The sequence below is a fragment of the Bradyrhizobium sp. cf659 genome (assembly GCF_900113725.1).
Lineage (GTDB): Bacteria > Pseudomonadota > Alphaproteobacteria > Rhizobiales > Xanthobacteraceae > Bradyrhizobium.
The window spans coordinates 619705-1081077 of record NZ_FOQJ01000002.1 but is presented as its reverse complement, the minus strand read 5'-3'; the positions used below and the strand labels follow the sequence as shown (position 1 = coordinate 1081077).

General features: G+C 64.2%; 383 protein-coding genes, 1 tRNA gene and 2 pseudogenes (1 of these 386 only partly in view). 167 read left to right on the top strand and 219 right to left on the bottom strand.

Annotated elements, in window-relative coordinates:
* Window positions 1-19: 19 nt before the first annotated feature.
* The 4 genes from BM118_RS13945 to BM118_RS13930 are packed head-to-tail and all read left to right on the top strand — an operon-like array spanning window position 20 to window position 4515.
* Window positions 20-1240, top strand: a complete 1221-nt coding sequence (locus BM118_RS13945) for a cytochrome P450 (RefSeq protein ID WP_092186074.1) — start codon at window positions 20-22, stop codon at window positions 1238-1240.
* Window positions 1241-1274: 34 nt separating this feature from the next.
* Entirely contained in the window at window positions 1275-2597 is a 1323-nt protein-coding gene (locus BM118_RS13940; RefSeq protein WP_092186073.1) for an MFS transporter, read from the top strand.
* Window positions 2598-2601: 4 nt separating this feature from the next.
* Window positions 2602-3264, top strand: a complete 663-nt coding sequence (locus tag BM118_RS13935; RefSeq protein WP_092186072.1) for a sulfite oxidase-like oxidoreductase — start codon at window positions 2602-2604, stop codon at window positions 3262-3264.
* A gap of 27 nt (window positions 3265-3291) precedes the next feature.
* Window positions 3292-4515: a bifunctional alpha/beta hydrolase/OsmC family protein gene (locus BM118_RS13930; protein WP_092186071.1), complete on the top strand. Its 1224-nt coding sequence runs from the start codon at window positions 3292-3294 to the stop codon at window positions 4513-4515.
* A gap of 61 nt (window positions 4516-4576) precedes the next feature.
* On the opposite strand, the gene pdxR is transcribed toward BM118_RS13930, so the two are convergent.
* The gene (gene pdxR, locus BM118_RS13925; RefSeq protein ID WP_177234303.1) at window positions 4577-6007 is read right to left on the bottom strand and encodes a MocR-like pyridoxine biosynthesis transcription factor PdxR; all 1431 of its coding nucleotides are present in this window, start codon (window positions 6005-6007) and stop codon (window positions 4577-4579) included.
* Window positions 6008-6108: 101 nt separating this feature from the next.
* Here pdxR and BM118_RS13920 point away from each other — a divergent pair, with 101 nt between their 5' ends.
* Window positions 6109-7023, top strand: a complete 915-nt coding sequence (locus tag BM118_RS13920; protein WP_092186069.1) for a DMT family transporter — start codon at window positions 6109-6111, stop codon at window positions 7021-7023.
* Here BM118_RS13920 and BM118_RS13915 read toward each other — a convergent pair.
* From BM118_RS13915 to BM118_RS13840, 16 genes are all read right to left on the bottom strand, one after another.
* Window positions 7002-8057 carry a YeeE/YedE family protein gene (locus tag BM118_RS13915; protein WP_092186068.1) on the bottom strand — a complete coding sequence of 352 codons (1056 nt, stop codon included), beginning with the start codon at window positions 8055-8057 and terminating at the stop codon, window positions 7002-7004. The genes BM118_RS13920 and BM118_RS13915 overlap by 22 nt on opposite strands.
* 114 nt (window positions 8058-8171) lie before the next feature.
* Window positions 8172-9176 (bottom strand): quinone oxidoreductase family protein, encoded by a 1005-nt coding sequence (locus BM118_RS13910; RefSeq protein ID WP_092186182.1) that lies wholly within the window; start codon window positions 9174-9176, stop codon window positions 8172-8174.
* Window positions 9177-9228: 52 nt separating this feature from the next.
* On the bottom strand, window positions 9229-10560 hold the full coding sequence (gene paaK / locus BM118_RS13905) for a phenylacetate--CoA ligase PaaK (RefSeq protein ID WP_177234277.1): 1332 nt from the start codon (window positions 10558-10560) through the stop codon (window positions 9229-9231).
* 32 nt (window positions 10561-10592) lie between these two features.
* Complete coding sequence (paaI, locus tag BM118_RS13900; RefSeq protein WP_177234276.1) at window positions 10593-11042, bottom strand: hydroxyphenylacetyl-CoA thioesterase PaaI; 450 nt, start codon at window positions 11040-11042, stop codon at window positions 10593-10595.
* A 101-nt stretch (window positions 11043-11143) separates the two neighbouring features.
* Complete coding sequence (paaE, locus tag BM118_RS13895; protein WP_177234275.1) at window positions 11144-12226, bottom strand: 1,2-phenylacetyl-CoA epoxidase subunit PaaE; 1083 nt, start codon at window positions 12224-12226, stop codon at window positions 11144-11146.
* A gap of 2 nt (window positions 12227-12228) precedes the next feature.
* A complete protein-coding gene (gene paaD / locus BM118_RS13890) occupies window positions 12229-12732 on the bottom strand; it encodes a 1,2-phenylacetyl-CoA epoxidase subunit PaaD (RefSeq protein WP_092186064.1) in 504 nt (167 codons plus the stop codon).
* On the bottom strand, window positions 12726-13502 hold the full coding sequence (gene paaC, locus BM118_RS13885) for a 1,2-phenylacetyl-CoA epoxidase subunit PaaC (protein ID WP_177234274.1): 777 nt from the start codon (window positions 13500-13502) through the stop codon (window positions 12726-12728). The genes paaD and paaC overlap by 7 nt, the downstream gene beginning before the upstream one ends.
* Window positions 13502-13789 (bottom strand): 1,2-phenylacetyl-CoA epoxidase subunit PaaB, encoded by a 288-nt coding sequence (gene paaB, locus BM118_RS13880; RefSeq protein ID WP_092186062.1) that lies wholly within the window; start codon window positions 13787-13789, stop codon window positions 13502-13504. Before paaB ends, paaC begins: the two co-directional genes overlap by 1 nt.
* Window positions 13790-13799: 10 nt before the next feature.
* The gene (paaA, locus tag BM118_RS13875) at window positions 13800-14792 is read right to left on the bottom strand and encodes a 1,2-phenylacetyl-CoA epoxidase subunit PaaA (RefSeq protein ID WP_177234273.1); all 993 of its coding nucleotides are present in this window, start codon (window positions 14790-14792) and stop codon (window positions 13800-13802) included.
* 76 nt (window positions 14793-14868) lie between these two features.
* Window positions 14869-15735, bottom strand: a complete 867-nt coding sequence (gene paaX, locus BM118_RS13870; RefSeq protein WP_092186181.1) for a phenylacetic acid degradation operon negative regulatory protein PaaX — start codon at window positions 15733-15735, stop codon at window positions 14869-14871.
* Between the two features lie 201 nt (window positions 15736-15936).
* Entirely contained in the window at window positions 15937-16707 is a 771-nt protein-coding gene (locus BM118_RS13865; RefSeq protein ID WP_092186180.1) for an alpha/beta fold hydrolase, read from the bottom strand.
* A gap of 187 nt (window positions 16708-16894) precedes the next feature.
* Complete coding sequence (locus BM118_RS13860) at window positions 16895-18181, bottom strand: DUF445 domain-containing protein (RefSeq protein WP_092186060.1); 1287 nt, start codon at window positions 18179-18181, stop codon at window positions 16895-16897.
* A 173-nt stretch (window positions 18182-18354) separates the two neighbouring features.
* Window positions 18355-18810 (bottom strand): phasin, encoded by a 456-nt coding sequence (locus tag BM118_RS13855; RefSeq protein WP_092186059.1) that lies wholly within the window; start codon window positions 18808-18810, stop codon window positions 18355-18357.
* A 214-nt stretch (window positions 18811-19024) separates the two neighbouring features.
* Window positions 19025-19618: a GNAT family N-acetyltransferase gene (locus BM118_RS13850; protein ID WP_177234272.1), complete on the bottom strand. Its 594-nt coding sequence runs from the start codon at window positions 19616-19618 to the stop codon at window positions 19025-19027.
* Window positions 19615-20697 carry a PHA/PHB synthase family protein gene (locus tag BM118_RS13845; RefSeq protein WP_092186055.1) on the bottom strand — a complete coding sequence of 361 codons (1083 nt, stop codon included), beginning with the start codon at window positions 20695-20697 and terminating at the stop codon, window positions 19615-19617. The genes BM118_RS13850 and BM118_RS13845 overlap by 4 nt, the downstream gene beginning before the upstream one ends.
* Window positions 20694-21077: a hypothetical protein gene (locus BM118_RS13840; RefSeq protein WP_092186053.1), complete on the bottom strand. Its 384-nt coding sequence runs from the start codon at window positions 21075-21077 to the stop codon at window positions 20694-20696. Before BM118_RS13840 ends, BM118_RS13845 begins: the two co-directional genes overlap by 4 nt.
* A 168-nt stretch (window positions 21078-21245) precedes the next feature.
* On the opposite strand from BM118_RS13840, the gene BM118_RS13835 reads away from it, so the two are divergent.
* Both BM118_RS13835 and BM118_RS13830 read left to right on the top strand, forming a co-directional pair.
* Window positions 21246-22160, top strand: coding sequence for an alpha/beta fold hydrolase (locus BM118_RS13835; protein WP_092186051.1), 915 nt, complete (start codon window positions 21246-21248; stop codon window positions 22158-22160).
* A gap of 128 nt (window positions 22161-22288) precedes the next feature.
* Window positions 22289-22753, top strand: a complete 465-nt coding sequence (locus tag BM118_RS13830) for a nuclear transport factor 2 family protein (RefSeq protein WP_092186049.1) — start codon at window positions 22289-22291, stop codon at window positions 22751-22753.
* Window positions 22754-22782: 29 nt separating this feature from the next.
* Here BM118_RS13830 and BM118_RS13825 read toward each other — a convergent pair whose 3' ends face one another.
* From BM118_RS13825 to BM118_RS13800, 6 genes are all read right to left on the bottom strand, one after another.
* Window positions 22783-23457, bottom strand: a complete 675-nt coding sequence (locus BM118_RS13825; RefSeq protein ID WP_092186047.1) for a spermidine synthase — start codon at window positions 23455-23457, stop codon at window positions 22783-22785.
* Window positions 23458-23582: 125 nt separating this feature from the next.
* Complete coding sequence (locus BM118_RS13820; protein WP_092186045.1) at window positions 23583-26819, bottom strand: bifunctional cytochrome P450/NADPH--P450 reductase; 3237 nt, start codon at window positions 26817-26819, stop codon at window positions 23583-23585.
* Window positions 26820-26936: 117 nt separating this feature from the next.
* Complete coding sequence (locus BM118_RS13815) at window positions 26937-27932, bottom strand: alpha/beta fold hydrolase (RefSeq protein WP_092186043.1); 996 nt, start codon at window positions 27930-27932, stop codon at window positions 26937-26939.
* 10 nt (window positions 27933-27942) lie between these two features.
* The gene (locus tag BM118_RS13810) at window positions 27943-29493 is read right to left on the bottom strand and encodes a wax ester/triacylglycerol synthase family O-acyltransferase (RefSeq protein ID WP_092186041.1); all 1551 of its coding nucleotides are present in this window, start codon (window positions 29491-29493) and stop codon (window positions 27943-27945) included.
* Between the two features lie 46 nt (window positions 29494-29539).
* On the bottom strand, window positions 29540-30340 hold the full coding sequence (locus tag BM118_RS13805; RefSeq protein ID WP_092186039.1) for an esterase/lipase family protein: 801 nt from the start codon (window positions 30338-30340) through the stop codon (window positions 29540-29542).
* Window positions 30340-30597: a DUF6489 family protein gene (locus BM118_RS13800; protein ID WP_011085662.1), complete on the bottom strand. Its 258-nt coding sequence runs from the start codon at window positions 30595-30597 to the stop codon at window positions 30340-30342. The genes BM118_RS13805 and BM118_RS13800 overlap by 1 nt, the downstream gene beginning before the upstream one ends.
* A 399-nt stretch (window positions 30598-30996) precedes the next feature.
* On the opposite strand from BM118_RS13800, the gene BM118_RS13795 reads away from it, so the two are divergent.
* From BM118_RS13795 to BM118_RS13740, 12 genes are all read left to right on the top strand, one after another.
* On the top strand, window positions 30997-32592 hold the full coding sequence (locus BM118_RS13795) for an ABC transporter substrate-binding protein (protein WP_092186037.1): 1596 nt from the start codon (window positions 30997-30999) through the stop codon (window positions 32590-32592).
* 104 nt (window positions 32593-32696) lie between these two features.
* Window positions 32697-33677: an ABC transporter permease gene (locus tag BM118_RS13790; protein WP_092186035.1), complete on the top strand. Its 981-nt coding sequence runs from the start codon at window positions 32697-32699 to the stop codon at window positions 33675-33677.
* Between the two features lie 10 nt (window positions 33678-33687).
* A complete protein-coding gene (locus BM118_RS13785; RefSeq protein ID WP_092186033.1) occupies window positions 33688-34659 on the top strand; it encodes an ABC transporter permease in 972 nt (323 codons plus the stop codon).
* A 13-nt stretch (window positions 34660-34672) separates the two neighbouring features.
* Complete coding sequence (locus tag BM118_RS13780) at window positions 34673-35659, top strand: ABC transporter ATP-binding protein (protein ID WP_092186031.1); 987 nt, start codon at window positions 34673-34675, stop codon at window positions 35657-35659.
* Window positions 35656-36645: an ABC transporter ATP-binding protein gene (locus BM118_RS13775; RefSeq protein ID WP_092186029.1), complete on the top strand. Its 990-nt coding sequence runs from the start codon at window positions 35656-35658 to the stop codon at window positions 36643-36645. Before BM118_RS13780 ends, BM118_RS13775 begins: the two co-directional genes overlap by 4 nt.
* Before the next feature lie 87 nt (window positions 36646-36732).
* A complete protein-coding gene (locus BM118_RS13770; protein ID WP_092186027.1) occupies window positions 36733-38538 on the top strand; it encodes a gamma-glutamyltransferase family protein in 1806 nt (601 codons plus the stop codon).
* Between the two features lie 10 nt (window positions 38539-38548).
* Window positions 38549-39259 (top strand): DUF1028 domain-containing protein, encoded by a 711-nt coding sequence (locus BM118_RS13765; protein ID WP_092186025.1) that lies wholly within the window; start codon window positions 38549-38551, stop codon window positions 39257-39259.
* The gene (locus tag BM118_RS13760; protein WP_092186023.1) at window positions 39256-40245 is read left to right on the top strand and encodes an ABC transporter ATP-binding protein; all 990 of its coding nucleotides are present in this window, start codon (window positions 39256-39258) and stop codon (window positions 40243-40245) included. The genes BM118_RS13765 and BM118_RS13760 overlap by 4 nt, the downstream gene beginning before the upstream one ends.
* On the top strand, window positions 40245-41345 hold the full coding sequence (locus tag BM118_RS13755) for an ABC transporter ATP-binding protein (RefSeq protein WP_177234271.1): 1101 nt from the start codon (window positions 40245-40247) through the stop codon (window positions 41343-41345). Before BM118_RS13760 ends, BM118_RS13755 begins: the two co-directional genes overlap by 1 nt.
* Window positions 41346-41368: 23 nt before the next feature.
* Window positions 41369-42880 carry an ABC transporter substrate-binding protein gene (locus tag BM118_RS13750; protein WP_177234270.1) on the top strand — a complete coding sequence of 504 codons (1512 nt, stop codon included), beginning with the start codon at window positions 41369-41371 and terminating at the stop codon, window positions 42878-42880.
* A gap of 31 nt (window positions 42881-42911) precedes the next feature.
* Window positions 42912-43853, top strand: coding sequence for an ABC transporter permease (locus BM118_RS13745; RefSeq protein ID WP_027543964.1), 942 nt, complete (start codon window positions 42912-42914; stop codon window positions 43851-43853).
* A gap of 4 nt (window positions 43854-43857) precedes the next feature.
* Window positions 43858-44742, top strand: coding sequence for an ABC transporter permease (locus BM118_RS13740; protein ID WP_092186017.1), 885 nt, complete (start codon window positions 43858-43860; stop codon window positions 44740-44742).
* Window positions 44743-44917: 175 nt separating this feature from the next.
* On the opposite strand, the gene cnbZ is transcribed toward BM118_RS13740, so the two are convergent.
* The 9 genes from cnbZ to BM118_RS13695 all read right to left on the bottom strand — a co-directional run bounded on the left by cnbZ (window position 44918) and on the right by BM118_RS13695 (window position 56392).
* A complete protein-coding gene (gene cnbZ / locus BM118_RS13735; RefSeq protein ID WP_092186015.1) occupies window positions 44918-45664 on the bottom strand; it encodes a 2-amino-5-chloromuconate deaminase CnbZ in 747 nt (248 codons plus the stop codon).
* Between the two features lie 9 nt (window positions 45665-45673).
* Complete coding sequence (locus BM118_RS13730) at window positions 45674-46921, bottom strand: adenylate/guanylate cyclase domain-containing protein (RefSeq protein WP_092186013.1); 1248 nt, start codon at window positions 46919-46921, stop codon at window positions 45674-45676.
* Window positions 46918-47307 carry a response regulator gene (locus BM118_RS13725; RefSeq protein ID WP_018648152.1) on the bottom strand — a complete coding sequence of 130 codons (390 nt, stop codon included), beginning with the start codon at window positions 47305-47307 and terminating at the stop codon, window positions 46918-46920. The genes BM118_RS13730 and BM118_RS13725 overlap by 4 nt, the downstream gene beginning before the upstream one ends.
* Window positions 47304-49901, bottom strand: a complete 2598-nt coding sequence (locus tag BM118_RS13720) for an ATP-binding protein (protein WP_092186011.1) — start codon at window positions 49899-49901, stop codon at window positions 47304-47306. The genes BM118_RS13725 and BM118_RS13720 overlap by 4 nt, the downstream gene beginning before the upstream one ends.
* Window positions 49902-50063: 162 nt before the next feature.
* Complete coding sequence (locus tag BM118_RS13715) at window positions 50064-53159, bottom strand: MexW/MexI family multidrug efflux RND transporter permease subunit (protein WP_092186009.1); 3096 nt, start codon at window positions 53157-53159, stop codon at window positions 50064-50066.
* Window positions 53160-53232: 73 nt separating this feature from the next.
* The gene (locus BM118_RS13710; RefSeq protein WP_092186007.1) at window positions 53233-54423 is read right to left on the bottom strand and encodes an efflux RND transporter periplasmic adaptor subunit; all 1191 of its coding nucleotides are present in this window, start codon (window positions 54421-54423) and stop codon (window positions 53233-53235) included.
* 1 nt (window position 54424) lies between these two features.
* Window positions 54425-55126 carry a TetR/AcrR family transcriptional regulator gene (locus BM118_RS13705; RefSeq protein WP_177234269.1) on the bottom strand — a complete coding sequence of 234 codons (702 nt, stop codon included), beginning with the start codon at window positions 55124-55126 and terminating at the stop codon, window positions 54425-54427.
* Window positions 55127-55262: 136 nt separating this feature from the next.
* On the bottom strand, window positions 55263-55853 hold the full coding sequence (locus BM118_RS13700; RefSeq protein ID WP_092186004.1) for a thiamine pyrophosphate-dependent enzyme: 591 nt from the start codon (window positions 55851-55853) through the stop codon (window positions 55263-55265).
* Window positions 55850-56392, bottom strand: coding sequence for a phosphonopyruvate decarboxylase (locus BM118_RS13695; protein WP_092186002.1), 543 nt, complete (start codon window positions 56390-56392; stop codon window positions 55850-55852). Before BM118_RS13695 ends, BM118_RS13700 begins: the two co-directional genes overlap by 4 nt.
* A 108-nt stretch (window positions 56393-56500) precedes the next feature.
* On the opposite strand from BM118_RS13695, the gene BM118_RS13690 reads away from it, so the two are divergent.
* From BM118_RS13690 to BM118_RS13670, 6 genes are all read left to right on the top strand, one after another.
* The gene (locus tag BM118_RS13690) at window positions 56501-57721 is read left to right on the top strand and encodes a cytochrome P450 (RefSeq protein WP_092186179.1); all 1221 of its coding nucleotides are present in this window, start codon (window positions 56501-56503) and stop codon (window positions 57719-57721) included.
* Between the two features lie 195 nt (window positions 57722-57916).
* Window positions 57917-59131 (top strand): ornithine--oxo-acid transaminase, encoded by a 1215-nt coding sequence (gene rocD, locus BM118_RS13685; protein ID WP_092186000.1) that lies wholly within the window; start codon window positions 57917-57919, stop codon window positions 59129-59131.
* Between the two features lie 244 nt (window positions 59132-59375).
* On the top strand, window positions 59376-60527 hold the full coding sequence (locus BM118_RS13680) for a fructose-1,6-bisphosphatase (protein ID WP_349528444.1): 1152 nt from the start codon (window positions 59376-59378) through the stop codon (window positions 60525-60527).
* A 90-nt stretch (window positions 60528-60617) separates the two neighbouring features.
* Window positions 60618-61805, top strand: a complete 1188-nt coding sequence (locus BM118_RS13675; RefSeq protein ID WP_177234268.1) for a 6-phosphofructokinase — start codon at window positions 60618-60620, stop codon at window positions 61803-61805.
* Between the two features lie 84 nt (window positions 61806-61889).
* Window positions 61890-61997 (top strand): Spy/CpxP family protein refolding chaperone, encoded by a 108-nt coding sequence (locus tag BM118_RS42570; RefSeq protein ID WP_143099467.1) that lies wholly within the window; start codon window positions 61890-61892, stop codon window positions 61995-61997.
* Window positions 61998-62645: 648 nt separating this feature from the next.
* Entirely contained in the window at window positions 62646-64118 is a 1473-nt protein-coding gene (locus BM118_RS13670) for a Spy/CpxP family protein refolding chaperone (RefSeq protein ID WP_283806362.1), read from the top strand.
* Between the two features lie 207 nt (window positions 64119-64325).
* Here the strand turns inward: BM118_RS13670 and BM118_RS13665 are convergent, their stop codons facing one another.
* Complete coding sequence (locus BM118_RS13665; RefSeq protein WP_092185992.1) at window positions 64326-66047, bottom strand: SulP family inorganic anion transporter; 1722 nt, start codon at window positions 66045-66047, stop codon at window positions 64326-64328.
* Window positions 66048-66288: 241 nt separating this feature from the next.
* Between BM118_RS13665 and BM118_RS42750 the strand changes: the two genes are divergently transcribed.
* The gene (locus BM118_RS42750) at window positions 66289-66411 is read left to right on the top strand and encodes a Spy/CpxP family protein refolding chaperone (protein ID WP_143099466.1); all 123 of its coding nucleotides are present in this window, start codon (window positions 66289-66291) and stop codon (window positions 66409-66411) included.
* Window positions 66412-66572: 161 nt separating this feature from the next.
* Here BM118_RS42750 and BM118_RS13660 read toward each other — a convergent pair whose 3' ends face one another.
* Entirely contained in the window at window positions 66573-66809 is a 237-nt protein-coding gene (locus BM118_RS13660; RefSeq protein WP_092185990.1) for a hypothetical protein, read from the bottom strand.
* Between the two features lie 883 nt (window positions 66810-67692).
* Between BM118_RS13660 and BM118_RS13650 the strand changes: the two genes are divergently transcribed.
* Window positions 67693-68448: a hypothetical protein gene (locus BM118_RS13650; RefSeq protein WP_092185988.1), complete on the top strand. Its 756-nt coding sequence runs from the start codon at window positions 67693-67695 to the stop codon at window positions 68446-68448.
* Between the two features lie 71 nt (window positions 68449-68519).
* Window positions 68520-68762, top strand: a complete 243-nt coding sequence (locus BM118_RS13645) for a nucleotidyl cyclase domain-containing protein (protein ID WP_349528440.1) — start codon at window positions 68520-68522, stop codon at window positions 68760-68762.
* Between the two features lie 28 nt (window positions 68763-68790).
* On the opposite strand, the gene BM118_RS13640 is transcribed toward BM118_RS13645, so the two are convergent.
* The 9 genes from BM118_RS13640 to BM118_RS13600 all read right to left on the bottom strand — a co-directional run bounded on the left by BM118_RS13640 (window position 68791) and on the right by BM118_RS13600 (window position 78434).
* The gene (locus BM118_RS13640) at window positions 68791-69654 is read right to left on the bottom strand and encodes a sugar phosphate isomerase/epimerase family protein (protein WP_092185986.1); all 864 of its coding nucleotides are present in this window, start codon (window positions 69652-69654) and stop codon (window positions 68791-68793) included.
* Window positions 69654-70844 (bottom strand): dihydrodipicolinate synthase family protein, encoded by a 1191-nt coding sequence (locus tag BM118_RS13635; protein WP_092185984.1) that lies wholly within the window; start codon window positions 70842-70844, stop codon window positions 69654-69656. The genes BM118_RS13640 and BM118_RS13635 overlap by 1 nt, the downstream gene beginning before the upstream one ends.
* A gap of 10 nt (window positions 70845-70854) precedes the next feature.
* The gene (locus BM118_RS13630) at window positions 70855-72006 is read right to left on the bottom strand and encodes a Gfo/Idh/MocA family protein (protein WP_092185982.1); all 1152 of its coding nucleotides are present in this window, start codon (window positions 72004-72006) and stop codon (window positions 70855-70857) included.
* A gap of 5 nt (window positions 72007-72011) precedes the next feature.
* Window positions 72012-73400 carry an enolase-like domain-containing protein gene (locus BM118_RS13625; protein WP_092185980.1) on the bottom strand — a complete coding sequence of 463 codons (1389 nt, stop codon included), beginning with the start codon at window positions 73398-73400 and terminating at the stop codon, window positions 72012-72014.
* 6 nt (window positions 73401-73406) lie between these two features.
* Complete coding sequence (locus BM118_RS13620; protein ID WP_092185978.1) at window positions 73407-74255, bottom strand: ABC transporter ATP-binding protein; 849 nt, start codon at window positions 74253-74255, stop codon at window positions 73407-73409.
* Window positions 74256-74375: 120 nt separating this feature from the next.
* A complete protein-coding gene (locus BM118_RS13615) occupies window positions 74376-75368 on the bottom strand; it encodes an ABC transporter substrate-binding protein (RefSeq protein ID WP_177234267.1) in 993 nt (330 codons plus the stop codon).
* 56 nt (window positions 75369-75424) lie between these two features.
* Entirely contained in the window at window positions 75425-76234 is an 810-nt protein-coding gene (locus tag BM118_RS13610; protein ID WP_092185974.1) for an ABC transporter permease, read from the bottom strand.
* Window positions 76235-76680: 446 nt separating this feature from the next.
* Window positions 76681-77340, bottom strand: a complete 660-nt coding sequence (locus BM118_RS13605) for a TetR/AcrR family transcriptional regulator (RefSeq protein ID WP_092186178.1) — start codon at window positions 77338-77340, stop codon at window positions 76681-76683.
* A 245-nt stretch (window positions 77341-77585) separates the two neighbouring features.
* Window positions 77586-78434: a VOC family protein gene (locus BM118_RS13600; RefSeq protein WP_092185973.1), complete on the bottom strand. Its 849-nt coding sequence runs from the start codon at window positions 78432-78434 to the stop codon at window positions 77586-77588.
* A 223-nt stretch (window positions 78435-78657) separates the two neighbouring features.
* Between BM118_RS13600 and BM118_RS13595 the strand changes: the two genes are divergently transcribed.
* Both BM118_RS13595 and rbsK read left to right on the top strand, forming a co-directional pair.
* A complete protein-coding gene (locus BM118_RS13595) occupies window positions 78658-79551 on the top strand; it encodes a sugar kinase (protein WP_092185971.1) in 894 nt (297 codons plus the stop codon).
* An 18-nt stretch (window positions 79552-79569) separates the two neighbouring features.
* A complete protein-coding gene (rbsK, locus tag BM118_RS13590) occupies window positions 79570-80478 on the top strand; it encodes a ribokinase (RefSeq protein WP_092185969.1) in 909 nt (302 codons plus the stop codon).
* Between the two features lie 162 nt (window positions 80479-80640).
* Here the strand turns inward: rbsK and BM118_RS13585 are convergent, their stop codons facing one another.
* On the bottom strand, window positions 80641-81861 hold the full coding sequence (locus BM118_RS13585; protein ID WP_092185967.1) for an NAD(P)/FAD-dependent oxidoreductase: 1221 nt from the start codon (window positions 81859-81861) through the stop codon (window positions 80641-80643).
* A 226-nt stretch (window positions 81862-82087) separates the two neighbouring features.
* On the opposite strand from BM118_RS13585, the gene BM118_RS13580 reads away from it, so the two are divergent.
* On the top strand, window positions 82088-82882 hold the full coding sequence (locus BM118_RS13580) for an enoyl-CoA hydratase/isomerase family protein (RefSeq protein ID WP_092185965.1): 795 nt from the start codon (window positions 82088-82090) through the stop codon (window positions 82880-82882).
* Window positions 82879-83484 (top strand): histidine phosphatase family protein, encoded by a 606-nt coding sequence (locus BM118_RS13575; protein WP_092185962.1) that lies wholly within the window; start codon window positions 82879-82881, stop codon window positions 83482-83484. The genes BM118_RS13580 and BM118_RS13575 overlap by 4 nt, the downstream gene beginning before the upstream one ends.
* Here the strand turns inward: BM118_RS13575 and BM118_RS13570 are convergent.
* The 4 genes from BM118_RS13570 to BM118_RS13555 all read right to left on the bottom strand — a co-directional run bounded on the left by BM118_RS13570 (window position 83444) and on the right by BM118_RS13555 (window position 88327).
* Window positions 83444-84784: a TRAP transporter large permease gene (locus BM118_RS13570; protein WP_092185960.1), complete on the bottom strand. Its 1341-nt coding sequence runs from the start codon at window positions 84782-84784 to the stop codon at window positions 83444-83446. The two genes, BM118_RS13575 and BM118_RS13570, sit on opposite strands and share 41 nt — an antisense overlap.
* The gene (locus tag BM118_RS13565) at window positions 84781-85359 is read right to left on the bottom strand and encodes a TRAP transporter small permease (RefSeq protein WP_011085612.1); all 579 of its coding nucleotides are present in this window, start codon (window positions 85357-85359) and stop codon (window positions 84781-84783) included. Before BM118_RS13565 ends, BM118_RS13570 begins: the two co-directional genes overlap by 4 nt.
* A 192-nt stretch (window positions 85360-85551) precedes the next feature.
* On the bottom strand, window positions 85552-86547 hold the full coding sequence (locus BM118_RS13560; RefSeq protein WP_092185958.1) for a TRAP transporter substrate-binding protein: 996 nt from the start codon (window positions 86545-86547) through the stop codon (window positions 85552-85554).
* Between the two features lie 61 nt (window positions 86548-86608).
* On the bottom strand, window positions 86609-88327 hold the full coding sequence (locus BM118_RS13555) for an IlvD/Edd family dehydratase (protein WP_177234302.1): 1719 nt from the start codon (window positions 88325-88327) through the stop codon (window positions 86609-86611).
* Window positions 88328-88501: 174 nt separating this feature from the next.
* Between BM118_RS13555 and BM118_RS13550 the strand changes: the two genes are divergently transcribed.
* Window positions 88502-89182, top strand: coding sequence for a GntR family transcriptional regulator (locus BM118_RS13550; protein ID WP_092185954.1), 681 nt, complete (start codon window positions 88502-88504; stop codon window positions 89180-89182).
* A gap of 201 nt (window positions 89183-89383) precedes the next feature.
* On the opposite strand, the gene BM118_RS13545 is transcribed toward BM118_RS13550, so the two are convergent.
* Together BM118_RS13545 and BM118_RS13540 are read right to left on the bottom strand one after the other, a co-directional pair.
* Window positions 89384-89770: a hypothetical protein gene (locus BM118_RS13545; RefSeq protein WP_092186177.1), complete on the bottom strand. Its 387-nt coding sequence runs from the start codon at window positions 89768-89770 to the stop codon at window positions 89384-89386.
* Between the two features lie 72 nt (window positions 89771-89842).
* The gene (locus tag BM118_RS13540) at window positions 89843-90106 is read right to left on the bottom strand and encodes a GlsB/YeaQ/YmgE family stress response membrane protein (protein WP_177234266.1); all 264 of its coding nucleotides are present in this window, start codon (window positions 90104-90106) and stop codon (window positions 89843-89845) included.
* Between the two features lie 193 nt (window positions 90107-90299).
* Between BM118_RS13540 and BM118_RS42310 the strand changes: the two are divergent.
* Together BM118_RS42310 and BM118_RS42305 are read left to right on the top strand one after the other, a co-directional pair.
* Window positions 90300-90470 (top strand): annotated as a pseudogene (locus BM118_RS42310) (transglutaminase N-terminal domain-containing protein); the annotation flags it as partial.
* A 70-nt stretch (window positions 90471-90540) separates the two neighbouring features.
* A complete protein-coding gene (locus BM118_RS42305) occupies window positions 90541-90789 on the top strand; it encodes a transglutaminase family protein (protein WP_244550153.1) in 249 nt (82 codons plus the stop codon).
* Window positions 90790-90835: 46 nt separating this feature from the next.
* Here the strand turns inward: BM118_RS42305 and BM118_RS13530 are convergent, their stop codons facing one another.
* From BM118_RS13530 to BM118_RS13520, 3 genes are all read right to left on the bottom strand, one after another.
* Window positions 90836-91453: a hypothetical protein gene (locus tag BM118_RS13530; RefSeq protein WP_177234265.1), complete on the bottom strand. Its 618-nt coding sequence runs from the start codon at window positions 91451-91453 to the stop codon at window positions 90836-90838.
* Window positions 91454-91656: 203 nt separating this feature from the next.
* Entirely contained in the window at window positions 91657-91953 is a 297-nt protein-coding gene (locus BM118_RS13525; protein ID WP_244550144.1) for a hypothetical protein, read from the bottom strand.
* Window positions 91954-92195: 242 nt separating this feature from the next.
* A complete protein-coding gene (locus BM118_RS13520; protein WP_092185950.1) occupies window positions 92196-93020 on the bottom strand; it encodes an NAD-dependent epimerase/dehydratase family protein in 825 nt (274 codons plus the stop codon).
* A 91-nt stretch (window positions 93021-93111) separates the two neighbouring features.
* Between BM118_RS13520 and BM118_RS13515 the strand changes: the two genes are divergently transcribed.
* Window positions 93112-94089, top strand: a complete 978-nt coding sequence (locus tag BM118_RS13515; RefSeq protein ID WP_092185948.1) for an SMP-30/gluconolactonase/LRE family protein — start codon at window positions 93112-93114, stop codon at window positions 94087-94089.
* A gap of 399 nt (window positions 94090-94488) precedes the next feature.
* Here BM118_RS13515 and BM118_RS13510 read toward each other — a convergent pair whose 3' ends face one another.
* Together BM118_RS13510 and BM118_RS13505 are read right to left on the bottom strand one after the other, a co-directional pair.
* Window positions 94489-95919, bottom strand: a complete 1431-nt coding sequence (locus BM118_RS13510; RefSeq protein WP_092185945.1) for an aldehyde dehydrogenase family protein — start codon at window positions 95917-95919, stop codon at window positions 94489-94491.
* Window positions 95920-96200: 281 nt separating this feature from the next.
* Complete coding sequence (locus BM118_RS13505) at window positions 96201-98564, bottom strand: transketolase (protein ID WP_092186175.1); 2364 nt, start codon at window positions 98562-98564, stop codon at window positions 96201-96203.
* A 134-nt stretch (window positions 98565-98698) separates the two neighbouring features.
* On the opposite strand from BM118_RS13505, the gene BM118_RS13500 reads away from it, so the two are divergent.
* On the top strand, window positions 98699-99160 hold the full coding sequence (locus tag BM118_RS13500) for an Lrp/AsnC family transcriptional regulator (RefSeq protein WP_092185943.1): 462 nt from the start codon (window positions 98699-98701) through the stop codon (window positions 99158-99160).
* 96 nt (window positions 99161-99256) lie between these two features.
* Complete coding sequence (ppk2, locus tag BM118_RS13495; RefSeq protein WP_177234264.1) at window positions 99257-100177, top strand: polyphosphate kinase 2; 921 nt, start codon at window positions 99257-99259, stop codon at window positions 100175-100177.
* Window positions 100178-100336: 159 nt separating this feature from the next.
* Here the strand turns inward: ppk2 (BM118_RS13495) and BM118_RS13490 are convergent, their stop codons facing one another.
* The 8 genes from BM118_RS13490 to BM118_RS13455 form a co-directional block, all read right to left on the bottom strand.
* Entirely contained in the window at window positions 100337-101416 is a 1080-nt protein-coding gene (locus BM118_RS13490; RefSeq protein ID WP_092185939.1) for a zinc-binding dehydrogenase, read from the bottom strand.
* Between the two features lie 63 nt (window positions 101417-101479).
* Window positions 101480-102421: a DMT family transporter gene (locus tag BM118_RS13485; RefSeq protein ID WP_177234301.1), complete on the bottom strand. Its 942-nt coding sequence runs from the start codon at window positions 102419-102421 to the stop codon at window positions 101480-101482.
* Between the two features lie 190 nt (window positions 102422-102611).
* Window positions 102612-103451: an aldo/keto reductase gene (locus BM118_RS13480; RefSeq protein WP_092185935.1), complete on the bottom strand. Its 840-nt coding sequence runs from the start codon at window positions 103449-103451 to the stop codon at window positions 102612-102614.
* 153 nt (window positions 103452-103604) lie between these two features.
* Window positions 103605-104507 (bottom strand): SMP-30/gluconolactonase/LRE family protein, encoded by a 903-nt coding sequence (locus tag BM118_RS13475; protein WP_092186174.1) that lies wholly within the window; start codon window positions 104505-104507, stop codon window positions 103605-103607.
* 234 nt (window positions 104508-104741) lie between these two features.
* A complete protein-coding gene (locus BM118_RS13470; RefSeq protein WP_092185933.1) occupies window positions 104742-107447 on the bottom strand; it encodes a nitrate reductase in 2706 nt (901 codons plus the stop codon).
* Window positions 107448-107461: 14 nt separating this feature from the next.
* Window positions 107462-108679, bottom strand: a complete 1218-nt coding sequence (locus BM118_RS13465) for an NAD(P)/FAD-dependent oxidoreductase (protein WP_092185931.1) — start codon at window positions 108677-108679, stop codon at window positions 107462-107464.
* Between the two features lie 10 nt (window positions 108680-108689).
* Complete coding sequence (locus BM118_RS13460) at window positions 108690-109118, bottom strand: globin family protein (protein WP_092186173.1); 429 nt, start codon at window positions 109116-109118, stop codon at window positions 108690-108692.
* A gap of 120 nt (window positions 109119-109238) precedes the next feature.
* Window positions 109239-110618: an MFS transporter gene (locus BM118_RS13455; RefSeq protein WP_092185929.1), complete on the bottom strand. Its 1380-nt coding sequence runs from the start codon at window positions 110616-110618 to the stop codon at window positions 109239-109241.
* 96 nt (window positions 110619-110714) lie between these two features.
* Between BM118_RS13455 and BM118_RS40395 the strand changes: the two genes are divergently transcribed.
* On the top strand, window positions 110715-110927 hold the full coding sequence (locus BM118_RS40395) for a hypothetical protein (RefSeq protein WP_143099463.1): 213 nt from the start codon (window positions 110715-110717) through the stop codon (window positions 110925-110927).
* Window positions 110928-110957: 30 nt separating this feature from the next.
* Here the strand turns inward: BM118_RS40395 and BM118_RS13450 are convergent, their stop codons facing one another.
* From BM118_RS13450 to BM118_RS13440, 3 genes are read right to left on the bottom strand one after another with little or no spacing between them, the layout of a single operon-like run.
* Entirely contained in the window at window positions 110958-111752 is a 795-nt protein-coding gene (locus tag BM118_RS13450; protein ID WP_092185927.1) for an ABC transporter ATP-binding protein, read from the bottom strand.
* A 12-nt stretch (window positions 111753-111764) separates the two neighbouring features.
* Window positions 111765-112661 carry a nitrate ABC transporter permease gene (gene ntrB / locus BM118_RS13445; RefSeq protein ID WP_092185925.1) on the bottom strand — a complete coding sequence of 299 codons (897 nt, stop codon included), beginning with the start codon at window positions 112659-112661 and terminating at the stop codon, window positions 111765-111767.
* 59 nt (window positions 112662-112720) lie between these two features.
* Window positions 112721-114040, bottom strand: a complete 1320-nt coding sequence (locus BM118_RS13440) for a CmpA/NrtA family ABC transporter substrate-binding protein (RefSeq protein ID WP_092185923.1) — start codon at window positions 114038-114040, stop codon at window positions 112721-112723.
* A gap of 688 nt (window positions 114041-114728) precedes the next feature.
* Here BM118_RS13440 and BM118_RS13430 point away from each other — a divergent pair.
* Together BM118_RS13430 and BM118_RS13425 are read left to right on the top strand one after the other, a co-directional pair.
* Entirely contained in the window at window positions 114729-115568 is an 840-nt protein-coding gene (locus tag BM118_RS13430; protein ID WP_092185919.1) for a formate/nitrite transporter family protein, read from the top strand.
* Window positions 115569-115629: 61 nt separating this feature from the next.
* A complete protein-coding gene (locus tag BM118_RS13425; protein WP_177234300.1) occupies window positions 115630-117369 on the top strand; it encodes a bifunctional protein-serine/threonine kinase/phosphatase in 1740 nt (579 codons plus the stop codon).
* Between the two features lie 15 nt (window positions 117370-117384).
* On the opposite strand, the gene BM118_RS13420 is transcribed toward BM118_RS13425, so the two are convergent.
* Complete coding sequence (locus BM118_RS13420) at window positions 117385-118302, bottom strand: intradiol ring-cleavage dioxygenase (RefSeq protein WP_092185917.1); 918 nt, start codon at window positions 118300-118302, stop codon at window positions 117385-117387.
* Window positions 118303-118476: 174 nt separating this feature from the next.
* Here BM118_RS13420 and BM118_RS13415 point away from each other — a divergent pair, with 174 nt between their 5' ends.
* The gene (locus BM118_RS13415; protein ID WP_092185915.1) at window positions 118477-119751 is read left to right on the top strand and encodes a serine hydrolase domain-containing protein; all 1275 of its coding nucleotides are present in this window, start codon (window positions 118477-118479) and stop codon (window positions 119749-119751) included.
* 52 nt (window positions 119752-119803) lie between these two features.
* Here the strand turns inward: BM118_RS13415 and BM118_RS13410 are convergent, their stop codons facing one another.
* The 3 genes from BM118_RS13410 to BM118_RS13400 form a co-directional block, all read right to left on the bottom strand.
* Complete coding sequence (locus tag BM118_RS13410) at window positions 119804-121123, bottom strand: TRAP transporter large permease (protein ID WP_092185913.1); 1320 nt, start codon at window positions 121121-121123, stop codon at window positions 119804-119806.
* Window positions 121120-121635 carry a TRAP transporter small permease gene (locus BM118_RS13405; RefSeq protein WP_092185911.1) on the bottom strand — a complete coding sequence of 172 codons (516 nt, stop codon included), beginning with the start codon at window positions 121633-121635 and terminating at the stop codon, window positions 121120-121122. The genes BM118_RS13410 and BM118_RS13405 overlap by 4 nt, the downstream gene beginning before the upstream one ends.
* A gap of 83 nt (window positions 121636-121718) precedes the next feature.
* Window positions 121719-122717 carry a TRAP transporter substrate-binding protein gene (locus BM118_RS13400; RefSeq protein WP_092185909.1) on the bottom strand — a complete coding sequence of 333 codons (999 nt, stop codon included), beginning with the start codon at window positions 122715-122717 and terminating at the stop codon, window positions 121719-121721.
* A 382-nt stretch (window positions 122718-123099) separates the two neighbouring features.
* Between BM118_RS13400 and BM118_RS13395 the strand changes: the two genes are divergently transcribed.
* The 5 genes from BM118_RS13395 (at window position 123100) to BM118_RS13370 (ending at window position 129335) form a co-directional block, all read left to right on the top strand.
* Entirely contained in the window at window positions 123100-124557 is a 1458-nt protein-coding gene (locus BM118_RS13395; protein WP_092186171.1) for a sensor histidine kinase, read from the top strand.
* Window positions 124558-124851: 294 nt separating this feature from the next.
* Entirely contained in the window at window positions 124852-125811 is a 960-nt protein-coding gene (locus BM118_RS13390; RefSeq protein ID WP_092185907.1) for a helix-turn-helix transcriptional regulator, read from the top strand.
* Window positions 125812-126321: 510 nt separating this feature from the next.
* Window positions 126322-127527: an NAD(P)/FAD-dependent oxidoreductase gene (locus BM118_RS13380; RefSeq protein WP_092185903.1), complete on the top strand. Its 1206-nt coding sequence runs from the start codon at window positions 126322-126324 to the stop codon at window positions 127525-127527.
* 92 nt (window positions 127528-127619) lie between these two features.
* Window positions 127620-128537: an MBL fold metallo-hydrolase gene (locus BM118_RS13375; protein WP_092185901.1), complete on the top strand. Its 918-nt coding sequence runs from the start codon at window positions 127620-127622 to the stop codon at window positions 128535-128537.
* 141 nt (window positions 128538-128678) lie between these two features.
* The gene (locus BM118_RS13370) at window positions 128679-129335 is read left to right on the top strand and encodes an HAD family hydrolase (protein ID WP_092185899.1); all 657 of its coding nucleotides are present in this window, start codon (window positions 128679-128681) and stop codon (window positions 129333-129335) included.
* A gap of 25 nt (window positions 129336-129360) precedes the next feature.
* Here the strand turns inward: BM118_RS13370 and BM118_RS13365 are convergent, their stop codons facing one another.
* Together BM118_RS13365 and BM118_RS13360 are read right to left on the bottom strand one after the other, a co-directional pair.
* On the bottom strand, window positions 129361-130092 hold the full coding sequence (locus BM118_RS13365; RefSeq protein ID WP_092185897.1) for a cytochrome c biogenesis CcdA family protein: 732 nt from the start codon (window positions 130090-130092) through the stop codon (window positions 129361-129363).
* A gap of 203 nt (window positions 130093-130295) precedes the next feature.
* Window positions 130296-130562, bottom strand: coding sequence for a hypothetical protein (locus BM118_RS13360; RefSeq protein ID WP_092185895.1), 267 nt, complete (start codon window positions 130560-130562; stop codon window positions 130296-130298).
* Window positions 130563-131043: 481 nt separating this feature from the next.
* Between BM118_RS13360 and BM118_RS13350 the strand changes: the two genes are divergently transcribed.
* The 4 genes from BM118_RS13350 (at window position 131044) to BM118_RS13335 (ending at window position 135203) form a co-directional block, all read left to right on the top strand.
* Window positions 131044-132090 carry a LysR family transcriptional regulator gene (locus tag BM118_RS13350; protein WP_092185893.1) on the top strand — a complete coding sequence of 349 codons (1047 nt, stop codon included), beginning with the start codon at window positions 131044-131046 and terminating at the stop codon, window positions 132088-132090.
* 29 nt (window positions 132091-132119) lie between these two features.
* Window positions 132120-132491 carry a helix-turn-helix domain-containing protein gene (locus BM118_RS13345; RefSeq protein ID WP_027546544.1) on the top strand — a complete coding sequence of 124 codons (372 nt, stop codon included), beginning with the start codon at window positions 132120-132122 and terminating at the stop codon, window positions 132489-132491.
* A 418-nt stretch (window positions 132492-132909) separates the two neighbouring features.
* Window positions 132910-134259, top strand: coding sequence for a L,D-transpeptidase family protein (locus BM118_RS13340; protein ID WP_092185889.1), 1350 nt, complete (start codon window positions 132910-132912; stop codon window positions 134257-134259).
* 128 nt (window positions 134260-134387) lie between these two features.
* The gene (locus tag BM118_RS13335) at window positions 134388-135203 is read left to right on the top strand and encodes an enoyl-CoA hydratase (RefSeq protein ID WP_092186169.1); all 816 of its coding nucleotides are present in this window, start codon (window positions 134388-134390) and stop codon (window positions 135201-135203) included.
* A 4-nt stretch (window positions 135204-135207) separates the two neighbouring features.
* Here BM118_RS13335 and BM118_RS13330 read toward each other — a convergent pair whose 3' ends face one another.
* Complete coding sequence (locus BM118_RS13330) at window positions 135208-136107, bottom strand: LysR family transcriptional regulator (protein WP_092185887.1); 900 nt, start codon at window positions 136105-136107, stop codon at window positions 135208-135210.
* A 99-nt stretch (window positions 136108-136206) separates the two neighbouring features.
* Between BM118_RS13330 and BM118_RS13325 the strand changes: the two genes are divergently transcribed.
* Window positions 136207-136524 (top strand): antibiotic biosynthesis monooxygenase family protein, encoded by a 318-nt coding sequence (locus BM118_RS13325; protein ID WP_092185885.1) that lies wholly within the window; start codon window positions 136207-136209, stop codon window positions 136522-136524.
* A gap of 192 nt (window positions 136525-136716) precedes the next feature.
* On the opposite strand, the gene BM118_RS13320 is transcribed toward BM118_RS13325, so the two are convergent.
* The 3 genes from BM118_RS13320 to BM118_RS13310 all read right to left on the bottom strand — a co-directional run bounded on the left by BM118_RS13320 (window position 136717) and on the right by BM118_RS13310 (window position 140344).
* On the bottom strand, window positions 136717-137796 hold the full coding sequence (locus BM118_RS13320) for an isocitrate/isopropylmalate dehydrogenase family protein (RefSeq protein WP_092185883.1): 1080 nt from the start codon (window positions 137794-137796) through the stop codon (window positions 136717-136719).
* Between the two features lie 135 nt (window positions 137797-137931).
* Window positions 137932-138999 carry an alcohol dehydrogenase gene (locus BM118_RS13315; RefSeq protein WP_092185881.1) on the bottom strand — a complete coding sequence of 356 codons (1068 nt, stop codon included), beginning with the start codon at window positions 138997-138999 and terminating at the stop codon, window positions 137932-137934.
* Between the two features lie 148 nt (window positions 139000-139147).
* Window positions 139148-140344, bottom strand: coding sequence for a CaiB/BaiF CoA transferase family protein (locus tag BM118_RS13310; protein WP_092185879.1), 1197 nt, complete (start codon window positions 140342-140344; stop codon window positions 139148-139150).
* A 194-nt stretch (window positions 140345-140538) separates the two neighbouring features.
* Between BM118_RS13310 and glgA (BM118_RS13305) the strand changes: the two genes are divergently transcribed.
* Window positions 140539-141954 carry a glycogen synthase GlgA gene (gene glgA, locus BM118_RS13305; protein WP_092185877.1) on the top strand — a complete coding sequence of 472 codons (1416 nt, stop codon included), beginning with the start codon at window positions 140539-140541 and terminating at the stop codon, window positions 141952-141954.
* Between the two features lie 405 nt (window positions 141955-142359).
* Here the strand turns inward: glgA (BM118_RS13305) and BM118_RS13300 are convergent, their stop codons facing one another.
* Both BM118_RS13300 and BM118_RS13295 read right to left on the bottom strand, forming a co-directional pair.
* Entirely contained in the window at window positions 142360-143304 is a 945-nt protein-coding gene (locus BM118_RS13300) for an oxygenase MpaB family protein (RefSeq protein WP_177234263.1), read from the bottom strand.
* 92 nt (window positions 143305-143396) lie between these two features.
* Window positions 143397-144545, bottom strand: coding sequence for a patatin-like phospholipase family protein (locus BM118_RS13295; RefSeq protein WP_092185875.1), 1149 nt, complete (start codon window positions 144543-144545; stop codon window positions 143397-143399).
* 198 nt (window positions 144546-144743) lie between these two features.
* Here BM118_RS13295 and BM118_RS13290 point away from each other — a divergent pair, with 198 nt between their 5' ends.
* Window positions 144744-145631: a LysR family transcriptional regulator gene (locus BM118_RS13290; protein ID WP_177234262.1), complete on the top strand. Its 888-nt coding sequence runs from the start codon at window positions 144744-144746 to the stop codon at window positions 145629-145631.
* Window positions 145632-145873: 242 nt separating this feature from the next.
* Here BM118_RS13290 and BM118_RS13285 read toward each other — a convergent pair whose 3' ends face one another.
* Window positions 145874-146590: a peroxiredoxin-like family protein gene (locus tag BM118_RS13285; protein ID WP_092185871.1), complete on the bottom strand. Its 717-nt coding sequence runs from the start codon at window positions 146588-146590 to the stop codon at window positions 145874-145876.
* Between the two features lie 275 nt (window positions 146591-146865).
* Here BM118_RS13285 and BM118_RS13275 point away from each other — a divergent pair, with 275 nt between their 5' ends.
* Both BM118_RS13275 and BM118_RS13270 read left to right on the top strand, forming a co-directional pair.
* A complete protein-coding gene (locus BM118_RS13275; RefSeq protein WP_092185869.1) occupies window positions 146866-147348 on the top strand; it encodes a cupin domain-containing protein in 483 nt (160 codons plus the stop codon).
* A 170-nt stretch (window positions 147349-147518) separates the two neighbouring features.
* Window positions 147519-148721: an MFS transporter gene (locus BM118_RS13270; RefSeq protein ID WP_092185867.1), complete on the top strand. Its 1203-nt coding sequence runs from the start codon at window positions 147519-147521 to the stop codon at window positions 148719-148721.
* On the opposite strand, the gene ccoS is transcribed toward BM118_RS13270, so the two are convergent.
* From ccoS to BM118_RS13220, 10 genes are all read right to left on the bottom strand, one after another.
* A complete protein-coding gene (gene ccoS, locus BM118_RS13265) occupies window positions 148718-148885 on the bottom strand; it encodes a cbb3-type cytochrome oxidase assembly protein CcoS (RefSeq protein WP_092185865.1) in 168 nt (55 codons plus the stop codon). The genes BM118_RS13270 and ccoS overlap by 4 nt on opposite strands.
* On the bottom strand, window positions 148885-151074 hold the full coding sequence (locus BM118_RS13260; RefSeq protein WP_092185863.1) for a cation-translocating P-type ATPase: 2190 nt from the start codon (window positions 151072-151074) through the stop codon (window positions 148885-148887). The genes ccoS and BM118_RS13260 overlap by 1 nt, the downstream gene beginning before the upstream one ends.
* Window positions 151075-151085: 11 nt before the next feature.
* Window positions 151086-151571, bottom strand: a complete 486-nt coding sequence (locus tag BM118_RS13255) for a FixH family protein (protein WP_092185861.1) — start codon at window positions 151569-151571, stop codon at window positions 151086-151088.
* 15 nt (window positions 151572-151586) lie between these two features.
* Window positions 151587-153053 (bottom strand): cytochrome c oxidase accessory protein CcoG, encoded by a 1467-nt coding sequence (gene ccoG, locus BM118_RS13250; protein WP_092185859.1) that lies wholly within the window; start codon window positions 153051-153053, stop codon window positions 151587-151589.
* A 111-nt stretch (window positions 153054-153164) separates the two neighbouring features.
* Complete coding sequence (ccoP, locus tag BM118_RS13245) at window positions 153165-154037, bottom strand: cytochrome-c oxidase, cbb3-type subunit III (RefSeq protein WP_092185857.1); 873 nt, start codon at window positions 154035-154037, stop codon at window positions 153165-153167.
* Window positions 154038-154043: 6 nt separating this feature from the next.
* Window positions 154044-154208 (bottom strand): CcoQ/FixQ family Cbb3-type cytochrome c oxidase assembly chaperone, encoded by a 165-nt coding sequence (locus tag BM118_RS13240; RefSeq protein ID WP_015687703.1) that lies wholly within the window; start codon window positions 154206-154208, stop codon window positions 154044-154046.
* Between the two features lie 13 nt (window positions 154209-154221).
* Window positions 154222-154956 (bottom strand): cytochrome-c oxidase, cbb3-type subunit II, encoded by a 735-nt coding sequence (ccoO, locus tag BM118_RS13235; protein ID WP_092185855.1) that lies wholly within the window; start codon window positions 154954-154956, stop codon window positions 154222-154224.
* A 12-nt stretch (window positions 154957-154968) separates the two neighbouring features.
* Entirely contained in the window at window positions 154969-156618 is a 1650-nt protein-coding gene (gene ccoN, locus BM118_RS13230; RefSeq protein WP_092185853.1) for a cytochrome-c oxidase, cbb3-type subunit I, read from the bottom strand.
* Between the two features lie 307 nt (window positions 156619-156925).
* Complete coding sequence (locus BM118_RS13225; RefSeq protein ID WP_092185851.1) at window positions 156926-157351, bottom strand: CBS domain-containing protein; 426 nt, start codon at window positions 157349-157351, stop codon at window positions 156926-156928.
* A gap of 38 nt (window positions 157352-157389) precedes the next feature.
* Window positions 157390-158223 (bottom strand): universal stress protein, encoded by an 834-nt coding sequence (locus BM118_RS13220; protein ID WP_092185849.1) that lies wholly within the window; start codon window positions 158221-158223, stop codon window positions 157390-157392.
* Between the two features lie 210 nt (window positions 158224-158433).
* On the opposite strand from BM118_RS13220, the gene fixL reads away from it, so the two are divergent.
* The 4 genes from fixL to BM118_RS13200 all read left to right on the top strand — a co-directional run bounded on the left by fixL (window position 158434) and on the right by BM118_RS13200 (window position 161892).
* A complete protein-coding gene (gene fixL / locus BM118_RS13215) occupies window positions 158434-159951 on the top strand; it encodes a sensor protein FixL (RefSeq protein ID WP_092185847.1) in 1518 nt (505 codons plus the stop codon).
* A 3-nt stretch (window positions 159952-159954) separates the two neighbouring features.
* A complete protein-coding gene (gene fixJ / locus BM118_RS13210) occupies window positions 159955-160572 on the top strand; it encodes a response regulator FixJ (RefSeq protein ID WP_092185845.1) in 618 nt (205 codons plus the stop codon).
* Window positions 160573-160615: 43 nt separating this feature from the next.
* Window positions 160616-161032 (top strand): response regulator transcription factor, encoded by a 417-nt coding sequence (locus BM118_RS13205; protein ID WP_092185843.1) that lies wholly within the window; start codon window positions 160616-160618, stop codon window positions 161030-161032.
* Between the two features lie 161 nt (window positions 161033-161193).
* Window positions 161194-161892 (top strand): helix-turn-helix domain-containing protein, encoded by a 699-nt coding sequence (locus BM118_RS13200; RefSeq protein WP_177234261.1) that lies wholly within the window; start codon window positions 161194-161196, stop codon window positions 161890-161892.
* Between the two features lie 63 nt (window positions 161893-161955).
* Here BM118_RS13200 and BM118_RS13195 read toward each other — a convergent pair whose 3' ends face one another.
* Genes BM118_RS13195 through BM118_RS13180 form a run of 4 tightly spaced genes read right to left on the bottom strand, consistent with a single transcriptional unit; the run spans window position 161956 to window position 167853 of the window.
* Entirely contained in the window at window positions 161956-163248 is a 1293-nt protein-coding gene (locus tag BM118_RS13195) for an MFS transporter (protein WP_177234260.1), read from the bottom strand.
* 23 nt (window positions 163249-163271) lie between these two features.
* Window positions 163272-163805 (bottom strand): PRC-barrel domain-containing protein, encoded by a 534-nt coding sequence (locus BM118_RS13190; protein ID WP_177234259.1) that lies wholly within the window; start codon window positions 163803-163805, stop codon window positions 163272-163274.
* Between the two features lie 22 nt (window positions 163806-163827).
* A complete protein-coding gene (locus tag BM118_RS13185; protein ID WP_092185837.1) occupies window positions 163828-166032 on the bottom strand; it encodes an amylo-alpha-1,6-glucosidase in 2205 nt (734 codons plus the stop codon).
* A gap of 57 nt (window positions 166033-166089) precedes the next feature.
* Window positions 166090-167853 carry an ABC transporter ATP-binding protein gene (locus tag BM118_RS13180; RefSeq protein WP_092185835.1) on the bottom strand — a complete coding sequence of 588 codons (1764 nt, stop codon included), beginning with the start codon at window positions 167851-167853 and terminating at the stop codon, window positions 166090-166092.
* 277 nt (window positions 167854-168130) lie between these two features.
* On the opposite strand from BM118_RS13180, the gene BM118_RS13175 reads away from it, so the two are divergent.
* Window positions 168131-169201, top strand: a complete 1071-nt coding sequence (locus tag BM118_RS13175) for a glycosyltransferase family 4 protein (protein WP_177234258.1) — start codon at window positions 168131-168133, stop codon at window positions 169199-169201.
* Window positions 169202-169382: 181 nt separating this feature from the next.
* On the opposite strand, the gene BM118_RS13170 is transcribed toward BM118_RS13175, so the two are convergent.
* The 5 genes and pseudogenes from BM118_RS13170 to BM118_RS13155 form a co-directional block, all read right to left on the bottom strand.
* Window positions 169383-171326 (bottom strand): alkyl/aryl-sulfatase, encoded by a 1944-nt coding sequence (locus tag BM118_RS13170; RefSeq protein ID WP_092185831.1) that lies wholly within the window; start codon window positions 171324-171326, stop codon window positions 169383-169385.
* 131 nt (window positions 171327-171457) lie between these two features.
* Complete coding sequence (locus BM118_RS42665) at window positions 171458-172738, bottom strand: TRAP transporter large permease (protein WP_244550150.1); 1281 nt, start codon at window positions 172736-172738, stop codon at window positions 171458-171460.
* Between the two features lie 219 nt (window positions 172739-172957).
* Window positions 172958-173434: pseudogene (locus BM118_RS42660) on the bottom strand (TRAP transporter small permease); the annotation flags it as partial.
* Window positions 173435-173588: 154 nt separating this feature from the next.
* Window positions 173589-174590 (bottom strand): DctP family TRAP transporter solute-binding subunit, encoded by a 1002-nt coding sequence (locus BM118_RS13160; RefSeq protein ID WP_092185827.1) that lies wholly within the window; start codon window positions 174588-174590, stop codon window positions 173589-173591.
* Window positions 174591-174789: 199 nt separating this feature from the next.
* Window positions 174790-175560, bottom strand: coding sequence for a methyltransferase domain-containing protein (locus tag BM118_RS13155; RefSeq protein ID WP_092185825.1), 771 nt, complete (start codon window positions 175558-175560; stop codon window positions 174790-174792).
* A 139-nt stretch (window positions 175561-175699) separates the two neighbouring features.
* Between BM118_RS13155 and BM118_RS13150 the strand changes: the two genes are divergently transcribed.
* Window positions 175700-176443, top strand: a complete 744-nt coding sequence (locus BM118_RS13150; RefSeq protein ID WP_092185823.1) for an SDR family NAD(P)-dependent oxidoreductase — start codon at window positions 175700-175702, stop codon at window positions 176441-176443.
* A gap of 122 nt (window positions 176444-176565) precedes the next feature.
* On the opposite strand, the gene cax is transcribed toward BM118_RS13150, so the two are convergent.
* Complete coding sequence (gene cax, locus BM118_RS13145) at window positions 176566-177669, bottom strand: calcium/proton exchanger (RefSeq protein WP_092185821.1); 1104 nt, start codon at window positions 177667-177669, stop codon at window positions 176566-176568.
* 204 nt (window positions 177670-177873) lie between these two features.
* Here cax and BM118_RS41415 point away from each other — a divergent pair, with 204 nt between their 5' ends.
* Complete coding sequence (locus BM118_RS41415) at window positions 177874-178044, top strand: hypothetical protein (protein WP_177234257.1); 171 nt, start codon at window positions 177874-177876, stop codon at window positions 178042-178044.
* 152 nt (window positions 178045-178196) lie between these two features.
* On the opposite strand, the gene BM118_RS13140 is transcribed toward BM118_RS41415, so the two are convergent.
* Window positions 178197-179258 (bottom strand): isocitrate/isopropylmalate dehydrogenase family protein, encoded by a 1062-nt coding sequence (locus tag BM118_RS13140; RefSeq protein ID WP_177234256.1) that lies wholly within the window; start codon window positions 179256-179258, stop codon window positions 178197-178199.
* Between the two features lie 170 nt (window positions 179259-179428).
* Between BM118_RS13140 and BM118_RS13135 the strand changes: the two genes are divergently transcribed.
* Complete coding sequence (locus BM118_RS13135; RefSeq protein WP_092186166.1) at window positions 179429-180817, top strand: MFS transporter; 1389 nt, start codon at window positions 179429-179431, stop codon at window positions 180815-180817.
* Between the two features lie 5 nt (window positions 180818-180822).
* Here BM118_RS13135 and BM118_RS13130 read toward each other — a convergent pair whose 3' ends face one another.
* The 7 genes from BM118_RS13130 to BM118_RS13100 form a co-directional block, all read right to left on the bottom strand.
* Window positions 180823-182442 (bottom strand): B12-binding domain-containing radical SAM protein, encoded by a 1620-nt coding sequence (locus tag BM118_RS13130; RefSeq protein WP_092185817.1) that lies wholly within the window; start codon window positions 182440-182442, stop codon window positions 180823-180825.
* A 179-nt stretch (window positions 182443-182621) separates the two neighbouring features.
* The gene (locus BM118_RS13125; protein ID WP_092185815.1) at window positions 182622-183461 is read right to left on the bottom strand and encodes an aKG-HExxH-type peptide beta-hydroxylase; all 840 of its coding nucleotides are present in this window, start codon (window positions 183459-183461) and stop codon (window positions 182622-182624) included.
* Between the two features lie 22 nt (window positions 183462-183483).
* On the bottom strand, window positions 183484-184755 hold the full coding sequence (locus BM118_RS13120) for a class I SAM-dependent methyltransferase (protein ID WP_244550143.1): 1272 nt from the start codon (window positions 184753-184755) through the stop codon (window positions 183484-183486).
* Between the two features lie 158 nt (window positions 184756-184913).
* Window positions 184914-186074, bottom strand: a complete 1161-nt coding sequence (locus tag BM118_RS13115) for a radical SAM protein (protein ID WP_092185811.1) — start codon at window positions 186072-186074, stop codon at window positions 184914-184916.
* Window positions 186071-188032 (bottom strand): RiPP maturation radical SAM C-methyltransferase, encoded by a 1962-nt coding sequence (locus BM118_RS13110; RefSeq protein WP_092185809.1) that lies wholly within the window; start codon window positions 188030-188032, stop codon window positions 186071-186073. The genes BM118_RS13115 and BM118_RS13110 overlap by 4 nt, the downstream gene beginning before the upstream one ends.
* On the bottom strand, window positions 188029-188964 hold the full coding sequence (locus BM118_RS13105; protein WP_244550142.1) for a radical SAM/SPASM domain-containing protein: 936 nt from the start codon (window positions 188962-188964) through the stop codon (window positions 188029-188031). The genes BM118_RS13110 and BM118_RS13105 overlap by 4 nt, the downstream gene beginning before the upstream one ends.
* A gap of 207 nt (window positions 188965-189171) precedes the next feature.
* Complete coding sequence (locus BM118_RS13100; protein WP_092185805.1) at window positions 189172-189426, bottom strand: hypothetical protein; 255 nt, start codon at window positions 189424-189426, stop codon at window positions 189172-189174.
* A gap of 281 nt (window positions 189427-189707) precedes the next feature.
* Here BM118_RS13100 and BM118_RS13095 point away from each other — a divergent pair, with 281 nt between their 5' ends.
* From BM118_RS13095 to BM118_RS13050, 10 genes are all read left to right on the top strand, one after another.
* Window positions 189708-190157: a (2Fe-2S)-binding protein gene (locus BM118_RS13095; protein WP_092185803.1), complete on the top strand. Its 450-nt coding sequence runs from the start codon at window positions 189708-189710 to the stop codon at window positions 190155-190157.
* A gap of 10 nt (window positions 190158-190167) precedes the next feature.
* Window positions 190168-192354, top strand: coding sequence for a xanthine dehydrogenase family protein molybdopterin-binding subunit (locus BM118_RS13090; protein ID WP_092185801.1), 2187 nt, complete (start codon window positions 190168-190170; stop codon window positions 192352-192354).
* Between the two features lie 53 nt (window positions 192355-192407).
* Window positions 192408-193679: an NAD(P)/FAD-dependent oxidoreductase gene (locus BM118_RS13085; protein WP_177234255.1), complete on the top strand. Its 1272-nt coding sequence runs from the start codon at window positions 192408-192410 to the stop codon at window positions 193677-193679.
* Window positions 193672-194124, top strand: a complete 453-nt coding sequence (gene soxX, locus BM118_RS13080; protein WP_092185797.1) for a sulfur oxidation c-type cytochrome SoxX — start codon at window positions 193672-193674, stop codon at window positions 194122-194124. Before BM118_RS13085 ends, soxX begins: the two co-directional genes overlap by 8 nt.
* An 8-nt stretch (window positions 194125-194132) precedes the next feature.
* Window positions 194133-194600, top strand: a complete 468-nt coding sequence (locus BM118_RS13075; RefSeq protein ID WP_092185795.1) for a SoxY-related AACIE arm protein — start codon at window positions 194133-194135, stop codon at window positions 194598-194600.
* Window positions 194600-194917 (top strand): thiosulfate oxidation carrier complex protein SoxZ, encoded by a 318-nt coding sequence (gene soxZ / locus BM118_RS13070; RefSeq protein WP_092185793.1) that lies wholly within the window; start codon window positions 194600-194602, stop codon window positions 194915-194917. Before BM118_RS13075 ends, soxZ begins: the two co-directional genes overlap by 1 nt.
* Window positions 194914-195693, top strand: coding sequence for a sulfur oxidation c-type cytochrome SoxA (soxA, locus tag BM118_RS13065; RefSeq protein WP_177234254.1), 780 nt, complete (start codon window positions 194914-194916; stop codon window positions 195691-195693). The genes soxZ and soxA overlap by 4 nt, the downstream gene beginning before the upstream one ends.
* Window positions 195694-195775: 82 nt before the next feature.
* Window positions 195776-197101 (top strand): ABC transporter substrate-binding protein, encoded by a 1326-nt coding sequence (locus BM118_RS13060; RefSeq protein WP_092185790.1) that lies wholly within the window; start codon window positions 195776-195778, stop codon window positions 197099-197101.
* A complete protein-coding gene (locus BM118_RS13055; protein WP_092185788.1) occupies window positions 197098-198036 on the top strand; it encodes a carbohydrate ABC transporter permease in 939 nt (312 codons plus the stop codon). The genes BM118_RS13060 and BM118_RS13055 overlap by 4 nt, the downstream gene beginning before the upstream one ends.
* Window positions 198033-198857, top strand: a complete 825-nt coding sequence (locus BM118_RS13050; RefSeq protein WP_177234253.1) for a carbohydrate ABC transporter permease — start codon at window positions 198033-198035, stop codon at window positions 198855-198857. Before BM118_RS13055 ends, BM118_RS13050 begins: the two co-directional genes overlap by 4 nt.
* A gap of 42 nt (window positions 198858-198899) precedes the next feature.
* Here BM118_RS13050 and BM118_RS13045 read toward each other — a convergent pair whose 3' ends face one another.
* Window positions 198900-200426: a hypothetical protein gene (locus tag BM118_RS13045; RefSeq protein WP_244550141.1), complete on the bottom strand. Its 1527-nt coding sequence runs from the start codon at window positions 200424-200426 to the stop codon at window positions 198900-198902.
* Window positions 200427-200722: 296 nt separating this feature from the next.
* On the opposite strand from BM118_RS13045, the gene BM118_RS13040 reads away from it, so the two are divergent.
* Both BM118_RS13040 and BM118_RS13035 read left to right on the top strand, forming a co-directional pair.
* Entirely contained in the window at window positions 200723-201733 is a 1011-nt protein-coding gene (locus tag BM118_RS13040; RefSeq protein WP_092185782.1) for a helix-turn-helix domain-containing protein, read from the top strand.
* Window positions 201734-201950: 217 nt separating this feature from the next.
* A complete protein-coding gene (locus BM118_RS13035) occupies window positions 201951-203798 on the top strand; it encodes a S9 family peptidase (protein ID WP_244550140.1) in 1848 nt (615 codons plus the stop codon).
* Window positions 203799-203854: 56 nt separating this feature from the next.
* Here BM118_RS13035 and BM118_RS13030 read toward each other — a convergent pair whose 3' ends face one another.
* The 3 genes from BM118_RS13030 to BM118_RS13020 form a co-directional block, all read right to left on the bottom strand.
* Window positions 203855-205525 carry a regulator gene (locus tag BM118_RS13030; RefSeq protein ID WP_092185778.1) on the bottom strand — a complete coding sequence of 557 codons (1671 nt, stop codon included), beginning with the start codon at window positions 205523-205525 and terminating at the stop codon, window positions 203855-203857.
* A 10-nt stretch (window positions 205526-205535) separates the two neighbouring features.
* Window positions 205536-206240 (bottom strand): cysteine hydrolase family protein, encoded by a 705-nt coding sequence (locus BM118_RS13025; RefSeq protein WP_092185776.1) that lies wholly within the window; start codon window positions 206238-206240, stop codon window positions 205536-205538.
* A 341-nt stretch (window positions 206241-206581) separates the two neighbouring features.
* On the bottom strand, window positions 206582-207535 hold the full coding sequence (locus tag BM118_RS13020; RefSeq protein ID WP_092185774.1) for a hypothetical protein: 954 nt from the start codon (window positions 207533-207535) through the stop codon (window positions 206582-206584).
* Window positions 207536-207578: 43 nt separating this feature from the next.
* Here BM118_RS13020 and BM118_RS13015 point away from each other — a divergent pair, with 43 nt between their 5' ends.
* On the top strand, window positions 207579-211178 hold the full coding sequence (locus BM118_RS13015; RefSeq protein WP_441299753.1) for an indolepyruvate ferredoxin oxidoreductase family protein: 3600 nt from the start codon (window positions 207579-207581) through the stop codon (window positions 211176-211178).
* Window positions 211179-211452: 274 nt separating this feature from the next.
* Here the strand turns inward: BM118_RS13015 and BM118_RS13010 are convergent, their stop codons facing one another.
* The 4 genes from BM118_RS13010 to BM118_RS12995 all read right to left on the bottom strand — a co-directional run bounded on the left by BM118_RS13010 (window position 211453) and on the right by BM118_RS12995 (window position 216416).
* Complete coding sequence (locus BM118_RS13010) at window positions 211453-213186, bottom strand: FAD-dependent oxidoreductase (RefSeq protein ID WP_092185770.1); 1734 nt, start codon at window positions 213184-213186, stop codon at window positions 211453-211455.
* A gap of 58 nt (window positions 213187-213244) precedes the next feature.
* Window positions 213245-214264, bottom strand: a complete 1020-nt coding sequence (locus BM118_RS13005) for a S1C family serine protease (protein ID WP_092185768.1) — start codon at window positions 214262-214264, stop codon at window positions 213245-213247.
* 95 nt (window positions 214265-214359) lie between these two features.
* Complete coding sequence (locus BM118_RS13000; RefSeq protein WP_092185766.1) at window positions 214360-214809, bottom strand: hypothetical protein; 450 nt, start codon at window positions 214807-214809, stop codon at window positions 214360-214362.
* 8 nt (window positions 214810-214817) lie between these two features.
* Window positions 214818-216416: a GMC family oxidoreductase gene (locus BM118_RS12995; RefSeq protein WP_092185764.1), complete on the bottom strand. Its 1599-nt coding sequence runs from the start codon at window positions 216414-216416 to the stop codon at window positions 214818-214820.
* A gap of 201 nt (window positions 216417-216617) precedes the next feature.
* Between BM118_RS12995 and BM118_RS12990 the strand changes: the two genes are divergently transcribed.
* Window positions 216618-217406 carry a thermonuclease family protein gene (locus tag BM118_RS12990; RefSeq protein WP_092185762.1) on the top strand — a complete coding sequence of 263 codons (789 nt, stop codon included), beginning with the start codon at window positions 216618-216620 and terminating at the stop codon, window positions 217404-217406.
* A 214-nt stretch (window positions 217407-217620) separates the two neighbouring features.
* Here BM118_RS12990 and cyoD read toward each other — a convergent pair whose 3' ends face one another.
* From cyoD to BM118_RS12970, 4 genes are read right to left on the bottom strand one after another with little or no spacing between them, the layout of a single operon-like run.
* Window positions 217621-218010 (bottom strand): cytochrome o ubiquinol oxidase subunit IV, encoded by a 390-nt coding sequence (gene cyoD / locus BM118_RS12985; protein WP_092185760.1) that lies wholly within the window; start codon window positions 218008-218010, stop codon window positions 217621-217623.
* The gene (locus BM118_RS12980; RefSeq protein ID WP_092185758.1) at window positions 218007-218648 is read right to left on the bottom strand and encodes a cytochrome (ubi)quinol oxidase subunit III; all 642 of its coding nucleotides are present in this window, start codon (window positions 218646-218648) and stop codon (window positions 218007-218009) included. The genes cyoD and BM118_RS12980 overlap by 4 nt, the downstream gene beginning before the upstream one ends.
* Entirely contained in the window at window positions 218648-220648 is a 2001-nt protein-coding gene (gene cyoB / locus BM118_RS12975) for a cytochrome o ubiquinol oxidase subunit I (protein WP_092186165.1), read from the bottom strand. Before cyoB ends, BM118_RS12980 begins: the two co-directional genes overlap by 1 nt.
* Complete coding sequence (locus BM118_RS12970; RefSeq protein WP_092185756.1) at window positions 220638-221471, bottom strand: cytochrome ubiquinol oxidase subunit II family protein; 834 nt, start codon at window positions 221469-221471, stop codon at window positions 220638-220640. The genes cyoB and BM118_RS12970 overlap by 11 nt, the downstream gene beginning before the upstream one ends.
* Before the next feature lie 253 nt (window positions 221472-221724).
* Between BM118_RS12970 and BM118_RS12965 the strand changes: the two genes are divergently transcribed.
* Entirely contained in the window at window positions 221725-222525 is an 801-nt protein-coding gene (locus BM118_RS12965) for an SDR family NAD(P)-dependent oxidoreductase (protein ID WP_092186164.1), read from the top strand.
* A gap of 226 nt (window positions 222526-222751) precedes the next feature.
* Here BM118_RS12965 and BM118_RS12960 read toward each other — a convergent pair whose 3' ends face one another.
* Window positions 222752-224092, bottom strand: a complete 1341-nt coding sequence (locus BM118_RS12960; protein WP_092185754.1) for a PQQ-dependent sugar dehydrogenase — start codon at window positions 224090-224092, stop codon at window positions 222752-222754.
* A gap of 236 nt (window positions 224093-224328) precedes the next feature.
* Here BM118_RS12960 and BM118_RS12955 point away from each other — a divergent pair, with 236 nt between their 5' ends.
* The 4 genes from BM118_RS12955 (at window position 224329) to BM118_RS12940 (ending at window position 228046) form a co-directional block, all read left to right on the top strand.
* Window positions 224329-225519 carry a urate hydroxylase PuuD gene (locus BM118_RS12955; RefSeq protein ID WP_177234252.1) on the top strand — a complete coding sequence of 397 codons (1191 nt, stop codon included), beginning with the start codon at window positions 224329-224331 and terminating at the stop codon, window positions 225517-225519.
* Window positions 225520-225671: 152 nt separating this feature from the next.
* Window positions 225672-226529: a VOC family protein gene (locus tag BM118_RS12950; RefSeq protein WP_092185750.1), complete on the top strand. Its 858-nt coding sequence runs from the start codon at window positions 225672-225674 to the stop codon at window positions 226527-226529.
* Between the two features lie 78 nt (window positions 226530-226607).
* Window positions 226608-226883 carry a hypothetical protein gene (locus BM118_RS12945; protein ID WP_092185748.1) on the top strand — a complete coding sequence of 92 codons (276 nt, stop codon included), beginning with the start codon at window positions 226608-226610 and terminating at the stop codon, window positions 226881-226883.
* 200 nt (window positions 226884-227083) lie between these two features.
* The gene (locus tag BM118_RS12940) at window positions 227084-228046 is read left to right on the top strand and encodes a lytic transglycosylase domain-containing protein (RefSeq protein ID WP_092185746.1); all 963 of its coding nucleotides are present in this window, start codon (window positions 227084-227086) and stop codon (window positions 228044-228046) included.
* A 1-nt stretch (window position 228047) separates the two neighbouring features.
* On the opposite strand, the gene BM118_RS12935 is transcribed toward BM118_RS12940, so the two are convergent.
* From BM118_RS12935 to BM118_RS12925, 3 genes are read right to left on the bottom strand one after another with little or no spacing between them, the layout of a single operon-like run.
* The gene (locus BM118_RS12935) at window positions 228048-228431 is read right to left on the bottom strand and encodes a cupin domain-containing protein (protein WP_092185744.1); all 384 of its coding nucleotides are present in this window, start codon (window positions 228429-228431) and stop codon (window positions 228048-228050) included.
* Window positions 228432-228454: 23 nt separating this feature from the next.
* Window positions 228455-229159 (bottom strand): SDR family oxidoreductase, encoded by a 705-nt coding sequence (locus BM118_RS12930; RefSeq protein ID WP_092185742.1) that lies wholly within the window; start codon window positions 229157-229159, stop codon window positions 228455-228457.
* Between the two features lie 46 nt (window positions 229160-229205).
* Window positions 229206-231005 (bottom strand): thiamine pyrophosphate-binding protein, encoded by a 1800-nt coding sequence (locus tag BM118_RS12925; protein WP_092185740.1) that lies wholly within the window; start codon window positions 231003-231005, stop codon window positions 229206-229208.
* Window positions 231006-231229: 224 nt separating this feature from the next.
* Between BM118_RS12925 and BM118_RS12920 the strand changes: the two genes are divergently transcribed.
* The 4 genes from BM118_RS12920 to BM118_RS12905 all read left to right on the top strand — a co-directional run bounded on the left by BM118_RS12920 (window position 231230) and on the right by BM118_RS12905 (window position 236965).
* Complete coding sequence (locus BM118_RS12920) at window positions 231230-232147, top strand: IclR family transcriptional regulator (RefSeq protein WP_092185738.1); 918 nt, start codon at window positions 231230-231232, stop codon at window positions 232145-232147.
* Window positions 232148-232288: 141 nt separating this feature from the next.
* Window positions 232289-233533, top strand: a complete 1245-nt coding sequence (locus BM118_RS12915; protein ID WP_092185736.1) for an ABC transporter substrate-binding protein — start codon at window positions 232289-232291, stop codon at window positions 233531-233533.
* Between the two features lie 19 nt (window positions 233534-233552).
* Complete coding sequence (locus BM118_RS12910) at window positions 233553-234428, top strand: branched-chain amino acid ABC transporter permease (protein WP_092185734.1); 876 nt, start codon at window positions 233553-233555, stop codon at window positions 234426-234428.
* The gene (locus tag BM118_RS12905) at window positions 234425-236965 is read left to right on the top strand and encodes a branched-chain amino acid ABC transporter ATP-binding protein/permease (protein ID WP_092185732.1); all 2541 of its coding nucleotides are present in this window, start codon (window positions 234425-234427) and stop codon (window positions 236963-236965) included. Before BM118_RS12910 ends, BM118_RS12905 begins: the two co-directional genes overlap by 4 nt.
* Window positions 236966-237044: 79 nt before the next feature.
* On the opposite strand, the gene BM118_RS12900 is transcribed toward BM118_RS12905, so the two are convergent.
* Window positions 237045-238028 (bottom strand): Bug family tripartite tricarboxylate transporter substrate binding protein, encoded by a 984-nt coding sequence (locus tag BM118_RS12900; protein ID WP_092185730.1) that lies wholly within the window; start codon window positions 238026-238028, stop codon window positions 237045-237047.
* A 410-nt stretch (window positions 238029-238438) separates the two neighbouring features.
* Between BM118_RS12900 and BM118_RS12895 the strand changes: the two genes are divergently transcribed.
* Genes BM118_RS12895 through BM118_RS41410 form a run of 3 tightly spaced genes read left to right on the top strand, consistent with a single transcriptional unit; the run spans window position 238439 to window position 239513 of the window.
* A complete protein-coding gene (locus BM118_RS12895) occupies window positions 238439-239044 on the top strand; it encodes a hypothetical protein (RefSeq protein WP_092185728.1) in 606 nt (201 codons plus the stop codon).
* Entirely contained in the window at window positions 239041-239316 is a 276-nt protein-coding gene (locus BM118_RS12890) for an HGGxSTG domain-containing protein (RefSeq protein ID WP_092185726.1), read from the top strand. The genes BM118_RS12895 and BM118_RS12890 overlap by 4 nt, the downstream gene beginning before the upstream one ends.
* 56 nt (window positions 239317-239372) lie before the next feature.
* Window positions 239373-239513 carry a hypothetical protein gene (locus tag BM118_RS41410; protein WP_177234251.1) on the top strand — a complete coding sequence of 47 codons (141 nt, stop codon included), beginning with the start codon at window positions 239373-239375 and terminating at the stop codon, window positions 239511-239513.
* On the opposite strand, the gene BM118_RS12885 is transcribed toward BM118_RS41410, so the two are convergent.
* Both BM118_RS12885 and BM118_RS12880 read right to left on the bottom strand, forming a co-directional pair.
* Window positions 239497-240921, bottom strand: a complete 1425-nt coding sequence (locus BM118_RS12885; RefSeq protein ID WP_092186163.1) for a TAXI family TRAP transporter solute-binding subunit — start codon at window positions 240919-240921, stop codon at window positions 239497-239499. The genes BM118_RS41410 and BM118_RS12885 overlap by 17 nt on opposite strands.
* 304 nt (window positions 240922-241225) lie before the next feature.
* Window positions 241226-241438, bottom strand: a complete 213-nt coding sequence (locus BM118_RS12880; protein WP_092185724.1) for a hypothetical protein — start codon at window positions 241436-241438, stop codon at window positions 241226-241228.
* 262 nt (window positions 241439-241700) lie between these two features.
* On the opposite strand from BM118_RS12880, the gene BM118_RS12875 reads away from it, so the two are divergent.
* Window positions 241701-241871: a hypothetical protein gene (locus BM118_RS12875; protein ID WP_333939132.1), complete on the top strand. Its 171-nt coding sequence runs from the start codon at window positions 241701-241703 to the stop codon at window positions 241869-241871.
* A gap of 22 nt (window positions 241872-241893) precedes the next feature.
* On the opposite strand, the gene BM118_RS12870 is transcribed toward BM118_RS12875, so the two are convergent.
* Window positions 241894-242136 carry a hypothetical protein gene (locus BM118_RS12870; RefSeq protein WP_092185720.1) on the bottom strand — a complete coding sequence of 81 codons (243 nt, stop codon included), beginning with the start codon at window positions 242134-242136 and terminating at the stop codon, window positions 241894-241896.
* Between the two features lie 36 nt (window positions 242137-242172).
* Between BM118_RS12870 and BM118_RS12865 the strand changes: the two genes are divergently transcribed.
* The 8 genes from BM118_RS12865 to BM118_RS12830 all read left to right on the top strand — a co-directional run bounded on the left by BM118_RS12865 (window position 242173) and on the right by BM118_RS12830 (window position 252047).
* Complete coding sequence (locus BM118_RS12865; protein ID WP_092185718.1) at window positions 242173-243429, top strand: MFS transporter; 1257 nt, start codon at window positions 242173-242175, stop codon at window positions 243427-243429.
* Window positions 243430-243494: 65 nt separating this feature from the next.
* Window positions 243495-244688 (top strand): M20/M25/M40 family metallo-hydrolase, encoded by a 1194-nt coding sequence (locus tag BM118_RS12860; protein WP_092185716.1) that lies wholly within the window; start codon window positions 243495-243497, stop codon window positions 244686-244688.
* Between the two features lie 74 nt (window positions 244689-244762).
* Complete coding sequence (locus tag BM118_RS12855; RefSeq protein WP_092185714.1) at window positions 244763-245848, top strand: mandelate racemase/muconate lactonizing enzyme family protein; 1086 nt, start codon at window positions 244763-244765, stop codon at window positions 245846-245848.
* A gap of 237 nt (window positions 245849-246085) precedes the next feature.
* Window positions 246086-247234 (top strand): amidohydrolase, encoded by a 1149-nt coding sequence (locus BM118_RS12850; RefSeq protein WP_092185712.1) that lies wholly within the window; start codon window positions 246086-246088, stop codon window positions 247232-247234.
* 68 nt (window positions 247235-247302) lie between these two features.
* On the top strand, window positions 247303-248460 hold the full coding sequence (locus BM118_RS12845) for a caspase family protein (RefSeq protein WP_092185710.1): 1158 nt from the start codon (window positions 247303-247305) through the stop codon (window positions 248458-248460).
* Window positions 248461-248723: 263 nt separating this feature from the next.
* Window positions 248724-250151: a sodium:solute symporter family protein gene (locus BM118_RS12840; RefSeq protein ID WP_092185708.1), complete on the top strand. Its 1428-nt coding sequence runs from the start codon at window positions 248724-248726 to the stop codon at window positions 250149-250151.
* Complete coding sequence (locus tag BM118_RS12835) at window positions 250148-251362, top strand: sialidase family protein (protein WP_092185706.1); 1215 nt, start codon at window positions 250148-250150, stop codon at window positions 251360-251362. The genes BM118_RS12840 and BM118_RS12835 overlap by 4 nt, the downstream gene beginning before the upstream one ends.
* A gap of 4 nt (window positions 251363-251366) precedes the next feature.
* A complete protein-coding gene (locus BM118_RS12830) occupies window positions 251367-252047 on the top strand; it encodes an SDR family NAD(P)-dependent oxidoreductase (protein ID WP_092185704.1) in 681 nt (226 codons plus the stop codon).
* A gap of 62 nt (window positions 252048-252109) precedes the next feature.
* Here the strand turns inward: BM118_RS12830 and mdlC are convergent, their stop codons facing one another.
* The 6 genes from mdlC to BM118_RS12800 all read right to left on the bottom strand — a co-directional run bounded on the left by mdlC (window position 252110) and on the right by BM118_RS12800 (window position 259836).
* A complete protein-coding gene (mdlC, locus tag BM118_RS12825; protein WP_092185702.1) occupies window positions 252110-253717 on the bottom strand; it encodes a benzoylformate decarboxylase in 1608 nt (535 codons plus the stop codon).
* A gap of 40 nt (window positions 253718-253757) precedes the next feature.
* Window positions 253758-255206, bottom strand: coding sequence for an aldehyde dehydrogenase (locus BM118_RS12820; protein WP_092185700.1), 1449 nt, complete (start codon window positions 255204-255206; stop codon window positions 253758-253760).
* Window positions 255207-255235: 29 nt separating this feature from the next.
* Window positions 255236-256555, bottom strand: a complete 1320-nt coding sequence (locus BM118_RS12815; RefSeq protein ID WP_092186162.1) for an MFS transporter — start codon at window positions 256553-256555, stop codon at window positions 255236-255238.
* Window positions 256556-256644: 89 nt separating this feature from the next.
* Window positions 256645-258354, bottom strand: a complete 1710-nt coding sequence (locus BM118_RS12810) for an FAD-dependent oxidoreductase (protein WP_092185698.1) — start codon at window positions 258352-258354, stop codon at window positions 256645-256647.
* Window positions 258355-258400: 46 nt separating this feature from the next.
* On the bottom strand, window positions 258401-258868 hold the full coding sequence (locus BM118_RS12805; protein WP_092185696.1) for a MarR family winged helix-turn-helix transcriptional regulator: 468 nt from the start codon (window positions 258866-258868) through the stop codon (window positions 258401-258403).
* 44 nt (window positions 258869-258912) lie between these two features.
* Entirely contained in the window at window positions 258913-259836 is a 924-nt protein-coding gene (locus BM118_RS12800) for a LysR family transcriptional regulator (RefSeq protein WP_092185695.1), read from the bottom strand.
* A 108-nt stretch (window positions 259837-259944) separates the two neighbouring features.
* On the opposite strand from BM118_RS12800, the gene BM118_RS12795 reads away from it, so the two are divergent.
* The 11 genes from BM118_RS12795 to BM118_RS12745 all read left to right on the top strand — a co-directional run bounded on the left by BM118_RS12795 (window position 259945) and on the right by BM118_RS12745 (window position 270818).
* Window positions 259945-260268 carry a Dabb family protein gene (locus BM118_RS12795; RefSeq protein ID WP_092185693.1) on the top strand — a complete coding sequence of 108 codons (324 nt, stop codon included), beginning with the start codon at window positions 259945-259947 and terminating at the stop codon, window positions 260266-260268.
* Window positions 260265-261344, top strand: a complete 1080-nt coding sequence (locus tag BM118_RS12790) for a maleylacetate reductase (RefSeq protein WP_092185691.1) — start codon at window positions 260265-260267, stop codon at window positions 261342-261344. Before BM118_RS12795 ends, BM118_RS12790 begins: the two co-directional genes overlap by 4 nt.
* A gap of 4 nt (window positions 261345-261348) precedes the next feature.
* Complete coding sequence (locus BM118_RS12785) at window positions 261349-262722, top strand: amidohydrolase family protein (RefSeq protein ID WP_092185689.1); 1374 nt, start codon at window positions 261349-261351, stop codon at window positions 262720-262722.
* A 21-nt stretch (window positions 262723-262743) separates the two neighbouring features.
* On the top strand, window positions 262744-263646 hold the full coding sequence (locus BM118_RS12780; RefSeq protein ID WP_092185687.1) for an NAD(P)-dependent oxidoreductase: 903 nt from the start codon (window positions 262744-262746) through the stop codon (window positions 263644-263646).
* A 15-nt stretch (window positions 263647-263661) separates the two neighbouring features.
* Window positions 263662-264546: an intradiol ring-cleavage dioxygenase gene (locus tag BM118_RS12775; RefSeq protein WP_092185685.1), complete on the top strand. Its 885-nt coding sequence runs from the start codon at window positions 263662-263664 to the stop codon at window positions 264544-264546.
* A 60-nt stretch (window positions 264547-264606) separates the two neighbouring features.
* A complete protein-coding gene (locus tag BM118_RS12770) occupies window positions 264607-266001 on the top strand; it encodes an FAD-linked oxidase C-terminal domain-containing protein (RefSeq protein WP_092185683.1) in 1395 nt (464 codons plus the stop codon).
* Window positions 265998-267521: a sugar ABC transporter ATP-binding protein gene (locus tag BM118_RS12765; protein ID WP_092185681.1), complete on the top strand. Its 1524-nt coding sequence runs from the start codon at window positions 265998-266000 to the stop codon at window positions 267519-267521. Before BM118_RS12770 ends, BM118_RS12765 begins: the two co-directional genes overlap by 4 nt.
* Window positions 267514-268464 carry an ABC transporter permease gene (locus BM118_RS12760; protein ID WP_027546405.1) on the top strand — a complete coding sequence of 317 codons (951 nt, stop codon included), beginning with the start codon at window positions 267514-267516 and terminating at the stop codon, window positions 268462-268464. The genes BM118_RS12765 and BM118_RS12760 overlap by 8 nt, the downstream gene beginning before the upstream one ends.
* The gene (locus tag BM118_RS12755) at window positions 268461-269438 is read left to right on the top strand and encodes an ABC transporter permease (protein WP_027546406.1); all 978 of its coding nucleotides are present in this window, start codon (window positions 268461-268463) and stop codon (window positions 269436-269438) included. The genes BM118_RS12760 and BM118_RS12755 overlap by 4 nt, the downstream gene beginning before the upstream one ends.
* Before the next feature lie 42 nt (window positions 269439-269480).
* On the top strand, window positions 269481-270455 hold the full coding sequence (locus BM118_RS12750) for a sugar ABC transporter substrate-binding protein (protein WP_092185680.1): 975 nt from the start codon (window positions 269481-269483) through the stop codon (window positions 270453-270455).
* A 75-nt stretch (window positions 270456-270530) separates the two neighbouring features.
* Window positions 270531-270818 (top strand): YciI family protein, encoded by a 288-nt coding sequence (locus BM118_RS12745; RefSeq protein ID WP_092185678.1) that lies wholly within the window; start codon window positions 270531-270533, stop codon window positions 270816-270818.
* Between the two features lie 172 nt (window positions 270819-270990).
* On the opposite strand, the gene BM118_RS12740 is transcribed toward BM118_RS12745, so the two are convergent.
* Genes BM118_RS12740 through BM118_RS12715 form a run of 6 tightly spaced genes read right to left on the bottom strand, consistent with a single transcriptional unit; the run spans window position 270991 to window position 277521 of the window.
* Entirely contained in the window at window positions 270991-271878 is an 888-nt protein-coding gene (locus BM118_RS12740; protein ID WP_092185676.1) for a branched-chain amino acid aminotransferase, read from the bottom strand.
* A 28-nt stretch (window positions 271879-271906) separates the two neighbouring features.
* Window positions 271907-272764, bottom strand: coding sequence for an acyl-CoA acyltransferase (locus BM118_RS12735; protein ID WP_177234250.1), 858 nt, complete (start codon window positions 272762-272764; stop codon window positions 271907-271909).
* 11 nt (window positions 272765-272775) lie between these two features.
* Window positions 272776-273933 (bottom strand): homoserine O-succinyltransferase MetA, encoded by a 1158-nt coding sequence (gene metA, locus BM118_RS12730; RefSeq protein ID WP_092185672.1) that lies wholly within the window; start codon window positions 273931-273933, stop codon window positions 272776-272778.
* A complete protein-coding gene (locus tag BM118_RS12725) occupies window positions 273930-275231 on the bottom strand; it encodes an O-acetylhomoserine aminocarboxypropyltransferase/cysteine synthase family protein (RefSeq protein ID WP_092185670.1) in 1302 nt (433 codons plus the stop codon). Before BM118_RS12725 ends, metA begins: the two co-directional genes overlap by 4 nt.
* Window positions 275232-275263: 32 nt before the next feature.
* The gene (locus BM118_RS12720) at window positions 275264-276268 is read right to left on the bottom strand and encodes an amino acid--[acyl-carrier-protein] ligase (protein ID WP_092185668.1); all 1005 of its coding nucleotides are present in this window, start codon (window positions 276266-276268) and stop codon (window positions 275264-275266) included.
* Between the two features lie 26 nt (window positions 276269-276294).
* The gene (locus BM118_RS12715; protein ID WP_092185666.1) at window positions 276295-277521 is read right to left on the bottom strand and encodes an acyl-CoA dehydrogenase family protein; all 1227 of its coding nucleotides are present in this window, start codon (window positions 277519-277521) and stop codon (window positions 276295-276297) included.
* Window positions 277522-277754: 233 nt separating this feature from the next.
* Between BM118_RS12715 and BM118_RS12710 the strand changes: the two genes are divergently transcribed.
* The 5 genes from BM118_RS12710 (at window position 277755) to BM118_RS12690 (ending at window position 282307) form a co-directional block, all read left to right on the top strand.
* Window positions 277755-278024, top strand: a complete 270-nt coding sequence (locus tag BM118_RS12710; protein WP_177234249.1) for a phosphopantetheine-binding protein — start codon at window positions 277755-277757, stop codon at window positions 278022-278024.
* Between the two features lie 107 nt (window positions 278025-278131).
* Window positions 278132-279937, top strand: coding sequence for a long-chain-acyl-CoA synthetase (locus tag BM118_RS12705; RefSeq protein ID WP_177234248.1), 1806 nt, complete (start codon window positions 278132-278134; stop codon window positions 279935-279937).
* A 34-nt stretch (window positions 279938-279971) separates the two neighbouring features.
* Entirely contained in the window at window positions 279972-280217 is a 246-nt protein-coding gene (locus BM118_RS12700; protein WP_092185660.1) for an acyl carrier protein, read from the top strand.
* The gene (locus tag BM118_RS12695; protein ID WP_092185658.1) at window positions 280204-281589 is read left to right on the top strand and encodes an AMP-binding protein; all 1386 of its coding nucleotides are present in this window, start codon (window positions 280204-280206) and stop codon (window positions 281587-281589) included. The genes BM118_RS12700 and BM118_RS12695 overlap by 14 nt, the downstream gene beginning before the upstream one ends.
* The gene (locus BM118_RS12690; RefSeq protein WP_092185656.1) at window positions 281582-282307 is read left to right on the top strand and encodes an SDR family NAD(P)-dependent oxidoreductase; all 726 of its coding nucleotides are present in this window, start codon (window positions 281582-281584) and stop codon (window positions 282305-282307) included. Before BM118_RS12695 ends, BM118_RS12690 begins: the two co-directional genes overlap by 8 nt.
* Before the next feature lie 94 nt (window positions 282308-282401).
* On the opposite strand, the gene BM118_RS12685 is transcribed toward BM118_RS12690, so the two are convergent.
* Window positions 282402-282662: a hypothetical protein gene (locus BM118_RS12685; protein ID WP_177234247.1), complete on the bottom strand. Its 261-nt coding sequence runs from the start codon at window positions 282660-282662 to the stop codon at window positions 282402-282404.
* Window positions 282663-283398: 736 nt separating this feature from the next.
* Entirely contained in the window at window positions 283399-284055 is a 657-nt protein-coding gene (locus tag BM118_RS12680; protein WP_177234246.1) for a LuxR C-terminal-related transcriptional regulator, read from the bottom strand.
* Between the two features lie 685 nt (window positions 284056-284740).
* On the opposite strand from BM118_RS12680, the gene BM118_RS12675 reads away from it, so the two are divergent.
* Entirely contained in the window at window positions 284741-285640 is a 900-nt protein-coding gene (locus tag BM118_RS12675; RefSeq protein WP_244550139.1) for a LuxR C-terminal-related transcriptional regulator, read from the top strand.
* A gap of 206 nt (window positions 285641-285846) precedes the next feature.
* Here BM118_RS12675 and BM118_RS12670 read toward each other — a convergent pair whose 3' ends face one another.
* From BM118_RS12670 to BM118_RS12660, 3 genes are all read right to left on the bottom strand, one after another.
* Window positions 285847-287271 carry an HlyD family type I secretion periplasmic adaptor subunit gene (locus tag BM118_RS12670; protein ID WP_092185650.1) on the bottom strand — a complete coding sequence of 475 codons (1425 nt, stop codon included), beginning with the start codon at window positions 287269-287271 and terminating at the stop codon, window positions 285847-285849.
* Window positions 287258-289906, bottom strand: coding sequence for a type I secretion system permease/ATPase (locus tag BM118_RS12665; protein ID WP_092185648.1), 2649 nt, complete (start codon window positions 289904-289906; stop codon window positions 287258-287260). The genes BM118_RS12670 and BM118_RS12665 overlap by 14 nt, the downstream gene beginning before the upstream one ends.
* 109 nt (window positions 289907-290015) lie before the next feature.
* The gene (locus tag BM118_RS12660; RefSeq protein WP_092185646.1) at window positions 290016-292235 is read right to left on the bottom strand and encodes a heparin lyase I family protein; all 2220 of its coding nucleotides are present in this window, start codon (window positions 292233-292235) and stop codon (window positions 290016-290018) included.
* Window positions 292236-293317: 1082 nt separating this feature from the next.
* On the opposite strand from BM118_RS12660, the gene BM118_RS12655 reads away from it, so the two are divergent.
* The 4 genes from BM118_RS12655 to BM118_RS12640 all read left to right on the top strand — a co-directional run bounded on the left by BM118_RS12655 (window position 293318) and on the right by BM118_RS12640 (window position 299742).
* On the top strand, window positions 293318-294178 hold the full coding sequence (locus BM118_RS12655) for a WecB/TagA/CpsF family glycosyltransferase (RefSeq protein WP_092186161.1): 861 nt from the start codon (window positions 293318-293320) through the stop codon (window positions 294176-294178).
* 172 nt (window positions 294179-294350) lie between these two features.
* The gene (asnB, locus tag BM118_RS12650; protein ID WP_092185644.1) at window positions 294351-296225 is read left to right on the top strand and encodes an asparagine synthase (glutamine-hydrolyzing); all 1875 of its coding nucleotides are present in this window, start codon (window positions 294351-294353) and stop codon (window positions 296223-296225) included.
* Window positions 296226-296447: 222 nt separating this feature from the next.
* Window positions 296448-298370 carry a heparinase II/III family protein gene (locus BM118_RS12645; protein WP_092185642.1) on the top strand — a complete coding sequence of 641 codons (1923 nt, stop codon included), beginning with the start codon at window positions 296448-296450 and terminating at the stop codon, window positions 298368-298370.
* Window positions 298371-298608: 238 nt separating this feature from the next.
* The gene (locus BM118_RS12640) at window positions 298609-299742 is read left to right on the top strand and encodes a hypothetical protein (RefSeq protein ID WP_177234245.1); all 1134 of its coding nucleotides are present in this window, start codon (window positions 298609-298611) and stop codon (window positions 299740-299742) included.
* A 205-nt stretch (window positions 299743-299947) separates the two neighbouring features.
* On the opposite strand, the gene BM118_RS12635 is transcribed toward BM118_RS12640, so the two are convergent.
* From BM118_RS12635 to BM118_RS12590, 10 genes are all read right to left on the bottom strand, one after another.
* A complete protein-coding gene (locus BM118_RS12635) occupies window positions 299948-300586 on the bottom strand; it encodes a hypothetical protein (RefSeq protein ID WP_092185638.1) in 639 nt (212 codons plus the stop codon).
* 84 nt (window positions 300587-300670) lie between these two features.
* Window positions 300671-301723 carry a hypothetical protein gene (locus BM118_RS12630; RefSeq protein WP_177234244.1) on the bottom strand — a complete coding sequence of 351 codons (1053 nt, stop codon included), beginning with the start codon at window positions 301721-301723 and terminating at the stop codon, window positions 300671-300673.
* A gap of 52 nt (window positions 301724-301775) precedes the next feature.
* Window positions 301776-303284, bottom strand: a complete 1509-nt coding sequence (locus BM118_RS12625) for an MOP flippase family protein (RefSeq protein WP_092185636.1) — start codon at window positions 303282-303284, stop codon at window positions 301776-301778.
* A complete protein-coding gene (locus tag BM118_RS12620) occupies window positions 303275-304159 on the bottom strand; it encodes a prenyltransferase/squalene oxidase repeat-containing protein (RefSeq protein WP_177234243.1) in 885 nt (294 codons plus the stop codon). The genes BM118_RS12625 and BM118_RS12620 overlap by 10 nt, the downstream gene beginning before the upstream one ends.
* 434 nt (window positions 304160-304593) lie before the next feature.
* A complete protein-coding gene (locus BM118_RS12615; RefSeq protein WP_177234242.1) occupies window positions 304594-305610 on the bottom strand; it encodes a polysaccharide deacetylase family protein in 1017 nt (338 codons plus the stop codon).
* A 373-nt stretch (window positions 305611-305983) separates the two neighbouring features.
* Window positions 305984-307168, bottom strand: coding sequence for a glycosyltransferase family 4 protein (locus BM118_RS12610; RefSeq protein WP_177234241.1), 1185 nt, complete (start codon window positions 307166-307168; stop codon window positions 305984-305986).
* The gene (gene wecB / locus BM118_RS12605) at window positions 307125-309479 is read right to left on the bottom strand and encodes a non-hydrolyzing UDP-N-acetylglucosamine 2-epimerase (RefSeq protein WP_244550138.1); all 2355 of its coding nucleotides are present in this window, start codon (window positions 309477-309479) and stop codon (window positions 307125-307127) included. Before wecB ends, BM118_RS12610 begins: the two co-directional genes overlap by 44 nt.
* Window positions 309480-309561: 82 nt before the next feature.
* Complete coding sequence (locus tag BM118_RS12600) at window positions 309562-310686, bottom strand: glycosyltransferase family protein (RefSeq protein WP_177234240.1); 1125 nt, start codon at window positions 310684-310686, stop codon at window positions 309562-309564.
* A gap of 159 nt (window positions 310687-310845) precedes the next feature.
* Window positions 310846-312006, bottom strand: coding sequence for a GumC domain-containing protein (locus tag BM118_RS12595; RefSeq protein ID WP_092185630.1), 1161 nt, complete (start codon window positions 312004-312006; stop codon window positions 310846-310848).
* 122 nt (window positions 312007-312128) lie between these two features.
* Complete coding sequence (locus BM118_RS12590) at window positions 312129-313616, bottom strand: undecaprenyl-phosphate glucose phosphotransferase (protein WP_092186159.1); 1488 nt, start codon at window positions 313614-313616, stop codon at window positions 312129-312131.
* Window positions 313617-313921: 305 nt separating this feature from the next.
* Between BM118_RS12590 and BM118_RS12585 the strand changes: the two genes are divergently transcribed.
* A complete protein-coding gene (locus tag BM118_RS12585) occupies window positions 313922-315370 on the top strand; it encodes a polysaccharide biosynthesis/export family protein (protein ID WP_092185628.1) in 1449 nt (482 codons plus the stop codon).
* 329 nt (window positions 315371-315699) lie between these two features.
* A complete protein-coding gene (galE, locus tag BM118_RS12580; RefSeq protein WP_177234239.1) occupies window positions 315700-316758 on the top strand; it encodes a UDP-glucose 4-epimerase GalE in 1059 nt (352 codons plus the stop codon).
* A gap of 1027 nt (window positions 316759-317785) precedes the next feature.
* Here galE and BM118_RS12575 read toward each other — a convergent pair.
* Complete coding sequence (locus BM118_RS12575) at window positions 317786-318166, bottom strand: VanZ family protein (protein WP_092185624.1); 381 nt, start codon at window positions 318164-318166, stop codon at window positions 317786-317788.
* 319 nt (window positions 318167-318485) lie between these two features.
* Here BM118_RS12575 and BM118_RS41405 point away from each other — a divergent pair, with 319 nt between their 5' ends.
* The 5 genes from BM118_RS41405 to BM118_RS12550 all read left to right on the top strand — a co-directional run bounded on the left by BM118_RS41405 (window position 318486) and on the right by BM118_RS12550 (window position 323606).
* Window positions 318486-318707 carry a hypothetical protein gene (locus BM118_RS41405; RefSeq protein WP_177234238.1) on the top strand — a complete coding sequence of 74 codons (222 nt, stop codon included), beginning with the start codon at window positions 318486-318488 and terminating at the stop codon, window positions 318705-318707.
* 449 nt (window positions 318708-319156) lie between these two features.
* Window positions 319157-321217: a coiled-coil domain-containing protein gene (locus BM118_RS12565; RefSeq protein ID WP_092185622.1), complete on the top strand. Its 2061-nt coding sequence runs from the start codon at window positions 319157-319159 to the stop codon at window positions 321215-321217.
* Between the two features lie 92 nt (window positions 321218-321309).
* Window positions 321310-322353: a TAXI family TRAP transporter solute-binding subunit gene (locus BM118_RS12560; RefSeq protein WP_092185620.1), complete on the top strand. Its 1044-nt coding sequence runs from the start codon at window positions 321310-321312 to the stop codon at window positions 322351-322353.
* A complete protein-coding gene (locus tag BM118_RS12555; protein ID WP_177234237.1) occupies window positions 322350-322970 on the top strand; it encodes a hypothetical protein in 621 nt (206 codons plus the stop codon). Before BM118_RS12560 ends, BM118_RS12555 begins: the two co-directional genes overlap by 4 nt.
* Before the next feature lie 36 nt (window positions 322971-323006).
* Window positions 323007-323606, top strand: coding sequence for a DsrE family protein (locus tag BM118_RS12550; protein ID WP_092185616.1), 600 nt, complete (start codon window positions 323007-323009; stop codon window positions 323604-323606).
* Between the two features lie 291 nt (window positions 323607-323897).
* Here the strand turns inward: BM118_RS12550 and BM118_RS12540 are convergent, their stop codons facing one another.
* The 8 genes from BM118_RS12540 to BM118_RS12510 all read right to left on the bottom strand — a co-directional run bounded on the left by BM118_RS12540 (window position 323898) and on the right by BM118_RS12510 (window position 331053).
* A complete protein-coding gene (locus tag BM118_RS12540) occupies window positions 323898-324365 on the bottom strand; it encodes a hypothetical protein (RefSeq protein WP_092185612.1) in 468 nt (155 codons plus the stop codon).
* Entirely contained in the window at window positions 324349-325266 is a 918-nt protein-coding gene (locus BM118_RS12535; RefSeq protein ID WP_092185610.1) for a DUF2950 domain-containing protein, read from the bottom strand. The genes BM118_RS12540 and BM118_RS12535 overlap by 17 nt, the downstream gene beginning before the upstream one ends.
* Window positions 325263-326948: a DUF3300 domain-containing protein gene (locus BM118_RS12530; protein ID WP_177234236.1), complete on the bottom strand. Its 1686-nt coding sequence runs from the start codon at window positions 326946-326948 to the stop codon at window positions 325263-325265. Before BM118_RS12530 ends, BM118_RS12535 begins: the two co-directional genes overlap by 4 nt.
* A gap of 93 nt (window positions 326949-327041) precedes the next feature.
* Window positions 327042-328955, bottom strand: coding sequence for a sensor histidine kinase (locus tag BM118_RS12525; RefSeq protein WP_177234235.1), 1914 nt, complete (start codon window positions 328953-328955; stop codon window positions 327042-327044).
* An 82-nt stretch (window positions 328956-329037) separates the two neighbouring features.
* Window positions 329038-329193 carry a hypothetical protein gene (locus BM118_RS41400; RefSeq protein ID WP_177234234.1) on the bottom strand — a complete coding sequence of 52 codons (156 nt, stop codon included), beginning with the start codon at window positions 329191-329193 and terminating at the stop codon, window positions 329038-329040.
* The gene (locus tag BM118_RS12520; protein ID WP_092186157.1) at window positions 329190-329384 is read right to left on the bottom strand and encodes a DUF2092 domain-containing protein; all 195 of its coding nucleotides are present in this window, start codon (window positions 329382-329384) and stop codon (window positions 329190-329192) included. The genes BM118_RS41400 and BM118_RS12520 overlap by 4 nt, the downstream gene beginning before the upstream one ends.
* A 9-nt stretch (window positions 329385-329393) precedes the next feature.
* The gene (locus BM118_RS12515) at window positions 329394-330626 is read right to left on the bottom strand and encodes an HlyD family secretion protein (protein ID WP_092185606.1); all 1233 of its coding nucleotides are present in this window, start codon (window positions 330624-330626) and stop codon (window positions 329394-329396) included.
* Window positions 330619-331053, bottom strand: a complete 435-nt coding sequence (locus BM118_RS12510; RefSeq protein WP_092186156.1) for a hypothetical protein — start codon at window positions 331051-331053, stop codon at window positions 330619-330621. The genes BM118_RS12515 and BM118_RS12510 overlap by 8 nt, the downstream gene beginning before the upstream one ends.
* A gap of 179 nt (window positions 331054-331232) precedes the next feature.
* Between BM118_RS12510 and BM118_RS12505 the strand changes: the two genes are divergently transcribed.
* Complete coding sequence (locus tag BM118_RS12505) at window positions 331233-331685, top strand: hypothetical protein (protein ID WP_092185604.1); 453 nt, start codon at window positions 331233-331235, stop codon at window positions 331683-331685.
* A gap of 41 nt (window positions 331686-331726) precedes the next feature.
* Window positions 331727-332527, top strand: a complete 801-nt coding sequence (gene ppk2, locus BM118_RS12500; protein ID WP_092185602.1) for a polyphosphate kinase 2 — start codon at window positions 331727-331729, stop codon at window positions 332525-332527.
* Between the two features lie 43 nt (window positions 332528-332570).
* Here ppk2 (BM118_RS12500) and BM118_RS12495 read toward each other — a convergent pair whose 3' ends face one another.
* The 5 genes from BM118_RS12495 to BM118_RS12475 form a co-directional block, all read right to left on the bottom strand.
* Window positions 332571-333005 carry a hypothetical protein gene (locus BM118_RS12495; RefSeq protein WP_092185600.1) on the bottom strand — a complete coding sequence of 145 codons (435 nt, stop codon included), beginning with the start codon at window positions 333003-333005 and terminating at the stop codon, window positions 332571-332573.
* A gap of 31 nt (window positions 333006-333036) precedes the next feature.
* Entirely contained in the window at window positions 333037-334737 is a 1701-nt protein-coding gene (locus BM118_RS12490) for an aspartate:alanine exchanger family transporter (protein ID WP_092185598.1), read from the bottom strand.
* Window positions 334738-334750: 13 nt separating this feature from the next.
* A complete protein-coding gene (locus tag BM118_RS12485) occupies window positions 334751-337504 on the bottom strand; it encodes a decarboxylase (protein ID WP_092185596.1) in 2754 nt (917 codons plus the stop codon).
* Between the two features lie 197 nt (window positions 337505-337701).
* The gene (locus BM118_RS12480) at window positions 337702-339393 is read right to left on the bottom strand and encodes a SulP family inorganic anion transporter (protein ID WP_092185594.1); all 1692 of its coding nucleotides are present in this window, start codon (window positions 339391-339393) and stop codon (window positions 337702-337704) included.
* Complete coding sequence (locus tag BM118_RS12475) at window positions 339390-340073, bottom strand: YoaK family protein (protein WP_092185592.1); 684 nt, start codon at window positions 340071-340073, stop codon at window positions 339390-339392. Before BM118_RS12475 ends, BM118_RS12480 begins: the two co-directional genes overlap by 4 nt.
* 144 nt (window positions 340074-340217) lie before the next feature.
* Here BM118_RS12475 and BM118_RS12470 point away from each other — a divergent pair, with 144 nt between their 5' ends.
* Genes BM118_RS12470 through BM118_RS12460 form a run of 3 tightly spaced genes read left to right on the top strand, consistent with a single transcriptional unit; the run spans window position 340218 to window position 343420 of the window.
* Entirely contained in the window at window positions 340218-341906 is a 1689-nt protein-coding gene (locus BM118_RS12470; RefSeq protein WP_092185590.1) for an aspartate:alanine exchanger family transporter, read from the top strand.
* A gap of 11 nt (window positions 341907-341917) precedes the next feature.
* Window positions 341918-342811, top strand: a complete 894-nt coding sequence (locus tag BM118_RS12465) for an alpha/beta hydrolase family protein (protein WP_092185588.1) — start codon at window positions 341918-341920, stop codon at window positions 342809-342811.
* 30 nt (window positions 342812-342841) lie between these two features.
* Window positions 342842-343420, top strand: coding sequence for an invasion associated locus B family protein (locus tag BM118_RS12460; RefSeq protein ID WP_092185586.1), 579 nt, complete (start codon window positions 342842-342844; stop codon window positions 343418-343420).
* Between the two features lie 16 nt (window positions 343421-343436).
* On the opposite strand, the gene BM118_RS12455 is transcribed toward BM118_RS12460, so the two are convergent.
* Together BM118_RS12455 and BM118_RS12450 are read right to left on the bottom strand one after the other, a co-directional pair.
* Window positions 343437-343811: a response regulator transcription factor gene (locus BM118_RS12455; protein ID WP_177234233.1), complete on the bottom strand. Its 375-nt coding sequence runs from the start codon at window positions 343809-343811 to the stop codon at window positions 343437-343439.
* A gap of 177 nt (window positions 343812-343988) precedes the next feature.
* Window positions 343989-344621 carry a response regulator transcription factor gene (locus BM118_RS12450; protein WP_177234232.1) on the bottom strand — a complete coding sequence of 211 codons (633 nt, stop codon included), beginning with the start codon at window positions 344619-344621 and terminating at the stop codon, window positions 343989-343991.
* 326 nt (window positions 344622-344947) lie between these two features.
* Between BM118_RS12450 and BM118_RS12445 the strand changes: the two genes are divergently transcribed.
* The gene (locus tag BM118_RS12445; RefSeq protein ID WP_092185582.1) at window positions 344948-345631 is read left to right on the top strand and encodes a helix-turn-helix domain-containing protein; all 684 of its coding nucleotides are present in this window, start codon (window positions 344948-344950) and stop codon (window positions 345629-345631) included.
* Window positions 345632-345682: 51 nt separating this feature from the next.
* On the opposite strand, the gene BM118_RS12440 is transcribed toward BM118_RS12445, so the two are convergent.
* From BM118_RS12440 to BM118_RS12425, 4 genes are read right to left on the bottom strand one after another with little or no spacing between them, the layout of a single operon-like run.
* The gene (locus tag BM118_RS12440) at window positions 345683-346126 is read right to left on the bottom strand and encodes a potassium channel family protein (protein WP_092185580.1); all 444 of its coding nucleotides are present in this window, start codon (window positions 346124-346126) and stop codon (window positions 345683-345685) included.
* A gap of 60 nt (window positions 346127-346186) precedes the next feature.
* Entirely contained in the window at window positions 346187-346537 is a 351-nt protein-coding gene (locus tag BM118_RS12435; RefSeq protein ID WP_092185578.1) for a phasin, read from the bottom strand.
* A gap of 17 nt (window positions 346538-346554) precedes the next feature.
* Window positions 346555-347418 (bottom strand): alpha/beta fold hydrolase, encoded by an 864-nt coding sequence (locus BM118_RS12430; protein ID WP_092185576.1) that lies wholly within the window; start codon window positions 347416-347418, stop codon window positions 346555-346557.
* A 9-nt stretch (window positions 347419-347427) separates the two neighbouring features.
* Window positions 347428-349935, bottom strand: coding sequence for an alpha/beta hydrolase (locus BM118_RS12425; RefSeq protein ID WP_092185574.1), 2508 nt, complete (start codon window positions 349933-349935; stop codon window positions 347428-347430).
* 129 nt (window positions 349936-350064) lie between these two features.
* Between BM118_RS12425 and BM118_RS12420 the strand changes: the two genes are divergently transcribed.
* The 5 genes from BM118_RS12420 (at window position 350065) to BM118_RS12400 (ending at window position 353462) form a co-directional block, all read left to right on the top strand.
* Window positions 350065-350991 (top strand): alpha/beta fold hydrolase, encoded by a 927-nt coding sequence (locus BM118_RS12420; protein ID WP_092185573.1) that lies wholly within the window; start codon window positions 350065-350067, stop codon window positions 350989-350991.
* A 110-nt stretch (window positions 350992-351101) separates the two neighbouring features.
* A complete protein-coding gene (locus tag BM118_RS41395) occupies window positions 351102-351578 on the top strand; it encodes a hypothetical protein (protein WP_349528363.1) in 477 nt (158 codons plus the stop codon).
* 109 nt (window positions 351579-351687) lie between these two features.
* A complete protein-coding gene (locus tag BM118_RS12410) occupies window positions 351688-352335 on the top strand; it encodes a CoA transferase subunit A (RefSeq protein ID WP_092185571.1) in 648 nt (215 codons plus the stop codon).
* Window positions 352336-352339: 4 nt separating this feature from the next.
* On the top strand, window positions 352340-352990 hold the full coding sequence (locus BM118_RS12405; protein WP_092185570.1) for a 3-oxoacid CoA-transferase subunit B: 651 nt from the start codon (window positions 352340-352342) through the stop codon (window positions 352988-352990).
* Between the two features lie 13 nt (window positions 352991-353003).
* The gene (locus BM118_RS12400; RefSeq protein WP_092185568.1) at window positions 353004-353462 is read left to right on the top strand and encodes a MaoC family dehydratase; all 459 of its coding nucleotides are present in this window, start codon (window positions 353004-353006) and stop codon (window positions 353460-353462) included.
* Window positions 353463-353468: 6 nt separating this feature from the next.
* Here BM118_RS12400 and fabI read toward each other — a convergent pair whose 3' ends face one another.
* The 5 genes from fabI to BM118_RS12375 all read right to left on the bottom strand — a co-directional run bounded on the left by fabI (window position 353469) and on the right by BM118_RS12375 (window position 359840).
* Window positions 353469-354257 (bottom strand): enoyl-ACP reductase FabI, encoded by a 789-nt coding sequence (gene fabI / locus BM118_RS12395; protein ID WP_092185566.1) that lies wholly within the window; start codon window positions 354255-354257, stop codon window positions 353469-353471.
* A complete protein-coding gene (locus BM118_RS12390; RefSeq protein WP_092186155.1) occupies window positions 354254-355468 on the bottom strand; it encodes an acetate/propionate family kinase in 1215 nt (404 codons plus the stop codon). The genes fabI and BM118_RS12390 overlap by 4 nt, the downstream gene beginning before the upstream one ends.
* A gap of 5 nt (window positions 355469-355473) precedes the next feature.
* Window positions 355474-356436 carry a phosphate acetyltransferase gene (locus BM118_RS12385; protein ID WP_092185564.1) on the bottom strand — a complete coding sequence of 321 codons (963 nt, stop codon included), beginning with the start codon at window positions 356434-356436 and terminating at the stop codon, window positions 355474-355476.
* 29 nt (window positions 356437-356465) lie between these two features.
* The gene (locus tag BM118_RS12380) at window positions 356466-358685 is read right to left on the bottom strand and encodes a TerB family tellurite resistance protein (protein WP_092185562.1); all 2220 of its coding nucleotides are present in this window, start codon (window positions 358683-358685) and stop codon (window positions 356466-356468) included.
* A gap of 63 nt (window positions 358686-358748) precedes the next feature.
* Window positions 358749-359840 (bottom strand): AI-2E family transporter, encoded by a 1092-nt coding sequence (locus BM118_RS12375; protein ID WP_177234297.1) that lies wholly within the window; start codon window positions 359838-359840, stop codon window positions 358749-358751.
* Between the two features lie 151 nt (window positions 359841-359991).
* Here BM118_RS12375 and BM118_RS12370 point away from each other — a divergent pair, with 151 nt between their 5' ends.
* The gene (locus BM118_RS12370) at window positions 359992-360513 is read left to right on the top strand and encodes a GNAT family N-acetyltransferase (RefSeq protein WP_092185560.1); all 522 of its coding nucleotides are present in this window, start codon (window positions 359992-359994) and stop codon (window positions 360511-360513) included.
* A 215-nt stretch (window positions 360514-360728) separates the two neighbouring features.
* Here the strand turns inward: BM118_RS12370 and BM118_RS42560 are convergent, their stop codons facing one another.
* Entirely contained in the window at window positions 360729-393035 is a 32307-nt protein-coding gene (locus BM118_RS42560; protein WP_283806360.1) for a tandem-95 repeat protein, read from the bottom strand.
* Window positions 393036-393062: 27 nt separating this feature from the next.
* Here BM118_RS42560 and BM118_RS42280 point away from each other — a divergent pair, with 27 nt between their 5' ends.
* Both BM118_RS42280 and BM118_RS42275 read left to right on the top strand, forming a co-directional pair.
* Window positions 393063-393281 (top strand): hypothetical protein, encoded by a 219-nt coding sequence (locus BM118_RS42280; RefSeq protein WP_244550137.1) that lies wholly within the window; start codon window positions 393063-393065, stop codon window positions 393279-393281.
* A 21-nt stretch (window positions 393282-393302) separates the two neighbouring features.
* The gene (locus tag BM118_RS42275; RefSeq protein WP_244550136.1) at window positions 393303-394106 is read left to right on the top strand and encodes a hypothetical protein; all 804 of its coding nucleotides are present in this window, start codon (window positions 393303-393305) and stop codon (window positions 394104-394106) included.
* A 173-nt stretch (window positions 394107-394279) separates the two neighbouring features.
* Here BM118_RS42275 and BM118_RS12360 read toward each other — a convergent pair whose 3' ends face one another.
* The 8 genes from BM118_RS12360 to BM118_RS12325 form a co-directional block, all read right to left on the bottom strand.
* Complete coding sequence (locus BM118_RS12360; protein ID WP_143099462.1) at window positions 394280-394687, bottom strand: hypothetical protein; 408 nt, start codon at window positions 394685-394687, stop codon at window positions 394280-394282.
* A 98-nt stretch (window positions 394688-394785) separates the two neighbouring features.
* Window positions 394786-395412, bottom strand: coding sequence for a toxin-activating lysine-acyltransferase (locus tag BM118_RS12355; RefSeq protein ID WP_092185554.1), 627 nt, complete (start codon window positions 395410-395412; stop codon window positions 394786-394788).
* A gap of 564 nt (window positions 395413-395976) precedes the next feature.
* Window positions 395977-396339 carry a hypothetical protein gene (locus tag BM118_RS12350; RefSeq protein ID WP_092185552.1) on the bottom strand — a complete coding sequence of 121 codons (363 nt, stop codon included), beginning with the start codon at window positions 396337-396339 and terminating at the stop codon, window positions 395977-395979.
* A 21-nt stretch (window positions 396340-396360) separates the two neighbouring features.
* Window positions 396361-397149 carry a hypothetical protein gene (locus tag BM118_RS12345; protein WP_092185550.1) on the bottom strand — a complete coding sequence of 263 codons (789 nt, stop codon included), beginning with the start codon at window positions 397147-397149 and terminating at the stop codon, window positions 396361-396363.
* A complete protein-coding gene (locus BM118_RS12340) occupies window positions 397146-397769 on the bottom strand; it encodes a toxin-activating lysine-acyltransferase (RefSeq protein WP_244550135.1) in 624 nt (207 codons plus the stop codon). Before BM118_RS12340 ends, BM118_RS12345 begins: the two co-directional genes overlap by 4 nt.
* Before the next feature lie 685 nt (window positions 397770-398454).
* Window positions 398455-399069, bottom strand: a complete 615-nt coding sequence (locus tag BM118_RS12335) for a hypothetical protein (RefSeq protein ID WP_092185548.1) — start codon at window positions 399067-399069, stop codon at window positions 398455-398457.
* A gap of 215 nt (window positions 399070-399284) precedes the next feature.
* The gene (locus BM118_RS12330) at window positions 399285-400748 is read right to left on the bottom strand and encodes an HlyD family type I secretion periplasmic adaptor subunit (protein WP_177234230.1); all 1464 of its coding nucleotides are present in this window, start codon (window positions 400746-400748) and stop codon (window positions 399285-399287) included.
* Window positions 400745-402934 carry a type I secretion system permease/ATPase gene (locus BM118_RS12325; RefSeq protein WP_177234229.1) on the bottom strand — a complete coding sequence of 730 codons (2190 nt, stop codon included), beginning with the start codon at window positions 402932-402934 and terminating at the stop codon, window positions 400745-400747. The genes BM118_RS12330 and BM118_RS12325 overlap by 4 nt, the downstream gene beginning before the upstream one ends.
* A gap of 670 nt (window positions 402935-403604) precedes the next feature.
* Between BM118_RS12325 and BM118_RS12320 the strand changes: the two genes are divergently transcribed.
* The 8 genes from BM118_RS12320 to BM118_RS42655 all read left to right on the top strand — a co-directional run bounded on the left by BM118_RS12320 (window position 403605) and on the right by BM118_RS42655 (window position 411663).
* Entirely contained in the window at window positions 403605-403925 is a 321-nt protein-coding gene (locus tag BM118_RS12320) for a helix-turn-helix domain-containing protein (protein WP_028176116.1), read from the top strand.
* Window positions 403925-405940 carry a hydrogenase 4 subunit B gene (gene hyfB / locus BM118_RS12315; protein ID WP_092185544.1) on the top strand — a complete coding sequence of 672 codons (2016 nt, stop codon included), beginning with the start codon at window positions 403925-403927 and terminating at the stop codon, window positions 405938-405940. The genes BM118_RS12320 and hyfB overlap by 1 nt, the downstream gene beginning before the upstream one ends.
* The gene (locus BM118_RS12310) at window positions 405931-406887 is read left to right on the top strand and encodes a respiratory chain complex I subunit 1 family protein (protein WP_028176117.1); all 957 of its coding nucleotides are present in this window, start codon (window positions 405931-405933) and stop codon (window positions 406885-406887) included. Before hyfB ends, BM118_RS12310 begins: the two co-directional genes overlap by 10 nt.
* Entirely contained in the window at window positions 406887-407555 is a 669-nt protein-coding gene (locus tag BM118_RS12305; RefSeq protein WP_092185542.1) for a hydrogenase-4 component E, read from the top strand. The genes BM118_RS12310 and BM118_RS12305 overlap by 1 nt, the downstream gene beginning before the upstream one ends.
* The gene (locus tag BM118_RS12300) at window positions 407552-409003 is read left to right on the top strand and encodes a hydrogenase 4 subunit F (RefSeq protein ID WP_092185540.1); all 1452 of its coding nucleotides are present in this window, start codon (window positions 407552-407554) and stop codon (window positions 409001-409003) included. Before BM118_RS12305 ends, BM118_RS12300 begins: the two co-directional genes overlap by 4 nt.
* A gap of 18 nt (window positions 409004-409021) precedes the next feature.
* Window positions 409022-410533, top strand: a complete 1512-nt coding sequence (locus BM118_RS12295) for a hydrogenase large subunit (RefSeq protein WP_092185538.1) — start codon at window positions 409022-409024, stop codon at window positions 410531-410533.
* A 13-nt stretch (window positions 410534-410546) separates the two neighbouring features.
* A complete protein-coding gene (locus tag BM118_RS12290; RefSeq protein ID WP_092185536.1) occupies window positions 410547-411080 on the top strand; it encodes an NADH-quinone oxidoreductase subunit B family protein in 534 nt (177 codons plus the stop codon).
* Between the two features lie 436 nt (window positions 411081-411516).
* Window positions 411517-411663, top strand: a complete 147-nt coding sequence (locus BM118_RS42655; protein WP_349528353.1) for a hypothetical protein — start codon at window positions 411517-411519, stop codon at window positions 411661-411663.
* Between the two features lie 139 nt (window positions 411664-411802).
* Here the strand turns inward: BM118_RS42655 and BM118_RS12280 are convergent, their stop codons facing one another.
* A complete protein-coding gene (locus BM118_RS12280; RefSeq protein ID WP_092185534.1) occupies window positions 411803-412123 on the bottom strand; it encodes a helix-turn-helix domain-containing protein in 321 nt (106 codons plus the stop codon).
* Between the two features lie 271 nt (window positions 412124-412394).
* Here BM118_RS12280 and BM118_RS12275 point away from each other — a divergent pair, with 271 nt between their 5' ends.
* Window positions 412395-413129, top strand: coding sequence for a spermidine synthase (locus tag BM118_RS12275; protein ID WP_244550134.1), 735 nt, complete (start codon window positions 412395-412397; stop codon window positions 413127-413129).
* A 406-nt stretch (window positions 413130-413535) separates the two neighbouring features.
* Here the strand turns inward: BM118_RS12275 and BM118_RS12270 are convergent.
* The 5 genes from BM118_RS12270 to BM118_RS12250 all read right to left on the bottom strand — a co-directional run bounded on the left by BM118_RS12270 (window position 413536) and on the right by BM118_RS12250 (window position 418309).
* Window positions 413536-413611, bottom strand: a tRNA-Lys gene (locus tag BM118_RS12270).
* Between the two features lie 168 nt (window positions 413612-413779).
* Window positions 413780-414376, bottom strand: a complete 597-nt coding sequence (locus tag BM118_RS12265) for a Spy/CpxP family protein refolding chaperone (protein WP_092185530.1) — start codon at window positions 414374-414376, stop codon at window positions 413780-413782.
* Window positions 414377-414571: 195 nt separating this feature from the next.
* Window positions 414572-415576: a TRAP transporter substrate-binding protein gene (locus BM118_RS12260; RefSeq protein ID WP_092185528.1), complete on the bottom strand. Its 1005-nt coding sequence runs from the start codon at window positions 415574-415576 to the stop codon at window positions 414572-414574.
* A gap of 283 nt (window positions 415577-415859) precedes the next feature.
* On the bottom strand, window positions 415860-417422 hold the full coding sequence (locus BM118_RS12255; protein ID WP_092185526.1) for a 2-isopropylmalate synthase: 1563 nt from the start codon (window positions 417420-417422) through the stop codon (window positions 415860-415862).
* A 623-nt stretch (window positions 417423-418045) separates the two neighbouring features.
* Entirely contained in the window at window positions 418046-418309 is a 264-nt protein-coding gene (locus BM118_RS12250) for a hypothetical protein (protein ID WP_092186150.1), read from the bottom strand.
* Between the two features lie 277 nt (window positions 418310-418586).
* Between BM118_RS12250 and BM118_RS12245 the strand changes: the two genes are divergently transcribed.
* The 8 genes from BM118_RS12245 (at window position 418587) to BM118_RS12215 (ending at window position 427633) form a co-directional block, all read left to right on the top strand.
* Window positions 418587-419819, top strand: coding sequence for an SMP-30/gluconolactonase/LRE family protein (locus BM118_RS12245; RefSeq protein ID WP_092185524.1), 1233 nt, complete (start codon window positions 418587-418589; stop codon window positions 419817-419819).
* A 131-nt stretch (window positions 419820-419950) separates the two neighbouring features.
* Window positions 419951-421072: a D-alanine--D-alanine ligase family protein gene (locus BM118_RS12240; RefSeq protein ID WP_092185522.1), complete on the top strand. Its 1122-nt coding sequence runs from the start codon at window positions 419951-419953 to the stop codon at window positions 421070-421072.
* A gap of 275 nt (window positions 421073-421347) precedes the next feature.
* Complete coding sequence (locus BM118_RS42555) at window positions 421348-421470, top strand: hypothetical protein (RefSeq protein WP_283806359.1); 123 nt, start codon at window positions 421348-421350, stop codon at window positions 421468-421470.
* Window positions 421471-421570: 100 nt separating this feature from the next.
* Window positions 421571-422446, top strand: a complete 876-nt coding sequence (locus BM118_RS12235; protein WP_092185520.1) for a branched-chain amino acid ABC transporter permease — start codon at window positions 421571-421573, stop codon at window positions 422444-422446.
* Between the two features lies 1 nt (window position 422447).
* Window positions 422448-423374, top strand: coding sequence for a branched-chain amino acid ABC transporter permease (locus tag BM118_RS12230; RefSeq protein ID WP_092185518.1), 927 nt, complete (start codon window positions 422448-422450; stop codon window positions 423372-423374).
* Window positions 423374-424855, top strand: coding sequence for an ATP-binding cassette domain-containing protein (locus BM118_RS12225; protein ID WP_177234228.1), 1482 nt, complete (start codon window positions 423374-423376; stop codon window positions 424853-424855). The genes BM118_RS12230 and BM118_RS12225 overlap by 1 nt, the downstream gene beginning before the upstream one ends.
* 40 nt (window positions 424856-424895) lie before the next feature.
* Window positions 424896-426134: an ABC transporter substrate-binding protein gene (locus BM118_RS12220; RefSeq protein ID WP_092185514.1), complete on the top strand. Its 1239-nt coding sequence runs from the start codon at window positions 424896-424898 to the stop codon at window positions 426132-426134.
* 188 nt (window positions 426135-426322) lie between these two features.
* Window positions 426323-427633: an ABC transporter substrate-binding protein gene (locus BM118_RS12215; protein ID WP_092185512.1), complete on the top strand. Its 1311-nt coding sequence runs from the start codon at window positions 426323-426325 to the stop codon at window positions 427631-427633.
* 195 nt (window positions 427634-427828) lie between these two features.
* Here the strand turns inward: BM118_RS12215 and BM118_RS12210 are convergent, their stop codons facing one another.
* From BM118_RS12210 to BM118_RS12170, 9 genes are all read right to left on the bottom strand, one after another.
* The gene (locus BM118_RS12210; RefSeq protein ID WP_092185510.1) at window positions 427829-428998 is read right to left on the bottom strand and encodes a Gfo/Idh/MocA family protein; all 1170 of its coding nucleotides are present in this window, start codon (window positions 428996-428998) and stop codon (window positions 427829-427831) included.
* Between the two features lie 48 nt (window positions 428999-429046).
* Window positions 429047-429343, bottom strand: a complete 297-nt coding sequence (locus tag BM118_RS12205; RefSeq protein ID WP_092185507.1) for a septal ring lytic transglycosylase RlpA family protein — start codon at window positions 429341-429343, stop codon at window positions 429047-429049.
* Window positions 429344-429447: 104 nt separating this feature from the next.
* Window positions 429448-430293, bottom strand: coding sequence for a CmcJ/NvfI family oxidoreductase (locus BM118_RS12200; RefSeq protein ID WP_092185505.1), 846 nt, complete (start codon window positions 430291-430293; stop codon window positions 429448-429450).
* 352 nt (window positions 430294-430645) lie between these two features.
* Complete coding sequence (locus tag BM118_RS12195; protein ID WP_092185503.1) at window positions 430646-431584, bottom strand: ABC transporter substrate-binding protein; 939 nt, start codon at window positions 431582-431584, stop codon at window positions 430646-430648.
* Window positions 431581-432681 carry an LLM class flavin-dependent oxidoreductase gene (locus BM118_RS12190; protein ID WP_092185501.1) on the bottom strand — a complete coding sequence of 367 codons (1101 nt, stop codon included), beginning with the start codon at window positions 432679-432681 and terminating at the stop codon, window positions 431581-431583. Before BM118_RS12190 ends, BM118_RS12195 begins: the two co-directional genes overlap by 4 nt.
* A gap of 29 nt (window positions 432682-432710) precedes the next feature.
* A complete protein-coding gene (locus BM118_RS12185; RefSeq protein WP_092185499.1) occupies window positions 432711-433883 on the bottom strand; it encodes an acyl-CoA dehydrogenase family protein in 1173 nt (390 codons plus the stop codon).
* Window positions 433877-434677: an ABC transporter ATP-binding protein gene (locus BM118_RS12180; RefSeq protein ID WP_092185497.1), complete on the bottom strand. Its 801-nt coding sequence runs from the start codon at window positions 434675-434677 to the stop codon at window positions 433877-433879. The genes BM118_RS12185 and BM118_RS12180 overlap by 7 nt, the downstream gene beginning before the upstream one ends.
* Complete coding sequence (locus tag BM118_RS12175) at window positions 434671-435693, bottom strand: ABC transporter permease (protein ID WP_092185495.1); 1023 nt, start codon at window positions 435691-435693, stop codon at window positions 434671-434673. Before BM118_RS12175 ends, BM118_RS12180 begins: the two co-directional genes overlap by 7 nt.
* Entirely contained in the window at window positions 435671-436771 is a 1101-nt protein-coding gene (locus BM118_RS12170; RefSeq protein ID WP_092185493.1) for an ABC transporter substrate-binding protein, read from the bottom strand. Before BM118_RS12170 ends, BM118_RS12175 begins: the two co-directional genes overlap by 23 nt.
* A gap of 492 nt (window positions 436772-437263) precedes the next feature.
* Between BM118_RS12170 and BM118_RS12165 the strand changes: the two genes are divergently transcribed.
* A complete protein-coding gene (locus BM118_RS12165) occupies window positions 437264-438244 on the top strand; it encodes an ABC transporter substrate-binding protein (RefSeq protein ID WP_092185491.1) in 981 nt (326 codons plus the stop codon).
* A gap of 116 nt (window positions 438245-438360) precedes the next feature.
* On the opposite strand, the gene BM118_RS12160 is transcribed toward BM118_RS12165, so the two are convergent.
* Window positions 438361-438786, bottom strand: a complete 426-nt coding sequence (locus BM118_RS12160; RefSeq protein ID WP_092185489.1) for a hypothetical protein — start codon at window positions 438784-438786, stop codon at window positions 438361-438363.
* Between the two features lie 333 nt (window positions 438787-439119).
* Here BM118_RS12160 and glgC point away from each other — a divergent pair, with 333 nt between their 5' ends.
* The 3 genes from glgC to BM118_RS12145 are packed head-to-tail and all read left to right on the top strand — an operon-like array spanning window position 439120 to window position 442142.
* Window positions 439120-440382, top strand: a complete 1263-nt coding sequence (gene glgC / locus BM118_RS12155) for a glucose-1-phosphate adenylyltransferase (RefSeq protein ID WP_092185487.1) — start codon at window positions 439120-439122, stop codon at window positions 440380-440382.
* Window positions 440379-441836: a glycogen synthase GlgA gene (gene glgA / locus BM118_RS12150; protein ID WP_092185485.1), complete on the top strand. Its 1458-nt coding sequence runs from the start codon at window positions 440379-440381 to the stop codon at window positions 441834-441836. Before glgC ends, glgA (BM118_RS12150) begins: the two co-directional genes overlap by 4 nt.
* A 45-nt stretch (window positions 441837-441881) precedes the next feature.
* Window positions 441882-442142, top strand: coding sequence for a SemiSWEET transporter (locus tag BM118_RS12145; RefSeq protein WP_092185483.1), 261 nt, complete (start codon window positions 441882-441884; stop codon window positions 442140-442142).
* A gap of 25 nt (window positions 442143-442167) precedes the next feature.
* On the opposite strand, the gene BM118_RS12140 is transcribed toward BM118_RS12145, so the two are convergent.
* Entirely contained in the window at window positions 442168-442875 is a 708-nt protein-coding gene (locus BM118_RS12140; RefSeq protein ID WP_092185481.1) for a Crp/Fnr family transcriptional regulator, read from the bottom strand.
* Window positions 442876-443163: 288 nt separating this feature from the next.
* Here BM118_RS12140 and BM118_RS12135 point away from each other — a divergent pair, with 288 nt between their 5' ends.
* The gene (locus BM118_RS12135) at window positions 443164-443436 is read left to right on the top strand and encodes a DUF6894 family protein (RefSeq protein ID WP_092185479.1); all 273 of its coding nucleotides are present in this window, start codon (window positions 443164-443166) and stop codon (window positions 443434-443436) included.
* A gap of 99 nt (window positions 443437-443535) precedes the next feature.
* Here the strand turns inward: BM118_RS12135 and BM118_RS41310 are convergent, their stop codons facing one another.
* A complete protein-coding gene (locus BM118_RS41310; RefSeq protein WP_177234227.1) occupies window positions 443536-443970 on the bottom strand; it encodes a hypothetical protein in 435 nt (144 codons plus the stop codon).
* A 48-nt stretch (window positions 443971-444018) separates the two neighbouring features.
* Window positions 444019-444822: a DODA-type extradiol aromatic ring-opening family dioxygenase gene (locus BM118_RS12125; protein ID WP_092185477.1), complete on the bottom strand. Its 804-nt coding sequence runs from the start codon at window positions 444820-444822 to the stop codon at window positions 444019-444021.
* A 158-nt stretch (window positions 444823-444980) separates the two neighbouring features.
* Between BM118_RS12125 and BM118_RS12120 the strand changes: the two genes are divergently transcribed.
* Complete coding sequence (locus BM118_RS12120) at window positions 444981-445160, top strand: hypothetical protein (protein WP_027547875.1); 180 nt, start codon at window positions 444981-444983, stop codon at window positions 445158-445160.
* A 7-nt stretch (window positions 445161-445167) separates the two neighbouring features.
* Here the strand turns inward: BM118_RS12120 and BM118_RS12115 are convergent, their stop codons facing one another.
* Together BM118_RS12115 and BM118_RS12110 are read right to left on the bottom strand one after the other, a co-directional pair.
* Complete coding sequence (locus tag BM118_RS12115) at window positions 445168-446649, bottom strand: carboxylesterase/lipase family protein (RefSeq protein WP_177234226.1); 1482 nt, start codon at window positions 446647-446649, stop codon at window positions 445168-445170.
* A 150-nt stretch (window positions 446650-446799) separates the two neighbouring features.
* Window positions 446800-447048, bottom strand: a complete 249-nt coding sequence (locus tag BM118_RS12110; RefSeq protein WP_092185473.1) for a hypothetical protein — start codon at window positions 447046-447048, stop codon at window positions 446800-446802.
* Between the two features lie 188 nt (window positions 447049-447236).
* On the opposite strand from BM118_RS12110, the gene BM118_RS12105 reads away from it, so the two are divergent.
* From BM118_RS12105 to BM118_RS41305, 3 genes are all read left to right on the top strand, one after another.
* A complete protein-coding gene (locus BM118_RS12105) occupies window positions 447237-449927 on the top strand; it encodes a flavin-containing monooxygenase (protein WP_092185471.1) in 2691 nt (896 codons plus the stop codon).
* A 132-nt stretch (window positions 449928-450059) separates the two neighbouring features.
* Window positions 450060-450332, top strand: coding sequence for a hypothetical protein (locus BM118_RS12100; protein ID WP_092185469.1), 273 nt, complete (start codon window positions 450060-450062; stop codon window positions 450330-450332).
* A gap of 115 nt (window positions 450333-450447) precedes the next feature.
* Complete coding sequence (locus BM118_RS41305; protein ID WP_177234225.1) at window positions 450448-450789, top strand: hypothetical protein; 342 nt, start codon at window positions 450448-450450, stop codon at window positions 450787-450789.
* Here BM118_RS41305 and BM118_RS41300 read toward each other — a convergent pair.
* The 10 genes from BM118_RS41300 to BM118_RS12055 form a co-directional block, all read right to left on the bottom strand.
* Window positions 450761-450916 carry a hypothetical protein gene (locus tag BM118_RS41300; RefSeq protein ID WP_177234224.1) on the bottom strand — a complete coding sequence of 52 codons (156 nt, stop codon included), beginning with the start codon at window positions 450914-450916 and terminating at the stop codon, window positions 450761-450763. The genes BM118_RS41305 and BM118_RS41300 overlap by 29 nt on opposite strands.
* 103 nt (window positions 450917-451019) lie before the next feature.
* On the bottom strand, window positions 451020-451544 hold the full coding sequence (locus BM118_RS12090; protein ID WP_092185467.1) for a septal ring lytic transglycosylase RlpA family protein: 525 nt from the start codon (window positions 451542-451544) through the stop codon (window positions 451020-451022).
* A 154-nt stretch (window positions 451545-451698) separates the two neighbouring features.
* Complete coding sequence (locus tag BM118_RS41295; protein ID WP_177234223.1) at window positions 451699-451863, bottom strand: hypothetical protein; 165 nt, start codon at window positions 451861-451863, stop codon at window positions 451699-451701.
* Window positions 451864-451891: 28 nt separating this feature from the next.
* Window positions 451892-453142 (bottom strand): DUF1501 domain-containing protein, encoded by a 1251-nt coding sequence (locus BM118_RS12085; protein WP_092185465.1) that lies wholly within the window; start codon window positions 453140-453142, stop codon window positions 451892-451894.
* A gap of 2 nt (window positions 453143-453144) precedes the next feature.
* Complete coding sequence (locus BM118_RS12080) at window positions 453145-454608, bottom strand: DUF1800 domain-containing protein (protein WP_092185463.1); 1464 nt, start codon at window positions 454606-454608, stop codon at window positions 453145-453147.
* A 169-nt stretch (window positions 454609-454777) separates the two neighbouring features.
* Entirely contained in the window at window positions 454778-457297 is a 2520-nt protein-coding gene (locus tag BM118_RS12075) for a M56 family metallopeptidase (protein ID WP_092185461.1), read from the bottom strand.
* Window positions 457294-457686 (bottom strand): BlaI/MecI/CopY family transcriptional regulator, encoded by a 393-nt coding sequence (locus BM118_RS12070; protein WP_092185459.1) that lies wholly within the window; start codon window positions 457684-457686, stop codon window positions 457294-457296. The genes BM118_RS12075 and BM118_RS12070 overlap by 4 nt, the downstream gene beginning before the upstream one ends.
* 236 nt (window positions 457687-457922) lie before the next feature.
* Window positions 457923-459518 carry an NAD-dependent malic enzyme gene (locus BM118_RS12065; protein ID WP_244550147.1) on the bottom strand — a complete coding sequence of 532 codons (1596 nt, stop codon included), beginning with the start codon at window positions 459516-459518 and terminating at the stop codon, window positions 457923-457925.
* A 355-nt stretch (window positions 459519-459873) separates the two neighbouring features.
* A complete protein-coding gene (locus BM118_RS12060) occupies window positions 459874-460872 on the bottom strand; it encodes a Bug family tripartite tricarboxylate transporter substrate binding protein (protein WP_092185457.1) in 999 nt (332 codons plus the stop codon).
* A gap of 102 nt (window positions 460873-460974) precedes the next feature.
* Window positions 460975-461373 carry the 3' end of a mechanosensitive ion channel domain-containing protein gene (locus tag BM118_RS12055; RefSeq protein ID WP_092186148.1) on the bottom strand. Its footprint extends 1941 nt past the window's final position, so 399 of the gene's 2340 nt are visible here — the last part of the coding sequence; its start codon lies off the right edge, out of view — the gene reads right to left on this strand; the stop codon is at window positions 460975-460977.

Sequence of the window (461373 nt, the reverse complement as noted above, 5' to 3'; positions counted from 1 at the left end):
GCCCGAGGATTCCCCTGACATGTCCGACGTCAGCCAGCCCGTCGCCCATCCGCCCGTCATCGACTGGGTCAACGATTTCGACCACACCGATCCGCAATGGACGGACGATCCGTTTCCGATCTGGGATGAGCTGCGCGCCGCGAGCCCGGTCGTGCACACCGAGCGATTCCTCGGCTGCTACATGCCGACGACCTACGAGGCGGTGCGCGAGATCGCCAACGACTCCGAGCATTTCTCCTCGCGCCGCATCATCGTCCGCGACGTCCGGCCGGAGATTTCCCGGAATGCGGCCCCGCCGATCACCTCCGATCCTCCCGTGCACAAGCCGGCCAAGCAGTTGCTGCTGCCGCCGTTCACGCCGGATGCGATGAAGAAGCTGGAACCGCGGATGCGCGCGATCTGCAACGAGCTGATCGACGGGTTCATCGCCGACGGCAAGGTCGACGCGGCCGCGCGCTACAGCAAATATATCCCGGTCCAGGCCATCGCGCACATGCTCGGCATCCCCGAGAGCGACAGCGATCTCTTCATCAACTGGATCCACATGATCCTCGAGCTCGGCATCAAGGACGAGACCAAGCTGCTCCAGGCCGTGCAGGAGATGAGCGCCTATTTCAGGACGCATATAGAGGTGCGTAGATCGAAGCCGACCAACGATCTCATCTCCTATCTGATGAACGCCAAGGACAAGGAAGGCCAGCCGCTGGAAGAGTCCCACGTGCTGGGATCGCTGCGCCTGCTCCTGATCGCCGGCATCGACACCACCTGGAGCGCAATCGGCTCCTCGCTCTGGCATCTCGCGAGGACGCCCGCCGACCGCGAGCGGCTGATCGCCGAGCCAGCCCTGATCCCGACGGCGGTCGAGGAGCTGCTGCGCGCCTATTCGCCAGTGACCATGGCCCGCGAGGTGGTCAAGGAGACCACGATCTCGGGCTGCCCGGTCAAGGCGGGCAACATGGTGCTGCTGTCCTTCCCGGCCGCAAATCGGGACCCGAAGATGTTTCCGGACGCTGACAAAGTCGTGATCGACCGCCGCGAAAACCGCCACGCCGCCTTCGGCCTCGGCATTCACCGCTGCGTCGGTTCCAACCTTGCGCGCATGGAGATGCAGGTTGCGCTGGAGGAATGGCTGAAGCGCATTCCGGACTTCCGGCTTGATCCGGCAGGCACCGTGACCTGGTCGCAGGGCACGGTGAGAGGCCCCCGCCAGTTGCCATTTCTGCTCGGAAAGGCGATGTAGGCCTTTCCAACAGAGATACGGAGAGAGGCCGGACGTGACTGAGCAAGCAACCCAACCGGCCTCCGACCACATTGACATCGCCGACGCCGAGCGGCGGATCAAGGCGATCTTGATCGGCTCGATCGGCAATCTCGTCGAGTGGTACGACTTCTACGCCTATACGGCATTCGCGCTCTACTTCGCCCCGGCCTTCTTCCCCGGCAATGACCCGGTCGTGCAGCAATTGAATGTCGCCGTCGTATTCGCGGCGACCTTCCTGATGCGGCCCCTGGGCGGCTGGTTCTTCGGCTACCTTGCCGACCATTACGGCCGGCGTATCTCGCTGACGCTATCCGTCGTCTTCATGTGCTTCGGCTCGCTGATCATTGCACTGACGCCGACCTATGCGACGATCGGCTTTGCGGCGCCGGTGATCCTGGCGCTGGCCCGCGTGATCGAGGGCCTGAGCCTCGGCGGCGAATATGGCGCCAGCGCCACTTATCTGAGCGAAGTCGCTGATCCCAAACACCGCGGCTTCTATTCGAGTTTCCAATATGTGACCTTGATTGGCGGCCAGCTCACGGCGATCATCGTGCTGCTGCTCCTGCAAAAGGTCTTCCTGACGCCCGAAGAGCTGAAGGCCTGGGGCTGGCGTATCCCGTTTGCGATCGGCGCGGCGCTCGCGATCTTCGCCGCGGTGATGCGGCGCAATCTGCACGAGACTGAGGCCTTCGAGGAAGCCAAGAAAGTGGTGAAGCCGACCGGCTCGATCACCAATTTGCTGCGTTACCCACGCGAGCTTTTGCTGGTGGTCGGCCTGACCGCGGGCGGCACCGCCGCGTTCTACACCTTCACCACCTACATGCAGACGTTCGTAAAACTCTCGGTCGGGCTGACCGAAGACCAGACCACCTTCGTGATCTTCGGCACGCTGATCTTCGCGACCATCCTGCAGCCGATCTACGGCGCGATCTCCGACAAGATCGGCCGCAAGCCGCTGCTGATCTTCTTCGGTGTCGCCGGCACGCTGGCGACCGTGCCGCTGCTGATGACGCTGAAGGAGACGAAGTCGCCCTTCATGGCGTTCATCCTGATCTGCTGTGCCTGGCTGTTCGTCGCCGGCTACACCTCGATCAACGCGGTGGTGAAGGCCGAGCTGTTCCCGACCAATGTCCGCGCGCTCGGCGTCGGCCTGCCCTATGCCATCACCGTCTCGATCTTCGGCGGCACGGCACCGGCGATCGCGCTCTACTTCAAGAGCATCGGTCACGAGGAATGGTTCTACTTCTACCTCAGCGGCGTCATCTGCCTGTCGCTGATCATCTATTCCACCATGCGCGACACCAAGCACGCCTCCGCCATGCATCGCCACGAGTAAGCTGATGGCCGACGACAACGAGCCGCCCGACAGCAAGCTGACGCGCACCAAGGAGAAGTGGGCGCGCGAGGGCCGCTTCCTCACGGGCAAGATCACGCGTCCGGAAGATCAAAGGCTGCCGCCGGGCCAGCACATCACCAAGGACTGGCCGGTGCTCGACCTCGGAGTCGTGCCACCGGTCTCGCGTGAGCGCTGGCGGCTCGACGTGTACGGCGCGATCGAACATCCCGTGTTCTGGACCTTCGCCGAGTTCACTGCACAGAAGCAGGCCCAGTTCACCTCCGACATCCACTGCGTGACGACCTGGTCGCGCTACGACAATGAGTGGGAGGGGCTCGCCACGCGCGAGTTGCTCGCCGCCTGCCGGCCGCGCGAGGATGCGCGCTTCGTCGTGCTGCATTCCTATGACGGCTACACCACCAACCTCGCGCTGGACGACTTTGCCGCCGAGGACGCCCTGCTCGCCCATAGCTGGTCCGGCCGGCCACTGACGGAGGAGCATGGCGGCCCGGTCCGGCTGGTCGTGCCGCATCTGTATTTCTGGAAGAGCGCCAAATGGCTCCAGGCGATCGAATTCCTGACCGACGACGCGCCGGGTTTCTGGGAAGTCCGCAGCTATCATAACCGCGGCGATCCCTGGGCCGAGCAGCGCTATTCAGGCGATTAAGGTTCAAACAGGAGACGGGGGAAGCCCATGCCGACGGAACGCTTTCAATTCACTGGCGAAGGCGGCCATCAGCTCGCGGCCGCGCTGGAGCTGCCGGACGGCGAACCCGCGGCTTTCGCGCTGTTTGCGCACTGCTTCACCTGCGGCAAGGACACGCTGGCGGCCAAACGCATCTCGGTCGCGCTCGCCGCCAAGGGCATCGCGGTGCTGCGCTTCGACTTCACCGGCCTCGGCTCCAGTGAGGGTGATTTCGCCAATTCGACGTTCTCCTCGAACGTCGCCGATCTCGTGCGCGCGGCCGATCATCTGCGTTCGACGCGCAAGGCGCCCTCGATCCTGATCGGCCATAGCCTCGGCGGCGCTGCGATCCTCGCCGCGGCCAGCAAAGTTCCCGAGGCGAAAGCGGTGGCGACCATTGCTGCGCCATCCGACCCCGCCCACGTCACCGGCCTGTTCAGGGAGCATGTCGACGCGATCCGCGCGCAGGGCGAGATCGAAGTGTCGCTTGCCGGGCGTCCATTCCGCATCAAGCGCGAATTCCTCGAAGACATCGCCGAGCATGAGCTGATGAAGGACGTCACCGGCCTGCACAAGGCGCTGCTGGTGATGCACTCGCCGGTCGACGACACCGTGGGCATCGACAATGCGACCAAGATCTTCGTCGCGGCCAGGCATTCCAAGAGCTTCGTCTCGCTCGACCACGCCGATCATCTCCTCACCAGGCCGACCGACGCTCTCTATGCGGCCGACATGATCGCGGCCTGGGCAAGCCGCTACATCGATGCCGCAAAGCCCGCCAAAGCGATGGATCTCGTCGAGGAGCCGCGCAAGGTGGTGGTGCAGGAGACCCGCAAGAGCAAGTTCAACCAGATCATCACCGTCGGGCCGCATCATCTGGTGGCGGACGAGCCGGTCGCCGCCGGCGGCGAGGATGCCGGGCCCGGCCCCTATGACTTCCTGCTCGCAGGCTTAGGGGCCTGCACCTCCATGACCATGCGCCTCTATGCCGATCGCAAGTCGCTGCCGCTGGAGCGCGTCACGGTCACGCTGAAACATTCCAAGATCTACGCCAATGACTGCGCGGAATGCGAGACGCGCGAGGGCATGCTCGACCGGATCGAGCGCGACATCACGATGGACGGCGCGCTCGATGCCGAGCAGCGCAGGAAGCTGATGGAGATCGCCGACAAGTGCCCGGTGCATCGCACGCTGACCTCGGAGATCCGCATCGTGACCAAGGCCGTGGACTAGCGCCTTATTGGTTGAGCATGATCTTTTCGGAGAACCGCTTCACACTTTTCCGGATCATGCTCTAGAAGCACGATGCCATCGTCCGCAGGGCGGCGCTGATCTCGTTCTCGCGCCATGCCGCAAAGCCGAGCAGCAGGCCGTGGTCGCGCGGCCGGCCGAGCGCAAGGCTGGACAAGGCGCGCGTCTCGACCCCCGCTTCGACCAGCCGCTTGACCGCGGCCTGATCAGCGCGACCGCGCTTGAGACGCGCGACGAGCTGGATGCCGCCCGACGGCACTTCGACCGTGAGCACCTCGCCGAGATGGCGCGCCAGTCCCTCGACGAGATGATCGCGGCGCGCGTGATAGAGCCGGCGCATCCGGCGCAGATGCGCGAGGAAATGCCCGTCGGCAATGAACTCGGCCAGCGCTTCCTGGACATGGCTGGCGGCGATCAGTCCGATATGCCGCTGCGCGATCTCCAGGGTGCTGACCAGCGCCGGCGGCACGACGAGATAGCCGAGCCGGATATCCGAGGTCATCGCCTTCGAGAACGTGCCGACATAGAAAACGCGGCCATGGGTATCGAGCCCCTGCAACGCCGGCACCGGCCGGCTGTCATAGTGGAATTCGCCGTCGTAGTCGTCCTCCACGATCCAGGTCTTGCCGGGCTTGCTCATGCCCAGGAATTCGGTGCGACGGGCCAGCGACATCAAACGGCCGGTCGGATGCTGGTGCGATGGCGTCATGAAGATCAGCGTTGGAGCCGCAATTCCCGGCATCCGCTGCATGCCCTGCTCGTCCAGCCTGATGCCGGTTACGCGCGCGCCGGAGGCACGAAAGGCAGCCGCGGCGCCGGGATAGCCGGGATCCTCGACCCAGACCTCGTCGCCTTGCGTGATCACGGCCGCCGCGATCAAGGTGAGCGCGGCCTGCGCGCTCGGCAGGATCATGATCTGGTCTGCCGTGGCGCGAACGCCTCTGCTGGTCGCCAGGTAATGCGCCAGCGCCTCGCGCAGGCGCGGCCGGTTGACGGGGCCGAGCTCGCGCCTGGCCGCACGCACGGCGCTGCGGCGCAGGCAGCGGGCCCAGACCTCGTTCGGAAACTCCCTGAAATCGCCATGCCCCGGCCGCAGGGGTTTCAGCGGCGCCAGATAGGACATCGGCCAGTCCGCCTGTTTGAGCTTTGAGGCCCAGGGAGAGAGGCGCGGCGTGCCGGCGCGGACACGTGAAGTCGCGGCGCCGACTGCTTCGATCCGCTCACCGCCATCGACCGTCACGACCGGGCGCCGCCCGTGCGACGCAGCCAGATATCCTTCGGCGGCAAGCTGCTCGAACGCATAGGTCACGGTGTTGCGGGAGACGCCGAGATCGCTCGCAAGCTGCCGGCTCGACGGCAGCACGCGGCCCCTGCCGATGCGGCCGCTTCCGATCAGCTCCCTGAGCTGGCTCGTCAGTTGAGCCATCAGCCCTTCCTCGCCGGTCCGCTTCAGCTCGATCAGGCCGGCGATCATCTCTTCTGCAACTGGCACCTTATTCCTTCACGATCTGGCACTTTTGCTGGTGCCAGCCCGGATGCTATCCGCCAGGCCGGACTGCTTCAAGGACCTCCGAGATGAACTCCCTGTCACCCCGTGCGGCCGTCGGCCTGTTCCTCATCGTCGTGCTGGCCTGGGGTGTGAACTGGTCGGTGACGAAACAGCTCGTCCAGTTCCTTCCGCCATTGTGGACTTCAGCGATCCGGAGCTGGATCGCGCTGGCTGGATTGTTCGTGATCCTCGGACTGAGCAACAATCTGGTGATCCCGGAGCGGCGCGACATTCCTGTGGTCCTGAGCGTCGCGCTGCTGCACATGACGGTGTTCTCGGTCCTGGTTGCGGCCGGTGTGCGCTTCCTGCCCGCGAGCAAGGCCATCGTGCTCGGCTACACCACGCCGCTCTGGGTCGCGATCGCCGCGCCGCTGCTCGGGAAAGATACACTGACCGCGCCAAAACTCGCCGGCGCCCTGCTCGGGTTGATCGGCCTTGCCGTGATTCTGAACCCGGCATCGATCGACTGGACCAATACCAACGTCGTGCTCGGCGCCGGCATGGTCATCCTGGCCGCGATCTCCTGGGCCGCGAACATCATCTATATCCGCGCGCATCGCTGGATCGCCTCCCCGCTCCAGCTGCTGATCTGGCAGGTCCTCGTCGCAACGATCGTCCTGACTGTCAGCGCGACAATCACGGACGGCCTGCCACACGCAGAATGGTCGTGGAGGCTCGTGCTCCTGTTTCTCTATTCCGGGCTGATCGGGACGGCGCTGGCCTATTGGGCGATGTCGATGGTCAACAGGAGCATCTCGGCGCTGACGACATCGCTCGGCACCACGGCGACACCACTCGTCGGCATCGCCAGTGCGGCGATCCTGCTGGGCGAACCGATCGACATGAGCCTTGCTGTCGCGGCCGGACTGATCGTCGCCGGCATCGGCCTGGCAACGCTCGGGGATCGCCTGCTGCGTAGTCAGGCCATCGCAAGAGGTTGAACGCGCAGCACGCCGCGCAGGCCTGCCGTCGTGCCGAGCAGGATGCCGGCGAGCGCAACGAACGAGCCCAGCGCCAGCGTCGACACGCCGGTGAGCCCCTGTCCGATCGAGCAGCCGAACGCCATCACGCCGCCGATGCCCATCAGCGCGGCGCCGCTGCCTGAGCGCAGCATGTGGCGCGGCGATGAATAGCCTTCGAGCTTGAAGCGACCCGTAGCGAGTGCCGTCGCCAGACTGCCGGCGAAGACACCGGCAACCGTCGCGACGCCGAAATTCAGCGTCAGACCGGTCGAGAGCATGGCATATTGCAAGGCATCTGCGATCGGCGCGATGAAGGTGAGCGAGGTCACGGGGACGGGATTGAAGTCGTCGGCGCCGAGATAGCCGGTGACGAACCAGCCGCTCGCAACGAGGACACCGACGATGATGCCCGCCGCGATCTGGCCCGGCGAACGGCGGAACGCGGGGTTTGCGAAGGCAAACAGGATCAGGGCGACGACGATCCCGGCAGCGGCAATCGCGCGAGAGAGAGCTTCAGAGGGACCGAGCGCCGCCAGCAGCGACGGCAGCGAATTCGTGTTGACCGTGGCTTGCGAGGCCTGGACCAGCGCGATGCGCGCGGGTGCAACCAGGCCCTTGAGCGTCATTTGCGCCGCGATGGCGAGCACGATCACGACGACGAAGGAACGGAGATTGCCGCGCCCGAGCAGCACCAGCGCGCGCGAGCCGCAGCCGTTCGACAGCACCATGCCGTAGCCGAACAGCAGGCCGCCGAGGAACAGCACCGGCGCCGAGAAGGATTGTTGCAGGTAGATCGACTTGCCGAGATCGACGGCACCGCTGCCGGCCAGGACCTGGCTCGCGGCGATCGCGACAGCGATCGCCAGCGCATAGGACCGCACCAGCCGGCCGTCTCCTTCGGCGAGGAATCCGCGCATGCTGCTCATCAGGCAGAAGCCGCTGAGCAGACCAACGGCGCCGTAAATGAGCCCGATGACGAGGCCGGCGAGGATGACGAATTGGGCGGATTCCATCGGCTATTCTCAGATCTCTCGTCATTCTCCGTCATTGCGAGCGCAGCGAAACAATCCAGCCCATCTCCGCGGATGCATTTCTGGATTGCTTCGCTGCGCTCGCAATGACGAGTTTCATGGCCGCAGGATTACCCTGTCGCGCGAAGAGCCGGCGACCGCGACATACGCCTCCCTGGCGCGCTCCAGCGGATAGACGGCATTCGCCTTGATCGGAAACGGTCTCAGGTGACCACTCGCAAAACCGGGGCCGAGGTCGCGCAGCACCGCGCCGGTCGCCGTCGAAGACAGGCCGAGCGTGTCGATGCCGACATAGGTGTGCTGGCCCCTGTAGAATTCGAGGATGTTGAATTGCACGATGCGGTCGATCGCGGCGATCAGGATCTGGCGGCCGCGCAAGGCGAGCGACTTGTGCGCGGCCTGGAAATAAGGGTCGCCGACCGTATTGAAGACGATGTCGGCGCCCTTGCCGCCGGTCACTTCGCGCACGCGCGTGGCAACATCGGTCGCGGAGGCATCGATCACATCGATGGACGCGTTGGCATGGCCATCATAGGCTTCCGCCCTGCGCACTACGCCGATGACGCGCGCGCCCTGCCACGTCGCGATCTGCACCGCGGCCTGGCCGACCTTGCCGTTGACGCCGAACACCAGAACGGTCTCACCGGCCTTCGGCACGCCGGCGCGGCGAAAGCCTTCCATCGCGGTGACGAAGGGAACGCCGATGCCAGCGGCCTCCTCCCAGGAGACGGTCTTCGGCTTCTCCACCACCGCATCAAGCTCGACGACGAGATGGCTGGCATGGGTGCCGTCGCGGCGGATGCCGAGATCACCGGAGGAACCGAACACTTCGCGGCCGATCGTGCCGGCCGGACCATCGATCACCACGCCGGCATAATCGCGGCCCGGCGTGCGCGGGAATACGGCATAGGGCATCAGCCCGGTCGCGGCCTTGACGTCGGACGGATTGACGGCGGCGGCCTTCACCTCGATCAGGAGATCGTTTGGACCGCGCGTGAGCGTCTGACGCTCGACAACCGGCGCAAGCGCGGCCGCGTTCTCGGCCTTGGCATTGAGGCGCACGCAGCGCGCTTCGACGGCTTTGGTATCGGCTGGTGACATCGGAAAGACCCGCGATTTCTCGCGGGCCTTGTCGCCCTTACGGGTGGTCAAGTCAATCCTTCGGGCGCTTGTCGTAGAGGCGCCTGGCCTTGCCGAGCGAGCGCTCCAGCGTGGCGGGCGCGACCACCCGCACATTGGAGCTGATGCCGATCGTGTTCTTGATGTGGGTCGCGATCCGGTCGGCATGGTCGACGAGACCGCGGCCGTCCCAGCTTTCGGGCCGCGCCTCGGCAATGATGGTCAGCTCGTCCATGCGGCCTTCGCGGGTCAATTCGAGGATGAAGTGGCCGCCGCACCAGTCGGTGGCGAGCAGCACCTCCTCGATCTGGGTCGGGAACAGGTTGACGCCGCGCAGGATGATCATGTCGTCCGAGCGTCCCGTCACCTTCTCCATGCGCCGCATGCCCGGCCGGGCCGTGCCCGGCAGCAGCCGCGTCAGGTCGCGGGTGCGATAGCGGATCACCGGGAACGCTTCCTTGGTGAGCGAGGTGAAGACCAGCTCGCCCTTCTCGCCATCCGGCAGCACCGCGCCCGTCTGGGGGTCGATCACTTCGGGATAGAAGTGGTCTTCCCAGATGTGCAGGCCGTCCTTGGTCTCGATGCACTCCTGCGCGACGCCAGGGCCGATCACCTCGGACAGGCCGTAGATGTCGGTCGCATCCATGTCGAAGGCGTCCTCGATCTCGCCGCGCATCGCATTGGTCCAGGGCTCGGCCCCGAAAATGCCGACCTTGAGCGAACACTGCCGGGGATCCAGCTTCTGGCGCTTGAACTCGTCGAGAATCGCCAGCATGTAGCTCGGCGTTACCGTGATGATGTCGGGGCGGAAATCGTTGATGAGCTGCACCTGCCGCTCGGTCATGCCGCCGGAGATCGGCACCACCGTGCAGCCGAGCTTTTCGGCGCCGTAGTGCACCCCGAGCCCGCCGGTGAAGAGGCCGTAGCCATAGGCGTTGTGGATGATCATGCCGGTACGGCCGCCCGCGGCGCGGATCGAACGCGCCATCACCTCCGACCAGGTGTCGATGTCGCGTTGCGTATAGCCGACGACGATCGGCTTACCCGTCGTGCCGGAGGAGGCATGCACGCGCGCCAGTTTTTCGCGCGGCACCGCGAACATGTTGAAAGGATAGTTGTCGCGCAAATCCGTTTTCACGGTGAACGGAAATTTCGCGAGATCGGAGAGCTCGCGAAAATCGGACGGATGCACGCCGGCCTTGTCGAAGGCCTTGCGATAATGCGCGACGTTGTCGTAGGCGTGCTTCAGCGACCAGCCCAGCCGCTGCGTCTGCAACGCCATGATCTCGTCGCGCGAGGCGCGCTCATGCGCGTCCATCTCGGCACTATAGGTGGTGCCACCTTCCTTGAGCCTGGTCAGAGCCATCCTCGTTTCCCCACATTGATCTGTTCTTTTCTTTATTTGTCTTGTGCCGGCAGCCACGTGCCGGGAATGACACGCGAATGCCCGCGGAATTCCGCGATGACGGTGTCGCCTGCGGTGACACGCACGTCGTAGATCCCCGAGCGGCCGCCGCGGCCGATCTCCCGCGCCTCCGCAATGAGCCGATCGCCGAGCTTGCCGGGCTTGATGAAGGTGATCTGGCCCTGCGCCGCGACCACACGCTCATTGTGCGAGTTGCAGGCAAACGCAAAGGCGGAATCGGCGAGCGTGAAGATGAAGCCGCCATGGGCGATGCGCTGACCGTTGACCATGTCCGGACGCACCGTCATGGCCAGCGTCGCGAAGCCCGGGCCGATCTCGACGATCTCCATGCCGAGACCTTTGGAGGCATCGTCCTCCGCCCACATCGCATCGGCGCAGGCGCGGGCAATATCCTCAGGCGACAGGGCGGCTTTGACGTTCACGCGCTTCTCCCGGCCAATTGCTTGCACATGATGTTCTGCTGGTTGGTTCAGGGTGTCAAATAATGCGACGCATTTGCATTCTTGGGCACTGATCCGCCTGATCAGACATGGTCATAGTCGACCACGACCCGCTCCGACGATGGCTTGGCCTGGCAGGTCAGGACGAAGCCGGCCTTCAGCTCCCACGGCTCCAGCGAATAGTTGATGTCCATCGGCGCCACGCCCTCGACCAGCTTGGCGCGGCAAGTGGAGCACATGCCGCCCTTGCAGGCGAAGGGCAGATCGACGCCGGCGCGCAGCGCGGCATCGAGGATCGCCTCGTCCTCGGCGACCGGCACGTCGCGTCGCTTGCCGTCGATGATCAGCGAGGCGATCGCCTTCGGCGGCGCGTCGGGCGCAACGGCCTTCTTCGGCCGCGGCTTGCCGCCGAATTCCGAGACGAAGCGCTCGACGTGGATGCGCTCCTCCGCGATGCCGAGATCGCGGCAGGTCGCCTCGATGTCCTCGCTCATGCCAGACGGACCGCAGATGAAGACGTGATCGACGCTTGCCGCCGGCACCAGCGAGCGCAGCAGCACCCTCACCTTGTCGCCGTCGAGCCGGCCATGCAGGATCGGGATGTCCTGCTCCTCACCGGAGATGACGTGGAAGATCGAGAGGCGGTCGATGAACCGGTCCTTGAGCTCCTCGAGTGCCTCGAGGAACATGATGTTGTCGGTCGCACGGTTGCCGTAGAACAGGAAGAAGCGGCTATCTGGTTCGCGCGCGAGCACGCCCTTGGCGATCGACAGGATCGGCGTGATGCCGGAGCCGGCGGCAAAGCCGACATGAATCCGCCCCGTATCGGCCGGCGCGACCACGCCGAAGCGTCCGGTCGGCGTCATCACGTCGAGCTCGTCGCCGCATTTGAGTTCATCGGCGGCCCAGCTCGAAAACGCGCCGCCATCGACCTTCTTCACCGCGATGCGGATCTCGCCATCGTCGGGGCCTGAGCAGATCGAGTAGGAGCGGCGCACCTCTTCCCCGTCCAGCATGGTGCGGAGCGTGAGGTACTGCCCGGGCGTGAAGGCGTAGTCGCTGGCAAGCTCGCCTGGGATGGCGAAGGTCATCGAGATGGCGTCGGAGGCCTCGCGGCGGAGATCGTTGACGGCCAGGCGGTGAAAACGCGGTGCGGCTGCTGACATGGTCAATGACACTTGAAGTAATCGAAGGGTTCGCGGCAGGCCTTGCAGCGCCACAGCGCCTTGCAGGAGGTCGAGCCGAATTCGGACAACAGCTCGGTCTTCTCAGAGCCGCATTGCGGGCACGCGACAGACTGCTCACCGAACAGCGCGCGGCGCGAGCTTGAGGCCTGCGGCGGCGCGATGCCGTAGGCGCGCAGCTTCCGCCGTCCCTCCTCGCTCATCCAGTCGGTGGTCCAGGCCGGCGACAGCACCGTGCGTACCTTTGAGCCGCGGAAGCCGGCGCGGTCCAGCGCGACCTCGATTTCGAGCGCGATCATGTTCATGGCCGGGCAGCCCGAATAGGTCGGGGTGATCGCGACCTCGACATGGTCCCCGTCGAGCACGACATCGCGGAGCACACCGAGATCGGCGATCGTCAGCACCGGGATTTCCGGATCGACGACGCTCGCCGCGGCATCCCAGGCGCGCTGGCGCAGATCGGCACCGCTCTCGAGCACCGTCACCATGTCTGCCCCGGGAAGGTACGCTGCATCGATTGCAGCTCCGACAGGAGATGGCCGAGATGCTCGCTGTGCCGGCCCACGCGGCCGCCCTGCTGCATCCAGTCGTTCTGCGGCAGCGTGAGCGTGGCTTCGCCGACGACATCGGAGAGCATCTTCAGCCAACGCCCGCGCAAGACACCCGGATCGATGGCGACACCCGCATGGATCAAAGCGCGTTCGCCGTCATCAACGGCAAACATCTCACCGGTGAAGGCCCAGAGATGGTCAATCGCGGCTTGCGCTCGTCGATGGCTCTCGTCCGTGCCGTCGCCGAGCCGAATGATCCATTCCGAAGCATGCCGCAGATGGTAGGCGCTCTCCTTTTCGGACTTGGCAGCAATGGCGGCGAGCGTCACATCGCGTGAGGCCATCATTGCGCGCCAGTAGAGGTCGGCGAAGGCCGAATAGAAGAACTGACGCACCAGGGTCTGGGCGAAGTCGCCGTTGGGCTGCTCGACCAGCAGCAGATTGCGGTACTGCCTGATGTCGCGCAGGTAAGCGAGCTTGTCCTCGTCGTTGTCCTTGCCTTCGGCCTTGGCCGCATAGGTGTAGAGCTCGCGTGCCTGGCCGATGAGGTCCAGCGCGATGTTGGAGAGCGCCATGTCCTCTTCCAGCATCGGCGCATGTCCACACCATTCCGACAGTCGATGACCGAGGATCAGCGCATCGTCGGCGCGGCGCAGGGCGTAGAGCACCAGCGGCGTTTCGGAGACCTGGGTGTTGGCGACCGGCATCACATATGCCCCACTTCCTCGGGGACCTCATAAAATGTCGGATGCCGGTAGATCTTCGACTCCGCCGGCTCGAACATCATGCCCTTCTCGGCGGGGTCGCTCGCGGTGATCGCGGTGGACGGCACGACCCAGATCGAAAGGCCCTCGCCGCGGCGAGTGTAGATGTCGCGGGCGGCCTGAAGGGCCATGGTGGCATCGCTGGCATGCAGCGATCCCACATGCTTGTGCGCGAGCCCGTTGCGGCTGCGAATGAAGACTTCCCACAGCGGCGTGTTCGGCGTGGTCATCGTGATCCCCCTATTCGGCTGCTTGCGCGGTCTGACGACGCGAGCGCTTTGCGGCATAGGCGGCGGCCGCCTCGCGCACCCAGGCACCCTCGTCGTGCGCCTTGCGGCGTGCCGCCACGCGATCGCGGTTGCAGGGGCCGTTGCCGGCGAGCACCTGCTTGAATTCGGTCCAGTCGATCTCGCTGTAGCACCAGTGCCCCTCCGCATCCTGCGTCATGCCGGGATCGGGAATGGTGAGGCCGAGATATTGCGCCTGCGGCACGGTGGCATCGACGAACTTCTGGCGCAGTTCGTCATTGGAGAAGCGCTTGATCTTCCACTTCGTCGAGGTGTCGCTGTGCTGGCTCGTGGCATCGGGCGGGCCGAACATCATCAGCACCGGCCACCACCAGCGGTTCAGCGCATCCTGCGCCATCGCCTTCTGCTCGTCCGAGCCGCGGCACAGCGTCAGCATGATCTCGTAGCCCTGGCGCTGGTGGAAGGACTCCTCCTTGCAGACGCGGATCATCGCGCGCGCATATGGACCGTAGGAGCAGCGGCACAGCGGGATCTGGTTCATGATCGCAGCACCGTCAACCAGCCAGCCGATGGTGCCGATGTCGGCCCAGGTCAGCGTCGGATAGTTGAAGATGGAGGAGTACTTGGCCTTGCCGGCGAGCATGGCGTCGACCAGCTCCTCGCGCGAGGTGCCAAGCGTTTCGGCGGCGGCGTAGAGATAGAGCCCGTGGCCACACTCGTCCTGCACCTTGGCAAGCAGCGCAGCCTTGCGGCGCAAGGTCGGCGCGCGCGTGATCCAGTTGCCTTCGGGCAGCATGCCGACGATTTCGGAATGGGCGTGCTGGGAGATCTGGCGGGTGAGCGTCTTGCGATAGGCCGCCGGCATCCAGTCGTTCGGCTCGATGCGTTCCTCCGCATCGATGCGAGCCTGGAATTGCGCAGCCCTGGCCGCGTCCTCAAGACCGCGATCCTCGGTCTCGGCCGTGTTCAGCGCCTGGGTGTACATGCGCATCCTCCCGTTTTATTGGGAGACAATATATAACATAAATTACGTCATGCAAGATATTTCTGTAACATAAGGATCAGGCGCCGAACCTCCGTTCCAGGAGTTTTCGCGCCGCCGGCAATGGCCCTTTTTCATTGGTTCCATGGCCATCAAGCCATTGTTCGGACGGAGCAAGCAGTGCGCGATAGATCTCGCCGCAGAGTGCGCGGGCGGCCCTGCCCGGCCAATCCGCGGGAAGCAGGCTCTCGGGCAGCAGCGGATCGCGCAGCACGACGCGGCGATAGTGGTGGATCAGCAGGATCCGGGCGGTGAAGGCGTCGGCGTCGGAAAGAGTCGTTCCGCGGCCAATCGCGGCGCGCAGCGGCTCGAACGTCTTCATGAACTTCAGATAGGCATCCGCGGTGCGATCGAGCGGCCAGCTCGCGCTGAGCAGGCGGCGCCCGCTATCGTCCTCGGCAGAGACCTCAAGACGGATAGCGCCCGCAGCCTCGTCCGGCACTGGCACGCCCGACGGCGCAACCCACACGCCGGGCAGCGGACTGCCGAAGCCGGCATTGCGCAGCGCCTCACGCGAGGCGTCGCGGTCCTCGCCATTGCCGATCAGCAGCAACTCGAACCGCCCGGTCCAGTCCGACGATGGCGGATCGTAGATGTGGCGCGTCGCGGCCTCAAAGGTCTGATGGCCCTTGTCGGCGAGCCGATAGAAACTGTTGCGGCCGACCTTTTCACGCGTCAGCCAGCCGTCAGCTGCCAGGCGCGACATCGCGGTGCGTACCACACCGCTGTCGATGTCCAGGCTTTCGAAGAATTCCAGCAGCGTGCCGAGCCACACCGAGCCGCCGCGCGGCACGATCGCGTCGCCGAACACGGTGATGACGATGGAGCCGGTGCGCGACGGCTCGCGCTTGAGCTGGTCGATGATACGGGAGAGCGGATGCGCCATGCGCGAGGCATAGCGCGTTTGGTGCAGGCGCGACAATGGACGGACGCGACAATGGAAGCGAGAGCCGGGCTCGATCCTTCGAGACGGCGCTTCGCGCCTCCTCAGGATGAGGTCTAATCGCTTTGGTGCGGCGTCAGCTGCCCTCAACCCTCATGGTGAGGAGCGCGGCAAAGCCGCGCGTCTCGAACCATGAAGGCCCGCTTACCGATGCGGATCGGGATACGACAGGCTGCGCCAGCCGCTTCGGTCGAAGGGCATCCACTGGCCTTCCTTCTGCGCAAGCCGGTCCGCGACAGCGTAAACCGCGGCGGGGTGATGCCCCATGCCGCAATGGCTGCTCTCGATCTCGATGCTCTCGGTCTCGGCGCCCGACTTCTCCATGCAGCCCTGCCAGGCGCAGACGCCGTCGGTGCGGCTGAAGATGGCGGTGGTCGGCACCGGCGGCGGCACGGCAAGCTCGCCGCCGAAGCGCGGATCGACCTGGTCGGCCTTCTGGCCGCTCGCCCATTCGTAGACGCGCCAGGCATTGGTGGAGCGCGGATCGCCGGCAAAGGGGCTGCCCAGGGTGATCACCTGACGCACACGCTCGGGCATCATCTTGGCGAGCTGGCGCGCATAGAGGCCACCGAGGCTCCAGCCGACCAGGCTGATCTTGCGGCCGTGCGTGTCGCTGAGCTCCTGGACCAGATCGACCATCGCATGCTGCACACCCGGACGCAGGCCGTAGTTGCGGCCCTGGCGCCAGCCGCTCACCGCGTAACCCTTGCCGGACAGAAAGCTGCGCAGCGCGCGCGTGGACGCGTCGGAGGCCACCAGGCCCGGCAGCACCAGCACCGGATGCCCGTCGCCGCGCGGCGCGAGGCTCAGCAGCGGCAGCGCACCGAGGAATGCGCCGAACTCGTGGATCGCGCGCCCTTCCAGAAACATCAGGGCACGGGACGGCGGACGCAGCGTCTGGGCAGTAGCGATCATCAATGTTTCCCTTGGGAAGGCGCCGGCTGCGACGCCGGCAATGGGCGTGAATTCCAATACGCCGGCTTCTTGAACGTTCCGCAGCGCAACATGAATCAGCTAGGCGGCCGGTTCCCGACATTCAAGCGGGAGAGACGCGGGGCCACAATAGGCCCGTGCGTTAATGCTAACGTCCGTGACGCAAAAGTCACAGCCATCGAAGCAGGAATTCTACGGAGTAGAGCGCGAGTCCGGCGAGGCCGCCGATCAGCGAGCCGTTGAAGCGGATGTATTGCAGGTCGCGGCCGATGTTGATTTCGATCAGCGAAATCAGCTGCGCCATATCCCATGCCTTGACCTGGTCGGAGATGAAGGTGGAGACGCCGCTCTTCTGGTCCGCGACGAAGCTGCGCAGCACCGTCACCAGACCCTTGTTGATCTCGCCGCGCAGTTCGGCATCGCCGGCGAGCGCCTCGCCCGCGGCAACGAACATGCCGGCGAGATGATGCTGAAGCACCTGCGTCTCGCCGGAGGCGCTGCGCTCGATGAAGGAGCGCGCGTTGGCCCAGACGGTGCGGGCGAGATCGGCAAGCTCGGGCCGCGCCAGCAGATCGCGTTTCAGGCCGTCGATGCGATCGATATAGGCCTGGTCGGTGCCAAGCCGGTCGACGAAGCTCAGCACCATGCGGTCGAACTCGCCGCGGAACGGATGTTTGGCATCGCTGCGCACCTCATTGAAGAAAGCGGTAGCGGACGCCACGATCTTGTTCACCAGAAACTTGTCAGCGCGGTAGAGCCTGAGCAGGGTCGGCAATTCCGCGCGCACCTTCTCGCGGATCATCGCCATCGTCTCTTTCTGATTCAGCGTCTCGTGCATCACGCGCAGGAGATCGTCGAACAGGATCTGGTGCCGCCCCTCCGCGACGAAGCCGCGCAACGTGCCGGCCGCGAGCGGCGCAAGGTCGATCGCCTGGAGTTGCGAGGACATGCGGCGGATGATGAAGGTCATCAGGCCGGAACTTTCCGTCGCCGAAACGGCCTCCGGCAGCAGGCGTAGCGCGAAGCGCGCGAGATCATCGCTGCGCTTGCGGTCGCGCAGCCAGTCGGCAACGAAGGAGCCGAAATCGATCTCGTTCAGCTTGGCTTCGACGGGTCCGGCCTCGAGGAAATGCACCTGGATGAACTCGCCGAGCTTGTCGGCGATGCGGGCCTGGTTGCTCTGGATGATCGCGGTATGCGGGATCGGCAGGCCGAGCGGCCGCTTGAACAGCGCGACCACGGCATACCAGTCGGCGAGGCCGCCGATGGTCGCGGCTTCCGCGAAGGCCGCGATGAAGCCGAACACGGGATGCACGGGCAGAAGCCATTTCGCGACGACGAACAAGGCCAGCGTCGAGGCGAGCACCAACGTCGCCAAGGCTTTCACGCGGCGCAACTCGGCCGCGCGCTCGGCGTCGCCGGGTGTGTCGAAGGAGAGGGCGGCGGGTGGGGTCATGATTCACCGAGGTTACGTCATTCCGGGACGGTCCGCAGGACCGGACCCGGAATCTCGAGATTCCGGGTTCGCCCTTTGGGCGCCCCGGAATGACGACCGATGATGACGGCAGCGCAAAAAACAAGGCCCGCCGAAGCGGGCCTCAAAATTCAGTTTGTCAACGCGACGCGCAATCAGGCGGTCTTGTTGTAGACCTTGGCAAAGTTGTCCTGAGCGGACTTCGCGCCGTTGGCGGCGAGCTTGCCGAGATAGTCGGTGGTCGCCTTGGCGCGCGAGACGAGCGCTTCGCCGCGGGAGCGGAGCAGGCTCGACTGGATCTCGACGGCTTCGCTGAACGACTTGGCGGACGCGAGCTTGTCGATGCCCGAGAAGAACGCTTCGGCGTCCTCGTAGATCGCCTGCTGGATGTTGCGGCTGATCTTGCCGGCTTCGGCGACGGATTCGGTCACCGCGTTCTCGACGGCGGCGGTCACCCGCTCGGAGCCTGCGAAAACCTCGGCAGCGCGGTCCTTGGCAGTGCTGGCACTCTTCTTGACGAACTCGCGGGCAGCCTCGGGAACTTCCAGGTTCTGGATGTTCTTGAACGCGTCCTTGAAGCCCTCGAAAGCGGTGTTGGTTTCGGTGGTCATTGGGGGTCTCTCCATCCTCATTGGTCTGAGCTATGGGCTCACCCCGTCCGCATTGGCCCGGGGCACGGCTTATATGACACAGTTAATTGTGCAGTGCAATATTCCTATTGCACTGCGATATCACGAAATCGTGAACAGCCTTAACAGGAGGCAATATGATGCCTCCCTCACCAATTGGTTCCCGAGCAACAGTGACCGGCCGGTCTTTGTGGTCTCAATGCTGGACGGCGCCCGGCAGCCCATAGGCCTCCATCTGGGCCTGGACCTGCGCGATGTTGTGGCCGAGCACGACAATGTCGTGGGTCTTGCCGTCGACGTCGCGGACGTGGTCGCGCAGCAGCGCCTCGGCCTTGAAGCCGAGGCTTTCGAACAGCGCGATCGCCGCCTGCTGATCGACCGTCATCTGGACCGAGAGCTTTTCCAGGCCTGCGCCGAGCGCGAGCGCAAAGGTCTCCTGCGACAGCGCCCGCCCCACCCCCTTCCCGCGCACGTCGAGCGAGACCACCATGCGAATCTCGCCGACATGGGGCGACCAGGAATGCGGATCGCGCACCAGCGTGCCGCAGCCGACGACCTTGCCGTCCTTCACCGCGAGCAGGCTCGTGATCGCACCTCGCTCGATCTCCTTGACCCAGGCCGAGAGCACTTTTGGCTCGCTGATGTTACGTGGGAGGAAAAGGAGATCGTGCGTCGGCAGGCCCTTGCCGAAGGCGAGCACCGCGGCTTCGTCCGCAGACGACATCAGGCGGATCTCGATATCGCCGGCGTCGGTCTTGACCTGACGCGGATAGGAACGCTGCTCACTCATGTCGATCTCTTCCCCAGCCAGGAGTCCAGTTTCGGCCACAGCCGCTTCACCGCGTTGGCGCCGGCGACCAGCGAGACGTGACCGCCTTTCAGCATCACCTCCTCCTTGTCCGCCGATCCAATCTTCGCGATCAGGTGCTTTGCTGCATCATAGGGCACGATGTGGTCGTGCTCGGCGACCGCATGCAGGATCGGAACCTTGATGTCTTCGAGCTTCGCCGCGCGGCCGCCGACCGACATGGTGTCGTTGAACAGCTTGTTGTCCCACATCAGGTCCTTGGTGATGGTGCGGAAATATTCTCCAGCCAGCGGCAGCGTATCGGTCGCCCAGCGATCGAACATCCGGTAGGACTTGACGAACTCGTCGTTCCAGATGTTTTCCCAGAGCTGAATCTGGCTCACCGTGCGCGAGGCCGGGCGCAGCATCTCGAACGAAGACAGGATCATCTCCGGCGGCACGTTGCCGACGCTGTCGACGAGGCGGTCGACGTCGAAATAGCGGCGGTCGGAGAAATTGGAGAACAGCTTCATCTCGCGGAAGTCGATCGGCGTGGTGAAGCAGATCAAGTTCTTCATCGGCCCGTCCTTGTGGATCGAGCCGTAGAGCAGCGACAGCACGCCGCCGAAGCAGTAGCCGATGACGGAGACGTCCTGCTCGCCGGAATCCTGCTGCACGCGGCGGACGCAATCCGGGATGAAGTCGAGGACGTAGTCCTCCATCCGCAGGCTCTTCTCTTCCGGACGCGGTGCGCTCCAGTCGAGCATGTAGACGTCGTAGCCGCGCCTCAGGAGGAACTCGATGAAGCTCTGGCCCGGCACGAGGTCGAGGATGTAGCCGCGATTGGTGGTCGCCATCACGATCAGCACCGGCACGCGGTAGATCTCGTCCGACATCGGCCGATAGTGGTAGAGGCTCATCGTGCCGCGCGAATGCAACACGTCTTTCGGCGTCGAGCCGAGCGTCGGGCCGGAGGTCGAGAAATATTCGACGCCCTTGATGCTGCGCTGGATTGCGCGCTGCACCTCGGACTGGATGCGCTCCGGGATGGAGGCGAAATCAAGTCCCGTCGGCGCGTTCATTTGGGCTCTCCGCCTTCGGACGGCGGGCGTTTCGTCCGCGGCGGCCGCGGCGCACCGTCGACGCCTTGCGGCAGTCCGGAACCTGCCGCCATCTGGCTCAGCATCGACTTCATCTCGCCGATCTGGGCCTCGATGGACTGTAGCCGTTCCGCAAGACCCGTGACCTGCTCCCGGCTCGGCAGATTCATACTGACAAGGTATTTCTCCATGAGCTCGCCGAGCTGCTTCTGAGCACCTGCAGCAACGCCGCCGGCCCGATTCATCGCTTGCGAGAACTCAGGCGACGACATGGCTTGATTGGCGAAAGAGTTGAACCCCTTCTCCATCTCGCCAACCATCTTCTGCCACACGGCAATGGGGTCGTTGGACTTGTCGGTCATCGGCGTCCTCCTGAAATCGAGAGCTGCGATGCCCTTCTTTTTTCGCCATACGACACCGTTGGGCGGTGCCGGTCAACCGGCAAGCAACAGGTGCGCTGATGCGCCCGCCGCTTCTTTGCGGCAGGAAACCGTGCGATACAGCATCGATCAGCAGGAGGGACCGCGCCCGTGAACGCCCATCAGCCGCCCAAGACCGTCCGCGCCAACGGCATCGACATTTGCTACGAGATTTTTGGCGACGACAACGCCGAGCCGCTGCTGCTGATCATGGGGCTCGGGGCGCAGATGATCCATTGGGACGATGCGTTCTGCGAGCAGCTCGCCGTGCACGGCTTTCGCGTGATCCGCTTCGACAATCGCGACATCGGCAAGTCGAGCCATCTGACCGGCGGCAAACGCCTGACGCCGCTCGAGCTGCTGAAGCTGCGCTTCCTCAGGATTCCCGTCGCCGCAACCTACAAGCTGATCGATATGGCCAAGGACACCGTTGGCCTGATGGACGCGCTCGGCATCAAGTCGGCGCATCTGGTCGGCGCCTCCATGGGCGGCATGATCGCGCAGGAGGTGACGCTGTCGTTTCCGCAGCGCGTGCGCTCGCTGACCTCGATCATGTCGACGACGGGCAATCCTCGCGTGCCGCCGCCGACACGCGAGGCCGCCGCGATGCTGATGGCTCCGCCGCCGCGCAGCAAGGAGGAGTTCATCGTCCGCTTCGGCCAGACCTGGAAGGTGCTGCGCGCCGGGGCCTTTCCGGAAGAGGAAGCACTCGATCCTGGTCGTGCCGAGCGCGTGTTCGCGCGCGGGCTCAATCCGGCCGGCGTCGGCCGGCAATTGCGCGCCGTGCTTGCCTCCGGCAGCCGCAAGGAGCGGCTGCATAGCGTGAAAGCACCGACGCTGGTGATCCACGGCACGGTTGATCCCTTGGTCCATCCCGAAGGCGGCAAGGACACGGCAACCTCGATCCCCGGCGCAAAACTGTTGATGATCGAGGGCATGGGCCACGCGCTACCGATGCGCTTCTGGCCGGAGATCATCGGCGCCATCGACAAGCACGCGCATGGCGCAGCAGTGCGGGCGGCGTAGATCGACGCGGGTGGTCTCTCCGCAGTGACCATGTGAGCTGCCGGTTACTGTCTTAACGCGAGCCGGCGCGAAAGCTATACAGGCCTCCCTCAATCGCAAGACAGAGGCCGCGGCCTCTCGGAGGTCACATGCATCTCATCGTCCGCCCGATCGCAATGATTGCGGCTTCCATCCTCATGCTGTCCCTCGGTAGCGGCGCCGCGATCGCCGGCAGCGCGCAGGAAGAAGCCAACCGCGCCGCCGTGCTTGCCTTCTACGAGAAGGGCCTCAATCAGAAGGACGCTGATGCAGCGATCGCCTATATCGGTAACCGCTATGTGCAGCACAATCCGAATGCGGCAGATGGTCCGGACGGCTTCCGGAAGTTCATCGGCTTCCTCCGTGAAAAGTTTCCGAACTCGCGCAGCGAGATCAAGCGCAGCTTCGTGGATGGCGACTACGTCATCCTGCACGTCCACTCCGTTCGCGAGCCCGGCACCAGGGGCCGCGCGATCGTGGATATCTTCAAGCTGGAGAACGGCAAGATCGTCGAACACTGGGACGTCGTTCAGGAGATTCCTGAAAATCCGGCAAACGGCAACACAATGTTCTGACGGATCGAACACGCAGAGAGGCAGACCGCCTAGCTCTTCCTCGCGATCCAGATCACGTGGCGCGCGCCGCCGCCTCTTCCGGTGGCGCGGACGTTGACTTCATTCACGTCGAAGCCGACGCTCCCAAGGCGCCTGGTGAATGCCGGGTTGGGCCCCGACGACCAGACGGCGAGCACGCCGCCCGGCCGCAGCGCCGTCTTGGCCGCCTTCAGCCCGCTCGCGTTGTAGAGTGCATCATTGCCCTTCCGGGTCAGCCCCTCCGGCCCGTTATCGACGTCGAGGAGAATGGCATCGAAGGCCGACCGCTGCGCCCGGATAATTTCGGCGACATCGGTCTCGCGGATGCTCACCCTGACATCATCGAGACTGTCGCCGAAGACCTGCGACATCGGACCTCGCGCCCAGGCGACCACCGCAGGCACGAGCTCGGAGACCACGATCTTCGCCTCGCTGCCGAGCACGGCGAGCGCCGCACGCAGCGTAAAGCCCATGCCGAGGCCGCCGATCAGGACGACGGGCTTTGCGACCGTCTCGATCTGCTTCGCCGCCAATGTCGCAAGCGCTGCCTCGGAGCCCGACAGGCGGCTGTTCATCAGCTCGTTGGTGCCGAGCATGATGGAGAACTCCTTGCCGCGCCGCATCAGGCGGAGCTCGCCATCGGAGCCGGGGATTTGGGCGGTGTCGATCTTTTCCCAGGGAATCATGCGCGAGCTTTAGCACGATCGGAAATCGTAGGGTGGGTTAGCCGAAGGCGTAACCCACCAACTTCGTTCTGCGTGCGCTGAAACATGGTGGGTTACGCTTCGCTAACCCACCCTACAATCTACGGCTAACCGCCCGCCCAGACGTCGAGCACATAGCGGTTCTTCGCGCCCATCTCCTCGATCCAGCGCGCACCGGCGGCGGCATCGCTACCGCTCTTCTCGCGATGGATCGCGACGAGCGCGGCCTTCACGTCCGGCTCCATCTTACCGCCGTCGCCGCAGACGTAGATGATGGCGCCCTGCTCGATCAGCGGCCAGACCTTGTCCTTCTGCGCTGCGATCACGTGCTGCACATAGGTCTTCGGTCCATCCGCGCGCGAGAACGCCGTGAAGAGCTCGGCGATGCCGCCTGCCGCCAGCGCCTTCAGCTCGTCGGCGTAGAGAAAATCCTGGTCGGGGTGGCGGCAGCCGAAGAACAACATGGCCGGACCAAGCGTAGCGCCTCTCGCCTTGCGCGCGGCGCGCTCCTGGAGGAAGCCGCGGAACGGCGCAAGTCCCGTGCCCGGGCCGATCATGATGATCGGCACGGATGGATCATCCGGGAGCCGGAAGCCGGCCTTGGTCTCACGCACGGTGGCGTAGATCGCATCGCCCGAGCGGCGGTTGGCGAGATAGTTGGAGCAGATGCCTTTGTAGACGCCGCGCCCGGAGGCGGCCTGCCCTTCGACCACGCCGACCGTGACGCTGCAACGCGCCGGATCGACCGACGGCGAGGAGGAGATCGAGTAATAGCGCGGCGCGAGCAGCGAGAGCATTTCCAGATAAACGTGGAACGACAATTCGCAGGCCGGATATTCGAGCAGCAGGTCGAACACCGATTTGCGCCTCGCCAGAATCTCGGTGCGGTAGCGCTCGGCCGGCTCGGCCTCCTCGCCGACGAAGGCCAGCAGCTTCGGCTTGGTGACCGGGCAGCGCGTGTGCTCGGCCATGATCTGGATCTGCTTCCGCGTCGCCACCTGCTGCAGCTCGACGAACTCGCTGAGCAGGCGGCCGACCGATACGGCCTCGCCGACCGGCAATTGCGCGCGGCGGCCTTCGGCGACCTGAAGCCTGATCTGGTCGGCCGGCAGGAAACCGAAGCGGCGGGCAACCGAATCCACCAGCGTCGGGTCGTTGCGCGGGACGACGCTCAGATGATCGCCGACGCGGTAGGTGATATTGGACGGCAGCTGCACCTCGATATGTCGCGTCGAGCGCTCCGACGGATTGGACCCGCTCTTGTTCTGAAGTTCGTCATTGATCAGCACCTTCATCGCCACCGCGCCGCCCTGGGCGACGATGGTGTTGACGGCGGTCACCGCCACAGGCTCGATCGCGTAGAGCGGGTCGTCCTCCGCGGTGCGGGTGAAGTTCCAGTCGATGCCGAATTCCTTGGTGGCGACCTGGGCAGCCGCCGGGAACCATTTCTGGAACTGACCGTCGAGGTCGCTGCGCGCATCGCCCTCGCCGCGCGGATAGACCGCGCGCGCGCCGTGCTTCGACAATTGCTCGTCGATGAAACGCGGCACCGATTGATAGGTCGCGGCCCAGTCGCTGTTGCCGCAGCCGAACACGGCGTAGCGCACACTGGCAAAGGCATCCTTCGCCAGGTCGTCGCCGAGCCATTTGACGAACTGCGTCGCATTGTCCGGGGGCGCTCCGTTATAGGAGGCGCAGATGATCAGCACGCCCCCCTCCCGCGGCAGCTTGCCGACGTACTCGTCGAGCGGCCCGAGATGCACGGCAAAGCCGTTGATCTCGGCGAGGTCGGCCATGCGCGTCGCGAGTTCCTCGGCGGTGCCGAGATTGGAGCCGTAAAGCACCAGCATCGGCGTGTTGTGGCCGGGCCGCGCCGTCGGCTGGCGCGGTGCCTTTGGCATTGAGGATGCAGCTGCGACAGGCCCGCCATAAGCACCGCGCTCGCGATCCGCGCGGGGGCGAACCTTGATCTTGAAGCCCTCCGGCTTCATCGTCAGCGTTTCCTTCAGGTGCATCTGGTAGCGCTGGTGGTCGATCAGCTTGAAGCGCTGGAGGATCATGCCGAGCGCGAGCGCGGCCTCGTGCATGGCAAAGCCGCGGCCGATGCAGGCACGCTGACCGTTGCCGAATGGCTTCCAGGCATTGATCGGCCGCTTGGCCTCCGCCTCGCGGCTGAAATTTTCGGGATCGAAGGCATCGGGATTCGGCCCCCAGACGGAGGGATCGCGATGCAGTGCCGTCACCAGAATGGTGATGAACGTGCCCTTCCTGAGCTTGTACTTGCCGCCGCCGATGGTCTCGTCGCTCAGCGGTGAGATGCCGTAGGCCGGCGCCGGCGGCCACAGCCGCAGCGCCTCCTTCAGGATCTGCGTGATGTAGGTGAGCTGCGTCACCTGCTGATAGGTCGGCTTCGCGTTGACATCGGGACCGAAGACGCGATCGACCTCGTCATAGGCCTTCTTGAGGATGTCGGGATGCTTCAAGAGCGCATAGAGCGTGTAGGACAACAGGCCGCTTGTGGTCTCGTGGCCGGCGATCAAAAACGTGTTGATCTGATAACGGATGTTGACGTCGTCCAGCTGCTCGCCGGTCGAGCGGTCGACGCCGGTCATCATCGCCGCGAGCATGTCCTTCTTGTCGTCGACCCCTTCCGCGCTCTTGCGGCGCTCTGCGATGATCTCGTCGACCATCTTGTTCATGAAGGCGACGTCTTCGGCGAGCGTCTTGCGCCGCTTCTGCATCCAGATCTGCTCGAACGGCAGACCGCGCGTCATCATGATGGTTTCGAGCGAGCGCACCAGCGACTCGACGAAGGGATGGTAGTCGCGCCGGTAGAACGAATTGAAGCGGTACTCGAAGCCGCACAGGCCGATCGTGTCCAGCGTCAGCGCCGTCATGTCGTGGACGACGTCGATCTCGTCGTCGGCGTTCAGCCGCTCCCATTTGTTGACGAGCTGCTCGGCGATGTCGACCATGCTGGGGTGATAGGACTGCATGGCGCGGTTGCCGAAGGGCTGAAGCAGGATGTTGTGCGCCTTGCTCCAGTTCGGCTCCCTGGTGTCGGCCGTGAACAGGCCGTCGCCGCCGACCGCGCGCACGCGCCGCAGCGCGCCACGCACCGTCTTGTCGAACCGCTTCTCGTCGGAGAGCTCGTCGACGAGATCGTGGCCGGAGACGACGACGATCGGCGAGCCCATCATGTCGAGCCAGAAGATCGGCCCGAGCTCCTTGGCCAGCCGCGTCAGGTGCTGCACAGGGGCGGCGGAATCCAGCGACAGCATGTTGCCGACCACCGGCTTGGTCGGCGGCTGCGGAATCGGGTCCAGACGATTCTTGGATGACATTGACGTGCGCTTCCCCCTCAGTAACCCTCGTCATTGCGAGGAGCTCTTGCGACGAAGCAATCCAGACCGTCACCGCGGAGAGATCCTGGATTGCTTCGCTTCGCTCGCAATGACGAACTACCCAAATCGCCTTCTACGCCATTCGATCAGCTTGGCGCTGACCTCGTCCGGCTTCTCCTGCTGCGTCCAATGGCCGCTGTCGCGGACCAGATATTTTTCGAGATCGGGAATCAGCTTGTCCATACCATCGGCGGAAGACGGCGGCAGCACCGCGTCGTTCTCGGCCATGATCATCAGCGACGGCACGCGTACCGTATGATCGAGCCCTTCGGCGCCCACCCAGTTGCGCGACATGTTGCGGTACCAGTTGATGCCGCCGGTAAAGCCGGTCCTGGTGAAATTGTCGACGAACACCTTCTTCTCTTCCGGCGACAGGATCGGCGCACGCGGATCGTGCTTCGCGTCATAGGCCGCAATCATCTGCGGAAACGCCAGGTTGAGCCGTGGCGAAGCGCCGACGCCGGCAACCACTTCCTCCGCCGGCGCGTCGGGCGGGCGCGGCGCCGGCTTGCGCATGAACGCATCGAAGGTCTGCTCGACGCGGCTGCCAAAAATCCTGTCGGGCTCACGCGACGGGTCCTGGAACTGCACGATGTACATCTTGTCGCCAAACCGCGCGCGCAGGAGCTCGATCGGATCGGCCCAGGCCCGGTTGGTATGGGGGGTATTGATGCCGACCACGCCGGCGACACGGCCGATATGCCGCAGCGGCATCTGCCAGACGATGAAGCCGCCCCAGTCGTGGCCGACGAAGATCGCCTTGTCGATCCCGAGATGATCGAGCAGACCGACGAGATCGCCGGTCAGGTGCTCGATGTCGTAGTCCTCGACCGGCTCGGGCCGGTCGGTCGCGCCATAGCCACGCTGGTCCGGTGCGATCACCCGGATTCCGGCCTCGCTCAGCGCCTTGATCTGATGGCGCCAGGAGAAGGCGAGTTCCGGCCAGCCATGGCACAGCACCATCGGCGGGGTATCGGAGACCGGACCCGCCTCGTAATAACCCATGCGGATTCCGTTCGTCTGCACGAACTTGAGCGGCGGCATTTCGATCATCGAGACAATCCTACTCTGCAGCGCCCTTGATGTCGGCCGCGGGTGGGGCGTAGGCCGCCTCCAGCGCAGCAAACTCCTCGGGCAACATGTCGCACATCACCTGCACATGCGGAATGATGTTGGCACCGACGATGAAACCGAAATCGAGCTGGTCGCGATAGCTCTGCACGGTGATGTTGAGCGCCTGCCCGTGCGTCGAGATCGACACCGGGAAGATGTGCAGCAGCTCGGCACCCGCCGCGTAGAGCGTCTGCCGCGGTCCGGGCACGTTGGACACCGTGATGTTGGCGGCCGGCGGCAGCACGTCCGACAGGTTCGAGCGGCTGTAGAGCAGTGCCAGGATCTGCACCATGATCGGCGCGCCCAGCATCGAGATGTTGGACACTTGCGGCATCAGGGCACGCAGCGGATGCGACATCTCCTTGGACTTGGTCGATTGCGCGATGATCGCCTCCAGTCGCGCCTTTGGATCGTCGATGTCGGTCGCGATCGCGCAGATCATGCCGAAAACCTGGTTGTTGGCCTCGGTGTTGCCTTCCTCGCGCAGCGAGATCGGCACCGCGGCGGTCAGCGATTTCGCCGGCAGCGTGCCGTATTGCCGGAGATAGCGGCGGACCACGCCGGAGGCGAGCGCCAGCACGACGTCGTTGAGCTTGCCGCCGGCCTGCTTGGCCAGCGCCTTCGCCCGCGACAGCGGGATCGACACGCCGGCGAAGCTGCGCTCCGAGGAGATGGTCTTGTTGAGCATGGTCGGCGGCGACACCATGCTGGCCAGGCTCTCGCGCGACTTCGGATCGGCGACCTTGCCGAGCACGTCGGACACACTCTTGAGCACGGTCGGGATGTTGCCGGCGAAGCGCACCGCGCTCTCGATCTGGTACATCGCGTTGTCGAACAGGATCGAGCCGATGTCGCTCTTGCCGGTGCGCGGCAGCTGCAGGTTCTTCGCAGCGGCCGACGCATCGAGCGGCTGGCTGAAGAGCTGCTGGTAGGAATCGAGCAGGTTGGCGGCGATGTCGCGCGGCTCCTGTCCGGGCTTTGCTCCCGCCGCCGGCGGATCGACCTTCCGCGGGATCGGCGAGATGTCGTAGATCATGTTGGTCAGGGCCGCGCCGGCACCACCGTCGATGGCGGCATGGTGCATCTTGGAATAGAGCCCGACCTCGTTGTCCTTCATGCCCTCGAACACGTAGAACTCCCAGAGCGGGCGGGCGCGGTTCAGGAGCTTGGCGTGCATCCAGCCGACGATGCGCTCCAGCGTGGCGCGGTCGCGCGGCTGCGGCAGGCTGGCGCGAAAGATGTGACGGTCGATGTCGAACTGATCGTCCTCGACCCAGGAGGGATGGTCGATGTCGAGCGGCGCCTTCTCCAGCCGCGCCTTCAGGATCGGCGCGATGTGCAGGCGCGAGACGATCATCGCCTTGAAGTCTTCGAAGAAGTCGCCCTTGTAATCGTCGGGCAGGCGAAAGATCGCCATGCTGCCGACATGCATCGGCATTTCCGGCGTTTCCAGATAGAGAAACGACGCGTCCAGCGACGACAGCTTCTTACCGTCAGCCATAGTTCCCTCCCGCAAGATTTGACGGGCGCCTTGGCGGCGCTTCTCGTCAGGCCGATATTGCCCGCTCCGGCGGGGCATATGCAATGGCAAACGGCCCTGCCCGGTCAAATGGCCAGAATTCCCCCTCCGGTTGCGCCAGCCGGTCCGCCACGGCCCACAGCGCTGCGGGGTTCACGCCGAGCCCGATATGGCTCGCCAGGTGCACCTCGATGTTCTCGGCACGGTCCGAGGGGCGCAACAGACAGGTCCGCCAGTTCACGACACCGTCGGCGCGAGAATAGATCGACGTCGCCGGCACCGGCAGATCGCCGGCGATCGCCTCGCGCAGTTCGGCAAAATCCTCGACCCGTTCGCCGGACAGCGCCTCGTAGAGCCGCGTGGCATTGGTCGCCCGCACGTCGTTGGCAAAAGGACTGCCGAGCGTCACGACGTAACGGACCATGTCCGGCGCCTGGAGCGCGAGATCGCGGGCATAGACGCCGCCGAGGCTCCATCCGACCAGGCTGACCTTGCGCCCCCTCGCGGCGTGGATCTCGGCGAGGCGGGCACGAAGAGCTTCCCGCATCCGCCCCAGCCCGCCGAGATTGCGGCCCATCCGCCAGGCATGTGCCTCATAGCCGAGCTCGCTGAGATAGCGCCGCATCGGCGCCATCGAAAGATCGCTGGCGAGAAAGCCGGGCAGCGTCAGCACCGGATGGCCGTCGCCCCTGGGTGCGCGCATCAGGAGCGGCGACAACAGCAGGCTGGCGTTGAACTCGAACAGCCCGCGGGCTTCGGCGAGCAGCAAACCAAGGCCCGGCGGACGAAGCCGGTCTGACGCTTGCGGCCCGTCCCGCCCGGGCGCCATTATTTCTTCTTGTCGCTGCTGCGCGTTCCGCCGAGGCCGGCCATGGTGACGAACATGTCCTGAAACCGCTCGGCGAGCTTCGGATCGAAAGTGAACCAGCTCTGGATCAGCGATTCCGGCGAGACCTTGTCGATATTGCTCAGGACCTGCTGCTGCAGCTTGTCCATGACGGCAATCTGCATCGGCGAGACATCCGGCAATCCGAAGAACTGACGGGCCTCTAGGGGGGTGCAGTCGATTTCGATGTTAACTTTCATGTCCCCTCCGGATGAGATTCGAGCAGTCTGTCGGAGTATCGCCGCGACACGGTGTGCAACGCAAGCGACCTCAGACGCGCTGCGGGGCGCAGGCTCCCGCAATCGGCGGGTATGGTCAATCAAATCGCTCGGCCGCGACCGCAGCGCGGACCGCGGAGAGGCCAACGGCCGACAGGGCCAGTCTCCCTTTATCCCGGGACTTCACAGGTCGAAAGTCGAATGTCATTCGCGCGCCTGCCTCCCCTAGATTGCCGGTCAGCATTGCTGCACAGCGGTGCAACTTGGCGCGTTCCTTGCTGGAATGGCGCTTGCACGGGTCGTGAACTCTGGGCAACATGGATCGATAAGCCCCGCCGAACAATGAAAAATCACGGCGCGGCAGAGTGGAGAGGGTCAAGAATGTCAGTCGGACGAACTCTGTTTGCGGCGACGCTCGCCGGTACGCTTGCGTTGGCGGTCTCGCCGGCGTCGAGCCAGACGCTACGTTATGCCAACCAGGGTGACCTGAAGTCGCTCGACCCCTATACACTCAACGAGAGCACCACCCACGCCCATCTCGGTCACGTCTATCAAGGCCTCACCGCGCGCGACAAGGACCTCAAGATCATTCCGGCGCTGGCGGAAAGCTGGGAAACTCCGGAGCCGACCCGCTGGCGCTTCCATTTGCGCAAGGGCGTGAAATTCCACAACGGCGACCCCTTCACCGCCGACGACGTGGTGTTCTCCGCCGATCGCGTCCGCAAGAAGGGGTCCAATATGCAGACCCGTCTTGCGCCCGACGTCAAGGTGGTCAAGGTCGACGACTACACCGTCGATTTCGTCCTGCCCTCGCCCAATCCCATCCTTCATAACTCGTGGGATGTCTGGTACATCATGGACAAGAAATGGGCCGAGGAGAACAACGTCGTCGACCCGACGCCGGTGGCGGCGACCACGCCGAGCTACGCCTCGCTCCACGAGAACGGCACCGGCCCCTTCATCATCGAGAGCCATCAGCCCGGCGTGAAGACGGTGTTCAAGGCCAATCCCAATTACTGGGGCAAGGTCGAAGGCAATCTGAAGGAGATCATCTTCACCCCGATCTCCTCCGACGCCACCCGCGTCGCCGCCCTGCTCTCGGGCGAAGTCGACGTCATCGAGCCGGTGCCGATCCAGGACATCTCCCGCGTCGATTCCAGCCCGAATGCCCAGGTGCTGAAGGGGCCGGAGCTGCGCACCATCTTCATCGGCTTCGACCAGATGCGGGATGAGCTGCTCTACTCCAACATCAAGGGCAAGAACCCGTTCAAGGACATCAAGGTCCGCGAGGCGTTCTACAAGGCGATCGACATCGAGCTGATCAAGACGCGCGTGATGCGCGGGCTGTCGGCGCCGTCGGCGCTGATGATTGCGCCGGAGCTGTTCATACTGTCCAAGGAGTTCACGCGGCCGAAATTCGATCCCGACGGCGCCAAGAAGCTCCTGACCGAGGCCGGCTATCCCGACGGCTTCGAGGTCACCATGGACTGCCCGAACGATCGTTATGTCAACGACGCCGCGATCTGCCAGGCCGTCGTCGGCATGCTCGCCCGCATCGGCGTCAAGATCAATCTGCTGGCGCAGCCGAAGGCGCAGTACTTCGCCAAGGTGCTGAAGCAGGGCGGCTACCAGACCTCGTTCTATCTGCTGGGCTGGACGCCGAGCACGATGGATTCCCATAACGTGCTCTACGACATCATGGGCTGCCGCGACGATGCGAAATCCTCGCGCGGTGAGGCCAATCTCGGCGGTTACTGCAACAAGGAGTTCGACGCCATCACCGACAAGGTGCTGGTCGAAACCGACACCGCCAAGCGCAACCAGCTGATCAAGCAGGCCTACGAAATCGGCAACAAGGACTGGTCCTACATCCCGCTGCACCAGCAGGCGCTGGCCTGGGGCGTATCGAAGAAGGTCAACCTGCCGCAGCGCGCCGACAATCTCGTCATGTTCCATTGGGCGACCAAGAAGGAATAGCGTCAGTTGAACACAAGGTCCCGGGAGCGTCAGGCTTCCGGGACCTTTCCTTTTCCGGCCGACCAAGACGTCGGCTGTAAGCACACCCAAGGACAGTGGAAGAAATGCTCGCTTTCACTCTACGCCGCGCCGTTCAGGCTATCGGCGTCATGTTTGCCGTTGGCATCATCGCATTCTCGATGTTCCGATTCGCCGGCGATCCCGTCAACCAGATCGTCTCGATCGACACGTCGGCGGCCGAACGCGAAGCCGTGCGCAAGTCGCTCGGCCTCGATGATCCCGTGCCGGTGCAATTCGTGCGCTATTTCGGCGACGCCGCGCAGTTCAAGTTCGGCGTCTCCTATCAGTTCCGCCAGCCGGTCTCGACGCTATTGATGGAGCGCATGCCCGCGACGCTGGAACTTGCGATCTGCGCGACCGTATTTGCCATGGTGTTCGGCATCCTGATGGGCGTCTATTCGGCGCTGAAGCGCGACACCGCGCTCGCCAAATTATTCCAGGCGGTTTCGCTGATCGGCATCTCGCTGCCGACGTTCCTGATCGGCATCCTCCTGATCTATCTGTTCGCGGTGACATTGGGCTGGTTGCCCTCGTTCGGCCGCGGCGAGGTGGTCAGGCTCGGCTGGTGGACGACGGGCCTGCTCACGCTGTCGGGCCTGAAGGCGCTGATCATGCCCTCGATCACGCTCGGCCTGTTCCAGATGACCCTGATCATGCGGCTGGTGCGCGCGGAGATGCTGGAAGTGCTGCGAACCGACTATATCCGCTTCGCGCGCGCCCGGGGGCTGACCACCCGTGCCATCCATTTCGGCCACGCGCTGAAGAACACGCTCATTCCCGTGATCACGGTGGCCGGGCTCCAGTTTGGCTCGGTTATTGCATTTTCGATCATCACCGAAACCGTGTTCCAGTGGCCGGGCATGGGACTTCTGTTCGTCCAGGCCGTGCAAAACGTCGATATCCCGATCATGGCCGCCTACCTGCTGATGGTCTCGCTGATTTTCGTCACCATCAATCTGGTGGTCGATATCCTCTACACCGTGGTCGATCCGCGCCTGCGCTCGACCGTCGGCCGCGCGACATAAGGCAGCCTGCATGTCCGACGCAGTCGTCTCCAACTCCGACAAGCAGAGCACGCAGCCGACGTACGCCGCCCGCGGCTGGTTCAGCCGCGCGCTCGACAGCGACGTCTTCTATTCCTTCCGCCGCTCCAAGCTCACCATGGTTGCGGCCGCCATCACGGTCTTGTTCTTCCTGCTTGCGATCTTTGCCTCCTGGCTTGCGGTCCAGAACCCGTTCGATCCGGCGCAACTTCAGCTGATGAACTCGCGGATTTCGCCGCTATGGACCGCCGACGGCCAGAGCCCGTTCCTGCTCGGCACCGATGAGCAGGGCCGCGACGTGTTCTCCGCCATCCTCTATGGCATGCGTATCTCGCTCGCCGTCGGCGTCGCCGGCGTGATCTTCGCCGGTGCGCTCGGCATCGCGCTCGGCCTGATCGCCGGTTATTTCGGCGGCGCGGTGGACGGCGTGATCATGCGGATCGCCGACGTCCAACTCACCTTCCCCGCCATCCTGATCGCGCTGCTGGTCAATGGCATCGCGAAATCGATCCTCGGCAACCGGCTGGATGCGACCAGCATGCTGGTGGTGCTGGTGATCTCGATCGGCCTGAGTTTCTGGGTCGGGTATGCCCGGACCGTGCGCGGTTCCGTGATGGTCGAGAAGAACAAGGACTACGTGGCCGCCGCGCAGCTGATCGGCCTGCCCGCTCCCGTGATCATGCTGCGGCATGTGCTGCCGAACACGATGGGTCCGATCCTGGTCATCGCCACCATCAACCTCGCGCTCGCCATCATCACCGAGGCGACGCTGTCCTTCCTCGGCGTCGGCCTGCCCGACACCATGCCCTCGCTCGGCACGCTGATCCGCATCGGCAACAACTATTTGTTCGCGGGCGAATGGTGGATCGTCGCCTTTCCGGGGCTCGCGCTCGCCGCGCTGATCCTCTCCATCAACCTGCTCGGCGACTGGCTGCGCGACGCGCTCAACCCAAAACTTCGATGAGTACGCCTCGCCCATGACCGAACCTGTTCTCTCCGTGCGTAATCTTCAGGTGGAGTTCGCCTCCCGCCGCGGCACGCTGCGCGCCATCGACGACATCTCCTTCGACATCGCCAAGGGCGAGGTGCTCGGCGTGGTCGGCGAATCCGGCGCCGGCAAATCCGTCACCGGCCTTTCGGTGATCGGCCTGATCGATCCGCCGGGCCGCATCGCCGGCGGCGAGATTCATCTCGCGGGCCTGCGCATCGATAATCTGCCGCCGGAGGAGATGCGCCGCATCCGCGGCAAACGCATCGGCATGATCTTCCAGGATCCCCTCACCTCGCTCAATCCGCTGTATCGGGTCGGCGACCAGATCGTGGAAACGATCCGGACCCACCTCAATCTGTCCGAACAGGCGGCTCGCCGCCGCGCCATCGACCTGCTCGCCGAAGTCGGTATTCCCGCGCCGGAAAAGCGCATCGACGGCTATCCGCACGAGTTCTCCGGCGGCATGCGCCAGCGCGTGGTGATTGCACTGGCCATCTGCGCCGAGCCGGAGCTGATCATCGCGGATGAGCCGACCACGGCGCTCGACGTCTCCGTGCAGGCGCAGATCATCTCGCTGATCAAGCGGCTCGGCCGCGATCACGGCACCGCGGTGATGCTGGTGACGCACGACATGGGCGTGATCGCGGAGACCTCGGACCGCGTCGCGGTGATGTATGCCGGCCGCGTCGCCGAGATCGGTCCGGTGCAGGACGTCGTGAGGAACCCGCTGCATCCCTACGCAAAGGGATTGATGGGCGCGATCCCGACGCTCGCGGGCGAGGACAAGCGCCTGGTGCAGATTCCCGGCTCCATGCCGCGCCTGTCGGCGATTCCGCGCGGCTGCTCGTTCAATCCGCGCTGCGCATTCGCATTCGACCGCTGTCGTGTCGATCGGCCGGAGCCACTGCCGCGGGGCACGCAATCAGTCGCCTGCCATCTCTATGACAACGTGCCGGCGGAGAGCGCGGCATGAGCGCCCCGTTCGTCAAGGCCACAAATCTGCGCCGCGTCTTCGATGTCTCGAAGCCCTGGCTCAACCGCGTGCTGGAAGGCGGGCATCTCGAATATCTGAAGGCTGTCGACGACGTCACCTTCGACATCAGGAAGGGCGAGACCTTTGCGCTGGTCGGCGAGTCCGGCTCCGGCAAGACCACGGTGGCGCGGATGGTGGTCGGCCTGTTGCCGCCGAGCTCCGGCGACGTCCAGATCGACGGCGTCTCGATGGCCGACCCGCGGCAGGCGCCGGCGCGGCGAAAGCTGCGCCGCCGCATCCAGATGATATTCCAGGACCCCTATGCGAGCCTGAACCCGCGTTTCCGGGTCGATGCCATCATCTCCGAGCCGATCCGCGCCTTCGACCTGATCCAGGGCGAGCGCGACATCCAGGCGCGCGTCGGCGAGCTGCTCAGCCTCGTCGGCCTGCATCCCGACGACCGGCTGAAATTTCCGCACGAATTCTCCGGCGGCCAGCGCCAGCGTATCGCGATCGCACGGGCGCTCGCCTCCGATGCCGAGTTCATCGTCTGCGACGAGCCGACCTCGGCGCTCGACGTCTCGGTGCAGGCGCAGATCCTGAACCTGATGCGCGACCTCCAGGACAAGTTCGGCCTGACCTACATGTTCATCAGCCACAACCTTGCCGTGGTCCGCCACATGGCGAGCCGCGTCGGCGTGATGTATCTCGGCCGCATCGTCGAGATCGCGGAAGGCCGCGAGCTGTTCGCCCGTCCGCGCATGCCCTACACCAAGATGCTGCTGGGCGCCGTGCCTGATCTTGCCATGAGCGGCCGCCAGCGCATTCCGGTCAAGGGCGAGATCCCGAACCCGATCAATCCGCCGCCCGGCTGCGCCTTCAATCCGCGCTGTCCGCTGGCGTTCGATCTCTGCCGCAAGGAAGCGCCGGAACTGATCGACGGCGTCGCCTGCCATGCGGTTAACACCGCGCCGGTACCGGCGTGACGCGCGCGTGCCATGCGGCCTGCGCATTGGCGGCACGGCATCGCCTGTGATCAATTGCGCGCGCCACAACGAAGGTAGCGAAATCCCATGGCCAGCAACGTCAATCCAGATCCCTTCACGACGCGTCCCGAGATCGAGGGCACGTTCGGGGTCGTCGCCACCACGCACTGGATCGCGACCGCCGTCGGCATGGCTATTCTGGAAAAGGGCGGCAACGCCTTCGATGCCGGCGTCGCCGCCGCTTTCACGCTCCAGGTGGTCGAGCCGCATCTGAACGGCCCAGGCGGCGACGTGCCCGTTATCGTGCACGACGTGAAGCGCGGCCGCACCGAGGTGATCTGCGGCCAGGGTCCTGCACCGGCGCGCGCCACCATCGCGCATTACAAGAGCGAAGGCCTCGACATGGTGCCGGGCACCGGCCTGCTCGCCGCCTGCGTGCCCGGCACCTTCGAATCCTGGATGATGCTCTTGCGAGACTACGGCACCATGCGCGTGCGCGACGTGCTGGAGCCCGCGATCTCCTACGCGCGCGACGGCTACCCGCTGGTCGAGCGCGCCTGCGCCACGATCCAGACCGTCGAGCAGCTGTTCCGCAAGCACTGGCCGACCTCGGCCGCGGTCTACCTGCCGAACGGCGAGGTACCCAAGCCCGGCACGCTCTTCACCAACAAGACGCTGGCCGCGACCTACGCCCGCATCCTCAGCGAGGCCGAGAGCGGCGGCGGAGGCCGCGATGCCGAGATCGAGCGCGCGCGAAGATCCTGGTCACACGGTTTCGTCGCGGAATCCATCGACAAATTCTGCCGCACGCAAGAGGTGATGGACGTCAGCGGCTCGCCGCATCGCGGCGTGCTCTCAGCCGACGACATGGCACGCTGGCAGCCGACCATCGAGGCGCCGCTCACCTACGACTATGGCCGCTACACCGTCTGCAAAGCCGGTGTCTGGAGCCAGGGGCCGGTGACGCTGCAACAGCTCGCGCTGCTCAAGGGCTTTGCACTCGACGGACTCGACCCGACCGGGCCGGAGTTCATCCATCTCCAGATCGAATGCGCCAAGCTCGCCTTCGCCGACCGCGAAAAATTCTACGGCGATCCGAAGTTCAACGAGATCCCGGTCGCGACACTGCTGTCGGATGCCTACAACGACGAACGCCGCAAGCTGGTCGCCGAGCAGGCCTCGCTCGACTTCCGCCCCGGCTCGGTCGAGGGCTTTGGCGGCGTGGTCAAGCTGCGGCGCGCCGAAGGCCAGCGCGAAGCGGTCGGCGCGCTCGGCGCCGGCGAGCCGACGGTCGGACGCTTCGGCGAGGTGCGCGGCGACACCGTGCATTTCGACATCATCGACAAGGCCGGCAACATGGTCTCCTCGACGCCGTCGGGCGGCTGGCTGCAATCTTCGCCGATCATTCCGGAGCTCGGCTTCTGCCTCGGCAGCCGCGCGCAGATGTTCTGGCTGGAGGAAGACCATCCGGCATCGCTCGCGCCGGGCAAGCGGCCGCGCACGACGCTGTCGCCGACCATGGCGCTGCGCGACGGCGAGCCGTATCTCGCCTGGGGCTCGCCGGGCGGCGACCAGCAGGATCAGTGGATCACGCAATTCTTCCTGCGCCACGTCCATTGCAATCTCAATCTCCAGGAATCGATCGACGCGCCGGCCTGGCATTCCGAGCACTTCCCGATCTCGTTCTGGCCGCGCACCGCGCGCCCCGGCGTGCTCGTGGTCGAGAACCGCGTGCCGAAGGCGACGATCGAGAATCTGCGTGAGCGCGGGCATATCGTCGAGATCGGCCCCGACTGGTCCGAGGGCCGCCTCACCGCAGCCTCGCGCGTCGGGGTGCGCCGCCGCGCCGCCGCCAATCCCCGCGGCATGCAGGGCTACGCAGCAGGACGCTGATGGACAGAATATGACCTGGTCGATCATCGCACGTGATCCTGCCACCGGCCAGTTCGGCATCGCGGTTGCAACCCGCTTCTTCGCCGTCGGCGCGCGCGTGCCCTATATCGCCGCCGGCCTTGGCGCGATCGCGACCCAGGCCTTCGTCAATCCCTATTACGGCATCGACGGCGTCAAGCTGTTGCGTGAAGGCCTGAACGCGCATGACGTGCTCGCCAGCCTGCTCGCGACCGACGACGGGCGCGAAAGCCGCCAGATTCACATCATGGACGCGAGCGGCGCGATTGCCGCGCACACCGGGCGCGACTGCGTCGACTGGTGCGGCCACATCGCGGGCAGCGGCTTCTCCATCGCCGGCAACATGCTGGCTGGCCCTGACGTGCTCGACGAGACGGCCAAAACCTACATCGCCAATGACAGCCTGCCCTTTCCGCGCCGCCTGCTCGCGGCGATGCGCGCGGGCGAAGCCGCCGGCGGCGACAAGCGCGGCAAGCAGTCCGCAGCACTCCTGATCCACGGCGAGGAGGAATGGCCGGCGCTGGACATTCGCGCCGACGATCATTCCGATCCGCTCGGCGAGCTCGAGCGGCTCGAACGGGTCAGCCACGAGCTCTGGGTGCACTTCCGCAACTCCATGCCGACACGGCAGAACCCGGCCGGCAACACCGATCGCAGCGTCATCGACGCCAGCATCGCCGCGGCGCGTGCAAGACGATCATGAGCACAAGCCCACTCATCGAGATCACGGATCTGCGTATCCGCTTCCACGGCGACGACGGCCGCGTCACCCATGCGGTCGACAGTGTCGATCTCAGCGTCGCCAATGGCGCGACGCTCGGCCTCGTCGGCGAATCCGGCTGCGGCAAGAGCGTGACATCGCTGGCGATCATGGGATTGCTGCCGAAGCAAAGCGCGGAGATATCAGGCGCGATCCGCTTCGACGGCTTCGACCTGCTGAAGACATCCGATCAGACCTTGCGCGACCTCCGCGGCAACCGGCTCGCGATGATCTTCCAGGAGCCGATGACCTCGCTCAACCCGAGCTTCACCATCGGCGACCAGATCATCGAGACGATCCTGCGCCATCGTGGCGGCTCGCGGCGCAGCGCACGCGACCGCGCGATCGAGCTGCTTCGGCGGGTCCATATCCCCTCGCCGGAGCGGCGGATCGACGAATATCCGCACAAGCTCTCCGGCGGCATGCGCCAGCGCGTGATGATCGCGATGGCGCTGGCCTGCGACCCCCGCCTCCTGATCGCGGACGAGCCGACCACCGCGCTCGACGTCACCTTGCAGGCGCAGATCCTGGAGCTGATGCGGGAATTGAAGGCGGCAAGCGGCGCCGCGATCATCCTGATCACCCACGACCTCGGCGTGGTCGCCGAGGTCTGCGACGAGGTCGCGGTGATGTATGCCGGTGAGATCGTCGAGCGCGCGCCGGTGGATGAATTGTTCTCGACGCCGCAGCATCCTTACACCGTCGGCCTGCTCGGCTCGATCCCGCGGCTCGACCACCGTGCCGAGCAGCTTGCGACGATCGAAGGCATGGTCCCGAACATGGCGCAGCCCCCCGTCGGCTGCCGCTTCGCCGCACGCTGCCCCTTTGTGCTGGACGCCTGCACCAAGGCGCCGCCACCGCTCGTGGAAATCAGCCCCGGTCACCTCTCGCGCTGCATCCGCGCGCCGCTCGAACGTCTGGTGTCGTGATGGCGCTGCTCGAGGTCGAAGGCCTGGTCAAGCATTTCGTCGCCGAGCGCTCGCTGTTCGGCCGGGCGCTCGCGCATGTCAAAGCGGTCGATGGCGTCAGCTTCTCGCTGGAAGCCGGCAAGACGCTGGCCCTGGTCGGCGAATCCGGTTGCGGCAAATCCACCGTCAGCCGCCTGGTGCTGCGGCTGATCGAGCCGGATGCCGGCACGATCCGTTTCGATGGCCGCGACCTTCTCTCGCTCGACGCCGGAACGCTCCGCGCGTTCCGCCGTGAAGCGCAGATCATCTTCCAGGACCCCTACGCCTCGCTCAATCCGCGCATGACGGTCGGCCAGATCCTGACCGAGCCGCTGGCGCTGCACGATCTCGTGCCGCCGGCGCGGCGGCGCGAGCGCGTCGAGGAAATCTTGCGGCTGGTCGGCCTGGAGCCGCGCCTTGCCCGGCGCTATCCGCACGAATTCTCGGGCGGCCAGCGGCAGCGCATCGCCATTGCCCGCGCGCTCGCGGTCGAACCGAAGCTGATCATCTGCGACGAGCCGGTCTCGGCGCTCGACGTCTCGATCCGCTCGCAGATCCTGAACCTCCTGCGTGAGCTCCAGGACCGGCTCGGCCTTGCCTACATTTTCGTCTCGCATGACCTCGCCGTGGTCAAGCACATCGCCGACCACGTCGCGGTGATGAATCTCGGCCAGATCGTCGAGACGGCGGAAGCGGACGCGCTGTTCGCCGCGCCCCGGCACCCCTATAGCCGCGCGCTGCTGTCCGCGATTCCCGTGCCTAAACCGCGGGCAAAGCGCAGCCGGATTGTGCTTCAGGGAGAGATCCCCAGCGCGCTGAATCCGCCGCCGGGATGCCGCTTCCACACCCGCTGTCCCTATGTCGTGGACCGCTGCCGCAGCGAAATGCCTCAGCTTGTCTCGGATGGCATCGGACATGCAACGGCCTGCCACCGAACGTCGGAACTGCCGTCGTCCGCGGCCATCGTCCCCATGGACGGCGGTTTCTCGCCGGTTCTTGAAAAATTGGTTGCCGCCTTCAGCGGCGGTCCGGAAGCAGCACGCGCTGGCGGGGTTAGTTCATTGGGGACGGACCCCGCATAGCCGTGAAACAGAGGTTGAGACCGATGAGCTTTATGCGTTTGACAATCCTGGCGTCGGCCTTGCTGACGTCGCTCGTGGGCACAGCCCAGGCTCAGACCACGCTTCGCATCGGAATCGCCGAAGACCCTGATATCCTCGATCCCAGCATCGGCCGCACCTATGTCGGCCGCATCGTGTTCTCAGCGTTCTGCGACAAGCTGTTCGACATCGACGAGAAGCTCAACATCGTGCCGCAGCTCGCGCTGTCCCACGAGACGTCGGCCGACGGCAAGGAGATGACGATCAAGCTTCGGCCAGGCGTCAAATTCCACGACGGCGAGCCGCTGGACGCCGAAGCTGCAAAATTCTCGATCGAGCGTCACATGACGCTGCCGACCTCGTTCCGGAAGTCGGAGCTCGCCAGTGTTGATCATGTCGAAGTCGTCGATCCCCTGACCATCAAGCTGGTGCTCAAGACGCCGTACTCACCGCTGATCGCCCAGCTCACCGACCGCTCCGGCATGATGGTCTCGCCCAAGGCGGCGAAGGAGGCCGGTGACAAGTTCGGCCTGCATCCGGTCTGCGCCGGCCCCTACAAGTTCGTCGAGCGCGTGCAGCAGGATCGCATGGTGTTCGAGAAGTTCGCCGACTACTGGAACAAAGACAACATCCATATCGATCGCGTCGTGTTCCTGCCGATCGTCGACGCCACGGTGCGCCTCGCCAACCTCAAGTCCGGCGGACTCGATTTGATAGAGCGCGTGCTGGCCACCGACATCAAGGACGTCCGCGCCGATTCCCGCCTCGTGCTGTCGACCGCGCCGGAGCTCGGCTATTACGGCCTCACCGTCAACATCGGCAACGACAAGGCCAAGGGGCCGCTGAGCCAGTCGGCAAAGGTCCGCCAGGCGCTGGATCTGTCGATCGATCGCGAGGCCATCAACCAGGTCGTGTTCAACGGCGAATTCAGCCCCGGCAACCAATGGGTCAGCCCGACGCATCCCTATTATCAGAAGGCATTCCCGGTCCGTGGACGCGACATCGCCAAGGCGAAGGCGCTGTTGAAGGAGGCCGGCGTCACCGTGCCGGTGACCGTGGACTACATGATCCCCAAGGGCGCCGAGAACGAAGCCGTGGCGCAGGTCGTCCAGTCGATGGCCGCCGAAGCCGGCTTCGACATCAAGGTCCGCGTTGTCGAATTCGCCACCACCTTCAAACAGGCCCAGGCCGGCGAGTTCCAGATCTTCCAGATCAACTGGAGCGGACGCATCGACCCGGACGGCAACTCCTACATCTTCATCCGCAGCAAGGCGCCGCAGAACGACGGCGTCTATTCGAACCCCGAGGCCGACAAGCTCCTGGAAGATGGGCGGATGACCTCCAACGTCGACGAACGCAAGGCAATCTATGAGAAGCTGACCAAGATCGTGCTGGACGATCTGCCCATCATCTACATCTACCACCGTAAGCTCCTGATCGCTCACACCACCAAGCTCCAGGGTTACAAGCAGATGCCTGATGGCCTCGTGCGCGTGGTCGGGCTGAAGTTCAAGTGATCGCGGCATCACCCGGGACACAGGTGGGGCCATGCTGAAGTTCCTCGCCCATCGCATCGCGCAGATCGTGCCGACGCTGTTCTTCGTGTCGGTGCTGATCTTTTCGCTCCAGCAATTGCTGCCGGGCGATCCGGCGCTGGTGATGGCCGGCGAGGAACGCGATCCCGCCGCGATCGAGCAGATCCGGCAGCAGTACAAGCTCGATCAGCCGATCCCCGTGCAATATGTCTACTGGCTCAAGGGCGTTCTCACCGGCAATTTCGGCGAGTCCTTGCGCAACAAGATGCCGGTGCGCGAGCTGATCGCGCAGAAACTGCCGGTGACGCTCCAGCTCGGCTCGATGGCGATCCTGATCGCGTTTTTCATCGGCATTCCCGCCGGCATCGTCTCCGCGGTGAAGAAGGGCACGGCGTGGGACTATGGCGCGAATTTGTTTGCGCTGTGGGGCATCTCGACGCCGAATTTCTGGCTCGGGATCCTGCTGATCTTCCTGTTCTCGATCGAGCTCGGCTGGCTGCCGGCCTCGGGCTACGTGCCGCTCACCGAGAACTGGCGCGCGAGCCTGGCCGCCACCATCATGCCCGCCTTCGTGCTCGGCAACGCGATTTCCGCGATCCTGATGCGGCATACCCGCAGCGCCATGCTCCAGGTGCTGGAGAGCGACTATGTCCGCACGGCGCGCGCGAAGGGGTTGTCGGAGCGCTCCGTCATCCTCAAGCACGCGATGCGCAACGCGCTCACGCCGATCATCACGCTCGGCGCGCTCGAGCTCGGCACGCTGTTGTCGGGCGCCGTGCTGACGGAGCAGATCTTCTCCATTCCCGGCTTCGGCAAGCTGATCGTGGACGCTGTGTTCAACCGCGACTATGCGGTCGTGCAGGGCGTGGTGCTGGTGACGGCCACGGTCTACATCACGCTGAACCTCGTTGCCGACGTCGCCTACATCCTCGTCAATCCGCGGCTGCGGGGCTAGCGCCATGACCGATGCAGCCCTGCCCAGCCCTATCACGCAAGCCTATGAGCTGGACAGCCCGGCGCGCCGCGCGCGGCGGCGGCTGTTCAAGCGCAAGGCGGCGGTGTTCGGGCTCGTCGTGATCACGATGTTCATCGCGCTTGCAGCCCTTGCGCCGGTCGTCGTTCCCTATGATCCCATCGCGACGAGCTGGAGCCTGGTGCGCAAGCCGCCGACCGCGGCGCACTGGTTCGGCACCGACGAGCTCGGCCGCGACATCCTCAGCCGCATCGTCTACGGCGCGCGCGCCTCCCTGCTCGCGGGCCTGATCTCGGTCGCGATCGCGCTCGGCGTCGGCGTGCCGCTCGGCCTGCTTGCCGGCTATCGCGGCGGGTTTGTCGATGCGCTGATCAGCCGGATCACCGATGCGATGCTCGCCTGCCCGTTCCTGATCCTGGCGATCGCGCTGGCCGCGTTTCTCGGTCCGAGCCTCGGCAATGCCATGATCGCGATCGGCATCTCGGCGACCCCGATCTTCATCCGCCTGACCCGCGGCCAGGTGCTGAGCGTCAAGGCCGAGGATTACGTCGAGGCCGCGCGCGCCCTCGGCAACCCCGGCTGGCGGATCGCGTTCTCGCACATCCTGCCCAACATCCTGCCGGCGCTGCTGGTGCAGGCGACGCTGTCGATCGCCGCCGCCATCATCGCCGAGGCCGCGCTCTCGTTCCTCGGCCTCGGCCAGCAGCCGCCCGCACCGTCCTGGGGCAGCATGCTCAACGCGGCGCAGCGCTTCCTGACCCAGGCGCCGTGGATGGCGATCTGGCCGGGGCTCGCGATCTTCCTCGTGGTGCTGTCGCTGAACCTGCTCGGCGACGGCCTGCGCGACGCGCTCGACCCGCGCCAGCGTTAAAGCTAGCTCAAGGCCGCCGCCCTTCACCTCTCCCCGACGGGGAGAGGTCGGATTGCGCAGCAATCCGGGTGAGGGGCCGCAGTGTTCAGTGAGACCTAGACCCCTCACCCGGATCGCATCTTTGATGCGATCCGACCTCTCCCTGCGGGAGAGGTGAAGATCGACCGTCGACGGATCAAATCACCACCTCGCGCATCACGCGGCGGCAGTCCATCTCGTATTCGAGATCGACCACCGGCGGGCGGGCATAATGCCAGGTCAGGCCGGAGCGCAATGCGCCGCGGCGGACCAGTTCGTCGACCAGCGCATGGTGGAAGTCGTGCACGGAATAGGCCTGCACGCCGGTGGTGTCCTTCCAGCCGAAGCCGAAGGCCGCCATCCGGTTTTCCATCTGCGAGGTGGTGGTGAACCGCACCTTCTCGCGCAGCCCCTCCGGACTGAGGTCGCGGTAGCGCACCGTGCGCTCGACATAAGTGCCGCTGCCCTCGCGTGCTTCGGCACCGCCGGCGATCACGAAGCTCGGGGCCTTCGACCGCGTCGGGCGCGTGAAGGAGAACGCGTAGAACGACGGCTCGGACGGCGGATCGATCTCGGGACAGACATTGCTGCGCGCCACCGGATTGGTGGTGCCGTCGAAGATGCCCCATTCGGACAGCGTCTTCACATAGTGCAGGTTGAACGCACGAAAGCCTTCCTCGCTGAAGGCCGCCGGCGAACGCAACTCGCAGGCGCAGAACGCGGTCAGCGGGCGCCCGGCCTCCCGGATGAACTTCGCCGCCAGCGCAAAGCCCTCGGCCAGCGGCACCAGGCGATCGAAGCGGACGCGCTCGATCTCATAGCCCTCGTCCGCGGCTGCACCGGCCGAATACTGGAACACGGACGGAATGAAACGGTAATTGCCGGCGGAGAATTCACGCGTCATGACGGACTCCTATTCCAGTTGCATGCGAATGCCCTTGGCGCCGTTGAGCAGGCGCTTCAGGTGAAAACCGGCCAGCGGATCGTCGGCATGCATCCCGACCAGCGCGGCAAAGGCCGGCATGGCGGCGGCATCGCCGGCCTCCATCTTGGCAAAAGCCTCGGAATAGAGCGCCGTCACCGGCGCTTCGAATTTGGCCCGCGGCAGCGGTTCGAACGCGCGCAGCGGCTCGCTGCGCCCGCGCAGCATCAGCTCGCCCACGGGACGGCCCTGAAAATTCTCGGCCGCCCCGGCGACGCTGGAGCTGACGCAGATGCGGGTGCCGAGATGCTTGTTGGCGGCTTCCAGCCGCGCCGCGATATTGATGGAGTCGCCATAGGCGGTGTAGTCGAAGAAGCGGTTGCCGCCGAAATTGCCGACCAGCGCCGGGCCGGCATGGGCACCGATCCGGGTCGTCCCGAAATTCACGCCTTTCGCCTTCCAGCGCGCGGAGAAGTCCTCCGCCCAGGCGTCCAGATCATGGGCACAGGCGACCGCGCGCGTCGCATAATCCGGCTGGTCGCCGGGCGCGTTGAACAGCACCTGAATCGCATCGCCGATGATCTTGGCGACCGTCCCCTCATGCGCGAAGACGATCTCGGTCATGCCGCCGACATATTCGTTGAGGAGCTCGCCGAGCGTCTGGGGCGCCGCGCTCTCGACCAGCGAGGTGAAGCCGGTGATGTCGGTGAAGAGGGTGGCGACATCGCGCCACTGCACCTCCATGCCGCCTTCGACATCCGCAGCCAGTCGCCTTGCGATCTCCGGCGAGAAGAAACGCGACAGCGAGGCATGGGCGCGCTCGGCTTCCATCTGGCGCCGCCGCACCTCGCGCAGCATCTCCACGTGGCCGATGGTCTTCTGGATCGTGGCCTCCAGATCGCCGAAGTCGATCGGCTTGGTCAGGAAGTCGAACGCGCCGCGGTTCATGGCGATGCGGATGTTGCTCATGTCGCCATAGGCGGAGACGATGATGGTCGACTTCTTGTCCTCGGCCTCCTGGAGCTTTGCCAGCAGCGACAGCCCGTCCATCCGCGGCATGTTGATGTCGGAGACCACCATGTCGACATGCGGATTCTGCTCCAGCGCCTCCAGCGCCTCGAGGCCGTCGCGAGCGAACATGAGGGTGAGCAGCCCATCGCGAATCTGCCTGCGGAACTTTTGCAGGATCAGCGCCTCGAGGTCCGGCTCGTCGTCGACGAAGAGGATGGTCGCAGTCATGCGGCTTGCTCGAGCCTCGTGTCGATCTCCTGGCGCAGCAGCGCAAAGTCGATCGGCTTGGTCAGGAGCCCGTGGGCGCCTCGCTCGATCGCCTTTCTGCGTGTCTCGGCGTCGCCATAGGCGGTGATCATGATGACGGGAACGTGCGGATAGTCGGCGCGCACCTTCGGCAGCAGGTCGAGCCCGCTCATGCCGGGCATGTTGATGTCCGACAGAATCAGGATCAGCGAAGGATCGCGAACCTCGGCCGCCCGCCTCAGCGCATCGGCCGCAGAGGGGGCAAACTCCATCTGGAAGCGGCCGGCGCGCAGGTCACGCCGGAAGTGCTGCCTGAACAGCGGTTCGACGTCGGGCTCGTCATCGACGACCAGGATATAAACGTTCAAGTCTTGCCTCCGGCGGTGTCGCCCGCTGCCATCGTGCGCGGCAGCGTGATGATGAATTCGGTGAATACACCGGGCTCGGTCTTCACGTCGATCGTGCCGCCGTGCTGCTTCACGACGATGTCATGGCTCATGGACAGGCCGAGCCCGGTCCCCTCACCGGCCGGCTTGGTCGTGAAGAACGGATTGAATAGTTTTTCTTTCACCTCGGGCGGAATCCCGGTGCCGTTGTCGCGGATCCGGATCTCGACCTTGTCGCCGAGGCTCCTGGTTGCGGCGCTCAGGGTCGGCTCAAAACTGTCCCCCGCGCTCTCCTTGCGCTTGGCCGCAGCATAGAAACCGTTCGAGATCAGGTTGAGGAAGACGCGCGTGATCTCCTGCGGATAGATGTCGACCAGGCCGGCGGCGGGGTCGAACGCGCGCTGGAGCGTGACGTTGAAGGCAGGCCTTTCGGCGCGCGCGCCGTGATAGGCGAGATTGAGGCTCTCCTCCATGACCGCATTGATATCGACGGGGCGATGCTCGCCGGAACCCTGGCGCGAATGCACCAGCATATTCTTGACAATGGAATCGGCGCGCTTGCCGTGCTGCACGACCTTCTCGAGGTTACCTTTGAGCATGCCGGTCAGCTCGTCGACATCCTCCTTCGTCTTGCCGTCGAGCTGCGTTGATCGCAGAACCTCGTTGAGCTCGTCGATCAGCTCGGTCGACACCGAGGAGAAGTTATTAATGAAATTGAGCGGATTCTTGATCTCATGAGCGATGCCGGCGGTGAGCTGGCCGAGCGAAGCAAGCTTCTCGGTCTGGACCAGGCGGTCCTGGGCCGAGCGCAATTCATCAAGGGACTGCGAGAGTTCCATCGTGCGCTGGCGCAACTCATTCAGCAGCCGCGTGTTTTCGATGGCGATGACGGCTTGCTTCGTGAAATTCTCGACCACGGCAATTTGCTTGTCGGAGAACGGCCGAACTTCCTTGCGATAGACTGCGATCGTGCCGATCAGCTCGTTGTCCCTCAGCATCGGCACTATGACGATCGTGCGGGCGCCGCCGACATCGGAGATTCCGCGAATACTTGAACCTCCAGCGAGATAGGCAGGAGTGTTTTGCACATCGTGAACGTGAACAACCTGACGTGTCCTGACGATAGAGGCGAGCGCGCTCTCCGGATGAGGACGGATCGCCACATCTCTTCGCGAAGCGGCGAACGCAGGCGGGACGTTGTAGTCAGCTGCGATGGTGAAACCTTCGCCGTCCCACAGATTCATGATCCCGAAACTCGCGCCACAGACCCGCGTGGCATTCTCGAGCATCTTGTGGAACACCGGCGTGAGTTCGCCGGGAGACGAACTAATCACCTGTAGTACCTCCGAAGTCGCCGTCTGTTGCTCCAGCGACTCGCTTAATTCGGCCGTTCGCACCTCGACCTTCTTTTCCAAGTCCGCGTAGGATTCCTGCAAACGCGCGCCCATGTCGTTGAACTGGTCGGCGAGCCCTTCGAGTTCGTCGCCGGTCCGGATCGCAATGCGCTGGGAAAAATCGCCGCCCCCGATCCGCTCGGCACCGCTGCGCAGCGCCTGGATCGGTCCCACCATGCGGCGCGCGAGGAATATCCCCGCAAGCACCGCGAAGATGGACGCCGCGAGCAGCACGATCGCAAGCCGTTGCAGCGAGGCATAGAGCGCGGCATAGGCCTCCTCGACCGGCAGCTCGACGAACATGGTCCAGTGCAGCGGCTCGATCGGGGCCGATGCGGTCAGCACCTTCTGCCCCTGGATGTTGCGCGCTTCGGGAAGCGGATCGGACATGGTGCCGCCTCCGGCCTGCGCGGCGCGGACCTGCGCGAGATTCGACATGTCGGTGTTGCGCAGGACCAGGCTGATATCGGGATGTGCGATCAGGCGCCCCTCCGGCCCGACCACGTAGGCGTCTCCGTGCTCGCCAACCTTGATCTGGGAGACGACGTCCCAGATCAGCTTGAGATTGACCTCCGCGATGCTGACGCCGGCATCCTTGCGCGCGCCGGCCAGCGCCAGCGTCATGTAGGGCTCGGAGTCCCTGCGGAAATAGACCGGCCCGTAATAGACCTTGTGCGCGACCGCCTCGGTGAACTTCGGGTCGGCCGACAGGTCGATCCCGCTGTCGATCGCGTTCATCGCCAGCCGCGAGACCCGCAACCGCTCCTTGCCGCTCGAATCAACCTGGGCGAGCTCGGTGATCCCTGGCACCTGGCGCAGCAGCCGCAGCGCGTCGAACCGGCGTTGCTCGATCGAGTCCGCCGACCACGGCAGCTGCGTGGTCCAGCCGAGCTGGCTCTCGATCTCCTTGACGAACTGGCCGATCTTGGCGGCCGCCGCCTCGGCCTGCTCATGCTGGACGCGGATCAGCGATGCCTTGTGCTCACGATAGTAGAAGAAGACTTCGAACAGCCCGTTGGCGAGCAGCGCGACGGCGACGACGGCCACGAACAGCGCGACGTATTTGGTGAACAGCCGGGTCCTGATCCCTCGCCTCGTCGCTTCGCCGGCCACGGCCCCATCCGGGGCCGCACTCGGCAACGTCCGGGCTTCCGGGGTGTCGGGATGGAGGGAGAGGCTCATCCCGCGGAACCTAGCAAGAAGACGAGACCTTGTCTCTCGCGAGCGCGGCAAAGGGCCCGCCCGACGGCCGCGGTGACTACCGCATCAGCGCCGGCGGGTACAACGAAAAAAGGGCGGCAGCGGATTGGCCGCTGCCGCCCTCCGATTCGCTTGCTACCGGCCTCAGGTCGGCCGCAGCGCCTTGGAACCGAGGTCGAGCTCGTTGACCTGCTTGTTCCGCTCGGAATCGGCCGCCGCGCGATGGTCGGTCGCCAGCACCACATAGACGGCGGGCAGCACGAACAGCGTGAACAGCGTGCCGATCGACATGCCGGCAACGACGACCAGACCGATCGAGAAGCGGCTGGCCGCGCCTGCGCCGGTCGCAGTCAGGAGCGGGATCAGACCCGTCACCATCGCGGCCGTGGTCATCAGGATCGGCCGCAGGCGGATGCGGGCCGACATCTCGATGGCGGAGCGGCGGTCGAGCCGCTCGTTGACCTGGAGCTCGTTGGCGAACTCCACCATCAGGATGCCGTGCTTGGTGATCAGGCCGACCAGGGTGAGCAGACCGACCTGGGTGTAGATGTTCATGGTCGCGACGCCGAAGAACAGCGGGATCAGCGCGCCGACGATCGCCATCGGCACCGAGATCATGATCACCAGCGGGTCACGCAAGCTCTCGAACTGGGCTGCCAGCACCAGGAAGATGATGATCAGCGCGAAGCCGAAGGTGATCGCGAGCTGGTTGCCTTCCTGCACATACTGCCTGGAGTCCGCGAGGTAGTCGTGGCTGAAACCCTGCGGCAGCTTCTTGGCCTCGCTTTCGAGGAAGTCGACCGCAGCACCAACGGTCACGCCGGGCATCGGCACCGCCGAGAACGTCGCCGAATTGAGCTGATTGTAGTGGGTCAGCGAGTTCGGGTCGGTCTTGGTCCTGATTGAGACCACGGTCGACAGCGGAAGCTGCTGGCCGGTATTGGTCGTCACATAGTAGCCGCCGAGCGATTCCGGCGAGAGCCGCTTGCCCCGGGGCACCTGCGGAATCACCTGGTAGGAGCGGCCCTCCAGATTGAAGCGGTTGATGTAGTTGCCGCCGAGCAGCACCGCGAGCGTGCTGCCGAGGTTCTGCATGTTGACGCCGAGGTCCTGCGCCTTGGTGCGGTCGATCGTGATCTGCACGTTCGGCTGGTTATAGGCGAGGTCGCTGTCGGAGACGATGAACATGCCGCTCTTGCGCGCAGCGTCCTTCAGCTTCTCCATCTGCTCATAGACCGTCTGGAATCCGGCGGTGGAGTTGATCACCATCTGCACCGGCAGGCCGCCGGGTCCGCCGGGCAACGGCGGCAGGTTGAAGGCGAAGGCCTGCACGCCCTCGATCTTGGACAGTTCGGCCTGCACCAGGGGCTTCAACTGGATCGACGAGCGCTTGCGCTCCTCCCACGGCTTCAGCAGCATGCCGGCGATGCCGCCCTGCGGCCCGTTGATGCCGTTCAGCACGAAGCGCAGATCGGTCTCGGGGAATTTCTGGAATTTCTCGTCGAGCTTCTCGCCGTAGAAGTCGACATAGTCGATGTTGGCGTATTTCGGCGCCTTGGTCACCGCGAACACGATGCCCTGGTCTTCCTCCGGCGCCAGTTCCTTCGACGTGTGCATGTAGAGGAAGCCGACCAGCCCGAGGATCGTCACTGCGAACAGACCGGTGATGGCCTTGTAGTCGAGCGAGCGGTCGAGCCTGCGTCCATACCAGCGCGTCAGGGCGCCGAACACGTTGTTGACGGCCTTGGCGAAGCGGCCCTCTTCGGTATTCTTCAGCAGCACCGAGCACATCATCGGCGACAGCGTCAGCGCGATCACGCCTGATACGATCACCGAGCCCGCGAGCGTGAAGGCGAATTCGCGGAACAGCGAACCGGTGAGGCCGCCGAGGAAGCCGATCGGCGCGTACACGGCCGCGAGCGTGATCGTCATCGAGACCACGGGGCCGACGATTTCACGCGCGCCTTGCAGCGATGCCTGGACGGGCGTCTTCCCCTCTTCCAGATGGCGGTGGATGTTCTCCACCACCACGATGGCGTCGTCGACCACGAGGCCGATCGCAAGCACCATCGCCAGCAGCGTCAAGAGGTTGAAGCTGAAGCCGAAAGCCAGCATCAGCGTGCAGACGCCGATCATCGACAGCGGGATCGTGACGACGGGAATGATGACCGAGCGGAGCGAGGCCAGGAACAGGAAGATCACCACGATCACGATGATGACGGCTTCGCCCAGCGTCTTCTCCACCTCGTCGATCGAGGATTGGATGAACTTGGTCGAGTCGTAGGCGACCTTCATCTTCATCGACGGCGGCAGATTGCGTTCGAGCTCGGGGAACAGCGCGCGCACGCCCTTGACCAGCGTCAGCGGATTGCCTTGCGGCGTTGCCTGCACACCGATGAAGATCGCATGCTCGCCGTTGAAGGCGACGCTGGCGTCCGTGCTCTGGGCTGCAAGCTCGACGGTGGCGATGTCCTCCATCCGCACGAAGCCGCCGTCCTTGGCCTTGACGATCATCTTCCTGAACTGGTTGACGTCGGTCAGACCCGTGTTCGTCGAGATGTTCGAGACGATGAGGTAGCCCTTGGTCTGGCCCGCCGCGGACTGAAAGTTGTTGGCGGCGATCGCGGCCGAGACGTCGGCCGGCGACACGTTGCGGCCAGCCATCTTCACGGGATCGAGCCACAGCCGCATCGCGAAGGTCTGGCCGCCGAGAATATCGGCGGAAGCCACGCCATCGACGGTTGACAGCACCGGCTGCACCACGCGCGTCAGGTAATCCGAGATCGCCGAGCCTGACAGCTCCTCGGAGGAGAAGCCGAGATACATCACGGCCGTGGTCTGACCCGTGGTCTTGGTGACGATCGGGTCGTTGGATTCCTTCGGGATCAGGTATTTGACTGAGTTCGTCTTGGCCAGCACCTCGGTGAGCGCCTGGTTCGGATCGAAGTTCAGCTTGATGTAGACCTGGATCGTCGAGGTACCAAGCACGGAGGATGAGGTGATGTAGTCCACGCCTTCGGCCGAGGCGACCGCCTGCTCGATCGGCGTGGTGATGAAGCCCTGGATCAGGTCCGCGGACGCGCCGGGATAGACGGTCGTGATGTTGATGACCGTGTTCGACAGTTTCGGATATTGCCGGATCGGCAGCACCATCGCTGCGCGCAGGCCGATCAGCAGGATCAGAAGGCTGACGACGACCGACAGAACCGGGCGCTTGATGAAAATATCGGTAAAGGCCATCGCGGCGATCTCGATTTCTTTGTCTCAAGAAAAGTGATCCGGCCGAGCCGGATCACTTGAGGGTGGTAAGGGGTCAGTAGCGCGGCGGCTGCGCCGGGATCTGCGGGGCCGGATCGGTCGAAATCGACACCGCCGCACCCGATTGCAGCTTGAGCTGGCCGACGGCGACGACCTTGTCGCCCGGCTTCACACCCTTGATGATTTCGACGCGGCCTTCGACCCGATTGCCGGTCTGCACGAAAGTGCGCACCGCGGAGAGGCTGGTCTTGCCGTCCTCTTCCTTCTTCTCGGTAATCACGAACACCGAGTCGCCGTAGAGCGTGTAGTCCACTGCCGTCTCCGGCACGGTGATCACCGCCGGCTTGTCCGGCAGCACCACCGTGGTGGTCACGAACATGCCCGGCTTCAGGATCTTCTCCGGATTGGAGACGGTCGCCTGCACGCGGATGTTGCGGGTGTCGGTCGAGATCTGCGGCTCGATCGTGGTGATCTTGGCGTCGAAGGTGCGGCCCGGATAGGCGTCGACCTTCAGCCGAACCGCCTGGCCGACCTTGAGGTTGCCCGAGTCCTTTTCCGTCACCGTGAAGTTGGCCCAGAGCTCCGACAGATCGGTCAGCGACACGATCGCCGTACCGGCCGTCAGATATTGGCCAACCTCGACCTTGCGGACGCCGAGGTCGCCGGAGAACGGCGCGCGCACCAGCTTCTGCGAGATCAGCGCTTCGGTTTTGGCGATGCCGGCCAGCGCCTGGTCGTACGCGGCCTGCGCCGAATCGACGGTCGCCTGCGGGCCGAACTGGCGCGACGCCAGTTGCTTGGCACGATCGAGCGAGAGCTGTGCGACGGTCGCCTGCGCCTTGTAATTGGCGAGGTCGCCCTGATCGGGCGCGTCGAACAGCTGCACCAGCGGCGTGCCGGCCTCGACATGCGTGCCCGGCTCGAACTTGATCTCGGTGACGCGGCCGTTGACGTCGGCGCTGACATCGACCTGGTGCACGGCGGCAAGCCCGCCGACCGCGGTCAGCAGGTTAGGCACCACCTCGGACTTCGCCTCGGCCGCACTGACCGCGGTCGGCGGCGGCTTGTTGTTGGCGAAGAACTGCTTGATCATCTGGCCGCGGAAGTAATTGAACCAGACGAGGCCGCCGACGAGCACGCCGAGCAGCGTGCCGACGATGACAAACCAGAGCACCGGCCGGACCGGACGCTTGGGAGCCTTGTCGATCGGTTCGCCCGAAATCTTGTGTTCGGTTACGATGTTCATGTCATGCACTTTCTGCAATCGCCGTCTTGCCGACACCCGGCGCCTGATCGCGGCCCAGATGTGAAGCAATTGCGGCGTCGTTAAGTCCGATACCTCTCAGGAGAAACTCACAGAGCTGACGCTCCAGATCGTTCGCCTTGCCGTAAGCGAGACAGGGCGTGGCCGGCAGCCTGGTCAGGGCCGCCGTCATCAACGAATGATGCGCAAACCAGAACAGGTTGAGTGGATCGCCAGTGCAGGGCCGCGCGTCCCCGGCGGCAACCGCACGCTCGACCGAGGCGATGAAGACCGCCCCGATCAGCTTCTCGATCTTGGCATATAGCAAACGCGCGAATTCGCCATCATCCAAATGACTCGTGGCCATCAGTCGCAGGCGCTGGGCCTCTTCCTGGTCCGGACCATCGGCGATGCGGAGGAAGTGCTGGACCATGCCGCGGATCAGCTCGACCATGGTGGCGGTGGATGGCTCCCGCTCCAGAAGATCCGTCAGCGCCGGATCGGCTTCGCATTCGTCGCTGAGAATTTCAGCGTAGAGCGCCGCCTTGGAAGGGAAATGCTTGAACAGCAGGGCCTCGGAAATGGCAGCGGCGGCCGCCACGCTCTTGGTCGTGGTGCCGGTATAGCCGTGTCGGGCAAAGCAGCGTTTTGCGGCGCCGAGGATCAATTGACGCCTCAGGTCGCTCGTCATTCGCAATGAGCTCATGGGGTAGTGAGTAAGCACTCACCCACGCAAAAGTCAAGCATTATGCTGCATCGCAACCTGAAATCGTTGTAAATTCAGTAGAAATTGCCCCGCCTGCACCGCCCACATGCAGACGAGGTCGCTGCGGGGAATGGACCTAGATCGGTTGGAAGCCGAGATCGCCGCGGATCCGGTTGACGATGTAGGTTCCGTCCCGGCTCGGCAGGATCCGCTCGAGGCTGGCGCTGTCGATCTTCACATTGGCAAATCGCGGCCCCGCCGAGACGTCGTGGACGGCTTTGGCAAAGGCCGCGACCTCGGCCATGGTCGAGATCGCGCGGGCGTCTGCGATGCCGCAGGCCTTGGCGACGCCGACGAGGTCGGCGGCGGCGGAGGTGTGGCTGGTCTGGCCGCCGGTCTCGCCATAGGCCTCGTTGTCGAGCACCACGATGGAGAGGTTGGACGGCTTCTGGAGCCCGATGGTGGCAAGGCTGCCCATGCCCATCAGCATCTCGCCGTCGCCGGTGATGACCAGCACCGGCAGTTCCGGCTGCGCCAGCGCAAGCCCCAGCCCGATCATCGCGGCGCCGCCCATCCCGCCCCAGAGATAGAAGTTGCGGGCGTGATCGCCGGCGGCACACATGTCGTTGGTGGAGGCGCCGAGGCCGCCGATCGCAACCACGTCCTTGCGGTCCGCGAGCAGCGCGGAGACCACCTGGCGGCGGTCGAGGAGATTGGCCTTGCTCATCTGGTGAAAACCTTGGCGCCGATCAGGCGCTGCGACAGCAGGACGGCGGTGGGCGTGAGCGCGTTGTAGGCCTGCGCTGCGGCTGCCTCCAACACCGCCGGCACCTCGGCCGCATTGGACGCGCGCAGCACCTTGACGCCGGAGAGCTCGAACACGCCCTGCGTGGTCGATCCCATCGGCACCTGCCACGGATTGAACTCGCCCCACTCGCCGCGCATGGTCACCAGCGTGAGGAACGGAAAGCGCAGGATCGGGATCAGCGACAGCATGTTGATGCAATTGCCGACGCCGCTCGACTGCATCAGCAGGACGCCGCGCTGCCCGCCGGTCCAGGCGCCCGCCAGAAGCGCCACGCCCTCCTCCTCCGTCGTCAAGGCAATGCCGCGCATCGTGGAGGAGCCCAGCACGCGCTGGATCAGCTTCGAATGGCCGGCATCGGGCACGTAAGGCACCTGCCGGACGTCGAAGCGTTGCAGGGTCGCGAAAATATCGTCGGGCCATGAAGGCGCCGTGTCGGCAGCGTCAGCGCGGGCGTGCATTTTCCTGTCCGGTCGGCTTGCAAATCACGGCACGACTGTAGACGGTGATCCGCGCCGCTCGAAAGAGCGAAAACGGCATATCGGTCTCAACCGGCGAGTATGGCGGCAATGAACGCAAGTGCGAAAGAACTGGCGGCCAATTTCGATCTCGAGAAGCTGACGCCGGAGTTCTACGACAACCCCTACCCGACCTATCGTGCACTGCGGGAGAACGAGCCGGTCAAGCGCCTGCCGAACGGCACCGTGTTCCTGACCCGCTACGACGACCTCGTCACCACCTACAAGAACACCAAGTCGTTCAGCTCGGACAAGAAGCGCGAGTTCGCGCCGAAATACGGCGACACCCCGCTCTACGAGCACCACACCACCAGCCTCGTCTTCAACGATCCGCCGGCGCACACGCGCGTGCGCCGCCTGATCATGGGCGCGCTGTCGCCGCGGGCGATCGCGGGCATGGAGGGCGATCTCATCAAGCTGGTCAACGGCCTGCTCGATGCCATCGCGGCCAAGGGCCATTGCGAGCTGATCGAGGATTTCGCCGCCTCGATCCCGATCGAGGTGATCGGCAATCTGCTCGACGTGCCCCATGACGAGCGCGCGCCGCTGCGCGACTGGTCGCTGGCGATCCTCGGTGCCCTCGAACCCGTGGTGTCGCCCGAAGCGGCCGCGCGCGGCAACAAGGCGGTGAAGGACTTTCTCGCCTATCTCGAAACGCTGGTCGCGCGCCGGCGCGGCAAGCCCGGCAATCCCGATCGCGACGTGCTGACGCGCCTGATCCAGGGAGAAGGTAACGGCGAGCGGCTGACGGAGAAGGAGCTGCTGCACAATTGCATCTTCCTGCTCAATGCCGGGCACGAGACCACCACCAACCTGATCGGCAACGGCCTCGTGGCACTGGACCGGAATCCGGACCAGAGGCAGCGGCTGATCGACAACCCCGACATGATCAAGACAGCGGTGGAGGAGATGCTGCGCTACGAGAGCTCCAACCAGCTCGGCAACCGCATGACCACGGAACGGGTCGAACTCGGCGGCGTCATGCTCGACGCCGGCACGTCGGTGACGCTGTGCATCGGGGCCGCCAACCGCGACCCCGCGCAGTTTCCCGACCCCGAACGCTTCGACATCGCGCGCACGCCGAACCGGCATCTCGCCTTCGCCACCGGCGCGCATCAATGCGCCGGCATGGCGCTGGCCCGGCTCGAAGGCGCCATCGCGATCTCGCGCTTCCTGGCGCGCTTCCCGAACTACGCCGTGAACGGCCAGCCGGTGCGCGGCGGACGGGTGCGGTTCCGCGGCTTTTTGAGCGTGCCCTGCGCGATCGGCTGAGGCCTCAAAACAAACATGTCGAAAACAACCCCATGCACAGTAGCGGAGGTTGGCGGGAGATTGCCTCGGTGGATCCGCATAACCATTTGACAAGGGGAGGCAAATCCGCGGCATCGCGCACCTCGCCGCTGCCCGGATCGATTTGAGCGCGGTGCAGTCGGTCGACGCCGGCACGCAGCAATGGAGTGACGAAAGATGAGCTCGTCCGTCATTGATTACCTCGCCACGGAAGCGCGCTTTGGGGCCCATAATTACGAACCGATCGGGGTCGTCCTGTCGCGCGGCGAAGGTGTCTGGGTCTGGGATACCGACGGCAACCGCTATCTCGATTGCCTCTCCGCCTATTCCGCGGTCAGCCAGGGCCACTGCCACCCCAAGATCCTGGCGGCGATGGTGGAACAGGCACACAGGCTGACGCTCACCTCGCGCGCCTTCCACAACGACCAGCTCGCCCCGTTCTACGAGGAGATCGCGGCGCTGACCGGCTCCCACAAGGTGCTGCCGATGAACAGCGGCGCCGAGGCGGTCGAAAGCGCGATCAAGTCGGTGCGTAAATGGGGCTACGAGGTGAAAGGCGTGCCGGACGGCCAAGCCGAGATCATCGTCTGCGCCGACAATTTCCACGGACGCACGCTGGGCATCGTCGGCTTCTCAACGGACCCCGAGACCCGCGGACACTTCGGTCCGTTCGCGCCGGGCTTCAAGATCATCCCGTTCGGCGACGCCGCGACACTCGAACAAGCGATCACGCCAAACACGGTCGCCTTCCTGGTCGAGCCGATCCAGGGCGAAGCCGGCGTCATCATTCCACCAGCCGGCTATTTCGCCAGGGTGCGCGAGCTCTGCACGGCCAACAACGTCATGCTGGTGCTCGACGAGATCCAGACCGGGCTCGGCCGCACCGGCAAGTTGCTCGCCGAACAGCACGAGGCAATCGAGGCGGACGTGACACTGCTCGGCAAGGCCCTGTCCGGCGGCTTCTATCCCGTGTCGGCCGTGCTCTCGAACAACGAGGTGCTCGGGACATTGAGACCCGGGCAGCATGGTTCGACCTTCGGCGGCAATCCGCTTGCCTGCGCGGTGGCGCGCGCGGCGATGCGCGTGCTGGTCGAGGAAGGCATGATCGAGAACGCGGCCAGGCAGGGTGCGCGCCTTCTGGAAGGCTTGAAGGACATCCGCGCCAACACGATCCGCGACGTGCGCGGGCGCGGCCTGATGCTGGCGGTCGAGCTGCATCCCGAGGCCGGCCGCGCGCGCCGCTACTGCGAGGCACTCCAGGGCAAGGGCATCCTCGCCAAGGACACCCACGGGCACACGATCCGCATCGCCCCGCCGCTGGTGATCACCAGCGACGAGGTCGACTGGGCGCTGGAGCAGTTCGCCACGACCCTGACGCAGGATTTCTCCTGAAGCTGCCTGCGTCGGAAGATCGCAATGCCGGCCGCGGCCGACAACGAGTTAGCGGCCCCGCCAGAACCGGACTCGTGCAGCGCAGCAAATAGTGACGCATGGTCCTAGGGCAAAACTCGGCATGATCCCGGCAACCGGATGAACGGGTGCGTGGAACCTATCGGAGCGACGGACGTTTTTGTCCGCGAATGAGCAGCGCCGTGCCCGGCGCAGCCGGAGGCGCTGAGCTGCGCTGATCGGAGAAATGCTCATGAGACTCACTCTTTCAGTCATCAAAGCTGACGTTGGCTCCGTTGGCGGGCACACGAAACCGTCTTCACGCATGATGGCGACTGTCGAGGGCGAGGTTGCCAAGGCGATCTGCAATGGTCTGCTGATCGACGGTTTCATCTGCCACACCGGCGACGACATTGCGATCATCATGACGCACACACGGGGCGAAGGAAGCTCCGAGGTCCATCAACTCGCCTGGAAGACGTTCCTCGCGGCCACCTCGGTCGCGAAAACCTCCGGGCTCTATGGCGCTGGCCAGGATCTTCTCGCCGACGCGCCTTCCGGGAACATTCGCGGCGCCGGCCCAGGCGTCGCCGAGCTCAGCTTCGACCACAGCCTCTCCGGCGTGCGACCCGCGGAGTCCTTCATGGTGTTCGCGGCCGACAAATGCGGCCCCGGCGCCTACAACCTGCCGCTCTATCTCGCCTTTGCCGACCCCATGTACTGCGCCGGGCTGATGCTGCCTCCGATGATCAAGGGATTCCGTTTCCATGTCATCGACATGGACAACACAGCCGGCGACAGCCTACTCGAGCTCGACGCACCCGCCGACAGCTACCAGATTGCCGCCCTGCTTCGCGACAACGAGCGCTTCGGCATCGATCGCATCATTTCTCGAACCCATGGCGAGGTCGTCGTGGCCGTTTCGGCGCAGCGCCTCCACGCGATCGCAGGCAAGTACACCGGCAAGGATGATCCAGTCGCGATCGTCAGGAACCAGGGGATTTTCCCTGCTCCGGAGGAAATAATCTCGCCGTTCGCCAAAGCGCACTTCGTGGGCGGCGATGCACGCGGCTCGCATGTGATGCCGCTCATGCCGGTGCCGCTCAACACGCCGGTTACCGGCATGTACTGCCTGCCGATCGTTTCTTGCGTCGGCTTTTCGATCGACAGGGAAGGCCGCTTTGCCGAGTCCTACACCGATTTCTTCGACAACCCGGCATGGGATGAGGTCCGCCGGCGCGCCCAGCGCAAGGCCATCGAGATGCGCAGCCAAGGCTGGTCTGGCGCCGCCATGCTACCCTATTCCGAACTGGAATATGGCGGCTTCCGCGACACCGTGTCCGGGCTGCTGAAGCGTTTTCGACTGCGCGACGACCGCAAGCCGGAAGCGGCCGAGTAGCGACCGCCTCCAATCAGAAGCTGGAGCGACGTTCACCGTTCAATCGACAGATGCAGGCGCCATGACGACGTGCCGATCCGGGAGGTGGATATGGCGAAAAAACGCATCGGCATTCTCACGGGCGGCGGCGACGTCGCCGGCCTCAATGCAGTCATCAAGAGCGTGACTTATCGCGGCAGTGAGGACGACATCGAGGTTGTCGGTCTGCGCCGTGGTTGGGAGGCCCTCACGCACCTGAACCTCGACGACCCAAACAGCAGGTCCCACTACGTCATCCCGCTGAACCGTGAAAACACGCGAACCATCGACCGGCGCGGCGGCACCGTGCTGCACTCGAGCCGTGTCAATCCCTCCAAAATACAAAAGCTGCCCGGTCATCTCGTCGGCAATGAGGTTCCGGTCTCGCTGAGCACCAACGGCGGCATCGCGACAAAGACATGGGACCTCACCAGCCGGGTGCTCGCTAACCTTTCGGGACTTGGCATCGAACACCTGATCGCCATCGGTGGCGACGACACGCTCAGTTATGCGGCCAAGCTCAACGAACTCGGCGTCAAGATCATCGCCATCCCGAAGACGATGGATAATGACGTCCGCAACACCGAGTACTGCATCGGCTTCTCGACCGCGATCACCCGCGCCAGCGATGCCATCCAGCGGCAGCGCACCACCGTCGGCTCGCATGAGCGAATTGGCATTTTCCGCGTCTTTGGCCGCGATGCCGGATTTACGGCACTCTACACCGCGTATGCGACCTCGATACGATGCGTCATACCGGAGTATAAAGTCGACCTCGACAAGCTGATCCAGTTGCTCATCGAGGACAAGCGCGCCAATCCAAGCAACTACGCGCTGATCGTGCTCAGCGAGGGAGCTCAGTGGGAAGGCTACGAGCTGCGGGAATACGGCGAGCCTGACGCCTACGGTCACCGCAAGAAGGCCAACGTGGCGGAATCGCTTGCCGACGAGATCAAGCGGCGCACCGGCGAGGAGACGATCACCTCCGATCTCACCTACGATCTGCGATCGGGCGATCCGGACTTCATCGACAAGCTTGTGGCCCTGACTTTCGGCAACATGGCCTACGATGCCATGCTGGAAAGCAAGACCGGCCTCATGTCGGCGCTGGTCGAGGGCCGCTACGACCTCGTGCCCATCCCTGACGCCAAGCTCGGTCCGCGCAAATTGGACGTTGCGAGCAGCTACAACACGGAGCGCTACCGCCCCATCTACGCCAACAAGCAGGGGCTGCCGATCTTTCTTAACCGCGCGTCTTAGCGTGCCGGACCGGGCGAGCCAGCAGTAAGTCCGAGCAATGTCCGTTCTGCCGCTGAAGGCGGAAGTCAATTCAGAGGGCTCACGCTGACGGCCGCCAAGCTGGTCGAACCCGCCCTGGACGAGTTCTATGCCACGCTGAGCGGCGAGCAGAAGGCGCGCTTCAACGCGCTGCAACAGGTCGCAAGCCCGTGAGGGCAGCGCTCGTGACCGCCGTCCTGTGCCGTTCGATGTAGGTGCGCAGCATCTCGTCCAATTGCCCCTGCCCGCAATTGGCTCAAGCTGGACAGCCGCTTGAGATCGACTGGGCGCTGGAGCAGTTCGCCACGACCCTGACGCAGGATTTCTCCTGAAGTTGCCTGCGTCGGAAGATCGCAGTGCCGGCCGCGGCCAACAACGAACCATTGCGCCAACTATGCGTTGAAAATTGTGGGCGATTTCGAGCTGGGAGCGACGATCATGCTTTCGCGTGGCGTTTGCGTGACGGCTTTTTTGGTGGGTGTCTCGATGCTGACGACGAGCGTCGGCGCGTCCGCCCAGGGACACGGAAGAGGTGGACCACCGGGGCCGGCCGCAGCGCCGGCGGCCCGGCCGGCAGCACCACCACCGGCAATGGCCCGTCCGGCGGCCCCGCCAGCCATGGCGCGTCCCGCCGCGCCGGCATTCCATCCCCCGGCCATGCCGCAGCGACCGGCCATGGCGCCGCATCCGGCGCCGCACTTCGCCTCACCGCCGCCGCGCCCGGCTCCCCACTTCGCTGCACCGCCGCAGCGGGCTGCCCCGCACATAGCGGCACCCCGGCCTGAAATTCATCGGGCGCCGGCAGCGCCGGAACGTCCGGCCATGGCACCACGGCCGGCACCGCATATCGCCGCTCCCTCCCGTCCAGGCGCAGCGCCGGCCGCAAGCGAGCGGCTGTCGCGACGCGAGCAGATCGATCAGCGCGCGCAACAGCATCAGCAGCAGATCCAGCAGCGCCAGCAGATGGTACAGCAGCGGCAGCGCGAGATGCTGTCGCGCCAGACCGCGGACCGCCAGACCCGCATCGATCGCCTGCAGCAGCGCGTGCAGCAATTGCAATCGCAAAAGCCGGAAGGCGCGCGGGCTCAACGCGAGCAGCAACGGGTGCTCCAGGCGCAGAACCGCCTACTGCAGCGCGAGCAGCGCACGCAGCAAGCTGATCTGGCGCGCCAGCAGCGGCTGGGACTGCAGGCTCCCACTGCAACCGCGGCGGCGGTCGCCGCGCGCGCCGCCGAGCGCGGACGGTTTGCCGCGCGCTTCCGCGAGCAGACCACTGCGCAGACCCAAGCGGCCCTCGTCGCCCGCCAGAGCGGCTGGTATCCCCGGCAGGCCTGGCGACACCGCCATCCCGCGGTGTTCGTGGCGTGGCTTGGGCCCGTGTTCTGGCCTTACGCCTATTCCGACATTTTTGACTACACGTTCTGGTCCTATGCTTACGAGCCAGGCTATTGGGCGTACGCGTATGACGACTTCGTCGACACCGTATACTGGGGTGGTGACAGCCCCTATTCCGCCTATGCCAGCATCAACCCGTACGACTATCCGCAAGCCGGCGGCGGCTCCCGCGCGCGCCAGCGCGCCAGCGTGAGCCCGCAAACGCTACAGCAATTGTGCGGCACACCGGACAAGGGCGTCACCGCCTGGCCGCTTGCCGATATCGCGCGGGCGGTGCGGCCGACGCCGGAGCAACGCGCGCTGCTCGACGAATTGAAGACTGCGGCGGCCAACGCTGCCGGTGTGTTCAAGGACTCCTGCGCGGAGACTTATGCGCTGACTCCGCCCGGCCGTCTGCGGGCGATGATGAACCGCGTCAACGCGACGCTGGAAGCGGTCAAGATCGTGCGACCGGCACTGGAGAATTTCTACAACTCGCTCAGTGACGAGCAGCAGGCCCGCTTCAACGCGCTCGGCCCCAATGTCGGCGACCGCTCGCCGCCGCAGCAGGAAGCCGGTGCCCAGGAAGCCCGTGCCGAGGCCTGCGGCGATCCGAAGTCCGGCCTGACCCAGTTGCCGATCCAGAGGATCGAGGCCGTGCTCCACCCCGCGGGCAAGCAGAAGGAAGCGCTCGACCGTCTCAGCGAAGCGACGACGAAGGGCGTTGAGGGCCTGCAGGCGGCCTGTCCGAACGATGTCCCGCTGACGCCGGTCGGACGGCTGGAGGCGATGCAGCACCGGCTCGAGGCCATGCTGACGGCCGCCAAGCTGGTCGAGCCCGCCCTGGACGAGTTCTACGCCATGCTGAGCAGCGAGCAGAAGGCGCGCTTCAACACGCTGCAACAGGTCGCAGGCCCGTGAGGGCGGCGCGCGCGGGAGAGCACACCGCTGTCCTGTGCCGCTCGATGCGGGTGCGCAGCACCTCGTCCGATGGGCCAAAAGCGAACTTCGCCGTCCTGCGAGACGTCGCAGTTGGGTCGCCAACGCCGTCGATGGATGGGCCTCCCGGCAGCAATCCTCCGGGCGGAAGTCCATCGGCGTGTGTATTCAAGCCCGGCATGCCACTTCCTAACGTTTGGCTTGGTCCTCCCAGTCCTCCCACTCCACACCACTGATTTCCAGGTAACTGGAAACGGCTGCGCCAATGGTTGGGAAAAAATATTGCTCGCCAAGCTGCGAGAACAGTCCAAATCTCTTCAGCTTGTCCTTGACTGGATCTTTCAGTTCGGCAAAGCAGAACTCGATACCCTGCGCGTGCAACGCCTCGTCCAATTCGGCGATTGTATCGCCGGCGGAGACATCCACGCTGGTGACAGGCTCCGCCGCAACGACCAGCCAGCGTACGGGCGTCGGCGATTTCGCCACGGCGTCCAGTACGCGCTCTTTGAAGAATTCGGCGTTTGCGAAGAACAGAGGCGCATCCCACCGAAACAGGACCAGCCCGGGGATTTGGCGTGCATCCGGATATCTTGTGATGTCGTGATAGCCTTTGACGCCTTGGGCGCGACCCAACACGGCGGAGTGTGGGCGCCAACCGTCCCATAAGAACTCGGCGATGGCGATTGCTATTGCCAGACCAATTCCTGGAATCACCCCGAGCACCGCCACGCCGACAAAGCAGACCATCGATAGCCAAAACTCCCACTGCTGAATCCGATAGATTCGCTTGAGGTCGGTGACCTCAAACAAGCCGATCGCAGCGGCGATTACGACGGCCGCCAATGCAGCGGTGGGCAAATGCTGAAGCAGGTTTGGCGCCACCAGCAGAAGGACGGCGATGGCAAGCGCGCCGACGACGCTGGTTAGCTGGGTACGGGCGCCGGCGGCTTCTGCAACGGGAGTGCGCGAAGCGCTGCTGCTGATCGGGAAGCCCTGAAAAAAGCCGGTTGCCAGATTGGCCGCGCCAAGCCCCACCATCTCCTGGTTGGGATCGACATGAGTGCCCAATCGTGCGGCATAGGCGCGCGAAAGCACGCTGGTGTCAGCGAATGATACCAGCGCGATTGCGCAGCCGCCGACCAGTACCGGGACGATATCGCCGTAGGTGATCGAGGGGATCGCGAAACCCGGCAGGCCCTGCGGAAGAAGACCCAAAACCGCCACGCCGTAACGAGTCCCAAGATCAAGCACACCGACGATGGCCGTCGCCCCGACTACCGCAATCAGAATGCCTGGCAGCCGCTTGTTGTTCTGGAGCAGCAGGATGGCCATCAGCGTGCCGAGCCCAATCCCGAATGCGACCCAGTTTGTCTTGCCTTCAAGGATTGCATCGGCGATCGCCCATAGGCTTCGTAAAGGTCCTTCGCTCTCGATCGAGAAGCCGAAGAGCTTTGGCAGTTGGCTGATCAAAACGGTCAATGCAATTCCGTTCATATAGCCGTACCGTATCGGCTTGGAGAGCAGTTCGGTGACGAAACCCAAGCGCGCGATGCCGGCTAGAATGCATACCGTCCCCGAAACGATCGCCATCATCGCAGCGAGCGTCGCGGCGCGAAGAGGATCGCCACCAGACAGTGGGACGACAACGCCGAGGATGACGGCGGCCAGCGCCGAGTCAGGTCCCAGCACGAGGATGCGGCTGGGGCCGAACAACGCGTAGACCAACAGCGGTACGATCGTTGCGTACAGACCGGAGATGCCAGGCAAGCCCGATGCTGTCGCGTAGGCAATTCCAACCGGGACCAGCATCGTCGCCAGAACGAGTCCAGCGAAGATATCGCGCGGAAGCCACGCCGCCTCATATCGGCGGAGGGTTTCGATTGCCGGCAGCCAGTCGATCCAATGCTTCATTGGCGGTCACTTCCAGATCCGGCCGGCTCGTTGGCCACGCTCACGCATTGGCCGCGATTGGCCCAGCTGGAAGCCAGTCTAGAATGTTGCGTCTCTCGGCAAGTGGAAAGATGTCACATCTCCGCTCATTCGCTCCAATTTTGCCGGGTCCGCGGCATTTCCGTTTTGGGGGCATTCGCGACCGGGGCGATCCAGCAGCAAGTCCGACCAATGTCCGTTCTGCCGCTGAAAGCGGAAGTCAATTCGGAGGGGCCATGCTGAGGGCGCCAAGCTGGTCGAGCCCGCCCTGGACGAGTTCTACGCTATGCTGAGCAGCGAGCAGAAGGCGCGCTTCAACACGCTGCAACAGGTTGCAGGCCCGTGAGGGCGGCGTCGCATTCACTCGTTGCAATTGCGCAGCGACCGAACGACGTGGGGTGACGCAATCACCCAGCTTCCAAGCTCGACGAGAACACGCGTGTCCGGGCCGCGGCTCCCCGTAAGAAGCGTGGTGGCACGGGATTCAGCCGGCAGCTCGTTGTGACCTCACGCGGCGGAAATCGTCTTCTGCCCAGCCTCGTTCGAGTTTGTGATCGCTTGCGACCGCTCCATCTCGTCCGAGCCTGTGGCGTTGCATTGCTGGAAGTAAGAAGACAACTCGAGATCGGCCAGGTGATCCCAGTATTCTGCTTCTGCGAGCAGCTTCCATTTGTTCATGCTGTTGTATGCGGCCTGTTGACGGCACAGCGAACCCATCGCACGCAAGCGTTGCACCTTCTCCACTGCGAACCTCCTTCGCGCTTGTTTGCTTACAGGCGCATTTGTGTTGTCACAGCTTTGCAGATTGAATTGACGAGTGATAGTCCGGTGTTTGACGGTCAATCGATGACAGCGCAATCGTCTGACTTTTCGCCGAATAGTCGGGCCGAACGACGCGGGCATTGGCGGCGACAAGAGGCGCTGCGCAGAATGACAGCCCGTCCGGCAACCTGCCAGAGGCCCCACGTCGCAGCTGCATTCCATTTCAGGGCTGAAATCTCAATTGTGAGCGACCTTCCCTGGATGATGGTTAACTTGCGATCAGACCGGGCCGGACAAAGTTTGATCCCGAAACTATTTTGGCCCGGCGCATTGGACTGCAAGACCGCCTTCGGGCGGTCTTTCCTTTTCGCCGCAATGAAACGGGTCCGAGGCTGGACCAGGCCGGCGCGTTCGGCAAAGGTCGCCAGCCTTGCACGCCGATCACAACAATGGCCCCGACGTTGACACGTCGGGGCCATTCAAGATCATCAGGCATGGGTACATCCGCCGAGCCTGCTGATCGTTGATGCCACTGATTACCGCATCCGATCTGGCACACACTGTGGCCAGGCTGCGGCATCGGGGTGATGACATTCTGCCTGAAAGCCGACGGCTGTCCACCTCATCATTGGTGGTACTCCCAGCTCGCTGACCCGCACGAGCTGGCCGCTTCGCAAGACGTGCACCCACGCTGACCTATATTGACTTCGTCATCCGGCGTCATCGTCGCTGAACCTTTGTAGGATTTCCGGGACCAAACTCTATAGGCTGCGAGGAGGACGGCTTTTCTGCCGTGAACCGGCCCGACCATAGTGAAGTGACAGTCTGATTCTTTGGCGCTGCATTTGCGCAAGAGAGGTCCGTTATGGACCGAACAGCTGGCAAGAAAGTCCGTTGCCATGCCATATCGTGTCGTTCGCCAGGATGGCGCCGCTGTGGCAGTCTCATTGTTGCGATGCTCTGTACCGCCTGCACTCTCCTGTCTACGAGCGAAGCCAGCGCTCAATGCACGGCACGAGATGTCCTGCAGAACCAACTAAGGCTCAAGAAAGCTCCGTCACCTGACAGGCCGCAAATCCCGATCAAATCCGCCGTCGATGTTCCCGTGTGGAAGAGGATCACAATCGGGACGTTTGCAAATGTCTTTGCCCTCAGTAACGCATTGGATGCGGTAGGTTGCGGCATCGGAAACTCGGCTGGCGAAATTCTCGCACGACCGACCTTTACCCTTCGCGGCACGAAAACAAACGTAGAGCTTTTTGCGGTGTCGGCAGCCGAACTCGGCTTTAAGACCGGTACAGCGTCGCTGGCGGACATTTATGCGCGCGCCAAACAGCTGGGCTTCGGACTCGCGGCAGCAGAAGTCGGGCCACAGCTGAGGCTGCAATATTTTGACCAGCCGATCGGTGAATTTCTCATCATCGGAATGGGGCCAATCAGGACCTGGAAGGGCGCACCCGTCATCTTGAATGTAGCCAATGGCGGAGCGGGACTCATTCTCATCGGCCAGGATGGCAGCCCCGACGCACAGATCTCGGTGGTATCCCGTTTCGTATTTGTGCGGACCAATGAAGCCGCACCTGCCGAGGAACAGGAGGCCGTAGCACTTATCGATCGCTGAATTTCCAGGTGTGCGCAGCGGCACGGCCGGGATCGTGCCTGACAACTCGCGTCGTTTCATCGAGCAAGAGGTTGCCGCCGGTCACAAGTTTGCCGAGACCGAAAGACTATTTCGGGCAGGACGTGAATATCGCCGCACGCGTGCAAGGTCTCGCCGATGTCAACGAAGTCTGCATCAGCGCAACGGTGATGGAGGCACCGGGCGTCGCTGACATCGTCAAATCACGCCCGGTGTCGTGCAACTACGAGAACCTGAAGGGGGGCGGTCAAAAGATGGAAGTCCATCGCATAACAATCCCGCCGACGCAGGCATGAAGGACCGCAAGGGCGGCGCTCGTGGGGCCTACACCACCGTCCTGTGCCGCGCGATGCAGGTGCGCAGCACCTCGTCCATCGGCTTGCCCCACCAGTCGTTGGAGAAGATCTCGATCTCGGAATAGCCGGCAAAACCCTGCGCTTCGACCGCTTTGCGCACCGACTTGATGTCGATGACGCCGTCGCCCATCATGCCGCGGTCGTTGAGGATGTCCCTGGTCGGCACCAGCCAGTCGCAGACGTGGAACGCGAGCAGGCGATCCTTGCCGGCGCGCGCGATCTGGCTCATCAGCTCCGGGTCCCACCAGATGTGATAGACATCGAGTGCGACACCGAGCATGCCGGTGCGGCCGGGGTCGAGCCGGTCGCAGATGTCGAGCGCCTGCTTCGTCGTGTTCACGCAGGCGCGGTCGGCCGCATAAGCCGGATGCAGGGGTTCGATTGCCAGCGGCAAGCTTGCCTGCTTGGCGTAGTCGAGCATCTCGGCGAGTGCCTCCTCGACCTGCCCGCGCGCCGCCACGATATCCTTCGACGCCTCGCTGCCCGGCCGCGAATATTGCGGCAGGCCGCCGACCACGAGGACGATGCAGGACGCGCCCAGCGCCTTGGCTTCATCGACGCACCGCCGGTTGTCGTCGCGCACCTCGGTGCGGCGCGATGCGTCGGAGGTGAACATGCCACCCCGGCAATAGCCTGACAGCTCGAGCCCGGCGTCGCGCACCGCGCGGGCGGCACGGTCGAGACCGACGGCAGCAACCTGGTCGCGCCAGGGGTCGATGGCACGGATGCCGTGCTTTGCACAGGCATCGATGATCTCGACGAGGTCACCCTGCTTGCGAACCGTCGCCGTGTTGAGCGACAGCCAGCGGTGGTCGGACGAAAAATCGCGCATCAGGCGTCCAGTCCGTGCGAGGCCAGCACGGTCTTCATCCGCCGCGTCGCCAACTCCGGATTGGCGAGCAGACCGGCCTGATCGGCCAGCCGGAACAGCTCGGCCAGATGCAGCATCGAGCGCGCGCTCTCCTGCCCGCCCACCATGGTGAAATGATCCTGATGGCCGTTGAGATACGCCATGAACACCACGCCGGTCTTGTAGAAGCGCGTCGGCGTCTTGAAGATATGGCGCGACAGCGGCACGGTCGGTCCCAGCACGTCGTGGAAGCCGGCCTCGTCGCCGGCAGCGAGCCGCGACAGCGCGTAGGACGCCGCCGGCGCGATCGCATCGAAGATGCCGAGCAGCGCGTGCGAAAAGCCCTGCTCGTCGCCGGCGATCAGCTCCGCATAGTTGAAGTCGTCGCCGGTATACATCTTGATACACGTGTCGAGGCGACGGCGCATGTCGATCTCGCGCTGCTTGTCGAGCAGCGAGACCTTGACGCCGTCGACCTTGGCGGCGTTGGCGTTGATGATGGCCACCGCCGTGTCCATCGCCTTGTCGAGATCCTTGGTGCCCCAATATCCCGTCAGCGCCGGATCGAACATGTCGCCGAGCCAGTGGATGATCACAGGCTGCGCTACCCCCGACAGCACGCGGTCATAGACCTTCGCGTAGTCGTCGGCATTGCGGCCGAGTTTTGCCAGCGCCCGCGACGCCATCAAGATGATGCGGCCGCCGACCTTCTCCACCGCCGAAATCTGTTCCTCATAGGCGCGGATCACGTCGTCGAGGCTCCTGGCATCCTCCACCGCAAGATGATCGGTGCCGGCGCCGGAGAACACCAGCGCGTTGCGACGCTTGGCAGCGCCGACCGAGCGCGTGATCAGCTCCAGCGAGGTCGGCCAGTCCAGCCCCATGCCGCGCTGCGCCGTGTCCATGGCTTCGGCGACGCCGAGACCGAGGTCCCAGACGTGCTCGCGGAAGGCGATGGTCTTGTCCCAGTCGACAGCGACGGAGAGCCACGGGTCATTGTCGGCGAAGGGATCGGCCACCGTGTGCACGGCGGAGAACGCGATGCGGTTCAGCGGTCCCTCGAGCTTCGCCGGAAACGTTCGCGAGGCCGCGAGCCGGTAGGTCTCGATGGACCGGTCGGCTTTGGGCAGCTTCAAGGATAGGGATGACATTGGCAGGACGGGCTTGTTCATACTTCCCTCCTCAGACCTTGATCGGGGCGACGTCGATCCAGCGCCGCTCCTTCCAGCTCTTCAGCGCGCATTCGGCAAGCTGCACGCCCTTGGCGCCTTCGAGCAGCATGAACTTGTAGGGCGCATCCTCGTAGACGTGACGGATGAACATCTCCCACTGTTCCTTGAAGCCGTTGTCGTAGGAGACATTGTCCGGCAGCTTCTGCCAGTCGCCGTAGAAATCGTGCAGCCGCTTCTCGTCGGGATTCCACACCGGCCTCGGGGTAGCCTGCCGCGCCTGGATCATGCAGTCCGAAAGGCCGGCGACGGCCGAGCCGAGCGTGCCGTCGACCTGGAAGGTGACGAGATCGTCGCGATAGACGCGGGTGACCCAGGACATGTTGATGTGGGCGATGACGCCGCCCTCGAGCTGGAAGGTCGCGTAGGCGGAATCATCCGCGGTTGCCTTGTACTTCTTGCCCTGCTCGTCAAAACGCTCAGGGATGTCGGTGTTGCCGATGCAGACCACGCTCTGGACATTGCCGAAGAGGTTGTCGAGCACGTAGCGCCAGTGGCAGACCATGTCGAGAATGATGCCGCCGCCGTCCTCGTCGCGGTAATTCCAGGACGGCCGCTGCGCTTCCTGCCAGCCGCCCTCGAACACCCAATAGCCGAACTCGCCGCGCACCGAGAGGATGCGGCCGAAGAAGCCGGAATCGCGCAGGAAGGCGATCTTCTTCAGGCCCGGCAGGAACAGCTTGTCCTGCACGGTGCCGTGCTTGACGCCCTTGGCGTTGGCGAGCTTGACGACCTCGAGGGCCTCCTCGAAGTTCGTCGCGATCGGCTTCTCGCAATAGACGTGCTTGCCGGCATTGATGGCCTGGGTCAGAAGGCCCGGACGCGCCTGCGTGGTCGCGGCGTCGAAGAACATGGTGTCGTTCTTGTCGGCGAGCGCAGCGTCGAGGTCGGTGGTCCAGCGCGCGATGTTGAAGCGCTTGGCGAGGGCCTCGACCTTGTCGGCGCTGCGGCCGACCAGGATTGGATCGGGCATCACGCGGTCGCCGTTCTTCAAGCGGACGCCGCCCTGCTCGCGGATCGCGACGATCGAGCGGATCAGATGCTGGTTGAGCCCCATGCGGCCGGTGATGCCGTTCATGATGAGGCCGAGGCGTTGGGTGGTCATGCCAATTACTCCCAAGGTGATTTTGGCTGTTCGAGCGGGCGGAGCGCCGACCAGTCCGGGTGGACCGAGGTCGCAAAGCCCGTTGCGTTAAGCGATCCCGTCAGGAGATCGCCGTTGTGAATGGAGAGGCGGATGCCCTGCCCGGCATCGGCGTAGAGGTCGGGATGCGCGGCGGCGAAGGCCGCAGCTTCAGCGGCGGGCGTGTCGCCAAAGCCGTCGACGTAGTGGTGGCCGTTGCGTTCGGCATGGGCGATGCCGAGGAAGGCGCCGAGCGCGAGGTCCTGCTGCACGGCAAGGCCGGCCTGGCAGGTCAGGTCTTCGCCGGTCACGAAGAACGTCTCTCCGCCCGCACTCCACTTCGCCGCGCGCGTCGCGTTGACGACGGACTTGTAGAGCCCCTTGCAGGACTTCGAGGAGATGCCGTGATAGCCGAGTGCCCGAGCGGCAGGGAAGGCATCGTAGGAGTCATCGGCCTCATCGATGATGAAACCGCGCGCGGCGAGCGAGCCGAGCGGTGACTGCCGCGTGATATCGCGCGGCATCGGCTGTTCGACATAGAGCAATCGCGAAGCGATCGGTCCGAGGCCGGGGTCACGATCGAGCCGATCGATCAACGCCTGGAGCGCTGCAAGATCGGCGTACTGCTCGTTGGCGTCGAGCGTCACCTTGTAGCCGTGCCCGAGCGTATCGAGCTCTTTGCCGATCCGCGCCAGCCGCGCTGCGTCGGCTGCGGGATCGCCCGACAGCTTCAGCTTGAAGTAACTCGCACCGGCGTTCTCATGAGAGTCGGCGACGCCGCCCCTACCTTCGACCGTATCGTCGAGGCCGACGGTATGCCTGATAGCAACGCGCGGCAGCGGCTTGCGGCCGGCAAGAAACGTCGTGATATCCGTTTCCTTCAGGTCGGGCGACAACCGTGCATCGATACCGGCGATATTCCCGGCCATCCCATCGAAGAAGCTGGTCTCAACGTCGCGCAGCAGCGCATCGAGGACCGCCTTGTCGATCTCCGCCGGACCATAGGCGGCGGCGAGCGGCGGAATGTTCTTCTTCGCGCACGTCGCGACCTGAGCACCGATGCACGACGCATGCAGGTCGAACGCCGTCAGGAATCCAGTCCGCGCCAGGTAGAGCCCGCGGGCGATCTGAAGCGAGCGGCGCAAGCCGTCGACCGTCTGCGCCGGCGACAGCTCCGGCCGCTTGTCGAACCATTTCGGCACCAGCAGTTCGGCGCTGGCGCCGACCGCGGTTCCCCTGCCCTCGACCTCGATCTCGACCCGCACGAACAGCTGCGGCGTCGCGTGAAGCGTGATCGCGCCAAAGCGGAACGGCCGCGCGAAATGCACGGGACGTTCGAAGAATGCGATGTCTCGCAGCTTCAGGCGCGGCGCCATGGGTCGTTAATCCAATGCCCCTTGCGAGAAGAAATGCTTGCGTATGCGCTGCACCAGCTCAGTGAAGACAGGATCGGCCATCACGTCGAGCGAGCGCGGGCGCGGCAGCGGCACGTCGTAGATCGCGGCGACCGCGCCGGGACGTTCGGTCATGACCAGCACGCGGTCGGCGAGGAACACGGCCTCCGGAATCGAATGCGTGATCAGCAGCACCGTCTTCTTCGTCTCGCGCTGGATCCGCATCAGCTCGACATTCATGCGCTCGCGCGTCAGCGCGTCGAGCGCGCCGAACGGCTCGTCCATCAGCATGATCTTGGGATCGTGCACCAGCGCGCGGCAGATCGAGGCACGCTGCTGCATGCCGCCAGAGAGCTGCCAGGGCAGCTTCTTCTCGAAACCTTCGAGCCCGACCAGCTTCAAGAGCGCCTTGGCGCGTTCGAGATATTCTTGTCGCGGCAGCCGCTTCATGTCGATCGGCAGCATCACGTTGGACAGGATGTTGCGCCATGGCAGCAGCAGCGCGTTCTGGAACACGATGCCGACATTGCCGTGCGGCTTCGTCACCTTCTCGCCCTCGACCAGGATCTCGCCTGACGTCGGCGGCAGCAGCCCCGAGATCAGCTTGAGCAGCGTGGACTTGCCGCAGCCGCTTGGGCCGACCACGACGAAGAACTCGCCGTCGTTGATGTCAAAATCGAGCGGCCGCAGCGACGGCACGTCGCCGTCGCGCGTCCGGTAGGTCTTCGACACGCCGGACAGCTTGATGCCCGACGCCTCGCCGGCAGCCCGGTCGCTCACCAGTCTCAGATGCGCGGCCGGCTGCGCGGTGTCGCTCGGTCTTGTTGCTGGGTTCATCCGATCAAGCCCATTAGACGAAGCGCATCGTCATTCCGGGGCGATGCGAAGCATCGAACCCGGAATCTCGAGATTCCGGGTTCGCCCTTCGGGCGCCCCGGAATGACGGTGTTTTTAATTTCACGAGCCGCTCTTCGGAAGATAATCGTTGGTGTAGAACGCCTTCGGGTTCTCCTTGGCCTTGGCGTCGAGCCCGCCATATTCGACCAGCAGATTGACGGTCTCGGTCATGTTCTGGTCGGTGACCTGAAACGGCCGCCTGGTCTTGGTCTCCGCGGTCCGGTAGAGCGGAATGGTCAGCTCAAAGCCCTGCGTCAGCGTGTCGATCTTGCCGCCCTTGGGGTTGGCATCGAGGATCGACTGCGCCGCGGCCTTCGGCTCCTTCTCGGCGGCTTCGACCGCCTTCGTCGTCGCCGACATGAAGCGGCGGACGAGGTCGGCATTGGCCTTCACATAGTCGGCGTTGGCGATGATGCCTGACGAAACCATGTTGATGCCGTAGTCGGCGAACTTGATCGGATAGACCTCCTTGCCGGTGGCGTCCTTGATCTTCATCGACTGGTCCATGACGTAGCCGAGCAACAGATCAGCCTGGCCGTTGATGACCGCGTTGAGCTTGGTCTGGCCGTCGCCGGCCACCGTCTGGAAGTCGCTCTCCTTCAGGCCGGTCTTCTTCAGGAACAGCGGCCAGATCTGGGTCATGGAGTCCGCCGGCGTGATCGCCACCGTCTTGCCCTTGATGTCCTCGGGCTTCCTGATGTTCTTGTCGACGAAGCCCATCGCGGACATCGGTGAGGTCTGGAGCAGCACACCGGTCGCGACGACAGGCGCGCCCTTGATGGCGGCGCGCATCATGGTGGGCACGTCGACATAGCCGAAGTCGGCGGTCTTGGCGGCAACGGCCTGCGTGGTCGCAGCCGAGCCGCGGCCTTCCTGGATCTCGAGCTCGATGCCTTCAGCCGCGTAAATGCCCTTGGCCTTGCCGTAATAGAATGGCGCGTGCTCGCCATAGACGTACCAGTTCAGCATCAGCACGACCTTGTCGGCTGCCTGCGCCGGCATGGCCGCGAACGCCAGCAGCGCCACTGATGCAGCTCCTATCCACCGCTTCATCGTCACTCTCCCTTGTCGTTGTTGTTTCGGCCATTGGTGGCCGTTCGTTGCTTCGCTTACGCCGCGAAAATCACGTCCTCGCGCTGGCTGACATGCCAGGGAATGACCAGCTTCTCGATCCGGTCCACGATCCAGAACAAAATGACGCCGAGCAACGCGAGGATCACGAGGGCTGCGAACATCGTCGGCAGATCGAAGGTGCCGATCGAGCGCTGCATCACATAGCCGATGCCGGAATTGGAGCCGACGAACTCGCCGACGACGGCGCCGACCACGGCGAGCGTCACCGAGACTTTGAGGCCGGAAAAGATCGCCGGCAGCGCATGCGGCAGGTTCACCGCTCGGAACACCTGGAAGCGGCTGCCCTGCATCGCGCGGGCAAGATCGACCATATCAGGGTCGACGGACTTGAAGCCCTGCACCGCCGAGACCACCACCGGAAAGAAACCGAGCAGGAACGCCGAAATCACTTTTGGAATGATGCCGAAACCGAACCAGACCACGAACAGCGGCGCGATCGCGATCTTCGGCACGGACTGCGAAAACACCAGCAGCGGATAGACGTAGCTCTCCACGGTCTTGGAGCCCGCGATCAGCATCGCGACGGGAATGCCGAACAGCGCCGACAGCAGGAAACCGCAGACGGTCGCATAGGTGGTCGGCCAGGACTGGCGCAGCAGTTCCGGCCATTCGGTGCGCAGCACCGCGACGACATCGAGCGGAGCCGGGATCTGGTAGGCGGGAATCCTGAACACCCGGATCGCGAGATCCCAGGCCACCACGATGAAGACCAGGAACAAAAACGGCCGAACCCAGGCCGCGTTCAGCACCTTGGACACCGCACCTTGCTGCTTCGGTTCGGCCAATTTTCACTCCCGGCATTCTTCTTCGTTCTCGGGAGAAATTAACCCGTTGGATAAATACTGTCCAGACCTTTCCCTGTGACGTTTTGCGCGGGGGTTCCGCATATGCGGTGTCGTCCCGGCGGAGGCCGGGACCCATAACCACAGGGAGGAATTGGACGAAGACTGGTCGTTCGGGATTGGCACCACGCGCCATCGATAGATCACGCGGTATGGGTCCTGGCTTTCGCCAGGACGACGATGGGGAGGTGCAATCGCGCGCCACTCCCGGTGTCATTCCCCGCGAAGGCGGGGAATCCAGTACGCCGCGGCCTCTCCGTATCCTCGGACCGTCTCTGGAATACTGGATCACCCGCCCCAGTGCGCAATTGCGCACAAGGCGGGCGATGACAGCGGAGATTGTGGAAACGGCGGACGCTACATCCACCAGCGCGCGGACTGCGCCGCCACTACGCCGTCTGCACCACGGCCGTGCGCTTCTTCGGCGCGTTGACGATCTGCAGCAGCTCCGACGACCGCCCCGTCAGCGCGGCCAGCACGAGGCCCGCCATGTGCGCGAGCCGCTCGTCCTTGGCGTCCTTGGCGAGCAGATCGCGGCCGAAGATCACGCCCAGCGTCGCCGAGTTCGAGAGGTAGAAGAAGCTGAGCGCCGCGATCGAGATGTAGAGCTGCACCGGATCGACCGCGACCTGGAAGTCGCCGCTCTCGACACCGCGCCGCACCACGGTGCGGATCATCTCGACGAAGGGCGAGTGCATCGACTTGACCTTGGTCGAGCGCTTCAGGTGCTTTGCGCGCGCGAGGTTCTCGGTCTGGAGCAGCGAGAGGAACTCGGGGTTGCGCAGGAAATAGCCCCAGGTGAATTCGATCAGGCGGCGGATCGCCTCGGGCGGATCGAGATGCTCGAGATCGAGCCCGCGCTCCTCGCTGCGGATCTTGTCATAGGCGCCTTCGAGCACCGCGAGATAAAGCTCGTCCTTGTTGCCAACGTGGTAGTAGAGCATGCGCTTGTTGGCGCCGGCCTTGGCCGCGATGCGGTCGACGCGCGCGCCGGCAAGCCCGTGGGCGGAAAACTCCTGCTTGGCGGCTTCGAGAATGCGCAGCCGCATCCCCTCGGGATCGCGCTGCCATCTCAGATTTCGCTTTGCCTTCGCCTTCGCCAAACCGGTTGCTCGCTGGGTGCTGTCAGGATGTCCTGTAACACGCGCGCGCGGGTTTGAGAACGTTTCGTCATTCCGGGGCGCGCCCTCTTGGGCGCGAGCCCGGAATCCATCGTGCCGCGGTGTGTATGGATGAATGGATTCCGGGCTCGTCGCTTCGCGACGCCCCGGAATGACGAAGGAGAGAGGCGGCTCTAATCCGCCGGCTTCGGCGACCGCTCCAGCAGCACGGTCTGGATGCCGCAGGTGCCGTTCCGCACCGTCATGATCCGCGTGCCCGGCTTGCGGCCGTTGCGCACCTCGGTGACGTCGAGGCCGGCGGCGATCAGGCGGGCGCGCGTGGCGTCGATGTCGGCGACCCGCCAGCTCAGGCCCCAGAGACGATCATGCGCGAGGTCGCCGCCCGCCACGGGGCGGCGCACCACCTCGACGATGAGGTCGCCGCAGCGGAAGAACATGAGCTGGCCCCAGTCCTGGTGCGACCGGTCGAGCGCGAGATCAAGCCCGAGCCGTGCGCCATAGAGCGCGGCGGCGCGCTCGGAATCCTCGGTGGTGATCACGACGTGGTCGAGCGCGTCGATCGGCGCAATGTCGGTCGCGACCGATCTGGGGCGCTCCTCGGCAAGCTCGAGGAAGAACATGCGCACGCCGCGCGTGAGTTCCGTGGCAGCGCGCGTGCGTTTCCAGTGCAGGACGGCCTCGGATTCAGCATCGCTGCTTTCGACCTCGGCGACCGGATCGGGCTTGAGCGCCACCCGCTCCAGCCGTCGGTGCATCCTGCTCATGTCTGCGACACGAAAGCACAGGCTGGCGAGCACGCCTTCATGGTCGTCGAGCAGCGCGCGCATCCGGTCGGCGGCGACGCTGAAGCCGCTCGGCGCCATCAATTCGATCGTCATGTTCTCGAGGGTGAACAGCGCCCGGTCGGCGCCCTCGCCGGAATTCTGCCAGGCCGGCGCGCGCCCCAAAAGCGTCTGATACGCCGCCTTGGCCGCACCGATATCCCGCACCAGAGCGACGACGTGATCGAGGCCGGTGATCATGTTCCCTCCCTCCCGACGGGGCCGGAACAGACGTCCTGGGGTCGTCGGTTCTGCCCGGGCAACGCTGGCCCTCCCACGGTCGTATTCCGGCCCCATACTGACCTCAAGCGCCTATCGCCATGACTCTGCAAATATTTTGGCTCTGCGAATGTTTTTGGCTCCCGCCGAAGCGGTGCTAAGGTAAGCAGCCGGCCGGGACCACCCAGCGCATCACGGACAAGCAATGCAGGCTCTCTTTATCGGACAGACCTATATCGACGTCGTCTTCATCACCGACCACATGCCGACCGGCGACGAGAAGCACGTGGCCTCGGACTACGCCGTGTCCTTCGGCGGCAACGCGGTCACGGCGGCGTTCTGCTGCGCCAAGCTCGGCATCGTGCCCGATCTGATCGCCACGGCGGCCAATGACTGGCTGGGGCGCATGTTCCAGGACATGTGCGCGAAATACGCGATCTCGCTGCATGCGCGAAAGGTGAACCAGTCCTCGCTGTCCTTCATCATGCCCAAGGACGGCAAGCGCGCGATCGTTCGCTGCCGCGACGATTCCCACATCCATCCCTTTCCGATCCTCAATCTCGGCAATTGCCGCGCGCTGCATGTCGACGGCCACCAGCCCGACGCCGCGATCCACTATGCCAAGGTTTGCCGCGAGGCCGGCATCCTGACCTCGCTCGACGGCGGCGGCCTGCGCACCAACACGCACGAGCTGCTGGAATTCATCGACGTCGCGATCGTCGCCGAGCGCCTCTGCGAGCAGATGGACCTGACGCCGGAGAAGATGCTGGACTACCTGAAGAGCCGCGGCTGCAAGATCGGCGGCATCACCATGGGCGAGAAGGGCCTGCTCTGGTACGATGAGACCGGGACGGTCCAGGTGATGCCGGCGATGCCGATCCCGCGCGAGCGCGTGATCGACACCAACGGCGCCGGCGACGTCTTCCATGGCGCCTATGTCTATTCCTACCTCGCCCATCCCGGCAAAAGCTGGCGCGAGCATTTCGACTTCGCCCGGGCCGCCTCGACCTACAAGATCCAGCGCCTCGGCAACGAGGCCGGTCTGCCGACCCTTGTCGACATCGCCAAGGTCAGGCACGAGTTCGAGGTCAAAGCCTAGTCTTCGCAGAGGTTCAAAATGGGGCGCGTCTACGTCGCCGGCAGCATCAACATGGATGTGGTGGCAACGGCCGACCGCCATCCAAAAGTCGGCGAAACCGTCGCCGGCCAACAGGTGCTGTATTTCCCCGGCGGCAAGGGCGCCAACCAGGCCGTCGCGGCCTCGCGGCTCGGCGCCCGGACCACGCTGATCGGCCGCCTGGGCAAGGATTCATTCGGCGCTGAACTGAAGGCGTTCCTCGGCGGTCAGGGCATCGATCTCGGCTACGTTCAGGAGACGGCGCAGGCGCACACCGGCACCGCCATCATCACGGTCGCGGCCGCCGACAACACCATCGTCGTCATTCCCGGCGCCAATGCGCTGGTCAGCGCCGACGACGTCAGCGTCGTCCCGCTCGTCAAAGGCGATGTCGCCGTCAGCCAGTTCGAGATCCCGCTCCCCACGATTGCCGCCTTCTTCCGGCGGGCGCGGGCGGCAGAGGCGACGACGCTGCTCAACCCGGCCCCGGCGCAGAAATTTGACCGCGAGCTGCTTGAGCTGGTCGACCTCCTCGTTCTGAACGAGACCGAGCTCGGCTTCCTCGCCGGCACCGAGCTCTCCGACAGCGACGAGGCCGCGCGGATCATCGACGTGGCGCGGCAGCTTCAGGCGCGCGAGGACCAGACCATCTGCGTCACGCTCGGCAAGCGCGGCGTGCTCGCCCTCGCCGGCCAGGAGGAACTTTCAGTGCCCGGCCGCGTGGTGAAGGCGGTCGACACGACGGGCGCCGGCGATTGCTTCGTCGGCGCGCTCGCGGCGCAACTCGCCGACGAAATCCCCTTACGCACCGCGCTCGCCTTCGCCAACGCCGCCGCCTCGATCAGCGTGCAGCGCATGGGCGCCGGGCCGTCGATGCCGACAGCCGCGGAAGTTATGGCGGTTCTGTAGAGCGCTTCCTTTCGCCTCTCCCCGCCCGCGGGGAGAGGCCGGAATTTGCGAGAGCAAATTCCGGGTGAGGGGGAGTCTCAACGAGTCCGACTGTCACCGTCCCCGTGGAGACTCCCCCTCACCCCGACCCTCTCCCCGCAAGCGGGGCGAGGGAGAACATGATCACGCCAGCGCGCTCTTCAGGTCAAAGCTTTCATCCGCGGCCTGCTCCGGCGTGATCGAGCGGTCCATGCCCTGCAATCTGCGGCCGAACATGTGATCGCCGGCGCGGTTGATGGACTCGATGCCGAGCAATTTGTCGCCCCTGTAGCAGAACGCCGAGAACGCCTTCCTGGCGGGATCGCCGCGCAGCACGACGCGGTCGTAGCCGGTGGTAAGGCCAGCGATCTGGAGCTTGTCGTCGCCCTGATCGCTCCAGAACCAGGGATGGCCGTCGTAAGGCTTGCTGTCGCCGGTCAGCCGCGCCGCGAGGCAGCGGGCGTGATCGGTTGCGTTCTGCACCGATTCCAGCCGCAGCGAGCCGCCGAAGCGCGGGCTTGCGAACAGCGCGCAATCGCCGATCGCGGAGATGTTGGGATCAGCCGTCGCGAGATATTCGTCGACGATGATGCCGGCAGCGACCGGCAGCCCCGCCTCGGCCGCGAGCTCAATGTTCGGCAGCACGCCGACGCCGACCACGACGAGGTCGGCGGGCAGATGCCTGCCGTCGCTCAAGGAGACGCCGGTGACCTTGCCGCCCTCGGCCTCGATCGAGGTTGCCTGCACACCGAGATGAACACGGATGCCGGCCTCGCGATGCCGCGCCTGGAAATACTCCGAGACCTCCGCGGTCACCGCGCGCGCCATCACGCGCGGGGCAAGCTCGAGCACGTCGACCTCCAGCCCCTTGATCCGCGCGGTGGCCGCGAATTCCAGGCCGATGAAGCCGGCGCCGATCACCACCACCCGCGTCTTCGACGCCATGATCTTTCGCAGCGCCTCGCTGTCGTCGAGGATGCGCAGATATTTCACGTCGGGAAGATTGGCGTTGGGCAGATCGAGCAGCCGATTGCGCGCGCCGGTCGCCAGCACGAGGTGGGCGTAATCAAGCGTCTCGCCCGATGCGAGATGCACCTTGCGCCCGGCGCGGTCGATCGACATCGCACGGCCAGCGATCAGCTCGATCTTCTGGTCCGCATAGAACTTCTCCGGCCGGAACATCAGGCTCTCCGGCCCGGCGGAGCCCTTGATGTAAGCCTTGGACAAAGGCGGCCGCTGATAGGGCAGGTGCGCCTCGTCATTGATCAGGCAGACGCGATCGGAAAAACCGGCCTGCCGCAGGGATGCCGCGACCTGGTAGCCACCATGGCCGGCGCCGACAATGATCACCGGACCGCCAGTCATTGGAACAGCCCACTTCCGGAGACACGAGCGTGACCCATGTCGTCTCCTCTCATGCTGATATTGGCTTGGCTAGCCTAGGAGGAGCCGGCGCTCGTGTCCGTCCCTCAACGAAGGCAGCCCTATTTGAGCCTATCGTTCCGCCTTGCGCAAGGGTGGTACGCAGGGATTGTCTCCCCTCGCCTTCTGCGATTTAGTCGCACGAACCTCCTCATGCTGGGGATTTCCAATGCCAGCTCCCACCTCCCACCCCGATGATCCCGCCTTGCTGCGGATCGACGGCCCGATCGCGACCATCACGCTCAACCGCCCTGCCGCGTTCAACTCGATCAACCTGGCCATCGCGGAAAAGCTCGAACAGCTCGCGTCCTATCTCGAAGGCGACGACGCCATCAGGGTCGTGGTGATCGAGGGCGAAGGCCGCGCCTTCTCGGCCGGCGGCGATTTGCAGACGATTGGAGCTGCGGCCGAAGCCGGCACGGTGACGCCGGTGGTCGGCGAGCTGCTGAAGCATTATCACACCTTCATCGAGACCATCCGGCGCATGCCGAAACTGTCGCTGTCCAGCGTCCACGGATCGGCCGCCGGCGCCGGCATGGGCCTCGCCTTCGTCACCGATCTCTGCATCGCCGCGGAGGACGCCAAGTTCACGCCGGCCTATGCCAAGATCGGGGTGTCGCCGGACGGCGGCTCGACGGTCGGCATCGTCGGCACGGTCGGCTCCCGCCGCGCGCTCCAGATCTTCCTGTCCGAGGACAATTTTACCGCGCAGCAGGCCTACGAATGGGGCCTGGTCGCGAAGATCGTTCCCGCGACCGAGCTGAAGGCGGCGACGCGGCAGCTCGCCGAACGTCTCGCGCAGAACCCGCCTGCCGCGATCGCCGGTACCAAGTCGCTGGTCTACCAGGCTGCCACGACGCCGGTAAAGCAGCAGCTCGATGCCGAGGAACACAAGATCATCATGGCGATGAACACGGAGGAGTTTCGGCTCGCCGTGAAGAAGTTCACGAGCAAGTCGAAGTGACACCCGCGCGCACCTTCTACGGCCTTCGCCACGGCGCGACCGACTGGAACCGGCAGGGACGCTTTCAGGGCCGCACCGACAATCCGCTGAACGAGGACGGGCTTGCGCAAGCGCACGAAGCCGTGGACATGCTGCGCGGCGCCGGCATCAGCCGCATTGTCGCGAGCCCCCTGGTCCGCGCGGCGCGAACGGCCGAGATCATCGCGGCTGCGATCTCGGTGCCGCTCGCGATCGACGACGGCATCATCGAGTTCGACTTCGGAAGCTTTGAAGGCCTTCCCGTTCGCGACCTCATGATCAAGCACGGCGTCAAGTCGGCGACGGGCCTCGTCTCGATCCTGCCCGCCGATGGCGAGAGCTGGGACGCCATGACGGAACGGTCGCTGGCTTGCGTCTCCGCGTGGCTCGACCGTCATCCCGACGACAATCTGCTGTTCGTCTGCCACGACGCCGTGATGCAGGGCATGGCAAACGCGCTGTGCGGCAGCTACTTCAAGAACAGCCATGGCACGCCGTTCCGTTACGTGCGCGAGCAGGCGCAATGGCGGATCGAGCAGGTCGCTACTGCGGGCAGATATAGCCCGTCCCCGCCGGCGACTTGAAGCAGCCGACCGACTCCGGCAGCACGTGCCGCGGCAGCCACAGCACGACGCTCGGGAAATAGATCGCGAACGCGATCGTCGCCAGGAACACCACATAGATCGGCAATGCGGCGCGCAAGGCCTTGGCAAAGCTGATGCCGACAAATTTCGACGCCATCAGCAGCACCAAGCCATAAGGCGGCGTGATCAGGCCGAAGGCGAGCGTGGCGATCAGCACCACGCCCATATGCACGGCGTTGATGTCGCCCGCTTCCGTCAGCGTGTTGACCAGCGGCATGAAGATGATGATGGTCGGCACCGGCTCGATGAAGTCGCCGACCACGGTGAACAGCAGCACCATCAGCAGCATGATCAGGTGCGGATCGTGGCCGGCAATCGAGGTGATCACTTCTGCGATGTAGCTCGCGCCGCGCAAGTAAGCGAGCATCCAGCCGAAGGCGTTGGCGGCGCCGATGGTGATCAGCGGCAGCGAGAAGATCAGCCCGGCGAGACAGAAATCATAGGGGATCTTCCTGAAGTGGCCGCGGTTGAGCGCGGGGATGACCACGAGGACGATCCAGACCACGGCGACGACGCCGGCCTCCGTCGGCGTGAACCAGCCGGTCAGGATGCCGCCGAGCAGGATCACCGGGATCATCAGCGGCAGGGCCGCATCGCCCGCCGCGAACACCACCTGCCGCAGCGGGGCGCGCGGCTTGCGCAGCCCGGAGGGGCCGAAGAAATAGCAGTAGATCATCAGGCCGAAGCCGATCATCAGACCCGGCACCACGCCCGCCATGAACAGGCCGGCGATCGAGACGTTGCCGACGGCGCCATAGACCACCGCCGTGATGCTCGGCGGCACCAGCGCCGCGATCGTCGAGGCGGATGCGATGATCGCGGCGATGAAGGCGGGCTCGTAGCCCTCGCGCTTCATCGGGCCGCCCAGCGCGCGGCTCATCACCGCGACGTCGGCGGTGGTCGAGCCCGACATCTCCGAGAAGAACATGCTGAAGACGACGACCACCTGCGACAGCCCGCCCCTGATGTGCCCGACCAGCGACACCGACAGGTTCGCGATCCGCACCACCACATTGGCCGAGCTCATGAGCTCGCCGACCAGCAGGAAGAACGGGATCGCCAGCAGCGCCTCGGAATCGACGCCGTCGAATATCTTCTGGATGATGGCGGCGAGCGACACGTCGGACAGGATCGCGCCGATGAAGACGCCGGCCATCAGCGAGAACGGCACGGGCACGCCGAGATAGCCGAAGGACAGGAAGCAGATCGACATCAACGCCAGGACGACAGGTGCGCTCATGGCTGCGCCCTCATCTGCGCCTCTGTGAGGCCGGGCGCTGCATCCTCGTCCGGCGGCTCGGGATGGTCAAAACCGTTGCGCAGGCCGTTGACGAGCTGCTCGATGGTGAAGAGGCCGATCAGCACGCCCGAGAGCGGAATGATCGCATAGAGCGAGGCGATCGGCGTGCCCGACGGCAGACGGAAGCTGCCGAAGCCGCGGAGATAATTCTGATAGCCGTACCAGATCAGGCAGAAGGCGACGCCGAGCACGACCAGGCGGATGATGACTTCGACGATCAGCCGTGGCGTGCCGTGCATCGCCTCGGAGATCGCGGTGAGATAGAGGTGATCGTTGCGCCGCGTCGCAGCCGCGGTACCGACAAAGATCGCGTAGATGAACAGCGTCGAGGTGACTTCCTGAAGCCACAGCCAGGGATGGCCGATGGTGCGGGTGACGATGTCGGCGGTGACCGAGAGCGAGAAGCCGAAGCACAGCACGCCGCAGAGAATCATCAGCGCAAGCTCGAGCCAGTCGAGCCCGCGCCATTTCAGGTGGCGTTGGCGCTGAACGAGCAGTTTGTCGGCGATGGCCATCGTTGCTCCCGTCGTCCCGGCCTAGTGCGCAATTGCGCACGGGGGGCCGGGACCCATACCCCCAAGCCCTTATGATTAAAGCGAGCTGACAGCCATCCTGCCCAAAGCACCGCCGCGGAGTATGGGTCCCGGCTCCCGTGCGCAATTGCGCACTAGGCCGGGACGACTCGTGGGGGCGCCTGCGCAGACGGCCTAGTTGATCGACCGGATCAAATTCTTGACCTTCTCGGCATGCGGGCCGAGCTCCTTGGCGAGCTTGTCGAGATAGGGATCGGCGATCGTCGTAAAACTCTTCTTGTCGACGTTGTCGACGATCTTGACGCCCATCTTCTTCAGCTTGTCGGCCGCGGTGCGCTCGAGGTCGAACGCCTTCTGCGGCTCCTTGGTGCTGATCTCGTTGGCCGCCGCCTGCACCCAGCCCTTCTGCTCCGCCGACAGGCTCTGCCAGAGCTTGTCGGAGATGAACACCAGCGCGTTGTTGGCTTCGTGCTCGGTGATGTTGAGGACCGGCGCGACCTCGTAGTGCTTGTTGACGAGGTAGACGTTGATGCTGTTCTCGGCGACGTCGACCACGCCGGTCTGCAGCGAAGTGTAGACGCTGCCGAACGGCATGTGCACGGTCTGGGCACCATAGGCCGGGAACATCATGTCTTCGGTCGCGGTCGCCTGGACGCGGACCTTCAGGCCCTTGACGTCGCCGACATTGTGGATTTCCCGCCTGCTGTACATGTGGCGTACGCCCTGCGAGCCGGTCGCGATCACGTGCAGGCCCTGCGTGGTCTCGTCGATCATGGTCTTGAGCGCTTCGAACACGCGGGGATCGGCCAGCCCCTTGACCACGTGGTTCTCGTCGCGGAACAGGAAGTGCAGCGACATCACGCCGGCCTGCGGCGAGATCGTCGCGGTGTTGGCCGAGGAGATGATCGCGAACTCGACGTCGCCGGCTTTCACGAGCTGGAGCACCTGCGGCTCCTGCCCGAGCTGCGCGCCGGGGTACTGGTCGATGATCATGGTGCCCTTGCTCAATTCCTTGAGCTTGTCGGCAAAGAGGTCGCCCGCGATCGAATAGCCGGTGTTGCGCGGCTGGTCATAGGCGAAGCGATAATGCTTCACCTCCTGTGCCCCGGCCCCGGTGACGAACAGCATGGCGGACAGCGCCGCCAACCCACGCATGGATCGTGCAATCATCGTTTCCCCCTGTTTTATCGCCCGCCGCTTCAGCGGTCTGGGCGTTCGTTCGGGTGGTCGGTCACCCCTTCTCGGTCTGCTTCCCAGTCCTCTGCATGAAATCGAAATCGCAGCCCTCGTCGGCCTGCATGATGGTCTCGTTGAACAGCCAGGCGTAGCCGCGCCGCGCCTCCTCGGGCGCCGCCGCCGGCTTGAGCGCGGCGCGCCGCCGTTCCAGCTCGGCGGCATCGACCAGCAGCTCGATGCTGCGCCTGGCAACATCCAGCCGGATCATGTCGCCGTTCCTCACCAGCGCCAGTGGCCCGCCGACGGCGGATTCCGGCGTGATGTGGAGCACGATGGTGCCGAACGCCGTGCCGCTCATGCGCGCATCGGAAATGCGCACCATGTCCTTGGTGCCGCCGCGCGCGAGCTTCTTCGGGATCGGCAGATAGCCCGCCTCCGGCATGCCCGGCGCGCCCTTCGGGCCGGCATTGCGCAGCACCAGCACGTCTTCGGCGGTCACGTCGAGATCGGGATCGTCGATCCGCAAGGTCATGTCCTCGACGGATTCGAACACCACCGCCCGCCCGGTATGCTGCAGCAGCTTCGGGCTCGCGGCCGATTGCTTGATGACCGCGCCGCGCGGGGCGAGATTGCCGTGCAGGACGGCGAGGCCGCCTTCCTTCTTGATCGGATTGTCGCGCGGACGGATCGCGTCCTGGCCAGGCACGTCTTCCGCATTCGCCGCGATTTCGCGCAGCGTCTGACCGGTGATGGTCTTCGCGTCGAGATCGACGAGATCGCCGAGCTGCGCCAGCAGCTTCGGCACCCCGCCGGCGTGATGGAAATGCTCCATGTAGTGCTCGCCGGACGGCTTGAGATCGACCAGCACCGGCACCTCGCGGCCGATCTGGTCGAAGACTTCGAGATCGAGCCGGTGCGGCGAGCGATGCGCCATCGCCGTCAGATGGATCAGGCCGTTGGTCGAGCCGCCGATCGCCTGAAGCACGACCTGCGCGTTCTTGAAAGATGCCGGAGTCAGCAACTCGCTCGGCTTCGGCCCCTTGGTCCTGGCCATCTCAGCCGCCACCCGGCCGCTGGCTTCCGCAAGACGGAAGCGTTCGGCATGTGGCGCGGGGATCGTCGCGCTCATCGGCAGCGACAGGCCCATGGCTTCGATCATGCAGGCCATGGTGGAGGCCGTGCCCATCACCATGCAGGTGCCGACCGACGGCGCGAGACGGCCGTTGACCGCCTCGATCTCGACGTCGTCCATGTCGCCGGCGCGATATTTCGCCCACAGCCGGCGGCAGTCGGTGCAGGCGCCCAGCACCTCGCCCTTGTGATGGCCGACCACCATGGGGCCAACGGGGATGACCACGGTCGGCAGGTCGGCACTGATCGCCGCCATCACCTGCGCCGGCAGCGTCTTGTCGCAGCCGCCGATCACGATCACCGAATCCATCGGCTGGGCCCGGATCATCTCCTCGGTGTCCATCGCCATCAAATTGCGCAGATACATCGAGGTCGGATGCGCGAAGCTCTCGGCGATCGAGATGGTCGGAAACACGAACGGCATCGCGCCCGACAGCATCACGCCGCGCTTGGCGGCCTCGATGATCTGGGGGACGTTGCCGTGGCAGGGATTGTAGTCGCTGTAGGTGTTGGTGATGCCGACGATCGGACGCTCAAGCGCGTCGTCGGAATAGCCCATGGCCTTGATGAACGCCTTGCGCAGGAACAGCGAGAAGCCGGCATCGCCATAGCTCGTCAGACCCTTGCGCAAGCCACTCGTCATCATGCCACTCCATTCACCTTGCCATTGTCGTACAGGCTGCCCCTCGATTGTCAATAAGATAGGCGCATATCTGGCAATTTCTGGATTGCCGCACCGCCAAACGAGCAGATTATTGACAATCCAAGCCTTCCCTGCTCCACAGGACGGACCGGCGCGGGGCCGGAGGCCGAGGGGATGCCCGAGAATCACACCGCAGACAGCATGACGGTCCGGCGCGACGATCCGGACGACGTGGTCGCGCGCCTGGAGGAGGACATCATCTTCGGCCGGCTCGCGCCGGGCGCGCGCCTGACCGAGGACGCGCTGATGTCGGCTTACGGCACCTCGCGGCACTTCGTGCGGCAGGCGCTGGTGGATGCCGAGCGGCGCGGCATCGTCCGCCGCGAGAAGAACGTCGGCGCCACCGTGCGGTTCTATTCGGCCGACGAGGTCCGGCAGATCTACGAGGTCCGGGAGATGCTGACCCGGCAGGCGGCGCTGATGATCCCCCTGCCCGCACCGCAAGGCCTGATCGACGAGCTGACGGCGCTACAACGGCAATATTGCGCGAAGGCGGACGCGCAAGATCTGCGCGGCATCCACGAGGCCAACGACGCCTTCCACCTCGCGCTGTTTTCAGCCTGCGGCAATCCCTATCTGGTGCGCTCGCTCCAGGACTACATGAACCTGACGCTGCCGATGCGTGCGAAGAACCTTGCCGACCGCGAGGGGCTCGCGCAATCGCGGCGCCAGCACGAGCTGATGATCGAGCTGCTTAGGGGGCGCGACAGCTGGGCGCTGGCCCAGCTGTGCGTGGATCATATGCAGTTCAGCAAGTCGGATTATCTGGCAAGGATTGCGGGGGAGACAACTTAAGCCCCGGTATGGCAGGTTGATCGCAAACGTGCCAGACCCGCCCTTCGCAAGGCGTTCTCCGACGCACCTTTATCGCTGAAATAGTGCCCATGCGGCGGGCTCGCGGGCGACGCCCACACGAGACCGATCTGCGCGGTGAGCTACCGTTTATTCCAATGCGTCGCCGCCGGCGCCCTTGCTCGCAATCGCGCCGCGCGCAGCTCAATACCGCCTCAGCAGCCCTTGCTCCACGCTGATCTCGCCATAATCGGCGCAGGCCCTTTTCGGGTTTCTGATCAAGTCCGTCCGGACGCGCCTGAACGTTTTGCGGGCCGCGTCGGACACTTCGGGACGGAATTTGCGGGGATCGTAGCTCTCGCCATCGCGGGCCTTGATGGCCGCAGCATAGGCGTCGATCATGGCCATCGCGGCCTCAGGACTGCCGAGCAGCCGGGCGCCGAGTTGAACGCCGCCGGCACCATCAACCTCGTAACCGTCGCATCGTTGCTCCAGCACTACGGATGCGGTGACGAGCTGGTCGAGGAACATCGCTTCGGCATCGCTGAGCATGGCGGCTTGCGCCGGTCCTGATACGATCATCGCGAGCATCGCGACGACTGTCAGCACGATTTCGACGATCGTGTTGCTTGCGGTCACCACGCGGCAGAACATTTGGATTGCTCAGGCGCGCCCCTGACGACCCATGACAAGGCCATACAGAAACAGAAGGATGATTGCACCGACCACGCTTCCGATGAAGCCGGCGCCCTCCCCGAACCGGTACCATCCCACGGCCTGACCGAGCCAGGTCGCAATGAAGGCGCCGACAATTCCCAGCACCGTCGTCAAGATGAACCCTTTGGGCTCGGACTTGTCGCCGGGCATGATGAACCTCGCGATCAGTCCTACGAGAAATCCGATGATGATCGTCCAAAGGATGCCCATGTCCACCGCTCCGTTCGGTCAATTCGCACATCAACCTTTGAAGGACTGCGTGATCGTTTGATGGGCCAGACGATCCCCGGAACGATGTTGATCTAGATCAATGGGCAGAAGCGGCCGAGCCGACAGCTGGAGCCTGCTCTTTCCCGTGCGGAAGGCGCTCAACGAGCCCCGCAACGCGAAGCGGGATTGATGCATGGCGATCATCGGCGAGATCACGCACACGACGACCTATCGCTATGCAAAGCCGGTGACGTTCGGCACGCACCGGGCCATGTTCCTGCCGCGGCGTGGGTCCTCGACCCGGCTGCTTCGCTGGTCCGCCTCGACCAGCCTGCCGTCAAAGGTGCATTGGGTCACCGACTCCCGCTCCAATGCCGTCACCGTGATGGACTTCAGCGAGCCCGGCAGCGAGCTGACACTCACCCGCCGTGGGGATGACCGGCTCCGGCGCCACCCATGCATGGGTGCAGGTGTTCCTGCCTGGCGCCGGCTGGCTCGATTACGATCCAACCAACATGCTGAGCGCCGGCTTCGACCTCATCCCGGTGGCCATAGCGCGGCACCCGGGGCAGGCCGTGCCGCTGGCCGGCTCGTGGTACGGCGATTTCGGCGACTACCTCGGCATGTCGATCAATGTTGCCGTTCACAAGCTCGGCGAAATGCTCGATCCTTCGGAGGGATAGGCCACAGGCGCTGCGTTCAAACGTCCCAAGGCCGGGCGAGGGCCAGTCAGTGAGAGAATACGCGCGTGCCAGGAGTCCATGGCCGTTGGCTTCCGACTGGACTGGCCCCGATTTCCCAGCCCGCGCCACCCCACAGGGCGTCAACCACGCCAAGATCGCCCATGCTGTCACGGACGAAGAAGAGGTTCGGAACCGAGCTGGTCTGCAGCGCCCCGCTTTCGCCGTTGGCCTGCAGCTTCAAGAGACACCAGATGTCGGCAAGCTTGCTCTCAGCGCGTGGGCCTAGCTCACCGAGGATCTGCACGGCACTCGAGGGCTTATTCAGGACATGAGTCTGCAGGGACGTATCGTCCGCGGCTTCGACCTTCACCGCGAACCGGCGCGCAAAGGTCGCCCCAAGCCACGAAATCTTGACAGCCGCGGTCGGCGCGATGTCTTCCCTGAAATGCTGGCTCGCAACGAAGGATTCGGGACCGGGAATGGCAGCCGTCGACGGAGGATCGAGGGGTTCACCGGGCTTGCGCTTGAGCGAACATTCGATCCTGGCGCGGGGAGCAAGCGACGCCGAGCTGCCGCCATCAGATTTGTTCTCGTCGGCACGCGCACTGAAACTGGATGCCGCCAGAACAATAACGAGCCACGTCTTGGGCGCTGAGCCGCGCATTGTTGGCGTCCTTGAATTGCCGATTCAAGAACAAGGTAAACTGTAGATTGCGGCTGTAAATCGAGGATTAGGTTTCTGGTTAAGCTTAAAGCAAGGAACTTATTTGAGAGAAATGCAAACAATCTCCGGAACCATGTACGCGCACCCGGCCGCAGCGCGCCAAGCACCCGGACACCTCCGAAGAGGGCCTGACGCGCGCCCTTCTACTTGCCTGCCAAGCGCGCGACCACCTTACCAGCTGGAGGAACCTGCGGAGCCGGTTCGGCCACCGGCTGCAGCGTGATCCGGCAGCATCTTGCCTGTGCGTGAAGCGGATCGTTCCACATCCAGCGCACACGCCAGGCAGGATTGTAGGCGTAGGCCGGGATGCGCCAGAACCAGATGGTTTCGTAGACGCTATCTCCGAATTGCTCCACATTCGGCCGTGGTGTTGGCCAGGAGGCCGCCGCGACGAGGACGACCGTCAATACCGCGGCCCCCGACAGAACCATCTTGCGCATCTTGCTTCCACAATCGCTGGAATGAAAAGGCGGTCACTTCCGCGTAAGGCAATGCATAGAAGAAACACTCACGTGTTCCGACAATAGAACGCCTATTTCCGAAAACGGAAATCCGGAACTCTACGGTGTGGACGCAGACGTTAGTCGCAAGGGGCCCTTCAGACCTGCTGCACGCGCGAACCTCTCCCGGCTCCGGAAAGCGGAGCCGGGGAAGCGCAGCTACGCTCCTGCAAGCATCGACGCTACCGCTTGGTCCAATCGATGATGCGGCTCGCATCGCCGTCGAACTCGTTGCTGCAGAATGCGCCGCCCTGATAGTGGTCGCCGATCGGGTCGGGCTTCAGCTTGGCCTGCTCGGCCATCGCGTGCGCGACGTGATCCTCGGAGCGGCCGGTCGGGCGATAGCCGAACTCGTAGGCGCGGTGGTTGTCCCACCAGGCGCGCTCGTTGAGGGAGGCGCCGTAGAAGACCTCGAAATGGATATCGGGATGTTCGAGCCCGATGCGGCAGAGCTGCACGAGGTCGTCGGGCTTCAGCCAGATCGAGAGCCGGCGCTGGTCGAGCGGCATGTCGCCGAAATTGCCGATGCGCAGGCACGTCACCTTCAGGCCGTGCTTGTCGGCGTAGAGCGCACCGACCGCCTCGCCGAATACCTTGCTGACGCCATAGCGGCCGTCGGGGCGCGGGGTGACATCGGTCCCGATCTTGTGGTGGCGGGGATAGAAGCCGACGGCGTGGTTGGACGAGGCGAACACAACGCGCTTGACGCCCTTGCGGTAGGCGGCCTCGAACAGATTGTAGCCGCCGATGATATTGGCCTGGAGGATGTCGTTCCAGGGGCCTTCGACCGAATAGCCCCCGAAATGGATGATGCCGTCGACGCCCTCGCAGATCGCTTCGCACTGGGCGAGATCGGCGAGATCCGCCGCTTTGAATTTTTCGTTCGCGCCGAGATCGGCGGGCGGCTTGATGTCGGAGAGCAGGAGATCCGGATAGATCGGCGGCAGCAGCTTTCGCAGGCTCTTGCCAATTCCACCCGAAGCTCCCGTCATCAAAATACGCGGCATGTCTTCCCTCGCCTGTGGTGACCGATTTGCGGCCGTAGATAACTGATGCTAGCAGACTTGGACAGAGGGAACGCAACAACGAGACCTGCACATGAACGATGCATCGTCCCACACTGAACGGCCACAAGGCTGGCGGCCGGCGACCTATTACCCCGATCCGGCGATAAAAGCACTGGACCCCCGCTTCGAAAAATACTGGCTGAAGCTTTCGGCGGTGGAACGGCTGACGACCGGCCTGCGCTGGGCCGAGGGGCCGGTCTGGTTCGGCGACGGACGCTATCTCTTGTGCAGCGACATCCCGAACCAGCGCATCATCAAATGGGAGGAGGAGACCGGCGCCGTCTCGGTCTTCCGCAAGCCCTCCAATTTCGCCAACGGCAACACGCGCGACCGCCAGGGCCGGCTCGTCACCTGCGAGCATGGCGGGCGCCGCGTGACCCGCACCGAATATGACGGCAGCATCACCGTGCTGATGGATTCCTTTGGCGGCAAGCGGCTGAACTCGCCGAACGACGTCGTGGTGAAGTCCGACGGCTCCGTCTGGTTCACCGATCCGACCTTCGGCCTGCTCGGCAATTACGAGGGCTACAAGGCGGAGCCGGAGATCGATCCGAACGTCTATCGGCTGGATCCTTCGACCGGCAAGGCGACCATCGTCGCTGAGGGCGTGCTCGGACCCAACGGGCTGTGCTTCTCGCCCGACGAGAAGATCCTCTACGTCGTGGAATCGCGCGGCGTGCCGAACCGCAAGATCCTCGCCTTTGACGTCGCGGCGGACGGCACCACCATCTCCAACAAGCGCGTCCATATCGATGCAGGTCCCGGCACGCCGGATGGCATGCGCTGCGACATCGACGGCAATCTCTGGTGCGGCTGGGGCATGGGCGACCCCGAGCTCGACGGCGTCGTGGTGTTCGCGCCCGACGGCGTCATGATCGGCCGCATCGCCCTGCCCGAGCGCTGCGCCAATCTCTGCTTCGGCGGCGTCAAGCGCAACCGCCTGTTCATGGCGGCGAGCCAGTCGATCTACGCGCTGTATGTGAACACGCAGGGCGCGGTGGGGGGATAGCACCGCCACCGTCATTCCGGGGCGCGCCGTCTTCGTCGCGAGCTATGATGCGCAATTGCGCATCTGAGAATCCATCGTGCGACAGAGTGTGTGGCCAAATGGATTCCGGGCTCATCGCTTCGCGATGCCCCGGAATGACGAGAGAGGGTTTCGTAGGGTGGGCAAAGCGAAGCGTGCCCCGCCATCTCTCGTTCGGCTCGCGATGGTGGGCACGTCGCTACGCTCCTTTGCCCACCCTACGAGGTCCCTCCTCCGTCATTGCGAGCGAAGCGAAGCAATCCAGAATCCCTCCGCGAAAACAGTCTGGATTGCTTCGTCGCAAGAGCTCCTCGCAATGACGAAACGAAAAACGCCGGAGCGGTTTTCCGCTCCGGCGTCACGTTGTTCAGTCGCTAAAGCTTACGCCGCGTTGAAGCCGGCGACGGCCTTCACTTCGAGGAAGTCCTCGAGGCCGTACTTGCCCCACTCGCGGCCGTTGCCGGACTGCTTGTAGCCGCCGAACGGCGCGGTGCGGTCGTTGGGCACGCCCTGGAGGTTGACGTTGCCGGCGCGGATCTGGCGGGCGACACGCTTGGCGCTCTCGACCGTGTCGGCCGAGACATAGCCGGCAAGACCGTAGGGCGTGTCGTTGGCGATCTGCACGGCGTCGGCTTCGTCCTTGGCGCCGATGATGGTCAGCACCGGTCCAAAAATCTCTTCGCGGGCGATCGTCATGTCGGGGGTGACGTCGGCGAAGATGGTCGGACGGACGTAGAAGCCCTTGTTGACGCCCTCGGGCAGGCCCGGGCCGCCGGCGACGAGCGTTGCGCCCTCGTCGATGCCCTTCTTGATGAGGCCCTGGATCTTGTCCCACTGGCCGCGGTTGACCACGGGGCCGATGGTGGTGCCTTCGGCGCGCGGATCGCCCGCCTTGGTCTTGTCGGCGACCGCCTTCGCGATCGCGGCGACTTCCTTCATCTTCGACAGCGGCACGATCATGCGCGAGGGCGCGTTGCAGGACTGGCCGGAGTTGTTGAACATGTGCATCACGCCGCCGGTCACCGCCTTGGTCAGGTCGGCGCCTTCGAGGATGACGTTCGGCGACTTGCCGCCGAGCTCCTGGCTGACGCGCTTCACGGTGGGAGCGGCGCGCTTGGCAACGTCGATGCCGGCGCGGGTCGAGCCGGTGAACGAGATCATGTCGATATCGGGATGCTCGCTCATGGCGGCGCCGACCTCGGGGCCGAGGCCGTTGACGAGGTTGAACACGCCCTTCGGCACGCCGGCTTCATGGAGGATTTCCGCGAAGATCAGCGCCGAGGTCGGGGTGAACTCCGACGGCTTCAGGATCATGGTGCAGCCGGCGGCGAGCGCGGGCGCGACCTTGCAGGCGATCTGGTTGAGCGGCCAGTTCCAGGGCGTGATCATGCCGACCACGCCGATCGGCTCGCGCAGCACCATGGCGGTGCCGACCGGCTCCTCGAAATGATAGTTCTTGAGCACGTCGAGCGTGGTCATGAGATGGCCGAGGCCGGCGCCGGCCTGCAGCTTCTCCGCCATCGGCAGCGGCGCGCCCATCTCGTCGGAGACGGCAGCGCCGATCTCCTTGAGGCGGCCCTTGTAGATCTCGATGATTTTCGAGAGCAGCGCGACGCGCTCCTCGCGGCTGGTCTGGGAGAACGTTGCAAAGGCGCGCTTGGCGGCGGCAGCGGCCTTGTCGACATCGGCCTTGGAGCCGAGCGCAACCTCGTACATCGCCTCTTCCGTCGCCGGATTGACGACCGGGGTGGACTTCTTGACGGCGGGATCGACCCAGGCGCCGTCGATGTAGAATTGCAAGCGATTGACCATCGTTAACCTCTTCTTGGGGGCTTGGAGGGGGCGTTTCGGCAGGCATCCTTGCACGAAAGCGCCGGCAATTGAACCCGCCATATGCGGGGCCAGCGTTGCGGCGGACGGAGGTTATATGAGCCGATGGCGGGAGGGAGGCAAGGTCGCAACCGACGTCGTCCTGGCGAAAGCCAGGACCCACCACCAACCTTGGTTGGCTTGCTCAGGCGTCTACCGCCCGTCGCCTACAATCACTGCCGCGGCGTATGGGCCCTGGCTTTCGCCAGGACGACGACGGAGGCTTAAACCGCCATCTTCCGATGCAGCACCGGCGCGCCGGTGGTGAGGCTTTCGGCCGCATCGATGATGGCGTTGGCGTCGATGCCGTAGTGGCGGTAGAGGTCCGCGATGCTGCCGGTCTGGCCGAACTGCTCGACGCCGAGTGCCTCGACGCGGTGGCCGCGGACGCTGCCGAGCCAGCCGAGCGCGGACGGGTGGCCGTCGATCACGGTCACGATGCCGCAGTCTCGCGGCAGCGGCGCCAGCAGCTTTTCGATGTGGCTGAGGTGCTGCACGCCGCGGCGATCGCGGCGCAATTTCCGTGCGGCGGTCCATCCGGAATGCAGGCGGTCAGCCGAAGTGATTGCGAGCAGACCGATGTCGCGGCGGCTCTCGCCGATGAACCCGGTCGCCTCGATCGCTTCGGGCGCGACCGCGCCGGTATAGGCGATCACCAGCTCGGCATTGGGCCCGGGCTTGCGCAGCCAATAGGCGCCGTCGGTGATGCCCTGCTCCAGTTCCGGCGTCATGATCCGCTGCGCCTGCTCGATGCTGCGCGTCGAGAGCCGCAGATAGACGGAACCGCCCTCGCCCGGATCGCGCTGCATGTGATTGAACCCCCAGCCCATGATCACGGCGAGCTCGTCGACGAAGGCCGGCTCGAACGAGGCGAGCCCGTCCTGCGCCATGCCGATCAGCGGCGTCGCGATCGACTGGTGCGCGCCGCCCTCGGGCGCGAGCGTGATGCCCGACGGCGTCGCCGCCACCATGAAGCGCGCATCCTGGTAGCAGGCATAATTCAGCGCATCGAGCCCGCGCTCGATGAAGGGATCGTAGAGCGTGCCGACCGGCAGCAGCCGTTCGCCGTTGATCTGGTGCGACAGGCCGAGCGCGGAGAGCATGATGAACAAATTCATCTCGGCGATGCCGAGCTCGAGATGCTGGCCCTTGGGCGAGGCGTCCCAGTTGTAGGTGGAGGGAATTTTCTCGCTGCGGAATAAGTCGGCTTTCTCGGCGCGCGCGAACAGGCCGCGCCGGTTCACCCACGGGCCGAGATTGGTCGAGACGGTGACGTCGGGCGAGGTCGTGACGATGCGCCTGGCGAGCTCGCTATCGCCGCGCGCGATCTCGTTCAGCACGAGGCCAAAGCCCTGCTGGGTCGACATCTGCGGCGACGGCTTGAAGGCGAGCTGCGATGGCACCTCGACGACCGGCGCGGTCAGCCGGCGGCCGTCCTGGTTGAACGGCACGCGCGCGAGGAACGCGTCGAGCTCGGCGGGAGCTAGCGCGAGGCCCTCGTACTTGTCCCATTCGTGGCCCGGCCGGATGTTCTGGCTCTCGCGATATTTCTCCATCTGCGCGACCGTCATCAGGCCGGCGTGGTTGTCCTTGTGGCCCTGGAACGGCAGGCCGACGCCCTTGATGGTGTAGGCGATGAAGCAGACCGGGCGATCATGGTCGATGGATTCGAACGCCTCCAGCATGCTCGCCATGTCGTGGCCGCCGAGGTTCGACATCAACGCCAGCAGTTCCTCATCGCTGCGCTTGTCGATCAGCTTGGTGATCGGCCCCTGATCGCCGATCTCGTCGTGCAGATGCTTGCGGAAGGCCGCGCCGCCCTGGAAGCACAGCGCCGCATAGAGCGCGTTCGGGCAATTGTCGATCCAGCGCTTGAGCGCCTCGCCGCCGGGCTCGGCGAACGCTTCGCGCATCAGGCGGCCGTATTTCACGATCACCACGTCCCAGCCGAAATTGCGGAACATGGTCTCGAACTTTTCCCAGAGCCCTTCGCGCACGACGGCGTCGAGCGACTGGCGGTTGTAGTCGACCACCCACCAGGTGTTGCGTAGGCCGTGCTTCCAGCCTTCTGCCAAGGCTTCGAAGATGTTGCCCTCGTCCATCTCGGCGTCGCCGACCAGCGCGATCATCCGCCCTTCGCGGCGGTCCTTCATCCAGCCATGCGCCTTGACGTAGTCCTGCACCAGCGAGGCGAACAGCGTCTGCGCGACGCCGAGGCCGACCGAGCCGGTCGAGAAATCGACGTCGTCGACGTCCTTGGTGCGCGAGGGATAGGACTGCGCGCCCTTGAAGCCGCGAAAATTCTCCAGCTTCTCGCGGCTCTGCCGGCCGAACAGATACTGGATGGCGTGGAACACCGGGCTCGCATGCGGCTTCACCGCGACGCGATCCTCAGGGCGCAGCACGTGGAAATACAGCGCCGACATGATGGTGGCGAGCGAGGCCGACGAGGCCTGGTGGCCGCCGACCTTCAACCCGTCCGCGTTGGAGCGGATATGGTTGGCGTGGTGGATGGTCCATGACGACAGCCACAGCGCCTTGCGGCCAAGGGCAGTCAGGGTTTCGAGACGCGCGGAATCGACGGGCATGGCGATGCTCCGGAAGAATATGGCCTCGATGATACTCCCGCGAGGGGCGCCAAACTTCTCAATTTTTCGCGCCATACCTGCCGATATTGGGATATTTTACCAAGGAGCCCCCATAGAACACAGGTTTCATCCCAATGCCCGAGCTCGACGCCATCGACCGAAAGATCCTCGCTTTGCTCCAGACCGACAGCCGGTTGACCATGCAGGAGCTCGCCGACAAGGTCGGGCTTTCGGTGTCGCCCTGCCACCGCCGGGTCAAGCTGCTGGAGGAGCGCGGCGTCATCTCGCGCTATATCGCGACCGTCGATCAGAAGGCGCTCGGCCTGCATGTCAGCGTCTTCATCTCGATCAAGCTGGCGCGGCAGAAGGAGGAGGATCTGAGCCGCTTCGCGCGCGCGATCTCGAAATGGGACGAGGTGCTGGAGTGCTATCTGATGACCGGCAACCGCGACTATCTCCTGCGCGTCGTGGCGGCCGACCTCGCTTCCTACGAGACCTTCCTGAAGACCAAGCTGACCCGGCTCGACGGCATCGCCTCGATCGAGTCGAGCTTTGCGCTGAGCCAGGTGAAATATTCGATCGCGCTGCCGGTGTGACGGCCCCGCCGGGCCGTTTCGGAACCGGTGTCACATGGGCGCAATAAAGCCCGCCGATGGTCACGGGCGACAGGCACCCTGCCGAAAGAAGGACCCATGACCGCATCCGACCGCACCCCTGAAATGGCCAAACGCGAGCGCATCATCCGGGAAATGACCGACGATCTCGACGAAGAGCTGGAGATGGAGCTCGATGACAGCAGGCTCGACCAGCTGCTGGACGAGACCGGCACGCTCAATCCGACGGTGGACCGCAGGCTTTATTTCAGGGAACTGCTCCGCCTCCAGGGCGAGCTGGTCAAGCTCCAGGACTGGGTGCAGAGCGAAAAGAAGAAGGTCGTGGTGCTGTTCGAGGGCCGCGACTCCGCCGGCAAGGGCGGCGTGATCAAGCGCATCACCCAGCGGCTCAATCCCCGCATCTGCCGCGTCGCCGCCCTTCCGGCGCCGAGCGAACGCGAGCGCTCGCAATGGTATTTCCAGCGCTACGTGGCGCATCTTCCCGCCGGCGGCGAGATGGTGCTGTTCGATCGCAGCTGGTACAACCGCGCCGGCGTCGAGCGCGTGATGGGCTTCTGCTCAGAGCACGAGTACCAGGAGTTCTTCAAGACGGTGCCGGAGTTCGAGCGGATGCTGATCCGCTCCGGCATCATCCTGGTCAAGTACTGGTTCTCGATCACCGATGACGAGCAGCAGTTCCGCTTCAGCATGCGCATCAGGGATCCGCTCAAGCAGTGGAAGCTGAGTCCGATGGACGTCGAGGCGCGCAGCCGCTGGGAGCACTACACCAAGGCCAAGGAGACGATGCTGGAGCACACCCACCTTCCGGATTCGCCGTGGTGGATCGTCGATGCCGTGGACAAGAAGCGCGCCCGGCTCAACTGCATCGCGCATTTGCTCAGCCAGATCCCGTACCAGGAGGTCGCACGCGTGCCGGTGGTGCTGCCGCCGCGCGTGCGCAACCCGGACTATCACCGCGGGCCGGTTCCGCCTGAGATGTATGTGCCTGCGAAATACTGACGGAGGTCTTGTAGGGTGGGTTAGCTGGGCAGGTGCGCGAAGCGCATCTGCACGGCGTAACCCACCTCTTCTGTCACCGCGGCAAGAGAAGTGGTGGGTTACGCCGTGCGGACTGCGCTTCGCGCAGCCGCAGTGCTAACCCACCCTACGACGCGAAAACTACCGCCACGGCTGCACGATGATCTTTGTGTGCGCCTCGGGATTGGCGAGGTCCGCGAAGGCCTTTGCGACGCCGTCGAGGCCGACCTCCGCCGTCACCATTGCTGCGGCGTCCACCTGCCCTTCGGCGATCAAGCGCAAGGAAGCTGCGAACTCGTCCGGCGTGTAGCCGAGCACGTACTGGACGTTGAGTTCCTTCATGATGCCGAGCATGGGCTCGTTTCTGTCGCTCTCCATGCAGACGCCGACCACGACGATCCTGGCATCGCGCGGTGCGCCCTCGAACACCTGCTGCAACAGGCCGGGCACGCCGACGCACTCGAAGATGATCGCGGGCTTGAGCGCCGGCAGCATCGCCTGGAACGGCGGTCGCGCCGCCTTCTCGGCGTCTGACATCTGCGCGTGCTCGGCCCAGGCCGTGTAGGGCTGCGACACCTTGGGATCGACGACGATATCCGCGCCGAGCCTGGCCGCGAGCGCGCGCCGCGCCGGCGAATAGTCGGCGGCAACGATCGGATGCAGACCCCTGATCTTCAGCGCGGCAATGACCGCGAGCCCGACCGGGCCACAGCCGATCACGAGCGGCACCTCGCCGCCGCTCATGTTGGCTCTTGCCACGGCGTGGACGCCGACGGCGAGCGGCTCGGTCAGTGCGGCATGTTCGGGAGCCAGACCGTTGGGCACTTCGAGCAGCAGCGCTTCGCTGAGCAGCATCGCTTCGGCATAGCCTCCGACATTGTCGTTGGAATAGCCGATGCCCTCGATGCCCTGCGGCGTCACCAAGGCCGGCAGCGAGCAAACATGGGTGCCGGGCTTGAGCTTGCGCGCGGTGCCGGAACCGTAGTCGACGATCTCGCAGCAGAATTCATGACCGAACACGACGTCGCGCGCGAGGTCCATCGGCTTGCGCCCGACCTTCCGCGCCATCTCCACCATGCGGTGGGCGTGCTGACGCGCATGCAGGTCGGAGCCGCAGATGCCGCAGGCGAGCGTCTTGACCAGCACCTGGCCGGGGCCCGGCTTCGGCTCGGCCATCTGACCAACGACAATCTCACCGTTCCTGAAAATCGCGGCGCGCATCCGGCTCCTCCCGTAGTGTTGTTGGAGCCGTTGATAGCACGAAGCGGAAGCCGCGAACTTGCGTCAGGCGTTCGGGGAGCGCTCTTCGAGCACCAGCAGCTGAGCGCGGCGGACGCGCTCGCGATGGGCGATGTAGAGGCCGCTGGCGACGATGAAGGCCGCGCCGATGACGGTCCAGATGCTCGGCACCTCGCCGAAGATGAAGAAGCCGAGAATGCTGACCCACAACAGCTGCGAGTAGGAGAACGGCGCCAGCACCGAGGCATCGCCGTAGCGATAGGCGAGCACGACGATCCACTGGCCCGCCGTGGAGGCGACGCCGATGAAGATGCCGAGCGCGATCGCGGTCCAGGACGGCGTCACCCAGACGAACGGCACGATTGCGGTCAGGATCGCAAGGCCCGTCAGCGAGGAATAGGCCATGGTGGTCACGACGGCCTCGCGGCCGCTCATCATCCGCGTCAGGATCAGCGTGCCGGCCCAGCAGGCCGCCGAGACGACCGGGAAGAATGCAGCCGGATGAAACGCGCTGGTGCCCGGGCGCAGGATGATCAGCACGCCGATGAGGCCGAGCGCTGTGGCGAACCAGCGGCGCATGCCGACCTTCTCGCCGAGGAAGACGATCGAGAGCGCAGTGACGAACAGCGGCGCGACGAAGCCGGTGGCGGACGCCTCCGCGATCGGGAGGAAGCCAAGCCCCGTGATGAAGAACAGCGAGGAGCCGAGCAGCACCGCACCGCGCATCACGTGCAATCCAAGACGCTCGGTGCGCATCGCGTAATACGGCGAGGACCGCAGCATCACCGGCGTGAAGATCAGCGCGAAGGTGAGAAAGCGGATCCAGGTGATCTCGATCGAGGGCAGGCTCGTCGACAGATATTTCGCGGTGATGTCGGAGCAGCCGAGAAAGACCGTCGACAGCAGGATCAGCGCGATGCCCTTGAAGGGATGATCGACGCGCGCAGGCGCGCGGCGGCCGATGTTCTTCTTCTCCGGCATAGGCATGGAAATACTGTCGAGCCTTGCGGCTGCGGCGGGCGGCGGAGTCACGGCAGAAACTCTGGAAAAATGCGAATCGGGGACGGCCGTCAAAAAACGACAAATGCGCCGCGTTCACAACTTCCGAAAACAGGATGCCGATATGCGCTGCGGGCTGCGCGCGTCAATATTCCATTAAGAATGCGCGCTTGCTGCACTACAGCATAGGCAGGCCTCGCGGCTTCGGACCGCGCGGAAACGCCGCATCCAGCGCCGCAATCTCCTCTTTCGTCAACACGAGATCGCCGGCGGCCGCATTCTCGCCGGCATGTTCCGCCGATGACGCCTTCGGGATCGCGAACACCGTAATTGCACGGGTGAGGAAGCTGAGCGCGACCTGACGCGGTGTCACGCGCCGCGCCTCCGCGATGCGCGCCAGCACGGCGCCGCCCTTGCTGTTGCTTGCCGGAAAATCGTCATGGCCGAACGGCGAATAGGCGACGACCGCGACGCCGTGCCGCTCGCACCACGGGATCACGGCATGCTCAATCGCACGTTCCTTCAGATGATAGAGCACCTGATTGCAGGCGATGCGGCCTTCCCCTGCGACATCGAGCATCTCGTCGAGATCATCGGCATCGAAATTGGAGACGCCCCAGGATTTGATCTTGCCGGCCTTCACCAGCTCCTCGAACGCTGCGACGGTGTCTTCGAGCGGATAGGAGCCGCGCCAATGCAACAGATAGCAATCGAGGCGATCGGTCTTCAGCCGCTTCAGCGAGCGTTCGCAGGCGGTAATCGTGCCGCGGCGCGAGGCGTTGCTCGGCAGCACTTTCGAGACGAGGAACACCTCGTCGCGCCGGCCCGCGATCGCGTCCGCGATGACGAGCTCGGCATCGCCATACATCTCGGCGGTGTCGACATGGGTCATGCCGAGATCGAGTCCATGCTGAAGCGCCGCGATCGCGCGCTTGCGATCGCCATGGTCGAGATACCAGGTGCCCTGCCCGATGACGGAGACGTTGGTGCCGGTCTTGCCGAAGGGATTTGTGTTCATGTTCGCTCCACTGTCAGTTCTCCCTCTCCCCGTTCTTGCGGGGAGAGGGTCGGGGTGAGGGGCTGCATCCGCAAATTCGCTGACAATAGGACTCGCGGAGACTCCCCCTCACCCGCCGCGCTCTGCGCGTCGGCCTCTCCCCGCACGCGGGAATCAAGAGTTCAATCCGCCGATGTCCGCGACCAGCACGCTGCCGGTCGCGGACTCCGTGATATAGAGACGATCCTTGTTCGCGCCACCGATTGCGACATTGGTGCAATTCGGTCCCGCGCATGACTTGATCCGGGCAAGCAACTCCCCGTTCGGCGAGAACACGAAGACGTGGCCGAGCGAGGCGTGGCCGACGAACAGGCGGCCACGCGCGTCCATCGTCATGCCGTCGGGACCGCTGGTGCCGAACAGCGAGCAGAAGCGGCCGACCTTCGACACGCTGCCATCCTTCATGAACGGCAGTCGCCACACCGCGTTGTCGCGCGTCATCGCGACGAACAGCACGGTCTCGGTTGGATCGAGCACCAGGCCGTTCGGGCTGATACCGGTGTCGATGAGGCAGTCGAGCCTGCCGCTCGGCGTCAACCGGTACACGCGGCCGCTCGGATCGTGCAGGCCGGTCTGCCCCTGATCGGTGAAATAGATGTCGCCGTTGGAGGCCAGATGCAGGTCGTTGCAGCCGCGGAAGGATTCCGAATTGCGCGCGGTCAGGATAGGCTTGATGCAGCCGGCCGTCGCATCGAGCTCCATGATGCCGTGCATGTAGTCGGCGACCAGGATACGGCCGTCGGCCGCGATCTTCAGTCCGTTCGGCCAGCCTTCATATTCGGCGATTTGCGACCATTCGCCGTCAGGCGCGATGCGGAAGATGCGGCCGAAGGGAATGTCGACGATGTAGAGATTGCCGTCCTTGTCGAATGACGGCCCCTCGATGAAGCTATCGGTCGCAACACCCGGCCGGTTGGCATCGGCCCAATCCGTCCGCACGCCCTTGCGGCGGAACTTGTCGGGCATGGCGGAGAAGAGTGTCGTCTCGATGAGACGCGGCGGCGTTTCCAGGTACATCATTGTTTTTATGATTGTTGAGGGGGAAGAGCGCGGCACCATAGGGCACAATGGCTGGCGCGTCGATTGGCGCGGTGGGCATGGCTCCTCGCCCCCACTGTCATTCCCCGCGAAGGCGGGGAATCCAGTACGCCGCAGCTTCTCGGCGAACCACAGACGTCTCGGAGTACTGGATCGCCCGGACAAGCCGGGCGATGACAGCGGAGTATGCGGCGACGACCAAAAACGTCGCTCCTACCCCGCTGCGCCCGCGACCTTCGCCTGCTTCACTGGCGCTACCTCCGTCGTCGCGATCAGGCGCTTCAGCTCGGGGATGCAGGAGCCGCAATTGGTGCCGGCCTTGAGCCTGGCGCCGATCTCGGCCGTCGTGCGCGCCCCGGTCGCGATGGTGTCGCAGATGGTGCCGCGGCCGACGCCGAAGCAGGCGCAGACGATCGGGCCGGTCGCGGCGGCGCCTTCGCTGGACTTGCCGGACAGCAGCATGCGGCGCTGGTCGTCGGTGACCTGATCGGCCACGAACAGACTCTTCACCACCTCCCAGTCGCCGGCATCATGGGCGGGGCCGACGAACAGACAGGTCTCGATGCGGTCGCCCGCGAACGAGGCCGCGCGATAGACGCCGCCGCCGAAATCGCGGTACTCGGCGACATCCTCGCCGGCGACACTCTCGAGCCAGGCGGGCCAGCGCGACAGATCGGCGTTGTCGGCGAAGAGATAGCCGAAGCCGCCGCTGACCGTGACGCGGGTCCACAGCAGATTGGGCGGCAGATCGAGCTGTTTGCGCGACAGCGCGAAGCCGCGGAAAACGTATTCATAGGGCGCGATCGCGGCCGGCGTCGCCTTCGTTTCCGGCTGCCCCGAGAACGGGTCGGTGAAGGACTGCACCAGCGCGCCGACGCGGCCGTGCGAGGCGTTCATCGCGCTCCAGTGGATCGGCACGAACAGCGTGCCGCGCTGCTGCCGATCGCTGACGACCACCTTCAGGATGCACTGCCCGTAATCGGTGGTGATGCGGGCATAGCCGTCGTGGGCGATACCGTATTTGCCGGCGTCGTCTGGATGGACCTCGACGAACGGCTCGGGTAGATGCGCGCCCAGCCGCTGGCTGAGGCCCGTGCGCGTCATGGTGTGCCACTGGTCGCGGATGCGCCCGGTGTTGAGCCGCAGCGGACGCGACGCGCCGGTCTCGCCGCGCAGCGACGGCATCTCCGGCGCGACGAAGCGGCCTTTGCCGTCATTGGTGAAGAAGCCGCCCGTCGCAAAGAAGCGCTCGCCGGACGCCCCGCCTTCGCGCACCGGCCACTGCACGGGCTTCAAGGCGTCGAAGGCCTCGTTCGAGAGCGAGGTCAACGCGCCGATGTCGAAATCGCGGCTGCCATCGTTCTCGAATGCCGAAAGCGCCGCGTGCTCGCGGAAAATATCGGCGGCGGATTTGTAGTCGAAACTGTCGCCGAAGCCGAGACGTTTTGCGGTCTCGCTGAGAATCCACCAGTCCGGCCGCGCCTCGCCCGGCGCCGGCAGGAACGAGCGCTGGCGCGAGATGCGCCGTTCGGAGTTGGTCACCGTGCCCGACTTCTCGCCCCAGGCGAGCGCGGGCAACAGCACATGCGGGCCGGCCTCGACCGTGTCGTTGGAGAGCACGTTCTCGGAAACCACGAACAGCTCGAGCTTCTTCAGTGCCTCGCGCACGAAGTCGGCATCGGGCAGCGACACCGCCGGGTTGGTGCCCATGACCCAGAGCGCCTTGACCTCACCGCGGTTGATCGCCTCGAACAGCTGCACCGCCTTCAATCCCTCATGGGTGGCGATGCGCGGCGCCTTCCAGAACCGCCTGACACGGTCGATGTCCGGCGGCGTGAAGTTCATGTGCGCGGCGAGCTGATTGGCGAGACCGCCGACCTCGCGGCCGCCCATCGCGTTGGGCTGGCCGGTGAGCGAGAACGGCGAGGCGCCCGGCTTGCCGATGCGGCCCGTGGCGAGATGGCAGTTGAGGATCGCGTTGACCTTGTCGGTGCCCTGCGCCGACTGGTTGACCCCTTGCGAATAGAGCGTGACGACGCGCTCGACGTCACGGAACATCTTGAAGAAGGTCGCGACGTCCTGCTCGGAGAGGCCCGTGGCCAGCGCGGTCGCGGTGACGCTGCCGGCGATGTTGCGCGCGCGCGCCAGCGCGTCGTCGAAGCCCGACGTGTTGCCCGCGATGTAGTCCTGGTCCAGCGCGCCGCTGTCGGCGAGATGGACGAACAGGCCCGAGAACAAGGCGGTGTCGGTGCCGGGCTTCAGCCCCAGGAACAGATCGACATCGCTCGCGGTGTCGGTGCGGCGCGGGTCGATCACGATCATGCGGGCGCCGCGCTCCTGCCGGTTCTTCAGCATGCGCTGGAACAGGACCGGGTGGCACCAGGCCGCGTTCGAGCCGACGAAGACCAGCAGGTCGGCCTGGTCGAGATCCTCGTAACAGCCGGGCACGGTGTCGGCGCCGAAGGCGCGGCGATGGCCGGCGACCGAGGACGACATGCAGAGCCGCGAGTTGGTGTCGACATTGGCGGTGCCGACAAAGCCCTTCATCAGCTTGTTGGCGACGTAGTAATCCTCGGTCAGGAGCTGGCCCGAGAGATAGAACGCGACCGCGTCGGCACCGTCGCGCGCCACGATGTGCTGCATGCGGTGGGCGACGTGGTCGAGCGCATCGCTCCAGGCGACGCGCTCCAGCACGCCCTTGCAGCGGATCATCGGGTAGAGCAGCCGGCCCTCCAGCCCGACGGTCTCGCCGAGCGCCGAGCCCTTCGAGCACAGCCGGCCGAAATTGGCGGGATGGTCGGGGTCGCCGGCGATCGCCGCGCCGCCCTTGCCGTCCGGTGTTGCGAGCACGCCGCAGCCGACGCCGCAATAGGGGCAGGTGGTCTTGGTGGTCCGGAGCTTCGGGTCGATCGCCGTCATATCGAGCTGCCTTGTCAAGCCGCCTTGGAAGGACGCGCGAGTGCGCGGCCGAACATCATGTCGGTACGGATCGCCGCCACCTTGTCGCAGTTGCGGATCAGTTCGAGATACCAGAGCGCATCGACGGTATCGCCGATCAGCACCGCGCCGGTGAGCCGGCCGTCGGCGATGACGAGCTTCTTGTAGGTGCCGCGCCTGCGGTCGGTCAGCACGAGGCTCTCGCTGCCCTCCCCGCCCATGAAGTCGCCGGCGGAGAACACGCTGACGCCCGAGACCTTCAGATTGGTCGAGACCACGCTGCCCTGATAGGCGGCGGGCCGGCCGGCGAGATGCCGCGCCAGCACGCGCGCCTGCTCATAGGCGGGCTCGACCAGGCCATAGCAGGTGCCGCGATGCTCGGCGCATTCGCCGAGCGCGAAGATGTCGGGCGACGCCGTCTGCATGACGTCATTGACCACGATACCGCGGTTGACCGCGATGCCGGCGTCCTTGGCCAGCGCGACGTTGGGCCTGATGCCGGCGGCAAAGATCACCGCATCGGCCTCGATACGGCTGCCGTCGGCGAGTTCGACGGCTTCGACATGGCTGTTGCCATGGATGCACTTCGTGCTGGCATTGAGCAGGATGCGGATGCCCTTGCGCTCGACCAGCGTCTTGAGCAGGTCGGCGGCCGGCCCATCGAGCTGGCGCTCCATCAGCCGGTCCATCAGATGCAGCAGCGTCACCGGGGCGCCGGCCTTGGCAAGCCCATAGGCCGCCTCCAACCCGAGCAGACCGCCGCCGACCACGACGACGCGCTTCTTCGCCGCCGCAAGCGTCAGCAGCAGGTCGACGTCGCGCGTGTCGCGGAAGGTGTGCACGCCGGCGAGATCGGCGCCCGGCACGTTCAGCCGCAGCGGCGTCGATCCCGTTGCGAGCACGAGCTTGGAATATTCCATGCTCTCCTCGCCCTCGATCTTGAGCTCGCGGCGGCCGGTGTCGATCTCGGTGACGCGGTAGCCGTAGCGCACCGTGACGCCGCGATGGCGCCACCAATCGGCCGGCCGGAGCTCGATCTCGTGCGAGCCGGTCTCGCCGGCGAGCACCGAGGAGAGCAGCACGCGGTTGTAAGCGAGCCGCGGCTCTTCGCCGATCACGGCGACCGCGTAGCGGCCGAGCGCGGTCTTGGCTAGCTCGTCGACCAGACGCGCGGCCGCCATACCGTTACCGACGATGACCAGCGGTTCACTCACAAGGCATCTCCTATTCGGCGGCCTGCGGCTGCGCGCCGTAGGCCTCGGAAATCATGTAGCCGGACAGCACGCCGTAGGCGTCGGTCCAGGCCGTGGCGAGTTCGGGCGTCCAGGCTTCGCCAAGCCCCTTCTCCAGGGTCCACAGCAAGGTCGCACCGACCACGGGATAGTGCTCGGCCTTGGCGCCGTAAGCGACGTGACGCTTGGCGAGCGCGGAGGCCGCGGGAAGAATCGAGTCCAGGTTCGACAGGCCGCCGACGACGGCGGCGAGCATGCCCATCAGCTTCTTGCGCTGCTCGGTCATGTCCTCGGGAAACATCGCGCGCACGGGCGGCGCCACCTCGAACAGGCGATCGTAGAACAGCACCGCGGCGGTTTCCGAAATCGGCGCGACCTTGGCGAAGCTCTGCTGGATGAGGGCGATCTGTTCTGAAGTCATGATGTTCTCCTGCCTGTTGGGTTTGCCTTGGTGCGCGCCATTGCGAACCAGGTTCATGGTCAAACTGTCGGGCAATGCTTCTCCCCGCGTACGGGGAGAAGCGAGATTCATACCAAGCGGTCACACCCTTGCTTCGGCGAGGCTTGGCGCGCCTTCACGCTGCGGGCTGCGACGCAGGTAGAACCACCAGGTCAGGCCGAGGCAGGACGCGTAGAAGGCCAGATAGATCGCGAGCGCGAGCTGCGGGCCGCCGGTCATGGCGATCGACTTGCCGAAACCGCTCGGGATCAGATAGCCGCCGACCGCGCCGACCGCGCCGATGAAGCCAACCGCCGCACCGCTCTCGATGCTCGCCGTCTTGAGCGCGAGTGCACGCGCCGCATCGCCCTTGCCGCGCACCTTGAACAGGTTCTGCTCGCGGAAGATCGAGGGGATCATGCGGTAGGTCGAGCCGTTGCCGATGCCCGTCGTCACGAACAGGATCAGGAACATCGACAGGAAGCCGATGAAATCCTTCTGCCCGACGAAATAGAGCACGCCAACGGTGGCGCCCGCCATCACGATGAAATTCCAGAAGGTGATGACCGAGCCGCCGATCTTGTCGGCCAGCCAGCCGCCGAACGGGCGCGACAGCGAACCGACGAGAGGCCCGAGGAACGCGATCGCGATCGTCACCGACGGGAACTGCGTCTTGAGCAGCAGCGGAAACGCCGCGGAGTAGCCGATGAAGGATCCGAACGTGCCGATATAGAGGTACGCCATGATCCAGGTGTGCTTGCGCTTGACCACCGCCAGCTGATTCCCGATCGACGACTTGGCCGTGGTCAGGTTGTTCATGAAGAACACCGCGCCGAACACCGCGATCGCGATCGGCAGCACCCACATCAGGCCGGCGTTCTGAAGGAACACGCCGTCGACGGGGGTTGCCTGGAACAGGTTGATGACCGCGAGCGTCATCAGGATCGGGGTCAGGAGCTGCACGCTGGAGACGCCGATATTGCCGCCGGCTGCGTTGAGGCCCAGCGCCCATCCCTTCATCCTGTCCGGGAAGAAGAAGGAGATGTTGGTCATGCTGGAGGCGAAATTGCCGCCGCCGAGACCCGCGGTCGAGGCGATCAGCAGCATCAGCCAGAACGGCGTGTCGGGCTGGCTCACGAAATAGGCGAGCGACAGCGTCGGAATGAACAGGATCGCCGCGCTGAATATGGTCCAGTTGCGACCGCCGAACGTCGTCACCGCGAATGTGTAGGGAAAGCGCATCAGGGCACCGATCAGGCCCGGCACGGCAACGAGCTGGAACAGCTGGTCGGTGGTGTAATGGAAGCCTGCCTGCGGGAGCTTGGTGGTGACGATGCTCCAGATCAGCCAGACCGAGAAGCCGATATGCTCGGCCACGATCGACCAGATCAGGTTGCGTCGCGCGATAGTCTTGCCAGTCGCGTTCCAGAACGCCTCATCTTCGGGGCGCCAGTCTGAAATCCAAGTTGGATTCTTCGTCATTGAGTATCCCTTCTAGGCTCACCGCTGCGTCGTTGCAGGCTCTGCCTCCGGCCACGGAGGCGCGCTCCGAGGCTTCACCCCGGTGGCGAGTTCACGATGCTGATTGATGATGTTGAGGGACGTCGTCGTTGGCGTCGCGCAAATGCTTTTCAATTTCCGTGCCAATTGCGCGCGTTCGGGAAATACAGGGAATTCAGCGGCTTATTCGAATTGCCCGAATTTTTAGCAGGGCTATTTCGCACGCAAATTTTGCGATCCGCTCAATCCCTGTGCGACGCACAAGGATTGAGCGAGGTGTCGATTATTTAGGCGCGCATATCGTCCGCGTTAAACCTTCGTTTATGCGGCTTCTACGAAGCGATGACGCTCGTAGAGGAATTCGAGCACGCGCTGCCGGCACTTCAGGTAGGTGGTGTTGGTGGCGAGCTCGAGCCGCTTGCGGGGACGCGCCAGCGGCACCTCCAGCACCTCGCCGATGCGCGCGCTCGGCCCGTTCGTCATCATCACGATACGGTCGGACAGGAGCACAGCCTCGTCGACGTCGTGGGTGATCATCAGAATGGTGTTGCCGAGCTTCTGGTGCAGCGCCATCACCGAGTCCTGGAGATGCGCGCGCGTGAGCGCGTCGAGCGCGCCGAACGGCTCGTCGAGCAGCAGCACCTTCGGCTCCATCGCCAGCGCCCTCGCGATGCCGACGCGCTGCTTCATGCCGCCGGAGATTTCGGAAGGACGCTTGTCCTTGGCGTGCGCCATCTGCACGAGGTTGAGATTGTGCATCACCCAGGCGTCGCGCTCGGCCCGAGTCTTGGTCCTGGCGAAGACCTTGTCGACGCCGAGCCTGACGTTCTCGTAGACCGTGAGCCAGGGCAGCAGGCTGTGGTTCTGGAACACCACGGCGCGATCGGGCCCCGGCGAGTTGACCTCGCGGTTCTCCAGCAGCACGCCGCCGGTCGAGGCGTTGGTCAGCCCTGCGATGATGTTGAGCAGGGTCGACTTGCCGCAGCCGGAATGGCCGATGATCGAGACATATTGCCCCTTCTCAATGGTCAGGCTGATGTCCTTCAGGACCTCCGTGGTGGCGGCGCCGCGGGTAAAAATCTTGTCGATGTGGTCGAGCTTCAGATAGGCGGTCATGTGTCCCTCCCCTCAGTTCGTCGCGGTGCCGCGGGTGACGATCTTGCCGAGGCCCGCGATCAGGCGATCGAGCACGAAGCCGACGATGCCGACATAGATCAGCGCCAGGATGATCTCGCTGATGTGCGAGGAGTTCCAGGCGTCCCAGATGAAGAAGCCGATGCCGACGCCGCCGATCAACATTTCGGCGGCGACGATGGCGAGCCACGACAGACCGATGCCGATGCGCAGGCCGGTGAAGATGTAGGGCGCGGCTGCCGGGATCATGATCTTGCCAAAGAACTCCAGCGGATTGAGCTGCACGACGGCCGCGACGTTGCGATAGTCCTGCGGGATGTTGCGGATGCCGACCGCGGTGTTGATGATGATCGGCCAGATCGAGGTGATGAAGATGACGAAGATCGCCGAGGGCTGGCCGTCACGGAACGCGGCGAGCGAGAGCGGCAGCCAGGCGAGCGGCGGGATGGTGCGCAAGACCTGGAACAACGGATCGAGCCCGCGCATCGCCCAGACCGACTGGCCGACCAGCACGCCGAGCGCGATGCCGGCGATCGCGGAGAGCGAATAGCCGAAGGCGACGCGCTGAAGGCTGGCGGAGAGATGCCAGAACAGGCCCTTGTCGATGCCGCCATGGTCGAAGAACGGATCGAGGATCAGCTCCTTGGTGTCCTTGAACACCCGTGACGGCGGCGGCAGCGCCGAGCCGGCGCGGCGGCAGACCAGTTCCCAGACCAGCGTCAGCAGCGCGATCACGACGAGCGGCGGGATCACGCGCACGGCGAGCTCCCTTGCCATTCGCGCATAGGCCTCGCTCCGCGGCGGCCGCTTCGGCGTCATCGCGACGACGGGCGCGGCGCTTCCCGCGGGTGTCGCGGTCTCAACCTCAATCTTCGTGGCAGGCATGTTCATCGCTATCTCTCTCCGGCTCCGGGACGATGCGGCCGCCTCGCGGCGGCCGCAGGGCTCCATCAGACTTCGACGCGCTTGATCGCGAGCGACTTCAGATAGGCCGCCGGATTTTCAGGATCGAACACCTTGCCGTCGAAGAAGGTCTCCTTGCCGCGCGAGGTCGAGGCCGGGATGTCGGAGCTAGCGACGCCAAGCATCTTGGCCGCGTCCTTCCAAAGATCCTCGCGGTTGACCTTGGCGATGAGCGCCTTGCTGTCGAAGCCGGCTTCGTATTTGCCCCAGCGGATGTCCTCGGTCATGAACCAGAGATCGTGGCTCTGGAACGGATAGGAGGCATGATCACGCCAGTACTTCATGATGTGCGGCGAGTTCTCGACCACCTTGCCGGCGTTGCCGTAGTCGAACTTGCCCTTGGCGCGATCGGCGATGTCCTCGACCGGGCAATTGATCCACTGCCGCTTGCCCATGATGGTGGCGAGCTCTTCCTTGTTCTCCATCTTGTCGGCCCATTGCTGGGCTTCCATCACCGCCATCAGGATCGACTTGGCGGCCTTCGGGTTCTTGTCGACCCAGGCCGCGCGCATGCCGAGCGACTTCTCCGGATGCTTGCTCCAGATCTCGCCGGTGTTGACGGCGGTGTAGCCGATGCCCTGGTGGACCAGCTGCCCGGGCCAGGGTTCGCCGACGCAGAAGGCGTCCATGGTGCCGACCTTCATGTTGGCCACCATCTGCGGCGGCGGCACCGTGATGGTCTCGACGTCCTTGTCCGGGTCGATGCCGCCGGCGGCGAGCCAGTAGCGGACCCAGAGATCGTGCGTGCCGCCCGGGAAGGTCATCGCGACCTTGGCCGACTTGCCTTCGGCCTTCTTCTTCTCGAACGCGGCCTTCAGCACCGACGCATCGGCGCCGACCTTGAGGTCGGCATATTCCTTGGCAACCGAGATGCACTGCGCATCGAGATTGAGCCGCGCCAGGATGTACATCGGCGTCGGCTGATTGTTCTGCGTCACCTTGCCGGCCGAGATCAGATACGGCATCGGGGTGAGGATATGCGCGCCATCGATGCCGTTACCCTCCGAGCCGAGCACGAGATTGTCGCGCGTGGTGCCCCAGGAGGCCTGCTTCTGCACATCGACATCGGGCATGCCGTATTTGGCGAACAGGCCCTTGTCCTTGGCGACGAAGAGCGGACCGGCATCGCTCAGTGCAATGAAGCCGAGCTTGGCACCCTTGACCTCGGGGCCTGCGTCCTGCGCGAACGCGCCGGCGGGGAAATGGAGCTTGGCGGCGGCAAGAAGGGCAGCGGTGCTGCCGGTGGCCTTCAACAATTGACGGCGGCTGAGGCCAGTCTCGGAGGGCCGGCGGATGCGCTTGGTCATCGGTGGTGTCGTCCTTTTGCGTCGTTGCGGAATGATTGCGTCAGTGCGCACGAGCAGCCCGTCCGTCCGTGACGCCCGAAAAAGGCGCATGCGAACGCGCGACGGGGGGACCCCCGTCTGGTGGCGTCAGCAAAATCGGATGAGAAGTCTCGCGGGACGGCTTCAATGGCGTCGGCTTGGAACTATTCAAGCTTCATGCCAAGCGCTGCACCTCATAAACCAATTAGTATTCAATGGGTTATATGCGCCGCGCCAGTCTGTCGCAGGCTTGCTGCGCACGCGAAATTTGCGGACTGCTTATTTCTTGTGCGACGCACAAATCTTATGCAGCCGCCTAAGCAAAAGGCCGCCGAGCCGGCAAAAGCCGGATCAAGGCACGTCTCATCCAGTTGAAATCGCTCACGTTTTCTATCACACCCAAGCGGCACGCGACTTGCATTTCCACTGGCGTCAACGAAGACTGCGGTTTGCCGCATTGTTGCAGCCTCTGGCGGCTGCAAACCGGAAGCTCAACTGCTTCGCGGCCCTTCCCGGCTCAGTCGTCGTGACGCGATTCCCAAGGCTTCCAGACCTCCATAGCCCTCGTGCGCGGCAGAGCTGTCCGCACGGCCCAAAATGTTCAGCCACGTTCAGCCGCGCTCTCTCTGGGGGCGTGTCGATCTCACTTACGAAGCAAAAGGAACCATTGATGTCGTATCTCGCGCCTTCGGAATTCGTCACCAAGATGGTGGATGCGGGCGAGTCCAAGATCTTCATGTCCACCCGGGATACCATCATCCGGGCCTATATGGCCGGCGCCATCCTCGCGCTGGCGGCCTGGTTCGCCGTCACCATCAACGTGAACACCGGCCAGCCGCTGGTCGGCGCGCTGCTGTTTCCGGTCGGCTTCGTCATGCTGTACCTGCTCGGCTTCGACCTGCTGACCGGCGTGTTCGTGCTCTCGCCGCTCGCCCTCATCGACAAGCGCCCGGGCGTCACCTTTGGCGGCGTGCTGCGCAACTGGGGCCTCGTCTTCGTCGGCAACTTCGCCGGCGCCTTCACCGTCGCTTTCATGATGGCCTTCGTCACGACCTTCGGCTTCACCCAGGACCCCGACAAGGTCGGCGCGGCCATCGGCAATATCGGTGAGGGCCGAACGCTCGGCTATGCCGCGCACGGCGCGGCCGGCATGGCGACGCTGTTCATGCGCGGCATGCTCTGCAACTGGATGGTCTCGACCGGCGTCGTCGGCGCCATGATCTCGACCTCGGTCCCCGGCAAGGTCATCGCGATGTGGATGCCGATCCTGGTGTTCTTCTACATGGTGTTCGAGCACTCCGTCGTGAACATGTTCCTGTTCCCGTCGGGCCTGATGCTGCACGCGAAGTTCTCGATCATGGACTATCTGATCTGGAACGAGATCCCGACCGTGCTCGGCAACCTCGTCGGCGGCCTCGCCTTCACCGGCATGACCCTCTACGCCACGCACGTCATGACCCTGCCGAAGCGCCAGGCCGGCAAGACCACGCAGCCCCGCGTCGCGGCCTGATCAAACAACGTCTCGACAGGGGAGCCTCGCCCGAGCAGGGTGAGGCTCCCCTTTGCCGGTGATGACGATGACCCGCGGACTCCTGATTTCGATCGGCCAGCACTCCGACAGGGGTCGCAAGCCCGTCAACCAGGATTTTCACGGCGTCCTGATCCCGGAGGAGCCGCTGCTCAGCCTGAAGGGCATCGCGGCGGTTCTCGCCGACGGCATCTCCAGCAGCACGGTGAGCCAGATCGCCAGCGAGTCGGCGGTCAAGAGCTTCCTGATGGACTATTACTGCACGTCGGAATCCTGGACGGTGAAGACCTCCGCCCGCCGCGTGCTCGACGCGACCAATTCCTGGCTGCACGCGCAGACGCGCAAGAGCCAATATGCCTATGACCGCGACAAGGGCTATGTCTGCACCCTCAGCGCCATGGTCATCAAGGCGACCACCGCGCACATCTTCCACGTCGGCGACTGCCGCATCTACCGCGTTGCCGGCAAGGCGCTCGAGCAGCTGACCGACGATCACCGCATCATCGTGTCGTCGGAGCAGACCTATCTCGGCCGCGCGCTCGGCATCAATCCGCAGCTCGAGATCGACTACCAGACGGTCGAGATCGAGGCCGGCGACACCTTTATCCTGGCAACCGACGGCGCCTACGAATTCGTCGACCATCGTTTCATCACGACCGCGCTCGGCGAGCATGCAGCCGAGCTCGACGGCGCGGCGAAGGCAATCGTCGAGGAAGCCTACCGGCGCGGCAGCGACGACAACATCACCGTCCAGATCCTCCGCATCGACGCGGTGCCGCAGTGCGACTCGGCCGGCATCTTCAACCAGACTTCCGAACTGCCGCTTCCTGCGCTGCCGGAGCCGCGGGCGATGTTCGACGGTTACAGGATCGTCCGCGAGATTCACGGCAGCAGCCGCAGTCACATCTACCTTGCCGTCGATGCGGAGACCGAGGAGCCGGTCGCGCTCAAGCTGCCGTCGATCGATTTGCGCGACAATGCCGCCTATCTCAAGCGCTTCCTGATGGAGGAGTGGATCGCACGCCGCATCGACAGCCCGCACGTGCTCAAGCCGCTGTCACAGTCGAGACGGCGCAGCTACCTCTACGTCGCGACCGAGTTCATCGAGGGGCAGACCCTGCGGCAGTGGATGCTCGACAACCCGCGTCCCGATCTGGAGACGGTCCGCAGGATCGTCGAGCAGATCGCCACCGGGCTTCGCGCCTTCCACCGCATGGAGATGCTGCACCAGGACCTCAGGCCCGACAACGTCCTGATCGACAAGACCGGCACCGCGAAGATCATCGACTTCGGATCGGTCAGGGTCGCGGGCGTCGCAGAGGCGGCGCCGAAATCGGCCGACGAGGAAATTCTCGGCACGGTCCAATACACGGCCCCGGAGTATTTCCTCGGCGAAGGAGGCTCGCCCCGGTCCGACATGTTTTCGCTGGCCGCCATCTGCTACCACATGCTCACCGGACATCTCCCCTACGGCGCCCAGCTCGCCAAAATCCGGGGAAGATCGGACGCGTGGAAACTAAGATATCGCCCGGCCATCGATGCCGAGCGGGGCATCCCGGGATGGATCGACGGCGCGCTCAGGAAAGCGCTGCATCCCGATCCCTACAAGCGCCACGAGGACCTCTCCGAGTTCGTCTTCGAACTCAGGAATCCCAATCCGGCCTATCTCGCCACGCGGACCACGCCTCTTCTGGAGCGCAACCCGCTGCTGTTCTGGAAGCTGACCACGGCGATCCTGGCCTGCACGGTCATCGCGCTGCTCGCGGCGCTTCGGCTGCGATAGCCGGACAAGGTCGGTTCACGCCGGCTCCGTCGCCTTCACCCCGAGCGGCTTCGGCGCCATGCCGCCACCGGGCTTGAGGTGGAACTCGTAGGTCATCAGGTGCCATTGCCCGCTCGCCTTGGTGCCGTCGGGCATCGCCGGGTCGTTGCGCGGCTCGACCTTGGCGATGAGGTCGTCCTTGACCCCGAACACCACGTCGGAATCGAGATATTTGTCGCCGTCCATGAAGACATGCGTGATCAGCGGCTCATAGCCCTTCGCGTTGACGAGGAAGTGCACATGCGCCGGGCGCATCGGATGGCGATTGGTCTGCACGATCATCTCGCCGACGGGACCATCGGTCGGGATCGGATAGCTGCATGGCAGGATGGTGCGGAAGAAGAAGCGGCCGTCGCTGTCCGTGATGAAGCGCGCCCGCGCCGAGGCCCCGACCTCGTCATAGTTCGGCTTCTGGGAATCGTAGAAGCCGTCGTCATCGGCATGCCAGACGTCGACGGGAACGCCCGCGAGCGGCTTGCCCTGGAGGTCGGTGACGCGGCTCTGCACGAACATCCGCTCGCCGGTCAGGTTGTTCGGCGAGATGTCGGTGCCGTGCGCGGTCACCTTGTGCTCGCCGACATAGAACGGGCCGAGCACCGTGGTCTGGGTGGCGCCCTCGCGATCGCGATGGTTGACCGCGTCCACCAGCATGGAGACGCCGAGCACGTCGGAGAGCAGGATGAACTCCTGGCGGGTGTCGGTGCATTTATGACCGGTGCGGGTCAGGAAATCGATGGCGTATTCCCATTCCTCGAAGGTGAGGCCGGTCTTGCTCACGTAATCGTGCAGCGACTTCACCAGTTCCTGGAGCAGGAATTTTGCACGCGGGTTCGGCGTCTGGTCAAAGCTCCGGACGACGGCTTCGGTGAGTTCGGTCTCGTTGAACTGGGTCATGGTGCGTTTGCCCTACGTTTTTCTCGTTGGCCCCATTAGAGGTCCCAGGGGCTCCTTGGTGGCGTTCCAGGCCGGACACTACACCAGTCGGCCGGCCCGCGTTAAGCGTGACCGGCTTGGAATGCGGCCGCCATTTGGCTATCAACTTTCCGACAAAACTGCCCGGAGGAACTGATGCTCGCCCCCACCCCCGCCTCGCCCGAATCCGTTGGCATGTCCAAGGCCGCGCTCGACCGCGTCGATGCGCACCTGAAGAACCGGTACATCGATGCCGGCCGCTTCCCGGGCACCCAGCTCCTGGTTTACCGCCGCGGCAAGATCGCGCACAGCTCGGTCCAGGGCTTTGCCGATGTCGAGCGCAAGGTGCCGGTCAAGGACGACACCATCTACCGCATCTATTCCATGACCAAGCCGCTCACCAGCGTCGCCTTCATGATGCTGGTCGAGGAAGGCCTCGTCGCGATCGACGAGCCCGTCGCCAAATACATTCCGGAATGGAAGGATCTCGGCGTGTTCGTCGCCGGCACCGCGCCGGCCTTCCTGACCCGGCCGCCGTCGCGGCCGATGCAGATCGTCGATCTGTTGCGCCACACCTCCGGGCTGACTTACGGCTTCCAACAGCGTTCCAATGTCGATGCCGCCTATCGCACCGAGAAGATCGGCGAGGTCGAGAAGTCAGGCACGCTCCAGACCATGATCGAGGCGCTCGCGAAAATCCCGCTGGAGTTCTCGCCGGGCGAGGCCTGGAACTACTCGGTCGCGACCGACGTGCTGGGCTACCTCGTCGGCAAGATTTCCGGCATGCCGTTCGAGCAGTTCCTCAAAGCGCGCATTCTCGATCCGCTCGGCATGACCGACACCGACTTCCACGTGCCGGCGTCGAAAGCCCATCGCTTCGCCGCCTGCTATTCGGCGGACCCGGGCGGCGGCATGACCTTCCACGCCGGCCAGCGCCGCGAGGGCCTGACGCTCCAGGACGACCCGGCGACGAGCTCGTTCCTGTCACCGCCCTCGTTCATCTCCGGCGGCGGCGGCCTGTGCTCGACGGTCGCGGACTATCTCACCTTCTGCCGGGCGCTGCTCAACGGCGGCGAGCTCGGCGGCGTCAGGCTGATCGGGCCGAAGACGCTGGCGCTGATGACGAGCAACCACATTCCGGGCGGACGCACGCTGCCCGAGGTGTCGCGCTCGCTGTTCTCGGAAGCCACCTATAACGGCATCGGTTTCGGCCTCGGCTTTGCCGTGACGATGCGCCCGTCCGAAACGTTGATCGCCGGCAGCCCCGGCGAATACAATTGGGGCGGCGCGGCCACGACCTCGTTCTGGATCGACCCGGCCGAGGAGCTGATCACCATCTTCATGACGCAGGTGCTGCCCTCGAGCGCCTACCCGCTCCGGCGCGAGCTGCGCAGCATGGTGTACGCCGCGATCACCGAGAGCAATCTGTAACCGGTTGGATCGATTCCGCGGCCGACGGCCGCGGAATCGCGATATCGGACGCTCATTTGAGCATCTCCGGCACGATCAGGCGTGGCAGGAACAGCGACACGCTTGGCCAAACGATGACCGCCGCCAGCACGAGCAGCATCGGGATCAGCATGATCACCGTGTCCTTCAGTGCAAAACGCAGCCGCACGCCGGCGATCGAACAGGCGATCATCAGACATAGGCCATAGGGTGGCGTCACCAGTCCGAAGGCCAGCGATACGATGGAAATGATCGCGAACTGGACCGGATGCAGGTCCACGGACTTGGCCAGCGGCTCCAGCACGGTGCCAACGATGATGATGGCCGGGATGGCGTCGAGGGAGCAGCCCACCACCAGAAAGCAGAAGGCGATGAAGAAGCCGGCCGAGACGGCGCCCATGCCCCATGTCGAGACGTTGGCCAGCAGCGCCTGCGGAATCTTGTAGTAGGCGAGCAGCCAGCCAAACGCACTTGCGGTGCCGACGCAAAACAGCGCGACGCCGGCAAGACGCCCGGTGTCGAGCAAGGCCTTGTACAATTCGCGTGGACCTGTCTCGCGGTAGAAGAACGCCGAGAGCGCGACAGAATAGAGCACCGCGACGCAGGCGGACTCGGTCGCGGTGAACCACCCGAGCAGAATGCCGCCGACGATGATGAACGGCGTCATCAGGGCCGGCAGCGACTGCCAAATGGCGCATCGCATCTCGACCCAGGTCGACTTCGGATAGGTCGGGTAGCCACGGCGCACCGCATAGATGTGCACCGTCGCCATCTGCGCGCCCGCGATCAGCAGACCCGGCACGATGCCGGCCAGATACATCGCCGCAATCGAGGTCGAGATCAGCCCGCCCCACACGATCATGAGGATCGACGGCGGGATGATGACCGCCAGAACCGCCGACACCGCCGTAATGGCGATGGAAAACGACAGATCGTAGCCCTCCTTGGTCTGCGCATCGATGAAGATCTTGGACTGGCTCGCCGCATCAGCGGTAGAGGAGCCCGAGATGCCTGCAAAGAACACCGACAGCACCACGTTGATCTGCGCCAGGGATCCCGGCCAGTGCCCGACCATCGAGCGCGACAGCGCCACCAGCCGGTCGGTGATGCCGCCGATGCTCATCAGATTCGCCGTCAGCAGGAAGAACGGAACCGCGAGCAGGATGAACGAATTGTACGCGTTGAAGGTCTCCTGCGCGAGCGTCATCAGCGACAGATGCGGCTCGATCAGCAGGATCGGCACGCAGGCAAGGCCGAGCGCGAAAGCGACCGGCACGCGCACGACCAGCAGGCCGATGAAAACCCCGAACAGCACCATCGCAGCCTGTCCGGCGGAGAGTACATTGCCGTTCATTGCCGTGCCCCAACCAGAACGCGCACTTCATCGATGATCTGTTCACCCGCAAAGACGATCCAGGTGGCGCCGGTCACAGGCCAGGCGACGTGAATCAGCCAAAGCGGCAGATCGGCCAGTTCCGAAGTTCTGTTCCAGGCGAAGCGGGTGAACTCGATGCCGGCCCATACGAACACCAGCGCCAGCGCCAGTACGCCGAGCCGCGCGAGGACCCGCACCGCAGCCTCCGACCGCCGCGACAGATCAGGCCACACGTCGACCTCGAAATGCTGCGCTTCCCGCACGCCGACCATGGCCCCGATCATGATCGTCCAGATAAACAGGAACCGCGCCATTTCCTCCGTCCAGATGTAGGACGGAATGAAAGGCGTGTAGCGCGAGATGATTTGCAGCGTAACCGGAACAACCAGAACGCCGACGCAGCCGGCCAGCAGGAATTCCAGCAATTTCGCATAGGCCGCCGTTACGCGGCGCCACAGCGATGGTGTGGACGGGACGGGCATTTCAGACATTGGAGCTCCGTACGGCAGCTCATCCGCAACGTCCGGGCAGGAAGCGGGGCCTGCCCGGAATGTCGTCGGCGGACGCAACGACCTCAGGCGACGTTGATCTTCTCGAAAATGCCTTCCGCGCCGATTTCCTTGGCGTAGGTGGCCATCACGGGGTCGGCGAGTTTCTTCATGGCGTCCCGCTCCTCGAAGGGAACGCGCTTGAGCTTGCCGGCCTTCTCGAGCGTGTCGAGCTTGACCACCTCTTCGCTCGACTCGAGCTGACGGCCGTAGTCGCCGGCCTCCTTGCCGGCCTTCATGATCGCGTCCTGCAAATCCTTCGGCAACGTCTTCAGCGTCTTCACCGAGAAGCAGATCGGCCGGATCGACACGGCGTGCTGGGTCAGGTTGAGATGCGGCGCCACTTCGTAGAACTTCATCGCCTCGACACCGGCGGCTTCGTTTTCGCCGGCCGATATCACGCCGTTCTGGATCGCGTTGTAGATTTCGTTATAGGCGATCACCGTCGGGCTCATGCCGACGGCCGCAAAGGTCTTCGACCAGATCGGCGCGCCCTGGACGCGAACCTTGAGTCCCTTGAGATCGGCGAGATTCCTGAGCGGCTTGTTGGCGAAAATGTTGCGGATGCCGCCGCCGGAATAACCGATCAGAACGACCTCGGCTTTCGCCGCGACCTCGTCGGCGATCGGCGCCAGGATATTGGCTTCGACGACCTTGTTCATGTGCTCGATGCCCTTGAACACGAAGGGCGCATCGATGAACGGAGCCGCCTTGGCGAAGGTCGACATGTGAGCCGGCGAGACGATACCGTAATCGACCGCTTTGCCCTGCGACATGTACTCGAAATACTGTTTCTCGAGGCCGAGCGAGGAGTTCTTGTGCAGGGTGAAGTTGACGGGCTTGCCGTAGTACTTCTTGACCAGCTCTTCGAACCGGATCAGCGCCCGGTTGAAGGCGTGGTCGTCGTTGAACTGGACCGCGCCGTTCAGAGTGATCGGCGCCTGCGCCCTGAGGATCGACGGCATGCCGATCGTAGCCGCCGCAGTGGTCGCACCGATACCAGCGAGAAATGATCTTCGCTTCATCGTCTCCCCTCCCTTTGATGCCCCGCCCCTGTAACCGGAGCGTGAGCGCGGCCGGCATGCGGCCAGCATTCGGGGAGGGTATGAAAAACTACGGCGGGACGGAAGCCAATTCAGATGCGTGATCTGGACAATGATGAGCCCTGCGCTGATACAGTTCGACGCAGGACCCGCACTCACGCGATCTATTGCACTGCAACCTTCACCTCCTGGACGCTCCTTCAGCGGGCTGGAACGGGTGCGGTCCATGACCAATTGAGCGGTGGCGCAATGGCGGCCCTGCTTTATGCTTCGGCTGTCCGGCGCCGTCGCGCTGGAATCGGGACGTCCGCGTTTGTCAAAGTTCACCCTGCCGGTCCGGCTCGCTCTCCTGGTCGCGGGAACGATGTTGCCGCTGATCGTCTTCGCCGTTGGCATCGCCGTCTACAACTACAAGCAGGACCGCAGCGACGCGATCCTCCGCGTGCTGGAGAACGTGCGCAGCATGCGCCTAGTGCTGGATTCCGAGGTGCAGCGGATGACCGGCGGCTTGCAGGTGCTCGCGCTGACGAACTCGCTGCGCAACGACGACTTCCCGACCTTTCGCCGCATCGCGCTCGGCTTCCTCGACCAGTATGGCAAGGGCGGCCTGGTGCTGATCTCCGACCGCAAGGGCCGGCTGCTGTTCTCCTCGGCGACGGAGGACACCGCGAGCCTGCCGCCGCGCGGTAATCTGGAGATCGTCGAGAAGGTGTTTGCGACCAGGGCGCCGCAATATTCCGACCTGTTCACCGGCGCGCTCAATGGGCGACAGGTTCTCACCGTCGAAGTGCCGGTGCTTCGCAACGGCGAGGTGATCTACGACCTCTGCTTCAGCCCGCCGGTCAGCATCTTTCAGGATCTGGTGGAGAAGCAGCGCCCCGACCGGCAATGGACGGTAACCCTGCTCGATGCCAAGGGCATCGTGTTCGCGCGCGCGCCGAACCCCAGCGAGACATTCGGCAAGCGTGCTTCGCCGTCGCTCTACGCCGAGATGTTCCGCAGCAACGAGGCGGCGCTTCCGACCGTGTCGCTCGACGGCGTCGCGCTCGCCGCCGCCTACACCCGTTCGCGGCTGACCGGCTGGACCGTGGCTGCCGGCGTCGCCGAGAGTTCGCTGATCGCCCCGCTCTGGCGCAACATCGCCATCACCAGCCTGATCGGCGGCATCCTGCTGCTGACCGGCCTCACCTTTGCGGTCCGCATGGCGACGACGATCGCGCGCGGCGAGATGCTGCACGATCTGCTGATCGAGGAGCTCAACCACCGCGTCAAGAACACGCTGGCCTTGATGCAGGCGATCGCGGTGCAGACCTTCCGCAGCGCGAGCCGCGAGGAGCGAGCCAAGTTCGAGGGCCGCCTCGGCGCGCTCGCCGAGGCGCACAATCTGCTCAGCCAGGAGAAATGGGCCGGCTCGGAACTGAAGGACGTGATCGCGCGCGGGCTCCAGCCGTTCCTGCCCAACGCGCCCGAGCGCATCCGGATGAACGGTCCCGCGGTGCCGCTGTCGCCGCGGCTTGCCGTGGTGCTGTCGATGATCGTGCACGAGATCGCCACCAACGCCGCGAAATACGGCGCGCTGTCCAACGAGACCGGCCGGGTGACGGTGGAGTGGGAGGTCATCGCCGACACACCGAAGCCGCGGCTGCGGCTGATCTGGACCGAGATCGGCGGACCGCCGGTGACGGCGCCGGTGCGGCGCGGCTTCGGCTCGCGCCTGATCGAGCGCAGCGCCCGCGACCAGCTCGGCGGCGAGGCAACCGTCGATTTCCTGCCGCGCGGCGTGGTCTGCACGGTGACCTGCACGCTGGACGAGGCGCGGTGAATCAACCGGATGATCATCGCCAATGCCGGACTTGCCGGTTAGCGCGATAGCCATGTGAAGGCCTGCCGCGCCTTTTGTCATAAAACGTCTTTCACAAAATCTCCGTTCAAGACCCAGGCAACTCGCCGCCGCCCGTCGTGCATTTCCGAAAACGCGCGCCTGCCCGGAGCAGGATCGGACAAAGCATGGCCGCTTCAGGAAAGACGCCATGCCCTCGCGCACATAGAACACGCGCCGACCCGTACAAATACGGGCCCTGATTTGAAACCAGCGGCAATCAGGAGAAGCCACACAATGACCGGGAACACTGCACTCATGCGCAATCCCTCACACAGGGGCCTGCCACCCGTACCTGGCGAACAGCCCGACGATGGCACGGCGCACGAACGGCGCGCTGCGGATGCGGAAATGGCGCGGGTGCTCAGGACCGAACCGACACGCATGGCATTAGACTCCTCCGGCGCCGGCATCGCCCACTGGAAACATGATCCATTGCACGACGTCGTGGAGCCCATGAGCCACCATGTGATCATGGCGTACAACGGCGTGATGCAGCGCATGGAGCGGCGGTCGGGAAAATCGGTTGCGATCGGCACGTTTCGTCCCGGCGTTGTGATCATCATTCCTGAGGGATCGAGCTCCCGATGGGATATTCCGAAGCCTGTCGATGTGGTCCAGCTCTATCTTCCGCATGCAACACTGAAGCGCGTTGCCGACGAAGCGGGAACCACTAAACCGGCCGCCCTGCTGGAGCGAACGGCGCATCCCGATCCCATTACGTCCAGACTGCTGTTGAGCGCGGCCGATGCGCTGGGGGGCAACGGAGCCCTGGATACGTTGTTCCGTCATCAGCTGACGGATCTTCTGGCGACGCGCCTGCTGGTTGCCCACACCGGTTCGACAACCACGTTCCAACCGACCATGGGTGGTCTGTCGCCGAAGGTCCTGCTCCGTGCGATCGAACGGTTGCGCTCGGACAGCGATGCGGACGTCTCGCTCGATGCGCTGGCTTCCGATGCCGGCCTCTCGCGCTTTCACTTCTGCCGTGCTTTCAAGGAAAGCACCGGGCTCTCGCCGCATGCCTGGCTGCGCCAGCACCGGCTCGAGCAGGCCATGAACATGCTGCGAGACAGCGACGAATCGGTGGTCTCGATCGCCGCGGCGCTCGGCTATTCCTCGCAGACCGCCTTCGCCGCGGCGTTCAAGAAGCTGATGGGAGAAACGCCGAGCGATTGGCGCAGGCGCATGCGTTAGCAGCAATCTCTCGACAGGGACGGCAATCGCTCTGGGGCAGTCGGATATCTGGTTCGCTAAACATCTCGGCATCGCACCACGACGCGGACGGAGACCAACGATGGACTGGAAACACCTTGCAATCGCACCGCGACGGAAAGCCATCGCGACGGCGCTGATGTACGGGCTCTCACTGAGCGTGCGTTTCACCTCGCCAACAGCCGAAGAAGCGCCGGTACAGGCTGCGCAAAGCGCCAGTCCCGCGACGTCGATCCTAGTCAATCAGACCTGGCTGAGGAAGCCCATGGTGCCCGTGGCTCTGCGCGGCTGGCCATCGGGCTCGAGAAGCTGCCAGGCGGCATGTGAAGGCCCTGCGCTGCTCTCCTCACTGCCGAACTGCGCCGCGCCGTAACGGTTCCGCGGCCTCCGTTTCACCTCTTCGCGTCATCGCCGATCGCAACAGGCTCTGCCGACACCAGGCGGCGGCGATGGCGCGCGCCCCGAGCGAACCAAACCCAGGAGTTAAACCACATGCGACTGCTCATCATCGGCGCCGGCTTCGCCGGCATGTACGCCGCCCTCTCCTCCGCCCGCCTGCGCGACATCCACGGCGTTTCGCCTGACGATCTCGAAATCTCCCTGATCGCACCGGAGCCGACGCTGGTGATCCGCCCGCGGCTCTACGAGCCGAAGCCGGAAACCCTGACGGCACCGCTGCTCGATGTCCTCAAGGCGATCGACGTCGACTACATCCAGGGTAGCGCCGAGACGATCGACACCAAGGCGCAGATGGTGCAGGTCACCACTCCCAAGGGAGCGCGAAAGACCCTGTCCTACGACCGTCTGGTGGTCGCCACCGGCAGCCGGCTGTTCCGCCCCAACATTCCGGGCCTTGCCGAGCACGGCTTCAGCGTCGACTCGCTCGATGACGCCATCGCGCTCGACAGGCATCTGCACGGTCTCGCCGACCGGCCGGCCGTGAACGGACGCGACACGGTGGTCGTCGCCGGCGGCGGCTTCACCGGCATCGAGGCGGCAACCGAGCTGCCCGCGCGCCTGCGCGACATCTTGGGCAAGGATTCCAGGGCGCGCGTGATCATCGTCGAGCGCAACGGCGCGATCGCGCCCGACATGGGCGAAGGCCCTCGCCCGCTCATCGAGGACGCGCTGCGCAAGCTCGGCGTGGAGACACGGCTCGGGGCCGGCGTCGCCTCGCTCGACAAATCCGGCGTGACGCTGTCGACCGGCGAACACATCGAAACCGAGACGGTGGTCTGGGCGGCCGGCATCCGCGCCGCGCCATTGACCGCGCAGATTCCCGCCGAGCGCGACAATTTCGGCCGGCTGCTGGTGGATCGCGATCTGCGCGTGCCTGCCGTCGCCGGCGTCTTCGCCACCGGAGATGCCGCCCGCGCCGCATGCGACGACGAGGGCAATTACGCGCTGATGTCATGCCAGCACGCCACGCGCATGGGCGCCTTTGCCGGCAACAATGCCGCCGCCGAACTGCTGGGCGTTCCGACCAGGCCGTATCACCAGAAGGCTTACGTCACCTGCCTCGATCTGGGCGAAGCCGGCGCGCTGTTCACGCGCGGCTGGGAGCGCAAGGTCGAGATGGTCGGCGACGTCGCCAAGAAGACCAAGCAGGAGATCAACGCGGTCTGGATCTATCCGCCGAAGGCCGAGCGCGCCGCGGCGCTCGCGTCGGCCGATCCGGAACGCGTGACCGACCTCTAGACGCACGAGGCGATGACGGCCGCGTTCTCCTGGCTACGCGGCACGCTCAACCAAGACCAGCCAGGAGCCTTATCAGGAAACAGGAGACCAACATGAACCTGCACAGCACCTCATATCCCGTGTCATCGGGCCCCGAAGAGCTCGTTCCGTCGCGCTACGCGCTGAAGATCGGCGAGATCGACGTGCTTGTGGTCAGCGACGGCGTGCTGCCGCTGCCGACCACCATGCTGGCGCACAACGCCGCCCCGGCCGAACGTGCGGCCTGGCTGCACGACATGTTCCTGCCACAGGATGCTTTCGACTGGGCGCTGAACGCGGTCATGGTCCGCAGCGGCGGCAAGACCATCCTCATCGACGCTGGACTGGGGTCCGACCCGAACTTGCACCTGCCACGAGCCGGGCAGTTGATCAAGCGACTGGAGGCCGCCGGCATCGATCTGTCGTCCGTGACCGACCTGGTGCTGACCCATCTGCACATGGACCATATTGGCGGGCTGCTCGTCGACGGCGTGAAGCAGCGACTGCGCAAGGATCTGCGCATCCACGTGGCGGCCGCCGAGGTCAAGTTCTGGGAGGCGCCCGATTTCTCCCACACCAACATGCCGCAGGGCTTCCCCGACGCGCTTCGCGCGACCGCCAAGCGGTTCGTGAGCGAGTACGGCAGTCAGTTGCGGCAGTTCGATGAGACGCACGAGATTGCGCCCGGCGTCATCGCCCGTCGCACCGGCGGTCACCCCCCCGGACACAGCGTGGTCCGCGTAGCGTCCGGCGGCGACGCGTTGACCTTCGCCGGCGACGCCGTGTTCGCCGTCGGGTTCGAGCAACCCGACTGGTACAACGGCTTCGAGCACGATCCCGAGGAGGCGGCGCGCGTTCGTATCCACCTCCTGCGACAGCTTGCCGAAACCGGCGAGATGCTGGTCGCCACTCACCTGCCGTTCCCGTCGGTCGGCCGGGTGGCGGTCGACGGCGATGCCTTCCGTTGGGTGCCGGTGTTCTGGGACTACTGACCGCCTATTGAGTTAGGCAGAACCGGGGCGCGCGCTCATGGCAGAGTGTGCGCCCTGATTCAATCAGCCCAGTATGGCCTCCGTCCGCCGACCCGGATATAGCGAGAAGCCAATGAACCATGTGGTTGGAGCATCGCAAGGATGACCTGTGCAAGTCCCGAACTCATTATCTTCGATTCGGACGGCGTCCTGGTCGATAGTGAGATCATTGCGCTGACCGTCCTGGTCCGGACAGCATCTGAGGAAGGCGTAGCGATCAGCGTGGAAGACGCGATACGTTCATTCCGAGGGTTGAAGATGACGGAATGCGTGCGCGAAATAGAGCGCCGGTTAGGCCGCAGCGTCCGAGACACTTTCGTCGCCGACGTTCGGCGAGCAACCGCGCTGGCTTTTGATGCCGAATTGAAGCCTGTCGAAGGAATCCATGCAGCGTTGGCTGAAATTACCGTTCCGGTTTGCGTGGCGTCTAACGGACCTATGTCGAAACTCACGCATGCGCTCGGATTGACGAAACTGCTGGGGCACTTCGAAGGACGCATCTTTAGCGCGTATGAGGTTGGTTCGTGGAAGCCGGACCCCGGCCTGTTTCTGCATGCGGCGCAAACATTGGGCGCCCACCCCTCACGTTGCGTCGTTGTTGAGGACTCGCTGTCCGGGATTCGCGCGGCAAAGGCCGCAGGAATGAGGGTCCTCGGTTTTACCGGAGGTGATCCGGAAATCGAGCGAGAGTTAGCAGCTGTCTGCGACGACCTCTTTCATCGCATGAGCCACCTTCCGGCCTTGCTGCGTATGAAATGATTGCAGCACTCCCATTCCACACGACCTACCCGATCGTCTGCAGCGCCGGAAACGTCTCGAGCAGCCAGATGCTCACATTCGAGACGGCGCCGGTGAGAAAGCCGATGCCGGTGATCACCATCAACACGCCCATGGCGCGCTCGACATTGACGAGATGACCCTTCATGCGCGCGAACAGCGCGGAGAACTGCTCGATCATCAGGGCGGCGATCAGGAAGGGAATGCCGAGGCCCGCGGAATAGACCGCGAGCAGCCCTGCGCCCTTGGTCACCGTGGCTTCGGCCGCGGCGATCGAGAGGATCGCAGCGAGGATCGGGCCGATGCAGGGCGTCCAGCCAAAGGCGAAGGCGAGGCCCATGATGTAGGCGCCCCACAGGCCGACCGGCCTCGGGATCGGCATCCGGCCCTCGCGCATCAACAGGCCGATGCGCGTCAGGCCGAGGAAATGCAGGCCCATCACGATGATGACGAGGCCGGCGAGGATCGACAGCTCCGCCGACCAGGCCCGGATCAGCCCGCCGATCAGCGAGGCGCTGGCGCCGAGCGCCACGAACACGGTGGAGAAGCCGAGCACGAACAGAAGCGCCGACATCATGATCGCGCGCTTGGAGGCCGATGCCGGCTCGTCGCTCTCGACATGCTCGATCGTCGCGCCCGTGAGATAGATCAGGTAGGGCGGGACCAGCGGCAGGACGCAAGGGGAGAGGAAGCTGACGAGGCCGGCTATCAGGGCCGCCGGGATCGAAACATTTTGCATGATGCAGTCGGAGCCATCTCAGGCGCCGGCGCGGCGCGCGGGAAATGCGCGCGGCCCGGAGCACCGGCTCTGGTGTAGCCGATGCCGGAAAATGCGCAACAGAGGCGCACAAAACCAGGGCTCCTCCCGATGCCGTCCGCAATCACAGATGCGGCATCGGGACGCGCACAAACCTCGCCAAAAAGCGAGACTCGGCGGCGCGGCTACTTCACCACGCGGAGCAGCGGACGCCGGGGCTGGTCCTGCGTCTGCTTGGAGGAGGATGGCGGTTCGCTCGCAGCGCTCCGCAGCATTTCGTCGCACAATGCCTTGAGATCGGCACTGTCAATTCCCTTGAGTTTCATCCGCACGTCCAGGATGACGATGGACAGCAGCTCGGCCGACTCACGGCTGTTGATCTCGTTGAGAACCCTGCGGCACTCCTCGAGCGTTTCCAGCACCGACTGCAACTGTTCGTCTGAATGCGACACCGGCGTTCTTTCCGTTAATTCGGCCTGTGAGACGTGTTTGTGACGACCCCTTTGGCCCCCATGGAGAACCAAGGATAGCACGAGGCCGTTGCGCCTCCGAACATGATTTCAGTGTGTTTCTGCGTTGAAACTGCGGTTCCGGCGAACATCGCCCCGCTACGCCATTGGCCATCGTCGAAACGACGAAGGGTTGAACGCACGATGCGCTGTGATTGATCCGTCCCGGAGGGCGGTAACGCCGCTCTCGCAAGGAGATCCATTGCGGACAGCGCCGACAATCCCGCAGCCATTTTGCGGCTCGCAACGGAACTCACGCCACACCCCTCATTCGGACGAAAGTTTGTCCGATTCCCAGCTCTTGGCCGCACTCGGATACCGCCCACGGGTAGTAAGGATGACGTTCAAAACTCGTCATTCCGCAACCCGCCGTGGTTGTGGTTTGCGCCAGATTCTGCCACTTTAACGACCTGAAGGAAATTGTATGCACTCCTTGGCGGAAAGGGGCGTTCCACTGGAAGAACGCCAAAAGACAAATCTCAGCGGCCTCTCGGATTGGGATGCAGCCCGCATTTTCCTTGAAGTCGTCCGGTGCGGAAGTTTCCGCTCGGCGGCCGAACGCCTGGCGCTGTCGATCAACGCCGTCCGCCGCCGGATCGACGATTTCGAGCGCCAGACCGGCACCACCCTTTTCACACGCGACGTCCACGGCACCCACCTGACTGACGAGGGCACGGTGGTGGTCGCCGCCGTCGAACGAATGGAGGCGGCTGCGTTCGACGTGCTGCGCACCAGCGATTCGACGGCCAACGTCCTGTCCGGCGAGGTCCGCGTCGCCGTGACCGAGGGCCTCGGGACGTTCTGGCTCGCCCCGCGCCTGGTCGAATTCCAGCAGGCCTATCCGAAGATTCTGGTCGACCTGCATTGCGCGATGCGTTCCGCAGACGTCTCCCGCCACGAGGCTGACGTCGCGATTCACCTGTCGCGTCCCTCCGCGCTCGACGTCAAGCTGGTGCGGCTCGGCCGCATGCATCTGATGTTCTGGGCCTCCGAGAAATACATCGAAAGACATGGCGCGCCGCGCACGGCAATGGAATTGATCAAGCACCGCCTGGTGCTGCAATTCGCCGACCAGCTCGCCGCCAAGGAAACTTTCGAGAGCTTCTTCCCAGGCGTTCCGGAACGTGACCTTCTGGTCATGAAGACCAACGTATCAAGCGCCAACTACTGGGCTGTCGCGAATGGCGCCGGAATCGGCGTATTCCCGAGCTACGCCGTTGCGCTTGGCGGGAAGTTGATTCCACTGGAGGTCGAGCTGAACAAACCGCTGGATATCTGGTTGTCCTACCATCCCGGTAGCGGCCGGATTCCGCGCGTACGGCATATGATTGACTGGCTGATCGAAGCCTTCAATCCAGCTCGCTTCCCGTGGTTTAAGGAAGAGTTCGTGCACCCGCATGAATTCAAGGACTCGTATATGGGCGAACCCCTGACCCAGCTCTTCGGGGGATTTTCAACCGAAGAACGGTGAGAACGAACATGAAAACAGCGGCGAAAAGAATGAAGCAGCGCAGTGCCGGCAAGCCGGACATCGAGCTTGGCAAACGGATCCGTCTGCGGCGCGTTGAGATGAAGATCTCGCAGGCCGAGCTGGGCGAGAAGCTCGGCGTCAGCTTCCAGCAGGTTCAGAAGTACGAGAAGGGCGTCAATCGCGTCGGCGCGGCTCGGCTTCAGCAGATCGCCTCCGCCCTCGATGTGCCCGTGACCTTCTTCTACGACGGCGACAACAAGGCGCGCGAAGTCGAGAGCCTGCTGTTCCTCGATTCGGCCTTCAGCCTCCGCCTGCTGCGCGCCTACAGCAAGATCAAGGACCAGACGGTGCAGCGTCAGCTCGTCTCGCTGATGGAATCGATCGCGGCCAACGAAGCCTGATCCATCGACGGTCTGGCCTTTTATGGCCGACGTTCAATCCACCGCGTCACGGGGTGCGGCCGGATTGAACGAGACCTGCCGGATCGGATCTCCTTGATCAGACTTGGCCTGCGCGCCGTGCGCGCGGCCTTCGTTTCTCGGGGCGGCCTGACCGCCCCTTTTTCTTGGCTTTTTTTCTTGGCCTTTTCACTGTCCCCGCCCGCAGTTTTCGCGAACCCATCCCCACTCTGCCGCGACCCAATCGAGAGACTCCGCATTGGACGCGCGGGGTTTTTCGACTGCCGTGCTTAATGGGACCTCAACATTGGTGCCCTAGCTTCCCGCCGATTTTGCCAATCGGCGCCCGCGGCGCGGCGACCGGGAATTTGCCAATGCGAGCGCCCGTCCGGGCCTCGTCCTCAGGGGAAGAACAAGACAGATGTCGAAGCGCCATGCCGTGATCATTGCCATGGGCCTCTTCGCCAGCGCTTCCGCGCTCGCGCAGACCGAGACCACGGGCCAGGCCGGACCCAAGCCGGCAACATCGGGCGGCGCCGTGCCGGCCGCCGCCAATCCGGCCCACGCGGCCACGCCGAAAACCGCCGCGTCGACGTCGGCGTCAACGCCGGAAAGCCGCTCGGCCGCGGCGCTCGCGATGACGCACGAGCCGACCTATGACGAGGGCTCGGCCCAGCGCATCAAGGACGCGGCGCTCAGCTATTCCGATCTCGCGGTGCGCGGCGGCTGGCCGACGATCCCGGCGGACGCCAAATTCGCACTCGGCGTCCAGGGTGCCAGCGACGAGCTGCTGCGCAAGCGGCTGATCATCTCCGGCGACCTTTCCGCCGACAAGGCGAGCGGCGCCTTCGACCAGGATCTCGCGGACGCGGTGAAGCGTTTCCAGGCCCGCCACGGGCTGGCGCCGACCGGCATGGTGACGCCGCGCACGCTCGCGGCGATGAACGTCTCCGTGCAGAAGCGCATCCGGCAGCTGGAGGCTTCGCTCCAGCGGCTTGAGAACATGAATTTCGGCTTCGGCCAGCGCTATGTCGTGGTCAACATCCCCGCGGCCTTCGCCGAAGCGGTCGAGAACGACGTCGTGGTGCGGCGCTATCGCGTCATCGTCGGCAAGACCGAAAAGCCCTCGCCGACACTGACGGCCCAGATCACCAGCGTCGTCCTCAATCCGACCTGGACGGTGCCGTCCTCGATCGCCAAGACCGAAATCTCCGCGCATATGCGCAAGGACCCGACCTACCTGTCGCGCATGCACATGGAGGTGCTCGACGCCCACGACAATCCGATCGATCCGCATTCGGTCGACTGGTCGGGCACGCACACGCCGAACTTCACCGTGCGCCAGCACAACGGCACCTTCAACGCGCTCGGCGCGGTGAAGATCGACATGCCGAACGCCTACTCGGTCTACATGCACGACACCAACCAGCGCAATCTGTTCAGCGACGACTACCGCTTCGACTCGCACGGCTGCTCGCGCGTCGACAATGTGCGCGATCTCGCCGCCTGGCTGCTCAAGGACCAGCCGAAGTGGAGCCGCGCCGCGATCGACGCGGAGATCGCCAGCGGTCAGCATCTCGACGTCGCCATGGCCAGAAAGGTGCCGGTGGCCTGGATCTATCTCACGGGGTGGATGACCAAGGACCAGACCGTCCAGTTCCGCAACGACGTCTATCATCAGGACGAGCAGTTGCTGGAGGCGACCGCCGAAGAGGCGGCGTTCTTCAGCAATGCCGGCAGCCATCCGCTGACCGCGCACATGACGCGCTAGGATTGGCGCGGGTAGCCGCGCCATGCAATCGCGGCACAGGCGGATGCAGAGCCCCTCGCCTCGCCGCGGTTGACCCGGACCTCGGCCCGGCAGCACATTGCGCCTCGCAAATGACAAGCGAGCGCGCGATGCCCGACATTTCCAATGAAACTCCTTTCGCCGACGGCAAGATCCTCAAGCACATTGCTGATGGCGTCGGCGTGATCACCTTCAACAATCCCGACAAGCGCAATGCGATGTCGCTGGAGATGTGGGAGGGATTTGGCGAGGCACTGACGAGCCTGCGCGACGACGACGCGGTGCGCGTCGTGATCCTGCGCGGCGCCGGCGGCAAGGCGTTCGTATCCGGCGCCGACATCAGCCAGTTCGAGAAGACGCGCCACAACGCGGCGGCGTCCGAGGAATATGCCAGGCGCAGCGCCGCCCAGCGCGCGCTGCTCGCCGACTATCCCAAGCCGACGATCGCCTGCATCCAGGGCTTCTGTCTCGGCGGCGGCATGCAGGTCGCGATGCTCGCCGACATCCGCATCGCCGCGCATGACAGCCAGTTCGGCATTCCCGCAGCAAGGCTCGGCATCGCCTATGGCTACGACGGATTGCGGCATTTGGTGTCGCTGGTCGGCCCGTCCTGGGCGCGGCTGCTGATGTACACGGGCATGCGCATCGATTCCGCGGAAGCGCTGCGCATCGGCCTCGTCGAGCGCGTGATCCCGGATGATCAGCTTTGGGGCGAGACCATGGCGATCGCCGAGACGATCTCGCAGAACGCCCCGCTCGCGATCAAGGCCGCCAAGATCACCATCGCGCAGGTTCTGAAAGACGAAAGCGGACGCGACATGGACGCGATCAAGGCGATCGGCCATGCCTGCATGGACTCTGCGGATTTTCGCGAGGGCCGGCAGGCCTTCATGGAGAAGCGCAAGCCGCAGTTTTCGGGAAAATAGCGCCTCAGGCGGCCCCGACGGCCCGCACTCGCCTGGGACTCGCGAACCGGGGGCTGTCCAAGATCTCCCTCAGAGCCTGAACGTTCGCGGAGCCCGCACCTTTGCGCCAGATGAGCGCAGTCCACGCCCGGTTCTCTGCTCTTCCCAGCGGGTGGACGGTCAAAAGCCTTCTGGCTGGAAAAGTGGTCAGAACGCTCTTTGGGATCAGGGCTACGCCCATGCCCGCGACAACGCAACCCAGCATGGCGTGATATGACGCGAGCTCGATCATGCGTTCCGGCATTTCGTTTCGCGTTGCGTACCAGTCTTCAAGCCGCTTGCGATGCGGGCAGCCGTGTTCGAAGACGATGATGGTACGTGGCAGGTTGCTGCCCTTCTTGCCGATCCGCGGGTGATTGGCAGCCGCGATGATCACCAGCTCCTCCTCGAAGGCCGGCGCCTTTTCGAATGGCTCGTCGGCGATCGGTTCGGCGACGAGCGCGGCATCGAGATCGCCGGCGAGAATGGCGCTCGCGAGAACCTGCGGATTGCCGGTGCGAAGCTCAAGAACGACTCCCGGATGCCGCCGATGGTATTCGCTAAGCAGTCCCGGCAGCCTGACAGCCGCCGTGCTCTCCATCGCGCCGAGGCGGAACGTACCGCGGGGCTTTGCATCTTGCAGAGCATCGCGTGTTTCATCCGCAAGCGCGAGCAAGCGATTGGCGTAGCCAAGCAGCACCTGCCCCTGGGGCGCCAGATGGAGGCGTTTGCCCTCTCGAATGAAGAGGGCTACGCCGAGATCCTCCTCCAGCTGCCGGATACGGGTTGTGATATTGGACTGAACGCGGCGCAGCCGCTCGGCCGCCCGGGTCACGCCGCCTTCGCGCACCACAGCAACGAATATCCGCAGATCCGACAGATCCATTACATCCCTCTGAGTGATCAACTATATCATAATTATTCATTATATGTGATAATACGCATTCGGTAAAGATCACGGCAGTTCCACACAGGAGTCCGTCCGATGATCGTCACCGTATTTCGCACGCGAATGAATCCCGGCGTGCAGGATGAATATGGGCCGATGGCAAAACGCATGAGCGAACTGGCGCGAACAATACCCGGTTACATCTCGCACAAGGGTTTCGTCGCCGACGATGGAGAGCGCGTGACGATCGTCGAGTTCGAGTCCGAGGAAGCGCTTCACCAATGGCGGATTGATCCCGAGCACGGCAAGGCCAAGCGACGTGGGATCGCGGCTTTCTTCAGCGAGTTCAAATTCCAGATTTGTAGCGTCATTCGGGAGCGAAAGTGGACTGCAAAAGCAACCCGTGGCGTCTGAGCGGACCGTCGATCGGCAAGTTTGGTGTCATTGCGAGCGCAGCGAAACAATCCAGAATCCTGCCGTAGAGACAATCTGGATTGCTTCGTCGCTACGCTCCTCGCAATGACGATGGGGAGAGATCGAACGCCGCCATCGATCCGCCCAGCGTCGTCTGGCCGGTTGCCATCACCGTTGGGTTGAAGTGGCAGATCAGAGCGCCCCCAGCACCGCTTTCGTGATGTCGGCCGTGCCGTTGCTGCCGCCGAACTCCATCGGCTTGATGCCGCCGGCATAGACCTGGTCCACCGCGCGTTCGATGGTCTCGCCGGCTTCTGCCGCGCTCTCGACGCCGTGCTTGTCGGCGAGCCAGTCCAGCATCATCGCGGCCGAAAGGATCATGCCGGTCGGATTGGCCTTGCCCTGCCCCATGATGTCGGGCGCGGTGCCGTGGCAGGGCTGGAACACGGCGTATTTGTCGCCGATGTCGGCCGACGGCGCCATGCCGAGGCCGCCGATCAGGCTCGCGGTGATGTCGGAGACGATGTCGCCGAACATGTTCTCCATCACCATCACGTCGAAATCCCAGGGCCGCTTCACCAGCATCGCCGAGCAGGCATCGACATAGAGCCGGTCGGTCTTCACCTCCGGATGCCTCTTCTCGATCTCGTCGAAGATGCCGCGGAAGAAAGCAAACGCCTTGAACACGTTCGCCTTGTCGACGCAGGTGAGCATCCCCGGCTTGCCGCGCGCCTTGCGGCGTTCGGCGAGGCGAAACGAGAACTCGAACAGGCGCTCGGAGGTCCGGCGGGTGATCACCATGGTCTCGCGCGCGTCCTCATGGGTGACGACGCCCTTGCCCATCGAGGCGAACAGGCCCTCGGTGGATTCGCGGATCACGACGAGATCGATGCCGCGCTTGTCGGCGCCGACGATCGGGCTCGGCACGCCCGGAATGAGCCGCGCCGGCCGCACGCCGGCATAGAGATCGAAGATGAAGCGTAGTTCGATCTGCGGCGCGATCTCGGTGTTATCAGGATAGCGCACCGACGGCAGGCCGCAGGCCCCGAGCAGGATCGCATCCGCCTCCTCGCACAGCTTGATCGTGCTATCCGGCATCGACTTGCCGGTGGCGAGATAATTGTTGGCACCGGCCGGCGCCTCGGTGAAGCGGAAGCGCAGATCCGATTTCTGTTCGATCTTGCGCAGCACCTCGATCGCCGGCGCCATGACTTCAGGGCCGATGCCGTCACCGGCGAGCACGGCAATGTGGAAGGCGTTGTTTGCGGACATGGGGGGTTCCTAGGTGACGGAAAGTGTGGCCGCGTCATTGCGAGGAGCTCTTGCGACGAAGCAATCCAGACTGTCTCCGCGGAAAGACTCTGGATTGCTTCGCTTCGCTCGCAATGACGACGGAGAGAGTCGAGATTACGGCGTCAGCACGGTGCGCCCGACCACCGCGCCCTGCTGCAGCTGCACCAGCGCGTCGTTGGCCTTGGCGAGCGGCTGACGCGTCACCGGGATCGGCGGCACGTTCTTCGCTCGCACGAGGTCGAGCAGCTCCTGCGTCTCGCGCAAATTGCCGACATAGCTGCCCTGGATGGTCACCGCCTTGATCGGAATCAGCGGCAGCGCCCAGGTCGCGCCGCCGCCGAACAGGCCGACGATGACGAGCTTGCCACCCTTGGTCAGGCAGTCGAAGCCGAGCTGCGTCGTCGCGGCGTTGCCGACGAGGTCGATCACGGCGCGGATCGGACCGCCCGCCTTCTTCGCAAGCTGCTCCAGCGCGTCCGGCGCCTTGGGATCGACGGTCGCAAGCGCGCCGGCCTTTTCCGCGGCCTCGCGCTTCCTGGCGTCGATGTCGACCATGATCGCGCCCTTGCCGCCCATGGCTTTCAGCAGCGACAGCGCCATCAGGCCGAGGCCGCCGGCGCCGAACATCACGATCGGCGTGTCGAAATGCTGCTCGACCTTCTTCAGCGCGCTGTAGGTGGTGACGCCCGAGCAGGCATAGGGCGCGGTCGTCGCGGGATCTAGCCCTTTGAGGTTCAGCAGGTAGCGCGGATGCGGCACCAGCATGTGATCGGCATAACCACCGTCGCAATAGACGCCGAGCGAGCGCGGCGTCAGGCACATGTTCTCGTCGCCGCCAAGGCAGGTCGCGCATTTGCCGCAGCCGATCCAGGGATAGACCAGGCCGACATCGCCGAGCCTGAGATCGCCCTGATCAGTCGGCTTCACGTCAGGACCGAAAGCCAGGATTTCACCGACCGTCTCGTGGCCCATGGTCAGCGGCAGATTGATGCCGCGGTCCTTCAGCGACAGCGGCTTGCGGCCATGGCCGAGGTCGTAACCGCCTTCCCAGATGTGGAGGTCGCTGTGGCAGACGCCGGCGGCCTTCACCTTGATCAGCACCTGCGTGCCCGACGGCTGCGGCGTGGCCTCGTCGAACTCCTGCAACGGCGCCTTGAAATCGGCGACCTTGAAACTCTTCATCGGCGTCCTCCCGCATGCTTCTTGTTGTCGCGCCACCATGCCATGGCCGGCGAGGCGAGACAAACGCGCACCTGTCTAGTTTACGCCGGCCGATGGTGGCAAGCCGGCCGCGCGCAAGGCCGCATTGCTCGCCGCACCGAGCCCTCCGTCATCCTTGCACGGCTGTTTTGCCTGACGGAATTGACGCATCATCGGCGAGGCCAATCTCGTCGCGCAGCGCATCCGTGTGCTCGCCGAGCGCAGCCATCGTCTTGGCCGGCGTCGTGTCGGCGCCCGACATCCGGAACGGCAGGTTGAGCACCTGGAACGAACCGCCCTCATCTTCCACCGACGAGAGCGCCTGCCGGTGCGCGAGCTGCGGATCGGCCAGCGCCTCTGACACGGTGCGATAGGCCGAGGCCGGCACGCCGGCCGCGCCGAGTGCGACGAGGCATGCCTCTGTCGAGAGCTGTCGCGACCAGGCCTCGACGCCGTCCATCAAGTCGGCCCAGTTCTCGCGGCGCGCAGCGTAGGTGGCGAAGCGCGGATCGGGGATCCAGTCGGGGCGGCCGATCACGCCCATCAATCCCTGAAACGTCTTTTCGCTTGCGACCGTGATCATGACATAGCCATTGGCCGTCTCGGTCGGCCCGAACATCGGGCGCGGCGGCGGCTTCACCGCAAATTGCGAGCTCTGCAACTCGATCACGGTCAGCGTCAGCATCGACTCCAGCATGGAGACGTCGATGTGCTGGCCGAGGCCGGTCACCGTGCGCTGATACAGGGCGGAGGCTATCGCGCCAAAACCGTAGGTGCCGGTGACGACGTCGGCATGGTAGATGCCGCAATAATCGGGACGGTTGCGGCCGGGCTGGTAGGCGAGATGCGCCATGTCGTAGCCGGAGGCCGCGTGGATCACCGGCGCATAGGCCGGCAGCTCGGCCGAGGGGCCGGTCTGGCCGTAGCCGGAGATCGAGCAGTAGATCAGCTTCGGATTGACCGGGCGCATTCTGTCGTAGTCGAGCCGTAGCCGGTGCATCACGCCGGGGCGGAAGTTCTCGACCAGGATGTCGGCGGTCGCGGCCAGCCGGCGGACCGCCTCCCTGCCGTCCTCGGACTTGAGGTCGAGCACGACGCTCTTCTTGCCGACATTGAGCTGGCCGAATACGGTGCTGTACCCCTTGCGCAGCGGCGGCCGGGTCCGCATCGTCTCGCCGCCGTCGGTCTCGATCTTGATGACCTCGGCGCCCATGTCGGCGAGCATCCGCGTGCAGTGGGGACCGGCGATGGTGGTCGAAAAATCCAGCACCCTGAGTCCGGCGAAGGCTTTTGTCGTCGTCCTCTCATGCTTATCTGCTAGCTGCATACGTGCTGCGTCTCCTTGGCGTATCCCGGGAACAATCAATGCTCTCTTGTTGCTGCGCTCGACCCTAGAGGGCGGCGGCTGAGTAGGAAAGTGTTTACCGAACGGGGGCGCTCCGCAGGCGTGCTTGGGAATTCCGGGGCAATTGGACCCGTTCTTGCATAGCAGCAAACTGGATCGGCAAGGGGCAACTGTTCTTGAGGGTCTTGTTCGTTACGACAGAGATGGACGACTTCGTCCGCGTCGGCGGACTTGGAGCCGTTTCCGCTGCCCTCCCCAGAGCCCTTCGCCCCTTTGCCGATATCCGGATCATGTTGCCCGGCTATCGCGACATCATCGAGCAGCTCACGCATATTCAGATCGTTGGCCGCTGCCCGTCGTTTGCGGATCTGCCGGCCTGCTCGCTCGGCCGGGCCGCGACCAAGGACGGCCTGCCGGTCTATGTGCTGTTGTGCTCGCAACTCTACGACCGGCCCGGCAATCCCTATGGCGACGAGTCCGGGCGTGACTGGCCGGACAACGACATCCGCTTCGCGCGCTTTGCCTCGGCAGCCGCTGAGCTGGCCATGGGCAAGCTGGACAAGAATTGGGCAGCAGACCTGATCCATGCCAATGACTGGCAGGCCTCGCTCGTGCCGGCCTATCTCGCCTGGCGCGGCGCCAAGCTGCCGTCGATCCTGACCATTCACAACCTCGCCTATCAGGGTCTCTTCCCGAAGGACTCGCTGCGGCGGATCGGCGCACCGGAGAGCGCCTTCCACATCGACGGCCTCGAATTCTACGACCAGGTCTCCTTCCTCAAGGCCGGGCTGGTCTACGCCTCGCATCTCACAACCGTCAGCGGCACCTATGCGCACGAGATCACCACAGCCGAGTTCGGCTGCGGCCTGGAGGGTCTGCTCCGCCTGCGCTCGGACGCCGCCGAGCTGACCGGCATCCTCAACGGCATCGACGAGAGCTGGGACCCGCGCTCCTGCGCGCAGCTCGCCCAGCAATTCGGCGCCGGCGACTGGGTCGGCAAGAAGGCCAATGCGGACTACGTTCGCAAGCAGTTCGGGCTTGCGGTGTCGCGCGGCCCGATATTCGGCATCGTCGCGCGGCTCGTGCACCAGAAGGGCATCGACCTCGTGCTGTCCGCGGCCGACGAGATCATCGATGCCGGCGGGCAGATCGTGGTCACCGGCTCCGGCGAGCCGGCGCTCGAGCAGGCGCTGATCGACGCGCATCGCCGCCGCCCCGACGCCATCGGCGTTGCGATCGGCTTCAACGACGCCCAGGCGCGGCGCATCTTCGCCGGCAGCGACTTCACCCTGATGCCGTCGCGCTTCGAGCCGTGCGGCCTCAGCCAGATGTACGCGCAGCGCTTCGGCTCGCTGCCGATCGGGCACCAGACCGGCGGCTTGGCCGAGACCATCACCGACGGCGAGACCGGCTTTTTGTTCTCAAGACCCTCGCACGAATCCTTCCTCGGCGGCGTCCGCCGGGCCTTCGAGGCGTTCATGGCGCAGGACCAGCTCGACTCCATGCGCCGCAGCGCCATGGGACGGTCGTTCTCCTGGAGCATCTCCGCCGGCAGCTACAGCGCGCTGTACCGGAAGCTGGCGGCGGTGTGAGAAAGCCCCCGAGACGCTTCGACATTCTCCGTCATTGCGAGCGCAGCGAAGCTCTAGCCCCGTCACCCTGAGGTGGCCGCTTCTTCAGCGGCCCTCGAAGGGCGACGGCCCGGCTGCAGCAGCGGGGCCGTGCATCCTTCGAGGCTTCCCATGCGCCGCTTCGCGCCGCATGGCTCGCACCTCAGGATGACGGGGCTAGAGCTTCGCTATGCTTGCAATGACGGCGCAGAAGGTGTGGCCTCACTCTTCTCTCGTGCCCCGGACGCAGCGCGGCGCGTCGCCCTTGCGACGTGGTGCGCTGCAGAGCCGGGGCCCATGCCGCACAGGAAGCCCGTCGCTTCTGGGTCCCGGCTCTGCGCTTCAACGCTCACGCGTTGCAGCTTGTCCGGGACACGTGGGAGCAATTTAGCGGCGCTGATCCATCTGCGGCCGCCCGATCCAGGCCCTGTTGAGACACCGCGTCATCCAGTCGGGCCGCGGCTCGCCACGCAGCCGGGCCTGCGCTTCCTGGTACGGACCGACATCGCGCAGCCGGTCGGGCAATCTCGGATAGACGCGCCGAATCCATTTCAAGGCGTTGTCGGCAGCTCTGATATCCCGCGCATCGAGCTCAAAACCGAAGCCTGCGCGCAATCGTTCCGGCAGCAGGCTTGCCGTGAGCGCACGATACCATCGCGGCGGACGCAACCACGGACGGGCGCCGTCAAATATCTGCGTGGCGATGTCGCGCGCCGCCGCGCTGACGGTCAGCGTGTCCGATTGCGCCATTGCTGCTGTATAGGCCGCAAAGCCGGACCAGTCCGTCGGCAAATCATCCCCGGTCAATCCGAACAAGGCACCGAACAGCCGGCTCTCGGTCCAATAGCGCTCGCGCTCCTCCGCCGAGAGCTGCGGCAGAACCAGATCATGCGCCATTAGCCCCGTCTCGACCAGCGTCGCATGCACCCAGCGCAATGACGGAATATCGTTGGCGCAGTAGCGCGAGCCGGCCGCGAAGGGGCCGACGGTCTCGGGCATCTCCCCGACGATCATGCTGTGGCGCCGGTGCAGTTGCCGGGACGACAGCAAGGCACGGTCGAGCGATCCGAACACCATGGCAAAGACGATGTCGAAGGTGCGATGGAAGCGGCCGATCGGATCGGCCAACGTCCGCGAGTGCTCGGCGATGGCGGCAGCGACCCAGGGATGCGCCAGCTGCAGCAGCAGCGCGCGGCCGGCGCCGAGGAAGATGACAGCCTCCCGGTCGATCTGCCAGGTGACCGAGGAGGGACCGAACACGCCCGCGACCGGCCCCGCTGCGTCAGCGCGGACCTGATCGAGCGCCGCCTCCAGATCTTTCTCAACGACCAATTGCGAGCCTCGCGAAGAAGACGCCGCGACAATAGCCCAGACAGCGCGCTCGCGATATCGTCACTGCCCGAAACAAATGACGGACAAGGCCCCTACTCCGCCGCAATCGGCATCTCGTCCATATGCTCGTGCAGCACCACGCCGGCGAGCGGATCGAATTCGCCGATCCACGGCTTTCGTGCGAGCACGGACTTCGTGTGGGCGTAGCCCGCATGCCAGCGCCGCGTAATGCCTGACGGGCTGAAGTCGATGTCCTTGGTATGGGTCTCGCGGTCGAGCTGCGGCGCCAGCAGCCGCACGACGTGCATGCGGGTCGGACAGCCGTAGCTCGCTAGCTCCCTCACCGCGGGATCGCTGCGCTCGCTCTCGGGCAGACGCGCGGCGAGCTGGTTGATGACGTGGCGCAGCCGATGGGCCTGCTGCTGGCGGGCGATCTGGCTCGCGATCCGACTGGAATACATCACATCCTTGTGCCGGTTCAGTACCTCCGCCATCGTGGTTGGCTCGGCGCCGACCGGATTCCACAGATGCACGGAGAAGATCAGCGAATCCCTGCGTGGATTGTCGTCGAACACCGCTTCCGTCGGCGTGTTCGAGAGGATGCCGCCGTCCCAATAGAGTTCGCCGTCGATGCGCACCGCCGGGAAGGCCGGCGGCAATGCGCCCGAGGCCATGACATGCTTCACCGTCAGTTCGCTGTCGCGGCTGTCGAAATAGCGCATTTCGCTGGTGCCGACATGGGCCGCACCGACCGTCAGGCGCGGCGCACAGCGATTGGCGAGGTCGAAATCGACCAGCTCGCTCAGCGTCTTCTCCAGCGGCGCGGTCGAATAGAAACCGGCGTGATCGGCGCCCAGCGGATAGGAATCCCCGGCATGCGCCAGCGGGTTGGGCCGGAAGAAACCGGGAATGCCGTGGGTCACGGTCGACCAATAGGCGAGCTTCTCGTTGAAGTCGGGAAACACAGAGCGCCAATTCCAGACCGGGTTCTGCTCCATCCGCTTCCAGAACTCTTTCAGGCGCGCAAGCCGATGCTCCGGCGCGTTGCCCGCAATGAGGCTCGCATTGATGGCGCCGATCGAGGTACCGATGATCCAGTCCGGCTCGATGCCGGCCTCGTGCAGCGCCTGGTAGACGCCGGCCTGGTAGGAGCCAAGCGCGCCGCCGCCCTGAAGCACGAGGACGACCTGACCCGGCAGGTCCATGCTCTTTCGTTGCCCGTTGTCCGGCATGCCGTTCATGTCTCGCTCCTGTCGAGCCTATGGTTATCATTCGTCAGGCGTAAGGCTATTGTTACGTCTTGCCATTTTCCGCGATTGTCGGGTCTTTTGGAAATGCCGCTTGGCTTTCGAAACCATACGCACGCGCTATCGCGGCCAGGATATCATTCCCTGTCCCGATCGGTTAGATTTCCGGCCGATCCTGCCGGGAGCCGATCCATGGAAATGCACCAGGTCCGCTATTTCCTCGCGGTGGCGCAGCTCTTGAATTTCACGCGCGCCGCCGAGGAATGCAACGTGACGCAGCCCTCGCTGACACGCGCGATCAAGCAGCTCGAGGCCGAGCTCGGCGGCGACCTGTTCCGCCGCGAACGGCCGGCGGCGCAACTGACCGAGCTGGGCCAGCGCATGCATCCGCTGCTGAAGCAGTGCTATGACGCCGCCGCCGGTGCGCGCTCGCTCGCTTCCTCGTTCAGGAGCGGTGAGGTCGGCGCGCTCCGCGTTGCGCTGACGCATTCGGTCGACCTGGCGCTGCTCATCCCCCACCTCAACGAGATCAGGCGGCAGTTCAACCGGCTCGAATTCCGCTTCCTGCGCGGGACGAGCCGCGAGGTCGGCGAATTCCTGAAGAAGGGCGAGGCCGAGCTCGGCATCGCCGCCGAGATCGACGAGGCCTGGGATCGGCTCGACGTCTGGCCGCTGTTCACCGAGGCGTTCGATCTCATCGTCAGCAGGGAGCACCGGCTTGCCGGGCACGACACGATCGAGCCGGACGACCTGCGCGCGGAACAATTGCTCGGCCGCAGCTACTGCGAGCATTCCAAGCGCATCGCCGCGAGCCTGCGCGAGCACGGCATCGATGTCGATCACGGCCACGAGATTTCGAGCGAACGCGACCTGATCGAATTGGTGGAGGCTGATATCGGCATCGCCATGATGCCCCACACCTCGCCCGTGCCGGAAAGCCTAAAACGCGCTGCGGTCACCGGCCTCGATGCCCGCCGCACCGTCAATCTCTATGGCGTCGCCGGCCGCCAGCGCACGGCGGTGGCCAATGCCGTGATGCGCATGCTGCGCGGTGCGGACTGGCGGGCGATTGCGGGGTAGCTGCGAGAACGATCGCTGCTCTTCTCCTTCTCCCCTTGTGGGAGAAGGTGGCATAGGCGGCCTTCGGCCGCCGTTCTTAGGAACGCCGAAGCGAAGCTTCGGCTATGGCGCCGGATGAGGGGTTCTATCCGCGCACTCGACGCAAAAGATTCGCGCGCGGAGAGAGACCCCTCACCCGTCTCGCCGCTACGCGGCGAGCCACCCTCTCCCACAAGGGGAGAGGGTGAGAAAAGTGCGCAGCCTCACTTCTCCCGGCTCGCGCTCTCCAACGCTTCGAGCAGATCGTCGATTTCCATGCGCTTGCGGAAATCGGGATCGACGAAGCGAGCCTTGACGATGCCGTCGCGGCCGACCACGAACACCGCCGGGATCGGCAGCATCCAGCCGTCATTGCCGTGGAATTTCGTCATGTCCTGATAGGACAACAGGCGCTGGATCTCGGCGCCGAGCCAGATCGCGAGATTGAGCGACAGCGCATAGCCATTGTCGAGATCGGTCAGGATCGGAAATGGCGCACCGGAATCAGCCCTGAGCTGCCGGGTGTATTCCTGCGTCTCCGGCATGATCGCAACGATCTGCGCGCCCATCGCCTCGACGCGGTCCTGCGCCTGGACCACGGCGCGGACATTGAGCCGGCAATAGGGACACCAGTGTCCGCGGAAGAACATCACCGCGACGGGGCCTTGCGCCAGCAGCGCGGGCAGCGCCACGAGACGCCCGCCCTCGTCAGGCAGCATGAATGGCGGCATCGCATCGCCCGGACGCGGTGCGCTCTCGCCGCCGCCGTTCCCGTTCAATCGCGCCACCAGGCGATCGACCGCCTCACCATAGGCCGGAAACACCCGGCGGCTTGCGTCGGCATACGCGAGGAGCTGCTCGTTCAGCTTTCCCTCCATCTCGCGGCAGCGCTGGAAGGCAAGCCTGAGCTGCTCGGCGTCAGCTGGTGAGAGAGACGTCATCTTCCGCTCCGGCGTTCGAAGGACGAATATTAGGTTCCTGGTCCGGCCGCCCGCAAGGGGCGGCCGTCGCCAATCGGGCGCCCCACCATCGGACGCCGGATCTCCCGAAAGCGGAAATGCCGATGCCCAATCGGTTCGATAGCCGCCGCGCATCAACATAGCGCGGGGCTATCGCACCGAAAGCGAAACGGCATTTCAGAACGGGCTCGCTCTCGACGAAGCTCCTGCCATAGCCGGAGACCAGCGAGGTTGCGGCCAACAGAGGAGACTTCCCCATGTCTAGGCATCACATATTGTCGCGCCTGGTCCGGCCCGGCCTTGCCGTTCTCGGCATGCTGACCTTTGCGGCGCAGCCGGCCTTTGCGGGCGAGTGCCCGGCCGACAAGATCAAGCCGAATGCGCGTCAGATGGTGGACACCAAGCCGGTCGGCGTCACCGACATCACGCTCGGCGCCATCGACCTCGGCAAGCAGCCGGCGCATATCGAGGGTCGCGAGCTGCGTTTCCGCAAGCTCACCATCGAGCCCGGCGGCATCGTGCCCTGGCACAGCCACGACGATCGCCCTGCCCTGATCTTCGTGCAGCAGGGCGAGATCGTCGAATACGCCTCCAACTGCGCCGATCCGATCGTGCACAAGGCCGGCGACATCCGCCCCGAGGTATCAGGCACCTCGCACTGGTGGAAGAACCTCGGCAAGGAGACGGTCATTCTCTATGTCGGCGACGTCCGCAGGGACCCCAATGATCATCACATGTAACGGGCGCTTGAACAGGCCGTCGTTCCGGGGCGATGCGTAGCATCGAACTATGATGCGCAATTGCGCACCTGGGAACCTCGAGATTCCGGGTCTGGTGCTCCGGGCCGCATTGTGCGGTCCCGTCCGCACCAGCCCGGAATGACAACCGTCGTCCGAGAGATGCCATTCCAATGACCGACCTCTCCGCTCCCATCGAGCCGGCCGCGATGACGATGGATGAGCATTCCCCGGGCCTTGCGCTTCGTTCGCTCGTCATCGGCCTCACCGCCTTCCTGACCGTCGTCGATCTCTTCGCGACGCAGGCGATCCTGCCCTCGCTGACGCGCCATTACGGCGTCACGCCGGCGGCGATGGGCTTTGCCGTCAACGCCAGCACCTTCGGCATGGCGACAGCTAGCCTCCTCGTCGGCTTCTTCAGCCCGCACATCAACCGGCGGACCGGCATCCTGCTCAGCCTCACGCTGCTGGCGGTCCCCACGGTCCTGCTGGCGACCGCACCAAATCTTGCGGTCTTCACCGCCTTGCGGATCGCGCAAGGCCTGTGCATGGCATCCGCCTTCGCGCTCACCCTCGCCTATCTCGGCGAACAATGCAGCGCGATGGACGCCGGCGGCGCGTTTGCCGCCTACATCACCGGCAACGTCGCCAGCAATCTCGTCGGCCGGCTGATCTCGGCGGCGATCGCCGACGGCCTTGGTCTCGCCTGGAATTTCTATTTCTTCGCCACCCTGAACCTGGCCGGCGCGGCGCTGGTCTATTTCACCGTCAGGCGCGTGCAGCCGATGCATGCCATGACGCCGGCGGGCCCGCCGCTGGCGGCCATGATCGCGCATTGGCGCAATCCGCGGCTGCGTGCAGCCTACGGCATCGGCTTCTGCATCCTGTTCGCCTTCATCGGCACCTTCACTTTCGTCAATTTCGTGCTGGTCCGGCCGCCGCTGTCGCTCGGCATGATGGATCTGGGCCTCGTCTATTTCGTCTTCCTGCCGTCGGTCGTCACGACGTTGCTCGCCGGCAGGGTGGCCTCGCGGCTGGGGACGCGGCCGACGATATGGGGCTCGCTCGCGGTCGCCGGACTGGGCCTGCCGCTGATGCTGGCGCCGCATCTGGGCGAAGTGCTCATCGGCATGGTCCTGGTTGGAGTCGGAACATTCTTCGCGCAGGCGGCCGCGACCGGTTTCGTCGGGCAGGCCGCCACCGACAACCGCGGCGTCGCCAGCGGGACCTATCTTGCCTGTTACTTCTTTGGCGGGCTCGTCGGCACGGCCGTGCTCGGGCGGCTGTTCGACAGCTTCGGCTGGCACGCCTGCGTCGCCGGTGTCGGCGTGGCCCTCGCGGCCGCAGCCAGGCTCACATTCGCCCTGAAGCGCTAGCGCTTGGCCGGGGCTTCCTGCGGCGGCTCGTCGTCGGCGATCGCGCGCCACGCCGCTCCGTCGAGATCGTCGTACTGGCCGCTTCGGAGCGACCACAGGAAGGCGACGAGACCGGCGCCTCCGAGCGCCAGCGCCAGCGGGACCAGGATGACCAGGATTTCCATCACACGATCTCCCGCGAGGCGCTGCGCGCGCGCAGCGAATTCAGCATGACCAGGATCGACGATCCGCTCATGGCGGCAGCGGCGATCAGGGGCGTCACGACGCCGCTGATCGCGACCGGCACCGCGAGGACGTTATAGCCGATGGCAAGCCAGAGGTTCTGCCGCATCAGGTGCAGCGCCTTGCGCGCGGAATCGATCGCGGCGACGACGGGGGCCAGCGGCCGGCCGAGGAAGACGAGATCGGCGGTGGCCTGGCTGAGATGCGCGGCCGAGATCGGCGACATCGAGACATGGGCCGCCGCCAGCGAGGGCGCATCGTTCATGCCGTCGCCGACCATCAGCACTCTTGCACCGCGCCGCTTCAATTCCTCGATCCGTGCGATCTTGTCGGCCGGCGTGACGCCGGCGCGCCATTCGGGAATGGAAAGCGCGTGGGCGGCGGCCTTCACCGCCGGCTCGCGGTCACCGGAGAGGATCTCGATGCCGATGCCCCGCGCCTTCAGCGCCGCGATCACGGCCTGAGCGTCCGGACGCAGGCCCTGGCGCACCGAGAGGATGAACTTTTCGGCTCCCTTGCTGAAAGCCACGACCGACGCTTCAGGATCGAGCGTGGCGCCGCCGACCAGCGCCTCGGCGCCGCAGAAGGACGGACGGCCAAGGCGAATCTCGACGCCGTCGGCGTCTGCCCGCACGCCCTGCCCGGCCTCCTCGACCGCACCGACGATCGGCGACCTGGCGCCGGCGGCCTGCGCGACCGCGGCGGCGACCGGATGATGGCTCGATAGCGCGAGCCGGCCAGCCAGTTCGAAGATGTCGGCGGGGATGTCGGCCGCGTTCATCACTTCGAGATCGGGCAGCGTCAGCGTACCGGTCTTGTCGAAGATGACGTGGTCGGCTTCCGCCAGCCGCTCGATCGCATCGCCCGAATTGAGCAGCACGCCGGACTTGAACATCGCACCCGAGGCCACCGTCTGCACCGTCGGAATCGCAAGCCCGAGCGCGCAAGGACAGGTGATGATCAGCACCGCAACGCCGGTCACGATCGCATCGTGCCAGGACGCGCCGGCGATGACCCAGCCCAAAATGGTGATGAGCGCGGTCGCATGCACCACCGGCGCATAGAGCCGCGAGGCGCGGTCGGCGAGCCGCATGTAGCGCGAGCGCGCCTGGAGCGCGTTGTCCAGCAGCCGCGTGATCTCGGCGAGCAGCGTCGCCTCCGAGGCCGCCGAAACACGCACCCGCAGCGTGCCGGAGATGTTCATGGAGCCGGCATAGACCGGCGTGCCCTGCTCCGCCGTGACATAGAGCGTCTCGCCGGTGATCAGGCTCTGGTCGATCTCGGAACGTCCCTCGATCACGGTGCCGTCGACAGCACAGCGCTCGCCGGGCCGCAGCAGCACGATGTCGCCGGGATTGATCGCGGCGACAGGCACTTGTGAAATCTCGTCGGGCCCGACGAACTTGGCCGCCGTCTCCGCCTTCAGCGCGGCGAGATTGCCGGCGACCGCACGCGTCCGTCGCCGCATGTTCTGGTCGAGGACGCGGCCGACCAGCAGGAACGTCAGCAGCATGATCGCCGCGTCGAAATAGGCGTGCTCGGCGTGATGAATGGTTTCGACCACGGACATGCCGAGCGCGAGGATCACGCCGATCGAGATCGGAACGTCCATGTTGGTGGTCTTGTTCGACAGCGCGCGCCAGGCGGAGCGGAAGAACGGCTGGCCGGCATAGGCCGCCGCCGGCAGCGCGATCAGCGCCGACAGCCAGTGGAAGAAGTCGCGCTGCTCGGGCAGCATGTCCGAGACGTTGCCCGACCAAACCGGGATCGACAGCATCATCACGTTCATGGTGGCGAACGCCGCGACGCCGAGGCAGCGCAGCAGGAAGCGCGATTCGGCGACCTCGGCCACTTCCGCGCTCTCGGTCTCGAACGGATAGGCCTTGTAGCCGAGCTCCTCGAGCCGGTCGATGAAACGGCCCGGGTCGAGCGTGCCCGCCTTCCATTCCAGCGCGACGCGGCGGTCAGTGAGGTTCACGCGCGCCAGCGTGACGTCGGGAATGGCGGACAATCCGCGCTCGATCTTGGCCATGCAGCCGGCGCAGTGAACGCCTTCGACCGCGAGATCGATGTGCTGGACGCCCTCGCCCGCGCTCCGGACGTAGTGCGAGAAATCCCGCGTGACGTGCATGACGAAGTCCTTCAGTTCAGGATCACGCGGTGGCGCGACAGGAACACGCGCGTTCCCCGCGCCTCGCCCTCGATCACCAGGTCCCACTGGCCCGGCGCGACGGAGGCCGCATTGCCGCGATAAAGGCCGATGCCGGCTTCAGTGAGCTCGACGGCGAGATCGGCGCGCTTGTCGGTCGGCCGCTCGAGCCGGCCGCCGAACTTCAATCCGGACACCGGCTGGCCGCTGGCATCGCGCGCCTCGACCTGAAGCACGGCGCCGCCATCGGAGCGGCGCTCGATATGGGCGTTGACCTTCCATTTGCGCGCGGCCTGGTCCTGCGCCGCCGAGATCTCGCGATCATAGGTGAGACCCGCGGCATAGGGGCTGTCGACGTCGGTGCCTGGCAGCGTCGCGATCGCGAGCTTCATCATGGTCACGTTGACGCCGATCACGACGCCGAAGAAGGCGACCAGCATCAGGAAGACTTTTGTTCCGGTCAGCGGCTTGGTGGCCATGGCTGTCTCCTGATCCTACGGCGCGACGAAATTGTCGGTGGCGGACGCGACCTCGCCGAGCCCGATATCGGTGACGTGGAAGCGAACCGGGATCGACTTCTCGGGATTGCTGTCCGCCGGCGCGGTGACGAGCAGGCGCAGCTCGCTGGTGGAGTCGCGGGGGATCACGATCATCGGCCGATCCGGCGTCACCGAATCGACGCCGATGACGTGAATCGTCAGGTTGGCCGGCCCGTTCGCGTCGATCGCGATGACGCGGTCGTAGCCGCTCTTGTTCAATAGCCGCACCGTGTAGGCGTTGCGGATCGAGCCGTCGCTGAGCTTGACCGCGACCGGATTGCGGTCGTGCAGCACGTTGACGTCGAGCAGGCTGCGCGTCGCGAGCGTATAGATCATGAAGCCGCCGATGGCCGCGATGATCGCGCTGTACACCACGGTGCGGGCCCGGACGATCCGGTAGATCGGCGCCTTGCCTTCCTGGCGGCGATGGATGTTGATGTCGTTGTCATAGCCGATCAGCCGCTTCGGCCGGCCGATCTTGGTCATCACGTTGTCGCAGGCGTCGATGCAGAGGCCGCACTGGATGCATTCCATCTGCGGTCCGTTGCGGATGTCGATGCCGGTCGGGCAAACCGCGACGCACTGGTAGCAATCGACGCAATCGCCGACCTGCTGGCCGAGCGCACGCAGCTCGGCCGCCTTCTTGACCGAGGTGCGCTTCTCGCCACGGTCGTAGCGGTAGGTGACGTTGAGCGCCCATTCATCGGTGAGCGCCGCCTGGATCCGCGGCCACGGGCACATGTAGGTGCAGACCTGCTCGCGCATGTAGCCGGCGAGCAGATAGGTCGTCGCGGTGAGGATGCCGATCCAGACATAGGCGATCATCGGCCCCTGGAACGTGACGAGCTCCTTCACCAGGGTCGGCGCGTCGTTGAAGTAGAGCACCCAGGCGCCGCCGGTCCACCAGGCGATCAGCAGCCAGATCGAATGCTTGAGCACGATCTCGGAGATGCGCTCGAGCTTCATCGGGTCGGACGATTTGTCCTTCTTCATCCGCTCGCGCCGGTCGCCCTCGATCAGGCGTTCGACGGCATAGAACAGGTCGGTCCAGACGGTCTGCGGACAGAGATAGCCGCACCAGATCCGGCCGCCGATGGAGTTCATCAGGAACAGCGCGATGGCGGCGACGATCAGCAGGCCGGTGAAGTAGTAGACCTCCTGCGGCCACAGCTCGATGAAGAAGAAATAGAAACGGCTGTTGGGAAGGTCGATCAGCACCGCCTGGCTGGGCGCGCCAAGGCCGCGGTTCCAGCGCACGAAGGGCAGGAAGTAGTAAACGCCGAGGCAGAACGCCATCAGGCCCCATTTGATCCGGCGAAACGTGCCGGAGACGCTCTGGGGATAGACCTTCTTGCGGGCTGCGTAGAGGGGCCCGACGTCATCTTCCGATGTGAGGTCTTTCGGGTTCACGGTCTTGTTCATCGCCAAACGCTTTTCGAGGAGGTGCGATTAAACCTAGACCCGACGTCGCTGCGTCAGTTGATCCAGCTCAAACGGGGGCACTTTTGTTCGCCCCCGTTCGCTGCTGATCGGCTATTTTCCACCGCCCAGCGAGTGGACGTAGACCGCCATCGCCTTGATGGTGGCGGGATCGAGCCGCCCTTCCCAGGCCGGCATGACGCCGGCGCGGCCCTGGCTGATGGTCTCGATCAGGGCGGCCTCGTCCGAGCCATAGAGCCAGATCTTGTCGGTCAGGTTCGGCGCGCCCATTTCCTGGTTGCCCTTGCCGCCGTCACCGTGGCAGGCGACGCAATTCTCGACGAAGATCTTCTCGCCCTTGGCCTTGTCGTAGCCCGCCCGGGTCGGCAGCCCCGACAGCGACCGCACGTAATTGGCGACCGTGACGATCTCGTCGCCCTTCAGCACGCCGTCCTTGCCGAAGGCGAGCATCTGGCCCTCATGCGTCTTGGCATGGCCGGAACGCGCGCCGAACTGGATGGTCTGCATGATCTGGTCGAGCGTGCCGCCCCACAGCCAGTCGTCGTCGTTCAGGTTCGGGAAGCCCTTGGCGCCGGCACCGCCGGAGCCGTGGCACGGCGCGCAATTGTCGCCGAACACGGTCTTGCCCTTGGCGCGCGCAAGCGCCAGCAGGGCCGGATCCTTCTCGATGTCGGCGAGCGAGGCCGCGCCCAGCGCCACCATCTTGTCGCCCCTGATCTTCTCGAGATTGGCGAGCTCGACCGCGACGTCGGCGCGCGAGGAGTAGCCGAGCAGGCCGGTGGTGTTGCTGGCGACCAGCGGCCAGGCCGGATACACGATCCAGTAGCCGATCGCCCAGACGATGGTGAGGTAAAAGCAGATCACCCACCAGCGCGGCAGCGGCGTGTTGAGCTCCTTGATGCCGTCCCACTCATGTCCGGTCGTGGACTTGCCGGTGACGGTATCGACTTCACTATGATCGGTCATGGTCTCTCACTCCTCCCGCAACGGCAGGTGCGCTGCTTCGTCGAACGCAGCCTTGTTACGGGGCCAAAATGCGTAGGCGATGATCGCGAGAAAGATCGCGACGAACACCGGCGTCCAGATCGTGGTCACGAGACCGGACGCGAGATTGTCGAGTGTCAGGATGGCTTTCATCGTTGATGCCTTCTCAGCGAAGATTGGCTTTCTCGTTGTAGATCTTGAAGTCGACCAGCGTGCCGAGCATCTGCAAGTACGCGATCAGCGCGTCCATCTCGGTCGGCGTGCCGGTCTTGCCGTCGAAGTTGCGCACGACGGCCTTGGCGTAGCGCTTGTTGAAGGCGTCGGAGCCGGCATTGTCCGGATCGGCCTGGGCCTTCAAATCGGCGCCCGCGTTGGCGATCTGGTCGTCCGTGTAGGGCACGCCGACGGTCCTCAGCGTGCGCATGTGGTCGGCGATCGTGTCCGGATCGACTTCGGTTGCGCTGAGGAACGGATAGCCCGGCATAACCGACTGCGGCACGATCGCGCGCGGGTTGGTCAGATGGGTGACGTGCCAGTCGTCGGAATACTTGGCGCCGACGCGGGCGAGGTCCGGACCGGTGCGCTTCGAGCCCCACTGGAACGGGTGGTCGAACATGCTCTCGGCGGCCAGCGAAAAGTGGCCGTAGCGCTCGACCTCGTCGCGCAGCGGCCGGATCATCTGCGAATGGCAGAGATAGCAGCCCTCGCGGACGTAGACGTTGCGGCCCGCGAGCTCCAGCGGCGTGTACGGCCTGACGCCGTCGACCGCCTCGATCGTGCTCTTGAGGTAGAAGAGCGGGGTGATCTCGACGAGGCCGCCGATCGCGATCACCAGCAGGATGCCGACGATCAGGATGATCGAGTTCTTTTCGAAGACTTGGTGACGTGTCCAGAACGACATTGCTTGAGCTCCTCATTCCGCCGGCTGAAGAGCGACGGGCATCTGGACTTCCGCTTCGCCGACGCGGACGGTCATCCAGAGATTGTAGGCCATGATCAGCGCGCCGATCAGGAACAGCCCGCCACCGGCAGCACGGATGATGTAGAAGGGATGCATCGCCTCGACGGTCTCGATGAAGGAGTATTCGAGGAAGCCGAGCGAGGTGTAGGCGCGCCACATCAGGCCCTGGAGGATGCCGGACACCCACATCGCCGAGATGTAGAGCACGATGCCGAGGGTCGCGACCCAGAAGTGCCAGTTGACGAGCTTCAGGCTGTAGAGGCCCTTGCGATTCCAGGCCCACGGCACCAGGCAGTAGAGCGCGCCGAAGGAGACGAAGCCGACCCAGCCGAGCGCGCCGGAATGCACGTGGCCGATGGTCCAGTCAGTGTAGTGGCTGAGCGAGTTGACCACCTTGATCGACATCATCGGGCCTTCGAAGGTCGACATGCCGTAGAAGGCGACGGAGACCACGAGCATGCGCAGCACGGGATCGGTCCGCAGCTTGTCCCAGGCGCCCGACAGCGTCATCAGGCCGTTGATCATGCCGCCCCAGGAGGGCATCCACAGCATGATCGAGAAGGTCATGCCGAGCGTCTGCGTCCAGTCGGGCAGCGCCGTGTAGTGCAGATGGTGCGGACCAGCCCAGATGTAGAGGAAGATCAGCGCCCAGAAGTGGATGATCGACAGGCGGTAGGAGTAGATCGGCCGCTCGGCGCGCTTCGGGATGAAGTAGTACATGATGGCGAGGAAGCCTGCGGTCAGGAAGAAGCCGACCGCGTTATGGCCGTACCACCACTGGAACATCGCATCCTGAATGCCGCCCCAGGCGACGTAGGACTTCGAGCCGAACACCGAGACGGGAAGCGCCGGGTTGTTGCCGAGATGCAGCACCGCGATCGTCACGATGAAGGCCAGATAGAACCAGTTCGCGACGAAGATGTGCGGTTCCTTGCGCTTGATGATGGTGGCGAGGAAGACGAGCAGATAGACCACCCAGACGATGGTCAGCCAGAGATCGGCGTACCATTCCGGCTCGGCATATTCCTTCGACTGGGTGACGCCGAGCAGATAGCCGGTGCCCGCGACCAGGATGAAGAAATTGTAGCCGACCACAACGAACCAGGGCGCGAGATCGCCGGCAAGGCGCACGCGGCAGGACTTCTGCACGACGTAGAAGGATGTCGCGATCAGCACGTTGCCGCCGAAGGCGAAGATCACCGCGGAGGTGTGCAGCGGACGCAGGCGGCCGAAACTGATCCAGGGCAGATCGAAGTTCAGCGCAGGCCAGGCCAATTGCGAGGCAATGATGAGGCCGACGAGGAATCCGGCGATGCCCCAGAACATCGCCATGAAGGAGGAGAACTTGATCGGCCCCATGTTGTAATTGGGACGGCCGTTGATCTCCGCCGGCGGCAGTGCCGCGGGGCGCTCGAAGTAGCGGTTGACGATGCAGAACACCGCAGCCACGCTCGCCGCCGCGCTGAGCGCGGCGTGGAAGGCGAAGGGTGCATCGAGCGCCTTGGCCGCGGCGATCACGCAGAGGAAGGCGGTGGCTGCGAACACGACAGCCAGGCCGCTTTCACCGATGGTCATGGATTTGGAGATGGAGGGCTGGCTCATGCGGATTCTCTCTGAAAGAACACAGCGCCAGAAACCACATTCACCCTCGCGAGGAATTGATTGAAATCAAGATAGGTGGATTTCTGTTAATGTGAGGCGACTGTTGAAATGCCCTCTCCCCTTGTGGGAGAGGGCGGCGAGGACCGTGCCGCGCACTCACTTGGGTGAGGGGTTAGTTCCGCACGGAGAGTCTCTCGGTGGAGAAAACCCCTCATCCGGCGCTTCGCGCCACCTTCTCCCACAAGGGGAGAAGGGAAGAAAAAGAAACTCACCGTGAAATCACGGGAATTCCGACCAGAGCAGCCCGTCAGTCGCGCGCCGTCGCCTTGAGCGCCGCGATGACGTCCTCGCGGGCGATGATGCCGACCAGCTTCTGCGCGCCGTCGAGCACGATGATGCTTCTGATACGGTGCTCGACCATGATCTGGAGCACGCGCGTCAGCCGCGTGTCGGGGCTCACATAGATGAACTCCGGCGTCATGACGTCGCCGATCTTGCGGCTCATCAGGTCATGATAGCGCGGCAGCATCTGGCTCGGCGTGAAGGCGAAGCATTTCAATATGTCGAACTTGGTGACGATGCCGACCACCTGTCCGTCGTCCTCGACCGGATAGGAGTTGAAATCGTCGCGCTCGAACATCTCGCTGAGTTCGAGCATGTCGAGGTCGCGCTGCACCGTCTTGACGTTGCGCGTCATGTAGCCGTCGACGGTCTGCTCAAGAAATCTGTACACGGCGCGTCCTCCTCGAATCTCTTGTGGCCGACCGGCCGTCAGTGCGACAGCAGCACGCAACGGGCGGATTGCGTGACCAGAGACTGGGTGACGCCTCCCAGGATCAGCTCACGAAACCTCGAATGACCGTAGGCGCCCGCCACGATGAGGCCGGCTCCGACGTCGCCGGCGACTTTCTCCAGTTGCGCGGCGGCGGTTTCGTTCCGCGCGGACTCCGAGACGCGCGCAGTCGCAGTGACGCCGTGACGGGCGAGCCAGGCGGCAACGTCGGTGACGCCGGCCATCACGACCGAGCGGTCATCGTCCTGCTCCGGAATTGCCACGATGGTGACCTCCCTCGCCTTGCGCAGCATCGGCAGCGCGTCCGCCACCGCCCGCCGCGCCTCCGGCGTATCCTTCCAGGCCACCAGCACGCTGCGCAGGTCGAGCCAGCTGGCCCCATCGGGGACGACGAGAAGCGGGCGACCGACCTGCATCACCAGATCCTTGGGGCTTGCGAGCGCGAAAGCGTCGGAGAAGACCGTGCTCTGTCCGCCGCTGACGACGATGTCGGCGCAGCGCGCCTGTGCCAGGACGAATCGCGCCGGGAAATCCATGGCGCTGCGCCACTCCACATGCCCGCCGCGATTCTTGGTGGCGGCGCGGAATTGCGCCTCCAGACCGGCCAAGCGCCGCTTGACGGACGCTTCGCCGTCGTCGATCAGCCTCTGGGCCTCGGCGCCGTCGGTGAAATAGAGTGGCGGTGCGAACTGCGCCGCTGCAACCCCGACGATGGCTGCCTCGAATCGCTCGGCGAGTTCGCCCGCGACCTGAAGACGCGCCTCGTTGGACTGATCGAGCGCCAGGCTGACCATCACGGTCGCGTATGTCATCGGGATTCTCCGGGAGGCAATGAACTGCGGCGGAATCTAGCGCTGCCGGCGCGAAGCAGGATGAGATAGATCAAACCGCCCTGCACCCCGGACCACCGGAATTACACTAATGGAATCAAACATCGGAACTTGCCTCCAGCCCGGGCTTGGGCGAAATTGCCGCCGTGGTTGCGGCACCCGGGCCCGCGGCACGAGAATGGGAGTGACGACTTGGCGCCGACCCGCGTAACGCAACCGCCGGATGACGGCCGGGGTGAGCATTTCCGGGTCCGGATCGAGGGATTCGGCGTCGGCACCTGGGATCTCGACCTCGAGACCCGGGCGCTGGACTGGTCGGATACCGCGCGAACCCTGCTCGGGATCGCGCAGGATCAGCCGGCCAGCTACGACCTCTTCCTGTCACGCCTCAGGCCCGAGGACCGCGAGCGCGTGGAGAGCGCGATCAAGCGCGTCTCCGAACGCGGTGGCGGCTTCGACGTGTCCTTCAGGGTCGCCGACGCCTCCAACGGAGGACAGTGGATTCGCGCCCGGGCGGGACTCATTCGGGACGAAGCCGGCACCGCCCGCCATCTCAGCGGCATCTTTCTCGATATCGACGAGGAGAAGCAGGTCGAGGGAGCGCTCCGTACCCGCGAGACCCACCTCCGCTCGATCCTCCACACAATTCCCGACGCCATGATCGTCATCGACGGCCACGGCATCATCCAGCTGTTCAGCACGGCCGCCGAGCGCCTGTTCGGCTGGTCGGAGATGGAGGCGATCGGCCAGAACGTCAGCATCCTGATGCCGGAGCCCGACCGCTCCCGGCATGACAGCTACATTTCGCGCTACCGCACCACGAGCGATCCCCACATCATCGGCATCGGGCGCATCGTGACCGGCAGGCGTCGCGACGGCACCACCTTCCCGATGCACCTGTCGATCGGCGAGATGCAGTCCGGCGGCGAGCCCTATTTCACCGGCTTCGTCCGCGACCTCACCGAGCACCAGCAGACCCAGGCGCGGCTCCAGGAGCTGCAATCCGAGCTCGTCCATGTCTCGCGGCTGAGCGCCATGGGCGAAATGGCATCCGCACTCGCCCACGAGCTCAACCAGCCGCTGGCGGCGATCAGCAACTACATGAAGGGCTCGCGGCGGCTGCTTGCCGGCAGCGTTGATCCGAACACGTCGAAGGTCGAAAGCGCGCTGGACCGTGCCGCCGAGCAGGCGCTGCGCGCCGGCCAGATCATCCGGCGCTTGCGCGACTTCGTCGCCCGCGGCGAATCGGAGAAGCGGGTCGAGAGCCTGTCCAAGCTGATCGAGGAGGCCGGCGCGCTCGGGCTCGCCGGTGCGCGCGAGCAGAACGTGCAGCTCCGCTTCAGTCTCGATCCGGCGGCCGATCTCGTTCTCGCCGACCGGGTGCAGGTCCAGCAAGTCCTGGTCAACCTGTTTCGCAACGCGCTGGAAGCGATGGCTCAGTCGCCGCGGCGCGAGCTCGTCGTCACCAACACCCCCGTCGCCGACGACATGATCGAGGTCGAAGTGTCCGACACCGGCACCGGTTTCCAGGACGACGTCATTCCCAACCTGTTTCAGACTTTCTTCACCACCAAGGACACCGGCATGGGCGTGGGACTGTCCATCAGCCGCTCGATCATCGAGGCTCACGGCGGGCGCATGTGGGCCGAGAGCAACGAATCGGGCGGGGCGACCTTCCGCTTCACCCTCCCGGCAGCCGACGAGAATTGATGCATGACGACCAAGGGACATATCTACGTCATCGACGACGACGCGGCGATGCGGGATTCGCTGAACTTCCTGCTGGATTCCGCCGGCTTCGGCGTCACGCTGTTTGACGACGCGCAAGCCTTTCTCGACGCCCTGCCCGGCCTCGCCTTCGGCTGCGTCGTCTCCGACGTGCGCATGCCGGGCCTCGACGGGATCGAGCTGTTGAAGCGGATGAAGGCGCAGCAGAGCCCGTTCCCGATCCTGATCATGACCGGTCACGGCGACGTGCCGCTCGCGGTCGAGGCGATGAAGTTAGGGGCGGTCGATTTCCTGGAAAAGCCGTTCGAGGACGACCGCCTCACCGCCATGATCGAATCTGCGATCCGCCAGGCCGAGCCGGCCGCCAGGAGCGAGGCCGTCGCGCAGGATATCGCCGCCCGCGTCGCCTCCTTGAGCCCCAGGGAGCGTCAGGTCATGGAAGGGCTGATCGCCGGCCTTTCCAACAAGCTGATCGCCCGCGAATACGACATCAGCCCGCGCACCATCGAGGTGTACCGGGCCAACGTCATGACCAAGATGCAGGCCAACAGCCTTTCGGAGCTGGTCCGCCTGGCGATGCGCGCCGGCATGCTCAACGATTGAGGCAAGTCAAGGCCCTTGCCGGATGCTGTGCTAGTCAAGCAGCATGATCGAGGTCAGTTCACATCACGAGCGGCTGCCGTCCTCCACAAAACCCACCGTGTTTGTGGTCGATGACGATGCCGCTGTCCTGGGGTCCCTGCGGTTCCTGCTGGAAACCGACGGCTTTGCCGTGCGGACCTTCAGGAGCGGCACGGCGCTGCTCAATGCCGGCGGCGCGCCCGGGGCCGACTGCTACGTGATCGACTACAAGATGCCCGACATCAACGGAATCGAGCTCGCCGGCCGCCTGCGCAAATCCGACGGCGACACGCCCGTGATCCTGATCACCGGCTATCCGGACGAGAACATCTCGACCCGGGCCGCCGCAGCGGGCGTAAAAGACGTGGTTTTGAAGCCGCTTCTCGATGAAAACCTGCTCAAGCGCATCCGCCGCGCCATCCAGGACCGGCGGGGTAAATAATTGCTTGAGCATGATCTTTTCGGAAAACCGCGGCGCACTTTTCCGGATCATGCTCTGACCTACGGGGTTCTACGTAGGTAGACCCCCTTAAGATATCGCTCGAAATTTTCGAACCTCCGGATACCGCGTACCAATGCGTCATCACAACGGAGATGGCGCAGATGCTGACCCAGACACTCAAGACCCAGGCGATCAACACCCAAATCGGTGGCAAGATTGCCCCTGCCCATCCCGTCTCCGACCAGTTCGGTGCGATCACGGGCCACGTCGGCCTCGTCGCCACCGAGTTCTCCTACCGCAAGGACGAGGAGATCTATGGCGAGGACGAGCCGGCCGAATATGTCTACCAGGTCGTCACCGGCGCCGTGCGCAGCTACAAGCTTCTCTCCGACGGCCGCCGCCAGATCGGCGCCTTCCATCTTCCCGGCGACGTGTTCGGCCTCGAATCCGGCCCCAGCCACCGCCTTGCCGCTGAAGCCATCATCGACACCAGCGTGCGCCTCGTGAAGCGCTCCAGCCTCGAGAAGGCTGCCGGCACCGACGTGCAGGTCGCCCGCAAGCTCTGGGCGATGACCGCCGGCGAGCTTCGCCACGCCGAAGACCACATGCTGCTGCTGGGCCGCAAGACCGCGATGGAGCGTGTCGCGACCTTCCTGCTCGAAATGGACCGCCGCCTCGCCGTCGCCGGCATGATGGCGCTGCCGATGTGCCGCCGCGACATCGGCGACTATCTCGGCCTCACCCTCGAAACCGTGTCGCGCGCGCTGTCGCAGCTTCACTCCCAGGGCATTCTCGGCTTCTCCGGCGCCCGCCAGATCGTGCTGCGCAACCGCCAGCGCCTGCACAATCTCGACGCCTGATCTACCTCCTCCCCACCCACTTGGCCGGCCGAACCCGTTTCGGCCGGCCATTTCTTTTGTGGCTCAGAGCGTGCGCCGGGTCTCCGGCATCACGAGGAGGATCAGAAGGAGCCCCGTCGCAGCAACGCCGGACAGGCCGATGAAGGCGGTGGCGTTGCCGAACTTGTCGCTGACATAACCGCCGAGCGCCGTGCTCAGCGACGCACCGATGCCGGTCGCGGTGCCGACGATGCCCTGCGCCAGATTGAAGTGACCGCTGCCGAAGGCGACGTCGGCGACGATCAGCGGAATCATCACCGCGAACACCGCCGCGGTGATGCCGTCGAACACCTGCACCGCGACCAGCAGATATGGATCGCGCACGGTCGCGAACAGCAGGCCGCGAATCACCAGCGCGCCGAATCCGATCAGCAGCAGCGGCCTGCGGCCCCAGGCTTGCGCCTTGCGCCCGACGGTTGGCGACAACAGCGCCACGATCGCCTGCGGGACGACGATGCAAAAGGCGACCAGCACCGTCGCCCACTGGCTCGACCGCGCCGTCACCGCGCTCGCCATCAGCGGCATCATCGCGGCGTTTGCGAGCTGCAACAACAGCACACTGAGCGCGAAGACGATCAGCGGCCGTTGCCGGATCAGGTGCCAGACATTGGTGTCGCCGCGATCCTTCGCCTCGCGCGGCATCTCGCCGTGGCAGCGCGCGATGTCGACCTCCTCCTCGCGGATGCGCGACAGCGCGATCAGGGTGGGGATCGCGAGCAGGAACGTGACCAGGAAGACCGAGCGGCTCGACAGCAGATAGCCGGCCGTGCCCATCACGGCGGCAGCAACGCCATTGCCGAGGGAGGCAAACCGCGCGTTGCGGCCGAGCCGCTCACCGATCACGAGCGGACCGACGAGGCCGAGGCTGATCGCGGCGATCGCCGGGCCCAGCACGCAGCTCGCGGCCGCATGCAGCGTCGCGGCGGTCACGACCACGGGGAAGATCGGCATGGCCGCATAGGCGAGCGCGCAGAAGCCGATGGTCACGATGGCAAGGGCGGCGACCAGCCGCTCGGATTTTGCGGCGTCGATGATCGCCCCGCCCGGCATCTGCCCGATCAGGGCGACGATGCCGCCGATCGACAGCACGAGGCCGATCTGGCCCTGCGTCCATTTCTCCGTCGTCAGATAGACCGCGATGAAGGGGCCGAAGCCGGTCTGCACGTCGGCGAGAAAGAAGATGAACCAGTCGAGGCCGCGCAGGCTCCGGCGCGACGGCGCCGGAATACCTGCGGCCGACGGCGCGGCAAGGTTGTCCTGTTCAACGCGGCCGGCGCGATGCTCGGCTGCATGGTTCGGCTTTCTCGACAACAGCACCGGCGGCCATCCCTCCCCGCCCCTCACTGAATCGCTTGCAGCGGTTGCAGGCTCCCGGATGCGCCGAGCACCACCATCGGCGTGTCTTCCTTGTATTCCGGCGCGGCCGCGACCTGCGCCTTGGTCAATTCCAGGGTGATGCTGTCCTTCTTGTTGACGATCTTGCCGAACCGCATCGCGTTCCAGTCCACCACGATCTTGCGGCTGCCGACGCCGAGGAAGCCGCCGAAATCGATTACGGCGGCGCGCACACGCCCGCTCCGGTCGACGATGACGTCGACGATGCGGCCCATGTCCTCGTTCGCCGCGCTGAGCACGTCGCGGCCGAGCACACCGTGCGCATCGCTCGCGCCGATGATGGTCACCGACGGCGGCGGCGCGGCATCCTTCGGCGTGACTTGCACCGCCGAGGCCGGCGGCTGTGCCGTCGCCGGCGCGTTCGCTTCGCTTGGGGGTGCACTCGGCGGCGCGGGCTGTTCCTCCGCGGCACGCGATACCGCGACCGTCCATCCCGCGACGATCGCGACGCTCAAGGCCAACCATCCGGCGGTACGCATGGACCCTCCTCGCGGCGCGCGGTCAGCGCGCCAGCACGATCGACACCTGGATCTGGCCGCGCGTGCGCAACACCTCGAGCGCCACGTCGTCGCCGTGGCGGCTGACGCGCAGGTCCACGCTGGATTCGCCCAGACGCAGATCGCGCACGATCACCTCGTTCAAGAACGCCGGCAGATGCGGATTGCGCAGGCGGATCTCGCCGCGCGCCACGTCGAACTCGATGCCCAGCGCCGCCTCCAGCAGCGTGAACGGCGTCGCGCTGGCCCAGGCCTGCGGCGCGCAGGCGACCGGATAGAGCGTCGGGCCGCGCCGCTTCTCGCGCCGGAAGCCGCAGAACAATTCGGGCAGCCGCCGCAGATCCATGTAGGTCGCCGCGTCGAACAGCCCCTTGAAGACATGCGCCACCGAATGCTTGAGGCCGTAGCGCGCGAGCCCCAGCGCGATCAGCGCGTTGTCGTGCGGCCAGATCGAGCCGTCATGATAGGACATCGGGTTGTAGCGCACCTCGCCCTGCGCGACCGTGCGAATGCCCCAGCCCGAGAAGAAATGCGGCCGCATCAGGTCGGCGGCGACGAGACGGGCGCGGTCCTCGCGGATCATGCCGCTGAACAGGATCTGCCCGGCATTCGAGGTCCGCACCTTGCAGGGCCGCTTGTTGCCGTCGAGGGCAAGCGCATAGGTGCTGAGCTCCTCGCACCAGAACGCCTGCTCGAAACGTTCGGCCAGCGCCTTGGCCTCGGCCTCGAGCTTGCGCACGCGGTCCGGCTTGCCGAGCCGCAGCGCGCAACGCGCGGCAAGCTGCTTGGCCGCATAGACGTAACCCTGGACTTCCGCGAGTGCGATATTGCCCTCGGCGAGCCGGCCGTCGGCATGGAAGATCGCGTCGTAGGAATCCTTCCAGCCCTGGTTGGCCAGGCCCTTCTCCGTCGCGCGCTGGTATTCGACGAACCCGTCCTGATCGGGATCGCCGGGGCCGTCGATCCACGCCAGTCCCGCCTCGATCGCAGGCCACAGCTCGATCAACGTGGCCTCGTCGCCGGTGCGCTCGAAATAGCTTCCGGCGAGCAGCACGAACAAAGCGGTCGAATCCACGCTGCCGTAATATTGCGAGAACGGCACCTCGCGCAGCGCCGCCATCTCGCCGCCGCGCATCTCGTGCAGGATCTTTCCGGGCGCGGCATCGGCGAGCGGATCGATCGCCTTCGCCTGGAAATGCGCCAGCCGCCGCAGCACGCCCTTGGCGACCCGCGGGTCGACCCAGAGCATCTGGAGCGCGGTGATCAGCCCGTCGCGGCCGAAGGTCGTCGAGTACCAGGGAATGCCGGCATAGGGATAACGGCCCTGCGGCGTCTCCGTCATCAGCATGTTGAGGTCGGCCATGGCCTGGCACAGCACCTCGTTGAAGATGTTGTTGGAGGTCTCGATGCTGGCCGCGCCCATGGTCGACTGGCGCATCTCGCGGCGGTGGGCCAACAGGCCCCTGAAAAAGCGCGCGGGCTTCTCCGCCACCGGCCGGTTGCAGGACGCGGCCACGAACAGCGATTTCGACTCGTGCGGATCCAGTTCGAGCTGCCAGGTGGCGGCGTTGACGGACAGCCGCGTCGGACGCGGGTCGAAATGCAGGCCCGTGGTACGCTCGACATCGTCGAGGCCGCGATATTCGAACAGGACGTCGGTCGGCCCGAGCAGGCGGCTGGCGCCGGTCCCGCGGCGCGGGCGCCGCTCGCCGCGGACCTCGAACAGATCGGCAAAATCATTGTCGAACTGCAGCGTCAGCTCGAAGCTGGCGCGCCGGTCGCCATGGTTCTGCACGCCGATGCGCTGATAGGCGGTGCCGCGCCACAGGAAGATCGTGCGCACGATGTGCAGCAGGTCCTTTTGCAGCACGAGGCTGCCCTGACGGTAGATGTCGGGGTTGGTGAGGTCGACGGCCAGCGCCGAATTGTCGTCGCGCAGGTTGGAGCCGAGCAGCAGGGGCTGGAGATCGTCGAGCACGAGCTCCAGCCGCGCGAGGTAGCGCGTGTCATGGTGAAACAGGCCGTCCGGGCCGCCGGCCGATGCGCCGATGTCGCCATGACTGTCGAGCACGATGAAGGTGTCGTCGTGCTTGAGCGAGCGTCGCGGCCGCGCCGACGGCCCCGTCATCGGGATGTAGAACGGCTGCTCCGCGACCTGCTCCACGGTCCGCGCCACGGAGACGAACTTGGTGACGACTTCGGCTGGCATAAGCTGCTCCCCTGCGCCTGTTTCGAAACGCAACCAACGCGAACGCGACTGTCGGGTTTACGCGGCGAACTTCGCGAGCCTGCTCATCTCCTGCGTCACCAGCTCACGATAGGGTCCGTGCCCCTGCATCAGGCGATCGGGCGCACCGTCCTCGATGATCTTGCCGGCCTTCAGCACCACCACGCGATCGAAATTGCGCAGCGTCGCGAGGCGATGCGCGATCGCGATCACGGTCCGGCCGCGCATCAGGCGCATCAGTGCCTCGCGGATCGCCTCCTCGGATTCGCTGTCGAGCGCCGCGGTGGCCTCGTCCAGCAGCAGGATCGGCGCGTCCTTCAGGAAGGCGCGTGCAATCGCGATGCGCTGGCGCTGGCCGCCGGACATCTTGACACCGCGGTCGCCGACCATGGTGTCGAGACCTTCCGGCAGGCTATCGATGAAATCGCAGCGCGCCGCGATCGCCGCGCGCAGCACCTCGTCGTCGGTCGCATTCGGCCGGCCGTAGCGGATGTTCTCACGAATGGAGCGATGGAACAAGGAAATGTCTTGCGGCACGACGGAGATCGCTTCACGCAGGCTGAGCTGGGTCACCATCGCGATGTCCTGGCCGTCGACGGTGATGCTGCCTTCGTCGACGTCGTAGAAGCGCTGCAGCAGCGTGAACAGCGTCGACTTGCCGCCGCCGGACTGGCCAACCAGGCCGACGCGCTGGCCGGGCTGGAGCCGCAAGCTGAACCGCTCGAAGATCTTCTCGCCGCCGGGATAGCCGAACGTGACGTTGTTGAACGCAATCGCGGCGCCGCTCTTGACCAGCGGCTCGGCCTCGGGGTGATCGCGCAATTCGTGCGGCACCAGCAGCGTGGCGATCGCCTCGGTCAGCCGCGCGACGTGCTGGGTGACGTCGACCAGCGCCACCGCGAGATCGCGCGTCGCGTTGAGAATGGACAGGCCGAGGGTGCAAACCAGCACGACGTCGCCGGTGGTCGCCTGACCGTCCTGCCAGAGCGTGATCGCCCAGGCCATCAGCGCAATGGTGAGCACGACGGTCACGCCGGCATGCGTGAGCCGCAGCTTCTCCAGATAGCGCAGGCTGCGGCCGCGCGCGGTGAGTTCCCGGTTCACCGTCGCATCGAACCGCTCGTGTTCGTGGCTGATGCCGCAGAAGGCGCGGACCAGCGGCATGTTGCTGATGACGTCGATCATCTCGCCGTCGACGACCGCCGCCTTGTCGGCGAAGTCGTCATGCAGCGGCTTGCCGGCTGCGGCCAGATGGAACATCGCAACCACCATGCCGCCCGCGACCACGATCAGGCCGAGCGCCATGTAGGGACTGACGGTTCCAATCAGCATGATTGCCGCAATTGTGGCAATGCATGGCGGCAGCACGTTCCAGACGAACATGTTCTCGACCGTGAACACCGCGTTCGATGTTGCCGTGATACGGCTGGTCAGCATGCCAGGCATACGGTCGGAGAAGTAGCTCGGCGCGTGTCCGGTCAGATGGCGAAAGATGTCACGTCGTAAATCCCCGGTGACGCGGACGAACGTGAAGCTCGCCGTCCAGCTGGCGATCCGCCACAGGAAATTGTCCGCGGCGATCAGCGACATGAGCAGAATGAATGCCAGCCATACGCTGCCGCCATGCGCGGTTCCCGCCGACAGACTGTCGACCAGGGATTTGACGCCATACTGCGTGCCCACGGAGCAGGCAACGGCTGCAACGACAGCGGTCAGGATCACCAGATGGGAGGCAAGCCGTCGCCGAAGATAGCGCAAGACAAAGGCAAATGGCCTGCGCGCGTATCCAGAAAGATGATCCATGTGGCTGTCGCCCCGTACTGATGATTACAGTTTTTTCTACCAGCCGACTGAACATCGACCGCTTCGTCCCGGTTCCGGGCCAGGCGATCACGACATGCGGATGCGGACGATCTGCGAAGAGGAGATGGCAGCATCGAGACAAGGCGTGCGATGTGTCGAATATGTAACGTTTGTTGAGAGGAACTTCGCAAGTGCGGGAACGTTCCCTTCCCTGGCATAGCCGGTGCCGTACAGGCGGGGGTTTTTCAACGTTCATGATCGCAGAGGAGAAGGTGAGATGCGCATTGCGCAGGTAGCTCCGTTGACGGAGGCTGTTCCACCCAAGCTATATGGCGGCACCGAGCGGGTGGTGCATTGGTTGACGGAAGAGCTGGTGGCCCTGGGACATGACGTGACGCTGTTCGCCAGCGGCGACTCGCAGACGTCGGCGAAGCTGGACGCCCTCTGGCCGCGGGCGCTTCGCCTCGACGGTTCCGTGCGCGACCCCAACGCCCTGCACATGGTGCTGCTGGAGCGCGTGCGGCAAAAATGTGACGACGAGGAGTTCGACTTCCTCCACTTCCATCTCGATTATTATCCGTGGTCGCTGTTCCACCGGCAGCCGACACCGTTCGTGACCACGCTGCACGGCCGGCTCGACCTGCCGGAGCATCAGCCTGTGTTCAACATCTTCTCCAAGATGCCGGTGATCTCGATCTCGAATGCCCAGCGGCGGCCGGTGCCGCAGGCGAACTGGGTGACGACGATCCATCACGGCCTGCCGGAGAACCTGCTGACGCCGAAGCCGGCCAGGCAGGAATATCTCGCCGTGCTCGGTCGCATCGCGCCGGAAAAGGGCGTCGACCGCGCCATCAAGATCGCGACCCATTGCGGCATCCCGCTGAAGATCGCAGCCAAGGTCGATCGCGCCGACCAGGATTATTACGACGAGCTGATCCGGCCGATGATCGAGAACAATCCGCTGGTGGACTTCATCGGCGAGATCAGCGATCACGAGAAGTCGGATTTCTTGAGCGGTGCGCTCGGACTTCTGCTGCCGATCGACTGGCCCGAGCCCTTCGGCCTCGTGATGATCGAAGCCATGGCCTGCGGAACGCCGGTCGTCGCCTTCAACCGCGGCTCGGTGCCGGAGATCATCGACGAAGGCCTCACCGGCTTCGTGGTCGAGGACATCATCAGCGCCGCCGGCGTCGTCAAACGCCTTCCGCAACTGGACCGCGCGGCGATCCGCAAGCAGTTCGAAAAGCGGTTCACGGCACGGCGAATGGCGCTGGACTATCTCGCGGCCTATCGCAGCCTGACGGAAGCGCAGGCGCCGCGGATCAAGCTGGTGAGCAGCGCGGAGTAGTTGCCACAATCTCACCCGTCGTCCCGGCGGAGGCCGGGACCCATAGCCACAGAACGCGGTTTGGCGAAGACTCGGAGTTATCAGTCTCGCGCCACGACTTCTCCCTGGGGTTATGGGTCCCGGCCTTCGCCGGGACGACAACAGAGTGTGTTGCGGCTTCAACGCGCCATTGCGAGAAGCCCTACCCCACCACCGCCCGCTTCGGCTCCACGATCTCGAACATCCGCGGAAACTCGTCCATCAGGCCCATCAGCTCGGCGAGCTTCATCGGATTGCCTGACAGCGCGATCTTACCGGCGGCGACCGCCTCCGGAAAGCTCGTCAGCTTCGCGATGACCTCGTCGAGCGTTGCGCGCGCCAGTGTAAAGCTGGCGTCGGCATTCTCCGCCTGAACGCCTTCGGCATAGGTCAGCGCAGAATTCTCCAGGTTGAGCACGAAGGTCTCGCCGGTGTCGGAAAAGCGCCAGTTCAGCATGATGTGCTTTCCTTCCGCCTTCGGGCCGTTGAGGCGGATGCCGAGCACGTCCCAGAGCTGCCCGGTGCGCAGTGCCGCCAGCGTCTCGCGCGGCATTGGCGGGCGCGGCGGGGCCTTCGGCATGCCCTGGCGCAATTCCTGGGCGCCGAACAGATAGGCATTGCGCCAGGTCGCGCTCTCGGCGGCATAGCCGAGCTGCTCGAGCGTATCGGCCAGCAGGCCACGTGCCGCCGCATTGTCAGGCTCGGCGAAGACGAGATGGCCGAGCGCCTGCGCGACGAAGCGGAATTCGCCCTTGTCAAAATCCGTCCGCGCACGGGCGAGGATCGCGTCGGCGCCGCCCATATACTCGACATACTTCCTGCCCGAGGCCACCGGCGGCAGCGGATCGAGATTGACCGGATTGGCGTCGTACCAGCCGAGATATTTCTGATAGATCGCCTTCACATTGTGCCGGATGTGGCCGTAATAGCCGCGGCCGTGCCAGGCGCCCTCCAGGCTCTTCGGTAGCTGGATCGTCTCGGCGATCTCGGCGGCGGTGAGGCCGTGGTTCATCAGGCGGATGGTCTGGTCATGCGCGAACTTGTAGAGGTCGCGCTGCTGCCGGACCATCGTGCCGATGCGCTCGCGGCCCCACACCGGCCAGTGATGCTGGCCGCACATCGCCTCCGCCTTGCCGTCCCACAGCTGCAGGGCCTCGCTTAGGTACTTCGACCAGGCCAGCGCATCGCGCACGTCGGCGCCGCGGAACGGCAGCAGATTGTGGAAATTGTGGGTGCAGTTCTCGGCGAGGTTCAACAGCTTGTAGCGCGGAATGAAGAAGTGCATCTCCGCCGGCGCTTCGCTGTTCGGCGCCATCTGGAATTCGAATTCGACGCCGTCGATCACGCGCCTGTCGCCGGTCGCCATGATCAGGTCGGTCGGGCGCAGCAGCGCGACGGAGCCTGCCGCCATCGACTTGCCGAGCCCGCAATCGACCTGCCCTCGCGCCCCCTTGGCGAGGAACGGGCCGAACTGATATTGCGCCCGCCGTAGCATTGCAGGCCCCGCGATGATGTTCTCGGAGACGGCGTGCTCCATGAACAGGTTCGGCGCGATGATCGGCACGCGGCCGGTGGCGAGCGCGTCCTCCTCCAGCACGCCGCGCGCGCCGCCCCAATGGTCGGTGTGAGTATGGGTGAAGATGACGGCGGCCACCGGCTTCGTGCCGCGGTGCCTGAAGTAGAGATCGAGCGCGGCGCGCGCGCCTTCGATCGAGGTCAGCGTGTCCACGACGATGACGCCGCTGTCGCCCTCGATCAGCGTCATGTTGGCGATGTCGAGCCCGCGCACCTGGTAGACGCCGGGCACCACCTCGAACAGCCCATGCTGCATGTTGAGGCGCGACTGCCGCCACAGGCTGGGATTGACCGTCGGCGGCGCCTGTTCAGCGGAGAGAAAGCCGTAGGGCTCGAGGCTCCAGACCGTCCGCCCCTGCGGGTTGGTGATCGCCGCATTCTCGATCGTGCCGAGAAAGCCGCGCGCGGCATCGTCGAAATCCCGCGTGTCGGAAAACGGCAGCGCATTCAGCATCGCCGTTTGCTGCGCGATGACGGACGGAGACGCGTCCTTCGGCGCCTCCGCCGTCCCGCAGCTGCTGGTCTCGCTCATCGCTCGTCCTCCCGGCTGATTGGCTGACGATGATCTAACCGCATCCGGCTGCCGATTGCCATCCGCGCACCGCTGTCCGGCGCTGGGATCCCAGCGCGCGCTCGCCAGCTCGTTCATCACATCCCGCGCCGCTACATTCCCAGCAGGTTGGGCAGCCACAGCGACAGACCCGGCCAGTAGGTCACGACCACGAGGAACGCCAGCATCGTCAGGAGCCACGGCCAGACCGCGATCGTGAGCTCGGTGATGCCCATCTTGGCGATGCCGGAAGCGACGTAGAGATTGAGCCCGACCGGCGGATGGCACAGCCCGACCTCCATGTTGACCGTCATCAGGATGCCGAAATGGATCGGATCGATGCCGAGCTTGATTGCGACCGGAAACAGGATCGGCGCCATGATCAGGATGATCGAGGACGGCTCCATCACGTTGCCCGCGAGCAGCAGCAGCAGGTTGACGACGAGGAGGAAGCCGATCCAGCCAAGGCCCTGATCGATCATCCACTGCGCCAGGGCTTGCGGCACATTCTCGTAGGTCATCAGGAACGAGAACAGGACCGCGTTGGTGATGATGTAGAGCAGCATCGCCGAAAGATTCGCCGATGACAGCAGCACGCGCGGCACGTCCCGCAGCTTGAGGTCCTTGTAGATGAACACGGCGACGATGAAGGCGTAGACCGCGCTGACGGCGGCAGCTTCGGTCGGCGTGAACAGACCGCTGTAGATGCCGCCGATCACGATCACGATCAGCAGGATGCCCCAGACCGACTTGCGGAACGCATCGAAGCGCTCCATGAAGGTCGCCTTCGGCATCCGCGGGTAATCGTTGCGCCAGGCACGATAGAACGTCGTGGCGCCGAGAAGCGTGGCCAGCATGAGCCCCGGCACGATGCCGGCGATGAACAGCTTGCCGACCGAGCTGTTGGTGGAGACGGCGAAAAGCACCATCGGAATCGAGGGAGGAATGAGAATTCCCAGCGAGCCTGATGTCGTGATCACGCCCGCCCCGAACCGCTTCGGAAATCCCTGCGCGACCATGGCGGGCAGGATCACCGAGCCGATCGCCACCACGGTCGCCGGGGACGAGCCGGAAATCGCCGCGAACAGCGCGCAGGCAACCACGCCAGACAGCGCGAGACCGCCGTACCAATGGCCGACCAGTGCGGTCGCGAACGCGATCATCCGGCGCGCCACGCCGCCATGGGTCAGGAAGTTGCCGGCGAGGATGAAGAACGGGATCGCCATGATCTCGAAATTCTCGATGCCGGTGAACAGCTTCAGCGCCACCGATTCCGTCCGCACGTCGGTCAGCGCGAACATGTAGCTGAGCACGGTCAGACCCAGCGCGATCGAGATCGGCATGCCCGTCAGCATCAAGGAGAGCAGGAGTGCGAACACGATGACGACGCGCAGGCCATGCGGCAGCGTGATGACGTGACCCGCATGCGCAAAACAGAGGGCGACGATCAGGACCGGCAGCAGCATCAGGATCCAGCCGAGCGGGCTGCGCTCGTCCCGGACGACCTGGCTGGGTGTGACCGGGGCCGGATGCACCGGATCCGCCTCGACGCCTTCGACGCCGGCCATGTCGTGATGCGGCAGCTCGCCGGTGCGGTAGAACGACCAGGCGACCTGGAGGAAGCGGAAGCACATCAGGCCGGAGCCGAGCGGGATGGTGAGATACACCATCCACATCGGCGCTTCGAGATCGTTCGATTGCTGCCCGGTCTGCCACATCTGGCTGACGAAGGCGGCTCCGAAATAACTCACGATCGCGGTGAAGAGCGCGCCGCACAAGAGCCCGAAGGTGATGACGCGGCGGCGCGATCCGCCGGGAAGGACGTTGACGAGCACGTCGACGCCGACATGGATGCCGGTGCGCACGCCATAGGCCGCGCCGAACTTCGCCATCCAGATGAACATGTAGATGCAGAGCTCTTGCGCCCAGGACAGGTCGAGATCGGCGAGCCAGGTGAATACCGCGCGCGCGGGAACGGCGAGGAAGGCCAGGTTGCGGGCTTCCGCCCATTTGGCGATATCGATCGACAGGCCGGCGCCATAGCGGTGCAGCACGGCGACGAAGATGAGCGACGTCGCAGCCGCGATCATCGTCGCGATCAGCCACTCCTCGAGATGATCGAGAAAACGATTCAGCACACGCAGCAACTTGATCCCCCCAGCATCGACTCGTCATTCAAGAGCGAAACGGCCGGGAGTGCGATCACCCCCGACCGTCGGTATTGTTCTTCGCAGGGCGCGGCCGTCAGTTCATCTTGACGTCGAGTTCCTTGGCGACGAGATCGAGCACCTCCTGCCCGACCCGGCCCTTCGCCCATTTGTAGGTCGGCTGCATCGCCTCATGCCAAGCCTTGCGGTCGGCGTCGGTCAGGTAATGCAGCGTGGTCTTGCCCGTCTTCTTGATCTCCGCCAGCGCGTCCTCGTTCTCCTGGCGCGCGATCGAGTTGGTGTAGTCGGTCGCCTCGTTCATCGCCTTTTCGAGCTGGGCGCGGATATCGGGCGGCAGGCCGGACCAGAATTTCGAGTTGACGATCACGGCATATTGCAGATGCGCGTGATAGGACACGGTGATGTCCTTCTGCACCTCGTAGAATTTCTGTGTCCAGTAATTCGACGCCGTGTTCTCGCAGCCATCGACCACGCCCGTCTGCAAGGCCTGATAGACTTCTGAGAACGCCATGATCTGCGGGATCGTGCCGACCAGGCGGAAATACTGGTCGGCGACTTTCGATCCCGAGATGCGGAACTTCAGTCCCTGGAAATCCGTCGGCTTCACCAGCGGACGATTGGAGGAAACCATGTGGAAGCCGTTGTCCCAGTAAGCGAGGCCGGTGATGCCCTTGGCCTCGAGCTTCTGGAACAGCCATTTGCCGACCGTGCCCTTCATCGCGTTGGCATAGGTCTGCTCATCCCTGAACAGCCAGGGCAAGTCGAGCGCCTCGAACTCCTTGATGCCGAGGGGCGCGAATTTCGCGGTCGAGGGCGCTAGCATGTGCACTGAGCCGAGCTGGAGCGCCTCGATCTCTTCCTTGTCCTTGTAGAGCGTGGAGTTCGGGTAGACTTCGACCTTGACCTTGCCGTCGGTGTACTTCTCGGCGAGCTCCTTGAACTTCAGCGCGCCCTTGCCCTTCGGGGTGTCGTTGGCGACGACGTGGCTGAATTTGATGACAACGGGGCTCTGGGCCTGGGCGACAGCGGGGGCCATGAGAACAGCCGCAGCGGCGACCGCAAGGAGCAGCTTGTGCATGAAGTAACCTCCCAACAACCTCTAAAACCGGGTCTTTTTTGTTTTCCGATTTCAGTAGTGGCAGCAATCCGCCACCCGAACAACTAGACCTAAGCCCAATTTGCCGCAGCCAAGCTATCTTGACGGCTGTCGTTGACGCAACCCGGCACCCGCGCTCGTATCGGGGAGCGAGCGCTTATGTCGCATTGCGGCAAGGCACTCAGCCTTTGCGCTGGGCGACCATGAACAGACGCCGGAATGGGAACAGCGTCTGCCCCGCCGCATTCTTCGGGTGCGCCTTCGCCACCCGCATCCCATAGGCCGCCTCGAAGGCAGCCTTCTCGTCGCCCGCGAGCACGTCGAGATAGCGCGTCAGCCAGGTGCCCTTGGTCCATTCCTTCACCGGGTTCTCGCCTTCGAGCACCTGAAGATATTCGGTCTCCCAGATGTCGATATTGACGGACATCGGCGCAAGAAGATCGTGGTAGAAGGCCGGCCCCTCGACCGGCGGCGGGGTGACGAGATGCTCGACCTTGGGCCGCCAGGGTCCGTTCAAGGCGGTCTCGCCGATCAGCACATGCGAGGGGGCCAGAAAGTTGCGCGGCATCTGCACCGCGAGTATGCCGCCTGGCACGACCTTCTCCATCACTGACGGGAAGAGTGCCGCATGATTGGGCAGCCAGTGCAGTGCGGCATTGGAATAGATCAAGTCATATCGCTTGGCCGGACGCCACTGGCCGAGGTCTTCATGGGACCATTGCACGTCCGGCGCCGCCTTGCGGCCGGCGGCAACCATCTCCGCCGAGCCCTCGACGCCGGTCACGGTCGCATCCGGCCAGCGCTCCCTGATCAGTTTGGTGACGTTGCCCGCGCCGGCGCCGAGATCGGCGATCTCGCGCGGCGCAAAATCCGGAATCCGCATCAAGAGGTCGACGGCGGGCCGGAGCCGGTGGCCGGAGAACTTCAGATATTGCTGCGGATCCCAGACCATCGTTTCAGCCTTTTCTTTTTCGTGTTTCCTTCAACGTGGCTCTTGGTTACCACTGCTCGTCCCGCTCAGGCAATTCGTCCTGACAGGGACGGACAGGAAACGAACCGCAACAAGAAACCAAACAAGAGAGCGTGCGACCATGGACCTCGGGCTCAAATCGAAAACCGCTGTCGTCACCGGAGCGAGCATCGGCATCGGCCGCGCCATCGCCAAGGGCCTGGCGGCCGAAGGCGTGCGCGTGGTCGGCGTGGCGCGGCGCACCGACCTGCTCGCCGAGCTGGTGCAGGAGGTCGGCGGCGGACTGATCACGCCGTTCGAGCAGGACGTGATGGCCAAGGACGCGGCGGAGAAGATCGCAGCCTTTGCGCTGAAGGAGCTCGGCCATGTCGACATCCTCGTCAACAATGCCGGCGGCAGTCGTCCCCTTCCCGTCGATGCGCCCGACAGCAAATGGGACGAAGCGATCGCGCTGAATTTCACCAGCTACCGCCGCATCGCGCATGCGCTGCTGCCGCAGATGATCGCGCGCAAATGGGGCCGCATCGTCAACATCACCGGCAAGTCCGAGCCGGAAGGGCTGAATGCCGCCTTCGCCGCGAAGGCCGCCGTGCACGCCTGGGCCAAGGGCCTGTCGCGCGAGATCGGCGAGCACGGCATCACCATCAACTGCATCCCGCCCGGCCGCATCATGAGCGAGCAGATCCGCCGCAACTATCCGCCGGACTATCGCGAGCGCTTTGCCGAGGAAGAGATCCCGGTCGGCTATTGGGGCGAGCCGGAGGACCTGGCGGCACTCGCGGTGTTTCTGGCCTCGCCCGTGGCGCGGTACATCACGGGGACGGTGATCCCCGTGGATGGGGGACTGCGGAGGTATCAGTTCTGAAGCCGGTTGGACTCCGTAGGATGGGTAGAGCGCAGCGAAACCCATCGACAGCATCCAACGTGACACATGATGGGTTTCGCAAGTGCTCCACCCATCCTACGGCCCCGGACTTGCGACCGCCCTCATCCCTGGCCCGCCGGCGGGACGACATAAAGCGTCAGCGCAAAGACCGCATAGATGAAGATCATCAGCGCGCCGACGAACCATGCCGAGCGTCCGCTGGCCGTGATGAAGGCCGACGTGACTGTGGCGATCATCACCATGGTGACGGCGCCCGGCCAGAACTGCAGGCTCATCGGCGTCGGCCCCACGACGTAGCTGAGCAGCACCAGCGAGGGTGCAACGAAGAGCGCGATCTGGGAGGCGCTGCCGAGCGCAATGCTGACGCTCATGTCGAGCCGGTTCTTGCGGGCCGCGGCAAAGGCAACTGCAAATTCGGCGGCGGCTCCGACCAGCGAGACGACGATGAAGCCGACGAAGGCCGGGCTCATCCCGAACGTTTCCGCCGCCTTCTGCACCGATTCCACGAAGATTTCGCTCACGAGCGCGACCAGCACGGTGACGACCAGCAGCGTCCCGACCGCGATTCCGATCGGCCAGTGTGCCTCCTCCTTGTCGTCGCCATGATCCGCGCTTGTGAACAATTCCTTGTGCGTCCCGAGCGAGAACAGCAGGCCGAGCGCATAAGCGATGATCAGCAGGACCGAAATGCCGACGCTGAGCTTGTGAATGACGGTCCCTCCCTCGGGCAGATGATCAAGATCGGCGACCGCGGAAGGCGCAAGCAGGGCGACGGTTGCCATCAGCAACAGGCCCGACGAGAGCCGCGCGCCGGCGCGGTTGTACTCCTGCACGTGGTAGCGCAGGCCGCCGAGCAGCAGGCAGACGCCGAGCATGAACACCGCGTTGGTGACGATCGCCCCCGCAATCGAGGCCTTCACCAGCATGTACTGGCCTGCACGCAGCGCCGTGACGGCAATGATGAGCTCCGTCAGATTGCCGAGCGTCGCATTGAGCAGTCCGCCCACGGCATCGCCGGTCTTCACGGCGACCGCTTCGGTGGCGTGGCTGAGCAGGGCCGCCAGCGGCACGATCGCAAGCACCGACAGCACGAAGAGGAGCGTGTGGGAATGCGGGGCAGCCGCCTCGGCCACCAGCACAATGGGCACGAAAACCAGCATCCAGAGCAAAGGGGTATCCCGGATTTCCCTGAGCAGGGTTTGCATGACGGCCGCCCTTTCCATGGATGCGCTGATGGAAAGGTCTGGCGGGCCTGCGAGGCGAGTATTGATCTGCCTCAACGTGGGCCGGAGGAGACGCGCCGCTTTATGGCATGATGCGGACGTCGCGCTGGATGAGAATGCGCTCCGGCCTTGTCACCGACCGCCGCCACGATAGCATCCTGCCAGTGTTTTGCCCGACGGGTCAACGTGATCGCGATCACGAATGTCGTCGCGGCGCAGTTCGAAAATCCCTTGTCGATCAAGGGCCTTCTACTGTGCATGGGGTTGTTTTTCGCCTTTTTTGTTTTGGGCGGCAGTGCACAGGTGCGCTCCCTCTCCCCCGTTCTTACGGGCCGGGACGAGCTTCGCTCGCCCTGAGAGGGTTGGGGGTGAGGGGCTGCTTCCGCGAACACGGTGAGAGTTGGACTCGTGGAGACTCCCCCTCACCCGCCGCGCGTTCCGGACGATGCTTCGCATCGCTCGGCGCGCGTCGGCCTCTCCCCGCAGGCGGGGAGAGGCGAAGAGAACCCTCACTCCCCCTGCAACATCTCCGCGATCGCAGCGCCCGCCGCGAGCGTGCCGAGCCTGCCGCCGACATCGCGCGTTGCCCTGCCCTCGCCGATTGCCTTCGCCACCGCCGCCTCGATCGCACGCGCGGCCTCCTCGTAGCGGACGGCGCCGCTCTTCTCGCCGTGCCAGGCCAGCAGCAGCGCCGTCGACAGGATCAGCGACACCGGATTGGCGACGTCCTGCCCGGCGATGTCGGGCGCCGAGCCGTGCGCGGCCTGCGCCATGGCATAGTGGTCCCCGACATTGAGCGAGCCGCCGAGGCCAAGGCTGCCGGACAGCTCCGCCGTGAGATCGGACAGGATGTCGCCGAACATGTTGGTGGCGACGATGACGTCGAAGCGATCGGGGTTGCGCACCACATGCGCCATCATGGCATCGACCAGGATGTCGTCGACGGCGAGGCCGGGATAGGCCTTCGCCGCCTCGCGGCAGATGTCCAGGAACATGCCATCGCCGATCTTGAGCACATTGGCCTTGTGCACGATGGTGAGGTGCCTGCGCCGCTTCATGGCGAGACGGCAGGCAGCGTGCGCGATGCGCTCGCAGCACAGACGCGTGATCCGGCGCAGCGAGATCACGACGTCAGGCGTGACCAGCATCTCGCCGTTGCCCTGCTCCATGTTGCGGTCTGCATAAAACCCTTCGGTGTTCTCGCGCACCACGACGAGATCGAAATCGCCGAGGCGGCCGGGCTGCCCGGCATAAGTGCGTGCGGGCCTGACATTGGCGTAGAGGTCGAGGCTCTTGCGGAAGTGCCGCGACGGATTGATCTCGCCATGCGCCTCGTCCTTGAAGTCGAAGGTCGCGGTCGGGCCCAGGATCAGGCCGTCGGCGGCGCGGACGATGTCGAGCAGCTCGGGGCGCACCGTCGTCCCGAATTGCTTGAGGCTCGCATGCCCGACCGCGTGCTCCTCCAGGCGCAGGTTGAGCTGGAAGCGCTCGGAGGCCGCGCGCAGCACGAGCGATGTCGCGGTCGTGATCTCGGGTCCGATGCCGTCACCGGGCAAAACGACGATATGCATGACGATCCCCTCAAATTGCAGCGCCGGCGCGATCATACGCCAGCGCGCAGGCGATCGCCTGACCTTCGCGCATACACAGCATGCAAGCATATGCCTGTGGAAGCGGCCTCAAGCGTAGTACATGCCGAAAGTCCCCTATGGCCACGCCGCCGGAGCAACGCGCCAACGCAATGACGATCACGTTACCTGCCGCCGCGCGCGAGCCCGACCACCCGATCGCCGACGGCCTGCCGGCCGCGCAGCGGCGCTGGGCGATCGCCGCGATCTTCACCGCGCTGGCGATGGCCTCGCTCGACACCGCGATCGCCAACATCGCGCTGCCCGCCATTGCCGCCGATCTGCATGTCACGCCGGAGCAATCGGTCTGGGTCGTCAACGTCTACCAGATCGCACTGGTGGCGACGCTGCTGCCGTTAGGAGCGCTCGGCGAGATCGTCGGACACCAGCGCATCTATCTCGGCGGCCTGATCCTGTTCACCATCGCCTCGCTGCTCTGCGCGGTGGCGTGGTCGCTGGACAGCCTGCTGGTGGCGCGCACCCTGCAAGGCCTGGGGGCCAGCGGCATCATGAGCGTCAACACGGCGCTGGTGCGTTTCGTCTATCCCGGCCGGATGCTGGGCCGCGGCCTCGGCCACAACGCGCTGGTGGTCGCGACCGCCTTCACCTTCGGGCCCTCGATTGCCTCCGCCATCCTCGCGCTCGGGCCGTGGCCGTGGTTGTTCGCCGTCAACATCCCCTTCGGCCTCGTTGCGATCGGCATCGGCTTTGCGATGCTGCCGAAGACGCCGCGGGCCGATCACGGCTTTGACTTTCTCGGCGCGATCCTGGCGTCTGCCTGCCTCGGCCTGTTCATCACGGGGATCGGCAGTGCCGCGCACAATCTGTCGCCTTTCGTCGTCGGCATCGAGCTGGTCACGGCCCTCGCGCTCGGCTTCATCCTGACGCGCCGTCACGCCGATCATCCGGCGCCGATGCTGCCGATCGACCTGTTCAGCCGGCCGATGTTCGCGCTGTCGGCGGCGACGGCCGTGTGCTCCTTCGCGGTGCAGGGCCTCGCCTTCGTCTCGCTGCCGTTCTATTTCGAGGACGTGCTGGGGCGCTCGCAGGTCGAGACCGGCTTCTTCATGACGCCCTGGCCGTTGGTGGTCGGCATCATGGCGCCGATCGCCGGGCGCCTGTCCGACCGGCATGCGGTCGGACTGCTCGGCGGCATCGGGCTCGTGCTGCTCGGCCTCGGCATGGCCCTGCTCGCGCTGCTGCCGGCCAACCCTGCTATCCCCGATATCTTCTGGCGGATGGTGATCTGCGGCATGGGCTTCGGCTTCTTCCAGGCGCCGAACATGAAGGCGGTGATGTCGAGCGCGCCGCCGCACCGTAGCGGCAGCGCCTCCGGCATCGTCGCCACCGCGCGCCTGACCGGACAGACGACGGGAGCTGCGCTCGCGGCGCTCTGCTTTGCGCTGGCCGGTCATGACGGCGCGACCGTCGCGCTGGCGCTCGGTGCAGGCTTTGCCGCGCTCGGCAGCGTGATGAGCTTCTTGCGGCTGGCGGTGAAGTAGGGCCTTCAGGCCAGGTGCCGCGCTGCCGTCGCGTCGATCGTTGCCGCCGGGATGACGGTCCCGTCGTCCAGCGCAGCGAGACGCGCATCGATGGCGGCGATGACCTTGCGCGAGAACGGACCGAGATGGGCATAGGCGGCGATCATCTGCACCGCGATCCGCGCCGATGACGTGTCGCGCTTGGCGCAGTTCATGAAGGTCTGCCAGAGCGGCCCGCGCGCCTCGGGGATCGCGGTGACCACGCGGTGCACGGTCTCCATGGCGCCGAGCTTGGCGCGGATATCGCCCTCCGCAAGCTCGTGGCGCTGCCGCGAACGGTCGAGCAGCGTCATCAAGCGGTCGATGCGTCCTGCATAGGCAGCCGGGCTGTAGATGCGCTCCAGCACTCGCTTGTAATCCATCAGGATGTCGCGCAGCGGGCGCACCGGATCGAAGTTGATCCCATCCGTGCACTGATCGGCGCCGATGGTCGGAGCCAGATCGTGGCCCGGGTGCAGCCGGCCTTCGCGCTCCAGGCGGCGCGTCAGCTGCGTGTTCGGCAAGGCATAGAGTAGGCCGACCATGCTGACGGGGATCGCCGCCTCCTCGATGAATTCGATCATGGCCTCCGCCATCGAGACCTTCTCATTGTCGAAGCCGACGATGAAGCCCGCGGTGACGAGAATGCCGGCGGCGTAGATCTTGTGGATGCTCTCGGCGATGTTGCGCCGCGTGTTCTGCTTCTTCCGCATCGCGACCAGCGTCGCCGGATCCGGACTTTCGATGCCGACGAAGATACCGAAGAAATTGGCCTCCCCCATTTGCTCCAGCAGCTCGGGATCGTCGGCAAGGTTGATCGAGGCTTCGGTGGAGAATTCGAACGGATAGCCGTGGGCGCGTTGCCATTCGGCGAGCTGCGGGAGGAACAGCCGCAGCGACTTCTTGTTGCCGATGAAATTGTCGTCAACGAAGTCGAGATGGCCGCGGTAGCCCATCTGGTAGAGCGTCTCGAGCTCGACGAACATCTGCTCGGCCGTCTTGGTTCGCGGCACGCGTCCGTAGAGCTCGATGATGTCGCAGAACTCGCAGGTGAACGGACAGCCGCGCGAATACTGCACGCCGAGATAGAGATAGTCCTCGAATTTGAGCAGGTCGAACCGCGGCACCGGCGTCCTGGTGACGTCGGCCTGGAATTTCGGCGCAGTGAAGACGCCGGAGCGCGCACCGCCCTCCCAGGCCGCGATGAATTCGTCGATGACACTCTCGGCCTCGCCGAGCACCCGGAAATCGGCCTTCTCATAGATGTGGGGGCTCGAGGTCGGATCGGGACCGCCGACGACCACCGGCTTGCCCGCTGCGCGGCATAGCTCGATCAGGCGCAGCGTGTCGGCCTGCTGCGGCAGCATTCCGCCGGTGAAGACGACGTCGGCCCAGGCGAGATCCTCGTCGCTCAGGGGCGCCGTGTTGCAGTCGACGAGGCGCACCGTCCAGTCGGCAGGCAGCATCGCGGCAACGGTGATCAGGCCGAGAGGAGCAGCGGGTCGCTTCACGCCCATCAGCTCGCAGGATTCGCCAAAACTCCAGAACGACTCCGCGGTGAACAGCGGATAGAGCATTAACACGTTGCAGGGGCTCGGCACGTCCATGGAACTCCTTCTAGCTTCGGCCGAGTGTAGCAGAGCGACTTCGTCTTGCATCCCGGCAAAAGGGGACAAACTGTCGCCGCAGCGCAGCAGTGATCGGGCCTGGAACCGGCGTTCACGGCCGGACGTCGCCCCAAGCCGCGGATTGGCGCCTGGAACCCGGCCCGTGGCGAAGCGAGCAATCAGCAGCGTTCGCTCGCAAGCAGCTTCCGGCTGCTCGCCAGGACATCGCTGCACCAGGCGAAGAACGCGCCGAGAAACTCGCGGCCGGGCGCGTCAGTGCGGGCATGCTGCCGCAACGTCTCGAAGCCCTTCTCCATCCGCGAGGCATTGCGCGCCAGCAGTGCGCGGATGTCGCTGCGGACCTGAAGGTCCTCCTCCTGCTCGAGCATGTGCACGTCGAGCTGGGTGACGTGGATGAACGAATATTGCGCGTGCAGGACGGCTGTCATCGGCCGCGGCCGGTCTACAACGATGGGGCTGGGATAGAGCTCGTCTTGCGGATTACTGATGATCCGGATCGCATTCTCGTTGGCAACGCCGAACGCCCTCAGCTTGTGATGCGCCATCTCGTGGACGATCGCCTGCGCGGCCGCGAGCGGGCAGTTGACCGTGAGGCCGATGACGCCGAACCGCGCGTCGACCGAGTGACTGGCCGAGCCGAGGCGGCCGGGCCCCTCGGTCGGCTGCTCGGTGTCGTGATAGCACTGGATGGTGTGGACGATATCAGGCCATTGCTTGGCGGCAAACGGCCAACGGCGGACGTAGTGAAGTGCCTGCTCCAGCGCCGGGATGGCTTGCGCGTCGGGGACGAATCGCGGCGCAGGCAGCAATGGATCCTCGGTGCGCAGGGCAACCCTGCCCTCCGCGATGGCCGGCGCGCCGTTCACCGGGGGGCGCTGCGGTGGCAGCGGCCGCCAGGGCGTCGGCTCGGTTGCGATCAGGCCGAGGGCGACGGCGGTATCGTAGCCGTCGGCCTGCGGTCGGGCCGTGCGTTCCCAGTCAATCGACGTCGCATCCATGGCGAGCTCTCCTTCGAACCGGTCAGTGCGGGCGACCACTCGTCGCCGAAAGGGCCGCGGACACGCGCGCTGCGCGTCCAGGCAGCAAGGCGAGCCCCATCGTTGCGGCAAGCGTATCCATGTCCTTGAACCGATGCAGCGAGCGGTCGGTGCCGATCACGATCACCGATCGCGCAACCGCGCGGACGGCGGCAAGCGCATCGTGACCGCCAGGCCGTTCCGGATCGACGAAAGCGAGATCGATGCCATCAGGCGCAAGGCGCGACAGCGCCGCGAGCGCCTCGATGCTGGCCCCGCCGAGTACCGGCGACGACGCACCGAGGCGCCGGCGCGCGGCCTCCGCGACCGCGGGATCTTCCTCGGTGCCGTACAATCTCAGCTTGGGCCTCGTCTGCGCGATCAGCTCCAGCAACACCCCATCGCCGCATCCGATGTGCACGGCAGATCCCGCGCGACGCAGCGCGCCGGTCTGCTCCCAGACAATTGTGCTGAAGCGCGAGCGCATCGCGAAGGGACTCTCGAACCCCGCCGCTTCAAATCCGGTGCCGAGCTCCGCGAGAATGGAGGCGCCATTCGCGGGCTCGACCGCCGCGGCCTTGCGTTTTTCCAGGCGCGTCCCCGCTGCGCCATCACGAGACCGTCGAGGGGACGGCCTGCCATCGTCGGAGACCCATGCGCAGCGGAAGGCAGCCGTCGTGATCTCGGCGATGCCGTTGACCAGCGACGCATCGACCGCCCAATCCGCGATCTCTTCGAGCCACGCCATCTCTTCGCCAAATTCCAGTTCGCGGCCGAGGTCGATAAATGCGCGCGAACACGCACGCGTGGCGAGACAATCCGCAGAACACGACGCGTGCCGCACCGGTCCCAGCCCCAGAGCCGCGAGCGCGACGTAGGCAGGCATCGGCGCCTTGTTCTCCCGCGCGAGCAAACTTGCCAACGGATCACTTCCGCCCCGTCCGAGATAGTCGGCCCAGGATTTTGCGCAGCATGCGGGATAGCCGAACCGTATCGCCGCTTGCACCAGGCCATCCGCCGCTGGCTCGGCGATCGCCCCATCAAGCGGCGCAGCGCCAATCAGGAACGCATAGTCGAGCAGCCGCCTCGGCTCGTCGATCGACGCTTCCAGCGGCCAGTCGGCGGCATAACCGAGCGAAGCCTTGACCGGCTTCGCTTCGAGGCCGATCGAGCGTGCCCGCTCCGTCAAGGCCTCGATGCCATCATAGCCGGTCCACACCAGCGTGGCCGGGATGCGTCGTCGGCGCACCATCTCGAGCTCGATCGCGAGCGCCACCTCGCCAAGACGTTCCAGACGCGGCTGCCAGAGCGCGCGCGCCCGCGGGCCGCTGAAGCTGATGCGCTGCGTGGCCGCCTTGGGCGCAACAGGCTCGCGCGGCACCGCCGCAAGCGGAGGACGGGGCCAGGTCAACCAGCATGTCGGCCGCACGGCCGTCATGTTGTTTCCACCTGCGAGATCAGCGAATGCAGGGTTGGATTGTCGCCGATCGACCAGGCAGCGATCATCTTGGCCTCGAGATCGGGCCGGCGCTCCGACCGGCTGATTGCGGTTTCCCCGTTCGCCTGGAGTTCGGTCTCGATGTCCTCGAACAGGCCGAACCAAACCGGACAATCGATCGAGCGCATCCGCCAGTCGCCGCCGATCGCGGTCCCCGGACAATTGCCCTTGCAGGCGAGGAAGAACCGGCACTCCTGGCATCCGCCCTCGGCCTGCGGCGTCCGGTAAAGCGAGAGCTGGCGCTCGAATGCCTCGCGGCCGGCACGCATATGGGTGACGCCATCCTTGTTGGTGCGGCCGCAATTGCCGAGCCGGCCATCGCTCTCGACACCCACCACGGCACGGGTGGCATAGGGATCGCAGGCATGGAAGACGCAGGAGGTCTGCGCGTCGTCGCCCCTGAGCATCGCCGCCATCTCGGCAAAGATGTCGAACTGGACTGACGGCAATTCCCGTTCGAGCATGCGCAGCCGCCTGAGAGCCGCAAGGTTCTCCTGCGCGCTGAGCGGCAGGCCCTCGCCGGCCTCCGTTTCGTCCTGCTCCAGCAGATGCAGGCGCAGCTTGCGGACGCCGAGGCTGCCGAGAAACCTGATCCACTCGCACAGCACGCCCAGCCGCTCCGGCGCGGCGTTCATCCGGTTCAGCGTCACGATCACGTTCGGCGGCATTCCCTCCCGGCACAGCGTTTCGATCGCCGCCTCGATGCGCGCGGTCGCCCGCCGCGTTGTCGCGAGGCTGCCGGCCCAGCGCGCATCGTTGAGCGGTCCCGGACCGTCGATCGAGATGCCGATGCGGACCCGGTATTTCCTGAAGAGCTCGATGTCGCGCTCCTCGATCAGCGTACCGTTGGTCTGCATGCCGACGCCGCCGTGGCGGTCGAATCCCAATTGCATCAACCGCTCGAGATCGGGCCGGCGCGTCATCATGATCTCGCCGCCGAACAGGCTGAACGGCTCCGCCAATCTGTCCAGCGTGGCCATGATCGCGTCGAGATCGTAGCGTGTCGGCACATTGCCGGCGGTGCGGATGCCCTCCTGATAGCAATAGCGGCACTTGATGTTGCACTTGTCGCCGAGCGGGCGGACTTCGACGGTCATGGCTGCACCTGTGCAAGGCCAACCGGTTCATCGCGAAGGTTCGTCAACGCCGCGTGAGGCTGTTCATCCCGAATGACCACACGCTCACGCGGCAGAACGAAGCCGAGCGGAAACTCGGCGCGATCGTTGGCGTCGAAGATCTCTCGCCCGGCCTCCGTGATCAGCGACAGCATTCTGCCGTCGATCTCGACCGCGAACCGCCGCGCCAAGATCGTATCCATTGCGGCCTCGACCGTCACGACATCGAAACGATCGGCGAGCTGCGCAACGACGTTCGGCCGCGTGCAGGGATTGCGCAGCACATCGAGCGCGACGACCTCGGCCGGTGTCGGGCAATAGAACGGCTGGAGCGCGCAGGCCCGGGTGTCGCTGAGGAGATGCGCGGTGCCTGCGGCCGTCATCGTCAATTGTGGTGCAAAGGGCTGATCGAACCAGCGCGCGCGCCATGCGGCGCTTGCGGCCTTCAGTGCCATCAGATCCTGCTCGCGCGCGGCATCGGGCGCCTCGCCCTCGAAGAAATAGGCGAGATCGGCGAGATCCTCGTCCGGGACGTCGTAGATCGCGCCATAGGCCGGCATCGGCGTGACGTTGTGGAAACCGATCTCGGAGGCGCGCTCGAAATTGGGGCTGAACCGGTCGAGGCGAATGCGGCCGCAGCCGACCGGCGGCTGAAGATGTTCGAGCAGCGGGACCATCTTGGCGACGGCGTCGTAGGCATCGCGGGGCTCGCCGGGAAATCCATACAGGATCGACCAGACCAGCCCGACGCCGAGCTCGCGGCAATTGCGCAGCAGACGGAGGTTGAGCAAGGCGCTCACGCCCTTGCGCATGAGGTGCAGCACCGGATCCGACAGGCTCTCGATTCCGGGCTGCAGCCAGACCGTCCCCGCAAGCGCCAGCTTCTCGAGCTGCGCCTCGTCCATATTGGCCTTGATCTCGTAGAAGAAGCGAAAGCCGTGCGACGGGCGTTCGGCAAGCTTTCCGAGCACGCCGTCGATGTGGGACATGCCCAGGATGTTGTCGGTCGCTGCGAAACGTCCGATCCCGAACTCCGCATGCAGCGTCTCGATCTCGCTCAGCACGCGCGGCGCCGACTTCGCCCTGAACGCCATGCCCTCGCCGTTCAAGCCGCAGAAGGTGCAATGGTGTTTCTGCCCCCACCAGCAGCCGCGCGAGGACTCGAACGGAATCGAAGGACGCACGCGCGCGGCTTCGGACAGTCCGGCCAGCTGCGCGAAATAATCCGCGTAGTCGGGTATCGGCAGCGCATCCATCACGGTCGGACCGGCCGCGCCACCTGTGGCAGGCTGGTCGCGCGAGAGGCATCCCGGCATGCCGCCGGGCCGCTCGCCGCGCAGGATCGCCTCGACGGCCGGACCGAACACGGTGTCGGCTTCGCCGTTGAAGACGTAGTCGATCTGCGAAAAGTTCTTCAGCAGCACCGCGCCCATCGGCCCATGGCAATTGGCGCCGCCGAAGCAGATCACGACGGAGGGATCGCGCGCCTTGACCGCGGCCGCAATCGCCAGCGAAGCGACCGTCTGCTCGAACATCGAGGTGAAGCCGATGATTTTGGGGCGTCGCTCAAGCAGCCGGCCGGCTGCCTCCGCAACGAAGGACGGGATCAGGTTGCGGCGGATCTCGTAGAGCCGCTCCAGCCCTTTGCGCTGGAGGGCTACGCCGAGCTCCCGGATGTGACGCTGTGCCTGCGGCCGGCCCGGCCGGGTACCCAGGCAATCGCCGAACAGCCAGTCGCCGGCCAGGAGGTGGCTCGGCAGCTTCTCCGCAAGCTGCTCGTTCAGGTCAAGCCCGACGCGGTCCGCGAAGAGCAGATTGAGATAGAGTGACTCGGCCCGAATGCCCTTCTCCCGCAGCAGCGCCTGCAACAGGCCGAGCGCTGCCGACGGCCGTACCACGGACATCACGGGAGCCGAGCAGAACAGGACATCGACGCTCATTGGGCGGCCACGATGTTTTCAGGCGCGGACTGTCTGTCCAGCAGGATTTCGCAAGTCTCGATCTGGCCGCGGCGTGCTTCGGCGGCTGCACGCACGCGCGCCAGCAGCGTTGGAGAGCGGAAGATTCGATCGCACGCCGTGCAAATGCCGTCGAAATCCTCGGCGCGCATGGGCGCGGGATCGTCGGCCGTGACGGCGGCAAGGATGGCGACCGGCCCTTCGAGCCGGATCCATCTGTAAAGCGGATCGTCGGCCGCCGCGCGCATCGCGGCCTCGATCCCCTCCTCCGCGATATGGCCGACCTTCAGGGATTCGTAGTGCGGAAGCACACCGCAGCAGGGGCGGATGCCGCCCTCGTGATCGACCGTGACGGTGTGGAGAACGGACTCGCAGGGACCGCGATAGGCCGACGCGTGGTGAACGCGCGCCGCTTGGGTTCCCTCATCCGTGCCATCACCGCGGCCGGTCGAATTGGCGACGGTCTCATAGATGTTGATGCCGGGCTCGTCCTGAAGGCCGAGATCGGCACGCAGGCGGGCAGCCGTGATCTTCGAGCCGCCTTCGACCACCACCGCGATCCGGAGCAGCAGGCCGCACTCCCGCGCGGCCGCGACCGCATTGGCGATGAAGTTCAGCGGCACGAACTCGGCATGGGGATCATCGTAAGACAATGTCATTTCGGTGAGGCCAGCGGCGCGCAGTCGCTGGACAGCCGCCGTCGCGCGCGCGGGCGACTTGGCCCAGAACGCACTCGTGGTGATGCCGGCGCGCAAGCCCAGCGACGCGGCCAGCGCCACGGCGTCAGCAACGATGTCTGCATGAAGCATCGGATCACCACCGACGAAATGGACGATCTCCATCGACGGGATTTGAGCGGCCTGCTGAATGCAACGATGAACGTCAGCGGCGGACAGATGTCCGCCTTGAAACATGTCGGATGAAAAGCAGCAGTGCGAACATTTGAGCGGACATTTCAGGGTGACGTTCAAAACGAGACTGGCAGGCGTCACCCTGGCCGCAGGAAAATCGGATAAATATTGTGCGCCGAGCGCCATGGCCGACCACCTCATATCCCGGCTGCCCGGCGAACCGGTCAGCCGGCCATCATGATCTGCCGACGAAAAGTCTGCCGATGCGGATCAGAGGATGTCGATATGGATCGTGCCGGCCTGTACGCCACCGCTACGCGAGGCCAGCTTGTTCCGCAGCATCGACGCCGTCTGGTCGTCGAGCTGAACGCCGACGCTGCTCAGATAGGAGACCGGGTCCTTGCTGACGTCGCTGGCAAGGCCGAGCAGATCGGCGTGGCTGGTGAGTCCAGAAGGCGACTTGGCTTTGAGATCGTTACCTGACGCAAGAACTTTTTCGAGATCAATCGTGACGATGCGACCCATGGCGCTTCTCCCTTAGGATGGAAAAATAATCCATCAAACCAAAGGTTGTACAATACCCAGAGATAGTCAAATTAATTCGATGCGACCAAAGGCTGCGGAAGCGAATGGCCGTTCATACGATTGCGAGAGCGCGACAACACCGCACGTCCAACAATCTTCCCGGCGCGCTCCAGTCTCTTTGATCGCCACCCCGCGGACTGTTGATTTGAACAGTTCCAGTTTGCCGGACACATTGCGCCCCTGAGTCCAATCGGTGGATTGGGCCAATCAGGGGACTTGCGATGGCAAATCTAACAATAAACGGAACAACCCTCACACTCGACGTCGAACCGGATACGCCGCTGCTCTGGGCGATCCGCGAGAATGCCGGCCTGACCGGCACCAAATATGGCTGCGGCATCGCACAATGCGGCGCCTGCACCGTTCACATCGACGGCGTCGCCACCCGCTCCTGCGGGGTTTCGGTCAGCGAGGCCGAGGGCAAGAAGATCACCACGATCGAAGGGCTCGCCTCCGGCAAAACGCTGCACAAGGTGCAGGAAGCCTGGATCGCGAAAGACGTTCCACAATGCGGCTATTGCCAGAGCGGCATGATCATGGCGGTGGCGGCGCTCCTGAACGAGAAGCCGAAGCCGACCGATGCCGACATCGACGAGGCCATCACCAATATCTGCCGTTGCGGCACCTTCCAGCAGGTGCGCGAGGCGATCCACACGATCGCAAGCGCGTAAGGAGCCGCACATGAACAAGCACGTCTCTCCCAAGATGAACCGTCGTGCCTTCGTCATCGGCAGCGCCGCGGTCGGCGCCGGCCTGGCCATCGGCCTCGATCTTCCCTTCGGCGGTCCCGCCGTGGTGCGCGCCGCCGACGGCTCGCCCGAGGTCGGCGCCTGGGTTGTGGTCAGACCCGACGACACCGTCGTGATCCGCATCGCCCGCTCCGAGATGGGCCAGGGCTCGCTGACAGGCCTCGCCCAGCTCGTCGCCGAGGAGCTCGAATGCGACTGGTCGAAGGTCACGACCGAATATCCGACCCCCGGCCAGAGCGTCGCCCGCAAGCGCGTATGGGGTGATTTCTCGACCGGCGGCAGCCGCGGCATCCGCTCCTCGCAGGACTATGTCCGCAAGGGCGGCGCCACCGCGCGCGTGATGCTGATCCAGGCCGCCGCCGACACGTGGAAGGTGCCGGCCTCCGAATGCACGGCCGCGAGCAGCGTCATCACCCATACGCCGACGGGCCGAACCACGACCTACGGCAAGGTCGCCGAGGCCGCGGCGAGGCTGACGCCGCCGGCCGACGTCAAGCTGAAGGACCCGAAGGACTGGAAGCTGGTCGGCAAGGGCGTACTGCGCCTCGACACCGCCGACAAGACCACCGGCACGATGGTCTACGGCATCGACGTCAAGCTGCCGGGCATGCTGAACGCCGCGATCAAGGACTGCCCGGTGTTCGGCGGCAAATTGAAGAGCTTCGACGAAGCCAAGATCGCCGGCATGAAAGGCGTCAAGAAGGTCGTCAAGGTCGGCGATACCGCAGTCGCGGTCGTTGCCGACACCTGGTGGCACGCCAAGACCGCGCTGGAAGCGCTGCCGATCGTCTGGGACGAGGGCGACAACGCCAAGGTCTCCAGCGAGTCGATCGCGAAGTGGCTCGCCGAAGGCCTCGACGACGGGCAGCCGGCCTATATCGGCAACAAGAACGGTGACGTGAAGGCCGCGATCGCCGGCGCCGCGAAGAAGGTCGAGGCTGTCTACAGCTACCCCTACCAGAACCATGCCACGATGGAGCCGATGAACGCCACGGCGCTCTACACGGCGGACAAGTGCGAGGTCTGGTGCGGCACGCAGAATGGCGAGGCGGCCTTCGCCGCGACGCTCGAGGCCTCCGGCCTGCCGGCGGAGAAGTGCGACGTGCACAAGGTGATGCCCGGCGGCGGCTTCGGCCGGCGCGGCCAGACCGACTATGTCCGCCAGGCGGTCATGATCGCCAAGCAGATGCCGGGCACGCCGATCAAGCTGTTGTGGTCGCGCGAAGAGGACATGGCGCACGGCCGGTATCACCCGATCACCCAGTGCAAGATGACCGGCGCGTTCGATGCCGACAATAACCTGGTCGCGCTGCACTACCGCCTGTCCGGGCAATCAATCCTGTTCTCGCTGCGCCCCGAAGCGCTCCAGAACGGCATGGATCCGGCCGCCTTCCAGGGCGTCGCCCAATCCGGCGAAGCGGCGTTCGGCTATTCGGTGCCAAACCTGCTGATCGAGCATGCGATGCGCAACCCGCACGTTCCGCCAGGCTTCTGGCGCGGCGTCAACGTCAATCACAACGCGATCTACATGGAATGCTTCATGGACGAGCTGGCCCAGGCCGCAGGCCAGGACCCGCTCGAGTTCCGCCGCAAGCTGATGGGCAATCACCCCAAGCATCTGGCGGTGCTCAATGCCGTGGCCGAAAAGATCGGCTGGACCACGCCGGCACCCAAGGGCATCTATCGTGGCATCGCGCAGGTGATGGGCTATGGCAGCTACGTCGCCGGCGCCGCCGAGATCTCGGTGACCGACGGCAGCAAGATCAAGGTGCATCGCATCGTCGCCTCCACCGATCCCGGCTACGTCGTCAATCCGGCGCAGGTGGAGCGGCAGATCGCCGGCTCCTTCGTCTACGGCCTGTCGGCGCTGTTCTACGGCGGCTGCACGGTCAAGGACGGCAAGATCGAGCAGACCAACTTCGACACCTACAACTCGATGCGCATCAACGAGATGCCGAAGGTGGAATCGGTGATGGTGCCGAGCGGCGGGTTCTGGGGCGGTGTCGGCGAGCCGACCATCGGCGTCGCCGCGCCGGCGGTGCTCAATGCGTACTTCGCCGCGACCGGCAAGCGCATCCGCTCGGTGCCGCTGCGCGACCAGAACATTACCTTCGCCTAGGAGACGCCGCGGCGGCCACGACGGCCGCCGCGGCATTTTTCCGGATGAGGCCCATGAATGTGCCGGTGACACGGCGGAATGCCGTCCTCGGCATCACCGCCGCGGCCACATCGCTCACCCTACCTTCAATCCTGCGCGCGCAATCGGCGGGCCGCGTTGTCGTGGTCGGCGGCGGCTTTGGCGGCGCGGCCTGCGCCCGCGCGCTCAAACGTGCCGACGCCAGATTGCAGGTGACGCTGATCGAGCCGAACAAACTCTTCACCTCCTGCCCGTTCAGCAACGAGGTGATCGCAGGCCTGCGCGACATCGAGGCGCAGCAGTTCGGCTATGACAGGCTCGCCGCCGAGGGCGTCGCGGTGATCAACCAGGCAGCGACGAAGGTCGAGCCGCAGCAACGCAGCGTCACGACGACCGACGGCGCCGCGTTCACTTACGACCGCCTCGTGCTCTCGCCCGGCATCGACTTCCATTTCGAAGCCCTGCCCGGCTACGACGACGCGGCGTCGGAAAAAATGCCGCATGCCTGGAAGGCCGGCGCGCAGACGCTGCTGCTGCGCCGGCAATTGGAGGCGATGGACGACGGTGGCACGCTCGCCATTGCAATCCCCGCCAACCCCTCGCGTTGTCCGCCGGCGCCCTACGAGCGCGCCAGCCTGATCGCGCATTACCTGAAGACGAACAAGCCGCGCTCGAAGGTCCTGATCCTCGATGCCAAGGACAGTTTCTCGCAGCAACGGCTGTTCGAGAAGGCATGGAAGGAGCTCTACGGCGACATGATCGAACGCGTCGCGCTGTCGCAGGGCGGCCGCGTGACCTCCGTTGACGCTTCGACGAAGACCATCGTCACCGAGTTCGGCAACTACACCCCTGACGTCGCCAACGTCATCCCGCCGCAGCGCGCCGGCCACGTCGCCCAGATCGCGGGCGCGGCGGATGCGACCGGCTGGTGCCCGATCGATCCCATGACGTTCGAGTCGAAACTGGTCCCGAACATTCACGTCATCGGCGATGCCTGCCTCGGCGGCGGCATTCCCAAATCAGCGTCAGCCGCGAGCGCGCAAGGCAAGGCCTGCGCCGCCGCGATCGTCAGCCTGCTCGCAGGCCGCGCCCCGGAGGCGCCGCGGCTCACCGGTGTCTGCTACACCACCGTCGCGCCCGGTTACGGCTTCTCGCTCGCGGGCAACTACCAGCCCAGAGGCGATATCTTTGCCGAGGTCGAGGGCGGCGCGACCAGCCCGGTCGACGCCCCGCGCGAGCTGCGCGCCCGCGAGGCGACTGAAGCCGAGCGCTGGTTTCAAACCATCACGGCGGACACCTTTGGCTAGATCAACCGTCCATATTGCAGCGATGATCGCCGCTGGTCTCACATTCGCCTGTGGAGCAGGCGCAGAGGAGTTCGCGCCTTACACGGTCGTCGGCGACGGCATTCCGGCTTCGCTCACCGGCTCACCCGGCGATGCCGCGCGCGGCCGCGCGCTGGTGCTGGCGCGCACGACGACCTGCATCCTCTGCCATTCCGGCCCCTTCCCGGAAACGCGGTTCCAGGGCGACCTCGCGCCCGATCTGACCGGCGCCGGGAACCGGTGGTCGGTGAGCCAGTTGCGGCTTCGTCTGGTCGATGCGTCACGCTTCAACGCGGAGACCATCATGCCGTCCTATTATCGCAACGACGGCCTCGTCCGCGTCGGACGCAATTTCGCCGGCAAACCGATATTATCGGCGGCGGAGATCGAGGACATCGTGGCCTATCTTGCAACGCTTCGGGACTAGGACTGCTCATGCCAACCACGCGACGACAATTCCTGAGCCTTGCCGGGGGCATCACCGCCGCCGGGACGATCCCGATCGTCACGCTGCGGCCGCTGGAGGCGACGCCCGCGATGCTCAACGCGGCGATCCGCAACGTCGTCGGTGAAGCCCAGATTCGCACCGGCAGGGTGAAGCTCGACATTCCGCCACTGGTCGAGAACGGCAACACCGTGCCGATGACCGTGAGCGTCGCAAGCCCGATGACGCCTGATGACTACGTCAAGAGCATCCACGTCTTCAACGAGAAGAACCCGCAGCCGAACATCGGCAATTTCCATCTCGGTCCCTCCTCCGGCCGCGCCCAGGTCTCGACGAGGATCAGGCTGGCCGACACCCAGAAGGTGGTCGCAATCGCCCGTCTCTCCGACGACACGTTCTGGCAGGTCGCCGCCGACATCGTCGTGACGCTGGCGGCCTGCACCGAGGAGCTGAACTGATGGCCGCGCTGATCAACGTACCGGCAAAGGCCAAGCGCGGCGACGTCATCGAAATCCGCACGCTGACCTCGCACATCATGGAAACCGGCTTCCGCCACACCGCAGATGGCCGGCTCGTGCCGCGCGACATCATCACGAACTTCACCTGCCGCTACAACGGCACCGAGATCTTTCGCGCCGATCTGTTTCCGGCGATCGCCGCGAACCCATACCTGTCGTTCTTCACGGTCGCGAAGGAGAGCGGCAAGTTCGAGTTCGAATGGACCGGCGACAACGGCTATTCGTCCACCGCGACGGCATCGATCACGGTCGAATGAATTCTTGGCGCGCGATAGCGGTGGCGATGCTGCTCTGCACGGGCTCCGCCCTGCTCGCCGGCGAGATCGCGCCCGAGGCGCGCCGGTCTGGCTACGCCTTCATGGGGCCGGACACGCGTGCCATGCAGGATGACGACACGTCCAATCCGGGCATGCTGTTCGTGCTCGACGGCGAGGCGCTCTGGGCGAAGAAGACCGGCAGCGTGGAGAAGGCCTGCGCGGATTGCCACGGCGATGCGCGGGGCAGCATGAAGGGCGTCGCGGCGCGCTATCCCGCTTTCGACAAAACACAGGGACGCCCTGTCACACTCGATCAACGCATCAATCTCTGCCGCGCCAATCATCAGCAGGCAACGCCGCTCCCCTACGAGAGCCGCGACCTGCTGGCGCTGTCCGCCTTCGTCGCCCACCAGTCGCGCGGCGTCGCGATCACGGCTGGCGAGGATTCGCAACTCAAGCCATTCGTCGAACAGGGCCGCGACCTCTTCATGCAGCGCGAGGGCCAGCTCAACCTCGCCTGCACCAATTGCCACGACGACAACTTTGACAAGCATCTCGCCGGCGCGCCGATCACGCAGGGACAGCCGACCGGCTATCCGCTGTATCGGCTGGAATGGCAGACGCTGGGGTCGCTCGAGCGGCGTCTGCGCAGCTGCATGTCCGGCGTCCGCGCCCAGGCCTACGATTACGGCGCACCGGAGCTCGTCGCGCTCGAGCTCTATTTGATGTCGCGGGCGCGCGGCCTGCCGATGGAAACACCGGCCGTGCGGCCTTGATTCCTTCGAATTAGGACTAGGCAGGCGCGGCACGGTCGCTAGTATCCCTCCCAAAGACGATGAGTCACAGGGAGGACTTGAAGTGGTCGACTACAGAATCTCGCGCCGTACGCTTCTGGCGGGCACCGCAGCGGCTGGCGCACTCAGCCTGACCGGATTGCCGGCGCGCGCCGAGGTCAACTGGAAGAAATATGCCGGGACCAAGCTGGAGGTGATCCTCGCCAAGGGTCCGCGGGGCGACAACCTGCAAAAGAACATCAAGGAGTTCACCGATCTCACCGGCATCCAGGTCGAATCCGAGCAAATCCCCGAACAGCAGCAGCGCCAGAAGGTCGTGATCGAGCTCACCTCGGGCCGGCCGAGCTTCGACGTCGTGCACATGAGCTATCACGTGCAGAAGCGGCAATTCGAGAAAGCCGGCTGGCTCGCCGACATGACGCCGTTCATGAAGGATCCGACACTGACCGCGCCCGATCTCGTCGAGAGCGATTTCTCGGCCGCCGGCCTGCAATATGCCAAGAACGACAAGGGGCAGATGCTGTCGCTGCCGTGGTCGGTCGATTATTTCATCCTCTACTACAACAAGGAGCTGTTCCAGAAGAAGGGCGTCGCTGTCCCGAAAACCTTCGACGAGATGATCGCGGCCGCCGAGAAGCTCACCGATCCCAAGGAAGGGACCTACGGTTTCGTCGGACGGGGCTTGCGCAACGCCAACATGACGTTGTGGACGAACTTCTTCCTCAATTGCGGCGGCGAATTCCTCGACGCCAAAGGCAACATCCTGACCGACGGTCCGGAAGCAATCGAGGCGACAAAAATCTACCAGACGCTGCTGACGAAGGTCGCTCCGCCCGGCGTCGTCGGCTTCAACTGGATGGAGTCGATGGCTTCGTTCACGCAAGGACGTTCGGCAATGTGGATCGACGGCGTCGGCTGGGCGCCGCCGCTGGAGGATCCGGCCGCCTCGCGCGTCGTCGGCAAGGTCGGCTACACCGTCGTGCCGGCCGGACCGAAGGGACAATATTCAGCCACCTACGGCGACGGCCTCGGCATTGCCGCGGCGAGCAAGAACAAGGAAGCCGCCTATCTGCTCTGCCAGTGGGCGGTCTCGAAGAAGCAAGGCGCGCGGCTACTGCAGGCCGGCGGCGGCGTGCCGTTCCGCAACTCGATCCTGAACGACGCTGAAGTCCAGAGCGGCGTGAAGATGCCCAAGGAGTGGCTGCAATCGGTGATCGACTCCGCCAAGATCAGCAAGCTGGGCCTGCCCGTGATCATCCCGGTCGCCGAATTCCGCGATCTTGTCGGCGCCGCAGTTACCTCGACCATCACAGGTACCGACCCCGCCACAGAGCTGAAAAAGGCCCACGAGCAGTTCCGGCCGATCCTGGAGCGTAGCGAAAAGACGTGAGTGCGTTGACACAAGCTGATCCGGCTGCGGCACAGTCCGATGCCGCGCCGGAGAAAGAGTTGCGGCCTCCGTCCTACTGGCCGTTCGTGGTGCCGGCGCTGGTCGTCGTGCTCGCCATCATCATCTTCCCGTGGGTCTTCACCATCTGGATGAGCCTGAACGAGTGGAAGGTCGGCTCGCCGACCACCTTCGTCGGGGTCTCCAACTATCTGCGGCTGACCAGCGATCCGCGCTTCATCGAAGCGGTGGGCCACACCATGGTCTACACCGCGCTGTCGGTGCTGCTGCCGCTGGTGCTCGGCACATTCGCAGCCGTGGTGTTCCACCAGAAATTCGCCGGCCGCGGCTTCCTGCGCGGCGTCTTCATCATGCCGATGATGGCGACGCCCGTCGCCATCGCGCTGGTCTGGACCATGATGTTCCACCCGCAGCTCGGCGTACTGAACTACCTCTTGTCGCTGGTCGGGATACCCGCGCAGCTCTGGGTGTTTCATCCCGCGACCGTCATCCCCTCGCTGGTGCTGGTCGAGACCTGGCAATGGACGCCGCTCGTGATGCTGATCGTGCTCGGCGGCCTCGCCGCAATTCCGACCGAGCCCTATGAGAGCGCGCAGATCGACGGCGCCAATCTCTGGCAGGTGTTCCGCTTCATCACGCTGCCGCTGATCATGCCGTTCCTGTTCATCGCCGGCATGATCCGCATGATCGACGCGGTGAAGAGTTTCGACATCATCTTCGCGATCACGCAAGGAGGACCCGGCTCGGCGTCGGAGACCATCAACATCTACCTCTACAGCGTCGCCTTCACCTATTACGACCTCGGCTACGGCTCGGCGATCGCGGTGGTGTTCTTCCTGCTGATCGTCCTGCTTGCGGCTGTGATGCTCTACGCCCGACAGCGCATGGTGTGGACAGAAATCGCGAGCGACGCATGACACCTCGTCAGATCATCGGCAAGATCGGCCTGTGGCTCTCGGTGTTCGTCATCGTGTCGCCGGCGATCCTGTTCTTCCTCTGGATGCTGTCGCTGTCGCTCAAATTCGAGATCGACAACGCCGCCTACCCGCCGGTGTTCTTCCCCGAGCATATCGCCTGGAAGAACTATGCCGACGTGCTCGCCTCCAACCGCTTCCTGACCTATTTCGTCAACAGCCTGGTCGTCACCGGCAGCGCGACCTTGCTGGCACTGCTCGTCGGCGTTCCCGCCGGCTACGGCATCGCGCGCATGGCGGCGCATAAATCCGCGATCGTGATCCTGATCGCCCGCATCACGCCCGGCCTGTCCTACCTGATCCCGCTGTTCCTGCTGTTCCAGTGGCTCGGATTGCTCGGCACGCTGGTGCCGCAGATCATCATCCATCTCGTGGTGACGGTGCCGATCGTGATCTGGATCATGATCGGCTATTTCGAGACGACGCCGCTCGAGCTGGAGGAAGCCGCCCTGATCGACGGCGCCACGCGCTGGCAGGTGTTTCGCCACGTCGCCCTGCCGATCGCCAAGCCGGGGATCGCGGTCGCCTTCATCCTCGCCGTCATCTTCTCCTGGAATAACTTCGTCTTCGGCATCGTGCTGGCTGGACGCGAGACGCGCACCCTGCCCGTCGCCGTCTACAACATGATCTCGTTCGACCAGTTGAGCTGGGGGCCGCTCGCGGCAGCCGCGCTGATCGTCACCCTCCCGGTGCTGCTGCTGACGGTGTTTGCGCAGCGGCAGATCGTGGCCGGGCTCACCGCGGGTGCCGTCAAGGGCGGGTGATCACCCGATGCCGCCAATCGTGGAGATGCGATCCTGGTGGGCTCACCAGCCCACGCGCAGGCCCACGCGTCCGCCGGCGACCTTCTGGTCCGGCCCGTAGCCGATGCCGCCGTTGAACTGCATGTTCCGATTGAGGCGTAGCGCCGCATTGAACGCGAGACCGTTGGCTCGCTCGAAGGTCCCGTAGTTCATCGTCATGGCGAAGGTCTCGTCCGGCAGCAGCGTCGGCACACCAGCCATGGCAAAGGCCATGGCGACGCCGCTGGTCGCCTTGCTGGTCCGCGCGCTGAGGTCGTCGAGACGGCCGTTGATGCTGGCGAGCTGCGCATTGATGGCACCGAGATCGCTCGTCGAGGCCAGGCCGAGATTGGCGAGCGTGGTGGTCGCGAGATTGCCGGCGCCGTCGGACGTGACAAGCTGCGTCGCGCCGCTTTGCGCGGCCTTGCTGGCCGACGAGGTAATGCCGGCCATGGTGTAGGTGTTGCCTGCCGTGCCGAACGCCTGCTGATTGGCGCGCGTCGCTGTGGCGCCGTTGCCGAAAGCCGCGGAGTTGGCGAAGCCGGCGCTGGTGTTGTTGCCGACGGCGACGGCGTTGGCACCTGCGACCGATACGGTGTTGCCGATCGCGATGCCGCCTGCCCCGGTCACGGTGGCCGTGTTCGCCATCACCAGCGCATTGGGCGCGTTGACGGCGTTGCCGGAGCCGAACACGGAGGAGCCGGCCGCGCTCGCGGTGCCGGCCACGGTGTTGTTGGAGCCGACCACGTTGACGTTGTCGCCCCGGCCGGTCTGGTTGGCGCCGTTGATCGTGTTGTTGTCGCCCAGCACGAAGCTGCCGTTGCCGTTCAGGGTGTTGGGGTCGCCGATGGCGAAGCTGCCATTGCCGCGAACGATCTGACCGGTGCCGAACGCACCGCTGTTGCTGCCGGTGACGCTGTTGTTCGCGCCGACCGCGGTGCTGTTGGCGCCGGTCACCACACTGTTGGATCCGACCGCCGTTCCGTTCGTGCTGCCTGCATTGGCAATCGCCCACGCACCGACGGCCAGCGAACTTTCGCCGGCCGCGTAGCTGCTGTTTCCGTACGCCGAGCTGGACATGCCGGTCGCGGTGCTCCAGCCGCCGGATGCGGTCGCGTAGTCGGCGGAGGCATGGGAGCTGGTCCCCACCGCCGTGGACATCCAACCGGCAGCACTGCTGTTGGAGCCGACGGCAACGGCAAAGTCGCCGCTCGCATTGCTCACATAGCCGTAGGCGGAGCTCTCATAGCCGTAGGCCGCGCTTTGCGCCCCGGTGGCGGAGGTGTATCGACCGCCCGCGTTGGCGCCATAACCCAGCGCGACGCTTTGCTCGTTGGTCGCCTGGCTCAGGGCGCCGGCGGCAAGACTGAAATTGCCAAACGCGTTGCTGGACGCACCAAAGGCCGAGCTGGATGGGCCGCCGGCCGTGCTGCTGGCGCCGCACGCCGTACTTCCGGCAGAGCCTGCGCCCGCGCCGCCAGTGCTGTTGCTGGCGTCGACGCAGACGAACTGCGCCTGTGCGGATGGAGGATCGAGCAAGGCGCCAAGCACGATCGCCGCCGCTGCACAAATCGCGGCTGGCCGCGTGCGTCGCCACGCCGCCTTCCTCCCCGTTCGTCCGGCCCGCTCGCTGATCCGTCCCTCGGCCAATCGCGCCGCAAGATTCAACCCCCGCTCGTACATCGCTCACCTTCACGTCATTGCAAATTGTCCGAGCCGCGAAACACACACGTCTGGCCCGCGCGCAATAATATGAATATTCATGTCCGGAGACTGCGGTTCGACGGTGCGGAAACTTGCCTGATCGTCCCAATTTGCAGACCAACTGCCCGAGGGAGCGGCCTGGCATGACGAAAATTCCGTATCTGCGCTTCGACACCGCGGAATTGCTTGCCGCCGAGCGGCTCGACCGCTACCGCGCGATTCTCACGCACTACGACGTGACAGTCCCCGAGGGCACGGACCGGGACGACTTCGAGGTCCGGGCCGAGGCTTGGCTGCTCGGAGGACTGGTCACTGCGTCCACGCGGATGGGGCCGGTGCGCTTCACCCGCTCCGCCGCACTGGCCAAGGCCGATGGCCGCAATTCATTCGCGCTGCTGCTGCTCAGGCGCGGCGCCTGGAGCGGCGAAGTCGACGGCGAACCGATCTCGGCCGGTCCCGGCCAGGTGCTGGTGCTCGATCTGACCCGGCCCTTCGACGGCATCGCCACGGCGACCGACACCATCAGCCTCGACGTCGAGCGCGATCCGATCGTCAGCGCCGCGCCCGGCGGCCTCGACCTGCACGGCCTCGTCCTTGACGGCGCCGCCGGCCGCGTTCTCGCCGATCACATGGCGCTCCTGCGGCGCAGGCTTCCGGCGATGGACGAGAACGACGCGCCCGACGCGGTCCGGACGACGCTCGACCTGCTGCGCGGATGTTTTAGCGTGGCCGCCCGGCCGCGCGAGCAGGGGCTTGCCCGGCGTGACATCGCCATCCTTCACCGCGCCAGCCGCTTCATCGACCAGAACCTGGGACGCTCCGACCTTTCGGTGGCGACCATCTGCCGCGAGATCGGCGTGTCGCGCTCGGTGCTCTATCGCGTCTTCGCGCCGCTCGCGGGCGTCGCCGATTACATTCGCGGGCGGCGGCTCGAAGCGATCCATGTGCTGCTTGATGACGCCGATGAAGATCGCTGGAATGCTGAGATCGCCGCTGAATTCGGCTTCGTGAGCCAGGCCCATTTCAGCCGTAGCTTCCGGCAGCATTTCGGCTACTCGCCGCGCGCAGCGCGCGACACCCGACCGCAGGACCTTGCAGCCGCGGTGGAAGCCGGCCCGGAACTGTTTCGCGAGTGGATCGTCCGGCTCGGCTGACTCGCCCGGAAAGAAACGGCCCACATTCTACTTGGAGTTGACGCACGGTTGGCGCGCACATATGCTACGGTTCGTAGCATTACTCAGCGTGACGAAAGTCGCATCCTGCGTACGAAACGCCAGAGAGACGCCAATGTCAGCTCGTCCCCTGATCCCGCGCCGGAAGCTGTTTGGTAATCCGACCTACGTCGGCGCCAAATTATCGCCGGATGGACAATTGCTGTCCTGGCTCGCCCCGGTCGACGGCGTTCTGAACATCTGGGTATCCCCGGTCGACAGCATTACGGCAGGCCAGCCCGTGACGCGCACCAGGGGCAGACCGATCAACTGGCAGAATTGGAGTCCGGACGGTCGCTACATCATGTTTCTCAACGATGAGAACGGGGATGAAAATCTGCACCTGTTCGTTGTCGATCCCCGCAGTTCGGAACTCCGGGATCTCACGCCCTTCGCCAATGTCCGTGCGCTGCCGACGCACTGGTCGCACATTGTCCCCGACAAGATCGCGGTCAGCCTCAACGATCGCGACGTGCGATGGCACGATACATTCCTGCTCGACCTCGCAACCGGCGAGCGCACACTGGTTTGGGAGAATCGCCAGGAATTCCATTTCGTGGGACTCGACTGGCGGCTCAAGCCGCGCCACGCCCACAGCAACGCGCCCAACGGAGGCACACGCTTCTGGCGCATCGACGAGCAGAAGGTCACCCATTGGCGCGACGTCCCGTACGAAGCCTACACGAGCACACGGCTCTGGACGTTCGACGCCGGATGCAACCACCTCCACATGAGCTCGAGCCTGGAGCACGACAAATCGGCGCTTCTGCGGATCAACTGGTCAACCGGTGAAGAACGCGTCCTGTTCAAAAGCGACCGCGCCGACGTGACGGGCGCCATATTCAATGCCCGGACCTTCGAACCCGAAGCGGTCTGCATCGACCCCGGCCGGCAGGAATGGACGGCCTTGACGCCAGCGATTGCAAGCGAGCTCGATCTGATCAAGGCGCGACTTCCCGGCCACGCGTTCCATGTCGAAAGCCAAAGTGATGACGATCGCCGGTGGATCGTGATGAGCCACACGGCGGATCAGCCCGCCACATATCACCTTCTCGACCGCGACAAGCAGACCATCACCGAGCTGTTTACGGCGCGGCCCGAACTCAAGCCTTATCGCCTGGCGCCAATGCAGGCTGTGCAAGGCAAATCGCGCGACGGCTTTACCCTCGTCTCCTACCTGACCCTGCCGGCGGATATCGAGGCCGACCGCCCGCCTCGTCCGCTGCCGATGGTCCTCATCGTCCACGGTGGTCCATGGGGGCGCGACATCTACGGCTATCGCCGCGATCACCAGTGGCTGGCCGATCGCGGCTACGCCGTCCTTTCGGTCAACTATCGGGGATCGACGGGCTTCGGCAAGGCGTTCGTTGCCGCGAGCGAAAAGGAGCATGCGCGAAAGATGCATGATGACCTCATCGACATGGTCGATTGGGCTATTGCCGAAGGCATCGCGCAAAAGGACAAGGTCGCGATCTTCGGCGTGTCCTACGGCGGACTGGCCTCATTCATCGCCGCGACCTTCACGCCAGAGGTGTTCTGTTGTTCGGTGCCGGTGGTCGGCATCTCCAACCTGCAAACGCTGCTGGAATCGATGCCACCCTATTGGGCCGGTTTCGCGGAGTTCATGTATCGCAGCTACGGTGATCCGCGCACCGAGGAGGGCCGCAAGCTGCTCGCCGAGCGCTCACCGATCAACAAGGTCAACAATATCGAGAAGCCCATGCTGATCTTTCATGGCGCCAACGACGTTCGGTGCAAGATCGCGGAAAGCGACACCATCGTCGCCGCCATGCAGGCCAAGAACATTCCGGTGACCTACATCGTCTACCCCGACGAGGGGCACGGCTTCCAGAAGCCAGCCAATCAGCTGTCCTACATCGCAATTGCCGAGGCGTTTTTTGCACGGCATCTGGGCGGTGCGTGCGAGCCCATTGGCGAGGACTTCGAAGGATCGAGCCACGAGGTTCGCGCGGGGGCCAATATCCTATCGGACCTTGGCGTGGCCTGAAAATTGGCGGCCGGGCGACCTTGCGCCACCCGGCCGCGATCATTGCTGGCGACGATCTATTCCGCCGGCGCGGCGTGCATCTCCGGATGCGCGGCATAGTGCTCGGTGGTGCCAAGCTTGCTGGCCGCGAACAGGCCGGCGGCCATCACGGCATAGGCGAACGCGACCGCGGGCGTGACGCCGAAGCCGCCGCCGATGCCGACGGCCTCGCCATGCATGAAGCCGAAATAGGTCAGCACCGCACCGACCAGCGCGAAGGCCGAGGCCTTCTCGAAGTCGCGTTCGATGATGAAGACACCGATCGCACCCAGGATCAGGCCGCCGAGGATGGAGCCGCCGCCCATGACTTCGAGCCCGTGATAGAACACGCCCTGCTGTGGCAGCGCGGCGATCGCGGCCGCCTTGACCGCGTCGGCCTTGTCGGCGGCGAGCCCGCCGACAGAGGTCGCCGCCATCATGGTCGAGCCCAGCATCGTATCGATCTGGAGCTTGGCCCAGGCCGCCAGATGCGGCGTCAGCGCCAGCACGATCGCGGGCGCATGCTTGACCGGCGTGGTCTGGAACGCCTGCGCACCGATGAGCATGCCGATGTAGAGCAGGATCGGCGAGATCGCGACGACCGGCACCAGCGCCAGCAGCACCGAGATGATGCCGAACCAGGCCAGCACGACCACCATGATGCCGGTCGCAGCCGAATAGCCGATGCGGCCGCCCATCGCCTTCCAGCCGGGATGACCGATATAGACGGCGTTGATGAAGGGATTGCCCATCAGGCAGCCGATCAGGCTGACGACGCCGTCGGCGGTGAGCACGCGCGTGGTCGGGTATTCGTCGCCGGCGGCTTCTGCGCTCTCGACATTGTCCATGGCCTCGACGAGATCATAGATGCCGAATGGAATGGCCGTGACCAGAATGACGCCGAGGAATTCGAAGCCGGAGAAGACATAGCCCACCGCCGGGATCGGCACCGAGAAGCCGAAATTGGCGAACGCTGCGCCGACGCCCGCGATGCTCAATCCGCCGAGGCCAAGACCGAACAGGTTCGAGCCCCAGGCGATGATCATGCCGGCCGCGATGGCGACGAGACCCGCCGGAATGCCGCGCCAATATTTCACGCCACCGAACCAGCTCACCAGGATGATAGCGAAGCAGACGAGACCGATCTGCGGCGTCATGTACATTTCGAGCGCGGGCCGCATCGAGATGAAGGTGACGGAGACGCCGGCGAGCGTGCCGAGCAGCGCCGCGCGCGGCGTGATCCTGCGGATGAACGGCGCGATGAAGCCGCCGATCATGAGAATAAAACTCTGGAAGAACACCCAGACGAGGCCGGCCGACCAGCCCTTAAGCGGATCTCCGGTCTTGATCGTGATCGGCAGCATGATCACGAAGGTGACGATGAACATGTGCGGCACGCTGACGCCCGACGGCAGCGCGCAGACATCGTTGCGGCCGGTCTTCTGCGCGAGGCGGTAGGCGAGGTAGGCGTAATAGAAGGTCGACAGGCACATCATCAGCCCGAGCGCGGGCAGGATGCGGCCGAACACGAGGCTATCGGGCATCTTCAGCACGAAGCGCAACAGGCCCGTGAGCACCAGCATGTTGACGAGGATGTTGGTGCCGAAGCCGAAAAACGCGTTCCAGTCGCCCGATGTCCATAGTGCCGGCTTGAACTCGGACGTGTTCAGATCAGACTTGCCGGCCGTCCCCGTCATACCTGTGCTCATGGTGATGCCCCTAAGCTGAAATATAAGAAGTCTTCATCGCCTCCAGTACTGCGGCTGAGTCCGCGACCCAGCCGAAGATGCCGCCCTGGGCCTTGATCATCTTCAGGCCCATCTCGTGAAACTCGGGAAAGTAGGATGCGCAGCCGTCCGAGATGACGACGCAGCGATAGCCGCGGTCATTGGCCTCGCGCACGGTGGTGTTGACGCACACTTCGGTGGTGACGCCGCACACCAGCAGATTTTCGATGCCGTATTTCTCCAGCACGTCGGTGAGCTCGGTGGCGTAGAAGGCGCCCTTGCCCGGCTTGTCGATCACGATTTCGCTGTCGAGCGGATAGAGCTCGGGGATGATGTCGTGACCGGCCTCGCCGCGAATGAGAATGCGCCCCATCGGGCCGGGATCGCCGATGCGAAGGCTCGGCGCGCCGCGTTCGACCTTCGCCGGCGGCGCATCGGAGAGATCGGGCAGATGCCCCTCGCGGGTGTGGATCACCAGCATGCCGGTCTCGCGCGCCGCCTTCAGCACCGCGCCGATCGGCTTCACCGCACGCGCAAGCTGGCTGACGTCGTTGCCGAGCGTCTCGCCGAAGCCGCCTGGCTCCATGAAATCGCGCTGCATGTCGATGATGAGAAGCGCGGTGGCGGGCCAATCGAGCCTGATCGGCTCGGGCTCGGCGCTGATGACGCCCAATGTCGGCTTGGTCGAGTTCAACATGACGCCCGCCCCTCGCGAGAACTCTCTTTGCCGGGAGTTCTGCAAACGCCGTGCCATTGTGTACAATAGCTGCGGGGCGCGGGCGGCGAGAGAATTTGCTGCGCTATCAGAATGTTAGGAGAGGAACGCGCGTCTGCTCATTCGCTGTGCGACGGCTTTGCGGCGTGCATTTGCTTAAAGGATGAGCGGCGGCGAGGCACTCCATCAGCCGTCAATCCGGGGCGCGACGAAGTCGCGAGCCCGGAATTCCTTAGGCCGCCATACGGGAGGTGAAATGGATTCCGGGTTCGCGCGACGCGCGCCCCGGAATGACGAGGAGCGTGTGTGGCGACGCCTTGCCACTACCGCCCCGCCCCATACAGCCGCCGATACTCTTCCTCATACGGCGCATAGGAATCCTTCAGCGTCGCCATGTTGAGCAGCATGGTGGCCACCATCGCGCCCGTCTTGTCGAACACGCGCGTCTTGACCCAGGCGCTTTCGGTGCGGCGGCTGCCGGAGAGCGCGACCACCTCGCGCTCGACCTCATACTCGTCGTCGACGAAGAGCGGCCCCTTCACCAGCCTGATCTCCTGGTCCGCGAACAGACCAACGGCCGGTCCCTTCGTCGGCAGCGGATCGTCCTTGGAGCGGTACTGGAACAGCACGCTCAGCATCTCCATCGGGATGATCGGCTTGCGCCATGGGTTGTCGGCGCTTGCATAGTAAGGCGAGTTCTCGGTGATGACCGCGAGCTTCTGCCTGAGGGAGAACGGATAGAGGTCGCCCATGGTCTGGTCGAACGCCATGCGCACCGTCTGCCGCTTGCTGGTCTGCGCGACCTTCACCTCGCGCAGGATCACGGGATCGGCGAGCGGCTTGAGCTCGGTGAGGCGGGTCTCGAGCGCGGTCGTCGCGTGCGGTTCGCCGACCGAGGCCGTGCCGCGCAGCACTTCGGGGCCGTCGCGCTTGACCATCTGGATCTGGCACTGGCCCGCGCCGGCTGGAGGTTTCGACAGGATCGCCTGCACCTCCTCGCCTTCGAAGCAGGCGTTGCGATAATGCGCGGAAAGACAGCCACTCTCGAACCAGGCCTGTCCCCACAGCCGTGCGCCGAGCGGCGCGAACTGGCTAAAATGCGTCGGGCCTTCGATGGTGCCGCCCTTGAAGCCGAGCTTTTGCGCGGTGGCGTCATCATGGATCGAGGCGTGCGCATCGTAAGTTTGCGCGTGGAGCATCTGGCGCGGCTGGCGCCACGGCCCGATCAAGGCCTCGGCCGTCTCAGTGATCTCGGTGTCGAATGCGTCTGCCGTCATGGTGTCCTCCGCAAGCAAGCCATGACTAGCAGGAGCGCCACGGATGCGGCCAGCGATATTGACTTCGCCGGCCCATGCTCTTGACTGCGATCTCCCGCTTCGCACAGCCGCCAGCCTCCCGCGGCGCAAAATCCCTCGCCCGACCAGGACAACAAGGACTTCCGAAATGACGCTGATGCAGGTCGAGCTGGACGACAAATACCGGCTCGAATCGAAGCGGATCTTCCTGTCCGGCACGCAGGCGCTGGTTCGATTGCCCATGTTGCAGCGCGAACGCGACCGGCTTCAGGGGCTCAACACCGGCGGCTTCATCTCGGGTTATCGCGGTTCCCCGCTCGGCATGTACGACCACGCGCTGTGGCGGGCGAAGTCGCACCTCCAGCAGCACGACATCGCCTTCGTGCCCGGCCTGAACGAGGACCTGGCTGCGACCGCGGTCTGGGGCAGCCAGCAGGTCGGCCTGTTCCCCGGCGCCAAGGTCGACGGCGTGTTCGGCATCTGGTACGGCAAGGGCCCTGGCGTCGACCGCTCGGTGGACGCGCTGAAGCACGCCAATGCGGCCGGCACCTCGCTCAATGGCGGTGTACTTGCACTGGCCGGCGACGACCATGGCTGCCAGTCCTCGACGCTGGCGCATCAGAGCGAGCAGGTGTTCGCGGCAGCGCTGATCCCCGTGATCAATCCGGCGACGCTGCAGGATTATCTCGACCTCGGCCTCTATGGCTTTGCGCTGTCGCGCTTCTCCGGCTGCTGGGTCGGCTTCAAGGCGATCAGCGAGACCGTGGAGAGCTCGGCGTCCATCTACAGCGATCCCGAACGCATCCAGATCAAGCTGCCCGACGATTTCGAGATGCCGCCCGGCGGCCTCAACATCCGCTGGCCCGATCCGCCGCTGGACGCCGAGAGGCGCCTGTTCGGCCCGAAGATGGCCGCCGTGCAGGCCTTTGCCCGCGCCAACCAGCTCGACCGCATCGTGCTCGACTCAAAGCCCGCCCGGCTCGGCATTGTCGCAACCGGCAAGGCCTATCTCGATCTGCGCCAGGCGCTCGCCGACTTAGGGATTACCGACAAGGATGCGCAGGATCTGGGCCTGCGCATCTACAAGGTCGCGCTGACATGGCCGCTGGAGGAAAGCGGAGCCAAGCGCTTCGCCGAAGGACTTCAGGATGTCCTGGTGGTCGAAGAGAAGCGCGGCTTCATCGAAGACCAGCTGATGCGCATCCTCTACAACATCGACGCGTCCAGGCGCCCGACCGTCACTGGAAAACGCGACGAGCGCGGCGCGCCGCTGCTGCCGAGCGAGGGCGAGTTGACGCCGACCATCGTGGCGTCGGCGCTGGTTGCGCGGCTGCGCAAGCTCGGCCATCACAGCCCGGTGCTGGAGCAGCGCCTCGCGCGGCTCGAGGCCTTCGACAATCCCGTCACCACCAGCGCGCCGATCAAGCTCGCGCGCACGCCGTTCTTCTGCTCGGGCTGCCCGCACAATTCATCGACCCGCGTGCCCGAGGGCAGCCGCGCCATGGCCGGCATCGGCTGCCACGGCATGGCCCTGAGCATGCCGACCCGCCGGACCGACCTGATCTCGCATATGGGCGCCGAGGGCGTGAACTGGATCGGCCAGTCGCCCTTCACCACCGAGAAGCACATCTTCCAGAACCTCGGCGACGGCACCTACACCCATTCCGGACTTCTCGCCCTTCGCGCGGCATCTGCCGCCGGCATCAACATCACCTACAAGATCCTCTACAACGACGCCGTGGCGATGACCGGCGGCCAGCCGGCCGAAGGCAGCTTCAACGTCGCGCAGATCGCGCACCAGGTCTGGGCCGAAGGCGTCAAGCGCCTCGCGATCGTCTCGGACGATCCGGGCAAATACCCGGAGGGCAATTACTTCCCGCAAGGCGCGACGATCCATCACCGCCGCGAGCTCGATGCCGTGCAACGCGAGCTGCGCGACATCAAGGGCCTCACGGTCGTCATCTACGACCAGACCTGCGCGGCCGAAAAGCGCCGCCGCCGCAAGCGCGGGCTCTATCCCGACCCCGCCAAGCGCGCCTTCATCAACGAGCTGGTCTGCGAGGGCTGCGGCGACTGCTCGCAGGCCTCCAACTGCGTCTCTGTGCAGCCGCTGGAGACCGAATTCGGCCGCAAGCGCCAGATCGACCAGTCGAACTGCAACAAGGACTTTTCCTGCGTCGAAGGCTTTTGCCCGAGCTTTGTCACCGTGCATGGCGGCGCGCTGAAGCGGGTCAAGACCTCGGCGGTCGATTCCGGGCAGTTGTTCGCCGATTTGCCGCTGCCGCCCGCGCGTGAGCTCGACGGTCCCTACAACATCCTCGTCACCGGCATCGGCGGCACCGGCGTCATCACCATCGGCGCGCTGCTCGGCATGGCCGCCCATGTCGACGGCCGCGGCTGCTCGGCGCTGGACTTCACCGGCCTGTCGCAGAAGAACGGCGCGGTGATGAGCCATGTGCGCATCGCACCGAAGCCCGAGGATATTTCGGCGGTCCGCATCACCACCGGCGGCGCCGACGTCATCCTCGGCTGCGACATGATCGTCTCGGCCGGTCCCTCCGCGCTCAGCCGCGCCGAACGCGGGGTGACGAAGGCCTACATCAATGCCGATCTGCAGCCGACCGCAAGCTTCGTGCAAAACCCCGATCTCGATTTCGAGATGGGCACGATGCAGACCGTGCTGCGCGACGCCGTCGGCGACAAGAACCTCGACATCATCGACGCCACAGGCATCGCCGCGGCGCTGATGGGCGATTCCATTGCGACCAATCCCTTCATGCTCGGCTTCGCCTTCCAGAAGGGCGCGATCCCGCTGTCGCTGGAGGCGCTGCTCCGCGCCATCGAGATCAACGGCGCCGCGATCGAGATGAACAAGCTCGCCTTCACCTGGGGACGCCTCGCCGCCCACGACATGTCACGGGTGCGCAGCGTGCTCCAGTTCAAGAGCCGCGCCTCCGCGCCGACCAAATCGCTCGACGACATCATCGCAACGCGCGCGGAATTTTTGACCGGATATCAGGACAAGGCGTATGCCGACCGCTACCTCGCAGCCGTTGCCAAGGTGCGCAAGGCGGAGAGCGCGGCCTCGCCCGCGTCCACGGAGCTGACCGAGGCCGTGGCCAAGAATCTGTTCAAGCTGATGTCCTACAAGGACGAGTACGAGGTCGCGCGGCTCTACACCGACGGCAGCTTTGCCAAGAAGGTGTCGGAGAAATTCGACGGCGACTTCACGCTGAAGTTCTACCTCGCCCCGCCGATCTTCGCGCAGCGCGACAAGACGACCGGGCATCTCCAGAAGAAGGAATTCGGCGGCTGGATGATCCATGCCTTCCGCGTGCTGGCCAAGCTCAAATTCCTGCGCGGCGGCGCGTTCGATCCGTTCGGCCGCACCGAGGAGCGCCGGACCGAACGCAAGCTGATCGAGGATTATCTGGCAATGATCGACCAGCGGATCACCGGGCTGAACGCGGCGCAGATTCCGCTGCTGGCACGGCTCGCGCGCGTGCCGGAGACCATCCGTGGATTCGGCCGCGTGAAGGAAGGCAATATCAAGCAGGCGGCGGCTGAGAAAGCGCGGCTGGAAGCCGAGCTGGAGAACAGCCGCTTTGCGGCTGCGGCGGAGTAGCAGAAAGGCACGCACCCTCTCCGCGTCATTGCGAGGAGCGAAGCGACGAAGCAATCCAGAATCCCTCCGCAGAGGCAGCCTGGATTGCTTCGCTTCGCTCGCAATGACGATGAGGCGACAGGCGCGCGCCTCATTCTCGGTGTCATCGCCCGCCTTGTGCGCAATTGCGCACTGGGGCGGGCGATCCAGTACTCCGAGGCGGTAGTGATTAAACCGATAGGCCGCGGCGTACTGGATGCCCCGCCTTCGCGGGGCATGACAGAGGTGGGGTTGGCTAGACCGGAGTTCCTGCGGCGGCTGGCGTCGTCGCTATCGCCACGCTCCCCTCCGCCAGATGCCGCCCCGCGATATACCCGAACGTCAGCGCCGGCCCGAGCGTGATCCCCGGGCCTGGATAGTTGCCGTTCATGATCGAGCCCATGTCATTGCCGCAGGCGTAAAGGCCCGCAATCGGCGTGCCGTCGCCCCGCAGCACACGGGCCTGCGCATCGACCTTCATGCCGATCGCGGTGCCGAGATCGGCCGGATAGATCCGTAGCGCGAAGAACGGGGCGCGCAGGATCGGCGCGACGCAGGGGTTGGGCTTGTGCGCGGCGTCGCCGAGGTGACGTTGATAGATCGTGCTTCCGCGGCCGAATTCGGGATCGCGGCCCTCCTTCGCGCCGACGTTGTAGCTCACGATCGTCGCCGAGAGCACCGACGGTTTGATACCGATCTTCGCCGCGAGCTGCGCGATATCGGGCGCCTTGAGCAACTCGCCGCTCGCCACATAGCGGCGGATACTTCGCGTGAACGGCTTGATGCGGCCGAGGCCGTAGCGCCACAAGAATTGACGATCGCAGACCAGGTAGAACGGCCGATCTGGCTCGCCATGGCCGTCGCGCAGCATGGCGAGCACGAACTCGTGGTAGGACAGCGCCTCGTTGACGAAGCGCCGGCCCGCGGCGTTGACGGCGATCACGCCGGGCTTGGCGCGATCGGTCACCGTGTGCGGAAAGACGCCACGGCTGCCGTCAGCGCGCCGGAACAGCGAGGCCGGCACCCAATAGGCCGGGCTCGTCGCCTCCGTATTGAGTGCAGCCCCGGCCGTCATCGCGAGCCGAAGCCCGTCGCCTGTGCCTGATGGATTGGCCGCCGAGACAAATCCGGCCGCAGGCGGGAAGAACCGCTTGTGCAAGGCAGCATCGTGCGAGAAGCCACCGGCCGCGAGCACCACGCCGCGGCGCGCCTCGATCGCACGGTCGCGGGAGCCGTGACGGATCACCACGCCGCTGACGCGATCGCCCTGCATCGACAAATCCTCGACATCTTCGCTGAAGAGGATCTCCACCTGCCGCGCCAGCAGCGAGGCGTAGAGCCGCGCAGCGAGCGCGTTGCCGAGATGCAGCGTCGTGCCGCGCGGGCTACGCAGCCGCTGCAACATGTATTCCGAGACCAGCCGCGCCGCGCGCAGGGTCGAACGCAGCGACTTGCCGATCCGGCGCAGATGCGGAATGTCGAGACGATTGACCATCATCCCGCCGAACAGCGTGAACTCCGGCAGCGGCGGCCGCAATCGCACGAAAGCCCGGCCCAGCCGCGTGCCATCGAAAGCCACGGGCTCGAGCACGCGCCCGCCGGGCGTGGCGCCCAGCCGTTCCGGATAATAGTCGGGATACGCCTTCACCGGCTGGAGGCGCACTTCCGTCCTGGCTTCGAGATAGGCGATCGCTTCGGGTCCGCGCGCGAGGAAGGCGGCGCGCAGGCCGGCATTGGCGGGCTCGGGGACCGTGCTCGACAGATACTGGACGGCATCGGCGACGCTGTCGGACAGCCCCGCCTCCTTCATCTTCGGGTTGGCAGGGATCCAGACCATGCCGCCAGACCACGTTGTGGTGCCGCCGACGAAGGCCGTCTTCTCGATCACCAGCACGCGCAGGCCTTCGGCGGCCGCGACGGCCGCCGCCGTCATGCCACCGGCGCCGGCGCCGACGACAATGACGTCGTAAGTCTCTTGCGCCGGCATCATGCGGCAAGTTTCCGGAGGCGAGGCATGACATCGTCATACCTCGCCCGCGGGCTCGCAGCTAGCGGGCGGGCTTCCGCTCGATCGGGTCGATGTCGATCGCCCGCAGGCGGCCGAGCCGCAGCACGTCCATGGCAAGCCGCCGGCCGATCCGGTCGCGGTCGAGCACGCGGATCAGATCGTCGACGCCGTTGATCTCGACGCCGTCGAGCCTAATCACGACGTCGCCGGGCAACAGGCCCGCCTTCGCCGCCGGCCCGTCCGGCTCGATCTGCATCAGAAGCGCGCCCATCTTGTTCTCGACGCCGGCCAGCACGGCATGCCGCCGCGGAACCGGCGCGGTCTGTCCGGCGACGCCGATATAGGCGCGGCGGACATAGCCGTGGCGGATGATCTCCGCCAGCACGAATTGCGCGGTGTTGCTGGCGACCGCGAAGCAGATGCCTTGCGCGCCATTGATGATGGCGGTGTTGATACCGATCACCTCGGCATTCGACGACACCAGCGGGCCGCCGGAATTGCCGGGATTGAGCGCGGCATCGGTCTGGATGACGTCCTCGATGGTGCGGCCGCTGACCGAGCGGATCGAGCGCCCCAGCGCCGAGACCACGCCGGCGGTCACGGTCGATTCGAATCCGAGCGGATTGCCGATCGCGATCACGAGCTGGCCGCGGCGCAAGGTCTTGGAGTTGCCGAGCGCGGCATAGGGCAAGTCGCGCACGCCGTTGGCGCGCAGGAGCGCAAGATCGGTGTCGGGATCGACGCCGAGCACCTGGGCGTCGCCGACATGGCCTTCCACATCCCGCAGCCGGATCTCCCTGGAGGCGCCGACCACGTGGCTGTTGGTGAGCACGAGCCCATCCGGCGAGATCACGATGCCCGAGCCGAGCCCGCCGCGCTCGCGGCCGTTCGGCACCTTGGGCCCGGTCTCGACGCGCACGACGGCAGGGCCGACGCGGTCGGTGACGTCGATCACGGCATTGGAATAGGCGTCCAGCAGCGCCCGGTCATCGGCCGGCACAGCCGCTGCCGTTCGCGATGACGAGGCGTCATCGGCGATATCTGAGGTAAAATCCAGCATGGCAAGAGTCCTTGAGGCTCACACAGATGGTGGCCTGTTCCCCTTCACGCAAGTGGCCGCCTGGGGCGCAAGGCTGGGCTGCCAGAGCTTGACTGTCAGGGTGCCCGCCGCAGCGCGCCCCCTCTTGCCTTGACCGGGTCGAGCAGCGACCAGTCGCCGTCCGGGAGCACGTGCCCCTTGGGGAACGGCGCGCGCAGTTCCAGCCCGAGCGAGCGCAGCACGCGGTCGTCGCGGTAGTAGCATTGCAGGACGACGCGGACGAGGGTTGCAGCGGCCGCGCCGCCGGAGCTGCGAAACTCCTGCCCGACGCCATCGCGCGCGGCGGGTTCGAGGTCCGCCAGCGGCATGCCGGCAAGCCGCGCCAGATGATCGAGCGCCGCCACGACCGGCCTCGTGTCGCGGCCGAGGGTTGCAAGAATGTCGGTCTGGATGATCTCGTCACCGGCACTGGGGACCCGGTATTCCTCGCTCGCCGGAATGATCATCGCGGCGATGCTGCGCAAATCCTGACGCTGTCGCGGCGTGAGGGTGAGCTGTTCGGTCATAAGAAGCCTCAGTCGAACAAATTGGCGAGGCGCTGCTTCATCTGGTCGACGATGTAGAGCGCGAGGGCCTGGATGGTGGACGTCGGGTTCACGCCGCCCGAGGTGACGAAGATGCTGCCGTCGACGATGAAGAGGTTCTTCACGTCGTGCGAGCGGCCCCATTCGTTGACGACGGAACGTTCGGGATCGGTGCCCATCCGCGCCGTGCCGAGCAGATGCCAGCCGCCCCACGGGATCGGCGAGTTGACGCAGATGTCGGTCGCCCCCGCGGTCTCGAGCACCTCCCGGCCACGCGCCAGCGCATGCTCCATCATCTTCCGGCTGTTCTCGCTGATCGTGTAGTCGATCTTCGGCGCGGGAATGCCGTGGCTGTCCTTCAGGACGGGATCGAGCGTGACGCAATTATGTTCCTCGGGCAGGTCCTCGCAGATCGCGGAGAAACCGAGCCGATGGCCGTTGAGCTTGCGGAACACACGGTGATGATCGGCGCCCCAGGGCAGGATGCCCTTCTGCTCGCTGACGACGGCCTCGAACACCGGCCCTGCCCCGCGCACGAACTGGACGCCGTAGCCGCGCACGAAGCCGCGCGAAAGGTCGGTGTCATACCATTCCTTGCTCCACAGGCAGGTCGGTGGCGCGCGGTTGCTATCGGTCGGCTCCTTCAGGTAGCCGTAGATCTGCGCATAGGGATGGAACATCAGGTTCTTGCCGACGAGACCCGACGAATTGGCAAGCCCGTTCGGAAAGCGCCCCGACGCCGAATTCAAAAGCAGCCGCGGCGTGCCGACGCCGTTGCAGGCGATGATGACGACATGCGCCGGCTGAAACTGCTCGACGCCGTCCTTGTCGTAATAGACCACGCCAGAGGCCATGCCGTTCTCGTCGGTGGTGATCTCGCGCACCCGGCAATGGGTGCGCAGCTCGACACCGGCGCGGATCGCGTGCGGCCAATAGGTGATGTCGGTCGAGGATTTGGCGCCTTGCGCGCAGGCTGGCGTGCAATGGCCGAGATTGATGCAGCGCGCCCGGCCCTCATAATCCATGGTCGCGACCGTCGTGTCCGACGGCCACCAGTGCCAGCCGAGCTTGTTCATGGCCTCGCCGATGATCGCACCGGACAGTCCCATCGGCTGCTGCGGCATCGGCGGACGCGTCAACGGCGAGAGCGGATCGCCCGACAGGCCGGACGTCCCCATCATGCGGTCGTTCTCTTCGAAGAACGGGGTCAGCGCGTCGTAGTCGATCGGCCAGTCGTCGGCGACGCCGTCGAGCGTCTTCACCTTGAAATCGGAGGGATGCAGCCGCGGCCAGTGCGCGGTGTACATCACCGTCGAGCCGCCGACCGCATTGTAGTTGACGACCTTGATCGGCGAATTGTCGTCATTGATCGGATAGTCCTCGGGCCGGCCGCGGACGTTCGGGCTCGACGACCACTCGCCGTAGAACTTGGCTTCCCAGTCCCGGCCCGTGCTGGGATATTCCGCCGGGTTCATCCAGCCGCCCTGCTCCAGGCAGAGAATGTGCATCTTGGTCTCGGCCAGCGACCACGCCACCGCGGCGCCTGAAGCGCCGGCGCCGATGATCAGGACGTCCACGGGGTCTTTCATCGCGACCTTTTCCTCCCCCTCGCCGCTTCCCGGGCGATTCGGCCTCCGCAGTCCGCAAGGCCGGCGCAAACGATAGGGTCAGAGCGACGGCTGAGTAAAGCCGCGGGGCCGGAATGTCGCACTTCGCAGGGCGCAGACCATTGGTATCGCCACATCCGGATGCTAGGAACGAGCTGCAAGAGCAATCGATAGCGAGACCGTATGTCCTTCGAGAATTCATTTGCCGCCGCCCGCGCTGTCGCGCTTGTTTTGTTTCTCGCTCTATCCGGATTTCTGGCCTCTTCCGGCCCTGCCTCCGCGCTGACGGCGGCTGCGACCGTCCGGGACGCCAATTCCATCCAGCTTGGCGATGTCACCTATCGGCTCGACGGCGTCGACGCGCCCGAGCTCGACCAGGTCTGCATCGACGATCACGCCGATCCCTGGACCTGCGGCATCGAGGCCCGCGACCAGCTGGCCAAGCTGATCGGCAAACGGGCGGTGCGCTGTGACGATGTCGGGCCGGAAAAGAGCTTTGGCAAACGCCACCGTGCGATCTGCACCGCCGAGGGCGACAAGGCCAGCCTGAACGAGCAACTGGTCAAGCTCGGCTTCGCCATCGCCCGCGAGCCGATCAAGGCCAACGTCAAGCCGTCGGCGGCGGAAGCCAAGACGGCCTCGTCCGGAATCTGGAAGGGCTGCTTTGTTGCACCGCAAGAATTCCGCACCGGCAAGAAGGACGGCGCGCTCCTTGGCGCCGCCTGCCGGCCGGATCGCGACAAGGAAATCCGCGCCGTGCTGTTTCCGGAGGAGCTGACCATGCCGCCGAGTTGCGGCATCAAGGGCAAGCTTGCGGTGCGCGCCCGCGTCACCGGCAATATCGGCATCTATCACTTACGGGGCTGCCCGAGCTATCCGGCGACCACCAAGCCGGACCGCTGGTTCTGCTCGGAGGACGACGCCCAGGCCGCCGGCTTCCGCAAGGCCTACAATTGCCGCCGGCCGAAGTGAACAAGTCGTTCACGCAGCCGTGAGCGGTAACCGGAGACAGTATTGATCCGGAATTGAACTCCATGGCGAGTTGCTGCACTTATCAACGTGCGCACGCGCTTTGCGCGAGCGCTTCCTTGGCAGACGATCCTCATTGGATCGTCTTTGCTCGGGCGTTTCCTCCCTAGACTTGGGCCGCTTGTCACAAACAAGCGGCTCTTCTTTTTTGTGCTCCCTAGTTCCGCATCGGCATGATCTGGTCCATCGGCGGCATGTTCTGGTTGAGATGCGCCATGATCCACACGGTGCCGCCGACCACCAGGAAGACGACCAGCAGCCCGAAGGCGAGCGCCAGCACGTTGTTGGTATTGTCAGGCCCCGTGGTGATGTGCAGGAAGAACACGAGATGCACACCCATCTGCGCGATCGCGAGCACGATCAGCGCGACGGGAATGGACGGCTGCCAGACCAGGTCAGTGCCGGCGATGAAGAACGACGTCGCCGTGAGCAGCAGCGCAAGCGCAAGGCCGACGACGTAACCGAGGATGCGCGCGCCGACGCTATGCTGCTCTTCCTCGCCCGGCGCGAGATCGTGCCCGGCCGGAATATGGGTCTGATCGCTCATGCGCCACCCCCAAGCAAATAGACGACAGAGAACACCCCGACCCAGATGATGTCGAGTGCGTGCCAGAACAGCGCAAAGCACATCATCCGCCGCAACACGTCGGCGCGAAAGCCTTTGGCAAAAACCTGCGCCATCATGGTGAGGAGCCAGAGCACCCCGGCGGAGACGTGCAGGCCGTGGCAGCCGACCAGCGAGAAGAACGACGTCAGGAACGCGCTGCGCGACGGGCCGTAGCCGCGCGCCACGAGATCGGCGAACTCGCGGAACTCGATGGCGAGGAAGATCAGCCCGAGCACGCAGGTCACGGTCATGCCGAGATAGAACCAGAACCGGTTGCGCACGTCGGCCGCGATGCTGGCCATGCCGCAGGTGAAACTCGACAGCAAGAGGCAGACCGTCTCGATCGCGACGTTGCGCTGCTCGAAGATTTCCGAGCCCTTGGGGCCGCCGGCGGTCTGGCCGGACAGCACCGCATAGGCCGCAAAGAAGCAGGAGAACATCACGATGTCGGAGAGCAGGAAGACCCAGAAGCCGTAGGCGGTCACGATGCGCTTCGACGCCGGCCCGGGATGCTCGATCACGACGCCGATGTGATGGGGATCGGCATGGGCGCGGCCGACTGTTGCCGTCATCGACATCAGACCGCCCCCGCCATGCTGACGAGGCTGCGCCGCTCCTCGAGATTGATGCGATCGATGCGCGCAACCTCGTCGGCCGGGATGACGTACTCGTCATGGTCGCGCCAGGCGAACACGACGAAGGTCGCGAACGCGCCGATGCCGCCCAGGATCACCATCCACCAGATGTGCCAGATCAGCGCAAAGCCCATGATGGTGGCGAAGAACGCGCAGACGAAGCCGGTCGGCGAGTTCCGGGGCATTTCGATGTCGTGATATTCGGGCACTTCGTGCTCGAACGATTGCTGCCGGGCATGGGTCTTCATGTCCCAATAGGCATCCTCGCCGCGCACATCGGGACTGAAAGCGAAGTTGAACACCGGCGGCGGCGACGAGGTCGCCCATTCCAGCGAGCGCCCGTCCCAGGGATCACCGGTGCGGTCGCGCAGGGCCTCGCGATTCCTGATGCTGACGACGAGCTGCATGATCTGGCAGATCACCCCGATCGTCAGCACGGCCATGCCGGCCGCCGCAACCAGCATCCAGGGCCGCCACGCCGCGACGTCGTAATGCTGCAAGCGCCTGGTCATGCCGAGCATGCCGGCGACATAAAGCGGAATGAAGGTGACGTAGAAGCCGAGGAAGGTCAACCAGAACGCGAGCTTGCCCCAGCGCTCGTCGAGCCGGAAGCCGAACGCCTTCGGAAACCAGTATTCGAAGCCGGCGAAAGCGCCGAACAGCACGCCGCCGATGATGACGTTGTGGAAGTGCGCGACCAGGAACATGCTGTTGTGGAGCATGAAGTCGGCCGGCGGCACCGCGACCAGCACGCCCGTCAGGCCGCCGATGATGAAAGTGACCATGAAGCCGACCGCCCACAGCATCGGCGTCGCGAAGCGGATGCGGCCGCCATACATCGTGAACAGCCAGTTGTAGATCTTCACCCCGGTCGGCACCGCGATGATCATGCTGGCGATGCCGAAGATGGCGTTGACGTCGGGGCCAGCGCCCATCGTGAAGAAATGGTGCAGCCAGACCATGAAGGAGATCACGCAGATCGCCATGGTGGCGAGCACCATGGAGCGATAGCCGAACAGTGCCTTGCCGGAGAAGGTCGAAACCACCTCGGAGAAGATGCCGAAGGCCGGCAGCACCAGGATGTAGACCTCCGGATGGCCCCAGGCCCAGATCAAATTCATGAACATCATGACGTTGCCGCCGGCTTCGTTGGTGAAGAAGTGGAAGCCGAGGTAGCGGTCGAGCAGCAGCATCGCGAGCGTCGCGGTGAGGATCGGAAACGCTGAGACAATCAAGAGGTTCGAGGCCAGCGTGGTCCAGCAGAACATCGGCATGCGCAGATAGTTCATGCCCCTGGTGCGCAGCTTCAGCACGGTCGTGACGAGATTGATGCCGGCGACCAGCGTGCCGGCGCCGGAGATCTGGAGCGACCACGCGTAGTAATCGACGCCGACGCCCGGCGAATAGGACAGTCCCGACAGCGGCGGGAAGGCGAGCCAGCCGGTGCGGGCGAACTCGCCGATCACGAGCGAGAGATTGACCAGCAGCGCGCCGGTCGCGGTCAGCCAGAAGCCGACCGAATTGAGCGTGGGAAACGCGACGTCGCGCACGCCGAGCTGGAGCGGAACGACCAGGTTCATCAGACCGATCACGAACGGCATCGCCACGAAGAAGATCATGATGGTGCCGTGGGCCGAGAAGATCTGGTTGTAATGCTCCGGCGGCAGATAGCCCTGCGACTGGTAGGCCACCGCCTGCTGAATCCGCATCATGATCGCGTCGCTGCCGCCGCGCAGCAGCATCACCGAGGCCAGCAGGATGTACATGACGCCGATCCGCTTGTGGTCGACGCTGGTGATCCACTCGTGCCAGAGATAAGGCAGATGTCCCTTCACCACGACCCAGATCAACACCGCGAGGATCGCAACCAGCACCACTGCGCCGGCGATGAGGGGAATGGGCTGATCAAATGGAATGGCCGACCAATCGAGCTTACCGAGCATCGTGGCCTCCACTGTGCGGCCGCCCGGCATCGGAGAGTAGCTCCGGCCCCGGCCCCGGCGGAATATGCTGGGTCGCGATCAGGTCGAACAGCCGGGGATCGTCGAGGCGGTACGTCGGCCTTCCCCTCTCGATGCCCTGCTGCATCAACTTCGTGTAGCTCTCCTCGTTGAGCACGGCATCGGACTTCGCCGTGGTCGCGACCCAATCCGGAAAGGCGAGCGGCGAGATCACGTTGACGTCGAACATCATGTCGGGAAAACCGTCGCCGGAGAAATGCGCCGACAGTCCCTGAAGCTTGCCCTCGTTGTCGGCGCGCAGGTTCAGCCGCGTCACCATGCCGTTCATGGTGTAGATCATGCTGCCGAGCTGCGGGATGAAGAACGTGTTCATCACGCTCGACGACGTCAGCTGGAAGTTCAGTTCGGCGCCGGCCGGCACCGTCAGCGCGTTGACGGTGGCGATGCGCTGGTCGGGATAGATGAACAGCCATTTCCAGTCGAGCGAGACCGCCTGAATCCGCACTGGACTGCCGGTGCCCGGCACGGGCGCCGCGGGATCGAGCTGGTGCGAGCCGATCCAGGCGACGCCGCCGAGCAGAATGACGGTGAGCGCCGGGATCGCCCACACCACCATCTCGACGCGCCCGGAATAGACGAAGTCCGGCTGGAAGCGCGCCTTGGTATTGGACGCGCGAAACCAGAACGCAAACGCCAGGATCGCGAAAATGGTCGGCACCACGATCACGAGCATGATGAAGACGGAATCGACCAGGATGGTGCTGTTGGCGGCAGCCACCGGCCCTTGTGGATCAAGCAGATTCATCGGCAAGCCACAGGCGATTGGGAGACCCCGGGGCGGAGCCTAGCTTGGGAAAGGCTCCGCAACAAACGCGATCGCAGGAGGTCGGTTCCTGCACGGCGGCAAGCCGTTGGCCGGCATGTGCTTTCACCGTCGCGATACAGCCATGCGTGTTCGGCAGGACGATGTGCACCCGGCGCGACCATCGCCTGGCACGATCGCTCTTCTGCCGCGGCTTGTCCGTGCTATCGTGATGAAAAAGCAGGGAGAAAGCGTCATGCGCCTGAACGACAAGGTTGCGATCGTCGTCGGGGCCGGCCAGAGCCCCGGCGAAGGCATGGGCAACGGCCGCGCCACCGCGCTGACCTTCGCGCGCGAGGGCGCCAGGGTGTTGTGCGTCGACCATCATCTGGAATCGGCACAGGAAACCGTCGCGATGATCGCCGAGAAGAACGGCACCGCCGCGGCCTTCAAGGCCGACGTGACGAAAGCCGCCGACATCAGGGCGATGGTCAAGGACGCGCAGACACGCTGGGGCCGGATCGACGTGCTGCACAACAATGTCGGCGTCAGCCTGTCCGGCGGCGATGCCGAATTGCTAGAGATCACCGAAGAGGCGTTCGACCGCGTCGTCGCCATCAATCTGAAGAGCTGCATTCTCGCTGCGAAAGAAGTCATCCCGATCATGCGCGCGCAGCACAGCGGCGCCATCATCAACATCTCCTCGATGGCCGCGATCACTACCTACCCTTACGTCGCCTACAAGGCGACGAAATCGGCGATGATCGCCTTCACCGAGCAGCTCGCCTATCAGAATGCCGAATACGGCATCCGTGCCAACGTCATCCTGCCCGGCCTGATGAACACGCCGATGGCCGTCGATACCCGCGCCCGCGAGTGGCACAAGACCCGCGCCGAAGTCGAAGCCGAGCGCGACAGCAAGGTGCCGCTGCGCAAGAAGATGGGCACGGGGTGGGACGTCGCCAACGCCGCGCTGTTCCTGGCGTCGGACGAGGCGAATTTCATCACCGGCGTGACGCTGCCGGTGGACGGCGGGGCCAGTGTGAGACGGGGGTAGGTCGAGGCGAGCGCGGTGCCCTTCCCTTCTCCCCTTGTGGGAGAAGGTGACATAGGCGGCCTTCGGCCGCCGTTCTTAAGAACGCCGAAGCGAAGCTTCGGCTATGGCGCCGGATGAGGGGTTGCATCCACGAACTCAACTAACAAAGGGCCTCACGGAGAGAGACCCCTCACCCGGCTTCGCTTTCGCGAAGCCACCCTCTCCCACAAGGGGAGAGGGTGCACTGTCACTGCGGCGACCGACTGACCCGCCAGATCGTGCCGTTGCCGTCCTCCGACACCAGCAGCGATCCGTCCTTCGCAACTGCTACTCCCACTGGCCTGCCCCACACCTCCGTGTCGCTCACCACGAACCCCGTGACGAAATCCTCGTATTCGCCGGTCGGCTTGCCGTCCTTCATCCTGATACGGATCACCTTGTAGCCGGTGCGCTTGGACCGGTTCCAGGAGCCGTGCTCGGCGGCGAAGGCGTCGCCCTGGTATTCGGATGGAAACTGCGTGCCCTGGTAGAAGGTCATGCCGAGCGAGGCCGAGTGCGGCTGTATCAGCACGTCGGGGATCGTCACCTTGTCCTTGAGGTCGGCCCGCGCGCCGGCGTGGCGCGGGTCTTCATTGCTTCCAATATAGAACCACGGCCAGCCGTAGAAGGCGCCCTCCTTCACGCTGGTCACGTAGTCCGGCACGAGGTCGTCGCCGAGGCCGTCGCGTTCATTGGTCGAGCACCACGGCAGGCCGGTCTGCGGCTGGATCGCGAGGCCGACGCAATTGCGGATGCCGGTGGCGTAGATCTTCCGCTCCTTGCCATCGGGATTGAAGGCCAGCACGGTGGCGCGCTCGGTCTCGCTGGCCCAGGCCGCGCCGAGCGGCTGCGTTTTCGACCACGCATCCATCCCGCCCGGCGGCGTGCCCATGCCCTCGGCGACGTTGCTGAGCGAGCCGACCGAGACCAGCATGCGCTTGTTGTCAGGCGTGAAGACGATGTCGCGGGTGGAATGGCCGCCGTCATGCGGCAGGCTTGCCACGATCGTCTCGGCCTTGCCGCGCGCCTTGAGGTCACCGGCCTGATAGGGAAAGCGGACGACGCTGTCGGTGTTGGCGACATAGACCCATTGCGGATTGTCGCCGTTCGGAAAGAAGGCGATGCCGAACGGTTGCCGCAGGCCGCTGGCAAATACCTCATTGGTCGCGACCTTGCCGCCCTCGCCGGCGCGCAGCACGCGGATGGTGCCGGCCCGCGTCTCCGCGACGAAGACGTCGCCGTTCGGCGCCACGCGCACGATGCGCGGAGCACGCAGGCCTTCCGCGAACAGCTCGATCTTGAAGCCCGCCGGCACCTGAAGGGCGGCCTCCGGCGGACGCGGCACCACACGCGACGAACTCGCGACCGACCGCGTGGCGCCGGGCCTGACCAGATCCTGCGGCCGGATCAGCCTGATTGTGCCGGGCTTGTCGGCCTGCCAGTCGCCGTAGGCATCCTTGCCCTGCAGCACCGGCTCGGCCTGTGCGCCGACCGCGGCGGCCAGCAGCAAGCCCACAGATATCACCGCAGTCGAAATCCGGTTCTTCACGTCGTCTTCCTCCCGACCTGCACGTCTCGAACGTCAACGCCGATCGATCCGTAAACGTTCTGCGGCGGGTCAAACGCCTGCCGAATCCCACATCAGCTCATGCCCGCACGATGTGCATCAGCCGCGACCCATCGTACTGGAAAATGCCGTTGATCGGTGCAACACATTGTAAGGGCACGGCCGCCGGTTGCGGTCATCAAAGCTGCGGCATTTGTGTCGCACCTGATGGGGTGATCATGTGGGGATCCATCATATCGGAATGGGCGAGCCTGCTGCTCCGCTGGCTGCACGTGGTGGCGGCGATCGCCTGGATCGGCAGTTCCTTCTATTTCATCGCCCTCGACCTCAGCCTCAAACCCAGGAGCGATCTGCCTGATGGCGTGCAGGGCGAAGCCTGGCAGGTCCATGGCGGCGGCTTCTACCGGATCATGAAATACCTGGTCGCGCCCACCCGGATGCCGGACGAGCTGACCTGGTTCAAATGGGAGGCCTACACCACCTGGCTGTCCGGCTTCGCGCTGATGGTGGTGGTCTATTATCTCGAGGCCGATCTGTTCCTGGTCGACAAGTCGATCCTCGACCTCACCCCATTCCAGGCCGGGCTGTTCAGCTTCTTCAGCCTCGCTCTGGCATGGGCGCTCTACGAGGCCGCCTGCCGCACCGGGCTTGCGCAGCGCGAGCTGCCGTTCGCCATCGGCGGCTATCTGTTCCTGGTCGCACTGACCTACGCCTTCACCCATGTGCTGAGCGGCCGCGGTGCGTTCAACCAGATCGCGGCAATCATCGGCACCATCATGGTCGCCAACGTCTTCACGCTGATCATCCCGAACCAGAAGAAGATCGTGGCGGCGCTGATCGCGGGACAGGCGCCCGATCCGAAGCTCGGCAAGACCAGCAAGGAGCGCTCGGTCCACAACAACTACCTGACGCTTCCCGTCGTCGTGCTGATGATCAGCAACCACTATCCCCTGCTCTACGCCACGCGCTTCAACTGGATCATCGTCGCGATCATCCTGGCGCTCGGCCCCGTGATCCGCCACTTCTTCAACGAGCGTCACGCCGGGCGCAAATCGCCGTGGTGGGTGTGGGGTATCGCCGCCGCGGGGGCGATCGCGATCCTTTTCCTCTCCGCAGCCGGCCCGCGCGAGGTGAAGACCGGTGCGCTATCGGTGCAGCCCACGGTCGCCAATGTCGAGGAGATCGTGATGTCCCGGTGCAGCATGTGCCATACGGCCGAACCGGTCTGGGCCGGGATCGTCACCGCGCCGAAGGGCATATTGCTCGACGCGCCCGAGCACATCCAGCGCAACATCCGCCTGATCGGCCGCGTCGCGGCCTGGTCCACCGCGATGCCGCCCGGCAACATCACCGACATGACCAGCGAGGAGCGTGCCATCCTCGCCGCCTATATCGAGCAGGCGCGCTGACGCCATCACGCGTCGATATCGCGTTTCGCGGAATGAAATTTCCGCATGTCCCGCCGATTTGAAAATGACTTGATCGTCTATCCGGCGTAGATAGGGACAGCGGCCATTCGTGCCGTCCAAATCCAATCTGCATCTGCCGCGGGGAAATCACAGTGGCCCTCAAGAACGTCATCGGTATCGACCACGCCGTGGTCATGGTGAAGGACCTCGACAAGGCCGCCGAGAACTACCGGCAGCTCGGCTTCACGGTCTCGCCGCGCGGCACCCACAGCGCGCATATGGGCACCGGCAACTACACCATCATGTTCGACCCGGACTATATGGAGCTGCTCGGCGTGCTGGCCGCGACCGAGCACAATGCACCGGCCCGCGCCTTCCTCGACACGCGCGGCGAAGGCATCGAGCGCATCGCCTTTACCGCGGTCGATAGCGCCGCCGGCGCGGAGGAAATCCGCGCGCGTGGCCTGACGCCGATCGGCCCGACCGATTTCGAGCGGCCGGTGACGCTGCCCGATGGCGCGGTCTCGGCGGCGAAATTCCGCACCTTCATGTGGCCGACCGCGGAAGCGCCGGGCGGCGTTCGCATCTTCGCCTGCCAGCACAAGACCCGCGAGACCGTGTGGATTCCCGAGCTGATGCAGCACGCCAATGCGGCGAAGCGGATCAGGCAGACGCTGATCGCAACGCCCGAGCCCGCGAAGGAGGCCGCGCACCTCGCGCGCCTGATCGACCGCGAGCCGCAAGCGGAGGCCGATGGCGCGGTCAGCGTGCCTTCCGGCGGCGATCGTGCCGACTTCGTCTATCTGACGCTGGACCAGCTCGGCAAGCGCTATCCCGGCGTGCCGCTCGCGGGCCTCTCCGAGCGCGGCGGCGCGGCGCTGGTGCTGGTCAGCGGCGATCTCGCCGCGACCGAGAAGGCGCTTGGCGCGGCGGCGCGGCGCAGCGGGCCTGCCATCGTCGTGCCGCCGGCGAAGGCCAACGGCACCCTGCTCGCCTTCGTTGCCGGCTGATTTGAACTAATTCTTTAACAAGCGTTTACCGGGCGGCTCTAGGCTTCCGGCCTATCCACGTCGCCCGAGACCAGACGCATGTTCAAAGAGGGATCGCCGATCGTCTATGACGCGCCGGCCGAACTGAAGAAGTGGCCGTCGCTGAAGGGCGAGAGGCAGAAGGACCGAGGTCCGCCCTATCTCGTCTACAACGGCACGCTCGCCGACTGCGTCCGCGAGCTGATGGGCAAGCCCATCAAGGGCATCTCGCTCTACGACATCATGACGAGGCCGCAACCGGCCTTCGACCAGACCGTGTTGTCGCCCGGCGATGCCGCCGAGATCGCGATGCGCAAGGATTTTCCGAAGGCGTAGGCGCTCTGCGCACACTACGCGTGACAGCGCTGCCGTTCCCGTAGATCCGCGGGCGGACGACGCATGTCCTGCGGCGGGAACACCGTACTAACACCGGGCGCCCTTCGGAATCGCAGCTTCGCCGCAATTGCGGTTAATGAAGTCCTCGTCACCGGCGCGGGCGCTGGTCGTTCCCCCACAGTTCGAGGACTCTTACCGAGATGCGATTTCTCGTCGCGGCTTGCGCTGCGTTCCTGATTCTGATGTGCGACGTCGGCTCATCGCCCTCCTGGCAAGCGTCAAGCTTCGACAACTCCACTCCCAAGGCCGACCGCGCCCCCTCGCTGGTGCCCCTGGTCGAACTCTTCCTCGCGAGCGTGCAGGCCATCGAGCTCGCGAACGCGCGCGCTGCTTACGAGGAGACGATCGAACCGGCGCGCACGGTCGAGGCCGTCGTGCAGGCCGCGGCTTCGCCGACCGAACAATTCTGCCACGCGCTCAGGGAAGCGGCCGAGGCCAGCGGCATTCCCGTGCCGTTCTTCGCACGCCTGCTCTGGCAGGAGAGCCGCTTTCGTTCCAACGAGGTCAGCCCGGCCGGCGCACAGGGCGTCGCGCAGTTCATGCCGGAGACGGCGGCCGAGGTCGGGTTGGATGATCCCTTCGATCCCATGAAGGCACTGCCCGCATCGGCGAAATTCCTGCGCAAGCTGCGTGATGATTTCGGCAATCTCGGCCTCGCCGCGGCCGCCTACAACGCAGGTCCCGGCCGCATCCAGAAATGGCTCGCCAGAGAGAGCGAGCTGCCGCGCGAGACGCGCGACTATGTCCGCATCATCACGGGCACCAAGGCCGAGGATTGGACCGAGCGCGCAGAGGCTCTCGCAATCCGGATCGAGCTGCCGCGCGAAGCGCCTTGCGAAGGCGTCGGCAGCCTGTCCAAGACGAAGGACGTCGCCTGGGTTCCGGTGAACCTGACACCGTCGGTCGTCACCATCATGCGCAAGGCCGAGCAGCTGGCGGCGCGGCTCTCGGCGAGCCGTGCACGCAAGCGGTTCGCATCCTTGCTGCGCAAGAATGCCGGGGCCCACGGCAAGGCACGGAGCATGATCGCGGCCCGCGCGGCCGGAAAGAGCGCAAAAGCCCGTGCGATCCGCTTTGCGGCGCGCGAACGCTCCTCGAGCTAGCTCACACCGGCTTCTCGTCGTCGGTGACCGGCGAGGTCACCACCAGGAACACGAGATCGGTCAGGCCCGAATTCGAGATCGCGTGCTCGACGCCGGGCGGCAGGAAGATCACGTCGTGCTTGCGTACGACGTGGTTCTTGCCGGCGATCTCCATCAGCCCCTCGCCGTCGAGCACGTGATAGACCTGCTCCTGCACCTTGTGATGATGCCGCGCGACATAGGCCATCGGCTGGTACATCGAGATGCGGTAGTCGATGCGGCGCGAGCCCGCAGTCTCCGGCATCACCAGCGGCTTTGACAGCGCGCCGCCAAAATGGTTGGGGAATTCGCGCCATGGTACCTCGGCGATGTTGCGGATGAAGGCGCCGTTGCTCTCCTCGGCCATGCTCGTACTCCCTTTCGCGTGTCTCAGTTCACCAGGGCACCGCCGTCGACATAGACGATCGATCCCGTGGCAAAGCCGTTCGCCATGAAGCTCAGGATCTGCTGGGCGATGTCCTCGGCCATGCCGACGCGGCCGACCGGCAGCGCGGCGGCTGTCTTCGCCAGCATCTCCTTGCGCGCGCCTTCCGGCATCGCGGCGCGGATCGGCGTATCGATCACGCCGGGCGAGACCGCATTGACGCGCACCGGCGCAAGCTCGAGCGCGAGCGCGCGGGCGAGCGATTCCAGCGCGCCATTGGCCGCGCTGATGATCGCCGAATTCGGCCGCGGCCGAACGCTGAGGAAACCGGTGACCAGCGTCAGCGAACCGCCCGGGCGGATCTCGGCCGCGCGCGCCACGCGCCAGGCGCCCCAGAACTTGCCTTCCATGGTGGCGCGCACGTCCTCCATCGCGACGGTCTTGAACGGCCCGGTGCGAAGCTGCGCGGCCGTCAGCACGACGTGATCGACAGGGCCGGTGCGGCGGAACAGATCAGCGACGCTCTGATCGTTGGTGACATCAGTGGGAATGGCCGTCACCTTCAGCCGCTCGGCGACGGGATCGAGCTTTGCGGCGCTGCGCGAGGCGATGACGACGTCCGCGCCCTGCGCCTTGGCAAGCTCCGCCGTGGCGAGGCCGATACCCGAGGAGCCGCCAACTACGACGACCTTCTTGCCTGCAAGCGTCATTCCCATCTCCCCGATAGTGTCTTGATTGTCGATCTGTGGGCCGCGATCAGCCCGGCTGGAAGCGTGTCCCGATGCCGGCCTTGCTCTGGCCAAGACCCGGCAATTCCCAGACGCCGGCACCGGCCGGATTGACGTCGGCGGCGATGTCGACGTCGATCAGATAAGGCTTGTTGGCGGCGATGCCCTTGCGGATCGCCTCGCCGATGTCCCCGGCGCGATCGACCCGCACGCCCTCGACGCCGCAGGCGCGTGCCATCGCCGCGAAATCAGGGTTATAGCGCTCGCCCGTCTCCGGGTGCTTGAAGTCGGTCGCAAGCTCACGGCCACCGAGATAACCGCGCTGCAGCCCGCGGATCGAAGCGTAGGCGTAATTGTTCCAGACCACCCAGACCACGGGCAGATTGTACTCGACCGCCGTGCCGAGCACGTTGGCGTGCATGAAGAAGGCGCCGTCGCCGCAGACGGACACGCAGGGCCGATCGGGCGCCGCGAACTTCGCGCCCATCACCCCGGCGACGCCAAAGCCCATCGGGCCAAAACCCATCGAGCCGATCAGCGAATCCGGCCGCTTCGGCTTGCAGAAACCGAGCAGCCAGTTGTGATGGACGCCGATGTCGGAGACGAGGATCGCATCCTCCGGCAATGCCTTGTCGATCTCACTGGCTGCGCGCTGCGGATTGATCGGCGTGGTGTCGTCGGAGAAGCCGGGCGCGACGAACTTGTCCCATTCCTTGCGATAGAGGTCGATCTGCGCGAGCCACTTCTTGCGCGCATCGGACTTCCCAAAGAGATTGTCGCGGCGATCGAGCTCGGCATGCACCTGGCGCAGGAACGTGCGGACGTCGGCCATCAGCCCGAGCGCGACGGGATAGTTGCGGCCGATCTCCTCGGGATCGATGTCGACATGGATCAGCCTGGTCGGCGGGATCGTGAAGGAATAGCCGGGGATCCACGAACTGGACGTGCGATCATCGAAACGAACGCCGAGCGCGAGCAGCACGTCGGCCTGCCGCGTCGCGTGATTGGCCTGATAGTGCCCCGCGCGCGCGACGAGGCCGAGCGCGAGCGGATGATTGACGTCGAGCGCGCCAAGGCCGCTCGCGGACGCCGCCACCGGAATCTGAAGCCGCTCGGCCAGCTTGCGCAATTCGTCCGCCGCACCGCCATAGCGCACGCCCTGCCCGACCAGCATCACCGGCCGTTCGGCCGCGAGCAGCATGTCGACGGCCTTCTCGACGCCGTCAGGATCGGCACCGCAGCGGCTCGAGATGTTGGCGCTCCACTCGGCAGCCTTCGGTGCCTCTTCAGCCGCCGATTCCATGAAGACGTCGAAGGGGACGTCGACCACCACCGGCCCCGGCCGCCCCGTGACCATGGTCTTCCAGGCCTGCCGCACCGCGAGCGGCACCATCTCGCCGCGCGTCGGCTGGAACACCTTCTTGCACATCGTCCGCACGGTGGACGGGAAGTCCGCCTGGTAGTGCCGGTACATCTCCTGGAAGGCGCCGCGGTTGAACTGGCTGGTCGGCACATTGCCGGTGATCGCCATGAACGGCACGGAATCGAGGAAGGCATTGGCCAGCGAGATCGGGAGGTTCGCCGAGCCCGGCCCGCAGGAGGTGAAGGTCGCCGTCGGTCGGCCCGAGACGCGGTAATAGACGTCGGCCATGAAGCCCGCGACGCTCTCGTGATGCACGGAGATCGTCTTGATCTCGGAAGAGCGCTCGTACAGCGCGTCGATGAACTGGATGTTGCCGTGACCGCACAGCCCGAAAACCTGCGGCACCTTTTCCTGAATCAGATAATCGACAATGACCTGGGCGCCATTGAGCATGTTTTTCGACATCAACCCGTCTCCCTCTCGGCCCGACGCCTTCTTCTGTACCGATGCGGGGAACGCGGCCGGTCATCATTGGGCCGCGCGGAGCCTATTTCTCATAATGCTGTACGTCAATTTATATTGTGATAGGCTATCATCCTGAAGAAACGCAGCGCGCCGCGCCGACGGTTGCGCTCGTTGCGTGCTAGTGTCGCTAGATACGGAGTCACGACGATTCACCAGAGAGGGCCTTGTCCTTGAGATCGCGTACCAAGCCCACGACCGGCGAGAAGCCTGCAAGCCCGCGCAAGGCCGCGATCGCCAAACTGGTCCCCGCACCGCAAGCCAGTGGCGACGACGAGGCCGATGACAAGCAGCGCGGTGGCGGCGTCCAGTCGCTCGGCCGCGCCTTCTCGATCCTCGAAGAGGTTGCACGCCATCGCGAGGGGATCGGGCTTGCGGAGCTGAGCAAGCTGGTCGGCCTGCACAACTCGACCACCTTTCATCTCGCAAAGACGATGGTCTCGCTCGGCTATCTTCGCCAGGAGAAGGACAGCAAGCGCTACCGCATCGGCCGACCGCTGTTCGCGCTCGCGGCAAGTGCGCTCGACGAGATCGAGATGGTCAACGTCGCAACCCCCGTGCTGGAGGAGCTGTCGCGCCAGACCAGCGAAAGCAGCCATTTTGCCGTGCGGATGGGCGATGCCGTGGTCGTCATCGCCCGCACCAGCGGGCCCGGCGCGTTTCAGCTGACCGATCGCGTCGGCGTGGTCCGCCCCGCCCATTGCACCGCGCTCGGCAAGATCATCCTGGCATCGCTCCGCCCCGAGCAGCTCCGCCGGTTCATCGATCGCGTGGAGCTGAAACCGTCGACGCCGAAATCCATCAGCGATGTCGGCGCGCTGATGCGCGAGATCGCCGAGGTGCAGCGCACCGGCGTCGCCTTCGACGACGGCGAGTTCAACATGGAAGTGCGCTGCGTCGCCGTGCCGGTGACCGATTTCACCGGGCAGGTGGTCGGCGCGCTCGGCATTTCCGGCCCGATCTGGCGGCTCTCCAACCAGGCGCTGCACGCCAGCGCCCAGGTCGTGCAGGCCGCGGCCGACCGCCTCTCCGCGGAATTCGGCGCCAAGGGCACGGCGCAGAAGGCGCTCACGCAAAAAACCTGAGCCGCGCGCAGGCGGCGATTTTGCCGGTTGACACCGGCAATGGCGTTCGGGATTATCCTCCAGCATTAGAAGAACGTCTCTCACAATACCGGATACCCGGCTTTGAAGGGAGGCACGCGATGCACCCGGGAGGAGACAGACATGATCCGCTATCCGCGACGGACGTTGTTACGGGCGGGCGCCGCCTTCATCGGCGCATCCGCACTGGGGTTTCCCGCCATCGTAAGGGCGCAGGCCGACAAGATCCGGATCGGACATCTGACGCCGCTCACCGGCTTTCTCGGCGTGATCGGCGGCTACGCGCAGCTGGGCGTGAAGCTCGCAGCCGAAGAGATCAACGCGTCCGGCGGCATCCTGGGCAAGCCGATCGACCTGCTCTCGGAGGACTCGATCAATCCGGCGACCGCCGCGACCAAGGCGCAGCGCATGCTGGAGCAGGACGGCGCGGTGGTGCTGCTGGGCGAGATCTCCTCGGCCTCCTCGCTCACCATCATGCAGGTCGCCGAGCGCAACAAGAAGGTGTTCTTCTCGACCGGCGCGCGGTCGGATGCGCTGCGCGGCAAGAACTGCAACAAATACTCCTTCCACTGCGACATCCCGAACACCGTGATGGTCAACGCGGTCGGCACCGCGCTGTCGCAGAAGGGCATGGTGAAGGGCAAGAAGTTCTTCACGCTCACGGCCGACTACATCTTCGGCCACGACCTCCTGAAGGCCGCAAAAACCTTCTTCGGCACGCATGATGCCAACCTGATCGGCGACGAGCTGATCGCGACCGACGCCACCGATTTCAGCCCGTATCTGCTGAAGGCGCGGCAGGCCAAGCCCGACGTGGTCTGCTGCAACCTCGCCGGCAACCAGGTGACCAATCTGGTCAAGCAATATGCCGAGTTCGGCCTGCCCTATCCTTTGGTCGGCTTCAACCTCAACACCGGCGATGCCTGGGCCGCAGGTGCGGGCAATCTCAGCGGCACCTGGCCGACGGTCTGGTATCACACGCTGGACAATCCGGCCTCGCAGGCCTTCGTCGCGGCGTTCAGCAAGAAATACGGCAAGCCGCCGGAGAACCACGCCTGGATCGACTACGTCACGCTGAAGCTTCTGGCTGAAGCGATCAACACGACGAAGTCGACCGACAGCGGCGAGCTGATCGCCTATTTCGAGAAGCAGGCGCAGTTCGACATCGGCAAGGCGCGGAAGGCCTATTTCCGCGCCTGGGATCACCAGCTGGTGCAGGAGGCCTATCCGTTCACGGTCAAGCCGAAGGACCAGATGAAGGACCAGTGGGACATGCTGGTGCTGGGCGAGGCGGTGCCCGCCGCGAACGACCCGCTCGAGACGATCTATCCGACCAGGGACCAGAATCCCTGCGAGATGAAGGCCTGACACGCAGCTTGGACGCACCATGCAGTTCGGGTTCTTGCTGGAACAGGTGGTGAATGGCCTCGTGCTCGGAGGCTATTACCTGCTCATCGCGCTCGGGCTGTCGCTGATCTTCTCCGTCGGCGGCATCGTCAATCTCGCGCATGGCGCCTTCTATGCGCTCGGCGCCTATGTCTGCGTCGAGCTGACGAAACGCTTCGGCTTCGGCCCCTCCGTGGTGATCTCGCCGTTCGTCGTCGCCCTGCTCGGCATCCTGTTCGAACGCTTCATCCTGCGCCGCTTCTACACGGCCGACCCGATCCTCAGCCTGCTCGTGACCTTCGGCCTTGCGATGGTCGCGGAGCAGGCGATCCGCATGATCTGGGGCGCCGCGCCCGTCTCGACCGAGATTCCGCAAAGCTTTCGCGGCTCGGTCATCGTCGGCGACTTCTTGTTCTCGCGCTATCGCCTCTTGATCCTCGCCGTCGTCGCCGCGGTACTGCTTGGCATCTGGCTGCTGCTGCACAAGACCTCGTTCGGGCGCGTGGTGCGCGCCGGCATCCAGCGGCCCGACATGGTCGCCGCCCTCGGTATCCGTTTGCAGCCCTACATGACCGCGATCGTGATGCTCGGCGTCGGCATGGCCGCGCTCGGCGGCGCCTTCTTCGCGCCGATCACGACCGTGCACCCGGCGATGGGTGCCGATATCATGACGGTGGCCTTCGTCGTCGTCGTGATCGGCGGGCTCGGCAGCTTCTGGGGCGTGGTCATCGCCGCGCTGCTCGTGGGCGTGGTGCGCGGCGTCGCCATTCACTTTGAACCCGCGGCCGGCGAAGCCTCGATCTACATCCTGATGTTCCTGGTGCTGCTGGTGCGCCCGCGCGGCCTGCTCGGCGAGCGCATCGAGAAGTTCGAATGAGGAACGCCTCGACCATCGCGAGGCTGAAGCCGCTGCTGATCGCGGCCGTTGCGGTCGTCGCCCTGCCCTTCCTGCTGCGGGCATTCGGCCTGTCGCTCAACACCGGCACATGGATCGTCGGCCTTGCGATCGCGACGATGGGGCTGAACCTCTGCATCGGCTACACCGGCCTCGTCTCGTTCGGCCACAGCGCCTGGTTCGGCATCGGCGCCTATGCCGCCGGCCTGATCCAGCTGCGCTTCCTTCCCGGCGAGATCTGGCTGCCGCTGCTGGGATCGATGCTCGTCGTCGCCATCGCCTCGACCGCGATCGGCATGCTGATCCTGCGCCGGCGCGGTGTGTACTTCTCGCTGCTGACGCTGGCCCTCGCCGCGCTCGTCTACACCACCGCCTTCCGCTGGACCAGCCTCACCGGCGGCGAGGACGGGCTCGGCGGGCTGAAGCGCGGCGGCATCGGCTCCGTCAGCTTCGACAGCGCACTCAACTACTACGTCGTGGTCGCGGCGATCGGACTCGCCGTGCTCTATGTGCTGATGCGCCTGGTGCGCTCGCCGTTCGGGCATGTGCTGGTGGCAATCCGCGAGAACCAGCTGCGCGCGAGCTTTCAGGGCTATCCGGTCGAGCGCTACAAACTCGCGGTGTTCGTGATCTCCGCCGTCGTCACCGGCCTTGCCGGCGCGCTGATCGCGTTCCTGAACTATCTGGTCTCGGCCGAAGCCGTCTCGGTGCCGTTCGCCGGCGAGCTGCTGGCGATGGTCGTGATCGGCGGCATGCGCAGCCTGCTCGGCCCCGCGCTCGGCGCGCTGTTCTTCATCCTGTTCCGCGAACTGTTTTCGATCTGGACCTCGGACTGGCTGTTCTGGTTCGGCCTCACCTTCGTGGCCTTCGTGATGTATTCGCCCGGCGGCCTCGTCGGCATCAGCGCGCTGATCATGCGGCGCTTCCGTCCTGCTCCTGAAGAATCGGCGGCGATGAGCCGGCGCAAGATCTATGAGGGCCTGCCGCTGCCGGACTTCCTGCGGCCGGAGTCGCTGAAGGGCACGGTGCTGGAGGTCAGCGGCGTGTCGCGAAAGTTCGGCGGCATCCGCGCCGTCGAGAACGCGAGCATCAAAGTCGCCGCCGGCGAGATCCACGCGCTGATCGGCCCGAACGGCGCCGGCAAGACCACGCTGTTCAACCTGGTCTCCGGCCTCTACGCGCCGGACCAGGGCACCATCCGCCTGCAGGGGCGCGACATCGCCGGCGTGCCGGCGAATCTGATCTGCCACCGCGGGCTGGCGCGCTCGTTCCAGATCACCAATCTGTTTCGCGGGCTGACCATCTACGAGAATCTGCGGCTGTCGCTGCAGGCGCGGCACGCCATGCGTTTCAACATCTGGAACGACATCGACGCGTATCCGGAGATCCACGCCGAGACCGCGGCGCTGACGAAATTCCTCGGCCTCGAGGGCATCGAGGAGATCGAGGGCGGCGAGCTCTCCTATGGCGGGCAGCGGCTGGTCGATCTCGGCATCGCGCTCGGCTCCAGGCCGCAGGTGCTGCTGCTCGACGAGCCGCTCGCCGGCCTTGCCGCGGCCGAGCGTGAGCGGGTCTCCAACCTCGTCAAGAACATCGCGGCCAACATTCCCGTGCTGATCGTCGAGCACGACATCGACCGCGTGCTCGGCTTCTCGCAGGTCGTGACAGTCATGAACCAGGGCGAGGTGCTGATGTCCGACTGCCCCAAAGCAGTCCGGGCCGACCTTCGCGTGCAGGAGATCTATACCGGCAAGGGCATTCCCGCCGTCGCGCATCGGCGCAGCACTGAGGAGGCCGGCGCGCAGGAAACCGTGCTGCGTCTCGACAGCGTCAATACGTTCTACGGCAAGAGCCACATCCTCAATGACGCCGCGCTCGACGTGCGCGAGGGCGAGATCGTCGCGCTGCTCGGACGCAACGGTGCCGGCAAGTCGACGCTGCTGAAAACCATCGCCGGCCTCGTGCCGGCAGCGTCCGGCAGCATCGCGTATCGCGGCACCGACATCGCAAGCCTCCCCGCCCCCGACATCGCGCGCCGCGGCGTCGGTTATGTGCCGCAGGGACGCGGGCTGTTCGCCGGCATGACCGTGCGCGAAAACCTCGCGCTCGGGCGCCTCGCGCGCAAGACCGACGGCAGCGACGGCGTGGTCTGGGACGAAGAACAGATCCTGCAATACTTCCCGCGGCTGAAGCAGCGCATGAATATCGCGGCCGACTACCTCTCCGGCGGCGAGCAGCAGATGGTCGCGGTCGCCCGCGCGATGTCGGGCAATGTGCGCCTGCTGCTGCTCGACGAACCCTTCGAGGGCCTTGCGCCGGCGGTGACGCTGGAGCTGTTCAGGGTGTTCGACCAGCTCCGCCGCCACATGTCGATCGTGATCGTCGAGCACAATCTCGACCTCGTGCTGGCACTGGCCGACCGCGTCTTCGCGCTGGAGCGCGGCGCCGTGTTTCACCAGGGACCGGCGGCGCCGCTGCTCGACGATCTCGGCTATCGCAAGCAGATCCTGTGGCTGTGACGGCTGCGCGAAGCGTCACAAGAGGTCGTCATGCCCGGGCTTGTCCCGGGCATCCACGTTCTTCAGTGCCGCGGACGCCCTACTCCGCCTTGATGTTCGCTGCCACCACGACCTCGGCGAGCTCCTTGGTCTCCTTCGCGATCTTCGCGGCGTACTCGGCCGGGCTGAGCACGCTGACGACGCCCTGCGAGCCGAGCTTCTCCGCGACCGCCGGATCCCTGGCGGCGGCGACGATCTCCCGGTGCAGCGTCTCCAGGATCGGCGCGGGCACAGCCTTCGGCATGAAGAAGCCGACCCAGAACGACAGGTCGAAGCCGGGATAGCCCGCTTCCGCAACCGTCGGCACGTCAGGCAACGACGGCAGTCGCTCGGCGGAGGACACCGCGAGCGCGCGCAGCTTTCCGGCTTTCACCAGCGGCACGGCGGAGAGCGGATCGAACACCGCCAGCACCTCCTGCGCGAGGATGCCGACCTCGGACGCGGCCCCGCCGCGATAGGGCACATGGATCATCTTGATGCCGGCCTTCTGGCCGAGCAGCTCCATGGCGAGATGGGCGAGGTTGCCGTTACCGCCCGAGCCGTAGGCAAGCTCGCCTGGCCTCGCCTTCGCTGCGGCGACGAGATCGGCCACGGTCTTGATGTCGGCGGTCTTGGGGTTCTCCGGATTGACCACCAGCACCAGCGGCGCCGACACCACGGTCGTCAGCGGCGCGAAGTCGGCTTGCGGGTCGTAGCGAATGTCCTTGAACAGCGTCTTGTTGAGCGTGATGGTGGAGGAGTTGCACGCCAGCATCGTGTAGCCGTCGGCATCCGCATGCGCCACGCCCTCGGCGGCGATCATGCCATTGGCGCCGGCGCGGTTCTCGACCACGAAGGGCTGCCCGAGCTTGTTGCTCAGCCTGTCGCCGATGATCCGCGCGACGACATCGACCGGTCCGCCCGCGCTGAAGCCGACCATGATCTTGACCGGCCGCACCGGATATTTCTGCGCGAGCGCCTCTGTCGACAGCGCGCAGGCGCACAATCCGGCGATGACTGCCAGCAGGCGAGCCGTTCGTTGCATTTCTTCTCTCCCCAGACTTCAGTGCCGCTTGTGCATGTTTGTTGGTACGGCGCGTTCGGGGATCATGATGAGCGGCCGCACGGGAATTCGCAATCGCGTTTCCACGCAGTCATTCCGCGGCACGGCACGCGCGGGCCGGCTCAAAACAAAAAGTGCGAAAACAACCCCATGCACAGTAGCCGGCGCTTGAGAGAACAAGGACTTGCGCGCTTCGCAATGCCGTTTGACTCGTCGGGCAAAACACCGGCAGAATGCCATCATTGCAACAATCGTGAGCGTGACGGCCGGCCCGACCAGGGCCGCTCCGACGTGGTTGCGCGTAAACCCTTCATCGACATCTGAAAATTCGCATCCGCGCGCAGCAGCGAACGGTCGTTCGCGCGCGCCTGCGCCGGCAAAGGACACAGCACATGACGACAGCACCGAACCGCCGCATCACCTCGCCGCTTGCGACAAACGATCGCGGCGGCCCCGCCGCGAGCCCGCGGATCAGACTCTACAAGCGCCGCATTGCGATCAGCCATCCGGACCCGCAGGCCGGCGAGCGGCTGCTCGCCGAAGCGCTCGGCGCCGCCGACCGCGACGCGCTGCACGGCATGCTGAGGCAATTGGTCAAAGCCAGCGCGATCGGGCAGAAGCCCGATGAAGCCAATCTCGCCTTCATGGTCTCGATGATCAGGAGCATCGCGCCGAAGGATTCCATCGAGGCCATGCTGGTGTCCCAGATGGTTTCCGTTCACGTGGCGGCGATGCGCTGCGCCTGTCGTCTCGCCTGCACGGACAATCTTCCGCAGCAGGAAAGCGTCACACGCGCATTGACCCGGCTGACCCGCACCTTCGCCGCTCAGGTCGAGGCCCTGAGCCGCCACCGCAACAGCGACGAGCGCGCGATCACGGTGCGAAACCTGTCCGTGCAGGACGGAGGACAAGCGGTCGTGGGCAACGTCACGCAGCATGCGAACGTGCTTGTCGCGGAGGCGAGCCCGCGCGAGGCAACGCAAGGCGCCAACCCATGACCGGCGACCACACGCGAAACACCGCCCCGATGCGGGCCAGTCCCCGCTGCGGCGCCCGAACCCGCGATGGCGATGCCTGCCGCGCACCAGCCGCACACGGCAAGGCGCGCTGCCGTATGCACGGCGGCGCGCTGAGGACCGGTGCGCCGCGAGGAAACCAGAATGCGCGCACGCACGGCGCCTTCACACAGGACGGCATCGCGGAACGACAGGCGATCCAGGCGTTGCTGGACGAAACGCGGAAGCTGTTGGTCGAGATGAAGTCAAGCTGACGGCCGAGAACTAGATCATCATTGTCGAGTCGACCCGCACGTTCGGGAAAGACGCGATGACGGCCATCGTCGTCAGCCAGTGGATGCGCGCCGGCGGTGCAACCTTCGACGAAATCGGAGGTCCAGCCACGGCGGCGCTGGCGCTGAGGAATCCGCAACGGCCGGTTCAAATGGCCGCCTTTATCCTCGCAGCGTAGAGCCTGTTGCCGCGCCTCGAATGGTTTCGAAGCTGGTACGTTGCAACGCGGCTCGCCTCTCGGCAATGGCATTGCTCAAGAGGTCGAGCACCAGCCCAAATGCGGCGAGTTCCTCTTCCTCGATAGCGCCGTCATCGTAGCACTCGAGCGTTTCAGCGATGATGGCGTCCGCCTCACTCTGCAGGGTCAGCAGTTCCTGGTTGGATTCCGCGGTACGCGCGCTCGAGACCATGGCGAGGATTCTCTTGCGATGGCTGGTGTTGTCCTCCCTTTCGTCGCGGTTCAAATAGCGGCGCAACCAGGCGGCGGCCGAGCCGATCCCGGAGAGAAGCAGGAGCCCGAACCAGAAGAGATCGCCGTAGCGGTCGAGAAAGGTGCGTTCGTTGCCGTCGATGACGGCCGCCGCTCCCCGATGTACCGGCAGCTCGGTGTCCTTCTCGAGGTCCGGCTTGGTGATGTGTGCAGCGCCAGGGACCTGCTTCGCAATCGCCTGACGGACGGCAAAGAGCTGCCGGAAAAACGCGGCTGCCGTGGTTTCGGACATGCTCTTTCTTGCCACGATGAGGTGGCTGACGCTGACCGTCTCGACCTTGTCACCCGGCCAGGCCGGATCCCCATTGAAGACGCTGGGCGGAATTTCCTCCGATTCATACCGGGGATGCTTCAAGGCGATCGCTTCCGATGTCTCGATGTCGAGAAACTTCGGTTCGCCGCGGGCCCGCGCCGTAGCAGCAACGGCGTCGGATGTGATTTTGCTGTCGAGTGGCCCGACTGCCATGAACGCATCGAGGGTGAGATCGCGCGCCATCTCCCCGATCTGTTCAGTGCCAAAGTGCGTCACCGCGACCTTCTCGGCGTCCACGCCAGCGGCGCTCAGGATGACCCGCAGCAACGCGGCATTCACGGGGGTCCGCCCAATCACGCCGACACGGTGCCCCGCGAGATCGGCGACCTCCTTGATTTTCGGCGACCGCTTTCCCTTCGAGCCCTTGCCCGCAGGCACGGAGGGCGCCCACAGCACAACGAAGTTCTTACGCACGACGGCGACGGTCTGCGCCTCGGCGGGCATTTCCAGATCAGCGCGGCCGACGGCAAGGTCCGCCTTGCCAGCCCCGAGCAGGGCGAGAGACTGCACCGCCCCGTCAGTTTTGATCGGAGACAGCCTGACGGTTCGACTTTCGCTCCTGAAGGCATCGGCCATTGCCTCGATGACTTTGTAATCATCGCTGCCGGGCGGTCCAACGGCGATGCGGAGAACCTCCGGCCGCAATGCGTAGTAGAGTGCACCCGCGGCCGCACCAAAGACAAGAAATCCAACGGCGAGAGCCAACAGTAAGGAATTGCTCCTCCTCCGCTCTCGGCGGGCCGCGTCACTGGTCGTCTTGCTTGTACTCTCGGTGGAAGACATTGCCGCCGCCAGCTGCAGATCCTGGTCCCCATGATACCACATCTTCCCGGGAACAACGTCCTGACGGCCGGCCTCGTCTCAGGCAGCGGCGTCGGACGTGCCTGACGTCACGGCGGTAGCATCGCTATTCGCCAGGGATACGATCAGCGAGCAAAGACAGGTGAGAGGCGTGGTCATGCGTGGGTTCCCGACTTGCCCCGCAAATCGACCGCAGGAACGACGCTGCGCCCAGCCAACCGCGATCCGCGCCGCGGGCTCGATCGCGTGCTTCGGCGTCTGCGCGCAAGGGAAGGCGCCGGGGCTCCTATCCGCCAACAGGCCCAGAAAGCGCTTGCAGGCCCGCCTCAATAGCCGTGATGTCCTGTTCGATCTGAGCGATCGACAACTGGCAATCAAAGCCCGTCCGGGCCTTCAGATCGACCGCAAGGCGCCGGCGGTGCATCCTGAGATCCTCAAGCGACTGGCGGTCCTTCAGTCGAGTATAGCCGTCAACAATCAACTCAATCGCGTGCGACATCACACTACCCCAATAAAAATTCGGATTCCCAATGGGACTCAGCGTAGGGGCAGAAGGACGCCGGGGAAATGATACCAACGACGTAGCTGCCCTGCCCCGGCGCAATCGTCTTGGCATCCCTATTGCTGGATTGCACACAAACCTCAGACCCGCGACGAGGTCTGTTTCAGATTGAGGCGATCACATGCAGCCAACGTCCCGTTTCGACGCGACCTTCTTGCACCTCCACGCTCTCATTGCCGACTTGGACTGGCGAGTCCGGATGCTCGATGCCGATATTCGGGAGGAAGAGGACAAAGCTGGCAATGCCGACCCGAGCAGTTCCACCTATCCCATGCTTGCTCAGACGATGAGGACACGCCAGGACAATCTCCGCGCTTCGATCGCGATGTTGGAGAGCCGCCTTCCCGCGGATGTTGCGCGGGCGGCCTAACGGCCGCGACTGCTTCCTGAGCTCACAGGATGGGCTGAGCTCTTCGCGAACCCATCATCGTTGCGATTGAGCCCGCAGGACGGGTCGAGCTTTTCGCGAGGCCCATCATCGTCACGAATGGATCGATGGGTTTCGTTTGCTCTATCCATCCTACGATCTCGTCGAACAGCGCGAGGTCGACGACATCGAAGCAATCTGCCATCTTGTCTGGCGGGCCTTGCACTAAGGCTGCCACTCCCGAGGTTGGCACGGGCCGCTTGATCATGTACCCCACCCAAAACCATCTCGGGACGGGACACTCATGGCCACCGCCACCACCAACGACGCGGGAGGCGCCACCCGCGCGCTGATCTTCGCGCTGGTCGCCCTTGCCTGCGGGCACATGCTCTCGACCTTGCTGCGCACGATTCCCGCCATCAGCCTCGACCTGATGGCGGCGGATTTCCACGTCAAACCGCAGGCACTGGCGAGCCTGACCTCGGTCTATCATTTTGCCTTTGCGGCGGCGCAGATCCCGGTCGGCGCGGCGATGGACCGGTTCGGCGTGCGGCCGGTGTCGCTCGGCCTGCTGGCGGGAACCGTGTTCGGCGCGGTCGCGTCGGGCTTTGCGACCGGCCCCGAGAGCTTTGCGGTCGGCCAGCTCATGCTCGGCGTTGCGACCTCGGGCATGCTGATGTGCCCGATGACGCTGGCCGCCAAGCAATTGTCGGCGGCGCGCTTCGGGCTGTGGTCGGGCGCGATCCTCTCGATCGGCAATATCGGCATGCTGCTGTCGTCGAGCCCGCTCGCCTTCGTGGTCGACACCTGGGGCTGGCGCGCCGGATTCTGGATCTCCGCAGCTGGCGGCGTCGCAGTCGCGCTCGCGGTGTTCGCGCTGGTGCCGAACCAGCCGGCCGAGCACAAGGATCACTCCTCGCCGATGTCGCAGATGATCGAGGTGCTCAGGCTCGGCCTGTCGCGGCCGCTGCGTGGCCTGATCGCGCTGGCGCTGGTGTCGCTGGCGACCTCGCTGGTGCTGCGCGGCCTGTGGGGCGGACCGTGGCTCATGGACGTCAAGGGATTGTCGCGGATCGAGGCCGGCAACCAGCTCGGTGCGTTCACGCTGGCGATGATCGTGGGGCCGCTCCTCATCGGCATGATCGATCGCAGGCTCGGCCGCCGCCGCGAGCTGGTGGCCGGCTCGCATCTCGCCGGCGCCTTGCTGCTGGCGCTGATGGCGCTTGGCGCGCCGCACTTTGCGGTCTCCGCACTGTTCGGCGTAGCCGTGATGCCGCCGCAATACGACCTGGTGCTGTTCGTGCTGATTGGCTTGGCGACCTCCGCGCAGCCGCTGCTGTTCGGCATGTCCAGGCAACTGGTCGACGCGCAGGTCGCGGGCAAGGCGCTCGCCGCGATCAACCTCGCCTTCTTCCTCGGCGCGGCGCTGATGCAGTCGGTCACCGGCGCGGTCGCAGCGCTCGCGGGCCTGCCGGCGGTGCTGCTGTTCATGGCGCTGGCGCTTCTGGTGGGCACGCTGATCTTTTTGGCCTATACGTCGCCGCGACCGACGCTAGACTAGCGTCGCACTGTCCCGTCTCGCTCCCGGCAACCCCTCAGCCTTGCCGTTCGTCAAAGGAATAACTCATGCCTGTCGACACCAAAGCCGCCACCGACCGCCTCATGCGCTTCCTCTCTGTCGAGGGCGTCACCGGACAGGAGGCAGCGATCGGGCGTGAGCTCACCGCCGCGCTGAAGGAGAGCGGGGTGCCGGCGAAGGCGATCCGGCTCGACGACGCCAACACGCGCATTCCGGTGCCGACCGAGACCGGCAACCTCATCGTCGACCTGCCCGGCCGCGGCGCGCTGCACAACCAGCCGCGCATCATGTTCATGACCCACATGGACACCGTGCCGCTGTGCGCCGGCGCCAAGCCGAAGAAGTCGGGCCGCAAGATCGTCAACGAAGCGAAGACCGCGCTCGGCGGCGACAACCGCTGCGGCTGCGGCGTGCTGGTGACGCTGGCCGCCGAACTCGCCAAGCAGAAGCTCGATCATCCGCCGATCACGCTTTTGTTCTGCGTGCGCGAGGAGAGCGGGCTCTATGGCGCGCGCCACGTCAAGCTCGACGAGCTCGGCTCGCCGGTGATGGCGTTCAACTATGACGGCGGCTCGGCCTCCAACGTGATCATCGGCGCCGTCGGCGCCGATCGCTGGACCGTCGAGATTTTCGGCCGCGCCTCGCATGCCGGCGTCGCGCCCGAGCGCGGCATCTCCTCGACCATGATCATGGCGCTCGCGCTCGCGGACGCGAAGGCCGGCGGCTGGTTCGGCAAGGTGGTGAAGGGCAAGCAGCAAGGCACCAGCAATGTCGGCCCCGTCACCGGCGGCGAGGGCCGCCCGGCGGGCGATGCCACCAACGTCGTCACCGACTACGTGCATGTGCGCGGCGAAAGTCGCAGCCACGACGGAAAATTCTTCAAGGAGATCACCAAAGCCTACAAGGCCGCATTCGAGAAGGCGGCCAAGAAGGTCACGAACGCGCAAGGCAAGTCCGGCAAGGTCAAGTTCAAGGCCGAGACCGACTATTACCCGTTCCGCATGAAGGACAACCTGCCGGTCGTCAAACGCGCGATCGAGGCGGTGTCCGCGGTCGGCGGCACCCCGAATGTCCGCGCCGCCAATGGCGGGCTGGATGCGAACTGGATGGTCCGCCACGGCGTTCCGACCGTGACGTTCGGCGCGGGGCAGAACGAGGCGCACACGGTCGACGAATGGATCAATCTCGACGAATACGACCGCGCCTGCGCGCTGGCGCTCCAGCTCGCGACGATGCGGTGAGCTGGTTTGCGCGGCGCGCGCTTGCCCGGCGGCGCGCGCCGGCCTAGCCTGCAAGGAAAACGCAGGGAGGCTGCATGGCGCGCATCGCAACAATGGAGACCGGATTCTACCGGATCCCCCTCCCCGTCACGCTCTCCGACTCCACGCATGGCGAGATCGCGGCGTTCGAGCTGATCACCTGCCGCGTGCGCGATGCCGATGGCGCCGAGGGCGTGGGCTACACCTACACGGTCGGGCGCAATGGCGGGGCGACCGCCGACATCCTCAAGCGCGAGATCCCGCCGCTGGTCGAGGGCCGTGAGGCCGACGACACCGAGGCGATCTGGCACCATGTCTGGTGGGGCCTGCATTATGGCGGCCGCGGCGGGCCGGCGGTGCTGGCGCTCTCCGCACTCGACATCGCGCTGTGGGATCTGAAGGCGCGGCGCGCAGGCCTGCCGCTGTTCCACCTGCTCGGCGGCTTCGACGCGCACGTGCCCTGCTATGCCGGCGGCATCGACCTCGATCTCTCGGTCGAGGCGCTGCTGAAGCAGACCGACGGCAATCTCGCAAAGGGCTTTCGCGCCATCAAGATGAAGGTCGGCCGCCCCGATCTCAAATCCGACGTCGCCCGCGTCGCGGCCATGCGAAAGCATCTCGGCGACGGCTTTCCGCTGATGGCGGATGCCAACATGAAGTGGACGGTCGAGGACGCGATCCGCGCCGCGCGCGCCTTCGTTCCGTTCGACCTCACGTGGCTGGAAGAGCCGATCATTCCCGACGACGTCGCGGGCCATGCGCGCATCATGCAGGCCGGCGGCGTGCCGATCGCCGCGGGCGAAAATCTGCGCTCGCTGTGGGAGTTCAAGAACTACATCGTCGCGGGCGCGGTGTCCTATCCCGAGCCTGACGTCACCAATTGCGGCGGCGTCACCACCTTCATGAAGATCGCGCGGCTGGCCGAGGCCTTCAACCTGCCCGTCACCAGCCATGGCGCGCACGACATCACCGTGCACCTGCTCGCGGCCTGCCCGAACCGCTCCTATCTCGAGGCGCACGGCTTCGGGCTGGACAAGTACATCGAGCATCCCCTGGTGCTCGAGGACGGCAAGGCGCTGGCGCCGTCGCGGCCCGGCCACGGCATCGGCTTCGACTGGAAGGGATTGGCGAAGCTGGCGTGATGCTCATTGCTCGTCATTCCGGGGCGCGACGAAGTCGCGAGCCCGGAATCCATCGGGCCGCAGAGATAGCCGCGCGATGGATTCCGGGTTCGCGCCAAGAGGCGCGCCCCGGAATGACGGCAAGAGAAGTGGCAAGCTTTGCTGCACGCGAGGCATTCCAAGGGGCTTGATGCAGGGCACCCATAATCGGCTATGCTCGGAGTAGCCGGCCCTCCCTTTGCGAAAGATCCCCCTGCCTTGACACCCGAGCTGCACCAGAAACTAACCGCATGGCGCCGCCATTTGCATGCCCATCCCGAACTGTCGCTCCAGGAGAAGGCGACCGCGGCCTTCGTGCAGGACAGGCTCACCGAGCTCGGCATTCCCTTCGAGGCCGGCGTCGGCGGCCACGGCGTCGTCGCGACCTTGACGCGCGGGCACGCGCAGGGCCGCGTCGGCCTGCGCGCCGACATGGATGCGCTGCCGATCACCGAGGATACCGGCCTGCCCTACGCCTCGAAGACATCGGGCGTGATGCATGCCTGCGGCCATGACGGACACACCGCCTCGCTGCTCGGCGCCGCGGCGCTGCTCGCCGCCGACACCAGCTGGAGCGGCACGGTCGATTTCATCTTCCAGCCGGCCGAGGAAGGCTATGGCGGCTCGCGCGCGATGGTCGGCGCCGGGCTGTTCGAGCGCTTTCCGATGGACCGGGTGTTCGGCTTCCACAACTGGCCGGGCCTGGCCGCCGGCACCATCGCGGTCCATGACGGCGTCGTCATGGCCTCGGGCGGGCGCGTCACCATCACCATCGAGGGCCATGCCGGGCACGCCGGCATGCCGCATCTGACGCGCGATCCGGTCATGGCGGCCGGTCATCTCATCGTGGCGCTGCAGTCGATCGTATCGCGCAGCGTCGATCCGCTCGACACCGCCGTACTCTCGCTCTGCACGATCGAGGGCGGCACCGCACCGAACCAGATCGCCGGACGCGTCACCATCCGCGGCACGCTGCGGTTTCATCGCGAGGCGGTCAAGGATGTCCTCCTCGCGCGGATCAGCGAGATCTGCGCCGGCGTCGCCACGAGCTTTGGCGTCAGGGTCACGCCCGAGATCGTCATGGGCGTCGGCGTCGTGATCAACACGCCTGATGAGGCGAGCCTTGCACGCACCGCCGCGGAGAAGGTGCGGGCCGAGGTCAGGCGCGACCTTGCGCCCAGCATGGCCGGCGAGGATTTCGCCTTCTACCTCCAGCAGCGGCCCGGCGCCTTCGTCTGGATCGGCAACGGCGAACTGCGCGACGGTGCCGAGCTGCACGGCCCGCGCTACGATTTCAACGACGCGATCCTGCCGGTGGCATCGCGCTGGATGGCAGAGGTCGCCAAGACGGCGCTGGCGTCGAACTAGGAACGCCCCGTGGCTCCCCCGGACCGGTTGCGCTAGGATAAAAGCTCGTTCGAGCCCGCGAGATCCGGATGAATCGGCGCGAATTCGTTTCGGGATTGACGGCCGCAGCCGCGTTTGCCGGCGTGGCGCCGACGGCTGCAGCAGCGGAAGGCAGGCGGGTCGCGCTGGTCATCGGCAACGGCGCCTACAGCAACGTTCCCGCGCTGCTCAATCCGCCGAACGACGCGAGCGACATCGCTGCGGCGCTGAAGCGGCTAGGCTTCACCGTCTCCCTGGCCACGAACGCCAACTTCGATGAGATGCGCCGCGGCCTGATCGCATTAGGACGCGACGCCGCCGGCGCCGACATGGCGGCCGTGTATTTCGCTGGCCATGGCATGGAGATCAACGGCGAGAACTGGCTGATCCCGGTCGACGCAGCGCTGAAGCGAGACACGGACGCGGCGAATGAAGCCATCAGCCTGCAAAGCGTGATGTTGCAGGTGTCCAATACCACGAGCCTCGGCCTCGTCATCCTCGACGCCTGCCGCGACAATCCTTTTGCCGTCAGGATGAGCCGCTCGCTCGCCACCCGGGCGGCCACGATGGGCGGGCTCGGCCGCATCGAGCCCACCGGTAACGTTCTCGTCGCCTATGCCGCGCGCGACGGCACCACGGCGCTTGACGGAGATGCGCGCAACAGCCCGTTTGCAGCGGCGCTCCTGCGCAACATCGAGGCGCCCGGCGTCGAGGTGACCTTCATGTTCCGCAATGTCCGCGACGACGTGATGGAGGCGACCCGCAACCAGCAGCAGCCGTTCGTCTATGGTTCGCTGTCACGCAAGGCGATCTACCTTGCTGGACCGCCGCCCGCCGGTGCCGACGGTGCGGCGCCGCTCGGCCCGCTTCCGGCCGTCGTCTCGCCCGCTCCGCCGCGCAGGCCGACGTCGTCGACGATCGATCCCGCGCTGGTCGGCACTTGGGAAATCATGGTGCCGAATGGCCGCGGCCAGTCGCGCTGGATCTGGGAGATCATGGGCGACGGTACCTACAGGTTCCACGCCGAGCCGCAGCGCTCGGCGCGTCCGCACGAAGGCACGATCACTGCCGCGAACGGCCGCTGGACGTTGCGTGCCCTCAGGGGCCTGTCAGGCTACAGCGACGGTGGCGCATACGAGATCCACGATGCACAGGCTGTGATCACAGGCAAGCTCGGCACCGGCGCCTGGAAACGCAGCGCCGAATAGCGGCGCCTCCGCTGGATGACGCTGCCTCGGCGAAACGCCGACGATGCTGCTGCGCCGCTCACCCTTCATGCAACCCTCTAAACATGCTGCGGCGATGGTTCCGGGCGGGACGCACCCGCCGGGCGCTCAAGCGCGCGCTTGACGCATAGAGCTCAGACAGGTCTAATGAGTTTATAGAACAATTGTTCGCATTCCGAACAATGATCGATCGGCCAAAGCGGGATCACAACACCGCATCCGCGTCACCGGAGGAAACGTCACCGATGCAAGCCATCCTCAACGGCGAGAGCACGCTTATCGTCGCGATGATCGTCGCCTACATCGCCTTCACGTCCTGGCTCACGCTCAAGCTGCGCAGCAGGACCAGCGACCAGTTCATGACCGCTGCGCGAGCCATGCCGGCCATTGTCGTCGGCGTGCTGATGATGTCCGAGTTCGTCGGCGCCAAGTCGACCGTCGGCACTGCGCAGGAGGCGTTCCAGTCGGGAATGGCTGCGGGGTGGGCCGTGCTCGGCGCCTCGATCGGCTTTCTGCTGTTCGGCCTGCTGATGGTGAAGAAGCTCTACAATTCCGGCGAATACACCATCTCGGCCGCGATCGCGCAGAAGTACGGCAAGTCGACCATGCTCACGGTGTCGGTGATCATGATCTACGCGCTGCTGCTGGTGAACGTCGGCAATTACGTCAGCGGCGCGGCCGCGATCTCCACCGCGCTGCATGTGAGCCTGCCGGTCGCGATGTGCATCATCGCAGTGGTCTCGACCTTCTACTACGTGTTCGGCGGATTGAAGGGCGTCGCCTGGGTGACGATCCTGCACAGCGCCTTCAAGGTCGTCGGCATCCTCATCATCTTCGCGGTCGCGATGTCCCTGACCGGCGGCATCGCGCCGATCCAGGCCAAGCTTCCCGCCTATTACTTCACCTGGGACGGCAAGATCGGCTTCACGACGATCTTCGCCTGGACCTTCGGCACGGTCGGCGCGATCTTCTCGACGCAGTTCATCGTGCAGGCGATCTCCTCGACCCCGAGCGCGGATGACGCCCGCAAGGCGACCTTCTATGCGGCGGCGTTCTGCCTGCCGCTGGGCTTCCTGCTCGCGCTGATCGGCGTCGCCGCGAAATATCTCTATCCCGACATGAACAGCCTCTACGCGCTGCCGGTGTTCCTGGAGAAGATGCCGCCGCTGGCCGCCGCCTTCGTGACGACATCGCTCGTCGCCTCGATCTTCGTCAGCGTCTGCACCGTCGCGCTCGCGATCGCCTCGCTGGTGGTGCGCGACTTCTACGTCCCCTACTGGAAGCCGACGCCGGAGCGCGAGTTGAAGATGACCCGCATCTTCTCGGTCGTGATCGGCATCGCGCCGCTGGTCTTCGTCTTCTTCATTCCGGAGATCCTCAAGCTGTCGTTCTTCACGCGCGCGCTGCGGCTGTCGATCACGATCGTGGCGATGATGGGCTTCTATCTGCCGCTGTTTGCCAGCAACCGCGGCGCCACGGCCGGCCTGATCGGCGCGGCCGTCTCGACCACGGCCTGGTACATGCTCGGCAACCCCTTCGGCATCGACAACATGTATATCGCGGCCGCGACGCCGCTGGTCGTGATGGCGATCGAGCGCCTCGTGCTGGGCCGCGCTCCCACCGCTTCCGCGACGCCGGAACCAACTGCATTCGCGGAAAGGACTTCGACATGATCATCGATACCGAGATCGAGATCACCGACATCGAGATCGCCGCCGACGGCATCGTTCGCCAGGCGGCCGGCGATCCCGACCGGTTCGACGCCTTCATTCCCTCGCCCTGCGTGCAGAACCACGCCGCCAATCTGATGCCGCTCGCCAACGGCGATCTTGCCTGCGTCTGGTTCGGCGGCACGCAGGAAGGCATGTCGGACATCTCAGTCTACTTTTCGCGCCTGCCCCGCGGCGCCACGCAGTGGTCGCGCGCCGAAAAGCTGTCCGACGATTCCGGGCGTTCGGAGCAGAACCCGGTGCTGTTCCCCGCCCCCGACGGTACGCTGTGGCTGACGTGGACGGCGCAACTGGCGGGCAACCAGGACACCGCCCTGATCCGCCGCCGCCTCTCCCGCGACAATGGCAAAAGCTGGGGTCCGATCGAGACGCTGTTCCCCGAGCAGCGCGGCCGCGGCACCTTCATCCGGCAGCCGATCGTCGTGCTCGACAACGGCGACTGGCTGCTGCCCGTGTTCTATTGCCACAGCACGCCGGGACGGAAATGGAACGGCGACGAGGACACCAGCGCGGTAAAGATTTCGTCCGACGCCGGCGCGACCTGGCGTGACGTGGACGTCCCCGGCAGCCGCGGCTGCGTGCATATGAGCATCGCGCGGCTCGACGACGGCTCGCTGCTCGCGGTGTTCCGCAGCCGCTGGGCGGACAACATCTATCAGAGCCGGTCTTCGGATCACGGCCGCACCTGGTCGGTGCCTGAAGCGACCGCGCTTCCCAACAACAACTCCTCGATCCAGCTCACCCGCCTCGGCAACGGGCATCTCGCGCTCGTCTTCAACGATTCCAGCGCCAGGGATGCGACCGGGCGCCGCCTCTCGCTCTATGACGAGATCGAGGATGATCTGCCGCCCGTGCTCGCGGGCGTCGGCAAAAGAGCGGACGGACGCACCGCGTTCTGGGGCGCGCCACGGGCCCCGATGACGCTGGCCGTCTCCGCCGACGGCGGACGAAGCTGGAGCAAACGCAATGTCGAGACCGGCGACGGCTATTGCATGACCAACAATTCGCGCGACCAGACCAATCGCGAGCTGTCCTACCCGTCCGTCAAGCAGACCGCCGACGGCGCGCTCCACACGGCCTTCACATTCCATCGCCGCGCGATCAAGTACGTACGCGTGACCGAGCCATGGGTGACGCGCGCCGCCCGGGACTGAGATCATGGACAAGAGGCCTCATGCGCTGGTCACGGGTGCCAGCTCGGGGATTGGCGCTGCCACCGTCGAGCGCCTGCTCCGCGACGGCTGGCACGTCACCGGGATCAGCCGCCGCCCCGGGCCGTTCGACCATCCGGCGTTCGATCACCTGTCGCTCGATCTGAACGACGTCGACGCCGTCGCAGATGCCGTCGCGAAAATCGCGCCGACCGCGCTCGTTCATGCCGCCGGCATGCTCAAGGTCGGCCGGCTCGGCGCACTCGACCATGACGACGGCGCCGCGATGTGGCGCCTGCATGTCGATGTCGCCGGGCGTCTCGCGAATGTGCTGGCGCCGCGCCTGCCGGGAGGAGGACGCATCGTCTTCATCGGCAGCCGCACCGCATCGGGCGCAGCCGGCCGCGGGCAATATGCCGCGACGAAGGCGGCGCTGGTGGCGCTCGCGCGATCCTGGGCGATCGAGCTCGCGCCAAGGGGCATCACGGTGAACGTCGTTGCGCCCGCCGCGACCGAGACGCCGATGCTGAACGACCCGGCGCGGGCCGACGTCGCACCAAGACTGCCGCCGATCGGCCGCTTCATTCGCCCGGAGGAAGTCGCACACGCCGTGGCGTTCCTGCTTTCGGCGGAGGCTGCGTCCATCACCGGACAGCAGCTCGTCATCTGCGGTGGCAGCTCGCTCTAGGGCGACGCGTGACCTTGATCTCGCCAGGACACGGCGCGAGGTGATTTCACAGCCGAACAAGTCTAGCGCGGATGGCTGAACAGGTCCGTCGTGGCGTCGTCGACGGCGATGTCGACCAGCGCGGCGCCGCTCGCGGCCAACGCCTCAGTGAGACAGCGGTCGAGATCGCGGACGTCGGTTATGCGCCGGCCCGGGCAACCGAGCCCCTTGGCGAGCGCAACGAAGTCGATCCCGGGCAGGTCGATCCCGGGCGGGCGATGCGCCTGCATGAGCTGGCTGAAGGCCCGCATCGCGCCGTAGCCGGAATTGTTCATGATCACGAAGGTGATCGGCAACTTGCGTTGCGCGGCGGTCCAGATCGCCTGGATACAATACATCGCCGATCCATCACCGATCAGGGCGACGATGCGACGGCCCGGCCGCGCCAGCGCCACGCCGATGGAGGCCGGCAGGCTGTAGCCGAGCCCGCCGCTCGCCATGGTGTAGAAGCTGTCCGCGCCCGGCCGCGGCAGGAACTGCTGGATGGCGGGACGATGCGACGGCGCCTCCTCGACCACGATTGCATCGCGCGGCATCAGCGCCGACAGCCGGCTCAGCGCATAGGCCGGAGGAATCGGATCTTGCGCGGCGGGATCGGCAGGCCGCGTCCGTGCGGCCGGCACCTCGCGCTTGGCGATGTCGGGCAGCGCCGAGCGAAGCGCGACGAGCGCTTTCGGGAGCGTGCTGATGATGGTGTCACCGACAGCCGCGGACGCGGCCTCGGTCGGATCGTCGGTGATCTGCCAGACCGGCGTTCCGTCGTCGAGCAATTCGCATTGTCCCTCGACGTGGAAGGTGAACACCGGCGCGCCGACCACGACGATCAGATCGGCGCCACGCAAGGCGCGGGCGAGCCCTCCCGGCGCGGCCGGAAGGAAGCCCGCGAACTGCGGATGCAATTCCGGAAAGCTCGAACGGCTCGACATCGGGCTTGCCCAAACGGCCGCCCTCGCCTGTTCGGCGACCGCGACCATCGCATCGACGCAGCCGTTGCGATCGATCTCGGGTCCGACGACGAAGGCAGGCTTGCTGGCCGCTGCGATGGCTGCGCCGAGCCGGACGATCGCCGCTGGGTCAGGCGCAAACTCCGTTGCGATGTGGCGCACCGGCGGCGCGACTGCCGGCCGCGCCCAATCGTCCGACGGCACCGACACGAATGTCGGGCCGCGCGGATGCTGCATGGCGGTGAGGAAGGCCTGCGCAATGGCTGCGGGCACATCTTCCGCCCGCACAGGTTCCGAACTCCACTTCACATAGGGCTTCGGAAACTGCTCGGCATCTTCCGCGAAGAGATAGGGCCGCATCCGCAGCAGGCTGCGCGCCTGCTGGCCCGCCGTGACGACCATCGGCGTCTTGTTGCGGAACGCGGTGAAGAGATTGCCGAGGGCATGGCCGAGCCCGGCCGCCGAGTGCAGGTTGACGAAGGCCGGACGCCCCGTCGCCTGCGCATAGCCATCGGCCATGCCGACGACGCAGCCTTCCTGCAAGCCCAGCACGTAATCGATGTCGTCAGGCCAATCGCCGAGAAAGGCGAGCTCGGTCGAGCCAGGATTGCCGAAGACACGATCGACGCCGAACGAACGAAGCACGCCGAGGGTTGCTTCCCGGACCGTCAGGACTTTTGAATTCATGGGCTGATTTCCTGGCATGCTTCGTCGTGTCGTGACGCGATCAAAAGGGATAGTGCTGAGGCTGGGTCTCGATGGTGATCCAGCGCAGATCGGTGAACTCGGCGATCCCGGCCTGGCCGCCGAAGCGGCCGTAGCCCGATCCCTTCACACCGCCGAACGGCATCTGCGCCTCGTCGTGCACGGTCGGTCCGTTGACGTGGCAAATGCCGCTTTCGATGCGCTGCACCACCGTCAGCGCCCGCGCGACGTCGCGGCCGAACACGGCAGCCGAAAGGCCATACTCGGTGTCGTTGGCGAGCCGGACCGCATCATCCACGCCGCGCGCGCGGATCACCGAGACGACGGGACCAAAACTCTCCTCGGTGTAGATGCGCATGCCCTGTACGACGCGGTCCAGCACGGTCGCCGGCACGACCGTTCCGGCCCGCTCCCCACCCGCAAGCTTGACGGCGCCCTTGCCGATCGCGTCATCGATCAGCGCAACGACGTGCCTGGCCGGCGCCTCGTCGATCATCGAGCCGATGACCACCGGACCGGAGCGCGGGTCGCCGGCCGGAAGTGCACCCGCCTTTTTGGCAAGCTTGGCGACGAACTGATCGGCCACGCTCTCATCCACGATCACGCGCTCCGTCGACATGCAGACCTGGCCCTGGTTGATGAAGGCCCCGAACGCCACGGCGGCGACCGCGGCATCGAGGTCGGCATCGTCGAGCACGACCAGAGGCGCCTTGCCACCGAGCTCGAGCAGCACCGGCTTGAGGTGGCGGCCGGCGAGTTCGGCGATGACGCGCCCGACGCGGGTCGAGCCCGTGAAGTTGATCCGTCGCACCGCCGGATTGGCGATGAGACGTTCCACCACCGCCGGCGCATCGGCCGGCGCATTGGTCAACACGTTCACGACACCGGGCGGAAATCCCGCATCCCTGAACACCTCTCCGATCAGCCGGTGCGTTCCGGGGCAGATCTCGGAGGCCTTGAGCACCACCGTGTTGCCGCAGGCGAGCGGTGTCGCCACGGCGCGCACCCCGAGAATGATCGGAGCGTTCCAGGGCGCGATGCCGAGGCACACGCCGGCCGGCTGGCGGACGGCCATCGCCAGACATCCCGGCTTGTCGGACGGAATCACTTCGCCCGCGACCTGCGTGGTCAGCGACGCCGCCTCCCGCAGCATGCCGGTTGCGAGCTTGACGTTGAAGGCCGACCAGACTTCGGTGGTGCCGATCTCGGCCATCATGATCCGGATGAAGGCATCGCGCTTGGACTCGAGCGCATCGGCGGCCTTCAAGAGCAGGGCGCGCCGCGCGTTCGGCCCGAGTGCCGACCACGCGGCGAGCGCGGCGGACGCCGCCGCCACGGCAGAGTCGGCATCGGAAACCGTCGCTGCGGCCGCGCGGCTCGCGACCTCCTGCGAGAGCGGATTGCGCCGCTCGAACACCTTGCCGGTCGAAGCGGCCTGGTCCTGCCCGCCGATGAGAAGATTGACGTCCATGAGAACCTCCCTGATGTTTGTGGCTGGGCTCAGCCGAGCAGCCGCGATTTGCTGGTTTCGTGCGCGAAACCGAGCGCGATCATCGCCGCAAGCGCGAGCGCGACGTAGTATCCCGTGATTGCGTAGGTGGAGCCCGTCTGCGCGAACAGGCTGGTGGCGACGAGCGGGGCAATACCGCCGCCGAGCACCGTGCCGAGCTGCTTGCCAATCGACACGCCGGTGAAGCGGATGCGGGTCGGAAACAGCTCCGGGAAATAGCTCCCTTCGGTGCCGAACATCAGGGGATGGATCACGCCTGCGGCCAATATCACCGCACAGGTCACCAGCAGGGTGTCACGGCTCGCGATCGCACCATAGAACGCAAACATCGAGATGGTTGCGAGCACGACGCCTGCCAGGAACAGGCGCTTGCGTCCGATCCGGTCGGACCAGGCGCCGATCAGCGGCATGGCCACGAGCCCGACGAGATTGGCGAACAGCACGGCCTGCGTGATCACGTCCTTCGGGACACCAAGCTGGCGCGTTGCGAACGAGATGGTGAAGATGGCCGTCAAATAGAAGTAGGACGTCTGCGCCATCTCGGCGAAGAACACGATGAGGATCGGCCGCCAATGTCCCTTCACCGCCTCGACGGCCGGCACGGCTTCGGCCTCCCTCGCCTCGCGGAACGTCGCGCTCTCCTCGATGCGCAGGCGCATGTAGACGCCGAGCGCGACGAGCACCGCGCTGATCAGGAACGGGACGCGCCAGCCCCACGACAGCAGATCGGCCTCCGGCAGCCGCGAGATCGCGAGCGCCGCGAACGAGGCCAGCACGACGCCGACGGGCCCCGCGGCCTGGATCACCGCGGCAGAGAAGCCGCGCCGGTTGCCGGGCGCCGTCTCGATTGCCATGAGGATCGCCGCGGTCGATTCGCCTCCGAGCGCAAAACCCTGGAGGAAGCGCAGCACGACGAGCGCGATGGTTGCGGCCACGCCTGCGCTGGCGTAGGTCGGCAACAGTCCGATCAACATGGTCGCAAGTCCCATCATCAGCAGCGTGCACAGCAGGACGGATTTGCGGCCCAGGCGATCACCGAAATGTCCGAACACGAGCCCGCCGAGTGGACGCGCCAGAAATCCGACGGCGAACGTCGCGAACACCGCAATGCTCGCCGTCAGCTGATCGAACTTCGGAAAGAACAGCTGGTCAAACACCAGCGGCGCGATCAGGCCGTAGATGAAGAAATCGTACCATTCGATCGCGGTGCCGATGGTGCCGGCGATCAGAATGCGCCGGCGGCCGCTCGCCGTTTGCCCGGCAGCGGTGGCGGCGTGTTCGTCGTAGTCCTCGAATGCTCCTGTCGTCACGATTTCCTCCTCCGTCGTCATTGTTTGTTGTTGTTGCGTTTGTTGTCATTGCCGTACGGCCACGGGTTGGATGTGGCCGCGGGAACAGATCAGCTTGCCAGCCGTGCGCCGTCGCTCGCGCCGTGCCCGAGCGCGCGGGCAAGGACATGCCCGATCGTCCCGGCCTGTGACGCGCTGCCGCGCCAGGCCACGATCTGGTCCGGACGGATCAGAGCGAGGTCCGCCTCGTAGAGATCGCGCAGCGACTTCGGCAGCGTGACGAGTTTGACGTCGGCGCCGAGCGCGCGGGCGGTCTCGCCGAGCGGAGCATGGCCGGACATGACGTCGCCGAACTGGAGCAGCGTCCACTCGAATCCGAACAGGTCATACAAGGACACGCCGTCCTCCAGCCACGCATGCGGTGCGCGGCCGCCGGGACAGGCGCTCGGAACGTAGACATTCGCGGCATCCGGCGGCGGCTGGCTGCCATCGGAGACGATGATTGGCGAGCCGTCGTAACGTCCGCCGAAGGTGACGCCGGGGATGTTGAACTCGGCGCGGGCGTGCTGCTCGAGATAGACGCCCGCCATCCGCCGCGCCTCGCCGCCCGCGTCCGTGGCGTGCTCGATCTCCGGCGCGGGCGCGAACAGGCCCAGGGAGTCGGCGAAGCGGCGCGCATAGTCGGTGTTGCGAAGCGCCACCGGGCGCCGCTCGACCTCGTAGCTGTCGAGCAGCGCGGCCGGGCTCACGCCCTTGACGACGCTTGCGAGCTTCCAGCCGAGATTGACCGCATCCTCGATCGCGGTGTTGTAGCCGAGGCCTCCGGTCGGCGTGAACAGATGCGCCGCATCGCCGCCGAGGAACACCCTGCCCCGCTGCATGGCATTCGCAACCAGCGCGTGGCCGGCGGTCCAGGTCAGGAACGACAGCACCTCGCATGCGATCGGCGCGCCGCAGGCGCGCTGAAACGCCGCCTTGGCCTCGTTGGCCGTGATCGCGCTTTCGTCCTCGCCGGGCCGGAGCTGCGTATGGAACGCGAACTCGTCGCGTCCGTTCACGGAGGCCATGAAGGCGCGGCGATCGCCGTTGAAGCAATTGTACATCCACGCCCTGGCATGCGGAACGCTGGCGTAGAACTCGGGCGAACGGAGATAGACCGCCAGCATGCGGCCGCCCATGAAGTCGCGCTGCGTCCCGGTTTCGCCGCCATAGACGATGCCGAGCGATTGCCGGACCTGCGAGCGCGGCCCATCGGCCCCGACCAGGAAGCCGGCCCGAACCTGGAAGCGGCTGCCATCATCGAGGCGTTCGATCTCGCCGACGATGCCGTCGTCGCTCTCGGTGTAGCCGATGAGACGATGACCGTAGTTGAGCTGGATTCCGGGAAGCCGTTCGGCGTGCCGGCGCAGCACCGCCTCGACATATTTCTGCGAGACGCGATGCGGCAGCTCCGCCGCGCTCCAGGAGCCGGACAGGCCCTTGACGAGTTCGCTGGCGCGCGACGACGACGGCAATGCAAACCGCGCCAGTTCATAGCCGGTGTAGCGGGTGAAATACGCGACGTCGGTGGGATAGTCGGCGGGCAGGCCTTCGCGCCTGATCTCGTCGGCAAAGCCCAGCCGGCGATAGTGCTCCATCGAGCGCGCCTGCGTCGCATTGGCTTGCGGATTGAATGCCGTGCCCGGCTTTTCATCGACCAGGATCGCGGACACGCCGCGGCGGCCGAGCTCGTTGGCCAGCATCAGCCCGCAGGGCCCCCCGCCCACGATGAGCACCGCGGCCGTCAGACGTGTTTCCAAGACGCTTCTCCCTACCAGCATTATCCTGCATGGTAAGGTTGCCTGACGATATCGTCAAGTAGCATGACTATTCGGCATCTTCGAGCGTGTCGAACTGCGCGCCATAGACCGCCAGGCCCTTCAGGATCGCGTCCATCGTGGCCTTGCCGAGCTCGGCGCGCATCTCCTGCTCGGCGACGTCGACGGCATCGCGGAACGCATCGAGCCATTTGCGCCCGGCCGGCGTGAACAGGACGATGCGCGCGCGCCGGTCGGTCGGATCGGCGATGCGGTCCACCAGTCCGAGCTCGGCGCATTGATCGACCAGCTCGCCCATCGCCTGCTTGCTCATCGACGCGCGGCGGGCGAGCTCCGTGAGCCGCGTCCCCTCCACGTCGAGATTGCGGGTGAGACTGACATGGGCGATGCGCGTTTCGTCATGTCCGCGCTCGCTCATCAATTCGAGCACGCGGCCTTCGAAGCGTCGCACCGCGTTGTTGAGCAGGCGGCCGATATTGGCATGCCGCCACGCCGTCCCGGATGTCCTGGATTTCAATGTTGTGCCTTCTCGGAAACAGTCGGGATTTCAGTGTCCGTCACTTACTTCGCCGCGTCCATCCATATCCCCGGCTCCGAATGCTCGCGGATGTGGCTGACGAGGAAGTCGGAAAAGGCCCTGATCTTGGCCGGCAGCCCGGCACGGTTCTGGTAGGCGATGTTCATGGTGAGCAGAGGCAGCTCCCAGTCCAGCAGGACCGGGACGAGACGGCCCGCCGCGATATCGCTCTGGACGATGTAGAGCGGCTGGATGAGGATGCCGAGACCCGCCAGCGCCGCGCCGCGGATGACCTGGCCGTCATTGCTGTCGAGCGTCGGCGTGATGCGCACCGTCTGCGCGCCGTTGCCTTTGCGCAGGCGTAACGAATAGGGATCGTTCGCAAGGTTGTAGACGAGCATGTTGTGGCGCGCGAGATCGGCGGGCTGTTCCAGCTCGCCTGCGCTTGCGAGATAGGAGGGTGCGGCTGCCAGCACACGACGCATCTGGCCGATGCGGCGGACGATGATGTTCGAATCCGGCTCCTGCTCGCGCGTGCGGATCGCCACGTCGATGCCGGCCTCGATGAAGTCAGGATAGCGGTTGGCGGTGGTGATCTGCATGTTGAGCTTCGGATAGCGCGCGCGGAAGGCCGGCAGCATCGGTGCCAGATAGATCACCGCAAAGGACAGCGAGCTCGTGACCCGCAGCATGCCCTGCGGCGACAGCGCGCGATCGCTGACGATGTCCTCGGCTTCCGCCAGCTCGCTCAACACCCGGCTGGACCGCTCCAGCAGCTCCTGCCCCGCCTCCGTCAGCCACAAGCGGCGCGTGTTGCGCTCGATCAGGCGAACGGCGAGGCGCTCCTCGAGCGCGCTGAGATGGCGGCTCGCGGCCGCATTGGACATGCGCAAGGCCTCGGCGGCCTTGGACAGGCTGCCGAGCTCGGCCGTCTTGGCGAACACCTCCAATTGCAGCAGGCGATCCATTTTTCCACTTTTAGGAAAAGAGACTTACAATTATTGGCCTTTATTTCCGTATCCCGCAAGCCAAAATGGACCCAACACAAGCAAGATGACAGGCGAGGAAACTGGGAAATGTCGGGCCCGATCAGGCACATCGTGATGTGGCGGCTGCGCGGGGAGACCGCCGAGGAGCGGTCCGCCGCCCGGGCCAAGGTCAAGACCCTGTTTGAGGGCCTGCGCGGCCGGATCGACGGCCTCACCCATATCGAAGTCGGCCTCGACGTCAGCGCTGTCGATTACGCCTGCGACGTCGTGCTGTTCTCCGAATTCACCGACCAGGCCGCGCTGGCGGCCTATGCCACCCACCCGGAGCACCTGCGCGTGCGCGAGGCGCTCGGCGACTTGCGGATCGGCCGCTTTCAGGTCGATTATCCCATCAAAGAGACCGGCGCATGATCGGTTCGTTCACCTTTGAAAACCTGCCTTGCCGCGTCGTGTTCGGCAGCGGAACCTTGGCTAGCGCCAAGGCCGAGGTGGAGCGGCTCGGCGGCAAGCGCGCATTGGTGCTGACGACGCCGCAGCAGGAGGCGCAGGGCAAGAGCTTAGGGACAGCGCTCGGCCCGCTCTATGCCGGCATCTTTCCCGGCGCGACCATGCATACGCCGGTCGACGTGACCGAGCGGGCGCTCGCGGCGATGAAGGCGTGCGAGGCCGACTGCGTCGTCTCGCTCGGCGGCGGATCCACCACGGGCCTCGGCAAGGCGCTGGCACTGCGCACCGGCGTCAACCAGCTCTGCATCCCCACCACCTATGCCGGCTCGGAGATGACGCCGATCGTCGGCCAGACCGAGAACGGCCTGAAGACCACGGTGCGCAATGCGGCCGTGCTGCCGGAGACCGTGATCTACGACGTCGATCTCACCTTGACGCTGCCGGCGAGCCTGGCCGCGACATCAGGCATCAACGCGATCGCGCATGCGGTGGAAGCGCTTTACGCACGCGATACCAATCCCGTCACCTCGCTGATGGCGGAAGAAGGCATTCGCGCGCTTGCGCGCGCCCTGCCGGCGATTGCCGCCAAAAGCGACGACCGCGAGGCCCGCACCGAGGCGCTCTATGGCGCCTGGCTGTGCGGCGTCTGCCTCGGCACGGTCGGCATGGCGCTGCATCACAAGCTCTGCCACACGCTCGGCGGCACCTTCGATCTGCCGCACGCCGAGACCCACACCATCGTGCTGCCGCATGCGCTGGCCTACAATGCGCCCGCCGTGCCCGATGCCATGGCGCGCATCTCGCGTGCGATCGGCGCCGCCGATGCGTCGCAGGGACTTTACGAGCTCGCAAAGCGGCTGGGCGCAAAGCTTGCGTTGCGCGACGTCGGCATGCCCGCGAGCGGCATCGACAAGGCGGCCGATCTCGCCGTCACCAATGCCTATTGGAATCCGCGGCCGCTCGAGCGGGGCGCCATCCGCGACCTGATCGCGCGCGCCTGGGCCGGCGAGCCGCCTGTTGTCACCAAAGCGGTGGCTTGAAGCGATGCCGCGCACGCTGATCAGATCCGCAACCATCATCAGCATGGATGATGCGATTGGCGACCTCCGCACCGGCGACGTGCTGGTCGAGGGAAACCGCATCATTGACGTGCGGGCGTCGATCGACCTCGGCAGCGGCGCGGCCGAGACCGAGATCGTCGATGGCAAGGACCGGATCGTCATCCCCGGCCTCGTCAACGCGCATATGCACACCTGGCAGACGGGCTTACGCGGCTATGCCGCGAACTGGACGCTGCTGGAATATTTCCGCCGCATGCATGCCGGGCTCGCGACCGTGTTCCGGCCTGACGACATCTACATCGCCACGCTGGTCGGCGCGCTGAACCAGATCAATTGCGGCACCACCACGCTGGTCGACTGGTGCCACAACAATCCGACGCCCGATCATACCGATGCCGCCGTGCGCGGCCTGATCGAGAGCGGGATCCGCGCCGCATTCTTTCACGGCTCGCCGAAACCGGAGCCGAAGCCCGGCGAGCCCCATTTCTCCGAGATCCCGCATCCGCGCCGCGAGGTCGAGCGGCTGCTCGCCGGCCCCCTCGCCGATCGCGACGGCCTCGTCACGCTCGGGCTTGCGATCCTTGGTCCGCATTACTCGACGCTCGACGTCGCCATGCACGATTTCCGCCTGGCGCGGGAGCTGAAGCTGATCGCCTCGATGCACCAGGGCGGCGGGCCCGCCAAGACGCCCGATGGCTGGGAGAAGCTGATCGCGGCGGGTCTCGTCGGCGCCGGAATCAATATCGTCCACGGCAACGATCTGCCTGACGATCTCCTCGACCGCCTGGTCGATCTCGGCGTGTCGTTCTCGGTGACGCCCGAGAACGAGATGATTCAGGGTCACGGCTTTCCGATCACCGGACGGCTGCTCAAGCGCGGCGTGCAGCCGACGATCGGCATTGATCTGGAATCCGTGCTGGCCGGCGATCTCTTCTCCGCCGCGCGCGTCGCGCTGTCGATGCAGCGGGCGCTCGACAATGCGGAATCGCGCCGGGACAGCGGCACCATTCCGGCGACCACCACCATCCCCGTGCGCGAAGCGCTGCGCTGGATCACGATTGAAGGCGCCCGCATGCTCGGCCGCAAGAGCCAGATCGGCTCGCTGACGCCGGGCAAGCTCGCCGACCTCGTCATCATCAACGCATCCGATCTCAACCTCTTTCCGGTGCACGATCCCGTCGCAACCGTCGTGATGCAGACGAGCCTCGCCAACATCGAGTCCGTCATGATCGGCGGCGCGTGGAAGAAGCGGAACGGCCGGCTGCTGGCCGAGGGGCTGGCGGCGAAGAAGGAGTTGCTGGCGCAATCGGGCCGGCGGCTGGTGCAGGATATCGAACGACAGGGACGCGCCGCCTGAAGGCGCCAATGGACAACGACAATGACTGACGCTGCAAAAGATGTCGCTTTCATCGGGATCGGCAAGATGGGCCTGCCGATGTCGGTGCTCGTCGCCAAGGCCGGTTATGCCGTCACCGCGTTCGATCAGAGCGCGGCACGGGTCAACGATGCACGCACACAAGGCATTTCGATTGCCGCCTCGCCGGCCGAGGCCGTGAGCGGCAAGGCGGCTGTTATCACGTCGCTGCCGGACGACGCCGCCTTGCGCGGCGCATTGCTCGGCCCCTCCGGGCTCATCGCCGCGATGGCGCCCGGAGCCGTTCTGATCGAGACCAGCACCGTGAGCGTCGAGGCCTCCACCGAAGTTGCGGCCACCGCGCAGGCGCGCGGTGTCGCCTATCTGCGCGCGCCGGTCTCCGGCAATGCCAGCATCGTTCACACCGGCGCGCTGACCTGCTTCGTCTCGGGCCCGAAGGACGCCTTCGACAGCGCAAAGCCGCTGTTCGCAGCTTTTACGCGCGCCCAGACCTATCTCGGTCCTGCCGAGGAAGCCCGTTACGCCAAGCTCGCGGTCAATCTGATGATCGCGGTGTCGGCCGCGATGATGGCGGAGAGCCTGGCGCTGGCGCGCAAGGGCGGCATCGCCTGGCAGGACATCCTGAAGGTGCTCGACGACAGCGCGGTGGCCTCACCGATGGTGAAGTACAAGACCGCGCCGCTTCGAACGCGGGACTTCGAGTCCACCTTCTCCTGCAAGCAGATGGCCAAGGACCTCGACCTCATCCTCGGCGCCGGCCATGCCGTCGGCGTGCCGCTGCAGCTCGCCGCGCAAGTGCGCGAGACCTATGGCGCGCTGGTGGCGCAGGGCGACGGCGAGGCCGACTTCATCGCGACCGTCAAGCATCTCGAGCGGCTGTCCGGCCTCGGCGAACCGAAGCTCTGATCAACGGAGACACCCATGCGCAACTTCAACGAAAACACGATCACGGACGCGGTGCTGGAGCGGATCGCAGGCGCAACCGATCCGCGCATCAAGGAGGTCAGCGAGGCGCTGGTGCGCCACCTCCATGCCTTCGTCCGCGAGGTCCGCCCGACCCAGAAGGAATGGGAATACGGCATCGACTTCCTGACCCGCACCGGCCACATGTGCGACGACAAGCGCCAGGAGTTCATCCTGCTGTCGGATACGCTCGGCGTCTCCATGCTGGTCGACGCGATCAACCATCCGGTGCCGGAAGGTGCGACCGAGACCACCGTGCTCGGCCCGTTCTTCGTCCAGGCCGCGCCGGAGAAGGACAGCGGCGCCGACATCTCGGGTCCGATGGAAGGCGACCCGATGCTGGTCACCGGCTCGGTCTCGACCGTCGACGGACGTCCGCTCGCAGGCGCCATCGTCGACGTCTGGCATTCCGACGATGACGGCTATTACGACGTGCAGCAGCTCGACGACATCGGCGATCTCGCGATGCGGGCGCGCTTCCACACCGACGCCAACGGCCGCTTCCATTTCTGGTCGATCAAGCCGGCGGCCTATCCGATCCCGCATGACGGGCCGGTCGGCGAGATGCTGGAGGTGCAGGGCCGCCATCCCTGGCGTCCGGCGCATGTGCATTTCATGATCTCGGCGCCTGGCTTCGAGCAGCTCGTGACCCACGTGTTCGTCGCCGGCGACCAATATCTCGACAGCGACGTGGTGTTCGGCGTCAAGGACAGCCTGATCCGCGAGTTCGTCCGTCACCCGGCGGGGCGTGCGCCGGATGGTCGCATGGTGGACAGCGAGTATTTCCATCTCAACTACGATTTCGGCCTGAAGCAGGTTGCGAGCAGCGCAAGAGCCGCCTAAGCCGAACCACAACACGGCGGACCGGCAAGAGTCCGTCATCGGGGCAGACAGGGAGCAAGGATGGGACCGCGGGTCAGCACAGTAGCTTTGGCCGATCGCCTCATAGGCATGATCGGCCCGCGCGCGAGCGTCGCGCGCGGCGTGCTCGATCAGCACGGGCAGAGCGAGTCGCATTATCGCAACCTGCCGCCTGACATCGTCGTTTTCCCTGAGACCACGCAGGAGGTGGTCGAGATCGTCAAGCTGTGCGCAAACGCGGGCGTGCCGATCGTCCCGTTCGGCGCCGGCACCTCGCTCGAGGGCAATGCGGCCTCTGTCGCCGGCGGCGTCTGCTTCGACTTCGCGCGCATGAACAAGGTGCTGGCGGTGCACGACAGCGACATGGACGTCGTGGTGCAGCCCGGCATCACGCGAAAGCAGCTCAACGCGGAGCTGCGCGGCACCGGTCTCTTCTTCCCGATCGATCCGGGCGCCGACGCCTCGATCGGCGGCATGACATCGACGAGGGCCTCCGGCACCATGGCGGTGCGCTACGGCACCATGAAGGACAATGTCATGGCGCTGGAGGTGGTGCTGGCCGACGGGCGCGTGATCCGGACGGCGAAGCGCGCCCGCAAGTCGGCCGCGGGTTACGACCTGACGCGCATGTTCGTCGGTGCGGAAGGCACGCTCGGACTCATCACCGAGATCACGCTGAAGGTGCATCCCGTGCCGCAGGCGATCTCGGCCGCGGTTTGCAGCTTCGACACCCTGCATAATGCCGTGGACACCGCGATCTCCGTCATCCAGTCCGCGATCCCCGTGGCGCGCATCGAGCTGCTCGACGACGTCATGATACGCGGCATCAATGCCTACGCAAAGCTCGGCTATCGCGAGGCCCCGACCCTGTTCTTCGAATTCCACGGCTCCGAGGCCTCCGTCGCCGAGCAGGCCGAGGCCGCAGAGGCTATCGCCGCCGACCATGGCGGTCATGGCTTTGCCTGGGCCAAGGCGCAGGAAGACCGCAGCCGGCTCTGGCACGCCCGCGACAACACGCTCTATGCGGGCCTGGGCTTGCGGCCCGGCGCGCGCGCCGTGATCACCGATGTCTGCGTGCCGATCTCGCGGCTGGCGGAATGCCTGACCGAGACGCGGCGCGACGCGGACGAGCACGGTTTCACCGCGCCGATCGTCGGCCATGTCGGCGACGGCAATTTCCACATGCTGATCCTGATCGATCCGGCAAAGCTGGAGGAGAGCGACGGCGCCAAGGCGCTCCAGGCCCGCATGGTCGCCCGCGCCATCGCCATGGACGGCACCTGCACCGGCGAGCACGGCATTGGGCTCGGCAAGATCGATTATCTCGCCGACGAGCTCGGCGAGGCCGTGGATGTGATGCGACAGGTCAAGACCGCGCTCGACCCCGACGGCCTGATGAATCCCGGAAAGATCTTTGCGAGCGGAGCCAAGGCATGAGCGACGCGCTTCCGATCGAGGTCACCTCGCCCAAGCCGCTGCTGGAGCTGCGCGGCATCAGCAAGGAGTTTCCCGGCGTCAAGGCGCTGGACGACGTGTCCTTTGCCGTCTTCCCCGGCGAAGTCCACATGCTGCTCGGAGAGAACGGTGCCGGCAAATCGAGCCTGATGAAGGTGCTGTGCGGCGCCTACAGCGCCGATGCCGGCGAGTTCTACTACGAGGGCGAGAAGGTCGCGATCGGCTCGGCCGCGGATGCGCAGAAGCTCGGCATTGCCGTGATCTTCCAGGAATTCTCGCTGGTCCCCCATCTCGACATCGCCCAGAACATCTTCCTCGGCCGCGAGCCGAAGGGCCGCATCCCCGGCACCATCGATCGGCGCAAGATCCTGGCCGATGCCAAACGCGTGCTCGGCACCATCGGCTTCGACATCGATCCCTCCACCATCGTCGACAAGCTGGGGGTGGCGCAGCAGCAGATGGTCGAGATCGCCAAGGCGATCAGCCAGAACGCGCGCATCCTCGTCATGGACGAGCCGACCGCCGCGCTGTCCGACCGCGAGACCGAGCTGTTGTTCGCGCTGATCGCGCGGCTGAAAGCCGACGGCGTATCGATCGTCTATATCTCGCACCGCATGGCGGAGGTGTTCGCGCTCGGCGATCGCATCACGGTGCTGCGCGACGGCCGCCGCATCGACGGCGTCCGCCCCGCCGACGTCACGCCGGACCAGCTCGTCCGCATGATGGTCGGCCGCACCGTCGACATGACCTATCCGCGCAATTTCGCCGACAAGCCCGGCGAGGTGCTGCTGGAGGTCAAGGGCCTGAGCTCATCGACCGGCATCTCCGACATCAACATCGAGGTGCGCCGGGGCGAGATCGTCGGCCTGTGCGGCCTGGTCGGCTCCGGGCGCAGCGAAGTCGCGCGCGCCATCTTCGGCGCCGATCCCGTCAGCGCCGGCGAGATCATTTTCGACGGCAAGACCATTTCCGGCGAGCCTGATCTTGCCGCCCGCCGCGGCATCGCGCTGATCCCCGAGAGCCGCAAGAGCGAAGGCCTCGCGCTGCTGCGGTCGGTCAGTGACAATCTGGTGGTGTCGGCGCTGCGAAAACTGTTCCCGAGCGGCCTGTTCGACCAACGTTCGGCGCAGCGCACCTCCGACGGCCTGATCCGGCAGCTGAGGATTGCGACGCCCAGCGCGCGCCAGACCGTCGGCCTGCTGTCGGGCGGCAACCAGCAGAAGGTCGTGATCGGCAAGTGGCTGGCGGCCGGCTCGAAGCTCTTCATCTTCGACGAGCCGACGCGGGGCATCGACATCGGCGCCAAGTCCGAGATCTTTGCGCTGATCGACCGCCTGGTCGCGGAAGGCGCCGCCGCCCTGATGATCTCGTCCGAGCAGGTCGAGATCTGCCATGTCTGCGACCGCGCCTATGTGATGCGCGAAGGGCGCATCGCCGGACACCTGACGCGCAACGAACTGACCGAGGAGAACATCGTGCGATTGGGGATGCATCATGCGTGAAGCTGCGGTCGTTTCAGAGCCCAATCCGCTGCAACGCATTCCCGGCGTTGCCATCGTGCTGGTGCTGCTGATCGCGCTGTTCAGCGCGATCGCACCCGGCTTCCTGTCGGTCGCCAACCTCTCCAACGTGCTGGTGCAGTCGACCATCCTGACCATGCTCGCGCTGCCGATGACCCTGATCATCATGACCGAGGGGCTCGACCTGTCGATGGGCGCGGTGCTGACGCTGACCTCGCTCTGCGTCGCGATCGTGTCGCTCGCAACCAAGTCGATGCTGCTGGGCCTCGGCGCCGGCCTGCTGGTCGGCGCAGCCTTCGGCACCGTCAACGGCTGGCTGGTCGCGATCCTCGGCATCCCGCCCTTCGTCGCGACGCTCGGCACGCTCGGCATGGCGCAGGGCCTGTCGCTGATCGTCAGCGACGGCCAGAGCGTGGTCGGCATTCCCCACAGCGTGCGCGACATCTACTCGGCGACGCTGCTGGGCGTACCCGTTCCGATCGTGATGGCGCTGGTGACCTATGCGGTCTTTCACGGCCTGCTCTATCACACCCGCTTCGGCACTTACATCTTCGCGCTCGGCGGCAACCGTGAGGCGCTGCGCTATGCCGGCCTTTCGCCGAACCGGCTGTTGATCGCGGTCTACGCGATCGGCGGCGCCATGGCCGGCATCGCGGGCCTGTTGATGACCGCGCGGATGAATTCCGGTCACCCCACCGCGGGCCTTGGCCTTGAATTCGATGCCATCGCAGCGGTCGCGGTCGGCGGCACCTCGTTCGAGCGTGGCAATGGCTGGTTGCTTGGCACGTTGCTCGGCGTGATCGCGGTCGGCGTGCTTCGCAACGGGCTCAACCTGATCTCGATGCCTTCCTCGGTGCAGGTCGCAAGCGTCGGCGTCCTCGTCATCGTCGCCCTGTTCCTCGACGGCCTCAGGAGCCGCGCATGACCGACATCAGCAAAGAGGCGATCGTGCCGCCCCGCTCCTTCCTGTCGCAGGACGCGATCCAGGTGTTCTATCGGCTGCTCGCGGCGCTGCTGATCTGCGCCGTGCTGGCCGTGCTCAGCGATTCCTTCCTGAGCCTCGGCAACATCCTCAACGTGCTCAGGCAGGCGAGCCTGACCTTCTTCATCGCCTCGGGCCTGACGCTCGTGGTGCTGACCGCGGGCCTCGATCTCTCGGTCGGCGCCAATGTCGCGCTGTCGGCCTGTATCGCCGGAACCGTGATCCACAAGACCGGCTCGCCGGCGCTCGGCATCCTCACGGGGCTCGCCTGCGGCGGCATCGTCGGGCTCCTCAACGGCGTCATGGTGACCGCGCTGCGCATCCCCTCCTTCATCGCGACCTATGGCATGCTCTGGGTGCTGAACGGCCTCACCTACTGGTACATGGCGGGCGAGACCCTGCACGGTTTCCCGGCAGGTTTCCGCCAGATCGGCAGCGGCTATCTGTTCGGCCTGCCGATCCCGGTCTACCTGCTGCTGGTCTTCCTCGGCATCGGAACGCTGTTTGCCCAGCGCACGATCTGGGGCCAGGAGATCTATGCGATCGGCGCCAATCCGGTCGCGGCCCGGCTCTCCGGCATTCCGGTCGCGCGCCGCCTGCTGCTGGTCTATGCCGTCTCCGGCACCATGGCTGGCCTTGCCTCGATCATCTTCCTGTCGCGGCTCAATTCGGCCGAGGCCGACATCGGCGAGAGCCTGACGCTGCCGGCGATCGCGGCCGTGCTGATCGGCGGCACCTCGCTGTTCGGCGGCGTCGGCACCGTGTTCGGCACTTTTATTGGCGCGCTGATCCTGACGCTGGTGCTGAACGGCATGAACCTGCTCTCGGTCAGCGCCAACTGGCAGCCGCTCGTGACCGGCATCATCGTCATTCTCGCGGTCTGGCTCGACATGAAGACCCGGCGCCGCGCGCAATGAGTTCTTGACGTTCCAACAAGCAAAACGAGGGATGGAGGCAACATGAAACGGAAACTTGGCTATATGGCGCTGCCGCTGCTGATGGCGGCCGCGCTCACCACGGAGGCGCGCGCCGACGGCGAGACCATCGCCGTCTTCACCAAAAACCAGACCAACCCGTTCTTCCAGACGGTGCGGGTCGGCGCCGACAACATGGCGAAGACGCTGAACGCGAAGACGCTCCAGTACATTCCGACCAAGCCGGACTCGATCCCCGAGCAGCTCAGCCAGATCGAGGACGTCGTGGTGAAGAAGCCGAGCGCCATCGTCTTCACGCCGGTCGACTACAAGGCGATGGTGCCGGGAGTCGAGAAGATCAACGAGGCCAAGATCCCCGTCGTCAACATCACCGACCGCTCCGCCGGCGGCAAATTCCTCTCCTTCGTCGGCGCCGACGATTACAGCCTCGGGCTCGAGACCGCGCGCTTCCTGCTCAAGACGCTGGGCGGCAAGGGCAACATCGTCATCATCGAGGGCGTCAAGGGCTCGCTGACCAATGTCGACCGCGTCCGCGGCTTCAACGACGCGCTGAAGGAGAACGCCGGCGCCAAGCTGCTGGCCTCGCAGCCCGGCAACTACCAGCGGCTCCAGGCGCTCCAGGTGATGGAGAATCTGATGCAGTCGAATTCGCAGATCGACGGCGTGCTCGCCGCCAACGACGCCATGGCGGTCGGTGCGATCGAGGCGCTCGACGGTGCCAACCGCAAGGCGCAGGTGATCGGCATCAACGGCACCAAGGAGGCGATCGACGCGATCAAGTCCGGCAAGCTGCTCGCGAGCGGCGACTACAACGGGTTTGCGCAAGGCTGCCTCGGCACCATGATGGCGATCCGCTCCTTGCGCAATCAGCCGGTCATCAATGAGATCGTGCTGAAGCCGACCGTCATCACCAAGGACAATTACCAGCCGTTCGACGTGCCGCTGGAGCAGCGGACCTGCCCGACCTTCGAGGACGCCGGTAAGCTCAGCGCGAAATGAGCCAGTCGATCACCACGAACCCGGACGGCCGCTCCTGCGGCCGTCCCAACAACTGAAGCAAGAAACGGAGACCACATGCTGTTCGCCATTCACGCCATCGACCGCGCCGGCGCGCTGCCGACCAGGCTCGCCAATTACGACGCCCACAAGGCCTTTCTCAGCGACACCGCGCGCTTCGGCGTCAAGATCGTGATGTCGGGGCCGCTCGTCTCCGACGACGGCGCAACCATGATCGGCAGCCTGTTCCTGATCGAGGCGCCGGGCCGCAACGAGGTCGAAGCCTTCAACCGCGCCGATCCCTTCGCCGCGGCCGGCATCTGGGACAAGGTCACGATCACGGGCTTTCTGCGCCGCCAGGGTTGAGCGGCCTCGGCATCGGCCGAACCGGCAAGGTCGATTCGCCGAACCTGCCGCTTGCTCGGCCCCCCCCCAATCGATCCCCCCCGTTCCTACCCCGCGATCTCGAGATCGGAATAGATGACGTCGGCGGTGCGCTGACATCGTCGTGTGACGTATCCTCTCCAGTGAAGTCCTCTCACGCGGCGAGCTTCACACCGTGGGCAAAATCCCAATACAGCTCTCGTGCCCGCGCATAAAAGCGCCCGGGCCTGAGTTGCCGGTCGTCGATCCGGATCACCGGCGCGACTTTTGCGAAATTGCCAGTCGAAAAGATCTCGTCCGCAGTGACAAAATCCGAGTAGCGCAGCGTTGCCTCCAACACCGTGATGCCGTCACCGCGCAAGAGCTCGATCACGCGCTGCCGCGTGATCCCATTCAGGAAAGTGCCATTCGGCGCCGGCGTAAAGACAACGCCGTCTTTCGCCATGAATACGTTGGAATTGCCGAACTCCGTGACGTTACCGAGCATGTCCAGCATCAGGCAATTCTGGAAGCCGCGCGAGACCGCCTCCCTGAGCGCACGGGAACTGTTCGGATAAAGACAGGAGGCCTTGACATCGGCCGGCGCGCATTCGGCGGTCGGTCTGCGGAACGGCGACAGGGTAATAGCGCTGCCGACGGGCTCCGGGATCGGCGATTCGTAGATGCAAAGGCACCAGTCCGTCGTTTCCGGATCGAACAGCACACCGCCGCCGATGCCGTTCTGCGGCCAGTACATCGGGCGGATGTAGAGCTCGGCATTGACCGGGAAACGGGCGATACCTTCGCGCACCAGTCCGAGCCACGTGTCGAGATCGACGACCGGTTTGAGCCCGAAATTGACCGCAGATTGATTGACGCGGGCGCAATGGCGATCGAGGTCGGGCATGACGCCTTCGAAAGCGCGCGCGCCATCGAAGATGGTCGAGGCGAGCCAGAGCCCATGGGTGCGCGGCCCCATGATCGGCGCGTTGCCCTCGTGCCAATGGCCGCGGAAGAATGTCCATGTCCTCGAATGGCTGACGGACTTGGTATCGGGAACCATGACGAACCTCCGTTCCGGGACGACTGAGTTATGGTCCGTAGATCACCAGCTCGGAATCCGACAGATCGGCAAGCCGTGGGCAATGCGGGCCCTTGAAGTATTTGCGGCCGACCGGCCTGTAGATGCCGACGAGGCCAGGCACAGAGCCATTGGCGTCAAGCGCTATCGATATCCGGCCGCGCCGCAGCAAGAAGCGGCCGATGGCGCCGGCGCATACGACATAATCGGCCACATCGGGGCAATAGATCATTTGCATCGCCGGCAGCCTGATGCCGCCGGCGCGCATCTGCTGCAGAACGAACGGAAAGGCACGGCCATCGGCGGCGCGGCACACTAGGCAGAGGCAGCCGTAGGCTGCGTGACGCGCCAGCAGCGCAACGTCAGCCTCCGACAAGCCGTCGATCGCCTGCGTGTCCTGCCGGAAGATCTCCACGCGCATAGCCTTGACCGGATGCGACACCGCCGGAAAGGAGAAGAACAAGCCGCCGCAATAGCGCTGGAATCCCTGCGCTTCGATGGCTCGCCAAGTCCATTCCGCCGGACTGATATTGACGTAGGTGACGTCCTTGTGGCGCTGCGCGACCTTGGTCAGCATCGGTGCGTAGCTGCGAAAGGCGGGTTCCACATACCAGCTGGAAAGATTGCAGCGGATGGAGGTGCTTCCACCATCGTTCCTTGCGGTGTGGATCAACAGCAGAGCACCGACGGGCGCCCGGTCGTGCTCGAGCATGTAGCCGAAGCGCGGGAAGCTGTGGGGCGTCTCGCGCACAGACAGGCGCCGGAGTCCGTCGATCCAGTAGTCGCGCGAACGGATCGGAAAGCCGCGTGTCAGAAGATCGGCGATGGCGTCGAGATCGGCTATTCCTATCTCACGGCATCGGATCATGGTTCGAACTCTCACTCGTAGTATCCGAGCCGCCTCTTGGTCGCCGGGTTTGGCGAGCGCGCCAGACGAGCGGATCGAGCGGCAACCAACCTGCGTCCGTGGCGATGCGCCGGAATTCCGGCGGCAGACAGAGCCGCTTCTCGGGCTCCCAACGGCTTTGTGCGTCCGGCGCGCTGCGACACCATGTACAGCAACCAGTTGCGGTATATGCGCTGGGCCGGCAGATGCCAGACATTGCGCAGGTCGTTCGTCAGCCGATCGACTGGAAACTCGGCAAAAAGCTCCGGGTTTCTGTCGGAAAGGGCTTTCTGTCGGAAAGCGACCAGTATCTCTTCCGCGCCCTCGTTCAGATAGCCCCTCGGTATCGTCGGACAGACCTCGTTCTCTCCCCGGAGGAAGCGACCCATATCCCTTCGATATTCACCCAGCAGGCTCTGGGTTTCGTATTCCGGGTGCCCCTGGAAATGGACGAAAAGGCTGTTCTTCTGCTGCTTGACGAAGCAATCGACGCCGGCCTCCGCCGACCAGGTGAGAACCGAATATCCGCAGTCCGAGAGATCCTCCTCCTGCACCTCGTTCCACCGGGCGTGCGGAATTCGGAACGTCCTCGGCACATCCTGCATCAAGGGATGATGTCTCGTCTTTGTTTGGGCGAAGACACCGAAGCATTTGGTGGGGAGCTTGTGGCGCGTAACGCCGTCCAGGTGCAGGACGGCCCCATGGACGGCCAGACAGGAAAACACCGACGACACCGTATTCTCCCGGGCCCAGTCCGTGATCTCGGCGAAGGTGGTCCAGTATGGCTCTTCCGTCAGACAGGCGGCTCTGGGTTCGGCGCCGGTCACGATCACTCCATCCAGGCGTCTGTTCAGCAGATCGTCCATGCCGCGGTAGTATCGACGAACGTAATCGCGCCCCCATTCCGAACGGGGGGTCGCCTCCATCGTATAGAAATGCAGCCTGACGCAAAGTCGTCCGGCAGCCGCAGCCAGCAGGTCGAACAGCTGGCGCTCGGTCGACATCAAGGCAGCATCCGACATGTTGTTGATGAGCCCGATATCGAGGCACTCCGCCCGGTTTCCCGGCGACGCCGTCGCGTGGGCGCCTGTGCCCGGCGCTCTCGATAAGAGGTGATGCTCTTGCGAATCTACGTCGATCAAGACAGTCATGCGAGTGCCTTCATGCTTGACGAAACGTCAACGGCGCAGAGGGCCTGATCGAGATCCGCGACGATGTCGTCGATGTGCTCAATTCCGACGCTGAGCCTGATCATCTCGGGCCGCACGCCGGCTCTGTCCTGTTCTCCGGCCGACATTTGCCGGTGCGTCGTCGATGCGGGATGGCAGGCGAGCGTTTTCGCGTCGCCAATATTGACCAGCCGCTTGCAGAGCTTCAGCGCGTCGTAGAACCGCTTGCCCGCCTCGAAGCCTCCAGCCACGCCAAAAGTCAGCAGCGAACACGCCCGACCACCTAGATACTTCTGCGTCAGCACGAAATAAGGGCTGTCGTGAAAGCCGGCATAATTCACCCACTCGACACGGCGGTCATTGCGCAAGAACTGCGCGACCTTTGCGCCATTTTCGACGTGCCGCTCGATCCGCAGCGCGACGGTCTCAATGCCCTGGAGCAGCAGGAAAGCGTTCATCGGCGCCAGGACGGCGCCGGTGGTCCTCTGGGAGACGGCGCGACAACGCGCAATGTAGGCGGCGGCGCCGTAGCGCTCGGTAAAGACCAGTCCGTGGTAGGACTGCTCCGGCTCGTTCATCATCGGGAAGCGCCGGCGATGCTCCGCCCACGGGAACCTGCCGCCGTCGACGATGACTCCACCGAGCGTAGTGCCATGCCCGCCCATGAATTTCGTCAGCGACTCCACGACGATGTCTGCGCCGTATTCGATCGGCCTGAGCAGGATCGGTGTCGGCACCGTGTTGTCGACGATGAGCGGGACGCCGTGCCTGTGCGCGGCATCGGCCATCGCCTGGATGTCGCAGACGTTTCCGGCTGGATTCCCGACGCTCTCGCAGAACACTGCCCGTGTATCGTCGTCGATCAGCCTTTCGACGCTTTCCGGCCGGTCGTCTTCCGAAAAACGGACCGCAATGCCCTGCCTCGGCAGGATGTGCGCGAACAGCGTATGCGTGGTGCCATAGAGCTGCGGGACCGAGACGATGTTGGAGCCCATCTCCGCGATGTTCACGACCGCATAATTCACCGCGGCCTGACCACAGGCCACGCTGAGTGCCTCGATGCCCCCTTCCAGGGCGGCGACGCGCTTCTCAAGCACCGCGTTGGTCGGATTGCCGATCCGCGTGTAGCGGAAGCCGTCCACTTCAAGGTTGAAGAGCGCGGCTCCATGGTCGGCGCTGTCGAATGCATACGAGGCCGTCTGGTAGATCGGCACGGCAACGGCTTTCGTTGCCGGATCGCTTTCGAAGCCGCCGTGAACGGCGAGAGTCTCTCTCCTCATGGAGGCGCCCCCTTCCGCTCTCCGATCCCGGGCTAGCTCCCGGCTTCCTTGGCGCATCGGAACTCCTCGACTGCTGAGGGTGCCCCGCGGTCGGTCTGCCCCAGGCCAAGCAGGTCCCGCACTGCGATCGGCCACTGAGCGACATCTTTGCCGTGGGTATGGAACATGGCGACGGCGAGACGGTCCATTCCGAAGGCTACGCAGGCAGTGTGGGCCGGCTCGCAGGCCGCATCGACGATGCCCCAGGTGGTGCCGAAATGATCCCGGTGGTAGTTGAAGCTCATGCAGGCGGTCGGTCGCTCCTCGGAGCGCAGAGGCACCAGCAGTTCGAACTTCAGCGACAGCTGCTTTTGGCTCACCGCCATCATCTGCCCGACCCGGCCGAAGAACGGGTCGTTGGCATGGTCGATCCTGAAGGTCAGCCCGAGATCCCGGGCGATCTTCTGCGCGCGTATGATCCAACGGTCCCGGAACGCCGAGACGTGATCGGCGCTCCCGATGCAGACGAATTCGCGCATTCTGAAGGACTGCAGCCGGTCGAGATGGCGCGAGGGTTCGCGACGGAAACAGTCGGCGGCCACGTCGAAGCTCCAGCCGGCTGCCGGCACGGGCCCTCGGCTCGCCGCGATCGGATAGACCGGATAGCAGGCTGCCGGCGACAGCACGAGATCGGCCGGCGATAGCGATGCGGTCCAGTCGCCGCCGGCATCGAAGCGGCTGATCGCCGCATCGATCTCGCTCTCTATGCCGTGCAAGCCACAGACGCAGCCGAGAAGATTGGGAAAGCTCTTCAGATAGCCCGACTTCTCGAGCTGGGCGCGATTCATGACGGGCGGGAAGCGCAACACCTCGGTGTTCGGCTCGCGATTCCGCGAGATCACCGCCGCAATTCGCTCCACGACGTCTTCGTAGAGTGCGGTGCGGCCATAGACGCCGGGAGAGCCCATCTCGTGGAACAGCGCATCTGCAAGATGGTCCAGCGGATCGGCTGGAGGCGGAGTGGAGTCCGCCGGTGCTTCGACAATGACCACGTTCATCAGGCCGTTTCCTTTTCAGAAGAAGATCAATCGCACAAGGAGTCCGGAACCGTGCTCATCAGCGTGGCGGTACCCATGCTGGCGAGGATGCGATCGTTGTTGATCATGATCGGAGCGGAAAGCACGTCACGCAGGTGGCGGCCGATACTCACGTCGGTGTCGTTGCGGTATCCGGACAGGCCGCAGGCGCGCATCGCATGCATGACGGTCGCAACCGCGAGCTCGGAGGCCTCCACCTTGAGAAGATTGATCGAGGACTGGAAGTCGACGGACGACAGCGCGCGCACGTCCCGTTCGCGTACTTCAAAGAACTGGAGATTCGCGGCGATGACGGCGCGCAATTTCGTCAGGCTCATTTTGGCGGCGGTGAAGTGCGCCGCGCCGGGAGGCATGTTACCGCCCGATCCGCGGGCGGCCTTGCGGATGAAGAGCTGCGCCCGGTCCACCGCCGCAGCCGCGATCCCCGCCCATACCGAGGACCAGCACAGATGGGCGACGGGCGTCATCGTCTGCGCATGGATCTTCTCGTATGCCACGGGGAATATCTGGTCCGCGGCGCCCCTGAAATTCAGCTTGAAACCGGCGCTGCAGGTCCCGCGCATGCCGAGCGTCTCCCACGCGAGAGTGGGCTCCAGCGTATAGTCGTCACGGGTGATGGCCAGTAGCACCTGATCGGATCCGGCGGCCGAGTCCGAGCGGCGGGCGATGGTGATGATGCCGTCCGCCTCGGCGCCGTACGAAATCACCGTCGCATCGCGCACCAGCGAGATCTCGGTGCCGGCGCTCTCCACTGCGGCCGAACTGAAGCGTATGTTTCCACCGTTCTGGCCTTCCGTGGTCGACGATGCCAGCAGCATCTGCTCGGCAGCCACGCGGCGCATGAGACTTTCGTGCCAGCCACTGCCCGCGCCGTGGCGAACCAGGCACGCGATCTTGGTCTGATGCATCGCGAAGATCATCCCGACCGAAGCACAGGCGCGGCCGAGCGCGTAACACATATCGGCCACCTCGGAGACAGACGCACCGTCTCCACCGAACTCGACCGGAATCTGGGCGCCCAGAAGTCTCTCCTTGCGCGCCGCGTCGATCGCCTTCCGCGGGAAGCGCGCCTCGCGATCGACCGCCTCTGCCTCCGCCGCGGCGACCTGCGCGACATTTGCCGTTCGCTGCTGGAACGAGGAGCCGTCGGGAGAGAATGCTACTCGGCCAATTTCCGTGGCGACGCTGCGGAACTGAACTTCCTGCACAGTCATGGGCCAGAGCCTCCCGTCATGATTGGACGATGCGAGCCAGATCGAGATGAATTCCGCTCCAAATCGACAACTAGCCCACTTCCCCTGCCGCGTCGTTGGCGCAGAAGTGGATGTCAAGGAGCTTCCACTCCCGGGCGAGGTACCTCCGAAGCAGAGCTATTGGCCGAAGGAACTGTTGGGTATCGTCGCCCCCGAATGTGATCACGCCTGGCCACGGCGGGAGACCGGCTGAAATGCACAACATAGCCATCAACGTTCAGAATCGTGTTCTATCGGTCGTCAGGAGCGTCCTCCAGCAGAACGCGATCACCGCCGATGTCCACCCGGAGTCGCGACTCGTGGATATCGGGCTCAGCTCGATGGGCATGGTCGAGTTGATGCTCAAGGTCGAAGCCGAGTTCGACCTCATCCTTCCCCAGTTCGAGATCACGCCCGAAAACTTTCGATCGGTAAAGGCAATGGAGCGGATGATCCTCAACCAGCTGGGATCCGGGGCGGGATGAAGCCAGTTGAACAGAGGTTCCGCTCCGACAACCAAGCGAGCCGCATCGAACGGGTGCGCGCGCACGTCGAGCCAGCTCAGCCGCATGATCACGTCCCGAAGAAAGCCATGATCCAGCCGGCGACCAGCCGCGACGCTCCGCGGCGCAGACGGTCCGCCGCCAAGACCTGGCTGCAAGCCATCGCATCAACCGCACGGCTCGAAGCCCAGCCGCATCGGTTGCTCGCCGACATCGTGGCGGATTGGGCACAGCGTCAGCCCGGGCGGCCCGCCTTGCTCTCGGACGGCCAATCCTTCACCTATGGCGAACTCGCTGCCCGGATCAACCGGTATGCGCGCTGGGCGCGGGACCTCGGCCTCCATGCCGGCCGCACCGTCTGCGTGCTGATGCCGAACCGGCCGGACTACCTCGCCTGCTGGCTCGGCATCAGCAGCGTCGGCGCGACGGTGGCACTGATCAACACCAGGCTGGTCGGCCGGTCGCTCGCCCACTGTATCGACGTCGCTGATGCCGATCACCTCATCCTCGCTGCCGACTGCGTGGATGCGTTCGAGAGCTCGCGTCCGCACCTGCACCGCGTGCCGCAATGTTGGAGCCTCGGCACCGGCGATCCAAGCGGCGACCTGGATGCGGCGCTCGCCGCCTTCGAGCCACGCCCGCTGTCCTCCGCCGAACGCGGCGACGTCACGATCGACGGACGCGCGCTCCTCATCTACACCTCGGGCACCACGGGCCTGCCGAAGGCGGCGAACGTCAGTCATCGCCGCATTCTCGCCTGGGGCGGATGGTTTTCCGGACTGACGGACGCCTCCATCGACGATCGTCTCTACGATTGCCTGCCGCTCCATCACTCCGTGGGCGGCGTCGCAGCTCCCTGCAGCATGCTCTGCGCGGGCGGCTCGGTCGCGATTGCGGAGAAGTTTTCCGCCGGCAGCTTCTGGGACGACATCGAGCGTTTCGACTGCACCGTCTTCCAGTATATCGGCGAGCTTTGCCGCTATTTGCTGAAGGCGCCGGCGTCTGAACAAGAGGCGCGACATCGGCTGCGGCTGGCCGTCGGTAACGGATTGCGCGGCGACATCTGGGAGACGTTCGCCAACCGGTTCGCGATTCCGCAGATCCTCGAATTCTATGCCGCAACCGAAGGCAATTTCTCGCTGTTTAATGTCGATGGAAGACCGGGCGCGATCGGCCGGATCCCGCCGGTTCTGGCGCATCGCTTTCCCGCCTCGATCGTCAAGATCGATGCCGACAGCGGCACCCCGGTCCGGAGCGCCGCTGGGCTCTGCATCGCCTGCGCACCTGGCGAGACCGGCGAGGCTGTCGGACGCATCGGTGGTGGCGATCGCGACGGCCGGCCTTTCGAGGGCTACACGGATCCCGAGGAGACCAAGAGGAAGATTCTGCACGACGTCTTCGCTGTGGGCGATGCTTGGTTTCGCACCGGTGATCTGATGTTGCGCGACGAGCAGGGGTATTTTCACTTCATCGACCGCGTCGGCGACACCTTCCGCTGGAAGGGCGAGAACGTCGCGACCAGCGAAGTGAACGACGCAATCAGGGACTGCCGCGGCGTTCTCGACGCCTCGACCTATGGAGTTGCGGTGTCCGGGGCCGATGGCCGCGCCGGCATGGCGGCGTTGGTGGTCGACCGAGATTTCGATTTCGGGGTATTCAGAGAACACCTTTCGTATCGGCTGCCGCGTTATGCAGTTCCAGCCTTCGTCAGGTTGTGCCGGGCGCTCGAGACGACCGACACCTTCAAGCAGCAGAAGCAGCGGTTGATCCGCGAGGGATTCGATCCGTCGGTGGTGGACGATCCGCTGTTCCTGCGTGATCCGGCAACCGGTGACTATCGTTCGATCGACCGGGCCGTCTACGCGCGCATCGTTGAGGGCGAAATCAGGCTCTAACACGGGCTCGGAAAGCCGAAATGTGAGGTGTACCATGTCGGTCAAATCGAAGATCTTCTCCGCGATGAAGCAGATCGCCGAAGAACAGAAAGTCACGCTTCCGCCGCTTGAGGACGATCTGTCACTGAACGAAACCGGGTTCGATTCGCTGGCATTCGCCATCCTGGTTGCGCGGCTGGAGGACGAGCTCGGTATCGATCCCTTCACTATCGCCGAGGACGCCGCCTTCCCGTCCACCGTCGGTGAGTTTGTCAGAGCCTACGAGAATGTCCCCGCCTGACATCATCGCGCTGCGCCAATATCTCGGCGAGGAGCCGAAGGGCCGCACGATTTCCGATGCCCGGCACAGTGTATCGCTGACCGACATGATCCAGTACAGCTGCCTGGCTGACAGATCGTCCGAGCTGTCCGGCCGCTCGGTGCTGCTTGCGACGTCGGGACAGCTGCTGTCCGCGCTAGCCATGATCGAGCTCGACGGCGTCGCCCGCCGCATGCTCCTATGCCCGCCCGACCTGGATTGGGATCGCCTGCAGGTCCTGCTCGAGCAGGCCGATATCGACACCATCGTCACCGATCGGTTTTTACACCGAAGTGGCGCTGGCAGGTACGTCGTTATCGGCGTCGACCTGCCCGAGCGGAGGGCCATGGGATCGGAGGTCGATCGCACGACCGAGTGGCTGATGCTGACCTCGGGGACGTCAGGACTGCCGAAGATCGTTCGGCATACGCTTGATGGGCTCGCTGGCGCGATTATCGCCGAGGGGCCCGTGCGCCACCGGAACGCAACCTGGGCGACGTTCTACGACATCCGCCGCTATGGCGGCTTGCAGATTTTCCTGCGGGCCGTGATCGGCGGCGGATCGATGGTGCTTTCGGAGCCCGGGGAGGCCATTGCCGCCCATGTGGCGCGGCTGCGCGCGGGCGGCGTCACCCACATCTCAGGGACGCCGTCGCACTGGCGCAAGCTCCTGATGAGCGGCGCGTCCGCCAATTTCTCGCCGGACTATGTCCGCCTGTCGGGCGAAATCGCCGACCAGGCGGTGCTGGACGGCCTGGCCAAAGCATTTCCGCATGCGTCAATCGGACACGCCTATGCCTCGACCGAGGCGGGCGTCGGTTTCAGCGTGGACGATGGGCGCGAGGGTTTTCCTGCCCACCTGATCGGGCAGAATCACGCCGGCGTCGAGATGAAGGTGGTCGACGGCTCACTGCGGATCCGTTCCAAGCGTACCGCGCGCTCCTATGTCGGCGCCGATGCTCCGCCGCTCGCCGACACCGAGGGCTTCGTCGATACCGGCGACATGGTTGAGCTGCGCGGCGAACGATACCACTTCGTCGGCCGGCGAGGCGGCATCATCAACATCGGCGGGCTGAAGGTGCATCCGGAGGAGGTGGAAGCCGTGATCAACCGGCACGCGTCAGTCCAGATGTCGCGCGCGCGCTCGCGCAGGAGCCCGATCACCGGCGCCATTGTGGTCGCCGACGTCATCCTCACCAACGGCACCAATGCGGAGCGCCACGAGACCATTCGCACGGAGATTCTCGGTCAGTGCAAAGATTGCCTGGCTGCATGGAAGGTGCCTGCGGTGATCCGCTTCGTCGAACGGCTCGACGTCAACGCAGCGGGAAAACTGGCACGCACCGATGCGTAACGTCATCGTCACAGGCGGCAGCCGCGGTATAGGTCTTGCGATTGCGCGCAGGCTCGCCGCGTCCGGCGAGTATAATGTGATCGCCGTCGCGCGCCGCGAGAGCGAGGAGCTTGCCGCTGCAGTCCGCGAAGCCCAACGACGCCTGCATTTCCGCGCCTGCGACCTTGCTGTGACCAATGCGATCCCCGCCTTCGCAAAATCGTTACGCGACGAATTCGGTGCGATCTACGGCCTCGTCAACAATGCCGGGGTCGGTCCCGACGGACTGCTGGCGACCATGCACAATTCCGATATCGAGGCCCTGATCCGCTTGAACGTATTGTCGCCCATGATCCTGACCAAATACGTGGCGCGCCACATGATGGCCGACGGCGCGGGGCGGATCGTCAACATTTCCTCCATCGTCGCCTCGACCGGCCACAGCGGCTTGTCCGTGTATGCCGCGTCCAAGGCCGCGGTTGTCGGTTTCACCCGCTCGCTGGCCCGCGAAGTTGGCAGGGTCGGCATCACAGTGAACGCGATCGCGCCCGGCTTCATCGAGACGGAATTGACCAGGTCCCTGGACGACGAAGGCCGTCGACGCATCGCTCGCCGCAGCGCATTGCGCCACCTGCCCGAAGCCGACGACGTCGCTTCCGTGGTCGAATATCTTCTCGGCGAAGGCGGCCGGAACATCACCGGCACCGTGGTGACGGTCGACGCCGGTAACACGGCCTGAGCGCCGGGAATCGCGCATCCGCCGTCGAGGGCGACCTCTCCTCTCGGCTCAAAGGTACTCGAAGTCGACCTCGCCTGACAGCAGGCTGGACACTTCAATCCGGCGATAGCCCCTTCAGATATTCAAGCATCGTGTTGCAGGCCTTCTCCGCCTCCGCGAAGGTTGAAAACGCCGAACCGCCAATCTTGATCGCGCCGTTGCCTCGATAGAGCGGCCGCCACGAAGCCACATAGCCGGCACGTCCGTGAAAGCCGGCACCGGCAGGAGTCTCATACGTGATCACAAAGGAAAAGCCGTCTCCGGCCGCACTCCAGATTTCCATGTCCTCGACGGCACGGTGAAACAGAAGGGACATCAAGATGCGCCCGCGCACTCGCTTTCAGCTCAACGACAGCGTTCCGGTCCTGACGGCAGGCCGTCAGGAGGGAACGACCCTGACCACTGGGGGGGCAGGAAGGTAGGGTCAGGGCCGTCGCTCCGGATGCGCCGAGATCCAATCGGCACATCTCTGCGATCATGTCTGGAGCCGTTCGTCATAGCCCGCGACTACGTTTTACCTGACAGCGGACAAACTGCGATCGACCCAGAGCCGCAGACGACGAACAAAATACACTTCCCGCCGGACGCCTTGGCTGCGATTTTGGATCAGGCGCCAAGCCTGAGGGACTACCCCATTAGGCTTCCCGGACATCGACCTCGCCAATCAAGCGGCGTTTGAAATCAGGCTTCAGCCCCTAAAGCTACTTGTTCCAGTCGATTGGTTGCGTTGGCATGGGCGCCGCCATGACAGACGCACCTTTATCACCGGCCGCCGAGGAGACGGATGCTGGGCCGGGTGGTCGCGATCGATAGCGGCCTTGGACTGGCTCAGCAGCCGTCGATAGCACGGAAGGCCTGCCGTACGCGCGACTGAACCAGGGCTTCCCGGCAAGACAGCCGGCGTCGGGCGGGCTCACGAGGATCTTTCGGGTCGGGTCGCTGCATTCCAATACAGGCCGCCTGCCCATTGCAGTGGCAGCGTCGACCGGGAATGGCGGTGCGTGACGAGCCTCTCCTCAGCGCTCGCCACCCGTCGGACTCAATCCGGGCGGCTAAGTCTTCTCCCGCGGGGCGGTCGCGCGATCATGTTGCGAGATGGCGAGGGCCGCGAGCACTGTCCGATTGCTGATTTCCAGTTTTTGGAAGATGTTGTGAAGGTGCACCTTGATGGTGCCGTCGGTCGTATTCAACCGACGCCCGATTTCCTTGTTCGACAATCCTTCGGAGACCAGCCGCATGATCTGACGCTCGCGTTCCGTCAGCGCGGTCAGTCCGCTCTCCGAAGTCGTGCCCTGCTCGCGCGACACGATCGAGTCGGATGAGGTCGACGGCAGCACGTTGTGACCATTGGCGATGTGCCGCAACGACTGCACCAGAGCCTCGGGATCGGTATCTCTCAGGATGATACTACAGGTCACGGGCGTCGCCGAGAACACCAGTTCGCAATCTTCACTTGAGACGAAAAATACCAAATGCGTCGAACGATTTTCTGAATTGACGGTCGAAAGAATTCTTGCAGCGGCGAGCTCGGGCATTGCGGGATCGACAATCGCCATATCGGGCGTCAAACTCCGGATCGCTTCGATGCAGCTTGCGGCGTCGTTACAAGATGCAACGATACTGAAATCGGCTGCAGCACCGAGCACCTTGCTCAGCCCCTCCAAGACCACCGGATGCCGGTCTGCAATGACTACACTGATACGTCGCATTGCGCGCTCCTCAGCCAGTCGCCCCCCAATATAAACTCCGCGCACCTTCTTCTGTTTCCACCCGCAACATATAGCATACAAGCAATGTTGGTATCGCAGCGCAATACTTAGGTTAATCGGCGCACTGCTCCGTTCGATTCCCGGAGTCTAACACAGCAATGCAACGCGAATGCCCGTAAGACTCCGGTGATCTGACCGGGACGGGCAAGCCTCCGCGCCCATCCAGTCCCTCTAACGGCGTAATCCTGAGCGGTGCACGCCTTCGATATTTCCGCAACGTTCAATATATGCCGCGCCGTTAACTCGCTCGCAGAATGCATTCGCTCAGACATAGTATTTATGAGCTAATACAACCAAAAAATCTTTCAATGTTGAATGAACATCGTCACCTAATTCACGCAGAGGCTGCGCCAGAAGGCGGTTTTTTGTACCGCAATTACACGGGCATACGCAGTCCCGCGTCTATAACCAACGGTATATAGGGCGATCGCAAATTCGCATCTAACATTCATAAAGGCTTAAGCAAGATGGATTGCTCGAAATCCACCAACGAGACGAGGCAAAGAAGGCGAGACCAGAACGGAGGAACACGATCGAGGTAGCTCAGTACACCTAAAAACCACAAGTCATATCAGTTCAACCGCCCATCGCTGTTGTGTCATTGCGTAGTAGGCTGGAGGGTAAAATGAGGAGGCGGCAGTCTTGCGAGACCGTTCTTATTGGAAAGAACGTTTTGATTAGAGAAGGCATTGCTAAAATCCTGCACGCGGCAAATTTTCACATCCCGGTCTCGGCGTCGAGCCCCGAGGAGTTGCCGAGTTCACTTCAAGCAGAAAAACTGATGTTCCTCATCGTCCATACCGGCGATGGGTTCAATGTCGCGATAGAGCAAATCGGATTTGTGAAAGATCGGTACCCGGACGCGCGCATCGCGATCGTGTCCGACAATTATCGGCCAGTCGATCTTGCCTCAGCATTTCGAGCAGGAGCCAACGGATACTTCGTGAACGTCAATTCGTGCGACGCATTCATCAAATCCGTCGAGCTCGTGACGATGGGCGAGACCGTCTTCCCGCCTGCATTCCTGTCATTCGCCCTTGATGCCGGTCGCGACCGCGAGCCAGAAACGGCGGAGCCCGGCGAATGCAGACAAACCATCCTCGCCGCTGCAGACGACACGATCCTGCCGCAGCTCTCTCCGCGCGAAAAGGCAATTCTATCCTGCCTAATCGAAGGCGATTCCAACAAGTGCGTTGCCAGAAAAATCAATATCGCCGAGGCTACCGTGAAGGTCCACGTCAAGGCGATCCTGCGCAAGATCAGGGTCCAGAACCGGACACAGGCAGCGATCTGGGGAATGAACCATGGGGCGCTGGTACGGCCGGCAAACGATCGCACCCCCTCAGCCGTCGATGCGGGCAGAGGGATCGCGAAGCCCATCGAGGTGATCTCCGAAATGGAGCAGCTCAACGAGCCGGCGCCGTTGGTTCCTCACTCCAGCCACGTCGTGGTACCCCGTATCGACAGCCTGCTCCGCAAGGGCGTGGACCCAGGAACTCACGCCGGGGTACGGTTCTACAAGTAGATGCAGGACTCGGAAAACGGCTGCCGTCGCGCGAACGGCCGCATCGCGGAGTGAAGCTGCGACACTTTCGTCGACTCCGCGACGGCCAGGCGCCCGACAGCATATTCCCTGCTGCTCTTGCCTGCACAGTACTCGAGATCGCGCGGACACTCTCCTCGGCCTCGGGTTGACGACGCGGAGTGCGCATGCCTGCGGGAGTGGGCTCTTTATCGCTCCCGCAGCGCCTCCTGCTTGTATCTCGCCAGCGGCGAGAGAAGATAGCTGATGATCCTGCGCGCGCCGGTCTTGACCTCGACCGTCACCGCCATGCCGGGACCGAGCTTGACGAGCTTGTCCTCCACCTGCATGTGCGTGCGGTCGAGTGAAATCCGCGCCGCATACTCCAGCTCCTGGCCTTTCGGCTCGCTGCTGCCCTGCGCCGTGCCCGACGCGCGGTCGTTCGGTCCGCCCTGCCTGTCCCGCGTGATGGCGTCGGTCGACACGCTGAGCACGTCCCCATGCAGGAGCCCATAGCGCGTGAAGTTGAACGTATCGATCTTGATCTCCGCCTTCTGTCCGGGATGGACGAAGCCGATGTCGCGGTTGGAGAGCATGGCCTCGATCTCGAGCTGGCTCTCGCTTGGAACCACGATGGCGAGCGACTGCGCCGGCGTCACCACGCCTCCCACCGTGTGAACGGCGAGTTGCTGAACGACGCCGTCGACCGGCGCGGTCAACTGCTGAAGCTTCGTGCGCCGATCCGCCTTGACCACTTCCTGCGCAGCGCTCGCCGCCTTCTGCTCGGCTTTCGCGAGTGCGTCATAGGTGGCACGCCGATACTCCGCGGCAGTCCTTTCCTTCGTTTCTTTCAGCAGGGCGATGGCGGCGTCGGCTTCGCCGAGCCGGCTCTGCTGGAGAACCAGATCCTGCTGAAGGCCGACCAGCTCCTGATACTCGGAGAGATAGACAACCTTCGAAGCCAGGGCCTTGTCGACGAGACCCTTGCGAATGTCGACCCGCTCCTGGAGCACCGGTATCGTCGCCTGGAGCTTCGCCACGCTCGCCGATGTGGTCGCCCGCTCCGCTTCCTTCTGACCTTGCTGGCGCTCGATCTCCGCGAGCTTGGCGCTCTGCTCGGCGCGTTGGCTGATCAGAAACTGGCGATGCATCTCGATCTCCGCGGCACTTGCGCCCTGCGGTGATCGGAAGGCGGCAAGCGGATCGCTGGTGAGCGCTGCCCGCAGCCGGGCGACGTCGAGTTCGGCCGCAACGAGATCGCTTCTCTGGCGCTCCTGATCGGCTTCCGTCATCGTCGGGTCGAGTTCGATCAGAACGTCGCCGGCCTTGACGCTCTGTCCGTCACGTACGTGAATGGCGCGAACAACGCCCGTCTCGAACGGCTGAATCAGCTTGGTGCGTCCGCCGGGCACGATCTTGCCCGTCGCGGTGGCGACGATGTCGACGCTGCCCAATGATGCCCACAACAGCGCGACGCAAAAGACCGCGATGATGCTCGCCCCGATCGCGCGACCGATCGGCGACGGCGGCGATTCGGTGATCTCGAGTGCCGCCGGCAGAAATGCGATCTCGTGCTCGCGCCGCCGGACCTCGGCTCTCGGAAACGGAACGATATTCCGGTTAGCGGACGTCATGGATACCGGCCTGCAGATAGTGGAGATTTGCGTAGCGCCCGTTCGAGCGAATGAGTTCATCATGGCTTCCGTCCTCGACGATGCGGCCATGCTCAAGCGTGATGATCCGGTTCGCATTGCGCACGGTAGAGAGCCTATGCGCGATGACGATGACAGTCCGGCCGGCGGAAATCCTTTTCATGTTCTGCTGGATGGCGCGCTCGCTTTCGTAATCGAGCGCGCTGGTCGCCTCGTCGAGGATAAGGATGCGGGGGTTGGTAATGAGTGCGCGAGCGATCGCGACACGCTGGCGCTGCCCGCCGGATAAACTGCTGCCGCGCTCGCCCACGATGGTGTCATAGCCCTCGGGCAGCTCCAGGATGAAGTCGTGAGCGCCGGCGAGTGATGCCGCCTCGATGACGCGCTCCATGGGCATGGCCGGGTCGGCGAGTGCAATGTTCTCGCGGATCGAGCGATTGAAGAGCACGTTCTCCTGCAAGACCACGCCGATCTGGCGCCGAAGCCAGGTCAGGTCGACCGTCGCGAGGTCAACGCCGTCGACCAGCACGCGTCCGCTCTCCGGCACGTAGAGACGCTGGATCAGCTTGCCGATGGTGCTCTTGCCCGAGCCCGAAGAGCCAACGATACCGATGACCTGGCCGGGCTCGATGCCGAAGGACACATCGTGCAGCACCTCGGGGCCGTCGGCGCGGTAGCGGAAGGTCGCGTGCTCGAATACGACCTTGCCGCGGATCGGCGGCAGCGCGGCGCGGGCCGAACTGAAGCTTGGCTCCGGGATAGTGTTGAGAATGTCGCCGAGACGATCGACTGACAGCCGGGCCTGATGGAAATCCTGCCACATCTGCGCGAGCCGAAGCACGGGCATGCTTACCCGCCCCGCCAGCATGTTGAACGCGACCAGCTCTCCGACGGTCAGGTCGCCGCCGATCACGAGCCTGGCGCCGAAGTAGAGCGTTGCGGCCGTGACCAGCTTGTTGATCATCTGGACCGCTTGGCTCGCCGTGTTGTTCAGGCTGAGTACGCGGAAGCTCGCCCCCACATAGCCGGCGAGCTGCTCCTCCCAGCGGCGTTGCATCTGGGGCTCAACCGCCATCGCCTTCAGCGTCTCGACGCCCGTGACGCTTTCGACCAGGAAGGCCTGGTTCTCCGAGCCGCGATTGAACTTCTCATCGAGTCGCCGGCGAAACAGCGGCGCGGCGCCGGCGGAAATTCCGATGTAGAACGGGAACGACGCCAGAACGATCCACGTCAACGCCGTCGAATAGTAGAACATGACCGCAAGGAAGACGACGGTGAACAAAAGATCGACGACGAGGGTGAGCGCCGAGCTCGTCAGGAACTGGCGGATGTTCTCAAGCTCGCGAACGCGTGCAACCGAATCGCCGACGCGACGTGTCTGGAAATATGCGATCGGCAACGCCATCAGGTGACGAAACAGCCGGGCGCCGAGCTCGACGTCGATGCGGTTCGTCGTGTGCGCGAACAGATGGACGCGCAACGTGCCGAGAACGGTCTCGAACAAGGTCAACGCGACGAGACCCGCGACCAGGACGTCGAGCGTGCTGATGCTTCGATGCACGAGCACCTTGTCGATGACGACCTGGAAGAACAGCGGGGCGACGAGGGCGAAGACCTGAAGGAAGAACGACGCGATCAGCACTTCGCCGAGCAGACGGCGATACTTGTGGACTGCACCGAGAAACCAGCCGATATCGAATCGCCTGGACAGATCCGTCAGGGCCGCACGCCGGGTCATCAGGATGATGTCGCCATCCCAGACGGCCTCGAGTTCGGCCTGCGTCATGGATTCGGGTCGGGACGACAATGGACGCTGAACGAGAAGCCTGTCGTCGATGACCTTGCCCAGGATCAGGAAGCTGCCGTCGCGCAGCGCGGCGATTGCCGGCAACGGGGTGACGGCAAGCCTGTTCCAGCTTGATCGCTGTGCCCGGGCCTTGAGGCCGAACTCCCTGGTACAGCGCAGGATTTCGGTCACACCGATCCGCGAGGTGCCCATGCGATGGCGAATTTGCTCCGGGTCGGCCGCAATGCCATGGCAACGCAGCAAGATCGCCATCGCAATGAGTCCCGACTCATCGCCATCCGCAGGCTCAGGACCCGGCTCCTGGACGGACATATCGCGACGTTCCGCGGACCGTGCAGAGGCCAGAGCATCGCCGGCGAGCGCAACCAGATCACGCCCGCGCGCAATCAGGCCGGCAAACGCATGCTGCGCGCGACCGGCGAGGCCATGAGATCCGGCCAGGATCAAGCGGCCGTCCCAGATTTCTTCAAATTCCGCACGCGGCATCAGCTTCGGATGTGCCGAGGTCGGATGCAGCACAAGCGCGGCGTCGTCATCGACCTTCCCGAGCAGCAGAAATCCGCCATCACGCAGCGCTGCGATTCCGGGCAGACTGATGCTTGCGAGTTGTTTCCAATGTGTCGTGCGCGAACCGACCTTCAGTCCGAAATCGCGGGCGCAGCGAAGCATCGCACGGATGCCGATTGCGCTCTCTCCGCAACGGTCGCGGAGCTGGTCGGGCTCGGCGTTCACGCCATGAAGGCGCAGGAACAGAGCAAGGGACCGAAGCCCGAGATCTGCGGCATGGGCATTTCCATTCTGGATCGCCATTTATTACTCAACCCTTCGCGGCTACCGGCCGCGTATGATGTTCCTTCTCATGCATTCCCAAACATTGACGGTGCCGCACCCAGGCGCTGGGCCCGGGTGCGGCTCGGCCTTAGTGTTGCGGTCGGGCCAGCAACGAGTCGTGCCCCCAACCGGTCGCCTGCGACAGAGCCGCCACGATCTGACCGGGGTCCACCTGGCCGGTATGAGCGGCCAGATACTGGTTCAGCAGCGCAAAACTCTGGCTTGCGAGCGACGCCATCGTGGTGCCGGTCGCAGCCGGATGAAACGCCGGCATGGTCGGATGGGCAGCGGTCGTTGCCAGGGTGCTGGCGGCCGGGTCAAAGTGCTGCTGGAGCAGCGCAAAGCCCTGGCTTGCCAAGGACCCCGTGTTAGCAGCGGCCGTGTGCTGATGATCCGTGGACTCGGTCGTGTGCGAGGTCGTCGGGGCCGCGGCCGTCGTGGTGGCAACAGGCTGATGATCCGTCGCGGTGTGGTGGTGCGACGACGTCGTCGTGGTCGTGGTCGTGGTCGTCGCAGGTCGAGGATCCGTTACGGTGATGGTCTGCGGCGAAGCCGTCGCAACCGCACCGGTCGACGGATCCTTCGCACTTGCCGTCAGCGTTAGTGCCGCAACCGGATGACCCCCGCCCCTGTAGGTCGAAGTCAGCGTCAGTCCGCTGTCGACCTGCGCGGCCGTCAACGTGATGTCTTTTCCCCGGAACGTCTGACCGTCGAGCTTGTCGGTGATCGATTCATATTTCGGCAACCCCGTGATGTGCACGGTCACGAGATCGTTGGAATCGGTCGTTGTCACCTTCGTCCCGAGATCGACGGTACCACCTCTCCCGGCCACCCAGAGCGAGTCATCCGCGATCGTGAGGACAGGCGTGGCCACGGATGGGGTCGTTGGCGTGGTGGGGGTCGTGGGTGTCGTGGGCGTCGATGACGTCGGGTCGATCTGCAGACCGGAGAACGTCTTCACGGCGCCAGCAAGATTGGCAGCGACACCGCTCGCGTCCTTGATCGCCGCACCGCTCGGAAGATTGACACCGGTGATGGCGAGCGCCGAGGTGCCGGTGTTGGTCGACGCGACGGTTGTTTTGAAGGTGAGCGTACCCGTGCCCGAACCACCGGCATAAGTGGCCGTGCCGCCGTCATTGAGCGACAGCGTGGGCGTGCCCGTCACCGTCACGGCTTCGTTGAAGCCGAGTGCCAGCGTGATCACGTCCCCGACGTGCTCGGTGCCCGTTCCCGGAACAGCCGTGGCCTGGGTTACCGTCGGCAAGATCGGATCGATCTGGAGACCGGTGAACGTCTTCACCGCACCCGACAGGTTCGCCGCGACCCCGGAGGCGTCCTTGATGCTCGCACCGCTCGGAAGATTGACGCCGGTGATGGCGAGCGCCGAGGTATTCGAGTCGGTCGACGCAACCGTGGTGCGGAAGGTGAGCGTGCTCGTGCCAGAACCACCGGCATAAGTGGCCGTGCCGCCGTCATTGAGCGACAGCGTGGGCGTACCCGTCACCGTCACGGCCTCGTTGAAGGCGAGCGACAGGGTGATGACATCGCCGGCATGCTCGATGCCCGTTCCCGGAGAGGCCGTGGCCTGCGTCACCGCCGGCTGGACCGTCGGCGTCGTCGGTGTAGTTGGGGCTGGGAGGGATCCTGTTGTTATCGTCAAGTTTCGGAAATCGGCGGCCAGAACTTCGGGTGAGGTATGCCGATAGAGCCCTTCTTCCCAGTACGTGCGAGAACCATAGCCCAACGGGCCGTTGTAGTTCACAACCTGATTCCCGTTGATGTAGACGTCCAGAAACCCGCTGCTGTTGTTGACTACGCTGGTCTGTATCTGAATATTGTAATACTGGCCGCGCACAATGGGATTGGGGTCGGTCCACAGCGTCCTGGTGGTGACGCTGCCCGTCGCGGGGTTCCCGTATCGGGCGACGATTGCCATATGTTCGCCCTGCATTTCGATCGCGAAGGGAGGCGAGGTGGACACACCAATGTCTCCGTCATTGCTGTGCAGTTCCGCAGTCACAAGCCACGGCGCGGTGTTCGTGGCGCCGGGCTCCAGCATGAACTGATAGGAAATGTTGGTGGGCGTGCCGACCGCAATCAGATTGTTCATCTGAACCTCGGAGCGATCGATAGTCGAGCCATCGAACCAGGCCGGATCACCTGCGTGAATTTCGAAGCGCAGGGTCTGGCTGTCGGGCTCGGTCAGGCTGTAGCTCTCGCCCGCCGTCTGGACGTTGTAGGGGCTGCCGTCGATGTACAAATTCTGTTGCGGCGTAGACGTGAACGACGTGATTGTACCGGTTGCCATTCCATGATCCTTTTACGTTGAAGACAGGGAATTCCACTGCCGCGCATCGCGAAGGCGCACGACATACCGCATGCTCGGCGTGCGTGACACTGCGAGCCATTTTCAGAGCAGTGGGATTTGATAGCGCCCCCCCAACTGCTGGGGTCGCTGGTTAATTAGGAAGTATGGCGAAAAAAGCCTCAAAATGTGATTTATACCAATGTATGGAGCCTCAAGTTCCTCCGGCGTCCGACATGTCATATGGCTTCGATCGTCGGCAAGACTGCAGGCTATCGCCGCGTAACGAACCGGCCGCAGCGTTTGCGACATTCAGATTGGCGGAGAAACAATCGCGCCTGGGATGTTTCTTTGGCGGTTTTTGACGCGCAAACCTCGTTCCCGCTTTTGGCGATGCCGAGTGGTGGGGGATGCTCGAACTGCGCGGTCGTCCTCCCGAGTGTCGGACCGTCGACGCCATCCTGATATCTCCGGCGCCCACGACGAGACTCGAAATCGCGATCGTCGCCAAGCTTCTTGCTTGCGCATGGGCTGTTTCGCAAATCCCATTATTGTTTTCCCGATCACGCCTCAGGATGCGGCGGCGCCTGGATAAAACCGGCAAGGCTTCCAATTCTGACTGAGCGACGGCCACTCGACCTGATTTCCTGGCTCCTCGCTACTTTCATACCTTCGCTGCAGCAACGTCGGTCCAGCGGTTGGCCCGGACGTTCGCCGACCCGCTCTACTTAACATTAGCCGCCTTTCTCGAGATTCGTACTGCCCCGCCACCTCAACGCCGCGGCGACCAACTAGCGGCAACCGACCTTCGCGCCACACCAGCCAGCCGCGTGGAAGCTTGCGAGCCTCCGCAGCGACCGCGGCTGTATTCGAGCTCCGCTTCTCACGTCGCGGGATCAGGCAGCCGGCAACGACCGCGAATCTGTTCAACACGGACTTACTCACAATTGGGTAGCCACTCCGCCCCATGTACCAACCCTTCTGCTTGTACTTGCTCAGCAGGCCCTAAGCTATTGTCGCTTCGATGAGGATAGAGGTGATCAGATTTGCTGCGCCGCCTGCACGGCGGTGAGCGGAGGGTGGCGATGCGTGCGTCATTTCTGGGGTGCCCCATTGATGTCCTGACGATGGCCGATACGGTCGAGCTCGCACGCACAGCAATGCATAGCCAGCAGCGTTTGCAACATGTTGCGCTCAACGTCGCCAAGTTAGTCAGCATGCGCTTTGATCCGGTGCTCGCTGCCGACGTCGCTAGCAGTGATGTGATCAGCATTGATGGCATGGGCTTAGTGTGGGGGGCTCGTGCACTCGGCCTGCCGGTCCAGTCGCGCGTGACCGGCATCGATCTGCTCACCGAGATTCTTGCACTATGTGAAAGGGACGGCTTCAAACCGTATTTTCTCGGAGCGACGCCTGGTGTGTTGCAACAGGCCGCGCGGCGAGTCCTCGACAAGCATCCCTCGATCGCGTTCGCTGGCCTCAGGGACGGCTACTTCACACGCGAGCAGGAGGCCCAAGTGGTCTGCGAAATTCGGTCTAGTCGCGCCGACTGCCTTTTTATCGGCATGCCTTCGCCGCGCAAGGAGCGCTTTCTCGCGTCGTATCGCGATACGCTCGGTATACCTTTCATCATGGGTGTCGGTGGTTCGTTCGATATTCTTGCCGGCGCGGTACGGCGGGCGCCAGTTCGCATGCAGCACCTCGGGCTCGAATGGCTTTACCGCGTCTATCAGGAGCCAAGACGCATGTGGTGGCGATATGCCAAGACCAATACATTGTTCGCCGGCATTCTGGCCCAAGCCATTGTACGCCAGAGGTTAGGCATAGCACCGCGAGAAAACAGCGGGCTGCCGCCTCGAGCGGATGTAGGCCATTCAGTCCAAGGTGTTCACCAAGCCCCGCTAACGTACTCGCCAAGCCGCGAACGACACACTGCTATGCTTTAATTGGAGTCGACGCCGCCAGCCCGCGCTAATGCGAGCGATCTCACGTTGAGGAACCGTGTTTCAGCCTTCTGACCTTCAGTTTGATTGATAGCTCAAATCGGAGCGGTAGCCAGAAACGAGCATATGACCTGACGAGCATCGTCAAACTATCGTCCAGATAAGGCATTTTGCGATGTGTGGGATATTCGGATGGGTTCTTGGGCCCGCGAAGCATCAGGATCGCGAAACTCTCATCAAGCTAACCGATTTGATGTTACATCGGGGGCCGGACGGCTCAGGCTACCAGCTTTACGAAACGGCGGAGCGATATCAAATCGGCTTTGGCCACCGCCGGCTTTCCATCATCGACATCGGTGGCGGCGCCCAACCGATGGCGACCGAGGATGGCCGCTTTAACTTGGTTTTCAATGGCGAGATCTATAATTACCTTGAGCTGCGGAAGGAGCTCGTTGCTCTTGGCCATCACTTTCGTACGGACTCGGATACCGAGGTGCTGATCGAGGCATATCGGGCCTGGCAGCTCGACTCGGTGCGCAGATTGCGCGGCATGTTCGCCTTTGCGCTGTGGGACGACGCTGAGCAGCGGTTGGTGCTTGCCCGCGATGCCTTCGGCAAGAAGCCACTGTTTCTCGCCGAGGCGCAAGGGGCTGTTCTCTTCGGCTCAGAGATTGAGCCGCTCGTTCAGTTCCCGGGCTTCAGCCGCGCCTTAGATTCCGATGCGCTCGGCCACTATCTTCTTAATCGCTATGTTCCGGGGCCGTCGACGTTCTTTCAGTCGGTGAAGAAGCTACAGCCTGGTCATTGTGCGGTATGGCAAAATGGCATGTTGAAGTCGACACGCTATTATACGCCGCCGTTCGCGACGGCGGTGCCGGACGTCAAGGAGTTCAACGATGCAATTCGACTATTCGAAGGTGCGTTCGACGAGGCTGTCCGAATTCGCATGCGCAGCGACGCGCCGTACGGCGCTTATCTTTCGGGCGGCATCGACTCGTCGGCGGTCGTGGCGACCATGGCCAAACACAGTACGGAGCCGGTGCGGACGTTCTCGGTAGGCTTTCGGGAGACCGGATATTCGGAGCTCGATCACGCGCGCGTCATTGCAGGTCAGTTCGGCACCATTCACAATGATCTAATTGTCGAGCCTGGCGCGTTCATGGACCATTGGTCGACCGCCGTCCTGCGTCGCGGTGCTCCGGTGAGCGAGTCGTCTGACATCCCGATTTTCATGCTTTCGCAAATGGCTTCTCGTAGCGTGAAGATGGTACTTACGGGAGAAGGCGCCGATGAGCTGATGGGTGGATATCCGAAGTATCGGGCCGAGCGATGGATCGGCCTCTATCAATGGCTCATCCCACACCTGTTGCACGAGCGGCTGATCCATCCGCTAGTCCGCTCGCTGCCGTATGGCATGAGGCGTGCAAAAATTGTTGCGCTGGCCGCAGGCGAGCGCGATCTCGCAAACCGCATGAGAGTATGGTTCGGCGGTCTTTCGGTCGGCGAAAGTGAAGCAATGCTGGGGCGACTGCTTTCAGCAACCCCGCCCGACCTGTTTCCATATTCGTCGCAGATTGGATCCAGCCTGCGACGTATGTTGTTCTTCGATCAGACGTCTTGGCTTCCGGATAACCTTTTGGAACGCGGCGATCGAATGATGATGGCAGGATCAATCGAGGGCCGGATGCCGTTTATGGATACGGTGCTGGCGGGCGTCGTGGCTAGATTCCCGGACGACTTTCTGACCGGAGGCAAGGGAGGCAAGAGAGTTTTGCGGGCGGCGATGGACAAGATTCTGCCATCGGAAATCATACGGCGGAAGAAGATCGGCTTCCGGGTGCCGATCGGGGAATGGTTCAGAGGTCCCTATCGTGAGTTCTTGCGGGAGATGCTGGTCAGCGAAACGTCCGGCGTGGCACAAATGGTAAGCGGCGACAGGCTCCGTCAGCTTGTAACGGAGCACCTTGACGCTCGACAGAACCACGAAAGACTTCTTTGGTCGTTCGTGAATCTCGAGATCTTCTTGCGTGCGTTCAGGGTGGCATCATGAGAATGGTCTACCTGGCGCTCCAAAGGCAACGACGAAACGTGGGGCGACCGCCACTACGACGGGGCCAACCTCACAGGCCCGCCGTTTCGGGCCGATCCCCGTTAGGCCAGCACGATCGCGGCCTTTCGTTATGGTGGAATCCAGCGACGACATGCAGGTGAGACGACTCTTTTGAGATCCGTTTTGGGACGAGTTGCCTGGTACCGAGACCGTCTGGCGTCAATGAGCACGTCGGAGATCGTCCACCGGGTAGTCGAAACCGCCGCCAAGCAAATTGGGCGCCGGCACAACGGCGGCTGGGATAGGATCGAACCATTTGGTCCACTAGCGGCGATACCTGGCGTTGGTGCCCGGATTCACGCGTTGCCTTCGGATTTGTTGGCTCTCATAGCAAGCGAGGCCGACAGGGTCCGTGCCGGGAACTTTGACCTTCTCGGTGCTCGCTGGCCGACGCCTTCGGCGATCCCACCGAATCCGAGCTTCTGGCGTATCGATCCCGAGGACGGCGAACCCTTTCCGCAATGGGACGCCTATACCTTCGATATCTCGTTTCGGCATGGAATAAACACGCGAGAGATGAAGCGCGTCTGGGAGCTCAACCGACTGCAATTTTTGGTACCTCTCGCCGCGGGGGCAGTGCTGGAGAACAGCAACGCGTCTATGCTTTTGACCGGCATGATCGGATCATGGATGGCGGGCAATCCACCCTTTCGTGGGCCCACCTGGACCTCCGGCATCGAACTCGCACTCCGTGTCATTTCAGTCGCAATGGCGCTCTCCATCGTCGGGATTGATAGCCTCGACAGTGTCGCACGCCGGGCCGCGCTTCGCTTCTTCTTTGCGCATGTCGATTGGATCCGGCGATTTCCATCGCTCAATTCGTCCGCCAACAATCATCGGATCGCCGAGCTTGCGGGACTGATTGTGGGCTCTATCATGGCTCCAGGATTTCCCGGTGCGGTCGCTTTGCGCGAGAAGAGCTGGCGCGCGTTGCTTGCCGAGATTGATCAGCAACTTTATCCGGATGGTGTGGGTGCCGAACAAGCTGCCGGCTACTCTGCATTTTCGATTGAGCTGCTCCTCGTTGCGGCTACTGCACTCGGACGCGAACGCAGCTTGCCGGCAACAACCGTGGAGCGGCTTTCGGCATGGGCTGAGCATTCCCTTTGGTTGATGGACACTGGCGCCAAAGTGCCCGCGATCGGCGATTTCGATGACTGCCGGGCTATCGCGACAACACAGGCGCCTGAACCGAGATATGTTGCGTCCATTGTAGCCGCCGTCTCGGATTGCGTTGGCCGCCAGCATCTTGCTCCGCCGGCCAAGGATCCAAGCATCCGTGATGCCATTCTAGGGTCCGCGAAGGCATCGCCAAGACAACTCGTTGGAGTACGCTCATTTCCGATCGGGGGCTACTCGGTCATCCGAAGCAAGCAGAAGGATCCCGTCGTACTCACGTTCGATCACGGACCGATCGGCTATCTGTCGATCGCGGCCCATGGTCATGCGGACGCGCTTTCCATTTGGCTCTCCGTTGGCGACCAGCCTGTTATCGTAGATGCAGGAACGTATCTTTATCACTCGAGCAGGGACCTGCGGGACCTGTTCAGGGATACCGCGGTCCACAACACCCTGCGGCTCGATGGCATTGGATCAAGTCGCCCATCTGGACCGTTCAACTGGGGGAGCAAGGCGAATACGCGCCTCATATCGTCCGAAGACACGCCAGTTGCGCGGATCGTGGCAGAGCACGACGGATACCTTGCGCAATGTGGCGTGAAGCACCAGCGGACGGTAGAATTTGATGGCTCATCGCGGTTTACTATCATCGACGAACTTCTCGAGGGCGCCGAAGATAGAAGCGTTACCGTATCGTTTCTCCTGGACCCGGCCTGCCGTTCAACAATCGAGCCGGATCCGCGCGGGGTGATGATCGCGCATGACAATCGTCAACTCATTCGAGTCGCAAGCGCCGGCCCATTGAAGCCGAGAGTGGTTCGCGGCGACCAAGCAACGGGCCGTGGGTGGCTGTCGCCGTCTTTCGGCGTCCGCATGCCTACCGATCAAATCCTTTTCGAGGGCCGTCTCGACAAGCCTTCGACCATCACAATTGACGTCCTCGATAGCGTGGTGGCGTCGTGCTGAAGCACATCCCGGGTTGGTCAAAGAGCGGGCGCATCCCTGTGGCACCAGGCAGGTCAGCAGGGCGCCGACGCGCCTCACGGTGTGTCCGGCCTTTTGCCAACAATCAGGGCGCCCTCGCCTCCCGGAAATCGCCTGGTCGAGATGCCCCGGACGGCAGAGACCTCCGATGGCAATTGCAGCGAAAACTCGTTAAAGATAATCCGAACTTGAAAAATGCGAACTCAGCGGAGCACCCCGTGTGATGCTTGTCAACGCGCTGTTCTCGTTCCTCATGTTTAGGTGCGCTATCGACATTCTCAGTCCCGGAGACAAGGGGACGGCGGTGGTGGCCCTTTACGTCTTTTTGGCGTTAGGACTGACGGCCCTGAAGATTGCAACGTCCGGGACGTCCCGCGGAGACATGGTCATTTGTGCCATCGTCTTTTCGCTGCTGATTGTTAACCTGCTCTGGATACCTGCCGACGCCACCCCGCAGTTCTATTTTTCGATAACCGTCTTTCTGCCGATTATTTTCCTGCTGATCCTGTCGCGCTGTGAGCCGCTAACCTTTGTCCGCTTGCGAAAGCGAACTTTGATATTGGGTACACCTGTCGTCTGCGGTCTGCTGCTCATTTTCTTTTCGCGTATGGGTGGACTACAGGCAGATCTGTTGACCGTCCTCAATGAGCAACCGTTCCATGTCGTCGCCCAAACGGTAGCGAAGTTCTCCCTGTTGATGATCAATCAATGGATCGGCTTTCCAATAGTTGCTCTGATTTTGCTAACCGTTCTCAATATTCGATCCGCGCTCCTGGGTTTCCTCCTCGCATTCTTCGTCAAGAAATTCAGCTCGTTCAATTTGAGGACCTTTCTCGCGATACTGGTCGTTTCCGCCGTCGCGACAGCCTATCTCCTGTCGAACCCCGAATTGACCGACGCCTTCCTGGAACGAATTCTTTATCGCGATCGAGATTTCTTCGAGCTGGACGCCTCCAATTTGACCAGCGGGCGCGACGAAATCTGGCGCTACTATGGTCAAGTGCTGGAAAACTCATCGCCCATGGAACTGCTGTTTGGGCATGGAGCGATCTGGCTGTATGGCGCTTTCCCGCTGGCTGCTCATAACGATCTCCTGAGCTTGATGGTTTGCTACGGATTCGCCGGCACGACGGCGACCCTCTATGCCTGGTACGTGATCCTGTCGCGTCTGGCCCCTGAATACAGGGCGACCTGCGTTGCACTGTTCCTGGTGCTGTTTTTCACAAATGGCGTGATCTTCCATCAATCCAATCTCTTGTTTCTGCTTTTCATGACCGGGCAAACACAACGAATGCCACGCGGGATCCTGGATGATGCGGCGATGAGGCAGAGTGGTTTGCCGGCACATGGATGAGCTCGGCGCGGCTCGCCGAAGCTTACATCTTGCTCCGGACATTGCGGCTCGATCCGCCGACCGCAGGTCCATCGCAGGCTTGAACCTACATCTTGGCAGTTCTACTCAGGCAACGCGCCCCCGCGCCAATGCAGCGAACGAGCCTGATGCTGTGATGGGCGAGCCGGCTGGTAAGCACAATGCTGGCAAGGGTTGACTGGATCGATCAGCGGTAATCCGCATAGTAAAGGCCCAGTTGTGCCCTGCACCTTGCGCTGTCAAACGATCTCTTCTTTCTAAATTCGGCCATGGTCCCGTAGAGGGCGGTACGATCAGCGAACTCCTCGATTATCTCGTATGGCCGCCCGGGATAGTCATCGATTAGAATCGTGGTTTCTTCCCCGATATGAAGAAGCGATTCGAGCGCACAAGCCACCCTGAAACGGCCATCGATGAGAAGCAGATCGGGAGAGAAATCATACAACTGCCACGGGGCTTGGGGGTATTTTTGCCAGCGGCGGATTCTGCGTTCTGTTGGTCGCGTGAAAACCGGATATCCCCACTGGCGGGTCAGCCCGATATCGACGTGGATGAGGCTTATGCCGGCGCGCTCCGGAAGCATCTTTCTCACGGCACGGCAAAAGACGGCATCGCTCTCGACGCTTATCATTCTTTGCGCAAACTTGGCGGCGAGAACGGTTGAGCTGCCGCTGCCATACTCCAGATAGCATTTCGAGGATTGGACGGCCTTGCTGAACGCAGACAGTCCTTCTTCCGTGTCGAACGTCGAGCTTATCGAGTAACCACGGATGTACTTCCGTGCAATGAATTTAGCGGCTGACAGAGAAGACGCGATATCGGTCATGTCACAACAACCTCCAGCACAGTCTCGTCGCACGTTCTGGGTTAATCCGCAGAGATTTTCATCGCCACACGACATCTGCACCAATCATTTCGGAATGGTCAGCCCAGGCTCACAAGGCACGCCATCTCCGCAGGGAAATCCATCCCATATTTCAATGTCGTCCACCCACTGATATTTCGGCACAGCTCCACCGGCATACACTTGCGTCAGCATGATCCGGTCGATCGGGTCGTTTCCACCAAGCAATGGCCCAAAGCGATCAAATACCACCTGTCCATCGATCGCTTGCCATGCTCGCCCCTCGCCTAGCGCACTCCGATGCCAAAAAAACTCGAACTTGAACCATTTTCCGATCGGCACAGGGGCGATATGATTCGCGATTTCCCAGAAGCTTTTCGTCACACCACCCGACAGGTCGTCCGTTTTCAAAAACCAATAAGGCTTATTCAAGCGGTCGGTATAAATATAAGTAATGAGCCTGCGTTGAGCAGTCGTCTTCCATTCGAAGAGCGCCCGCCAGTTGTTTGCCCCAAGCCTCTCCAAGCAGTCAGGCTGGAGTTTGATCCAATAGCTCACGTAAAGGTCTTCCTGCCGCGCTGTCGTGGAAGGCGTCAGAAGGTATGGGGTTTGCGTGGCACCGCCGCCGCGCTGCCGTATCTCGCTGTAGAGAACGGAGGTTTGCTGACCTCGCGGCCCCACGACTTTCTGGATTTCGTTGAAAACATAAGTGCTCACCGTATCCGGCGTGACTGGCGTGTCTGCGAGAAGCTGAAGCTTTCCACCGCCCCGCCAGATTTCTGGCGCCCAGCGATAGCCGGTCACTGGATCAGAACCTCCGATATCCTGCCAACATGATGTTCCACAATCATATGGCTTGCCCAATAGAGGCCCTTCGAAGCTCGACTTGAAGAGGAGCTTGGCGCCGTAACTGGACGACGCCGATCCAAGCAAGAGAAGAAGGACGCTCAAACGCAGAAATGCGATTGGGATCAAGCAGCGTCTTCGGCTGCCCAGTGACATGTCGATTAAAGAATTTGTCGCGAGGCTGGAAGAGCGCTCTGATGGGCACAGGGCCGCCTGGTCGCCGACGCCGTCGGGGCCAACGGGGTGATGATGACTCTTGAACTCACCGTCCATGCGCAAACCATTTCACTTCGAGGAGAAGAGGCCTCAAGAGCGACAAGCGAGATCAAGCCACTCCATCGGAACGGCCTGTCAGCAAATTCTGAATTTTCAGGGCCATAGGCCGATCCGCGACCATGATATGGACCCCATATGCAATTCCACCGACGACAATCGCCGCCAGGAGGCGGCCCGTTGGCGTCACGGGAATGATGGTCTGCGCCACTACAAGATAGGCTGCAAGGCTCATCCAAGCTGTTGCCACAACAGCCGTCCTTATCGACAATAGATAGGTCGGCCATTTGAGGTGGATCATCCATCTCACCAGGCCGAGCATGCAGGCTGCATGGCAGCATGCCACGATGGCAAAAGCCACCGCAACGGCCTGCAGTCCCATCTCGACAACCAGCAAGAAGCCAACAAGGGTGCCCAGGGCAACTAACAATCCCGACGCGAACGCCAGATCAGCTCGCCCCTTCGCCAACAGAAGCGGGACGACAGGAATTATCAACATTTTTCCGAAGCCAACGATCGTCAGTAGCTGAAGTATTGGAATTGACTGTTCCCACCCAACTCCAAACACGACTTGCACCAGCAGGGGCGCAGTTATCAGGGCGCCGACAAGCAAAGGCAGCGTCAGGACGATTGAGAGTTGCGAAAAATTCAGATAGCGGGCCCGCAGAACGGCGTCGTCCGTCTGCTGCTTTGCGAACATCGGAAATGCAACTCGCGTAAGAATGGGACCAATCTTCTGAGGCGCAAAAGTTGCTACTTGATAAGCCAAGGCATAGTAGCCCAGCTGGCGGGCGCCCAGGTAATATCCAATGAGGAGATAGTCGATGTTGGTCGCGATATAGGTCAGAATGCTTTCTACTGTCGCGTAAAAGCTGAATTTCAGATGCGGCGAGAGACCTTCGACCTCCCACATTTGCGTCAGCGGATATTGTCGCCATCCGACAAGCGCGAGAAGCGAATATTTTACCCAACTGTTGCCGGCCCAGCCCCAGACGATCGCATAGGCGCCCTGGTCTAGAATGGCTGCAAGAACAGCTATTACGAGCCCGACTATGGAGCCCACGATTTCAAAAACAACCAGTTGCTTGAAGCGAAGATCTCTTGAAAGAAGGCAATAGAATTGGTGTCCAATGGGGACAATCAATAGAGAAACGGATCCCCACCTGAGGAGCGATGCAAGCTCCGGCGCCGCGTAGTAATCGGCCAGCGAAGGCGCACTTGTCCAAACCAAGAGCCAGACCGCGAAACCCAAGATCAGTTCGAGAGCATAGAGAAAGGTCCTGAGCCCGGGGGTTAGATGTTGCTCCTTGATCAAGACCTTGTTTATTCCAAAGTCGGAGATAACCGTTGCGAATCCCAGGATCATCATTGCCAGCGCGGCGATCCCCAATTGCGATGCCGACAAGAACCGACTGACAACCGCAAGCTGAACGGCCACGGCCAATGCCGATATAATCGCCGACAGGAAAGTCCACCGTATCGGGGAAACAGCGGAAGTCGAGGAGACCTCGAAGTCACTGCCCCTGAGTCTATCCTTCAGATTGGTGGTACTCAATTGCATGGGCGACTGCTACGTCCGTTTTCAGGATCGCTGTCGATCTCGAACTGATTCGCATCGAGGGTGAACTTGGCCGCCCAGTTCGGAAAACCAAGCGGGAAATATTCCCCATCGAACGGGCAGGATCCTCTTATGCCCCCGACCATGTTGATATCTCCCGTTACCGGTATCGTTCGCCGGACAAATTGGTTCAGCTTGCGCGCAAGCGCCTGATACCCGGCCCGTTCCGCGTTCTTGCCAAGAAACATAAGTGACCAGGCGATCTGCGATGAGCCTGTCACACACGCCCAGTCGACCGCTGGAGACCAATCGCGGCGCAAACGTCCGGCCAGATATCCGTCTTGTCCGATACAAGTGGCCAGTCCATCCGCGAGGCGAACGGCGGCCTCGAGAAAGAAGCGGTCGTTTGAGAAGCGATATGCTTCCACGATCCCCTTAAGTGCGTAGCCCAGCGTATGCGTCAGCGGTGCCTCAGGATCCGACAGGCAGCAGTCCGCCATCCAACCGTTGGGCTGCAGCTTGCCCACCGCCCAGCGAACCTGCCGCAATCCCGCCTCCCCCCAGGACCGTTTGCCGGAAATCCGGGCGGCTTCGAAAAGCCCCCAAGACACGTGAGTTTCATAAGCTTTTTCGCCGGGAGCAGCCAACGGAGTGGGAGCGCGTCGCCAACAGCCGTCCGCATCCTGTGTTTCGATCAGCCAATTTGCTGCTCGGGCCATGGCATCTCGATAGCGATCGCCGAACACCTCCGTCCCCCGCGCCAGGCCCAGTAGTATCTGCCCTGTATTGAAGGTTACCGGCACCGGACGTGCGGTATCGATTAGTCCACTTTGAAATCCACCTTCAGGAAACTGTATCTTCACCAGCCAATCCAGCATCAGACGGGCACGATCGAGAAGACTATCGTCACAGCGCTCGAGCCCTTGATCAATGAAACTGCAGACGATGTATCCCGTCGTCTCCGGGTATGATGCGGACCACCCCCATCCAAGCGTATAGAAGCCTGAAACGCCTCCGTCGCGACCCGGGCTCATATCTTGGGCACGGCATAGCCAATCTAGGGTCAGTTCGACTGCTCGCACTGGACCGCAATCCAAACGGGCTTCTAACTGTCTATCCCCTCGCAACAGCTCCTTCGCTGACACTGGCGGAAATCTCTTAATCAGCCGGAGCTTGGCGGATCGTGCCATATCTCGAACTATCATTTCTGAAATCTCTCACGGTCGGGTTCGTTCAGAACGAAGCGTATTGTGATGTTCTCCGCAGATTGCGACCGGGCACCCGATGAACCGGTACCGCTCCACGATGATCATCATTGATGATCTCCGAGCTCAGGGACGACACGGCGCTCCGCTAGCGCCTGCATCCCCTCGATGATGCCGCTCATTCGCGCTCTGAGCCCAGAACGACTGGAAATGCCAATTCTAGGAAGCGCAAAAGGGTTCAGCTTGTGGTCGTACAACCGTCCCTGTCGCGTTGTCGTCGCAGTCTGAAAGCCTGCTTGGCTTGCCAGATCCTCTTCGCGAGGCCCGCACGCGCCATAAGGATAAGCGACGTGTCGAACAGGCAATTGCAGCAAATTCTCAAGATAGCTTCGATTATCGGCTAGCTCGGCTCGCGCCGAGTCGCTGTCCAGGGTTGAAAGCGCCTGGTGTGACGTCGAATGGCCGCCGATTGACGCGAGCGGATGACGCGCAAGAGTGCAGAGTTCACGCTCGTCCAGGAAGTACTCGTCGTTCAACTTCGCTAACGAAATCCCACTCTCTTTGAACGCCGACGAGAGCATCGCACAGCGCCGATAATCCTGGTGGACCCAGCGGGTCACCTCGGCCAATGCGGATGTCTTGCTCCGAAGGTCGGAGCATTGGAATTGGCGACCAAGTGCATCGATTGAAACTTTATCTCTCGAGAGAAACAACCTTCGCAGCCCCAGCCACCAAGATTGCATCGATCGTGTTGGGGCGCCGGTGGGCACGTACACCATGAACGGCGCATTGTGCCGCTCCATTATTGGAAGCGCTACGGAGGCATTATCTCGATAGCCGTCGTCAAAGGTCAGAACTGCGTAACGCTCCGATCGATCATTGCGCGCTAGCCTCTCGATACATTCATCGACGCTGACGATGACCCATCCCTCTTGCCGGAGCCAGTTGAGCGAATACTCGAAGAGCGCAACCGGCGTTCCGGTCATCAACTCTGATCGCGTATCGCGCTGTATTTCATGAAACAGAATTATGGCCGCTCTCGCCGCAAGGCGTGCCCGGAAGAACGGCAGCTCGCCGATTCGGCTCGCGCCGTAATATAAGCAATCCTTCACAATCGGGACCATGTGCAAACGCTATCCTGAGGGTTGCAGAATTCCTATCCGAGAGTGCGAGATCACAGACACAGTGCATCGCGGCCGGTCAGTCGCACGCCGCAATCTCCATGATCAAAGCCATTAGCTGTCATAGCGAGTCGTCCTTAAATGCACGTCGGGATATCCAGAATTCAAAACAGCGTATCCAGAACAGGAACATATCGATCGAGTTCATAGGGGACTGCGTTCTACGAATTGTGAGTACCTCCGAAGTAGAGCGTTGGACGCGGTTACCACGAGCGTTTGTCACCCCATCGGTCGACGCTGCGGCGCCCATTTTCCGGTCGTTAGCCCGACGCTACGGAACTGGCGCGCGCCGGCTCCAGTGGCATCCGGAAACCTCTCATCCCAGCCATCGCCCCGCGCCGGTCGTCATTGCGCTCCGAGCGTCGGCTCGCCCCGATCTTGGCCGCGAAGCCCCGCGCCACACACCTACCAATCTGTCGACGTAGGCGTTGATCTCAAATCGGCTAGCATGCAGCGCTCGCGCTCGAAGCCCCAAGCTGGTACGAAGGGCGGGACTGCTTAGAAGCCGCTCCAAGGCCGAGGCCAGAGCCGGTGCGTTGTTCACGGGCACCAAGAGTCCCGTCTTTTCGTGCTCCACAATCTCGGGCAAGGCTCCGACCGGGGTGCAGACGACAGCCAGGCCATGAGCAAACGCTTCCACCACGCACATCGGTAGGTTCTCGACCCACGAGGGCAAAACGAGAATGTCGGCGGCCTGCAATTCAGCGGCTACAGATACGTCGTCGAGCCATCCCGGCACTTTCACACGCTGGGAAAGTCCAAGGCGCTCGACCAACATACGTGTCTCCGCTATTGCTCCGTCACCCGCCAAGGTTGCCTGCCAATCATTGCGATGCCGAATCATCTCGAACGAATCAAGAAGATTCCCGATTCCCTTGGCTTCGCAGAGACGACCGAGAAACAGGATTTTGACCGGGCCATTGGGATGGAAAGTGCGACGCCGCGCTTTGGTCGAGTTTGGCATGATAACTGTGCGACCTGACAATTCCGGCAACTTTCCAACGACCAAGTCAGACCATACCTGACCAAGAACGATTACCGCTTCGGCCCTCGCAAAGAGCGTCTCTATGTGACGGCGGGTCACTCGATTACACGACTCCCAGAACCGGCCGAACTCACCTGAATGTAGGTGGACGATGTAGGGAATTCGCAATAGGGACGCGGCCGCCGCAACGGCGATCTTGCGGTACGTGCTTGCGTTCGCCGAGAGGTTTATATGAATGAGGTCGATCCCCTGCCACGCGTGGAGCCACAGTATCCTGAGAAGGGCCCATACCAATGCGATAGGCGACGCATATATGTTCGCCCCGCGACTGACCACGAATTGAAGCGAAACATCTGCTCGCGGACATTCGCGAAACCGCTGTCGAATCGCATCCATCATACGATCGATACCGCCGCGTCCTCCTTCGCCGAGAGGCGTTACCACCACGACATTGAGGCGCGACGCCGATTGCCTATGAACTCTCTTGAACATCTTTGGCTGCAGGATATTGACCATGGTCTGCGTGTCGCAATTCTGTTGGGAAATAGTCTGTGTCAGCGAGGCCGGGCGCCCTCAGCCAGCGAGGCACCCCCGCGTCGATGAGCTTGTCAAAGGAAAGCAGCGGAGACTCGAACCTCTGCGAGGCGTAGACCTTATGATTTGAAAGAATGACCAATACGTCCGCCCAACCATCGACCTTGTCGATCGGGAACAGCTTGAGATCCCGATCCTTCACAAAAGGATCGTGACAGCGGACTTCGTATTTTCTCGAGAGGAGCCTTGCGATCTCCAACGCCGGAGACTCGCGGGCATCGTCGACGTCCGGTTTGTAGCTAACGCCCAGGATCCCGATTTTCCGCACGGACGGAGCGATCTTGTTTTGAATTCGCTCGGCGGTATGCTTCGGCATCGCATCGTTCAGTTCGCGGGCGGTTCTAATGAGGGTCAGATCGCCGTCGACATCTTCGGTCAGGAACCAGGGATCGATAGCGATGCAGTGCCCCCCGACCCCTATTCCCGGCTGCAAAATGTTGACGCGCGGATGCCTGTTTGCAAGTTGAATCGCGGCCGAGATGCTGAACCCGAACTTGTCAGCGATCAGAGAAAACTCGTTGGCGAGAGCGATGTTGACGTCGCGGAAGGTATTTTCCATAAGCTTCACACATTCGGCGGTCACGAGGTTCGTCCGATGTATCGTCCCCTTCGCAAATACTGAATAGAGCCTCGCCGCTCTTTGTGCCGCTTCCGGCGAAGTCGCGCCGATGATGCGATCATTGTGCACTATTTCGTGAAGCGTATTGCCAGGAAGCGCGCGCTCCGGGCAATGCGCAACTTCGACATTCAGATTCTTCGATTTCAAAATGGGCAGCACGACGTCCTGGCAAGTATTCGGCTTGATGGTCGATTCGATGATGAGAAGGTTTCCGTCGTTCAAGACAGGAAGCAGACTGTTCACAGCGGAGATAACGTAGGACAAGTCGCACTTCTTGCTTTCATGCGGGGTCGGTACCGCCACAACGAAAACGTCTGCCGCCACGGGCTTCGTCAGTGCTTTGAAGTTTCCTGTTTTCAGGGTCGCCGCCAATAATTCCGGAATATCCTTCTCCTCGAACGGACAGTGGCCGCTGCTGATCTCATTCACCTTCTTTTCGTTGAGATCGACGCCGGCGACCTTTATGCCGGCGTTCGCAAGCAAGAGAGAGGTCGGGAGCCCCATATAGCCGAGGCCCACAACGCACACCGTATCGAGCGTTTGCAGGACCGGCAGCACCTCGTGTTCCGTGACAATGTCGAGTATCCTCTCGGCGGTGTGGCCGTCTCCGAATGGATTCTCCCAGGTCGCTATCGGCCGATTAAGTGCCTCGAGCATCGCTTCTGCGTCTCGGTGGACCAGCACGTTTGCGCCCACGTCGACGGTCTCGGGACGCTCTGTCCGGTCGCGAATCGTCACGCAGGGGACGCCGAGGATGCAGGCTTCTTCCTGCACTCCGCCCGAGTCCGTAATGACGGCGATGCAATTGGACAGCAACTTTACAAAATCCGAATATCCGACAGGTTCAGTCCAAATCAGGTTCGAAGGCAACTCAATCTTGGCCTCCTTGAGGACCTTCTGTGTACGATAGTGTATCGGCCAGTACACCTTACCGGGAACCCTGGCGATTAGCCGGATGATCTCGATCAGCGCGTTCGGATCATCGACGTTTGCGGCCCGATGCGAGGTAAGAAGGTAATACCCTTTTTCCCGGAGATTTAGCGCACATAGGATCTGGCTCGTTTTTTCCGCCTGACTTCGATGAGATAGCAGGGCGTCGACGATCGTGTTACCTACCTTGAATATCTTCGAATCCGGCAGGCCTTCCCGTTTTAGTTGATCAACTTGCAAGTCGGTGACGGCGAACAAATAGTCCGAGATATGATCCGCGATGATCCGGTTGCTTTCCTCGGGCATCGTTTGATCAAAAGAGCGCAATCCGGCTTCGATGTGCCCGACCTTGATGTGAAGCTTGTGTGCGGCGAGTGCGCCGGCGACCACCGTGTTCGTGTCGCCTTGCACGAGCAGGATACCGGGTTGCTCCGACACCAAGATCGGCTCCAGCTCGATCAGGATGCGGCCCGTTTGGTTCGCATGCCCACCGGAGCCGACATTCAAATTGTACCTTGGTGCGGGGAGATCGAGTTCGGAGAAGAAGATCGCGTCGAGCTTCTCGGAGTAGTGTTGCTTCGAATGAATGATGAAGTAGTCGATCTTTCGCTTCCGGCATTCGCGAATGACCGGCGCCATCTTGATAATTTCCGGGCGAGTTCCAACGAGAATCGCGATCTTCATCTTTCCACCATGAGCGGCAAACCGATCTCCGCTTCCTTCGATTTGGACGCCCTCACGGGACGTCCTGCATAGAATTGCGCTGCTACTCGAGATATTTCGTTGCCAAGTTTCGATTTCGTTCAATCGCCCCGGCCCGCAACGAGCCAACGCACGGATCGGCGTTGACGGCATGCGAGTGGGTGACGGCGAGCAATGCATCGACAATCGCAGAGCTATCGTGAGGAACGCATATTCCTTTTGTACCCCCCCCCGGCGTGATGCCAACGCCGGGCTGCCTCCGTGTGCCAGAAACAAAAACCCAACGATCAGAGCTCGTCAAAACATCCGTAAGCTTACTGGGAAGGAACGGGCTATCCTGAATGTCGGCTTCAACGATCAGATTCGCCAATGCCCTGCTCGCGATGTACCTGCTAAACTTGTCGGGTAACGGCCCCAAAAGACACACGCCGTTCCCGAATTCACCGCTCTCAAGGCTTTGCTTTAGCTTCTTGCAAACGCTGCCGATGAACGTGAACGACATCCCGTGCAAGTGGATACACTGAGCCATCGCCCTTTTGAGCTGGGGCGAGAATCGTTCCTTGGATAAATCACCAAGATGAACCACAGACGATCGGACTCGCTCAACCACTTCTGTCGACGGAATGTCAATGAGTTCATCCGCGAGATGCGCCGCCACAGCCAACTTGCCGGAGTTGCGCTTGAGCTCGGGATAATGATCAAGCATGAACTCCACGGCGGACGAATTCGTGTATATGACTCGATCGAAGTTCGAGTAGACCTGCGAGATCAACTTCCTGTTGTAGTTGCCTGCCAAAGGAAACGCATGTCTGTTGTAAGGCGAAGGTAGACCCTGATACGGCCAGGGATCCGAGAAGAAAGCGATCTTTCGAATTTCATCGAGGGATTCCAGTTGCAGTCCGAGCAGTGGTACAAAAAACGGCTGTGCGACGAATATCGCGAGCTCGGGTTGGAATTCCGCCACCCGACGGCGAAGAGCGCCGATCAGCAGATTCGATTTTGGGTACATGAAGTTGCTGGCGAACTCCGTGGCAACTCTGTTGACGATCGTCGAACGAACCAGGTTTAGCTTCCGGACGATGTCCTGGATCGCACTCGAGGGAGGAAACCGCACCACTTCTATCTCATCGGGGAATTGCGAGTAGTCCGGCCGGCCGCCCACCTCGGTATCAAAGGAAAGAACGGACACAGTGTTCCCATTGACGGCGGCGAGAGTTCTAGCCAACCGTCGGTTTTGAACAGCTCTGGCACTCATTCCGTAGAGGAATGGTCCGCAGACAATCAGGATTCTCAGAGTTCTCGCTCCTCGATATTGATTGAGGGGGCAGATCGAAACAACATCACTCGACTAAGCGTCCGGGCCGCGTCTGAAACCGCCCTGCACTCCTAGTGCTCCAGGCTCGTCCCGCGCGTCTTGCCATCGAAGCCGCGACAAGACAGCCGACGGATAGTTCTGATTGACCACAGCCGGTTGTGCCTGTTCACAAGCGATCCCAGATGGCACCCTGGTCGCGTCTCCGACGACGAGGATGCCTCGAACAAATAGATCGCGCAGCATTCCGAGCGCGATGCCAAGAAACAGCCCTCCAACGATCGATATTCCAAAAACGATAAGCGGCTTCGGAGAGCTGGCCTCCAAGGGACGAGACGCCTCGATCAACAAATGCGCTTCGGTATTGGAAGATTGCTGCTGTGCCTCCATGTAGCGGAGCATGCGGACAAAGTTCTCATAAGCCTTTGTGGAGGTTTCCGCAGCAGCTTCCAGCTCGCGGAGATTGCCCTGCGCATTAGCCGGGGATTGCGACGATGACTTACCTACGCCACCGGCTTGATATTCCGTCACGGCGTTCTGGGCGGCTGACGCTTTGGTGCTTAGTTCGGCGATCCTCTCCTTGACCCATTTTTCTTCGCCCAGGCCCGACTTGAATTTCGCCTCCATTTGAGCCGCAATATGCGTCTCCCCGATAGTGTTCAGAATCTTTGCAGCTCGCTGGGGATCTGCCGATTCGAATGTAATCTCGATGATGTAGGTAAGACCGACACGCTTAGCCGAGAGCCTGCGGTCGAACGACCGCAGAGCTCGGCGCATCACGTCAAATTCCGTTTCTGGTTCCATGAACCCGAACAGTCGCAACATCGACTTGATCGTGCCGCGCAAGCCGCCGGATGGCGCGCCAAACTCCGCATCTTCCGCCAGACCTAGTTTCCTTATTACAGCGCGCGCGAGGCCCTCGGATTTTATGATGGCGATCTGACTTTCGACCATCGTTGAAGCAGACGCAGCGTCGATCGGAGGCGCTTTCGCATCTATGACGAGCTTCGAAGTGGCGGTGTAGGTCTGCGTTGCGGTGGCGAGGTAGAAAGTAGCACCGCCAACCGTAACCAAAAACGCCAGCGACATGATCGAGAGGTGCCGCCGTACGAAAGCCAAGGCGGCCGCCAGGGACTCGACTGGCGAACGGAATTCTTCCGAATCTGTCGAACCTTCCGTTCTACGCGTCTGTGCCATGTTCTCGTACCTGCGCTGCTAGACATTACCGAAGGCGAAACACAATCCGGCGAAAAGAACGCATGGTGGCGGGCACTAGCACGCTCCGTGCGCTACACTAGGTTGAAGGCCACTAGTGAGAGCTAGTATGCATTCTGATACACCTTTCTCGAGAACAAGGTCAGAATGACGATCTTGACGTCGAGGAGAAGCGACCAGTTGTCGATGTAGAAGAGATCATGCTCAACACGCCGCCGCATCTTCTCAAGTGTATCGATGTCGCCACGATATCCATTGACCTGAGCCCAGCCGGTAATGCCGGGCTTGACGTTGTGACGACGGTAAAACGACGCAATGAGCCGGGCAAACGTCTCGTTCTGCGAGGTCGCGTGCGGACGGGGTCCAACGAGGGACATGTTGCCCATGAGCACGTTGAATAGCTGCGGAAGTTCGTCGAGATTGGTGCGGCGCAAGAAGCGGCCGACTCGCGTTACACGTGGATCGTTTCTGACGGCAGGACTGAACTTGTCGCCATCTTCCATTACGATCATTGATCTGAATTTCAATACGCGAATGGGCTCATTGTTGTAACCATGTCGCGTCTGGCGAAACAGTACCGGCCCGCGGGAATCCAGCTTGATCAGGATAGGAATGATAACGAAGAAGGGAATAGCCAAAACGAGTCCTGCGATAGAGGCCGCAATGTCGAACACTCGCTTGACTGCTCGGTTGAACTGAGTGAGGGGACACTGGAATATCCGCATCGTCACCATGTTGCCGAATTGGGTGATCCGCGACATGGCGATCAGATCGATAGCGCCGACCGGGACGACGTGAACGTCGACCGGCAGCTCGGATAGGGCCCCAGCCAGCGCAAGGGCAGCCGGGACATCGGACTCCGAACTTAGAATGACAATGTCGTCCGCTCGGAGAGGTCGGCAATCCGCGAGCAGTTGGTGCGCCTGAGGAAGAGCTCCGCGGGCAGACACCATTACCGAAGAACTCGGGCCAGCCGTCGGGAACTCAAACGAACGAATCGTCCTAATTCCGCTAACGAACACGCGAGCAGAGAAATCCGAACAGTGAGACGGGTCTCCGATAAGAATGACGCGCCTTGCATCTATCAGTCCGGACGCAATGGCAGGCTGCAAAAGAGAGAACCACACAGTCCGCGTGCAGAGCACTGCAAGAAGAACGCTTACCGCCTGGGCTATGACGGTGGCTCGCGAAAAGCCGTCCGAGATCTTGAGAAGAAATATAGTCGAAATGAAAAAGGAGAATACGAAGAAGACGGAGCTAACACCGCTCCATAGAAACACGTGCCGGGGCTGCGTCTGGATCCGCGAATATTGGCGCAGCCATACGGAAACGAGCAGCTGCAACGTGGAAATGAAGATTGATTGCTGGATGTACTTGGAGGCATCCGGAAGGTCGAGCAGGACCAGCCGATGATAGAGAACAGCTGCGGAATAGGCGGCAATAGCTACGAGTACAAGTTCAGCGCTTGCCGCCAATACGAGTAATGCAAGCAGGCGGTTCTTACCGGTGCCCGCTGCAACTGCCCTGGTTCCAGCGACAAAATGCGCTTGGCGCTTCGCTGGAGCGGGCGAATTGGAAAACGCATAACTCACCTGCAACTCCAAGTCCGCCGACCGGTAAAAACAGTAGCATTCGATTACGGGCCGGAGTTGGCAATAAATGGGTAGAGTGGAGTAACCACGATGGTCGATTGAGTAGGGGCGGCCCGGGACTAAATTGTACGGACAGATCAATCCAAGACGAGGCAATGAGCGGCCCAGCGCGCCGAGGAAACGAGCGTTAGTTTCCAGCCCCCCTTTGAAGCGATTGCCCCGACGGTGGTGGTGCCGCGTCGTCGCCATAGACCGATTTGAACGACCTCGTTGGATGACCGCGTCCGTATGGAGAGTTTGCTGCCATGCCGAGCTTCACACCGCGCAATCGTTTCCGCGACGCTATGTTTAGCAGGAGGCGCAATCGATGCATTAGATGGAGCCTGATCGCGGTCAGTCTGATGATTTCGGCTCATGCGAAGGCCGAATATCGAGTGAGCGTTGGAGATGTTCTTGAGGTTACGGTCGCGGGCGTCCCCGAGCTACGACATCGGGCTCCCGTCCAGATGGATGGCAATATTTCCTTGCCGCTAGTCGGGCTGCTCCAGGTAGCGGGCCTGCCCGTGCAGCAGATTCGAGCCAAGATCGGCGCTGCACTGACAAGCAAGGTCTTTCGACAGAGGACACCAGATGGCCGCGAGGTTATCGTCGTCATCGACGGAGACGGGATCACGACGATGGTCGCCGAGTATAGGCCGGTTTACATAAACGGAGACATTTCGAAGCCGGGGGAATACACCTATCGCCCGTCCATGACTGCGCGCCAGCTTGTCGCCATCGCGGGCGGCTACGACATCATGCGCATCAAGATGAACAACCCCTATCTCGAGTCAGCCGATCTGCGAAGCGAATATGGATCCCTTTGGACCGAGTTCGCCAGGGAACAGGCGCATATGTGGCGCATCAAGAGCGAACTCGGAGAGGCCACTCAGATTAGCCCAGGCGCACTGACGGACGTTCCCGTGGCTCGGTCGGCGATTTCAGAAATCGTACATGCAGAAACGGAATACTTGAAGATCAAGGAGAGCGATCATCAGCAGGAGAAGTCGTTTCTTGAGCGGGGAGTCCGACAAGGAGACGAGGAGGTACGCGTACTGTCTGAGCAACAGAAGAGAGAGGAAGAGGGATTTCAGTCAGACCTGGAAGAGCTGCAAAAGGCGCAGGATTTATTCGCCAGGGGAAGCTTGACCAGCCCTCGCGTTACAGATGCGCGTCGCGCGGTGTTGTTGTCCTCAACCCGGAAGCTGCAGACCTCCGCGCAACTGATGCAGGTCAAGAAGCAGCAGGACGAACTCGTCAGAAAGCTGACAAAGCTCGATGATCAACGGCGCCTCGAGCTATTCCGCGAGCTACAGGACACGAGCTTAAAGCTGAACCAAATTCGCGAGAGGCTACAGAGCGTCGGTGAGAAGCTTCAGTATACCGCAATGGTTCGATCGCAGCTCGCTGGAGGAGGCGGCAGCAAGCCGGACATCGCCATCATCCGGAAAGGCGAAAAAGGGCCGGAACGGATTGCTGCCAACGAAGACACCGAGTTGCAGCCCGGTGATGCCATCGAGGTCACCCTGCGATACCAGGATGGTCTTGAGGCACCTCCCCGAAAGAAACTAAGCAATTTGAACGCCCCAGCGGCGACGGGCCGCATCGACGTGACCGCAGCTGAATCGTTGCGGCCGGCAGCAGATGATGAGGCCACAAGCGGCGTGACCTTGCACCGTAACACGGACGAATCGCTCTCGTTCCAGCGGAAATGAAACTGGTCAGTCTGCATCGGTAGGCCACGGAATTGGAAGAGCTCCCTTACTGACCGCCTCGAAACTTGAGCATTAGTCGCCTTTGCCGTTCTCGGCGCGCTCCTCTGCCCTGCGTATCCAAAACGCACTCCTGCAGTCCTCGCCCTCGTTACGTTTGGACAGCCCGCAGACTGATTTGCAGAAACCAGTGAAATTGAACGAAGTGTCTGAATGTCCATCAGAGGTAGTTCTTAAAGCCCAAAATCGCCGCTCACGGCGGTGCGACTTGCAAGTAGAGTGGTATCCACGGTGCACGGAGGCCGGTTGAGCGAAAGCGAAAGGTGTCCGAGATGATCTTCGTGACCGGAGGTGCCGGCTATATAGGGTCCCACGTTTGTATCGCGTTGCTGGACGCCGGGTACGACGTCGTCGTCGTCGATAATCTTTCCAACAGCAACAAGGCCTCGCTCGAGCGGGTCCAATCCATCTGCGGGCGATCGCTCGCCTTCCGGCACGCAGATATCCGGAATGAAGTGGTGATCTGCGACATGCTTCGTGCCTGCGGCGTGACTGCGGTCATCCACCTTGCAGGGCTGAAGGCGGTGGGCGATTCCAACGTACGGCCCATGATGTATTACGAGAACAACGTCCTGGGAACGATGCGGCTGGTATCGGCGATGAAGAGAGCGAATGTAAAGACGCTCGTCTTCAGCTCGTCCGCGACAGTTTACGGGATACCTAGATACCTGCCGCTCGACGAGAAGCATCCCCTCGGTCCGACCAATCCGTACGGCCGCACAAAGCTCGTCATCGAAGAGATGCTGAAGGATCTCTGCAGGTCCGACGACGGTTGGCGGATCGGCAACCTGCGCTACTTCAATCCGGTTGGCGCGCACGAAAGCGGGCTCGTCGGGGAAGACCCGCTGGGCGTTCCCAGCAACCTGTTGCCGTTTGTGGCGCAGGTGGCGATTGGACGGCGGGAGAAGCTGCAGATCTGGGGAGGCGACTATGACACGCCTGATGGCACCGGAATCCGCGACTTCATTCATGTGGTCGATCTCGCATCCGGGCATTTGAGTGCCTTGCGCCGGCTCAGCCAACCCGGTCTGATCACGGTCAATCTTGGAACGGGCAACGGCAACAGCGTTCTGGATATCGTCCGTACGTTTGAATCGGTGAGCGGGCGATCAATCCCCTACGAGATCGGGGAGCGTCGGGCCGGCGATGTCGCCGCCTGCTATGCCGACCCGACGTTTGCGAAGGACGCGTTGGGCTGGGCATCGACGCGGTCGTTGGAGCAAATGTGTGCGGACCATTGGCGCTGGCAATTGCAGAACCCCAACGGCTATCAGGGCAGCGAGCTTCCGAAGGTTCGGGAGCGCTCCAGGCATCTCCGTCGTCATGCCTGAGCGTGCGCGTCCGAGGTGTTGGCACGCGCACCTGAGGGTCTGACAGCATGAGTGGAGTTCGGGGGCGAGCTGCGGCAGCGTGCATGCCGCCCATCAGAGGTAGCTCGTAATGACCCAAAATCTCCTCACCGCAGAGCAAGCCTGCAGGTAAGATGCAGTCGCATATGGGGATTTGCGATGCCACACTATCGGGCGTACGTCCTGGACGAACACGGCAAATTGGGAAGCGTGGTCAATCTTGACTGCCCTGACGACGCGTCCGCGACCAAGCGGGCCGGGCGGTTGGCGGATGGTCATGAGGTTCAGCTTTGGCGACTGGTTGCCGAGCTCAAATTCGACGATCCACAGCACCGATCCAGGCGGCGGCGGAGTGTCCGCGCACCAATGCACTGAGCTCGATTGAGCGTTGCACGTTCGCCTCGGTCAGCTCCACCGACAATTTGCACTGCGGTTCGACCGCGAACTGCTCGCCGGTACGCGCTTCCCCAAGGCGTCGAGAGCGACCTGCTCCGGATGAGCAAGCGGCCGATGAGGCCGGCGCTGGCGGTAGAATCGAGGATGGTGGAGCAATAGATCAACTACGCGGCGCCCCCCACGGATGCGCATCGACCTGCCTGCACGCCATTGCGCATAGGCAGTTCGCGGACGTCATGCAGAAATCGTGCAGCTGCAGCCCGAATGCCCTGCTTCCGATGATCAATCCCTCACCCGCGGATAACTCACCCTGGCCCACGAAGTCGGTAGACTCGGCGTCACAAGGCCATCGCGCCCGGCTTCATCATCCTCGGAATGCGACGGCCACCCGCACATCGCCGGCGTTAGCGCGTCGCGCCACCTGCCGGAGGCCGAGGACGTCGCGTCCATGGCGAACTATCGCCTCGACGAAGGCGGCAGAAGAAACACCGGTAACACCGCACTGACCGTCGCGGGGGCTGACGTGCGCTGTTGCGGCTCACCGTGCTTTAGCGATTCCGCGCGTGGTATGTGACGCGCAAGAAGCTCTGGGTGAGGCTGATAAGCCTGCTCATTAAGGACGTTCGCGTGTCAACGGGTCGGGATCTTGACCAACATGCGCTATCATCCGAGCGGCCGCGGCGGTCAGCGCGAAGCCAACGCAGGCCGAGAGCGCATCGACCACAAAATCTTCAAACCTCGCGTGCCGTCCCGGCGCCCATAGTTGCATAATCTCAAGCAGGCCGATCAGGACAACGGCGACCGCTGAAACAGTCCAGCGCCGCTGCGGATAGGCTAGGGCAAAGAGAATGCCGACCAGAAGAAAGGCGAGCGCGTGATCGCCATGCTGCCCGAGAACAGGGTGAGGCCGAACGCCCTCAGGTCCGAGCGTTACGAAAGTGACGATGGCCGTGAGCAGCCACGCGCCAAGTCGAAAAAGAGCGGTACGAACCATTAAGGCGCCTCGATTGGTAGCCCCAGCCGGGGCCCTTCATTTCCGAGACTCGATATCAAGAGCATGTTCCCTCCAACCACAGCAAACGGCAACACCAATACTCGTAACGCTTCAGCGAATATTCTTCGTACGCCGCGTGCAAAACATCATTGGACGCTCGACGTATAATTTCAAATAGCGCTTGGCACAGGCTGCCATGCATAGGGAGTACCCATCCATGGCAGTTGTTCTAACGGGCTGCTGTGGCAACAATAGCTGCTTTCCTCAGGGTCGAAGGCAATGCAATGGCGACCCAGGAAGTCGCTACTCGGAGGCGAGCTTGTCGATTAGTCGCACGCAGACCATTGAATGGGACGGCAAAGCCCTCAGCGGCTGGGTAGACCTCGGCGGAACGCCGACGAAAGTCTCGGCAGACCGGGAAACAATCCATACCCATGCGCCTGGCTTTAGTGACGCACTTAACCGCGAAATCGACCGGCATCGGGACGAGATTTTCGAGAAGCTGCTGCCGTTCTTCAAGCAGCAAAAGCGAGATTTCTAGCGCGGTTGGTTGTGGTTGCACGTAGGAATTGTTGACCCGCTTGTTGGCCGAAGGCAGCAGCAACCTGTAATGCTTGCTCCGCGCCCCTATCGGGGCGCGATAGAAGCGCGCTTGCGGTTCTTGTTCTCGGTGCATTCCTGAAGGCAGGCCCGGAATGGGCGGCCCCAGGCTCCAGCTCACTAGAGCCGCTCATTGGCGAAGACGGCGAGCCCGCCACCGTTCGTTGGCGATCAGTTCCATTCGCGAAATGCAGATACACGGAAGAGAGCTTTGAGCAGTTCACGGCTTCGATGATCGGAACACAATCTGTGGCCTAACCCAAAAGTGGTGGGGAGGGTCCTCCATTCGAGCTATATGATTCGCGTAAAGATGGAGCGCATAATGAGGCATCTGGGGGCATCTAAAGGATTCTGAAGGATATCGTATCGCCACGCGACAGGTGATTGCAGATGGCTCGCACGGTCCTGCTCAACGGGGACGTGAAGATCTCCCTCACGCGAGGAAGATGCGCCCCCCTGTGGATGGCAGCGATCATGCTCGCTATGACATGGGCGTCGGAAACGGAGGCTTCCCAGGATCAGGCGCGGCACCTCGCAGACGCGCAACAGGCGACGACTGCCCGCGATCGCGGTTCTGACGAGTTCAAGAAGTTGCCGTCGCGCCCGGGTGGCAGCGACAAGTCGATACAGGTTGCGCAAGCGACGACTAGCGACACAGGGGGCCTGCAGCAGCCTCCGAAACAGCAACGCGACTGGGCAGAGTCGCTGTCGTGCGAGCTTGCCTCCGCAAGGCGCGACATAGAGTTGCTGCAACATCTCGAGCAGGAGCATCATCGGGTCGAGGGGCTGGTGCAGGCACTTGACGATGCGCGGCGCGAGGTCGAAACGCAAAAGGCGTTGGCAGCGAAGGCCGTCGAGGAAGGTTCCCGACTGAAGGAAGCTTCCCGACCGAATCAAGCGGGCGAGAGTGGCGCGGCTGAGCTGCAGGCATTCCTCCAGGAAGAGCGCGAGCGGTCTGCGCGGCTGGAGCAGGATCTCGCAGCCGCGCGGCGCGATGTCGAAACCAAAACCGCGCTGGCGACGAAATCAGGTGAGGAAGTATCCTCGCTGAAACAGGCGGGAGAGAGCGTCGCCACAGAGTTGCAGACGCTGCAGCAGGAGCGTGAACGGTCGGCGCGGCTGGAGCAGAATCTGGCGGCCACGCGGCACGATGCCGAAACCCAGGCTGCGCTGGCGGCAAACGTGAACGAGGACCTTTCGCAGCGAAGTCGGGCGGCGGAGGCCAGCGCCGAGGACTTGAGGCAATCGATGCAGAAGGAGCGCGAAAGGGCCGACACGCTTGCGCAGGATCTCTCCCTGACGCGAAGCGCTATTTATGCATATCAGGCGCAAACAGCGCTGTTGGCGAAAGCCAGCGAGGGCCCGTCCCCGCTGAAAGCGGCAGCAGAGGGCGAAGTGGAGTTGCAGAAATCCCTGCAACAGGAGCGGGATCGGACCGGCCGGCTGGAGCAGGCGCTTGCGGCTGCGCGACGAGATATTGATGCGCAGACGGCGCTTGCTGCAAATGCCAGCGACGAAATCGCCAGGCTGACGCAAGCAGCAAGAGCTGGCGCCGCGGAGCAGAGACGGTCGATGCAGAAGGAGCACGAGAGAGCCGAAGCGCTGGCGCAGGATCTCTCGATGGCACGCAGCACAATCTACGCATACGAGGCTCAAGCGGCCAAAGCCAGCGAGGAAGCAGCACAGCTCAAACAGGCTGAGGCGAACAATACCGCCTCGCAATCGGAACGCGAGCGCCAGCGGGCTGAGCAACTGGCTCGGGATCTCGCGAAAGCAAGCCGCGATCTCGACGCGCAGACCGAGCGCGCGTCCAAGGCAACCGAGGAAACCGCAAGGATCAAGCAAGCCGGAGAGCGCGACTCGGCCGAGCTGCGCAGCTTGTTGCTGCGTGAACGCGAGCGGGCCGAGGGACTGGAAAGGGATCTCGCATCGGCGCATCGAGACAACGGCGCGCTTGCGGCGAAGATTCCCTCCGCTGCGTCTCCGCTGGCTACCACCGGCAAGGCCGTGCGCGAGGAGCCGCTGTCAGCGCCCGCACGGCCAATCCAGAACCGGCCCGTCCAGGACAAACCAGTCCAAGACAAACCGGTCAGAGACAAACCAGTCCAAGACCAGGACATAGCGGCGCGCAGCCAGGGCGGTGCCCAAGTCAATCCTAACGAAGTCAATCCTAACGAAGGGGTGCAAGCCGCGAAATTGATTGCGCGCGCGAGCGTACTGCTTGAACAGGGAAACATCGGCGCGGCGCGGATCGTGCTGGAACGTGCCGCTGAGATGGGCAGCGCTCGAGCAAGCTTCGTGCTCGCGGAAACCTACGATCCGCTGATCCTTCCGAATTTCGGAACGTACGGAACGCAAGGCGATCCCACTAGAGCGCAAAATCTTTATGCGCGGGCCGAAGCTGGAGGAATCAAGGAAGCGAAGGCGCGATTCGAAGCGTTGCGCCGATAGCGCGGTCTTATGAGGCGATTTTCCCAGCCGACATGTGCCATCAAGGATCGAAAGCGCAGACACGGATGCAGCGTGCGTAAAGGAGTTCGTTGATGAAAAGATTCATAGCATTGCACCGGCTGCTCCTGCTCGCGGCGATCGCACCATTTCTCCTGGCCATTCAACCTTGGGCGGATGCGCGGCCGCAAGATACGCGAGCCCACAAGGTTCGTCTGGCACGGCCCGAGCCGCCGCAGCCAAGGCCTGAGGTGATCTCCATGAACGCCTGGACGATCGGCCTGGCCGGAGGTCTCCTCGAGGGCGCGCCGATCCGCCTGGCGGCGGAGATCGCGCGTGTGGTCGACGATGGGGATAACCTCCATGTCCTGCCGGTGGTCACCCGCGGGGCCACTGAAAACGTGAATTCGCTGCTCTACTTGCGGGGCATCGATGCGGCAATCATCAACTCCGACGCGCTCGAGGAGTACAAGAGCCAGGTGCCGGACATCCAGCGACGAATTGCGTATGTCCTGAATCTGTTCCCGTCCGAGCTGCATATCTTCGTTCGGCCGGAGATCCGGAGCTTGAGCGATCTCGCCGGCAAGAAGGTCAATTTCAATACGCAGGGCACCGCTGCGGCCTATTCGGGGCCGCTGATCTTCAGCCGCCTCAACCTCGAGGTGGAAAAGACGTTCATTCCGCACCAGGTCGCGCTCGAGCAGATGCGCAAGGGCGAGATAGCGGCCGTTGTCTTCATTACATCGAAGCCGGTGGATGCCTTCGTGCGTGGGCGCTGGGAGCCGGGATTCAAGTTCCTGCCCCTCCCCTACGACGGCAGGTTCGAGGACTACTATCTTCCCGCTGCCCTCGGTGAAGCAGACTATCCCGGTCTGATCAAACCGGGCGAACGGGTTTCAACGATCGCGGTGCCGACCGCTCTGGTCGCGTTCAATTGGCCGGCCAACTCGAACCGCTCTGAGCGCGTCGCGCGCTTCATCGACCACCTGTTCTCCCGGATCGACAGATTGCAGGCGCCGGGTTTCGATCCGAAGTGGAAATCCATCAACCTCGCTGCGACAGTTCCGGGTCTTGCGCGCGTCCCTGCGGCGCAGGCGTGGCTGGATCGCCAGCCCCGCGCAACACAAGCATCGCAATGAAACGCGCCGCGGTCCTTCTTCTTATCGCGCTCGGCGGTACAGGCGGCAATGCGTTGGCCCAGGATCCCATGACGCAGCTCCGTTCCTGCCTTCAGAAGGACCACGCGGAGGGCTTGGCGTGTCTGAATAAATTGACGCGGACCACCGCGCCTCAGCATCGCCTGACGCCCGAAGACGACTGGATCGTCAGCCAGACGACCTCCCCCATCGACTACTCACCGATCGCGACCGCTACGACATCGTCGCGCAGCGGGACCGGCGAATCCGCGATGCAATTATCGATCCGCTGTCGCGGCGGCCGGACGGAGCTGGCACTCGCGGGCCCCGGCATCTCCCGCGGAGGCGGTAACGATGCAATTTCCTATCGCGTCAATGACAACCCGGCGGTGCAGGTTGCGGCAGCCGTCCCGGCATTCGGTCCCGGCGTCGCGTTCACCGGAGACGTTGTTCGCCTGCTGCTCTCGCTTCCGGACAGCGGGGACCTTATGGTCCTGCTCTCACCACGGGGTGGCGCTGCCCATGACGGAACCTTCTCCCTCGCCGGGCTGGACGCGGTGCGTGCGAAGATGGCCGCGGCGTGCAAATGGCCGCGCGCGATCGCGACACCAAATCATTGATGGTGTGAACATGATTTTCTTCGATGGAGGCGGATAATGATCAGATTTCAACATATCGCCAAAGCGCTCGTGATGGCAGCGATCGCCGTTCTGGTTTCCGCATCGTTTTCGGCGGCGGAGCAGGGCGGAAAATACTGGACGCCGGCGGACGGGCAACCCGTCCCGCATAAGGCGGGCCATGCGAGGCAACAGGTAGCGAAGCCGGCGACGGCGACGCGGAAACACTCCGCGTTTGCCCGCATGGAGGATGCGGCCGCAGCGAAGAAAAGAGAACATCATCTGATCCTGCAGGTGAATACCAACGACCCCGCAGCGATGAATCTCGCGCTCAACAACGCAACCAATGTGACGCAATACTACAAGGACGCTGGCGAGAAGGTGAAGATCGAGGTCGTCACGTTCGGGCCCGGCCTGCACATGCTGCGTGAAGACACCTCGCCGGTAAAGACGCGCATCGAGGAGATGGCCCTGAGCACGCCCGAGGTTTCGTTCAAGGCCTGCGGCAACACCCAGGAGAAGATGCAGAAGGCCGAGAACAAGGACATACCGATTGTTCGGCAGGCGCAAGTCGTGAAGTCGGGCGTCGTGCGCGTGATGGAATTGCAGGAGATGGGCTGGGCCTACGTCAAACCGTAAGCCGGCCATGTCAGGATCGACCCAAACCAACCCCAGGTTTCCATCGGGGTCGCGTATTCAGGTAAAGCCCACAGCTGGCCCTCGCTTGGCTGGAAAGACTGGGACGGTGATTGGCGTTGGATACTATCCGAAGAGTCTCCGTGTGGTTCTCGACGGATCGAAGGCTCCGATTACTCTTCATGCCGACTATCTGGTAGCGATTGATGCGTGAATCGGCCATCCACGGCCGGATTGATGGATGGCGTCTCCCTCTCTGGCACTCGCCGAGGGCCGATCCGGTTCACGACGGCCTCACTTCAGTGAAATCGTGATCGTGCTGAGGTTGGCCGCGAACTCCATGCCAGCCTTCGGACCTTGCAGCACGATGGTCACGCCCTTTTCGTTGCGCAGGTGGACACCATTGATGCCGCCGACCAGGGCAGCGCCGCCGCCGACCGAACTGTAAGTCCCGGCGAAGTCGCCGACCTCGCGGATGCCCGAGGCCCGGCCATCGAGCCGGCCGACGGTCGCGCCGGCCGTGATGCCAAAACTCAAGCCGGATACGTTGAACGGATAATCGCGACCACGATAGGTCAAGACGCCGTTGCCCGCGCCGCCGCCGATCAGCAGGCCCGCTTTCACGATCTTGACCCGGACCTGACCGCTCGCCTGCCCATACGACGGCGTCGCCGGAATGGCGAGCGCAAGCAGTGCGATCGCCATCAGGCAAACGGCGATCGCGCGCGGACGAGCCCGCCTGCTCTCAGGGTTTTGCGGCATCGACCTTCTTCCAGGTCTGGTCCGGATCGAACAGCGTAGTGCGCTGGGCGATAAATTCGGTGCGCTCTCCCAAATCCTTCTGATAGACGGTGCCAGCATGATTGACCAGGAAGGTCATGACGCCGGAATTGCCGTATTCGGCTGGCCAGGCGATCAGGGCGAAACCACCGATCATCTTGCCCTTGACGACGTAGTTGAGAGCGCCGCCGGGTGCATCCGATCCCTGCCCCTTCAGGATACGGAAATAGTATCCATGATATGGGCTCGGCCCCACACTTCCGGCCTTATAGCCTTCGGCCGAGGCGTCCGCCGCCAGTGCACCGAGTGGGCTCGGGTCGCTGTCGTCGCGCCAGAACAGGCCGTCTTTCTTGCCCGGGCTGCTGACGATGCGTTGCGCGTAGACGCCCACGCCCGCGCCACGATCCTTCTCGGCGTATTCATTCTGGGCGTCGACATAGGCGAGCGCGGTCTGGATCGCGTCGAGCTCGTTGCGGCCGATGCGACGATAGAGAACCTCGATCCGCCCCTCGGCCGTGTCGAATTCCCAGCCGCTCTTTGCATTGACGAGTGGAATTGGGAACGGGAAGTCGTCCGGCCCCAGCATCAGCGTGGCCTTCTTGTTGCCTTCCGCCTTGATCGAATGCTTGGCCTCATACATCGACGTGAAGCGCTGGCGTACGTCTGCATCGGCGACCTCGTCGCCGGACGAGACGATGTCGTCGGCAGCCTTGCCGAGCACCTTGAGAATATCGCCCGGACCTCTCTTGACCGCCGCGGCAAGAGCTGCCGCCGCATCCTCGGGCGTAGCAAAAGACTGCTGCGCAAGCGCGGTCGAGCTCAGCAGCACCAGCGCCATGATGCCCGGCAACGCCGCGCGATGAAGTGACTTCAGACCGATCATGGCGTGATCTCCGCGGGGATCCTCGCACCGCCGGCGAGCCAATCGCTGTAGGTGCGGAATTTCAATCCGAGCTTGCCGTAGTAGACAACCAGATAACCGTCGTTGCCGCGGGCCACCGCCTCCGGGTTCACGCGTTCGACCTCCTGCGCCATGACACCGACATAGGCCTTGTTGCTGCCGAGATAGCTGAAGCGGTAGTAGCCGAGCCCGTTGGCGAGATAGCCGAGCAAGACGACGTCGTGCTTCAACGCGATATCGGAACGCCGGCCGCCGCCTCCCCGGCCACCGCCACCGGCACCGCCTCCTCGGAAGCCGCCTCCGGCAGACATGCCGCCACCGCCACGGCCGGCGAAGCTCGCCCCACCGCCACCGCGGGGCATGCTCGCCATACTCGACCGGCCGCGGGCGGAGGCCGCTGCAGCCGCTCTGCCCGAGGAAACGTTCATGGCACCGCCGCGGTTGCCTCCACCACCGCGATTGGCAGAAGCTGCGCGATTGGCGCCACCGGCGCCGCCGCGGTCGGCGGCTTTGGCGCGGTCGCCACCACCCTTGGCTCGATCGCCTCCGCCCTTCGCACTACCCTTCGCACTACCCTTGGCGCGGTCCGCAGCGCCGGCGCGGTCGCCGCCACCGGGCCGGTCACGCGTACCCGCACGGTCGCCGGTGCGGTCACCCGCTCGATCTCCTGCACGATCGCCCGCGCGATCAGCGACACCGGCGCCCGGACGATCCTTGAGTACCTGCTGGCCGTCGCGGCCGCGAAAATCCATCCGGTCCGCGGCACCCGCCTTCAGATTGCTGTTGCCAAAACGCTGCTGAACATTGGTGTTGTTGTAACGCACGCCCTGGCGGTGCGCCGGATTGTGCTGCCAGCCGTTTGCGATGTTGGTGGTCCGGTGATTGACATAGACGTTGCGGTTGCCCCAGTTGCAGCCGCCGCCCCAGTAATTGCCCCAGCGTCCGATCGCCCAGGCGGTCCCAAACGCGAGACCCGCCGCGACCACGCCTGCGCCGATATAGGACGGATAGCCGAAGTAATAAGGCGGGTACTCCGCGTAGGGCCAGGCCCCGTAAACGGTGGCCGGCTCGTAGTACGGCACGTACATCGTTCCCGGCTCGGCCGGTTCGATGACGACCACCTGCTTGTTTTCCTGCGTCTGAACGCTGACCTTCTGCTGTTTGGTCGTAACGAGCTTCTTGTTGTCATAGGCCTTGGTGCGCAATCGCTGGATCGCATCCATCACGTCCGGCTGCTGCGCGAGCACGGCATCACCCAGGCTCTTGGTCCAATCGAGCTTGTCACTCATCATCGTCAGAACGTCCGCCGTGCTGGCGAGCGCCTTGACGCTGTCGTCCCAGGCCTGCTTCTCGACCTCGGTCTTGAGCGCATCGCCCTTCAGCGATTTGTGTTCTTTCAGCCAGCGATCGGCCTGCACGACTTCCAGCGGATAGGTTGACGCGGCCAGCACATTGGCCAGCAGTTCGTCAGGATAGAGCGCGATCGGCGCCACCAGCGCTTCGAGCTGCTCGGGCTTCAGGAGTTCGGCGCTTGGCGGAGCCTGGCTTGCAGGCTGCGCCTGAGCGGTTGGAGCCGCAGGTTTGTCGGCCGTCTGCGCCGAGGCGACGGACGGGATGGCCATCAAGAGCGCGAGCGCGATCACGGCCCTGGCACAACGAAGCATCACACCCTCCATCGGAGTCACCATTTGGAGGATCGGTCCGCGGCCCGGTCGTTCTTTGACAAAGATCAAGGGAAGAGGCGCGTCCCGGTTGCGTTAATCTCTCTGCTGCAACGCGAAAGCTTGGCGCGCGATCGGGAGCTTGATCTTGAACAGCGCCCCACCGGAGGGCGCGTTCTCGGCGGAAATCGTGCCGTGGTGCGTCTCGACGATGGTCCGGGCGATCGCCAGGCCGATGCCCATGCCCTGCGGCTTGGTGGTGAAAAACGGATTGAAAATGCTCTTGAGATCATCCATCGCGATGCCGGCGCCGGTGTCACCGATCCGGATCTCCGCCCAGGCACCGGAGACGTTCGTCGTTACACTGATTTCGCGTTTGCCGGCCTGAATTTCGGACATCGCGTCCAAGGCATTGACAACGAGGTTGAGCACAACCTGTTGGAGGTGAATCGGATCGCCCCGGACGCGAAGTCCGGCCGCCGCCGGAACGTAGTTCAACACGACGCCTCGTCCCTTGGCGACATCCGCGACGAACCCGACGACGTCCCCCACGGTATTGTTCAGGTCAATGTCTCGAACTTCAAAGGGCGTCTTTTTCAGCATGCTGCGCAGCCGTCGGATCACTTCGCTTGCCCGCTGATCGTCGCGCCTGATGTCGGCCAGGATCGCCCTGAGTTCATCGAGGTTCGGCGAGGCGCTCTTCAGCATGAGCTCCGCTGTCTCGGCGTTGGTCAGGATCGAGCCGAGCGGCTGGTTCAGCTCGTGCGCGATGGAGGTCGTCATCTCTCCAGCGGCCGCATAGCGGCTGAGATGCGCGAGCTCCGCCAGGCGCTGCCGCGACTCGACGTCCGCCAGTCTGCGCCGGCGACGTTCGTGGAGAAGCCCGCTGATCAGCCCGCACTGGACCAGGAACGCTGCTGCGATCATTGCCATTTGCCAACGATATCTTTCCCAGAGCCCCTGCTCGCGAAATAGAACCTCACTTCCCGTCGGCAAATCGCTTTCGCTGATGCCCCAACGCTGCATCTCGCGCCAGTCGTATCTCGGCGCGGCAAATCCGATCGGTTCGATCTTGATGTCGCCCGGCCTCTCGCCCGCGAAGATTCGAAGCGCCGCGCTGACAGTCATCTTGCTGGACGCGGATATCGAGTGCATCGGGCCGCCGACGGTTTCACGGCCAAAAAACGCTTCCTGATAGGAGAAGATCGGCGCGTTGGCGACGGCGTGCAGCCTGCGCAATGCCAGATCGCCTTCGTGGGCGACGCCGGCACCGTCGACCGACATCAGTTGCCAGAACAGCACCGTATGTGGCGGCAGCGTGGAGGCCCGCTTCAATATCTCTTCAAGCGACAGGTCTGCGTACCAGATTAATTCGAACCGGTTCTCGAATGGCTTGACCTCCCGTTTGAGTTCATTGAGCCAGAACCTCTCGATAGGCGATGCGCCAATGACCACGGCAATTGTCCGGGTTTCCGGCAACACCTGAAGAATGCTGCCGAAGAAGACTCCGAAGTCGTTACGCACCGGAACGACGACGTCGTTTTTGGTCAGAGCCGCCCGGTCCACCTGCCGTTCCTCGACCGCCGTCATCACCAGCGGTGTATCCGGGAAAAGCTGCTCGCGATATTTCTGAGCGAAGCGCGCTGCCGGCGCTCCGAGAGCCATCACGATGTCGGGCGGACTGGCGCGGTACAGGGAGCGCAGATAGTCGACAAACGGCTCTTCCGGTCCTGGATTGTTGAACCGGGCCGTCAGCAGCGCGTGCTCCTGGATGTCGAGTGGGAATGCGGATTGCTGCTCGAACTCGGCCTTGATGCTCCGGGCATATTCGCTCCAGGGCCGGAAATCCCGGCCAAAGGAATGGAGCAACAGGAGCCGTTTGGGTTCGTTGCGATCGGCGGCAAGCGCTACTGGCAGCACCGCCCCCCAGACCAGCAGACAGAGACTGAGCCGTGCAACGACGATCAGCCAACTCGACTTGGCCGGGGCCATGGCGATGCGCCCGCCCATGCTTTCTCCCGAAGAGTAGCCGCCCGCAGGCCACACTCTAGCGCAAATTGCGCAGGAGCCAATCGTCCCGAGCGGCTCGCCGTCAGCAGCGCGTGGTGACCCGGCCGTAGGCATCCACGACCTGCACGCAGGACGCCCCATAATAGGCCCCCGCCGCGCCGGCCGCTACGCCAACACCTACCGCCCGGCGGGTCGTTCTGCGGGCGACCCCGGCATAGATTTTTCGTGACGAGATCATTTCCTGGCTCCTGATGATGTTCCGGGAGGAAGTTCGACGAATTCGGCCATGGCGGCGGAATCGAGCTCGATCTTGGCGGCTCCGGCGGGGGGCTTGAACGCGAAGGTGTCGGCATCCGCAAAAGCGTCGGTCTTCCAGTCCCTGATCCGCAGCGTATATTGCGGCGCACGCGGCGAACCCGTCCGCTCAATTCAAGCGCATCAATGCCCGCTCAGGACGAGCGTCTTGATCGGCAACAGCAGTGCCTGGATACGTAGCAGCAACGCGTGCACGAGGCCGACGCCATCGACCACATGCAACGCGATCTTGCGGAAGGTGCCCGTGTCCTTTGCGGTGATCTCTTCGTGATTACTGGTATAGGCGTTCACGATGCAGCTGCTGCCCGCCGTCACGCCGTCGAGGCCGTCCTTGTAGAGCGGTTCAAGAAAGACCAGGATGGTACCGGGGCGCGCGATGTTTTGCGGATCGATCAACTGCTCGCCGGAGCGGAACTGGCCGGCGGCGATGTAGTCCTGCACCGTCGTGATCACCATCGGGATGATAACCCAGGGCTTTGACATACAGGTCGCCTCCGCCAGCATCCCTTCCTTCATCACCTGCGCCTCGATCTGGCCGAAGCCCGCCTGCAGGGACTTCCGGCCGGCGCCTTCCGGGATCAGCACGCCGGCCGGACGCATCAACTGGTTGACGACATCGCCGGTGCGAACCAGGAACTGCTCGACGCGTCCGTCGACGCCGGCGCGAACCAGTGTCTTGTCGAGATCGACCTGGGCCTGAGCCAGCGCCGCCTCGGCGCTCGCCTTCTGTGCGGGAATGAGCGTCGATACCTGCAAGGTCGCCGATTGCTTCGCAGCAGTGGCCGCGTCAACGCCGGCCTGGCGCTGATCGACCAGCACCTGGAGCTTCTCGATGTCGCGCTGCGGTACGATACCAGGATTGCGGCGCTGCAGCTCGGACTTGGTGTCGAGTTCGTCCTTGGCCTGCTGATGATTGGCTTTGGCTTCCTGAAGCTGCGCTTCGGCCCTGACCACGTCGGACTCCGCCGCCGTCAACGACGCATCGACCTCGGCGACCTTGCGTGTGGCCGTCTCGACCGCAGCCTTCTGCCTGGAACTATCCAGCGTGAACAGCACGTCGCCCTGCTTCACCGGTGCGCTGAATCCGACCTTTACCTCGGCCACCCGCCCTGACCCTTCGGGGAGGATGGGCACGGTGCGGAAATAGAGCGCGGCCGAAGTGGTGGAGGGATGGAAATAGAAGATCATCGTGATCAGCGAGACCGTCAGCATCAGGCAGCCGGTAATGCCCCATCTGAGCTCGTACCAGATCGAGAAGAAGGTGATCTCCTTGCCGAAACGCTTGCCTTGGGCATAGCGGCGGTAGAGGTAGTCGGGCAAAATCGTGAGGAGCGAGCAGAACATGAGCTCAAACATGGCTGCGCTCCTTCTCCTTCGCAGGCCCCGATTGTGCCGGCGGCGATAGACCAGCCTCGCGATCCGATGAGGAATCCGCGAGCGCGTCCCCGGCTTCGACCGGCGTCGCATCGGCGATCTTTTCAACGGACCCCGCAATGCTGCGCAGCGGCGTGCCAAAATCGGGAAGATCGATGAGCGCAAGCAACAGGCCCGCGACCCAGAAGACGTGCATATGGGTAAAGAGCGAAATCAGGCCGAGTACGGCGACGAATTCGAATTGCAGCTTCTGCGACTTGTGCGCCATCCGCTCGGGCAGGCTGTGCAGTTTCCAATAGAGCGTGCCAACCCAAAACACGGTGCCGATCAGAAAGATGCCCATCACGACCATCAGCGTATCCACCCCGCTTCCCGGGGCGAGATAGAACGGCAGATGATGAGGGGCCATCGGATGAAGCTGCTCGCTCAACGGTCTCTCTCCCTCGGCCACGTGTTCACGTCAATGCGGCGAATACAGTGTCGGTACCGGGTCTTACAATTGCTTGATCTGAATCAACGGACCTGGAGCGGCCCTACCTAGCCTCGCCCGAAAGCTGACGCACAACAGCCCAACAGGAGCCGCCTGCCATGCCCGGCATCGATGACCTCATCCCCAGTGCCACGCAGATCCGCAAGGAAGCAGCCCTCAAGGAGGCCGAGAAGGCCGACGAATATGCGCGGCTTGCCGCCGCCGCCGAAGCCGAGAAACGCGCCCTGATTGAACGCCTCACCAAGCCCTCTGGCAAGACCGAGGACGAGAAGGTCAAGCTTGCCTCGACGATCATCCAGCGTGCGGTGCGAAACGGATTGACCGAGGTTCAGGTCTACCGCTTCCCCAACACGCTGTGCACCGACAAGGGCCGCGCCATCAACCAGATGGAAAAGGGTTGGGAGAGCACCCTGACCGGGATTCCGAAGGAAATCTTCCAGCTCTGGACCGATTATCTGAAGCCGCGCGGTTATCGCATCGCCTACCAGGTCGTCGATTTTCCGGGCGGCGTCCCGGGCGACATCGGCATTACGATTTCCTGGGGTGATTAGGCGCTCTACCCCATGAGACCTGACACGGCGAAAGGGTGAGCATGGCCAACGACAAGCCTGCCGAGCGGATGAAACGCAAGGACTACGAGAAGGAACTGGAGAAGCTCCAGGTCGGGCTGTGTCAGCTCCAGGACTATGTTCGGGCGAACAAACTGCGGGTCATCGTGCTCTTTGAAGGCCGGGACGCCGCCGGCAAGGGCGGCACGATCAAGGCGATCACGGAGAAGGTCAGCCCGCGCGTGTTTCGCGTCGTGGCATTGCCGGCACCGTCCGACCGCGAGAAGACCCAGCTCTTCTTCCAGCGCTACATGCAGCAGTTTCCCGCCGGCGGCGAGATCGTGATCTTCGACCGCAGCTGGTACAACCGCGCCGGCGTCGAATATGTGATGGGCTTCTGCACCCCCGCCGAGCACGATCGCTTCCTCTCTCTCTGCCCGCAAATGGAAAAATACGTCGTCGACGGCGGCATCGTCCTGATCAAGATCTGGCTCGAGGTCGGGATGGACGAGCAGGAGCGCCGCTTCAAGGCGCGCATTGACGACCCCGTGCGGCAATGGAAGCTCAGTCCGATGGACCTGGAATCCTACCGGCGCTGGTACGACTATTCGCGGGCGCGCGACCTCATGCTCAGGAAGACGAGCACGAAACACGCGCCCTGGTACATCATCCGCTCCGACGACAAGCGCCGCGCGCGGCTAAATTGCATCGCGCATCTCCTGAAGGCGATCCCGCACAAGCGCATCAAGAAGGACAGGATCAGGCTGCCGAAGCGGTCCGATAAAGGGCGCTACAATGACCAGGTCAGCCTGAAGGAGATGAATTTCGTCGCCGAACGATATTGATGAGGATCGGGCCGCGCGATGACGCGGCCCGATCGCTTCGCGTCTATTTCAAACGTATGGTCACGCCACCCACGGCAGCCGACACTTCGGCGCCCACCTTGGGACCGCTGAGCTGCAGGATCACGCCGTTGGCGTTCTGCAGTTGAACGGCTCCCGCACCCGCGGCAATGGCGCCGCCTGCTCCGCCCACCGCGTAGGAGCCTTCGATGGATGCCGGTCCCCTCAAATTGAGGGCGCGGCCAACCAGCTTGGTGGTCGAGGCGCCGATCGTGAAGCCGACGCTCATGCCGGATACGGTAAAGGGATATTTCTTGCCCCGAAGGAGCAGAACACCTTCGCCACCGCCGACGCCGACGATGAAGCCGCCCTTGGTGAAGACGACCGCCACCTGCCCGGTCTCGGCACGCGACGGCGTGCTGAAGCCGACAGCGGCGGCGGACGTGGCAATCAAGACGGCGGCAATGGCAAATTTCCTCATGACGTTCTTTCCCCTTGGTTGTTGCGCGGGCCTATTGAGCCAGGATCATCGCGAAGTACCCGAATACCGTGAGCAGGATGCCCGAGACGGCGTAACCGACCGGAAAGCCGATCCAGGGCACTGAGCTCTGGATCTCGACCGCGGCCTCGCGACACGGCCCCGAATGCGAACGAGCACCGGCGACGCCGCCCATCAGCACGGCCGGGTTGATCTTGAAAACATGGAAGCCGATCGCCCAGACGATAAAAGGCGGGATCGTGCAGGCGATAAACCCGACGATGAAGATCTTCAGCGCCACCGCCCCCGTAAGCTGGGCCAGCAAGCCCGCGCCTGCATTGATGCCGACAATGGCGACGAAGACGACGAGGCCGAGGTCCTCGAGTACGTTCCGCGCTGCATTCGGCGTGTTGCCGAAGAAGCGCAACCGGGAGACCAAGGACGAGACGATCACGCCTGACAGCAGGAGGCCGCCGGCATTGCCGAGGCCGACCTTGGCGCCGAAGGCCGGAAACTCGATCATGCCGATCAGGAAGCCGATGATCATGCCGACGGCGAGCGTCAGGAGATCGGTCGAGGTGTTGGTCCGCGCAATGCGCCCCCACATCTCGCCGAGTTCGTTGACGGCGGACTTCAGGCCGACCACCGAGACGATATCCATCCGCTGGAGCTCGGTCTTCAGACCGGCCGGGATTGCAACGCCGCCGCGCTCGACCTTGGTAACCTGCAACTGCCCTGCGATCGCCGTGCCGCGAAAGGATTCGAAGGTCCGTCCGACCATGTTCTTGTTGGTGATGAGAATGTCCGCCTGATCCATCGGAATGTTCAGCGCCTTGGCATCCACAACCTCCGGCCCGATCAAGCCCATCTTGTCGGTCAGATGCTCGGTCGAGCCACCGAGCGCGACGACGTCACCCTTTTTCAGCACGAGGTCGGGATCGGCTCCCAACAATTCACCGCCACGCACCACGTTGACGATGCGGTATTCGGGATTGACCGTGCGGAATTTGGCGATGCTCGTGCCGACCTGCGCCGGGTTTTCGAGCCGGTAGGCGCGCAGTCCGAACTGCCGATAGCCAGTGAGGCCTCCGCCCTCGAGATCCTTGACGCCGAAATCCTCCTCGTACTTCTTGGCCGCGGCCTTGGCGTCGACACCCCACCAGCGCGGCAGATATTTGCAGATCAGGATGATGCCGACGGTGCCCCAGATATAGGTGATGCCATAGGACAGTGCGATCATGCCGGACGCCTCTTCGGGCTTCATGCCTTCAGGCAGCTTGACCACACCGGAGGTGATCGCCTGTTCGGCCGAACCGATCGCGGCCGACATGGTCTGAGAACCCGCCAGCATGCCGCCGGCCGCGCCGGTCGGCAGTGCGAATAATTTCGCTCCGAGCACGACAAGCGTCAGTCCGATCACGCTCGACACCAGCGCCAGAATGCAGAATTTGAGCCCATCACCCTTCAGACTGTTGATGAAGGACGGTCCCACCCGCAGGCCGACACCATACATGAAGAGATAGTAGAAAAGGCTCTTGGCAAAATTGTTCAACTCGAGCTTGACGCCGTAAGTCGAGGCCCAGACCGACAGTCCCGCACCGACCACGATGGCGCCGGCGACCATGCCGAGGCCATAGCCCTTGATGCTGGCTCGTCCGATCCAGACGGCGAGCCCGACGACGAAGAACAGCAGCAGATACGGATTCTGCTGCAGGAAGGTGAAAAAGCCCTGCATGTTCGTCCCCTGTCTATGAGGCGGCCTTCAACTTCGGCTGCGCGCCGGGCTTGGGCCGGCCGATCTTCGCCAAGGCCTCGGCCCGCACGAGCTTCAGGCCTTCCTTGGCGTCGTAGCCATGGATCTCCTTCACATCGAGCTTGCGCATGAAGTCGATGGTTTCCTGGGTGATGACCTGGCCCGGCACCATGATCGGGAAGCCCGGAGGATAAGGAATCACGAAACTGGCGGAGACGAGGTCGGGACCGGCCTTCAGGCGCCGGTCGATCTCGGGATCGGCGAGCCGGATGTACTCGCATCCTGCCGCGTCATAGGCCGCGTAGAAACCACTGCGGATGTCACCTTCGTTGGTCTTGGCGCCGGCATCGCCGCGGAAACTCTGGTGGAAATGCGAGAAGTTCGGCAAGTCGGGCACGTCGGTCATCAGGCTCTTCACCCGCGCCTCGAAGGTCTTCTTCGCATTGGCTCCGCCCTGGGTCAGGCCGCGGTCGACCTCGCCGGCGATCTCCGCCAGCACCCTGACAAGATGTGCCACGTCGCTGCGCGTGTTGTTGATGTTGGACTGGAGCAGCACCGAGTTGCGCGAGGTCTTGTTGACCTGGATGTTGTAGTCGTTCGCGAGGATGCCCTTGAACTGCGTGCCGTCGAAGCCGGCGGTGCCACACACCAGCGTCATGCGGGTCGGATCGAGGCAGAACTCGTCGTCGTCCAGGCTCTTCAGGGCGCTCGCCCAGTTCGTGCCGGCCGCCAGATAATCGGTGAACCCGCTTTGGCGATATTGCGCCGGCACCATGGCGTCGGCACCGAGGATACGGAAATATTTCGAGATCAGCGGGTTGTTGTTGACGGCCTGGCGGATGGCGAGCGCGATCTCCATCGCATTGGCCACCAAGCCATAGCCCTCGAGCTCCATCTGGCGTCGCGAGACGTCCAGGCTCGCGATGAGCTGCTGGTTGGGACTGGTGGACGCGTGGGTGAAGACGGCTTCCTTGAACTGCTGCTCGACCGTGTGGAATTCGACGTCCTTGACGGACAGCATCGAGCCCTGCCGGATCGCGGACATCGACTTGTGGGTCGAGTTGGTCTGGTACACACGCAACCGTATCTGGCGCGGATCGGGAATCAGCCGGGTCTTGAGCAGCACCTCGTCAGAGGGATTCTTGCCGAGCTCGGCCTGCTGCTTCTCGTAGGCCGCCACCGATTTCGGGTCGTGCATCCAGGCTTCGATCTCGTTGGCGGCGCCCATCGCGGTGCGCCGTCGCAGGAACGGCGAAAAGCGTGCAAAGCCGAACCAGGCTTCATCCCAGAGAAAGATCAGGTCGGGCTTGATGGCGAGGCATTCCTCCATCACCCGGCGGGTGTTGTAGATGTGGCCGTCGAAGGTGCAGTTGGTCAGATCCAGCAGCTTGACGCGGTCGAGCCGGCCATCGGCCTTGGCGCTCAACAAAGCCTGCTTGATGGTCTTCAGCGGCACGGCGCCGTACATCGAATATTCCGTCATCGGGAAGGCTTCGACATAGAGCGGCTGCGCACCGGCCAGCACCATTCCGTAATGATGCGACTTGTGACAATTGCGGTCGACGATCGCGATGTCGCCCGGCGCGAGCAGCGCCTGCACTGCCATCTTGTTCGAGGTCGAGGTGCCGTTGGTCACGAAGAAGACGCGATCGGCGCCAAGCGCGCGCGCCGCCTTGTCCTGCGCCTTCTTGATGTTGCCGGTCGGCTCCAGCAGGCTGTCCAGGCCGCCGGTGGTTGCGCTGCTTTCGGCCAGGAACAGGTTCAGGCCGTAGAACTCGCCCATGTCGCGGATCCAGTCCGACTTGAAGACTGATTTGCCGCGCGCGATCGGCAGCGCATGGAACGTTCCGATCGGACGCTGCGCATATTTCTTGAGATTGTCGAAGAACGGCGTGTCGTAGCGATCCTGCACGCCTTCAAGGATCGAGAGATGCAGCTCGAGCAGTTCCTCCACCGAATAGAAGATACGGCGGACGACATCGGCCTCGGGATTTCCAGCCATCTCCTCCACGTTGCGATTGGACATCAGGTAGAGGTCGAGCTCGGGGCGAACGTGCTTGATGATATGGGCGAGCCGCAACGCCGAAGCGTCGGACTCGTCCTTCAATCCCGCCGACGAAGTCAGGGGGCGGAGCACGGGCGCGTCGTGACGTGAGCGCAGCGCGAAGCCTTCGTTGATGACGACGGCTGCGAGGTTGGGGTTCAGGATTACGGCGCAGAAGGCGTCTTCGAGACTGCCGACGATAACCGGCTCATAGACAAATTGATCGACCGGACGCCGCAGCTTGCGCCATTCGCTGGCGAGCGCGGGCCAACTGCCGGACGTGAGGCCGGTGACGATCAACGTCTCGAAATAGGGACGGCGCGCCGCGTGCGGACCGAACATCTGCGGCACCAGATCGGGCGCCTCGCCATTGCTTTCGTCATTCGTATTCCAGTCGCCGGCATGCTGACGGAAAGATCTCGTCGTCAGGGCCTGCGTCAGCCGCGTCGCGAGCGCGAGCGAATTTGCCGCATCGCCCGTCGCGGCGGCCTCCCGCAAGGCTGCCATCAGTTGCAGGCCCGGATAGCCGTGGAATTCCTCCGTCACGGAGAGATCGGCCAGCGCAGCATCATACTTCGCACGATCTCCGCCGCGAAACCATGCTTTGGCCGCCTCGACCAGATCACGCCAATTGTCCGCCCGTCCGCCGGGCCCGGAGAAGAACTGATCGATGCGCTGCTGCGCAGGCGTGGCGTCCTTGGGCATGTCTCTCCCGTCCTTGGCGGCTCTTGAGGCGAAGGTGATGATGGATCGTGGGTATGGCGCGAGGGGGCTCCATTGATCCAAGTCAACGGTCCGCATGAAATCAGCCGGCCTGCGAGCGGCCTGCACGCTTCGCGATGCAACACGGAGGCGCGCGACTGAACAAAAGTCGCGCCGGAGATCGGCAAATGTCCCGGACACTATCTGGCCTGGCTGTCGCCGAGCACGCTGTCGAGCGACCGCAACCATTGCCCGCTGTCGGTCCTCTCGGCGAGCCCCTCGGCGCGGAGCAAATCGCGCAATTGCGCATGCGCGCCGACGATGCAGAACGCGACATGGCGTGACGCAAGTTCGTCGTAGAGATTCCGCAGCATATGCGCGCCGGCCAGATCGATGTAGGGCGACGCCGAGAGGTCGCAGGCAACGAGCCTGACATCCGACGACCTCTGGAGCGCATTCAGCACGGCCTCCAGGATCGTCTCGGCATTAATATAGAGCAACGAGGCTTCGGGGCGGAATGCGATGATCCCGACCAGCGGCTCCACGTTCTCATGCCTGGCCCTGTCGGAATACCGGCCACTGCCCGGGAGCTTGCCGAGGAACGCCACATTCGGCTGTGACGCGCGCGCCAGCAGCAGGAAGATGGAGGCGATCGACGCCAGCAGGACACCTTGCAGGATTCCGAGCAGCAGGACGGATATCAATGCGATGGCCGCCGCGTAGAAATCGATGCGGCTGACGCGCCGCATCCGCACCAACGTGCGGATGTCGACGAGCCGGTACACGGCGGCAAAGACGATGGCGGCCAGCACCGCCTTGGGCAGATTGGTCAATAGCCCTGCGAAGAACAACAGGCACAGCGCCAGCGTCACCGCGCAAATGACCAGCGCCAACGGTGTGCGAGCGCCCGCGTTGTCGTTGACGGCGGATTGCGACAATCCGCCTGCCACGGGATAGCCATGACCGAAGGCCGCGGCGAGATTGGCCGCACCGAGGCCCAAGAACTCCTGCCTGACGTCAAGGCTGTCACCGTGCTTGGCGGCAAAGCTCCGAGCCGCCGAAACACCCTCTATGTAGGCGAGCAGCACGCATCCGGCGGCAAGCGGAAAGAGATCGTCGAACTCCAGCAGGCCGAAGGTGGGCAAGCCAGGCACCGGCAGGCCCTGGGGGATTTTTCCGGTCACGGGCACGCCGAGAGCCGGCAGGCCGAGCGCGGTCGCCACCACGATCGCCAGCGCCACAACCGCGATCCCGACCGGCCTACCGGGGAGGAGCCGCTCGCCGGTCAGCAGAAGCAGGAGTGCCACCAGACCGACGACGAGGATCAGCGGATTCATGTCACCGAGCTGCCCGGCAAGCTTAATGCCGCGTTCGAAGAAGTCATGGCCGCCACCGGCAACACCGAACAGGCTCGGCAACTGGCTCATGATGATGGTGAGCCCGGCGCCAGCCTTGAAGCCGACGAGAATGCTGTCGCTGACCAGACGGACGAGGACGCTGAGCTTGCACAGCCAGGCGATGAGGCACAACACTGCGACCGCGCAGGCAGCAAGACTAGCAATCTGCCCATAACGCACCGGATCGCCCGCGGCGAGCGGCCCGACCGTGCCCACGATCATCAGCGAGATTGCCGACGTCGGGCCGACCGCAAGCTGGCGCGACGAGCCCAACAAGGCGTAACCGACGCCGCCGAGCATGTAGCCGTAGATCCCGACCTGCGGCGGCAGCCCGGCCAGCGCGGCGTAGGCCAACGATACCGGAATTGCGTAAGCGGCAAGCGTGACGCCGGCGACCGCATCCGATGGCAGCCACGAGCTGCGATAGGTCGCAAGCCAGCTCGACGGCGGAAAGAACCGCAGCCAGCTTCCCCGCAGCCTGGACGGGGCGTTCATGCGCGAGCCTCGCTGGGCTTCACCTCGCAGCGCAGCAACACGATCAGCAAGGCAATCACGGGCATGCCGAGCGCCAGGTTCGGGAAGGACTTTGTCGCGAAGGCCCCGACAGCCGCTCCCATGCCGAACATGACACACAGCGCTGCAAACATGCCCGACCGGCGAAGCGGTCCTGGCTGACCTCCGCCGACGACCGCCGCAAACGCGCCCTCGATCGCCTGGCGCATGTTGCCGGTGATCATCACCGAACTGTAGACCACGCCTTCGACCTTGGTGAAAATTGCGGTCTGCATCGCCGCGACGAAGGAAATGCCCAGCGTGCCCGCAAGATCGGGCAGCCGGTTGTGCAGGATTCCGATTGCGATCAGAAGCACGATCTCGATCAGCGTGCTGATGACGCTGGCCCGATCTCCCGTCGCGTGGCGCAGCCACGCCGCAACCAGGATACCGATCGCAAATGACAGGATCGGCGGCACGAAATGCAGCGCCGCGGCCCAATTGCCCACCGAACCATAGACCCAGAGCAGGACCAGATTGGCGGTCTGGGCATTCGCCATGACGCCGTGGATCATCCAGGTGTAGGCGTCGAGATAGCCGCCGGCGAAGGCGAGCAGCAGCGCGACCTCAAGCGTCTCATCGCGCCGCAACGATGCGTTCGCAGCTAGATCCAGAGTGCTCATGGTGCGGACTTCGGATGTCGCAGACCTTGCATCATCCAAAAGACGCCGCAGCGATGATGGCTTGGGCTTGATCTAAATCAAGCCGTCGCTGTGGTTCCCGGGAGCGAATCCGATGTCAATCATTGCGTCCGGGGATTTGCGATCATGGACACCGTCAGGTGGATCATTTCCACCGCTCCGGAGATCTTCCTGCTGCTTGCGGTTGCCATCGGCACCATGCTTGGGCGCGTCAAGATCCGCGGCTTCGCGATCGGCACCACGGCCTGCATCCTGATCGTGTCCGTCCTGATCGGACAACTCGGCACCTTTACGTTCCCCGCGCTGTTGAGGATCGTGCTGTTCAGTCTCTTCGTATTCACGATCGGCTACAAGTCCGGACCAGAGTTTTTCGCCTCGCTGAGTGTCCGCACCCTGGCCCAGGTTGCCATGGCGCTCGTACTCGGCGGGACCGGTCTCGTGATCGTGCTGGCCTTTGCGTTCGCCTTCAAGCTCGATCCCGGCACGGCATCCGGGCTTGCGGCTGGCGCGCTGACGCAGTCTTCCGTGATCGGCACGGCATCGGGCGCGCTGGCTCAGCTTGGATTGCCGAAAACCGTGCTGGAGCAGCAGGAAGCGAATATCGCAGCGGGATATGCTGTCACCTATGTGCTCGGCTACATTCTGACACTGCTCTACGTCCCCTTCGCGGCACCGAAACTGATGGGGGTCAATCTCAAGGACGAGGCGAAAAAGCTGGAGGTCGAGCTTTCAGGTGGCGCGCCGCCGAAGACCGAGAACCTGTCTTATCGCAAGTTCCAGGCTCGCGCCTACCGCGTCACGGCTGCGGCCGGCCGAACCGTCAAGGCGATCGAGGAGGATATCGGCAGCCGCACGGTGATCGAGCGGATCGTGCGCCAGGGCGCCAATATCGAGCCGCGCCTGGACACCGTGCTCGAGGCCGGCGACGACATCGTCATCGCCGGTCGAACAGCTGCCATTGTCTCCGCCAAGCCGATCATCGGCACCGAGATCGATGCCGATGAGATCCTGAGGGCGATCCCCGGCAATGTGCTTGATGTGCTGGTCGACAACCGCAACCTCCACGGCCGATCCATCCGGGATGTGGCCGACCGCATCGGCGGCGATGCACGCGGTGTGTTTTTGCGCGCCCTGACGCGGCATGGGCGCGAAGCACCGCTGAGCGCGGATACGCGCATCTATGTCGGCGACGTCATGACGCTGGTCGGCAGCACCGGCAACATCGAGCGCGCGGCGAAGCAGGTCGGGCAGATCGTGCGCTCCGGCGACCGTACCGACATTGCCTTCCTTGCGGCGGGCATTGCCGCGGGGCTGCTGGCCGGGCTCGTCAGCTTCAAGGTCGGCGGTATCGCGCTGACGCTCGGCGGCGGCGGCGGCGCACTGATCGCGGGCCTCCTCTGTGGCTGGCTGCGCTCGCGCCGGCCGACGATGGGCGCAATGCCGCCGGCCGCGCAGCAGACGCTGAGCGATCTCGGCCTCGGTGGATTCATCGCGGCGATCGGCCTGGCCAACGGTCACGCCGCCTGGGTCGCGATCCAGGCGCACGGCCTGTTGCTGGTCGGCATGGGCCTCGTGGTCACACTGGCGCCGCTGATCGTCGCGACGCTGTTTGCCCATCACGTCCTGCGCATGAATCCGGTCATCACCTGTGGAGCCCTCGCCGGCGCCATGACGGTCGATGCGGCCGTGACCGGGGCTTGCGAGATCGCCGAGAGCCAGACGCCGGTGCTCGGCGTCGCCGTGCCTTACGCCGTCGGCAATGTGGTTCTGACCGTGCTCGGGCCGATCATCGTGGCCTGCACCTTTGTTGGCTGAGGGAGGAAGGAATGCGGCCCCGGGCATGGATCCAGCCGCTACTGGTGGTCGTGCAGCTGCTTGCGACCTCCTTGATTGCACCGTCGCTGGCCGACGATCAGGCCGCCGCGCGCCGCATCCAGGAGGAAGTTTGGGCGTTGCCGCTAGCGTTGCCGATGTTTGCCTATGTGGTCCGACCCGTTGGCGATGGCCCGTTCCCGCTCGCAATCATGAACCACGGCGTGTCGCTCGACCCTGTACAGCGCAGTTTCTTTCCACTCGTCGAGTTCCGCGACGCGGCGAAATGGTTCGCAAGGCGCGGCTACTTCGTGGTTGCTCCCGTCGGCACCGGTTACGGCGCCTCCGCCATCGATATTCCCGAGCGCGGGCTCTATGGACCCTTCTTTTCCAAGGTCGGCAAGTGCTCCAATCCCAATTTCCATGACGTCGGCCTCGCGGTGGCACAGGTCGACCTCTGGATCATCGATTTCCTGGCCGCCGAAAAACGCATCACGCCGAAGAATGTCGTCGTTGTCGGTCAGTCTGCGGGCGGCTGGGCATCCATCGCGCTTTCCAGTCTGAACCCGCCGCAGGTCGGAGCTATCATCGTCTTCGCCGGCGGCCGCGGCGGGCGTGTCGGCGGCAAGCCGAACAATAATTGCGCCCCGGATAAACTGGTCGAGGCGACGATGGATTTCGGTCGCACCTCGCGGGTGCCGATGCTGTGGATCTATATCGAAAATGACACGTTCTTCGGCCCCGCGCTGTCGAAGCGGATGCATGAGGCTTTCACCTCGGCCGGGGGCAAGGCGCAATACCATCTGGTACCGCCGTTTGGCGATGAAGGGCATTTCTTCATCGGCTCGCCGGATGCCATTCCGATCTGGTCCCCGCTCGTGAGCAAATTTCTCGACGAACTCAAATAGACGATGCGATCGATTTCCGGAGACGACACAATGGCTCGCTCACATCGCCAATCCGTCCGGATAACAAGCAGCCACGCGACCGCACTTTTCGTGCTTCTGCTGCTCGTCGTCGCCACCACCAGGCCGGCCTCCGCCGAGATTCCACCGCGGGGGCAGCGCATGGCGAACGACGTCAAATATGGCGACTGGCGAAAAGTGTGTTTCAAGCCGGGCGGCGCCAAGACCGTGTGCCGGACGTCGATCACCGGCACGTTCGACACGGGGCAGACGGCGGTTCGGCTGGACTTGATCGAACGCGAGGGCGACCACACGGCACGGCTGCAAATGTTCGTGCCGGTCGGCATGTATGTCCGGGTGCCCGTCAAACTCAGGGTCGACCAAGGCAACACCTATGCCGTGCCGTACACATGGTGCCTGAACAACGCCTGCATTGCGGCGGATGTGGCAAAACCCGGCCTGATAAGGGAGATGGAAACGGGCAAGACGCTCGCGCTGGAGGTTGTCGACCCCAATCTGCTGTCGGTTACCGCCTTGCTGCCACTTGCTCAGTTCGTCTCTGCTCACAAAGGGCCGCCGGCCCAAACGTTCGACCAGCAGATCGACGAATAGCCCGCGGAAGACTTGTCTAACCTGGCTGCCCCAGGGCTCTTTCCACACTCTCAATGAGCGCGGCCGCGGCAAAGGGCTTGGTCAAATAGGCGATGCATCCCGATGCGATTGCCGCCGCGCGGGTTTCATGATTGTCGTTGCCGGTGACAAAGACAACCGGCACCTGAACCTTCTGCTCCGCAAGCCTGCGTCGCAGATCAATTCCAGATTCACCGTCCAGATCGATATCCAGGATGATGCACAAGGCCTGCTGAAAGTTGCCATGATTTACGAGCGCATTGGCGGATTCGAACAGCTTTGCCTCGAAGCCATGCTCCTGCAGCAGCCGCTTCATGCTCCTGCGCATGGAAGGGTCATCATCCACAACGAAAATGGACTTGCGGCGCGGCAAGTGGCTCAACTCCATACACGGAAGGCTTGGCAGAACACGATGGACTTGCGTAAACGCGTCGGGCGCCTCGAGGTTCTTCGTCTCCCGGCACTTCGGCTTGTTGAAATACCCCTCTCGGGGGGATTTCCATTGACCTTTGGTGCAAGTCACAGAGGGGAACCTGCGAATAATCATCGCCTAGTCGTGTGAGCCGCTCTCAGTATCCAGCATACCAAGCAGCTGCGCCGTAGAAACCAGTTCCGCGAGTGAGCGCACCTGCATCTTCTCCATCACCTGGTGTCGATGCGCTTTGACCGTGCGTTCGGTCGTCCCCAATTCATACGCGATCTGCTTGTTGATCTTCCCACGCACAATCAGGTCAAACACCTGCCGTTCGCGCGGCGTCAGCGACGCGACGAGCGCGCGACGCAAATCGAGCCGGCTACGCAGCCCGCGCGCGGTCTGCTGTTGCAACAAGGCGCGCTCGATCGCTTCAATCAGCTGCTCGGACGATACCGGCTTGGTCAAGAAATCCTCGGCGCCGGCCTTGATGGTCCGCACCGTCGTCGCGGTATCGGCGTGCCCGGTGAGAAACACGATCGGGACGGTCGATCCAAGCTCAAGAAGACGTTTCTGCAGGTCCGGTCCGCTCAGGCCCGGCATCTGCACGTCGAGGAGGATGCAGCTCGGCAGCTCTTCGCGAGGCACATGATCGAGCAAGTCCTGCGAGGAGGCATAGGTCGCGACGTCGTAGCCCGCAAGTTTAAGCCGACGCTCGATCGCCGTTCGGAACGAAGCATCGTCGTCGACCACGTGAACAAGGCCAGGCAATGGGCCCTCGCTGCTTCTTGCAACCTGCTTTAACCGCTTACCTAACACAAGGATGGGCTAGAGCCATCTAGCGATCCCGCCAATACCGTGGGTTTCGCAAGTCAGAGTTTGTGACGCGAAGCTTGATCCGACGCAAGAGCCGCTTTCTCATTCCGCGCACCATCCTACCGACCTGTCCCTTGGTACAATGAACCATGAGACAATGGCGAAGAATACGGCGTTAGTCGTAAACCGCCCCGAGCGGGATTGCGACATCGGCGGCACATTTCTCGTGACGAAATATCAGTCTTGCAGACCAATTCAGCGATCAGTTGAGGAGTTGGCCTATGTTTGTTCGCATCACGACAGACGCGTCTCCCCGCCCCAATTCGCTCAAAGACCTCGGCATGACGAGCGCGTCAAATCCAATCGTCAGTTTAAACGAATTTACATATAAAAAAGGCACCGAGATCTACGGCGAGAAGGAACCCGCAGATTACGTCTACCAGGTCAAATCTGGTGCAGTGCGAAGCTATAAGCTCCTGTCGGACGGTCGCCGCCAGATCGGCGCTTTCCACCTCGCCGGAGACATTTTCGGACTTGAGAACGGCAACGAGCATCGGTTCACCGCCGAGGCGATCGTGGATACCACCGTCCGGCTGATCAAGCGGCAAAGCCTGGAGCTGGTGGCGGAGAGCGACGCGATGGTCGCGCGCAACATGCTCAGCATGACGACGAGCAACCTGCAGCACGCAGAGGATCATATGCTCCTGCTCGGCCGGAAGACGTCGCTGGAGCGCGTCGCCGCCTTCCTGCTCGAAATGGACAAGCGGCTCTCGGGGGTCGATGTCATGGCACTTCCGATGTCCCGGCGCGATATTGCCGATTACCTCGGTTTGACGCTGGAGACCGTCTCGCGGGCCATATCGCACCTTCATGATCTTGGTGTCCTCGGCTTCATCGGCAATACCCAGCGCCAGATCGTGCTGCTGAACCGGCAGCAGCTCGCCAGTCTCGACCTGCAACACTGAGCGCCTGAAAGCGGGCACACTTACCTGCGCCCTGGCTGCCGCAACGTCAGATCACCTGACGTCCGGCAGTTTGGTCACTCCGAGATCGTCGAGCGTCTTGCGCAAGACCTCGAACAGGACCGCGGTCGACCAGCCGAACATCAAGATGCCGTTCATCGCGGTCATCGGACCCGTCAGCCGCCATGCCTGTATGGGCGTGATGTCGCCGTAGCCCAGCGTGGTGTAGTTGACGAAGGCGAAATAGATCAGGTCGCTGCCGGCAGGCGCGGCACCGACCATGGCATAGGCCAGCGCCCAGACCAGAACCTCCATCGTGTGCGCCACCATCAACGCCGCCGCTGTTGCGACCATGACGGCCATCAGATGCAACCGCGGCCGCTCGGCATGTCCTAGTCCGGCCGTCCGGGCGATGCCAATGGTTCCCACGGTCACCAGGGCGTGGATCATGATGTTGATGGCGCTGACGATCGCGCCGACAAGGAATTGAACCGCCATTGTGCTCGCATGGGCACGGCGATCGGCTGTTCATCGCCTCACGCCGGGGTTTCAGTCCATTCAGTTCTTGGGCGTGAACGCGCCCGTCGCCGCCTTCATCGCCGACTCGCCCATGCTCCTGGCCTGATCGGTCAAGGCCTGCATCTGCTGCTGAAAGAACTCGGACTGAAGCTTGAGCGCGTCCTGAACGTCCTTGGCTTGAACGAGCTTGTCGCCAAAGTCGAACGTCGCGCTGGCGTTGCGCTGCATGAAACTGCAAAACTGCTTGGCCTGGTCCGCGATCGGTAGCGGCGAGGAACTGAGCCCCCTCTCCAGCAGCTCAAAATACTCCGCATTGGCCTTTCGCAACCGCACAAGCGCTTCGGTGAGCATTCCGCGGATGTTCTCGGCGGATGGATCGATCTCTGCCATGACGCTACTCCCTGTGATTATGCCGCGAGCCCCCCGAACCAGGCGCCGAAATAGCCGGCGTAGAGGGCCGGCACTTCCAGGTTCATCGAATGTCCGATGTTTGGGACGACCACAAGCCGGCAATCCGGCATCGCCACGGCCATGGCGCGCAGGTCAGCGGGCGGGATCCAACCGTCCCATTCGCCCCACAGCACCAAATGCGGATGCCGGATCTCCGACATGCGGCGCTCCAATTCCCTGCTCTCCCGCTCCCGGGTGAGATTGACCGGCGTTCCGATCCAGATGCCTTCGGAGACGCCAAAGGTCTGCTCGATGATCCGGTCGAACAGCGCCTGGATTTCGCCGAGCCCTTCACGGAAGCGCGGAATCGCGTTCGGGGCCATGCTGTCCGGCTCGAACAGCGAGGACGCGGCAGTCGCCATCACGGTCCGCGTCAACTCCTTGCTTGCCATCATCGCCCGGAAGAGACCGATCTGGTCGGCATCGAAGGACATGCCAAGCGGCGTCACCGGATCGAGCGCGAACACCCGCCCGAACCGTTGCGGCTGCATCAAGAGCATACGGGCGGCGATGATGCCACCGGTCGAGTGGGTTGCCAGATGGCAAAATCCGATGTCCAGGGTATCGAGCGCCGTCAGCATGTCGTGCGCATGCTGCTGCATCGAATAGTTGGAATAATCGGCGGCGGGCTTTGGCCGATCGCTTTCGCCGCAGCCCCGCCAGTCGATCCCGATCACCCGCAGCCCGCTCGGAAACATTGGCGCGGCGAGCTCGATCCAGTCCTTGCTGGCGAGATTGCCGTGGATGAAGACGACGGTGACGTCGCCTCGTCCCCACTCCCGCCAGCCCAGCTCGACGTCGCCCGCCCGCACCCTCGGCATGAACCGACCCTACTTGTTGAGACCGGCCGTCGGCGCCGCACCTGGCGGCGTCGGGGCGACCGGGATGGCCGATGCCACGGCGCCCTTGATCATGCGATCGGTGCCGAGCGGCGATGAGGTGTCGACCGTTCCCTTGGTGACGAAGTCCACGACGTCAGCGGAGTATTCCACCGGATTGTCCGTATGGATGAAGTGTCCGGTCTCCGGATAGATCTTGAGCATGGGCCGGTTGCCGGCGTTGGTCATGCGCGTCATGAACGGCGTGATCACGTCGCGCCCGAGATCCGTCAGCCCGTTGAAGGCGGGCGTCGGGATGAACGGCTCCTTGTCGCCGAACGCAAGGAAGATCGGGGCCTTGATCTGGGTGACCCGTTCGTAGAGGTTCTTCGGATCATCCTGCTGCAGTTCCGCTCCGATCGTGTAGATGTCGAAGATGAAGATGTTGCACCACTGCTCGAGCTCCTTCGGATTGCCCTTGGTGAGCCCGACGCGCTGCTCGGTGTGGAAGCGGGCGTACTCGCTGTCGCTGAAAAAATAGCCGCTCTTGGCCGCCGACACCGCGCCGGTGTCAGCGTCACGCTTCTTGAAGTAGAAGAAGTCGCGGATGTTCTGCTCGCTGCGCGCCTTCTCCGCGGCCAGGATGCCGGTCTGGTCCCAGACCTGCTTCCACTTGTCGAAGTCGCGCCCCTGGCCCTGCTCGAACAGCGGTGCCTTCTTGTCCTTGGCGATGGTGATCTCGCGCGGGTATTCCTCAAGACCGGACGGCGCTTCGAGCGCGAGCCCCTGCACCGCATCCGGCCAGGTCAGGGCATAGCCCACCACGAACTGGCCACCGAGCGAGTGGCCGAGATAATAGGCCTTCTTGACGCCGAGCTGGTTGACCACGAGGTCGTAGATCACCTCGCGCATGTCCTGCATGGTGCGTGCAGGGCTCTTGTCGAGATTGCCGGGTCCGGACATGCCGTAATGCGGCAGATCCGGCACGATCACGCGCAAGCCGCTGCGCAGCGCGTACTGCATGATGTTGCCGTAATGGCCGCCGAACGCGCCCTTGCCATGGATGATGACGAGCACCTTGGGATCCTTGTCGGTGCCGGCATATTCGTCCATGTAGCCGATCTGCCAGGTGGTGCCACGCGCATCCTTGGCGTTGGCGTATTTGACCGGATAGGGATAGGTCACGGCGTCCTTCCAGAACGATTTCGCCGGATCGATGTTCTCGGCAACGCCAGGCACGCGATAGTTCTTGTCGACGAATTTTTGCGCGCGATCGAGCGCGGCCACGTCGTCCATGAAGGCAACGAACTTCGGATCGTTCTTGCGCTGGTTGATGATCGGGAACACGCCGTAGTGGGCGACCGGGCTCTCCTGTGCGATCAAATCCGCGCCAGGCACACGATCGACGGCCTTCTGCGCCAGCTTGAAGTTCAGCCAGAGGTCGTTGGTGATGTGCATCACCAGCGTGCGCGCCTGGATGCGACCGAGATAGGGATTGATGTTGTGGGTTTCGCCAACGCGGTTGCGCCAGACGAGATCGACCGCATCATAAAGCTTGGCGCGATTGGTGACGCTCAAACCGGCCTTCTCGTTCGGGGAATCCCAGTAGAAGATTTCAGGCTGCACTGCGGCCCAGTTCTGGGTCGTGCGATAGGAAAAGTCGTAGCCCGTCATGCCCAGGATCGACCAGCCGAACGCGACGCCCGGCATCGGATGCTTCTCCTTGGGCAGCTTGTAGTAGTCGCCCTTGGTCGCCTGCCAGACCGAATCGGACTCGATCGCCGCCGTCATCATCTGGAAGGTCCAGTTGCCGACGGGGTCATCGCCGTCCGACTGCGTGGTGCCGCCGATCGGCATCAAGGCGCTCACATATTCCGGATGCATCACGCCCCAGACATAGGTCTGCGTGCCGCCCATGGAGACGCCGGCGACAAGTGCCACACGCGCAACCTTCAGCCCGTCGCGCAGCAGGCGGTAATTGGCCTGGACCATGTCGTAGTAGCTGTACTGCGGAAACTTGATGCCGAGGCCGTCCGACGGCTTGCTGGCACCCCAGGTGCCCAGCGGATCGACCATGATGACGTAGTACTTGTCGGTATCGATTGGCCGGCTCGGACCGATGATCGGCACGCTGCCGGACAGCGGAGCACCTACGACCCACTGCTCGTACATGTCGGTGGAATCACCAGAATAGTAGGAATTGATCACGACGGCGTTGGTGATCTCGCCGGCGGCGTTGCGCCGCGCATTGCCGATCGCGATATAGGCGGTACGCAGCTTGCCGGCACCGAGTGATTCCAGGGTGACGCCGCCCTCCCCGCCATTCTCCCATTTGGAGGGATTGGCGAGGTCGTACTTGCCGCCGAGGCGGAAGTTGGCGATCTCGTAGGTCTTCTTCAGACCGTCATGCTTCTCTTGCGAGGAGCGGCGGGTGAAGGGTTGCGCGACTGCGAGAGCCGTGCCGACCAGCAGGATCATCAAGCTGACGAAGCAACGCTTCACGAGATCTGTCCCGGTCATGACGGATTCCTCCCTGGGCACTTTTTGAAAAGCTAGGAAGGACGACAGCGGAAGCTTTGATCTAACTCAATGGAATCCGATCGCCGAGGTTGAGGATCGCAGGCATCAGAACGCCGGTAGTTTTGCGCGATGCCTCTCCTCAGCCACGGCTCATATCGGATACGCTATGAGCTCGACGGGCCGGCGGGCGCGCCCGCCTATGTGCTCGTGAACGGGCTCACGCAATACTCCGAACTGTGGGCCGCCTATCGCGAGGCCCTGCTGGCGCGAGGGTTTCGCGTCGCGACCTTCGACCTGCTGGGACAGGGAGCCTCCGACAAGCCGACGCTCTTTATTAACCAGGACGACCAGGTCGCAGCGCTGCGCCTGCTAATCGGCAAGCTCGGCGATGGCCCGATCTTCCTGAGCGGCATCAGTTTTGGCGGCCTGATTGCGCTGCGCTACGCCATCGAGCACGGCGAGCGTCTCTCCGGCCTCGTGCCGATGAGCTGCTTTGCGGAGCTGACGCCGCAGCTCCTTCTGCTCGGCAATGCGCTGCGGACCGGGCTGATCCTCGGCGGCACCGGCTACCTCCAGGATCTGCTGTTGCCAATGAACCTGTCTGACCAATGGCTCAAGCCGCTGCTCGACAAGCTCGACAGCGTCAAGCGCCAGGGCTGGCTGGTCAACGACGTCTACGCGCTCCAGAACCTGATGGAATCCTTCCTCGATTTCCAGCCATTGACACCGCGCCTGTCCGCGATCTCCGCGCCGACGATGATCCTCAACGGCGAGTTCGACTTCCTGACTCCGCGTCATCTGCACGAAACGCTGCGCGTCGAAATCCCCAACAGCTCGCTGGTGATCATTCCAAGAGCCTATCATGCCTTCACGCTCGAGAAGGGCGCGCTCACCGCCGACCTGCTCGCGCGCTTTGCGGACGACGTGCTGGCCGGACGCTGGCAGGGCAACAAGGCCGTCTGGATCGCGCCGGAGGAAGCCGGCGGCGAGCTCATCCCATTTCCCCCCGGCTATGATCATTTGCGGGCCATCCCCGTTCGGGCAGCGCCGCCATGAGCAGATTTCTCGGACCGCTGGATTCCGAGGGCCGCGTACCGCCGCACCAGCAGACGCGCGTAGCCGCGTTCCTGATCTCGGCGCACGGCGCCCTGGCGCGGCAGTTCGCGATGGCCTTGCCCCTGCGTATCGAGGCCGCCTGGCAGACCGAGTTGAACGCGCAATTCTATCGGGAGTCCGAGATCGTCTCGCTGTTGCAACGCACGGCCTCCTGGGTCCCCGACATGGCCTTGGGCTACATGGCGGCCTCCTGGGAAACGGCTTGGTTTCCCAAGCCGATCGAGGGGATAACCAATCTGGCTTTGGCCCTACCGATCGATCTTGCCACGCTGGCCCACGCCGTTCACGCCGGAATCCGCCCGGCGGCCCTGCTGCCGCTAGGCGCCAATGCCGACGATCCCTTCGTGTTGGCATTGCGCCGCATTGAATTCGAGAGCGGCCGGCTGTTGCAGGCGCAAATTCTCTTGCTGAAGGGCGAGAGCCTCGTGCCGTTTCGCGACGCGGTCAACGCGGCGCTTGAGCGGCGCCACGCGGAAGTCCGAAGACTATGGGCGGAAGCCCTTGAGAGCATCGGCATCACCACGTGACGTGGGATTGATGACAAGTCTTGACGCAGATCAAAGGAGTGCGCCGACCGCACGCCAACATCATTCGACCGTCGCGTTCCTTCGATCGCCTGGGACTGGAGTTCCGATCATGAAGGCCGTTTCCCTCGAAGAGGCCGTTGCGATGATCCCGGCCGGCGCCAGCGTGATGGTCGGCGGGTTCATGGGTGTCGGAACACCGGAACGTCTCCTCGACGAAGTCGTCCGGCAGCAGAAGACGGGCCTGTCGTTGATCTGCAACGATGCCGCGATACCCGGCAAAGGCGTCGGCAAACTGTTCGACGCAGCTCTGGTCTCGCGCCTGACTGCAACGCATATCGGCCTCAATCCGAAGGCACAGCAGCAGATGCTGACGAACCAGATCAAAGTCGATCTCATTCCGCAGGGCACTTTCGCCGAGCGCATTCGCGCGGGCGGCTGTGGTCTTGGCGGCGTGCTGACGCCGACCGGCGTCGGCACCCTGGTCGCGGAAGGCAAGCGCCAGATCGAGGTCGACGGCAAGCCGTTCCTGCTGGAGACCGCATTGCGCGCGCAGTTCGCACTGGTGCACGCCTTTCTGGCCGACTACCTCGGCAATCTCGCCTACGCGCTGACCTCCCGCAATTTCAATCCGATCATGGCGATGGCCGCCGATACCGTGATCGTAACCGCGGAGAACATCGTGCCCGTCGGCGTCATCGCGCCCGACCATGTCGTAACGCCGGCACCACTGGTCGACTACCTCATTACGAACGGGTGATTCCATGGACGCCCAGACCATCATCGCCCGACGTGTCGCCAAGGAACTGCGGAGCGGCGACCTCGTCAATCTCGGCATCGGCATTCCGACACTGGTCGCGAACTACGTTCCGCCCGACTTGAAAGTGTTCTTTCAATCCGAGAACGGCTTGATCGGCACCGGTCCGATCCCCGAGCAAGGCATGGCGCACCCCACGCTGACCGACGCCGGCGGCCGGCCGATCAGCGCGCTGCCGGGCGCGAGCACCTTCGACAGCGCGATGTCGTTCGGCTTGATCCGGGGCGGCCATGTCGATGTCACCGTTCTCGGCGGTCTCCAGGTCGATGCGCAGGGCCATCTCGCCAACTGGATGATCCCCGGCAAGATGGTGCCGGGCATGGGCGGAGCCATGGATCTCGTCAGCGGCGCCAGGCGGGTCATCGTCGCCATGCAGCACGCGGCCAAGGGAAAGTCCAAGATCGTCGCCAAATGCACGCTGCCGCTGACGTCGGCGCGACCGGTGCATCTGGTCGTGACCGACATGGCGGTGATCGCGTTCCCCGACGGCAGGGCCACCCTGCTGGAGACCGCGCCCGGCCTCACCGTCGGTGAGGTCATGGCGGTGACGGACGCCGAACTCGTCGTTCCCGACAACGTCCCGGAAATGAGGATCTGAGCAGGTAACCGACATGCGGATATTCAGCGACTTCAGCGAAATCAAATCCGCCGTGGGCACCGAGATCGGTGTCAGCGACTGGGTCGAGGTGACGCAGGATCGGATCAACAAGTTTGCCGAGGCGACGTGTGACGAACAATGGATCCATGTTGACCAGGAGCGCGCCAGGAAGGAAGCGCCTGGCGGGACCACCATCGCCCACGGCCTGCTGTCGCTCTCGCTTGCTCCACTGTTCATTCGGTCGGTGATGGGCTTGAGAGGACTACGCAACACGCTGAACTATGGCGCGGACCGCATCCGGTATCTGGCGCCCGTGCCGGCCGGTTCAAGGCTCCGCGGCCGGGTCACGGTCGCTGAGACCGAGGACGTGCCGCCCGACGGCTTGCGCGTGAACTACCATCTCGTGATCGAGATCGAAGGTGGCAAGAAGCCCGCCTGCGTCGCCGAGCTGATCGCCCTGCACTATCGCTGAGTGCGCTCAGTCGATGATGTGATACCCGCCATCGATATAGAGAACACTCCCAGTGATCAGCTTGGCGCCGTCGAGCGCCAGGAACGCCGTCGCATTTCCGACGTCGTCGATGCTGACCAGGCTGCGCGCCGGCGCCTTCGACTGCGCCTTGTCCATGAGTTCGTCGAACTCCGGGATGCCTGACGCCGCGCGCGTGGCGAGTGGCCCAGGCGAGATCGCATGAACGCGGATGCCCTTTGGGCCCAGTTCGGCGGCAGCATAGCGGACGGCCGCTTCGAGCGCCGCTTTCGCCACGCCCATGATATTGTAGTTCTCCACCACCATCTGGCTGCCGTAGTACGTCATGGTGAACATCGTACCGCCGTTCTTCATCAGCGGCTCGGCGAGATGCGCCATGCGCAGGAACGACCAGCAGGAGACGTCCATCGTCTTCAGGAATCCGTCGCGGCCGACATCCACCACGCGGCCGTGCAGCGCCTCCTTCGGCGAGAAGGCGATCGAGTGCAGCAGGAAATCGAGCTGGCCCCATTCCTTCCCGATCCGCTCGAACACCGCCTCGGTCTGCCCCTCCACCATGACGTCGAGCGGCATGAAGATCGGCGCCTCCAGCGCCTGCGCTAGCGGTTCGACGTGCTTTTTGGCACGCTCGTTCAAATAGGTGACGGCGAGTTCAGCTCCGAGCGCACGAAACGCCCTGGCGCATCCCCAGGCGATGGACTGGTCGTTGGCGATGCCGACGACGAGGCCCTTCTTTCCCTTTAGGGCAACCTTGGTATCCGGAAACACGGGGATCATGACACCCTCTCTTGTCTTGGATTGGTCGATTGGCCGTTCATCAGCAGCGACAGCGTATGCTGTGCGATCATCAATTCTTCGTCGGTTGGCACGACGTAGACGGGAATGCGGCTGTCGGAACGCGATATCAGCCTGGAATTGCGGGAATTCTCGATCGGATCGAGCGCGCCCCCGAGCCATCCAAGCTGCTCGACCACGCGCGCGCGAATGTTCGCGGAATTCTCGCCGATGCCGGCCGTGAAGACGAAGGCGTCCAGGCCCTGCAAGGCGGCCGCAAGCATGCCGGCATTGAGGCCGATCCGGTAAATGAAATAGTCGACCGCCAGCTTGGCTTTGGGATCAGCGCTGGCATCCAGCTCGCGCATGTCGTTGCTGACGCCGGAGAGCCCTTTTAAGCCGCAGTCGCGATAAAGAAAGTTCTGCACATTCGAAGCCGACATCCCCCTCTCGGAGATCAGATAAAGTACGACGCCCGGATCGAGCTGACCTGGGCGCGTTCCCATCGGCAACCCGTCCAGAGCAGTGAACCCCATGGTGCTCTCGACGCTCTGCCCGTCCTTCAGCGCGCACATCGAGGCGCCGCTGCCGAGATGGGCAACGATCACCCGGCGCTTTGCGATATCCGGCGCGATGTGCGGAAGGGTCTTTGCGATGTATTCGTAGGACAATCCGTGGAAGCCGTAGCGCCGCACACCTTCGGCATGAAGCTGATGCGGGATCGCGTAATGGTCGGCAAGCGGGCCGTGCGTGCGATGAAACGCGGTGTCGAAGCAGGCGACCTGCGGAAGCGACGGGAAGCCGGCAAGGATCGAACGGATCGGCGCCAGATTATGCGGCTGATGCAGTGGCGCCAGCGCCACCAAGCGTTCCAGCCGCGCCACCACGCCATGGTCGATCAACACCGGCCGGTCATGTTCGGGACCGCCATGCACGACACGGTGTCCGACAGCGATCGGATGGATGCGCAGCTCATTGCGCAGCCATTCCCCGGCGATGGTCATGGCGGCCGGAACGTCAGAGACCGCCTCGATCGGATAAGCGCGATCGGCCAGCGGATCGCCATTTGCGCCGCTCGCCCGCAGCCGCGGACGACTGCCGATGCCGTCGATCTGGCCCCTGATCTGGCGTTGGAGCCTGCCCTCTCCCTCGACCGAATAGACCTGAAACTTGACGCTGGAGGAGCCTGCGTTGACGACGAGGATCGTATCCATGGCGATCACGCAGCGACTGTTGGGGTGCGTTCGCGCCTGGCGTTGGCATAGAGCGACGCCACCGCGCACGATGCCATGCGCGCCCGCGGCGAGTCCGCCCGCGACGTCAGCACGACCGGAACCCGGGCGCCGAGCACGATGCCGGCGCCGTCGGCCTTGGCAAAGTAGGCCAGGTTTTTCGCCAGCATGTTGCCCGATTCGAGGTCGGGAACGACGAGGATCTGAGCCCGGCCGGCAACCTCGGACTTGATACCCTTGATGCGCGCGGCCTCGACGTCGATGGCGTTGTCGAACGCGAGCGGGCCGTCGAGCACGCCGCCGGTGATCTGCCCGCGATCAGCCATCTTGCAGAGCGCAGCCGCCTCGATCGTCGACGGAATTTTGGTCGTCACGGTTTCCACCGCCGAAAGGATTGCCACCCGCGGCGTCTTGCCGAATCCGGCCTCGTTGTAGAGATCGATGGCGTTCTGGATGATGTCGCGCTTGGCATCGAGATCGGGAAAGATGTTGATCGCGGCATCCGTCACCAAAAGGGTTTCGGCATAGGCCGGCACGTCCATCACGAACACATGGCTGATGCGCCGGTCGGTGCGCAGGCCTCCCACCTTTGCGGTCACGGCGCGCATCAACTCATCGGTGTGAAGGCTGCCCTTCATGAGCATCTCGCCCTTGGCCGCGTGGATCAGCTCGACACCTTTGGCAGCGGCCTCCTCGCTATGCGCGGCGTTGACGATCTCGAAGCCGGAGATGTCGAGGCCGCAGCTGCGCGCGATATCGCCGATTCTGTTCGCGGGCCCGACCAGGATCGGCCGGATGATGCCGGCTTGCGCGCTGTCGACAGCGCCGCGCAGCGAGGTTTCGTCGCAGGGATGCACCACGATCGTCGGAACCGGCGGCACGGCCTTGGCTGCCGCGATCAAGCGGTCATACTTGCTGGGAGACTGCGTTTGCCTTGCTTCGGCTGACATGATGTCGCTCCCAATGCTTCCAGACAGTCTTACGACGCCTTCGCCTTTGGATCGAAAGGGGCAACGTTCGACACCCCTTCCCCTGGATCGACGCCAAACAACGCGGCGATACGCTGCAGGCGGCTTGCGCGCTCGCCCGTGATCTCGCCGCTCGCGGACAGCACCTCGCGTATCGCCGCGAAGGCCGCACGCCGCTGGTTGACATCCTCGGGCAACAGCTTCTGAATGGCTGCCAAGGCACCTTCCCGATCGATCAGCAGCATGAAGAACTGCTCGCGGACCAGCATCTTGAACTCCGGAAGCGTCATTCGCTGTCCACTGTAGTCGCGACGGATCTGGCGCAGCGCCTCAATGCTGCGCTCGTCGACCATTCCCCGCGCCGACCCGATGTAGAGCAGGCTACGAATGGCCGCCTCGCGCAGGCCGCCCTCGCCGATCCCGGATTTCAGCTGCGCAACCCGCTTCTCCAGCATCGCGCGATGCTCGGACGACATCTCGCGCCGGCGCGACGGCTCGGACTTCGGATCGATCCCGACTGCCGCCTGTAACGCCGGCGAGCCGTAGACGTTGAGGAAGATCGTTTCGCTCAAAGCTTCCTGTGCGTCGCGCCAGCTATCCAGCGCATGAACGATCTGCTTGGATATCTGCTCCTGGAACGCCAGGAAGGGATTATCTCCCGAAGCCGGCTTGCGGTTGTCCTCGATCTCATCCGCGGCCGACTTCACCGCCGCCATCCAGGGATTTTGGCTGCTGAGAGCCTCATACTGCAACCGCAGTGGATGCAGGTGGCGCATCGTCTCTGCCATCTGCGGCGTGACCATTGTCTTGATCCAGGGCTGGACGAACTTCTGATAGGCGGCGAGGTTGAGCTCCGAGACGCGTTTGGCGGCAGCGAAGCGCCGCTCGTCCTCGGGCGAATTGCCGCCCATGGCGCGGATGTCGTCGAGCGTCCGCGCCTCGCAGCGCATCACCCACTGGCCGACCACGAGGTCGGAGCTCGTTGTCTCCTCGCCCTTGGCTTCGAACGTGGCTTCATAGAGACCGGGCGGCAGCACGTCGATCAGATCGATGTTGCTCGAGAACTCCGCGTGCTCCTTCTTGGCGACGCCGCCGGATACGAAGATACCGAGATGGCCAATGCTCTTGTGAACGGTATAGACGATCGTCTGCCCGTAGGCCCTGATCTCATCGACGTCGGCATAGCAATCCAGAATCCAGTCCAGCGCCTGTTGCGGCGGCGTGACGTTGTCGCCCTCCGAGCAGAACACCACGATCGGCGACTGGATATTGCGCAAATCCACCCTGCGGCCATCGGACACCTCGATCTTGCCGGCAGCCAGATTGTTGCCGATGAAGAGCTCGTCGACGATGAACTGGATCTCTTCGGCATTCAGATTGACATGGCCGCCCCACCATCGCTCGAATTCGAGGTAGCGGTTCGCCTCGGTGTCGACCTTGGAGTAGACGTTGTACTGCTTGGTCCACAGGGTGTTCGATGGATTCTGGTTCTCGAAGTTCTGCACCAGCCAGGCGCCGTCGAACTTTCCGGCGCCGAGATCGCTGGTCAGCGCGGTGAGCCAGCTTCCACCCAAGAGGCCGCCGGAATAACGCATCGGATACTTGCCGTGCACGCCGGCCCAATAGGCGAGCGGCGCACCGGCGATGATCAACGGCCCGAACAGTTCCGGCCGCAGCGACGCCAGGATCATGACGGCCCAGCCGGCCTGACAATTGCCGATCACGCAGGGCTTTCCTTCGGCGTCCGGATGACGGCTGATGACCTTTTCGATGAAAATGGCTTCGGCGCGCGCGATGCGTTCGATGGTCTGACCGGGCATCGGCTCCGGCAGGAAGCCGATGAAGTAACAGGGATGCCCGGCCTTCATCGCGACGCCGATCTCGCTATCGGCCTTGAAGCCGCCGATGCCCGGGCCATGGCCCGCGCGCGGATCGATCACGACAAACGGCCGTCGGTTGAGATCAATCTCCACGTCCCTGGGCGGGATGATACGGACCAGCGCATAGTTGACCGGCTCGTCCAGCTTACGGCCGTCCAAAATCAGTTCGGCGGCATACTGCAGAACATGCGGCGCCGTCTGTGCGACGTGCTCCCGGTATTGATCGCCGCGCTGACGCATGATGTCCAGGAACAGCACACTCCGCTGGCTCGCGTCGACCATGTATTCCACGGCCGAAGCGACAAGTCCGGACAAGGGGCCGCCTGGCAAGTTTGGCTTTTCCATCGACATGCTCCGCCTCGTCGTCGCGCGACCTCATCCAAGGCGGTCCGAGGCGTCCGACATTGATTTAGGTCAACGGTCGATGGTCGCTTGCGGCGCCGCGCTGGCGCGATCGGTCCTGATCCAGGCCACGGCGAGCTCCCAAGCCACCGACAGGATGATGGGTCCGATGAAAAGGCCGACGATTCCGTGGCCCAGTGTGCCGCCGATCACGCCGATCAGGATGACGAGCGTCGGCGTCGTCAGGCCGCGTCCCATCACCAGCGGTTTCAATATATTGTCGAGAATGCTGACGATTCCGAGGAACAACGTCAGCAATAATGCGGTAGTGACGTCCTTGTCGGTCCAGATCCAGATCATCACGGGGAGCATGACGATGGCTCCGCCGATCTGCACGATGGAGAGCAACAGCACCAGGAGCGCGAGCAAGCCGGCGATCGGAATGCCCGCCAACTTGAAGCCGATACCGGCTAGCAGCGCCTGAATGACGGCGATTCCAATCACGCCTTGGGCTACCGCGCGGATGGTCGCGCCCGCCAGATCCAGGAAGTGCTCGCTCTGCTCGGGCACGATCCGCGACAGGAAGCTCCTGCCCGCCGCCACGAGCTGCGGACCGTAGGGAAACAGGCAGCCGGCGACGACGACCGACAGCAGGAACTTGATCGTGCCCACGCCGGCATCGCCCGCGATGCCAAGGAGCGTACCGGCGAAAGGCTTCAGATACGGCGCAATCCGTTGCAGGACCGAGCGGAGATTGGTCGAGGCTTGATCCCAGAACTCGAACAGCGGCGTACCGATCAGCGGCCAGGTCTTGATCGCCGCGGGCGGCGAAGGAATCGCCAGATCGCCTGCGGCCAGCTCGTCGGCAAAGTCCTTGATCCCGTCCACCGCACCCAAGCCGAGCCAAGCCGCCGGCCCAATGACAATGGCCAGGTTGACGACCGTGAGAAGCACCGCGGCAAGCCTCGTCCGGCCGCCGAGGATCTTGGCGAGGAGGACGAAAGCCGGATTGAGCGCGACAGCAAGGACGAGGGCCCAGACCAGAATCGTCACAAACGGGCGGATCAGATAGAAGGTCCAGACAATCAACAGAGCCAGCAATCCGAGTCGGATCACGAGCTGGATCACGTCCTCTCCGGTGAGAAGCTGGCGAAGTGTCTTCAAGGCCGCGTCCAGATCTAGACCAAGGCCGAGCGTAGCCGGCGCCGCGGCGTTGCGATCTTGATCTGGATCAAGTGACCGGAGCGCCCGCGGGGCCCTGATCGCTGACGCCGGGTGCAAGCGAACCCGGCCTACCCGCACGGGGGGAGCTGCGATGCCGGACGCCGCCCGCTACAGCGCACGCGAGCACCTGCGTGACGGCTGCCCGGTCGAAATTCGGGCGCTCCGGCCGGAGGACGAGGCTGGCATGCTCACGGCCGTGGACGGAACCGGCGCGAAGTCATTGCAGCGCCGCTTCTTCGCGGTGAAACGCCACTTCTCCGACCGTGAACGCGCCTTCTTCATGGACATCGATTTCAAGAAGCACGTCGCACTGGTCGTGCTCGCCGACGAGGCAGGCCAGGAAGTGATCGTCGGGGGCGGGCGCTACGTCGTCTTCGAACCCGGGCGCGCCGAGATGGCCTTCATGGTGATCGATGCCTGGCAGGGCCGCGGCATCGGCTCGATCCTGATGCGTCACCTGATCGCCCTCGCCCGGGATGCCGGACTAAAGGAGGTGACGGCGGAGGTGCTGCCGGAGAACACCGCAATGCGCCGCGTATTCGACAAGTTCGGCTTTAGGCCGGGAGACAGGCACGATCCTCAAACAATCCTTCTTGCGCTGACTATCACGTGACCTGCATTCGAGGCATTCCAGCCCCTCCTGGCGCACCTCGCGGGCGAGGACGGCACTCCACTCTTTCCGGAGTTGATGTCGCGATTGGACAGCACACCGCGCTTGGGCACGCTCATTATTGCGCGCGAAGAACTCGACCGAACTCGCAAACTTCATCGTCCGTGGCAGACGGATTACTCTGCGGTTGCCGTTTGGCTCGACGGTCGACGGCGTCGTCAAGCGAAGAAATCCATCGGATGCGCTGCCGCTTCCTTGCGCCAAGCCAGATCGGCAGCACCGGCATTGGCACCGAACGCGGACATATCCTGCCGCATCAGCGCGAGGAGCGCCGGCGACCGGTCCTTCGCCCCCTCACCGCTCGCCTCACGCGCGATCCGACTGTCCGCATTGACGCCAAGATACGACGGAACAGCGGCTTCGGCCGCAGAACTCGTTGCTTCCAACTTGTCCCTGAACGCCGGCCCCGCCATCGCATCCATCGCGAGCCTGAACTGTTCGCCGATCGAGGGCACAGGATTCGCGGACAGGATTTCGAGCGCCGAGGCCAAACTTTGGGCTGAAGTTGCGGCGCTCGAGACGTTTGCCACGTCGATGGCGAGCGGTTGCGGCACCGTCGCCCGCGTCAGCGCGGCATCGACATATTCCATCGTGCGTGCATCGGTGCGGGTGTAGCTTCCGCGATTCACGATCACGGTGCTGCCGAACTCCCAAGACGCTTCCGTCGCGGATGCCGCCAGATTGATCGAGCGCACACCCGCGGCCGACAGCGACAGTATCTCTCCGTCCTGGGTAAGGCCGTCACCATTGCGGTCCTGCCAGAGATTGAAGTCCGAGAAGCGAATGTCGTCAGCCGACAGCATTCCGTCGCGGTTGCTGTCGAAGGCGCGCAGCCCTTCGAGATCGGAGCGGGCGCCCGCCACGTCGTCGACGAAGCTCAGCTCCGAAATGCCGCTCACGGTTCCGTTGCGGTCGCGATCGAGGAACAGGAAGGCTTCCGTGGTCCCGATCCAACTGGTGTCGTCAGCCGTTCCGTCGCCATCGATGTCGAACGTCGCCGAGGATTGGCTGGCGGTTCTGGTTTCCACCCCCAGGCCATCGAGATCGAGGATGATCGGCGCTGCCAGCGTGACCGTCTCGCCATTGCGGAAAATGAGCCTTTCGATGCTCGTGAGCGTGTCGATGCCGTCGCTTCCATTCGCCGAGGAGTTGTCGGTGACCTGAACCGACCCCGCCGACGTGACGATCGAATAGGTCGACATCACACCGTTGTAATAGGCCGTATCGGTGCCGTTGCCGCCATTGATCGCGTCATTGCCGGCCATGCCCCAGAATGAGTCATCGCCGTCATTGCCATTCAGCGCGTCGGTTCCGGCGCCGCCGGCAAGACGGTCCGCAGCACCGCCGCCGGTGATGACGTCGTTTCCGCCGCCGCCGTAGATACTGTTCGGAGCAGCCGTGTCACCGATCAGCGTGTCGGCGCTGGAGGTCCCCACAACCCAGCCCTCAAAGGCGTTCGAGATGGTGAGACTGACGGTGGCGGTCGCCGTCGCCACGCCATCGCTGATCGTATAGGTGAAGCTGTCTGACCCTTCGTAGCCGAAATCGGGTGTATAAGTGACGCCTTGCCCGTCGATGACAACGGTGCCCTTGGGCGCCGTGCCGACAGAGACGATGGTCAAGTTGTCGTCGTCGATATCGACGTCGTTGGCGAGCAAGCTTGCGCGCGCGATTGCGAGCGTGTCGCCATGGGTGACGGAGAACGGACCGTCATTGGCCGCGACCGGCTTGTCGTTGACAGGCGTGATCGTCAGGGTGAACACGTCGTTGGCCGTGAGCGAGCCGTCGCTGGCGGTGACCAGGATGTCGATCGCGCCGTTGAAATTGAGCGGCGGGGTTCCGGCGAACCTGTTGCCCGTCAGCGTCAGCCAGGACGGCAGTGGGCTGCCATCCGCCAGCGTGGCGCTATAGGTGAGCGTATTGCCGTCGACATCGGTGAAGCGGCCGGACGGGATCGTGAACGACACCGCGGCGTCCTCGGCCGAGCTGACGTCGGAAAGCGGCACCGAGACCACCGGCGCGTCGTTCACCGGCGTGATGGTCAGCGTAAAGATGTCGCTCGCCGTCAGCGTGCCGTCGCGGGCGGTGACCTTGATGCTGAGCGTGCCGTTGTAATTCGCCGGCGGCGTGCCGGTGAAGGCGGTGCCATCGAAGGAGAGCCAGGTCGGCAGCGCAGCGCCGGTGGAAAGCGTTGCTGTGTAGGTCAGCGTATCGCCGTCGATATCGGTGAAGCTGCCGGCCGGGATCGCAATCGCCAGCGGCGAATCTTCCGGAGACGACACGTCGGGCAGCGGCACGGACAGCACCGGCGCGTCGTTCTTCGGCGCGATCGTCAGGGTGAAAACGTCGCTGACCGAGAGCGAGCCGTCGCTCGCGGTGACCAGGACGTCGATGGCACCGTTGAAATTGAGTGGCGGGGTCCCGGCGAACCTGTTGCCGGTCAGCGTCAGCCAGGACGGCAGCGCGCTGCCATCCGCCAGCGTCGCCGAATAGGTCAACGTATTGCCGTCGACATCGGTAAAGCGGCCGGCCGGGATCGTGAAGGAGACCGCGGTGTCCTCCGGCGAGTTGACGTCGGACAGCGGCACCAAGACCACCGGCGCGTCGTTCACCGGCGTGATGGTCAGCGCGAAGGTGTCGCTGACCGACAGGGCACCGTCGCGCGCCGTGACCTTGATGTTGAGCGTGCCGTTATAGTTCGCCGGCGGCGTGCCGGTGAAGGTGGTGCCGTCGAAGGAGAGCCAGGTCGGCAGCGCAGCGCCGGTGGAGAGAATCGCTGTGTAGGTCAGCGAATCGCCATCGACATCGGTGAAGCTGCCGGCCGGGATCGCAATCGCCAGCGGCGTATCTTCCGGCGACGTTACGTCAGGCAGCAGCACGGACAGCACCGGCGCATCGTTCTTCGGCGTGATCGTCAGGGTGAAGACGTCGCTGGCCGAGAGCGAGCCGTCGCTCGCGGTGACCAGAATGTCGATGGCACCGTTGAAGTTGGGCGGCGGGGTGCCGGCGAACTTGTTGCCGGTCAGCGTCAGCCAGGACGGCAGCGCGCTGCCGTCCGCCAACGTCGCCGAATAGGTCAACGTGTTGCCGTCGACGTCGGTGAAGCGCCCGGCCGGGATCGTGTACGAAACCGCGGCATCTTCAGCCGAGCTGACGTCGGATAGCGGCACCGACAGCACGGGCGCGTCGTTCACCGGTGTGATCGTCAGCACGAAGATGTCGCTGGCCGACAACGCGCCGTCACTGGCCGTGACCTTGATGCTGACCGTGCCGTTGAAGTTGGCCGGCGGCGTGCCGGTAAAGGTAGTGCCGTCGAAGGAGAGCCAGGACGGCAGCGCGGCCCCGCTGGAGAGGATCGCCGTGTAGGTCAGCCGGTTGCCGTTGACGTCGGTGAAGCTGCCGGCCGGGATCGCGACCGACAATGCGGTGTCTTCCGGCGAGGAGACGTCGGGCAGCGGGATCGAGACCACAGGAGCGTTGTTCACCGACGGAATCGTCAGGCGGAACACATCGCTCGCCGAGAGCGAACCGTCGCTCGCCGTGACCTTGATGTCGATCGCGCCGGTGTAGTTGGTGGGCGGTGTGCCATTGAAGGTCGCGCCGTCGAAGGCCAGCCACGACGGCAGCGCGCTGCCGTCGGCCAGTGTTGCCGTCAGGGTCAGCGTGTCGCCGTCGAGATCGGTGAAGCTGCCGGCCGGGACCGGGATCGTGACGCGGACGTTCTTCGGCGAGACGATATCGGCCAGCGGCTGCGCCAGCACCGGCGCATCGTTCACCGGCGCGATGGTCAGGCGGAAGACATCGCTCGCAGTGAGCGTGCCCTCGCTGGCGACGACCTTGATGTCGATCGTGCCGTTGTAGTTCGACGGCGGAGTACCGGTGAAATTCGTGCCGTCGAAGCTGAGCCAGGACGGCAGCGCGCTGCCGTCGGCCAGCGTCGCGGCATAGGTCAGCGTATCGCCGTCGACATCCGCAAAGCTGCCAGCCGGGATCGTGATCGAGACCGGAGAGTCCTCCGGCGACGACACGTCGGCCAGCGGCTGCGCCAGCACCGGCGCATCGTTCACCGGCGTGATAGTCACGCGGAAGACGTCGCTCGCCGCGCGCGCGCCGTCGCTGGCCGTGACCAGGACATCGAAACTGCCACTGAAGTTCGCCGGCGGCGTGCCGGTGAAATTCGTGCCGTCGAAGCCGAGCCATGACGGCAGCGCACTGCCGTCGGCCAACGTCGCCGAATAGGTCAGCGGATCGCCATTGGGATCGATGAAGCTGCCGGCCGGGATCACGATCGAGAGCGGCGCATCCTCGGACAAGGACACATCGGCCAGCGGCACCGACAGCACCGGCGCCTCGTTAACCGAGACGATGGTCAGCCGGAACACGTCGCTGGCGGCCAGCGCGCCGTCGCTGGCCGTGACCTCGATGTCGAAGTCCCCGGTCACGTTCTGCGGCGGCGTGCCGGTGAAGTGCGTGCCGTCGAAGCTGAGCCACGCCGGCAGCGGGTTTCCATCGCTCAAACGTGCGGTGAACGTCAGCGTGTCGCCATCGACATCGGTGAATGCCGACCTGTCGAGCGCGATATCGAGCGCCTCCCCCTCGCGGCCCGCCTGGTCGTCCAGCAGACGGACCAGGACCGGCGCATCGTTGACCGGCAACACGTTGAGCTGGAGGCTGGCGGAGGTCGACAGCGCACCGTCGCTTGCCGTGATCGCAAGCGCCAGACTGCCGTTGAAGTCGGCCGAGGGCGTGCCGACGAGGCGGCCGTTGGACACCGAAATCCATGAGGGCAGCGGCGAGCCATCGGCAAGCGTCACGGCAAAGGTCAGGGCGTCGCCATCGACATCGGCGAACGCGTCGGTCGGCAGCGCGATCGAGAACGGCTGATCCTCGGTCACGTCAACATCACCGATCGCGCCGACGTTCGCCGGCGCATCGTTGACCGGGGCGATCGAAACCAGCAGCTCCCGCACCGTCTGTGCGGTGCCGTCGAACGCCGCGATCTCGAGCTGGATCGTGCCGTTGAAGTTGGCGGGCGGATCTCCGCTCAGCACCCGCGTCTGCGGGTCGTATTGCAGCCAGCCCGGCAGCGCCGTGCCGTCCTTGCCCCGGATTTCGACCAGCAGCGCGTCACCGTCGACGTCGGTGACGAAGCCGGCCGGCAGGGTCACGCTGAAGCGCTGATCCTCGATGCCCTTGAGCACGGGAACCGCAGAGATGACCGGCGCGTCGTTGACCGCCGCCACGTTGATATTGACCCGCGTCGTCGCGGTCAGGCCGGTCGAATCCTCGATCTCGTAGTCGAACCACGCCGGTCCGTTGAAATCGGCATTCGGCGTGATCTGGAGCTGGCCGAAGCCGAGATCGGTGACCGTCACGCCCGAGGTCGCGACGATCCGGGTGAGCACGAACGCCTGCCGGTCGGCATCGCTGTCATTGGCCAGCAGCTGGCTCGCAAACAGCGTCAGCGGCGAATCCTCACGCATTTCGAGCGTGTCGGGGCGCGCGACCGGGGCATCGGCGACCGGCAGCACGTTGATCGTAACGGTCGTTGAGACCGCGAAATCCTGCTCGTTCTTGACGGAATAGCGCAGCACCAGCTCGCCATTGAAGTTGGCGGCCGGTGTGACGCGATACTTGCCGTTCGCGAGCAACTCGGCGCCCTCGAGCCCGACGAAGGTCAGGGTCGATCCATCAGGCGCAAAGTCGTTCGCCATCAGCGCGGCGGGATCGATGTCGATGAAGCCATCTTCGAGCACCTCGAAGCCCGCATCCGACACCGGAATCGGCAGCGGCACGTTGGGCGCAACCAGCAGCGTCGCAAAGCCGACGCTGGAGGCGCCATGGCTGTCGGTGACGCGATAGTGGAAGCCGGCATCGCCGATATAGCCGGCGTTCGGCGTGAAGACCGCGGTCGAGCCGACGCGAACCACCGTACCCTGGTCGCCGTCGAACACCTCGACGACCTCGAAGCTGTCGCCTTCGACGTCGCGGTCGTTGGCAATCAGCGCGGCGAAGTCGATCGTGATCGCCTGGTCCTGGATCGTCCTGAACACGCCCGAGGGATCGTTGGCCGTCCCGGCTCCGTCCGGATTGGCGATCGGCGCATCGTTCACGGCGGCGACGTTGAACGTCACGGTCCCGGTCGAGGTCTTGCGTCCGTCGGAGATCGTGTAGCTGAAATTGACCGCGCCGCTGATGTTCTCGTTCGGCACGAACTGCCAGCGTCCGTCCGGCAGCTCGATGATGCGGCCGTTGCCGGCGCTGCGCGACAGCGACTGGAACGTGATCGTGTCGCCGTCGGCATCGCCGTCGTTGCCGAGCAGATCGGCCGTCGTGAACTCGAACGGGGTGTCCTCGTCGGTTGCAAACACATCGGTCGCGGCGATCGGCGCGTGATTGGTCGAGGCGACGTTGACCTTGACCTTGCCGGTGCTCGAGCCGTTGGTGTCGTCGGTCACGATGTACTCGAACGACGCGACGCCCTCGAAATTGTGGTCGGGCGTGAACACGATATAGGTGCCGTCGAAGCTGACGGTGCCGTGCGTGGCATTGGCGACGTCGACGAAGCGGATCGGGTTATTGTCGACGTCATAGTCGTTGGCCAGCAACGTCGCCGGGTCGATCAGGAGCGGCGTGTCCTCGATCGCCGCGACCGTATCCTCGACCGTGGTCGGCGGATCGTTGACGGCGGCGACATGCACGACGGCCGAGCCGGTCGAAGGACCCTCGCGATCGTCGGTCACGACATAGCTGAAGCCGTCATCGCCGGAGAAGGCATCCGCCGGCGTGTAGACGGCGAAGGCCCCGACGTTGCCGTCGAAGCGCTGCGTCAGGGTTGCGCTCTGGCTGTCGCCGCCGAGCGTGCGCGTGAAGCGGATGTCGAGGTTTGAAGCGAAAGCCAGCGGCACGTCGCCCGAGAGCGTGCCGGTCGCGCTGTCGATGGTGAGCCAGCCAGGCAGCGCCGAGCCGTCCGCGAGCGTCGCGCTCCAGACCGCGCCGTCGAGCTGGCCGAGTCCGGCCGGCGGCGCGATATTGGCATGGGCGAGCTCGATGACGAGCGAGCCGCTCGCCGGCTGCCCCAGCGACAGAATGCGCAAGGCATCGCGGTCGCGATCGAAGTCGTTGCGCAGCAGGTCGGTCACCGCGAAGCGCGTGGACTGGCCCTCGCGTCCCGTCAGATTGTCGATCGCAGCGTCCGGCCGCTCGCGCGTCGGCTTCACGTCGTAGAAGATCAGCGCCGGATTGGTGGACACGCCGCCCTTCTCGTCGGTCGCATCGTAGGTCAGCACGACCGTGCCGTTGAAGTCGGTCGGAACCGAGAGGTTGATCTGCTCGGGCGAGAGCACCGTGGAGGCCGGGAACGGCGCAATCTTGAAGGTGTCGTCGACCACGGCTTCGGTGATGATCGACATCGCCGGATGGCCGTTGCCCGCGGCGATATCGAGCCGGACCGGCACGGCGCCGACCCAGTTGGCCGGCGGCATGCCGGAGAAGGTGAAAGTGGCCGGGTCGAAGCTCAGCCAGTCCGGCAGCGGCGCGCCGCTCTCGCGGGTCGCGGTGATCGCACCGGCGCCCTTCAGGTCGAGCGCGAACAGGCCTTGGCCCGCGAAATAGGCGTCGCCTTCCAGCGCCTGGTTGATGGCCGTCATCTGGCTCGCGAGGTCGCCGTGCGGATCGACGACGAATTCCAGCGTGAAGCCCCGATTGCTCGACGCATAGGTCCCGTCGGGAAGCACGCGCGGCGCCGGCGTGAACACGACCTGCAGGCGCGCCAGCTGCGCATCCGCATCCGGCGCGAAGCCGCTCAGGCTGACCGTGCGCGTCGCTGCATCGAAGGACAGCCAATCCGGCAACGGGCGGCCGCCGACGATCGAGGCCGACACCGTCCCGCTCTTGGTGTCGAGCAGCGCGATCTGGCTGTCATAGGTGACGCCGGCCGGCAGCGCGGCCGGATCCAGCGTCATGCTGTCGGTGAAGGTCCGCGGATTGCCGCCGCCTTCGGCGGGATGCGTGAAGGTCAGCTGGACATTGATCGGATCCGTCGTCCCCTCGGGCGGCGTTCCCGTGAACTGCAGCGTCTGGGCGTTGAAGCTGAGCCAGGACGGCAACACGGAGCCATCGGCGAGCTTTGCCGTGACGGTCGTGTCTGCATCGAGATCGGACGCATCGAATTCATAGTCGACCGCGAAGGCCGAGCGGATCTCGTAGCCCTTGAGGACATCGGTCCTGGCATCGAAGCCGCCCGAGATCTCGCCTGCCGTCAGTTCGAACCGCGTGTTGAAGATCCGTCCGTTCGAGGGATCGCTCACCCAAACGTCGACGGAGAGCGGGTCCATTCCGGCCGGCGGCGATCCCGCAAATCGCATGGTGGCGGGATCGAACTGCAGCCAGGACGGCAGGGCCGAGCCGTCGGCCAGGGCCGCGCTGACCTCGTAACCGGCCGACAGATAGCGGTGGTCGACCACGCCAAGCACGCTCGAGCGCTTGAAGAACAGCACGTCGCCGTCCGCGTCGATGTCGTTGCCGAACGCCTCGGCGGGGATCACGAACAGCGGACCGTCTTCCAGGCCGCTGACATTGTCGTTGCGCAAGATCGGAGCTTCGTTGCGCGGCAGGACCGTGATCGCGACATAGGCGGACGAGGTGCCGCCATGGCCGTCGCTGATCGTGTACTGGAAGCCGGCAGCGCCGTTGTAATCCGGCGTCGGCCGGAACTCGATGATACCGTCGTCGCGCAGGCGTACCTTACCGCCATCGGCGAACCGGGCGATGCTGTCGAGCACCAGTGTGTCGCCGTTCTCGTCGGTGTCGTTCGCCAGGATCGTCGCCGGGTCGATCACGAGGATCTGATCCTCGAGCGTCCGGTAGCCATAGTCGTTGTAGGCCTTTGGCGGGTCGTTGAGCGGCTTGACCTTGAAGTCATAGGTCAAGGTCGCCGCCGCGCCGCGCGCGTCGATCACGTCATATTCGATGCTCGCCGGGCCAAGGGAGGCCGGCGTGAAGGTGATGGTGCCGGTCGCCTCGTCGAACACCAGGCTGCCATTGTTGGCGGGGTTGTTGTCGAGACCGCCATGCAAGCCGACGAAGGTGAAGCTGTCGCCCTCGATGTCGTAGGTGTTGGCCATCAGGTCGGCGACCGTGACGGTGGTATCCTGGCCAAGACGGATCCAGCGATAGGTGTCGCGGTCGCGCGGTGCGTCGTTGACGGGCGAGATCGAGATTTCGACCTTGGCGGTCGAGGTCGCGCCGCTGGCGTCGGCCAGCGTGTAGACGAACCCTGCCGCGCCGAAATAGTCCGGACGCAGCTTGAACTGGATGTAGTCGCCATCCAGCCGGGCGGTCACGTTGCTGCCCTCGAACCGGTAGTCGGGATCCTTGTAGCTGTCGATCGCCTGTCCGGACGTGTTGGTCAGCGGTGCGATCGAAACGATGTGCAACCCTTCCAGATCGGCGTCGCCATCGACGTCGAAATCGTTGGCGAGCAGCGTGTCGATCCGGATCCGCAGGATCTGGTCCTCGACGCCATAGACCAGCGGATCATCCACCGCCGTCGGCGCGTCGTTGACCGGCGCGAGATCGACCTCGACCCGGGCCGTGGACTCGCGGCCGAACTGGTCGCGCACGGTGTAGTTGAAGAAGGCATCACCGTTGTAGTTCGGCGCGCCCAGGAACTCGATCTTGCCGTCCTCGCGCACACGCACGGTGCCGTTCACCGCATTGCCGACGCTGGCGAGCGTCAGGTTGACCGCACTGTCGGCGTCGTTGGCGAACAGGGTCGCCGGATCGATCACGACCGGTTCGTCCTCGACGCCAAGATGGACGATATCGTCGGCGGCATTGAAGCGGCCGAGCTGCTGCAGTTGATCGATCCGGTCGCGATTCCAGACCGTGCCGTTGCTGAAGACGATCTCCTCGATGCCGCTCTGGGCGCCGAAGAAGTGGTCGGTGACGCGCACGGTGTCGATCAGGAAGCCGTCCTGCCGCTCGAATTCGAGCAGGAGGTCGTTGCCCTCGCGGATGACAGAGACGTCCTTCGGCGCGATCGGCGACGACAGCACCAGGCGGTCGGTATCGGTATCCGCACCCTGCTCGGTAATGACGTCCTGGCCGTCGTCGAAGCCGAACACGTAGGTATCCGAGCCGGCACCGCCGGCGATCGCGTCGTTGCCACGAAGACCCTGGAACCAGTCGTCGCCGGCGCTGCCGGTGAACTGGTCATTCCAAAGTGACCCGACGAGCATCTCGATCGAAGTGAGCTGGTCGCCGGCCGCTTCGCCAACGGTGCCGAGGCCGGTCGCCAGATTGACCGCGATGCCCTCGTCGGCCTTGCTGTAGTCGGCGATGTCGAAGCCGCCGCGCCCGTCGATGATATCGGCCCCACGGCCGCCGCGAATGCGGTTGTCGCCGGCGTCACCTCTGATCGTATCGTCCTGATACGAGCCCTGGACTATCTCGATCCCGGAGAAGGTATCGCCGAGCGCATCGCCGCCGCCGGCGGCACCGTTGGCCATGTCGACGGTGACCCCTTCTGTCGACAGCGTGTAGTCGGCCGTATCGATACCGTCGCCGCCGATCAGCTGGTCCGCGCCGCGGCCGCCGATCAGGGTGTCGTCGCCGGCATTACCGATCAGAATGTCGTTGCCGCGACCGCCCGACAGGATGTTGGCGAGCGCATCGCCTTCCAGCGTGTCGTCGACATCGGTACCGGTCAGGTTCTGGATGTTGGTCAGAACGTCGCCTTCGGCATCGCCGCCATGGGCCGTTCCGGCCGCCAGCGAGATCGACACACCGGTCGCCCCGAAGCTGTAATCGGCCGTGTTGTTGCCGAGGCCGCCGTCGAGCACGTCGGCCCCTTCTCCGCCGGTCAGAACGTCGTCGCCCCCACCACCGAGCAGGATGTCGTTGCCGCCGCGCCCCTCCAGAAGGTCGTTGCCGCCAAGGCCTTCAAGCCGGTTGTCGCCGGCATCGCCGCCGAGCTGATCGGCAAATTGCGAGCCGACCAGCGCCTCGATACCGATATAGGTGTCGCCTTGCGCGTAGCCGCCCTGTCCGACGCGTGACTCGAGGTCGGCGCGCACGAGGAAGTCGGAGTTCTCGAAGCTGACCGTGTCGTAACCGTCGCCGCCCGCGATGCGATCCGCGCCGTCACCACCGTCGATCCAATCGTCGCCGCTGCCTGCATCGATCTGATCGTCGCCGCTGCCGGCCTCGATCCGGTCGTTGCCGCCGCCGGCCAGCACGAAATCGTTGCCGCCGAGCGCCTGGATCAGATCCGCTCCCTCGGTGCCGACGAGATAGTCGGCCTTCGCCGTCCCGCGCAACAGGCCGTTATAGCTGTCCGCCACCGACGCCATCGCAAAGCCAGTGTCGGTCGCGCCATCGGCGTCGGCGATGCGGTACTCGACCGCAACTTGGCCGGTAAAGCCGGTCGGGAAGTGCACGACGATGAACTTCTCGCCGTTCCAGTCGACCACCTCGGCAGTGCCGCGCGGCACGCGCTGGCCGAGCGCGAGCGCATCCGCATCGTAGACGCCGTCGACGCCGACAAAGGTCGGGCGGGCGCGGTTCGGGTTGTCGAGGTCGTCGTCGATCACGCCGTCGCCGTCGTGATCGGCCTGCTCGATGTCGTAGTCGTTCTTCAGCAGATCCGTGACGCGCAGCACCAGCGGCGCGTCGCGCGGTGTGACGAAGCCTTCGTCCTGGCCAACGGTCGGATCGTCGTTGGTTGGGACGATGACGATGTCGACATAGCCTTCCGCCGAGCCGTCGGCGTCGTCGGTAACCCCGTAGACGAAGCCGGAGCTCTGGCTCGCGTCCCGGTTCGGCGTGAACACCAGATTGCCGTCGGCGTCGAATTCGATCGTGCCGTTCAGCTTCTGGCCGGCATCGCCCCCGAACACCAGCGCATCCGACGTCGTCGACAGCCGCCAGCCCAGGAAGCGGAGCGGATCGCGGTCCACATCCGTGTCGTTGGCGAGCAGCGTCGCAATCGGGATGACGGTCGGGATATCCTCGTTCACATAGATGACGTCGCGATGCGCGACCGGCGGCGCGTCACCGACATTCTCGAACCACATCGTGACGGTGGCACCGTCGACCGCGCCTTCATTGTCGGAGATGAGGTAACTGAACGTCGCCTCGCCCCAGAAGTCGGCATCGGGCGTGAAGATGATCGTGCCGTGGTCGGTGACCTCTATATCGCCATGCACCGCGTTGCCGGCGCTCTCGAACTGCACCGCGAAACCTTCGATATCGCTATCGTTCTTGAGCAGCTCGATGATCGGGATCTCGATCGCGTGGTCTTCCGTGCCGCGCAGGATCGGCAGGCTCTGGTCGGTGTAGCTGTCGTTGCGGGCATCCGGCAGGTCGTTGACCGGCTGATAGGCCAGCGTCGCGCGGGCCCAGGCGGTTCCGCCATGACCGTCGTCAACCTGATATTCGAACCAGGCATCGCCGTTGAAATTTGGCGTCGGCGTGAACAGGACGGTGTTGTTCTCTAGCAGCACGGCGTTGCCGCCATGGCTGTTGCGGACGGCGGTGAGCGTCATCGTCTCGCCGTCGTGCTCGATATCGTTGGCGAGCAGCCGATCGGCACCGATCACGATCGGGTTGTCCTCGCGGATCGGATCGCCGTTATCGGTCGTCTCGAACCGATCGTCGTGCAGCTCCGGCGGATCGTTGACGGGAGTCACGGTGAAGTTGACCCGGCCCGTCGAGGTCGCCCCGCTGGGGTCTGCGACGACGTAGTCGAAGTGAGCGTTGCCCCAGAAATAAGCGCGCGGGGTCACATGGATCAGGCCATCGTCGCCGATCGTCACGGTGACGTCCGCGTTGGAGATCACCGACTGCACCGTGAGCCCGTCGTGATCGATGTCGGAGTCGTTGGCGCTCAGCGTGCTCGGATCCAGCGTGAAGCCTGTGCTTTCGGGCGTCGCATCGACCGTATCGTCATGCGCCACCGGCGCATCGTTGACCGCGGTGACCTGGATCGTCACCTTGGCCTCGGCCCGGCCGCCTTCGGGCGTGTTCGCCACATAGCTGAACTCGGCGGTGCCGTTGAAATCCGCGTTCGGCGTGAAGGTGATGTTGCCGTCGCTGGCCAGCGCCACCGTCCCGTTGACGGCTTGATAGACCTGGCCGACGATCATACGGTCGCCGTCGAGGTCGTTGGCCAAAAGCCGCTCGACGCGGATCACCAGCGAGCCATCCTCGGCGACGGTGAAGCCCGTATCCGGATAGGCAGTTGCGACCGGGCGCACCTTGAGATCGATCGAGGCCGTGGCAAAGCCGTTATGGCCGTCGGAAATCGTGTAGCTGATCGAGGCGGAGCCGTAATATCCGTTGGTCGCGGTGTAGTGGATGTTGCCCTGCCCATCGATCGTGGCAACGCCGGAATCGCCCGCGTCGACGCCGACGATCGTCAGCGCATCGCCATCCGCGTCGAAATCATTGCGGAGCAGATCGGCCGCCTTGATGACGAGCTCGACACCGGTAGTAACCGAGAAGAAGCCGTCACCCAGGGCCGTCGGGGCACGGTTGCCCAGCAGCTGCCGCAGGGTCTCCTTGGTCCAGGTCACCCCGTCGGCAAAGACGTAGCTCTCGATGCCCTTGGCATCGGTCGAGAGCGCATCGAACACAGTCAGGCTGTCGGCGCTGTTGCCGGTGAAGCGGATGACGACGGCATCCGAGCCGCGATAGAGCTGCTCGACGTGGGCTTCCGTCGAGGTGAAGTCCGCAATCTGGATCCGGTCGGTGCCGCCCGTTCCGGAATCGACGACCGTGTCATTGCCGGCTCCGCGCCCGAACAGATAGAGGTCGTCGCCGGCAGCGCCCGAGAGCAAATCGTTGCCCGCTCGCGCGGCGAAGGTGTCGTTGCCGTCGAAGCCGTAGACATTGTCATTGCCGCTGCCGTCGATATCCGACAGCGCGCGGGCCCGCATCGCGTCGCGGTTCCAGACCGTGCCGTCGGCGAAACGGACCGACAGGCCGAACGCCGGATTATTGGAAGGACCGAGGGCGTCGATCAGCACCACACGATCGCCCGCGCCCGAGAAAGAGAGCACGAGATCGTTGCTGTCGGGGCCGGCGCGGACGGCGGAGACGACGTCGGCGACGTTGTAGTCGGTCAGGCTCAGGACGTCAGTGCCCTTGCCGACAGCGTTGATCCGGTCGTCGCCATCGCCGCGGCGATAGAGATAGGTGTCGTTGCCGTAACCGCCGTCGATGAGGTCGTTGCCCTTGCCGCCCATCAGCGTGTCGGCGCCGTCGGTGCCGATGATGATGTCGTTGCCGTCGGTGGTGAGGCTGGCGAGGATCGCCAGCTTCATATCGCCGACGGTGTACTGCGTACCGTCGGCGAGCGCGATCGCCTCGACCCCGGCGGAGTTGGCACCGAGCGCATCGACGATGACGATCTGGTCGGTCGTCCCGGCAAAGCGGATCGCGACATCGTCGCTGTCGGCGGCGATGCGGTGGAAGCTGATCTCCGCGGCGGAGTAGCCGCTGATCTCGAGCCGATCGGCCGCAGATGACGCCTTATCGTTGATGACGTCGCTGCCGTCGCCACGGGCGAAGCGATAGGTGTCGTTGCCGGCACCGCCGGACAAATGATCGTTGCCGAGACCGCCCACCATGACGTTGTTGCCGGCATCGCCGGTCAGCACGTCGTCGGCAAAGCTCTGCGCGCGCGCGATCAGATCTGACGTTCCCCACACCGTGCCGTCGGCAAAGCGGATCGATTCGATGCCGCCTGCGCCAAGCGCGCCTTCGATGGTGAGGCGCGCGCCGGTCGATTTGACGATCAGCGTGAAGTCGGCCCCGTCCTCGCTCTGCGAGACCGTGATGTCGTCAGGGACGATATCGGCCGCCAGCAGCAGTGTGTCGTTGCCGGCCGCATCGGCAATGCGGTCGTGGCCGCCATGGGCGGCGAACCGGTAGGTGTCGTCGCCGGCACCGCCTTCGAGGCGATCGTTCCCGGTGCCGCCGTCGAGGTCGTCAGTCCCGCCATTGCCGATCAGCAGATCATCGCCGGCGCCGCCGGCGAGCGTATTGTCGAGATCGTCGCCGCGAATGACGTCGTCGCCATCCGTTGCCGCGCGGGCGAGCGCGATCAGGGTCGACGCGGTCCAGACCGTGCCATCGGCGAAGGTGACGCGCGAGACGCCCATGTCCGCCGTCGCCGGAGAGCCGAGCTCGACGCGATCACCGGTGCCGATGATTTCGAGCACCAGATTGGCAGCGCCGCGCACGACACGAATGTCGGTCGACAGGATGCCGGCCGCGAAGCTCAGCGTGTTGGTGCCCAATGCGTCGAGAATGACGTCCTGACCATCGCCGCGGGCGAACACATAGGTGTCGTCGCCGCCCGCTCCCTGCAGCACGTCATTGCCCGTGCCGCCGATCAGCGCATCTGCGCCCGCGCTGCCTTGCAGGGCGTCATTCCCCGCCTTGCCATCGAGGGTGACGAAATTGCCCTGGAAGCTCGCGGGAACCGCAAGCACGTCGTCGCCACTCGATCCCTGCAAGGATCGCGTCAGCACGTCGTTCCAGGTCCATGTGGTGCCGTCGGCGAAGGCGATCGTCTCGATGGCGCTGGCGCCGTCGAGCGCGCCGGTCACGCGCACCCGACCACCCTCGTTGTTGATCCGCAATTCGACGTCGCGGCCGATTTGCACGACGCTGACGTCCGCGGCCGCGATGCCGGCGGCGAATTCCAGGCGATCGCTGCCACCCAGATCGGAGACGGTGTCGCGGCCGTCGCCGCGCGCGAAGCGGTAGACGTCCGTGCCGGTGCCGCCGAACAGCTGATCATCGCCCTGGCCGCCCTCGAACACATCCGTGTCGGTCGAGAAGCTGCCGTCGCCGTAGCCGGTGATCACGTCATCGCCGGAGCCGCCCGACATGATGTCGCTGCCGCCACCGCCGATGATCTGGTCGTTGCCTTCCTGACCCGCGATCAGGTCGTTGCCGAGGCCGCCGTCGATCACGTCGTTGTCGGCGCCACCGGCCAACCGGTCATTGCCGCCGAAGCCGCTGATGACGTCGTTGCCGCCATTGCCGTAAATGCGGTCATCGAGGGCGCTGCCGTTGAGGACGTGGCCTGCATCGTCGTCATTGATGCTGATCGAATTGTCGATCGCGATCGGAACGCCGTCGAAATTGGCCGAGGTCAGCGTGGTGGCGTCGATGCCGAGCAGGCGCACCAGCTCCTGGTCGGGCCCCGAATTTGCCCGCATCATGACGACCGCATCGCTGCCCGATTGCGCCAGGAAGATGCTGCCGCCCTCGAACGGATTGGGATTGCTGGTCATCAGGCGGATGACGTCGCCGCCGGCGCCCGCCTGGAAATCGGTGATGACGTCGGCGACGATGGGCGCCGCACCCTGCCGGACCGGCAGGTAGTAATAGGTGTCGCGCCCGGCGCCGCCGGTCAGCGTGTCGACGGAGCTGTCGGCGGAAATGTCGCCGAACTGATCGTTGCCGGCACCGCCCGACAGGATGTCGGCCCCCTCGCCGCCCTTCAGGTAGTCGTCGCCCGTACCGCCGGTGAGCACGTCGTCGGCGGCACTCCCGGCCAAAAACTCGCCCGTGACGGCGACGTCCTCGACCAGACGGCCGCGCACGTCGGCAAGCGACAGCGTGACGCCGTCGGCCGCAATCTCGAAGGCGTCGACGAGATCGCTGACGCTGCTGCCGAGGCCATTGCGGACGATGATGCGATCGGCGCTTCCGGCGAAGCGGATGACCAGGTCCTGACCGAGTGCGCCGAAGCGGATCTGCGACAGGCTATAGCCTTCGATCCGCAGCGTATCGTTCGTCGCATCGCCGCCGTCAGTGATCGTGTCGTTGCCGTCGCCGGCCGCGAACACGTAGGTATCGGCACCGGCGCCGCCCGACAGTGAATCGTCGCCAAGACCGCCGACCAGACGGTCGTCTCCTGTCCCGCCATTGAGCGTGTCGTCGCCGGCGCCGCCGAGCAGCACATCGTTGCCGCCGAGGCCGGAGAGATTGTCGTTGCCGCCGCGCCCGTCGAGGCGGTTCGCGTCGCTGGTTCCGACCATGGCGTCGGCGCCGTCCTCGCCAATGTACGACTGATCCCTCAGATCGTTCATCGTCCAGACGGTGCCGTCGGCGAAGGCAATGCTCTCGATCACGTTGTTCGTATTCGCGATCACATCGGTGAGCTTGAGCTCTTCGCCGGTGTCGCGAATCCGCAGGACGAAGCTGCGCCCGTCGGGCGAAGTGACCTTGATGTCGCCGGGCGCGACGCCGGCGCCGATCTCGACGCGGTCTGTCCCGCCGGTGTCGGTGAGCGTGTCGCTGCCGTCACCGCGGCCCCAACGATAGACGTCGTCGCCTTGCCCGCCATTCAGCGTGTCGTTGCCGGTGCCGCCGACCAGGATATCGGCGCCGTTCGCTCCGGTCAGGATGTCGTCGCCGGCTTCGCCGAGCAGCGTGGCTGCGCCGAAGGCGATCAGGCTGTCGTTGCCTGCGCCGCCCGCGAGGGTCTCGCCGTTCGTGGTGCCGAGGATGATGTCGGCGCCCGCGGTCGGCGTCTTCCAGCGCGCCGCGATGTCGGCGAAGTTCCAGACGGTGCCGTCTGCAAAGGTGAATGTCTCGATGGCCCTGCCGTCGCTGGCCGAGCCGTTGTTGATGGTGATGCGGTCGTCGCTGTTGCGGAAGGTGACGACGAGCGTCGAGGAATTGCCGACCAGCGCGACCTTGACGTCGGCCGGGCTGATGCCGGCGCCAAATTCGATCCGGTCGGTTCCATTCGCGTCGGTGATGGTGTCCTGACCGTCGCCGGCTGCGAAGCGGTAGACGTCATTGCCCTGGCCGTCGACCAGATTGTCGTTACCCTTGCCGCCGATCAGGATGTCATTGCCGGCATCGCCGTTAATGGTGTCGTTGCCGCCATTGCCGTTGAGCGTGTCGTTGCCGTTGCCTCCGGAGATCACATCGTCTCCGGCACCGCCCCGGACGAGATCGTCGCCGTCGAGGCCGGACAGGACGTCGTTGCCGATCGCCGAGCTCGCGACCGCCTCCGTACGCGTGAGGCTCACATTGTCGAGGGAAGCGCCGACGCCGTCCTGGTTGCCGGTGCCACGGAAGCTGAGCTGGTTGGTGCCGGCGGCTGCCGTCACCAGCACGCTGGAGCGCACCATCGCCGTGCCGGTATTGTTGAAGCTCGCGACCACCGTGCCGTTCCACAGCACGTCGAACGAGCCGTTCCAGTCCCAGGTGCGGTTGGCATGGTCGAATTGCACCAGGAGCGTCTCGCCCTCGGTGAGACCAGTCACGTCCTGTGCGATCTGCACGTTACTGCCACCGCCGCCAGTGCCCGTCCCGTCGAGATCGAGCCAATAATTGCCGTTGGTTGCAGTGACACCATTGTAGCCGGACGTGATCTGCTCGATGCCGAGCGTCGTCGCCGGCTGCGTGCTGTTGATCCGGGTCCAGCCCGGCAACGTCGTTGCCGAATAGCCCCAGCTTTGCGGGCTGGCATCCGCGGCAAGCTGCTCGAAGCTGCCGTTGACGATCAGGTTGGCGCCCACCGGCCGCCATTGGACCGATCCACCGCCGTTGATGTCGTCCGAGCCGGCCGTCCCGGTCAGGGTGTCGCTGCCGGCGGTACCGACCATCTGTGCGCCGGAGGCCGAGCTCGTGATCGTGGGCCGGTTCGAATAGGTCAGCCGTGCCTCGATGTCGGCGGCGGTCCACACCGTGCCGTTGGCAAAACGGATCTGCGAGATCACGGCGTCGTGGGCGTAGCGCGAGACCCAGACGCGATCCTCGGTGCCGGCGATGGACAGATAGTAATTGCCCATGAGATTGGAGGCGTCCGTCAGGACGCTCACCTGCGCCGGGTCGATCGTCGCGTCGAATTCGATGACGTTGACGTCCGTGCCGTACACCGAGTCGTTGATCCAGTCCTCGCCAAAGCCGGCAGAGAAGCGGTAGGTATCGCTGCCGGCGTCGCCGTACAGCTGATCGGACCCGGTCCCTCCGACCAGGATGTCACCACCGGCATAGCCGATCAGGGTGTCGTTGCCCCCGCCCCCTTCGATGACGTCGGCGACGACCGAGCCGTACACGGTGTCGTTGGTCGTGCCTCCGACCATCGGCGTGCCGCCTTGATACGGATGCTCGATCTGGCTCCAGCGCGCCCTGATATCGTTGGAATTCCAGACGGTGCCGTCGGCAAACCGGACGTCGAAATCACCGGAGCCGAAGCCGCCGCCCCACGTAATACGGTCTTCGGTCCCCGCGACGCGCAGGATCACGTCGGCATAGGTAATGTCGCCGTTATAGCCGGCCTCGTGCTCGATGATGATGCTGCTGGACGAGATCGTGGAATCGAACACGATGTGGTTGACGCCGGCCCCCCACTCGTAGATCCGATCCTGGCCGAAGCCGGCCGAAAAACGGTAGGTATCGGATCCCTGATTGCCCTGCATCTCGTCGTCGCCGGCGCCGCCGTCGAGGATATCGTCGCCGGTGGAGCCGTTGAGGATGTCGTCCCCGGCGAAGCCCATGATGGTGGACGCGACGCCGTAATTCGCCTCGAGCTTGTCCCAGCCGCTGGTTCCGAGAACGTCGGTGCCCTGGTCGCCCTGCAAGTCGACGCCCTGCCACGGCGCTGCGAACGAGACGATGTCGTCATATGTCCAGATCGTGCCGTCCGCGAAATGGATCTCGGAGGATGCATGCAGCCCGTTCAGCATGATCCGGTCGGTGCTGCCGTCGATGGTCAGCAATACGCTCTGCGAGGCGTCGTATCCTTCGATGGTGAGATGGACATTCGCCGCGGCAATCGTCGCGTCGAACTCGATGACATCGCTATCGTCTGCATAGTAGGGGGTGACGTTGACCGTGTCCGAGCCGAAGCCGGCCGAGAAGCGATAGATGTCGTTACCGTATCCCCCGTCCAGCTGGTCGTTGCCGGCTCCGCCGATCAGGATGTCCGCACCATCGGCACCCTGCAGGCTATCGTTGCCGGCGCCGCCGATGAGGGTTTCGTTTCCAGCATCGCCGTAGATGCCGTCGTCGAAGGCGGTGCCGCTCAGCGTCTGATCGGTCGCGTCGCCCTGGATCGCACTGCCCGGCAGTGCCACCGCGGCGGCAACGAGCTGGTCGCGGGTCCAGATCGTCCCGTCGTCGAAATGGACCTCATCGACACCGGAGCTTTCATCGACATAGGCGCTGCCGATCGTGATGGAATCGTCCGAGTTGGCCGATCTCAGGATCAGGTCGCCGGTCTGGGAGAAATAGACGGCAATGTCGGAGACCGCGACGGTCGAATCGAAAACGATCGCGTTCGTCGCGCCTGCGTCGCGGAAATCATTGACGTAGTCGTTACCGAAACCGCTGGAGAAGCGATAAACGTCCGAACCGGCATCGCCGATCAGGGCATCGTTGCCTGTGCCGCCATCGAAGATGTCGTTGCCATCCGCGCCCCACAGGACGTCGTCGTTCGCACCGCCGATCAACGTATCGTTGCCGCCACCCCCGTTGAGGGTATCGTTGTACGCCGTGCCGACCAGCGTATCGTCCGAGATCGCGCCTTGCACGTTGATCCCCGGCGCCGGCACCGCGGCGTTGACGATGTCGGCCAGCGCCCAGGTCGTCCCGTCCGCGAAGCGGATGCCGGCAATGCTCTGGTAGGGGTCCGTGCTCAGCGTATAGCGGACTTCGATGATGTCCTCGGTGCCTTTCACGTGCACGAGCAAGTCGTCGGTGAGGCCGCCGCCCTCATACCGGTCATAGGGACGCAGCAGCTCGATGTCTGCCGGCGTCAGGCTGGAACCGAACTCGATCCAGTCGAGCCCGGTGTCATCCGTGTCGATCGTGTCGTGGCCGAAACCCGCCGAGAACCGATAGACGTCGGCGCCCGCGCCACCGGACAGGGTATCGTTGCCGGTCCCGCCGCTCAGGACGTCAGCGCCGTCGCCGCCGTAGAGGCGATCGTTACCCGCGCCGCCGAGGAGCGTATCGTCGGTGCCATGGCCTTCAAGCAGGTCGTCCTTCGCCGATCCGCTCAGAGGGTTCGGAGTCGGGATGTCCGACGGGGAGATGGATCTGTTGTCGGGGAAGCTGACCGCGCGGGCCAGCATCTGCTGCCTGTCGAGCACGGTGCCGTCGGCGAAACGGATCTGCTGGATCGTATCGAGATCGCCGATCGTGATCCGGTCGTCGCTGCCGGCGAAGCGCAGTCGGGCCTGACCAAAATCGGCGTTGCCGTTGCCGTCGGTCGAGACATAGGCCTCCAGCACGAAATCGTCGATCGAACGCGAGGAATCGAACACGATGATGTTGTTGCTGCCGTTCGACGTGTTTTCCTGAATCGTGTCCTGGCCGAAGCCCGCTGAAAACCGGTAGGTGTCCGCGCCGGCATCGCCCGTCATCACGTCGTTGCCGGTGCCGCCGATCAGGACGTCGTTATAGGCGCTGCCCGTCAGCTGATCATAGCCGGCGCGACCATCCAATGTGGCGCCAGTCGCATAGGCTGACGCATTGAGGAATTCGGCAGCATCGGTCCCGACGATGCCGTTGCCGATCACCGCCCCGATCTGGGTCAGTCCGCTGCGGTCGTTGGCGTCGGCCAGCGCGAGCATGCCGGTGTAGTTGAGCGTGCTGCCGTCGGCGAAGCGTAGCTGCTCGATCCGGCTCCAGTCGGTATCGAGGCCTCGCTGGACCGTGATCCTGTCCTCGGTTCCCGCGATGGCAATGATCAGATCCTGGCCATTGCTGGCTCGCGTCAACGAGAGGTCGGCGGCGGTGATTCCGGCCCCGAACAGAATCGTGTCGTTGCCGTAATTCCAGTCGCTGATGACGTCCTGGCCATCCCCCCGGTTGAACACATAGGTGTCGTTGCCGTTGCCGCCACGCAGCCAGTCGTTGCCGGTGCCGCCGATCAGGATATCGTCGCCGTCGCGGCCATCAAGGATCGTATCGTTGCCGGCGCCCCCCGATATCGTATTGGCGAACTGGTCCCCGGCAAACGTGTCATCGCCGCTGGTCGGCGTCAGCGAGCGGTCGAGCAGCTGCGCGTAGCTGAGCGTGCTGCCGTCGCTGAAGCGCAGCTGCTCGATCCGGTTGTAATCGGTGCTGACGCCGCGCTCGATCGTGATCCTGTCTTCGGTTCCCGCGATGGCGATGATGAGGTCTTGGCCGCCATTGCCTTGCGTCACCACCACGTCGGCAGCCGTGATGCCGGAGCCGAGCTGGATGGTGTCAGTCCCGTAATTCCAGTCGCTGATAACGTCCTGACCGTCACCCCGATTGAAAATATAAGTGTCGTTGCCGCTGCCGCCGCGCAGCCAATCGTTACCGGCCCCGCCGATCAGGGTGTCGTCGCCTTCACGGGCATCCGAGATCGTGTCGTTGCCGACTCCGCCCGAGAGCGTGTTGGCAAACTGGTCCCCTGCGAACATGTCGTTGCCGGACGTCGGCGACAGCGACCGATCGACCATCTGCGTGTAGCTGAGCGTGCTGCCGTCGCCAAACCGCAGCTGTTCGATCCGATTGTAGTCGGTGCTGAGGCCGCGCTCGATCGTGATCCTGTCGTCGGTCCCCGCGATGGTGATGATCAGGTCCTGGCCGCTGTTGCCTTGCGTCACCACGACATCGGCGGCCGTGATGCCGGCACCGAACTGGATCGTGTCGGTCCCGTAATTCCAGTCGCTGATGATGTCCTGACCGTCACCCCGGTTGAACACATAGGTGTCGTTGCCACCGCCGCCGCGCAGCCAGTCGTTGCCGGTGCCGCCGGTCAGGACGTCGTTGCCGTCGCGGGCATCCGCCACCGTGTCGTTGCCGGCGCCGCCCGACAGCGTGTTGGCCGAATTGTCTCCGTTGAGCGTGTCATCGCCCCAACCGCCTTGAACGGGAGCCGAACCGTTGGCGCTCAAGGTCTGGTTGGCAACCACCGTGAACGCGGCGCCGGCAAAATTGACGCTGGTGAGGCTCGCCGGCGAGACGTTGTCCAGACGCAACAGCAGCCGGGCGTCGGCAAAGCGCTGCGTTCCCTGCTCCGCAAAATAGATCAGCGTGTCGGAGCCGACCGCGCGCGCCAGCAGCGTCCCGGGCAATCCCTCGGCAATGGCGATGCTGAGACTGTCGCCGGCATCGCCGCTCTTGAAGTTGGTGATGACGTCGACGCGTTCGCCCCACTGCGAAAGCGGCACGAAAACATCATATCTGTTCTGTGCGGCTGCACCGGCGAGCTCCCGTGCGAACAGGCCCGAGCCAATCTGCTCGACGGTCCCGACCGTCGACGGATCGACGCCGGCCCCTTGCAGGGTGGTGACCGACAGGATCTGGACCCGCTGATCGTTGGTTGCCCCGCCCGTGGCCGCGCCGAAACCGTACCAAACGTCGGAATCGCCGCCGAAGAGAGTGCCGACGACATCGTAGGTCTTGCGTCCGATCGGCGTTCCGTCGACGCTGTAGCTGAAGGTCTTGCTCGCCGCGTCCCAAGTGATGACGACATCGTGCCAGGCGGCATCCTCGAGCTGGCTGAAGTCGTGCTGCGGGTCGAAATTGTCGTCGCCGGTCTGGCCGTTGACGACGAACTGGCTGAAGTCGGTCGCCTGCCCCCAGGTATCGAAAATGACACCGAACGAGCCGGAGACCAGTGTGCCCATCCCGCCGCCGCCCGACCCCGTCAGCTCGCCCGCACTCTTGTTCTGAACTGCGAAGGACAAGCCGTCGGCACCGCCCTCGTTGGCACCGAAGAACATCTTCGTGGTCCAGACCACGTTCTGCGACAGGTCGATGCTGCCCCAGACCGCGCCGACCCTGCTGCCGGCCTCCGGCGTCAACTGATAGGTGCCGTTGCCGATCTCCGTGGCCGAACCGACCACGGCAAGGCCGCTGACGGGCCGCGAGACGGAGTCGTAGCGGGCGAGGCCGATGGTCGAGGATCCGGACGTTCCTCCTCCGCCGGATCCCGACCCCGCGCCTGCGAAGACCGGCGCGGCAAACGGGTCGGCCGTAGGATTGCTCGGATGCAGCACGTGCTCGGCCGCATCCGGCGTGAGCGCGCGCGAGAGCAGCGCCGCCGCATTCCATTGCGTGCCGTCGTTGAATCGCACGACGTCGATCGGTGGCGCACTCGCCGTGGCCTGGCCGACGATCGTCAGCCGGTCGTCGCTGCCGACGAAGCGCAGCACGATATCGTTGCCGTCCCTGACGACGACGACGTCGCTCGGCGCGATCCCACTGTTCAGGCGCAGTGTGTCGCTGGAGCCAGTTGCGTTCGCGGCCTCGCGGATCGTGTCGCGGCCATAGCCGCGGCCGAAGACGTAGGTGGTGTCGCCGATACCGCCGGCGAGCACATCGTCGCCCGCGCCGCCGTCGAGGGTGATCGCGACGTCGAGCTGCGGACCGAAATCGATCGCGTCGGCGCCCGCGCCGGTCGACGCGGCCGCGTGCGAAACGATGTCGGCGAGCTGCCAGACCGTGCCATCGGCGAATTCGAACTGCTCGACCCCATAGTCGGTCGCGCCGGTCCCGGCGCGGAACATATCCTTGAGCGTCAGACGGTCGTCGCTGCCGACGATGCCAATCACGAGGTCATTCGGACCGACCGAGAGGAAGCGGATATCGCTCGGCAGGATGCCGGCCGCGAAATGGACCTTGTCGACCTTGGACGCATCAGTGATCTCGACATCGGCGATCGCGTCCTGCCCGTCGCCGCGCCCGAAATAATAGGTATCGGCGCCGCTGCCGCCTTCCAGCAGATCGTCGCCCTTGCCGCCGGTGACGACGTCGGCACCCCGGCCGCCTTCGAGGTGATCGTTGCCGAGGCCGCCGAAGATCGCGGAGCCGATGTCGGGATTGGCGAGATCGGATGGAACGACGATATGGTCGTCGCCGTCGGTCGATCCGATCGAGGCGGCAAGCGCCCGGTAGCTGAGGCTACGACCGTCGGCAAAGACGATCTTCGCGATGACCGGATCGATATCGCCGGCGGGATCGACCAGCGTGACGCGGTCGTCGGTGCCGCTGATCGACAGCACGATGTTGCCGTCGGCATCCCGCGTCGTGACGACGTCCTCCAGCGCGATACCGGCACCGAAGACGAGCGTTCCCTTGCCGTCAGCCGAGCCATTGCTTTCGATGCGATCCTGCCCGTCGCCGCGTCCGAACCGGTAGATGTCGTCGCCACCGCCGCCGATGATCACGTCATCGCCGGTCCCGCCGCTGAACGTCTCGCTGCGCGCGGAGCCGGCGATGCGGTCGTCCTGCCAGGTCCCGACGTCGGCCGCCATGTCGCGGAGCTGGTCGAGCGTGAACGATGTGCCGTCGCTGAAACGAACCGCGTCGACGCCGTTCCAACCCCAGACGTAGCGCAGCACGATCTGATCGGTCGAATCGGCGAAGGACAGCACGAGCTCGTTACGCGCCGGATCGATCTGCGAAACGCGCAGTTCGTCGGGCCGATAGCCGGTGATGGCGAGCGTGTCGTTGCCGGAGCTGTCGTCGATCACGTCGCGGCCGTCGCCGCGCGTGAAGTTGTAGGTGTCGTCGCCTGCCCCGCCGCTCAGGAGGTCGTCCCCCGCGCCGCCGGCAATCACGTCTGCGCGACCGCTGCCGACGATGATGTCGCTCCCCGCGCTCGACTGTCCGGCGATGGCCGCCTGCACCAGCGCGGCCCCATTCCAGACGACGCCGTTGGCGAATTCGATATTCGGCAGGCTGCCGTTGCCGAGCGCGCCCCTGACGATCAGTTGGCTTCCCGACGAGAAGGAGACGATGAGGTCGGTCGAGTCGGTCGCGACGAGCCTGACCATGGCATCGCTCGAGGCGTACGCCTCGAGCACGACGGTCGCGCTCGTCACGCCGGCGGGCATCTCGACGCTGTCGATGCCTTCCGACGCGCCGATGACGACGCGCGAATCCTGGGCCAGGATGAGGCGGTCATGGCCGGCGCCGGGACGCAGCGTGCTGGCGGCCGGCAACTCGCGCAGGTCGACGAGGTCCTGGCTGGCGTTCGACAGACCGTCGCGGATGATACCGCGCACGTCTTCGATCGACAGCGTCGTGCCGTCGGCGAAGACGAAACCCTCGACCGGCCTCGCGCTATAGCCGGATAGGATCGCGAGCCGGTCGGTGCCGTTGCCGATCGAGATCAGCAGATCGCCGTCGATGTTGCTGAAATGGACGAGGTCGGAGGTAATGCCTTCGCCGAACACGACCTTGTCGACGCCGCCGGCGTCGTAGACGCTGTCACTGCCGTCACCGATGCCGAACTTGTAGGTGTCGTTGCCGAACCCGCCCTCGAGCGCGTCCTGGCCGGCCCCGCCGGACAGCGTATCGTCGCGGTTGTCGAAGCCGATCAGATGGTCGTCGCCGGCGGTGCCGGTCAGCATGCGGTCGATGATGGCCTCGACGGACAGAATCCGCCCGTCGGCAAATTCGAACTGCTCGACGCGGCTGGTCGACAGGCCGTCGACGATGGTCAGGACGTCGAGACCGCTGCCGAGATCGACGACGAGATCGTTGCCGTTGCGGCTGACGACGATGTCCTCGAAACGCACGGAGGCGCCGAACACCACGCGATCGACCATGCCCGCCGTGTCCGGCCGCTCGATGATGCGGTCGAAGCCGTAGCCGGCCGAGAAGGCGTAGGTGTCGGCGCGGTTGCCGCCGTAAAGCGTGTCGTCGCCCTGCCGCCCATCCAGCACGTTCTCCTGATCGAGCAGGCCCGTAATGACGTTGTCGCCCCGGTTGCCGCCGGCGATCTGGAGCAATTGCTCGACGTCCGAGATCTTGATGGTCGAGCCGTCGAAGAAGCGGAACAGCTCGACGCCATCCTCGGCGTCGCGGAACTGATTGCGGATGCGCAGCGTGTCGGTGCGGCCGGTGATCGAGATCAAGAGGTCGTCGCCGTCCTTGGTGAAGACGACGTTGTCACGGGTGATGCCGCCGCCGAACTCAACGACGTCGTCCACCGGCACGTGCACGCCGCGCCGGTCCGACCAGCTCGCGCGCACGCGGCGGTCGACGATGACGTCCTGGCCGTAGCCTGCATCGAACTTGTAGGTGTCGCCGCCGTCGCCGCCGATCAGCGTGTCGTTACCGCCGCGCCCGTCGAGCGTTTCGGCGAAATTCGAGCCGGTGATGGTCTCGTCGCCGTTGGTCCCGACGAGATCGATGTCCTCCGGATTGACGTCGAGGAACGACACCGTGCGGTCGGTGAAGACCAGGCTCTCGACCGCATAGGTTTGGCCGTCGTCGCGGACATACTGGTTCTCCAGCACGAAGCGCTGGCCGGTGGCGCGGACGGTGATGATGAGATCGAGCGCGGTGCGCGAGAAGTCGACGTCGGTCGACGCGATGCCGGAGAGAACGAGCTGATCGTTGCCCGAGCTGTCGAGGATGGTGTCGTTGCCCTCTCCGAGCGCGACGTAATAGACGTCGTTGCCGCCGAAGCCGACGAGACGGTCGTCGCCGGCGCCGCCGTCGATCGAGTCGGACAGCTCGTCGTAGCCGTAGATCGTGTCGTTGCCGGCGGTCTTGGCGATGTCGATGTAGTGCTGGGCCAGCTTGAACCCGGTCCAGACCGTGCCGTCGCCGAACTTGATGTCCTCGATGACGTTGATGAAGCCGAGGATCGGAACGGTGGCGAGGAAGTCCTGCAGCACGACCTCGTCGGTCGTGCCCTTGATGCGCATGCGCAGCGTATCGCTGGCGCCGTCGCGCAGGAAGTCGAGGTCGGTCCAGCGGATCTCGTCGGCGAATTGCAGCTTGTCGTGCTGCGGCGGATCGAACAGTCCGGGAATGGCGTTGTCGAGGACGACGTCGCGGCCGTAGCCGCGGCCGAAGACATAGGTGTCGTCGCCTTCCTTGCCGGACAGGAAGTCGTTGCCGGCCCCGCCGTCGAGCGTGTTGGCATTGAGCATGCCAAAGATCGCGTCGTCGTTCGCGGTCTTGGCGTTCTCCAGCACCTTCTCGACGATCTGCGTGAAATCGAGGCTGGAGCCGTCGTCGAACACGAAACGCTCGATCAGGTTCGGCGCGACATAGTCGAGCCCGTCGCTGCTGCCGAGCGCGTCGGAGAACAGGCCGAGGCCGGTCTTGACGCCGGCGAACTGGCCCTTGATGTCGAGCGTGTCACCGGTCGGATGGCCGTCGTCGTCGAGGAAGACGATCTTCAGATCGGGGCTTTCGCCGTCGCGGATCAGCTTCAAATTCTCGAGCTTGATGCCGCCCTTGAAGCTGAGCACGTCGATGCCGGCCTTGACCGGCCCGAACGAAAAATTGCCGAGGTCGTCGATGACGTCCTGTCCGTCGCCAGCCTGGAAGACGTAGATGTCCCCGCCGGCGCCGCCGCTCATATAGTCGTTGCCCTTGCCGCCCCAGAGGATGTCGGCCGAGCCCGAGCCCATCAGGCTGTCGTTGAACTGCCCCGCGGCGCGGTCCCTGTCGAGCACCTCCATCGACATGCGGAAGCGGTCCCAGGCCACGCCGTCGGCGAACACGATGGCGCTGACGCCGGAATCGACCCGCTTGCCGTTGCTCAGGAGCTCGTTGTTCTCGCCGAGGAACTGGTCGGTCAGGCGGATGGTGTTGGTGCGGCCGCGGATCTCCAGGATCAGGTCTTCGCCGTCGCGGATCGCCTTGACGTCGGTCGACAGCACGTCGGTGAGGCGCAGCTCGTCGCTGTCGCCAAAATCCTTGTCGTCGATGACGTCGTCGCCGGAATTGCGCCCGACGAAGTAGAAGTCGGCGCCTTTGCCGCCGCGCAGGGTCTGGTTCCCCGCGGTCATGTAGAAATAGTCGGTCGCGTCGGTGCCGTTGACGATGATGTCGCCGGCCGTGTGGGTGATGATGCGCTCGTCGCTGATCCCGAGCGCGTGCGCGACGCCGCGGATGTCGAGATCGACGCCGACCGTCTCGAAGGCCGGCAGCATCATCTGCATGATGAAGGCCTGGTTGACCGCGAGCGTGCTGCCGCCGAGATTGCCTTCGCCGGACGGATGATAATCCGGATAGACCTGCGCCAGGATCCCGTTCCACTGCGCGAGGTAGTCGAACACGGCATCATCAGTGTTGCTGGGCGGCGCGCCGGCGAAGATCGCCTCGAACATCGGGGCGAGCTCGCGATTGGTCGTCGGCTTGTAGCTGTCTGAGGCGGCGTCGTACGCGACCCCCTGGAAGAAATCCTTCAAGCCGCCCTGCATTGCGATGCGCACCGCATAGCGGCGCGAGGTCGCGATGTACTCGGTCATGACCGGCTGCAGCATGTCGATCATGGTCGCGATGCCGGAGACGTAGTGCGCCGGACCGGTCGACAGATTGGCGCTGCCGCCGGGGCCGACGGCATAGGCGATGTGCCCGGTCGCATTGTCGAGCTGCGCCGTCAGCATTTCGGGGTGAAAATCGATGCCGCCGAGCGAGGTCGCGAAGTGGAATTGCGCCGGCGTCAGCATCTCGACGCGATAGGTGGAATCGTCGGTCGAGTTCACCTCGTCGAGCGTATCGAAGTCGATCGCGTAGTTGCGCAGGTTGAATTCTCTGGAGTCGCCGGTCTTCCATTCCAGCTGCAGCGCGCGGTCGAGGTTGCGCGCCCAGACATAGAACGTGCCGTCCTGGTCGGTCACCTTGACCGTGTAGTCGACGGCGATGCCGTCGGTGAAGCGCACGCCGATCTTGTCGACGGGCAGGCTGGCATAGGGATTGAAGCCGAGCTGCTCGGCCCGCCACTCGGTGCCGGTGGGATGGGCGAGCGCGAGGATGGCGTCCTTGCTGGCGTAGCTGGTGGCGGCATCGGAGGCGAGCTTCCAGCTGCCGTCGGCCTGCTTGATGCCGTAGTCGAGGATGACGGCGCGCCCGTTGACGACGCTCATCAGATAGGGCGCGGCATCGCGATCCGTCAGCGCGGCGTCGCGGTCGGACGGCGACCAGGTCTGCTCCACGCGCCAGCTGGCGCCGGACGCTGCCGCCTGCGCCAGCACGTCCTGCATCGTCGCGCGCGCGATCGGCTGGCCCTGCGCGTCGAGCACCGGCGCGCCGGAGGCCAGCGTCCAGTAGCCGCCCTGGCTGTCCTCGACATAGACGCCGCGGTCGAGCAGCACGGCCTTGCCGCCTGCGTCGGTTCCGACCAGCACCGGCGTCAGCTCGCGCGTCTGTTCCAGCGCCTCGCCCCAGGCGCCGAGCACGTCGCCGACCTGCGCCACCAGCGTGCGCAGCTTCGGCGTCGTCATCGCCGCCGCCGTGGAGCTCACGAGCTGGCCGAACGCGATGTCGTTGGCTGCGGCCACCGCAAGGTTGGTCACCCGCCCAAAGCCCTTGACGTCGAGCGTCGAGCTCGACTGCCAGGCCGCCCGGCCCGCCTCGCCGGCATATCTGGTGTCGGTGTCGTTCGATGCCAGGATGGCGTCGAACATGTGCCTGACGGCGCCGCTCTGGAAGGTGATGTCGCCGACGCCGGTCAGGTGCGCGCCTTGCGGGGTACGGACGTCGATCGCGGTGGCGCCGAGATCGATGCTGACGATGCCGAGCTGATCGAGCGTCTTCAGCTCGCCCGCGTCGGTGATGCCGTCGCGGTCATAGTCCTGCCAGACCTTCAACTCGGACCATAGCACGTCCGCGGCCGTGATCTTGCCGTCACCATTGGAGTCAAGCTGCGAGAGCCGGGCAAAGCCGGACTGCCCGACCCCGCCGAACATCTCCGAGATGTCGTCGATCCCGCCATTGCCGTTGACGTCGCGGACCAGGAAGCCGTCGTCGCCCTTCAGCCAGCCGGTGCGCTCGGCGAACAGGTCGTGGTCGATATCGAAATAGACCTGGCTGACGCCGAGATCGGTCGTCTCGATGCCGTTACCATCGAGATCAATCACCAGCGGATCGGCGCCGTCCGCCCATTTCATGCCCTTCGCAAACCGCGTCGCGGCGGCACTGAGGGTCACGGCCTGATCAATCAGGGTATTGCCGCCATATTGAGCGGCAATGGCAATGCCGTACACCCCGAGCAGCGGCTCGAGCATCGTCATCAGATCGGCGATCGGATTGGGCGCCTTAAACACCATGCCGAAAGTGCCCTGGCCGGTAAGCTCTGCCTGCTGGAATCCGATGTAACTGCCGACGAGATCGAAGTTCTCGATCTTCATCCAGCCCTTCAGGATGCCTTGCGCATCCAGCGCCTGCTGCGCCTTGTAGGCGTCGCTCGCGGTGCCGCCGAACACCGCCGTGAACAACTGATCGAACTGGTTGGTGACGTACATGTCCAACCCGCCGCGGGCATTGGGTCGGAACGCATAGGTCATCCACGGCAGCAGATGATCGAAATAGATCGACTTCGCCGGATCGTATTTGCCGCCGTTTGCAGCAGCCGTTGCCAGGAAATTGGTGTAGCCGACGACGGCACCAACACCGCCGAATGCCGCAAGACCCGCGATGCCGCCTTCGGCATTGCCGCCGGTGAGGGTCAGTCCATAGAACTTAAGCACGTCATGGTGCTGCGCGTCCTTGACGATGGTGTTGGCCGAGTACCAGATGTTATCGGCGTTGGCCGCGGTGTCCTCGACCTTGACCGGGATCGTCTTGGGCGTACCGTCCGGATTGAGAACGGGATTGCCGTCTGCATCGAGAACGGGCTGATCCGAAAGGCCCCCGATCGTGTCGCCCCAGATGATGCCGCCGTTCGAGGTATTGTAGATCCAATCGCGACCAAGGCCACCGGCGGTCGTCGCCTTCTCACCTCCAGCGACGATAACCCAATCGTTACCCGCCCCACCGTCGAGAGTGAGACTCAGATCGCTTTGCGCAACCTGCCGCGTGTCCGGCTGGCCCGCCGGCGGAGGCGATCCAATCTTCTCGCCCGCATGGAGAACTGTTGGGAACACTCCGACAAGGACGTCGTCGCCCTTTCCTCCGAATCCCGCGCCATAGCCGGAGTGAAACAACCAGTCGTTTTGGTCACCGCCGAGCAGGATGGCGTCGTCCGATCCCCATAGAGCAGCGTTCTTCTCGTTGTAAGTGTAGCCCGCCCCGCCGGCCCCGACGATCTGGAACGTATCGATGGCGATCTGAGTGATGCCGGCCAGAAGCTCCTTGGCTTGCGTTGCGGTTGGCAGAAGACTTGCCGCCTCCTTGAGGTAAGAAGCCGCGACTCCCTCAAAGCTCTTCATATACCCAAGAACAGTCGACGCAGATTTATAGAGGATCGAACTCTGCTGGTCGGCATACGCCTCAACGAGATTGGCGGCTACGCTGCGCACGCCCAGATACAGGCCCGCCCCCATGAAGGCGACGACTCCGGCGGTCCCCCACACCGGAGAAGTCGAGATCGCGAGGCTTGACAGGGCGCCAACGACCGGAATCGCAACTGCTGTGATCAGCGCCGTCTTCGCGGCCCAGGCAAAGAACGGTGCCGTAAATCCGCCGGCCTTCTTGTATTCGGCAACGCCATCAAGGACGCCCAACAAGGCACCGATCGCAGCGCCGGTCAGTTTCAAGGAGTAGCTTGCGGGATTGCCATCAAAATGAAGCAGGCCGACCGTGTCGTTCCAAGCTTGCTTGTAGTAACCCAGGATGGATTTTCCGGTCTTTACCAGTTGCTCGGGGAGTCCTTCGAAGTAATCGGAGAAGGTCGTCAGGAAGGCGTTTTGCCATCTGCCGAGTTGCTTTGTAACCGTTTCGGCAACGCTTTCGCCGACGGCAGAAGCCCCCGCGATGAATTTGCGCCAAGCCTCACTGATTGAAGACTCCGGAGTGTTGATGCCTTGGCCGCCCGCCGTCGCAAGTCGTTTGAATTCGTCCGCCATCAGTTGATTGCGGTACGACCGGACGACGTTGTCTTCCGCCATCAAGACTCTGTAGTATTCTACGCCCGCATTGTTGTAGCGCAGGACAATTTCCTTGTTGGAAAGACCCTTCGCCCGGAGATAGCCCACCTCATCATTGAAGGCGCTCGCACCGATGTGGTTGCCAAATCCCTCGGTGGCCGGCGGCGTCAACGCAGCGTTCACACCAACCCTAGCCAAGGCCTCAGAACTGAACGTGGCTATGGCTCGGGTCGTACGACCGTTGACACCGTCCCAATACAGCTCTGCGCCGGAATTATAGACTTTCGAATAGAACTCGTTCTCAAACTTGGAAAGATAGAACGAGTTCTTGGCCTCTGGAGTCAGGCCGGCGGTGTTGGGCAGCGCCGCTTTCACGCTCGCCATACTCTCGCCATTGACCGACGTGATCTTGGAATTCGTGAGGATTTCTGGGATTTCTGTTGCGGCGTGCACGCCCGATGGCGAGGCTGTGCGGCCGATGATAGTGGTGACCGCACCTTCAGTCAGGGCCGTAAACTGGGCAGATGCCGGTGTGAATTTCTTGCCCGCCAGATCCACGAAGTCAGCGAGACTTCCTTCGATCGGAATCCCCGACAGACCGCTGTTTTGAGTTATACCAATAAGGATCCGGCCAATCTTTGTGTTGTCCAAAACTCTTATTTGGCCGCTGCTCCGATTTGCCAGATCACGGGCAATTTCACCGGTATAGACGTTCCCGGCTTCGGGACCCAAGCTGCCTGAATAGAAAATAGTACTCTGATAAGATCGATTTGAAACGTTGGTCGTCTCGTTGAAATTGAAGAAGTTGTCGGCGTTCGCTATTGCCGTGTCCAGAAATTCGTTGAATGCTTGAAGTGTGAGTTTTCCACCTTCAGGGATCGCGCCGCGAAGGAGGTCCAAAAGCGGATCAGCGCTCATCCTTGGCACTCCCACTCGTTCTTTTCACCGGCGTGGGGCGTCCGAATTTCTGTGTAGTAGGTCGAAATCCGATAGCTACTGTGGCCCTGCGAAACCAGGTCTCGCCAAACCTCGACGAATACCTGCTTATCGAAATTGGCCTCAATATTGACTGCTCGGTAGTTCTTCTCCCACAGCGCCGTGGAAAGGCGATCGAGTTCAATAGCGCCGATATCGGGATTTGCTTTCTTGATCTTGTCCTCGCCGTAATCGTAGGAGGCGGTAAACGGCACTTCGATTCCGCCGACAATCAACTTGAAGTGCGTAGAGCGTTCCATCGGAGGCTCGTCGCGCACCCATTGAACGGCCAGACCGCTTTCCACATGCGTTGAACGTCGCAAGTCCGGATCAAATCTAATCGTCATGCAGCCACCTTCCCAAACTTCGCAGCGGGTCTTCCAAAACGAACGCGACCCACTGAATTGATCTGCATTATCAGAGCTCTACTCTGGCTGGCGGCTTCTCACGCCTTGTCCGCACCGCCCGTCTTCTCCTCCGCCTCCCCCACCGGCCGCACCTTCATCTTCTCCAGCACCGCCGGATCGACCAGCTGGCTCACGATGGGATGAATCCGCACCGGCTTGTCCTTCACCACCTGCTTGAAATTTGCGAGCACGGCGGTAGCGACCTTTTGCGAGGGGGCGATGACGTCGAGCAGCCAGGTGGTCTCGCCGCTGGTCCAGTCCTCGGCCTTGAGGCGGACCGGGAACACGCGCGCCTGGATCTGCTCTCGGATCTTGGCGTCGACCTCGTCGGACACGCTGGCCCAGATCGCGATGCCGGCAGTCTCCTCCACCTTGCCCTCGCCGCCGGCCTTGGCGATGGCGATGCGGTCGCGCGTCATCGGCTCGACGACGAGGTGCATGACGTCGGCCAGGGTCTGGTTACGGTAGCGCGGCAGGTTGAGCATGGCGAGGACGACCTCGCCGACGCCGGCCTGGATCCGCATCTTGAACGCGGCGATCTGCGCCAGCACCTGCGGGTCGAGCGTGCGCTCTTTCGCGTCAGTCGGCCCGGCCGCGGCCCCGCCCTTGATCCCGTTCAGCGCCGGCTTGCCGGCGGCCGCCGTCTCGTTCGCGCTCTTTGCCATGGCTCTCGCTCCCAACATTCAGCCCGCCCGACGGGGCGTATCGCGATCACTGGGGAAGTGAGCCTGCCGCGACGGCCTGCGGCCCGTCCGGGCCGCTAGTCTGCCGACGCGAAGAAACCCGTCATCTGCACACACCCGCCGCGGTTGTCCCAAACGGTCGCCGCGGAAAGCAGATGTATAATTCTGTCGCAGACAATCGGAAGCAGCCCCACTGCCCCTTCTTCGGAGTTCATAGAACGTTAACCCGCATACAACTTCAAGACGAAATCGCGATACGCCAAAAAAAATGTTGCGCGATGTGTCCATTCGTTGCGATTGGCGTCTATTGACAATTGGGCAGAAGGGAACTCGGTGGCTTTCAGGAAATCGGCTCGCACGTTCAGCGCAAAGCTGCGAGGCCTGTAGCAGGCGAGCGAGGGCCGCAAACGAAGCTGTGGCGTCACCGTATCGTCATACGACAACGCTCGACGGCGCACCCTTGATGAGCCGGTCGAGCCATTCGATCACCGCGCATATGCAGCGACGGATACAAGGCTCCATGCTCAACGGGAGTTGTGTGCACTGTCACCGTAATTCCCCAGACGCCGCTATCGGCCCGCTGAATCTGGTCGCGGCTGGGATGCCGTCCCCATTCGTGAAATCGGCCTTGATGGCGTTAATCAACCCTTGGACGATATCGACCGAAAAACCGTCAAGCGTGGGCGGATAGAGGTCTGGATTTGCGTGCTTCGCGAGCGCGTTGCCAATAAGCGCAGCACCGCCAAAGAAGCCGCTATAGGTAGTAATCTGGGCTTGGATCAGAATTTGGCGGCCGGCCGATGGATCAACATCCTTAATCAGCTCGTAGTAATAAATATAAGCGCCAGCGCGGTCTCCGCTATCCAGCAGTTCCTGTATCTTATCTATATCGAGCTGAGTGATCGCCACAGTCAATCTCCGGAATGAGGTTCAGCAGCGGGTGAGATAGCGGCAGACCACCTCACGAACGAATCGTAGGCGGCGATTGGCGTAGGCCCGGCCGCCATGCAGGCGGAAGTCGACAAAGCCAACACGTGCAGCGACGCCTTCCGCGATCGACATCGTGTAGTTGCACAGGTAAACGGGGTGGAGCTTCCCCTCACATTGCACCGAAAAGAATTCGTCAGCCGGCTCACCGACATAGTTGGAATAGCTCGCAACGCCCTTGTAGTGGGCCAGTCCCTCGAAATCGTCATCCTGACGTTTTGGTGCGGATCGCAACACGTTGGCTCGGGTTGCGTCCGCATAGGCTGCTGCAGACATTTTGCTGGGATGAAGCTGAACTTTGGTCAGTTCGGCACGCATACGCTGGCCGGCCGTTACACGGTCGAGGCCATCTCGCCGTGATCGCTCCGCCACCGCCACGCTCCAGGGTTCACCGCTTCCATCAACGAACGCGAGCTCAACTTCGTTCGAAGTCAGTTGCGACGGCAGCGGTCCTTCGCTGCTATGTGGCGCCCTGTTGACGAAAACCACATAAGCCCGGGGCACGATAAGCTCCGGAAAATTGGCCTTGCCGACAACATCGTTGACAAGACTGATCCGGATGGGAGTCATGTCGAGCGAGAAGCGGAAATAGTCCGCCCGACCCAAATTGGGTACGTCGTCCGCACGGGCAGAGCCGGCGCAGAAGGAGGCCAACACCCGTAATGCGCCCACGGCGACAAGCACCAAGCGCATGCGATGGCACATCCGCGTCACCGCCCCGGTTCGCTTCATTTGCCGGTCTCGCCGGCTGTCTTGCCCGTCTCCCCCACCGGCCGCACCTTCATCTTCTCCAGCACCGCCGGATCGACCAGCTGGCTCACGATCGGATGAATCCGCACCGGCTTGTCCTTCACCACCTGCTTGAAGTTGGCGAGCACCGCGGTGGCGACCTTTTGCGAGGGGGCGATGACGTCGAGCAGCCAGGTGGTCTCGCCGCTGGTCCAGTCCTCGGCCTTGAGGCGGACCGGGAACACGCGTGCCTGGATCTGCTCGCGGATCTTGGCGTCGACCTCGTCGGAGACGCTGGCCCAGATCGCGATGCCGGCGGTCTCCTCGACCTTGCCCTCGCCGCCGGCCTTGGCAATGGCGATACGGTCACGCGTCATCGGCTCGACGACGAGATGCATGACGTCGGCCAGGGTCTGGTTACGGTAGCGCGGCAGGTTGAGCATGGCGAGGACGACCTCGCCGACGCCGGCCTGGATCCGCATCTTGAACGCGGCGATCTGTGCCAGCACTTGCGGATCGAGCGCGCGCTCTTTCGCATCAGTCGGCCCGGCCGCGCCCCCGCCCTTGATCCCGTTCAGCGCCGGCGTGCCGGCGGCCGCCGTCTCGTTCGCGCTCTTTGCCATGGCTCTCGCTCCCAAATTTCGATCGCCCGACCGGGCGGATCGTGATCACTGGGGAAGTGAGCCTGCCACGACGGCCTGCGGCCGTCCGGGCCGCGAGTCTGCCGACGCGAAAAAACCGTCATCTGCACACACCCGCCCCGGTTGCCCCAAACGGTCGCCGCGGAAAGCAGATGTATAATTCAGTCACAGATAATCGGAAGCAGCCCCACTGCCCCTCCTTCGGAGTTCATAGAACGTTAACCCGCATACAACTTCAAGACGAAATCGCGACACGCCCCAAAAAGTGTTGCGCGATGTGTCCATCCGTTGTGCTCGGCATCTATTGACAAGTGTGGAGAAGGGAACTCGGTGGCTTTCAGGAGATCGGCTCGGGCCGTTCAGCGCAAAGTGGCGAGGCTCATAGCAGGCGAGCGACGGCTGCAAACGAAGCTGTGGCGTCACCGTGTCGTCATACGACAAGGCTCGACAGCGCGACCTTGATGAGCCGGTCGAGCCATTCGATCACCGCATATATTCGGCGACGGATCCAAGGCTGCCATGCTCAACGGGAGTTGTGTGCACTGTCACCGTAATTCCCGCCATGGCCGTCTCCCCCGTTACCCAACGACCCTGCAGCGGTGCAGTTTGAACTCTGAAAGATCGGCATCGCTGAGGGACTTCCTGAGCGCCTCAACGACTCGGTTGCTCATGAAGATGCGACCTTCGACACCAGGACACATCCAGATGTCAGCTCCGGCCAGGGCTGCCGGCGAAACCGCGATGTCGCTGTCCTCGAGATATCGGAGCGACCAATAGGTCTGGCCCGTCTGGTGGTGAACACCGGTTTTTTCGATGTTGGTGCGGGAAGGAAACAGTCCTTAAAGGATCCGAAGTTGACGAGGTAGAAAGGTCCCGGCAGCGGGGTGTTTTCATCCGCTTCGTAGATGGTGTAAGGAACCAACCCACCCGCCCCGAAATCAAATTTCGCCAGCACATCGGCAATGCGGCCTTTTACGGCAAGAAACGCACCGGCAAAGAATACATCCTTCGCGCGTTTGAAATCCGACATGCTGTAAACAGCCGAGGCCTCTGGTAGCTCCTCGCGCTTCAACGTATGGCCAGCGAAGTGCTTGAAGATCGCCGCACGCACATGTTCGCTCTTTTTGGGAACGATATGCCGCACGTAGGGAGCCTCCCACGGCTCGTCGTACCACTTCTGACGAAGGCCGAGCTTGTTGCCGAGGTCGCCGTTGCTCAGCACTTCACTAATCCAGACCTGATCAACCATATCGATTTCCAAAATTTCAGCTGCGAGGGTCATACGCCCTCCGTGTTGCTATCAGCCTCCCCCACCGGCCGCACCTTCATCTTCTCCAGCACGGCCGGATCGACCAGTTAGCTGACGATCGGATGAATCCGCACCGGCTTGTCCTTCACCTCCTGTTTGAAGTTCGCGAGCATGGCGGTAGCGACTTTTTTGCGAGGGGGCGATGACGTCGAGCAGCCAGATGCATCACGCTCCTGGCGCGCGGCGCCTCACCGTTCCCGCCCGGCTTCATCGAGCGACTGCGTGATCGGCGACAGCAGATATTGGATGATCCGCCGCTCGCCGGTCTTGATCTCGGCCTGCACGGAGAGGCCGGGGCCGAGCGCCTGCTGGCGGTCGCGGATGCGGATGCTGGTCTGCAACAGGCGGATGCGTGCGGCGTAGACAAGGCCGGGCTGGACCGGCCGGCCCTTGTCGTCGCGCTGCGGCTGGCCGTTCGATTGCGACAGGTCGATCGCGTCGCGGCTGATGCTCTCGACGATCCCCGGCACCAGGCCGTAGTCGGTGAAGGGAAAGGCCTCCAGCTTGACCCGGACCGGCTGCCCCTCGCGGACGAAGCCGATGTCCTTGTTGAGGACCTGGGCCTCGACCTCGATCTCGGCGCCGTCGGGGACGACGGTCATCAGGGGCTGGGCCGGCTGCACCACCCCGCCGATCGTCGCGACCACGAGCTGCTGCACCGTTCCGGCGACGGGCGCGCGGAGCTGCAGGAACTCGCGCCGCCGCGTGGTCTTGCGCAAATCTTCGGCCGCGAGCTGCGCCTTGTCGCGGGCCTGGACCATCTCGGTCACGGCGGTCTTGCCGAACGTCTCGCGCAGCTTGCGGATCTCGGCCTCGAGCGCCGTCATCGCGGCGCGCGCCCGCGTCGCATTGGCGAGCTGCACGTCGACGTTCTGGACGTGCTCGATGCGCTGCTGCTCGTATTCCAGCAGCCGCAGGCGCGCGAAATTGCCCTGTTCGGTGAGCTGCCTGCGCGCCTCGAGCGATTGATCGACGAGCGGGAGGGTGAGGCGCAGCTTGTTGATCTCGACCTCGGCCGAGGTCAGCTCGGCCGCGCGCTGGGCGATCTGCTGCTGCAGGCTGGCGACCTGCGCCTCGTATTCGGCGATGCTGGCGCGGACATATTGCTCCTCCACCGCGACCATCGCTGCCGGCGTGTCGTCCGGCGCGACGAAGCCGGTCGGCCGGCCGTCGAGATAGGCGAGCAGGGCCGCGTTGCGGGCCTGGATGAGCCTCGAGGCCTGCAGGTTCTGGCGCGCCTGTGCCTCGTCGGCGGTCGCGAGCGTCGGATCGAGCTCGACGAGGAGCTGCCCCTCCTCGACATGCTGGCCGTTGGCGACATGGATGGCGCGCACCGAGCCGATCTCCATCGGCTGGATGGTCTTGACCTTGCTCGACGGGATGATCTTCCCGCTCGCCACCGCCACGACGTCGACCGTGCCGATGACGGACCAGACCAGAGCGGCCGTGAAGAAGCCGCAGGTCATCAGCAGCAGCATGCGCAGCCCGGGGCTCGGCGGCTTCTCCATGATCTCGAGGGCGGCCGGCAGGAACTCGTGGTCGGAGAGCGGCCGCCGGTTGCGGTCGGCCTCGTTCTGCATGCTCCAGCTCGCCCGCAGCACGGCCCAGTGCCTGGCGAGCGTCGGAAAGCGCTCGGCGACCCATGCCGTCAAGTGCTGCGCCCCATTTGCTTGGTATAGAGCTGGGCATAACGGCCGCCCGCGCGCAGCAGCGTCTGGTGATCTCCGGTTTCGGTGATCTCGCCGGCTTCGACCGTGACGATCCGGTCGCATTGCCGCACGGCGGACAGGCGGTGCGCGATGATGATGACGGTGCGGCCGCGGGCGATGCCGGCGAGATTGTGCTGGATGATCTCCTCGCTCTCGGCGTCGAGCGCGCTGGTCGCCTCGTCGAGGATCAGGATGCGCGGATTGCCGATCAGCGCCCTCGCGATCGCGATCCGCTGGCGTTGCCCGCCGGAGAGGTTGCCGCCCCGCTCGTCGATCACCGTGTCGTAGCCGTGCGAAAGGCTGAGGATGAAGTCGTGGGCGCCGGCGAGCTGAGCGGCGGCGATGACCCGCTCCATCGGCATCGTGGTGTCGGCGAGCGCGATGTTTTCGCGCACCGGACGATTGAACAGGATGTTTTCCTGGAGCACGACGCCGATCTGCCGGCGCAGCCACGCCGGGTCGACCAGCGCGAGATCAACACCGTCGACCAGCACCCTGCCCTGCTCCGGAACGTAGAGGCGCTGCACGAGCTTGGTCAGCGTCGACTTGCCTGAGCCGGAGGGGCCGACGATGCCGATCATCTCGCCCGGCTGGATCGCGAGCGTGACGCCGCGCAAAGCCTCCGGCGCATCGGGGCGATAGCGGAAACGCACCCGGTCGAAATTCACCGCGCCCTTGATCGGAGGAAGGCTCGCCCGGTTGGGATTGTGATCGGGCTCGGCCGGCGCGTTCAGCACGTCGCCGAGCCGATCGACCGAGATGCGCACCTGCTGAAAGTCCTGCCAGAGCTGGGAGAGGCGCAGGATCGGTTGTGCGACGCGCCCGGAGAGCATGTTGAAGGCAACGAGCGATCCGACCGAAAGGTCGCCGGCGATGACCGCCTTCGCGCCGAAGAACAGGATCGCAACCGTGGTCAGCTTGGACACCAGCTGGGTGAGATGGCTGCCCCAGTTCGCAAGCGTCGCGACCTGAAATCCGGTGCTGGTGTAGCCCGCGAACTGCTTTTCCCATTTGGCCCGCATCTGCGGCTCGACCGCCATCGCCTTCAGCGTGCCGATGCCCGTGACGCTTTCGACAAGGAAGGACTGGTTCTCCGCGCCGCGCCGGAATTTCTCGTCGAGACGGGCGCGCAGCGGCGGCGTCACGATCACCGAGATCGCGACATAGAGGGGGATCGACAGCGTGACGATCAGGGTCAATAGCGGACTATAGGCGTACATGACGGCGAAGAAGACGATGGTGAAGAAGAGATCGATCACGACGGTGACGGCATTCGAGGTCAGGAATTCTCTGATACGATCGAGCTCGCGCACGCGGGCAACGCTGTCGCCGACGCGGCGTGCCTCGAAATACGACAGCGGCAGGTTGAGAAGATGCCGGAACAGCTGCGCCGAAAGCTCGCTGTCGACGCGATTGGTGGTGTGAGCAAACAGCCAGTTGCGCAGCGCCGACAATCCGGTCTCGAAGATCAGCACTGCAGAGAGCCCTACCGCCAGCACGTCGAGCGTCGTCAGCGACTGGTGGACGAGCACCTTGTCGATGACGAGCTGGAAGAAGATGGGTGAAATCAGTCCCATCAGTTGCAGGAAGAAGGACCCGATCAGCACGTCGCGCAGCGGTCCGCGGTATTTCACGAGCGCAGGAATGAACCAGCTGATGTCGAAGGGGCGCGTCGCCCCCGCCATCAGCTCGCGCGTCGTCATGAGCAGCAGCCGTCCGGCATACCGGCCGCCAAAATCGTCCGCCGACCACACCTCGGGACGTCCGCCATTGCCGCGCTGGATCAGGAAGCGCGATCCAGCCGGCTGCTGGTCGATCTTGAGCAGAACGACGGCTTCGCCGCCCTCCAGTTCGGCGAGCGCAGGCAATGGGACCTTGTGAAGCGCCTCAATGGCCGCAGGCTTCACCTTGGCGACGATCTTCAGCCGCTTGGCGATCCGGGCGAGGTCCTCAAGCTGGTACGGCTCGCCCGGCGAGCCATGGTCATGAGCGATCTGACCAGCGTCGGCCGGGACACCAAGGAATTTGGCTACCAGAATGAAGGAAAGCAGCGACGCCGGAAGATCAGGATCATTGCCGCTCGTTATGTCTGCGGTCTCGTCAGGCGCTTTCGCAATCGCAATGGTCATGACCCAGACTTCACACCCAGCCAGAACAGCCTGAATCCCAACCGGGAACCATGCAGGATTTGCCTGGTCCCTCGACTCGCGCAGCAGATTGAGACAACAACCTAACCACGGATAACACGATCGCTTACATCTAACGTTGTTCAATGGGCAAGCCAAGCCCTCGTTCGTCGCTCCCGACGAAGGTCGAGGTGGCCATACGACCGGTCCGGCGGCGTGGTGGAGGCGCAGCAACGCGAACGCGACCGGCCGATCGGATGAAGGCGTCCCGCGTTTGACGTCGAGGTCAGGAATAATCGCGACGATGCGCGGCGACTTGCATCGATCGTCCGGGCCATTGCGGGCCCGAGCCGTCCGACGACAGTATCGCTGCGGGTCGCAAACACCTTGTGATGCAGGCGGTCGTCAGGCCCGCCCCGACGGCGCCCTGGGTGGCGCGCAAACCGGCACCGCCCGCATCGACGACAACCTCAAACGTATGGGCGATGAGCTTGCACGCCGGTGTCGAACTCATGTTGGCTCCCGACGCATCAGGATTGGATACCGACAGCCCGCGATGACATTTCGTTTAGATTAGATGTTTTAACTATCATATATTGACATTGTAACATGACTAGTTACGATAGAAGGATGACGTTTGGTGTTCGTTCGAATCGGGATGGTGGGGCGATCGATGATCACAGCGGCTCAATTGCGGGCGGCCAGGGTGCTCCTCGGCATCGATCAGCGACGGCTCGCAGAACTGTCCGGGCTTTCAGTGCCAACGATCCAGCGCATGGAGGCGAGTGAGGCCATGGTTCGGGGCAATGTCGATTCGCTGGTGAAGCTGATTACAGCTCTCGACACCGCCGGCATTGAGTTGATCGACGAAGGGGCTGTCAGTAGCGCCGAGGGGCGCGGGGTGCGACTGAAAGTCAATTCCGGATCGGCAAAAATCTATTTGAACAATCAGATAGAGAACAAAGCATCAAGCGGAATGAAGGCGCGCAGGTAATGTCGGCTGTCGTTTTGCAAATGCTGTGTGTTGCCGGAATGCTTGGATCGGCAGTTCTGGCGATTGTTCTGAGCCGCTCAACGATCGCCACGACCATCATCTACGGCGCGACATTAGCCGCGTCTGCGATTGCGTTGATAGGATCCATTCACTGGTTGCTGGGCGATACCGCGAACGCCGCCGATCTGATTCTGCCAATCGGATTGCCGTGGCTTGGCGCCCATTTCCGCCTCGACGGACTGGCTTCGTTTTTTCTCGTCGTCGTCAATCTCGGAGGGGCGTCGGCAAGCCTCTATGGTCTCGGCTACGGTCATCATGAGGAGGCGCCGCAGCGCGTGTTGCCCTTCTTCCCCGCCTTTCTGGCAGGAATGAATCTTGTGGTGCTGGCGGGTGATGCGTTTTCTTATCTGCTTTGTTGGGAATTCATGTCGCTCGCGTCCTGGGCGCTCGTCATGGCGCATCATCGTGAACCGGGCAACGCGAAAGCCGGTTACGTCTACCTCGTCATGGCGAGCTTCGGCACGCTCGCCCTGCTGCTGGCCTTCGGCCTTTTGGCGGGGCCGGCGGGAGACTACGAATTTGCCGCCATTCGCACGGCTCAACATACGCCCTACGTGGCCACGTTGGTGTTGATCCTGATGTTGCTCGGCGCAGGTTCAAAGGCCGGCCTGGTGCCGCTGCACGTCTGGCTGCCGCTCGCGCATCCCGCGGCGCCGAGCCACGTCTCGGCGCTGATGAGCGGCGTCATGACCAAGGTCGCGATCTACGGCTTCATTCGCGTGGTATTCGATCTCCTGGGACAGCCGAGCTGGTGGGCGAGTGTGATCGTGCTTTCTCTTGGCGGCCTCACTGCCGTCATGGGGATCTTGTATGCGATGATGGAAAAGGACCTCAAGCGCCTGCTCGCCTACAGTACGATCGAAAATGTCGGCGTCATCTTCGCAAGCCTCGGCCTTGCATTGGCCTTCCAGGCCAACGGCCTGAAGCTACAGGCCGCGCTCGCGTTTGCGGCGGCTCTGTTTCATGTTCTCAATCACTCCTTCTTCAAGAGTCTGCTTTTCTTCGGCGCCGGCGCCGTGCTGACCGCGACCGGCGAACGGGACATGGACAAGCTGGGTGGCCTCATTCATCGCATGCCGTACACAAGCTTCGCCGTTCTCGTCGGCTGTGTCTCGATCTCAGCGCTTCCGCCCTTCAACGGTTTCGTCTCGGAATGGCTCATGTTCCAGGCTGTATTGCAGAGCCCGGAGTTGCCGCAATGGGCGCTGAAGATCACCGTGCCTGCGGTCGGAGCTCTATTGGCCTTGGCGGCTGCGTTGGCAGCGGCGTGTTTCGTGAAGGCCTACGGCGTGACCTTTCTCGGGCGTCCGCGCGACGTGGCGGCGGAAACCGCAGAAGAAGTCGACCGCTACTCGCTTTCGGCAATGTTCATCCTCGCCGCACTTTGCTTGCTGGCCGGAATTCTGCCGGGGCTGGTGATCGACGCGCTTTCGCCGATCACGCTACAGATCCTCGGCGGCCGCATGCCGATCCAAGCCAACGAACCCTGGCTTTCGATCGCGCCGATTGCGGAGAGTCGCAGTTCATACAACGGGCTGCTTGTTATGGTGTTCATCGCGATATCCGCCTCAGCGGCCGTCGTCTTTATTCATCGCTTTGCCTCTCGTGCCTTAAGGCGGGGGCCGGCCTGGGGCTGTGGCTTTTCCGATCCGACACCCGCGGCCCAATATTCGAGCGGAAGCTTCGCTCAGCCTATCCGCCGCGTTTTCGGTACGCTCGTGTTCCACGCCCGCGATCATGTCGAGATGCCGGCCCCCGGGGATATCAGGCCAGCGCGCCTGCAAATCGAATTGCACGATCTGATCTGGGAGCGAATGTATGAGCCGATAGCAGGCGCCGTTGGCTTCTCTGCCGATAAACTCAATCGCCTACAGTTCCTGACCATCCGGCGCTATCTCAGCCTGGTCTTTGCGACCCTCGTCACACTCCTTCTGGTTCTCGCGATATGGTCGTGATGTCGGACATTCTTGTGCAAGGCATGCAGATGCTTCTGGTGCTGCTCCTGGCGCCGCTGCTGACCGGCTTTGTGCGCAAGATGAAGGCCCGCCTGGTGCGTCGCCAGGGAGCGTCGGTCTTTCAACCGTATCTTGATCTCCTGCGATTGCTCCGCAAGGAAGTGGTGCTGGCGGACAACGCCTCCTGGCTGTTCCGCGTGACACCCTATGTAACCTTCGCCGCGATCTGGGTTGCCGCCGCCCTGGTGCCGACGTTCGCTACCGGCCTCCTCTTCAACTGGACGGCGGACTTGATTGCCATCGTGGCGCTGCTGGGAAGTGCACGCTTCTTTCTTGCGCTCGCCGGGATGGACGTCGGCACCAGTTTTGGCGGCATCGGCTCCAGCCGCGAAGTCATGATAGCGGCGCTTGCGGAGCCGGCGATGCTGCTATTTGTATTTTGCACGGCGCTGATTGCCGGCTCGACCCAACTTTCGACGGTCGCAAATTTCATGGCCTCGTCCTATGTCGGCTTACGGGTATCGCTGGGAATGGCGATGATCGCGCTCATCATGGTGGCGCTCGCGGAGAACGCGCGAATACCGGTTGACAATCCCGCAACGCACCTGGAGCTCACCATGGTGCACGAAGCGATGGTTCTCGAATATTCCGGTCGCCATCTCGCAATGATCGAATTCGGCGCCTTCCTCAAACTGTTGCTCTATGTCTCGCTGATCGCGTGCGTGTTCCTTCCCTGGAAGATAGCGGTCTTCGGTACCGGGCCGTTTTCCTATGCCATCGGCGCCGTCGCCTACCTCGTCAAGCTCGCGGTTGCCGGCTTTTTCCTCGCGCTGTTCGAGACCGCCACGGCGAAAATGCGGGTCTTTCGTGTTCCGCAATTTCTCGGTGCGGCCCTCATGCTGGGCCTGCTCGGCACCCTCCTCCTGTTCGTGTCAAAGAGCTTCTGATGCAGATGCACAGCTTCTCCTTCGACGTCTCGCACACGCTGGCCGGCGGGCTCGTCCTGATCAGCTTCATGATGCTGTACCAGGACAGGCTCTATTCGCTGCTCAACGTTTTTGCGCTTCATGCCCTGGTGCTCGCGCTGTCCGTCGCTTGGCAGGCCTTTGTCCAGGACGCGCCTCATCTTTACATCACGGCTGCAATCGCGCTCGTCTTCAAGGCGATCGTCATTCCGGTGGCGCTGCATCGCATCGTCAAGCAGCTTGGGATACATCGTGACATCGAGTCCGCCGTGGGGATCGGCCCGACCATGCTGGCCGGGATGGCACTGGTTGCCCTCTCAATGGTGCTGATGCTGCGGGTGACCGCGGAGGCCGATCCATTGGCGCGCGAGGATCTCGCTTTTGCCTTGTCGGTCGTGCTGCTCGGACTTCTGGTCATGGTAACCCGTCGCAACGCCGTCAGCCAGGTCGTCGGATTCATGTCGCTCGAGAATGGGCTGGTGCTGGCGGCAACCGGCGCCAAGGGCATGCCGCTGGTGGTTGAGATCAGCGTCGCCTTCTCGATCCTGATCGCCTTCATCGTCATCGGCATCTTCCTGTTCCGGATCCGCGAACGTTTCGATTCCGTCGACGTCTCCGCGCTCGACGACTACCGGGGCGAACGGCGATGAACATAGCTTCATTCGATTCGGTCGCGGCCGTCCTGGTAATTCCGATCAGCTCGGCAGCGCTGCTCGCCGTTCTGCCGGGTTACCGGCTGACGGCACGATTGAACGTCGTGGCGAGCCTGGCGACATTTCTTTCGGCCCTCTCGTTGTTCGTCATCGAACGTCCGCCGCCGGGGCCGTACGTGCTCGTCGACGATCTCAACATCGTCTTCATCGTGCTCAACACCTTCGTGGGATTCACGACCAGCATCTTCAGCGCCAGCTACATCGCGCATGAACTGGAGACTGGGCGGTTGACGCCGGCTTATCTGCGTTTCTACCACGCCATGTATCAGACCATGATGTTCGGCATGAACCTAGCTTTCGTGTCGAACAATATCGGGCTGATGTGGGTCGCGGTGGAAATTGCGACGCTCACCACGGTACTGATGGTCGGCATATATCGTACCCACGCCGCTCTGGAAGCGGCATGGAAATATTTCATTCTGGGGAGTGTCGGCATCGCATTCGCCCTGTTTGGTACCATCCTGGTCTATATGGCGGCGCGTCCAGTCATGGGCGAGGGGCAGGACGGCATGGTCTGGACACTTCTGATCCAACATGCCGCGAATTTCGATCCTGCGCTTCTCAACGTCGCTTTCATATTCCTGCTGCTCGGCTACGGCACCAAGGTCGGTCTGGCGCCGCTGCACGCATGGCTGCCCGACGCCCACGCCGAAGGTCCGACGCCGATATCGGCGGTACTGTCGGGGCTGCTGCTGAATGTCGCGCTCTACGCGCTATTGCGCTTCAAGATATTGCTCGCCGCCAATCCGGCGGCAATCGCTCCCGGCCCCCTGATGGTGACGATGGGCCTGGTTTCGCTCCTCTTCGCCGCTTTCATGCTCTACCGCCGACGCGACATCAAACGGCTGTTCGCCTATTCCTCGATCGAACACATGGGCATCATCGTGTTCGCGTTCGGCATGGGCGGCCCACTCGCCAATTTCGCGGGGCTGTTGCACATGGTGATGCACAGCCTGACCAAGTCCGCGATCTTCTATGCCGTCGGGCATATATCGCAGATCAAGGGCACCCAACGAATCTCCAGGATCCGGGGCTTGACCGTGACCCATCCGGCGCTCGGCTGGGGTCTGGTAACGGGCGTCGTCGCGATCGCCGGCTTGCCGCCGCTCGGAATCTTCATGAGCGAATTCCTGGTCGTAAGCTCGACCTTCGCACGCCAGCCGCTGCTCGCGATCGTACTGGTGTTCGGGCTATTGTTGGCGTTCGGCGCTTTGACGTTGCGCCTGACGAGCGTCGCATTTGGCGAACCTCGAGGCAGCACCAAGTCAGCCGAGGCTTCCTACGTGCCGATGTTTGCCCATCTCTCGCTGGTTCTGATTGCGGGACTCTATCTTCCGGCGCCGCTCGTCACATGGTTCCAACACGTGGCACGCCTTCTTGGATAGTTTGGAGATCAACAGGATATGCCGTCGCTGATCGATCTCATGCTGGAGGGCCGCCCGGTCCAACAACACAGCCCGTGGCCGCGAGCTACAGTCGATGCTTCCGTTTGGACATTTGCGGCAAGCGAGCTGGCGCATGGACGCTGGAGCCTGCTTGGCCTTTGGGGAGAACCCTCAACGGTGCACATGGCGATTATGGATGGACATACGGCAGAAGTCGCCACCGTCAGCCTGGATTGCCCCGACCGCACTTATCCTTCGGTCGGCAAACACCACCCGCCGGCGCTTCGATTGGAGCGCGCCATCAACGATCTGTTTGGTTTGTCAGCGGATGGCTTGCCCGACACTCGCCCGTGGTTCGATCACGACTGTTGGGCCGTTCGCTTCCCCTTGGGAAACCGCATCAACGCGTTGTCGAAGGCATCCCCCTATCATTTCCTGTCGGTGGAGGCCGACGGTCTGCATCAGGTCGCGGTCGGTCCGGTGCACGCGGGAATTATCGAACCGGGGCATTTTCGGTTTACGGCCAGCGGTGAGACCGTGGCCCGGCTGGAGCAACGGCTGGGATATACCCACAAGGGTATCGAGGGGCTCATGACTGGAGCCAATCTTGAACGAGCTGTCCAGCTCGCCGGACGCGTGTCAGGCGACAGCACAGTCGCCTACGCCTTTGCGTTTTCGCGAGCGGCCGAAGCAGCCTTACAGCTTGTCGTGCCCGATCGCGCGGTTTGGCTGCGTGCCTTACTCGCAGAGCTCGAACGGCTCGCCAATCATCTCGGCGACATCGGCGCAATCTGCAACGACGCCTCCTTTACGCTGATGCACGCCCTTTGCGGCGTGTTGCGAGAGAGCATCCTGCGCGCGTCCGATACCGCATTCGGCCATCGATTGATGCGTGATATCATCGTACCCGGTGGCGTGACCCGCGACCTCACTGAGGAAGGGAGAGAAATCATCCAGACGACGCTGCATACCATCCGGTTGCGCTTTCCTGCTTTGGTCGAGCTCTACGACAATACGGCATCGCTACAGGATCGTACTGTCGATACGGGCGTACTCAAGACCGCTCTGGCTAGGCAGTATGCCGTTGGAGGCTACATAGGCCGCGCGTCCGGCCGCTCATTCGACGCACGCGGGACACTTGGGTATGCGCCGTATGACGCACTGCGCTTCGATGTACCGGTCCTGAACGAGGGTGATGTCAACGCTCGCGTCTGGATCCGCGTGCGCGAAGTTGAACAGAGTCTTTTGCTGATCGACCAGATATTGGACCGGCTTCCCGATGGCCCGCTGGGAACGCATGCGGCGCATCGGCGGGAGGCGCGGGAAGGCATGGCGATCGTCGAGGGATTTCGCGGCGACGTCCTGGTTTGGCTCCGCTTACGGGATGGCCGGGTCGAACGATGCCATCTGCGCGACCCGTCGTGGTTTCAGTGGCCGCTTCTAGAGGCCGCAATCGAGGGCAACATCATCGCCGACTTCCCGCTTTGCAACAAATCCTTCAATTGCTCCTATTCGGGCCACGATCTCTGAGGAACGGCACCAGATGCGCAAGCTGCTTTTTGAGAGCCTGTTTCGCCGGCCGTTCACCGAGCAAGCACCGTCACCGGACGATGCCGCGGTGACCGAGCTCGCCACTGCCGTCGGTCGCGCGGCACGACGGCGCCTCGGCCGAAGCCTCTCGATACGCGAGGTCGATGCTGGATCTTGCAACGGATGCGAACTTGAAATCCACGCGTTGAACAATGCCTACTACGACGTCGAGCGCTTCGGTCTCCGGTTCGTTGCGTCGCCGCGTCACGCCGATGTGTTGATGGTGACCGGACCGGTGACGAAGAACATGCGCGACGCGTTGGAGCGCACCTATCATGCGACCCCCAATCCGAAATGGGTCGTCGCCGTCGGAGATTGCGCCCGGGATGGCGGCTGCTTTGCCGGCAGCTATGCGGTGGTAGGAGGGGTCTCGCAGGTGGTTCCCGTCGATCTTCATGTTCCCGGCTGTCCTCCGCCGCCCACCACGATCTTGCAAGGACTTCTCGCCCTACTCGATCAAGCGGCCAAGAACACCGATTCCATTTGAGGCTCTCGCGGCGCCTTCGGCTATTCCAAGCCGGCTTGATCGCAGGGTGCGTTCAGATCGGGATAGTCCTCGCGATGACGCCGATCCTTTTCGCACAATATCGGGATGATGTTTCCACCGCGTCTAGTCGCGATCCAACGCGGTCGGGCTCATCGCTGGCTCCGCCATCGGCGGCCAGCAAAATCCGTGCGTGCTTGAGCTTGCGGGACGCATGCTTGCCGTGAGCAGCGCCCTGAGTTCGGTAGGCTCGATTCGCCTGAGTTCGACCCGATAGCGTGCATTCATGGCGTGCCTCTCGTTCGAGGTACACACGAACAACTGAATCGGATGGCCGGCGTGAGTCCTGCGGCAAAAACCTTCACGCCCAAGCAGGGGCAGGATCTGGCTTTTATCCCTCTATACCCGGCTGCATCGCAGGCCCGCGATCGAAACCGACATGCAGGAATATTTCCGCGTCAGCCCGCCGTCGGTTCACCAGATGGTGCTGACGCTGGAGCGCGCTGGCCTCATCAGAAGGCAGCCAAGGCCCCCTCGCAGCATCGAGATCCTCGTTGATCCAAAATTGCTGCCAGAGCTACTCTGACCCCAAGACCAACCGGTCATAATCCATGTGCAGTGCCACTAGGCGCCTCAAGGCGTGAGAAACCGCTTGCAAGTACGCTTGTCTTCAGCGTTTTCATCATCCTCGATCGAGAAACCCGCCATTCGAATGGCTCGAGGGGTTATCGCACCCGTTCCAAACTCCGCGGCGAAGAGGGCTTGGGCTGCTTCATGTTCTTCATTTTCGGCTTCGCGACGTGCTCCCTGAGACGGACGCCTCGACCACCGGCCGAACTCGTAACCCCCGGATTGATCAATTCGATCCCGGCATTCTCCAGGGCAGAAACCAATTTCATCAGAGAATCGACATTCCCACGGATAACTCCGTCACTTGCTTCCATGCGCTGAATGGTGGGGACTGAGAGACCGGCGAGTTCGGCCGTCTGCCGCTGGTCTATATTCAGGAGCGCGCGAGCGGCCCTGAGTTGATTGGCCGTGATCATGAAATGGCGGCCTTCGGCAAAATTCTCATCGAATATACGTACACCATCCAAATTACCGCTTCAAGCATCAATCTAGATACAAAATATATCATCGCCGATTCTCGCTGGCTTGAACCGGATTGAGAGGCCAGAAACCCGTATCGAATTTCTATCGAAGAATACGGGAAATCCTATCAACGGCACCCGAAGTGGTTGGTTCTTAGCAAATTACATGATAAGAGATGTTTAATGCATGCGTTCTAATGTCCATATCTTAAGGTCTTTGCCTGCCGTGAAACTGCTGGGGCGTTATCAAGGAACGAACGGACAGATCGACATCGTCGAGTGTTCATGGGATGGAACACGCGTGTACTTCGAGGAGGGCGTAAGGCAAAGTCAGGCCACGCCCGACGGAGAAAGTGTCTTCACCTATGTGAAGCTCATGGACGAACTTCTGTCTCGGTCCGAACAGATCCTCGTCCTGGGTTGTGGCGGCGGAAATCTCGCGACACGGCTGTGGCGTCTCGGCAAGAGATTGACCATCGTCGACATCAATCCGATCAGTTTCGTGCTCGCGCACAGGTATTTCGATCTACCGGACGATCTGCCGTGCATCGTTTCCGACTTTCGAAAATTCGTATTCGATGACCGCGCATATTACGACGGCATTGCCATCGACGTCGGTGGACCGGGATTCCGATACGCGGAGGAGTTTGACGCGGAGACCTGCGACGCCATCCGCGCCCGTCTGGCACCGGGCGGCCGGATCGTGATGAACGTAACGGTCGCACACGACATTGATCCGACACCCGACCGGATCGCAGCCAGACTCGCCGGTGAAGAATTGCAAACATGGATCGTCGATGAGCAATTCATCGAGGATCGCAATGCCGTCATCGCCTGCGTCCCCGAGACGACCTTGGGTTCACGGGCAGCGCTCGATCGCGTGATGCGCCATAGCCATGAACGCTGGGCGATCCGCCGCGGGAGATTGCGAAATCGCGATCTCACTAGTGGATCGCGCTAATGTCGCAGCTTCCGGCAGATCGACGTAGATAACCGGCACTGGGCTCGTCTCCTCCTTGGGGAACGGCTGGAAGCGAACTGGGACTCCCTCCACAGCGGCCGCGTAAATCGATCTAGAAAACTAAACGCCGTGGATGGTCCACCCTTTCGCACCACTGCTTGCCGGCAACAGATCGATCGTCCACGGCGTGTCCGGATCGTCACGGACCTTTGGCTTCGCGCGGAAGCCACGATACCCCTACGATCCCTCCTGCTATCGACGGTTCCCGCGCGCCAGATTCCGGGCCAAGAACATTCAGAGCATCGTCAACTCGCGCATGGCGTGCGACCACAAAAAACGCCGCACGAGACCCGTTCTGTTCTCGGTATTGCCGCTTGTAACGTATTGATGAGGAAGGATTTTTAAATGGTGGGCGCACCAGGGCTCGAACCTGGGACCCGCTGATTAAGAGTCAGCTGCTCTACCAACTGAGCTATGCGCCCGAAAGGCGGTGAATGCCTTGCGAGGTCGGTCGTTTAGCAAAGCGATCCGGGTCTGGCAAGCGATGCGGCGAATGTTTTCCAAGGGTTCGTCGATAAGCCCTGAAATGCGAAAAGCCGCTGGATTCCAGCGGCTTCGCCAAGGTTAATCCCGGGAAGATCCGGGGTGGCTCAGAGCCGGCCCTCGCGATCCCGGTCCGGGCCGCCGTCACGGTCGAAACGGTCGCCATGGAAGCGGTCCATGCCGCGCTCCATCATGCGGTCCATCCCGCGTTCCATGAAGTGGCGGTGCGGGCCGTCCTCGCCGCCGCCGAACGGGCCGCGGTGACGGGTCAGCGCGGCGAGGCGCCGCTTCTGGCCCTCGTCCAGGGTCTTGTAGAGGGGATCGGCGGCATCGGCGATCTTCTTCAGGGCCGCGGAGGAGGCCCCCATGTCCTCGGCATGCTGGCGCAGGCGGGCGACCGGATCCTCCGGCTTATCGGCGGCGCCGGGGGCGGCATTCATGCGCGCATTGGCGCGGTCGATGCGCAGCTTGGCGAACTCGCGCACGGCGGCCTCGACCGGCGGCCACAGCTTCTCCTGGTCGGCGTTGAGCTTCAGCCCGGCATGGACGGCGGCGATCCGCGCGTCGACGAAGGCGGCGCGGTCTTCCGGGTTCATGCGGACGTGGCGGAAGTGCTCCATCCACGGGCGATGAAATTGGGCATAGACCGCGCCCGAGCCGGCGATGCTGAGCACGGCGATGGCGGCGATGGTGAACTTCCTCATCCGAACCTCCTCTGGAAGGATGCGCTGAAGATGGGCGCCGCGCGCCTTGCGCGCAACTTACAACTTGGACAGGGAGGGCGTCCTTACGAAGATGTAACGCCTGATTTTACCTCCAGCCGCAACCGGAAATCATTCGCAACAAAAAGGGGCTTCCGCGCCTGGCACGGAAGCCCCTTCATTCATGCATCGTTTAGGTCAGTTCGTCGCGCTCTTCGATTCCTTCAGGAATTCGTCGATCAGCGGCTGACCGATGCGGCTGGCGGCATCCTTGTAGACCGGCTCCATCGCCTTGCGCATCGCCTCGCTCTGCTCCGGCGTGAGCTTGATGATCTCGCTCTTGCCGCTCTTCTTGATCTCGGCAAACGCGTCGTCGTTCTCCTTCTGCGACTGCGTGTTGTTGAAGTCGGTGGCTTCCTTCATCGCCTTCGACAGCTGGTCGCGAATGTCGGCGGGCAGATCGTCCCAGAACTTCTTGTTCACGATCACGACGTAGCCGATGTAGCCGTGATTGGTCTCGGTGATGTACTTCTGCACCTCGTGCATCTTCTGGGTGTAGATGTTCGACCAGGTGTTCTCCTGCCCGTCGACCACGCCGGTCTGCAGCGCCTGGTAGACTTCCGAGAATGCCATCACCTGCGGCAGCGAGCTGAGCGCCTTGAACTGGGCCTGCAGCACGCGCGAGGACTGGATACGGAACTTCACGCCCTGATAGTCGGCGGGTGTGACCAGCTTCTTGTTGGCGCTCATCTGCTTGAAGCCGTTGTCCCAATAGGCGAGGCCGGTGATGCCCTTGGAGTCCAGAAGCTTGAGCAGGCGGAGGCCGAGCGGGCCCTCCGTCACCTTCCGCAGCGTCTTCAGGTCGGGAAGGATGTAGGGCAGATCGAACACCTCGAACTCGCGGATGCCGAGCGGGCCGAATTTCGAATTCGACGGCGCCAGCATCTGCACGCTGCCGAGCTGGAGCGCCTCGAGCTCTTCCTTGTCCTTGTAGAGCGTCGAGTTCGGATAGACCTCGACCTTGACCTTGCCGCCGGTGTACTTCTCGGCGAGCTCCTTGAATTTTTCCGACGCCTTGCCTTTCGGCGTGTCGGTGGCCACCACGTGGCTGAACTTGATGATGATCGGCGATTGGGCCAGCGCCGGCCCGGTCAAGCCAAGAGCCAGTGCAGCGATGGACGCCGCGATCGCGAAGGTGCGCATAATCTCTCCCTGTTGTTATTTGGGCCATCCGGCGTACGGGTGACCGATCCTTGTGCCGGCTGCATCAATAGCGGCTGGGAGACGGAGTCGCTATTGGCCCTTAGCAGGGCAGCTATTCATCATGAATGCGAGCGCCGCTACGCGCCCCCTCTCCCGCTTGCGGGAGAGGGTGTCTCAACAACGGGACATACCCTGTGAGGAAAGAACCCTCACCCGCCGCCCTTCGGGCGTCGGCCTCTCCCGCAAGCGGGAGAGGCGAAGCCAACGCGCAGCAGCGTAAATGTCAGCTCGCCGCGGCCGTCGTCACCGTGTCGCGCTGGCGCTTCATGACGATCTTGTTGAGCGCGCCGAGATAGGCCTTGGCCGAGGCAACCAGCGTGTCGGGATCGGCCGCGCGGGCCGTCATCGAGCGACCGTCATGCGACAGCCGCACCGAGACTTCCGCCTGCGCGTCGGTGCCTTCGGTGACGGCATGGACCTGGTACAGCTCGAGCTTGGCCTCGTGCGGCACCAGGCGCTTGATGCAGTTGAACACCGCGTCCACCGGACCGTTGCCCTCGGCCTCCTCGATCTTGATCTGGCCGTCGACGTCGAGCTTCATGGTCGCGCGCTGCGGACCATGGGTGCCGGCGATCACGGTCAGCGAGGTCAGCTTGATGCGGTCGTGCGACGCCGCCATCTCCTCGTCGACCAGCGCCTCGATGTCCTCGTCGTAGATGTCCTTCTTGCGGTCGGCGAGCGCCTTCATCCGCGTGAATGCATCTTCCAGCTGGTTGGGTCCGAGCTTGTAGCCCATCTCCTCCAGCTTGTGCACGAAGGCATGGCGGCCGGAATGCTTGCCGAGCACCAGCGAGGACTGCTTCAGGCCGACCATCTCGGGCCGCATGATCTCGTAGGTGGAAGCGTCCTTCAGCACGCCGTCCTGGTGGATGCCGCTCTCATGCGCGAAGGCGTTCCGGCCGACGATCGCCTTGTTGTACTGCACCGGGAACGAGGTCGCCGCCGACACCACCTTCGAGGCGCGGGTGAGCTGCGTGGTGTCGATCTTGTTCCAGTAGGGGAATTTGTCGTTGCGCACGTTGATCGCCATCACGATCTCTTCCAGCGCGGCGTTGCCGGCGCGCTCGCCGATGCCGTTGATGGTGCACTCGACCTGGCGCGCGCCGCCGACGATGCCGGCCAGCGAGTTCGCAACGGCCATGCCGAGGTCGTTATGGCAGTGCACGGAGAACACCGCCTTGTCCGAGTTCGGCACGCGCTCGATCAGCGTCTTCATGAAGTGGGTGTATTCCTCCGGCACCGTGTAGCCGACGGTGTCGGGGATGTTCACCGTGGTGGCGCCGGCCTTGATGACGGCTTCCACGATGCGGCAGAGGAAATCCATCTCGCTGCGGGTGCCGTCTTCGGCCGACCATTCGACGTCGTCGATCTGGTTGCGGGCGCGGGCGACCATCGCGACCGAGGTGTCCATCACCTGCTCCGGGGTCTTGTTCAGCTTCACCCGCATATGCAGCGGCGAGGTCGCGATCACGGTGTGGACGCGGCCGCGTTTTGCGAATTTCACCGCCTCGGCGCAGCGGTCGATGTCGGCGGGATGGGCGCGGGACAGGCCGGCGATGACGGCGTTCTTGGAGCGGCGGGCGATCTCGCTGACCGCCTGGAAGTCGCCCTCGGAGGTGATCGGGAAGCCGGCCTCGATGACGTCGACGCCCATGTCATCCAAGAGCTCGGCGACCTCGAGCTTCTCCTCGAAGGTCATGGTGGCGCCGGGGCACTGCTCGCCGTCGCGCAGCGTGGTGTCGAAAATGATGACGCGGTCCTTGTCGGACTTGTTCACGGGGGCCATTGCAAATTTCCTTTTGAGCTTTTGCGCCGTTCAGTGCTGGGCGCTTGAGGTGTCCGATGATCTCGACCAACCCCTGAGCGCCCAGGCGCGTGGCGCCCAGCCGGCCCTCAGGGGCAAGTAAGAAGAAGCCCGCCAAGAAGGAGGGTGGGCAGCAGCGCGGCCGGGATCGTGGCGGCGGCCAGAGCCACCTCCCCCGAAATCCCATCGATTTGGCCGCGAATCAGCATTGCCAGACCCTTTTGAGCCCTCAAATCCTCGGTCAAAACCGTTGACGGTTGGTTGCCGGGAGGCCCAATGCGCCTGTTTCTAGACGAGAAACGGGCGCAACTGCAACGCCAAAAGATGGTCAGGGCGGCTGACCTACCATGGACGCGAGCTTGCTCCCGGCTATTGGGAAAAGCGAAACGAAGCCACGTCATTGGTGTCGTCCTGGCGAACGCCAGGACGACGATGGGAGACATTTGCGCACAATTGCCTCAACGCCGTCATTGCGAGCGCAGCGAAGCAATCCAGAGTCTTTCCGCCGTGACAGTCTGGATTGCTTCGCTACGCTCGCAATTGTCGATGTTCACTAATTCGCTGATTGGATCGCGGTGGTCTTGGTAGCGGCGAAGGCCTTGGAGCTATCCCGCGCGGCGGGCGCGGGCTCTGCTTTCCCAGCGGTCCAGCATCTGACCGAGTTCGCCGGTGGCCATCGGCACCGCCTTGCCGGTTTTTGCGATCTCGTTGGTGTTGGCCGGCGCGTTGGCGTGGAGCCAATCCGGCTCGGAATACTCCCGCCAGCGGCGCGCCTCCGCCCGCCTCTTGCGGGAGACGTATGCGCGGGTGAAATAGCCGGCCACAAATGCGATCGCGAGCAGCATGACCAGTACGACGACAGCTAACATCATGAGTTCCGGCCTCTTTCCCCCGAGGAATGTTCTGCCAGCATCGCGCGAGAGGTCAAGGCTTGACAGGCCCTAAAACCGGTCCCGGTTAGCCGCGCGCGGGCGGGACGAATTGTCGCCGCGGACTTTGCACAGCCGCAATGCGGCGATGTTGCGGCGTTCTCGCGGCGTCGCTTGGAGGATGCGAACCTGCCCCTCGCAACCGGACGCGGACCGGACTAACCTTCGACCCGTACGGCCGGATCAACCGGCCGGTCAACATGACCGGGAGGACGCGATGACACGCCAAGAGGCTCGTGACCACGAGCAGCGTGACCAGGATGCTGCGCTTTCACGACGAACACTTGTCCGGGGGCTTGCGCTCGGTGCCGCCGCCACGATGGCCGGCCCCGCGCTGGCCCAGACCGGACCTGCCGCCCCGCCAACGACGATCACCACCCCGCCGCGCGATTTCGGCCCCAACGGCGCGCCGACCACGTATTTCTGGGACCCCGACATCATCGCGGTCGATCCGTCCTTCAACGACCTGGCGCAGCCCAATACCGCGATCAAGCGCCTTCATACCGGCCTGTTGTGGGCCGAGGGCCCGGCGTGGAGCGCGCAGGGCCGTTACCTCTTGTGGAGCGACATTCCCAACAACCGGCAGATGCGCTGGACCGAGGACGACGGCCGCGTCAGCGTGTTCCGCTCGCCGTCCAACAACTCCAACGGCAATTCGTTCGACTTCCAGGGCCGTCAGCTCTCCTGCGAACATTTGACCCGGCGGGTGACGCGCTACGAGCATGACGGCACCGCCACGGTGCTCGCTGACTCCTATCAGGGCAAGCGGCTGAACTCGCCGAACGACATCGCAGCGCATCCCGACGGCAGCTACTGGTTCACCGACCCGCCCTATGGCGGCCAGCTCTATGAGGGCGAGCCCGACGTTGCAGGCGGCGCGAGCAATGCGGGCGGCAAGCTCAATCCGCGGATCGGACAGCCGGCCGGCTTCACACCGGGCAAGCGCGAGCTGCCGACCAACTGCTATCGCATCGATCCCACAGGCCGCATCGACCTCGTCGTCACCGAGGAGCAGGTACCCGATCCGAACGGACTGTGCTTCTCGCCTGACTACAAGAAGCTCTATGTCGCCTCGACCGGCAAGGGCCCGGGCGACACCGGCCCCGGCGGCAAGGGCGAGATCTTCGTGTTCGACGTCGGCACGGACAACAAGCTCTCCAACCTCAAGAAGTTCAGCGATTGCGTGATCGACGGCGTGAAGTGCGGGCCGGACGGCGTGCGCTGCGACGTCAACGGCAATGTCTGGGCCTCCAGCAATGCCGGCCGCGCCGTCGGCTATAGCGGCGTGACGGTGTGGTCGCCGGAGGGCAAGCTGCTCGGCCGCATCCGCCTGCCGGAAGTGTGCGGCAACGTCTGCTTCGGCGGCCCCAAGCGCAACCGCCTGTTCATGGCCGCGAGCCAGTCGCTCTATGCCGTGTATACGGCGACGCAGGGCGCCGGGCCGGGTTGAACGGCACAAGCCTTTGAGTGCGCCACGGCGCCGGCGTGCCTCGCCGGCGCCGAATTTTTTTTGGTCGCCTTGTCGATGCTTGAATCGGGCAACGGAGGTGACTTCCGGAGAGAGCGCGTGATAATTGAGCCATGGCAGACAAAATTCGCGTCGTTGTTCTCTATGGCGGCAGGTCCGGTGAGCACGAGGTCTCGCTGAAATCGGCCGCTTCCGTATTCAGGCATCTCGACCGCACCCGCTTCGAGGTGATCCCGGTCTCCATCGACAAGACGGGTCGGTGGCAATGGAACGACCTTCGGACGCTCGATCAGGCGCACGCGGCGGCCTTGCCGATCCTGCCCGATGCGCCGGAGATGCGGCTCGCCAGGGGACCTGATGGACGCGGCGCGCTCATGCCGATCACGCAAGGCGCCGCCGACCCGATCGAGATCGACGTCGTCTTTCCGGTCATCCACGGGCCGCTTTGCGAGGACGGCACCGTGCAGGGCCTGCTGGAATTGGCCGACGTCGCCTATGTGGGATCGGGCGTTCTCGCCTCCGCCGTCAGCATGGACAAGGATGTCGCCAAGCGGCTCGCCGAATTCGCCGGGATTCCGGTCGCGCCCTATCGCGTGCTCACCCGCAAGGCCTTCGTTCAGGACCGCATCTCATCGCTTGCGAAGGCGATCGAAGGTTTGACGCTCCCGGTCTTCGTCAAGCCGTGCAACATGGGCTCCAGTGTCGGCATTCACAAGGTCAAGACACCGGATGCGCTCGAAGCGGCGCTCGATGATGCGTTTCGGTATGACGTCAAAGTGCTGGTCGAACAGGGCATCGACGCGCGCGAGATCGAGGTCGCGGTGCTCGAGGGCGAGACGCTGTTCGCGAGCGTCGCGAGCGAGCTGAACCCCAACGCCCATCACGAGTTCTATTCGTACGAGGCGAAATATCTCGATCCCGATGGTGCACGGGTCGATCTTCCGGCCAAGCTCGACGCGGCACAAATGGAGCGCGTCCGGTCACTCGCCACCCAAGTGTTCGCGGCGCTCGAATGCAGCGGCTTCGCGCGCGTCGACTTCTTCCTCGACCGGAAAACCGGCGAGTTCTGCTTCAACGAGATCAACACCCTGCCCGGTTTCACGTCGATCAGCATGTATCCGAAAATGATGGAAGCCTCGGGCGTACCGTATGGCGAGCTGCTGACGCGCCTCGTCAATCTGGCGCTGGGTCGGCACCGGCAACGGCAAGCCCTGGAGCGGGGTTACGCGAGCTAGTCTTGCGGCGTCCGTGCGCTGAGCCGTCTCGCGGCATCATCACTCATCACCCGCCGCTTGATCTACGCCCTCGACGGCCATGCATGCCCGCCGACGGAATCTGCATGCCTGCGCGCGCGATGCGCGTTTCGCACTTTCCTGCCTGCAATTTGCGCAGCGCTGGACTGGTGCGCCTCTCACAATCCTGAATGCAGTTTCACTTGCCGGGAAAGCTTCCGCCGCTATAGTTGCGACACAATGGCTCACAAGAGGCCTGTTCAAAGGGAGAGAACAACATGAAGAAACGACTCTCTGTTGCATTGCAATTGGCGCGCGACACGGCCACGACCGGCGCGCCGAAAGACGTTGCCAAAGCCGACGTCGGGCGCCCAGGCGTCATCACACCCATCACAAGCTGATCGGGATTGCTTCCCCGGGCGTGAGCTCGGAAGCGTTCACATGCGGCTCCACGCAGCACCTTCCCTCCAAGAGGCAGCTCGTCTGCCCGGCTAATCATACATGCGAGCTTTCCAGATCCTGATCGATGGCTTTGCCATCAGCGCTCTCTACGCTCTCGGTGCCACCGGCTTCACGCTGATCTTCGGCGTCTCCGGCGTGCTCAACCTCTCCCACGGTGCCATCATGGTGGCGGCAGCAGTCGCCGCCTGGGCCGCCGCCAGCATCCTGAACGTCGGCACCTATGCCGGCGCGCTGATCGGAGTCGCGGTCGCCCTCCTCACCGCCTTTGCCACCTACTTCGCGGTGGTGAAGCCGATCCAGGATTCCCGGCGCATTCCGAATGAAGAGAAGGAGATTTTCGTCCTCACCGGCACGCTGCTCTGGGGCATCATGATCCAGGAGCTGATCGCCTATTTCTTCACCAACAACGCCAAGACGGTGCTGCCGATCGTCGAGGGCGTGGTCGAGATCCTGGGCGTGCGCACGCCGAGGAACGAGATCTTCACCGCGATCGTCTGCTGCCTCGTCATCGCGCTGCTGTGGCTGTTGGTGAACCGCACGCGCACAGGCAAGGCGGTGCTGGCAGCCTCGATGAACCCGCGCGGCGTGACGTTGCTCGGCCTCGAGCTGACCAACATCTACATCGTGGTCTGGGGAATCTACGGCATCCTCGCCGGCATCGCCGGCGTGCTGCTCGGCATGTTCCTGGGCGTCAGCTCGTACAGCGTCGGGCCGTTGACCGCGAGCGCGTTCTCGATCGTCGTGCTCGGCGGGCTCGGCAGTGTCTCCGGCTCGCTGATCGCGGCCTTCGTGGTCGGCTATCTCGAGACCCTGACGGCCTATCTGGTCTCGCCGGCCTATCGCACCATTCCGGCGCTGCTGCTGCTCGTGTTCGTGATGTACATCCGGCCCCAGGGCCTTCTGGGGAGGCGCTGAGATGACCGGCTTCTTTACGACCCGCCTGTTCTTCATCTCGCTCGCGCTGGTGGCGGTCGCGGCGACGCTGCCGCTCTACGTCTCCGGCTATGTGCTGGGGCTGCTCACCGTCGCGTTCTATTTCGGCGTGTTCGCGATGGCCTGGGACCTGCTGTTCGGCTTCGCGGGCGAAGTCAATTTCGGGCCGACCTTCCTGATCGGCGTCGGCGCCTACACCGCCGGCATCCTGAATGCGCAGTTCGGCTGGTCGGTCTATCTCTGCATCGTATTGGGGGCGCTGGCCTCCGTCATCGCCGGCCTCGTGCTGGCGCTGCCGGCGCTGCGGGTGCGCGGCCCCTATTTCGGCCTGACCACGCTGGTCGCGGTCTTGATGCTGCAAAACTTCATCGTGGTGTTCGCCGATCTCACCGGCGGCGAGATCGGGCTCACCATTCCTGACGTCATCACCATCAACGCCGGCGCCAATTACTGGATCGCGCTCGGCTTCATGACGATCTCGGCGGCGATCCTCTACGGCCTGTCCCAATCGCCGATCGGCCTCGTACTGCAGGCCAGCGGTCAGGATCCGGTGCAGGCCGGCGCGCTCGGCTTCAACATCGTCAAGCACAAGCTCGCTGCCTTCATCGTCAGCGCCTTCTTCTCCGGATTGTCGGGCGCGCTCCTGGTGTTCTACTTCGGCACCGCCTCGGTCGGCACCGTCGTCGACGTCGCGGTCGGCGTGAACGTGATCGTCTCGGCCGTGCTCGGCGGCCGGCGCACCGTGCTTGGCGCGGCGCTGGGCGCGATCTTCCTGATCGTCGCCGGCGAATTCCTGAGGCCCACCGGCGAGCTTGCGACCTTCATCGTCTCGGCGGTCGCGCTGCTCGTCGTGCTGTTCTTCCCCGGCGGCTTCCTCGGAGCGGCCCTCTCGCGCGAGGCTCGTTCGTGATGGATATGAGGCTTTCAAACCGGGCCGTGCTGGAAGTCCGCGGCCTGACCAAGCGCTTCGGCGGATTGACCGCGGTGAAGAACCTCGGCTTCGAGGTCAACGCCGGCGAGATCTTTGGCCTGATCGGGCCGAACGGCTCGGGCAAGTCGACCGCGATGAAGAGCGTGATGGGCATCGAGCGCCCGACCGCGGGCGAAGTGGTCTTCGAGGGCGAGAACGTCGCCGGCCTGCCCGCGCACAAGATCGCGCGCATGGGCTTTGGCATGGTGTTCCAGCACTCGCGGCCGCTGAACCGGCAGACCGTGCTGGAAAACATCATGGTGGCGCTGCTGCCGGACAGCCTGTTCATGCTGTTCCCGGACAAGGCGCTGGTCGAGCGCGCCAAGTGGATCGCCGCCCGCGTCGGGCTCGGCGGCGTGATGAACCGCCGCCCGCCGACGCTGCCGTTCGCAGACCTCCGCCGGCTCGAGCTTGCCAAGGCGATCGCCCGCGATCCCAAGGTGGTGCTGGTGGACGAGCCCTTCGCCGGCCTGACGCGGGCCGAGGTCGACGTCTTCTCCGACCTGATCCGCAGCTTTCGCGACGAAGGCCGCGCAGTGATGCTGGTCGACCACAACGTCAAGAGCGTCGCCGCGCTGGTCGACCGCGTGCTCGCGATGTATCTCGGCGAGGAGATCGTCACCGGCAAGGCCGACGACGTCATGAAGAACGAAACGGTGCGGAAGGTCTATCTCGGCGGCGCGATCGAGACCCATGCGCGGCCCGAGACCAGCTTCAAGGACAAGGTGCCGCTGCTCCAGGTCGAAAATGTCAGCGTGTTCTACGGCAAGGCGCAGGCGCTGGAGAACGTCTCGATCCACGTCCACGAGGGCGAGTTCGTCTCCATCGTCGGCCTCAACGGCGCCGGCAAGACCACGCTGTTCAACACCATCTCCGGCTTCCTGCCCTATAGCGGCGAGATTGTGCGCGGCGGCGACAAGCTGCGCGGCACGAGTCCAGCGAAGATCGCGCGCAGCGGCCTCGTGCAATGCCCGGAATCGCGCGAGCTGTTCGGCGAGATGAGTGTGCGCGAAAACCTCGATCTCGGCGGCCAGCACCTGTCCGACGACAAGCGCGCGGCGCAGCTCGCCTGGCTGTTCGAGCTGTTCCCGATCCTGAAGGAGCGCCAGGGCCAGATGGCGCAGACGCTGTCCGGCGGCGAGCAGCAGATGCTCGCGATCGGCCGCGCGCTGATGATGCAGCCGCAGATCCTGATCCTGGACGAGCCGACGCTGGGCCTTGCCCCCGTCATCCTCGAGCAATTGTCCAAGGCGCTGACGAAGCTGCGGCAGACCACGTCGATCACGGTGCTGCTCGGCGAGCAGAACGTCACCTTCGCGCTGCCGCACGCCGACCGCGTCTATGTGCTCGAACATGCACGGATCGTCTGGGAGGGCGACCCCGGCCGTTTCGCCGCGGAGGCCGGCGCTGATTTTCTTTAAGTCCGTCAACATCAACAAAAAACATAGAAAGGAAACGACCATGCGACCATCGACCATCCTGAGCGGCAGCTTCCTCGCCTCCGCGCTGGCGCTCTGCCTCGCCGCCCCCGCCTACGCGCAGTCGAACGATCCGATCAAGATCGGCGTCATCGCCGAGGTGCAGTCGATCGCCGGCGCGGCGACGCCGGGCGGCGCGCAGATCGCCGCCGACGAGATCAACGCCAAGGGCGGCATCCTCGGCCGCAAGATCGAGATCGTCACCTACGACAACAAGAGCTCCTCGGCCGACTCGGTGCGCGCGTTCCAGCGCGCGGTGAGCGAGGACAAGGTCTCCGCGGTGATCGCAAGCTATATCAGCGAGGTCGTGCTGGCGCTCGAGCCCTGGGCGGCTCGGCTGAAGACGCCGCTGATCACGCCGGGCGCCGCCTCGAACGAGATCACCAAGGCGATCCACAACGACTATGAGAAGAACAAGTACACCTTCCACGGCTATCTGACCTCGGCGGCGCAGGCCCAGCTCGTCTGCGACGCCGCCAAGGACCTGCTCGTCGACAAGCTCAAGTTCAAGACGGTCGCGATCATGAGCGAGGACGCCGCCTGGACCAAGCCGCTCGACGTCGGCTACGAGGCGTGCCTGCCCAAGGCCGGCCTGAAGGTCGTCGAGCACGTGCGCTTCTCGCCTGACACCACCGACTTCACGCCGATCTTCAACAACATCGAAGGCAAGAAGCCCGATGTGATCGTGACCGGCATCTCGCATGTCGGCGTGCAGCCGACGGTGCAGTGGAAGAACCAGCAGGTGCCGATCCCGATGTTCGGCATCAGCGCGCAGGCGCTGAGCCCGACCTTCTGGAAGGACACCAATGGCGCCGCCGACGGCATCCCGTCGCTGGCGGTGGCAACGCCTGATGTCGCCGTGACCTCGAAGACGAAGCCGTTCGCTGCCGCCTTCAAGGCCAAGTTCGGCTCGCCGCCGGCCTATACCGGCTACACCGCTTATGACGAGGTCTACTTCATCACCGAGGCGATCAAGCGCGCGGGCTCGACCGATCCCGACAAGATGGTCGCCGAGATCGAGAAGACCGATTACGAGGGCACGATCGGCCGCATCCAGTTCTACGGCAAGGACGACGAGTTCACCCACGGCCTCAAGTCCGGCCCCGGCGCCGTGACCGGTCTGGTCTTCCAGTGGCAGGACTCCAAGCAGGTCGTGGTCTGGCCCGAGAAGATCGCGGAAGGCAAGCTGAAGTTTCCGAATTTCGTGAAGCTGTCGCAGTAACCGGCTCGCGCCGGCATCAGGCCCATCGCTCCGCAGGGAGCGGTGGGCTTTTCTTGTCTTTCGCAGATGCGCTGTGCGGCGGCGCACCGCGTATCGACCTTGGGCGATGTTGACTTTCCGCCGTCCCGCTCCCCATACTTCGCAAAAAGATAACAACCAATCAAAAGACGGTCTTGAGGGAGGATAGGATGCCGACTTCACGCAGGCAGCTGCTGAAGAGCTCGGCGGCTGCTGCCGCCGCACTCAGCCTCGATTGGACAAGGGCCCAGGCGCAGGCCGAGACATTGCGCATCGGCCTGATCTACGACCTCACCGGCCCGTTCGCCGCCGGCGGCTCGGTCGCCTCCTCGGTCGGCGCGCAGATCGCCATCGATCTCGTCAACGAGAAAGGCGGCATCGGCGGCAAGTACAAGATTGCTCCAGTCGCCGCGGATTCCCAGAGCAAGCCCGACGTTGCGATCAACGAGGCCGAACGCCTGATCAGCCAGGAGAAGATCGACATCCTCAACGGCGTCTATGCGAGCTCGCATGCGGTGCCACTCGCGGCCAAGGTCGAGCAGCAGAAGAAAATCCTCTGGATCACGACCGCGGTCTCGACCGCCGTGTTCAAGGACAAGAACCTGCAATACGTGTTTCGCGCGCAAATCCATTCGGATCAATACGGGCAGGCCTTTGCAAGCTTCATCAACGAGCATGCGAAAGCCAAGCTCGGCATGGACCCGAAGGAGGTCAAGGTCGCGTTGATCCACGAGGACGGCCCCTATGGCGTCGGCGTTGCCTCTGCCGACGAGGCCTATGCCAAGCAGGCCGGCATCCAGGTGGTGCTGCGCGAGGGCTATTCGGCGTCCGCGCCCGATCTCTCGGTGCTGGTGACCAAGATCAAGCGCGCCAAGGCCGACGTGATCTCGCATGCCGGCTACAACCCGGACATCACCCTGTTCCTGCGCCAGGCCCGCGAGAGCGGGCTGCGCTTCAAGATGCTGTTCGGCGCCGGCGCCGGCTACAGCCAGCTCGACAAGCTGCGCGCGACCTTCGGCCCCGACATCGACAATTTCTGCAACATCGATCCGGTGCCGGCGCAGCTGCTCGATCCGGCAAAGCTCGCACCGGGCATGGGCGAGCTGATCAAGACCATGGTGGCGCGCTACCAGGCCAAGACCAGCGCCACCGACGTGCCACCGCATTGCTCGATGGGCTTCAACCAGACCTGGGTGCTGCTCAACAACGTGCTGCCGGTCGCCAAGGAAAAGTACGGCAGCTTCGAGCCCGAGGCCATTCGCAAGGCCGCGCTCGACGTCGACATCCCCGCCGGCGGCACCATTCAGGGCTATGGCGTGAAATTCTTCCCGCCGGGCACGCCACTCTCCGGCCAGAACGAACGCTCGACACCGGTGGTGATGCAGAACGCCGGCGAGCACATCTCGGTGGTGTGGCCGACGAACATCCGCACGCAAGACCCGGTGTTTCCGCTGCCGAAGGGCTCGACTTACGGGACGTAGGGAAAGTTATCGCCGCAGCGGGACTGCGCTCCCTCGCCCCGCTTGCGGGGAGAGGGTTGGGGTGAGGGGGAGTCTCCACGGGGGCGGTGACCGTCGGACTCGCGGAGAGTCCCCCTCACCCGGAATTCAAGCTGCGCTTGAATTCCGACCTCTCCCCGCAAGCGGGGCGAGGTGAACTGCGGCTCCGCCGGTGGCCTACAACACCACCCGCCGCCCCTCTTCCGCGGCCCAATACCCCGCATAGTTCACCTTGATCGTCTCGTAGGCCAGGGCGAGGTCCGACAGCGGCTGCCGACCGGTCGCGGCGCATTCCATGAAATCCTGGATCTCCTGCAAATACCCGCGCGTCCACTCCTCTTCGAGGCAGACATATTGCCAGCCGGTTTTGCGGTCGACCTTTTCGGTGATGTAGACGTTTGCGAGCTTCTCCTCAGAGGTCTGGTAGCTCATCAGATGCGTGTTCGGCGTGATGTTGGCGAACAGCGAGCCGCCGGACGTGTAGGTCTCGACCAGGTTGCGCACGCCGCCCATGATCATGTCGCCGGAGAACACGGTGGCCTTGGTGCCGTCGGAGAACGTCGCCGTCAGCGTGCCCCAGTCCTCGACATCGACGGGGTTGGCCTTGATGTAGGTGCGCTCCTCCGGCTTCAGGCTGGCTGTGACGTTGCCGACATCGCCGGTGACGCTGGCGACGCGGATGGTCTCGCCGCGCGCCCTGGCCTCGACCTGCTTGAGATAGAGCACCGCCGAGAGCGGGTGGCAGCCCATGCGGATCAGCGAGCCGCCGCCGGTCATCGCCCATTGCGCTGCATGCGCCGCGTGGGAGCCGGAATGGCTCTCCTCGCCCTTCATGAACAGGATCTTGTCCCTGGTCGCCTTGATGATCTCCGCGGTCTTGGTCACCGCGGGGGCGTAGATCCAGTCCTCGGCATACATGAAGAGTTTTCCGGTGCGCTCGATCGCGGCGCGCGTCGCGTCCATCTCCTCGAGCACGCGCTCATACATCAGCGCCTTCGGCACGTGCTTGCCGATCGGCTGCTGGTCGCCCTCGCGACCGAAATAACCGGCAAAGGGCTTCTCGCAGATCACGTGCTTGCCGGCCTGCATGCTGGCAACGATCATCCCGGCGTGGAGATTGGGCGGGGTGCAGATGTCGATGACGTCGAGCTCGCGATCTGCGATCAGCGCGGCGAAGCTGCGATAGACGCGCGGGATTGCGTGACGGCCGGCGAATGCGACGACATGGTCCCCGCGCGCGGCCACCGCCGCGACCTCGACGTCCACGCCATAGACGCGCCGGAACGCGTACATATGCAGCTCCGACACGAAGCCGCAGCCGACGAGTCCCACCCTGATCCTGGCCATAGCGCCCCTCACCCTTGCCTTGGGCGGCACTATAGCGCGGTTAGAGGCCTATTCCACCGAGACGCGCACCACGCCGGCGCTCATCATGCCGAGCGCACGAGCGGCGGGCACGGAGAGATCGACGATACGGCCGCGGATGAAGGGGCCGCGATCATTGACGCGACACTGGATCGAGCGGCTGCCGTAGGACACCCTCAGCACGCTGCCAAACGGACGCGTCCGGTGGGCGCAGGTCAGCTCGGTGCCTTTGCCTTTTCCGTACCCGTAATATGAGGCAAGTCCGCTTTCGGCATGCGCCAGAGAAAATGTGGCAAGACAAAACAATAAAGTGGTCAGCGCTCGCACGGCACCGCTCCCCGGTTGGCCCTGCCCCGCGCTGCAAACGTCGCCTTGTTCCCCGAAGTTCCGGGAACACTGCCGGGTCACCCCGGCAGTGCGATCACACATTGTTACTGTTTGTGAAACACCAGCGTGCGCAGCTCGATGCTCTCACGCGGCGGCGCATCGGCGGGCGTGGTCGGATCGACGAAGGCAGTGTGGGGCCCGAAGCGGGTGCGGCCGTCGGTCGCCGAGTCGTAGCACTTGAGCAGCAACGCCTCGTCCGGCGTCATCTCCGGGAAATAGAACCAGCGATGGTTCGGATTGTATTTCACCGAATAGGTCTCGCCGCGGCGGTTGGGATAGATCAGGTCGGAGGCGACGAGATCCTCCGGCGCGACCGTGGTGCCGTCGGCCATTGCGAGCGGCGAGTCGCGCAAGGGACCGCGGATCGGCCGCCACAGATTGATCACCTGCACACGCCCCTTCAGCAGCTCGTCGGCCTCGTCAGGCAGATGCTCGCGCACGCGGTTGGCGCCGGAGACGGCGGTCTGGTCGACATGGACGCGCGTCGCCGGCTGGCGCGGACCACCATCGCGAATATCCGCCGCGCCTTCGACGCGCTTGCGCACGGTATGGTCGAAGATGAAAACGCGATCGGCCTTCAACGTCGCCCGCAAGAAGGCCTCGGCGGCGGGATAGTAGACCGCCCTCACCTCCGCGTCGTTGTAGAAGTCCTTCACCTGGGTCGGATGGCGCACCAGCGCAAAGCCTTCGCGATCGAGCGAGATATTGTCCGCGATCAGTCGCGCGTCGAAGATCGGCACCTGATGCGGCTCCGGCAGCGACGTGCTTTTCGGTTCGCCCGGCGGCGGATCGAAGGCGTAGGTGCGCGGCTTGCCCGGTGTCGGCGCGAGGTAGTTGAGTTCGGCAGTGACGAAGGGAACCGATTCGATTCTTGTTTCTTGCAGGCCCATGGCCGGTCTCCCGATGTGGTCGTCTGTTTGATTTTTGACGGGGTGCGTGCGGCTGCAAGGGAGGTGGTGCAAATAGCAATGCAGCTGTTGTTGAGCGGAGGGAACGCAGAACGAATCTGTCGAGAACGGCGGTCGCTCTGACTACGTTCTTCTCGCTTCACGGATGCTTGAGGGGTTCGTCAGCCCTCGCAGCCCACCGCCGTCATTCTGGGGCGCCCGCAGGGCGAGCCCGGAATCCATCGGGCCGCAGTCTTTGTAGATCAATGGATTCCGGGCTCGCGACTTCGTCGCGTCCCGGAATGACGCCGGCGCAGCGTTTCACGCTGCAGCGCGTCCGGGACACGAGCCCTGCCTACAGCCCCGCCTTGGCGATCGCGTCCGCAAAGGAGCGATCGACGATCTCGGACGCATCGAGCTTCTGCTTGATCAGGCCCCAGCGAAAATAGAGGTCGATGGTGCCCTGCTCGTCCGCGACCACGCCGTCATCGATTGGCGCGATGCGGATCTTTGCGCGCGACAGCCAGTTGAGCGGCACGGCGGTCGGGATGTTCATCAGCCTGCCCCAGGTCTCGGCATAGCCATTCACATTGTTCAGCGACCAGGCCCGCGCGGCGGTCAGGCGGCGGATGAAGTCGGTCAACTCGGCGCGCTTGTCGCGGATGGCGTCGGGCCGCGCCACCTGGAAGCTCAGGCCCGGCGTCAGGCCTTCCGAGGTGATGATGCGACGCGACTTGAACAGCACCTCCTCCTGGCTCACGTAAGGCTCCCAGGTCGACCACGCATCGACCGAGCCCTGCGTGTAGGCGATCTTGGCATCCGATGGCGCCAGGAACGCGATCTGCACGTCGGACGCAGCCCAGCCGTTCTTCTCGAGCGCGGCGAGGATCAACTGATGGCCGATCGAGCCGCGGCCGGTCGCGATCTTCTTGCCGCGCAGGTCGGCGAAACTTTTGATCGGCGAGTTCTCGGGCACGAGGATGGCGAGCCCCTCGCGGGTCTGCCGGATCGCGGCGATCGCCTTCACCGGCGCACCGGAGGCGGCGGCAAAGGTGAAGGGCGCATCGCCAACCAGCCCGGTCTCGATCGCACCGGCGCTGAGCGCCTCCAGCAGCGGTGCGGCGGCCGGAAACTCCTTCCACTCGATCTTGTAGGGGACGTCCTTGAGAACGCCTGCCGCTTCCATCACGGCCTGCGCATTGCCCTTCTGGTCGCCGACGCGAAGCGTGGTCTGCGCTACCGCCAGTTCAAGCGAACCGAACAGCAGCGCACCGGCCAGCATGAGGCGGATCATTCCGCCGCCACGCCGCGAACGGCCTGGCGCTTGGCGACGAGTTGGCGCGTCAGCGGGATCAGCTCACGGCCGTATTCGATGGCATCGGGAAGCGGATCGAAGCCGCGGATCAGGAAGTGGCTGACGCCGAGGTCGTAATAATCGCCGAAGACCTCGGCGACCTGCTCGGGGGTGCCGACCAGTGCGGTGGTGTTGCTGTTGGCGCCGGTGAGCTTTGCGATCTCGGTCCAGAGCCGCTTGTCGATCCGGCTGCCCTGGTCGGCGAGCGCGAGCAGGCGCCGCGCGCCGGCCGTGGCGTGGCCGTCAGCGGGCTTGCGGTAGCCGGTCTTGTCCTGGAGCGCGGTGGCGCGCGCCAGAATCTCCTCCGCCTTTTCCCAGGCCTGCTCTTCGGTGGGCGCAATGATCGGCCGCACCGAAAGGCTGAAGCGCGGCGTCGGCCGCCCCTGCCTGACGGCGGCGTTGTGAACGCGGGAGGTGACGTCGCGCACCTGCGCATAGGACTCACCCCACAGCGCAAAAGTGTCGGCATGCTTGCCGGCAACTTCGATCGCGGCGTCCGAGCCGCCGCCGACGAAGGTGTAGATGCCACCCTTCTGCAGCGGCTTCACCTGCGAAAAGCCGTTCTCGACTTTGTAGTACTTGCCGCTGTAGTTGAACGGCTTCTCGCTGGTCCATTCCAGCCGCACCACATCGAGGAATTCGCTGGTGCGGGCGTAACGCTCGTCCTTGTCGTCGAGCGTGTTGCCGTCCTGCCTGAGCTCGGTCGCATTGCCACCGGTGATGACGTGCAGCGAGACGCGGCCACCATAAAATTGGTCAAGCGTCGCGAGCTGGCGCGCCAGCAGCGTCGGGGCGGTGAAGCCTGGACGCTGCGCGATCATGACCTTGAGCGATTTGGTGATGGTCAGGACATGCTGGGCGACCTGCAACGCATCCGGCGTGGTCGAATGGAACGCCAGCAGCGCACGATCGAAACCGGCAAGCTCATGCGCCTTCGCCACTGTCTCGATATAGGCCGGATCGAGCACCGGACCCTGTCGCACGATGGTCTCGGAAGCGTTGCTGTTAGCGATAAAGCCGATGAACTCGACCGACATGATCGTCTCCCTGATTGTTTGGCGGAAACCTAAAGTCCCAATGCGGCACGGCCGAGGCCGAGGCGCGTGGAATCGTCCTGCGGCGTGTGCACGCGCCCGCACAGGACGTCGCGATAGTGCCGCTCCAGCGGATTGGCGCGGGAAAGGCCGCGATTGCCGGTCAGCGACAGCGCATCCTCGACCGCGGCAACGGCATTGTTGGTCACGGTCAGCTTGATGACGTTGGACTCAGCGGCGGACAGCGCTATGCCGTCGTCGAAATCAGCGGCGAAGGACGAGATCAGCCGCGCATTGACCGCGAGCCGGGCCTCGATGGCACCGAGGATTTCCTGCGCGCGGGGCAACGTCGCGAGCGGCGCGCCGAGGCTGGCCGGGGCGCGCTGCTTCAGGAACGCGATCAGCCAGTCGCGCGCCGCGCGCGCGACACCGTCATAGATCGCTGCGACGAAGACGGTGTGCACGGTCGCCTGCGTGACGTCGGGCGCACGCCAGTCCGCCGGCTTGCGAACATCGACCTCGGCATCGAGCGGGATCACGACGTCGTCGAAAATGACGTCGTGACTGCCGCTGGCACGCAGGCCGTGATGGTCCCAGGTCTCGACGATGCGGGTGCCCGGCAGGCCTGCCGGCACCAGGAACTGCCCGACCCGCGGCTCCGCCTCGTCGGTGCGGGCCCAGACCAGGTACCATTTCAGGATCGGCGAACCCGTCGAATAGATCTTGTGGCCGGAGAGCCGCCAGCCCGTCTCGGTGCGCCGCGCGATCGTCGCCGGCAGGCCGCCGCGCGCAGGCGAGCCGAGTTCGGGCTCGACCCGCAGCGCATTGACGAGCGCGAGGCCTTCGACGGTCTCGCGCGCAAGCTTGCGCGACAGCCGCGCCGGCCAGGTCGGGCTGCGCGCCATGACGAGATGATTGATGTAGTGCATCGACAACACCAGCGCGGTCGACGGATCGGCCTTGCCGACGATGCCGATGACGCGCGCGGCGTAGCGTGCGCCGGCGCCGGCCCCGCCATGAGCTGCAGGAACCGTCAGCGACAGCAGGCCGGCCTCGGAGAGCTCGCGAAAATTCTCGAACGGAAAGCTGCCGGCACGGTCGTGCTCGGCCGCGCGCGCGGCAAAGGCTTCGGAGAGCGCCTCGGCGCGTGCAATGTAGTCGGGCTCACTATGGGCCGCACGGCCTTTGGCTATGGAGGTCACCATGTGGCATCCAATCCCAGAAGGCCGAGGATCTGGCGGCGCAGGTCGGCCAGATACGGATCGCCGCGATGACGCGGATAGGGCCGGTCGACGCGGATGTCGGCTTTCACGCGCGCGGGGCGATCGCTGAAGACGATGACGCGGTTGGCGAGCACCAGGGCTTCCTCGGCATCGTGAGTCACCAGCAGCGTGGTGAACCCCTTGCGCTGCCAGAGCGAGACGAGCTCGGCCTGCATGGTGATGCGGGTGAGCGAGTCGAGCTTGCCGAGCGGTTCATCGAGGATCAGGATCTTGGGATCGTTGACCAGCGCACGCGCCAAGGCGACACGCTGCGCCATGCCGCCAGAGAGCTGGTGCGGATAGGCCTTGCGGAAGGACGACAGCCCAACGAGATCGAGCGCGTCATCCACGCGCTGCCGCTGGCTCTTGAGGATGCCCTGGGCCTCGAGGCCCAGGGCGACGTTGTCCCAGACCGACCGCCAGGGAAACAGGGTCGGATCCTGAAACACGACGACGCGCGAAGGATGCGGACTTCTGATGCGGGACTCGTCCTCCCGCAGCCTTCCTGCCTTGGGCTTGTCGAGACCTGCGACGAGCCGCAGCAAGGTCGACTTGCCGCAGCCGGACGGGCCGAGCAGCGCGACGAACTCGCCGGGCTCGACCGAGATGCTGACGTCGCTGAGCACCGGCAGCTCGGCACCGTCGATGTCGAAGGCGTGGCTGACCTGCTCGATGTCGAGCGCGGCGCCGGCGGCGGGATGAGTGGCGACTTCGGCCAGTGCGGCGGCGGCTACCATTTCACGGTCCCCTTCTGCCAGACCAGCAGGCGGTCGCGGATCGCGAACAGCAGCGTGATCGCGCCGGAGCAGAGCAGCGACATCACGATCAGCGCTGCGTACATGTTGGCATAGGCGGCCCAGCCCTGCGCCCATTGCAGGTACCAGCCGAGCCCGGCCTTGACGCCGATCATCTCGGCAACGACCAGCACGGCGAAGGACGAGCCGAGCCCCATGAACAGGCCGACGAAGACGTGCGGGAGCGCGGCGGGGATCGCGACCTTCAGCACCAGGAAGGACGGCTTTGCGCCCAGCGTGCGCGCGACGTCGTAATAGGCGTTGCTGACGCTCGCAACGCCCGACCAGGTCAGCACGGTGACGGGGAAGCCGGTCGCCAGCGCGATCAGGAAGGTCGAAGCACTCCAGCTCGACGGGAAGGTGAAGAAGGCAATCGGCAGCCAGGCGGTCGCCGGCAGCGGGCCGATGAAGCGCAGCACCGGATGCACCCAATAGCCAACCGCGCGCGACCAGCCGATCGAGACGCCGGTCAGGAAGCCGATCGTGGCGCCGATCAGATAGCCGCCGAGCTGGAGCTTGACCGAGGCGAACACGCTGTCGAGCAGCTTGGGCAGGTCGTCGGTGTAGACTTCGATGATCGACTGCGGCGGCGGAAAGAACGGCAGCGGCAACCAGGCGAATTTTGCGGTGGCAACTTCCCACAAGGTCAGGAAAGCACCGAGCGCGACGAGCCAGGGCGCGCGCTGGTGCAACGCCTTGCCGGCCGAGCCGAGATAATCGGCACCGACCGTGCCGAACAGCGCGACGGCCGCGATGACGAGGGCGGCAATGCCGAGCGAATGCGTGCGCGACCAGTCGCCGACATCGTCCCACCACAGGCAGGACAGGCCGAAAACGATCCAGGCGACGCTGGCGAGAACGCCGACGCCGGATTCCCGGACCCAGCCCGCAAGCAGCGGCGCGCGCGACAGGCGCGGCGCGCCGGAGGCGAGGCCGTCAGACAGCGAATACGTCGACATAGATGCGCTCCGCGAATTTGGCAGTATCGGTGCTCTGCTTGAAGACCTGCACGCTCTTCAAGTCGTCGGCATAGGCCTTGAGCTCGCGCTTCAACACCTCGCCGACGGGATGATGATGGTGGGTGTGGTAGCGCACCATGCCCTCGATGTCGGCGAGCGTCGCCGTCTTCGGCGCGTAGGGCTGGAACGACTTCGCCGTGACGGACGGATTTTGCGAGGTGAACATCGCGGCATCGAGCAGCGCCTGCGTGATGGCGCGCGCGACCTGCGGCTCCTCGCGCACCAGGCTGCCGCGCAGGCCGAGGATGCAGCAGCTCTTGTCGCGATATTCGCCGTCGAGATTGGAGGCAACCTCCTTGTACTGGGTGTCCTTGAGCCACAGATAGCCAAGCGGATCGGACGACAGGAAGGCCTGCACCTCGCCCTTCTCGACCGCGACGTTGAGAAGGTTGCCGGGATAGGCGCGCCAGTCGACGTCCTTGACCGGATCAATGCCGAGCCGGGCGAGCTGGATCGAGAAGAAGTTCTTGTCGGGCCCGGCGAGGTCACCGACTGCGACGATCTTGCCCTTGAGATCGGCGAGCCTGGCAATGCCGGAATCGGTTCGGGTCAGGACGCGCATGCAGCCGCCATGGGTGCCGGCGGCGATCTTGACGTCAAAGCCCTGCTCCAGCGGCTTCAGCCAGCGCAGCGCCATGCCGAGGCCGGCATCGCTCTTGCCGGTCGCGATCGCCTCAAGCAGTTGGTCGGTCGAGCCGGAATAGTTGACGAGCTCGACGTCGAGATTGTGCTTCTGGAAGAAGCCGTGCTCGATGGCGACCGGCACCGGCGCGAGACACACCGCGCCGGCGTTCCACGACAGTTTCAGCTTGCGCGGCGCGCCGGTGAGTGCGGGGCTATCTGCCGCCGTCCGGCACAACGGAAACTCCGAGAGGTCGACACCGGGCGCGATCGCCTGTGGCGCGAAGGCCTGTGCGCCGAGCGCACCGAGCGGCGCCGCGAAAGCCGCAGCCAACCCCGCCTGGAGCAGATGGCGCCGGTCGAGCCCCGATCCGGCGCGCTTGTTCTCGTTGTTCATCGGCCCCTGGCTCCTGCGCTGGCACGTCTCCGCCGTTTGCGCAACGAATGCCGTTGCGCATGTTCCGTGCGGAGCTGCGTTGAGAGAAAGTTTTTCCGTCGGCGCTTCCGGCGCCGCGTTGATGCGATGCGCAAATCATGCGGCGCGCCTGCCGCATCGTCAATGAAATGGAATTTCGAATGTGGCGCGAAGCAAAGTCATTCTCTCCACCGGCGCGTGCAGGAACGATGAAACGATTTCCGCCGATGCATCGGTTGGCAGAGAGCCCTTGCGACTCCCTCCCCTGCTTCATTGTTGCGCAGCATCGGCCGCGCACGCCGCACGTTCTCGAAAACAACGCCTCGCTGAAACGTCCTTGCCTGGCGCAGGCGCAATACGGACGGCCATTTCATTGACTGCGCATCGCGCGCTCATAGACTTGATCGTCCCGCTGCATCGTTCGCTCACGCGCCGTGAGCAAACCAACAAGACAGATCAAGCAAGACAGATCACATGAGCATCAACTCCCACGATCATTCGATCACGCGCCGAATCGCGGCCTCGCTGCTGGCCGCCGCCATCACCTTGTCGACCGCGGCCGCATCACTCGCGGCCGACACCGTCGTGCTGCGCGTCGGCGACCAGAAGGGTGGCAATCGCTCGCTGCTGGAGATCTCCGGCTACGCGAAGGACCTGCCCTACAAGATCGAATGGTCGGAATTCCCGGCCGCAGCGCCGATTCTGGAAGCGCTCAACGCCGGCGCGCTCGACGTCGGCTACACCGGCGACCTGTCCTTCCTGTCGGTCTATGCGGCGGGCGCGCCGATCAAGGCGATCGGCGGCACGCGTTCGGATGCGAAGACGCAGGCGATCCTGGTGCGGCAGGATTCGCCGATCAAGTCGGCCGCCGACCTCAGGGGCAAGCGCCTCGCCGGCACGCGCGGCGGCTGGGGCCAGTTCTTGATCGACGCGACGTTGGAGAAGGCGCAGATCAAGCTGGAGGACGCGACCTTCGCGCCGCTCGGCCCCGTGGATGCCAAGGTCGCGCTGGTCGCCGGCTCGATCGACGCCTGGGCGGTGTGGGAGCCCTATGTTTCCTTCGCGACGCTGAAGGACAAGGCCCGCGTGATCGCCGACGGCGAAGGCCTGACGCCGACCATCACCTTCATCGTCGCCTCCGACAATGCCATCGCCACCAAGCGCGCGGCCGTGCAGGACCTGGTGCAGCGGTTGAACAAGGCACGGCTGTGGTCACTGGATCATGTTGCCGAATACGCCAAGAGCACGGCCGAGCTGACCAGGCTGCCGGAGGACGTGCTGCTGTCGGCCTACACCGCGCAGCGCACCAGCCCGATCGTGATCGACGAGAACATGGTGAAGGAGATCCAGGCAGCTTCGGACCGCTCGACGCGCTACGGCATCCTGCCGAAGAAGCTCGACGTCAACCAGGCCGTCGACCGCAGCTTCACCGCCGCGACCGCGGGATCGAATTAGGCGGAGCCGGCGGGATGCGCAGGCTTCGCCTCAAGGCCGGCCCGCTGCATCTCGCCGCGATCGTGCTCGCGCATTTCGCCTGCATGAGCCTGATCGTGTGGCTCTCGCTCTAACCATCACCAATAGGCGCGGTAGTACGGGCGGGGATACGGCCGGTAGTAACCGTAATAGGGCCGATAGTACCGACGGTAGCCGTAGTAGCGGGGATATGCATAGGCCGGCCCGTAGCCGTAATAGGCCGGCGCATAGCCATAGCCGTAGCCCGGATATCCATAGCCGCCATAGTAGGGTCCGCCATAATAGCCATAGCCGTAAGGCGCGCTGCTGGCGATGGCGCCGCCGATGATCGCACCGGCCGCGAGACCGCCGAGACCCCATCCCCAGCCGCCGCCACGCCAGTGCACCTGCGTGACATCGTCGCCGGCCGCGGCCTTCATGGCCGCGACGTTGGTCGGCAGCGGGGCTGCCGCCACCTGCCCGATTTGGCTGGCGATGACCACGCCCGCCAGCGAACAGGCAATTGCCGTTGTCCAGATCCTCATCGTCTTGCTCCCTGTCTGACGTTTCGTTTGGAAAAGGAACACTCACCATGATCGGGCATCCCCGCGCCAAGTCAAAGCCTCGATTTTGCGTGCGGCGCACAAGAGCCCGAGCATGCCTCAAATGTGATCAGCGGGTCACCGGGAGGCGGCACGCGGCACGACGACGCCGACGGCCGATCACCGCGGCAAAGCATTAAGCTTCCCGCGCGTTCGCAACCAACAACCACCTTCCCGATTTACTATTCGTACCGTTACTATCGGTTCCAATGGTGCGCGGCCGAGAGGCATCTCGCGAGGGCTCCGACTTGCGCCAGAGAAGAGTGGGAGGATGACATGAGTGCCGTCGGAAATGAGCCGCTCGCCCGTCAGGCGCTGGCGTTCGTCCTGGCTGGCGGACGCGGCAGCCGGCTTCTGGAGCTGACCGACCGGCGTGCCAAGCCCGCGGTCTATTTCGGGGGCAAGTCCCGCATCATCGATTTCGCGCTGTCGAACGCAGTGAACTCGGGCATCCGCCGCATCGCGGTCGCCACCCAGTACAAGGCGCACAGCCTGATCCGGCATCTTCAGATGGGCTGGAACTTCTTCCGCCCCGAGCGCAACGAGAGCTTTGACATCCTGCCCGCGAGCCAGCGTGTCTCCGAGAACATGTGGTATGTCGGCACGGCCGACGCGATCTACCAGAACATCGACATCATCGAGTCGCACAACGCCCGCTTCATCGTCGTGCTCGCCGGCGACCACATCTACAAGATGGACTACGAGGTGATGCTGCGCCAGCACGTCGACAGCAGCGCCGACGTCACCGTCGGCTGCCTCGAAATGCCGCGCGCGGAATCCTCGGGCTTCGGCATCATGCATATCGACGAGAACGGCTGGATCCAGGAGTTCCTGGAAAAGCCGAAAGATCCGCCGCCGATGCCGGGCAAGCCGGACGTCTCGCTCGCCAGCATGGGCATCTACGTGTTCGACGCGAAATTCCTGTTCGATCAGCTCAAGCGCGACGCCGAGGATCCGAAGTCCAACCACGATTTCGGCAAGGACATCATTCCCTACATCGTCAAGAACGGCCGCGCGATCGCGCACCAGTTTTCCAGCTCCTGTGTCCGTTCCGGCAGCGATCCCCGCTCCTATTGGCGCGACGTCGGCACGGTCGACGCCTATTGGGCGGCCAACATCGACCTCACCGACGTGGTGCCGGAGCTCGACCTGTTCGACCGGGCCTGGCCGATCTGGTCCTACTCGGAGATCACGCCGCCCGCCAAGTTCGTCCATGACGAGGAGAGCCGGCGCGGCCAGGCCGTCAGCTCGCTGGTCTCGGGCGGCTGCATCATCTCCGGCGCCTCGCTGCGCCGTTCGCTGCTGTTCACCGGCGTGCGCATCAACTCCTATGCCAATGTCGAGAACGCCGTGATCATGCCCTATGTGAATGTCGGGCGCGGTGCGCGGCTGAAGAACGTCGTGATCGACCGCGGCGTCGAGATCCCCGAGGGGCTCGTCATCGGCGAGGATCCCGAACTCGATGCAAAGCGCTTCCGCACCACCGAGCAGGGCATTTCCCTCATCACCCAGCCGATGATCGACAGGCTCAATACATGACGCCTGCTCGCGTCCTCGCGGTCGCCTCTGAAGTCTATCCCATCGTCAAGACCGGCGGCCTCGCGGATGTCGCCGGTGCGCTGCCGATTGCGCTGAAGGCGCACGGCGTCGAGATGCGCACCCTGATGCCGGGCTATCCCGACGTGATGCGGCTGGTTTCCGGCGCAGAGGAGATCCGGCGCTGGCCGGACTATTTCGGCGGGCCGGGCCGGCTGCTCGCCGGCGCGCATGACGGGCTCGACCTGTTCGTGCTCGACGTGCCGCACCTCTATGCGCGGCCGGGCAACCCTTATGTCACGGCCGAAGGCGTCGACTGGCCGGACAATGGCGTGCGCTTTGCGGCGCTGTCGCGCGTGGCGGCCGACATCGGCCACGGCCTCGTGCCGGCCTTCGTGCCCGACATCGTGCACGCCCATGACTGGCAGGCCGGGCTCGCGCCGGCCTATCTGCACTACGACAATCGTCCGCGGCCCGGCACCGTGATGACGATCCACAACATGGCCTATCAGGGCAAGTTCGCTCCCGAGCTGATCGGTGCGATCGGCCTGCCGTGGAGCTCCTTCGACGTCAACGGCCTCGAATATTTCGGCGGCATCAGCTTCCTGAAGGCCGGCCTGCAATTCGCCGATCGCATCACGACGGTATCGCCGACCTATGCGCGGGAGATCCAGAGCGACGAGGGCGGCATGGGGCTCGGCGGCCTCTTGCGCGCGCGCGCGGGCGCATTGAGCGGAATCCTCAACGGCATCGACACCGCGGTGTGGAATCCGCAGACCGATTCGCACATCGCCTATCGCTTCAGTGCGGAAGACCTCGCATTTCGGGCTGCGAACAAGGCGGTGCTTCAGCAACAATTCAATCTCGATTCCTCGGACGAAGCCCCCCTGCTCGGCGTCATCAGCCGGCTGTCCTGGCAGAAGGGGCTCGATCTCCTGCTCGAGGCCATTCCGACCATCTTGCGCGAAGGCATGCAGCTCGCACTGCTCGGCAGCGGCGACCGCGATCTTCAGGAGCGCTATCAGGCGGCGGCACGCGCCAATCCCGGCCGGATCGGGGTCGTGATCGGCTACGACGAGATCCTCGCTCATCTGATCCAGGCGGGCTCGGACGCGCTCATCGTGCCGTCGCGGTTCGAGCCGTGTGGCCTGACCCAGCTCTGCGCGCTGCGCTATGGCGCCGTGCCGATCGTCTCCCGCGTCGGCGGTCTCGAGGATACCATCGTCGACATCGGCGAGGCCGACGCGTCCGGCCGCGATGCCACCGGCTTCAAGTTCGGCCCGGTGACGGCGGATGCCCTCGCCGGCACGCTGCGCAAGGCCAACACGGCCTTCCACGACAAGCTGACCTGGCGGCGGCTGCAACTGAGCGGCCTTGCGACCGACGTCTCCTGGCGCAACCGCGCCGGCGACTATGCCGCGCTGTATCGGAGCCTGATCAAATCACGCCGCGCCTAGCGCGTACCGGCTGAGGGCGCGCCGAATCCATGTTATAGGATCGGCATGGACCCGTTCTTGATCAAGCTGATCGGCTTTGCTGCCGCCTCCTGCACCACCGTCGCCTACGCGCCGCAGTTCATCAAGGTCTGGAAGACCCGCTCGGCGCGCGACATCTCGCTCGGCATGTTCCTGGTCATGGTGCTGGGCCTGGCGCTCTGGCTGATCTACGGCCTGCTCAGCGGCGACGCCCCTCTGATCGCCTCGAACGCCGTCACCATGGTGCTCGCCGGCGGCATTCTGGTGATGAAGCTGAGATACGGGTGAGCTTGCTCGCTCCGCGGATCGTTCTTCAGTCGGGAAGACGAAGCCGCTTGTATTGCAGCTTCACCGCACGGTAGCATTCGCAGGTGGCCTTGCTGAGCTCGGCGACGTTGACGATCTCGATGTGACCGCGGCTGAATCGAATGACGTTCGCTTCCTGAAGAGCATGGGCGACGAACGAGACGCTGTTCCGGCGAACCCCGATCATCTCGGCCATCAATTCCTGCGTGAGCTTGAAGCGGTCGCTGCCGGATAGATCCCGAACACGCAAGAGCCATCGCGCCAATCTCGCCTCGACGGTGTGAGATGCGTTGCAGCCCACGGATTGTTGGGCCTGAACGAACAGGGCCTGACTGTGACGCGTCAGACCATCCCGGAACTCGACACTCTGCTGTGCGAGCGCGCGAAGGCGGGCAGCTTCGACCTGCAAAGCCACACCCGGCACCAATACGACCGCGTGAACCAGTGCGACGGGCTCTCCCAATACGCCAAAAGCAGCCAAAATGCTGTCGGGGCCGACCAACGCCACTTCGATCCGTTCTCCCGCTTCAAGTTCGACAACGAGAGACACGACGGCTGTGAGCGGAAAATGAGCCCACGCAACGGTTTGGCCAAGCTCGATCACCGAAGCCCCCGCCAGAAGCTCGACGGCCTTGAGGTGCGGGCGAATGGCCGCGAAGTCGGCCGGACTGAGCGACTTGAGAAAAGCGTTCTGGAATGGATCCGCCGACGCCATCTAATTCTTCGGAAAAATCACAAAATAATAGACACAACCATAGCGCGACAACGAATCGAGCGAAAACAGACAGAAAAGCGCGCATAAGCACTGTGGCGTGCGCACGAACCGTTTTTCTGCCGATGGTTCACCGCTACTCAACTATCTCAGGAGGCAGTCTGCAACCTTCCGTCGATTTCACTTGCTTTCGCCCTTACCCGCGCCCAAGGTTGTGTGTGCGTTACCGGACATAATTCGGCGGGCCCGGTTGGACTAAGCGATATCCCTCGCTGCCGCTCGGAGCGCATCATGCCCAACCACTACTTCCGGATTACCAATTGCGACGGCGGCATGGTCGAACATCTGGCCGAGATCGCGGACGTGGAATCGGCGTGGGCGGAAACGACGAAAGTTTTCGGGGATCTGGCCCGAGGCTGCGGGCTCAAGGAAAACGGCGAATGGCGGATCGAGCTTCTGGGCTCCAGACGAGAGCCCTTGTATCGCATTCGGCTGCTCGCCGAGACATGTGAGGCCGTCGCATCGGCCGCTTGTCTCGCTGCAGATGCGGGCGAGCCTTACTGACGTCTTACGGCAGCGGAATTTTCCGACGATCCTTATGTCAAAACCTGACATAGTGAAAAAAGACTCGCTATGTGCGGTACTGCTCTTACTGTTGTTCCATTATCGGATATCCGCATGAGGCACCGATAGCTGACAGTTCTTTGCGCTCCCGCCTGTCCCCAGGAGCGAAGAATGAAGAACCTCTTGCTGAGGCAGCTTTCCGAAGCCGATCTCGAAATCCTCGAGCCACATTTGAAGACCGTCGCCTTCGAGCAGCACTCCCTGCTGTTCGAAGCCGACCAGGAAATTCGCTCCGTCTACTTTTCCGCCGGCGCAGTGGTCTCGCTCGTCGTGACGCTTTCGACCGGCGAGATGATCGAAACTGCGATGGTCGGTGTCGATGGCGTCGTTGGTGCAGCCGCGGCCCTGGATGGGCGGATGTCTCTCAGTCGCGGCATCGTTCAACTGGGCGGAAACATCGTCGTCTGCAATATCGATGCGCTGAAGACGGCCGCACTTCACAATCACAAGCTGCTGGCGCTCCTCATGCGGCATGAGCAGGCCGTCGTCAGCGTGAACCGTGACGGCTTGCTGACGGGCGATTCAAGGCTGGCCGCCGAACATGTACGACGCCATCGCGACGTTTGCGACCTCGTCGACGAAGACGCGGTGGCCGACGTCGCTGCCGGCAGCGCCGGCCGCGACCATCAGCGGCAGCAGATGGTCCTCGCGCGGATGGGCCAGGCGCGCGCTCGGCGCGTTCTCCCAATCGACCAGCATCGCGTTGCGGCGCGCCGCATCCGGCGCGCTGATCGCCTCGTTCAGATAGGCCTCGAAATCGTAGGAGACCGGCTTGGACTCCGGCCGGTTGAAGCCGCGCATGTTGTGATAGGTGAGCCCGCTGCCGACGATCAGAATGCCTTCGTCCCGCAGCGAGGCGATCGCCTGCCCGACCTTGATGTGCTCGGCCGCATCGTAGGTCGATTTCAGCGACAAGAGCACGATCGGCATGTCGGCGTTCGGATACATCAGGCCGAGCGGCACGAAGGTGCCGTGATCAAAACCCTGATTGGCATCTTCGCGGCAATCGAGGCCGGCGTGCGCGAGCAGCGCCTTCACCCTGGCTGCGAGCTCGGGCTTGCCCGGCGCCGGATATTTGAGGTGATAGGTATGCTCGGGGAAACCGTAATAGTCGTACACCATCGGCGGATGCGCCGAGGTCGACACGGTGAAGGCTTCGGCCTCCCAATGTCCGGTGATGACGAGCACGGCCTTTGGTCTTTCGGGGAGAAGCTGCGGCAGCCGCCCGAACTCCTCGGCGGTCCTGGCATATTGCACGCGCCGGTCCTCCATGAACGGCCAGGGGCCGCCGCCATGGGACAGGAACAGGGTCGGAAATCGCGTCATGGGCGAAAGCTCGTCTTATTGACAACATGCGCGTGCGAACTGCCCGCACGATCGGCGGCGAGCATAGGCAAACCCCTATGGTTAGCAAGCCGTTAACGATTTGCCTTTCAAAATCCCCGCCATGGCCGAAGCAGTCGGCCAGAAGACGAGGACGTGAGATGAGGAAGTTTGCGCTGGGGGACGTCGTCAACAGTGACAAGGGCCGCCGCGGCGTCGTTCGCGCCGCCTTCAAGTCGCGGGAAGGCCAGCAGTTCTATGCCGTCGAGAAGGACGGCGCGATGGACTATCTGGAGGAAGACCGGCTGAGCCCGGCGCCGCGCGTCGAGCTCGCGGCCTAAGTCCAACTCATTTTCTGCTCTCACTCGCGAGCCGGTCGAGACGCTCCGCGAACGGATCGTCTCCGCTCGCGATGCGATCATTCGTGATCAGCAGCAGGCGATCACCGCCTGCCGCTGCGTCCCAGCGCGGCAGGTCGGGACCGTTGGGATCGCCGCTCCTGGCGAAGTTGATCCAGTAGCTGCGCATGCGGCTTGCGACCTCGCGATCGCGCCGTGAGAAGATGCCGGCACCGGGCACGCCTTCCACGCCGAAGATGAACTGCAATTCCCGCCCGTGACCGCCCTCCGGATTGATGCGCCGGGCCTCCGGCACGTAGGCGAAGCGATAGCGGAAGGCCAGCGCGCCGCTTGCGGCGTGCAGACGAGCCAGCAGTCGCACCGGCTCGGAGAAGACCTTGTCGGTATAAAACCTTGCCGCAAGGTCCGAAGCTCCGGCGAGGTCGGGATAGAGCTTGGGCAGGTCATCGCTGGTGGTGCCGGACGATGCAAGCGCCTCCGCGATGTCAGGTTCGCTGTCGAAATCCGTCTCGTCATCGTTGGAGCCGATGAGCAGGGGAATGCGCCCTTCATGTCCGGCCGCAAAACCTGCGGCGATATCTTCCGTCACAAGGCGTCCATCGATCGTTGGCGCAAAGCCGTGCTGGAATTTCGCGAGCAGCCTCTTTTCGGCGGCAAGCAGCCGTATGGCCTCGATCGCGCGCGCGTTGATCTCCTTGCCGTCCGGGCCGAGCGTCGCGACGAATTGCAGGCCCCAGGCCTCCGCCTCCTGCCGCGAGCGCAGGCGCGCCCGGCCGGGCACCGATTGCAGGATGGCTTTCTGAAACAGATCACGCGACGCCTCGCACAACATCAACAGCGCAATCGACGTCGCGCCCGCGCCACTGCCGAACAGGGTGACGTTCCCGGGATCGCCGCCGAACGCCGCGATGTTGTCGTGGACCCAATGCAGCGCCGCGATCTGGTCCATCAGTCCGTAGTTTCCGGAGCCGCCTTCCGACAGCGCCGGATGCGTGAGCCAGCCGAGCGCGCCGAGGCGGAAATTCACGGTCACCACGATCAGGCCGGCCTGCGCGAGTTTCGCGCCGTCGAACATCGGATCGTTCGCAGTGCCGCCGACGAAGGCGCCGCCGTGAATGAACACCATCACCGGCAGCGGGCCATCGACGCCGAAGGGACGGAACACGTTGAGCGTGAGGCAATCTTCGCTCGCCTTCGGCAGCGACGGCTGGAGGCAGGGCGCGCCGTACTCATAGGCGGTGCGCATCTCAAAGCTCTCGGCCGTTGCCTCCGGCTGGCGCCAGCGCAGCGGGCCGACCGGCGGCGCTGCATAGGCGAGCCCCTTGAAGAAGGCCACCTCGCCTTCGACGCCACCGAGCATCTGGCCTTCGCGCGTCAGCGCGAATGGAAACTGTCCGACCTGCTGGGCCATGGCCGAACCGGCGAGGCAAAGGAATCCGGAAACCACTGTGAGCGCAAGCAGGGACCGCATCTTGGGGATCTCAATGCGCGGAAAAGCTCCCCGGAAGGTTACGTCTACGGCTGACGGAGAAGCAAGCTCCGGCCTTGCGTCTCCCTGCAAGAGCGGGGCGAGGCAGCGCACCTTCGCCGTAGCCAGAGCCCAACTTCATCGCAACAGCTGCTAACCGCCCTTGCCGATCAGCTCCGCCAGTGCGCGCCGCGCGACGATGCCAAGCTCACCAAGGGTGGAGTGTCCCGCTTGCGCCGCCTCGATCAGGCGCTCGGCGATGAATCTGCGGCTGTCGTGATCGCCGCCGTGCGGCAATTGGCGGCACGTCTGCTCCAGGACGACGTCCATGTTCGCTTTCGTCCGCTCACTCAACTCTGTCATGACGCCCGGTCGGTACGCGTGGCTTGTAATCGCAAGCATACACAGGCGGATCGTGCCTGATTAGCCCGGTAAATCACGGCGATTGTGCATCGCGGCGCGTGCATTGAGGCAACCTTCGCGCGGCCACGATGGCGCCGCAAACAGCTACCGAAGATTGCACTTGTTCTGATGACAAGCCCGGCCTGTGGCGATAGCCTGCCGGCAAAACAAAAGTACGGGAGGAATGCATGCCTGACGCAATGGTTGCTGCGCGTGCGTCTGACGCGGCGCGTGGAACACCCCAGCAGGTCGACGTTGCCGTGGTCGGCGCCGGATTTGCCGGTCTTTATCTTCTCCATCGCCTGCGCAAGGCCGGCCTCACGACCGTCGCCCTCGAAGAGGCCGGCGATGTCGGCGGCACCTGGTACTGGAACCGCTACCCCGGCGCGCGCTGCGACATCCAGACCATCGACTACAGCTACACTTTCGATCCGGAACTCGAGACGGCGTGGACCTGGTCGGAGAAATACGCGACCCAGCCCGAGATCCTGCGCTATCTCGGCTTCGTCACCGACCGCTACGACCTGCGCCGCGACATCCGCTTCAGGACCAAGGTCACCGAAGCCAAATGGGACGAAGCGACCGAGCGCTGGCAGCTCACCACCGACAATGGCGCGCCGGTCTCCTGCCGCCATTACATCATGGCGACGGGCTGCCTCTCCGCGCCCAAGCCGCCGGAAATCGACGGCGTCAAGGATTTCAAGGGCGAAGTCTATTTCACCGGCCGCTGGCCGCATGACGGCGTCAATCTCGCGGGAAAGCGCGTCGCCGTGATCGGCACGGGCTCGTCGGGCATCCAGTCGATCCCGCTGATCGCCGAACAGGCCGCGCATCTGACCGTGTTCCAGCGCACGCCGAATTTCGCGCTGCCGGCGCACAACGGCCCCGCGCCCACGGACCGCATGAGCCTGCTGCAAGGCGACCGCGCGGCCTATCGCGAGCAGGCGCGCCAGTCGATGGCCGGCGTGCCCTATCCGCAGCAGACGGCCGTGAGCTGGCAACTCAGCGACGCCGAGCGCCGTGCGCGGTTCGAGGAGGCGTGGGGCAAGGGCGATCTCGTCTATATCCTGACGCAGCTCTGGGCCGACCAGGCGGTCGATGTCGACGGCAACAAGCTGATCTGCGATCTCATCCGCGAGAAGATCGGCGCCGTCGTGAAGGATCCCGAGACGGCGGCGGCACTGATGCCGCACGACCATCCCTTCGGTGCGAAACGCCCCTGCCTCGACACCAACTATTACGCGACCTACAACCGGCCGAACGTCACGCTGGTCAATCTGCGCGAGGAGCCGATCAAGGCGATCACCGCAAGCGGCATCACCACGGCCAGGCGCAGCGTCGACGTCGACGTCATCGTGTTCGCGACCGGCTTCGACGCCATGACCGGCGCGATCCGCGCCGTGCATCCGATCACCGGGCGCGGCGGCAAGTCGCTATCGGATGTCTGGGCACAGGGGCCACAGACCTATCTCGGGCTCACGGTCGAGGGCTTCCCGAACTTCTTCATGATCACCGGTCCCGGCAGCCCGTCGGTGCTGTCGAACATGGCGGTGTCGATCGAGCAGCATGTCGACTGGGTCGTCGACCGGCTCAAAGCGCTGCGCGATGCCGGCTTCACCACGATCGAGCCGACCGAGGCGGCGCAGGCCGGCTGGGGCCGGCACATGGCCGACTGCTCCACGCTGACGCTGCACCGGCTCGCCAACACCTGGTACACGGGCGCGAACGTGCCCGGCAAGGTGCAGGGCCTGATGCCCTATACCGGCGGTGTCGGTCCCTATCGCAGCATCTGCGATGAGGTCGTCAGCCGCGGCATGCTCGGCTTCAGGCTCACCGGCCCCAATGTCGCCGCGCAGTGCAATGACGGCGAGGTGGTGCGGCTGCAACCGGATGTGCGGCTGGTGCTGAACCTGCTGGCAACGCTGAACCTGCCACCGATCGAGTCGATGGGTGCGCTCGGCGCCCGCGCCTTCGTCAACGAGTTCAACAAGGGCCGCCCGGCGGGACGGCCGATCGGCGACATCGTCGACGGCACGCTGCCGGGCACCGACGGCCCGCTTCCCTATCGTGTCTACAAGCCGGCAACGCCGGGGCCGCATCCGGTCGTGGTCTATTTCCACGGCGGCGGCTGGGTGCTCGGCGACGAGCAGTCGGACGACCCGTTCTGCCGCGACATGGTGCGCCGGACCGGGATGATGTTCGTCAGCGTCGGCTATCGCCATGCGCCGGAGCATCGCTTCCCGACCGCGGCCGAGGACGGCTATGCGGCGACGCGCTGGATCGCCGAGCACGCCGCCGAGCTCGGCGGCAAGCCGGGCCCGGTGCTGGTCGCGGGCTGGAGCGCCGGCGGCAACATCGCCGCCGTCACCTGCCAGCTTGCGCGCGACCGCGGCGGACCTGACATCGCAGGCCAGCTCCTGGTGTGCCCGGTCACCGACTGCGACTTCGATCGTCCCTCCTACAACGACAATGCGACCGGCTACTTCCTGACGCGCTCGCTGATGGACTGGTTCTGGGACCTCTACTGCTCGCCGGCCGACCGTATTGACCCGCGCGTCTCGCCGCTCCGCGGCAAGGTCGCGGGCCTGCCGCCCGCCTTCGTCGTCACCTGCGAATTCGATCCGCTGCGTGACGAGGGCATCGCCTATGCCGAAGCGATGGCCGCCGCCGGCGTCCCGGTCGAGCAGCTCAAGGCGCGCGGCCATTTCCACTCGTCCTTCGCGATGGTGGACGTGGTGATCACCGGCGCGCCGGGCCGCGTGCAGATGGCCGAAGCCCTGCGGCGCTTTGCCGGGCTTCCGCCGGAGGTCAGCCTCGGCGACGAGCACAGCCACGGTCACACCAGCCCGGGGCACAGGATCGCGGCGGCCGCCAGTTAACAACAATGAGGCAGCCGGGAACCTTTTCCCGACCGCCGCGTTGAGTGCTTGTGGCATTGAGATGCAGCGATAGGATGTAGGCCCCGGCGCGCAGATCTGCGTGTTGGGGTTCTTTTTGCGTGAGGCCGGGCGATGGGGGACGTGGTTGCGGATTCAAAGGTCGATTTCGGTGCACTTGCGGCGCTGTATAAATGGCCGTCACTTGCCAACCAGCGCCGGCCGGACCGCGAGTCCTACCAGGTGAGCGAGGGCACGCTCGACGAATGCATCTCGGCGTTCATGGAAAAGCCGGCGGCGACCAGGCATCTCTATGAGATCCGCACGGCGCCGCAGCCGCCGCTGGTCACGGAGATCCTCTCGCCCGAACACGTCATCGAGCTCTCGCGCTTGAGAGAATTTCTCTGATTGCGTGCGGACGCCAGAGCTGCACGTGCACGACAGGCTTCATCCACACCCATAGGAACCTTCTTCCGGTTTTTCCCGTTATCGGAGATCGGAAGCCAAGGCGTGAGTGTCCAAGATGGTTAGAGCTGGCGTACCATCTCCGGTCGTGCCCTATGGCGCAGACCAGACCCTGTTCGTGGTGATCGACCGCCGCGACGAGATGACTGAAATCCGCATAGAGCGAAACGATCTCGAAGCCACGATCGGCGAGCTCGTCGCCGGCTGCTTCAACGATCCGATCAAGGTGATCTCGTTCAACACGCTCGAGCACTGGGTGAAGGATATCTCGCCGGAGATCGCCGCCGAAATCCGGGCGCGCTGTGACATCGACCGCATCACGCTTCCCGACTATCTCAGCGATTTCGTCGAGAGCAACACCTCGCGGGGGATCAAGCGCGCCGATACCTGCCGGCGATGACCTCGATCTCGCGGCGGCGTTCGTCGGCGAAGGCCAGGAGCTTTTCGATCGTCAGTGTATCCGTGATCCGTTTGGCGAGCCGCTCGGCGCGCGCGGCCTGATCTTCGAGATACTGGATCGTATTCAAGCGTCCGCCTCCCCAAAAGCCCCGAATTGTTGGGCATGTATGGTGCGTGAGAGGCGGCTAACAGGCGGTTAAGCGGCGGCGGCGTGCAGCGACGAATCGCTCCTTACCGCACGACGTCGAGCCTGACATTGGCGAGGCCCTTGTCCACCATGCCGAGCGCCTCGGCCGCGGAAGGCGAGATATCGACCACGCGCCCGCGAACGTAAGGCCCGCGATCGTTGACCCTGACGGTCACGAAGCGGCCGGAGGAAACATCGGTGACGCGCAGCTTCGTGCCGAACGGGAGGCTGGGATGGGCCGCGGTCAGCTCGTTCTTGTCGAACCTCTCGCCGCTCGCAGTCTCCGTATCCGAATAGAAACTGGCAACGCCATGCGAGCCCGTCCGCGTGCTGCTCCCCGCACCATCGGACGGACGCGCCCGGCTGGTCGGCCGTGGATGCAGCGACGCCACTCTGTGCGGCCGCTCGGCCGTGGCCTGCCGGCTGGTGCCGGCGAGATCGGCCTTCTGGCGGCCGACCGGAGATTGCGCGCAGGCCGCGAGCGAGGCGGCACCAATGATGGCGAGCAGCAACCGGCACGAGGTTGCGGGGGAAATCCGGGCACCTTCGGCACGTGCAAAGCGAGACATGATACGCCCCTCCGAACGGCCTCAAGTTTCGGTGGGCAATGAGGGCAGAACCTTGTCGGAACAAAAGCGGGCCTGAGGCCGGGGTTTTTTCGCACCCGGCTGTGACGATTCCACCACACTGACGTGTCCTGAATCGGGACAAATCAGCGAAATATCAGCCTGATACAATGCGCCAGGCGATCGGGCGCGCCTCCGGTTGAGCATCGCTCGCCTCGGCGTCCCCCTTCAGCAGCCGCGCCAGCTCGCGCCGATAGAGCCTTCGCCAGCCGGTTTTCAGGCTGGCGAGAAAGTCGAGCTCGCGTTGTGTCAGTGTGCCCATGAACCCGATCCGGTTTCGAGAGGCGCCGTCAGCCGACGAGGCCTGGCATCGGTTTGACGTCGGCGCTGCCGGGGAAGACCGTCTCGGCGAGCACCTTTTCCTCCACGCGCAGATGATCCCTGAGCAGACCCTTCAGCACGGCGCGCAAGTCGGTGGTCGGCTTGAGATCGCGGTCCTCGAACAGTTGCGCCGGCTTCAGGCCCGGCCAGTCCGCGATCACGCGGCCACCGGCAAGCCCGCCACCGATGAGGAAGGCGACCGTGCCCGTGCCGTGGTCGGTGCCTTGCGTGCCATTGATGCGCGCGGTGCGCCCGAACTCGGTGACGACGGCGACCACTGTGTCGCCCCAGGCCTCGCCCATGTTGGTCTCGATGGCAGCAAACGCACCGTCGAGCGCGCCGAGCAGATTGTAGAGCTGGCCCGAGGCCGCGCCTTCGGCGATGTGCGTGTCCCATCCGACGAAGCCCATGGCGCCGACGCGCGGGCCGTCGGGCTTTGCAAGATAGCGCGCGGCGGTGCCGGCCGCTTCAGCGAAATAGGCGCGCACGCGTGCGATGCCGGGAGGCGCCAGCGTCGGATCGTCCGACATCGGATCGCCGGTCCCCATCGCGCCGTCGAGCGAGGCGAGCTTCATGCGCGCCTGAAGCACGCTCGCAAGCTTCGGGTCGGTGTGCTGGTAGAGATCGAGCAGGCGATTCTGCGTGTCCTGGCTTGCCGGCAAGAGTTTCTGCGGCACCCATGTCATGACCGGCGCGGAGCCGCGCACCACCAGCGGCGTCACCGAGCCGATGCCGAGCGCGCGACTGCCGCGCGGATCGACGCGCCCGCCGGATTCCAGTGCGACCAGCGCGCGGTTGAGCCATCCCGATGCGGTCGCGCCGGGTCTGGTGAACCCGCTCTCGAGCACGTCCTGGCCGTCGAAATGCGAACGCTCGCGATAGGGCGTGGCCGCGGCGTGGACGATCGAGGCCTTGCCGCTCTTGTAGAGCCTGTGCAGGTTCGGCATCGCCGGATTGAGCGCGAAGAAGGCATCGAGCGGCAGCGCCGGCGGCTTGCCATCCAGCGCCAGCGCGCGATCGCCGCGCAAGGAGATCCAGTCGGGATCGCCGACCGGCGCGACCGCACCGAGACCGTCGAGTGCGCCGCGCAGGACGATGACGAGCAGGCGTGGATCGCGCCCTTCGGCGCGCGCGATCCGCGGCATCTGACTCCAGGCGAACAGGCTTCCGGAGCCGATCAGAAGTTCGCGCCGCGTGGGCAAATGATTGTCAGAGCCCATGGTCACCTCCTCTGGAAATCCGCCGACATGAACAGCAGCGCGAGCGCCTGCTGCCGGCTCTCGGCGCGGCCGACCGCCTGCTTCACCTCGGGCGCGATCTGCGATGCGAAGACGTCTTCGATGATGACTTGCGGATCGGCCATGCCGGTGATGCGTTCGGCAAAATTATTGGCGACGTCGAGCCGCCGGCCGACTCCGTCGATCCAGCTCGCCTCGTCGTCCGGATAGCCCTTCGGCGCCGGCGGGCGCCACAGCGGCTCGCCGAGAAGCTCCTGGCCGCCGGTGTAGCGGACAGGATCGACGCTCGTGATGCCGGTTGCACGGACCATGCCGGCCACCCATTCGCCGGGACGCTTGAGCTTTGACGGCGGCCCGCGCCAGGCCTCGTCCGACGACACCATGGCGATCGCGACCTGCTTGAGATCGCCCTCGGTGTCGCGAAAGGTCTTCGCCATCTGCTCGACCAGCGCCGGCGGCGGCTCGTCGGCGACAAAATGGCGCGCGAGCTTGGAAGCGACATGGGTCGCAGTCGCCGGATGCGCGGCGAGATCGCGCAGCACGGCGCGGCCCTGCTCGGCATCCTCCTGCTCGTAGCGCTTGCCGAGTACCGTCTCTCCGCCGGGTTCGTGCAGCCGCGGATTGAAGGTGAACTCGCCGCCATGCTGGGGATCGGCGCCGGGCGGCAGCAGCGTCCAGCCGGTCAGGACGTTGGCAAAGCTGATCACGTCGTCCTGGGTGTAGCCGGTGCGCACGCCGAGCGTATGCAGCTCCATGATCTCGCGCGCAATGTTCTCGTTGAGGCCGCGGCTGCGGTTGATGCCGGCGGTCGAGTTCGCGCCCATCGAGGCGAGATTGTCGAGATAGAACAGCATCGCCGGATGCCCCTCGACGGCCAGCAGGAGATCAACGAAGCGGCCGAGTGTGTTGGCGCGAACGGCTTCGCGCTCATAGGCGCCGGACATGCTCTGGATCTTGTTGGCCGAAACGCAGAAATGGTTGGACCAGAACCACACCAGCCGCTCGGCGAAGCCGATGTCGGCTGCGAGCGCGGCCTCCGTGCGCAGCTTGGCTTCCTGCAAATAGATCGGACGCCCGGGATCGGGAATGGCCTCGGCCGCTTGTTTGGCCGCCATCTCGGCGGCGTCCTTCTCGGAACTCTGGTCCTGTGCCTGTCCTTGCGTCTGATCTTCGGACATGACGGGCGCCGCAGCCATCTGCTGCTTCTTGGCCTGCTGCTGCGCCTGTTTGGCGCGGGCCGCGCGCCGCGCATTGGCGTCGGCCACGGTGCGGTACGCCTTTGCGCTGCTGGGAAGGGCGGCCGCGGCGGTCAGCACCAGCGGCTTGTCGAGTTCGGCGATCAGCGCGCCGCGCGGGTCGGTGCCAACGGCGGCGATCGATCCCGGTCGCGGCCCCATCCCGAAGCGATGAAGCGCCAGCACAGAATCGGCCTTTGCGGAATTGCTCATGGCGAACGCCCAATTCTTTCGCGCCTGCTGGCGGCGGCGCCTTGCTAGGCTACGATCCGTAATGCTACGTAACGTAGCATTGGCGATGCAGGCCGACAAGCGGAGATTGAGGCAGTGCCATCAAGAACGCGGGAGCCGCCGGTCTGACAGACGGGCGGCTCCAACAATCCTAGAAGTTAGGCCCGAGCGCGATCTTGGTGATCGTGCCGTTCCTGACGCCGATGCGCCACTCCGCCGAGCCGTTCGCGAACTGGGCGATGTAGATGTCGCTGTCGAGCGCGGTGACGCCGCGGAAGGAAACCGCACGCAGCTCCCCGAGTCGTGCCAGGATCGCCTGGTCGAACGGAAGCTGCTGCCGGGTGATGTCGGCGACTTCCGACGTCATGTGCTCGTAATCCGGCTGGCCCTTGCCGACGCCCTCGATATAACGGCGCAACATCTCCTCGCCATTGGCGATCGGAACGGCGCGGCGCGCGGCACGCCCCGGCTTTGCGCCGATGTTCGAAGCCTCGACGTTGTGGAAGCGCGTCTGCCGCCCCGGCATCAAGACTTCGAGGCACCGCCCTGACTTGTCGGCGATCACCCAGGGATTGTTTACGGTCGTCGTCGCCGCCCAGGACACGTTGGGCCTGACCACGCTCTGCGCCTTGCGATTGCCGTCGGCATCGAGATTGAAGACGCGGATGTCGTCGCCCATCTCGTTGTAGACCATGATCCGGATCGGCGAGGTGCCGGCGCGGCCGCGCACATTCGCCTCCTCCGCGCAAGGCACGATGCCACCGAGCTCGTCATTGCCGTCGGCGCGGAAGATGACGTCGCCGGCCTTGCCGTCGGGCTCGAGCAGCAGGCGGAATTCCGCCGTGCCGTTCTCGAACTTGGCGCCATAGATGTCGTAGCCGCCGGGCCCGACGCCGCGGAAGAATAGCGACTCCACCGGCCCGAGAGCGACGAACGTCGCGTGCAATTCGTCGACCTGACGGTGGACCTTGGCAGCGAGCGGCGCGCTCATCCGATCGTAATTCGGCGTGCCATGGCGCAAATCTTCGATCCCGCGCAGGATCATCTCCTTGCCGCCGGCGACCGGGACCTGCTCGCGGAAGCGATCCGGCACTTCCGCGACACGGCGCGCGAAGTCGGCCTCGATCGCCTGCGCCGCTGCCGCGTCGATCCGCGGTGCGAGACGGGCGCCGAACACCGCGTTCTGGACCAGCACGCGCGAGACCTTGGCCTGGTCGTCACGCAGGAAGACCAGGAGATTGTCGCCATGGATCGAGAAGACGTCGGCACCTTCGGCGAGGAGCGCCGCACGGCCCTGCACGGTTTCCTGCACCTGGAGCCGATCCCCGTCGCGGCGCACGGTAAGCACGCGGTTCGGCGCGACCCTGTACCAACCGACATACTGATCGAGCGGCGCCGGACCTGCGGCCAGCGTCGGCATCTCGGCGACGCGAAGTGCGCGGATGTCGCGGCCGTTCATGCGCAGCATCAGCTCGGCGGAGCGGCGCTCCGCGTCGAGCGGAAATGTGATCTCGCCGGACGCGGCGGCGTAGGAGGCGGTGCCGTCATTGCCAACCGTCAGGCGCAATTTACGCTGCCCGGTCAACTGGCCATAGAGTTCGTCGCCCTCGCGGAAAATGGCGAAAACCGAGGCCGGGCCCATGGCATAGAAATTGACGAAGGGGCGGTAATGTTGGGCCGGCACGTCACCGAGATCCGCCGCGACAGGCGCGGGATCCGGCGTGCGATAGGCGATCATGCCGGCGGACACGATCACGACCGGAACGATCGCGGCCGCGATCCACAGCCGCTTGCGCCAGCCGACCGCGACGGGCATCGCGGCAGCCGCGATGATGCGCTCGATGCGGGCGCGCACGGTCGAGGCCCGCGCCATCGCGAGCTCCATCGGCCGCGGCTTCACGCCGGTTGCGACATCGAGCAGGATTTCGGCATAGGACAGCCGGTCGTCGATCACCTCGATCGCCTGGGCATCGCTGATGATCTCGGCAAGCTCGGCAAGCCGCGCAAGCTGCCACCACGAGAACGGGCTGAACCAGAACACCGCGCGGTTGAGGGACGCGAGCAAGAGGACGTAGAAATCGCGGTTGGCGACATGCGCGCCTTCATGGGCGAGCACCGCGAGGCGCTTCTTCGCATCCCAGCCGGCAAATTGCGGCGGCACCAGAATGGTCGAGCCGAAGGTGACGGGGCCGCCGACGTCGCGGCTGACGCGCACGTCGGCGTCGATCAGCTGCACACCCTTCATCGGCTTCGCCGCGCGCGCCAGGCGCCAGGTCAGGCCGAGGCCGATCGCGAGACGCAGCAGCAACAGGCTGGCGACGCCGGCATAGACCACCGTGGCCACCAGCCACCAGTCTATCGACGCGACGTTTTTCACCGGCGGCGCAATGGCCGCACCGGGCGCAATCGGCAACGCCGGCTGCGGCGTCTCCAGCATCGAAATGTCGGCCGGCCACAATTCGTCCGGCACCGGCACGGACAGGGGCAGCCGGTCGATGGTGAGCGTCGGCCAATGCATCACGAATGGCATCGCGAGCGAGGCCAGCAGCACGACGACCCACGCCGTCATGTGAACGTGCGGATTGCGCACGCGAAACAGGTTGAGACCGAACCAGACGACGCCTCCCAGCACGAAGGAGCGCAGCGCCGCCTCAGCCAGAGTTGCGATCATTCTTTCTTCACTCCCCTCGCCTTCTTCGCCTTGGCCACCTGGTCGGCCAGCGTGCGCAATTGCTGCTGGTCGAGCATCGCATTGTCCACCATGCCGACGAGGACCTCTTCCATCGAGCCGTTGCAGAACCAGTCGACGATGCGCTGCACCGCCTTGGCGGCAACCCGCGAGCGCTCTTCGGCCGCGTGGTAGACATAGGTGCGTCCGTCCACGGTGTGGTTGGCATAGCCCTTTTCTTCGAGCCGGCGCAGCACCGTGCGGACGGTGGATTCCTTCAGACGCCGCGACAGCCGCTCGCGCACGACCTCGGCCGTAACAGGACCATGGGCCCAAACCAATTGCATGACCTCGTGCTCGAGGTCTCCCAGTTCGGGCAAACGATCGTCCATGGCATCTGACCTTGCGGATTGAGTCTTCTTGTAACGCTACAGAGCGTCGCATATGCGACCACGGCGCGCAACGGCGATTCCACCTGAAATGGCGGTGGTGGGCTGAGCTAACCCGGGGCGCCGGTAACGGCATGTCGTCGTCATGCCCGGGCTTGTCCCGGGCATCCACGTTCTTCGTGCTGCGAGGCAAGACGTGGATGGCCGGGACAAGCCCGGCCATGACGGCGTGGAAGCATTCAGTACTTCGGTTCGTACATCTGCGACTGGACCAGGGCCTTCACGTCGTTGGGCGCGGGGCCGTCGGCGAGCCCGCGCTGATAGGCGACGTCTGCCACTGCGGCGGCAATGCGGACCGAGACTTCGCGGATGCGGGGGAGCGCCGGATAGAGGCTGCCCTGCGCGAGGTCCTCCTTGCCGACGCAATCGGCGAGCGAATGCGCGGCGGCCATGAACATCTCGTCGGTGACGAGGCGCGAGCGGGTGGCGATGACGCCGAGGCCGACACCGGGGAAGATGTAGGAGTTGTTGCCCTGGCGCGGCACGAAGGTGCGGCCGTTGAGCTTCACCGGGTCATACGGGCTGCCGCAGGCGAACAGCGCGCGGCCCTCGGTGTAGCGATAGGCATCCTCCGCCGAGCATTCGGCCTTCGAGGTCGGATTGGAGAGCGCGAACACGATCGGACGCTCGTTGAGTTCGGCCATCGCCTTGAGCACGTCGGGCGTGAAGGCGCCGCCGACCGCCGCGACGCCGATGATTACCGTCGGCTTCAGCGTCTTGATCGCGGTGAGGAAGTCGGTGATCGGCGCCTGGTCGGCATGCGCATAGCGGAGCTTGTGACCGGACAGGCCATCCCGACCGCTGACGACGAGACCGCGGGAATCCACCAGCCAGTTGCGGCGGAGCGCCTCGGCCTCGGTGGCGCCCTCTGCCATCATGGCGGAGACCACGAGATCGGCGATACCGGTCGCCGCCTCGCCCGCACCGAGGAACAGGATTTTCTGATCCTTCAGCTTGCCGCCCGAGACGCGCAAGCCTGAGAACAGGCCGGCAAGCGCCACCGCCGCGGTGCCCTGGATGTCGTCGTTGAAGACGCAGGCTTCATCGCGATATTTGTGCAGCAGCTTGAACGCTGCGTGATTGGCAAAATCCTCGAACTGGATCAGTACGCCCGGGAACGTTTTTCGGGCGGCGACCATGAATTCGTCGACGAAGCTGTCATAGGCCTCGCCCGTCAGCCGGCGCTCGCGTAAACCGAGATAATAGGGATCGTTAAGCAGCTCTTCATTGTTGGTGCCGACGTCGAGCACGATCGGCAGGCAGTGCTCGGGATGCACGCCGGCGCAGGCCGAATAGAGCGAGAGCTTGCCGACCGGAATACCCATGCCGTTGGCGCCGAGATCGCCGAGGCCCAGGATGCGCTCGCCGTCGGTCACCACGATCAGCTTGGCCGGATAGGGCCAGTTCTTCAGGATCTCCAAGATCTGGCCGCGATCGCGCGAGGAGATGAACATGCCGCGCGGCCGCTGGAAGATCAGACCGTATTTCTGGCAGGCGAGCCCGACGGTCGGCGTGTAGATGATCGGCTGGATCTCGTCGATATTGTCGACCACGACGCGGAAGAACAGCGCCTCGTTGCGGTCATGCAGCGCATTCAGCGCGACATATTTTTCGAGATCGGTCGGCAGCGTACGCAGGTTGGTGAGCACGCGATCGACCTGCGTCTCCATCGTCAGCACGCAAGGCGGCAAGAGGCCGCGCAGGCCGAGCGCGGCGCGCTCCGCCTCCGTGAAGGCGGTGCCCTTGTTGAGCAAGGGATCGCGCAGCAGCGTCATGCCGTGCGATTGATCGGACGATGGCGACTGGGCAGTGACCCGGGCAGGTCTATTCACGAATTCCCCCAAGGAGTTTCTTATTGAACAACAGCAAGCATTGTCGGCCAGCGCTCCCCGGAGATCAAGGACATAGGACTTATGTGTCGATAATGATCTCGCACCGCAGCGAGAATTTTAGTGCAGATCGCAGATCAAGCGCGAGACAAAGGTTAACGCCGCAAGGCTTCCGCCCCTCACGGTGAAGAGCGCGGCACGCGCGTCTCCGGACGATGCTTGCAATCGCCGGGCGAACCATGAAGGCGACGCCCGCTTTCGCGGCTCCTCAGGGATGAGGAGGATTGGTGAGGCGACAACGCTAATCGGGCTTGATATCGGCAGCCTTCACGATCGGCCACCATTTCTCGGTCTCGGCCTTCTGGAAGGCGGCGAGTGCCGCGGGCGATTGCTGGTCTGGCGGCGGAATCTCCTGCCCCAGTTCGCCAAAGCGCTGCTTGACCGAGGGATCAGCGAGCACGGCGACGATGGCCGCGTTGAGCTTTGTGACGATGTCCTTCGGCGTGTTCTTCGGTGCCCAGATGCCGTGCCAGTAGGAGATGTAGAGGCCGGGCAGCCCCGCCTCGTCGACCGTCGGAATATCAGGCGCGGATGCAAGCCTTGTCGGCGAGGTCACGGCGAACGCCTTGATCGCACCGTTCTTGTATTGCGGCAGCGAGTTCGAGGCCTGGTCGAACATGATGTCGATCTGGCCTGCCACGAGATCGATCATGGCCGGCCCCGCGCCGCGATAGGGCACGAACTGGAAGTCGGTCCCGGTCTTCGCCTTGAAGAAGACGCCGGCGACATGGGCGCCGGTGCCGGCGCCGGCCGTCCCGGCGGTGGCCTTGCCGGGGTTGGCCTTCAGCCACGCGATCATCTCTTTCAGACTGTTGGCCTCAAGTGTCTTCCGTCCGACGATGAGCTGCGTCCCCATCGCAATCGTCGCGACCGGCTCGAAATCGGCGATGACGTCGTAGGGCAGCTTGAAGATCGCACCATTGAGCACATGCGTGCCCCAATGGCCGATGGTGATCGTCGTGCCGTCAGGGGTTGCGCGCGCGACGCGGGCGCCGGCGATGCTGCCGGAGGCGCCCGCGACGTTCTCGACCACCACCGTCGTGCGAAGCTCGGCAGCGATCCGTTCGGACAGGATTCGCGCCAGCGTGTCGGTCGGCCCGCCCGCCGCAAACGGCACCACGAGCGTAATGGGGCGCGACGGAAAGGGCTGGGCGCCTGCCGGCGCAGTCCCCACCGCGCATCCGATCAACACGCCAATGACGATCAGATGACCGCGTAGTCCGCCCCACAGCCCCCGCATCGTTCTCCCCCACCCTTCTTGCCGCCCGCATGTTGTCAGCGGGCTGAAGCCGGAGTGAACGCTGCCGCGTGAGCGGAGGCAAGGGAGAAGTTCGTCGAGCCTCTACCCGGCCGCCCGCCGCGGCGTCAGGGTGGCCGCGTTGTCTGCCGGCGGCGCGATCTGCATCAGGATGGTCTGGGTCGCGGACGCGACCTCAATGCCGTTCTGCTGGAAGCGCTGCTTCATGCGGCGGTTGAACTCGCGCTGGACTGGCCAGCGGCCGGCCTCGGTGCAGCGGATCTGGCCGACGATCGACACCATCGCGCCATCGACCTTGTCGACGCCCCAGAGCTCGAGGTCGCCGCGGATCAGCGCGCGGAATTCACCCTCGCGGCGCATCTCGTCGACGATGTCCTTGAGGATCTGGCCGGCGCGGTCGGTGTCCTCCTTGTAGGCCACGTTGACGCTGACGGAGGCGTTGCCGGCACCGCGACTGGCATTGGTGATGGTCGTGACCGCGCT

Coding starts and splice junctions, on each gene's coding strand:
- BM118_RS13295 (WP_092185875.1), bottom strand. CDS start 144,545: ATGAACGGCATGCCGGACAACGGGCAACGAAAGAGCATGGACCTGCCG.
- BM118_RS13125 (WP_092185815.1), bottom strand. CDS start 183,461: ATGGATGCGACGTCGATTGACTGGGAACGCACGGCCCGACCGCAGGCC.
- BM118_RS13840 (WP_092186053.1), bottom strand. CDS start 21,077: ATGACCGACAAGTCCAACGACCCCATTGCCGTGTGGCAGAAGATGGTT.
- BM118_RS12540 (WP_092185612.1), bottom strand. CDS start 324,365: ATGCCGCAAAACCCTGAGAGCAGGCGGGCTCGTCCGCGCGCGATCGCC.
- BM118_RS12105 (WP_092185471.1), top strand. CDS start 447,237: ATGCCTGACGCAATGGTTGCTGCGCGTGCGTCTGACGCGGCGCGTGGA.
- BM118_RS12930 (WP_092185742.1), bottom strand. CDS start 229,159: ATGACGCTTGCAGGCAAGAAGGTCGTCGTAGTTGGCGGCTCCTCGGGT.
- BM118_RS12695 (WP_092185658.1), top strand. CDS start 280,204: ATGTCCCCGCCTGACATCATCGCGCTGCGCCAATATCTCGGCGAGGAG.
- BM118_RS12755 (WP_027546406.1), top strand. CDS start 268,461: ATGACCGACATCAGCAAAGAGGCGATCGTGCCGCCCCGCTCCTTCCTG.
- BM118_RS13555 (WP_177234302.1), bottom strand. CDS start 88,327: ATGACGAGTGGCTTGCGCAAGGGTCTGACGAGCTATGGCGATGCCGGC.
- BM118_RS13915 (WP_092186068.1), bottom strand. CDS start 8,057: ATGGAATCCGCCCAATTCGTCATCCTCGCCGGCCTCGTCATCGGGCTC.
- BM118_RS13755 (WP_177234271.1), top strand. CDS start 40,245: ATGGCGCTGCTCGAGGTCGAAGGCCTGGTCAAGCATTTCGTCGCCGAG.
- BM118_RS12980 (WP_092185758.1), bottom strand. CDS start 218,648: ATGTCGATGACGGCAACAGTCGGCCGCGCCCATGCCGATCCCCATCAC.
- BM118_RS41400 (WP_177234234.1), bottom strand. CDS start 329,193: ATGATCTCGTCACGAAAAATCTATGCCGGGGTCGCCCGCAGAACGACC.
- BM118_RS13765 (WP_092186025.1), top strand. CDS start 38,549: ATGACCTGGTCGATCATCGCACGTGATCCTGCCACCGGCCAGTTCGGC.
- BM118_RS12620 (WP_177234243.1), bottom strand. CDS start 304,159: ATGCTGGATTGGCTGGTGAAGATACAGTTTCCTGAAGGTGGATTTCAA.
- BM118_RS12085 (WP_092185465.1), bottom strand. CDS start 453,142: ATGGGCTCTGACAATCATTTGCCCACGCGGCGCGAACTTCTGATCGGC.
- BM118_RS12615 (WP_177234242.1), bottom strand. CDS start 305,610: ATGGTCCCGATTGTGAAGGATTGCTTATATTACGGCGCGAGCCGAATC.
- BM118_RS12525 (WP_177234235.1), bottom strand. CDS start 328,955: ATGGGCGGGCGCATCGCCATGGCCCCGGCCAAGTCGAGTTGGCTGATC.
- BM118_RS12215 (WP_092185512.1), top strand. CDS start 426,323: ATGCCGACTTCACGCAGGCAGCTGCTGAAGAGCTCGGCGGCTGCTGCC.
- BM118_RS12775 (WP_092185685.1), top strand. CDS start 263,662: ATGCGCAACTTCAACGAAAACACGATCACGGACGCGGTGCTGGAGCGG.
- BM118_RS12370 (WP_092185560.1), top strand. CDS start 359,992: ATGCCGGACGCCGCCCGCTACAGCGCACGCGAGCACCTGCGTGACGGC.
- BM118_RS12380 (WP_092185562.1), bottom strand. CDS start 358,685: ATGTCGATGGAAAAGCCAAACTTGCCAGGCGGCCCCTTGTCCGGACTT.
- BM118_RS12745 (WP_092185678.1), top strand. CDS start 270,531: ATGCTGTTCGCCATTCACGCCATCGACCGCGCCGGCGCGCTGCCGACC.
- BM118_RS13390 (WP_092185907.1), top strand. CDS start 124,852: ATGACCGGGAACACTGCACTCATGCGCAATCCCTCACACAGGGGCCTG.
- BM118_RS13795 (WP_092186037.1), top strand. CDS start 30,997: ATGTCAGTCGGACGAACTCTGTTTGCGGCGACGCTCGCCGGTACGCTT.
- BM118_RS13330 (WP_092185887.1), bottom strand. CDS start 136,107: ATGGATCTGTCGGATCTGCGGATATTCGTTGCTGTGGTGCGCGAAGGC.
- BM118_RS41305 (WP_177234225.1), top strand. CDS start 450,448: ATGGTTAGAGCTGGCGTACCATCTCCGGTCGTGCCCTATGGCGCAGAC.
- BM118_RS13170 (WP_092185831.1), bottom strand. CDS start 171,326: ATGAGCGAGACCAGCAGCTGCGGGACGGCGGAGGCGCCGAAGGACGCG.
- BM118_RS13545 (WP_092186177.1), bottom strand. CDS start 89,770: ATGCTCGCGATGATCGTATCAGGACCGGCGCAAGCCGCCATGCTCAGC.
- wecB (WP_244550138.1), bottom strand. CDS start 309,479: ATGAAGATCGCGATTCTCGTTGGAACTCGCCCGGAAATTATCAAGATG.
- BM118_RS13395 (WP_092186171.1), top strand. CDS start 123,100: ATGTTGCCGCTGATCGTCTTCGCCGTTGGCATCGCCGTCTACAACTAC.
- BM118_RS13240 (WP_015687703.1), bottom strand. CDS start 154,208: ATGAAAGCCATCCTGACACTCGACAATCTCGCGTCCGGTCTCGTGACC.
- BM118_RS12635 (WP_092185638.1), bottom strand. CDS start 300,586: ATGACCGATATCGCGTCTTCTCTGTCAGCCGCTAAATTCATTGCACGG.
- BM118_RS13515 (WP_092185948.1), top strand. CDS start 93,112: ATGAACGATGCATCGTCCCACACTGAACGGCCACAAGGCTGGCGGCCG.
- pdxR (WP_177234303.1), bottom strand. CDS start 6,007: ATGATCGCCGGCCTGATCGAGCTGAAGCGGACCGGCGAGGAAGGGCTG.
- BM118_RS13320 (WP_092185883.1), bottom strand. CDS start 137,796: ATGTCCGCAAACAACGCCTTCCACATTGCCGTGCTCGCCGGTGACGGC.
- BM118_RS12795 (WP_092185693.1), top strand. CDS start 259,945: ATGTCGGGCCCGATCAGGCACATCGTGATGTGGCGGCTGCGCGGGGAG.
- BM118_RS12185 (WP_092185499.1), bottom strand. CDS start 433,883: ATGGTGACCTCCATAGCCAAAGGCCGTGCGGCCCATAGTGAGCCCGAC.
- BM118_RS12660 (WP_092185646.1), bottom strand. CDS start 292,235: ATGGCAACCGGTACAATCACGTCGTTCACGTCTACGCCGCAACAGAAT.
- BM118_RS13090 (WP_092185801.1), top strand. CDS start 190,168: ATGAACAAGCACGTCTCTCCCAAGATGAACCGTCGTGCCTTCGTCATC.
- BM118_RS13785 (WP_092186033.1), top strand. CDS start 33,688: ATGTCCGACGCAGTCGTCTCCAACTCCGACAAGCAGAGCACGCAGCCG.
- rbsK (WP_092185969.1), top strand. CDS start 79,570: ATGGGGCGCGTCTACGTCGCCGGCAGCATCAACATGGATGTGGTGGCA.
- BM118_RS12100 (WP_092185469.1), top strand. CDS start 450,060: ATGGGGGACGTGGTTGCGGATTCAAAGGTCGATTTCGGTGCACTTGCG.
- BM118_RS12785 (WP_092185689.1), top strand. CDS start 261,349: ATGCCGCGCACGCTGATCAGATCCGCAACCATCATCAGCATGGATGAT.
- BM118_RS13325 (WP_092185885.1), top strand. CDS start 136,207: ATGATCGTCACCGTATTTCGCACGCGAATGAATCCCGGCGTGCAGGAT.
- BM118_RS12160 (WP_092185489.1), bottom strand. CDS start 438,786: ATGAGGATCTGGACAACGGCAATTGCCTGTTCGCTGGCGGGCGTGGTC.
- BM118_RS13180 (WP_092185835.1), bottom strand. CDS start 167,853: ATGGATCATCTTTCTGGATACGCGCGCAGGCCATTTGCCTTTGTCTTG.
- BM118_RS12260 (WP_092185528.1), bottom strand. CDS start 415,576: ATGCGCACCTTCGCGATCGCGGCGTCCATCGCTGCACTGGCTCTTGGC.
- BM118_RS12630 (WP_177234244.1), bottom strand. CDS start 301,723: ATGGACGGTGAGTTCAAGAGTCATCATCACCCCGTTGGCCCCGACGGC.
- BM118_RS13770 (WP_092186027.1), top strand. CDS start 36,733: ATGGCCAGCAACGTCAATCCAGATCCCTTCACGACGCGTCCCGAGATC.
- BM118_RS13415 (WP_092185915.1), top strand. CDS start 118,477: ATGCTCGCCCCCACCCCCGCCTCGCCCGAATCCGTTGGCATGTCCAAG.
- BM118_RS12565 (WP_092185622.1), top strand. CDS start 319,157: ATGGCTCGCACGGTCCTGCTCAACGGGGACGTGAAGATCTCCCTCACG.
- BM118_RS13585 (WP_092185967.1), bottom strand. CDS start 81,861: ATGACTGGCGGTCCGGTGATCATTGTCGGCGCCGGCCATGGTGGCTAC.
- BM118_RS13825 (WP_092186047.1), bottom strand. CDS start 23,457: ATGATTCCCTGGGAAAAGATCGACACCGCCCAAATCCCCGGCTCCGAT.
- BM118_RS13665 (WP_092185992.1), bottom strand. CDS start 66,047: ATGAAGCATTGGATCGACTGGCTGCCGGCAATCGAAACCCTCCGCCGA.
- BM118_RS12140 (WP_092185481.1), bottom strand. CDS start 442,875: ATGGCGTCGGCGGATCCATTCCAGAACGCTTTTCTCAAGTCGCTCAGT.
- soxZ (WP_092185793.1), top strand. CDS start 194,600: ATGGCCGCGCTGATCAACGTACCGGCAAAGGCCAAGCGCGGCGACGTC.
- BM118_RS12945 (WP_092185748.1), top strand. CDS start 226,608: ATGTTCAAAGAGGGATCGCCGATCGTCTATGACGCGCCGGCCGAACTG.
- BM118_RS13410 (WP_092185913.1), bottom strand. CDS start 121,123: ATGAACGGCAATGTACTCTCCGCCGGACAGGCTGCGATGGTGCTGTTC.
- BM118_RS12910 (WP_092185734.1), top strand. CDS start 233,553: ATGCAGTTCGGGTTCTTGCTGGAACAGGTGGTGAATGGCCTCGTGCTC.
- BM118_RS13005 (WP_092185768.1), bottom strand. CDS start 214,264: ATGCTGGATTTTACCTCAGATATCGCCGATGACGCCTCGTCATCGCGA.
- BM118_RS12875 (WP_333939132.1), top strand. CDS start 241,701: ATGCTCGATGCCGATATTCGGGAGGAAGAGGACAAAGCTGGCAATGCC.
- BM118_RS12310 (WP_028176117.1), top strand. CDS start 405,931: ATGGTCGTGATGTCGGACATTCTTGTGCAAGGCATGCAGATGCTTCTG.
- BM118_RS12995 (WP_092185764.1), bottom strand. CDS start 216,416: ATGAAAGACCCCGTGGACGTCCTGATCATCGGCGCCGGCGCTTCAGGC.
- BM118_RS12230 (WP_092185518.1), top strand. CDS start 422,448: ATGACCGGCTTCTTTACGACCCGCCTGTTCTTCATCTCGCTCGCGCTG.
- BM118_RS12780 (WP_092185687.1), top strand. CDS start 262,744: ATGACTGACGCTGCAAAAGATGTCGCTTTCATCGGGATCGGCAAGATG.
- BM118_RS12125 (WP_092185477.1), bottom strand. CDS start 444,822: ATGACGCGATTTCCGACCCTGTTCCTGTCCCATGGCGGCGGCCCCTGG.
- BM118_RS12065 (WP_244550147.1), bottom strand. CDS start 459,518: ATGACGCTGCTGCGCGATCCCTTGCTCAACAAGGGCACCGCCTTCACG.
- paaB (WP_092186062.1), bottom strand. CDS start 13,789: ATGACCACGCCGAACACGCCGCTGTGGGAAGTCTTCATTCGCAGCCGC.
- BM118_RS12585 (WP_092185628.1), top strand. CDS start 313,922: ATGCCGAGCTTCACACCGCGCAATCGTTTCCGCGACGCTATGTTTAGC.
- BM118_RS13595 (WP_092185971.1), top strand. CDS start 78,658: ATGCAGGCTCTCTTTATCGGACAGACCTATATCGACGTCGTCTTCATC.
- BM118_RS13020 (WP_092185774.1), bottom strand. CDS start 207,535: ATGACGGCAGACGCATTCGACACCGAGATCACTGAGACGGCCGAGGCC.
- BM118_RS12765 (WP_092185681.1), top strand. CDS start 265,998: ATGAGCGACGCGCTTCCGATCGAGGTCACCTCGCCCAAGCCGCTGCTG.
- BM118_RS12175 (WP_092185495.1), bottom strand. CDS start 435,693: ATGTCGACGTATTCGCTGTCTGACGGCCTCGCCTCCGGCGCGCCGCGC.
- BM118_RS13100 (WP_092185805.1), bottom strand. CDS start 189,426: ATGGGTCGCATCGTCACGATTGATCTCGAAAAAGTTCTTGCGTCAGGT.
- soxA (WP_177234254.1), top strand. CDS start 194,914: ATGAATTCTTGGCGCGCGATAGCGGTGGCGATGCTGCTCTGCACGGGC.
- ccoP (WP_092185857.1), bottom strand. CDS start 154,037: ATGACCGATCATAGTGAAGTCGATACCGTCACCGGCAAGTCCACGACC.
- BM118_RS13160 (WP_092185827.1), bottom strand. CDS start 174,590: ATGCACAAGCTGCTCCTTGCGGTCGCCGCTGCGGCTGTTCTCATGGCC.
- BM118_RS12515 (WP_092185606.1), bottom strand. CDS start 330,626: ATGTTTGAGCTCATGTTCTGCTCGCTCCTCACGATTTTGCCCGACTAC.
- BM118_RS13530 (WP_177234265.1), bottom strand. CDS start 91,453: ATGCGCGGCTCAGCGCCCAAGACGTGGCTCGTTATTGTTCTGGCGGCA.
- BM118_RS13670 (WP_283806362.1), top strand. CDS start 62,646: ATGGCACCACGGCCGGCACCGCATATCGCCGCTCCCTCCCGTCCAGGC.
- BM118_RS12340 (WP_244550135.1), bottom strand. CDS start 397,769: ATGGCAAAGAGCGCGAACGAGACGGCGGCCGCCGGCACGCCGGCGCTG.
- BM118_RS41410 (WP_177234251.1), top strand. CDS start 239,373: ATGACGGCCATCGTCGTCAGCCAGTGGATGCGCGCCGGCGGTGCAACC.
- cax (WP_092185821.1), bottom strand. CDS start 177,669: ATGCAAACCCTGCTCAGGGAAATCCGGGATACCCCTTTGCTCTGGATG.
- BM118_RS12485 (WP_092185596.1), bottom strand. CDS start 337,504: ATGCCCAAGGACGCCACGCCTGCGCAGCAGCGCATCGATCAGTTCTTC.
- paaX (WP_092186181.1), bottom strand. CDS start 15,735: ATGGCGCATCCGCTCTCCCGTATCATCGACCAGCTCAAGCGCGAGCCG.
- BM118_RS12665 (WP_092185648.1), bottom strand. CDS start 289,906: ATGGCGATCCAGAATGGAAATGCCCATGCCGCAGATCTCGGGCTTCGG.
- BM118_RS12965 (WP_092186164.1), top strand. CDS start 221,725: ATGCGCCTGAACGACAAGGTTGCGATCGTCGTCGGGGCCGGCCAGAGC.
- BM118_RS13630 (WP_092185982.1), bottom strand. CDS start 72,006: ATGACCACCCAACGCCTCGGCCTCATCATGAACGGCATCACCGGCCGC.
- BM118_RS12680 (WP_177234246.1), bottom strand. CDS start 284,055: ATGCGACGTATCAGTGTAGTCATTGCAGACCGGCATCCGGTGGTCTTG.
- BM118_RS13205 (WP_092185843.1), top strand. CDS start 160,616: ATGATCGAGGTCAGTTCACATCACGAGCGGCTGCCGTCCTCCACAAAA.
- paaA (WP_177234273.1), bottom strand. CDS start 14,792: ATGTACACCCAGGCGCTGAACACGGCCGAGACCGAGGATCGCGGTCTT.
- BM118_RS12080 (WP_092185463.1), bottom strand. CDS start 454,608: ATGAGCAATTCCGCAAAGGCCGATTCTGTGCTGGCGCTTCATCGCTTC.
- BM118_RS12700 (WP_092185660.1), top strand. CDS start 279,972: ATGTCGGTCAAATCGAAGATCTTCTCCGCGATGAAGCAGATCGCCGAA.
- BM118_RS12295 (WP_092185538.1), top strand. CDS start 409,022: ATGCCGTCGCTGATCGATCTCATGCTGGAGGGCCGCCCGGTCCAACAA.
- BM118_RS13375 (WP_092185901.1), top strand. CDS start 127,620: ATGAACCTGCACAGCACCTCATATCCCGTGTCATCGGGCCCCGAAGAG.
- BM118_RS13520 (WP_092185950.1), bottom strand. CDS start 93,020: ATGCCGCGTATTTTGATGACGGGAGCTTCGGGTGGAATTGGCAAGAGC.
- BM118_RS13095 (WP_092185803.1), top strand. CDS start 189,708: ATGGCAAATCTAACAATAAACGGAACAACCCTCACACTCGACGTCGAA.
- mdlC (WP_092185702.1), bottom strand. CDS start 253,717: ATGAATTCAAAAGTCCTGACGGTCCGGGAAGCAACCCTCGGCGTGCTT.
- BM118_RS12110 (WP_092185473.1), bottom strand. CDS start 447,048: ATGCTTGCGATTACAAGCCACGCGTACCGACCGGGCGTCATGACAGAG.
- BM118_RS13155 (WP_092185825.1), bottom strand. CDS start 175,560: ATGGTCTGGGATCCGCAGCAATATCTGAAGTTCTCCGGCCACCGGCTC.
- rocD (WP_092186000.1), top strand. CDS start 57,917: ATGAGCTCGTCCGTCATTGATTACCTCGCCACGGAAGCGCGCTTTGGG.
- BM118_RS13030 (WP_092185778.1), bottom strand. CDS start 205,525: ATGAGCACAGGTATGACGGGGACGGCCGGCAAGTCTGATCTGAACACG.
- BM118_RS12210 (WP_092185510.1), bottom strand. CDS start 428,998: ATGGCCAGGATCAGGGTGGGACTCGTCGGCTGCGGCTTCGTGTCGGAG.
- BM118_RS13935 (WP_092186072.1), top strand. CDS start 2,602: ATGGCCGACGACAACGAGCCGCCCGACAGCAAGCTGACGCGCACCAAG.
- BM118_RS12435 (WP_092185578.1), bottom strand. CDS start 346,537: ATGGCAGAGATCGATCCATCCGCCGAGAACATCCGCGGAATGCTCACC.
- BM118_RS13565 (WP_011085612.1), bottom strand. CDS start 85,359: ATGGCCATCGCCGACAAACTGCTCGTTCAGCGCCAACGCCACCTGAAA.
- BM118_RS12390 (WP_092186155.1), bottom strand. CDS start 355,468: ATGGATACGATCCTCGTCGTCAACGCAGGCTCCTCCAGCGTCAAGTTT.
- BM118_RS13580 (WP_092185965.1), top strand. CDS start 82,088: ATGCCAGCTCCCACCTCCCACCCCGATGATCCCGCCTTGCTGCGGATC.
- BM118_RS13745 (WP_027543964.1), top strand. CDS start 42,912: ATGCTGAAGTTCCTCGCCCATCGCATCGCGCAGATCGTGCCGACGCTG.
- ccoG (WP_092185859.1), bottom strand. CDS start 153,053: ATGAACAAGACCGTGAACCCGAAAGACCTCACATCGGAAGATGACGTC.
- BM118_RS12425 (WP_092185574.1), bottom strand. CDS start 349,935: ATGACCGGGACAGATCTCGTGAAGCGTTGCTTCGTCAGCTTGATGATC.
- BM118_RS13750 (WP_177234270.1), top strand. CDS start 41,369: ATGAGCTTTATGCGTTTGACAATCCTGGCGTCGGCCTTGCTGACGTCG.
- BM118_RS12555 (WP_177234237.1), top strand. CDS start 322,350: ATGAAACGCGCCGCGGTCCTTCTTCTTATCGCGCTCGGCGGTACAGGC.
- BM118_RS13730 (WP_092186013.1), bottom strand. CDS start 46,921: ATGACTGCGACCATCCTCTTCGTCGACGACGAGCCGGACCTCGAGGCG.
- BM118_RS12165 (WP_092185491.1), top strand. CDS start 437,264: ATGAGCATCAACTCCCACGATCATTCGATCACGCGCCGAATCGCGGCC.
- BM118_RS13500 (WP_092185943.1), top strand. CDS start 98,699: ATGCCCGAGCTCGACGCCATCGACCGAAAGATCCTCGCTTTGCTCCAG.
- BM118_RS12710 (WP_177234249.1), top strand. CDS start 277,755: ATGCACAACATAGCCATCAACGTTCAGAATCGTGTTCTATCGGTCGTC.
- BM118_RS12915 (WP_092185736.1), top strand. CDS start 232,289: ATGATCCGCTATCCGCGACGGACGTTGTTACGGGCGGGCGCCGCCTTC.
- BM118_RS12800 (WP_092185695.1), bottom strand. CDS start 259,836: ATGGATCGCCTGCTGCAATTGGAGGTGTTCGCCAAGACGGCCGAGCTC.
- BM118_RS13000 (WP_092185766.1), bottom strand. CDS start 214,809: ATGACCGAACAGCTCACCCTCACGCCGCGACAGCGTCAGGATTTGCGC.
- BM118_RS12430 (WP_092185576.1), bottom strand. CDS start 347,418: ATGCCGAGGGTGCGGGCGGGCGACGTCGAGCTGGGCTGGCGGGAGTGG.
- cnbZ (WP_092186015.1), bottom strand. CDS start 45,664: ATGACGCGTGAATTCTCCGCCGGCAATTACCGTTTCATTCCGTCCGTG.
- BM118_RS13815 (WP_092186043.1), bottom strand. CDS start 27,932: ATGATCGAAATGCCGCCGCTCAAGTTCGTGCAGACGAACGGAATCCGC.
- BM118_RS42280 (WP_244550137.1), top strand. CDS start 393,063: ATGAAGCAGGCCGACCGTGTCGTTCCAAGCTTGCTTGTAGTAACCCAG.
- BM118_RS12245 (WP_092185524.1), top strand. CDS start 418,587: ATGACACGCCAAGAGGCTCGTGACCACGAGCAGCGTGACCAGGATGCT.
- BM118_RS13085 (WP_177234255.1), top strand. CDS start 192,408: ATGAATGTGCCGGTGACACGGCGGAATGCCGTCCTCGGCATCACCGCC.
- BM118_RS12820 (WP_092185700.1), bottom strand. CDS start 255,206: ATGGACGTCAATCTTCTCATCGGCGGGCAGGACCAGGCCGCTTCGACC.
- BM118_RS13185 (WP_092185837.1), bottom strand. CDS start 166,032: ATGCCAGCCGAAGTCGTCACCAAGTTCGTCTCCGTGGCGCGGACCGTG.
- BM118_RS13865 (WP_092186180.1), bottom strand. CDS start 16,707: ATGATCGCTACTGCCCAGACGCTGCGTCCGCCGTCCCGTGCCCTGATG.
- BM118_RS12305 (WP_092185542.1), top strand. CDS start 406,887: ATGCAGATGCACAGCTTCTCCTTCGACGTCTCGCACACGCTGGCCGGC.
- BM118_RS12250 (WP_092186150.1), bottom strand. CDS start 418,309: ATGTTAGCTGTCGTCGTACTGGTCATGCTGCTCGCGATCGCATTTGTG.
- BM118_RS12420 (WP_092185573.1), top strand. CDS start 350,065: ATGCCTCTCCTCAGCCACGGCTCATATCGGATACGCTATGAGCTCGAC.
- BM118_RS13790 (WP_092186035.1), top strand. CDS start 32,697: ATGCTCGCTTTCACTCTACGCCGCGCCGTTCAGGCTATCGGCGTCATG.
- ccoS (WP_092185865.1), bottom strand. CDS start 148,885: ATGGAAATCCTGGTCATCCTGGTCCCGCTGGCGCTGGCGCTCGGAGGC.
- BM118_RS13150 (WP_092185823.1), top strand. CDS start 175,700: ATGGACCTCGGGCTCAAATCGAAAACCGCTGTCGTCACCGGAGCGAGC.
- BM118_RS13335 (WP_092186169.1), top strand. CDS start 134,388: ATGCCCGACATTTCCAATGAAACTCCTTTCGCCGACGGCAAGATCCTC.
- BM118_RS13350 (WP_092185893.1), top strand. CDS start 131,044: ATGCACTCCTTGGCGGAAAGGGGCGTTCCACTGGAAGAACGCCAAAAG.
- BM118_RS12955 (WP_177234252.1), top strand. CDS start 224,329: ATGTGGGGATCCATCATATCGGAATGGGCGAGCCTGCTGCTCCGCTGG.
- BM118_RS12510 (WP_092186156.1), bottom strand. CDS start 331,053: ATGGCCCCTCATCATCTGCCGTTCTATCTCGCCCCGGGAAGCGGGGTG.
- BM118_RS12495 (WP_092185600.1), bottom strand. CDS start 333,005: ATGAGGAAATTTGCCATTGCCGCCGTCTTGATTGCCACGTCCGCCGCC.
- BM118_RS13440 (WP_092185923.1), bottom strand. CDS start 114,040: ATGACCAAGCGCATCCGCCGGCCCTCCGAGACTGGCCTCAGCCGCCGT.
- ppk2 (WP_092185602.1), top strand. CDS start 331,727: ATGGCCAACGACAAGCCTGCCGAGCGGATGAAACGCAAGGACTACGAG.
- BM118_RS12575 (WP_092185624.1), bottom strand. CDS start 318,166: ATGGTTCGTACCGCTCTTTTTCGACTTGGCGCGTGGCTGCTCACGGCC.
- BM118_RS12505 (WP_092185604.1), top strand. CDS start 331,233: ATGCCCGGCATCGATGACCTCATCCCCAGTGCCACGCAGATCCGCAAG.
- BM118_RS12475 (WP_092185592.1), bottom strand. CDS start 340,073: ATGAGCACTCTGGATCTAGCTGCGAACGCATCGTTGCGGCGCGATGAG.
- ntrB (WP_092185925.1), bottom strand. CDS start 112,661: ATGAACATGCCTGCCACGAAGATTGAGGTTGAGACCGCGACACCCGCG.
- BM118_RS12235 (WP_092185520.1), top strand. CDS start 421,571: ATGCGAGCTTTCCAGATCCTGATCGATGGCTTTGCCATCAGCGCTCTC.
- BM118_RS13675 (WP_177234268.1), top strand. CDS start 60,618: ATGGCGAAAAAACGCATCGGCATTCTCACGGGCGGCGGCGACGTCGCC.
- BM118_RS13010 (WP_092185770.1), bottom strand. CDS start 213,186: ATGATGCCGGCGCAAGAGACTTACGACGTCATTGTCGTCGGCGCCGGC.
- BM118_RS13425 (WP_177234300.1), top strand. CDS start 115,630: ATGACGATGACCCGCGGACTCCTGATTTCGATCGGCCAGCACTCCGAC.
- BM118_RS13485 (WP_177234301.1), bottom strand. CDS start 102,421: ATGCCTATGCCGGAGAAGAAGAACATCGGCCGCCGCGCGCCTGCGCGC.
- BM118_RS12120 (WP_027547875.1), top strand. CDS start 444,981: ATGAGGAAGTTTGCGCTGGGGGACGTCGTCAACAGTGACAAGGGCCGC.
- BM118_RS13920 (WP_092186069.1), top strand. CDS start 6,109: ATGAACTCCCTGTCACCCCGTGCGGCCGTCGGCCTGTTCCTCATCGTC.
- BM118_RS12355 (WP_092185554.1), bottom strand. CDS start 395,412: ATGGCAAAGAGCGCGAACGAGACGGCGGCCGCCGGCAAGCCGGCGCTG.
- BM118_RS12145 (WP_092185483.1), top strand. CDS start 441,882: ATGGACCCGTTCTTGATCAAGCTGATCGGCTTTGCTGCCGCCTCCTGC.
- BM118_RS12925 (WP_092185740.1), bottom strand. CDS start 231,005: ATGTCGAAAAACATGCTCAATGGCGCCCAGGTCATTGTCGATTATCTG.
- BM118_RS12255 (WP_092185526.1), bottom strand. CDS start 417,422: ATGGCCCCCGTGAACAAGTCCGACAAGGACCGCGTCATCATTTTCGAC.
- BM118_RS12845 (WP_092185710.1), top strand. CDS start 247,303: ATGAATCGGCGCGAATTCGTTTCGGGATTGACGGCCGCAGCCGCGTTT.
- BM118_RS12940 (WP_092185746.1), top strand. CDS start 227,084: ATGCGATTTCTCGTCGCGGCTTGCGCTGCGTTCCTGATTCTGATGTGC.
- BM118_RS13605 (WP_092186178.1), bottom strand. CDS start 77,340: ATGCGGCTGCGCATTCTCGAAGCCGCCAAGCAGGAGTTTTCCGCCCAC.
- BM118_RS12550 (WP_092185616.1), top strand. CDS start 323,007: ATGATCAGATTTCAACATATCGCCAAAGCGCTCGTGATGGCAGCGATC.
- BM118_RS13460 (WP_092186173.1), bottom strand. CDS start 109,118: ATGACTTCAGAACAGATCGCCCTCATCCAGCAGAGCTTCGCCAAGGTC.
- BM118_RS12465 (WP_092185588.1), top strand. CDS start 341,918: ATGCGGCCCCGGGCATGGATCCAGCCGCTACTGGTGGTCGTGCAGCTG.
- BM118_RS13040 (WP_092185782.1), top strand. CDS start 200,723: ATGACGAAAATTCCGTATCTGCGCTTCGACACCGCGGAATTGCTTGCC.
- BM118_RS13800 (WP_011085662.1), bottom strand. CDS start 30,597: ATGAAAGTTAACATCGAAATCGACTGCACCCCCCTAGAGGCCCGTCAG.
- BM118_RS12060 (WP_092185457.1), bottom strand. CDS start 460,872: ATGCGGGGGCTGTGGGGCGGACTACGCGGTCATCTGATCGTCATTGGC.
- BM118_RS12195 (WP_092185503.1), bottom strand. CDS start 431,584: ATGATCCGCCTCATGCTGGCCGGTGCGCTGCTGTTCGGTTCGCTTGAA.
- ppk2 (WP_177234264.1), top strand. CDS start 99,257: ATGACCGCATCCGACCGCACCCCTGAAATGGCCAAACGCGAGCGCATC.
- BM118_RS12240 (WP_092185522.1), top strand. CDS start 419,951: ATGGCAGACAAAATTCGCGTCGTTGTTCTCTATGGCGGCAGGTCCGGT.
- BM118_RS13475 (WP_092186174.1), bottom strand. CDS start 104,507: ATGTACCTGGAAACGCCGCCGCGTCTCATCGAGACGACACTCTTCTCC.
- BM118_RS12740 (WP_092185676.1), bottom strand. CDS start 271,878: ATGGTTCCCGATACCAAGTCCGTCAGCCATTCGAGGACATGGACATTC.
- BM118_RS12405 (WP_092185570.1), top strand. CDS start 352,340: ATGGACGCCCAGACCATCATCGCCCGACGTGTCGCCAAGGAACTGCGG.
- BM118_RS13380 (WP_092185903.1), top strand. CDS start 126,322: ATGCGACTGCTCATCATCGGCGCCGGCTTCGCCGGCATGTACGCCGCC.
- BM118_RS13480 (WP_092185935.1), bottom strand. CDS start 103,451: ATGAACACAAATCCCTTCGGCAAGACCGGCACCAACGTCTCCGTCATC.
- BM118_RS13260 (WP_092185863.1), bottom strand. CDS start 151,074: ATGCACGTCACGCGGGATTTCTCGCACTACGTCCGGAGCGCGGGCGAG.
- ccoO (WP_092185855.1), bottom strand. CDS start 154,956: ATGTCGTTCTGGACACGTCACCAAGTCTTCGAAAAGAACTCGATCATC.
- BM118_RS12685 (WP_177234247.1), bottom strand. CDS start 282,662: ATGTCCCTTCTGTTTCACCGTGCCGTCGAGGACATGGAAATCTGGAGT.
- BM118_RS13050 (WP_177234253.1), top strand. CDS start 198,033: ATGACACCTCGTCAGATCATCGGCAAGATCGGCCTGTGGCTCTCGGTG.
- BM118_RS13945 (WP_092186074.1), top strand. CDS start 20: ATGTCCGACGTCAGCCAGCCCGTCGCCCATCCGCCCGTCATCGACTGG.
- BM118_RS13625 (WP_092185980.1), bottom strand. CDS start 73,400: ATGGCGCCGCGCCTGAAGCTGCGAGACATCGCATTCTTCGAACGTCCC.
- BM118_RS12410 (WP_092185571.1), top strand. CDS start 351,688: ATGAAGGCCGTTTCCCTCGAAGAGGCCGTTGCGATGATCCCGGCCGGC.
- BM118_RS13255 (WP_092185861.1), bottom strand. CDS start 151,571: ATGGCCACCAAGCCGCTGACCGGAACAAAAGTCTTCCTGATGCTGGTC.
- BM118_RS12860 (WP_092185716.1), top strand. CDS start 243,495: ATGCCTGTCGACACCAAAGCCGCCACCGACCGCCTCATGCGCTTCCTC.
- BM118_RS13570 (WP_092185960.1), bottom strand. CDS start 84,784: ATGAGCGCACCTGTCGTCCTGGCGTTGATGTCGATCTGCTTCCTGTCC.
- BM118_RS12885 (WP_092186163.1), bottom strand. CDS start 240,921: ATGTCTTCCACCGAGAGTACAAGCAAGACGACCAGTGACGCGGCCCGC.
- galE (WP_177234239.1), top strand. CDS start 315,700: ATGATCTTCGTGACCGGAGGTGCCGGCTATATAGGGTCCCACGTTTGT.
- BM118_RS41310 (WP_177234227.1), bottom strand. CDS start 443,970: ATGCCGCATGAGGAGCGCCAGCAGCTTGTGATTGTGAAGTGCGGCCGT.
- BM118_RS13855 (WP_092186059.1), bottom strand. CDS start 18,810: ATGACCACCGAAACCAACACCGCTTTCGAGGGCTTCAAGGACGCGTTC.
- BM118_RS12280 (WP_092185534.1), bottom strand. CDS start 412,123: ATGATCACGGCCAATCAACTCAGGGCCGCTCGCGCGCTCCTGAATATA.
- BM118_RS12970 (WP_092185756.1), bottom strand. CDS start 221,471: ATGAATCTGCTTGATCCACAAGGGCCGGTGGCTGCCGCCAACAGCACC.
- BM118_RS12655 (WP_092186161.1), top strand. CDS start 293,318: ATGCGTGCGTCATTTCTGGGGTGCCCCATTGATGTCCTGACGATGGCC.
- BM118_RS13550 (WP_092185954.1), top strand. CDS start 88,502: ATGCCCGAGAATCACACCGCAGACAGCATGACGGTCCGGCGCGACGAT.
- BM118_RS12535 (WP_092185610.1), bottom strand. CDS start 325,266: ATGATCGGTCTGAAGTCACTTCATCGCGCGGCGTTGCCGGGCATCATG.
- BM118_RS12470 (WP_092185590.1), top strand. CDS start 340,218: ATGGACACCGTCAGGTGGATCATTTCCACCGCTCCGGAGATCTTCCTG.
- BM118_RS13910 (WP_092186182.1), bottom strand. CDS start 9,176: ATGTCACCAGCCGATACCAAAGCCGTCGAAGCGCGCTGCGTGCGCCTC.
- BM118_RS12400 (WP_092185568.1), top strand. CDS start 353,004: ATGCGGATATTCAGCGACTTCAGCGAAATCAAATCCGCCGTGGGCACC.
- BM118_RS13130 (WP_092185817.1), bottom strand. CDS start 182,442: ATGGACGTGCCGAGCCCCTGCAACGTGTTAATGCTCTATCCGCTGTTC.
- BM118_RS13490 (WP_092185939.1), bottom strand. CDS start 101,416: ATGCGCGCCGCGATTTTCAGGAACGGTGAGATTGTCGTTGGTCAGATG.
- BM118_RS13930 (WP_092186071.1), top strand. CDS start 3,292: ATGCCGACGGAACGCTTTCAATTCACTGGCGAAGGCGGCCATCAGCTC.
- BM118_RS12075 (WP_092185461.1), bottom strand. CDS start 457,297: ATGATCGCAACTCTGGCTGAGGCGGCGCTGCGCTCCTTCGTGCTGGGA.
- metA (WP_092185672.1), bottom strand. CDS start 273,933: ATGACTGTCTTGATCGACGTAGATTCGCAAGAGCATCACCTCTTATCG.
- BM118_RS12880 (WP_092185724.1), bottom strand. CDS start 241,438: ATGTCGCACGCGATTGAGTTGATTGTTGACGGCTATACTCGACTGAAG.
- BM118_RS12070 (WP_092185459.1), bottom strand. CDS start 457,686: ATGGACGATCGTTTGCCCGAACTGGGAGACCTCGAGCACGAGGTCATG.
- BM118_RS12440 (WP_092185580.1), bottom strand. CDS start 346,126: ATGGCGGTTCAATTCCTTGTCGGCGCGATCGTCAGCGCCATCAACATC.
- BM118_RS13620 (WP_092185978.1), bottom strand. CDS start 74,255: ATGAACCCAGCAACAAGACCGAGCGACACCGCGCAGCCGGCCGCGCAT.
- BM118_RS13345 (WP_027546544.1), top strand. CDS start 132,120: ATGAAGCAGCGCAGTGCCGGCAAGCCGGACATCGAGCTTGGCAAACGG.
- BM118_RS12725 (WP_092185670.1), bottom strand. CDS start 275,231: ATGAGGAGAGAGACTCTCGCCGTTCACGGCGGCTTCGAAAGCGATCCG.
- BM118_RS13505 (WP_092186175.1), bottom strand. CDS start 98,564: ATGCCCGTCGATTCCGCGCGTCTCGAAACCCTGACTGCCCTTGGCCGC.
- BM118_RS12190 (WP_092185501.1), bottom strand. CDS start 432,681: ATGTCGGTCGAGTTCATCGGCTTTATCGCTAACAGCAACGCTTCCGAG.
- BM118_RS12090 (WP_092185467.1), bottom strand. CDS start 451,544: ATGTCTCGCTTTGCACGTGCCGAAGGTGCCCGGATTTCCCCCGCAACC.
- BM118_RS12770 (WP_092185683.1), top strand. CDS start 264,607: ATGGGACCGCGGGTCAGCACAGTAGCTTTGGCCGATCGCCTCATAGGC.
- paaD (WP_092186064.1), bottom strand. CDS start 12,732: ATGGTGACGGTGCTCGAGAGCGGTGCCGATCTGCGCCAGCGCGCCTGG.
- BM118_RS12460 (WP_092185586.1), top strand. CDS start 342,842: ATGGCTCGCTCACATCGCCAATCCGTCCGGATAACAAGCAGCCACGCG.
- paaK (WP_177234277.1), bottom strand. CDS start 10,560: ATGGCTCTGACCAGGCTCAAGGAAGGTGGCACCACCTATAGTGCCGAG.
- BM118_RS42555 (WP_283806359.1), top strand. CDS start 421,348: ATGAAGAAACGACTCTCTGTTGCATTGCAATTGGCGCGCGACACGGCC.
- BM118_RS12675 (WP_244550139.1), top strand. CDS start 284,741: ATGAGGAGGCGGCAGTCTTGCGAGACCGTTCTTATTGGAAAGAACGTT.
- BM118_RS12990 (WP_092185762.1), top strand. CDS start 216,618: ATGTCCTTCGAGAATTCATTTGCCGCCGCCCGCGCTGTCGCGCTTGTT.
- BM118_RS13175 (WP_177234258.1), top strand. CDS start 168,131: ATGCGCATTGCGCAGGTAGCTCCGTTGACGGAGGCTGTTCCACCCAAG.
- BM118_RS13430 (WP_092185919.1), top strand. CDS start 114,729: ATGTCGTATCTCGCGCCTTCGGAATTCGTCACCAAGATGGTGGATGCG.
- BM118_RS13510 (WP_092185945.1), bottom strand. CDS start 95,919: ATGGTCAATCGCTTGCAATTCTACATCGACGGCGCCTGGGTCGATCCC.
- BM118_RS13705 (WP_177234269.1), bottom strand. CDS start 55,126: ATGAGCTCATTGCGAATGACGAGCGACCTGAGGCGTCAATTGATCCTC.
- BM118_RS12870 (WP_092185720.1), bottom strand. CDS start 242,136: ATGATCAAGCGGCCCGTGCCAACCTCGGGAGTGGCAGCCTTAGTGCAA.
- BM118_RS13455 (WP_092185929.1), bottom strand. CDS start 110,618: ATGACGAAGAATCCAACTTGGATTTCAGACTGGCGCCCCGAAGATGAG.
- BM118_RS13110 (WP_092185809.1), bottom strand. CDS start 188,032: ATGAGCGTCGATGTCCTGTTCTGCTCGGCTCCCGTGATGTCCGTGGTA.
- BM118_RS13190 (WP_177234259.1), bottom strand. CDS start 163,805: ATGCGTACCGCCGGATGGTTGGCCTTGAGCGTCGCGATCGTCGCGGGA.
- BM118_RS12345 (WP_092185550.1), bottom strand. CDS start 397,149: ATGAAGCGAACCGGGGCGGTGACGCGGATGTGCCATCGCATGCGCTTG.
- BM118_RS13780 (WP_092186031.1), top strand. CDS start 34,673: ATGACCGAACCTGTTCTCTCCGTGCGTAATCTTCAGGTGGAGTTCGCC.
- BM118_RS12750 (WP_092185680.1), top strand. CDS start 269,481: ATGAAACGGAAACTTGGCTATATGGCGCTGCCGCTGCTGATGGCGGCC.
- cyoD (WP_092185760.1), bottom strand. CDS start 218,010: ATGAGCGATCAGACCCATATTCCGGCCGGGCACGATCTCGCGCCGGGC.
- BM118_RS13640 (WP_092185986.1), bottom strand. CDS start 69,654: ATGCGCGATTTTTCGTCCGACCACCGCTGGCTGTCGCTCAACACGGCG.
- BM118_RS12445 (WP_092185582.1), top strand. CDS start 344,948: ATGTTTGTTCGCATCACGACAGACGCGTCTCCCCGCCCCAATTCGCTC.
- BM118_RS13285 (WP_092185871.1), bottom strand. CDS start 146,590: ATGACGTCTCTCTCACCAGCTGACGCCGAGCAGCTCAGGCTTGCCTTC.
- BM118_RS12200 (WP_092185505.1), bottom strand. CDS start 430,293: ATGGGCCTGCAAGAAACAAGAATCGAATCGGTTCCCTTCGTCACTGCC.
- BM118_RS13690 (WP_092186179.1), top strand. CDS start 56,501: ATGAACGCAAGTGCGAAAGAACTGGCGGCCAATTTCGATCTCGAGAAG.
- BM118_RS12625 (WP_092185636.1), bottom strand. CDS start 303,284: ATGCAATTGAGTACCACCAATCTGAAGGATAGACTCAGGGGCAGTGAC.
- BM118_RS13105 (WP_244550142.1), bottom strand. CDS start 188,964: ATGTTTCAAGGCGGACATCTGTCCGCCGCTGACGTTCATCGTTGCATT.
- BM118_RS12715 (WP_092185666.1), bottom strand. CDS start 277,521: ATGACTGTGCAGGAAGTTCAGTTCCGCAGCGTCGCCACGGAAATTGGC.
- BM118_RS12790 (WP_092185691.1), top strand. CDS start 260,265: ATGATCGGTTCGTTCACCTTTGAAAACCTGCCTTGCCGCGTCGTGTTC.
- asnB (WP_092185644.1), top strand. CDS start 294,351: ATGTGTGGGATATTCGGATGGGTTCTTGGGCCCGCGAAGCATCAGGAT.
- BM118_RS12735 (WP_177234250.1), bottom strand. CDS start 272,764: ATGATCCGATGCCGTGAGATAGGAATAGCCGATCTCGACGCCATCGCC.
- BM118_RS13635 (WP_092185984.1), bottom strand. CDS start 70,844: ATGAACAAGCCCGTCCTGCCAATGTCATCCCTATCCTTGAAGCTGCCC.
- BM118_RS12890 (WP_092185726.1), top strand. CDS start 239,041: ATGACCGGCGACCACACGCGAAACACCGCCCCGATGCGGGCCAGTCCC.
- BM118_RS13850 (WP_177234272.1), bottom strand. CDS start 19,618: ATGAGTGAGCAGCGTTCCTATCCGCGTCAGGTCAAGACCGACGCCGGC.
- BM118_RS12180 (WP_092185497.1), bottom strand. CDS start 434,677: ATGGTAGCCGCCGCCGCACTGGCCGAAGTCGCCACTCATCCCGCCGCC.
- BM118_RS12320 (WP_028176116.1), top strand. CDS start 403,605: ATGATCACAGCGGCTCAATTGCGGGCGGCCAGGGTGCTCCTCGGCATC.
- BM118_RS12530 (WP_177234236.1), bottom strand. CDS start 326,948: ATGCTTCGTTGTGCCAGGGCCGTGATCGCGCTCGCGCTCTTGATGGCC.
- BM118_RS13805 (WP_092186039.1), bottom strand. CDS start 30,340: ATGGCGCCCGGGCGGGACGGGCCGCAAGCGTCAGACCGGCTTCGTCCG.
- BM118_RS12225 (WP_177234228.1), top strand. CDS start 423,374: ATGGATATGAGGCTTTCAAACCGGGCCGTGCTGGAAGTCCGCGGCCTG.
- BM118_RS12705 (WP_177234248.1), top strand. CDS start 278,132: ATGATCCAGCCGGCGACCAGCCGCGACGCTCCGCGGCGCAGACGGTCC.
- BM118_RS12325 (WP_177234229.1), bottom strand. CDS start 402,934: ATGACCATTGCGATTGCGAAAGCGCCTGACGAGACCGCAGACATAACG.
- BM118_RS12290 (WP_092185536.1), top strand. CDS start 410,547: ATGCGCAAGCTGCTTTTTGAGAGCCTGTTTCGCCGGCCGTTCACCGAG.
- BM118_RS13405 (WP_092185911.1), bottom strand. CDS start 121,635: ATGTCTGAAATGCCCGTCCCGTCCACACCATCGCTGTGGCGCCGCGTA.
- BM118_RS12900 (WP_092185730.1), bottom strand. CDS start 238,028: ATGCAACGAACGGCTCGCCTGCTGGCAGTCATCGCCGGATTGTGCGCC.
- BM118_RS12760 (WP_027546405.1), top strand. CDS start 267,514: ATGCGTGAAGCTGCGGTCGTTTCAGAGCCCAATCCGCTGCAACGCATT.
- BM118_RS13135 (WP_092186166.1), top strand. CDS start 179,429: ATGACGATCACGTTACCTGCCGCCGCGCGCGAGCCCGACCACCCGATC.
- BM118_RS12170 (WP_092185493.1), bottom strand. CDS start 436,771: ATGAACAACGAGAACAAGCGCGCCGGATCGGGGCTCGACCGGCGCCAT.
- BM118_RS40395 (WP_143099463.1), top strand. CDS start 110,715: ATGCTGATTGATGATGTTGAGGGACGTCGTCGTTGGCGTCGCGCAAAT.
- BM118_RS13845 (WP_092186055.1), bottom strand. CDS start 20,697: ATGAACGCGCCGACGGGACTTGATTTCGCCTCCATCCCGGAGCGCATC.
- BM118_RS13220 (WP_092185849.1), bottom strand. CDS start 158,223: ATGACATACGCGACCGTGATGGTCAGCCTGGCGCTCGATCAGTCCAAC.
- BM118_RS13760 (WP_092186023.1), top strand. CDS start 39,256: ATGAGCACAAGCCCACTCATCGAGATCACGGATCTGCGTATCCGCTTC.
- BM118_RS13365 (WP_092185897.1), bottom strand. CDS start 130,092: ATGCAAAATGTTTCGATCCCGGCGGCCCTGATAGCCGGCCTCGTCAGC.
- BM118_RS13540 (WP_177234266.1), bottom strand. CDS start 90,106: ATGGGCATCCTTTGGACGATCATCATCGGATTTCTCGTAGGACTGATC.
- BM118_RS13270 (WP_092185867.1), top strand. CDS start 147,519: ATGACCGACCTCTCCGCTCCCATCGAGCCGGCCGCGATGACGATGGAT.
- BM118_RS13830 (WP_092186049.1), top strand. CDS start 22,289: ATGCATCTCATCGTCCGCCCGATCGCAATGATTGCGGCTTCCATCCTC.
- paaC (WP_177234274.1), bottom strand. CDS start 13,502: ATGCCGGTCGCCAACACCCAGGTCTCCGAAACGCCGCTGGTGCTCTAC.
- BM118_RS13720 (WP_092186011.1), bottom strand. CDS start 49,901: ATGAGCCTCTCCCTCCATCCCGACACCCCGGAAGCCCGGACGTTGCCG.
- BM118_RS12360 (WP_143099462.1), bottom strand. CDS start 394,687: ATGACGATTAGATTTGATCCGGACTTGCGACGTTCAACGCATGTGGAA.
- glgA (WP_092185485.1), top strand. CDS start 440,379: ATGACGCCTGCTCGCGTCCTCGCGGTCGCCTCTGAAGTCTATCCCATC.
- paaE (WP_177234275.1), bottom strand. CDS start 12,226: ATGTCAGCAGCCGCACCGCGTTTTCACCGCCTGGCCGTCAACGATCTC.
- BM118_RS12830 (WP_092185704.1), top strand. CDS start 251,367: ATGGACAAGAGGCCTCATGCGCTGGTCACGGGTGCCAGCTCGGGGATT.
- BM118_RS13400 (WP_092185909.1), bottom strand. CDS start 122,717: ATGAAGCGAAGATCATTTCTCGCTGGTATCGGTGCGACCACTGCGGCG.
- BM118_RS12810 (WP_092185698.1), bottom strand. CDS start 258,354: ATGCTGGTAGGGAGAAGCGTCTTGGAAACACGTCTGACGGCCGCGGTG.
- ccoN (WP_092185853.1), bottom strand. CDS start 156,618: ATGAGCCAGCCCTCCATCTCCAAATCCATGACCATCGGTGAAAGCGGC.
- BM118_RS13075 (WP_092185795.1), top strand. CDS start 194,133: ATGCCAACCACGCGACGACAATTCCTGAGCCTTGCCGGGGGCATCACC.
- BM118_RS13015 (WP_441299753.1), top strand. CDS start 207,579: ATGCGGCCAGCGATATTGACTTCGCCGGCCCATGCTCTTGACTGCGAT.
- BM118_RS13860 (WP_092186060.1), bottom strand. CDS start 18,181: ATGACCCCACCCGCCGCCCTCTCCTTCGACACACCCGGCGACGCCGAG.
- BM118_RS13370 (WP_092185899.1), top strand. CDS start 128,679: ATGACCTGTGCAAGTCCCGAACTCATTATCTTCGATTCGGACGGCGTC.
- BM118_RS13115 (WP_092185811.1), bottom strand. CDS start 186,074: ATGACCGTCGAAGTCCGCCCGCTCGGCGACAAGTGCAACATCAAGTGC.
- BM118_RS12560 (WP_092185620.1), top strand. CDS start 321,310: ATGAAAAGATTCATAGCATTGCACCGGCTGCTCCTGCTCGCGGCGATC.
- BM118_RS13025 (WP_092185776.1), bottom strand. CDS start 206,240: ATGTTGAACTCGACCAAGCCGACATTGGGCGTCATCAGCGCCGAGCCC.
- BM118_RS13420 (WP_092185917.1), bottom strand. CDS start 118,302: ATGACCCAGTTCAACGAGACCGAACTCACCGAAGCCGTCGTCCGGAGC.
- BM118_RS12905 (WP_092185732.1), top strand. CDS start 234,425: ATGAGGAACGCCTCGACCATCGCGAGGCTGAAGCCGCTGCTGATCGCG.
- BM118_RS13700 (WP_092186004.1), bottom strand. CDS start 55,853: ATGAGCAAGGCCAATCTCCTCGACCGCCGCCAGGTGGTCTCCGCGCTG.
- BM118_RS12595 (WP_092185630.1), bottom strand. CDS start 312,006: ATGGCACAGACGCGTAGAACGGAAGGTTCGACAGATTCGGAAGAATTC.
- BM118_RS12895 (WP_092185728.1), top strand. CDS start 238,439: ATGACGACAGCACCGAACCGCCGCATCACCTCGCCGCTTGCGACAAAC.
- BM118_RS12115 (WP_177234226.1), bottom strand. CDS start 446,649: ATGCGGTCCCTGCTTGCGCTCACAGTGGTTTCCGGATTCCTTTGCCTC.
- BM118_RS12490 (WP_092185598.1), bottom strand. CDS start 334,737: ATGCAGGGCTTTTTCACCTTCCTGCAGCAGAATCCGTATCTGCTGCTG.
- BM118_RS13275 (WP_092185869.1), top strand. CDS start 146,866: ATGTCTAGGCATCACATATTGTCGCGCCTGGTCCGGCCCGGCCTTGCC.
- BM118_RS13650 (WP_092185988.1), top strand. CDS start 67,693: ATGGACCGAACAGCTGGCAAGAAAGTCCGTTGCCATGCCATATCGTGT.
- BM118_RS42655 (WP_349528353.1), top strand. CDS start 411,517: ATGCAGGAATATTTCCGCGTCAGCCCGCCGTCGGTTCACCAGATGGTG.
- BM118_RS13560 (WP_092185958.1), bottom strand. CDS start 86,547: ATGATTGCACGATCCATGCGTGGGTTGGCGGCGCTGTCCGCCATGCTG.
- BM118_RS12855 (WP_092185714.1), top strand. CDS start 244,763: ATGGCGCGCATCGCAACAATGGAGACCGGATTCTACCGGATCCCCCTC.
- BM118_RS12720 (WP_092185668.1), bottom strand. CDS start 276,268: ATGAACGTGGTCATTGTCGAAGCACCGGCGGACTCCACTCCGCCTCCA.
- BM118_RS13470 (WP_092185933.1), bottom strand. CDS start 107,447: ATGACGGCGATCGACCCGAAGCTCCGGACCACCAAGACCACCTGCCCC.
- BM118_RS13775 (WP_092186029.1), top strand. CDS start 35,656: ATGAGCGCCCCGTTCGTCAAGGCCACAAATCTGCGCCGCGTCTTCGAT.
- cyoB (WP_092186165.1), bottom strand. CDS start 220,648: ATGCTCGGTAAGCTCGATTGGTCGGCCATTCCATTTGATCAGCCCATT.
- glgC (WP_092185487.1), top strand. CDS start 439,120: ATGAGTGCCGTCGGAAATGAGCCGCTCGCCCGTCAGGCGCTGGCGTTC.
- BM118_RS12835 (WP_092185706.1), top strand. CDS start 250,148: ATGATCATCGATACCGAGATCGAGATCACCGACATCGAGATCGCCGCC.
- hyfB (WP_092185544.1), top strand. CDS start 403,925: ATGTCGGCTGTCGTTTTGCAAATGCTGTGTGTTGCCGGAATGCTTGGA.
- fabI (WP_092185566.1), bottom strand. CDS start 354,257: ATGATCCCCGTGTTTCCGGATACCAAGGTTGCCCTAAAGGGAAAGAAG.
- BM118_RS13340 (WP_092185889.1), top strand. CDS start 132,910: ATGTCGAAGCGCCATGCCGTGATCATTGCCATGGGCCTCTTCGCCAGC.
- BM118_RS13315 (WP_092185881.1), bottom strand. CDS start 138,999: ATGAAGAGTTTCAAGGTCGCCGATTTCAAGGCGCCGTTGCAGGAGTTC.
- BM118_RS12135 (WP_092185479.1), top strand. CDS start 443,164: ATGCCCAACCACTACTTCCGGATTACCAATTGCGACGGCGGCATGGTC.
- BM118_RS12480 (WP_092185594.1), bottom strand. CDS start 339,393: ATGAACGCCCCGTCCAGGCTGCGGGGAAGCTGGCTGCGGTTCTTTCCG.
- BM118_RS13310 (WP_092185879.1), bottom strand. CDS start 140,344: ATGCAGCTAGCAGATAAGCATGAGAGGACGACGACAAAAGCCTTCGCC.
- BM118_RS13450 (WP_092185927.1), bottom strand. CDS start 111,752: ATGACCGCCTATCTGAAGCTCGACCACATCGACAAGATTTTTACCCGC.
- BM118_RS13200 (WP_177234261.1), top strand. CDS start 161,194: ATGCTGACCCAGACACTCAAGACCCAGGCGATCAACACCCAAATCGGT.
- BM118_RS13615 (WP_177234267.1), bottom strand. CDS start 75,368: ATGAAGCGGTGGATAGGAGCTGCATCAGTGGCGCTGCTGGCGTTCGCG.
- BM118_RS12610 (WP_177234241.1), bottom strand. CDS start 307,168: ATGGTCAATATCCTGCAGCCAAAGATGTTCAAGAGAGTTCATAGGCAA.
- BM118_RS13680 (WP_349528444.1), top strand. CDS start 59,376: ATGCTCATGAGACTCACTCTTTCAGTCATCAAAGCTGACGTTGGCTCC.
- BM118_RS13715 (WP_092186009.1), bottom strand. CDS start 53,159: ATGGCCTTTACCGATATTTTCATCAAGCGCCCGGTTCTGTCGGTCGTC.
- BM118_RS13140 (WP_177234256.1), bottom strand. CDS start 179,258: ATGCATATCGTCGTTTTGCCCGGTGACGGCATCGGACCCGAGATCACG.
- BM118_RS12385 (WP_092185564.1), bottom strand. CDS start 356,436: ATGTCAGCCGAAGCAAGGCAAACGCAGTCTCCCAGCAAGTATGACCGC.
- fixJ (WP_092185845.1), top strand. CDS start 159,955: ATGACGACCAAGGGACATATCTACGTCATCGACGACGACGCGGCGATG.
- BM118_RS12690 (WP_092185656.1), top strand. CDS start 281,582: ATGCGTAACGTCATCGTCACAGGCGGCAGCCGCGGTATAGGTCTTGCG.
- BM118_RS13695 (WP_092186002.1), bottom strand. CDS start 56,392: ATGCACGCCCGCGCTGACGCTGCCGACACGGCGCCTTCATGGCCCGAC.
- BM118_RS12335 (WP_092185548.1), bottom strand. CDS start 399,069: ATGACCCTCGCAGCTGAAATTTTGGAAATCGATATGGTTGATCAGGTC.
- BM118_RS13810 (WP_092186041.1), bottom strand. CDS start 29,493: ATGGCTGACGGTAAGAAGCTGTCGTCGCTGGACGCGTCGTTTCTCTAT.
- BM118_RS41295 (WP_177234223.1), bottom strand. CDS start 451,863: ATGGGCACACTGACACAACGCGAGCTCGACTTTCTCGCCAGCCTGAAA.
- BM118_RS41395 (WP_349528363.1), top strand. CDS start 351,102: ATGGCCTTGCCCCTGCGTATCGAGGCCGCCTGGCAGACCGAGTTGAAC.
- BM118_RS13710 (WP_092186007.1), bottom strand. CDS start 54,423: ATGAACATCGTAACCGAACACAAGATTTCGGGCGAACCGATCGACAAG.
- BM118_RS12865 (WP_092185718.1), top strand. CDS start 242,173: ATGGCCACCGCCACCACCAACGACGCGGGAGGCGCCACCCGCGCGCTG.
- BM118_RS12265 (WP_092185530.1), bottom strand. CDS start 414,376: ATGAGGAAGTTCACCATCGCCGCCATCGCCGTGCTCAGCATCGCCGGC.
- BM118_RS12300 (WP_092185540.1), top strand. CDS start 407,552: ATGAACATAGCTTCATTCGATTCGGTCGCGGCCGTCCTGGTAATTCCG.
- BM118_RS13525 (WP_244550144.1), bottom strand. CDS start 91,953: ATGCGCAAGATGGTTCTGTCGGGGGCCGCGGTATTGACGGTCGTCCTC.
- BM118_RS42305 (WP_244550153.1), top strand. CDS start 90,541: ATGACCGGCTCCGGCGCCACCCATGCATGGGTGCAGGTGTTCCTGCCT.
- BM118_RS13290 (WP_177234262.1), top strand. CDS start 144,744: ATGGAAATGCACCAGGTCCGCTATTTCCTCGCGGTGGCGCAGCTCTTG.
- BM118_RS13600 (WP_092185973.1), bottom strand. CDS start 78,434: ATGATCACCGGCCTCGATCACGTCGTCGCTCTGGTGCGGGATATCGGT.
- BM118_RS12220 (WP_092185514.1), top strand. CDS start 424,896: ATGCGACCATCGACCATCCTGAGCGGCAGCTTCCTCGCCTCCGCGCTG.
- BM118_RS12935 (WP_092185744.1), bottom strand. CDS start 228,431: ATGGCCGAGGAGAGCAACGGCGCCTTCATCCGCAACATCGCCGAGGTA.
- BM118_RS12645 (WP_092185642.1), top strand. CDS start 296,448: ATGAGCACGTCGGAGATCGTCCACCGGGTAGTCGAAACCGCCGCCAAG.
- BM118_RS13740 (WP_092186017.1), top strand. CDS start 43,858: ATGACCGATGCAGCCCTGCCCAGCCCTATCACGCAAGCCTATGAGCTG.
- BM118_RS12840 (WP_092185708.1), top strand. CDS start 248,724: ATGCAAGCCATCCTCAACGGCGAGAGCACGCTTATCGTCGCGATGATC.
- BM118_RS12670 (WP_092185650.1), bottom strand. CDS start 287,271: ATGACGTCCGCTAACCGGAATATCGTTCCGTTTCCGAGAGCCGAGGTC.
- BM118_RS13820 (WP_092186045.1), bottom strand. CDS start 26,819: ATGTCATCCAAGAATCGTCTGGACCCGATTCCGCAGCCGCCGACCAAG.